Source organism: Aliiroseovarius sp. CAU 1755, assembly GCF_054482655.1.
In genome coordinates, this window is the sequence record NZ_JBTLRH010000001.1 from 1022816 (window position 1) to 1445428 (window position 422613).

Here is a 422613-nt window from a genome sequence, read left to right on the forward strand (position 1 = left end):
CCTCATTGGCCCGAACTGCCCCGGTGTCATCACGCCCGACACTTGTAAAATCGGCATCATGCCCGGCCATATCCACAAGCGTGGCTCGGTCGGTGTTGTGTCGCGCTCCGGCACTTTGACCTATGAGGCTGTGAAGCAGACCTCGGATATCGGTCTGGGCCAGTCGACCGCTGTCGGCATCGGGGGCGACCCCATCAAAGGCACCGAGCATATCGACGTTTTGGACATGTTCCTGGACGACGACGAAACGCAGTCGATCATCATGATCGGTGAAATCGGTGGCTCGGCTGAAGAAGAAGCGGCTGAATTCCTGGCCGCACAGAAGAAGAAAGGCCGCTGGAAGCCGGTTGCAGGCTTCATCGCGGGCCGCACGGCGCCTCCGGGTCGTCGGATGGGCCACGCTGGTGCCATCGTTGCTGGTGGTAAAGGCGGTGCCGAAGATAAGATCGAAGCTATGCGTGCCGCTGGTATCGTGGTTGCCGATAGCCCCGCCACACTGGGCGAGGCTGTGCTGGAAGCGATCGGCAAATAAGTAAAGCACTTCGCGCGCCCCATTTCCCGGGGCGCGCGTTTACCAATTTTCAGGTGACCCCATGACGGATCAGAGCCCGAACGACCTTTTCCACGCCTCAAGCTTCATGCAAGGCCACAATGCTGAGTATCTAGAACAGCTTTACGCCCAATATGCGCGCGACCCCAATGCGGTCGATGCTGCGTGGCAAGCGTTTTTTACCGAGCTTGGCGATGACGGCGGTGATGTAACCGCCGAAGCGGCTGGGCCGTCATGGTCGCGTAGTGACTGGCCGCCGATGCCGACCGGCGATCGGGTGCACGGGTTGGATGGCCAGTGGCCCGAAGAACCGGTGGCCGAAGCCAAATCTGCGGGCAAAAAGATCGAAGCGAAGGCGGCCGAGAAGGGTGTTCAGCTGTCGGACGATCAGATCAAACGCGCTGTGCTGGACAGCATTCGCGCCCTGATGATCATCCGGGCTTACCGGATCCGGGGCCATCTGGCCGCCAATCTTGACCCGCTGGGCATGCGTGAAGACAGCGATCACCCCGAGCTTGATCCAGCCTCCTACGGGTTCACAGAAGCTGATATGGATCGCCCGATCTTCATCGACAATGTGCTGGGGCTTGAAGTCGCCTCGATGCGGCACATCTTGGCGATTGTGAAAAGCACATATTGCGGCACGTTTGCACTGCAATACATGCATATCTCGGACCCCGTTCAGTCGGCATGGCTGAAAGAGCGGATCGAAGGGTTTGACCGCGAGATCAAGTTCACTCGCGAGGGCCGCAAAGCGATCCTGAACAAGCTGGTCGAGGCCGAAGGGTTCGAGAAATTCCTGCATGTCAAATACATGGGCACTAAGCGGTTTGGTCTGGACGGTGGCGAGGCGCTGATCCCCGCAATGGAACAGATCATCAAGCGCGGCGGGCAGCTTGGCCTGAAAGACATCGTGATGGGCATGCCCCACCGCGGGCGTCTGTCTGTGCTGGCCAATGTGCTGCAAAAGCCTTATCGCGCCATCTTCAACGAATTTCAGGGTGGCAGCTTCAAACCGGAAGAGGTCGACGGCTCGGGCGATGTGAAATACCACCTTGGCGCCAGTTCGGACCGCGAGTTTGACGGCAATATCGTGCACCTGAGCTTGACCGCCAACCCATCCCACCTTGAGGCCGTGAACCCCGTTGTTCTGGGGAAAGTGCGCGCCAAGCAAGAGCAGATGAATGACAAGGACCGCGATCAGGTTCTGCCGATCCTGCTTCACGGTGATGCGGCGTTTGCCGGTCAGGGTGTCGTAGCCGAAGGCTTTGGCCTTTCCGGTCTGGTCGGGCACAAAACCGGCGGCACCATGCATATCGTGGTCAACAACCAGATCGGCTTTACCACCGCGCCGCATTTCTCGCGTTCGTCGCCTTACCCGACGGATATCGCATTGATGGTGGAAGCGCCGATCTTCCATGTGAACGGCGATGATCCCGAAGCTGTGGTGCACGCCGCGCGTGTCGCGACCGAGTTCCGTCAGAAATTCCACAAGGACGTGGTTCTGGACATCTTCTGCTATCGCCGGTTTGGTCACAACGAAGGCGACGAGCCGATGTTCACCAACCCGCTGATGTATAAGCGGATCAAAAAGCACCCGACGACGCTTCAGATCTATACGGATCGTCTGGTGAAGGACGGATTGATTCCGGCGGGCGAGATCGAAGATATGAAAGCCGCTTTTCAGGCCAAGATGAACGAAGAGTTCGAGGCTGGGAAAGACTACAAACCCAACAAGGCCGATTGGTTGGACGGGCGCTGGTCGCATCTGGACAAGGAAAGCGACGAATATCAGCGAGGCAAGACCGAGATTTCGTCAGAAACTCTGGCTGAGGTCGGGAAAGCCCTGACCACGGCGCCCGAGGGTTTCCCACTGCACAAAACCGTGGGTCGCCTTCTGGACGCCAAGAAAGAGATGTTCGAAACCGGGTCCGGGTTCGACTGGGCAACCGGCGAGGCCATCGCGTTCGGCTCGCTTGTGACCGAAGGGTTCCCGGTGCGCCTGTCAGGGCAGGACGCCACACGCGGCACGTTCAGCCAGCGTCACTCCGGCCTGATCAACCAGGACACGGAAGAGCGTTACTATCCGCTCAACAACATCCGCGAAGGCCAGGCACGTTACGAAGTCATCGACTCGATGCTGTCGGAATACGCGGTGCTGGGGTTCGAATATGGCTATTCGCTGGCCGAACCCAACGCGCTGGTAATGTGGGAGGCGCAGTTTGGCGATTTTGCCAACGGCGCGCAGATCATGTTCGACCAGTTCATCAGCTCGGGCGAAAGCAAATGGCTGCGCATGTCCGGTCTGACCGTCCTTCTGCCACATGGCTTCGAAGGGCAGGGGCCGGAACACAGCTCGGCCCGTCTGGAACGTTTCCTGCAAATGTGCGGGGGCGATAACTGGATCGTGGCCAACTGCACCACGCCCGCCAACTATTTCCACATCCTGCGTCGCCAGCTTCATCGCGGCTATCGCAAACCGCTGATCCTGATGACGCCGAAATCGCTTTTGCGTCACAAGCTGGCGGTGTCGGACGCGAAAGACTTCACCGAAGGCTCCAGCTTCCACCGCGTGCTGTGGGACGATGGCGACCGCGACAACGGCACGGGCCGGTCCGAGGCCAAGCTGGTCACGGACAAGAAGATCAAGCGCGTCGTGATGTGTTCGGGCAAGGTCTATTACGACCTGCTGGAAGAACGCGACCGCCGCGGGATCACAGACGTCTATCTGCTGCGGCTTGAGCAGTTCTATCCCTTCCCCGCCATGTCGCTGGTGAAGGAACTGGAACGCTTCAAAGGGGCCGAAATCGTCTGGTGTCAGGAAGAGCCCAAGAACCAGGGCGCCTGGACCTTCGTTGAACCGAATATCGAATGGGTGCTGACCCGGATCGGGGCCAAGCATACGCGCCCCGACTATGTGGGGCGCCCTGCTGCGGCGTCGCCCGCAACCGGTCTGGCCTCAACGCACAAAGCACAACAAGAGGCGCTCGTGGACGCGGCGCTGAACATGGAAGGGAAATAAGCCATGAGCATTGAAGTAAGGGTCCCCACACTGGGTGAAAGCGTCACCGAAGCCACCGTCGCCACTTGGTTCAAGAAGCCGGGCGATGCGGTTGCGGTCGATGAAATGCTCTGCGAGCTTGAAACCGATAAAGTGACCGTCGAAGTGCCATCGCCTGCCGCTGGCACGATGGGCGAAATTGTCGCTGCCGAAGGGGAAACCGTAGGCGTTGACGCGCTTCTGGCAACCATCGGTGAAGGCGAAGGGGCCGCCCCCGCGCCGGCTGCGAAGCCCAAGGCCGATGCGGCCCCCGCTGCATCAGGTGGCGAAGGTCAGGCCGTGGACGTGATGGTCCCCAGCCTTGGCGAAAGCGTGACCGAGGCCACTGTGTCCAGCTGGTTCAAGCAAGTCGGCGACACCGTCGCGCAAGATGAAATGCTGTGCGAACTTGAAACCGACAAGGTCTCGGTCGAAGTGCCAGCGCCCGCCGCTGGTGTGCTGACAGAGATCCTCGCCGCCGAAGGGACCACGGTTGATGCCTCGGCCAAGCTAGCCGTTCTGTCGTCGGGCGCTGGTGCCGCCGCCGCACCCGCCGCCAGCGCACCCGCTGCCGCGTCTTCGGCTGCGACCGCTGGCAAGGATGTCGAAGACGCGCCCTCGGCCAAGAAAGCCATGGCAGAAGCCGGTTTGAAGCCGGGCGACGTGCAAGGCACGGGCCGCGATGGTCGCGTGATGAAGCATGACGTTGCTGCCGCCGTGGCCGCACCGAAAGCTGCCCCTGCGCCCGCTGCCGCGCCCGCCGCACCGCGCGCTGCTGGGGACCCGGCCCGCGAAGAACGTGTGAAGATGACGCGCCTGCGCCAAACCATCGCGCGCCGTCTGAAAGACAGCCAGAACACCGCCGCCATGCTGACCACCTATAACGAGGTCGACATGACGGAGGTGATGGCGCTGCGCAACGAATACAAAGCCGAGTTTGAAAAGAAACACGGCGTGCGTCTGGGCTTCATGTCGTTCTTCACCAAAGCTTGCTGTCACGCGCTGAAAGAAGTGCCGGAAGTGAACGCCGAGATTGACGGCACCGACATCGTTTACAAGAACTATGTGAACATGGGTGTCGCCGCTGGCACCCCGACGGGTCTTGTGGTGCCGGTGATCAACGATGCGGACGCAATGTCTTTCGCCACCATCGAAAAAGCGATTGCTGAAAAGGGTCGTCGCGCCCGTGACGGCAAGCTGTCGATGGACGAAATGCAGGGCGGCACCTTCACCATCTCGAACGGTGGTGTCTATGGCTCGCTCATGTCCTCGCCGATCCTGAACCCGCCGCAATCGGGTATCCTTGGCATGCACAAAATCCAGGACCGCCCGATGGCGATCAACGGCGAGGTCGTGATCCGCCCGATGATGTATCTGGCGCTGTCCTATGACCACCGGATCGTGGACGGCAAAGGCGCCGTGACCTTCCTTGTGCGCGTGAAAGAAGCGCTTGAGGATCCGCGCCGGTTGTTGATGGATTTGTAAGTAAGGAGCCGACAAGGTGCTGAACATCCCCGGCTCTGTCCCTAGAACAGCGATCCTGATGGGCTTCGGAAGTGGCCCATTGGGCATGCTGGTCTACGTGGACGAAGACGGCGGAACGGGCGTTTCGAGCAGCTATACGACTCTTTTGTCCGACGCCCCCATAAGTGGGTTTTATTACTTTGCGTTCAGCCTTGTAATCGCTGTTTTTATTGGGGAATGCTTAGTTCAGTTCGGGCGGTGGTCTTTCTGGAAAATGCTGCGCAAATCGCAGAACGACATTCGCGAGTCGGTGAACAGATTGGTGTTCAGCGACAACAAAGAGCAGGCTGGAAGGCTGCTCTCGCTGGATTTGCGACTTGATATCACCTGCGGCATTCTTGGATCTGCAATCGTAATGCAAACAGCATTCTTGATTTGGGGGATCTTTAACCCGGTCGAAGCCGTCAACGGCGTCTTTACGATAATTCTGGTGTTCTTGATCGCTGCACTTGCGTTCTTGGTCGGACGCACTGTGCTGTCCGATATTACTCAGTCGCTTAGCGACGAAGCAGAATCCGTATCATGACCCCCGAACTCACCATCCTCGCACTCGCGGTCCTGTTGCAAGTGGTCCAGTTCTGCATCTATTCCGTGCTGGGGCAGATGCAGGTGGGGTCGAAATACGCGGCCTCGCCCCGCGACAAGCCGCGTGAGTTGACGGGCAAGGCGGGTCGGGCGCAGCGGGCGTTGAACAACCATTTCGAAGGGTTGATCCTGTTCACCGCCGCCGTGGTCGTGGTCTCGCTATCGGGTCAGTCCACCGCAACGACCGCGACATGCGCCTATGTCTATCTGGCCGCGCGGCTTTTGTATCTTCCCGCATACCTGTTTGGCTGGTCGCCTTGGCGTTCGCTGATCTGGTTCGTGGGTTTCATCGCGACGACCGTGATGTTGATCTCGGCGCTCATATGAATATCACTAGGCAAGAATGCTCCGGGGTGAGCGGGACGATGGCGGACATGCGCCGCGCCCAGACCCTAAATGAAAGGAACGAGACACATGGCAGACTATGACGTAATCATCATCGGCGGTGGCCCGGGCGGCTATGTCTGCGCGATCCGGTGCGCTCAGCTTGGCCTGAAAACCGCCTGCGTCGAAGGGCGCGAGACGCTGGGCGGCACCTGTCTGAACGTCGGCTGCATCCCGTCCAAGGCGCTGCTTCACGCCTCCCACAGCCTGCACGAGGCCGAGCACAACTTCGCCAAGATGGGCCTGAAGGGGAAGTCCCCCTCGGTCGATTGGAAGCAGATGCTGGCCTATAAGGATGACGTCATCGGTCAGAACACCAAGGGCATCGAGTTCCTGTTCAAGAAAAACAAGGTCGACTGGATCAAGGGCTGGGCGTCGATCCCCGCCGCCGGTCAGGTCAAGGTGGGTGACGACGTCCACAACGCGAAGAACATCGTGATTGCCTCCGGGTCCGAGCCGTCGACCCTGCCGGGCGTCGAGGTGGACGAGAAGGTCGTCGTGACCTCCACTGGGGCGCTTGAGTTGCCGAAGGTTCCAAAGAAAATGGTTGTGATCGGCGCAGGTGTGATCGGGCTGGAAATGGGGTCGGTCTATGCACGTCTGGGCGCCGAGGTGACGGTCGTTGAATTCCTTGACGCGATCACGCCGGGGATGGACAGCGACCTTGCCAAGACCTTCCAGCGCGCGCTGAAAAAGCAGGGGCTGAGCTTTATCATGGGTGCGGCTGTTCAGAATGTGGATGCCAAGAAAACCAAGGCGACCGTGAACTACAAGCTGCGCAAGGATGACAGCGAACACGCGATTGACGCGGATGTGGTGCTGGTTGCCACCGGACGCCGTCCGTATGTCGAAGGTTTGGGATTGGACGCGCTGGGCGTGAAAATGACCGAACGGGGTCAGATCGCGACCGACCATTGGAAAACCTCGGTACCGGGCGTCTGGGCCATTGGCGACGTCATCGAAGGCCCGATGCTGGCCCACAAGGCCGAAGATGAAGGCATGGCCGCCGCAGAAGCCATCGCAGGTCAGGCCGGTCACGTGAATTACGATGTTATTCCGGGGGTGGTCTATACCGCGCCGGAAGTTGCCTCTGTCGGCAAGACCGAAGAAGAGCTGAAGAAAGAAGGCCGCGCCTATAAGGTCGGCAAGTTCAGCTTCATGGGCAATGGTCGTGCGAAAGCCGTGTTCCAAGGCGAGGGTTTCGTGAAAATCTTGGCCGATAAAGACACCGACCGCGTTCTGGGTGTCCACATCATGGGCCCCGCAGCGGGCGAATTGATCCACGAGGCTTGCGTGCTGATGGAATTCGGCGGCTCGGCCGAGGATCTGGCCCGCACCTGCCACGCCCACCCGACCTTCTCGGAAGCAGTGCGCGAGGCGGCGCTGGCTTGCGGCGATGGCGCGATCCACGCCTAAGGCGATACGGACGGTGGACTTTAAGGCACGCTTTCGGGCGTGCCTTTTCATTGGCGCGTTGCACGTGATGAAACCGAAAGGCGACTGGTATGACCATTTCACTAAGGCCGATCGAACAGGCCCAACGTCCGGCGTTTGAGCGACTGTTCCAGCTTTACCTGCATGATATGTCCCAATTCATGCGCTGGCCGGTGGGTGCGGATGGGATGTTTGCCTATCCGCAGGATTTGCTGACACCGTATTGGGCGCGAGATGACCACTGGCCCTATTTCATCTATGCCGACGACCAAATTGCGGGGTTTTCGCTGGCGCGGGTGGCAACGGATGACGACGCGATCTTCGATATGGGTCAGTTTTTCACCCTGCGCGCCTTTCGCGGTAAGGCGGTCGGCATCGAGGCGTTTCACCAGACTGTCAGGTGCCATCCAGGACAATGGCAGGTGCGGGTGTTGGTTGAAAACACCCCTGCATTGGGGTTCTGGACCAAGGCGACGGCGGCTGTGGCCCATAGCGGTGTGACAGTCGCTCGCCGGGACTATCAGCAACACCTGATGGACTATTATAGCTTCTCAGCCGGTTGAAGCATGCGAAAGCGCGCGGTCTTCAAAAGAAAGAGCCACCGGCGGGGCCGGAGGCTCTGGTTTTTCTAGCAGATTGAACGATCAGGAGGTGATCATTCGAATTTCCGAATTTCACCCGATTTGAGGCGTGACAGATAGCTGTCGAGTTCGCCTTTCACGATCGGCATCAGGAAATAAAGCGCCACGATGTTCACGACCGCCATGGCAAAGATTGCCGCGTCCGAGAAGTCGATCACCGGGCCAAGATTGGCCGAAGCACCGATCACCACGAAGATGCAGAAAATCACCTTGAACACGATCTCTTTCGTGTGGCCTTCGCCGAACAGGAAGGTCCACGCCTTAAGGCCATAGTAGGACCAGCTGATCATGGTCGAGAATGCGAACAGGATCACCGCGATGGCAAGGACGTATTTGAACCAACCAAAGGATGACGAGAACGCCGCCGAGGTCAGGGCCACACCTTTGTTGCCATCAATGGTCTGGATGGTCGCGCCGCCTTCGTCCAGCAGATACAGGCCCGTTGCAGGGTCGCTGACCAACTGGCCCGTGATGATGATCACAAGCGCGGTCATGGTGCAGATCACGACGGTGTCGATGAATGGCTCAAGCAAGGACACAAAACCCTCGGTGATTGGTTCCTTGGTTCGCACCGCCGAGTGGGCAATCGCAGCCGACCCAACACCCGCCTCGTTCGAAAACGCGGCCCGTTTGAAACCCTGGATCAGAGCGCCAACCATACCGCCAGCAACGCCAAGTCCGGTGAAGGCACCCGCGAAGATCTGACCGAACGCCCAGCCGATCATGTTGGCGTTCATCAAAAGGATGACCAACGCGGTCAACACATAAAGAACTCCCATGAAGGGCACGACCTTCTCGGTCACGCTGGCGATGGATTTCAGACCGCCAATGATGACCGCGAAAACGATCGCGGCAAAGACGATGCCGGTGATCCAGCCTGGGAAGTCTCCGACCACGTTGGTGATCTGCGCATGTGCCTGATTGGCTTGGAACATGTTTCCACCGCCCAGCGCACCAAGAATACAGAAGATCGAGAACAACACCGCCATGAACTTGCCCGCAGGCAGGCCACGTTCGGTGAAACCCTTGGTCATGTAATACATCGGGCCGCCGGACACGGTGCCGTCTTCGTATTCGTTGCGATATTTCACACCAAGCGTACATTCGGTGAACTTGGAGGCCATGCCCATCAGACCCGCAAGGATCATCCAGAACGTGGCACCCGGCCCGCCGATGCCGACGGCCACGGCGACACCTGCGATGTTGCCCAGCCCGACCGTGCCCGACAAGGCGGTTGCGAGTGCCTGAAAGTGGCTCACCTCGCCTGCGTCATCTGGGTCGGAGTAGTCGCCCTTGACCAGCGAGATTGAATGCGGAAACGCACGGAACTGGATAAACCCGAAGTAAAGCGTAAAGATGGTGGCTGCGATCACCAGCCAAGCGACGATCCACGGGAAGGATGTTCCGGGAAACGGGCTGAAGATCAGGTTCACAAACCATCCGGTCGAGTTCGCGAAGATTTCGTTGACCTTTTGGTCGATGGATTGGGCCAGTGCAGGCGCTGTCGCTGCCAGAACGGCCGGTGCGGCGATCGCCGCTGCCTTTAGTGTTCTATTCATAACTATCCCTGTTCGCTTTTTTTATGGAACAATTGTCACTGGCACAGGCGAGATCTGAGCCAAACTGCCCGCAACCGACCCGAAGATTCGAGACGACAAGCCAGAGTTGCCCGTCCGTCCGACGACCACTTGCGAAGCGCCTTCTGCCTTGACGATGTCACACAAGGTGTCGGCAATGCCGCCGTAGCGCAGCGCTTTGGTCACCGGGACGCCGCTGTTTTCCAGCTTTTTCATGACCGGTCCCAAAATGGCTTTTTCAGCGCGATCAAGCTCTTCACCACGTCTTTTGTGGCGTTCTTCCAGCTCGTTTGGTGTCAGGAATGAATAGGGCGACCATTCCAGCACATGGGCGACAACGATACTGGCACCTTGTGCTTTTGCCAGTCCGACCGCGAAATCTAGCGTCGCATGCGCGCTTTCGCTGCCATCGTACCCGACGACGATTTTGTTGGACATTTTCTTCCTCCCTTGGGTGAATTTGTCACGTGTTAAGTAACTTTAGCGTATCAGCACGGGACTTGAAAAGGTTCCCTTATTTCTTGCGGATTGGGATAAATTGCGCAAAAACTACGATCAGGCCAAAAAAATTAGGAAAAATTACGATGGATAAGCTGGACACACGTATTCTTTCCGTCTTGCAGAAAGACGGGGCGATTTCGATGGCCAAACTGTCTGATCAGGTCGGATTGTCCATTTCAGCCTGTCACCGAAGGGTCAAATTGCTGGAAGCGGACGGGATGATCACTAACTATGCAGCGCGCCTGAATCGCAAAGCCATCGGGTTGGAAATACAGGTGTTTATCGAAGCCAAACTGGTCAGTCAGCGGCGCGAGGACATTCAGGCGTTTGAGGCCGCGATCAAGCAGATGCCAGAGGTGCTGGAATGCCATTTGATCTCGGGAGAGTTCGACTATCTGCTCAGGGTCGCGGCCAAAAACACTGAAGATTACGAAAAGCTCTACCGTGAACGTTTGTCCTCGATCCCGTCATTCGCGCAGATGAAAACGCTGCTCAGCCTGTCAACCGTGAAGGAATTTCGGGGTTTCCATCTGGACGTTTAGTCAGCGACGACCTGCGCTAGCTGACCAGCATTTTCAACCCTTGGGTCACGTCCGTTCGGACCGCCAAGCGCAAAGCTGGTTCATCCCCGGCGGCCAATGCGGCCAGGATCATCCTGTGGTGCGTCTGCAAATCTGTGCGTTGCCGGGTGGCATAAAGCACCCGCATTGTCGGCCCCAACTGCAGCCAAACCGTTTCGGCCATGGCCAGAATCGCGGGCGCCTGCGCCCTCAGATACAGCGTGCGGTGAAATTCCAGATTGGTGCGCAGATAGCCAACCGAATCCTGTTTGGCGACGCTTTCCGACACCCGCGCATTGATCGCGCGCAGCCGGTCGATAAGTGCCATGTGGGCGCGAGGCAGGGCGCGCGAGGCCAACTCGGGTTCCAGCAAGGCGCGCAAGGCCGCAAGTTCCTCGATCCGCTCAGAGGTCAGATCAGGCGCCGACACCCGACCTGAGCTGGACAGCGTCAACGCGCCTTCAGCGGCCAGCCGGCGCACCGCTTCGCGGGCCGGTGTCATCGAGACATCATAGGCCTTGCCGATGCCCCGAATGGTCAGGCTTTGACCCGGATCCAGCTCGCCGTGCATGATGCGTGATCGCAGGCTGCGATACACCCGTTCATGGGCGCTGGTGGTATCCGACTGTTGCCGAGGGTGTGCCTGCATGGCGCGATTGTGATCACAAATCCATTCAAGGTCAATATGTGTCGAAGTTCAGCTTCGAAACCGATAGCGGTGCAACTCTGTGCCGTTGGCCCGCAGCCACGCGCGCGGCACCCGGTAGTCCGGGCAGATCGCTTCAACCTGTGCCCAGAACCGGGGTGAATGGTCCATGTGCACCAGATGCGCCACTTCGTGCGCGGCCACATAGTCCAGCACCGTGGCGGGCGCCATCACCAGCCGCCATGAATACATCAGATTGCCCTGAGAGCTGCATGACCCCCAGCGCGAGCGTGTGTCGCGCAACGATATCCGCCCGAAGCTGCGCCCGACGCGCTCGGCGTAGTGATCACTGGCTGCGGCCAGCCTGTCGCGGGCCTCTCGCTTCAGCAAGGCCTCAAGCCGCACGCCGATCTGGTTTGGGTCGCCATGGGGCAACAGAATGCGCCCGTCCACGATGCGCGCCGCCCGTCGGTCATCGCCCACTAAAGGATGAAGCTTGCCTTGAAACGGAATGCTATCGCCGAGGGTCGGGCGCAGTTCGGGCAAGGTGTTCAGCAAGTGTTCGCGGATCCATGCGGCACGGTCGCGCGCAAAGGTCTCCGCCTCGCGCCGGGATGCCCCATGCGGCACCGTCAAGGTTACCCGCCCGTCCAGTTTCGAGACACGCAAAGACAAACGGCGCGCACGCGAAGACGGCCGCAACAACACGCTGACCGATGGCTGCCCCTCCAGGGTCAGGTGTTCGCTTTGGACAAGCTTATCTGTCTTTTTCGACCAGAACATGCTGCTCCTTTTCCGTTACAGGTGCGGCCCGAACATCCCATGAATGGAAAAGCCTTTGACACCCTTGCGCACATGTGGCAGTTGGCGGCAAATCTCTCATGACTCAGACTGAACGGAAAGGGTTTAACATGCCCAAGGAAGAATGGGGCGTCAAACGCGTCTGCCCGACGACCGGTAAGCGGTTCTACGACCTGAACGCCGATCCGGTGGTCAGCCCGTATACGGGCGAGGTTGTGAACCTTGAAACCGGAAAGGTGTCGCGCACGATGGTTGCCGACAAGGAAGACAAAGCCACGATGAAGGACGATCTGGTCGAAGACGCAGATGCCGTTCTGGAAACAGATGACGAAGAGGCCGATGTCGATCTGGGCGATGATGTTCTGGACGATGACGACGACGACGAAGTGTCGTTGGATGACATCGCGGATGTCGCAGCCGACGACGAAGACTAAAAACAGCGAAGGCGCGTTTTTTGGGTTGAACCCATACGCGCCTTTGCATAAATACCGCGCATCGACGGCGGCAACGCCAGCGTGATGGGGCCTTAGCTCAGTTGGTAGAGCGCTTGCATGGCATGCAAGAGGTCAGCGGTTCGACCCCGCTAGGCTCCACCAATTCTTCCGTTCTCGAACTTTGTCCGGTGTGCTTTGAGGTCAGATCTTTGATCGCCCGCAACAGTGGTGTCCGTCCTTAAAACTGGCTAGAAAGCCATCATGACCCTACCTGATGCAATCATCTTTGATCTTGATGGCACGCTTGTACATTCGGCCCCGGATTTGCAAGCCGCAGCCAATGTGATGCTGAACGACTTGGGGCGCGCGCCGCTTGATCTGGACACCATCATCACGTTTATCGGCAATGGGGTCGAAAAGCTGGTTGAGCGAAGCCTTGAGGCGACCGGCGGGTATGATGATGATCTACGCCGTCACGCGCTGGCTGTTTTTCTGGACACCTACGAGACGAATATGACGACCTTGACCAAGCCCTATCCGGGCGTCGTCAATTGCCTGGAGCAACTTTGTGCCGCAGGGGTGCCGCTGGGCATCTGCACCAACAAGCCAGATGGTCCGGCCAAGGCCATATGCGCAGCGCTTGGCCTGTCGCAGTTTTTTACCGCGATCGACGGCGCCCGGCCTGACCAGCCGCGAAAGCCTGACCCAGCGCCGCTTTTGGCCTGTATCGCCAAGCTGAATACGGCGCCGCAGAACGCGCTTTATGTTGGCGACAGTGGTGTGGATTTCCTTACGGCTCACAACGCACGTGTCCCATTTCGCCTGTTCTCGCAAGGCTACCTGCACGCTCCGATCCCAGAGCTTCACGCGCGCGACCAATTCAGTGACTGGACGCTATCCAACCTGCTTGGCAGGTAAGGCGGCGCATATTATTCTCTTGATTGCACGTATCTTTCCGCTCTAGCCTCGTCGCTTAGGGAGGATATTTCATGAAAGTTATGACGACACTTTTGTCCGGGGCGGCGCTGGTCTTCAGCCTGTCGCTTGCCGGGCCTGCTGCTGCTCAGGATTGCCCGCGCGGCGATCTGGACGACCGCTTTTGCGATGTCGATGGAGATCTGATCGCCGACACGCCCACCGATCCGGCCCAGTTGCTGGACCCCGACACGTTGATTTTTGCCTACACGCCCGTTGAGGATCCGGCCGTCTACAAGGAAGCCTGGTCCGATTTCCTGACCCATCTGGAGGCCGAGACAGGTAAGCCTGTCGTCTTCTTCCCGGTGCAAAGCAACGCCGCCCAGATCGAGGCGATGCGGTCTGGCCGCCTGCACATTGCAGGCTTCAACACCGGGTCTAATCCGCTGGCGGTGAACTGTGCGGGCTTCAGTCCGTTCACGATCATGGCCTCGAAAGACGGCAATTTCGGGTATGAGATGGAGATCATCACCTATCCCGGCTCTGGCGTCGAAAAGGTCGAGGACATCAAAGGCAAGCAACTCGCCTTCACCTCGCCCACGTCGAATTCAGGCTTCAAAGCGCCCTCGGCTATCCTGAAAAGCGATTTCGACCTGCTGCCCGAACGCGATTTCGAACCTGTTTACTCGGGCAAGCATGACAACTCGATCCTGGGGGTCGCCAACAAAGACTATGTTGCGGCATCCATCGCCAATTCGGTCAAGTCGCGCATGATACAGCGCGATGTGATCAAGGAAGACGATGTGAAGGTGATCTATAAGTCGCAAACCTTCCCGACCACGGGCTTCGGCACGGTTTATAACCTGACGCCCGAGTTGAAGGAAAAGATCCGAAACGCCTTCTTCAGTTTCGAATGGGAAGGCACGTCGCTGCAGGCCGAGTTTGAAAAGTCGAACGAAGGCCAGTTCCTTGAAATGACTTATAAGGAATTTTGGGACGTAATCCGCAAGATCGACGCCGCCAATGGTGTCAGCTACGCTTGCGAATAAACGCTGTCGGGGCGGGCTTTCGGGTCCGCCCCTTCCAATTAGAACATCTGGGGCAGGGAGGCTTTCATGCTGCGGCTTGAGAAGCTCGTAAAGACATACAAGACCGGGGATCAGGCGCTAAAAGCCGTTGATCTTGAGATCCCCGAGGGCCAGGTGCTGGCCCTGATTGGCCCGTCGGGTGCCGGGAAATCCACACTGATCAGATGTATCAACAGGCTGGTCGAGCCGACCTCGGGCAAGGTGTATCTTGCCGGGACCGAACTGACTGGTCTGTCTGCCGGTGCGCTGCGCAAAGAACGCCGCCGCATGGGCATGATCTTTCAGGAATACGCACTTGTTGAACGCCTGACGGTGATGGAAAACGTGCTGTCGGGCCGCTTGGGCTATGTCGGGTTTTGGCGCAGCTTCCTGCGCAAATTCCCACAATCGGATGTGGACGAGGCCTTTCGCCTGCTGGACCGTGTGGGTCTGGCCCATATGGCGGATAAGCGCGCCGACGAGTTGTCGGGTGGTCAGCGTCAGCGGGTTGGTATCTGCCGCGCCTTGATCCAGAACCCGGCCCTTTTGCTGGTGGATGAACCCACTGCATCGCTTGATCCCAAGACATCCCGCCAAATCATGCGTCTGATCTGTGAGCTCTGCAAAGAGCGCGGATTGGCGGCCATTATCAACATCCACGACGTGGCATTGGCGCAGATGTTCGTGCAGCGTGTTATTGGGTTGCGGTTCGGTGCGGTCGAATTTGACGGCCCCCCCGATGGGTTGACCCCGGACGTTTTGACGACGATCTACGGCGAAGAGGATTGGGAGGCGACCATCGAGAAAGTCGATGACGAAGAGATCGACGACACCATCGAGGCCGCACAATGAGCACGGAACTCGAAGCGATTCTGGGCAAGCCCTGGAAGAAACAACCGTTCATCCAGCGCCGTTGGCTGCGCTGGGTGTTGGTCGCGGGTTTCGTCGCCTATCTGATCGCAGCCTTCATGACCATCGAGATCAACTGGTCACGCGTCTACGAGGGGCTTGAGCGCGGAAAGCAGTTCGTGCTGGCGTTCACCAGCCCTGATTTCTCATCGCGATCGGGCGATATCTGGGACGGTATGATAGAGAGCATCATCATGACCGTCGCGTCTTCGGTGGTCGGGATCGCGATTTCCATACCCATCGCTTTGGGGGCGGCGCGAAATGTTGCGCCCTTGCCGATCTATATGATCTGCCGTGGGATCATCGCTGTGTCGCGCGCGCTTCAGGAAATCATCGTGGCAATCTTGCTGGTGGCGATCTTCGGCTTCGGGCCGCTCGCAGGCTTTCTGACGCTTAGCTTCGCCACCATTGGCTTTCTGTCCAAACTGCTGGCCGAAGATATCGAAAGCATGGACCGTGTGCAGGCTGAGGCGATCAAGGCTTCGGGCGCGAAATGGATGCAGTGGATCAACTATGGCGTCCAGCCGCAGGTCATGCCGCGCCTGATCGGGCTGTCGATGTATCGTCTGGATATCAATTTCCGCGAAAGCGCCATTCTTGGGCTTGTCGGGGCCGGTGGCATCGGGGCGACGCTGAACACTGCCTTTGATCGCTACGAATATGATACCGCCGCCGCGATCCTTCTGATCATCATTATCATTGTCATGGCGCTTGAATACTTATCGGGCCTCATCCGGGCGAGGGTGCAGTAATGCCTGTGCAGGACTACAACGACCAGAAACTCTGGCAACGTCGCACCGGGCGCGAAAGCTTGTTTCACTGGGTTCTTTGGCTGACCGGCGTGGCGATCTTCGCCTATTGCTGGCAACAGATCTCGGACGCGACCACGTGGTTTTTCGTTTGGGACGCACCACGCATTGCAAACGACATCTGGACGCGCGCTACGCCGCCGAAATGGGTATATTTCACGCAGCTGGGCAAACCGATATGGGATACGTTGAACATTGCCACGCTGGGCACCATCATTGCGCTGGTGTTGGCGGTTCCCGTGGCTTTCGCGGCCGCACGAAACACCACGCCGTCCAGATTTCTGGTGCGCCCGATCGCGTTGTTGATCATCGTGGCCACCCGCTCGATCAACTCGCTGATCTGGGCGCTATTGCTGATCGCAATCATTGGGCCGGGGGTCTTTGCAGGCGTGGTTGCCATCGCCATCCGGTCGATCGGGTTTTGCGCCAAGTTGCTCTACGAAGCCATCGAAGAGATTGACGAAACGCAGGTCGAGGCCATCACCGCAACCGGCGCAAGTCGCTGGCAGATCATGGCCTATGGCATCGTGCCGCAAATCCTTCCCGCCTTTGCCGGCATCGCCGTCTTCCGGTGGGACATCAACATCCGCGAAAGCACGGTTCTGGGGCTTGTTGGTGCCGGGGGCATCGGGCTGCAATTGTCGTCGTCGCTGAACGTGTTGGCGTGGCCGCAAGTGTCGCTGATCCTGCTTGTGATCTTGCTGGCGGTTGTCATTTCGGAATGGGTGTCGGCGAAAGTTCGGGGCGCCATCATTTGAGGATGCCCGAAGCCTTCGCCGCTTACGAGGCGGTGCGGCACAGGTTGCCCGCTCCCAACCGGGCAGCGCCTTGTCGCGCGCTGCCAAACCTTGAGGCGTTGGCCCAAGATTTTGACACGTTCCTTCTGGATGCCTTTGGGGTTCTGAACATCGGCGAAACCGCAATCGACGGCGTGCCGGGGCGCGTGGCCGATCTGCAGCGGGCCGGTAAGCGGGTGATGGTGGTGTCAAACGCAGCGGGCTATCCGCATTCCACCTTGATGGCGAAATACAAACGCCTTGGTTATGACTTTGCGCCCGAGGATGTGATCACCAGCCGCAAGGCCGTGCTGCATGCCATTGGCGCGATGCCAGACCGGCATTGGGGGTTGGTCGCGCAGGAAAGCTTCGGCCGCGAAGGAACCGATCATCTGACCGTGACCTATCTTGGGGCAGGGCCGTCAGCCTATAACGCGGTTGACGGGTTCTTGATGCTTGGCAGTTCCAGTTGGACGGACGACGCGCAACACCTGCTCGAGGCCGCGTTGACCCGCCGCCCGCGCCCTGTGTTGGTGGGCAATCCCGATATCGTCGCCCCGCGCGAGCACGGGTTTTCGATCGAGCCGGGGCATTATGCACATCGGCTTGCAGACCGAACCGGTGTCACGCCGCAGTTTTTCGGCAAACCGTTCCAGAACATCTATGATCTCGCGTTTGCCCAACTGGGCGATGTTGATCGCAGCCGCACGGTGATGGTGGGCGACAGCTTGCACACCGACATTCTGGGCGCGCAGGTTGCTGGTGTCGCCTCGGCGTTGATTGCCGGGTATGGGTTTTTCAGTGGGCAGGAGGTGCAGGGGCCGATCGCAGCATCGGGCATTCAGCCGGACTATATTCTGGACCGCCCCTGACCAATTGGACCTATCAAACGGGTCCTGATCTAGCGTTTGATCCGTTCCGCGACACATGCGACCCGTTCGGCATTATCACGCGCGATGCGGCCATCGGGGTGGGTGCGTGCGTTTTCGAACCCGACACGGCATTTGCCGCCGAGCTTTGCGGCCCGCACAAGGGCTGCGGTTTCGTTCTGCCCAAAGGCACAGACCGCCCAGTCAGGCGTCAATGCCGCCTCGGTCATCCAGTTCAGAAAGGGATCCAGATCGCCCGGGTCCGAGTTCTGGTCGGCCGCGTATCGGCCCAGCACGAACAGCAATTGCAAATCGGGCGCGGCCAGCAGATCAGCCGGCAAGACGCGTGCCAGAAGGGCTGCATCGTCGGTGTCATAAAGGATGTGCTGGATCGCGATCCCCTGCGCGGCGCAATCTTCATAAAAGGCGCGCGTGACATCCAGCGGATCACGGCACAATTCGCGCACAGAGGCTGAGACCAGCGTCGCACCAGAGGTCAGCGCGATCTTTCGCTGGTGCGGTGGGTCATAGATCCCAACCGCCTCGGTGGTGATCTGCACGGCCATATCGGGCACGCGGGCGGACAGCGCGGCCACGGCGTCGCGATAGGCGCTTGCGTCCAGCAGGTGCCCACCGCCTGCATCGCGCAAGTGCAGGTGAAGCCCATCCGCACCCGCCGCCTGACAGGCCGCAGCGCAGTCCACGATCTCGGTCAGGGTCATGGGCAGGGCCGGGTGGTCGGCCTTGGTCAATCTGGCCCCGTTCGGGGCGACCATGAGCGACGGAAGCGGGGTCATAGCACCTCGGCGAAGGATTTGGACAGTTTGTCGACCAGTTCTCCGATCTGGTCCTCGGTGATGATGAAGGGTGGCGCCAGCAACACGTGGTCGCCGCGCTGTCCGTCAATTGTGCCCGCCATCGGATAGCAGATCAGCCCGTTCGCCATCGCTGCGGCTTTGACCTTGGCGGCAATGCGCTTGTCGGGGTCAAAGGGGGTCTTGGTCTCTCGATCCTGCACGATCTCCAGCCCGCGAAACATGCCGCGCCCACGGATGTCGCCGATATGGGGATGCTGACCAAAGGCGTCGGTCAGGGCGGTCATCAAGGTCTCGCCCATCTGGGCGGATCGCACGACCAGACCGCCTTCGGTTAGCTTTTTCACCACCGCGTCACCTGCCGCACAGGCAACGGGGTGACCGACATAGGTATGGCCGTGCTGGAAGAAGCCGCTGCCGTGTTCGATCGCCTCATAGATCTGCGCCGAACATAGCATCGCGCCGATGGGTTGATACCCAGCCCCCAACCCCTTCGCGATTGTGATCAGGTCGGGCCTGACGCCATCCTGTTCGCAGGCAAACAACGTGCCGGTGCGCCCCATGCCGCACATGACCTCGTCCAAAATCAGCAAAATGCCGTATTGGTCACAGATCTCGCGGATGCGTTTGAAATAGCCCGGCACCGCCGGCACCGCGCCCGTCGTCGCGCCCACAACCGGTTCCGCAATAAAGGCGATGACGGTTTCGGGACCCTGACGCAGCAATTCAGCCTCAAGCTCGTTTGCGGCGCGCAGGCCATAGTCCTCTTGTGTTTCACCGTCCTTGCGCAGGCGGTATTCATAACAGGGCGAGATGTGAGAGGCCGACACCATCACTGGCGAAAATGGTTCGCGCCGCCATTCATTACCGCCCGTGCCAAGCGCGCCCAGCGTGTTGCCGTGATAGCTTTGCTTGCGCGAAATGAACTTGGTGCGCTTGGGCTGGCCTGTTTCGATCATGTATTGCCGGGACAGCTTCAGCGCGCTTTCAACCGCCTCGGATCCGCCCGAAACGAAATAGACCCGGTCGATTCCGTCTGGTGCATGGGCAATCAGGCGATCGGCAAGCCGCTCTGCGGGCGCCGAGGACAGAAATCCCGTATGCGCGAATGCCAGCTTATCGACCTGCGTCTTGACCGCTTGGATCACGTCAGGGTCAGAGTGACCCAGGCACGAAACGGCCGCGCCGCCGGATCCATCAAGGTATTTTTTGCCTTCTGTATCAATAAGGTATATGCCATCCCCATGGTCTGCAATCGGTGGCATGACTTTGCTGTGTCTGGGAAAAACGTGCGACATGGAATCCTCCCGCAATTCAATGGTATTGAAACAAACCAGACAGCAATTGACAATCCATGAAACAAAGAGAACACTGAAATTGTCCAACCAGGGGGACTTCGTGAAGAAGAGCTTCGAAAAGAGGCTGGCGTTGGCCTATGCAGATTTGAGCGGTGCCCTGAAAGGGGCTGCCGATTTTCTGGTTGCCAACCCATTGGATGTCGTCACCCGCCCGCTGCGCACGGTATCACGCAACAGTGGCGTTTCGCCCGCTGCGTTTTCGCGTTTGGCTAAAGCGTTGGGTTATGAAGATTTCGAAGCCTTGCGGGAAGAGATGCGCGACAAGATCGACCGCCGGGTCAACAACTTTGCCACGCGCGCCGAGCAGCTTCAAAAACAGCACGAATACGGCGCGGACCGGTTTGTGGATCTTCACCTGGACGCCTGCCAAAGCAACCTCAGGCAGACTGTTGCCGCCTTGGACCATGCCGAACTTGAGCGGACCGTCGAAGAACTGGCCGGCGCGCGCAAGGTGCTTTTGCTCGGCGCACTTGGATCGACCGGGGTGATCGAATATCTGTCTTATATGGCGAACTTTTGTGCTGACAATTGGGTGCTTGCCAACCGGATGGGGGCGTCTTTGGGGGGCGCGTTGACCGGGCTGGACCAGCGTGACGTGCTTTTGATCGTAACCAAACCGCCCTTCGCATCGAATGTAATCAAGGCCGCCAAGCTGGCACAGCAGCTCGATGTTTTTGTGGTGGTGATCACAGATTCGCACATGTGTCCGGCGCTTGAATTTGCATCGGCGGCGTTTGTCGTGCCGACCGAGAGCCCCCAATTTTTCTCATCCTATGTGGCAACGCTTTTCTTGATCGAAACGATCATTGGAATGGTTGTCGGGCGGTCCGGCGCTTTGGCGCAGGAACGTATCGCAGAAGTCGAGCTGCGCAATCGGCAGATGGCCGAAGTGTGGTCCGAATAGAAAAAGAACATCAACACAAGGGAGTATTATGATGTTGAACAAGTTTAAACTAACCCTAGCAGGGATTGCCGCCACCGCGGTGCTCGCCCCAGCCGCAATGGCCGAGGAGTTCATCACCATCGGCACCGGTGGGGTGACGGGGGTCTATTACCCGACCGGCGGCGCGATTTGCCGTCTGGTAAACAAGGGCCGCAAGGATCACGGTGTGCGCTGCTCGGTCGAGTCGACTGGCGGTTCGGTCTACAACATCAACACCATTCGCGAAGGCGAGCTGGAGTTTGGTGTGGCCCAGTCCGACTGGCAGTATCACGCCTATAACGGCACCTCGAAGTTCGAAGATGCAGGGCCCTTCGAAGGTCTGCGCGCCGTCTTTTCGGTGCACCCTGAGCCGTTCACCGTCGTGGCCCGCGCAGATAGCGGCATCAAGACATTCGAGGACCTGAAGGGCAAGCGCGTCAACATCGGCAACCCCGGATCGGGTCAGCGCGGCACGATGGAAGTGCTGCTGGCCGCCCTTGGCTGGACCTCGGGCGATTTCGCCCTTGCGACCGAGCTGAAAGCGTCCGAACAGTCGGCTGCTTTGTGTGACAACCAGATCGATGCGATGGTTTACACCGTCGGTCACCCCTCGGGGTCGATTCAGGAAGCCACCACCGCGTGCGATTCCGTTCTGGTCGAAGTGTCGGGCGACGTGGTGAACAAGCTGGTCGAAGAAAACTCGTTCTACCGGACTGCCACCATCCCCGGCGGCATGTATCGCGGCAATGACGCGGACACGATGACCTTCGGTGTGGGCGCTACGTTTGTCAGCTCGGACCAAGTGTCGGAAGATGCCGTTTATGCCGTCGTTTCCTCGGTCTTTGAAAACTTCGAGGACTTCAAGGGATTGCACCCTGCGTTCGCCAATCTTGACCCGAAGGAAATGGCCTCGGCTGGTCTGTCCGCTCCGCTGCACCCTGGTGCTGCGAAGTATTACAAAGAAAAAGGCCTGATCGAGTAAGCGCCTTCAGGCACATCTTTGCTCGGGGGCGGTGCGCCGCCCCTGAGTGTTCGACCCGGCGCAAAGACCGGGCGTGTTAACAACCAACGAACCAATGCGGGCTGCCGCTTCACAGCCAAGGGAGAGACAGATGTCAACGACGCAAGAAAGAGCGCTTAGCGAAGCGGAGCTTCAGGAGCTTGTCGCCGCCAGTGATACAGGTGCCCGAAACCCCCATGGTCCCGTTGGGCTGATGATTGCAGCCATCGCGCTGCTTTGGTCGGTTTTTCAGGTGCTTTTGGCCTCTCCGGTTGCGCCCTATGTTCTGCCGGGTGATCTGATCAATAACTCGCGCCAGATCCATCTGGCGTTTGCGATCTTCCTGGCCGCGATGGCCTACCCGTTGTTCAAGTCCAGCCCACGCAATTACATCCCTTGGTATGACTGGATCTTCGGTGTCGGGGGAGCGATCCTCGCCATGTATGGCTATTTCTTTTACGAAAAGATCGTCGCCAATGGCGGTCTTGCGGACGACACCGATGCGATGATCTCGCTGGTCGCGCTGGGCTTTCTGTTCCTTGCCGCTTACCGCACGCTGGGCCCCGTCATGGTTGCCCTTGCCGTGGTCTTTCTTTTCTACGTTTTCTTTGGGTCATCCGAAGTTGTGCCCGACCAGATCCGCTGGGCAGGGGCAAGCTTGCGCAAAGCGATGAGCCATATGTGGATCACCTCTGAAGGTGTCTTTGGCATCGCGCTGGGCGTGTCCACCAAATTCGTCTTCCTGTTCGTGTTGTTTGGCGCGCTGCTCGACCGGGCAGGCGCAGGCAACTATTTCATCAAGATGGCGTTTGGCGCGCTGGGTCACCTGCGTGGTGGTCCCGCGAAAGCCGCCGTTGTCGGTTCGGCCGCCACTGGCCTGATTTCAGGTTCGTCGATTGCCAACGTCGTCACCACCGGCACGTTCACCATTCCGCTGATGAAGCGCGTTGGCTTCTCGGCTGAAAAGGCTGGCGCGGTCGAGGTTGCCTCGTCCGTCAATGGTCAGATCATGCCACCCGTTATGGGGGCCGCGGCCTTCCTGATGGTGGAATATGTGGGCATTTCCTATGTCGAGGTGATCACCCACGCCTTCCTGCCCGCGATCATTTCCTACATCGCGCTGGTCTACATCGTGCACCTCGAGGCGGTGAAAACTCGCATGCCGACCATCGGCAACAAGGTGGTGTCGATGGGCCGGACAATCGGCGGCATGTTCGCCTTCTTCGCAGGCTTCGCCCTTTTGTGCTATGCCACACAATATCCCGTCGGCTGGATCACGTCGCTGTTCCCGTCCGGGTCGGGATGGGTGCTTTCGCTCCTGCTTTTTGCAATCTATGTCGCCCTGATCTATCTGGCCGCACAAGTGCCCGATCTGGAAGCTGATGACGCCAATGCGGATGTGGTCGAGCTGCCCGACGTGGCCAAGATCTATAAGTCGGGGCTTTACTACATGCTGCCGATTATCGTTTTGGTCTACTTCCTGATGATCGAACGCAAATCACCCGGCCTGTCTGCCTTCTGGGCGACGTTCCTGCTGTTTGGCATCTTGCTGACGCAGAAGTCTCTGAAAGCGGTTTTCCGTGGCGAAACCAACGCGATTGCGAAATTGCACGAGGGCGTGAAAGACCTGATCGACGGAATGATCGACGGCGCGCGCAACATGATCGGCATTGGTCTGGCGACAGCCACCGCCGGGATCATCGTGGGCACGGTTTCGCTGACCGGGATCGGGCAGGTCATGGCCGATTTCGTCGAGTTTCTGTCGGGCGGCAATTTGATCCTGATGCTGGTCTTCGTGGCGATCCTGTCGCTGATCCTAGGGATGGGCCTGCCAACGACGGCGAACTATATCGTGGTATCCTCGCTGATGGTGTCGGTTGTGGTCGAACTGGGCGCGCAGTCCGGGCTGGTCGTGCCGCTGATCGCGGTGCACCTCTTTGTGTTCTACTTCGGGATCATGGCGGATGTGACGCCCCCTGTGGGGCTGGCCAGTTTCGCGGCTGCCGCTGTGTCGGGTGGTGACGCGATCCGCACCGGGTTCACGGCGTTCTTCTATAGCCTCAGAACCGTGGCGCTGCCGTTTGTGTTCATCTTCAACACCGACCTTTTGCTGATCGACGTGACGGTGACGCAAGGCATTATCGTCTTCATTGTCTCGACCATCGGCATCCTTGTCTTTACGGCTGGCACGATGGGGTGGTTCCTGACCAAATCCCGCATCTGGGAAACGGTTGCACTGTTGGTGATTGCCTTCGCGCTGTTCCGTCCGGGCTTCTTCATGAACCAGATCCAGCCGCCATTTGCGGAAATCCCGCCCGCCCAGTTTGCCACCGCGCTTGAGGAAGCATCACCGGGTGATCAACTTCGCGCCGTCATCCGCGGCCCAGACTTTGATACGCTGGAAAGCAAGGACCTGACGGTTGTGTTCGACGTGCCAGAAGGTGCCGATGTTCAGGCCCGCTTGGACAGCCTTGGCGTCATGCTCGTGCCTGAAGGGGAAACCATCAAACTGGACGAGCCGATGTTCGGCACCTTCCTGTCTGACAAGCTGTCGACCTTTGATTTCTATGGTGACGAACCCGTGCAGATCGCGACGGTGCAGGCCCCGTCCAATCAACTGCCGAAAGAGCTTATCTTTATTCCAGCGCTGTTGCTGCTGGCCTTTGTGGCCTTCTTGCAATCGCGCCGCGCAGAAGATGAAACACCGCAAGGAGAACTGGCATGACAAAGACAATCCTTTGTGCCGTCGACATCAACCGTCCTGACGAAGAAAAACAGGTGCTGACCACTGCGGCCAAACTGGCCAAGGTGGATGACGCCCAGCTTGACGTGATCACTGTCGTGCCGGATTTTGGGATGACCGTCGTGGGGGCCTATTTCCAAGACCACCACGTGGATAGCGCCAAGAACCACGCGGGCGATCTTCTGAAGGAGATGACGAAAAAGACTTTGGGGGCGGAACAGGATGCAAAAGTGCGTCACATCGTGGCGATGGGCAGCGTCTACGAAGAAGTGCTGCGCGCCGCCAAGCTGGGCAAATCTGACCTGATCGTCATCGGCGCGCATCGCCCGGATCTGAAGGACTATCTGCTTGGTCCGAACGCCGCCCGCGTCGTCCGCCATTCGCATTGTTCTGTCTACGTCGTGCGTCCTTAGCGCCATTCGACGCCCGATCCGGTGACGCTGTCGCCTTGCCGGATCGGTGATGCGTTCAAGGGCCAAGACCAATTGCGCTTGATTGGCGTCACCGTGCTGCAATCGGGTTTGGCGCGGGCTTTCAATGCGCGAAACAGTCAAGTCCAACCCGGCGATGGCGAGCAGAAATGGGGCTGGGATGTTGAAATATTGATCTCGCCCAGCAGGGCGAGGGCTCAAACAGAACCTGCTCATTCGCGTCGGCGGCCGTCCTGTGATTGCCTGATGACGCAAGCGGGCGAACACATCATCGCTGAACACCGCATCTATAATGCCGCGCCTGAAGGCAGCGATGCGATGTTTTTCGTCACCACCAGCGAACAGTGCCTGCGTTGACCTGTAAGGACGCAAAAGCCTGTTGGGCTGGCGCCATCCGTCGTTATAGTGCGAGCTGAACAGACGGTAAGGAACGGTCGTGACCGCAGACCATTTTCGACGCAACAGCGAAAGCAAGGTTACCGTGCCGGGGGCTGACAAGTCTGCGAAAGGCGCAGCGGCGGCGCTGGGCATGGCTGCGCTGCGCAACGCTCTGGCCGACGGGGCTAGCTTGCGGGTCACGCCGTCGGGTGGTTTTGCCACTGCACCTGAACTGTCAACCGGCCAAGGCCAGTGGCTTTTGGTGCAAAGCGCCGGATCGACGGGCGCGGCGAAGACCATTCGCCGCCATCCGGCCTCGTGGATCGCGAGCTTCGATGTGACGATTGATCAGTTCGCGGTCGGTGCCGCGACACCTTATGCGGTGCTGGGAGCCCTGGGGCATTCGCTGACGCTCTATGCAGTGCTCGAAGCTTTGCATCTAGGCGCTGACCTGACGGTGCTGACGGGGCTGACGCCGCGCGCGCAAGCTCGTCAGATCGGAGAAAACCGGGTTCAGGTTCTGTATGCCACGCCCACCCAGCTGCGGTTGCTTTGCGATGCTGCAGATCGACCGCTGACGACGTTGCGCTGGCTGTTTTGTGGCGGTGGCAAGCTGGATTCCCCCACTCGCGCGCGCCTCGATGACCTTTTTCCGAATGCTGAGCTGCGAGAGTTCTTTGGCGCCTCGGAAACCAGCTTTATCACCCTCAGTCACCCTGACACGCCGGAAGGGTCAGTCGGTCGCGCCTATCCTGGGGTTACACTGGCAGTGCGTGATGGCAGCGGGCAGGAAACATGCGGGCCCGGCGAAATCTGGGTCAATAGCCCGTATCTGTTTGACAGCTATGCAGAGGGCGGATGCGCCGATACCTTGTGGCAAGACGGCTATTTGTCGATTGGCGAAATGGGGCTGTTGGACGATCGCGGCAATCTGACCGTCTTGGGGCGCAAGAACCGCATGATCACGGTGTCTGACCAAAATGTCTTTCCCGAGGCGGTCGAGGCCTTGATCATGGCGACGGGAGATGTTGGAAAATTCGCAGCAATACCCGTCAAAGACCCCAGACGAGGGCATTCTATTGTCGGAATAGTGGAAGGCCCAACAAACCTGACCCTGGCCCAATCGCTGCTAAAATCCTGTCGCGATGGCTTGGGGCCACACGCCACGCCGCGCCGCATTGTATTCGTCGATGACATGCCGCTTCTTGCGGCCGGAAAGCCGGACTTGCTGGCACTTCAGCGTATGCTGGAGACCGCGATATGAGCGATGCGCATATCATCGCCGCCCGTCGTTCAGCCGTGATGCCACATGACGGGGCCTTCGCGACGCTCGATATCCATGACCTTGCGGCCCCCGTGATCAGCGCGTTGCTTGAGGATGCAGGCCTTGCACCTGATGAGGTGGGCGAGCTGATCCTATCCAACGCATTGGGCGCCGGGGGGAACCCTGCTCGCATCGCGAGTCTGGCTGCAGGGTTGCCGATGCGTGTCGCCGGGCTGTCGATTGATCGGCAGTGCTGTGGCGGCCTTGATGCGCTGATGCTGGCCCGCGCGATGGTGTCTTCCGGCCTTCATGATGTCGTAGTGGCGGGCGGGGCGGAAAGCTATTCGCGTCGTCCCGTGCGGGCGCACCGTCGCGCAGGCGACACGCCACCCCAACCCTATGAGCAGGCGCGGTTCACGCCGTGGCCCGACCGCGACCCGGACATGGCCGAGGCAGCAGACCAACTGGCCCGTGCGCTGGGATATTCCCGCCAGATGCAGGATGACTGGGCGGTGGAAAGCCACGCCAAGGCCCGCGCCGCGCAGCGCTTGGACCAAGGTAAGGAAATCGTCACGATTGCTGGCCATTCACGTGACGGTTTTACACGTCGCCTGACACCTGCGTTATGTGCACGTGCGCCGTCCGTGACCGGCGACATAACGGCGGCAAACATGGCAGTCGCGGCGGATGGGGCTGCGTTCTGTCTGGTGGTGTCTGACAAAGTTGCGCAACGCCATGCTCGATCGGTGGTGCGCATCCTGTCCGGCGCGACATTGGGCGGTGATCCCTGCTTGCCGGGTTTGGCGCCGGTCGCGGCAATCGATGCGGCCTTGGCAAAAGCAGGCCAAAGCCCGTCAACATTGTCGACAGCTGAGATCATGGAAGCCTTCGCCGTTCAGGCCGTGGCGTGCCAACAAGGTGCAGGGATTGCGCGGGGCATTGTGAACCCTGCGGGAGGGGCGTTGGCGCGCGGCCACCCCATTGGCGCTTCGGGTGCCGTTCTTGCAGTGCGCTTGTTTCACGAGTTGCGCGACAAAGGTGGCACCGGCGTCGCGGCGATCGCGGCTGCGGGCGGGCTTGGCACGGCTTTGGTGATGCGCGCGGATGACTGATCGGTCGGTCAGTCGAAGCCGTGAAAGCTGGTAAATGTCTCCAGATCGGCACGCGCGGTTCTGAATTGGTTTTCCGGAGCAGCTTGGTCTGCCACCCCAACTGCGATACCGCAAACGACCATTTCGTCGTCCGGCAGGCCCAGGTGTTGGTGAACCTCTGGGCCGTAATTTGCCAGTGCCCCGATCCCCGTCGCCCCATAGCCTTGGTCCTCGGCGGAGAGCAGGAAAGACATCAGCGACATTCCAAGATCCATAAAGCAGCCCTTGCCCATGTCCCGTTGGATGGTCACGACCACCCCGACGGGCGCGTCGAAAAACGCATAGTTGCGGGCAAACTGGGCGCGCCGCCCAGCCACGTCGCGCCGCCCGATGCCCAATGCCTGATAGAGCGCATAGCCTGCCGCCCGCTGCCGGGCCTTCAACTCCGTCGGCATGGGGGTCGGGAAATAGGAATACTCTGCCCGGTGCGGCGTGCCCTGTTCCTGTGCCTCGTGCAGGGCTGCGACCAAGCTGCCAAGCGCTGGACCCGTCAGGACATGAAACTGCCCCGGTTGCAAATTCGCACCGCTTGGCGCGCGCCGGGCTGCCTGGCACATATGTTCCAATGCCGCGCGCGGCACGGGAGCTGCGGTGAAGGCGCGGGTTGAGCGGCGCGATTGAAGCAGAGTGTCAATTGATCCGGGCATGGTGCACCTGTGGTTTGGCCTTCGGCTTTGGTAGTTGATCCCCGGACGATGGTCCATGACCGCCGCTGAACGCAAGGGAAACGGCAGTGGCAAGACGCTGGTGGGGCGGGTGTGCCGCGCTCTCGCAATGGTGGAATTGACCTTTGGGAAGGTCGTGGCAAATGCAAAGATTCTCTGCTGAGCGCGGGAAACAGCGGTGTGTCATGCCCGTCGCGGGCGGTCGCGAAAGAATGTTAGCGAAAAACCTGTAAAAGCTTTACAAATGATATGCGCGACACTTCACAGGCAAATACAAGCATTTCTATAGAAAAAAGCCCTAAACAGTAAAAAATTTACAAAACCCTGTGCTGCGAGTTAAATAAATTAACAGAAAAACTGTTGTTTCTCGGCTGTTTATCCCACTATTTTCAGCCACGGTGGGGATCGGGTTGTCAAACGTCCTTTCCATCACCTGTCGCGCCATGCGCGATCCGGAGGATTTATTTGGAGGACCTTGCATGTCGTTGGAAAACACGGCCGATAAAACTTACGCCCCATCTGCGGAGTTTGTCGCGAACGCTCATATTGATGCTGCGAAATACAAAGAGATGTATGCCGCTTCGGTGAATGACCCAGAAGCGTTCTGGTCCGATCAGATGACGCGCCTGACGTGGTCAAAGACGCCCACCAAGATCAAGAACACGACGTTCAAACACCCGGACGTGTCGATCAAGTGGTTCGAAGATGGCGAACTGAACGTCTCGGAAAACTGTATCGACCGCCACCTTGAGACTCGTGGCGATCAGGTCGCGATCATCTGGGAATCCGATGATCCCAACCTCGACAAGAAAATCACCTATCGCGAGCTGCACGAAAACGTGTCGAAGCTGGCCAACGTAATGAAGGGCATGGGCGTCAAGAAAGGCGATCGTGTTATTCTTTATCTTCCGATGATCCCAGAGGCCGCGTATTCGATGCTGGCCTGTGCGCGTATCGGCGCGATCCACTCGATCGTCTTTGCCGGGTTCTCGCCCGAAGCTTTGGCGGCACGCGTTGCGGGTTGCGAGGCTTCTCTGGTCATCACAGCGGACGAAGCGCCGCGAGGCGGGCGTAACACGCCCCTGAAAACCAATGTGGATGCGGCGCTGGATCATGGTGATCTTGGCAAGACGCCAGTTCTGGTGGTCGAGCGCACGGGTGGCGATGTGCCCATGGTGGCTGGTCGCGATCACTCCTACACCGCGGCGATGGCAGGTGCGTCTGCTGATTGCCCCGCCGAGCAGATGAATTCGGAAGACCCGCTGTTCATCCTGTATACGTCGGGCTCGACGGGCCAGCCGAAGGGTGTTGAGCACTGTTCAGGCGGCTATCTGCTGTATGCGGCGATGACCCATGAGTATGTGTTCGATTATCACGAAGGCGATGTCTATTGGTGCACGGCTGACGTGGGCTGGGTCACAGGCCACAGCTATATCGTCTATGGCCCCTTGGCCAACGGTGCGACCACGGTAATGTTCGAAGGTGTGCCGACCTATCCGGATGCGGGCCGGTTCTGGGCCGTGTGCGAAAAACACAAGGTCAACCAGTTCTACACCGCGCCCACCGCGATCCGTGCCCTGATGGCCCGCGGCGAGGAGTTCGTCACCAAGTATGATCTGAGCGACCTGAAAGTGCTGGGCACCGTGGGCGAGCCGATCAACCCGGAAGCGTGGAATTGGTATAACGACGTTGTCGGCAAGGGAAAATGCCCGATCGTCGACACGTGGTGGCAGACGGAAACTGGTGGTCACCTGCTGACCCCGCTGCCCGGCGCGACCGCAACCAAACCCGGTTCGGCCACCACGCCGTTCTTTGGTGTGCAGCCCGTCATTCTTGAACCCACCACGGGCGAAGAAATTCACGAGACCGAAGCCGAAGGCGTTCTGTGCATGAAAGACAGCTGGCCCGGCCAGATGCGCACGATTTTCGGTGATCACGACCGCTTCGTGGCCACCTATTTTTCGGACTACAAAGGCTATTACTTCACCGGTGACGGCTGTCGCCGTGACGCGGATGGCTATTACTGGATCACTGGTCGTGTGGACGACGTGATCAACGTATCGGGTCACCGCATGGGCACTGCCGAGGTTGAAAGCGCACTTGTCGCCCACGCCAAAGTGTCCGAGGCCGCCGTGGTTGGCTTCCCCCATGACATCAAAGGGCAGGGCATCTATTGCTACGTCACTCTGATGGACGGCGAGGAATATACCGACGAGTTGAAGACCGAGCTTCGCAACTGGGTCCGTCAGGAAATTGGCCCGATTGCCAGCCCTGATCACATCCAGTGGGCGCCGGGCTTGCCGAAAACCCGTTCGGGCAAGATCATGCGCCGCATCCTACGTAAGATCGCCGAAGATGACTTTGGCGCGCTGGGCGATACCTCGACTTTGGCCGACCCGTCAGTGGTGGACGATCTGATCGACAACCGTTTGAAAAAGGGTGACGCATGATGGACGGCGCAACGAAAACCGCCGCGCCCGTCCTGATCCTGCTTGGTCCTCCGGGGGCTGGAAAAGGCACCCAGGCACGGATGCTGGAAGACAAGTTTGGCCTTGTTCAACTGTCCACCGGCGACCTTTTGCGGGCTGCGGTTGCGGCTGGCACCGACGCTGGCAAGGCTGCGAAAGCAGTGATGGAGGCGGGCGGTCTGGTCTCTGACGACATCGTCATCGCGATCCTGCGCGACCGGCTTGCGGACGCTGACTGCGCCAAGGGCGTGATCCTTGACGGGTTCCCGCGCACCACCGGTCAGGCCAAGGCGCTGGATGCGCTGCTGGAAGAAAGCGGACAGCGGATCAACGCCGCGATCAGCCTTGATGTGGATGACGCCGCGATGGTAGCCCGCATTTCGGGCCGCTACACCTGTGGTGGTTGCGGTGAAGGCTATCACGACCAGTTCAAGCAGCCCGCCAAGGATGGCGTCTGCGACAAATGCGGCGGCACGGACATGAAGCGCCGCGCCGACGACAACGCCGAAACCGTGGGCAGCCGGCTAGAGGCTTACCACGCACAAACGGCACCGCTCATTGCCTACTACGAGGGCAAGGGCAACCTGCAAAACGTCGATGCCATGAAAGACATCGGCGCGATTGCAGGTGCACTGGATGCAATTGTTAAAGACGCGATTGCATAAGACACGGAAAGGCAGGGTCGCACGAGCGGCCTTGTTGGAGGAACGTCAGAGGGAGGAGGCTTCATGGCCGACAACTCATCCAAAAGCGCGTATTGGTCAGCCAACGTGCGCATCATTTTGATCAGCCTGGTTATCTGGGCGATCGTTTCATTCGGGTTCGGCATTCTGCTGCGCCCTATGCTGTCGGGCATCGCCGTAGGCGGTTCCGATCTGGGCTTCTGGTTTGCCCAGCAGGGTTCAATCATCGTCTTCCTGGCGCTGATTTTCAACTACGCCTGGCGCATGAACAAGCTCGACCGCGAACACGGCGTCGACGAAGAGTAAGGATTAGGGACAGATGGATCAGTTTACGATCAACCTGCTGTTTGTTGGCGCGAGCTTCGCGCTTTACATCGGCATCGCAATCTGGGCCCGTGCGGGCTCGACTTCGGAATTCTACGCCGCTGGGCGTGGCGTTCACCCCGTCACCAACGGGATGGCAACGGCCGCTGACTGGATGTCGGCAGCCTCGTTCATCTCGATGGCGGGTCTTATCGCCTTTACCGGCTATGACAACAGCACATTCCTGATGGGCTGGACTGGCGGCTATGTGCTGCTGGCCTTGTTGCTCGCGCCCTATCTGCGCAAGTTCGGTAAATACACCGTGTCGGAATTTATCGGTGACCGCTTCTACAGCCCCACGGCACGTATTGTGGCCGTAATCTGCCTGATCGTGGCCTCGACCACATACGTGATTGGTCAGATGACGGGTGTTGGTGTTGCGTTCGGCCGCTTCCTTGAAGTGTCCAACACAACGGGTTTGCTAATCGGCGCCTGTGTGGTGTTCGCCTACGCTGTGTTCGGCGGCATGAAAGGTGTGACCTATACGCAAGTGGCACAATATGTCGTGCTGATCATGGCCTACACCATTCCGGCCATCTTCATCTCGTTGCAGCTGACCGGCAACCCGATCCCGGCCCTTGGCCTGTTCGGTGACCATGCTGCATCCGGCGAGCCGCTTTTGGCGAAACTGGACGCGATTGTCCGTGAACTTGGCTTTGCTGAATACACGGCCCACCATGCGGACACGTTCAACATGGTGCTGTTCACCTTGTCGCTGATGATCGGTACGGCTGGTTTGCCGCACGTGATCATGCGCTTCTTCACCGTGCCTAAAGTGTCGGACGCTCGTTGGTCGGCTGGTTGGGCTCTGGTGTTCATCGCGCTGCTGTATCTGACAGCCCCTGCTGTTGGTGCCATGGCACGTCTGAACATCTCGGAAATGATGTGGCCGAATGGTGGCATCGAAGGTGGCGCTGTGACGGTCGAGCAGATCGAAAACGACGAGCGTTACGACTGGATGGCCACGTGGCAGAAAACCGGCCTTCTGGGCTGGGAAGACAAAAACGGCGACGGTGCGATCCAGTACTATAACGACAAGAACGAAGACCTTCAGGCCATCGCTGCTGAAAAGGGTTGGACCGGAAACGAGCTGACCAACTTCAACCGCGACATCCTGGTTCTTGCCAACCCCGAGATCGCCAACCTTCCCGGTTGGGTGATTGGCCTGGTTGCCGCAGGTGGTCTTGCCGCCGCGCTGTCAACGGCCGCTGGTCTGCTTCTGGCCATCTCGTCCGCTGTGTCGCACGATCTGATCAAAGGTTCGTTTAATCCGGGCATCTCGGAAAAAGGCGAACTTCTGTCAGCGCGTATTGCCATGGCGGTTGCGATTGTTGTTGCAACCTATCTGGGTCTGAACCCTCCGGGCTTCGCAGCGCAAACCGTGGCACTTGCCTTCGGTCTGGCAGCCGCGTCGATCTTCCCGGCGCTGATGATGGGCATCTTCTCGACCAAGATCAACAACACCGGCGCCGTCGCTGGCATGTTGGCAGGTCTGATCGTGACGCTGGTCTACATCTTCCTGCACAAGGGCTGGTTCTTCATCCCTGACACGAACAGCTTCACGGATGCCAACCCGCTTCTGGGAACGGTCAAGTCGACGTCGTTCGGTGCAATCGGTGCCGCGATCAACTTCGCAGTGGCCTATGTTGTGTCGGGCATGACCAAACCGACACCCGAGCACATCCGCGAACTGGTGGAAAGCGTGCGCGTTCCGCGTGGCGCCGGTGCGGCTCAGAACAAGTAAAAGGATTGGGCGGGTGGTCCTTGCGACGCCCCGCCCCCTTTCATTCCTGTCCCGTCCGGTGCAAACCGGGCGGGACTTTTACTTGCATATAAAGGCGCACCAATATGCCGCTTACCCAAGACCAGATCCTTCGCTTTCTGTCTTCCGTTCACCCCTATGATGCATTGCCGCAAGATGCGCGTCAGGCACTTGTCCCGGAAATCCAAGGCCGTGCTGTCAGTGCTGGCGAACAAATCTATGGTCTGGGCGAAACACTTGCCGGGATATTCATCATCTACGAAGGCGCGGTCGAAGTCACCGACGAGCACGGCGAGGTCGTCAGCCAATTGGGGCTGCGCAACAGCTTCGGTGAACGCGGGCTGCTGCGCAACGGCGTGGCGATCACCTCGGCACGTGCCGAAACGGATGCAAAGCTTCTGATCCTGCCCGCCAAGTCGTTCCATGCGTTGATGAAGGCGCATGACCCCGTGCGCCTGTTTTTTGACCGGACCCGCGGTGGCAAGCCATCAAAGCAGAACCGTCAGGAGCTTGCCACGACGCAGGTCGACACATTCATGGCGTCAAATCCTGTGACCTGCGCCCCCGACGCAACGGTTCAGGCCGCAGCGATTCTGATGCGCGACAACCGCGTGTCATCGCTTTGCGTCACCGAGGGCGGCACACTGACCGGCATCCTGACCACCCGCGACATGTCCGGCAAAGTGCTGGCCGAAGCGCTTCCGATTGATGCGCCCGTCTCGCGGATCATGACGCAAAACCCAATTACCCTGGCCCCAAGCGCCATCGGCTCTGATGTGTTGCACGTGATGATGGAACGACGCATCGGTCACGTCCCGATCGTCGAAGGGGGCAAGCTGGTGGGCATCGTCAGCCAGACCGATCTGACGCGCTTTCAGGCCGTCAGCTCGGCCGAATTGGTGCGTGAGATCGCGCAAGCGAACTCGGCTGAGGATATGCGCAAAGTCACGGCCCGCATTCCGCAACTTTTGGTGCAGCTTGTGGCCGGAGGCAGCCCGCATCAGGTGGTCACGCGTCTGATCACCGACATAGCAGACACCGCCACACGTCGCCTTGTCGCGCTGGCCGAGGCCAAGCTTGGTCCGGCGCCTGCCCCCTACCTTTGGTTGGCTTGTGGCAGTCAGGGACGTCAGGAACAAACTGGCGTGTCCGATCAGGACAACTGCATGATCCTGTCCGATGACGTGACCGATGCTGACCGCGAAGGCTATTTTGCGGCGCTGGCCAAGTTTGTTTGCGATGGGCTTGATGTTTGTGGGTATATCTATTGCCCCGGCGACATGATGGCGACGAACCCGCGTTGGTGTCAGCCGGTGTCCAAATGGCGCAGCTATTTCGCGGGCTGGATTGCCAAGCCCGTCCCCGAGGCGCAGATGCTGGCGTCTGTCATGTTCGACCTGCGCCCGATCGCAGGCGACGCGTCGCTGTTTGCCGACCTTCAGTCCGAAACCCTGACACTGGCTGCGCGCAACTCGATCTTCGTGGCGCATATGGTGTCCAACAGCCTGAAGCACACACCGCCGCTGGGGCTGTTGCGCGGCTTTGCGACGATCCGGTCTGGCGAACACAAAAACCAGTTGGACCTAAAACATAACGGTGTTGTTCCGGTGGTCGATCTTGGGCGCGTCTATGCCTTGCAGGGCGAACTGACCGAAGTGAACACCCGCGCCCGACTGGTGGCCGCTATGCAGGCCGGGGCGCTTAGCCAATCAGGTGGACAGGACTTGTTGGATGCCTATGACCTGATCGCGGAAACCCGTCTGGAACATCAGGCCGCGCGCGTGAAAGCCGGGCAGGCACCCAACAATTTCCTGCCCCCGTCTGGGTTGTCGGAATTTGAACGCAGCCACCTGCGCGATGCGTTTGTCGTGGTGAAATCCATGCAAAGCGCCATCGGGCATGGACGCGGTATGCTGGGCTGAACACCGCGAAACACGCGGTAAAAATGGGAAGGAGAACCAATGTTTTTCGAAATGGTTGCGACACTGGTTGCCGGGGTTGCAGGTGCCGGCGTTGCGTTGATCCTGAACAAACTGACGGCGGGGCGCCTGCCAAAATGGGTCACGCCGCTCGGCGCAGCTTTCGCGATGATCGCGACGACAGTGGCCAATGAATATGCCTGGTTTGGGCGCACCGCCGACAATCTGCCCGAAGGACTCGTGGTGGTGATCGAGATTGAGAACCAGTCGCTCTATCGGCCCTGGACCTATGTGGTCCCGTTTGTCGAACGCTTCGTTGCGGTCGACCAGCCATCGCTGCGGACGCATGCCCAAAAGCCTGCCCTCAGAATGATCGACACAATCTTCATGGGGCGTTGGTCCGCGCCGGAAAAGATGGTCGTTCTGGCAGATTGTGCGGCGGGGCGGCGCGCGCCGCTGATTGACGCGGTCGCGTTCGATGCCTCGGGCGAGGTATCCGGCGTTGACTGGGTTAAGGTCGGCGACGATGATCCCTTACTGACTGCCATCTGCAATGTGGAGGCCCCCTCATGAAAGCCCTGACAACCCTTCCCCTTCGTTTGCGCATTTTCCTGTTCTTTGCCTTTCTTGCGGTGACCGGCGTTGCCTTGGTCGTCGGGGCCTTGGTTCTTGGCCATCAGAAATCTGTAACCACCGATCTATCCTCGGGGTTCGTGTTGGCCGGTGTTTTGGCAGGCTTTGGCCTGTTGGCTTTGACCGCGGGTGTCTGGTTCTTGTTCGATGAAAACGTGGCCCGCCCGATTGACCGGCTTGCTTCGGGGTTGCGGTCGCGGGCGCATGCAGGGGCTGGCGGTGTTGACCAGCATGCGGCGCGTTATCTGGGCGACCTTGCACCTGCAGCCGAAGCCGTATCGGAGCAGTTGATGCAATCGACCATGGATCAGGCCAGCATCGTCGCTGCTGAAACCTCGCGGTTGTCGGCGGACAAAGCTCGGCTGACGGCACTTTTGTCAGAAATTCCCGTGGCCATGGTGCTGGTCAACCCCTCCCACCAGATCGTGCTGTATGACACCCAAGCCGCAGGCGTCCTGTCGCAAGTGTGTCCCGCGCGCCTGAATGCCTCGATCTTTGATTATTTCCAGAAAGAGGCGTTTATCGCGGCCCACAAGAAGATGATTTCGACAGGATTGGAGCATCGGTTTACGGACTTGCCCGCCACCAATGGGCTTGAGTTTGACGGCCGCCTCAAACCTCTGGCCCCCGGCGAAGGCTACCTTCTGATGATCGACGAGGCGCATGCGAATTTCGCGCCAGACGAAAGCCGCCCTGTGGTGTTCGACTTCGATTTGATGGAGGGGCAGGCCACAGACAACCTGATGGACATGCAGCTGAACGACCTGACCTATGTGGTTTTTGACACCGAAACCACCGGCCTGTTGCCACATAAGGACGAGATTGTGCAGATCGGTGCGGTGCGCGTTGTGAAGGGCAAGATTGTGCCCGGCGAAGCCATCAACCAACTTGTCGATCCCGAAATGCCGATCCCGGCGGCATCGACAAAGGTGCATGGGGTCAGTGATGCGATGGTGGCTGGCAAGCCGACGATCGTTCAAGCGGGGCGGCACCTCAATGATTTCGCCCGCGGCGCGGTGCTTGTCGCCCATAACGCCCCGTTCGACATGGCCTTTCTGCGCCGCCATGCAGAGGCTTGCGGCGTCACTTGGACCCATCCGATCCTTGACACGGTCTTGTTATCGGCCGTGCTTTTTGGCACGACCGAGGTGCACACGCTGGATGCGCTGTGTGAGCGCCTTGGCGTGGTGATCCCGGCCGAATTGCGGCACACCGCGATGGGCGACGCACACGCAACCGCGGAAGTGCTGTGCAAGATGCTGGCCATGCTGCACAGCAAGGGCATCGCGACCCTTGCCGAAGCGATAGCCGAGGCGAAAAAGCATCGCCGCCTGCTGGAAGACCTGAACTGATCAGAATGGATTTCCATTGATCCGGGCGCGCCAGCGTTCTAGCCCTGTGTCTGCAGAGGACGACAGGAGTGCTGCTTATGAAACGGTCTTGGATCAACGCGATCATGGGTGACGCGCGGGAACTGATCGCCCGGCATGGCTTCGTTCTGCCACCCTTTGCCAACTGGACTCCTGAAGACTTCACCACCCGCAAAGATGCCGCCCGGCATGTGATCGACGCGCGCTGTGGTTGGGATATTACCGACTATGGCGCGGGTGACTTCGACCGGATGGGACTGTTCCTGTTCACCTTGCGCAATGGTCGGTTGACTGACCTGAAGACTGGTCGGGGCATGTGCTATGCGGAAAAACTGCTGATCTCGCGGCAGGACCAGCTGTCGCCCATGCACACCCATCTGCTGAAGGCCGAGGATATCATCAACCGGGGCGGTGCCACGTTGGTGGTCGAGCTCTTCGGCTCGGATGATCAGGGCGGGTTTGCTGAGGATCAAGGCGGAACGGTCATGTGCGACGGTGTGCACCGGGCGTTCGCCCCCGGCGAAAAGCTGCGCCTACAACCCGGTGAAAGCGTCACCCTGATGCCCGGCGACTGGCATGCGTTTTGGGGCGAAGGCGGCGATGTTCTGATCGGCGAGGTTTCGACCGTTAACGACGATGAAACAGACAATATATTCCGCGACCCCATCGGGCGGTTCGCGCAGGTAGATGAAGACGTGCCACCGACGCATCTACTGGTCAGTGACTACGCAACCAACCTGCAATAGTGCCGCGCCCACCGTCTGGCAGGCTGTCTAGCGGCTTTCATTCGCGCCCATCTTGCGCTCCAACCAGCGCACGCCCGCCGAGATGATCAGGACCAGCACCAGATATTCGAGGATCAGCAGCGTATAGATCTCCAGCGGGCGGTATTCGGTGACGACAAGCTCGTTGGCGCGGCGGGTCAATTCTTCCATCCCGATGACGGACGCAAAGGCGGACATCTTCACGATATAGATGAACTGGTTGGCCAATGGCGGCAGGATGCGCCGCACCGCTTGCGGCAGAATGACATAGCGCATCGCCTGCGCACGGCTTAACCCGATGGTCTGCGCGGCCTCGGCCTGTCCCCGCGGGACGGCTTGAATGCCAGACCGGAAAATCTCGGCCGTGAACGCGCTATCGGACAGGGCCAGCGTGATGACAGCTCCCCAAAACGGGTCGATGTTCAGGCTGATGCCCATAGAGCGCAACACGACCGGCAGTCCGTAAAACACCCAAAACAGCATTGGTAAAAGCGGGATCGCGCGGATGAACTCGACATAAATCCGGTTGGGCAGGCGCAGCCAGCGGCTTTGTGCAAAGGCGGGCAGGGCGACCAACAATCCAATGATGATGGACGCGACTGCCGCCAGAACCGAAATCTGGATGGTCGAGCTAAACCCCCTGAGCAGGAATTTCACATTGGTCCAGCCCGACGGATTGCTCGGATCGACAACATACCACCCCCACGTGCCCGGCGGGGCTGAACAGGCCGCCAATGCGCTCAGGGATACGATAGCGAGGATCAGGCGGGGACGGATGATCATTGCACGCCTCAATGCTTCAGGATCTTGTCAAGAAACTGCGCAAAGCGGGCAGATTTCGGCGCGGTAAAGGCGATCTCGGGGGGCTCAATCTCGACGATCTCGCCGTTGTCCATGAAGGCGACACGATCGGCCACGCGACGCGCGAACCCCATTTCATGGGTGACGCAGATCATTGTCATGCCATCGCGAGCCAGATCCTCCATCACCTCTAACACTTCGGCAATCATCTCCGGGTCCAGCGCGGATGTGGGTTCGTCAAACAACATGAGTTTTGGCTCCATGCACAGGGACCGGGCGATGGCGACGCGCTGTTGTTGCCCGCCGGACAATTGACCGGGGCGTTTGTCGGCCTGTTCGGGGATGCGCACGCGCTCTAGGTAAGCCATGGCGCGGTCGCGGGCTTCCGGTTTTGGCATCCCCAGTGCGCGCATCGGACCCAGCGTCAGATTGTCCAGAACGCTTAGGTGTGGAAAAAGGTTAAACTGCTGAAAAACCATGCCAATATCGCCGCGACCTTGGGCATCAACCGGTTGGTCATATACCCGGATCGTGCCTTTCTGGTGTGTCTCAAGCCCCGCCAGAAGGCGGACAATTGTGGACTTTCCCGACCCGGACGGACCGCAGATCACCAGCTTTTCGCCGTGATCCACGGTCAGCGAAATATCCCGTAGCACTTGGAAATCGTCATACCATTTGCTGACCGCATCCATCGTGATCGCGTGCTTGCTGTGCTCGGTGTTCGTCACTTGTTCTATCGCCTGCGATCCGTTCAACTGATTGTGAGCGGCAAGGCCAAGTGCCGCTTTGATCCGTATGGTATATGAACTTGCTAAGAAATTTATAACCACCAAAAGGACACCGCGCGATGAACTTTCTGCGAACTCTGGGGGCCGGGTTGCTGGCAATGACGATGCTGGCTGGCGGGGCACAGGCCCAATCCGCTCTGAACGATATTCTTTCGGGCGGCGTCCTGAAGGTGGGCACGACGGGCGATTGGAACCCGATGACGATGAAAGACCCAGCGACCGACAGCTATCGTGGGTATGACATCGACGTCATGACCGAGCTGGCCAAAGACCTTGAGGTCGAGCTGGAATTCGTCCCCACCGATTGGAAAACGCTGGTGAACGGGATCGTGGCGGGGAAATATCACATGACCGGTTCTGCCTCGATCTCGCCGTCGCGGATGAAAGTTGCGGGGTATTCCGAGCCTTACATTTCAGTGCAAATCCTGCCCTTCACCACTGAAGACAAGGTTGCGAGGTTTGATGGCTGGGAGACGGTCAACAAACCTGATGTGAAGGTTGCGACCACGCTTGGCACCTCGTTTGAAAAGATGGTGCGCGACTGGTTCCCGGAAGCAGATATCAAAGTGGTCGAAGCGCCCGCGCGCGGCTATCAGGAGGTTCTGGCCGGACGCGCCGATGTGTTCATCACGTCGAACATCGAAGGTGCCACACTGACCGAGAAATTTCCCCAAGTGACTGCTGTGCCGGTCGAAGCCCCGCGTGAACCGACCCCGATTGCGATGATCCTACCGCAGAGCGATCAGGTGTGGATCAACTATGTAAACAGCTGGGTAAAAGTGAAGAAAGAACAAGGGTTCTTCGCAGAAACTGCCGCGAAATGGGGTCTGTGACACAAGTCGCATGAGAGACGAAAGGCCGGGCGTTCTGTCCGGCCTTTTCGATTGCCATCACGGCAGCTTGGCCGTTTGATACAGTTTCACTTTGGTGCCGCCGTGATCGACCGGCGGGCCGGGGGGCAGGAAGGGCAGACCGGTCGCCTTGGCTAACCCACCGTCGCTTGTGATGATCCCAACCCGCCAGCCCGAAAACCTTTCCAGCAGGGCCTTTCCCAGCGATCCGTAAAGCGCAAACAGCAGTTTTTTGTTGCCGATCCGCCCACCATAAGGCGGGTTCACGATAACAAGGCCGGGGGATGTATCCGGCCGTTGCAGATCGCTGATCGACCCTTCGGTGAATTGGGTTAAGGCGACAATCCCAGCGGCTTCGGCGTTCTGCCGACTGTTGGCAATCGCGCCTGCATTTCGGTCTGACCCGAAGAAGCGGGGTGTGTCGGCCTTAACCTCAACTTGCGCTGCTGCTTTCATCTTGGCGAAAGCGTCGGCATCAAAACTCGCCAAATTCTCAAACGCAAACGAACGCGCGCGGCCGGGCAACAGGCCCACGGACGTTTCGGCTGCTTCGATCAAGAACGTGCCCGATCCGCACATCGGGTCCAGCACGGGGTCTTGTCCGTCATAGCCTGCGGCCTTCAGGAACAGGGCCGCAAGGGTTTCACGCATCGGCGCTTTGCCGGTCGCGGTCTTATAGCCGCGCTTGTGCAGGCTTTCGCCCGAGCTATCCAGACTGATCGTCACCAGATTGTCGTCAATCCGCACCTTCAAAACCAGCGCGGCCTCTTTCGAGATTGTCGCGCCCAATTCCTCGGAAATAGCCTTTTCGACCCGCTGGGCGGCCGCCTTGTGGTGATAGATTTTCGACCGCTTGCACACGGCTTCGACCCGCACTGGCATGTCCGCCCGCAGAAAATCCCCCCACGGAAACTTGCGCGCCCGTTTATCAAGTTGCGCCAGATGAAACGCCCGAAAGCTGCCCAGTCGAACCAACACACGGGTTGCGCCGCGCAGGGTCAGGTTGGCGCGCCAGACCTCGTCCCAGCCGCCTTGCGTGGTGACGCCGCCGGGGCTGGCCGTTGGGGTTGCAAAACCTGCGGCGCGGGCTTCCTCGGCCAACACGGGTTCCAGACCCGGTGGGGCGACAAGGAAGATTTCAAATGTGTCTGTGGTGCTCATGCCTGCTCTCTAGCCCATCGGCGTCAGCGGGGCGAGGCGAATTCTTCTTGTGCCGGGGCATCGTGGCAAGGACAGTGGTGGGGCTGAACATCCGCGAGGGGCCAAGAAAATGCGCAGTTCCAAGACCATTCACGTGATTTCCTGCCATGCAGAAGGCGAGGTGGGCGATGTGATCGTCGGTGGTGTCGCGCCGCCGCCCGACGATACGATTTGGGACCAAAGCCGTTTTATCGCAAAGGATCAGACCCTGCGCAATTTCGTCCTGAACGAACCGCGCGGCGGCGTCTTTCGCCATGTGAACCTGCTGGTGCCCCCAAAACACTCCGCCGCCGATGCGGCGTTCATCATCATGGAGCCTGAGGACACGCCCCCCATGTCCGGGTCCAACTCGATCTGCGTGGCAACGGTGCTTCTGGACAGCGGCATCATCCCGATGACCGAGCCGGTGACGGAACTGGTGCTTGAAGCGCCGGGTGGGCTGGTGCGCGTTCGCGCAGACTGTAAAGACGGCAAGGCACACCGCATCACTGTCGAGAATGTTGCAAGCTTCGCAGACCGTCTGTCCGTGCCGCTTGAGGTCGAGGGCGTGGGCAGTCTAACCGTCGACACGGCATATGGCGGCGACAGTTTTGTCATTGTCGACGCGGCTGCTTTGGGCTTTGGCATTTGCGAGGATGAAGCCGCCGACATTGCGCGGCTGGGCGTGCGGATCACCAATGCGGCAAATGAACAGCTTGGCTTTACGCATCCGGAAAACCCGGATTGGGACCATATCTCGTTTTGCTTGTTTGCCGGGGCGCTCAGCCGTGAAAAGGATCACCTTACAGCCCGCGCCGCCGTTGCCATTCAGCCGGGAAAAGTAGACCGATCACCGACTGGCACCGCCCTGTCTGCGCGCATGGCGGTGTTGGCCGCGCAGGGCGAAATGGGCGTTGGAGACAAGCTTGTCGCGACCTCGATCATCGGGTCCACCTTCACCGGACAGATTGTGCGGGACGCCAAAGTTGGGGGCCGCGCCGCAATCGTGCCGTCCATTTCGGGTCGTGGCTGGATCACCGGCGTTCACCAGCACATGCTGGACCCGTCCGACCCCTGGCCCGAAGGCTATCGCCTGAAAGACACATGGGGGGCGTCTTGATGCCTGTCAGACGTCCAGATCAACGGAGGGGATGATCGGGAAGAACGTGCCGCCCGACCACAGCCCGAACCAACTTTCGCCGTCCTGATCTTCATGCGCGCCAAGGTCGATCAGTCGGTAAAAGCTCTTGCGATCAATCAGCGCCTCAAGGTTCGTGCGCACCAGCACATAAGGCGAAGGCTCGCCAGTGTCCGGGTCACGCACAACGCGAATAGGGGCGTCCGGGCCCGCGCTGGTTTCGTCGCCCACATTGGTCGTGAAGGTCAGCACCTGATCGCGGCCCGTGCCAGATGGCTCAAAGTCGATGGCGACGAAGGGCGCGTCATCGACGGTGATGCCGACTTTCTCGACCGGGGTCACAAGGAAATAGTCGTCGCCGTCCTTGCGAATGATGGATGAAAACAGCTTCACAAGCTCATGCCGCCCAATAGGCGTGCCAAGGTAAAACCACGTCCCGTCCCGCGCGATCCGCATGTCCAGGTCACCGCAAAAATCAGGGTTCCAAAGATGGACCGGCGGCGGGCCTTTCTTGCCCGCTTTACGCGCGGCTGCGGCCAGCGTTTCGGTCATGTTTCCGCCGACGGCAGCTTTTTCCGGCGATTTCCCGTCACTTGGCGCTTTTGTCATTTGTTCCCCCGACGCGTTTGGCCTTTAATGAAATGTAATAGCGGAGCGGAGGAATATCCATGACCAACGAAGCCCTTTTGGACGAGATCGAAGCCCTCGGCGGCACGCTTGCCCGCGCGAAAGAGATGATTGCCCGCCGGATCATCGGGCAAGATCAGGTGGTTGATCTGACCCTGTCCGCTTTGCTGGCCGGCGGTCACGCGCTGCTGATTGGCCTGCCGGGCTTGGGCAAAACGCGGCTGGTGGAAACCTTGTCCACCGTGATGGGGCTGCGTGAGGGGCGCATCCAGTTTACACCTGACTTGATGCCATCAGACATTCTTGGGGCGGAAGTGCTGGAAGAAAGCGCAGATGGCGCGCGGTCGTTCCGGTTCCTCAAAGGCCCGATCTTCTGCCAGCTTCTTTTGGCGGACGAGATCAACCGCGCAAGCCCCCGCACCCAGTCCGCGCTGTTGCAAGCGATGCAGGAACATCAGGTTTCAGTCGCCGGGCAGACCCATGAACTGGGCACGCCGTTCCATGTGCTGGCCACGCAAAACCCGCTGGAGCAGGAAGGCACCTATCCGCTGCCAGAGGCGCAGTTGGACCGCTTCTTGTTGCAGGTCGATGTGGAATACCCCGACCGGGATGCAGAACGTGATATCCTGCTGGCTACGACCGGCACCGATGAGGCGCAGGCGGAACCGGTATTCACCGGCGCTGAATTGCTTGCAGCGCAATCGTTGCTGCGTCGGATGCCAGTGGGCGAAAGCGTGGTTGAAGCAATCCTTGACCTCGTGCGCGCCTGTCGTCCTGACGATGACACCGCCCCCCAGATCGTGCGCGACGCGGTCAGCTGGGGGCCGGGACCGCGGGCAGCACAGGCGCTGATGCTTTTGGCGCGGGCACGTGCGCTGATCGACGGGCGGCTTGCGCCGGGCATCGACGATGTGCGCGCCTTGGCCCGCCCCGTTCTGAGCCACCGCATGGCGCTGAGTTACCGGGCGCGCGCGGCCGGCCATACCCTGACCGAAGTAATTGACGCCGTGGTGGAACAGGCCACTAAATCCGTGGCGGCGGCGTGACCGCGCAGCCCATATTACGTAGCCGCGCCGAGGCGCTGGCAGAACGCTTGCCGCCCCTTTTGGCGCAGGCGCGTCATTTGGCGGCAAGCGTCGAACTGGGAGAACATGGTCGCCGCAGGCCAGGTCAGGGGGATGCGTTCTGGCAGTTTCGCCCGGCCCAGCCCGGTGATCCTGCGCACCGTATCGACTGGCGTCGGTCGGCCCGGTCGGATCATCATTATGTGCAGGAGAAAGAATGGCAGGCGGCGCAAAGCGTGCTGTTTTGGGTGGACGCGTCGCCTTCGATGGCGTTTGCATCCTCACCGGATGTGCCCGAAAAAGGCGCGCTGGCGCGTCTGATCGCGATGGCCTTGGCGACCCTTCTGGTGCGCGGCGGCGAACGTGTGGGGTTGGCCACCAACGCGGCCCCGGCCGGGCGCGGAGAGCTCGCCCTGTCGCGCATGGCATCTGCGCTAATCGCGCCTGCGCAGACGACCGGTTTTGCAGACCCGCCGGCCCGGTCGCGTGCGGTGTTTCTGTCGGATTTCCTGGGTGACCTCGATCCTGTGACGAAAGCTGTTGCCAAGTCGGCCGACCGGGGTGTCACCGGCGTTCTGTTCCAGATCCTTGACCCGGTCGAAGAAGCATTTCCCTTCCGTGGCCGTATGGTGTTCGAGGATATGGGTGGCCGGTTGGAACACGACACGCGCGAAGCACGCGACTTGCGCAGCCGGTATCTGGACCGTCTGGCGGCACGCAAGGCGGACCTTGCAGATCTTGCGCGTCGCACGGGTTGGCAATTCCACACCCACCACAGCGGTGATGCGGACAGCGCGGCCCTTTTGTGGCTTTACCACGCGATCGAGGGGCACCGATGATCCTGGGCCTTCCCATCGCATTTGCGACCCCTTGGCTGTTGGCCGCGCTGGTGGCGTTGCCCGTCTTGTGGTGGCTCTTGCGTGCGGTGCCACCTGCGCCGATCCGTCAGATCTTTCCTGCCGTGACGCTGTTGTTGGGGTTAGAGGATCGAGACGCAGAAAGTGAACGCACCCCGTGGTGGCTGCTTTTGTTGCGCATGTTGGCGGTTGCGGCGTTGATCCTTGGGTTTGCCGGGCCGGTCCTGAACCCGGAAGTCCGCCAGGCCCGGTCCGGCCCGCTGTTGATTTTCGTCGATGCGAATTGGGCGTCTGCCGCGGACTGGCCGCAACGGATATCTGCCATCGAAGATCAGTTGGACCAGGCAGGTCAGGCGGGCCGCCCTGTAGCGATCGCCTTGTCACACGCCGTGGCCACAGCCGACGCTGCACCGCCGCAGTGGCAAAGCGCGGGCGATTGGCGGGCGCGACTGCCCGGTTTGTTGCCCGTCGCTTGGAATGCAGACTACGGGTCTGCTCCGGATTGGGTGGCCGGGATCGGGCAAGTCGACACGATTTGGCTGTCCGATGGGCTGGCGCGCGATGGCCGCACCGCGCTTTTGACCGCCTTTGAAGCCGCAGGGCGTGTCGATGTGCTGGAGCCCACCGCGCCGCGCTTGGGTCTGTTGCCCGTGAAGGTCGAAGACGGCGCATTGGTGCTGACCGCACTGCGCAGCCCGGCGATCACGGAACAAAGCATTCAGCTGCAAGGGGTCGGGCCGGACCCGTCGGGGGTTGAGCGCGTCTTGGCCTCGACCATGGTGACCTTCGGGGCAGGGGCAGTGCGTGAAGAGGCGCGCCTTGATCTGCCGTCCGAACTTCGCAACCGGATCACCCGGTTTCAGGTGGAGGATCAACGTGCCTCGGGCGCGATCACCTTGGCCGATGACAGCCTGCGCCGCCGTCGGGTCGCGCTTCTGACCGGTGTTCAGTCGCGCGAAGGGTTGGAGCTGCTGTCGCCGCTGCACTATCTGCGCGAGGCGCTTGTGCCCTCGGCCGAGGTGGTCGAAGCCGATGTGATCAAGACCCTGATCGAAGCCGGCCCGGAAGTGGTGATCCTTCCAGACATTCCCAACTTGGCAGAGCCTGATCAGAAGGCCTTGGCGTCGTGGGTGGCGCAGGGTGGCTTGTTGCTGCGGTTCGCCGGGCCGCGTCTGGCGGCTGCCGACACGGGGCGCGGGGTTGAAGACATCTTGCTACCCGTGCGTTTGCGGTCGGGTGGGCGTGTGGTGGGTGGCGCGATGAGCTGGGGTGCCCCGCGCGCGCTTGCCCCATTCCCTGAAACTTCGCCGTTCTATGGGCTTCGTGTGCCACCTGATGTGACCGTGCGCGCCCAGATTTTGGCCGAACCCAGCCCCGACCTTGCAGACAAGACCCTCGCAACGCTTGCCGATGGCACACCGCTTGTCACACGCAAGGCCTTGGGCAGCGGGCAGGTTGTGTTGTTTCACGTTTCGGCCAATGCGGAATGGTCGTCCTTGGCACTGTCCGGGTTGTTCGTTCAGATGCTTGAACGGCTGGCTGTCTCGACGCCGCCGGGACAGCTTCAGCCCGAGGCGCTGGAGGGTACGCAATGGGTGGCCGCGCGCCTGCTTGATCCGTTTGGCCAGCTGGGGCCGGCGGGCGCGCAAGCAGGTATTCCGGGCCCCGATCTCTTGGCGGGGGCCAGGCGCGAGGTGCCGCCGGGTCTGTATGCCGAAGGGGACCGCCTGTTCGCGGTCAACACTCTGACTGACAACGCCAACCTGTCTGCTGCCGCGTGGCCCGACCGCATTTTGCCCCGATGGCAGGAGGCGCGCGCGTCCCGCGATCTTGCGCCGCTTTTGCTGGCGGCCGCTTTGGGGCTGGGGGTGCTGGATGTGCTGGCCAGCCTGTGGTTGACGGGGCGACTGACAGGTCGGCTCAGGGCGCGACCCGGTGGGCAGGCAGCGGCGGTTCTGGTCGCGCTGTGTCTTGCCACGCCGTCCGAGGGTGTCGCGCAGAGCGATGACGCGGATGCGCTTGCGGGCGCGGTCGAAGCCGCAGCCGTTGTCACGCTGGCCCATGTGCTGACCGGTGACCGCGCCACTGATGACGTTGCGAAGGCAGGCCTGATGGGGCTGTCGGACGAGCTGTTTTCACGCACATCCGTCGAACCAGCGCCGCCCATTGGGGTGGATATCGAAACCGACGCGCTTGCGGTCTTTCCCTTTCTTTACTGGCCGATCACTGACACAACCGCGCTTCCCGGCCCAGAGGCCTATGGTCGCCTGAAACAATATCTGGCGGCGGGAGGCTTTATCCTGTTTGACACGCGCGACGCGGGCTTTGGGGGCGAAAGTCCCGCCGCGCGCCGATTGCGCGCCATTGCGCTTCCGCTTGGGTTGCCACCGCTTGAACCGGTGCCCAGCGACCACGTCCTGACCCGCGCCTTCTATTTGCTCGAGGACTTTCCCGGGCGCGCGCGCGGGCCCGCCTGGGTCGAGGCGGCGCCCCCGAACGCCGAACGCGCAGAAGGGATGCCGTTTCGCAACCTGAACGATGGCGTCAGCCCGGTGGTCATCGGCGGCAACGACTGGGCGGGCGCGTGGGCCATCCGGCCCGACGGGGCGCCAATGTTTCCGGTTGGGCGCGGGCAAGCGGGTGAACGGCAACGCGAGATGGCGATGCGGTTTGGGATCAATCTTGTCATGCATGTTCTGACGGGCAACTACAAATCCGACCAAGTGCATGTGCCGGCGCTGCTGGAAAGGTTGGGCGAATGAATGCTTCAGAGCTGATCTTCTCGCCGGGGCTGCCATGGCCGGCTATCGCGGCACTGGCGGGGCTTGTGGCCTTTGCGCTTGCCTTGGCGATCTGGCGGGGGCTGTCAGGCTGGGCGCTGCGTGCCGCCGCCGCGCTTGCGGTTTTGGTCGCCCTGTCCGGCCCGTCCTTGCAACAAGAAGATCGCGACCCGTTGTCCGATATCCTTCTGGTCGTTGTTGATGACAGCGCCTCGCAGACCTTGTCAGACCGAGAAGCGCAGTCATCTGCGGCGCTTGAGGCGTTGCCGACGCAAGTCGCCGCGCGTGACGGATTGGAACTTTCACTGCGGCGCTTGTCGGAATTTGCAGACATTTCCGCCCCTGACGGCACGCACCTGATGGCGGCTGTGACGGCTGCCCTTGCAGACTTGCCACGCGACCGGGTTGCGGGTGTGGTGGCATTGACCGATGGGGTGATCCATGATCCCGCAAGCGCGCCCAGCCTGCCTGCGCCGTTTCACGCGATGCTGACCGGGCGCGCTCAGGATTGGGACTGGCGCTTATCAGTCATCAAAGCGCCCGCCTTTGCCATCCTTGGCGAAGAAACCGAAATTCACTTAAGGGTCGATGCGTTGGGCGCAGATCCCACCGCGAGCGCGGTCGCTGGCAACGCTTTGGTCGAACTGATGGTGTCGCATGACGGGGGGCCGGCGGAGCCTCTGTTGGCGCGGGTCGGGGAAGACATCGTTTTGCCGCTGACGCTGACCCATGCGGGGCGCAACCTGATCCACGTAACCTTGCCCGCAGCAGACGGAGAGCTGACCGTCCGCAACAATGCCGCCGTGATCGAGGTCAACGGCGTGCGCGACCGACTGCGCGTGCTCTTGGTGTCCGGCACGCCGCATCCCGGCACCCGGACCTGGCGCAACCTTCTGAAATCCGACAGCGCGGTGGACCTCGTGCATTTCACCATCCTGCGCCCGCCGGAAAAACAGGACGGCGTGCCCGTCTATGAACTGAGCCTGATTGCCTTTCCAACTCAGGAACTGTTCGTCGACAAGATCGACGAATTTGACCTGATCATTTTCGACCGATACCGATTACGTGGAATTTTGCCGGGCGGATATCTGGACAGTGTGCGGTCTTACGTTGAACGCGGCGGTGCGGTGCTGGTTTCGGCGGGGCCGGCACTGGCCAGCGCGGACAGCATCGCGCGCTCCAGCCTGTCTGACATCCTGCCGGCCCTGCCAACCGGGCGCCTTGTCGAAGCGCCTTTCCGTCCCAAGGTGACCGATGCAGGACAACGCCACCCCGTCACCCGCGATTTGCAGGACGACGTACCCGAAGGCGGCTGGGGTCCATGGTTGCGCTGGGTTGAGCTTGACCCCAAGTCGGGGCACGCGATCCTGTCTGGCCCCGACGACGGCGCGCTGTTGACCGTCGACCGCGTGGCCGAGGGCCGGGTGGCGCTTCTGGCCTCTGACCACGCGTGGCTGTGGGCGCGCGGCTTTGAAGGCGGCGGCCCCCAGCTTGAACTGTTGCGCCGGTTGGCCCACTGGTTGATGCGCGAACCCGAACTAGAGGAAGAGGCGCTTTTGGCCGAAGCGACCGAGGCGGGGCTGCTGATCACCCGGCGCACGATGATGGACACGCTGCCCGAGGCCACCGTGACATCACCTGACGGCACGACAGCGGCGTTGCGGCTTGATGAAACTGGCCCGGGCAGGTTCTCTGCCGATCTTGGGACGTCCGAGAATGGCCTGTTTCGTGTGACGCAGGGCGATCTGGCCACTGTGGTGGTGCGCGGCGTGGCTGCGGCGCGCGAATTTGCCCAGCCGATTGCCGATCCGGCAGGCGTCGCGCCCCTGACAAATGCCACTGGCGGCACCGTCGCCCGGATCGAAGACGGATTGCCCGCTCTGCGCCCGGTGCGGGTTGGACAGGTCGCGCATGGGCGTGGCTGGATCGGCTACACGCCGCGCGATGCCTATGTGACGCAGGCGATCCGCGTCATACCGCTGGCCCCACCTTGGCTGATGCTGGCGCTTGCGGCCCTGACCCTGATCGGTGCATGGCTTGTTGAGGGGCGCGGCGGCGTGCGTCAGCCTGCGAAACGCCAGACCTAAGAACTACGCCTCATCCGGCTGCATCAAAACAGCGCGGGAATGGGACGCAAATTCGCGTCGCCACAAAACAATGACGGTCAGCAACGTCGCCGCGATCAGGGGGACGGGCCCAAGCAACCACGCCAGTGACCCCATCGCAAAATAGACCGAGCGCAAGCCGCGATTGAAACTGCGCGCGGCCGAGATGTTGATGTCGCCTGCCTTGCGGGCGCGGGGCAGGGCGGTCGGGTCGCTTGGATCAACGGACACCGAGGCCATAACCACGGCGCAATAGCCAAACAGGCGATGCGACCAGACGAAACTCAGAAACGCATTGGCCAGAAACAGAACGACCAGCAGGATCTTGACCTCCCACACCAGCTCTGGCGCGCTGGCAAGGGTCAGGTCGTGTGCGACCCCGCGCAACCGATCTGTATTGCCCAACAACGCCATACCGCCGCCAATAGCGATCATTGATGCCGAGGCGAAGAAGCTGGCACCCTGACGCAGCGTGGACAGGATTGCGCTGTCAAAGATGCGTGGATCGCGGTCGACAAATTGCACCATCCAATCGCGCCGATATTGCGCCATAAGCCGCGAGACCGAGGGGCGATTGGGCGAGGCATGCTCAATCCGCCAGCCGATCAAGCTCCAGGCCAGGATGATCAGGCAGACAGCGGTGCCGTCCATCAACGAAAACAGTGAAAGGCGTTCGGTCAAAGACATGAGCGCACGCTATGCGCATTCCTTTCGGTTGCCAAATCGGAAAATTGGTAATATCTTTTTACCAATTGTCGAAAGTGGAGGGATTCCGATGCAGATGCCGACCCCAAACGCCGCGATCCTTGACCGCAAGGACCAGATTGTGAAGCGTCTGCAATTGGTGCTGTCAGACGGGGCGGTCGTGCATGACCCAATCCAGACCCGTGCTTACGAATGCGACGCACTGACAGCGTATAAATGCCCGCCGCTTTGCGCGGTGTTGCCTGCAACCACGGCGGAAGTCTCGGCCGTCATGCGCGTCTGCCACGAAGAAGGCGTGCCAGTTGTGCCGCGCGGGGCAGGCACATCGCTGGCCGGTGGCGCATTGCCCACAGCAGACAGCGTGATCCTTGGGGTCGCGCGGCTGAACGATGTGCTGGAAACCGACTATGCCAACCGGATCATCCGGGTGCAGTCAGGGCGCACCAACCTGTCCGTCACAGGTGCGGTTGAGGAAGAAGGGTTCTTTTATGCCCCCGATCCGTCCTCGCAACTGGCTTGCGCGATTGCGGGCAACATCGCAATGAACTCGGGCGGCGCGCATTGCCTGAAATACGGCGTGACAACCAACAACCTGATGGGCGTGACGATGGTCATGGCCGATGGCGAGGTCGTGGAAATCGGCGGCGCGCATCTGGATGCGGGCGGGTTGGACCTGTTGGGACTGATCTGTGGGTCCGAGGGCCAATTGGGCATCGTGACCGAGGCGACCCTGCGCATCCTTGCCAAGCCTGAAGGCGCACGTCCGGTCTTGGTTGGCTTTGACAGCAACGAAGTCGCGGGCGCCTGTGTCTCTGACATCATCAAATCCGGCATCCTGCCCGTCGCAATCGAATTCATGGACCGCCCCTGCATCCGCGCCACCGAGGCATTTGCAGGCGCAGGATATCCCGACTGTGAAGCGCTTTTGATCATCGAGGTCGAAGGCTCGGACGCTGAAATTGATGACCAATTGGCGCGCATCGTGAAGATCGCGCGAACGCACAACCCGGTGGAACTGCGTGAAAGCACCTCGGCTGAGGAAAGCGCGAAAATCTGGCTGGGGCGCAAGTCCGCGTTCGGCGCCATGGGGCAGATCAACGACTATATGTGTCTGGACGGCACAATTCCGGTGTCGGAACTGCCTTTGGTGCTGCGCCGCATCGGCGAGATGTCAAAGGACTACGGGCTGGACGTTGGCAACGTGTTTCACGCGGGCGACGGCAACATGCACCCACTGATCCTGTTTGATGCCAACAAACCCGGCGATCTTGAGAAATGCGAGGCGTTCGGGGCCGATATTCTGAAGCTCTGTGTCGAGGTCGGCGGATGCCTTACAGGCGAGCATGGGGTCGGAGTTGAAAAAAGGGACTTGATGGTTTCGCAATACAACCAAACGGATCTTGAGATCCAATTGGCCGTCAAGGATGTGTTCGATCCCGCATGGCTTTTGAACCCCGCCAAGGTGTTTCCCTTGGCCAGCACGGAAACAAGGCGCGCATCATGACCCTGACCACTGAAGCAGACCTGGCCGAGGCGATTGTCGCGGCCAATGGCCCCTTGCGCGTCCAAGGCGGTGGCACCCGCGATATCGGCGCGCCGGTTGATGGGGCAGAGCTTTCGACACGCGGCCTGACCGGCGTCACCCTTTACGAACCCGGCGCGCTGACGTTGGTGGCGCGCGCCGGAACGCCGCTGTCTGAAATTGAAACGCTGCTCGCCGCCGAAGGCCAGCGGCTTGCCTTTGAACCGGGCGACATGCGCGCTTTGCTGGGCACCAAGGGCGCGTCCACCATCGGCGGTGTGATCGCCACGAATGCCTCTGGCCCGCGGCGTATTCAGGTCGGGGCGGCCCGTGATTTCTGCCTTGGTGTGCGATTTGTCGACGGGCAGGGGCAGGTTTTGAAAAACGGTGGGCGCGTGATGAAGAACGTGACCGGCTATGACCTCGTGAAGCTGATGACCGGAAGCTGGGGCACGTTGGGCGTGTTGACCGAGGTCAGCCTGAAAGTGCTCGCCATTCCTGAAACCGAGGCAACGCTGGTCTGCGAGGGTCAATCGGCTGAAACTGCCGTGACCTCGATGGCGGCAGCCCTAGGGTCGCCGTTCGACGTGACCGGTGCTGCGCAGATGAACGGGCAGACGATGATCCGGCTTGAGGGCTTGGAACAATCGGTTGCCTATCGCGCCAAAGCCCTGCAAGACGGCGTGCTGAATGGCTTCGATGTGGTCGAGGGCGCGGCGTCCGCGGCCCTTTGGTCCGACCTGCGCGACGTCACACCCTTCGCTGGCAAAGACGGCGCGGTCTGGCGCATTTCGGTCAAACCCTCCGATGGCCCAGCGCTTGTCCGTGAACTGGGTGCGTTGTCGCCCGATGCGATCTTTGACTGGGGCGGCGGGCTGGTCTGGCTGCGCGTCGCGGACGAAGGCGATGCGGGGGCCAAGATGATCCGCGACGATCTGAGCCATATCGGCGGTCATGCGACGCTGATCCGCGCCAGTGCCGCAACGCGCGCATCGGTGCCTGTGTTCCACCCGGAACACGCACCAATCGCGGCGCTCACCCAAGGCCTGCGTGCGAAGTTTGACCCGCGCGGCATTCTAAACCCCGGCCTGATGGGAGCCTGACATGCAAACGCATTTCACTGACGAACAGCTCAAGGACCCCGCGATCAAGCGCGCCAACGAAATCCTGCGCTCTTGTGTGCATTGCGGGTTCTGCACCGCGACCTGCCCCAGCTATCAGGTGCTGGGCGACGAGCTCGACAGCCCGCGCGGCCGCATCTACCTGATCAAGGATATGCTGGAGGCCGGACGCCCCGCCGACAAGAAAACGGTCGAGCATGTGGACAAGTGCTTGTCCTGTCTTGCCTGCATGTCGACCTGTCCGTCTGGTGTGCATTACATGCATCTGATCGACCACGCCCGCGCGCATATCGAAAAGACCTATAAACGTCCGCTGTTTGACCGGATGCTGCGCTGGACGCTGGCACAGATCATCCCCTATCCGGGCCGGTTCCGATTGGCGATGCAGGCTGCGCGCCTTGGTCGCCCGCTGCGAAAATTCATGCCCGACCCGCGTCTGGAAGCGATGCTGGAAATGGCACCGCCCAAGCTGCCCAAACCCAGCCCGAATGACAAACCGCAAACCTTTCCGGCCAAAGGCGAGCGCAAGAAGCGCGTGGCGCTGCTGACCGGTTGCGCACAGAAGGCGCTGGACACCGACATCAACGACGCGACCATCCGGCTGCTGACCCGGTTGGGGTGCGAGGTTGTTGTGGCCAAGGGCATGGGCTGCTGCGGCGCGCTGACCCATCACATGGGCAAGGAGCATGAAAGCCACGCCCAAGCCGGTGCCAATATCAACGCTTGGATGCACGAAAAGAACGACGCGGGGCTGGACGCGATCGTGATCAACACCTCGGGCTGTGGCACGACGGTGAAGGATTACGGGCACATGTTCCGCAATGATGCGCTGGCGGAACATGCCGCGACGGTGTCGGCGATGGCGATGGATGTCAGCGAGCTTCTGATGACGCTGGACCTGCCCGAGACACAAATGAACAAGCGTGTGGCCTATCATTCGGCCTGCAGCCTTCAACACGGCCAACAGGTCAAGACACACCCCAAAACCCTGCTGAAACGGGCGGGGTTCGAGGTGGTGGAACCGGTCGATGCTCACCTGTGTTGTGGCTCTGCCGGGACCTACAACCTGATGCAGCCCGCAATCTCGCAAGAACTGAAACGCCGCAAGGTCACCAATCTGGAGGCTAAAACACCCGAGATCATCGCGGCCGGCAATATCGGCTGCATGATGCAGATCGGGTCGGGCACAGGTATTCCCGTCGTCCACACCGTCGAGTTGCTCGATTGGGCAACCGGAGGGCCACAGCCGCGTAAATTGGCCTGACGGTTGCCATTTTTTCTTTCTCATGCCCATATTTTCGCCCTAAACATATGGTGAGAGGGTGGAGTAACCGCCCCGTCAGAGGCAGAGAAATGAGAAAAATAATCGCATTGATGGCGGTGGGTCTTTGGCTTGCCAGCCCGTTGGTCGCATCAGACCCGTCGCCGCTACGGTCGTTGATGACGGGCGATGACAGTCGTGGCTGGGAAGGTGTCGGCCGTTTGAATATCGGAGGCGCCCTGTGCACAGGCGCGATGATCGCGGACAATCTTGTCCTGACCGCCGCGCATTGCATGTTCGACAGGGACACTGGTCAACGCTATGGCCCTGAAGATGTCGAGTTTCTGGCTGGATGGCGCAACGGGCGGGCATCGGCCTATCGCGGCGCGCGGCGCGTGATCGTCCATCCCGATTTTACCTTCACTGCAGACGACAAGGCGGCGCGGGTGGTCAACGATCTGGCGTTGCTCGAACTGGATCAACCGATCCGGAAAAGCTCGGTCAAGCCGTTTGCCACCTTTACCCGCCCGCGCAAAGGCGCCGAGGTGGGCGTCGTTTCATATGCGCATGACCGCTCGGAAAGCCCGGCACTACAGGAAATGTGCAAAGTGCTGGCACGCCAAAGCGGCGCGTTGGTTCTAAGCTGCTCGGTCGATTTCGGGTCCTCTGGGGCGCCGGTGTTCGTTGTGCAGGACGGGCGCCCGCATATCGTGTCGGTCATTTCGGCCAAGGCGATGGTGCGTGACATTCCGGTGTCGCTGGGAACAAATCTTGAACGCCCACTGGCCGAGATGATGGAAATGCTGGCGGCAGGTGATGGCGTGTTTAGCCGCGTCCTGCCGGTGGCGCGCCCGTCGGTAAAAAGTCCGGGCATCGGTGCGGCCGGACCGGGTGGGGCAAAATTCCTGCGTCCATGACCCCTTGAAGGGGCAAAAATCCTCCATAAATTAGTGATGCGGGTGCCGCATGGGCGGGCCCGTTTCCCTGCCTGTCCCAATGGGAAGGCGTAACTCATGTCGCTTCTAGGAGGACACCATGCGTAACTTTGACCTTTCGCCCCTATACCGTGCCACTGTCGGGTTTGACCAGATCGCCGACTTGATGGATCGGGTGCTGACAAATGACGTGAGCCGCGAAAGCTATCCCCCTTACAACATTGAAAAAACCGATGAAGATGGCTGGCGCATCTCGATCGCTGTTGCAGGCTTTTCCGACGAAGACCTGACGGTCGAAGTCCGCGAAAACGCCCTGATTGTCGCTGCGAAAAAGGCGAACGAGGAAGAGCGGACCTATCTGCATCGCGGGATCGCAACGCGCGCGTTCGAACGCCGCTTCCATCTTGCCGATCATGTGCGTGTAACCAATGCAAGCCATGAACACGGAATGCTGCATATCGACCTTGTGCGCGAAGTGCCCGAAGCGCTAAAACCGCGCCGGATCGAGATTGCCTCATCCAAGGATCTGGACGGCAAAATGATCGAGGCGTAACCCAACCGCCTTCGACACCACGACGGGCGCAGCAATCTGCGCCCGTTTTTTCACCTGCCCCGGATCAGATATTCAAGTTCGGCAACACCCGTCGCAAGATACCCTTGGCGATGCGCTGTGCAGTCCATTTCTGCGGCGCTTGACCGTCATCGGTCGGCAGGGCTGCGGCCCAGGTTGCGCTTTGCATCATCGCTTGGATGTAGCGTTCAGGAATATCTATCGCGCCCGAGGCCGGTGCGTTCGCGATGTCAGCCTTCCAATCAGGTGCGGCGTGGGTATAGCCACGATCCGCGGCGAATTCAGCGCTTTCGGCCATAAACGTATTCACGATCTTTTGCCGGGCGTCAGGCGTCAGCAGGATGTCATGCTGGTCAGTCGGCGTGACCATTCCAGAGAAGGCCTGAAGTGTCGCTTGCCGCGTCGCCAGATTTGGCTGCAGCAGCGTGACAAGGCGGGCGATCTCGACTTGGGCGTTGCAGGGCGACGGATAACGCCCATGGTCGTGCTGAACCAGCGACGCGGCCAAGCCAGCGTCGCATCCACACAGGGCCAAAACCTGTTCAACCAGCGGTTTTTGGGTCAATTCGTCGAAATTTCCCAACCGCACCTTGTGTCCGGTCCGTGCCTCGAAACCGCCAAACAGATGAGGCAGCGACAAAATGCGTTCGTTGTTCAGCGCAAATTCGTCGATGGATTGATAAGAAGCCATCGCGCCATTGCCGGCGATCTCGCGGAAATACCGGTCGATCCAGATATCCGGCCTGCGGACCATCGCGAACACATGCGCGTTGCCGGGCGATAGCTTGATCATCGCAAGCAGTCGGTCGAATGTCGCGGTCCGATGGTCCTCATCGCTCAGCGGTGCGCTCAGGTTTTCGGCCGAGATTAATACCTTTTTGCAGCCTGACGCCCTGATCTCGGCACGCAGACGGTCAAACATCTCCGGGTCGTTATTGACCGCCCATAGCAAGGCCTGATGCCCCGGCAGCCCACCCGGGCGCACCGGATAGACCCCATCGGGAAAACCCAACCCGGTCGTCGGGAAAAGAAGTCCGTTCTTGGCGAGCTGTTCACGGTTATCGCGCAGCATGTTTTGGATAAAGGTGCTGCCGGTCTTGTGCAGACCAACGTGAAAATGGAACTCAACCCCTTCCATATAAGGGTCGGTGCGGCCCGTCTCGATTGCCGGTGCAGGTGGCTTGGCGGGGAGATTGTTGAACGCATCATAGATGCGCCGCAAGGTCACGTTGTCGCCTTTGATCGCGCTTTCGATCGACAACAGGAAATCCGCCGTGGACATCCGGTTTGGGCCCGTGCGTCGGGCATGCCGGATATCTGCTTTAAGGCAGTCACCAAGCTCTTCCTTTGTGAAGTCATATTTGCTCAGAATGCGCAGCAATGCGTCATGCACCTTTGCATCGGGACCAGCGATATCGCCGAACGCATGTTCGAACGGGCTGGAGGTCGATTGCGTCAGGGTATGCAACCATATCCGCACGAATTCGCGCACGCCGAAGCCTCGCAAGCCTTCAACGGAAAGCCAATGGTCGATACATTTTTCAAAGGCTTTCAGCTTCAGCAATGAATCCGCCACGCTGTTGGGCGACGTGGTGATCGAGCTTTCGCGCCTGCGCCATACACGCACCGGTTTTGCCATTTTGACCAAGGATTGCGCGTGACTGATGGCATTCACAACGAAAAGGCGATCTTCGAATATTCGCTGCTCGACGTCAAAACGCAGGTCGGCACGGGTCAGAAACTCGCGTTTGTAAAGCGATGACCAGCTTGAAAAGATGCCAAAACCTGCCTCTGGCACCTGACGGCCGACGGCAAAAACAGCCGTAGCATTGTTCTGTGCGTCCGCGACGCAGACCTGTGCCTGGGCCGCGTTGGAGCCATTGCGCACCGCCAGACCATGGATCATGTCTGCGTTTGTTTTTTCGGCAGTATCGAACTGCGCTTTCAAGCCAAGCGGAAGATAGTAATCGTCGCTGTCCAGAAACCCGACCCACTTGCCCTCAGCATGTTTGATCCCGGTGTTTCGCGCTTGGGACAGGCCTGCATTTGCTGCGTGGTGCACCACTTTCACCTGCGTGGGAAAGTTCTGCTTTTCAAAGAATGTCTGGTCAAATTGTTCCGGGTTGTCATTGACGATGATGACCTCAAGATCGTCGATGCGCTGGCTCAACACCGACGCCACGCCAAGGTCAAGAAACGCGACTTCGTTATAGAACGGCATGACGATGGTCAGGGATGGCTTGGTCATGTTCTGCCTTCTTTCGCACAATCATCAATGGCGAGCTTCCCCCGCTCATACTGAGTGGCGCTTTCCAAGGTCAACCCGTTTTCTGGCAGCGCCTGCGCCCGAAGGCGCAGGACCAGACTACACCACCACCGTGGTTCGACGCTCCTGTTCCAGAAGGTAAAAGCTGGCGGCCAGAATGATCGCCGTGCCCAACCACATGGATCCGGTCGGTAGGAAGCCGAACACTACAAAGCCAAGCAACACGTTGAACACCAGTTTCAGGTGGTCGAACGGTTGCAGGAAGGCCGCGTCGGCCAGCGAATAGGCGCGCACCAACACATGTTGCGCCAAGGCAGTCAGCAGTCCCGCGCCGACCACCAACCAGATCGCGCCAGTCGGCAGGGTGAAACCTGTGCCAAGGGCCAAAGCAGCGTTGATCGGGCTGAGCAGCACCAGCAGATAGATGGTCACGGTTTCCGGCCCATCGGCGCGGGTCAGAAACTTCGTGACGACCGAGCTTGCGGCCCACAAAGCCGCCGCGCCAACCGGCAGAAGGGCGACAAGCTCGAACCTGTCGGACCAGGGTTCAAGGATCACGGCACCACCGATGATACCCAGAACGACCGCGCCCCAGCGATGGACCGACACGGTTTCGCGCAGGACCAGCCCCGCGCCAAGGGTCACGAAAAACGGTGACAGCAGGATCAGCGCGATGGCCTGCCAGATTGGCACATGCGCCAGCCCCAGCGTCCAAAGCTGCACGCCCCCGGCGGCCAGTGCCACGCGCAGGATATGCAGCCAGACCTGCCCGGTTTTCATCGCCGCCGCGCGGTGACGAAACACCCACGGCAGGTAGAAACCCAATGCGATCAGATATTGCCAGAAGGTGACCGAGGGCGCGGACGCCCCCACCTTCATCGTAGCCCCTTGCAGGGCCGTGTTCACGACGGCGAAACTCGCGCCTGCCAGAACCATAAGACCCGCCGCCTTGACGGGCGTGGTCAGTGTCAGTTGATGAGCCATTGCGCAGTGTCCTTTCTTCCTTACGCGTTGACCCAAGGCAGAAGGACAAGGCGCGCGTTATCCGCGCACCTCAGACCATCCTCTTCCATCCGGACTTTAACCGTCGGCCCCGGAATTTCACCGGATCTGCTGACCCAAGCGTTTCGTTAGAAACGCAAGGCGCTCGTGGGCTTTGACCACCGGTGGGGAGTTTCACCCCGCCCTGAGAATGTCGCCACCCCGGCAGGGGCAGCGACACGGAAGATAGGAGCGGGATGGTGTGCGGTCAAGCGCAGTTACTTCGACAAACTTTCCGCCAGACGCATCAGCGTGACCGCCTCGGCGCGGTAGCCGTATGGGTCGTCGCCCTTGGCCCCATTGGCCAACGCGATGGCGTCACCATAGCTCCAGTCGCCAAGATATTTGTCCTCGCGCAGCAACTGGCCGAAGCCTGCGATGGCGGCGGCGAAGTGCTGTTCGGTGCCCGCATCGCCTGCGTCGGACATGATCGGCGTCTCGATCAACGTGCTGATATCCTCGCCGGGGCGTTTGTAGCGCAGTTTGAGGAAGCCAAGCTCGTCCGACCCATCCGCGTCAGGGCTTGGGGCATAGCGCAGCGCGTCGGTCAAAACGGCGTCCGAGCCCACCGGCGTCACCTCATAGATCGCTGTGACCTGATGACCCGCGCCAATCTCGCCCGCGTCCACCTTGTCGTTGTTGAAATCCTCGCGCGCCAAGGCGCGGGTTTCATAGCCGATCAGACGGTATTCCGCGACCTGGGTGGGGTTGAACTCTACTTGTATTTTTACGTCATCGGCAAGGGGGTAGAGCGCGCCGGACAGCTGGTCGACCAGCACTTTTCGCGCTTCTCCCAGCGTGTCAATGTATGCGGCCTGCCCATTTCCGTTCTGCGCAAGTGCCTGCATCGTCACGTCATCCAGATTGCCGCGCCCGAAGCCGAGAATGGACAGATAAGTGCCGGTGTCGCGTTTCTTGGCGATGAAATCTTTCAAAGTGTCAGGGTCATGAATGCCCACGTTGAAATCACCGTCCGTGGCCAGCAGCACCCGGCCAATTTCGCCGTCAGCGGCCATGCGGTCCGCAACCTGATAGGCCAGTTCGATTCCTTGCGCACCTGCCGTCGATCCACCGGCGTCCAGCCGGTCCAACGCGCCCAGAATGGTGGCGCGATCCGCGGCTTTGGTGGGTTCCAGAACTTCGCCCGCGCTGCCTGCATAGGCGACGATGGCGACCTCATCTTCGGGTCGCAGCTCGGACAGCATCAGCCGCAGGCTTTGCTTCAGAAGCGGCAGCTTGTCGGGGTCCGACATCGACCCGGACGTGTCAATGAGGAACACAAGGTTCAGCGGCGGGCGGTCGGTGATCATCTCGCCCTGAATACCGATTTGCACTAGCTGAGTGCCCGCGTTCCAAGGCGTTTGCATCGTCGTAACGGTCGGGGCGAACGGATGCGGCCCTTCGGGCGCGGGGTATGCGTAGGGGAAATAGTTCACCATCTCCTCAATCCGCACCGCGTCCGGGTTGGGCAGATAGCCGGATTTCAGGTCACGCCGCACCACCGCATAGCTTGCCGTGTCCACGTCGATCGAGAAGGTCGAAACCGGGTCCTCGGTCGTGATTTTCAGGGGCGAGGGGGCCTCGTTCGCGTATTCTTCACCGCCTGCTTCCCGTGGCATGGGTAGGATGCCCGGCATTTCGTCATAGGTGATGTAACCGTCGCTGTCTGCAAAGGACGATCCGTCGGCTTCCATCAACGGTTCGGCAACAACGGAAGGGGCGGCTTGCCCGGTCTGCGCGCGCAATTCAGCCGTGGTGTCAGACCGAGACCGCGCGGGTTGCTGTGCGACTTTTCCCAACGGCTTGGGGGCGGGCGGCGCGTTTACCTTTTCGCGTTCAGCCAGCACCTCTTCGACTGTGGGTGTCGGGGTCATTGTCACCCTCGGCAGTTCCACCTGATCCACATTCGGCATCACCACCAGCACGGCAAAGCCCACCGCCACCAGCGCGGTTGTCGCAGCCAACCCGCCGCGTGTGTTCAAAGCATTCAGCATTTTCGATACTCCTTTTCCAAGCGCCCCGAATTTCGGAGCGTCAGAAGTAGGACGCGCGCCGTCACGCGATCCTTGGAGGTCATCGAAATTTTTCATCGCAAGCGCCAGATCGGCCTCTTTCTTCGAGGCGTCCGGGGCAGGTGGGGCCGCGTGCAGGGCGGCCTTCAGATCGTCAAGATCGTCGGTCATATCGCGTCCTCCTCAGCCCGCATGGCACGCAGGCGTTTCTTTACTTCGGACATACGCCAGGCGACTGTGCCTTCGGACAGGCCCAGAATGTCGCCGGCTTGTGCCTGTGTCAGTTCCTCGCCCAGCACCAGCGCCACGGTGTCGCGCAATTCGTCGGGCAGGGCGGTCATGGCCTGGGTCAGCCAATCTTGCGCCTCGGCCTCTTCACGGATCGCCTCGCGCCGGTTCACTTCCCAATCGCCCCAGCCATCCGCAGCCTTTGCGTGGGTTGCGGCACGGCGTCGGCGGTCATGGGCGGCGTTAACGGCGACGCGGTAGAGCCATGTTGTAAACCGCGCCTCCGCCCGGAAACCTTGCAGCTTGGCAGGCAGGGCGGCGCAGATATCTTGCGTCAGATCCTCGGCCTCCGCCCGGTTTCCCGTCATCCGAAACGTAAACGCGAACAGCCGGTCATAATGGCGTGACAGCAAGGCCGCGAAGGCGGCCCTGTCCCCTGTCGCCGCCGCCGCGGCCAGTTCCTCGTCCTGATCGGTCATCATCTTCACATAGAGTAAGACGCGGGTGAAACGTCAATCCTTGGCGTGAAAATGAAAAAAGGCGGTAGGTTGCCCCACCGCCTTCAATTCATTTGATTTTCACGCGTTTACACCGACATGCAGATGTATTTCATCTCAAGGAAATCCTCGATCCCGTGGCGTGATCCTTCACGGCCAAGGCCCGATTGCTTCACCCCGCCAAACGGTGCGGTCTCGGTCGAGATGATGCCGGTGTTCACGCCGACGATGCCGTATTCCAGCGCCTCGGCCACTTTGTAAACGCGGCTCAGGTTGTTGGCATAGAAATACGACGCCAGCCCGAAGATCGTGTCATTGGCTTGCGCGATCACGTCATCTTCATCCTTGAACTTGAACAAGGGTGCCATCGGGCCGAAGGTCTCGTCCGTGGCGACCTCCATCTCACGCGTGGCGTGTTTGATGATGGTCGGTTCGAAGAACAGCCCACCTTTCTCGTGCTCCTTGCCGCCCAAAATGATCTCGCCGCCTTTCGAGGTCGCGTCGGCCACATGCTCGCGCACCTTGTCCACCGCGTCTTGCGAGATCAACGGGCCAAGAGCGATGCCTTCATTCAGACCGTCGCCCACGGGCAGGGCGGACACGGCCTTGGCGAAGCGTTTGGCAAAATCGTCGTAAACGCCTTCCTGCACATAAATCCGGTTGGCGCAGACGCAGGTCTGGCCGTTGTTGCGGAATTTGCAGGCGATGGCGCCCTCAACAGCGGCGTCCAGATCGGCGTCGTCAAACACAATGAAGGGTGCGTTGCCGCCCAACTCCATCGAGCATTTCAGCACCTGATCGGCAGCCTGACGCAGCAGGATACGACCGACATTGGTTGAACCTGTGAAGGTCAGCTTGCGCACCAAGGGGTTTTCGCAGAACTCTTTGCCGATATCCGAACTGCGCGAGCTTGGCACGATGTTGAAGACACCCGCCGGGATGCCCGCTCGGTCGGCCAGAACCGCCAGCGCGGTGGCGGACAGCGGGGTTTCAGCGGCCGGACGCCCGACGAAACCACAGCCAGCGGCCACAGCCGGGCCGCATTTGCGGGTGATCATCGCGTTGGGGAAGTTCCATGGCGTGATCGAGGCGACAACGCCGATCGGCTGACGGATCACCATCAGACGTTTGTCAGGTTGGTGGCCGGGGATGGTTTCGCCATAGATGCGCTTGGCCTCTTCGCCAAACCATTCGATGAAGCTGGCACCATAGGCGATTTCACCCGTGGCTTCGGCCAGCGGTTTGCCCATCTCGGCGGTCAGGATGGTAGCAAGGTCGCCTTGGTTTTCCATCATCAGGTTGAACCATTTGCGCATGATGTTGGCGCGGTCCTTCGCGGTGCGCTTGGCCCATTCGCGGCCTGCCTTGTCGGCGCAGTCGATCGCGCGCGCGACTTCTGCGCGGGACAGATCGGCCACTTTGGCAATCACATCGCCGCGTGCGGGGTTCTTCACGTCGAAGGTCGCGCCGTCATCCGCGTCGATCCATTCGCCGTTCACATAGGCGCGGGTTTCGACCAGTGACGGGTCCTTCAGAAGCTTTTTAAGCTCGGTTGCGTTGGCGGCCATTTTACTCTCCCATAGCTCATGTGTCTTTCGGGGCTGACCCGAAGCAATCACAGGACATCTGTCATGAATTTCGACATAGCCTATGCGAACGCGGATTTCATCCCGAATGGGAAGGATTTTCCGACCAAATGGCAGAAAATGGCGGCTGACTTTCGGCGCACGCACAAGAATCTTCGGCTGGACGTGGCATATGGCGAAGAAGATGCGAAACGGTTCGATCTGGTTTTGCCGGAGACACCGCCCAAGGGGCTCGTTGTATTCGTTCACGGCGGCTATTGGATGGCGTTCGGTCGCCGCGACTGGACACATTTGGCTGCGGGTGCGGTGGCGCGGGGGTATGCGGTGGCGCTTCCGTCTTATCCGCTGGCCCCTGAGGCGCGGATTGGCGAGATCACAAAGGCCGTCGCGTCGGCCATCGATGCCGCTGCTTCAGTGGTTGCAGGCCCAATCTATCTGTTAGGCCATTCCGCGGGCGGGCACCTAGTGGCGCGGATGAATTGCCTTGATGTGGACTTGGCGTGTCGCGACCGGATCGCGCGGATCATGCCGATCTCTCCGCTGAGTGATCTTCACCCGCTGATGCAGACCATGATGAACGAAACGCTTCACATTGACGAGGCGGAAGCGCAGGCGGAAAGCCCGGCCCTGAACGACGGTCGCGCCCGCATCCCGACCACGGTCTGGGTGGGGGCAGACGAACGCCCCGCCTTTCTGGATCAGGCCCGCGATTTGGCGTTGGCGTGGCCCGAGGCCGATCTGGTCATTGCCCCCGACCGGCACCATTTCGACGTGATCGAACCGCTCAGCGACCCGGACAGCGACATGAACGCCGCGCTTTTGTGTTAAGCTCTAGCGGCCGAAATCTTCCAGCGCGCGGTGGTCGATGGTTTCAAGCACGGGGATCATCACGTCGGTGTCTGTGCCCTCGGCCTGGATCAGAATGCGCCCGTCGACGATGCCCGACAGCTCTCCGTCTTGGTTGAGGTATTTCATCCGCCCAACCCGTTCGAGCTTCACGCCCATCAGCCCGGCATTCGCCAGCATCCCTGACAGCGCGGTCACCATCGGGTTGTTTGCCATAATGGTGATCGAGAACTCCTCGGACCCATCCGAATAGGTCGCCTCGGCCCCGGCGCCACCGCCCAGCATGGCAAGGCCCGCGTTCATCTCGGTCGACACCTCGCGGGTCCAGCCGTCGGGTGCCTCGGGCAGGAACTTGGCAAGGTCTGCGGTTTTCATCGCCTGAAGCAATTGCTTTGCGTATTCAAGTTCTTCCAGCGTGTAGGTGATGTCGCCTTCTTCATAGGCTTTCAGGGCGCTTTGCAGCGTGTCGGTCACCTCGTCGGCAAGGGCGAGATTTGGGGCCAGCAATGTGGCCAGAGCAACGGCTTTGAACAAACGTTTCATAAGGTCCTCCTCAAGAAAATTTCTCGGTCCATGTGGGCAATGTGTCGTGTTTGGCGGGTGTTGCCGCGTAAACACCGCGGGCGATGGCACGGGCCAGACATGTGGCGGCGGCATGGCCCAGGCGCAGCGCATCAAAGCCTGCGTCGGGCAGGGCGCGTGCACCGGTGGCAGCGGCAAAGATCAGGTCTCCGTCAAAGGGCGTGTGGCTGGGATGGATCGCGCGCGCCATTCCGTCATGGGCGGCTGTGGCCAGCCGGGTGGCCTGCGCTTGAGTCAGGTCCGCATCGGTTGCGATGATTGCGATGGTGGTGTTTTCGCCCATGCGCGCCTCGGGGTGAGGTTCAATGGTTGGGTCATGCGTGCCCATACCGCGTGCGCCGAATTCACCGTTCATCTCCCAGAGGGCCGCCCAGAAGGCAGGGCCGTCGCCCATTGTCACCGCGCCCAAAGCATTCGCGGCCACCAAAGCGCCCACGGTGATACCGCAGTCCAAGACCAGTGAGGCCGAGCCAAGCCCACCTTTTAGCCCGTCAACCGTCGCCCCGGTGCCCGCGCCGGTCGTGCCAAGCGCGAAGTTTGTGCTGGCAGCGTCTAGTGCTGCGCGCCCCAAAGCCTTGTAGGGGTTCTCTGCCCAGCCCTTATCGCCGCCGTTCAGAAGATCAAACAGGATTGCGCCCGGCACGATTGGCACCCGCTGGTCGCCCACCTGAAACCCGCGCCCCTGCGCGCGCAGCCCGTCCGCCACACCTGACGCTGCGTCAAGCCCGAAGGCCGAACCGCCTGACAGAACCAACGCATCGACCTGTTGCACCAGCTTGTCGGGCGCCAGCAGGGCGGTTTCCCGCGTGCCCGGCGCACCGCCCATGATATGAACGCCTGCCGTAAAGGGCGCATCGCCCACCAGCACGGTCGCGCCGGTTTTGATCACCTCGTCCTCGGCATTGCCGACCAGCAGGCCAGCGACATCAGTGATCAGGTTTCGGGGGCCGGGTTTCATCAGATGCACCGCCCGCCATCGACTTCCATCGCCACACCCGTGACCATCGACGCCTCATTCGAGCATAGGAAGCACGCCGCGTTGCCCATGTCCTCGGGGGTCGAGAACCGGCCCAGCGGGATCGTTGACAGGAATTTCGCGCGCATCTCGGGCGTGTCCTCGCCCATGAAGCTGGACAAAAGAGGTGTTTCGCCCGCCACCGGACAGATCGCGTTGACGCGGATGCCATGCGGGGCCAGTTCGACCGCCATCGCCTTGGTCGCGGTGATCATCCAGCCTTTCGAGGCGTTATACCAATTCAGGTTCGGGCGCGGGCTGAGGCCAGCGGTCGAGGCGACATTCAAGATCGCGCCGGTGCCCGCCGCCTTCATCGACGGCACGAAATAACGGGCCATCAGGTAAACCGATTTGGCGTTGACGGCGAAGACGCGGTCGAACTCACCCTCGTCAACCTCCTCCATCGGTTTGGGCAAATGGGTGATGCCCGCATTGTTCACGATAATGTCCACACGACCCCAAAGCTCATGCGCCGCGCGGGCCATTTGGGCCACGCTGTCACCGCTGGAGACATCGACGTGATGGGCGACACCTTCCACCTCGGCAGCCACCGTGCGGGCCAGATCGTCGTTCAGGTCGGCGACCATCACGCGCGCACCCTCGGCTGCGAATTTGCCAACAATACCAGCGCCGAAGCCCGACGCCCCGCCGGTCACAATGGCCGTTTTTCCCTGAAGTCGCATCCGATCCCCCTTGGTTGATGGGTCAAGCTTGCGCCGATTTGGACGGCGGTGCAAGTCAACCGCGCGGGGTTAGCCAATCCACCTGATCCAGCCCGGCGAACCGCGCGAACCGCATCAGTTCTGCATCCAGTTTGCTGTGCCGGGCGAGCGTCCAGCGCACGCCCGCTTCCGGCCAAAAACCGACGACCGTCAAATGCCCGGTCTTGCGGTCTGCTTTCAGCTCGATCCGCCCGACGAAGCGGTCGCCTTCCAGCAGAGGATAGACGTAATACCCCCAGCGCCGCTTGGGCTTGGGGACGAACATTTCGTTGCGGTAATCGAAGCCGAACAGACGCTCCAACCGGGCGCGGTCGCGGATGGCCGGGTCAAACGGGTTCAGGATGCGCAGCCGCGTGGTGGGCGCGGGCAGGGTGGCGAGCCGCGTTTCGATGTCAGGATGGGCAAGTGCAGTGACGTTGCCGCGATCAGCGGTTTCAATTTCGACCGGCACCAGTTCGGCGGCGTCACACCAGCTTTTCGCCTCACGTGCGCTCATCGCGTCCCAGAACCGACCCACCTCGCCGCTCGTGCCGAAGCTCAGCCGGTCCATCGCGGCAGAGCATAGCCAGTCGACGGCGTGAGCATCCTCGGCGGGCTCATGCGTGGGGAAAACCCGCGTGCCCAGATCATAGAACTTCACGAAATTCTTGCGGTGGCAGGTGGCAAGCTCTCCCGAATACCACATCTGATCCAGTGCTTTCTTGTGCGGCGGGCGCGCCCACATCTCTCGCTTTTCGACCTTGGTGTCGAAGGCGTGGGTGGACAATGCGCCCTCGGCTTCTATACGCTTGCGTATGTCGGCAATCTGCGCCTTGGCCAGCCCTGACTGATACCATTCATACCGCCCGACCTGCGCGCCCAGCCTGTCAAACTGCCGCCGCCAATAGGGCAGCACACGCCTGTCGATCAGGCTGGCGTCATGGGTGAAATGCTCGAAAACGTCGCGCTTGGCCAGCCGGTCCCAGATCATTCCTTCGCGGACGTTTTGATTGCGGCTCCACAGGATATGGTTGTGCGCGCGGGTCACGTTGCGGATCGTGTCGATCTGCACGAACCCCAAACGCCAAATGATCGCGTCAAGATCCAGCGCCCCGGTCGGCGTGTCGGACAGCGCGTTGGTCCACAGCCACAGGTGCCGCGCCTGCTTGTTCGAGAGTTTCAGCCGCGCGCCCATGTGTCACCCGTGCTTCGCGGCGATGGTTTTGAGTTGCGAGAAGCCGTAAAGCGCCTCGAACCCTTTTTCGCGCCCGTGCCCGGATTTTCCGACCCCGCCGAAGGGCAGTTCGACGCCACCGCCCGCGCCGTAATTGTTGATAAAAACCTGCCCCGCGCGCAGTCGTTTCGCCAGCCGCATCTGGCGCGCACCGTCAGCGGTCCAGATGCTGGCCACCAGCCCATAATCGGTGGAGTTCGCGATCTGCACGGCTTCTTCTTCGGTGTCGAACGGGATGATGACCTGCACCGGGCCGAACACCTCGTCGCGCGCCAGCGGGTGGTCTGGCGGCACATCGGCAAAAAGGGTTGGGGCCACGTAATGCCCACCTTCCGGCGCGTCTGTGATTTGCCCGCGTCCGGCCACGCGCAGGTCGCGGCCCTTCGCAAGAAACCCCTCGACGATTTCTTTCTGACGTGCCGAGATCAAGGGGCCAACATTCAGGTCGGAAGTCGCAGGCCCCACTTGCAAGGCGTCATAGGCCGCACCCATCCGCGCCACCACGTCATCATAGGCGGCGCGCTGCACCAGCACCCGTGAACTGGCCGAGCAGGTCTGCCCCGCGTTCTGGATGCACGCGCCTACAAGAAACGGCAGGGCGGCATCAAGGTCGGCATCGTCGAACACGAGTTGAGGCGACTTGCCCCCAAGCTCCAACGTCACCGGCACCACGTTTTGCGCGGCGGCGGCTTGCACCAACCCACCCACCGGCACAGATCCGGTGAAGCTGATATGCTGAACACCGGGATGGGCGGACAGGGCCGCACCCGCTTCCTCGCCCAGCCCTGTGACGACGTTCAGCGCACCCTTGGGCAACCCTGCCTGTTCGGCCAGTCGCGCGAAGGCGAGCGCGGTCAGGCAGGCTTCCTCGGCGGGTTTCAACACACAGGCATTGCCCATCGCAAGCGCCGCCCCGACGGACCGGCCGATGATCTGCATCGGGTAGTTCCACGGCACGATATGGCCTGTGACGCCATGTGGTTCGCGCAGGGTATAGACGGTGTAGCCGTCCAGATAGGGGATGGTGTCGCCCATCACCTTGTCGGCGGCACCCCCATAGAATTCCATGTATCGCGCCAGAGCCACGGCGTCGTTCTTCGCTTGGGTCAGGGGCTTGCCCACATCGCGCGCCTCAAGCGCGGTCAACTCCTCCACGCGCGTTTCCACGAGCCGCCCGATCCGGGTCAGGATGCGCCCGCGTTCGGTTGCCGTCGTCCGGCCCCAATCGCCTTCCAACGCGGATTGCGCGGCGGTCACGGCGGCGTCGATTTCATTGGCAGCGCCGCGCCCGATTTGCGTGAAAACCTCGCCGGTCGAGGGGTCTTCGACGGGCAGGGTACGCTTGGTCTTGCGCCACGAACCGCCGATCAGGATCTCGGTCGGATCGAACCAAAGTTCTTTCATCTTAAGCCTCCTTCCACGCGGGCGGGATGACCGGCGCGGCGTTGACCAGGGTTTGCGTATAGGTGTGTTTGGGCGCGGCAAAGACGGCCTCGGTCGCGCCGTCCTCGACGATCTTGCCTGCCTTCATCACCAGCACCCGATCCGTGATCGAGCGCACGACGCCAAGGTCATGGCTGATGAACAGATAGCCCATCCCGTGACGCGCCTGAAGGTCTGCCAGCAGGTCGAGGATACCGGCGCGGATGGAGACATCGAGCGCCGACACAGCTTCGTCGAGGATGATTAGCTCGGGTCGCAAGATCAGGGCGCGGGCAATAGCGATGCGCTGACGCTGCCCACCGGAAAACTCGTGCGGATAGCGGGTCATGGTGTCAGCGTCCAAGCCGACCTCGGCCAGCGCATCGCGCACGCGGTCCCGCCAGTCTCCGGGGCGGCTTCCCAGCAGGTGAAAGGGCTCGGCGACCAGCCGTTCGACGGTCCAGCGGGGGTTGAAGCTGCCGTAAGGGTCTTGAAACACCACTTGCAGCCCGGCGCGGCGGGCGTGTGGCATGTCGGGCGCGATGGGCGTGCCATTCAGAAGGATCTCTCCGCCTTGCAGCGGTTCCAGACCCAGAATGGCGCGGCTGAGTGTCGATTTCCCGCAGCCACTTTCGCCGACTAGCCCAAGGCTTTCGCCTTTGTTCAACGTAAAACCGACCCCATCCACCGCGCGAAACTGCGGGGTAGGACCAAACAGGTGCGTGCGGGGCAAGGGGTAATCACGCACCGCGCTACGCACCTCAAGCAGCGGGGTGTCTTGCGGGATGGCCTGACCGTCGGGCACATGACCGGAGGCATCCAGCAGTTGCCGGGTATATGGGTGCGACATGGTGCGAAACAGGGTTTCGGTTTCGCCCTGCTCGACGATTTCACCTTTGCGCATGACGGCGACGTGGTCGGCCATGCCGGCCACCACGGCTAGGTCGTGGGTGATCAGCAAAAGCCCCATGCCATCTTCGGCGACGAGTTCCTTCAGCAGATCAAGAATCTGCGCTTGTGTGGTCACGTCCAGCGCGGTGGTGGGTTCATCCGCGATCAGCAGATCGGGATGCAGCGCGATGGCCATGGCGATGCAAACCCGCTGCCGCTGCCCGCCCGACAGCTCGTGCGGATAGCGATCCAGTGGAAAACGGTCTTGCGGCAGGCCCACGCGGGCGAGTTTTTCGGCAGCGATGCGGTTGGCGTCGCTCCTGTTGGCGCGGCCATGGATCAACAGCGTCTCGGCCACCTGATCGCCGATGGTCTTGACCGGGTTCAGCGCCGTCATCGGTTCTTGAAAGATCATCGAGATGCGGCGCCCGCGAATGTCGCACATCGCGTCTTCGTCCAGCGTCGTAAGGTCCGTGTCGTCCAGCCATATCTGGCCGGATGTGGTCATGCCGCGCGGCAACAGCCCCATCAGGGCCAGTGCCGTCATCGACTTGCCCGACCCGCTTTCGCCCACCAGCCCGACCACCTGACCGGGCGCAATCGTCAGGTCCACATCGCGCAGGATCGGAACGCCGTGGATGGACAGGGCAAGGTCTTCGATGCGGATCATGCGCGCGCCCTTCTGATCCGGGGATCAAGCAGGTCACGCAGACCGTCGCCCATAAGGTTCAGGCCCAGCACCATCGCAACGATGGCCAGCCCCGGCGCCATGGCGAGGCGCGGGGTGGCATAGATCATCGTCTGTGCATCTGCCAGCATTCGCCCCCAACTGGGGGTCGGCGGCTGGGCGCCAAGGCCAACATAGCTCAGCCCCGCCTCGGCCAGAATGCCCAATGAAAACTGGATGGTGCCCTGCACGATCAGAAGGTTCGCGATGTTAGGTAGCACGTGTTCAAGGCTGATCCGCGCCCTGCTCTTGCCTGCGACACGCGCGGCCATGATGAAGTCTTGTGTCCAGATCGTCAGCGCACCACCGCGTGCGACACGTGCAAACACGGGGATGTTGAAAATGCCGATGGCGATGATCGCGTTGGTCGCCGACGGGCCGAAGGTCGCGGTGATCAGGATGGCGATGACCAGCGAGGGGAAGGCAAAGACCAAATCGTTGCCGCGCATGATCACCTCATCCAGCAACCCGCCCCGATGGGCGGCGGCCGTCAGACCCAAAGGCACGCCAAGCCCCATGCCGATGCCAACGGCCAGAACGGCGACGGCGATCGAGATGCGCCCGCCCTCCATCAGCATCGACACAAGGTCACGCCCGAAATGATCGGTGCCCAATAGATGCGTGGTCGACGGCGGTCTAAGCTTGGCGGCAATGTCCAAATTGGTGACGTCGTATGGGGTCCAGAGAAAGGACAACAGCGCAGCACCCAGAAAGACCGTGCTAAGGCACGCACCGATGATCAGTTGTGCGGGCAACCGGGTCATTAAGGACGCCTCCTGAGCCGCGGATCCACCAGCGCATAGGTGACATCGACCAGGAAGGTCACAAGGATCACCGCAAAGACCAACAGCATCACCACGCTTTCCACCACCACGAGGTCGCGCTGGGTGATGGCCTGAAAAATCAGTCGCCCAAGTCCGGGCAGGAAAAAGACGTTCTCGATAATGATCGCGCCGGCCAGAAGGAAACTGAATTGCAGCCCGATGATGGTCAGAACCGGGATCAGCGCGTTGCGTAGGGCGTGGCGGCGCGTGGCCTGTGCGACAGACAGCCCCTTGGCACGCGCGGTGCGGATATAGTCCTGATGCAACACGTCCAACAAGGACGACCGCATCACACGCGCCAGAATAGAGGCCTGCGGCAGCGCCAACGCAATGGCGGGCAGCGTCAGCGCCTTTAGGCCCGGGGCGACTCCATCGTCCCATCCCACAAAGCCACCCGCTGAAAACCAGCGCAGTTGAATGGCGAAGACCACGACCAGCAGCATCGCAAACCAGAAGTTGGGGATCGCGATGCCAAGCTGAGTGACCCCCATGATCGCGAAATCGGATGGTCGCCCGCGTCGCGCAGCGGCGATCATACCAACCGGGATCGCAATAACCGTCGACAGGATCAGCGCATAAAGCGCCAGCGGAAGCGAAACCTGTAACCGTTCCAGAACCAGATCGGTGACCGGCACGCGATAGGTGTAGGAGGTGCCAAAGTCCCCCGTCACCATGCCCCCGACCCACGCCAGATACCGCACAGGCAACGATCCGTTCAGCCCCAGATCCTCGCGCAGGGCAGCCACCGTTTCAGGCTGAGCGTTCAGGCCCAGCATGAACGAGGCCGGGTCGCCGGGGATCACCTCGATCATGGCGAAAATCACCAGCGAGGCGACCATAAGGCTAAGGCCAAGCGACAAAGCGCGGGTCAGGACATAACGCAACATGGTCGCGAGCGTAGACGGGGGGTGGCGCGTCGGAAAGAGGTAATCGGTCCTGCGACGCTGTTAGATTTTCACCTCGACGCCGGGCAGGTTCAACGCCTTCATGAGCTCGCGCAACTCTTGGCGCGCCGCCACGTTCGAGATGTTCATCTGTCCCAGCACACCGATATCACGCAGATCTAACAGGGTCAGGCCACGCGGAAACAGTTCGCGGAAAATGACACGCTCGTTGAAGCCGGGGGCCACGCGAAATCCGATGCGTTTGGACAGGTCTTCGACCGCATCCCCCATTTTCTTTTTGTTGTGCATCATTTGCGCACCCAGACGGTTGCGCACGACGATCCAGTCGATGGGTTTCAGCCCCGCTTTTGCGCGCAGCTGGCGCGCGTTCCACACCATCTCGGAATAGACCGAGGGGCCCCGGACCTTGTTGGTGTCCGGGTCGATATGGGCCAAAAGATCGAAATCGACGAAGCTGTCATTGAGCGGCGTGATCAGCGTGTCGGCCAGTGAATGGGCCACTTGGCTCAGGCGCGTGTGCGAACCTGGGCAGTCGATCAAGATGAAATCGCAATCGGATTCAAGCGCCGCGACGGCCATCGAAAGACGCCGGTCATAGGGGTTTTCGCCCGGCTTCAGGCCAGATGGGTCCACCTCGGGCAGGTCGTGATATTCGGGCGTTGGCAGGGTGGTGCCTTCACGCTCCATCGTGATCGTGCGGTTTTGGATGAACCGCCCGAACGTCTTTTGACGCAGGTCCAGGTCCAGCACCCCAACCTTATGCCCCAAGCGCGACAAGGCTGTCGCGACATGCATGGACACGGTGGATTTGCCGGCCCCACCCTTTTCGTTTCCAACCACGATAATATGCGCCACGCCTGTATCCCCGACTGTTTGAGCAGCTTGTTATGGCGGGGACTATATGACCGATGCCGCGCGGTGGGAAGATGTTCTGCGCATTGAAATCAGGGTTGAGTCTTCAGTGCCATAGCGTTGTTTCGTGCCGTTTGCATGCTGGCGGGGTCATTTGGATGCCGGAACCCACGCGAACGCCCGGTCAAGGACGTCTGGCGCATTTTGCGTAACGGGCATTCCATGAGCCATCACAAGGGCGCGCGGCCGCCAAGATTTTATCTTGCGCACCGACTGGCGAAGTGCGGCTTTGTCACGAAATGCCATACGAAACTTTCGTGGAACCGCAGGCTCGCGCCCTGTCATCAGATCAAGGCGGGCAACAATTGCGCGCCAACCTGAATACCAGTCCTTTGGCAACTGTTGAAGAAGGTCGGTAAACAGCACGGTGCCGCTTGGGCGATGGAAAAAGACGACCTCGGTCGTGATCGCATTTCCGGTTATCACGACCTGATCCATGTGGTGCGCCCAAGCGGGGTCCGGTGTGTCTGTCAACTCGCCCGCGAACGCAATATCGGCTCGTTTCGCGGCTAGCCCGGGCGCCGCAAATGCTGTTGTTTCCGGAAAGGACGCGATCCAGTCCTGCAAATACATATGATGCAACGTGTTCGGTGCAACAAGATATCTGACAGTCCCAAGTGCGCTGAGGTCACGACGTAAGCCATCTGTCAGCGCGATCGGCGACCAAACGAACAGATCGCTTTCGTTCAACCTGATCAAGACCATCCGCGTTGGGTAATGAAACCCGGCGGCCGCGGTGATGGAAGGGCCGTCTACGAGCCAAATCTCTGGTCCAAACGTTGAGATCATCTGCGCCCTATCTTCGTCCTGTTGCCCGCAAGGCTAGGGGCGCAGATGTGGTCCTGCAACGAAAAACGCCGCCCCAGCGGAACGGCGTTTTCCTGTTTCGAAAGAGGCGTGGCTTAGAAGCCGAAGCCTTCGTATTTCGATTTGAACTTCGACACGCGGCCGCCGGTATCCAGAAGGCGCGAGCTGCCGCCGTTCCATGCCGGGTGGGCCGAAGGGTCGATATCCAGCGACATGGTGTCGCCTTCCTTGCCCCAGGTCGATTTCATTTGCACGATCGTGCCGTCGGTCATTTTGACGTCGATCATGTGGTATTCGGGATGAAGATCCTTTTTCATGGTGACGCTCCTCAGGCTTTCTTGGGCTTGTATGTGCTGTCTTCGGCGATACGGGCCGATTTACCGCGACGCGAACGCAGGTAATACAGTTTGGCACGACGCACGCGGCCACGGCGGACCACGGTGATGTTGTCGATGTTGGTCGAGTGCAGGGGGAATACGCGTTCCACGCCCTCACCGAAAGAAATCTTGCGAACGGTAAACGATCCGGCAATGCCTTCGCCGTTCTTGCGGCTGATGCAAACGCCTTCGTAGTTCTGCACACGGGTGCGCGAACCCTCGGTTACCTTGAAGCCGACACGGATGGTGTCACCGGCTTTGAAGTCGGGGATTTCATTCCCCAGGGCGGCAACTTGTTCCGCCTCGATCTGTGCGATCAGGTCCATCTGATCTTCTCCTATCATTGCTTGCGGTTGGTCCGCAAAGTTTGCTGCCGTCCAAGAGCTCCGTGTCTTCACCGGGTCCGCATATCGCGCCCGCAGGAGGTCGTCCGTCGTTTCTTCTTCAGCTTTTCGAAGGGCCTGTTGATGCAGAAGAAAGCACCCGCCCAAAAGAAAAACGCCCGCGCGACTCGGAAGAGTGGCAGACGGGCGGTGTATAGGGGGTTTGAAGAAGGCAATCAAGGGTGCAAAGCACCGGGTGCAGCAACTTCGGTCGGGTTGCGATCACAGCGCCCAACGCGCCGTCGTGATGGTCAGTCAAGGGCGGCGCGACGCCAATGCTTGAAGGGTTTGATCCATTTCAAAGACTGTTTGCACCATTTGTGATGGACTTGAAAAGCACAAACGCACGTGCCGGGCAGTTATGTCCGCGCACAGCGCGTCACCCACGCGGAGTTGACCCATGGTAGACGCACACCCAGAAACCGCGGTCCCGATCGTTCCCGGTTACGCAATTTGGCCCTTCCTGTTGATTGCGTTTGGACTGGCTTGGGGGTTGGTCGCTGCCCTGATCTTGTTCACCGACACCATCACCCAACTGTTTGGCGAGGTCAGCGCAACGCATCCGCTGTTCATTCTTGCTGTCTATTCCCCGGCCATAGCGGCCTTCGCAATCGTCAGTTGGTATGGCGGATGGAGGGGGCTCAAACGCTTCTTGTCGCGCCTTCTGCTGTGGCGAGTTTCGTTGGGATGGTATGCGGTTGTCATCCTCGTAATCCCGTTGATTTTCATGGCGGGATCGCTGCTCAAGGGTAACCTGTTCACCGCGCCGTTGCCATTCACCTCGTTCAGCGCGGCGCTAAGCGCGATGGCCTTCATGTTGATCCTTGGCCCGATCGAGGAGTTTGGTTGGCGTGGCTTGGCCTTGCCGTTGCTGCAGCGCCGCTTGGCGCCGATATGGGCTGGGCTTGTTTTGGGGGCGATCTGGGCGGTGTGGCATGTGCCGGCGTTCTTTCTGGGCGGCACACCACAGAGCGCCTGGGGCATCATGCCATTCCTGATCGGATCGGTGGCGGTCAGCCTGATCCTGACGGCTTTGTTCAATGCGTCACGGGGCAGTATCTTGTTGGCGGCGCTGTTCCATTTCCAACTCAACAACCCGCTTTGGCCCGATGCGCAGCCCTATGACACGGTCTTTTTCGTCTTCGCGGCCGCAATTGTCGTCTGGGTGCAGCGCGACACGATGTTTGCCCGTGACCAGGCTATCACCCGGGTGATCCCTGCGCCCTGAGGGCGCCGAGACCGGGTTAGCGCTGCGGGGATGGAAACCGGATTTGCGTGACGTCCACAACGAAGAACGGAAAATAGTCATCGGTGCCGAAATGGTTGCCCGCTTCGACATGGGTTGGCAGGCGAAACCCCGCAACGTCTTTAAACGACGAAAGGTATCCGCCGAAGGGCTGCAGGCGAAAGACCTTGTCGGGATTTGCGTTGCTCCATCGTGCAAAGCTGACATGCAGGGGTTGGCCATCATCGGCCACCACAATTTCCACTGTCTGCGCCAAGCTGCCATGGCGCAAGGTGGCGCGGGCCGTGTCTTTGCTGACCGCTTCCCACGTGACACCGGGACCGGGCAAGAAGGTTGCGGGTGACCAGAAAAGCGCTTCGGCGGCATAGCGCCCAAACGCGGATCGCTTGTGGTCCGCATCGCCGCCCAGCCGCGCCACGGGGACCACGCCACCAACCCAGAAACGGGTCCATTTGGCGCTATCTGACCCAGACACGCGCATCACAGCGGACTTGGCTGACATCGACCAGACAAATCCCTCGGGGGCGGCCAACACCTGCTGGGCCGTCATCGCCATGTAATTGGGGGCCTCTTTTGTGCCGAGGCTGAATTTCCCCGCCATCTCAAGCTCGACCACGCGATTAAGGGGGGTTCCGTCGGCGATCGAAAACAGGAAGAACCGGCGCGCGGGGTCGGGCAGGTCTGCGACCATGTCAGAGGAAAACCGGGGTGGCGCGCTGGGTTGGAAGGCGCGCAGGCGCGCTTGCTCGGCTCGATCCGCAATCCGGTCAAGCTGGCGCCATCCAATCATCGTCGCAAGCGCCAATCCAATGGCGACAGAAACCCAGAAGAACGTCATCTGCATGCGAACCTCGATATCTTGCAGCGCAGTTTTGCGTTTTTCACTCTACGGGGTTTGATAGCTTCTGCATCCGTCCTGATGAATGACATGGCTCAAGTGGGCAGCCGGGGGTTTTCTGTTCACGCCATTGCGCGGCCCCGGAACGCAAAGAAGCTGCGCCATGACGATGACGCAGCTTCCCATGCTTTGATGTCCGTGAGTGGTGTTTGGTCAGGTCAGGACGTAAGGCGCCCCAAAATCAAAGCGAGCGGATCGGAAGGTCGGCAGGTGACGTTTCAAGCCAACCTCAGGGCGCGGGGTGCACATCGCGCGTTTCTTTTGCTCCAATATGGTCAGAGCCTTGATGCGGTTCTGTTTCGCCAGAGTCTGCAGGTTCATGTCGTCCACCTTTCTTGCCGTGTTCCGGTCAGTGAAGAGATCAAGTCTTGTAAATCAGTGTGTCGCGAAAAGAGACTAATGAACGGCGGGTCGTGTTTGGCGGGGTCTTTCTGGTTGGTAACGCCGTCGGATAAGTGAGATCAAATGTCGATAACTCACCGTTGCACGCCTAAAAAAAGACACAAATTCACCTTTCTCGGTTCCCCAGAAATGGCGAGTGAAACCTAGACTTAAGTGTTGTTTTTCAGAGGTTTGGGAAACAGTAGGGCGGAAAAGCGCAGACAGTTACACTTTTCGAAACAAAGCCCGCTGCGAAGCCGCCCGCCCGACGCCATCAGCCCTTAGACGAGTCATCCGATTTGAATGCGTTTTGCAGTGCTTTCCAAAGGTCCGGGCGCCGATCTTTGGTGATCTTTTCGCTCATCTCGCGCCGCCATTTGGCAATCTTGCCGTGATGGCCCGAGGTCAGAACCTCGGGAATTTCACGCCCACGCCAGCTGGCAGGGCGGGTGTATTGCGGGTGCTCCAGCAATCCGGCTGAAAAGCTTTCCTCCTCGGTTGAGGTCTCGTTGCCAAGAACGCCGGGCAGCAGGCGCACGGTGGCGTCCAGCATAGCTTGGGCGGCAATTTCGCCGCCGGTCAGAACAAAATCGCCAAGGCTGACTTCTTCGATCTGGTATTCTTCCAACACCCGTTCATCCACGCCTTCAAAGCGACCGCACAGAATGGTCATGCCTGCACCAGCGGCAAATCGATGTGCCATGGCCTGTGTCAGCGGTTTGCCACGTGGCGACATATAAATGATCGGCCATTTCGTGCGATCTTGCGGCACACCAGCTTGCGCCATGTCGATCGCTCGCGCCAACACGTCGGCGCGCAACACCATGCCCGCGCCGCCCCCTGCGGGGGTGTCATCCACGTTGCGATGCCGGCCTTCCCCAAACGGGCGCAGGTCGATGGGGTCCAACCCCCAAAGCCCGTCTTTCAACGCCCGCCCGGTCAGGCTTTCGCCCAGAACACCGGGGAAGGCTGCGGGGAAAAGCGTGATGACTTTCGCCGTCCAAACCCCGGCAAAACGCGGCCTGTCCGTTATCAACTCGCGTGGCTTCAAAGAGGCAGAGACGCTTAGCCGGCCATGAGATTTTGGTGTATCAGACATCAGCGGTCTTTCCTTGCAAGCATCTCGTTTTTCATGTGGCGCAACGTATGCTTGGATTTGCCAGAGCGGTTCAATTCAAGAAATGCGGCCTCCAGTTCGGGGGGCTGGCCTTCGTTGGCGCGCGCCGCCCGCGGCAGTGTGGCGCAGGTCGCAGCATCCACACCGGCAAGTTCAAGAATTGCCGCCGCTGGCCCGTTGTGGTGAGTGCCATAGCTCTCCATCGCGCGGATATGCGTGGTGCAGCCGTCAAGCGCCGAGGCAATGCGCTTGGCCTCCTCCTCCAGATCAATCAGGTTTGGAAATCCCGCTCGAAACTCTTCGAATTCTACGCGCAGGTGGATCGAGCGCAGAAGATGTCCATAAACGCTGCGGATCCATGCCTCGCGTTCGCGGGTGGTGAACAGAAACTCGATCCTGACGTCAGGGCCAAAGCGTTCGCGCAGCAACTGTATCACTGTGCGGCACAGCGGTATGCCGGCGGTCTTGAAATCCTTGATGGTGCGCCTGCGCCACGTCCGGTGGCCGGGCATCACACCGCAAAAGGTTTCGCGCGACAATACGATCGTGTCGGCGTCGGGGATGTCGTCCAGAAAGGCGTGAAACGCCGCGCGAAATTTCGCCATGCGCCATGGAAACGGGCGTTGGGCAAAAACCCGCGCCCGCGCGCCTGCGCTTTTGAAATCATTCTGTCCGTAATAGGCGAAGAACGGAGCAAAGCGCGCGCGATTTTGGGCCAGATAGGATTGCAAACTGGTGGTGCCCGTCTTGTGAAACCCAGCATGCACGATCACGCGCGTCATTCGGGAAACACGCCTTCGGGCGGATCCGCGATGATCCGACCCGCTGCCAGATCGACGGTCGGCACGGCCTCTAGCGTGAAGGGCAGCAGTGCGCCGGTTTTCAGGCCGGGGCCTTGCACTTCCAGCACGTCACTTGCGCCATGGTTGTGAACGGCCGAAACCCGGCCAAGCGCGCGCCCGCCGGTGTCCAGAACGGTCAGGCCGATCAGGTCCGCATGATAGTATTCGTCATCCGGCAGCGTGGGCAGTGCGTCGCGGTCGGCAAAAAGTCTGACACCTTTCAGGGCGTCGGCATCCTCTTTCGTGCGCACGCCGTCGATCCGGGCGGCAAAGCCGTTTTTTATCGGGCGGTCGAGCACGAGGACGAATTGGCGCGCGCCGTTTTCTGACCAAAGAGGGCCATAATCTCCGATGGCTTCAGGGTCGGCACAGAAGCTTTTGACACGCACCTCGCCTTTGACACCAAAAGCGCCTGCAATCGCGCCCACGCAAATTCGGTCGTCGCTCATTTCCCACCTATGCAAATGCCCCGATCCACAGCGCCGCCACGATCAAGGCAGCGATCCGTCATCGAGTTTCGTTCAAACAGCAACCCGGCCAGAAAGCCGGCGCCAACAATCAAGATCAACCGAAAGGGGCGAAAAAGCAAACCCATGGCACAGCTCCCTCGCGGACCCTAGCGTGTTTCAACGGGAAGCGCGCCGCGCCGCGTTTCCCAGCCTGAAAGCTCAAGCTCCGGGCGGTCGTCAACACTGTCCGGCCAGCCCAGACAAAAATAGCCAATCAACTGCCAGCCCTTGGGCACGTCAAGGTCGCGGCAAAGCCGGTCAGGGTCAAGGATCGACACCCAGCCCAGCCCAAGGCCACGCGCGCGAACGGCAAGCCAGAACAGCATGATGGCAGACACCACCGAATAGCGCCGCATCTCGGGCATGGTGCCCGCGCCCAAGCCTGCGCCCTTGTCGGTCGCCTCGTCGCAGAACACCGCCAATTGGACGGGGGCATCCTGCATTCCTGACAGCTTCAACCCGGCATAGAGCTTGGCCTTGTTGCCGGAATAACCCCGCAAAGCGTCGTCGTTGGCGGCCGAGAAGTTGTCCAGCGCCGCGGCGCGGGCCGCATCGCTTTCGACGCGGATCACCCGCCATGGTTCCGACAGCCCCACGGACGGGGCCAGCAAAAACGCGTCGAGGCACTCTTGCAAGAGCGCCTCGTCCACAGGATCTGGGCGAAAGCGGCGCACATCGCGCCGCCAACGCATCAGATCTTTAAGATCCGACTGAAACGCCTTGGAAAAGGTGTGCATGTCAGATCAGCCCTGACCCGGATTTATTCTTCCGCAGTCGCTTCTTCGGCAGGTGCTTCCGCAGGGGCTTCGGCAGGGGCAGCAGCGGCTTCAGCAGCGGCAGCGGCCTTGTCAGCTTTTTCCTGCACGCGGTCTTTGGCTTTCTGACCCGGCTCACCTTTTTTCAGGTTTGCACGGTCTTTCTTGGCCAGCACACCAGCAGCTTCCAGGAAGCGCGACACACGGTCAGTCGGCTGCGCGCCTTGGTCCAACCAATACTGAATGCGTTCCATGTCCAGCTTCACACGCTCTTCCGAATCTTTCGGCAGCAGCGGGTTATAGGTGCCCAGCTTTTCGATGAAGCGGCCATCGCGCGGCATGCGCGAGTCGGTTGCAACAACGCGGTAGAAGGGACGTTTTTTCGAGCCACCACGGGCAAGACGAATTTTCATAGCCATGAGAGTTTTCCTTTTTTCTAGCTATTTGAGCGGGGCAGGGCCCCAATCATTCTTGGTGTTTCTTGTGATGCCTGATGACCTCGTCGATGACGAAGTTCAGGAATTTCTTGGCGAATTCGGGGTCCAGATTGGCGCGGCGCGCCAGGTCTTCCAGACGTTCGATCTGTTGGGCTTCGCGGGTCGGGTCCGACGGGGGCAGGTCGTGTTCGGCTTTAAGTTTGCCCACCGCTTGCGTGTGTTTGAACCGCTCGCCCAGCGTGTAGACAAGGATCGCGTCCAGCCGGTCGATCGACTGACGATGGTCATTCAAAAGCTCTGCGGCGCGGGTTGCTGCGTCGGTCATGCGTAAGCCTCCGGTGTGCCGTCTGCGTCGGGCGCGGGGTGGCGCCAAACGTCATAGCTGTCGTCTTCGTCCTCAAATCGCGGAGCGTTTGCGTCGATCACGCAGCCCAAACGCTTGGCCAGCGCGGCAGAGCGGGCATTTTCGTGATCCACGTAACTGACGAAGCTTTGGATGTCGGTATGGCTGTAAGCCCAGTTGATGGCAGCCACGGCGGCCTCGTGGGCATACCCCTTACCCTCATGCGAATCCGACCAAAGCGACCATGCGATCTCGGGCTCGGGCCAGCCTTCGGGGCACCACGGGCCAACCCAACCGATGGGGGTTCCGTCTGCTTTGTCAGTCGCGATGAAAGGGCCATAGTCTCTTATCACCCAATGACCAATGGAGTGACCAAAGGCGCGCCAGATTGTGCGTCGCGTGTTGTCGCTCTTGGGTCCGCCGCCTACAAATTCCGCACGCGGGTTTTCCATCAGGAAATTGCGAAACGCGTCCCAATCGCCAGCTTCTGGCGGGCGCAGCACAAGGCGCGGTGTGGTGATATGATCGAAGGGCAGTTTCACGACCGGCTTACTTCTTCTTCCCAAAGCCGGACAGGCCGGGGGGCAATCCGCCACCGCCCAGACCGGGCAGACCACCCTTGGCGCCCAGTTGCTTGGCCGCTGCTTCCAGCGCTTTGGGGTCCATCGACGACGGGTCCATTCCGCCCATGTCCGGCATCCCGCCGCCCTTGCCGAACATGCCGGACATGGCTTGTTTCAGCATCTTGCCTTTGCCCATCTTGCCCATCTTCTTCATCATGTCGCCCATCTGGCGCTGCATTTTCAGAAGCTTGTTCAGCTCGGACACTTCCATGCCCGCCCCTTTGGCGATGCGCTTCTTGCGGCTGGCTTGCAGAATCTGAGGGTTGGCGCGTTCGCGTTTGGTCATCGACTGGATCAGCGCGATCTGCTGTTTCAGAACCTTGTCGTCCATGCCGGCGTCTTCGGCTTGTTTGGCCATCTTTTTCATGCCCGGCATCATTCCCATGATCCCTTGCATGCCGCCCATCTTGATCATCTGCTCCAACTGCATTTTCAGGTCGTTCATGTTGAACTGACCCTTCTGGAAGCGTTTCATCATACGCTCGGCCTGTTCGGCCTCGATGGTTTCTTGGGCTTTTTCGACCAGCGAAACAATGTCGCCCATGCCAAGGATGCGACCGGCGATCCGCTCAGGCTCGAACGTTTCAAGCGCGTCCATTTTTTCGCCAAGGCCGACGTATTTGATCGGCTTGCCGGTAACGGCGCGCATCGATAGGGCAGCGCCGCCGCGTCCGTCGCCATCCATCCGGGTCAGAACGACGCCAGAAATGCCGACCTTGTCGTCGAATTCCTGCGCAACTTCGACGGCGACCTGACCGGTCAGGCCATCGACCACCAGAAGCGTTTCGCGCGGGGTGACGACCTTCGAGACCTGCTCGACCTCGTCCATCAGGACTTCGTCGATATGCAAACGACCGGCGGTGTCGAGCATATAGACGTCATAGCCGCCCATCGTCGCCTGCTGCTTGGCGCGTTTGGCGATGTCGACGGGTTTCTGGCCGGGCACGATCGGCAATGTGTCGACACCAACCTGCGTGCCGAGAATGGCCAATTGGTCCATAGCGGCGGGTCGATACACGTCAAGCGACGCCATCAGCACGCGCTTGCCGTCTTTTTCTTTCAAACGCTTGGCCAGCTTGGCGGTCGTCGTCGTTTTACCACCACCTTGCAGACCGACCATCAGGATCGGGGCAGGGGGGCTGTCGATTTTCAAAGCGCCCGGTTCACCTTCGCCGGTCAGAACCTCGACCAGCGCATCGTGCACGATTTTCACGACCTGCTGGCCGGGGGTCACGGACTTGGTGACGGCTTGGCCGGTGGCCTGTTCTTGCACTTTCTTGACGAAGTCGCGCGCGACGGGCAGCGAAACGTCGGCCTCAAGCAAGGCCACACGGACCTCACGAAGCGCAGTTTTCACGTCATCCTCGGACAGCGCACCCTGTTTCGTCAGGCGGTCAAAGACACCGGATAGGCGGTCTGACAGGCTCTCGAACATATCTCGGCTCCTTTGCCGTTTCATTTGCCCCTTAGATAAGGGGCGGGCTGCGCAAATCCAAATCTCAAACCAGTGACGCCCCTGTGGGCGCAACGCGCTGACAGGGGGCGATCCCGGCATAAGCCATGGGACCGGAAGCATAACGACTCCCGGAGTTGGGGCGGAAATAGACCGCTTGGCCCAAGCTGTCAAGGAAAGCAGCGCAACTGGCGGCGGCCCGGCGCCAATTGACCTGTATCATGGTTGGGCGCGGCGGTGTGCCGTATCCAGAAAGGGAATGAACAACTCAAACACAGGAGCACCGAGATGTATAAGAATGTCCTCGTGCCGATCGCTCTGGATCATGAGCGCGATACCAAAGAAGCTCTCAGCATTGCGAAAGCCATCGCCGAAAAAGGTGCCAAGATCACGGCCCTTCATGTGATGGAAGAAGTACCCGCCTATGTCGCTCAATACCTGCCCGAAGGTCAGTTGGAAGATAACGTGCAGGAACTGGCAGCACGTATGAAGGAAGAACTGGCGGGAGAGCACGATATCGACATCAAGGTGGTGTCCGGTCATGCCGGCCACGCGATTGTCGATTATGCCAAACATAACGGGGTCGATTGCATTGTCGTGGCCTCGCACCGGCCGGGTCTGACGGATTTCTTCCTTGGGTCGACCGCCGCCCGCGTTGTGCGCCACGCACCGTGCGCCGTGCATGTGTCGCGGTAATTCGCCGATAACAAAAACGTTGCCAAAGCGGGTCCTTGTGGCCCGCTTTTTCGTCCCTACATCCTTGGCAGGAAACACGGAGGAACCAGCACATGAAATGCCCGATTGACGGAACTGAACTGAAGATGTCCGAGCGTCAGGGGGTCGAGATCGACTATTGCCCTGAATGCCGGGGTGTTTGGTTGGATCGTGGCGAGCTGGATAAGATCATCGAAAAAGCGACCCCGGCGGTCGTGCTGCCTGACCCTGATCCGGTGGCCCCACCCCCGCCGCCCATGCCCGACCCGGTTGTGGCCCGCGAGCCGCGCCCGAAGCGCTATGACAAACGCGCGGATGAGGGCTATCGCAAGCGATCAGACCGCGACCGATATCGCGACGATTATGACGATGACGATGACGATGACGACGATTATCGACATGGGCGGCGCTATGAGAAGCGCAAGCGCAAGTCGATCCTGTCCGAGATTTTTGACTTCGATTGAGACCGGGTGGGGGTGAGCCATTTCCGCCCACCCCCAAATCTCGTATTCATCTGTCGCGCGAAAGGCATTAGGCTTTCCTTACCAACAGGAGGAAGCCATGCCCAAGATCAGCAAAGCCCCCGATTATCAAACCGTTATCACCACGTTCGAGATGACGCCCGGCACCTGCCAGGATCTTCTGGACGCGCTGACGGATGCCTATCATCAATTCATATCCAAGCAGCCGGGTTTTGTGGCGGCTGGGTTGCACGTCAATGACGCCCAAACACGGATCGCCAATTATTCCCAGTGGAAACGGCGAGAAGATTTTCAGGCCATGCTGCGCACGGACGAGATGCGCGAACGCAACCGCGTCATCGCAACCCTGTGCAAAAGCTTCGAACCGGTCATGTATGACGTGTTCGAAACCTTCGACTGACCTGCGTGGAAAGGGACCCCAAATGAAAAGATCTATTGCCATTTTGGTCGCCACCCTGCTGGCGACCCCTGTGTTGGCGGAGGGTGTGAACATCCGCCCCGACATCGCGTCGGTCACCGTCGATACTGCCGCCGGTCCGGTCGAAATTACCCGCAACCCCGATCAGGACAACCAAGTCACGGGGGAATGGGCGCGGACCTCGCGGCCGTGTCCGAATTTTTGCGTGCAACCGATGGTGCCCGCCCCCGGCGTGACGCCAATCGGCGAACTTGAAATGCTTGAGATGCTGCAGAACCCCGACGTGATGGTGATCGACAGCCGGGTGCCGCAAGATCACGCGGGCGGCACGATCCCCGGCGCGATCTCGATCCCGTATAATGAAGCCGCCGACCGGCTGGACGAAATGGGCTGCGAGGTTGACTTCGACGGGTTCGATTGCGAAGGCGCCAAGCCCGTCGCTCTGTTTTGCAACGGCAATTGGTGCGGTCAGTCCCCGACCGCAGCCCGGCGCATGATCGAAGCCGGCTTTCCCGCCGACAAGATCCACTATTATCGCGGCGGTATGCAGGCATGGCGGATGCTGGGCTTGACGGTGTCGGACCCGCAATAGGACAGCCCCTTGGTGCGGCAATCGACCTGTCGCACCAAGGTCGCACTGCTTGTCGCAATGCCGTGTGATCATTGACCTGCGCCCTTTCCGACCCCAGATAGGGTCAGAGCAAAGGAGAGAGCACATGTCCCACGAGACAGTATTCCGCCGTTTTACACGGATGGCCGCTGCCACGACAATGGCCGCTGCGATTGCCGTCACTTTGCCCGTTGCCGCCCATGCGCAAGAGCTGATCGGCTCATACGTGGCGTATATCGGCAAACCAGACCTTCATAACTCCAAAGGCGCGCGACTGACCCAACCGTGGCAGATTCTGCGTCAGGACCGGGCGAATTTCCACCGCTTCGGCATCAGCCAACCCGGCGATGAATGGGATCCGTTCTTCGGGTCGATCAAAAACCGCGAGACCATGGAACGTATGGTCCAGAACGGCTCGATTGATGCGAAAGCCGCCCGCAACCTGATCGATGGTGGCGCGGTCGTGTTCGTGCGGATTTATGGGCAGGGCAATACCGGAACGTCAGTCACGGTGACCGTCTCGAAATAGTGCGGCCCATGCGGCGGGTGGCGTATAAGGCCAGTGCCGCGCCTTCTCGCAGATAGACGCGCAACCGTTTGCGCCACGACAATTGCCCGAGCGCGGGACTTTTCACTTGCACCGACACCCCCATCTCGCGCGCGATCAGTCCGGCGCGTGGGGCGTGGTGGCGATCTGTCACCAACGTGATCTGCGCGCCCGGTGGCAATAGGGGCAGAGAAAAGCGTATGTTTTCCAATGTGTTGGATGATTGGCTTTCGCAAGAAATTGCTGATGCGGGCACGCCGGCCTGCACGCAGATCTCGTAGATCAGCTCCGCTTCGCTGACCCCGGCTTTTGGCACCCCGCCCGAGGCGACAATCTGATCAACGACCCCGCTCAGATACAGCTGCGCGGCTGTGTCGGCCCGGCGCTGTAACGCAGGCGAAGGCCCCCCGTCCGGGCGCACGGCAGCCCCCAGAACAATCGCGACACGTGTCATTCGCGATAGCTGCGGCGGCAGGCTTCGGTCGTCGCCACCGCTTTCGGTTTGAGCTTGGCGAGTTTCGCTTTCATCTGCGCCAGCTTTGCCCGCTCTTGCCCCAAATCGACGTTGACCGGGGTTTCCAGTGGGTGAAACCGGGTGCGGTTGCACGGAAAAGGCCGGCGCTTTTTGTCGTAACAGACGCGGGTTTGCGTATAGGGAATCGACTGCCGGTGCAGCGCATAGCCGCGCTCTATTGTCGCTTCGGTTGTCTTGATCTGCGCTTCAAGCGCGCGGGTGTCGGCGGTGGCTTGCGCGATGCAGCGCTGCTGCGGCGTTGCGCAGGCGGCAAGCAAAAACAGCGTCGAAGCGCCTGACAGCGCACAAAAACGGGCAATGTTCAGCATTTACATGGCTCCTTTCGGTGGGCCGGTCTTGGGTCAGAAGTCTAACTTGCAACGAACGGCAGCGAAAGCACCCATGACGTGCCTGCCTGACCAAGGCGTGCGACCGGCACGCGCTTTCAAGCAGGGCGGAGGCGCAGATCGGCTTGTGCGCGGGCGCCTGCGCGGCTATCTCTGCCCGAAAGGAGCAGTGAACATGGCAAGACAAGCAGGGGCGTCCAGCGTCGAAATGGACGAACGCGAGAAATCCAAACGTATTGGCGCGCTGGCGGGTCTATGGCCGTTCATGAGCCCGTATCGCTTGTGGATATTGGCGGCGTTCTGCGCGCTTGTGTTTACCGCCGGCATTTCGCTGATCCTGCCGATTGCCGTGCGCCGGGTCGTGGACGGGTTTGGCGAGGCGACCAACCAGTTGCTCGACAAGTATTTCCTGGCCGCCCTCGTGGTCGCCAGTTTGCTCGCCGTGGGCACGGGTCTGCGCTATTATCTGGTGACCCGTCTGGGTGAACGGATCGTGGCGGACATCCGCAAGGCCGTCTTCGCCCGTGTCGTCGGCCTGAGCCCGGCGTTCTACGAGAAGATCATGACCGGCGAGGTGCTCAGCCGGATCACAACAGATACAACGCTGATCCTGTCGGTGATTGGGTCGTCTGTGTCCGTCGCCCTGCGCAACGTGTTTATCTTCTTTGGCGGGATGATCCTGATGCTGCTGACATCGGCCAAGCTGACGGGGCTGGTGCTGCTGATCGTGCCGATCGTGATTGTGCCGATCATCCTGTTGGGCCGCCGTCTGCGTATACTTGGCCGCGAAAACCAGGAATGGATCGCCAAAAGCTCGGGCAATGCGTCCGAGGCGCTGTCATCGGTGCAAACCGTGCAAGCCTTCACCCACGAGGATCTTAGCCGCGGCGAATTCGCCGGACTGACCGAGGAAAGCTTTATCTCTGCCAAGCATCGCATCGCGACGCGCGCGATCATGACGGTGATTGTCATCTCACTGATCTTTTCGGGCGTTGTGGGCGTGTTGTGGATCGGTATGCGCGACGTGACGGGGGGCAACATCTCGATCGGGGCGCTGGTCCAGTTCGTAATCTATTCCGTGATGGTCGCGGGTGCCGTTGGCGCCCTGTCCGAAATCTGGAGCGAACTGCAGCGCGCCGCAGGTGCCACGGAACGTCTGGTCGAGCTTCTGAACGCAGAGGATGCGGTCAAGGATCCGGAAAACCCGGTGACGATCACCACCCGCCCCGAAGGCGAGATTTCGTTCGAGGATGTCACTTTCCACTACCCCGCGCGACCCAATCAGGCAGCGCTTGAGGGGATATCGCTGAAGGTCGCCCCCGGCGAAACCGTGGCATTGGTTGGCCCGTCAGGGGCTGGCAAATCGACGATCATCCAGCTTATTCAGCGCTTTTATGACCCAGAAGAGGGCGCGGTGAAGTTGGACGGCATTGATCTTCGCGATATGCGCCGCGACGATTTCCGCAAATATGTAGCTTTGGTGCCGCAAGATGCGGTCATCTTCGCCGCCTCGGCACGTGAAAACATCCGCTTTGGGCGCCCCGACGCCTCTGATGCTGAGGTTGAAGCCGCCGCCCGCGCTGCTGCCGCTCACGAGTTTCTTGAAAAGCTGCCCGAAGGGTTCAACACCTATGTGGGCGAACGCGGTGTGATGCTGTCGGGCGGTCAAAAGCAACGCATCGCCATCGCCCGCGCGATCCTGCGCGACGCGCCGATCCTTCTGTTGGACGAAGCGACATCGGCGCTGGATGCCGAAAGCGAACGCCTTGTTCAACACGCGGTGGATGAACTTGCACAAGGCCGCACCACGTTGATCGTGGCGCACCGTCTGGCCACAGTGAAGAAGGCCGACCGGATCGTTGTCTTTGACGAAGGTCGCATCGTGGCCCAGGGAACACACGACGAACTCGTGGCCGAGGACGGCCTGTATGCCCGCCTCGCGCGCCTGCAATTCACCGAAGGTATGGCCTGAAATTTTCCCACAGGTGAACGTCTGCGCGCAGACCCTTGCTTGGGTAGGCTGCGGTAAGGGCGTTGTGCCATTGCCCATGCGTCACCTCGTTTTCCACGTCACGTCACTCTTGCGGGGCAGGGCATTTGCGACCATGCTGAGGGCAAATGGCCGCCCGAACACGCGGGCGCAGGGGAGGACACCATATGTATGATTTTGGCTCGATGAAGGACCGCAACGCGGTCGAGGCCGAAATGAGCTGGGACGCACGCGACAAGCCTGTCACGCTCTATCAAATGCTGGAACGCACAGCGAAGAAGTTTCCAGATCGACCGTCGGCATCGTATCAACTGACCTCAGGTCCGACTGACGCCAAGGAAACCGTGACGTGGCGGGAAATGCTGGAACGCACCTGTCAGGCGGCAAACCTGTTTCGCTCGCTTGGCATCGGCGAAAAGGATGTGGTCGCCTTCCTGCTGCCCAATTGCAACGAGACGATCTATACCTTGATGGGCGGCGCAATCGCCGGCGTCGTCAATCCGATCAACCCGCTTCTGGACGCCGAGCAAGTGTCGGGCATCCTGCGCGAAACCGGGGCCAAGGTTCTGGTCACGCTGAAGTCTTTCCCGAAAGCTGACGTGGCCCAATTGGCGGCGAAGTCCGTCGCGATGGCCCCCGATGTGCATACAGTGCTCGAGATTGACCTGAACCGTTACCTCAGCCCGCCCAAAAGCTGGCTGGTGCCGCTTCTGCGCCCGAAAAACCCGGTGACGCACAAAGCGAAGGTTCTGGATTTCGTCGCAGAGATGTCGCGCCAGAACACCACACTCGATTTTGAAGACACGCCCGAAGATCGCATTGCCGCCTATTTCCACACCGGTGGCACGACTGGCACGCCCAAAGTGGCGCAGCACAAATATTCCGGCATGGTCTATAACGGCTGGCTTGGGTCGAGCTTGCTGTTTGACGAAAACGACGTGATCATCTGCCCGCTGCCTCTGTTCCACGTCTTTGCCGTGCACGTGATCTGGATGTCGGTTCTGATGGCGGGCAGCCATTTCGTTCACCCGACACCTGCGGGCTATCGCGGGGAAGGGGTGTTCGACAATTTCTGGAAACTTGTCGAGCGCTACAAGGTCAGTTTCATGATCACCGTCCCAACAGCCATTTCTGCGTTGATGCAGCGGCCTGTGGATGCGGATGTGTCGTCGCTCAAGACAGCCTTTTCGGGGTCGGCCCCGCTGCCGATCGAGCTTTACAACCGCTTTGTTGCCGCAACCGGCGTGACGATCGTCGAAGGCTATGGGCTGACCGAGGCCACCTGCCTCGTGTCCTGCAACCCACCAACGGGCGACAAGAAGGTCGGGTCGGTGGGCGTGCCGTTCCCTTATACGGATGTGAAAATCCTGACCTGCGATGATACGGGGACCGTCTTGAAAGAGCATGACGTGGATGAGGTGGGCGAGATCTGCCTGTCCAACCCCGGTGTGTTCGCGGGCAACACCTATACAGAAGAGGCCAAGAACAATGGTCTGTTCGCCTATGACACTTACCTGCGGACCGGTGATCTGGGTCGCCTTGATGAAGATGGCTATCTGTGGATCACGGGCCGCGCCAAGGACCTGATCATCCGCGGTGGACACAATATCGACCCTGCCGAAATCGAAGAGGTTCTGGCCGGGCACGACGCGGTCGCCTTCGTCGGGGCCATCGGCCAGCCGGACAGCTATTCAGGCGAACTGCCCTGCGCCTATGTTGAACTGGTTGGCGGTGCGTCGGTCACAACCGACGAACTTATGGCCTATGCCAAGAAGCACATCCACGAGAAAGCCGCCCTGCCCAAACATATCGAGATCTTGGACGAGCTGCCCAAGACAGCGGTCGGCAAAGTGTTCAAGCCCGACCTGCGCAAATCAGCGATCACCCGGGTCTATGACAAGGCGCTGGCTGATGCGGGGCACGCGGCGCATGTGGTTGAAGTGATCGACGACAAGAAGCGCGGACTGGTGGCGCGGTTGCGCGCTACAGGCGACGTGGACCACGATGCGGTCTCGCATTGTCTGGGTGAATTTACCCGTCCGTTTGAATGGATGGACTAGGCACCGTCCTGACTTGCTTGGCCCAAATCGCCAGAGCCCGAAACTGAAAAGGCGCGCCAGAACGGCGCGCCTTTTCCATTCGTCCAGAACGCTTGGCCGGTTTAGAACCGGTAGGTTGCGCGCAGCTGAATGGTGGTAGCGTCCACATCAATGCCGCTTCCGTTGAAGTCGCTGAAGTCGTGATACAAGACTTCTGCGCCAATATTGAAGGCGCTCGTCAGGCGATGTTCGTAGCCAGCGCCGATGAAATAGCCATCGCTATCGCCCAAAGTATCGGTCGAGGCATTGGCATAGCCGCCGGTTGCATAAAGCAGCCCGTTACCCATTTTGTAACCGCCCCGTGCTTTCACACGCAGGACGTTTTCCAATTGGGCAGCCCCGGCGATATCAACGTCAGCCCAGTCATAGTCGATCCCAACGCCGACAACCCAGTTGCCCATGTCAAAATCGTAACCCGCGACGATACCGCCAATGACGCCGTCGCCTTCAAGCCCGGCCACGGACGTGCCTACATCAGCATAGCCGATCTGTGCACCGAAATAGCCGCCGGTCCAATCAGGGGTGGCGGCTGGCGCCGCCGCATAGGCCACGGTCGGTTCTTCAGCGGGGAGCTGCATGCTGCCCGCGAAGGCGGCTGTCCCTGCCAGCAAGCTGGCGACTGTGGTGATAGAGAGTTTTTTTAACATAGGTCCGATCCTTTCTCTTTGAGATGAGCCGAATACGAGACATGTCAGCCTCTGGTTCACCATATAGGGACGACGCCCCTGTTTTTTAAGGTCGTGCGCGGATGTGCGCCTAGTGCGAAATTGATACCTCACCACCAGCGTATCAGTTCATCAAACAGGGCAACCAATCACGACACTGCGAGCCGCGCTGACAAGCAAAAGAGCGCCGATTGACGCTCTTTCACCTTGGTGTTTTGGCCTAATGCAGCGCGCATTCGCACGCTGGTCGAGCGGCTAGTGAAGCTTGCCGCTCAGGTCGATGGACACGACCTGATTGTCGATCCCGTCGATTTCCATCACGCGACCGGCAGCAGCCGCGTCCAGCCCGCAGCGTTTTGCCCAACGCGGCCAGCTGGCCGGGATCAGACCCAACACGCGTGTCGCGCCAAGATCACGGGCGGATTTGGTCATCTCGGCGATCAGATAGCCATGCACCAGCCGGCGCACCCGCTGGGGTGTGTCATGGGCGACAAACACACGGCTGCTTTCCCAGATGTTTTCGGCCACCGGCGCCTCTTCATACAGAAGGTCGGATGGGATCGAGTCCAAAAGCCCCAACTGCGCGTCGCGGATCATGTAGGTGTAGATCCCACAGCGCGCTGTCGTTGGTGTCAGCCGGATACCGGCCAATATGTGACCGAATTCGTGCACCGCGACCCAGCGGCTGGCGGGCGTGTCGTATTGGTCGAACTCCATGCCCAGCGCTTCGGGCAAATCCCAGCGGTTCTGAACTATGAAACTTTGCCGTCTAGCGCGAAGTAGATTAGCAAATAACTCGCCATGGTTGTGTAGATTGGCGAAAGAAAGTGTGGTCGTCTGCATGACATCCTCCAGTTTGGTTGAAAAAAAGGGATGTTCGCTCAGGCGACAGCCGGTGCTATATCAGGCGATAGTCTTTGGCGCGTTGAATGGCCTCGGCCGAGGTGCGGGCGAACAACTTCTTTCGGGCCGAAGACAGCCGCGCCTTCAACGCGCTTTCCGAAATCCCGAGCACAGCCGCCCCGTTCGCGTAGCGTTCGCCCGAAGCCAGCACTTGCAGCGCTTCGATCTCGGCGTTCGTCAACGTATCGGGTGGCTGAGAGACATGATGCAGGCGAAGCACGATGCCGCTGATTGCGGCGATCTCTTCGTCCGTAAATTCGCGGTCCGACCGGGCGATCCCGGCCACGGTGCGCGACGAGATTTCACCACACGAGATACAGACCCCGAAGTTCAATCCGTGTCGGCCGGCCTCTGCCATAATGTGGAAGGGGTCAGGTAGGTCGATGGCGCTCCAGCGTGTGGCGCCGGTGCGTGAAATTCCCCAGGCGATCATTGGGTCACGCAGCGCATAGGCGTTGCGCGTATAATAGTCGGTCCAGCTTGCAGGATAGGTCTGGAAGGTCAGAAGCGGCGCGGCAAAACGGATGTGCAGCCCGACGAAGTATCCCGCCGGGGCCAACGTGTCCAAGTCTTCAAGCAGCGCGTCGATCGCGTGATTCCGGCTCATGGCTGAATTTTGATGACCCTAATGGTAAACTCAACCCTAAATTGCGCGAAAAAGGTTTGGGTGCAACCTTATGTCGCTTAACCTTGGGGAAATTTCCGCGCGAAAAGTCGCGATGCGACGAAAATCAGCGTTCCTGACGTCCACATGACGGATAACCCGTGGTGCCGGAAAGTCAAAACCGGAACTGGCGTCGATCCAGAAGATTGGGCGAAAAACGTGCGGGGAAACTGAAATACTGGTGCTGCTGGGGAGGATTGAACTCCCGACCTCACCCTTACCAAGGGTGCGCTCTACCACTGAGCTACAGCAGCGACCTGTTGTGGGCGGCTGAGTAGCCCTAATCCGCTTTGGACGCAAGCGCATTCTGGACCCTTTTTTTAACCTGCGTTACAGAGGGTGTCATGGAGCGTAAAAAGTCACCCCAGAAACCCTCGAATAAAGGGACCGGTCGAGATGAGCGGTTGAAGGCGGCGCTGAAGGCCAATATGGCCAGACGTAAGTCTCAGGCGCGCGCACGCGCTAATGGTGGGGCGCCTCGGGCGCGCGATAGTCAGGAAGAATAGGTGAGCAGATGGATTCGATAGTTGTGACCGGCGGTGGTGAGCTGCATGGGGAAATACCGATCGCCGGGGCGAAGAACGCGTGTCTGACGCTGATGCCCGCGACGATCTTGTCCGAAGAGCCGCTGACGCTGACCAATGCGCCGCGCCTGTCGGATATCAAGACGATGACAGAGCTGCTAAGCTCGTTGGGCGCGGAAGCGACATCAATGCAGGACGGTCAGGTCTTGGCGATGTCTTCGCACGACATCAACAACCACGTCGCGGATTACGAGATCGTGCGCAAGATGCGCGCGTCGAACTTGGTGCTTGGCCCGATGTTGGCGCGCCTTGGGCACGCGGTCGTGTCGTTGCCCGGTGGCTGTGCCATCGGCGCCCGCCCGATGGATTTGCACATCCACGGGCTGGAAAAGCTGGGCGCCCAGATCGAGCTGAAAGACGGCTACCTGCACGCCAAGGCCCCGCGTGGGCTGAAAGGGGCCGAGATTGAGCTGGCCTTTGCCTCCGTTGGCGCGACCGAAAACATCCTCATGGCGTCGACCCTCGCGAAGGGAACAACCGTCATCCGCAACGCCGCGCGCGAACCCGAGATCGTCGATCTGGCCGATTGTCTGCGCAAGATGGGGGCCCAGATCGAAGGCGATGGCACCTCTGAGATCGTCATTCAGGGTGTCGATCGTTTGCATGGGGCGACCCACCCGGTGGTCACCGACCGGATCGAACTTGGCACCTATATGCTGGCCCCGGCAATTGCAGGCGGCGAGGTGGAATGCCTTGGCGGCCGGCTTGAACTGGTCCAAGCCTTTGCCGAAAAGCTGGATGCTTGTGGCATTCAGGTGGAAGAAACCGATCGTGGCCTGAAAGTGTCGCGCAAGAACGGTCGCGTGCGCGCCGTTGATGTGACGACGGAACCGTTTCCCGGCTTCCCGACCGACTTGCAGGCCCAGATGATGGCGATGCTCTGCACGGCAGACGGCACCAGCGTGCTGGAAGAGAAGATTTTTGAAAACCGCTATATGCACGCGCCGGAACTGATCCGGATGGGCGCAGATATCGAGGTTCACGGTGGCACGGCCACAGTGCATGGCGTGAATCGGCTGAAAGGGGCGCCAGTGATGGCCACCGATCTGCGCGCGTCGGTCTCGTTGATCCTTGCGGGCATGGCTGCCGAAGGTGAAACCGTGGTCAGCCGCGTCTATCACCTTGATCGTGGCTACGAAAAAGTTGTGCGCAAGCTGTCCTCGATCGGCGCCAAGATCGAACGGATCAAGGCATGAACACCTCTTCGGACGATGCCAAGTTTGAAGATGCAGGCGAAGCCGCCCTTCGGCTAAAGGCGCTGGACGTGGACGATCTGACAGTGATGAGCGCCTTGGTGCAGGATGCGGTGTTTCCAGCGTCCGAAATCACTTGGGATGCTTCGCGCCGGCGTTTTGCGGCTTTGCTGAATCGGTTCCGATGGGAAGACAAGGACAACGCGATATTGCGTGGTCGGCCCGTCGAACGCGTGCAATCGGTGCTGTCCGTCTCGGATGTTCTAAAAGTGCAAAGCCAAGGTGTCCCGAAGGGGGACAGCGATACGATATTGTCGCTTTTGTCCTTGTCCTTCATCCCCGGAGAAGACGGCATGGGGCGCCTTGAGCTTGTATTGGCCGGTGATGGCGCGATCGCGCTTGAGGTCGAGACGCTCGATGTCACGCTTCAGGATGTGACCCGCCCCTATATCGCCCCATCACATAAATCACCCTCGCATCCGGAATAGCTCATGCCTCAGTTTCTGAACTCGTCTGATGCCGATTTCGAGGCGCGCTTCACCGCGCTTCTGTCCATGAAACGTGAAGACAGCCCCGAGGTGGATGACATCGTTGCCGGCATCATCGCAGACGTGCGCGCACGTGGTGATGCGGCGGTGATCGAGCTGACGTCGAAATTCGATCGGCTGGAGCTGACGCCTGAAACTTTGCGGTATTCACCCGAAGAAATCGAAGCCGAATGCGCCAAAGTGTCGGACGCCGACCGTGCGGCGCTGGAGCTGGCCGCAGATCGCATCCGCGCCTACCACGCCCGCCAAATGCCGCAAGATCAACGCTGGACGGATGATGCGGGGGCCGAGCTTGGCTGGCGCTGGTCGCCAGTGTCAGCGGCAGGGCTATATGTGCCCGGTGGGCTGGCCAGCTATCCCTCCTCGGTCCTGATGAACGCCATCCCGGCCAAGGTGGCGGGAGTCGAACGCCTTGCGATCACTGTGCCGACGCCTGATGGGGTTGCCAACCCACTGGTGCTTCTGGCCGCGCGGATTGCTGGTGTGGATGAGGTTTATCGCATTGGTGGCGCGCAGGCTATCGCCGCGCTGGCTTATGGCACCGACACCATCGCGCCGGTCGACAAGATCACCGGGCCGGGCAACGCCTTTGTCGCTGCCGCCAAGCGCCGGGTGTTCGGTAAAGTGGGCATCGACATGATCGCGGGCCCGTCGGAAATTCTGGTGATTGCCGACAGTGACAACGACCCCGATTGGCTGGCGCTGGACCTGATGAGCCAGGCCGAACATGACGAAAGCGCGCAGTCTTTGCTGATCACCACAGACGAAGCCTTCGGGCGCAGGGTGGCCGCCGCAGTGGACGCACGGCTTGAAACGCTGGAACGGCGCGAGATCGCGGGTGCTAGTTGGCGCGATTTTGGGGCCGTGATCACGGTTGCCGATCTGGACGAGGCCGCCGCCCTGTCCAACCGCATTGCGCCGGAGCATCTTGAGCTTTGTGTGGCCGACGCTGATGCGCTGTCTGACAAATGTGTCCATGCAGGCGCAATTTTTCTTGGCCAATGGACACCCGAAGCCATTGGCGATTATGTCGGCGGCCCCAACCACGTCTTACCCACCGCACGGTCTGCGCGATTCAGCTCTGGCCTGTCGGTGATGGATTTCCTGAAACGCACCACGCTGTCCCGGATGACCCCTGCCGCCCTGTCCACCATCGGCGCCGCTGCCGAAACGCTTGCTATTTCCGAAAGTCTTGAAGCCCACGGCCTGTCCGTTCGTGTGCGGCTTGACGCCTTGAACGATTGACCCGCAGAGTGCCCCAATGACCACAAACCGCATTACCGACATCCAGATCGACGACACCGGTCTTGCCGCGCCGACCCCCGCGATCGAGCAAGAGCGCAAGGTTGCCATTTTCGACCTGCTGGAAGACAACAGCTTTCAACTGGCGCCCCGCGATGGTCTGACCCCGCCCGATGGGCCGTATCATCTGGCGCTTGCGATCCGCGAAAAGCGGCTTGTCGTGGATGCCAAGACGGAAACGGGCGACCCAGCGGCGGAATTCCACCTGTCGCTTGGACCCTTCCGTCAGGTCGTGAAGGACTATTTTGCGATCTGCGAAAGCTATTTCGAAGCGGTCAAAAAACTGCCGCCCAGCCAGATCGAAGCCATCGATATGGGGCGGCGCGGTATCCACAATGAAGGCGCGCGAATATTGCAGGAACGGCTTGAGGGCAAAGCCAATATCGACATCGACACGGCGCGTCGCCTGTTCACCCTGATCTGTGTCCTTCACTGGGGGTAAGATGGGTTCGGATCTTCCCCAATCTGTGCTGTTTTGCTGCGACCACAACGCCGTGCGTTCGCCAATGGCCGAGGGGATGATGAAAGCCTTTTACGGGCACGAGATCTATGTCCAGTCCGCTGGCGTCCACAGCGAGCTTGAGATCGACGGTTTTTCCATCACGGTCTGCGCCGAAATGGGTGTGCAATTGTCCGCCCACAGGGTGCGAAGCTTCGACCAGATGGAACAATGGGGCGATGATCTGTCCAGTTTCGATCTTGTGATCGCCCTGTCTCCGGCCAGTCAACGCCGCGCCTTGGAGTTGACGCGGGTCTTCCATCTGGAGGTCGAATACTGGCCGATCCTCGACCCCACGGGCCTTGGCACTCGCCGCGAAGAAAAGCTTGCCGCTTATCGTCAGACGCGCGACCAGATCCGCGACCAGATCCTTGCCCGTTTTGGCCCACCGCGCATTGAACGCGGTGAAACCGACAGCTAATGCAGACCCGGGCCGGATTTCCCTTGAAAAACTGAAAGTTTGGCCCCATTTAGGGGGCGCTCACGGTTGGTGAGTGAAAACACAGGAGTGAACATGGCCAAGGAAGAACTGCTCGAATTCCCCGGTGTCGTGAAGGAACTCCTGCCGAATGCGACATTCCTGGTCGAGCTGGAAAACGGCCATACGATCATCGCGCATACGGCAGGCAAGATGCGAAAGAACCGCATCCGTGTTCTGGCTGGCGACAAGGTTCAGGTCGAAATGACCCCCTATGATCTGACCAAGGGTCGGATCAACTACCGCTTCAAATAAGCGGGCACGCGCATGACGCGCCCCAAGCTGATTCTGGGTTCAGGCAGCCCAAGACGGGCCGAGTTGCTGGCGCAGCTCGGCCTTGTTGCAGACGGCGTGCGGCTACCGGATGTGGACGAAACACCGCTGAAGGGTGAGTTGCCGTTGGCCTACTGCCGCCGGATCGCCGCTGCGAAGGCGGCCGCTATGGATGTGGCGGCGGACGAGGTTGTGTTGTGCGCCGACACAACGGTCGCGCTGGGCCGTCGGATCATGGGCAAGCCCGAAGACGCAGGGCAGGCGGCAGAGTTTCTGCTGGCGCTGTCAGGTCGTCGCCATCGCGTGATCACCTCGGTCGTGGTGCGCACTGCGCAACAGACATGGGCGCGCGATGTTGTGACCACCGTCAAATTCAAGCGCCTGTCTGATACAGAACTGAACGCCTATCTCGCCTCGAACGACTGGCGCGGCAAGGCTGGTGGCTATGCCATACAGGGACCAGCCGGTGCGTTCGTCACCTGGCTGCAGGGCAGCTATACGGCCGTTGTCGGGCTGCCAGTTGCCGAAACAGCCTCACTTTTGATGGCCGCCGGATACCCGCTATATGGAGACAGATCATGAAGGGCAGCGTGATTGCGCTTGACCATTACAAGGGGCGCATGGCGGCCGCGCTTGTCGTCGATGGCCAACTGGAGGATCTTCTGATCGAACCGCCTGCAGGGTTGGTGCTTCCGGGGGCCACCTATCGCGCCATCTGCGATCGCCCGCTGAAAGGGCAGGGCGGCATGATGTTGCGCTTGCCAGACGGCGAAACAGGGTTTTTGCGGCAAGGCAAGGGGCTGAAGCCGGGTCAACCTATTCTGGTGCAGGTGACGGGGTTTGCCGAAGACGGGAAAGCCGTTCCTGTGACCCAGAAACTGTTGTTCAAAAGCCGGTTTGCAATTGTGACGCCTGACGCGCCCGGCCTCAATGTCAGCCGCTCAATCCGGGATGATGACGAACGCGTGCGCCTGCTGGAAATCGCACATGAGGTGATGGAGGGCGCGGATGAAGGCTTGATCTTGCGGTCCGTCGCGACGACCGGCACAGACGACGAGATTGCAGATGACATCGCGCAGATGCTCGACTTGGCGCGTGTCGTGCGTGGCGATGGCGACGGTCAGAACCCGGAACTATTGCTCGACGGTGCGGATGCACATCTTCACGCCTGGCGGGAATGGCCGAAACCAGACCAGTTGGACAGTGCTGAGGGCTCGTTTGACCGCCACGGCATCGTCGACATGATCCAAGAGGCCCGTCGCGCGCGTGTCGCGCTGTCTGGTGGCGCCAGTGCCTTTGTCGAGCCGACCCGCGCTTTGGTTGCCGTCGATGTGAACACCGGCGGCGATACAAGCCCGGCCGCAGGGCTCAAGGCCAACATCGCCGCGGCCCGCGCGCTGCCGCGTGCCCTCAGGTGCCGCGGGTTGGGTGGCCAGATTGTCGTTGATTTTGCCCCAAGCCCGAAAAAGGATCGCCGCCAAATCGAGCAGGTTCTGCGCACCGCGTTCCGGGCCGATGGGATCGAAACGTCACTTGTCGGGTGGACGACGCTTGGGCATTTCGAGTTGCAGCGCAAACGCGAACGTATGAGCCTGCGCGCCTGTCTGGAGGGTCTTGAATGAGCTGCCCGATTTGTAAGAAACCGACCGTCGCAACCTACCGACCCTTCTGTTCCCGGCGCTGTGCGGATGTGGATCTTGGGCGTTGGTTCAATGGCTCTTATGCAGTTCCGTCCGAAGCACCCGAGGACCTCGAGGACGCTGCAGACGCGCTTGCCAAAGAGCCGCGCGAAGAAACTGATCGCTCGCACTGAGAAACCTGCATTTTACCTCTGGACACCATCTACCCCCCCGTCTACAAACCCGCCACCCGAACGAAGAAACGTTCACCCGTGCCCGGGTAGCTCAGGGGTAGAGCAGTGGATTGAAAATCCTCGTGTCGGTGGTTCGATTCCGCCCCCGGGCACCACTACGTCTTCCAGGTTGAATGATATCAACGGCTTAGATTGGATTTTTGTCCCACCGCCATGTGCGGGTGGAAAAAGTGGGACAATTTTGTTCCTGCTTCGATCCAAATTGCGTCCTTGGCGTTCCCTGGACGAGCCGGGAAGATAACCGCCGATCTGCGGCTTGCAGGTAAAGATTGGCGAATGAAGACAAATCATCTATCTCTGAAGATCGTTTAGAAACAAGGCGGTTTGGGCACAGTGGGTATGGAAATGGAGACAAAAAAGTCACGAGTTTTCGTCTTTGGTGGCGTGCGAGGAATCGGCAATTGGTTCGCAAGAAAGGTCCTTTCGAAGCACTTAGATCGATACGAAGTTCATATCTGTGACGTTGCTCCGCCGAAGACAATGGAACCGAGGAGCGACTTTTATTGGCGGACGATAGAATACAAGGATGGTTTCATTGACGATTTCCCAGAGGACATCTCTGATGACGACGTCGTTATCCTCTCCGTGCCGGTGTCTAAACTCGATGGATTGTTGAGTTGCCTGCGTCGGCACATCCGAGGGCGAGCGCAGATCGTAAACTTTTGTTCCGTTCAAAACGAAACAAATAGCCTAATAAAACGGGAACTGCCTGAGGATTGCGTGATCTATGGATTGCATCTGCTTTTTGGGCCAGGTGTATCTCACCCAGCAGGAAACAACGCGGTGGTCACGGACCTCCCGTCACACCTACGAAACGAGCATGTCTCTGAGTTCCTGGAGTATGCATCTTCCAGCGGTTTGAACCTCGAATACTCATCTTCGGAAAAGCATGACGAGATGATGCAGGTTCTTCAGGTAGGAGTGCATTTTACGTTTTTTGGGTTCGCGAAGTACCTCGCGGATCAAGAAATCGATTTTTCAGACCTACTTAAGTATCGAACGCTCCCTGCTGGCTTCTTCTTATCCTTCATGGCACGTGCCTTGTCTCAACCGAAACTGACCTATGCGAATATTCAACTCCAAGAGGGTGCCGAAGAATCCCGAAATCAAATTGTAGCCGGGTTAACTTCGCTCAACGCGGATATAAAATCCGAGGCGACGCCTGCTAGCTTAGAGAGTGCATTGCGTAGTATTTCAGAGGTCTTTAAGCAAGAGGACCTACAGGAGGGGGTTGCGGCGACACACGCCGCTGTTCAAGCTTACGAATGGGCATCCCGCCAAATCCATGATGCCGTTGACAAAAGTCGTTTGATTGGGATTACCCTACCAGTCAAGGACAGAGATGAGGTCGAAGTCCGCATTGGTTTTATTCAGTCAGAAGAGCGTGGAACTATAGTTTTCGACGACAGGCTTCGTCGTGTCGATGATTCAGTTGAGGGCTATAGCTATGCTTTGCTTCGCAACGATGCGAGCATAGCCTTCTTCAAAAAGCATCACGGCCTCGCGTTTTCCAAAAAAACCTACCCACTATCAAAGAAGCGTTTTCGCTTCCTTGCAGAAAATTACCTAACCCAGTGGATTCACGACAATGTAGTACGCGCGAGGATGTCGTTTCCGGTGCAGTTTGTTAGATTTGACGCAGAACTTGTGGAGCGGGTTGAGCAACTCATTCCGCTCTCGGTACCCTACGTTGAGTCGTTAAAATTCGACAACCTTTTCATAAAGCCGAACCGTGAAGTCACCGCCGTATGTTTCGTCACTTTCGAAGCCTCAGTTTCCACAGAACAGGCCAAGGAAGACATAATGAAGCGCATCGATGGGCTGGTGAGGATAACATAGGCCCTTCATCTTTATTCGCTCCGGGACAGATGTTTCATTCCCGATCCGGCCAACACTTTCTGGCGCGCTGCCTTCGTGTAGCGTGAAGCCTCTTTCATCGTGGACCAGCCGAAAATCGCCATGAGCTGGCGTTCGGTGGCGCCGTTCTCAGCAGCAAGCGCTGCACCGGCCTTGCGAAGGCCATGGGCCGAGCAGTTCGGCAGGCCTGCCTCATCGCAGCGCTTTCGGAACCAGTTGCCGAAGCCGTTTGACGTAAATGGCTTGCCAAAAGCGGTCGTCAGGAAAGCAAGATTCCCGGTCGAAGTCTGATCAATGATAGATTGCAGCTCGGGCAGAACAGGGATCGAAAGCGTAACAGGCTTGCGCGCACGGTTCTTGGCTTGCGTGAAACTCAGCCAGCCATCTTTAACATGCTGCGGGCCAAGCCGAACGATGTCCGAACGGCGCTGCCCTGTATAAAGAAGCAGCGCAAGCGCTAGCCGCGCCTTGCTACCGACAGGATGCTGGTCTTCGAATTTGGTAAGCTCATCCATGCTCCAGCTGTGAAAGCCTTCTGAGTGAGATTTCAGATACGGCACATCCTTGGCTGGATTGCGTGTGACGAGATCATACTCGATGGCGAAGTTGAAGAGTTGCCGCAGCGCCTTCACCATCGCATTCGCCGCTTCAGGACGATCCGCATTCTGATCCCGGCGCGCCCGTACATGGCGCGGCTCCATCATCGCATAGGGCTTTTCTCCATCCTTTTCGCAAATGCGATCCAGCAGGCTCTTTCGCACATAGCGCGTGCGCTCACCGAGCTCTCGATAAGGCGCGGAGCCGAAATATTGCACGCAGAGCCAGCGCAGCGATCCGTTCTCCATCGCATCTCGACCCGCCGCCTTGGGAGGCGTAGTGCTCTGCTTGTTGTTGATGGCGGCATAATACTCATCAAGAAAGGCCGGAGTACCGGGTGTTTCTTTGAGCCGGATTTTTTTGTGACCGAGCCTGCGCACATAAATGCGGACATTGCCGTGCCTGTCCGTATCCTCGCTCAAGTACTTGAGCCGTACTTCGCCGAGTCCGTCACGCAACCTGATTTTGGCCATAACTATTCCCCTTCATCCCAGGGGTTCGCAGTTTGGGATTCCATATCAGGCAACGCATCGAAGGCTTCGTCAAGAGTCATGCGGTCCCAGAGCACGCGGCTATTAATGCGTTTGGGCGCGGGCATGCGCCCATCTTTGACCAAAATATCAAAGAAAGACGGAGACACGCCGACATAGTACGCCGCCTCGCGGCGGCTTAAGCCGCGCGGCATGAAAGGGAGCGTATGATGCTTTGCAGGCTGCATGACGAAGAAATGTTATGAGACCCACCTTCATTGAAGCTCACGAGCTGGTCACGGACAGAAAATGGCAGGCAGAAAAAACCCCATGACCAATTGATGATCATGGGGCAGCGGTTAGAGGCGCGGACCCGCGCTCATTTTGCGCGCAATCTCGCGGCTGATCGTATCAAGGCTGGTAAGAGCCTGTCTCCGTTCAACGGAACCGGCATCGGTGCGCACGAGATCGTGCTGGACGCTCGCAAACAGTGCGCGAAGTTCGCTGATGCTGCGACGCTGCAAGGCGGCCTGTGTGAAGACATGTTTCATGATCCTCTCCTTTGTTCTGGAGGCCGTGCCCATCACGGCCTTTCTTGCCCGCCCCACACATCATCAGCAGGGAAAGGACCGCTGATGGGCGGCAGACCGAACAGGACAAAAAGGGGAGAAGACAGGAACAAAAAGAACGCAGGCCATATGTATGCGGTGCAGTTGAGAATAAGGGCTGATTTGCTTGCGGTTTAGTACACCTAAATCGCCGAAAACCCGCTTCCAGTAACGGATGTAGAGAATTGCAGAATTTGACGAGCGCAACCGAGAATTGATAAAATGAAATTATAGGGTGCTGTTATGTACAGCACATTTGTTAACCAAATTGAAAGACCGCTATGGGTACCCGCAACGGCTCATTCGAGCCGACAGGGCTGACTGTGACCTACAACAAACTCGGTAGCATTACCGTTGACGAGTTAAAGCACGCACTCATCGAAGACCTCAATATCCTCAAAGACCTCTACAATATTCAGTATGTCAGACCGGCACGGTTAAAAATCTATCCGGTGGATGAATATGGCCGCGAAGTGAAGCTGCGAAGGCCGGGCGGAGGGCGCATTCATCTTATGGATACGTATCATCTGCGCCCGATCTGCAAGGACTACGATCTGTAGAGCCAGAGCAAAGCGGATCATAGCGGACCGGAAAGGAGTGACCCGGTCATGACCATACCAACTTACATTGGGCTCAATCAGGCGCGCCAAGTGCTCGCTGAGATGGGTGTTGACTTAAATGATCGCCAGATCAAACGCGCTGCCGAGAAGGATGCAAGCGGAAAGCGCAAGCTGCCGTTCTTCATCGATCCCATCGAGGGCAAGCTGAAGATCGAAAAGGGCTCTCTTGTGCGTATCTACCGCCAAGCGCAGATAGATGCTGAAAACAGCTGCAAGTTCTGATAGCTTGTCAGATCGCATTGAAATTGATGGAGAAACTATATTTTAGAGAGTGATTGAGCAGTGTCAGATATAAGAAAAAGAATAGGTGCAAAAGGCATCACATACCAGGTCCGTTACCCGAGCAGCGCGACCAAAGCAGGCTATGCCTACAAGACCTTCAGCAGCTTGAAAGAAGCGCGCGCGTTTCTTGAAAGCGGGCGAACGAGTGAGCCCAATGCCCTGTCTCGGCATAGCGAAGTCCGAACCGTGCCCCAGGCAATCGAAATGTGGCTTGATATATGCGAGAAGGAGGGGCGCGACGAACGAGACCCCGTCTCACCTTCGACGCTGGAGAACTATCGGTGGCGCGCGCGAACCATGAAATCCTTTGGGTGGGGCTGTGCTCTGCATGAGCTCAAGGAGCCTGACATCATCGCCTTTCGGTCATGGCTCAAGCGCACTTGCAGCACGGATCAGGGCCAGAAAGTTCTTTCATCGTTTCACTCTGTGCTGATCGAGATGCGCAGGCGGGGCATAATACATGATGACCCTGGCCAGCATGTGACTATCCGAAAAAACTCCCGGCACAAGGAACCAGTAAGAATTCCTTCAATCAACGAGATGCAGGAAATCCTGCGAGCGGCTGACCGGTTGGCTAACTCAAAAAACAACGAAGTTGCCGCCGCTTGGGAACGATACCGGCCAATGATCTATCTTGCCGCCGATAGCGGAATGCGGCCCCAAGAGTATCTTGTGCTGCCAGTCTCTGCGATAGATGAGCGTGGGGTTCACATTGTTCAGGCGCTAGACCGCAGCAATTGTATTGGTCCGCCGAAAACAAGAGCAGGACGGCGCTATATACCGGTCAGCGACACGTCACTCGATATGGTCCGTCATCATATCTCAAGGCATGGAAATGACTCGGAATTTGTGTTCCCAACGCGCCGCGATTGCGGTTTTCAACGCTACAATGTGTATGTACGGCGCGGATTCCATAGGTTGATGGATGAGGCTGGCATGGCGCTGGAAGAGAAAACGGGGAATTCGACGAAGATTGCTCGTCGTTATACGCCTTATTCATTGCGGCACTTTTTTGCGTCCATGCTCATCGAACAAAATAAGAGCTTGAAATACATTCAAACTGTAATGGGGCATGAAACCATTAAAATGACATTTGATGTGTACGGACACATCATCAGACGAAAAGAAACTGATGAGTTAGAAGGGGATGGTGGTATACTCGGTTACTTGGATGATGGGCGTTGTGACAAGTCTGTGGCAAAAGAACTCTAAGACCCTCAGAAATCTGCGACTTTTATTGCTTTGGGAGCAGAGGGCCGGGGGTTCGAATCCCTCCACTCCGACCACTTTATTTTCAATGGCTTAGGCGATAGTTACGACAAGAAACGGCCCTTCGGGGTCGTTATTGCCACAAATACCCAGCCCGCTGTAATCCGCAGAAATCCGCCATTCTCTGAATCGCTCTGAATTTCCTTGTGGCGAGTTTGTGGCAAATCCACTTCCGCAGCCACAATCCATTGTGTGCCAATCGACTAAACCCACTACACAAGCGTGTATCCATTGGCTACACTTTGCGCATGAAGGACGCAGGTCTGCGCATAAGAATCGACCGGGAGCTACGCGAGCAGTTTCTCAACGCCTGCCGGGAGGATGACAAGCCCGCAGCGCAGGTTCTCCGCGAGTTCATGCGAAGCTATGTGGCGGCACGGGCGGAGACCAGCTCTGATCAGAATGCGCCCGCAGCCAAACAACAAGAGGCAGGCCCCAAGTGAACGCTGTTGAGATTGAAGAAGCCATTTCCGCGCTTGCTGAGCAGCCGTTCGACATGGATGAGTTTCCGTATGCTTTCTTAGAGGCTTTTGGCCGCAAAGCCACCGAGATCAAGCGCTTGCGCAGTGGCCAAACGAACAAGTCTGATGTTGGAGGCCTGCTTCAGCGCAACCACCTGCACATCAAGGTCTGTCCCGAGGGCGAGGTCAAAGCCACACTTGATGCTTTGCGTGAGAGCCCCGCAACGACCAAGTTCAAAGCAAAGTTCATTCTGGCAACCGATGGTCAGATGCTGGAAGCGGAAGATCTGTCTACCGACGTGCCCCCAATCGCCTGTGAGTATGGCGAATTTCCCGATCATTTCGGCTTCTTTTTGCCGCTCGCGGGTATCAGCACCGTCAAGCAAATCCGTGAGAGCTCATTCGACATCAAGGCGACAGGTCGCCTGAATCGCCTCTACGTCGAGCTTCTGAAGGACAACCCCGAATGGGGCACGGCCGAACGCCGCCACGACATGAACCACTTCATGGCGCGCCTGATCTTCTGCTTCTTCGCCGAAGACACCGACATATTCGCGAGCGGAGATCAGTTCACCAATACAATCGATCAGATGAGCGAGCGGGACTCATCGAACTCCCACGAGGTAATTAGCGAACTGTTCCGCGCCATGAACACCAAGACAGAGGATCGCGCTAGTGCTGGAATTGCCCGTTGGGCGAACATCTTTCCCTATGTGAACGGCGGGCTCTTCTCGGGTACTACAGACGTGCCTCGCTTCAGCAAGATCGCACGGTCTTACCTGATCCACATCGGCAGCCTCGACTGGACGAAGATCAACCCTGACATCTTTGGCTCGATGATCCAGGCCGTGGCGGATGATGAGGAACGCGGCGCGCTTGGCATGCATTACACATCCGTGCCGAACATCCTGAAGGTGCTCAATCCGCTTTTTCTCGATGATCTGCATGAAAAACTGGACGAAGCTGGCGAAAATCACCGCAAACTTCTGAACCTGCGCAACCGCATCGCCAAGATCAGGGTCTTCGATCCAGCCTGTGGATCGGGCAATTTCCTTGTTATCGCTTACAAGGAATTGCGGGCAATTGAGGCTGAGATCAACGAAAGGCGAGATGAGGCTGACCGGCGAACGGAAATCCCGATTACCAACTTCCGAGGGATCGAGTTGCGGGACTTCCCTGCGGAGATCGCACGACTGGCGCTGATCATTGCCGAATACCAGTGCGATGTGACCTATCGTGGGCAGAAGGAAGCGCTTGCTGAGTTTCTGCCGCTTGATGCCCAGAACTGGATTACCTGCGGCAACGCCCTGCGGCTCGATTGGCTAAGCATCTGTCCCCCCACGGGCACGGGTGTGAAGCACCATGCCGACGACCTTTTCCACTCGCCGCTCGACCAAGCACAGATCGACTTCGAGAATGAAGGTGGTGAGACTTATATTTGCGGGAACCCGCCTTACAAAGGTGGAACGGAGCAAGACAAGCCCCAGAAATCCGACATGGAAGCCATTTTTGGCGAAGGGTTTCCAACTTGGAAATCGTTTGATTACATTCTGGGATTCTTCCAGAAGGCACGGGTTTTTCTGGATAGTTGTGATGCATCGGCGGCGTTTGTTACAACAAACTCGATATGCCAAGGGGAGCAGGTTTTCCGATTTTGGCCGCAGTGCATATCTGATGGAGTGAAGATATTCTTCGCAGTTACGTCGTTCAGGTGGGCCAACTTAGCCAGCAAAAACGCCGGTGTTTCCGTTTGTATCGTGGGAATAGCACGTAACCCGTCCTCTGCGCGTCTGTTTGATGGCGAAGATGGAATTGTCCGCGAAGTTGATAATATCAACGCCTACTTGGTCCCCTATAAAGATGTTTACGTGAAGAACGAGATGAAACCTCAAAATGGTATGGCTCCCGTTGTGAACGGTAGCAAACCAGTTGATGGCGGAGGTCTGGTATTTGACGTTGACGTCGCGACTGAAATGAAGAGAGCCGCCCCAGAGCATTCTGGCTTCATTCGGCACTATTTTGGCGCGCATGATGCAACGCACGGGCTTGGCCGTTACTGTATTTGGGCTACTGCGCGAGACTATGAGACTCTGAAACTAATTCCAGAGTATGCGAGACAGTTTAAGATTGTATCCGAAATGAGGGGCAAGAGCACGAAAGCCCTAACAAAGAAGGGCCAAGCCACTCCATACGAATTTCAACAGGTACGCCAAACTGGCTTAGAGCAAGTCTTTCAGGTTCCGATGCACTCTTCGGCTACGAGAGAGTTCTACCCGGTGGCTGTATTGCCCGTGGGAGCGATTGTAAGCAACGGGGCTTTTTCCTTCTACGATCCTCCCCTTTGGAATATTTCAGTTTTCATCTCTCGACTTTCAGTGATCTGGATCGGCACCATTTGCGGGAAGATCAAGACGGATTTCCGTTTTTCAAATACCCTCGGTTGGAACACGTTCCCCGTCCCCAAGCTGACCGAGAAGAACAAGGCCGACCTGACCCGCTGCGCCGAAGACATCCTTCTGGCACGCGAGGCGCATTTTCCTGCGACCATCGCCGATCTGTACGATCCCGAAAAGATGCCTGCCGATCTGCGTGCTGCGCACGCCCGCAACGACGAAGTTCTGGAGCGCATATATATCGGTCGCCGTTTCCGCAATGACACCGAACGGCTGGAGAAGCTGTTCGAGATGTATGTCAAGATGACCACCAAGGATTTGAAGAAGACCAATTCGAGAATGAAAGCATAGCCCGATGACCCGTATTAAAACCGTTCCCTCCGTCTCCGTGACCTACGCTCAGAATGGCGGCTCGACGAAATCCAACGAGCTCGGCATGCGAGCGATGCAGGAGCGCGCCTATGAGAAACGGGGCGAGCAGTACCTTCTGATCAAGTCGCCGCCCGCCTCGGGTAAAAGCCGCGCGCTGATGTTCATCGCTCTCGACAAACTGGCCAATCAGGGACTCAAGCAGGCGATTGTGGTTGTGCCGGAAAAGTCGATTGGTTCGAGTTTCGCTGATGAGCCGCTGAGCAAGTTCGGTTTCTGGGCGGATTGGACGGTTCAACCAAAATGGAACCTATGTAACTCACCGGGCACGGACGGCGGCAAGGTGAAGTCGGTCGGGGCGTTTCTTGAAAGCGATGATCAAATTCTTGTTTGTACCCATGCCACTTTCCGCTTTGCCGTCGAGAAACTCGGTGTTGACGCATTCGATGATCGGCTGATTGCGGTGGACGAATTCCACCACGTTTCTGCAAGCGAGGACAGCATCCTCGGAACGCAGCTCAATGAATTCATCGCCCGCGACCGCGTTCATGTCGTCGCCATGACCGGAAGCTATTTTCGCGGTGATGCGGTGCCGATCTTGTTGCCCGAGAACGAAGCCAAGTTTGATACGATCACCTACACCTACTATGAGCAGCTCAATGGCTACAAATATCTGAAATCACTGGATATCGGATATTTCTTCTACTCCGGCTCCTATGCCGATGACATCCTGGAAGTGCTTGATCCGACAGAGAAGACAATCGTGCACATCCCGAACGTCAACTCGCGCGAAAGCACGAAGGACAAGCACCGCGAAGTTGAGCACATCATTGATGCCCTGGGAGACTGGCAGGGCACCGATCCTAAAACCGGCTTTCAGCTAGTGATGACGCCAGAAGGACAGGTTTTGAAGATTGCCGATCTGGTCGATGATGAAGCAGCAAAACGTGACAAGGTCTCTGCGGCCCTGAAGGACCCGGCCCACAAGAACGACCGCGACCATGTGGACATCATCATTGCCCTAGGTATGGCCAAGGAAGGCTTTGACTGGATTTGGTGCGAGCATGCGCTCACAGTCGGCTACCGCGCCAGCCTGACCGAAATTGTGCAAATCATCGGGCGCGCCACTCGCGATGCCGAGGGTAAGAGCCGTGCGCGTTTCACTAACTTGATCGCCGAACCGGACGCATCCGAAGAAGCGGTCACTGAAGCCGTGAATGATACGCTCAAGGCCATCGCGGCCAGCCTTCTCATGGAGCAAGTTCTCGCACCCCGCTTTAACTTCACGCCAAAGACACAGCAAAGCGGCCCGGTTGAGGGCTTTGATTATGGTGAAGGCGGGTATGATCCCAATCAGTGCAATGTGGGGTTCAGCGAAGAAAGCGGCCAGTTCCAGATTGAGATCAAAGGCCTTGCCGAACCAAAGAGCAAGGAGGCTGAACGCATCTGTCAGGAAGACCTGAACGAGGTGATCACTGCCTTCGTCCAGGATAAGCAAACGCTCGAACGTGGTCTTTTTGATGGAGAACATGCGGGCGGCGAAACGCTTCCAGAAGAACTGACCCAAGTGCGCATGGGCAAGATCATTCAGGCCAAGTTCCCCGAACTCGATAATGAAGACCATGAGGCCGTGCGCCAACATGCCATCGCCGCATTGAACCTCACCCAGAAGGCAAAAGAAGTTGCCCTTGGCAATGACAGCGATGAGACCGTTTCGGGAAACACGGCCCTGATTGACGGGGTGCGCAAGTTCGCAATGGATGTGCGCGAACTCGATATCGACCTGATCGACCGGATCAATCCATTCAGTGAAGCCTATGCAATTCTCGCCAAGACGATGAGCGAAGAAAGCCTCAAACAAGTCGCCGCCGTCATCTCCGCCAAGAAGGTTCAGCTTTCACCGGAAGACGCCCGTGACCTTGCCAAGCGGGCGCTCAAGTTCAAGCAAGAGCGCGGGCGGCTGCCAGATATCACCTCGCCTGATGCCTGGGAAAAGCGCATGGCGGAAGGCGTAGCCTATCTTGCCCGCATGAAAGCCGAGGCTGCCAATGGCTAAGAAGTTCACAGAAGAAGATGACGAACTCCTTGCCGAGCTCGGTGTTGAAGTCGAAGCCAAGAAGGTTGCGGCACGCACGCCGCGCGAAGAGCGCATCATTGCCGGTTTTGAAGAAATCCAGCGCTTCGCAGAAGAGCATGGCCGTGCGCCGCAGCATGGTGAAGATCGCGATATCTTCGAGCGGCTCTATGCCGTTCGGCTGGACCGGATGGGTGAGCTGGCCGAATGCCGGTCGTTGGCGGAGCCACTTGATCATCAAGGATTGCTAGCAGGCGGCGGGGCTGAAAACGGCCCTGCTATCTCCGATGACATGGATGATGATGCACTTCTTGCTGAACTGGGCGTGGAAGCCGAAGCCCCGGATATCACCGAACTCCGGCACGTCCGTCCGAGTGCAGAAAAGCGCGCCGCCGAGGAAATCGCCAATCGCCAGCGCTGTGAAGATTTTGATCGCTTCAAGCCGCTCTTCGAAACTGTGCAGAATGAGATCGAGGCGGGCGAACGCGAAACCCGTACGTTCGAGCTCAAGGCAGAAATAAAACCCGGCGCATGGTTTATTGTCGGCGGGCAGAAGGCTTACGTCGCCGAAATGGACGAAATATTCACAAACGATCAGGGCCGCACCGATGCGCGTTTACGCGTGATCTTTGATAATGGCACTGAAAGCAACATGCTGATGCGTTCGCTGCAACGCTCCTTGAATAAGGATGATGCTGGCAGGCGGATCACTGATCCCGTTGCCGGGCCGTTGTTTTCAGGGGAGCGCGGCGAGGAAGACCAAGCCACCGGAACCATCTATGTCCTGCGCAGCAAGTCAGAGCTGCCGCTGGTTGCCGAAAACCGCAATCTTGTTCACAAGATTGGCGTCACAAATGCGAAGGTGGAGCAACGCATAGCTGGCGCACACCTTCAGCCAACTTTTTTAATGGCAAATGTCGAAGTCGTGGCAACCTACGAGCTTTTCAACATCAATCGTTCCAAACTGGAAAACCTTATCCACCGCATCTTTAATCCGGCGCGGCTCGATATCGAGATCAAAGATCGTTTCGGCAATCCCGTCGTGCCGCGCGAGTGGTTTCTTGTACCGCTATCCGCAATTAATGAAGCCGTCGAAAAAATTAAGGATGGTACGATCACTGAATACATCTATGACCCGCAACAGGCGCGTCTCAAGCTACGGAAATCGACATGAGTGACTATCCCATTGGTGATGCCTTGTTTAACGATGTGGACTGGCACAGTGTTCAGCAGAACCAAAAGGACCGTATGAACGGGGAAATTGCCGGAATGGACGGTAATCGCCTTTTGAATACTGCGGTCGGTGACTTGGCAGACTATTTTACCGAGAAGTATCGTGTTGATCCGCCCATCCTTGATGAAGAGGGGATTCACGTCGATCAACGCGAGGTGCAGATGGATGTAAGTAGGGATCAAAACAGATTCATTTCTGATCGCTCACGGCCTTTCACAGTTGCCGCCACGGCAGTTGATGTGACGATACCCTTCTCTGGTGATGCGGAATTGTTCAAGGTTCAGCCGACAACCTACACCTCAATGCCACCACGGGGTCGTGTGAACAGAGACCATCTTCTGATCAGCTTTCACGGAACTAACTTAGAACCAGAACGCTTGCGCCAATCAATCGACCGACAAATTCAATCGATCAGCTCTTATCTTGAAACACTTCGTGGCAATGCCGAGGGACTCAATAACGAATTGCCTCGTCTTGCTAACGAGCAGATCGAATATCGCCGCAAAAAGTTGTTAGGAGATCAGAGCTTAGTCGCCTCTCTTGGTTTCCCAATGAAGACGCGCGCGGACGCATCCAGAACCTATTCTGCACCTGAAGTCCGGCGAAGTATTCAGCCCAAGATGCCTGCTGCGAGTACAGTTCCCTATAAGCCCGAACCCGTCCTGACTGGTGAGGATTACGAGCACATACTCTCTGTCATAAACAACATGGTGCAGGTCATGGAACGGAGCCCATCGGCCTTCTTGTCCATAGACGAAGAAGCCCTTCGATCACATTTTCTCGTTCAATTGAACGGCCACTATGAGGGTCAGGCTACTGGCGAAACCTTCAACTATGAAGGCAAAACGGACATTTTAATCCGGGCAGATGGACGCAACATTTTTATCGCCGAATGCAAGTATTGGGGCGGTCCTAAAGTCTTGACTGAGACGATTGATCAGATTCTCGGGTATGCCACCTGGCGAGACACCAAACTTGCGATCATCATATTCAATCGCAACAAAAACCTCACTGGTGTCTTGGAGGCGATCCCCGAAACGGTCGCCGCACACGCATCTTTCAAACGCGATATGGGCCAAACTTCAGAAACCGCATTCCGCTATGTCATTGGCCATCGCGATGATCCTAATCGAGAGATGATCTTGTCTGTGCTGGTATTCGATGTGCCGACTTAGCTGTTCGGTCTGATTTGTGCTCCTTATCGCTTTCGTCCTTGAGGTTTGACGCTTTGTCTGGCCGGTTGCGCCGACCGGTCAACGGGCTGCCCGCTCCGTTCATTTCATTCCCGTGTTGCCCGTGCTCCGCCTTTTGGCGGTGACCGTCCGGCTGGTGCCACCGGCCTTCTTCTTTTGCGTCCTCAAGGACTTACAGCGAAAGGAGAACATCATGACTACGACCAAAACACCACGGCAGGATATCTACAGCCGCATCACCGATCAGATCATCGGTGCCCTGGAATCTGGCGTGAAACCCTGGACACAGCCCTGGAACGCCGCTCATGCCGCAGGACCGGTCTCGCGCCCGTTGCGCTTCAACGGCGAAGGCTATTCCGGGATCAACGTCCTGACGCTCTGGGCATCTGTGATGGAACGCAGATTTGCCGCCCCGATCTGGATGACTTTCAAACAGGCCCGCGAACTTGGCGGTCATGTCCGTAAAGGTGAAAAGGGCTCGCCTGTCGTCTATGCCAACACCATCGTCAAGACAGAGACCGATGAGGTTTCCGGCGATGATGTGGATCGCACCATCCCCTTCATGAAAGGCTACACCGTCTTCAATGTCGATCAGATCGAAGGACTGCCTGCGCACTACTACGCTATCGCCTCGGGCTCTGAGAATCCCGACGAGCGGGATGAACGTGCCGAAGCATTCTTTGCTGCAACCGGTGCCCGTGTCGAGACCGGTGGCAATTCTGCCTATTACCGGATCGATACGGATCATATCCAGATGCCTGCCTTTGAGGGTTTCACCGATGCGCAGCGCTACTATGCAACGCTGGCGCATGAAAGCATCCATTGGACGCGGCATGAAGACCGGCTTGATCGGTCATTCGGTCGGAAAACCTTCGGTGATGATGGCTATGCCCGTGAAGAGCTCGTGGCCGAGCTGGGTGCAGCGTTCCTTTGTGCCGATCTCGGGCTGACGCTCGAAGATCGCGATGATCATGCCGCCTATATCAGTTCCTGGCTCAAGGTCTTGAAAGGCGACAAACGCGCGATCTTTAGCGCAGCTGCGCATGCGCAGCGGGCTGCCGATTATCTGCATAGCCTGCAGGATCGTGACCTGAAAGCTGCGTGATTGGCAGCATTCTGCGCCGCCCTGCGGGCGGCGCAGCGATACACAGAAAGATCATAAATTCCCAAAAATTGCGAACTATCAGTCTCCTGGTATACTGGCTTGATAATATACTGTGATAGTGAAAATTCGCAATAATTGCGAATTAGTGATATCATGATGTAGTATGAACGATTCGAGAACATCACTGGCTCGCGGGCGCGCCCGCCTCACTGCAGTCATTCAGGCTTCAGGGGATGTCGTGCGCATTGAAGATGCTGTGCAGGCTCTTGATATTGACCGCAAGCAGGCTGCCAAATTGTTGTCCCGGTGGACCTCCCAAGGCTGGTTGCGGCGGGTTGGGAGCGGGGCATATGTGCCCGTCCAGCTTGATCTTCTGGATGCGCAGCAGGTCTTGCAGGACCCTTGGGTTCTCGTACCAACGCTATTTGAGCCTTGTTACATCGGGGGCCGGACCGCTGCCGAGCATTGGGACCTTACCGAGCAGATATTTCGTGATGTTCTTGTGTTCACGGCGCGCTCAGTTGCCAGCCGGACAGTCGAGCGGCAGGGTGCTGTCTTCACGCTCAAACATATCAAGGATGAGCTTATCTTCGGGACAAAAACGGTCTGGCGCGGCCAGACCCGCATTGCCGTGTCTGATGTTCACCGCACAATCATCGATATGCTCGATGATCCCTCAGTTGGCGGGGGCATTCAGCACGTCTCTGAGTGCTTTGATCGTTACCTGCAGCGGCCTGATTGCAGCCTCCATCTTTTGATCGACTATGCGCTGCGCCATGGCAATGGCGCGATTTTCAAGCGACTTGGATTTTTGGCTGAGCGTCATGCGAAGGGCGGCCAGATTGCGCGCGAAGCCCGCAAGCATCTCACCAAAGGTCATGCCAAGCTAGACACGTCATTAGATTGCCCGCGTCTTATCACGCGCTGGCGCTTGCGCGTGCCCGATAGCTGGGTAAAGGACGGGCGGCATGATTGATAAGCGCGAAATCCTCAGCCTTGCCAGTACACAAGGCCTCACCCCGCATGTGGTGGAAAAAGACTATGCCCTTGGTTGGGCGCTTGCCGGAATCTACGCGCACCCAGAGCTATCTGAATCCTGGGTATTCAAAGGCGGGACCTGCCTCAAGAAATGCTTCTTTGAAACCTACCGGTTTTCAGAAGATTTGGATTTTACGCTGCGGGATGAATCCCATCTCGATGAGGCGTTCTTGCAGCGCGTCTTTGGGGAAATCTCCGAGTGGATTTACGAGCAGAGCGGTCTGGAGTTTCCGGCGGATTCACAAAAGTTCGACATGCTCACCAATCCGCGCGGCAATCCAAGCTGCCAGGGCAAGCTGAGCTATCGCGGCCCGGTCTCGCCGCGCTCACCGCCGCGTATCAAGCTCGATTTGACCGCCGATGAGCGCCTTGTGCTCGCGCCGGTCGAAGTGCCGATTTTTCACCCCTATAGCGATGCGCCCGCAGGCGGCATCATGGTGCGCTCTTACGCCTACGAAGAAGCCTTCGGCGAAAAAGTCAGGGCGCTTGCCGAACGTACCAGACCGCGTGATCTCTATGATGTCATCAATTTGTTCCGCAACACCGAGGCGCGGCCCGCAGCCTCAGTGTTGCTCGATGTCCTGCGGCAGAAATGCGAATTCAAGGGCATTGCAGTACCGAAGCTAACCGATCTCGATCCGCATCGCGGCGATGTTGAAGGGGCGTGGGGGCACATGCTGGATCACCAGCTACCGTCCTTGCCCCCCGTCGAAACCTTCTGGGAAGCGCTTCCCGCATTCTTCGACTGGCTTCTTGGCGGCACGATTGCACCGGCCCCTGCTGCTTACCGGCTCGCGAGCGGCGACACCGTTATTCGCGAGCGCACTTTGCGGATTCCGGTTGGTAGCTCTGCCCAGACCTATCTTGAAATCATTCGTTTTGCCGCTGCCAACCGGCTCTGCGTTGCTCTTGATTATGTGAAGGAGAGCGGCCAGCGCAGTTCGCCCGTGATCGAGCCATATTCGCTGCGGCGTACCAGCAATGATGATATCATCCTGCATGCCTGGGATGTGAAGAAGAACGGTCATCGCAGCTACCGGGTTGATCGCATCCGGGGAGCGCAGGCCACAAGCCAAACCTTCGTTCCACGCTATGAAGTCGAACTGACACCAAGCGGGCCGGTCAGTATTCCGCCAACCGAGCGGCGCTCGGATAGTGTCAGATCAGCAAGCGGCGCTTCGCTTTTCGGTGCCCGAACCGCGCGCATACCGCGTACCAGGAGCAGGGCTCAGAGCAGCTTTGGCACCGGACCGACTTACACATATCAGTGCGGCATGTGCGGCAAAAAGTTCAAACGCAAGACCATGAATGGCCGACTGAACAAGCATAAAGCACCCGGCGGACTTCCGTGCGGCGGGCGCACCGGATTCCTTGTCGATACAAAATATTAGGGCTGTTACCGACGGCTTTTCACAAAGCGACGGAGCGGACCTTCTTTGCCAACGATGCGCATCATGTCAAAATCGCCGTTGCCCATGACCTTATAGTCCATAATCAAATCGCGCTCGTGCAGGTATGTGGCAACAGGGTTCAGCCGGCGTGCGTCCCAGCCATAGTGCTCTGCTATTTCGCCGCAATCCGATGGAAAATCTTCATCATTCATGATGTCTGCAGCGAGCCGCAGGGCATCATCTTTCGTGTCCCAGTCCATCCAGTAGCGATCAAATTCTGCATACAGCGTGCCCTTTACGAGCACGTGGATCGATGTGTCTTTAAAGAAAGGCGAGAGCTCAAACAGCGCGTCTTGCGTGTCCTCAGGGCCTAGGCCTGTTTGCTCCGCTATGTCCTCGGCGCTGATCTGCGGGTCTGCAAATTTGCCATGTTTGGATTGTTGCACGAATAGCTTTGCAACGGCGTTGGCAGCTGGTGAGTAGCCGGTCTGCGTCTCATCTATTGCTGCGAACGATTCCGGCTTGGGTCCGATTGGCGGTTTGCGGGTAACACCGTGAATATCTGCAACCAGCTGGGAAATATCACCGTCATCGCCAATCTCGGGTGCATGCATGCCGGACAGTAAAGGCGGCAGCTCTGATGCTGGAAGCTGATAGCGTATCGGCAGAAACCGGCATTTGCTATTGAGCCTGCGCACCAATCCGGCGTCCATTTCCTGATTGACCCAGGGCTTTTTGATGGATTCAGGCGTTAGCAAGACCAGAAAATGAGTGCACTCACCAAGACCCTCGTCGATCTTTTGACGCAGGCTATCGCCAGCGTTGATGCACCACTGGTCCCACCAGGTATCTATGCCGTTTGATTGCAGGGTCTGCGCAACATTGCGGGCAAGTTCCATGTTCTCATGGGTGTAGGACAGGAAAACACTCGGTATGGTCGTATCTCCAGCATCAATTTGCTCTTGCAGCATCTCATTATCTTCCATTCGGGATCGCACGGCCTCAATAAGGGCCGGTGAGCCTTCAACATGCATGGAAAGATCATCCAGGGAGTCTCCGCGCATGACGATTGTCGGAAATTCTCCGGTCTGCGGATCACGGATCGAGCCGATCTTTTCCCTTATCTGCCCTGCAATGGCTTCGAGCATTGCCGCTTCCAGCGCATCAGCAATATTCTCAGGTTTGACGCGGCGACCGCCGATCTCGAAACTAATCATTACTCTGCCAGGCCTCTCTTTATTCTTGTTGAAAACATACAGAAGCCTTGGCTATTTGCCGAAAATCCAGACAACCGTATTAGCTTGAATTTTATCACTTAATCTTCCGGTTGAACAAGAGATGTCCTTGTGTTTTGGCGCGTCCGGCCTTGCCGGACCGGGCTCTCGTGTACCGAGCCCGCGCTCAATCTTGCGCGGTCTTGGCCTTCCGGCGTCGATCCCTCGCGCTTTGGTCCGAGACGGCTCAGGGAAGTCTTCCTGTTCGTTTTCGAAAGTTCTGGACGCGTATCGGCGGGGGCGGCGACCGGTCAATGCCGCTGCCCGCACCAACCCCGCTTTTGCTTCGCTGCAGCGAGGCCGTGTTGGGCATGACCGGCCCGCCTGATGCCCCCGCCGAGTGTCTCCCGCGTCCTTTCGAAAACAACAAACAGGAGACAACCATGAAACTCTTCACCAAATCCATCCACGAGCAGCTCTTGCGCAATGGCCAGCTTCGACTTGAACGGCAGGAGCAGGGGCTTGATGAGCCGGACCTGTTGCCGGTCGTGAAGCTCTTCACCCCGGATGCTGCCTGTACCTGGCTGCTCTCTGAGCTTGATCCCGATTGTCCCGATATCGCCTTTGGTCTCTGTGATCTCGGCATGGGCTGTCCTGAGCTCGGCAGTGTCAGCGTCAGCGAACTGGAAGCTGTCCGTGGCCGTTTCGGCTTGCCGGTCGAGCGTGATCTTCACTTCACCGCAGACAAAACCCTGTGTGCCTATGCCGATGAGGCGCGGGCTGCCGGTCACATCAAAGCATAGGAGGGCATCATGCATCATTACGAATGTCACACGCTGGACTGGCGTGGCATGCTGATCGAGGTCAGGTACTGCCGCAGCTGGACCAAGCTTCATAGCGGTCAGCCCGATGAATTTCACATGGCGCATATCGAGATCGAATCCATCGAACCGGCGCGTGCCATGCTGCCTATCACCGAAACGGGCTATCGCTCGCATTTCGTGCCGGAGCAGGAGGTCATCGAAGGCGGCGGGGCACTTGCCTATGTCGAGCAGGCGCTTGACGAGGCTGCATCCTCCATATCTTGGCAAATCCGTGAGCAAGAAGCACGGCAGTACAGCCTGTTCTGATGCACCAGACAGGAAAGCGCGCGTAGCGGCGCTATGCCGTCAGTTTTCATTTGTGGCGGTGAGGATTCATCATTTGGTCTAGGCCGTTGATCACCTCTCGAAAGCGCACCACTTCGGCCTTGAAGCTCCCGAGAAATCCGATGAAGTAACTGGCGGCGAAGGCAAGCTGGACAGACTCCTCTTGATCGCGGACTAGCTTGACGTGCTCGGCCTCGGTTGCCTCTGCGAAATACGCGTCGAGTACGGCCTTGGTTTTTCGCTCGCGTTTATCAGACTCCAACGAATGAGCGAGTTCGTTTCTAAGGCTGTTTAATCGAAGCGCGATTTCCCACATTCCGTTGCTATGCTCATCCAGAGACATTGATCGGGCGATGTGCAGCTTCTGCGAAAAGCTTAGACGCGCGCCGTCGAGGTAGTCAGGATGAAAGACGAATGTTCTGATGATCTCGTCGAGCATTTCCTCGATCAGCAAATGGCCCTTCAGCACGATCAGCACTGACTCATCGAGAGCGCCAAAGACGGCCTGAACGCGCTCTCTCATTTCTTCAAATTCACTGGGCATCAAATCTCCTTAATACGAATGGCCTCAACGGCATGACAATAGCATGGATTCAGCCGTGTTTTGAATGGCCTGCGCGGCTCTAAGAGGCGGGCAAAGGGGGCATAACACTGTCTTTGCCAGAGGCTATGCACTTCGTGCCGCTATGTGCTTTGCGGGCTTGCTGTTGGTTCGTGCGCGCGGTCTCATCCGTTCTTCCCAAGGTTTCGTTTCAACGACCAATGACGCTTACGCAGGGCGCGGCGGCATGCAACCGGCTGCCCGCTCCATTCGCTGCGCTCCCGTGTTGCCGGTTCCCCGCTATCGCGGTGCATGCCGCCTCTGCCGCCCTGACGTTCGGTGCAGGTCATCTTGAAACGAAGAAACCTTGAAAAGGAGAAGACCTATGAAACGCACAAACCAAAAACAAAAAGCCCAGGAAGCAAAAGCACCGGCCCTGATCGCCTATCATGTTCCTGACCGCGAGAACGCTCCCTGGACCCGCATCGGGGCCGCTTGGGACCACAAAGACGAGCGCGGCTTTACGCTCCAGCTCGATCTGGTTCCCGTCGCAGCAGGCCGTGTCGTTCTGCGGGAATTTGATCCCAAGATGATCGAAGAAGAAGAGAGCGCCGCTTAGGCGCTCTCCCATCCCTTCCTTCGTGATGACGGCTTCCTTCAAAAGGGGAAGCCGTCATCCATGTCACTACCGCGCGGACTGATCTCGTCCTCATGGCGAACACCGCCACCCGGATCGAGATAGAGCTCTTCGCTGATGCGCTCGAAGAGATCATCATCGCCGAGCTCCGTCTCGTTTTCGATCCAGCAGCGCGGGCCGCCATAGTTAAAGCGGCAATGCTCTTCCGCCAGAAATTGCGAGAACAGCTCATCCAGATAGTCTTCGGCATCGTGGTAGCCTTCCAGCGCGGCCATATCGCGCAGGAACGTAAGCTCATCAGCGCTCAGATCAATCGATACTCTTGGCATGATCGCCTCCCTCTTTGTTGTCCTTCGATGGAAACCAAGATGGCGATGACCGGCCCGCAGCGCGTGAGCACGGACTGGTCATAGTGAACCGCGCTCAGCGCCAGCCATGCGCGGTGCAGATGATCTCATGGGCGCGGTTCACGACTTTCGCATCTTCCGCATCGCCGCTCTGATCAGGATGCACGCGGCGCATCATCTTTCGGTACGCGGCCTTGAGCGCGGCGCGATCAAAGGTGCCGGGTTCCAGCTCAAGGATGATGCAAGATACTTCATAGCGCGTGAGGCCGCGCCACAAGTGTTCAGGTTCTGGCTCCGGTTCTTGCCATTGCCTCAGCCGCCACGAGCGGAACGGCGCGCTGATCAGATGCCACAGGATTCTTCCGCTGCCACTGACCAGTTGGAGCAGGACCGTCCCGCCAGTGCGGGCAATGCTTGTTGTCGCGGTCATCAGAACGAGCGCGACAAACCAAAGCAGCATCGCCAGTACTTCAAGGAGCGGCTGAAAAATGCTCTCAAAGAAAAGCATGAATAGCACCCAAGTTACGAAGATGATGAAGAGGGCATCCATTACGATGCCCCCACTCCGAAGAGTTTCATCAGCCACAGAACGATGGGCGCAGCCATGATGCAGGCAGCCAGCGGATGCGGTGCCATCCACCAAACCAGCATGTAATAAATGCTGCCCCAGTTTGCGGCCCATTCATCCAAGCTGCCTGGTTCGCGCGTTGGGCCTTCACGGTACGGGTTCGGATGAAACCGCCCGCGCAGGCTGGGCTGCTTCCAGTACGGCGTCTTCTTGAGCTCCATCGGCCACAACCTGCCCAGCAGCACAATCTGATAACGCCCGCTGGTGCGCATCAGTTCTTCTGCCATCAACAGCGGGCGTGCCGTTTGCGAGACGGTGCGTTCCCCGCGCGCATTGGTGGACGCGGTTGCGACCGTACATTGACCCATCAGTGCCTGCGTATATTGCGCGGTTTGCAGATCGCCGACGCCGAGGATTTGCATTAACCCGCAATTGCTAACGAGCGTCTGCCAGTTCGCGCCGTAAAGGTCCGCGACCTGCCCAATGTTCTGCCAGATCGTCCAGATACCAACATTGTATTTGCGCAGCGTCGCAAGCCAGTTCGGCAGGCGAATGATCTTGCCGAGCGCTGCCGCCTCATCAATCAGGAACGTGACGCGAGACTTGGCGTAGGGCATGCGTTGCAGTTCCAGGATCGCACAGGCCATCGCAAGCCGCGTGATCGCCGCGTGGCTCTCGATATATTCGAGCGGCATGACGACACTGATGGCACCGCCTTTCTTATTTTTGCGGCCCTTGAGCAGGTCAAAAGACACATCACTGCGGCTCAGCGTGTCGCGCACCAATTCGTCTGCGAGGAAGGCAAGGTCCTGCTGAATCGTGGACATGACCGCAGAGAACTCTTCCTGGGCCTGCGCCTCGATCCGTTCCAGTTTGTTGGCTTCGCGTGCCGCAAGCTGTCCGCAGGCAGGGTTCGCTTTCATCGCTGCAAGCAATGCTTCCCAGCCATCCGTATCCGCATAGGCATATTCATAGAGCGTGCCGATATTCTGGCGCGCTTCCGGTTCCGCCGTTTTGATATGGACAATCATCGCGCGCTTCGCGCTGGTCGCGGCATCCTTGAAGTAGCTCGTGTTGCCGTCTTCCTTGCCAGCACGCGGGGTGAGCATCTCAGCAAAGAGCTGCGCGTCGGCTGCAAAAGCTGGGCTTGCCGGATCAAGCAGATCAAGTGGATTGAACCCGTCAGTCGGCAGGTTCCACGGCTTGCCGGTGAACATCGCAAACGGGTTGATGCAGCGCATCTCCATACCCGCCTTGCGCCAAGCCTTGGAAGCAATCGCCGTGTTTTCCCCGCCCGGATCGACGACAAATAGAAAGCGCTTATGCAGCAGGTTCGGCAGGATCGCACTCGTGCCTTTGCCCGATCCGGTCACGCCAAAGGTGATTGCGTGCGCGCCTTTGTAATAGACGCCGAGCCTGCCGATCCAATCCCCGACATAAAGCCCGCCGCGCCGGAAAAGGCGTGAGCGAAACACATCCCAAACCCGGCACCACATTGCAGAGCCGTATGTCGTCTTTTGCTCTTCCTCAAAACGCCAGGCGAGCAACATCAGCACCACGAAAATCGCGATGCCGACACCAGTCCAAACTTCCCATGACCAGTCCATTTTGTCTCTCCATCCTTGGCGCGCAGAACGGCGCGCTTGTGTGGAAGACAGTTCGGAATTGTGGGGGCGTAGCTGAAGTTCACGGATTGGTCATGGCGGGGTTTTCCGTTGGTCTTGTTCTGGTCACGGGCGCGTCCACGCCTTGACCAAGCTGGTCACTGCCCCGAGATTTGCCTTACATGATTTTGAAAACAGGGAGGGAACAGTCATGGCTGAAAGTGACAGCCCCAGACATTTTGATGAAGATGCGCGCGCCAGCGTTCGCGCCGTACTCAAGGCATATAAGAAAGCCCATAAGATCGGTGCACCGACGCTTCGCGTGCGCATCAAAGAGAGCGATCCGCAGAAGCGGGAACTGCCGATCTCCAACTTGCAGCGATTTTTGCGCGGCTCGCATCGCACCACCGACATGTATGTCGGCATGTTCGCGGATTTTCTGAAGCGCGAAGAATTTGAGTTGCCCGAAGACGAGCCCGGGCCGCTCGGTGTATTTGGAGGTGCGCTTGCCGTGTTCCACGAAGTTGCGCAATCAGACGGTCTGACCGAAGAGCGCGCGGCATCTCTTGCCGGGGAATATAATAAGGTGGCCTCGCAAACGGAGCCGGTCTATCCGATCCTCCAGCTTTCAATAGAGCAAGAAGACGACCGGCCCTATATGCCCGTCAAGGAAACGCATACGCTCCTAGCAGGCGAAGCAGAGCTGCGTTTCGAAGGGGCTCTCGTTTGCGTCGGCGGGATGAACTACGTCGCTATGCGCGATGTTCTGACCCAAAGGCCAAGAAACTATTGGCTGGAGCGCATCAAGACGGCAGATGGCTTTTCCGACAAATATCTCAGCGGCGATGCGACCGAGATGCTGTTTCGGGAAGAGCCAGGCGATAGCACGATGCGCCACGAAAAACTCACCTTGCAAGCAAAGGGGTAAGACGAATGTTTTCCGGACAACTTGATGACCAAGGGCGCACCATCCCCGCAGATCGCCCGCGCTATGATCAGAACGATTTTCTCGCGATGGCGTATCGCGGACAGACAGATGATGTCCTGGCCGCGCTGCGCGGCGGTGCGGACATCGCAATGACTGATGAGGGCACAGGACTGAATGCCCTGCACCTCGCGGTGGGGACGAATAACCTCAGGCTGACCAAGGCGCTGGTCGAAGATCACGATCCGGTCTTTGCAGCCGATAAGTTCGGGCGCTGGCCGAGCCTGATCGCAATCGAATGCGAGGTCAGCGATGAACTTTCCGACTACATCGTGGAAGCGGAAGCCAAGTTTTTAGGCCTGAGCGATCAGGCTTGATCATCGAGCAGCGCCTTGAGGCGATCACCGACTTTTTCTTCCAAGAGAGCGACCAGCACAGGATCATCACGCTCATATTCATCGGGAATATGCAGCGTGATGATGCGCGCATCGGCAGGGCGCTGCTTGAATTTCTTGCGCACCCGTTCGCGGTGATGCGTTTCCATAGCAAAGATCACATCAGCGGATGCGACAAGCTCCTTGCTCAAGGGCAATGGCGCATCGGGTGACGTGCCCGCAGAGACCGCTTCCACACCGTCCCAGGCGCTGAACACAGTTTCAGCGGTCGGGCTGCGGAGCTTGTTGGCGGTACAGACAAACAGGACTTTCATAGTTCTGATCCTATCCAAACAGAGCGCTGACTGGAAGGCAGCACAATAGAAGTTCCCTGCATTCGATGCCCCGAATGAAGGGTGCAGATGCGGTAGAGCATCTGCGAATCCGCGTGACCAATATTTGACCAACTATCTGAAATCATGCAATGTATCCTGCAGTGGAAGCTCGTCTGGCGGTAGTGGTTAACGCTTCCTTAATATCCGTAATGAGATAATGGGATGAGAGGTCGTTAAGGCCGAATACAAGATGTGCGCGGTAAGACCGCGCCATCTTGGCAAGGGGGTGTTAGGCACCCCCCGTTGCATCCCCCAGCTGATCGGCAAGTCCGGGTATTGAACCCGTCCATGCCGATGGCAGCGCGCATTACGTCGATCAACCAAGCGGTCTGTGACCAGCTTGTGATCTTCCGAAATAGCGCGCTGCACCCGACCTTCTCCGTAGAACTGCGAAGCCCGCCAGGGGGAGATGTCTCTCTCCCACCTGGACCCCCATAGATCAGGGCTTTCGCGCCCTGAAACCACGACCAAATGGAGACTTCGCTCTCCCTTTGGAAACCCATCGCCCAAAGAGCCTTCGCGCCCTTTGGAAACCTGATGAGGGGACGCTGTCCCCTTCAAACCCGCAGCCACCGCATCGCCGGTGGAAGACGACCAAGGCAGCGACCTTGGATGCGCCAACTGAGAGAAAGGTCATGGCGAACAGCGGCAGCGAAACCAGGAAACGGCGCAAAACGCTGAGCGCGCGTTTCAACGACGCGGAGGCAGCTCTTGTAAAAGAGCAAGCCTGCCGCGCTGGTCTCCCTGTATCTGCTCTCATCCGTCATGCCGTCCTCAATCAACCGCCGCCCCGCAAATCCCGCACCCCGCCGCTTGATCGCAAGACTGCTGCGCAGCTGCTCGGCCAGATCGGTGAGCTTGCGACTGCGCTGCGGGATGCGTCTCAGGTTTCCGATGGCGCGTGCAATGCCGCCGTGATCGAAGCGGCGCACCGTGACCTTGCCGACATGCGAACCGCGCTCTTTGAAGCGCTTGGCCGCGAGCCGTGAGGGGGTGCCATGATCCTCAAAGCCAGCCAGCGTGCAAATGGCGGTGATCTTGCCATCCATCTGATGAACAGCTTCGATAACGATCAGGTCGATATCGCCGATCTTCGCGGCGCTGTGGCGGACGATCTCTACGGCGCGTTCGCCGAATTCGAAGCCGTTGCCGCCGGAACCCGGGCCGAGAAATATCTCTACAGCTTGTCCATCAATCCGCCCGAGCCGCTCACGCGCGACCAGTATTTGGAATCCATTGCCACCATCGAAAACCGGCTCGGTCTTTCAGGTCAACCGCGCGCCATTGTTTTTCACGCTAAGCCTGATGAGACCGGCATTGCCCGCGAGCATTGCCATGTCGTCTGGTCGCGCATCGATATCGAGAAGATGAAAGCGATCCATCTCAGCCATGATAAGAGCAAGCTCATGGACTGTGCGGTGGAGCTCTCCCATCGTTTTGGCTTCGATCTGCCGCCTGGCCTCAAGGCCTGGGAAGAAAAACACGGCTTCAAGAAGGACAAACTGGAACCGACCCTTGCCGAAAAAACGCAGCAGGATGAGACCGGCCTCACCCCTGAAGAGCGCCGGGCAGAAATCACGCAGGCTTATGAACAGGCGGATAGCGCGGAGTCGTTTCGGGCAGCACTCGATGCCAAGGGCTATGTTCTGGCCAAGGGCGACCGGCGCGGTTTTGTTATCGTTGATCGGCAATGCAACGTGCATAGCCTCATGCGCTACATCAAAGGCCACAAGGCGCGAGATATCAAAGCCAAACTCGCCGGTCTTGATCCTGATGATCTGCCATTGGTCGATCAGGCCAAAGAGCTCATCAAGGATCGTGCTGCGCGCCAGAAACAAGGCGAGGGTAAGTCACAAGGCGAAAGTACCGGTGAGGGGGAGAGCACCGGTGCTGATCTTGTCGCCATGCGAAAATCCTTGGAGCGCAAGTTTGCACGCAATCTCTCACATCGTACCGCGCGCCTGAATAGTCGTGAGCAGGAACTGCTGACTCGCCAGCAGAGCGAGCGTCTCGCTCTACATCGCGCGCAGCATCGCGAAAGCAAACGGCTGCTCTTTCGCGCGCGGCGCGCTGTCACCGATCTGATCGGCAAAACGCCGGGGCTGCGCTCGGTGCTGGGGCCGATCCAGAAGCTCACTCATCTTGATCCAGTGGAGCGCCACCGCAAAGAAAATGATGCACTCAAACGCCGTCATGCGCGCGAGAAACTGGAAATCGAGCGCTATCGGCGCATGGCGGCGCGGCTGGAAACGCGCGAGCGGAAGGCCTTGGGCAAGCGTTTGAAACGCGCTCAGATGAAGGCGCAGACCATCGAGCAATCGTTGCGGCAGGAATTTTTTGAGGCGGCACGCGATCACCGCGTCCGGCAAGATACAGATTTGCCGAAGGGCAAGTTGCCTGAGCAGTTCAATGATGCCGGTGAGTTTGCGGAAGGGCGCGAAGAGGCTTTGGCCGCGCAGGCTGAAGACGAACGCGACGATCAGAATCTTGCGAAGACCAGGACTTGGAAGCAGCGCGCGGAAGAGCTCGAAGGAGAAAACGAGCGTCTCGGGCGCAAGCGTGGCCGCAACGGGCGCGGCAAAGGCAATAGAGGCAACGGCTTTAAGCGCGAGGATGACTAGAACAAGACTAGGACTGGGCATGGCCGCGCCTGCTAGAGATGGGTGGACCTTTTTTTATGGAGACCGTGATGGATGTTTTTCTTGATGACCGGCGACAAACGCCATTCGGCTGGACCCGCGTTTATTGGCCGGACCAGGCTATTGCCTTGCTTGAAAGTGGCAAGGTCGAGCTCATCAGTCTGGATCACGATCTCGGCGATGATAAGCGCGGGACCGGCATGGATGTGCTGCTCTGGATCGAGCGGGCAGTGGCAGAAGATGGATTTAGGCTGCCTGACATCCGCATTCACACAGCTGACCCGTTAGCGCGGAAGAAGATGCAGGCGCTGCTTGATGAGATCATCGCTGCTTCTGCAAGGGGTGCGCGCTTAGCGTGACCAGTCTGTGCGCAAGACAATAAGGGCCGCAATCGCCATTCTCTTGAAAAGTAGGAACCAAGACTAAGGATCACTCCCATGAAACTCACAATCGCTGAAGCCGAGCTGCTCCGAGGAAAGGAGCAGCGTACCGCCGCTGCCTTGGATGCTATCGCCCGTGACATGGCGAATGCCAACGTCGCGAATGCGCAACCGGCACCAACTTATACCGCGCAGGCTCCCAATCTTGTTTGGTATTCGGCTTTCGATGAATATGGGCGTATCCGGAGCTGCTTTGTCACCGATCCAAAAGAGGTGCAGCGCCGCACAAAGCTACACGACCAGATGGTTCTTCCTGAGCCCTCCGATCAAAGGGGCTATGTCTTTACGTTGCTTGATGCTTTTGGGCGTCCGGAAAAACGTCGCCTAGTGAGCGTAAGAACCTATCTCTGCCGCTACTATCTCTGGCAGCACAAAGCGCGAGTCATCCCATGGAACGATGTCCTAAAGCGTGACCGCGAGATGATCCGCCGTATCACTGGTAAGAGCCGTCTGCGCGGCGCATGGCGCTGCTTCTTCTTCGGAGCTGGGAAAGAAATCGTCCATGCCTTTGATTTTTCCGATTAGGTGATAGGGCCAGATGGCAAGCGCGTGCGTCGCCCGGTGGATGACGATTGACGAACAGGGAGCCCGGACGGGAAGTCAGGAGCGATGATGACATGGAGAAGAGCATAACGGATAGGTGCTCCGATCTTCCAGCGAAGCAGCCCACTGTAGCTTCTGGTCATCATCATCACCCCTCTGTCAGTGAGGGCGATGATGGCTCCGGCGAAGCAGAAACTGTGCTGCTAGCGGAGGGATAGTGATCTGGATTTGCCCAATAAACAGTGGGACGGGTTGGTTGTCCCACTGCACTGCTCCCCAACCTTAGACCGCCGAAAGTTGGAGCTTTTTGGCTCTTGCGGTGCTCACAAGGCGATGGTGAAAACGTTGTGCACAAAAGCAGTCACTTCAAGAGTGAGCGGCCTTCATTTCCTCTAAGCTCATTCTTCAGTTCCCATGCAGCAGCGTCGCATTGCAGCATCGTGCTCATTACATCCGAAACCTTGTCGGTAAGACCGTTAACGCCGCTTCAAGTGCGAGCTCATAATGATGCTCGGTGACGCCATAGCCAACATGACGATCGCCGAGCTCTCTCAGAACCGACTTAGACTCTATCGAAGGCTCGGATGACAACACGAACGATAGCGCGCGCGAGAAATGAACAATTTGATCAGACATGTCGCTCGGGAGAAACTCTCGAAGATTTGGTTCTCTTCGAAAGATTTCGCCCTAGATCGCCTCAACGAGGGATTGCACGTCACAATTTGCGTCTTCATTGCTGCCTCTAACGGTTTCAAACGACTTGCTCAGCAAAAATCCACTGAACGTCGCAACAACGAACATCAAATATCAAATAGACACAAAGTTGCGTGCTAGCGCGCTCAGTGGCTCATTAGGCCAATACCGCGCTAGCATTACGAAATGCTCAAAAGCTACCACTTCATCATATGGTCAGACAGTATCTGATTGTTCGCAATCATGTTTGCATCGTGGGCTTCGACCGCAGCGCGGAGGGCTTCAACTTTACTCTGTGCCTCGGCAAACTCAGCTTTCAACTCAGAACGACGCGCAAGAGCGGCTCGCATCTCTTCAGTCATTTGTTCGGACATTGTTTTCTCCTCATTGGCAGGCACCTTTAGCTTGCCAGATGCGGAGGGTCGAAGCAAGCTGAAGTAGTGGCGATACGGAGCCAGTTGCAAATGATAGAGTCTGTTTGGGCATTGCCTTACGACATGCGGTGCGAAGCGCTTAGTCTGTATGCGAGTGCCTTGGCCAAACAGTTTCACGCCCGTTACAGGTTCAACCTCCCGATGCGGTCTGGACCGGTGCTTGCTCACCAAAGGAACCGAGCAATCGCCGAGGAGTACGCCAGTTTGACCCAACGAAAGGTAGTGACGACTAGTCAGCCGCTTATCTCTGCGGTACGCGATCTGAAACCAGCTGTCGTAATAGAAGCCTACGAAGACCTCGACACAGACCTAATCACGGTCATCACTGGACAATACGACGCCGACTTCGCTTCAGGTCTTGTCTTGGCACCAAGAGCTTTTTTGCGTCGACGAGCGTTGGTGTGCTCGATAGCACGGCACACGCCGCCTGGCGCATGTCCCACGATAGCCGAAATATCTCTTACCGGTGAGGTGAGTAGAGAAACGCGGGCACCAACGCGTGATCTTGATAGTTCGGCACGAAAGGCTCGATTAACTTCGGTTCAGATGGGCGCGGATTTGCTCTCTCTAACCGGCCACTCAGATGGCTTCGATGCTGACCTGGGTCACGGCCTGATCCTGTGTGGTGTGAATCCCAAGGCACAGAAATGTAGCGTCGAACGAGCGCCCCGCTGTGTCCACACGGGACAATGTCACCGACATCAGATTGTACATGGTGTACCTGGCGAACCCTGGAGCATTGATCGCGCGGCTGCATCTGAAATGCTCGTTCCGGCAAGACTGCTCGTGGCAAAGTTGTTTACGTTCTACTCTTGCTGGGGAATCCTCCCAAACGCTCACTATTGCGACCCCAAGTGGGGCTTGTTGTCAGAAATACTCTCTGGTTGTAGCGTCGGTACCGTGATCACAACTTGGAAGCAGGAGTTCATCGACGTAGAAGCGGCAAATGAGGCAAATCAGGCGCTCCAAGAAGGGCGATCGGTCGGGCAGGCCGCAGCGATATACAACCGTCATTTGGGCGCCACAGCGAAAGGTAGTAGAGTTGTAGTGCTCGGTGATCCGGAAGCCCAAATCGCGCAATATCCATCAAATTCTTCGTCACATGTTCGACAATCAAATTCGAATAGCGAAATAGCAATTGAATCTCCATCCAGTATAAACAGCTATTCTGAGTTTTGGAAAATCTACAGACAAGTGACCGACCACAAAGTTCAGCCCTTCGGGCAGATGGTTCAACGCATTGACAGCGGAAACCAGACCAATGAGACCGATTCAATAGCCAATTTGCTACTGAAGACAGGCACGCTTTTCTGTGAGAACTGGATCAAGTTCTGCGATGAACGATCCCTTCGGTCTTCATCCAGCCGTTGCGAGAACTGCGGTAGTGTTGCGACGAAGACGAGCGCTAGTTTTGGTCCCTCAAACCAAATCTCAAGGGTGCTATTGAACTGTCCCCGTTGCTCGATCGTCCAAGATTGCACGCCCGACCTAGCAAACCACTGCCTTTCGTTTGACTGTGGTGAGTTGACGTTCTCTGGCGGCACCGATGTCAATCACCTTGCAGCTTACATTTTTCTTGATCCCGTGCTGCCGCGAGAGCGTCTGGCCTTCGCCCTGTCATCTGTGGATATCAATCAATCGATAAAAGCCGTATCAAAGAGCCTCGAACGACTTCAAGGCCTCGTTTATACATCCCTACTTCTACTAGAAGGAAATAGACCTTCTTTATTTGGTCTAATGCTGAAGGGGGGCGAATGAGCGATGAATAGTTCTGTTCAAGAGATGTTCCATTTTTCGAACATTGAAGGAGAACAAGCCGGTCGGCCACTCATACTTATCCACGGCCTCGGCGGCTCAACGGCGTGCTTCAACGAAGCGTTAAATTTCGGTTGGCGCGATCAGCCACTCCTCATTAGGGTCGATTTGCTTAGGACCAAGTTCATGGAAAAGTGTAAAGATGACCATCTAACCTTTCCTCAGCAAGCAGACTGGCTTTGCAATCAAATTGAAGAACTAGGTCTAAATAGTTTCGATCTTCTTGGGCACTCCTACGGCGCAACATTGGGAACCTTAATCGCCGCAAGTTCACCCACATGTAATTCCTTTATAAACGTTGAGGGTCACGTAACCGATTCAATGTTCGACTTCTTAAGGATTGTAGAAAGCCGCTCCTTCCTTCCAAATTTTGAAAGATGGTTCGTCGAGGACTTGATCAGGGGGGCTGGAGCGCTGGCGGCTGACAAGAATATCGGAGCAGAACGATACGTTGAATCGCTTATGCGTTGGCAACCGGAAATCTTTGCCTACTGTGCAAGAAGCTTGTTGGACTTCTGTGATCCAAGGCGCGATGGCGTCAATACAGTGCTCGAAGCGTTATGCGCCCTCCAAGTTCCTAAATTATACATAAACGGAAGTGAGAGCGTCAAAAATGAAGAGCTTGCAATGCTGCTTAAGCGCGGCGTACCGATTTCCGCTGTCGCCGGATCGTACCATTGGCCGATGATTGAGGCCCCCGAAACCTTCTATAGAATTGTTTCATGCTTTGTACGAGAGCAGAGCATTCTGATTTGAGGATTGAACCAATGAAAGAAACAGCAATCATATCGAACGACCCTAAACCGCACATTTTACCCCAAGTGGGTGGGGCCGTGCGAGAGATGTCCGCTTGCCAAGCGATACTGGATGCGCTGGATAATAAGCCAAGTGTAATGAAGGTATACTCTAATGGCCAACTGATGGAAAAATCGAATTCGTTTCTGCCTCTTCCCCATGAGGATGACGTAGCATACCAGCACCGGCTTCGATCTATCTACGAGTGTAGGACATTTTTGATCTATATTTCGGGTATTGACGATCGCTTTGCCCCTGAGCAGTTTGACTGGCTGCGTGGCTGCGCAAGCAGGTTCCGGCCCAAATGTAAGCATTATGATCTCGAGTTATTTTTTGGGTGGTATCAAGCCACACCGGGTGGGGTGCACTCGGAAGCGTGCTTTAATGCTCATCAAGTCATACTTGGCGCAAAAGCGATGCTCCTGTGGCGACCAGATTCACTTATTCCCAGCTCTGACGAAATCATGAGGATAGACGAAGAGATCTACATTAAGTCTCAAGTGATCACACCACCTGATTGGCGTTTGCATGCATCCAGAGGGGACACTTTCATTTGGCCAGAGAGATACTGGCACGTTGGGGAATCCCCGGCCATGAGCGCTGCAATTAATCTGGCGGTCTATCCGTAGACGGCTCAGACGTTTCCTATGCCAAAGTTGACAAGGATCGCAAATTCTGACGTTAGACAAAAAGACTGAGAACCAATGGCTATCCTTAGGTATCGCGATTTTCGGGCGAACTAGCGTAACGCAGGAGCTTAACTTGCCACTTTTGAGTTTAATAAATCTGCAAAAAACCCTCCTAGCAACTGCATATTGGGGTGAGGCAGTATGAGGGCATTACAAGAATTTATTGAAATGGAAGTCCTTCATGAAGAGGGAACTCCGGAGCGGATGCTATCTCCTGAAGATGTCCAAAGGATCGTCACGCTAAACGGCCGTTTGCCGCTTGATGAGCGTATGGACGCTTTTACATTTGAAACAAGCGAATACTTGCGGCGTGTACTCGACCCATCGAGGCTGAATGGAGATATACAATCAAATCTCAAGAATCAACGAAGATTCGCATTATACCTGAACTCCCTTGGGTATTTGCAGGTAAAAGCTGCAGGAGATTCAAATCCAAGTTATCCATTCAACATAGTAACATGGCATCTTGGTGATTTTACACTTCCTGAAGCGCTTGCTTCTAATGCGCGAGCGTCAATACTTAAACTGAACTATGATGAGAAGGCGGCCCAAAGCCTTTATCTAGCCGAATTAAAACGTGCGTACGACGCTGGTGTTCTCCGTCACATCGTCGAAGGTTTGATTGATGCACTGGAGCATGTTGAGTCCGTGGTCTTCTATGTTGCAGATCGCGTCTTTGCTTGTGCCGAGAGAATGAATAACTTGGTGGGGAGCAAACGCGGCATTGGTGAGTTGGACGAACTCAGCAATAAACCTTTATCGCTCTGGGGTTCTCATCACGTTCTGATCGTTGCAACGCTACACTCGCTATTTATTGCGGGAAAATCAATAAAATTCGAGGAATTCAATGGATGTAACCTCTATGCGTCAACGGTGTACAGGCGTCTTGCAACATTACGATCTAGCTATGAAGCAGCGCTCGGCTTCGCACCTCAGAGTATATTGGCTTACTCTGACAGTCCCTTTTCTCTGGCGCGTTCGGTAGCGCGCCTATCTGACCAACTTATTGGGCGACGGTGGCTTCGGTATCGCAAAGTAAGCGGCTTAACACTCCGAAAAACGGAGAGTCTCATAAGGACGAGCGAAAGAACGCTAGGTCCCGTATTTCGCAACGAGATAGATCGAGTGTCGTCCGATTGGTCGGTTGTTATTTCGAAAGATCAATCCGAGACGGAACAATTCACAACGTTGGTAGAGCATGCAATTGGTGATCGTGTTTCAAGTGAGAACGGTGGCAAGCTTTCTTCATTGATCCAAGTTGTACTCAAGTCTGCGATTTTTTGTACTAATTCTGACTACTCGATGAGTAGTTCCTTAAGGGCGCCAGGCCTCCTGTGCCGCGACAGCACTTCAGAGATTCAACAGAGTCTACATGCGCTTACGCCAAAACACTTTTTTTGCGAGATCGCCTCATCATCTCATCTCGCAAACCAGAAGGCTGACCATTTAACTCAAGATATATTCTCGCCGGTACAGAGGCGGATGGAGTTCAATAGATGGCACTTCGTCGTCGGAAATTTGCCGAGATCAGTGATCCATCGAAGCAGACATTATTTCTTTCCGCCGGTGCTACCTGATATTTCGAACTATTCGAGCATGTCTCATGCGGCGCACAATAAAGCTGACGTGAGGTTTGCAATTCGCAGTCCTGGTCCTGATGTTTCTGAAGAACCTCTTCTGCTGTTTGGCTTGCCTTACTGGGGTTTCTATGACTGTCGTGTTGTCCGTGTATCTGGTGAGCCTTTTACCGAAGGCGAGTTAATTACTGTACGTGCGCATTCCCAAATGATTGGCGTCATTTGGCGACTAGTTTGCTCGCACCTGTCAAAAAGTGTAGAGCTCAGAACAATTGACGTATTTACTGAGGCGCAGCCGGGCAAAGGTATAGTTCACATATTGGATGAATAGTTTTTGAGTATACGTCTTATTGCAAGCGAGGCGTTGTGTCTCGTTGACCATTTCATGCCCCATCTCGGACTGACGTAGGTTCGCGACACTTCAACGATGTGCTTAGTCGACCAAGAAGTCACCCCCTTGTGTCCAAGCAGTGTATTGTTTCGCAGATGCTCAGAGTGATGTGTCCGCATCAATTCATGGATATAGTTCTGTACTGAATTGTCGGCTAAGGCAGTAAGTTCGGGTCTGACGTTGGGATTACGCTGCGAGTGAATTAATCTGCGGCAGTCATTCTCTCTGCAACGACACAGGAAACTCCAAGGAGGCTCGTGGGGAAAAGTCGCGTAGTCAATTGTAAGCTCTTCACCGGTCGCAACTTTGCGAACTGTCATCCCAAAGTTTTGACCGACTTGCAGTACATTGGGCGTGCAGGAATGGTTGAAGAATGCGGCTCCGCGGCATGGCAGAAGGTCGCAGCCATTGCTAAGTGTGAGGCCGAATTCTTTCAGTGCATTTATGTCTGACCCGTTTAGCCGGGAGACTGAATACTTCGGCACCGTTAAACATGACTCGCACGGATACCAAACAATTTCTAACGCGGGAATTTCTTGCCGTGCAAAAACTCCCCTACCGGAAATACAACTTCGCGAGACGGTCAGCGTCGATCGAAGCACGGGCTACATTCCAACAAGTGAAAACAATTCGGTCTCTACACTTGAGATTTCATCGAGACTTGAGCCAACGATCAGATACCGAAGGTGTCCGTCGAATTTAATAGTATCGCTAACGAGTAAAATACCAGAATTAGAGCTGCGAGAAAACTCGAATCCGTTTCGGCGAATAAGACTAGCGGCTGTCAAGAAGTCCATTGGTGTGATGAGTTGCTGTGCATCGGCCAACCAGCACAAGCCTGGTGCGAGGTTCGAACCACACAAACGCGCTAACAATTCATGAAGGTAGGTTCCTCCAGTCCTACGGAAATTGGTTTCTGTAGCATAATAGTGATAGTTTTCAGTAAGAAGAAAGTCTACGTCACAAATACCACGGTAACCATGTGAGTGTACAAAACGTCCGAAGCTTAGGGTGTGCTGTTCCATTTCATGGGTCACCGCTTTTGGAACTTGCGGTGGTGGAGCGACCATTCCCCGCCAAGAATTGTTTATGCACCTTTGGTCACAATTGTATAGTAATTCAGGACCATCGTGAGAAACAACGATTTCAATACTTGGAGCGCCGATGATGTCAAAACAAGTCTCGACAACATATCTTTCAAATTGTTCCGGCCAAACGAGCGACCTTTTTAAAAGTGCTTCCGCGGTACTCAAGGGGTACCAGGTCGACCGGTCAAACAATGTGTTCCCGTACCCGTTGGAACTCCTATCGAATTTGATCATGGCGCGTTTGGCAAAGGCCGGGTCGTTATCAATTATGTTAACGAGGGCCTCATCGCCGTTGCACAACACTCCATAGGGAACAGGAATATTTAAAAGTTCAGCTACTTCTCGAAATCCAGATTTCGAATTGAGGCGATAAATCAGTTTTAGGAGCTGATTATTCGGGAGACTACTATAACCAGAATGTTTGAGGTCGTGCCTTTGGAGGTAGTTTATGGTACAATTATCTTGCGCAAAGGTAGATACTTCGCAGTCTGGAAACTTCTCACGGATTTCTAAGAGTTTGTTCTCTTCTTCCGTCCCTTTAATCCTATTAGAAAGCAGTTCAGTTTCCGAGCCCGGGGGGCAAATAAATTCAACATCATTTTGATCCAGTTCAAGAATCGCATTAGCATATTCTCGAAAATGGCTAGGAATGGGTTTGGGACTGATCAGAGCATCACCGGCATGGCAAAGCCAATATTTTCTATGGGCAACTGAGGCCAGTGCGCGCGAGTGAGACAAGCTTGGGGCCGAAGTCATTAGCTGATTGACTGTGTTGGCCCAATGTATCTGGCAGTATCGTTCTGTATGCAAGTTCATAGATTGTGCATAAGTCTATGCTGTGTTTCTTGCTAGGATCGTTCCGTGACCTGCATAAAACACTAATAGCTCCGGTTTTATGAAGCCAGCAGCTTTCAGCCATTCAATGTGTTGACTTAGCTTTGCTGGTTTATCAATTGGATCAGGATTCGGATCGCTGTAGTGGTTCCAATCTAGCTCTTGAAAAGCGACGAAGGCGCGGTCATCGCCAAAGGTAACTTGTGATGCTTCGCGCACGGCACGGTTCCACTGTTCTGCAAAAATGATCCGATTGTCTGTTTGTTCAGGCTCAAATAGATCAGACAGTATGAATGAACCACTTCGCCGAATCTTCTTTCCGAGGAACATGAAAAGTTCTTGTTTTCTCTCGTCGCTTAGGTGGTGAACTGCGAGTGATGAAAGAACAATATGGGGAGCTGGGAACTCATCGAGAGACTCAAATTTCTGTAAATCAAATCCTTCAACGCGCGCTCGATTGGAAAATTCCCTTAGTGCAGCCGTTGTCTCAATTAGCATTCGCTCAGAATTGTCTAGGGCAATTAGGGACGCACTGTCATTTGATGCAAGAATGGCTTTGGAGATTTCGCCTCCGCCACAACAAATGTCATAGACCAATGGAGCGTCGTATTTTTTGCAAGCGTCAACAATTGCACAAATATGTTCTTCTCTCTTTGGTACAAAGCACGCACCATACCTTATGAAGACTTCAGAGTCTTCGTCGTACCAGTTCTCGCCGTCATGGTTCATTTTCTAAATCCCCCGGTCTTTCCGCTATTGGTAATAGGTAACTAAGTATCAGTATATGAATGTGAGTGACCTCTTGGGTCTTTGATTTGATACTGTGAGCCGGACTTCGTCTCTATGTAGCTCGATGAAATTGGGACTTTGCCGTGGCCGCCTGGAAGATCAAGCACATATTGCGGTAAAGTGAGTCCTGAATTTTTTTGACGAAGTTCAGCGAATATACGCTGCCCTTCTTGAATAGATACTCGGAAATGTTGTGTTCCGATTGCAAGATCAGGGTGATGCAAGTAGTATGGCTTCACTCGCGCTTTTACTAATTCTTTAAATAGTAGCCCCAGAGTTTCTGCAGAGTTGTTTATTGTACGAAGAAGCACGGTTTGACCCAGTACCGGAACACCATTTTCGGTCAACATGGCTATAGCGTCTTTGACTCGTGCTGTGAGCTCATCTGGATGGTTTATGTGCATCACGATATAGGTTGTTGGGCCCGAGTGAAGGGCGGAAATTAAATCATCAGTTATTCTTTCAGGCGTTACGGCGGGTACTCTCGTGTGAAAACGCGCGACTGCGATGTGATCAATTTTTCCAAGCTCGCCAAGTACAGAGGATAGTCGTCGGTTTGACAAAGTAAGTGGGTCTCCGCCACTTAATATGACCTCCCAGATTTGGCTATTCTGGCGAATGTATCTAAGCGCCGCTTCTATTTGTGCGCTGTCAAGGCCTCGTGTGCCAGGCCCAACGGTCTCGCGTCTGAAGCAAAATCGACAATAGACTGCACAGGTCTTGATTAAATTCAAAAGTACTCGATCTTGGTAACGATGAACGATCCCGGGAATTGGAGAATGTGCAAGGTCGCCAATTGGATCTTCAAGCTCTCCCTCGGTAACATTTAGTTCTTCGTGCGTCGGTAGGTACTGTCTTGCAATTGCAGAGTTTGGGCCATGCGCTCGGATTGTTTCAATGATATGTGGCGTGAGGGCGATCGCGTATTTGTCTGCTACGGCCTGAAGTTCAGGAGTAATATCGCTGTCAATTAATCCCAACTCTTGAAGGTCTCTAAGGGACTGTGCTGCCCGCGGCTTTCTTTGAGCTAGGTCTTCGGACATAGCTATCCCCTATCTATCTTTCAGTACTGAAGCCTCGATGTGTACACGGATCGTAACTGCTGTCTCGTGTTTGGCAATCCTATATCTTTGTCCATCGACTTGGGCTGCTTGTGCACAACTTCACGTGTGTGCACCGGAGGTTTGTGCGCAATCGTGCGGTTTGGGGATTTAGGCTTGCCCCTGCGCTTGATTGCTTGATGCAGCAGATTCGGTCTGACTGGACGACTTGATTGGTGTCTAGCGATTCCGTCCTCATTTTCTAGATGGTTATAGTAGACGACGCTCACGAGGCTGCGAGTGGGTTTTGATGCCGGGCGGTTGGTTTGATGCACCTTAAATCGGCTGTCAGATGGGCGCACCGAAGCCCAGCTGGCTCGGTTGCTTCCATGTTCTGGCGAGTTGCTGATCTGCGGCAAGAATGAGGTGTTCGTGGTGACCGTCCCGTGAAGGTGCTCTGGCGTGACGTTATCGGTCCCGGTTAGTGGGCACTAGATTGCTCGACCTCCTGACTCACACATCGGGTCCCAAAGCCTCAAGGTCGGGTTCACCGGACGCTCACGATGGGTGCATCTTTCTGACGATTGGGACCATCCCTTGAAACGCGTTTCGGGGCTTCAGCGAGTGGGACAGTGAGTTGGAATTTCCTAGAAAACTATGGAACATCGTGAGTGTCCCACCATGGCTTAAGGTACTGATATTCAAATTTAGTGTGATGTCGCCCCCGGGCACCATTTTTCTGAATAGAAATCCGGATGGCTGGTTTTTCGCGCTTGGGCGTCTGGCCAAGCGCTTGTGACGTTCGCGATGCGTTGGTTGCGTCAGGCGCTGATTTCTGCAGCCAAGGCGTTTCGGGCGACGGCGCGGGCGTTTGGAAGGTCGTTTTCTTCGGCGCGGGTCAGGGCTTGATCGGCGGGCAAGCCATGTGCAAGCCAGTGTTCGACCAGGCAGATTTGCAAAGCTGCCTCGTCCACGTCAAGGCGCAACGCCAGATCCCAGTGCGCGCGAAGGTCACGCTTAACCAGGCTATTGCTGGGCAGGTGAAACCCCTCCATCGGAACGACCTGTGTCGCGCAACCCACTCGACCTTTTCGCAGTTCTTTCCCGATACGAAAGCCGGGCTTTCGGTTCAAGAACACCTCTGTTTGCAGTTGACAGGTGGGTTGAATATTAATTAACATGTGAAGTAATAATATGTATATGGACTTCCGGACCTCTGATGAGGATCGGCAATGGAAGGCGGTCTGCGTGAGTGAACTGAAGGCAAATATCGACAAACTGGCCGGTTATCTTGATCGGTTTCGCGACAGCGGCATCCCGAACCGGATCGGTGGTGTTGATTGCGCAGGGGCTGGCGGAACCTTCGCGACACACTCGCCCGTCGACAAAAGCTGGATATGTGACGTGGCACATGGCACCGAAGCCGACATTGACGCCGCCGCACAGGCCGCGCACGCAGCCTTTGCCAATTGGCGCGATATGCCAGCGGTTGAGCGGCGCAAGATCCTTTTGAATGTCGCAGACGGGATCGAAGCGCGCGCCGAGGAAATCGCCCTGTGCGAATGCTGGGACACCGGGCAAACCCTGCGTTTCATGTCCAAAGCTGCACTGCGCGGGGCCGAGAACTTTCGCTATTTTGCCGATCAGGTGGTGCAATCGCGTGACGGCCAGCATCTGAAGTCTCCGACCCTGATGAACGTGACGACGCGCGTGCCCATTGGCCCTGTCGGCGTTATCACCCCGTGGAACACGCCCTTCATGCTGTCGACGTGGAAGATCGCGCCTGCTCTGGCGGCAGGCTGCACCGTCGTTCACAAACCGGCCGAAGCGTCCCCGCTGTCCGCCCGCCTGCTGGTCGAGATTGCCGAAGACGCTGGCCTGCCCCCTGGTGTGCTGAACACGGTGAACGGGTTTGGCGAGGGTGCGGGCAAAGCCCTGTGCGAACACCCGCTGATCCGTGCGATTGCGTTCGTGGGCGAAAGCCGCACGGGGTCGCTGATCACAAAACAGGGGGCGGATACGCTGAAGCGTAACCATCTGGAATTGGGCGGTAAAAACCCTGTGGTCGTCTTTGACGACGCCGATCTGGATCGAGCGCTGGATGCGGTGATCTTCATGATCTATTCGATCAACGGCGAACGCTGCACGTCGTCCTCTCGCCTGTTCGTTCAGGACACCATTCGCGAGGCATTCGAGGCGAAGTTGGTGGAGCGGGTGAACAACATCAAGGTCGGCCACCCTCTGGACCCGGCCACAGAAATCGGGCCGCTCGTCACAGAAGAGCATTTCAACAAGGTTACGTCCTATTTCGACATCGCGCGCGAAGATGGCGCGACCGTGGCGGCAGGGGGGAAGACAGTCGGTGATCAGGGCTATTTCGTGCGCCCCACGCTGTTCACCAATGCCACCAATGACATGCGCATCGCGCGCGAGGAAATCTTCGGCCCCGTCCTGACCTCGATCCCGTTTTCGACCGAGGACGAGGCGCTCGCGATGGCCAATGACACCCAATACGGGCTGACCGGCTATCTGTGGACCAACGACCTGACCCGCGCACTGCGCTTCACGGACAAGTTGGAAGCGGGTATGATCTGGGTGAACTCGGAAAACGTGCGCCACCTGCCGACGCCGTTTGGCGGGGTGAAAGCCTCGGGCATCGGGCGCGATGGTGGCGATTGGTCTTTCGAGTTCTATATGGAACAAAAGCACATCGGTTTCGCCACCGGGGATCACAAGATCATGCGACTGGGTGCCTGACACGGCCCCGACAGAAGGAAACGACCCAATGGGACAGATTGTCCAAGCTGCCAAAATCACCCACGTGCCCAGCATCTGGATGTCGCACACGATGGAGCAATACAAAGGCATTCGCCAGCCCGCCATAGATGGCTATGCCAAGCTGCGCCAAGACGCGATTGATCGCGGGGTCGAGACGTTCATCATCTTCGACACCCACTGGATCACCAATCAGGGCTTTCACCTGAACGCCAAGCCGCATCACAAGGGGCGCTTCATCAGCCACGAACTGCCACATATGCTGGCGGATATGGAGTTCGACTATCAGGGCGATAGCGAATTGGCGGCGTCGATCCTGTCGGTGCTGGAGGAACGGGGCGAACGGGCCATGGGCCATGCGCAGCCCGATCTGGGTATGGAATACGGCACGCTTCTGCCGATGCATTTCATCAACGAGGGCGTGAATGCCCGCGTGCTGCCGGTGGCAGTGAACCAGTTTTCGTCCATCGAGGAAAACCGCCGTTGGGGCGCTGCGATTGCCGAAGGTATCCGCCGGTCGGATCGGAAGGTCTCGGTGCTTGCGTCTGGCTCGCTGAGCCACGATTTCACGCCGAATGAACGCTCGGTTGACGGGCTGAACTCCGTGAATGGCGAGTTCAATCGCCAGATGGATTTGCGCGTGCTGGAGCTTTGGGAGAACGGTAAGTGGGCAGAGTTCCTCGACCTGCTGCCGGACTATGCGGTCAAATGCACCGGCGAGTGTGCGATGAACGACACGGCGCTGTTGTTCGGCGCGCTGGGCTGGAAGGATTACGAGGGCGAGATCGACATCTACACCCCGTATTTTGGCAGTTCCGGCACCGGTCAGGCCAATATCAGCTTCTCGGTTCAATAGGATTTCACCATGAAATTTGCGACCTTTACCGCCGAAGGCGAAAGCTTCTACGGCGCGGTCATGGATGCAGGCGCGGTGGCGTTGTCGCCCGACTTTCCGCACTGGCCCACGCTTTACGACGCGATTGCAGCGGGCGGGTTGGATGATCTGGCACAGGCCGCGCAGGGCCGCGCGGTGACGCATAAAGACTTCGCCTATGACATGGTGATGCCCAACGCGCCCCGCATCCTGTGCGTCGGCGTGAACTTCCCCGACCGCAATGCAGAATACAAAGACGGCAGCGCGCAGCCGAAATACATGTCGCTGTTTCCCCGCTTTGCCAGCGGCTTCACCGGCCACAACCAACCACTCATCCGCCCGCCGGAAAACCATACGTTGGATTATGAAGGCGAGGTGGCGATTGTCATTGGCAAGGCAGGCAGGCGCATTCCGGCGGTGGATGCCTACGACCATATCGCGGCGCTGACACTCTGCAACGAAGGCACCATCCGCGATTGGGTGCGGCACGCGAAATTCAATGTGACGCAAGGCAAGAACTGGGACCGGTCTGGTGCCATCGGGCCGTGGCTGGTTCCGTTCACCGACGCCGACCAATTGGACAAAGCGCGCATTCAGACGCATGTGAACGGAGAGCTTCGCCAAGACGACACGCTTGACCGCATGATGTTCCCGATCCGCGAGGAAATCGCCTATATCTCGACCTTCATGACCCTTCAACCCGGCGATATCATCGTGACCGGCACGCCCACCGGGGCAGGGGCGCGGTTCGATCCGCCGCGCTATCTTGCGCCCGGTGATGTGGTCAAGGTCTCGGTGGAAGGTATCGGCACCCTGCGCAATACAGTTGAGGACGAAGCGGTATGACGCCGGACGACCACGCCACCGCAGCTGCCGATTTGCTGAACGCCGAACGGACGGGCCGACAGATTGGCCTGCTGACCCTGCGCCACCCGGATATGGGCATGGACGACGCCTATGCGGTGCAAAACGCGATCTATCGCCAGAAACTGGCCGAGGGGCGGCGCGTGATCGGGTGGAAGATCGGCCTGACCTCGAAAGCCATGCAATACGCCTTGAACATCGACATCCCGGACAGTGGGATATTGTTCGATGACATGCTGTTTGACCATGGCGGGTCCATTCCCAAAGGCCGTTTCATCCAGCCACGTATTGAAGCCGAGATTGCCTTTGTGATGAAAGCCCCGCTAAGCGGTGCGAAGGTGACGCGTGATGACGTGATTGCGGCCACGGACTATGTCGCCCCGTCGCTCGAAATCCTCGACACGCGGATCAGGCGGGTGGACCCGGACACAGGCAAGGCCCGGACCGTCTTCGACACGATCAGTGACAATGCAGCCAATGCGGGCGTCGTGTTGGGGGCGGACCGTCACCCGGTTGATGCCTTTGATCTGCGCTGGGTCGGCGCGCTGACCTTCCGCAATGGCGAGATTGAAGAGACTGGACTGGGTGCAGGCGTGCTGAACGATCCGGTCGAAAGCGTTGTCTGGTTGGCCCGCCGCATGGCACAATACGGCCAAAGCATCGAGCCGGGGCAGGTGATCTTGTCGGGCAGCTTCATCCGCCCTGTCGAATGCCCACCCGGCACCGATATTCACGCCGATTTCGGGTCGTTCGGGTCGGTTGATATCCGCTTCGACGGTTAGACGCCGCATTTGCACGCGCGGTTGGCGCTTCTGGTTGCGCGGCGCTGTCCGTGGCAGGATAGTTCAGGTCCAACGCCACCGGAGAGACACTCGTGAAGCTGCGCTTTGATCATGGGCCGGACGATACGCCCTGTCAGTTCGACACGCCCCAGCGGCTGATCGTGGCGCAGGACGCCTGCGACGTTGCCCGCGCGTTGGATGATCTGGACGCGGCGCGTGCGCAAGGGGCGTGGGTGGCAGGGTTTGCGAGCTATGAGCTTGGCTATGCTCTGGAACCACGGCTTGCCCCTTTGATGCCCAAGACCCGACGCCTGCCGCTTCTGCAGTTTGGCGTCTATGACGACCCGTGCCTGCCCGTGGCTGTCGCGCCCGGCCCTGCGCAACTGTTGGATTTGCGGCCCGACTGGTCAGACGCGCGCTATGCGACCGCGTTCCAGCGCGTGCATGACTATATCTGTGCGGGCGATACCTATCAGGTGAACCTGACCTTTCCGATACACGGCACAGCGTCAGGCCGGCCGCAAGCGATCTATGCGGCACTGGCGGGTCTGCAACCCGTGCGCCACGGCGTGTTGGTCGAGGCCGAGGGTCTGCCCACGATCCTGTCGCGCTCGCCCGAACTGTTTTTCCGCACAAACGCGATTGGCCAGATCGAGACGCGCCCGATGAAAGGCACCCAGCCGCGCAGCGCCGACCCGATCGAGGATGCGCGCCGGGTGCAATTCCTGCGCAGTGACGAAAAAAACCAGGCCGAAAACCTGATGATCGTGGACCTTCTGCGCAACGACATCTCGCGGATTTGCGAGGCCGGAAGCGTTTGCGTGCCGGAGCTTTTCACGGTGGAAAGCTATGAAACCGTGCATCAAATGACCTCGCTTGTGCGTGGACAGATGCAGCCGGGTAGGGGACTGAGCGATATCTTCCGGGCGCTGTTTCCCTGTGGGTCGATCACCGGCGCACCCAAACTGCGGGCGATGGAGATCATTGCGGAACTGGAAGACACGCCGCGCGACATCTACTGCGGCACCATCGGCTGGGCCGCGCCGGATGGGCGGTCTGACTTCAACGTGGCGATCCGCACGTTGATGGTGGAAAATGGCGACGTGACGCTGAATGTGGGCGGTGGCGTGGTCTATGACAGCACAGCCGCATCCGAATACGAGGAAGCTTTGTGGAAAGCGCGCTTTGCGATGCAATTGATGACGACACCACGCTGAACAGGCGTTTCTGTTGCACCGGATAAGGCTGTTCATCGGTGCGCAGGGCACTGATCAAACCTGCCGCGGTATTCATTGGAAAAAGTGGTGGGGGGAAGTGGTGGGCGACCTTGGAATCGAACCAAGCGTGCGTCTCCGCGAGGGAGTTACAGTCCCCTGCCACACCTTGCGGCCTGTCGCCCACTAAGCCCCGCGCATTGCGCCGAACGTGGGGCTGATTATCCCGCCCGCGCGAAAGGGTCAACATGAAAATTCGCCCAAATGCCGCCCATCTGCCCTTGTCTCGCCGCGACAATCGCCGCATTGTCCGGGCCTTGCGAAAAGAAGGGCTGACGGCATGACGAAAAAGCCGAAATGGGTGGTTCAAAAGGAAAAGGCGCGCCGCGATGCTGCGTCGGAAACGGTGTGGCTTTTCGGGCTGCATGCGGTGCGCGATGCATTGATGAACCCGAACCGCGAGCGCCTTCGCCTTGTCGTCACCAAAAATGCCGCCGACAAGCTGGCCGAGGCCATCACTGCTTCTGGCATGGAACCCGAAATGGCGGATGCGCGGAAGTTTCCGGCACCGCTCGATCCCAACTCGGTGCATCAGGGGGCAGCGCTTGAGGTCAAACCACTGGCATGGGGCAATTTCGCCGAACGCGTCATGGGCGGCGCGGGTGGGCTTCCCATAGTTGTGTTGTTGGACCGGGTGACAGACCCACACAATGTCGGTGCGATCTTGCGATCCGCCGAGGTGTTCGGCGCAAGTGCCGTGATCGGCACCGCCCGCGGATCAGCGCCGGAAACGGGCGCGCTGGCCAAAACCGCGTCGGGCGCGTTGGAGCGCCAACCCTATCTGCGCATCCGCAATCTGGCCGACACGATGGTCGAGTTGCGCGAAATGGGTTTCGTCATCCTGGGCCTGGATGGGGAGGCCGAGGAGAGCCTGGACGCAGCACTTGATGCCCAGCCCGACCGCCCCGTCGCGCTGGTTCTGGGGGCTGAAGGTCCGGGGCTGCGGGACAAGACGAAAGCCACCTGCGACCAACTGGTCAAGGTCCCTTTCGCGCGCGATTTCGGGTCACTCAATGTGTCGAACGCAGCAGCGGTGGCGTTGTTTGCCACGCGAAAAACGCGTTAGCGGTCAGTGGTGCAACACAAACAAACTTGCCGCGGTCGGTCACACGCGTGACCTGACCAGTGTTGCACCTTTGTTCACAGTTTGTTGAGCGGCCCTTTTCAAACCCGCCCCCCACCATATTTGTTAACCGAGACCGGGCTGTGGAACGCCCGCAATCTCATTTCACTGTCCCTCGTTCCACCAACTTGCGCCCGGCTCTTTTTAGACCGGGCGCATTTTTGTGCTCTGCTGTTGGAATGTCGCCAATGCGAGGTTATTTGTTAGCCATGACACAGACTGACACAGACGCCCGCCTGAAGCACATCCTGACCACAACCCGCGTGATCGGGCTGGTTGGGCTTTCCAACAATCCAGCCCGCGCCAGCCACGGGGTCGCAAGGTTTCTGGCGGACAAGGGATACCGCGTCATTGGCGTCAATCCGGGGTTGGCTGGCAAAGTGATGTTCGGTGAAACGGTTGTGGCCACTGTGGCTGACTTGCCTGCTGATACGGACATGGTCGACCTTTTTCGCCGCTCAGACGCGGTCGAACCGATTGTGGATGCGGCGCTTGCGGCGCTTCCGGCCTTGAAAACGGTTTGGATGCAGTTGGGTGTTGAGAATGCTCAAGCCCGCCGAAAGGCCGAAGCGAAGGGAATAACTGTGGTGGAAGACCGCTGTCCGAAAATAGATTATCCACGCCTGTTCGGGGATGCGCCGCTCGCGGCTCTGATCGCCTGAGGTTGGCCTCGGCGCAACCTAGCGTTAGCGGGCCGCTTTTTCTGCGATGCCCGAGGTGCCCTCGCGCCGCTCAAGTTCGGCCAGCACGTCAGCCAACGCAACATCGCGCGCGGCCAACATGACCAGCAGGTGATACAGAACGTCCGCGGCCTCGGCGGTCAGGTTATCGCGGTCACCTTTGACGGCGGCAATGATGGCCTCAACCGCTTCTTCGCCGAACTTCTCGGCGCATTTTTCAGGGCCTTTGGCCAGCAGTCTTGCGGTCCACGAGCTGTCAGGGTCCGCGCCTTTGCGCACTTCGATGGTGGCGGCGAGTGTGTCGAGTATGCTCATGTCAACCTCATTGGGATGCCTGCGGCGGCCATGTGTTCCTTGGCCTCGCGGATTGTGTAGTCCCCGAAGTGGAAGATTGACGCCGCCAGCACGGCGGAAGCGCCACCTTCGGTCACACCTTCCACAAGGTGATCCAGATTGCCCACGCCGCCGGACGCGATCACTGGCACGTGCACAGCGTCCGAAATGGCGCGGGTCAGGGGCAGGTTGAAACCTGCGCGAGTGCCGTCGCGGTCCATCGAGGTCAGCAGGATCTCGCCCGCGCCTTTGGCTTCCATCAGCTTGGCGAATTCGACTGCATCAATTGGGTCGCCGTTTGCGTCCAGCGCGGGTTTGCGGCCCCCATGGGTGAAGATGCCCCATTTTCCGGGGGCAATCGTCTTGGCGTCGATGGCCACCACGATGCACTGGCTGCCGAACCGGTCAGCCGAGCGGGCGATCACGTTCGGGTCGGCCACCGCGGCCGAGTTGAAGCTGACCTTGTCGGCGCCTGCCAAAAGCAGATCGCGCACGTCGTCCGGGCTGCGCACGCCGCCACCGATGGTCAGCGGCATGAAGCATTGTTCCGCCGTGCGGGTGGCCAGATCATACATCGTCCCGCGATTTTCATGCGTGGCTTTGATGTCGAGGAAGCAAAGCTCGTCCGCCCCGGCGGCATCATAGGCGCGTGCCTGTTCCACAGGGTCGCCCGCGTCGATCAGATCGACGAAGTTGACGCCTTTCACCGTGCGGCCCTCGGCCACGTCTAGGCAAGGTATGATGCGGGTCTTCAGCATTTTCTGCGCGGTCCTTGGCTGATCACGGTTTGTTTTATTTGTTCAAGCCCCAACTGGCCAGAGCATTGTCGCGTTCGAACCTGATTTAAAGGAATTGCCCCATGATGAAACTCACCCTTGCAACACTTGTGTCGATGGTCGCGCTGCCGGCGATGGCAGAGATTGTGAAAGTGCCCGCATCCGGCACCGTTCCTGACACGATGGATGCTTTGGAAGCCGCCGTCGGAACCGCGGGCGCAACCGTGTTCGCGCGTGTCGATCATGCTGGCGGGGCTGCGTCGGTGGATATGGAGCTTGGGGCTTCGCAGCTTCTGGTGTTCGGAAACCCCAAACTGGGCACGCCTGCGATGCAGGATGACCCGCTGGCCGGGTTGATGCTGCCGCTGCGGGTGCTGGTGTATGAGGACAGCGACGGCGCGGTCTGGCTTGCCTACGAAGCCCCCGCCGACATGCTGGGGGAATTCGGCATCGCAGGTGACGCACCCTATGTCGGCATGATGGAGGGTGCGCTGGACAAGCTGACCGCGGCTGCTGCGGGCGGTTAGAGTGCGGCCAGGGCTTCCTTCAAATCAATCGCGCCGTCGTAAAGCGCCCGGCCCGAGATCGCGCCGTTCAGGGATGCACCGCAATCGCGCAACGCAATGAGGTCAGCCAGAGAGCTGACGCCACCGCTTGCGATCACCGGGATTGAAACCGCGCGGGCGAGGGCGGCGGTGGCGTCCACGTTCGGGCCTTGCATCGCGCCGTCTCGGTTGATGTCGGTATAAATGATGGCTGCGACGCCTGCATCTTCAAAGGATTTGGCAAGGTCGGTGACCATCACGTCGGTTTCTTCGGCCCAGCCCTTGGTGGCAACGCGACCGTTGCGCGCGTCGATCCCTACGGCAACCTTGCCGGGGAAGGCGCGGGCCGCTTCGCGCACGAGCTCCGGTTTTTCGACAGCGACTGTGCCAAGGATCACGCGGGCAAGGCCCTTTTCGATCCAGCCTTCGATGGTGGCCATGTCGCGGATGCCGCCACCCAGCTGAGCGGGGACGTCGATGGCGGCAAGGATCGCTTCGACCGCCGCGCCGTTCACCGGTTCACCTGCGAAAGCTCCGTTCAGGTCGACAAGGTGAATCCACTCGCAGCCCGCATCCTGAAATGCCCGCGCCTGAGCCGCCGGGTTGTCGTTGAAGACGGTGGCCGCCTCCATCTCTCCGCGCAGAAGGCGCACGCATTGGCCGTCTTTCAGGTCGATGGCGGGATAGAGGATCATGGCAGGCTCCGATGTTTGGTGCTTTTGGTGCTTTTTGCACGGAAGTCGCGGCTTGCCAAGCCGCCCCTCCCGTCACGTCACACTTGCCATAAACCGTTTCTCGGGGTCAGGATAATTGCAAATTCAGGGAGGATTGAATGAAACGTATGGTTATGGCGCTTGCGCTGAGTGTTGGAATGGCGGCGCCTGCTTTGGCGGATGCTGTTGAAGGGGTCTGGAAAACGCAGGTGGATGACGGGGCATATGCCCACGTGACGATCTCGCAATGCGGGGCGGCGCTGTGTGGTGTGATCTCGCGCACCTTCAATGCCAGCGGCGAATACAAGTCCGAGAATATCGGCAAGAAGCTGGTCTGGGATATGCAACCCAACGGCGGCGGCAAGTATTCCGGTGGCAAGATTTGGCAGCCTTCAACGGGCAAGGTCTATAAGTCGAAGATGCAGATGTCAGGCGAGTCGCTGAAAGTGTCGGGCTGTGTGGGACCGATCTGCAAAAAGCAGAGCTGGACGCGTGTGAAGTAAGCTGGTTGGACCGGCACGGAAAGGGGCGCCCGTTGCGGCGCCCTTTCTTATGGGGTCCAGCTGAGGAAGTTTGCAATCATCCGAAGCCCGGCGGCCTGGCTTTTTTCCGGGTGGAACTGCATACCGATCAGGTTGTCGCGGCCCACAATGGCCGTGATGTCGCCTGCGTAGTCGCAATGCGCCAAACGATGCGCGATATCATCCACCACGAAATGATAGGAGTGCACGAAATATGCGTGGTCGCCCGTTTTGACACCGTCCAGCACCGGATGTTCGTGGTCGACCACCAGATCATTCCAGCCCATATGGGGCACTTTCAGCTTTGGGTCTGACGGGGTGATCTTGCGCACATGGCCCTTGATCCAGTCAAACCCATCCGTGTCCTGATATTCGTGGCTGACCGTGGCCAACATCTGCATGCCGACGCAAATCCCCATGAAGGGACGAGCTTGCTGGATCACGGCCTCTTCCAGCGCCTCATAGATGCCGCGATGGTCAGACAACTGCTGACGGCACGCTGGGAACGCGCCGTCGCCGGGCAGCACGATCCGGTCGGCGCGCGCTACGTCCTCGGGCTTCGTGGTGACGATCACCTCACCTGCATTCGTTTCCGCCGCCATGCGTTGAAACGCTTTTTCGGCCGAGTGCAGGTTGCCGCTGTCATAGTCGATGATCACGGTCAGCATGTCTGTCTCCGGGTGGGGTGGGCGCTACAGCGCGCCTTTGGTCGAGGGGATGGCGTCCGCTTTGCGCGGATCGGTTTCAACGGCCAAACGCAACGCGCGGGCGACGGCCTTGAAGCCGGCCTCGGCCACGTGGTGGGCGTTGAAGCCGTGCAACTGGTCCACATGCAGCGTGATGCCGCCATGGGTCGCCAGCGCCTGAAAGAACTCGCGCACCAGCTCGGTGTCGAACGTGCCGATCTTTGGGGCGGCGAACGCCATGTTCCACACCAGATAGGGGCGGCCGGACAGATCAAGCGCGGCCCGCACCTGCGCGTCATCCATCGGCAGGTGACATTCGCCGTAGCGACGGATGCCCTTCTTGTCGCCAAGGGCTTCGGTCAGGGCTTGCCCCAGCGCGATGCCGGTGTCTTCGACCGTATGGTGGTCGTCGATGTGCAAATCGCCTGTGGCGCGCACCGTCATGTCGATCAGTGAGTGGCGCGACAACTGGTCCAGCATGTGATCGAAGAATCCCACGCCGGTCTGGTTGTCATAGCTGCCGGTTCCGTCGAGATTGATCTCGACCGAAATCTCGGTTTCCGCAGTCTTGCGGGTGATCTTTGCGCGCCGCATGAAGATGTCCTTTTTCTGCCTTGGCCTTCTTATAGGCGCGGGCGGCGCAGCAGGAAAGGCGTCAAATCGAACGGTGCGTCTGCTGTGGCTTTCACGCTTGGGCATCCCTTTCCCAGCCATGCTTAGGTCGCATTGCGGGAATGCGGAATTGTCGTTTGAAGTCAGGGGTGAAGATACGATCTAGTTCATGTCAGCGCTTCGAACGGCATCAAGCAAACGAACTTGGTGCAAATCGTTCAATGCGCGCCGATTGGGCTTTGAGTGAAAAAGCTGATCGATTGATAGAATTTGGAGACGATGACGATGACTAGTTTTGACGCCACGAAAAAAACCTCGATCTTTGGACGCCTTGTTGCCTGGGTCAAAAAGGCAAACGACTTCACAAAGCGCGAGCAAACGAGCCTTGTCGCACACCGTGACATGTGGCTGGGCAAACGCAGCCCCAAGCTTGAAAAAGTTGTTTCTCACTACAGCTATTGATCAGCACAAACGCAGCGTGCGCCGCATCAGGCGCGCGCTTTGCGTGCTAGGCTGAAGCCCGAAGGCATAGGCGGTGTTCAATCGCCTGCCGCTGCGGGTGGCGAGACGTTCATTTCCAACTCGGTCGGCATGGATTGCCGGATGTCATCAGCCAAACCGTCGATCTGAATGTCGTTAGTGCGATCGACCAAGGCAACCAGCGCGAATTCCCCATCTGCGAAACGACTGGCCATGGTCAGGCGTTGATAACTGATCGGGGTCAGAACCTTGTCAGCGCCCTGTTCGATCTGCGTATGGATGTGATCCAGCCGGATACCCCGCGTGGTTGCGATGTCTTCGAATGGTTTTGCCATCAGACTGTTGAATCTTACGCCCCCCAGAAGGGTTTCCGCCGCTTTTCCGACCGTCGAGCGATAGATCTGCCAGCCGAACCACGTCGCATAGGATGATTTTTCGCCGACCTCGGTGCAAATCCATTCGCCCGTCGCGCCATTTCGCCGGAAGACCATCAGATACGGGCGAAGCGGGCCAAACGCCGGGCTTTCCAGATCACCTTCGCTGTCCGCCCACGCGTGAAAGCCGAATTTCATCAACGCCGATCCCTTGTCCCAGATTGCCGTCAACGGGTGCTGTTGCAGGTGATAGGGGACGGGGCCGGCCTGAAAGTCCAGAAACAGCAGTTCGTCAACATGCCTGCTTTCGTCGCGCAGCCATGCATTGCTGCGAGCAATCAGCTCTTCTGCTTCGCGCAAGGCCTCTTTGCCGGTTTTGGTCAGCACATACTGGCGGTTCTCAAAGGCGAACAGCGGACCGTTCTTGTGCTTTTCAAGCGTTGCGATGTGCCGGCGCACGGTTTGCCGGGTGCTTCCCAGGTCTTTTACAGTGTGCGACAAGTTCAGGCTGCGGGCGAGTGACACGAAAGACCTCAGCATCTCGAACAATAGGGGCGGTGTCTCTCGATTGTTCATTCGTGTTCCCGCTAAATTGTGATCAAACTGTTTCTCGCGGCAGGCTTTGGGCGTCCGCCATCAGAAGGTTGTTCAAAAAAGCCTTTCTTTTCAAGCGCTATTCAGGATTGGGTGCAAAGATCATCCATTTAATGTGTATTCTTGCACCACAACAGTTCATCCCTAACCAGTTGGGTCGAAAGTGCTTTCCTGACACTCTCTTTTAACGTGAAACAATTTATTGGTGAAGTAATGGTCCATCCTGTTGATGTCCATGTTGGTAAAAAAATTCGAGAAGTGCGTTTGTTGCGCGGGCTGACGCAGGTGAACGTCGCCGAGCAATTAGGCCTGTCCTTTCAGCAATTGCAGAAATACGAAACCGGTTATAACCGCGTTTCAGCCAGCAAGATGTTTGAAATCGCACAGCTTTTGAGGGTCGAGCCCGGGTATTTCTTTGAAGGGCTGCCCAGTGCGGATGATGTTGAACGCGAGGCGATGGATGAACGCACCGCGAAGGCTGCGCAGGCCCTGTCTTCCATTTCGGATGAAAAAGTGCGCAACCAAATTCAGTCTATGATCCACGAACTGGCCAATCGCGACACTCTGAAAAGCGCCTGAACGGGCGGATCTCGAAGCCAGACATAGATCTTTGGAAGAGGGCGCCTTCAAGCGCCCTTTTTTGCATGCGCAAAGGCTGGGCGATATGGCGCGGATGGCCCGTGTCGTGTGATGATCTGAAAATCTGTCCCATTGGAGCGGGCGAGGCGATTCGAACGCCCGACCCTAACCTTGGCAAGGTTATGCTCTACCCCTGAGCTACGCCCGCATCCTGATGGGTGTGTTCAGCCATTTGGCCGAACCGGGTGACCGATTGGAGCGGGCGAGGCGATTCGAACGCCCGACCCTAACCTTGGCAAGGTTATGCTCTACCCCTGAGCTACGCCCGCATCCTTCGGTGAGCCGTGAGATATGAAATACGACGCGAGGCTGCAAGGGGAAAATCGCGAAAACCGTGGTTTTTTGCAGAATGGCGGCGGCCGGTGGCGGATTTAACATGCAAAGGCGATGGGGGCTCTGTCCCAGTGGGCGCCGGGGCGGGCGAAGGAAACCGACGGCCGGGCGCGCCGGCCGCCGGGTTGGGGCTGCATGTGCGATCTTTTTACTCCAGCTCGACCATCAGGTCCTTCGCGTCGATCTGGCCACCAACCTGCACATGCACGGCCTTGACCTCTGCATCACGCTCGGCATGAATGCCGGTTTCCATTTTCATCGCCTCGATGGTCAGCAGAAGATCGCCCGCCTGCACCTTTTGTCCGGCACTCACGGCAACCGATGCGACGACGCCCGGCATCGGCGCACCGATGTGGTCCTGATTGCCGTCTTCTGCCTTCGGGCGACGCACCGTCGAGGCCTTTATCAGGCGGTTGGGCACACGGATGACGCGCGGCTGACCGTTGAGTTCGAAGAACACCTTCACCTCGCCGTCCTCGTTGGTCTCGCCGACCGTTTGCAACCGGATTTCAAGCGTCTTGCCGGGATCAATTTCGGCGGTGATCTCTTCCCCCGGCTCCATGCCGTAAAAGAAGGTCTTGGTGGGCAGGGTGCGCACCGGGCCGTATTGGCGGTGGCGGCCCATATAGTCCAGAAACACCTTGGGATACATGAGGTATCCGTTCAGGTCCTCGTCATCGACGGTGAAGCCGTCCAGTTCTTGCGACAGGGCCGACCGGGTGGCCTCTAGGTCCACAGGGTCCAGATGCTTGCCGGGCCGTTCAAGGTTCGGCTTTTCGTCTTTCAGGACCCGCTTGATGATCTTTTCGGGGAATCCGCCGGGGGGTTGCCCCAAATTGCCCCGCATCATGTCGACGACACTGTCGGGAAAAGCGACGTCGGTGGTTGGGTCTTCAACATCGGCACGTGTCAAACCCTGACTGACCATCATCAACGCCATATCGCCCACGACTTTCGAGGACGGAGTGACCTTTACGATGTCGCCGAACATCTGGTTCACATCGGCATAGGTCTGCGCAACCTCGTGCCAGCGTTCCTCAAGCCCCAGCGACCGGGCCTGCGCTTTCAGATTGGTGAATTGCCCGCCGGGCATCTCGTGCAGATAGACCTCGGATGCGGGCGCCTCGAGCCCACTTTCAAACGCCGCATATTGCGCGCGCACACCTTCCCAATAGGCGGAAATCTCGCGGATGGCGCCCGCGTCCAACCCGGTGTCGCGATCCGTGTTGCGTAAGGCTTCGACCACCGAACCCAGACAGGCTTGCGAGGTGCCGCCTGAAAACGCGTCAATGGCAGCATCGACGGCGTCCACGCCGGCGTCGGAGGCTGCAAGAATGGTTGCGCCGGCGATCCCCGACGTGTCGTGGGTGTGAAAATGGATCGGCAGACCGACCTCGTCCTTGAGCGCGCCAATCAAGGCCCGCGCCGCGGCGGGTTTCAAAAGCCCCGCCATGTCTTTCAGACCCAAAACATGCGCCCCGGCGGCTTCCAGATCTTTCGCCATGCCGACGTAGTATTTCAGATCATATTTGGCCCGGTTCGGGTCCTGTATGTCGCCAGTGTAGCAGATCGAGCCTTCACAGACCTTGTCCGACTCGATCACCGCATCCATCGCGACGCGCATGTTTTCCACCCAGTTGAGGCTGTCGAACACGCGAAACACATCCACGCCCGTCAGCGCGGCTTGCCGCACGAACGCCTGAACCACGTTGTCGGGATAGTTCGTGTAGCCCACCCCGTTCGAGGCCCTGAGCAGCATCTGCGTCATCACATTGGGCATCGCCTGCCTGAGATCGCGCAGCCGCTGCCAGGGACATTCCTGCAAGAAACGATACGCCACATCGAACGTGGCCCCGCCCCAGCATTCAACCGAAAAGAGGCCCGGCAGGTTCGCCGCATAGGCCGGCGCAGCCTTGATCATGTCGATCGAGCGCATGCGTGTCGCCAGCAGCGACTGGTGCCCGTCTCGCATTGCGGTGTCGGTGATCAAAAGCCTCTTTTGCTCTTTCATCCAGTCCGCCACCGCTTTCGGCCCCTTGCTTTCCAAGAGGTTCCGGGTGCCGGGCGCTGGTTCGCCATGAGGCTTCGGGGGCTTGGGAATCTTCAGCCCTGCCGCAGGCTTGGCCCGGCCTTGTGTCTCGGGGTGGCCATTAACTGTGATGTCAGCGATATAAATCAGCACCTTGGTGCCGCGATCACGGCGCTTCTTGAAATCGAACAACGCAGGCGTTTCGTCGATGAACCGGGTTGAATACTGGTTCGACAGAAAGGTCGGGTGCTTCAGCAGGTTCTCGACAAAGGCGATGTTCGTCGCGACCCCCCGGATCCGGAATTCACGCAGCGCGCGATCCATGCGCGCGATCGCCTTTTCCGGTGTCGGGGCCCACGCGGTAACTTTGGTCAGAAGGCTGTCGTAATACCGCGTGATCACCCCGCCGGAATAGGCGGTGCCACCGTCCAGCCGAATACCCATGCCCGTGGCGGACCGATACGCGGTGATGCGGCCATAGTCGGGGATAAAGTTGTTCAGCGGGTCCTCGGTTGTGATCCGGGTTTGCAGGGCGTGCCCGTTCAGGCGGATGTCGGATTGGCTGTCCTTGCCGGTTGCCTCGGCAATTGACTTGCCTTCGGCAATCAGGATCTGCGCCTGCACGATGTCGATACCTGTCACTTCTTCCGTGACGGTGTGTTCGACTTGCACACGAGGATTGACCTCGATGAAATAGAATTTGTCGGTGTCCATATCCATCAGGAACTCGACGGTGCCGGCGCATTCGTATTTCACATGCGCGCAAATTTTGCGGCCAAGGTCGCACAATTCTTCGCGCTGGGCGTCGGTCAGATAGGGGGCGGGCGCACGTTCGACGACTTTTTGATTGCGGCGCTGGACCGAGCAATCGCGTTCGTAAAGGTGATAGATGTCGCCGTGACTGTCGCCAAGGATTTGCACTTCGACATGGCGGGCGCGGGTGATCATCTTTTCCAGATAGCCTTCGCCATTGCCGAATGCGGCTTCGGCCTCGCGGCGACCTTCCAGAACCTTGTCTTCGACCTCGTCTTCGGAATGGATGGGGCGCATTCCGCGACCACCGCCACCCCAACTGGCCTTGAGCATCAGGGGATAGCCGATCTTGGCGGCTTGCGCGCGCACCTTGTCCATGTCGTCGCCAAGAACCTCGGTGGCGGGGATCACCGGCACGCCGGCTTCGATCGCGACCTTCCGAGCAGAGGCCTTGTCCCCCAGCGCACGCATTGTGGTGGCCTTGGGGCCAATGAATGTGATGCCATTCGCCGCGCACGCGTCGACGAAATCGGGATTTTCAGACAGGAGGCCATAGCCGGGATGGATCGCATCCGCACCGCAAGCCTTGGCGACGCGAATGATTTCGTCGATCGACAGGTAGGCCGCGACGGGTCCCAGCCCCTCGCCAATGCGGTAAGCCTCGTCAGCTTTGAAGCGGTGGAGGCCCAGCTTGTCCTCCTCGGCATAGATGGCAACGGTGCGTTTGCCCATTTCGTTTGCCGCACGCAGAATGCGGATTGCGATTTCACCGCGATTGGCGACCAAAATTTTCTGAAAATCCTGCATCTTGCGTTCCTCCCGTCGGGCCTAAGAGTTCGATTTTTTACCGAATTGGTAGGCTGTGCCGCGTTGCAGCGCAATAGGGCTGGTAAGGATTTAGCAAGGTTTTTGTGCAAATTGGTAAAATAAACTTACCAATAGGGCGGGGGTTCTTCCGTTGCGCTCAGGTCGACTTTGACAAAAGCCCGCCGGGTTGACGTATGATTCGCCCCTCAAGCTCAAGTGACACGATCTCGGGCAGGATATCGGCTGAGACCGCGCCGGATTGGGTTCCCATGTCCCGGATCAGTTGATCCTCGGCCAGCGGACTCGGACCAAGGCGGTCAAGGATCTGGCGGTGGAGGGCGGCTGTTTGGGCAAGGCTGCGCGCCGCACGCGGGGCTGGTGGAGGAATGTCCACACCTGCGACGGGCGATGATGCCGCAGCGCGATCCTGCCGGGAAGGTGCGTCAGTTGGCGCCCGCGCCGCAGGGCCGATCGCCTCGATCACGTCCGCGGCACCGCGCACCAGCGCCGCACCATCGCGGATCAGGAAATTGCACCCCGAGGCGCGCGCATCAAATGGGTGACCAGGCACGGCCAGCACATCGCGCCCCTGATCCAACGCATTCCGCGCGGTCAAAAGCGATCCGGACTTGGCTGCAGCTTCGACAACCACAACGGCACGGGCAAGGCCGGAAATCAAACGGTTGCGTCGTGGAAAGTGTCGGGCCTGAGGGGACAGACCCAAGGGCTGTTCGGACAGGCGCACACCTTTGCGTGCGATCTCTTCGCCCAAAACGGTATTGTCCTTGGGATAGATCACGTCGACGCCCCCGGCCAGAACAGCAACCGTCTTGCCTTTCTCCAGCGCGACTTCGTGGGCCACGGTGTCGATGCCCCGCGCCAGTCCGGAGACCACGGTAAACCCGGCCTCGCTGAGGTCGGCGGCCAGCCGTCGCGCCATGCGCGTGCCAACCGAGGACGCGTTACGTGCACCGATCAGGGCGATCATCGGACTGTGCAGCAGCGCCACATCGCCAATGGCCCAGAAGAAGGGGGGCGGGTCTGGAATTTCGGACAAAAGTTCGGGGTAGTCGGGGGTCCCCCAAGTCACCATGCGGGCGCCGGCAAAGCGGGCGCGCCGATGTTCATCTTCGGCAACTTCAAACGGGCAGGCGGCATAGCCCTTGACGCCCGCTTGCCGTGCCACGTCGGGCAAGGCGTCCAGTGCTGCCTTGGCGGACCCGTGTTCGTCCAGCAGCCGAAAGAACGTTGCGACACCCACGCGGCGGGATCGCAAAAGTCGGATCCAGTCCAGTTCATCTTCCTCTGACTGGGGTGAGGGGGTGGGGTTTAAGGAAGGGAGTATGTCCGCTGTCATGGCTGATTCCGTCTTTTGCGAATTAACCATGCGGCGCGATTGGTTAACGGGAGGTGAATACGCGCCAGACGGACCAAAAATAAACGAGCGCACCGACAATCATGGCCATACCCGCAACATCTTCGGTTGGGACATGCCAACCGTTTGTCCATAATAGCCAATAGGTTAAGCCTGCCGCCGTTGGTGCCAGCAATGCAACCGAATAGGTCGACAAAGGCAAAGGGCCATAGGGAAGGCGCCAGCCCACTGTGCTTTGGGCCTCTGATTTTCGGATCAGCACCCACAGGGTTGCGCCTGCGATCAGCAAAATTCCGGCTGAGAAAGGCAATCCCGGCACCGCCATCAACAACGCGAGGGCGACGGTGCCGACGCCGATACCCCATTTCTCTGCCCGCAGAACCGACCACGGGCCGCCACGATCCAACAAGATCATGCCAGCAAGCCAGATGGCGCCACTGATGGAGGTGAAAAACACGAACTCAAAGGGAGTAAGCCTGTGCAGTTCGGGGTCGCCCCACGTCCATGTCGCCCACAGCCCCCACCCCACGCCCATGGCCGAGAACAGCACTGCCGAGGCCGCGCCGCCGCGCCGTCGCATGGCGATCCGCACGACAAACAACCCCAGCAAGACATCGATCAACGCGTGCCAGCTGACCGAGGGCCAGACCCACGAAACGGGCGGCGCTTCATGCACGATCGCGATAACCGTGCCCTCTGTCACCCAGCCAAAAAGGCACCCTGCCAGAACGATCCCAGCCAGCCCTAAACGCTCGGCATACGGGATGATCAGCAACAGCCCCCACGCAAAGAACGCGTAGTAAGCGGCCAGTTCCAGCAGCTCTACCGCTGCGATGCCGGGGTGGTTCACAAGGGCGGTGACGGTCTTCGTTGGACCTTCGTTCAGAAAGAAAAGTTCAGAGTAGAACAACAAAATCAGAGCTGCGCCCGCAATCGAAAGGAACCGGGCGCACAGGCCCGTCACGCCGCTGACCCACCTACCGTCAGCCCGCCAATCAGCAACGACGGCTGCCCCACACCCACCGGAACAGATTGCCCCGCTTTGCCACAGGTGCCGATGCCGGGGTCCATCGCCATGTCGTTGCCGATGGCGCGGATCTGCTTCATTGCTTCTGGACCGTCGCCGATCAGGGTGGCCCCTTTTACGGGCGCGCCGACCTTGCCGCCTTCGACCCGGTAAGCTTCCGTGCAGGAAAACACGAACTTGCCGTTGGTGATGTCCACTTGACCGCCCCCAAAGCCGACCGCATAGATGCCGTCTTTCAGCTCGCCCAACACCTCTTGTGGGGTGGCGGAGCCGCTTTCCATGATGGTGTTGGTCATCCGCGGCATCGGCGCGTGGGCATAGCTTTGCCGCCGACCATTGCCTGTGGGCGCGACGCCCATCAGGCGCGCGTTCTGGCGGTCCTGCATATAGCCGACCAGCACGCCATCCTCGATCAGCACCGTGCGGCCCGTGGGCGTGCCTTCGTCATCGACTGACAGCGATCCGCGCCGGTCTGGCAGGGTGCCATCATCGACGACCGTGACCCCTTTTGCGGCGACCTGCGTGCCGATCAATCCTGCAAAGGCCGAGGTGCCCTTGCGGTTGAAGTCCCCTTCCAACCCGTGCCCAACCGCTTCGTGCAGCAAGATGCCGGGCCAGCCGTTGCCAAGCACGACATCCATGACGCCAGCCGGCGCGGGAACGGCCTCTAGATTGACCAACGCGATGCGCAATGCTTCACGCGCAGCTGATTGCCAAGCAGCAGGCGCCATCAAGCCGTCAAGACCAGTGCGACCACCCCCCCCGGCTGATCCGCTTTCGCGCCGCCCGTCCTTTTCGGCAATGACCGACACATTCAGCCGCGTCATCGGGCGCGTGTCCGACACAAGGCTGCCATCGGGGCGCAGGATATGCACCTCTTGCAAGCTTGCAGCGATGGTGGCGGAAACTTGCACAACGCGAGGGTCCAGATCACGCGTAAAGGCATCAATTTCGCGCAAGACTTCGACTTTCAAGCCAAACTCTGCGTCGGCCAGCGGGTCGGCGTCGGTATAGAGCTTCTGGTTGGTGCGAGCGGGCGCCTCGGCCCAGGTGCCACCGCCGTCACCGACGGCAAGGCGGGCGGTTGCTGAGGCGCGCTGAAGGGCGGCGTCGCTGATTTCGGTGGAATGCGCATAGCCAGCCGTCTCACCGCGCACAGCGCGAAGTCCAAAGCCCTCGGAGGCGTCATAACTGGCTGTTTTCAAGCGGCCATCGTCGAAAACCAATGCTTCGGATCGCATTCGTTCCAGAAACAGCTCGCCGTCATCGGCCCCTTTGGTGACGTCGGCAAGCGTCGCTTGCGCACGCTCTGCGTCCAGATGGGTTTCAAAGGGACGAAACGAAGACGTATCGGTCATTGGGGCCTCGATTTGGCAAAAAACACGGCAATTGTTGCTTAACCTGAGAAGGTTTTTCCTTGTCCACAGACTCCTAATATGGTTTCACATCAAGAAGACACAAGGGATTCCCGCGCCAGCGCACGGGAAAGGTAAGAGCAAGCGCCCACATCGCCGCCGAAAGGCATGGCATCGAGGCGGCGCTGCACAGGGAAGAGAAAGACGAATATGAAGCGTTTCAGCAGCCTTTTCGCCACTGCAACAGCGATTTTGACCGCTGGTCAGGTCATGGCCCAGGAAAACTTGGAAATCATCGGCAAACCGGTCGATGGCGCCACAGGATTTCAGCCGTCGGTGACCAGTGTTGCACAGGCCGCGCACGGGCTTGACGCGATGATCAACTATATCATCATCGCGATCACGCTTTTCGTGACGGCGCTGCTGGTGATCGTGATTGTGCGGTTCAACCGCCGCGCGAACCCTGAGCCCGCGAAATTCACCCACAACACCCCGATCGAGATCATCTGGACACTGGTTCCCGTGGTTATTCTGGTCTTCATCGGTGCGTTCTCGTTGCCGGTTCTGTTCCAGCAGCAGGTCATCCCCAAAGGGGACGTAGTCATCAAGGCAACTGGCTATCAGTGGTATTGGGGCTACGAATACCCCGAGCATGAGTTTGGCTTCGACAGCTTCCTTCTGGCGCGTGAAGAGCTTGAAGACCACGGCTACAGCCAAAGCGAATACCTGCTGGCCACCGACACTGCCGTCGTTGTGCCGACCGGCAAAAAGGTCGTTGTTCAGGTCACCGGCGCCGACGTGATCCATTCGTGGACCATTCCTGCCTTCGGTGTGAAACAAGACGCGGTGCCCGGTCGTTTGGCCGAACTATGGTTCGAAGTCGACGAGGGCAAGGAAGGCATCTATTTCGGTCAGTGTTCCGAGCTGTGCGGCAAGGATCACGCCTATATGCCGATCACCGTGAAGGCCGTGACCCAAGCCGAATATGAAAAGTGGCTGAAGGGCGCGATCGACGAATTCGCCGACAATGCCCAGCCGACTCCGTCGGTTCAGGTCGCATCGGCTGAATGAACAGACCGGCGGGGCGGGCTTTCCGCCCTCCGCCTGCGCCGCCCCATACCGGGGCGGTCTGCACAGACCAAACACTTTAGCCAGATCGTAGTGACACTATGACCGACGCCAGTATCCAAACCACCACCGACACCCGCGAAGCGGGGTTTGGGGACTATTTCGCGCTGCTCAAGCCGCGCGTCATGTCCCTTGTGGTATTTACGGCTTTGGTTGGTCTGCTGGTTGCACCGGTCGGGGTTCACCCGATTGTCGGGCTCGCCTCAATCCTGTTCATTGCCGTGGGTGGCGGTGCCTCGGGCGCCCTGAACATGTGGTGGGACGCCGATATCGACCGCAAGATGCGCCGCACGCAGTCGCGCCCGATCCCGTCCGGCAAAGTGACCGAGGGCGAGGCGTTTGCAATCGGTATAGCCTTGTCTGCTATGGCCGTGGTCATGCTGGGCCTTGCTGCGAACCTGATGGCGGCGGCCCTTCTGGCTTTCACCATTTTCTTCTATGTCGTGATCTACACCATGTGGCTGAAACGCTGGACGCCGCAGAACATCGTTATTGGTGGCGCGGCCGGGGCGTTCCCGCCGATGATCGGCTGGGCCGTGGCCACGGGCGGTATCAGCATCGAAAGCGTGTTGATGTTCGCCCTGACCTTCGCCTGGACGCCGCCGCATTTCTGGGCGCTGGCGCTGTTCACCAAGGGTGACTATGCCAATGCAGGTGTGCCGATGCTGACCGTGACCCACGGACGCCCTGCGACCCGCGCGCACATTCTGGGCTATTCGCTTGTGCTGGCTGTGGTAGCGATTGCGCTGGGCCTGACCTCGATCGGTGGGCCGGTCTATATGGCCGTGGCTGTGGTTCTGAACGCGATGTTCATCAAAGGCGCGTGGGACGTGTTCCGCCGCGATGACGCGCAGTCCGATGCCGACAAGCACAAGGCTGAACGCGGCTTGTTCAAGCTGTCGCTGGCCTATCTGTTCCTGCACTACGGCGCCCTTCTGATCGAAGCGTCACTGAAACCGTTTGGTTTGGGGGGCTGGGGCTGATGGCGATCAAGGTTGATCACGAACTGCATAAACGCCGCCTGAGCCGAAATATCGGTGTTGGCGTTGCGCTGATCCTTTTCGTCGGGCTGGTCTATGGGCTGACCGTGGCCAAGGTCAGCGACATCTACAAACCCGAACCGACCCCCGCCGAGGTCAGCCAATGACCCTGTCGCGCCCTCAAAAAACAGCCGCCAAAATGGTTGGCGTGGTGATCTTGATGGGATCGCTGTCATGGGCAGCGGTGCCGTTTTATGACTGGTTCTGCCGCGTGACCGGCTTTGGCGGTGTCACTTCGGTGGCAGCGCGCGGATCAGATGTGGTGCTGGACCAAAAGGTGCTGGTGCGGTTCGACGCCTCGAAAGAGCGCGGCATGCCGTGGGAGTTCAAACCCATGCAGCATGAAATGGAGATCCGGCTGGGCGAAACCGGGTTGGCCTTTTACGAGGCCTACAACCCGACCGACCGCCCCGTCGCCGGCACAGCCAGCTATAATGTCGCGCCGTTTTCGGCTGGCGGCTATTTCACCAAGATCGACTGCTTCTGCTTTGAACAGCAGGTGCTGCAACCGGGTGAACGCGTGACCATGCCGGTCACCTTCTATGTTGACCCCGAGATCCTTGATGATCGCGAAGCACAATACGTGAAGGCAATCACCTTGTCCTACACGTTCCACGAAACAGATCTGCCGGAAGAGGTCGCACAGCTTGCGCGCCCGATCGTGGCAGGGCAAAACTGACGACCAGAAGAACAGGGACGAAACGCTCATGGCACATGCAAAAAACCACGATTATCACATTCTGCCCCCGTCGGTTAATCCGTTCCTTGGGGCAGTGTTTGGCTTCATCATGCTGTTCGGCGCGGTGCAGTGGATGGCAAATGATATGCCTTGGATATTTGTCATCGGCCTGGTCGGTGTGCTGTATGTCATGTACGCTTGGTGGGCGGACGTGGTCCATGAAGGCCAGACCGGCGACCACACCGCTGTGGTGAAAATCGGTCTGCGCTATGGCGTCATCCTGTTCATCATGTCCGAAGTCATGTTCTTCGTGGCATGGTTTTGGAGCTTCTTCAAACACGCGCTCTACCCGATGACCGAAGGGTCGCCTGCGATTGATGGCGTCTGGCCCCCTGCTGGCATCGAAACCTTTGATCCTTGGCACTTGCCGCTGATCAACACGCTGATCTTGCTTTTGTCCGGTGCGGCCGTGACATGGGCGCACCACGCGATTGCGCATGAAAACAACCGCAAGGATCTGGTGACAGGGCTGGCGCTGGCGGTGCTGCTTGGTGCGATCTTCACCGTCTTCCAAGCCTACGAATACAGTCACGCCGCCTTTGATTTCGCAGGCAACATCTATGGCGTGAATTTCTTCATGGCGACGGGCTTTCACGGCTTCCACGTGATCGTCGGCACGATCTTCCTGTTTGTCTGCCTGATGCGCGCGATGCAGGGCCACTTTACACCCGAAAGCCATGTCGGCTTTGAAGCCGCCGCTTGGTATTGGCACTTTGTGGACGTTGTGTGGCTGTTCCTGTTCGCCGCCGTCTACATCTGGGGCGGTTGAACCTGACCGGCAAAACACCCTATTCAGGGGCGCGGGGGGGAACTCTCGCGCCCCTTTCGCGTTCTTGACCTGCGAGATCTGATCCATGCGCATTCGACTGATAGTGACGGCAGTGCTCAGTATCCTTGTCCTGGCAGTGTTTGTCGGGCTGGGGAATTGGCAACTTGACCGGCTGGCCTGGAAAGAGGCCGTCCTGGCGCAGATCGAAGCGCAGATCAGCGCCCCGCCCGTGCCATTACCGGAAGATCCGGACCCCATCCGGGACAAATACCTGCCCGTCATCGTCAGGGGCAATGTGAACCCTGAAGAGCTGCATGTCCTTGTCAGTTCACGCGACTACGGTGCCGGGTTCCGCATCATCCAGCCCTTTACCCTTGCGAATACCGGCCAGCGGATCATGATCGACCGGGGCTTCGTGCCAGTAGGCGACAAGCTCAAACTGCGCTCGGGTGGCGACATGACCGTGACCGGCAATCTGCACTGGCCTGACGAACGCGATGATTACACGCCTGCGAATGATGCGGCCAAGAACTATTGGTATGCGCGCGAGGTCGAGGTGTTGGCCGAGGCGTTGGACACCGACCCGATATTGGTTGTTGCAGCATCGTCAACCGATCCCGACATCCTGCCCATGCGTGTGACCACCGAAGGCATTCCCAACGACCATTTGGAATACGCGATGACGTGGTTTTTGATGGCCGCGACATGGGTGATGATGACAGGCTTTGCGCTTTGGCGTATGAAGCGGCGAACACGTGACACTCGCACCCCAAGGAACAACTGAAATGCGCTATATCTCTACCCGTGGTGACGCCCCGGACCTCGGCTTTGAAGATGCCATGCTGACGGGTCTTGCCCGCGACGGCGGCCTTTACGTGCCCGAGACCGTGCCAACCATGAGCGCAGGCGACATCGCCGCCCTGGCCGGCTTGCCGTATGAAGAGGTCGCGTTTCGCGTGATGCGCCCCTTTGTGGGCGACACGTTCACGGACGCGGAATTCACCGACATCATCGCCAAGGCCTATGCTGGCTTCAATCACGATGCGCGCGCGCCATTGGTGCAATTGGGGCCGAACCACTTCTTGCTGGAACTGTTCCACGGCCCCACGCTGGCGTTCAAAGACTTCGCGATGCAGCTGATTGGCCAGCTGTTCCAAGTGGCGCTGAGCCGCCGGGGCGAGAAGGTTACCATCGTCGGTGCGACCTCGGGCGATACCGGGTCGGCGGCCATTGAGGCGTTCAAGGGGCTGGATGCGGTCGATGTGTTCATCCTGTTCCCACATGGCCGCGTCTCGGACGTGCAGCGCCGTCAGATGACCACGCCGACCGAGGCCAACGTCCACGCGCTGGCCATGGATGGTGATTTCGACGATTGCCAAGCCCGCCTGAAAGACATGTTCAACGATTTCGAGTTTCGCGATGCGGTGAAACTGGCCGGCGTGAACTCGATCAACTGGGCGCGGGTGCTGGCGCAGGTTGTGTATTACTTCACCTCGGCCGTTGCCTTGGGTGCGCCGCACCGCAAGGTCAGCTTTACGGTCCCCACGGGCAACTTCGGCGACATTTTTGCAGGCTACATCGCAAAGCAAATGGGTCTGCCGATTGACCAACTGGTGATCGCTACCAACCAAAACGATATCCTGCACCGCACGATGGAAACGGGCGCCTATACCAAGGCGGGGGTCACGCCCTCTATCAGCCCGTCGATGGACATTCAGGTGTCGTCGAATTTTGAGCGCGTGCTGTTTGACGCCTATGGGCGCGACGGCAAGGTGGTCGCGGACCAGATAGCAGACCTGTCAAACGGCGGTTTCAAAATCAGCCAAGGCGCGATGGAGTTTCTGCGCGAAACGTTCGACAGCGGTCGTGCGTCCGAGGACGAAACTATGGCGCAGATCAAAGCATCGTTCGCGCGCACGGGCGAAGTTCTGTGCCCGCATTCCGCCGTTGGCGTCAAGGTGGCCGAGGCGCATTTGGCCGATTGCCCAATGATCACGCTGGCCACCGCGCATCCGGCGAAATTCCCCGCGGCGGTCAAAGATGCCTGCGGTCAGGACGCGCCGCTGCCCCCCCGCATGTCCGGTCTGTTTGACCGCGATGAACGGGTGACACGCGTCGCCAACGATTTGGGTGCGCTGGAAGCTTTGATCCGTGAACGGACGGGACGGTAACGCCACATGACTGTGAAACTGGACAGATTGCCCAATGGCGTGCGCGTGGTGACCGAAGCGATGCCGGGGCTGGAAAGCGCCTCGATCGGGGTGTGGGTGACGGCAGGGGGGCGCCACGAGACGCCCGCCCAGAACGGCATCGCACATTTCCTTGAACACATGGCCTTCAAAGGCACCCAAAAACGCTCAGCCCTTGAGATTGCCGAGGCGATCGAGGATGTCGGCGGCTATATCAACGCCTATACCTCGCGCGAGGTGACGGCCTATTACGTGCGCGTCCTTAAGAACGACGTGGCGCTGGCGCTGGACGTGATATCGGACATCGTCTTGAACCCGGTGTTCGATGAAAACGAGATCGAGATCGAACGCGGTGTAATCTTGCAGGAAATCGGCCAAGCGCTGGATACGCCCGACGATGTGGTGTTTGACTGGCTGCAAGAGGTCGCGTTTCCCGATCAACCCATGGGGCGGACCATTCTTGGCCCGGCGGAACGGGTGCAATCGTTCGCCCGCGGTGATCTGTCCTCTTTTGTGGATCAGCATTATGGCCCGGATCAGTTGATCCTGTCGGCTGCTGGGGCGGTCGATCACGACCAAATCCTGCGTTTGGCCGAAGCCGCGTTTGGGCATCTGCGCCCAAGCAAGTCGCGCGCGATAGATGGTGCGCGTTGGTCCAGCGGCGAACGGATCGAATTGCGCAATGGGCTGGAGCAGGTCCATTTCACCTTGGGCCTGCAAGCCCCCAGCTATCGCGACGATGCGTTTTATGCGGCGCAGCTTTACAGCTCCGCCTTGGGCGGCGGCATGTCCTCGCGTCTGTTTCAGGAGGTGCGTGAAAAGCGCGGGCTGTGTTATTCGATCTTTTCGCAGCTTGGCGCCTATGACGACACCGGGATGATGACGATTTATGCGGGCACCTCTGCCGACGACATTGCCGACCTGTCCTGCCTGTGCATCGACGAGATGAAACGCGCGGCCACCGATATCACCAACCGTGAATTGGAACGCGCGCGCATCCAGATGAAAGCGGGGTTGCTGATGGGGTTGGAAAGCCCCTCGGCGCGAGCTGAACGGATGGCGCGGTTGGTTGCCATCTGGGACCGCGTGCCGTCAGTCAACGAAACCGTGGCAAAGATTGATGCGGTGACGCTTGCCGATCTGCATGGGTTCGGGGCCAGCCTGATGGAAGGCGATATGGCCATGGCCGTCTATGGCCCGGCCGAACAAGCGTTGCGCCTAGAGGCGTTGCAAGACAGGCGTGCGGCGTAATGCTGGGCCGTCCGAAGAAGGTTCGGATCGAAACCGACCGGCTGACGCTGCGCCCCCCGGTCCATAGCGACTATCGCGCCTGGGCTGCATTGCGCACCGCCAGCCGCGCGTTTCTGACCCCGTGGGAGCCTACATGGGCCACCGACCACCTGAGCCGCAAAAGCTTCACCAACCGGGTTTACTGGGCCAACAGATCCGTCGTCGGCGGAACGGCGTTGCCCTTGTTCATGATCCGACGGGCCGACAAAGCCTTGGTCGGGGCAATCACCTTGGACCATATTCGCCGCGGACCGGCCCAAGCGGGTACAACCGGGTATTGGGTGGGGGAACGCTTTGCGCGTCAGGGCTACATGCGAGAAGGGCTCGAGGCGATGGTGCACTACGCCTTCACCGAGCTTGACCTGTCACGGCTCGAAGCAGGGTGCCTGCCGGAAAATGCCGCCTCGCGCGGGGTGCTTGAAAAGGTCGGTTACAAATACGAAGGCGTGGCGCAAAGCTATCTGCAAATCAACGGACGCTGGCGCAACCACGTGCTTTATGCCAACCTCCGGTCGGACCGGCGCGGCCGCACCCAAGCGGGTTAACGCCAGCAGTGGGGCTTTGATGGGTGAACTGAACTCTGTCGATGATGCGTTCGAAGCACGGCTGCGGGCCGCGTTGCCCGACGATGTGATTCGACCACTGACCCCAGCCTATCTTGAAGAACCGCGCGGGCTGTTTCACGGGCGCGGTGGTCTTTTGGTGGCGCCGTCCACGACCGAAGAAGTCGCGACCACGATCCGGGCCTGCGCCACAGCGCGTGTGCCAGTCGTCCCCTATGGCGGCGGCACCGGTCTGGTCGGCGGGCAGGTCATGCCCGTTGCGCGCGCCGTAATCCTGAGCCTTGAGCGTCTGACCCGCATTCGGGCCGTCCACCCCAGCGAAAACGTGTTGGTTGCCGAAGCGGGTGTCGTGCTGGCCGATGTGCAAGCTGCCGCCGCAACAGCTGACAGGCTGTTTCCACTGTCACTGGCGTCCGAAGGGTCGTGCCGGATCGGAGGCTGCTTGTCGACAAATGCAGGTGGCGTCAATGTCTTGCGCTATGGCACCGCACGCGACCTGTGCCTTGGGGTCGAGGCCGTGTTGCCCGACGGATCGGTGCATCACGGACTGAAACGCTTGCGCAAAGACAACACGGGGTTCGATTTGCGCGGCCTTCTATGCGGGGCAGAAGGCACGTTGGGGGTGATCACCGCCGCCAGCCTGCGGATGTATCCCCGCCCCGCACAAACTGGCACTGCGATGGTGTCCGTGCGTGACCCTCAAGCCGCGCTGGATCTGCTTGCCATGGCGCAGGCACAACTGGGGCAGGGGATCAGCGCGTTCGAACTGATCAAGGGCACCGGGTTGAAATTTCTGAGCGCGACGGGGTTTGGGCACAACCTGCCGTTTCAGGCGATCCCGAATTGGTCCGTTCTGATCGAGCTTGGCCTTGGTCCGTCGCAGGATCCAGAAGCCGAACTTGCCGCGCTTTTCGACACGGCGCATTCAGCGGGGGTGGCGCAGGATGGCATCATTGCCCAAAGCATCCGGCAGCGAGACGCCCTTTGGAAGCTGCGCGAGGATATCCCATGGGCCAACAAGGCCATCGGGTCAATCAGCTCGCACGATATCTCGTTGCCTTTGTCCGCGATCCCGACGTTCTTGCAGGATGCTGACAAGGCGCTGGCAGCACTTGGACCGGTCCGCGTGAATGCTTTTGGCCACTTGGGCGACGGCAATTTGCATTACAACGTCTTCCCACCCGAAGGACAGACGGCAGATGATTTTGCGCCGCTGCGCCAGCGCGTGCGAGATATCGTTTATGGGTTGGTTCATCAGGCCGATGGCTCGTTCAGTGCAGAGCACGGCGTCGGGCGACTGAAGGCACATGAGCTGCGCCGCTACGGTGACCCGGCCCGCCTGTCGGCCATGCGCCGCATCAAGGATGCGTTGGACCCGCAGGGGATCATGAACCCGGGTGTCATATTCGAATAGCTCACCATTTGGTTGCTAAAAGCAATCAATAAGTTGCAATTGAAAACGCCCCGCCGGGGTGAGGCGGGGCGTTGCACGATTGGTCATGCTAGCAAGCAGCGCCTGAACTCCGGTCAGGCAGGAACAGGATTAGCGAGTCGAAGTTAACGAGAGGTTCACAGCCCGTCGAATTCGCACAGAACATGGACATCCATGCCCATATCCTCGATCAGCTTGCGCCCACCCAATTCGGGCAGGTCGACGATAAAAGCGCAACCGACGATCTCGCCGCCCAACCGCTCGATCAGTTTGATACCAGCCTCGGCGGTACCGCCCGTCGCAAGCAGGTCATCGACCAACAGGATCTTCTCGCCGGGTTGGATCGCGTCGTCATGAATTTCCACCACCGCCTCGCCATATTCCAGCGTATAGGATTGTGACAGCGTGGCACCGGGCAGCTTGCCCTTCTTGCGGATCGGCACGAAGCCAAGGGTCAGTTGGTGCGCAATCGCGCCACCTAGAATGAAACCGCGCGCCTCGAGCCCGATCACCTTGTCGATCTGCATACCCGCATAGGGATGCAGCATCTGATCGACCGCCATACGAAACCCGCGCGGGTCGGCAAAAAGCGTCGTCACATCGCGAAACAGGATGCCCTCATGCGGGAAGTCGACGATGGTGCGGATATAGTCCTTGACGGTCTTGCCCTTGTTCATGGAAACGCCTTTCGCAGAAATGGTCGGATACGGTTTGGCGCAAACCAATCAGTGACGCAAGGGGCGCATCGTCACAACACCCGCCCCGCAACCGCGTCCAGCTTGGCCAAAAGCGCTGGGTCGCGTTTGTCCGGGGCCGTCATGATCGCCATGTCCAGAGCGCGGTCACACCCATGCGGGCAGGGTGCGCGGTCGGCCCCCAGAAGTCCCGGCAGACCGGCCACCATCCGGCGCGCTTTGCCCCCGTTGCCGGTCAAGGTTGCGATGACTTGCGCCACGTCAACTTCGTCATGATCGGGATGCCAGCAATCGTAGTCTGTGACCATGGCGACCGAGGCGTAGCAAAGCTCGGCTTCTCGGGCGAGCTTCGCTTCGGGCATATTCGTCATGCCGATCACATGTGCACCCCACTGGTCACGATACATCCGGCTTTCGGCCAGCGTCGAAAACTGCGGGCCTTCCATCGCCAGATAAGTGCCACCCTCGTGAACCGTGACACCCGCATTGCGGGCCGTCGTCGCACAGGCCGCCGACAGGCGCGGGCAGGTGGGATGGGCAAACCCGACATGGGCCACACAGCCCGTCCCGAAAAAGCTTTTCGGCCGCGCGAATGTGCGGTCAATGAATTGATCTACAATGACAAAATCGCCCGGCGCCATGTCTTCGCGGAACGACCCACAGGCCGAAACGCTGATCACATCCGTCACGCCCAAACGCTTGAGCGCGTCGATATTGGCACGATAGGGCACATCGGACGGGGCGTGCACATGACCCCGGCCGTGACGCGGCAGAAAAGCCATCTTCACACCGTCCAGCGTGCCTGTCAGAACCTGATCAGACGGGATGCCCCAAGGGCTGTCAACGCTCTGCCAGCGCGCGTCTTCCAGCCCGTCAATCTCGTAAACGCCGGATCCGCCGATGATCCCGATATGCGTGTCCATGCCAGCCTCCGTTTTGCCAAGTGGCGTCACCCTAGCGCGCGGTCGGTCCTGTTGCCATGCGGCAATTGCAGGTCGGTATCCTGTTTGGGGCATTGTTTACGCTACCGAATGCCTGTAGTCAGCGCACATCGCGAACAGATTTCCCCAAACGAGGTGCCCCCATGCCCCGAGCCCTTTTGGCACGTTATGCCGCCCGTATTGAACGCCCCGATCTGCGCCTGTCGCAGTCCGAAGAGCTGACGCCCAACCGCATCAAGATCGAGATCCTATCGGGCCTGACCGTCGCCTTGGCGTTGGTGCCGGAAGCGGTAGCTTTTGCCTTCGTGGCCGGGGTGCACCCGCTGGTAGGGCTTTACGCGGCGTTCATGGTCGGGCTGATCACCGCGGTGATCGGCGGACGGCCGGGTATGATCTCGGGGGCGACCGGGGCGCTTGCCGTCGTGATGGTCGCGCTGGTGGCCGAGCACGGCGTCGAATATCTGTTCGCAACGGTTATTTTGATGGGGCTGCTGCAGGTTTTCGCGGGGATCATGCATTGGGGCAAGTTCATCCGCCTGGTGCCCCATCCCGTCATGCTGGGCTTTGTGAACGGGTTGGCGATCGTGATTTTCCTGGCGCAGTTGACCCAGTTCAAGAACCCGGACAACACCGAACAGTGGCTGACCGGGCTACCCCTTATCAGCATGTTGGGTCTTGTGGGGCTGACCATGGTTGTCATTTGGGGGATGCCGAAACTGACCAAGGCGATCCCTGCGCCACTGGCCGGAATTGGGCTGGTCGCCGGGATCGTTATTGCCTTTGGGATCGACGTGCCGACGGTGGGCGATTTGGCCTCGATCAAAGGGGGACTTCCCAGCTTCCACCTTCCGTTTGGGCAGGGCGAGGGGATCTATCCCCCGGCGCTGCTTGCACCGTTCAACCTTGATACGCTTTGGATCATCCTGCCCTATGCGGTCATTCTGGCCGCAATCGGTCTGATCGAAAGCCTGCTGACTCTCAACCTTGTGGGTGAAATGACAGGCCATCGTGGTGGCGCGTCACAGGAATGTATCGCGCAAGGCACCGCCAATGTCGTTACGGGTTTCTTCGGCGGCATGGGGGGCTGTGCGATGATCGGCCAGTCGATGATCAACGTGAAGTCCGGCGGGCGCACGCGGATCGCTGGTATCGCAGCGGCGGTGTTCTTGTTGCTGTTCATTGTGGCGGCGTCATCGTGGATCGAGATGATCCCGTTGGCGGCCTTGGTGGGCGTGATGTTCATGGTGGTGATCGGCACATTTGCGTGGAACTCGCTGACCATCTTGCGCCGGGTGCCCAAGACTGACGCGTTCGTCATCCTGCTGGTGACGGCGGTCACGGTCTATGAAGACCTTGCAGTGGCTGTTGTCGTGGGGGTGATCGTATCTGCGCTGGCCTATGCGTGGAACGCGGCGGCGCGTATCCACGCGGTGACGCGCGACGAAGATGGCGCCAAGGTCTATGACGTGGAAGGCCCGCTTTTCTTCGGTTCGGCCGATGGATTTGTAGAGCTTTTCGACGTTAAAAGTGACCCCGATCTGGTGGTCATCGAATTCGCCCGCTCGCGTGTGGTCGACCAGTCGGCCCTGCAAGCGATCGAGGCGGTCGCATTGAAATACGAGGCGGCCGGCAAGAAGATCCAGTTGCGCCACCTGAGCCGGGATTGCCACAAATTGCTGAAAAAAGCAGGTCACCTGATGGTCGACAGCGACGACGACCCCGATTACGAGGTTGCCGCCGACTATTCGGTTCAGACCGGTATTCTGGGCAGCCACTAAGCGCTGTCACCGACCGGGTGGGGCCAACACCTCTAAGACATCCAGATCGCCCGCTTCCAGAGCAATCCGCGCGCGGGCGATCTGATCCGTGGGCCAGTCCCACCACGCAAGTCGGTTCATCCGGTCGATGTCAGGGGTGGGCAGGCGCATTTTGACGATCCGGGCTGGATTGCCCGCTACGATGGCATAGTCCGGAACGTCTGTGCGCACGACAGATCCGGCCCCGATGATCGCGCCGTTTCCTATGCTCACCGCGGGGCAAACCAATGCGCCATAGCCCAGCCAGACATCGTGGCCGATGCGCATGTCCCGGCTGTCTGGTTGCGCCATCTCCTCCTGATCCAGCGCGAAAATGCCAAAGGGGAAACTTGTCAGCCCCGCATAGGCATGGTTCGCCGAAGCTGTGATGAAGCGCACCCCGTGGGCGATCTGGCAGAACTTGCCGATGATCAAGCGCCCTTCGGACATCGGGAATTGATAGGGAGCCAACCGCGCCGCCCAGCCTTCGGGCGGGGGTGGGTCGAAATCCGAGGCATAGGTGAAGTCGCCAACCTCGATATTTGGCTGGTCGATAACGTTGGCTAGAAAGACAGTGCCGTGATGGACTGATCCATCGGGCAAGGTAACGGGGTGGACGCGCGCGGCGTCTGGCATGACAAACGGCATGGGATCTCCTTCGGGGATGCATAAGGTGGAAATCAGGCCGTTTTGTTCATGTCACCCTCCATTGTGCGCCTTCAGTTTAACAAGCGCACGCGACACCGTCTATTCGTCCGGACGTTTCAATGAAAACTTGTCTGTCACGACGGTGTAGTCACGATATCCAAGCCGCGCCAAGGGACGTGCGCGGGTGACGTCGAAGATCCCCCCGACCAGACAATCGTCGCGCAGATGAATGCCTGTTACCTCGCCAAAGCAGACCAGATTTTCAGCGCCGCGCAATCGGGTGATCTGGGTCAGTTTGCATTCCAATGCCGCGGGAGCTGCCGGCAGGCGCGAGGCTGCAATGGTCGTGCAGTCGACCCGCTCTAGCTTTGCCAGGGCAATTTCGTCCGAATCGCGTGGATAGCTGCCGGATGAGATGTTCATCGCATCGGCCAGGTCTTCCCCGACCATATGCACGCAGAAGACACCTGTCGCCTGAATGTTGTCGATCGTGTCCTTCCCCAACGCGCGATCGGATTTGCGCGAAGTGGTGGCGAACATGACCTGTGGCGGGTCATATGCCACCCCGTTGAAGAACGAATAAGGCGCAAGGTTTTCTGACCCATCCGCATCGCGGGTTGTGATCCAAGCGATCGGGCGCGGGACGATCAAGGCATTGAACGGGTTATGAGGCAATCCATGACCGTTTTTCGGCTCATAAAACACGTGCTTCTCCCTTCCTTTTTTACGCCCTGCCGTGATAGCAGCAAAGGAAGGCAGAAGACGAGGGGCAGCAGGTGTATCACCTGACAGAAGAAACCGACGACGACTGGTGGGAAGTCGAAGCGTTGTATGATCTATGCTTTGCGCCCGGACGCGAGGCGCTGTCATCTTATCGGTTGCGCGATGAAGTCGCTCCGGTCGCGTCTTTGTCGCTTGTCGCGCGTGACGCAGACGGGATTTTGGCGGGCGCCATCCGGTATTGGCCGATCCGCATCGTCGAAGAAGGTCAGGATCATGCGGCCCTTCTGTTGGGTCCGGTCGCGGTCCACCCCACCCGGCAGGGCGAAGGATTGGGTGGACTGCTGATCCGAGAAAGCCTGGCCCGCGCCCAAGCGCTTGGCCTCACCCGTGTGATGCTTGTCGGAGACGCGCCATATTACGCGCGATTTGGGTTCACACGTCTGGACGGGATCAAGATGCCACCTCCAACCAACCCCGAACGTGTGCTTGGGTATGACGTGGCGCGTGGTGCATGGCACGGCGTCAAAGGTGTCGTGACGCGCGTTACCACGCCCATTACGGCTGGCGCCTGACCGACGAGAACACGCAGACATTCACGGGCGGCGTGGTTTGGCGCGCCATTCGTTCAAGACGGTTCTGCCAGCCAATGCCTTGGCTTTGCTGCGGCCATACCAAGGCGTGCCAATGGCGCGAGCTTGGTTGATCTTGGTTTGGCGTCTGTGCGGCCACAGGTCGTTTAGGGGCCGCATAGGTCAACAAACCGAACCCTAACAGAGTCATCACACCAAAAATGGCATAGGCTAAAATTGCCAGCACCATTCCGTTTTCCTGTGTGAAAGCAAAGGCGGCGGCAAGTGACCCGGTGAAAATTCCGGTAAACAGGATGCGGAACGGCATAAGGTATCTCCTTTTTCTCCGTTCCACCTTTGTTCAAAAAACTGAAAAAACTCCTAAGATGCGCAAAATTTTACACAGCTTTTTGCGTTTTCTTGGCGATTTTAGGTTCGCCGCCGCGTCAGCCATTCCAGGACAGCCGGCCGAACCGACTGCGCACCAGACAAGCGGGCTTCGTCGATGACCTCTTTCAGGTCTCCGATATTCGTGCGTCTTATCAGGTGTTTGACTGGTCCGATCGAGGCCGGTCTCATCGAAAGTTGACGTAATCCCAAGGCGGCAAAACAGACGGCTTCGATCGGTCGCCCTGCGTCTTCGCCACAAAAGCTTAGGGGCGTGCGCGCGACCTCGCACCGGGTGATGATTTCTTCAATCAGGTTCAAAAACGATACATTCAGCGTGTCATACCGACGCCGCACCCGTTCGTTTTCACGATCCGCGGCATAGAAAAACTGCTTCAGATCATTGCCGCCGATCGAAATGAAGTCCGCCATCTCAAAGAACTGTTGCGGCGCAAAAACCATCGACGGTGTTTCCAACATGGCGCCGATTTCGACAGTTTTGGGCAGGATGTGACCCAAGTTGCGTTCGCGTTCGATCTCGGTCAACAGCATCTCGCGGGCGTCACGAAATTCGTCAAGCTGTGCGATGAACGGGAACATCACCGAAAGCTCGCGCCCCGCAGCCGCGCGGATCAGTGCTTGCAGCTGCATCCGCATGACACCGGGTTTGTCCAACCCGACGCGGATCGCGCGCCAACCCAAGGCGGGGTTCGGTTCGTCCAGCGGGTTCATGTAAGGCAAGACCTTATCAGACCCGATGTCGAGCGTGCGGAACGTCACGCGCTTGCCCTTGGCGGCATCCAGAACGCGGGCATAAGTCGCGGCCAGATCGCCGCGCCGGGGGATTTTGCTGACCGTCAGGAATTGCAGTTCGGTCCGAAACAGCCCGACACCCGCCGCGCCAGAGTTTTCAAGCGACGGCAGATCGGCCATCAGACCGGCATTCATATGCAGCTTGATTTCAGTGCCACACAGGCCCATCGCCGGTTTGTCGCGCAGGCTGCGGTATCGTTCCTGTTGGGCGGCCTCCATCGCCATCTTGTCGCGAAAGGCGGTCACGATCGTTTCTTCAGGACGCAGGTGCACCACCCCGGTTTCGCCGTCGACAAGAATGTGGTCGCCGTTCAACGCCTCGGTCGAGATGCGACCGGCCTGAACGATCAACGGGATCGCCAAGGCCCGCGCCACAATCGCGGCGTGACTGGCAACCGAACCTTCCTCCAGCACGATTCCGCGCAGGCCACGGCCGTATTCCAGAAGCTCTCCGGGTCCGATATTGGACGCGATCAGGATCGGGTTCTCAGGCATTTCAGCGCCGGTTTCCTTCCCCTGACCGGTCAGGATACGGAGCAGGCGATTGGAGAGATCGTCCAGATCATGAAGCCTTTCGCGCAGGTAAGCATCAGGCACCTGACCCATGCGGGTGCGCGCGGCAGACTGTTCTTTTTCGACCGCCGCTTCCGCGGACAACCCGCGTGAGATATCTTCTTGCATGCGCCGCATCCAGCCCTTGGAGTTGGCAAACATGCGATAGGCCTCAAGGACCTGCATCTGTTCCTTGTCTTTGGTCAAAGTGTTCGCCAGAAGCTCGTCGACGGACACGCGCAGGATTTCAACCGCCTCTGTCAGGCGCACCAGTTCAGCGTCGGGATCGTCGGCCACCGGATTGGTGACGACCACACGGGGTTCGTGCAGCCAGACATGCCCTTCGGCAGCCCCTTCCTGACCGATGCCACCCCGGAAGGTGGCGGGCCGCTGGTGCAGGGCCCCCATCGCTTCGCCTTCGCCCACGAAGGCGCCCAGTTCGGTCATTTCAGCCAGCACCATGGCCACGACCTCGATGCCATAAAGCTCGTCCGCTGAGAACTCGCGCGCATCTTTTGATTGGATGACCAAAACGCCCAGCGTTTCGCCAAGGCGCTGCACAGGCACGCCAAGAAAGCTGGAATAAATCTCTTCGCCTGTTTCCGGCATGTAGCGAAAGCCGCGTTCAGATGGCGCATCTTTGGTGTTGATCGGGCGCCCGCGACGGGCGACGCGACCAACTAGCCCTTCCCCGATGCGCAGTCGGGTTTGGTGAACCGCTTCTGCATTCAGACCTTCTGTGGCGCAGAGCTCGAGCGTTTCACTGTCGCGAAACAGATAGATCGAGCAGACCTCGACCCCAAGACTTTTGGCGATCAACGATGTGATCCTGTCCAGACGCTCTTGCCCCTTGGACGCCGCTGCGAGCGTTTCGCGCAGGCTGACAAGCAATTTGCGACTGTCGCTTAGCTGGCTTTCTGCCATTCTTACCGTTCCCTGTTTTCCGCGGACGGAGTCACACCACCCCGATTTGGGCGGCGCGTCCAGTCCCTTGGACGATCCCTATCGTAGTGCGAAGGCGCGGCCTTTGCCAGAAGCTCCTTGCCCCTGATTGGCGAAAAACGGGTACAGCACGGCAACTTGTCGCGCAGGTGCCAAGTGTTTGGGCAACATGCCTGTTGTGGCGTCAAAGCATAAGCCTGAGCTGAGGCGGATTTTATACTCTGCCAATGGGTAAAGCCAAACATGCCTAGGGTTGGAGCTGCCACGATTTAGGTGCCGCACCCAGATCTAACTTGTCCGAGCCTTTCCCCTTCTGAGGCGCGATAGAGCCAGTCAGATATTCATGCTAAAGTGGTGATTGTGTCGTCCATGAGGGGAATATCGCCATGCATAGGTTTACGAGCACCTTATTTTCACTTTTGCTCTGGGTTTTTCCGGGCCAGGTCCACGCGCAGGATTTTTCTTCTGATGCGTTCGACGCCAAGGCCTATGTATCTGATCTGAACGTTGTTGCGGAAATCTGGAAGCAAGACGAGCTATCCAATGCCGATGTCTCTGTCATTGCGTCTGTCGGCTGTGGTCTTGTTCGCAAAGTCGCAGCCGACGAACTTTTGCTAAACACGGCCAATTGGTTCGAAACGGTGGAATATCCCGAACCCAACGTGATTCAAGAAACGGGGATCGAAGAATTCGTCGCTTTCGAGGTTGCGGAGTTTAGGAAAGCTGGCGCGACGGACGCTGCAATCGCTTTGGTGGAGCAAGCCTTGTTTGATCGCGTTTCGATGCCACTTGAAGCTCCATTCATTGACAAGGACCTTTTGATAGAAAGTGACGTTGAGACAAGCTTTTGTAACGCACGCTTTCTTGGAGGTGTGGATCCAAACGCCCCAGCAGGCGAAGCCGAAGTGTTTCTCGCGGCAGCGGCCACCGATGTGATAGTAGGCACCACTACGATTGCGATTGACGTGCTGATAAGCATGGGGTCAGGCGGTATGGCTGCGGGCATTATGACGATCCTGTCCGGGGGCGTCGGATATGATTTGATTAAGAAGGGCTTGGGTGGTTAATGCACGGCGATCTCGAAGCTTGGTTTGAACAAGGTTACAAGCGAGACCAGTGCGATAAGACCATACTGATTTGGTTCCGTCACAGAAGGTGAATTTGCGTCTGAACCGCCCAAAAAAAAACGGCCCCGCCCTTCGGCGAGACCGCTCTCAATACACATTAAAGCCAGTTCGGCTTAGGCTTTCTCCAACTCGAACGCGTCGTGCAGCGCCTGCACGGCCAGTTCCATATATTTGCGGTCGATCAGCACCGAGATCTTGATTTCGGAGGTGGTGATGACCTTGATGTTGATGCCCTCGTTTGACAGCACCTGGAACATCTTGGCGGCAATGCCCGTGTGGCTGCGCATCCCGATGCCAACGACCGAGATTTTAGCCACGTCCTTGTCGGCCACGATGTCGTGGAAATTGATGTCACCGCGCGCTTTCGCGTCGGCCATTGCCTTTTCCGCACGTGCCACCTGATCAACGGGGCACGAGAAGGTCATGTCCGTGCGACCCTCTTCCGAGATGTTCTGAACGATCATGTCCACGTTCACGCCGGCCTCAGCCAGCGGGGTGAAGATGGCGGACGCGATGCCGGGGCGGTCGGCCACCGAAATCAGGGTCATCTTGGCCTCGTCGCGCTGATAGGCGACACCGGCAACAACTTTACTTTCCATGATATCCTCCTCGTCGCAGACCAACGTGCCTGCTTCCGGGTCATATTCTTCGAAGCTCGACAAGACGCGCAGCTTCACCTTATAGCGCATCGCCAACTCGACCGAGCGGGTTTGCAGAACCTTTGCGCCCAGCGAGGCAAGCTCCAACATCTCTTCGAAGGCGATGCGGTCCAGCTTGCGGGCCTTGTCCGAGATGCGCGGGTCTGTCGTGTAAACGCCGTCCACATCGGTATAGATATCGCAGCGCTCCGCGCCAAAGGCCGCCGCAAAGGCCACGGCTGTGGTGTCTGACCCACCGCGTCCTAGCGTGGTGATGCGCCCCTCTGGGCTGATCCCCTGAAAGCCTGCGATCACAGCCACTTTCATGCCTTCGCTGAACTTGGCTTTGATGTTTGCCGGCGGAATGTCTTCGATGCGCGCTGTTGAATGGGCGCTGGTGGTTTGCACCGGCACTTGCCAGCCCTGCCAGCTGCGTGCGGGCACGTCCATTTCCTGCAGGCGCAGCGCCATCAGGCCAGCGGTCACATTCTCGCCCGAGCTCACCACCGCGTCATATTCGCGGGCGTCAAACAGCGGCGAGGTTTCTTCGACCCAGCCCACCAGCTCGTTGGTGCGCCCCGACATGGCCGACACGATGACGATCACGTCATAGCCGTTCGCCACCTCACGTGCGACCCGTTTCGAGGCCCGGTGGATCCGGTCCAGCGTGGCGACCGAGGTGCCGCCGAATTTCATCACCAGAATAGGCATCTTAGCCCTGAACCCCGTCTGTGTTTTTGCGTCCGGGCGTGTTTAGGGCGTGAGGGGCAAAAGAGCAAGGCTGCAAAGGGTGCGACACTGTCGTCGGCGTGCATGCAGGTCGGGTGCGTGGCGCCGTTGCTTAGTTGACTTTGCGGCTGGGCGTGAAGGGCAGGGGCATCACGGGAACACCATCCTCGATCAGCTCCTTGGCGTCGGCCAGCTTTGCCTCGCCATAGATCGAGCGTTCGGGCACGTCGCCCAAATGCATCGCGCGCGCCTCTTGCGCGAAAGACCCGCCGACATATTCGCTTTCGGCTTCGACCTTGGCGCGCAGTTTGGCAATCTCTGCTGTGATCTCTGGATTGGGGGCCGCCATCGGCGCGGCGGGTTTTTGTTGGGCGGGTACCGGCTGCGTTTGTGCCGCGCGTGCTGGACGTACCTTGGGGGCCATCAGGCTTTTTTCCACATTCGCCGATCCGCATTCAGGGCAGTTGATATGTCCTGCCGCGCGAAGCCCGTCAAAGGCTTCGGCGTTCTGGAACCAGCTTTCAAAGCCATGGTTCTGATCACATTTCAACGCATAGCGGATCATTTCGCGCCCCGTAAAACTCTTCGTCTTTCAAATATGGCTATCCTGACCAGCCCATGCAAGGCGCACGACGCCAATTCGCCTGCAGTCGTGGCTAGGTCTGGGTCTTTGGATCGAAGTCTTTGATCATCCGCCGCAGCTCTGGTTCGGATACCATCTGGGCCGCCTTTTTCGCACTGACCCATCTGCGCCGCCGCTCGGCTTTTTCGGGATAGGATTTGTGTATCTTCTTCACCTTCAGCGGAAACACGGCCACCACACAGGGCAACCGTTCGCCCGCATGACCTTTGTCATAGGCAAAAAAACCAAGGACATTGTGGCTCAGCTTGCCTTCGACGCCAGCCTCTTCAAAGGCTTCGGTCGCGGCCGCCCCTGCGGGGGTTTCGCCATCCATCGGCCAGCCCTTCGGAATAATCCAACGCCCGGTTCCTCGGGTTGTGATCAGCAAAACCTCGACCCGTCCTTCGTGCAACCGATAAGGCAGCGCGCCAAATTGCGTGCGCACAGACCGCTTGTCGCTGAGCGAAAGCCGAATAGGCCGTTGCTTTCCCTTTGCGATGGTCACTTTCTTGCCGCCCTTGCTACCCATGTGTCCGGCCAAAATATCCGGTTATTGTTGTCTTTCCCTGAAGATAATCCGTTTTAGCCGAAAGGAAAGGGAAAAGGCAGATGTGGTGTGAAAACGCCACCCACCCGCCATATAAAGTGTGTTGCAGAGCCGATCAGTCGCGCGTGCCGGCAAACCGTTCCTGCCAGCTTTCCCGATCCTCGTCCGAGATTTTGGAAAACACATTGTCGGGCACCGTGAAAGAGTGACCCGGTTTCAGCGCGCCAAGGGTGGCGGGCACATCGTCGGGCCAGCCGTGGTTGTCTGCGCCCATCGCCGCCATCATCGTGTTCGCCGCATCGGGAATAAAGGGCGCCGACAACACGGCATAAAACGGGATCAGGTTTAGCGCCAAACGGATCTGCGCCGCCGCCTGTTCCGGGTCGGTCTTGAAGGTCGTCCAAGGGGCTGCCGTTTGCAGGTATTCGTTGCCCGCGACCCAGATACCGCGAAGTTCTTGCGCGGCTTTGCGCACGTCCATCGCTTCCATATGGCCTTCATAGGCGCGGGTTTTGGCGGTCAGGTCCGCGATCAGCGCATGTTCCAGATCGCCATAGGTGCCACCATCCGGCACGGCTTCCGAGAACTTCGAGCGGCAGAACTTGGTGACGCGGCTGACGAAGTTGCCCAGCACGTCCGACAGGTCTTTGTTCACGCTGACCTGAAAGTTTTCCCACGTAAACTCACTGTCCGAGTTTTCGGGTGCGTGGGACAAGAGCCACCAGCGCCAGTAATCCGCAGGCAGGATCGACAGGGCCTGATCCATGAACACGCCGCGTCCCTTGGAGGTCGAGAATTGCCCGCCGTCATAGTTCAAGTAGTTGAACGACTTGATGTAATCGACCAGCTTCCACGGCTCGCCCGATCCCATGATGGTCGCGGGGAAGCTGAGCGTGTGGAAGGGCACGTTGTCCTTGCCCATGAATTGCACATACCGCACGTCATCCGCGCCCTTGTCAGTGCGCCACCAACGGTGCCAGAACGCGTCAGGCTCGCCCAGCTTGTCGGCAAGCTCGGCGGTGGCGGCGATATATTCGATGGGCGCGTCGAACCAGACATAGAAGACCTTGCCTTCCATGCCCGGCCAATCAACGTCGCCTTTCTTGACCGGCACGCCCCAGTCCAGATCGCGTGTGATGCCCCGGTCTTGCAGCCCGTCCCCGTCGTGCAGCCATTTCTTGGCAATGGACGTGGTCAGAACCGGCCAATCCGTTTTGGTGTCGATCCACGCGTCCAGCTTGTCCTTCAGCTTGGACTGGCGCAGATACAGGTGCTTGGTTTCGCGCACCTCAAGGTCGGTCGACCCGGAAATGGCTGAACGGGGGTCGATCAGGTCGGTCGGGTCCAACTGCTTGGTGCAGTTTTCACACTGGTCGCCGCGCGCGCCGTCATAGCCGCAATTGGGGCAGGTGCCCTCGATATAACGATCCGGCAGGAAGCGGCCATCGGCGTGCGAATAGACCTGCTTTTCCGACACTTCTTCGATCAGACCATTCTCGGCCAGCTTGCCCGCGAAATGCTGGGTCAGCTTGTGGTTTCTGTCCGATGACGAGCGCCCGAAATTGTCGAACGACAGGCGGAAACCATCGGCTATCTCGGACTGAACCGCGTGCATTTCGGCGCAGAACTCGGCCACCGGTTTGCCAGCCTTGGCGGCGGCCAACTCGGCGGGCGTGCCGTGTTCGTCGGTGGCGCAGATGAACATGACCTCGCGACCCCGGCCACGGTTATAGCGCGCATAAAGGTCAGCAGGCAGTTGCGAGCCGACCAGATTGCCGAGGTGCTTGATCCCGTTGATGTAAGGGATCGCCGAGGTGATAAGGACGCGGTTCATGTGTGCTCCGGTTCTGCGGGGTGTTTTTCGGTTTTGGGCCGTATACGCGATGCCCATCTGCAATGCCAGAGTTTCGGATCACATGCAGGTCGCAGCACTGTCGCCTAGTCGCGATCGCGCAGCTTGCCAAACAATCGACCCATCGAAAACGACGTGCGCGGCGTATAGGTATAGGGCGTGCGGATGGTGCGCGTCGGGCGTTGCCGGCTTCGCGCCAGACCGAACACGATCAAGCCCAGATGCCCGACCGCGATGAAGGCGAACAGGGCGGAGGGGCCGAAATGTTCGATCAGACCCGAGGCCACCAAGGGCGACGCGATGGCCCCGACGGCGTAAAAGAACATCAGCGCGGCCGACAGTTCGACCCGTTCTTCGCTGGTGGCAAAGTCGTTGGCGTGGGCGGCGGAGACCGAAAAGATCGGAAAGGTGGTGAAGCCGAAAAACCCTGCGGTAATGAAGGCCACGCTTTGGCCCATGCTGGATGCCATAACGGTGACGCTGCAGCTTAGGATCGCTGCAATCGACAGACCGATCAGCACCGCGCGACGGTCATATCGGTCGGCCAGCCAGCCCACCGGAAGCTGGGCGAGCGCGCCGCCCAGAACGAAGCTGGCCAGAAACCAAGCGAGTTGTCCCGTGGCAAGGCCGACCTCTTGGCCATAGATCGGGCCGACCATCCGAAATGCGGCCGATGTGATGCCTGCGACGATGACGCCCGCGACGGCCAGGGGCGAGCGCACCCAAGCAAGCGCGGGGCGCAGGCGCGGGGTGCTGGGGGTCACGGGTTGCGGCGTGCGGGTCAGGGCAAGGGGCAGAATGGCCGCGCAGCAGGTCAGGGCCAGCACGTTGTAAGACACGTAATGCGCAGGATCCAAAACGCCGATCAGAAGTTGTGCGGCAAGCGACCCGCCAAGATCGACCGCCCGGTAGCCGCCCATCGCGCGGCCTCGGGTCTCGTTCGTGATACTTGCGTTCATCCACGCCTCGATCACTGTATAGGCGCCAGCAACGCTTAGCCCGGTCGCGATGCGCATGACGGCCCACGGCACAGGATCAACCCACAGCATATGCGCCAGCAGCCCAATGGCCCCCATCGCGGTAAACCCGGCAAAGGCGCGGGCGTGACCAACTGTGCCCATCAAGCGCGGCGCCCACCAGCAGCCGACAAAGAAGCCGACGAAATGCGCCGACCCCAGCATTCCGATCTCGGCTTTGGTGAAGCCAAGCTTCAGCCCCGACAACGCGTCCAGCGGACCAACCCCGCCCGAGCTAAGCTGCAGCAGGACGACGGATAATAGAAGCGGTGCAAATGTAATAAGAAAGCGCATGCAAACCCTCGGACGATATGGACAGCATCGCTGTTTCGCGCCGCGATGCTAGGCCGAAAGCGACAAGGGCGACGGGTGCCGCGTCGTGTTGGCGGCGGATCGGGTGAGGGGCTTGCGGGACAAAAGGGGGGCTGATATGCCCCATAAAAGCCTGATGGAATTCATCGGGTATCCACCCGCGCCTGCGGACTAAGCTAAGGATCAGCCCGCGAACATGGACGGCACCAGCATCAACGAAGCCCGGCTTGAAATCCGCGACCTCGTGCGAGAGTTCGGCGGGCGACCAGTGGTCAGTGGCGTGTCGCTATCGTTGCAGGCAGGGCAGGTCACCGGGCTGCTTGGCCCGTCGGGCTGCGGCAAATCCACGACACTGCGCATCATTGCGGGTGTGGACCGCCAGACCTCGGGCGAGGTGTGGATCGACGGACAGCAAGTGGCCGGTCCGGGCGTGTTCGTCCCCCCGGAAAAGCGTCACATCGGGTTGATGTTTCAGGATTTCGCGCTGTTCCCGCACTTGTCGGTCGCCGACAACGTGGCGTTCGGGCTAAAGGGCTCGCGCACCGAAAAAAGGTTGCGGGTTCGGACGTTGCTCGACAAGGTCGGGCTGGCGCGCTTCATCGACAGCTTTCCGCACGAGCTGTCCGGCGGCGAGCAACAGCGCGTGGCGCTGGCCCGCGCGCTGGCCCCGCGCCCGTCGATCATGCTGATGGACGAGCCGTTTTCCGGCCTTGATAACCGACTGCGCGACGGTATTCGGGATGAAACATTGGGCATTCTGAAAGACGAGGGCGCGGCGGTGCTTCTGGTCACCCATGAACCCGAAGAAGCGATGCGCATGGCCGACGAAATCGCGCTGATGCGCGACGGGCAAGTTGTGCAACGCGGCGCGCCCTACAACATTTACAACGCGCCAGTAGACCTGAAGGCAGCAGCGTTCTTTTCCGACGTGAACGTCATCACCGGAGAGGTGCGCGGCGCGCTGACGGATACCGCGTTCGGGCAATTTCTGGCCCCTGGCATGCCGGACGGAACGCGGGTCGATATCGTCATTCGCCCACAACACTTGAAGATCGACTTTGACAGAGGCGGCAAAGGTCCAAGCCCGACCCCCGATCACGGGGTCTGGGCGCGTGCGTTGGTGGACCGTGCGCGGTTCATCGGCAAAGAAAGCCTTGTTGATTTCCGAATGGAGGATGGTGGGACCATTCTGACCGCTTCGGTGCCGTCGGTTTTCCTGCCGCAACAAGGCACGCCGCTGTGGATCGCCATCCGACGCGATCGCTGTTTCGTCTTTCCGCACCGGTTGGAGCCGGGGCCAGAGGCGCCGCAAGGCTGATCTGCCTCGCCCCGACCCGACCCGTTCGCCCCGCGCCTGAAAATCGTGCCTGATTAGGGCTGAGAATCGCTTGTCCAGCGGACGCGACGTGGCGCCACCTTGCCACGCGAGCCACCGATTTCTATCATGACACAGACGCGATCAAGGCCCCTGCGCGCATTTCTCTCATGTTTTTCGGTGCAGTTTTTCGCTTTGGGGCTTTGAACTTGCCGCGCGAAGCAATAAATGTTTCGGGCGTTATACAAGAGGACGGGCCACGCGCCCCTCCTATGAGGGAGAATAACATGCTCAACAATATCGGCCTTCCGGGCCTTCTGCTGATCGCTGTCGTCGTGCTGGTTCTGTTCGGCCGCGGCAAGATCTCGTCGCTGATGGGCGAAGTGGGCAAAGGCATCACAGCCTTCAAAAAAGGCGTCGACGACGGCAAGAAGGAAATCGAAGAGCAAGCCTCTGAGGTTGCCAAAGACGTGACCCCCGAGACTGACAACGAAAAGGCGTAAGCCGCGACCGTTAGGGGGCGCTGCCCATGTTCGATATCGGCTTTTCCGAGCTTCTGGTCATCGGGGTGGTTGCCCTGATCGTGGTTGGTCCCAAAGACTTGCCCGGCATGTTCCGCACGCTTGGCCGCTTTACGGCGCGCGCGCGCCAGATGGGGCGCGAGTTCAGCCAGGCGATGAACGAAGCGGCGGACGAATCCGGTGCCAAGGACATTGCAGATACGTTCAAATCCGCCACCTCGTCCAAGGCGATGGGGTTGGATGCTCTGAACAAGGCTGCAGACGGCTTTGAAAAATGGGATCCGGCGAAATCGTTGCGCGACCAGAAAGCAGCGGATGAGCCGACCAAATCAGGTGCCAAGGATCAGGACGATCCGCAAAAGCCTGCGCTGGATGACGCCCGTGCTGATGCGGCCCGCAAGATCCACGAGGCGACCGCGAAAGCCGCCACTGAACGCCAGACCAAAGAAGCCGCCGATGCTGCCAGAAAAGCCGAGATGCTGAAGGTGAAGCGTCAGCCTTCGAAGCGGCCGGTCGAAAAGACCGTTGGCAAACCCGAAGAAAAAACGGCTCCGGCCAAACGGGCCGCAGCCAAGGCGCCTGCGGCGAAGAAGCCCGCGGCCAAGAAGCCGACTGCCAAGAAGCCTGCCGCAAAAGCAACCGCCGCCACGTCGAAGGCCAAACCCAAGACCAAGGCGACCGCCAAACCTAAAGCCAAACGCGACGCCAAGCCTGCCGCCAAACCCACGGACAAATCTGACGCATGAGCGACCCTGACCAGATCGAAGACAGCTCGGCCCCGTTGATCGAGCATCTGACCGAATTGCGCACGCGCCTGATCCATTCTGCGCTGGCATTTGTTGTCGGTATGATAATCTGTTTCACGGTTTGGAACCCGATTTTCAACTTTCTGACCGAACCGCTATGCACAACGATGGCCGAACGTGGCCAGGACCAGTGCGGGCTCATACTGATCAAACTGCAAGAAGGCTTCTTTGTCGCCATCTCGATCTCTCTATTTGGCGGGCTGGTGCTGTCGTTCCCCTATATCAGCTATCAGCTGTGGCGGTTCGTGGCACCAGGGCTTTACAAGTCTGAGAAGAACGCGTTCCTGCCCTTTATGATCGCGTCGCCAGTGATGTTTTTCATCGGCGCGTCCTTTGCCTTCTATGTGGTCATGCCGCTGGCCTTCGACTTCTTTCTGGGCTTCCAGCAAGCGGGCAATGTGGGCGAGACGGACGTTGCCGCCTCTATCGACTTTCAGGGGTCGGTGCAGGAGTATCTGCGCCTGACCATCAAGTTCATCGTGGCCTTCGGTCTGTGTTTCCAGCTGCCCGTGCTGCTGACCCTGATGGGCAAGGCCGGGCTGGTCAGCTCGCAAGGTCTGGCGGATATGCGCAAATATGCTGTGGTCGGCATTTTGGTGTTGGCCGCGCTTGTCACGCCGCCGGATGTCATCACGCAGGTGATCTTGTTCGTGGTGGTTTACGGGCTCTATGAAATCTCGATCCAGCTTGTGAAGCGCGTTGAGACGAAGCGCGAAGCCGATCTGCGCGAGCAGGGGTTGTGGTTCGAAGACGACGAAGACGAAGCCGACGAAGACGAGCTGATGGCAGAATTCGACGCGGACGCCGACGACGACGATGGTGATGATGACGATCCGGGTCAGGTGGAGAAGGGCGCGTGAGCGATTTCGATCTGATGACACGTATCGCCGAGGCGTTGGAGCGCATGTCGCCCGCCCCGCTATCGGCCCCCGACTTTTCGACCGCTGACGCTTTTGTCTGGCACACTGCGCCGGACCGGTTGGTGGCTGTGCCCAATGTGAACCGCGTGGCCATCGAGCTTTTGATCGGAGTCAATCGCTCACGTGACACCTTGTTGGAAAACACGTTGCAATTTGCCCGTGGCCTGCCCGCCAACAACGCCCTTTTGTGGGGTGCACGGGGTATGGGAAAATCCAGCCTTGTCAAAGCGGTCCACGCCGAAGTTCTGAAACAGGGCGAAGCGTTGAAAATTGTGGAATTGCAGCGCGAGGACTTGCCTTCGGTTGGCCGGCTTTTGGCGCTTCTGCGCGATGCCCCGCACCGGTTCTTGCTGTTTTGCGATGACCTGAGCTTCAGCCATGACGACCAGCATTACAAAAGCCTGAAGGCGGTGTTGGATGGCGGGATCGAAGGGCGACCCGAGAATGTGGTGTTCTATGCCACGTCGAACCGTCGCCACCTGATGCCGCGCGACATGATCGAAAACGAGCGCTCGTCCGCGATCAACCCGTCCGAGGCGGTCGAGGAAAAGGTGTCTCTGTCCGACCGTTTCGGGTTGTGGCTTGGTTTCCACCCCTGCGATCAGGATGAATACCTTGCGATGATCCGCGGCTATTGCGATGCCTATGGCGTGGTGATTGACGACGACACGATGCGCGCCGAAGCAATTGAATGGCAAGCGACGCGCGGGGCACGGTCCGGCCGCGTGGCGTGGCAGTATTTTACCGACCTTGCGGGCCGTCAAGGCACCCAAATCGACTGATGCGGGCGCGGGGACCTTTGCAGGTCCATCGCCCCAAAGGGTATCTGATACCCCCTAAACCACCGGAGTGCAGATGAAACGCATCGCAATCTTCTGTGACGGAACCTGGAACCGGTCAGATGCCCGGACCCCCACCCACGTGGTGCGATTGGCGCAAGCTGTGCGCCCAACGGCGCGCGATGGGACCACGCAGGTTGTGCATTACCTGCCCGGTGTGGGCATTGGCCAGGGCGTGACGCGGTTGTCGCGGTGGCTGGACAGGTTCATGGGGGGCGCTTTGGGCTGGGGGTTGGACGATCGGATCCTAGATGCCTATCGCAACCTCATTTTCACCTATGAACCGGGCGATCAGATCTACATTTTTGGCTTTTCGCGCGGCGCTTATACGGCGCGGTCGTTGGCCGGATTGATCCGCACCGCCGGGATCCCGCCCAGCAATTGCACAGACCGCATTCCCGAGGCGATGGCGATGTATCGCGCCCGCGAAGGCCGGACGTCGCGGCCCGATAGCGAACAATCTCTGCGCAAGCGGGCGGCGCTGTCACCCGACACCGCGACCAGCGACGCGGATCTTGACTGGCGCCGGGCGCGTGGGTTGGACAGCACGCTGTTGCAGATCACCTATCTAGGGGTCTGGGACACAGTGGGCGCGCTTGGCTTGCCCAGCTTTCTTGGCCTGGTCGCGCGGGTGTTCAACGCACATTACGCGTTTCACGATGCCGATCTGTCCCGATCTGTGGGGGCCGCGCGCCACGCGGTGGCCATTGATGAACGACGCCGGCATTTTCCGCCGGCGCTTTGGGCCAATCTTGATGCCCTGAACGAAGAGGTCACCGGACCCACGTCGCTGTATCAACAGCTTTGGTTTGCGGGCAATCACGGCATTGTCGGGGGCAGCGGTCGAGTGCCCGCTTTGTCGGCCTTTCCGACCGCTTGGATCGTCGCAGGCGCACAGGAGCGCGACCTGGATTTCGACGCCCGTCGGCTGTCACCTCTGCTGATGCTGGCGGATATTGGCGCGGACGACAAAGGGGCCGCGCGCCATCCCTCGTGGCGCAACCTGTGGGGGCGCTTGCTGCGCGACAGACCATTACAGACCCACCCCGACACCGGCGAGGTCTTTCTGTCTCAGGTCAGTGGCGCGGCTCAGGACCGGGTGCGCAAAACGGATTACCGCCCGCGCACCCTTGATCCACTTCTGGACGAGATCATCGACTAGGCCAGCGTGCCGTCTGCGCCGATATGCGTCGCACCACCCAGATAGGGGCGCAGCACGTCGGGAAGCGTGACGGACCCATCGGCTTCTTGCCCGTTTTCCAGAACGGCGATCAGGGCGCGTCCGACGGCCAGACCTGACCCGTTCAGCGTGTGCACAAACTCAGGTTTGCCGCCACTGTCGCGTTTGAACCGTCCGTTCATGCGGCGCGCCTGAAAGTCTCCGCATGTCGAAACCGAGCTTATTTCACGATAGGTGTTCTGGCCGGGCAACCAGACCTCGATGTCATGGGTGCGGATCGCACCGAAGCCGATATCGCCCGTGCAAAGCACCACGGTGCGATAGGGCAGGCCCAGCCGTTCCAGAATACCTTCGGCGCAGTTGGTCATACGCTGATGTTCGTCGTCACTGTCTTCGGGGCGGGTCACCGACACCATTTCGACCTTCTCGAACTGGTGCTGACGCAGCATCCCGGCCGTATCACGCCCCGCGCTGCCCGCTTCCGAACGGAAGCATTGAGTATGCGCCACATAGCGACGTGGCAGATAGCTTTCGTCGATCGTCAGCCCGTTCACGATATTGGTCAGCGGCACTTCGGCGGTGGGCACCAGCCACCACCCGTTGGTGGTCTGATAGCTGTCCTCGCCGAACTTGGGCAGTTGGCCGGTGCCATACATCATGTCTTCCTTGACCAGCACCGGGGTCCACGTCTCGGTCAGGCCGTTTTCGGTCACATGCACATCCAGCATGAATTGCGCTAAGGCCCGATGCAGCCGCGCGATGGCGCCCGACAGCACGACAAAGCGCGACCCCGACAGCTTGGCCGCCGTCTCGAAGTCCAGACCGTCTTGGGCGGCGGGCAGGTCGTAATGCTCCTTGGGGGCAAAATCGAACACGCGCGGGGTGCCCCAACGCTTGATTTCGACGTTGTCGTCTTCGTCCACGCCGTCCGGCACATCCTGCGCGACGATGTTGGGCAGTTCCATCAACAACGCATTCAGCTGTGCATCTTTTTCCTTTGCCGCGTCGTTCAGCTGCGCGATCTCGGATTTCTTTTCGGCCACCAGCGCGCGCAAGCGTTCAAACTCCGCATCGTCCCCAGAGGCCTTTGCCGCGCCCACAGCTTTTGCTGCCTTGTTGGCATCTGCCTGTGCAGTCTCGGCCGCCAGGATTGAGGCGCGTCGCGCTTCGTCCAATGCAAGGATCTTGCCCGACACGGGCGACAGACCCCGACGGGCCATGGCGGCGTCGAAGGCTTCAGGGGTGTCGCGGATCTGACGAATATCATGCATGGGGTGCTTCCTCGTTTCTGATGCCCGGCATATGCCAGAAGCTTGCGCAGGGGGGAAGCCCCTTGCCTATAGGCGGATCACGTAATCTTTCACCGTGGTTTCCAAAACCTCCCATGTGCCACTGAAGCCGGGACGCAGGATCATACGGTCACCGGACTTCAGATGCGTTTCGACACCGCCTGAATCCGTTAGGATGGAATGCCCTTCGAGAATCGAGAAATATTCCCATTCGTCATACTGCACATGCCACTTGCCCGGCGTTGATTGCCAGATGCCAGCAAATAGCCCGTCCCGCTCCTCGATGTTCCAGGTGGTGAACACCGGGTCGCCGGAAACGAGCTTCTCTGCCGCGGGGTGGTCGATTTCGGCCGGACCGGTTTTGTCCACATTAACTGCTAAAACGCTCATCTAACTGCCCTTTGTTGTCGCGACCAGGTTTTGCCGCCGTCCATTTCGCCGCGATCGTTGCACAGAGCGGCGCAGTCCTCCAGAGGTCGCTCGGAAAATCGACAAAGACAATGGATTTGCGCCCCTTTCGGTTGCTGGACAACCCCAAGGCCCGCATATAGTGTGCGCGCGAGTTTGGGCTTTGAGCCCTTGGAAAAAGGATATCCCTATGTTTGCCACACCTGCTTTTGCACAGGCCGCAGGCGCCCCCGCCGGGGGCCTTCTGAATTCGATGCTGGTGCCAATGTTGCTCGTCTTTGCGATCATGTATTTCTTCATGATCCGCCCGCAGCAAAAGAAGATGAAAGAACATCAGGCGATGTTGGCGGCGCTGCGCAAAGGCGACCAAGTGGTCACCCAGGGCGGATTGATCGGCAAAGTCGTGAAGGTCAAAGACGACACCGAGGTCGAAGTTGAAATCGCGACGGGCGTAAAGGTGCGCGCCGTGCGGTCGACGATCGTCAAAGTCATGGGCAAGACCGAGCCCGTCGAAAGCTGACGTATCGGCGGTTGAACCCGCCAAACCATCACGACATCAAAGACTTATAGGGCAGGGGCTCATGCTGCAAATCGCAACTTGGAAACGTCTTGTGATCTGGGGGCTGACGGTCCTTGGCCTCTATTTTGCGGCACCGAACGGGTTCTATGACCGGGTCGAAGTGCACAATGATGCGGTCAAGGCCATCGAAGCCACCGGGACCACACCCGAGCTTGAGGCCGATCGCAGTGCATGGCCCGACTGGGCGCCAAACAGTCTTGTGAACCTTGGGCTCGACCTGCGCGGGGGCGCGCATCTGCTGGCCGAGGTTCAGGTCGAAGATGTCTATGGCGCGCGGATGGATGCGCTTTGGCCCGAGGTGCGCGACGTGTTGCGCGAAGAACGCGCTACGGTCGGCACCATTCGCCGGCAAGACAGCGCCCCACAAGAATTGCGCGTCAAGGTTTCTCAGCCTGATGGGCTGCCCCGTGCCATCGAACTGGTGCAAACGCTGGCCCAGCCGGTTGTCAGCCTGTCCGGCGTCGGATCGACGGATATCGAGGTGGCAGCAGGTCGCGAGGGCGAGCTTGTCGTGACTCTGTCCGAGGCGGAACGCGTTGCAACCGATGACCGCACCATTCTGCAATCGCTTGAAATCATTCGCCGCCGCGTGGACGAGGTCGGCACCCGCGAACCGACCATCCAGCGGCAGGGCGACACCCGCATCCTGATCCAAGTGCCGGGCATCGGCAGTGCGTCAGAGCTGAAAGAGATCATTGGCAAGACCGCCAAGCTGACATTTCACCCCGTGGTCGGCCGTACCACGGACGCGGGCGCGACACCGGGGCCGCGCAATGTGATCTACCCCTCGCTTGACGAAAGCGGCGTGTTCTATGAGCTGGAAAAAACCCCCGTCGTTACCGGGGAAGAACTGAACGACGCGCAACCGGCCTTTGACCAGAACGGCCAACCGGCCGTGAATTTCCGGTTCAACGTGTCCGGCGCGCGCAAATTCTGCGACTATACCGGCGCCAATGTCGGCGCCCCCTTCGCGATCGTTCTGGACGCCGAGGTCATCTCTGCCCCACGCATCAACGAACAGATTTGTGGCGGGTCGGGGATCATCACCGGGAATTTCTCGATTGATGAATCGACGAACCTCGCGGTTCTTCTGCGCGCAGGCGCCCTGCCGGCGGAATTGACCTATGTCGAAGAACGCACCATCGGGCCAGAGCTTGGGCAAGACAGCATTGATGCTGGCAAGGTCGCCTCGCTCGTCGCGTTTCTTGGCGTGCTGGTCTTTATGGGGCTGGCCTATGGCTGGTTTGGCGTGATTGCCAATGTGGCGCTGATCCTCAACGTGGGAATGATTTTCGGCCTGTTGTCGATGATCGGGGCCACGCTGACCCTGCCGGGGATCGCCGGGATCGTGTTGACCATCGGGATGGCTGTGGACGCCAACGTGCTGGTGTTTGAACGTATCCGAGAAGAGCTGAAATCCGGGCGAGGTCCCGCGCGCGCCATCGAACTTGGTTATGAAAAGGCACTGTCCGCCATTCTGGACGCCAATATCACTACCTTCATCACAGCCGTGATCCTGTTTATCATGGGGTCCGGCCCGGTGCGCGGTTTCTCGATCACGCTGGGGCTGGGGATTTTGACCTCGGTATTCACAGCGATTTTCCTGACCCGGCTGATGCTTTTGATGTGGTTTGAACGCAAGCGCCCGCGCGAGCTTGAAATCAAGGGCATACGCTTGGCGCCGCAAAACCGGGTGTTCGATTTTTTCCGCACTTCCGTCACAACGCTCGGGGCTTCGGGTTTGGCGATGGTGGCCTCTGTTTTGCTGTTCCTGATTGTCGGTCTGAACTTCGGGATCGACTTCCGCGGCGGCACGACCATCCGAACCGAAAGCACACAGGCTGTGGATGTCGGGGTGTATCGCGACGCATTGGCGCCGCTGGGGTTGGGCGATATCTCGATCGCGCAAGTTTTCGACGTGAACTTTGCCGACGACCAACACGTGGCCCAGATCCGCATCGAGGCGCAAGAAGGGCAAGAAGCCATCACGCCCGAGACCATCGAGGTCATCGAGCAGGCATTGATAGCGGTCGATCCTGCGATCACCTTCCCCAGCGTGGAAAGCGTTGGTCCGAAGGTGTCGGGCGAGCTGGTGACCACGGCTATTCTGTCCGTGATTTCAGCCCTCGCTGCGGTGCTGGTGTATATCTGGCTCAGGTTCGAATGGCAGTTCAGTCTGGGCGCGGTAATCTCGCTTGTGCATGACGTCGTGCTGACTATTGGTGTTTTCAGCCTTCTGGGAATCAAGTTCGACCTTGCAATCATTGCGGCGCTTCTGACCATCGTCGGTTATTCGCTGAACGACACTGTGGTTGTCTTTGACCGTGTGCGCGAGAACCTGCGCCGCTACAAAAAGATGGACCTGAAAGAGGTTCTGAACCTGTCGATCAACGAAACACTGTCGCGCACGATGATGACCTCTGTCACGACGTTGTTGGCATTGATCGCGCTCTATGTTCTGGGCGGAGACGTGATCCGAGGCTTCGTTTTTGCGATGATCTGGGGTGTGATCGTGGGGACCTATTCGTCGATCTTCATTGCATCGGCAATTCTGTTGAAGCTGGGCGTGAAGCGCGACTGGTCCAAGCCTGATGCGAACGCAGGCAACCAGTTCTCAGACGTAGATGCCTGACTTACTGGCGCAAGCCCTGGCGCTGCCGGGGCTTGGCTGGCTTGTCATCATAGCATTTGTCGCCGGGCTGGTGCGTGGGTTTGTCGGGTTCGGCACGGCCTTGATCTTTCTGCCGGTGGCGGCCCAGATCATAGATCCCGTTTGGGCGGTCACGGTGCTGATTGTGATGGATCTGGCTGGACCTGCTCCCGCGATCCCGCGCGCCCTGAAAGACGGACACCCCAAAGATTTACTGAGACTGGTATTGGCCACCGCGCTGGCCCTGCCTTTGGGGCTATTGGCGCTGTTCGCCGTCGATCCCCAGTGGTTCAAGCTGGCGGTGTCCGTGATCAGCCTGATCATGCTCGCAGCCCTGATGACGGGAAAGCGATATGGCGGAGAAGTCACGCCGCCCGTCGTCTGGTCCACCGGTGGCATTGCAGGGTTGCTCGGCGGGGCCGCGGGTATTCCCGGCCCGCCTGTCATCCTGCTCTACATGGCGTCTTCCCATCCGGCGCGGGTGATCCGTGCGAACACGACAGCCTATCTCTTTTTCTTCGACCTGATGATGCTGGCGGGGGTCTTCATTGCCGGACGGTTGGCGGGTCTGCCGTTGATTCTTGGGCTGATTGCCATGCTGCCCAACCTATTGGGCAATCTTGTCGGCGGCGCGGCCTTTCGCCCCGGATACGAATCCCTCTATCGTAACGTGGCTTATCTGATCATTGCGGCGTCCAGCCTGTCCGGGCTTTACGCTGCCCTGTTCTGACCCAACCCGCCCAATCACAAGGACCCGACATGCAATTTCATGAAGTCAAGTATGACAGCGCCCAACCGGTTGACGGCTATGGTCCCGGCTTTTTCCGTGTCGCGGGAGACGTGATACAAGGCGGCATTCTTTTGACCGAGGATACAGTGAAAAGCTGGAGCGGCCCCGACGACCTTGCGCCATTGCTGGCGATGGCGGGCCGGATCGACGTGTTGTTTTTTGGAACCGGTGCAGACCCGGCCCACCCGCCCGCAGCTTTTCGAGAAGCCTTGGAAGAAGTCGGGATCGGGGTCGAGGCCATGGCCTCTGCGCCGGCCTGCCGCACCTATAATGTGCTGGTCGCCGAGGGGCGGCGCATTGCGCTGGCCGCCCTTCCGGTCTAAGGCTTCTTTCATGAAGATGAAGGTCGAAAACCTGTCTGTTGCGCGCGGAGGCGTGCCGGTTCTTGAAGGGCTGAATTTCACCCTCGCGCCCGGTCAGGTGTTGATCCTGCGCGGGCCAAACGGGTCCGGTAAAACCACGCTTTTACGCACCCTTGCCGGACTGCAGCCGCCGATTGCAGGTGCCATTTCCGCCGACCCTGAAAACATCACCTACGGTGCCCACGCCGACGGGTTGAAAGCCACGCTGACGGTCGAGGAAAACCTGACATTCTGGGCGTCTGTCCATGGCATCGACACGATCGCGCCTGCGGTCGAAGGTTTTAACCTGAGCGGCCTGACACACCGCCCTTCGGCCAACCTGTCGGCCGGTCAGAAACGGCGCCTTGGGTTGGCGCGCCTCTTGGTCACCGGGCGCCCGATATGGCTTTTGGACGAACCGACGGTATCGCTTGATGTGGCTTCAGTTGGCTTGTTTGCCGACGCAGTGCGCGCCCATGTCGCCGGAGGCGGGGCGGCTCTGATCGCCACCCACATTGATCTGGGGATCGATGCCGACACCTTGGATATCGGTCCATTTCGCGCCGATCCCAAACGCGGGCGGGACGTTCAGCATCGCGATGGCTATGCCGATTTCGACGAGGCCTTCTTATGATCGCGCTGTTGATCCGGGATATGCGACTTGCGATGCGCGCAGGCGGGGGCTTTGGGCTGGGCTTGGCGTTCTTCCTGATCGTGTCCACCCTCGTGCCATTTGGCGTTGGGCCCGAAGCGGCAATCCTGTCGCGGATCGCACCCGGCATCCTGTGGGTGGGCGCGCTGTTGGCCTGCCTGCTGTCGCTCGACCGCATCTTTCAGTTGGATTTTGAAGACGGGTCGCTGGACCTTCTGGCGACCGCTCCGATCCCGATGGAGGGCACGGTTGCAATTAAGGCGCTGGCGCATTGGCTTGTCACCGGTCTGCCACTTACCCTTGCTGCACCCGCCTTTGGGGCCTTGATGAACCTGCAATCGCCAGGGCATTTTTGGATCTTCGTCACGCTATTGATCGGCACGCCCGCGCTGTCGATGATCGGTGCATTCGGCGCGGCCCTGACCGTTGGGTTGAAACGCGGTGGGCTGTTGCTGTCGCTTCTGGTGCTGCCGCTTTATATCCCGACCCTGATTTTCGGCGCCGAGGCCGCGACGCGCGGCACAGCAGGTCTGTCGGCCCTGACGCCGCTTTTGATGATGGCCGGGATCACCGCCGGGTCCATCGCCCTTTTACCGTTTGCCGCAGCTGCGGCACTTCGCATCAACCTTCGATAATGTGAACGCGCCTTGCTTGCAGCAATCACCGCCACCGAATAAAGGAAGCATATGTCACTTTGGGAATTCGCAAATCCGGTTAAGTTCATGGCGCTCAGCGGCAAGGTTTTGCCGTGGGTGATTGCATTGGCCGTGTTGACTTTGGTGCCGGGCATGGTCTGGGGCTTCTTTTTCACCCCCGAAGCCGTCAATTTCGGAAACTCGGTCAAGATCATCTATATCCATGTGCCGTCTGCAATGATGGCAATTAATATTTGGGCGATGATGCTGGTCACCTCACTGATCTGGATCGTCCGTCGCCACCATGTCTCGGTTCGGGCGGCCAAGGCCGCCGCGCTGATCGGTGTCACCATGACGGTCATCGCGCTGATCACCGGCGCGATCTGGGGCGAGCCGATGTGGGGCACCTACTGGGCATGGGATCCGCGGCTGACCAGCTTTTTGATCCTGTTTTTGTTCTACCTTGGCTACATGGCGCTGTGGGCTGCGATCGAAGACCCGGATACGGCGGCGGACCTGACCTCGGTCCTGTGTATGGTCGGATCGGTCTTTGCGTTGCTCAGCCGCTATGCGGTGAATTTCTGGAACCAAGGCTTGCACCAAGGCGCCTCGCTGTCGGTGGACAAAGAAGAGCACGTGGCCGATGTCTACTACCTGCCGCTGCTTTTGTGCATCGCTGGCTTTGTCTTGCTGTTTGTCGCCCTTGTGTTGATCCGTACCCGCACCGAGCTGCGCTTGGTGCGCCTGCACCGCCTGGAGATCCGTGAAAGGATGAAAGATGCTTGAGCTTGGCAAATACGAAGGCGCGATCCTGTCGTCGTGGGGCGTGACCATCGCCCTGCTTGCAGCATTGGTTTTTGTGACGTGGCGGCGATCGGTTGCCGTGAAACGAGCGCTGGAAACAGCGGAAAAAAGGGCATCTGACAATGGCTGAAGAAAAGAAAAAAGGCATTTCGTGGTTTATGCTGCTGCCCCCGGTGCTGTTCCTCGGGTTGGCGGTCATGTTCATGTGGGGCATGAAGCAAGAGGACAGAAATACGCTGCCCTCGACCCGTGAAGGCGGCATGGTGCCTGCGTTGCAACTGACCGCGTTCGAAGGGGCCGAGGGGTTCACTCAGGATGACCTGACCAATGGTGGTGTGAAGCTGGTGAATTTCTGGGCCAGCTGGTGCGCACCTTGCCGGGCTGAGCACCCGCAGTTGGAGACGCTGGCCGAAGAGGGCGTGGTGATCAACGGGATCAACTACAAGGACGATCCGGCCAACGCGCGTCGTTTTCTTGAGCAACTGGGCGACCCGTTTGCCAAGCTGATGGCTGATGCAGACGGGCGCACGGGTCTGGACTGGGGCCTATACGGTGTGCCGGAAACGTTCATTATTGCCGCCGACGGCACCGTGGTGAAACGCTTTGCCGGGCCGATCACCGAAAGCATTCTTGAAAGCGTCATCCGTCCGGCAATTGCCGAGGCCGCTGCGCGCTGACCCGTCAGCCGACCGTTACCAACAACACGACGAACGCCAAGAACGCCGCCGCTTCGACCAGAGGCGGCGTCGGTCGTTTGCGCCGGTGTGCACCGGCGACAAAACTGCCCATGTCAGTTTCCGTCAGACGGGCAGGCAAGGGCGAAGGCGGGGTAGGGGTCGATTTCTGGGTCATCTGCTCATCAAACCTGATAGCAATTAACATCGCGTTTCTTTGGTCTGTTCCGTGTGGAAACACTATGTATCCGACTTTGCACCAGCCCCCGACACAGAGTGACACAAAAAAGGACGACCCGAAGGCCGCCCCATTCTATTGTGTTCAATCGCGCTTACGACTTAGCGAGGTTACGCAGAACGTAGTGCAAGACACCGCCGTTCTCGACGTATTCAATCTCGACTTCCGTGTCGATCCGGCACTTCAGCTCGATCTCTTGCACCGAACCATCGGCAAATGTGATCTCGCAAGGGACGTTCGACAAGGGTTTCAGATCGCCAGCCAACCCTTTGATCGAAACGGTTTCTTCGCCGGTCAGACCCAAGGATTTGCGGGTGTCGCCGCCGGTAAATTCGAACGGGATCACACCCATGCCAACCAGGTTAGAGCGGTGGATACGTTCGAAGCTTTCGGCGATCACGGCCTTGACGCCCAGAAGGCTTGTGCCTTTGGCCGCCCAGTCACGCGATGAGCCTGCACCATATTGTTCGCCACCAAAGACGACCAGCGGAGTGCCAGCGTCTTGATAAGCCATCGAGGCGTCATAGATTGACGTCTGCTGACCGTCAGGGCCTTTGGTATAGCCGCCTTCGACGCCGTCCAGCATCTCGTTCTTGATGCGGATGTTGGCAAACGTGCCGCGCATCATGATCTCGTGGTTGCCGCGACGCGACCCGTAGGAGTTAAACTCGCGCGGGGCGACCTGCCGTTCGGTCAGATACTGACCTGCGGGCGACGAGACAGGGAAAGACCCGGCCGGCGAAATGTGGTCGGTGGTGATCATGTCACCCAGAACGGCCAGCACTTTCGCGCCTTCAATGTCCGAGATCACGCCAGCATCCTTCGACATTCCTTGGAAATAGGGCGGGTTCTGGATGTAGGTCGAGGACGCCGGCCAGTCATAGGTTTCGTCGCCCGTGGTCTCAACCGATTGCCACTTCTCATCGCCTTTGAAGACGTCAGCGTATTTCGACTGGAACGCTTCGCGGGTGACGGTTTGTTCGACCAGTTCGGCCACTTCTTGTGTCGAGGGCCAGATGTCTTTCAGATAGACATCATTGCCATCCTTGTCCTGACCAATAGCGTCGGTGGTCAGATCAATATCCATGGTGCCAGCCAAGGCATAGGCTACGACCAGCGGTGGCGAGGCCAGATAGTTGGCGCGCACGTCAGGCGAGATACGACCTTCGAAGTTGCGGTTGCCAGACAAGACCGATGTTGCGACCAGATCGCCTTCGGCAATCGCTTCGGACAGCTCTGCCTGGATCGGACCGGAGTTACCGATACAGGTGGTGCAACCATAGCCCACAAGGTTGAAGCCGATCTTGTCCAGATCTTCTTGCAGGTTTGCGGCCTCAAGATACGCCGACACAACCTGGCTTCCCGGTGCCAGCGAGGTTTTAACCCACGGTTTGCGATCCATGCCAAGTGCTGCGGCTTTGCGGGCCACAAGGCCAGCGCCGATCATCACGTAGGGGTTCGAGGTGTTTGTGCACGAGGTGATCGACGCGATCACGACCTTGCCCGATTCCATAGTGTAGTCTTCGCCTTTGACAGCGACTTCCTTGCCCATGGGACGCTTGAAGGTTTCTTCCATTTCCTTGCGGAAAGCGTGCTTGGCGTTGGTCAGCGGCACATAGTCCTGCGGTCGTTTCGGGCCCGAGATGGCAGGAACGATGGTGCCCATGTCCAGCGACAGTGTGTCGGTATAGATGGGCGCGTAATCTGCATCACGCCAGAACCCGTTTTCCTTGGCATAGGCTTCGACCAGCGCGATGCGGTCTTCGTCGCGACCCGTGGTGCGCAGGTAACGCAGGGTCTCACCGTCAATCGGGAAGAAGCCACAGGTCGCGCCATATTCCGGCGCCATGTTGGCGATGGTTGCCCGGTCGGCCAGCGGCAGTTTGTCCAGACCTTCGCCATAGAATTCGACGAACTTGCCGACAACACCCATGGTGCGCAGCATTTCGACGACTTTCAGAACAAGGTCGGTGCCGGTGGTGCCTTCCATCATCTCGCCGGTCAGCTCGAAGCCGACGACTTCGGGGATCAGCATTGAAATCGGTTGGCCCAGCATCGCGGCTTCGGCCTCGATACCGCCAACACCCCAGCCCAGAACGGCCAGACCGTTCACCATGGTGGTGTGGCTGTCGGTGCCGACCAATGTGTCGGGATAAGCGACTTGATCACCGTTCTGATCTTCGTCTGTCCAGACGGTCTGTGACAGATACTCAAGGTTCACCTGGTGACAGATGCCGGTGCCGGGAGGCACAACGCGGAAGTTGTTAAATGCCGACTGACCCCATTTCAGGAAGGTGTAACGCTCAAGGTTGCGTTCGTATTCGCGGTCGACGTTCATCTGGAACGCGCGCGGGTTGCCGAATTCGTCGATCATGACCGAGTGGTCGATAACCAGATCAACCGGGTTCAGCGGGTTGATCATCTGGGCGTCGCCACCCAGCGCCTTGATGCCATCACGCATCGCAGCAAGGTCAACAACAGCAGGCACGCCAGTGAAGTCCTGCATCAGAACGCGGGCGGGGCGGTATGCGATCTCGCGCGGGTTCTTCCCACCTTTTTCGGCCCATTCGCTGAACGCCTTGATATCGTCCACGCTGACGGTGCGGCCACCGTCTTCAAAGCGCAGCATGTTTTCCAGAACGACTTTCAGCGCGGCAGGAAGGCGCGAGAAGTTGCCAAGGCCTGCAGCCTCGGCGGCGGGGATTGAATAATAAGCGACAGATGAACCACCGGCCTTGAGCGTCTTGCGCGTCTTGGCGGTGTCAGAACCTACGATAATGGTCATTGGAATGGCTCCCTTTTGGTCAGGATACAGGGTTGGGCTGGCTTGCATTTGCCCCAAAAAACGGGTGCGACGCAAGGAGATTCCGGCTTTTTGTATACTATTGCACACCAATAATCGACCCCAATCGCGACTTATCGGCGAAAACTGTAACAAACCCCTCGCAAAACCTTGATTGGCGGGTGGGCAGTTGGCGCGCTATCTAAGAACTGTTCAACGCAGAAAGAGACCCGATGAGAGCAACACTCGCCGTTTTGACGATATGCGCAGCGATCAGTTTTGGAACATTCGCCATGGCGCAGGACCGACCGGTCGTGATCGTCGAGTTGTTTACCTCGCAAGGGTGTTCGTCCTGCCCCCCCGCCGATGCCTTTCTGGGCGAATTGGCGGAACATGACGGCGTCCTGCCGCTGGCCATGCACGTGGATTATTGGGACTATATCGGTTGGAAAGATACATTCGCACGCCCCGAACACACTCTGCGGCAAAAGGCTTACGCCTATGGGTTCGGCACCCGTTCAATCTATACGCCGCAAATGGTGGTCGGAGGTGCTGATCAGGTCGTGGGGAGCCATGTGATGCAGATCATGGAGATATTGCATCGCCATCAGGACGGGGCGCAAAATGTCGCGATGAAGGTCATCAAGGGCGACAATGGTGCGCGTCTATTGCGGGTCGAACGCCAGACCCACCGCAACCTGCCAACAGCGCTCTTCATCCAACTGGTGCGGTTCATTCCGAAAGCCACTGTGGATATCAAACGAGGTGAAAACGCAGGCCGCACCATAACCTCGACCAATGTGGTGACCGACATAAGTTCGTTCGGAAGCTGGGATGGAAAATCGGCGGTCGAATTTGAACTGCCCACGCCAGTTGCCCCCGACGGGCAAGATGCGGCGGTGGTGCTACAGTCGGAGACCAAAGGCGGCTATCCGGGGCCGATCCTTGCCGCGATCCGGTTGGATTGAGCGCTCAGGCTTTCGTGTCTTCGGGCAGTTGCCACCGGTTGTGAATCCAAAGCCACTGGTCCATGTGTTCGCGAACACGCGCCTCGAACCGATCGTTGAAGTCTTGCATCATGGTTTCGGCGTCGCTGTGTTCAATCGGGTTGTCGACCAGGATCTGAAAGTCCACGCCGTTGGGGTCGCGAACCGCAAAGACCGGGACAAACAGCGTGTCATATTTCAACGCCATCTCAGCGACAGCCAGGGTCGTCATTGCGGGGCGGCCAAAAAAGCTGAGGCGTGCGCCCTGGTCTTCACGTTGGTCAAGCAAAATGGCCAGAAGTCCGCCCTGACGCAGATGTTTAACCATCGAAGCCATGCCGCGGCGCGATTGCTCAAACGCCTTGCCTTCAAACCCCTCCATACGCGCCTTGTAGCTTTCGTTGAAATAGGCGTTGGACATCGGGCGATATAAGGCGCCGGTATTGTAACCTGCCTGAATCAGAACTGCGCGCGCGGCGTCGTAATTGCCGAAATGGCCTGAAATCGCGATGATCGGGCGACCGGCGTCTTTTGCGGCTTGCAGGGCAGCAACACCCGGACCAGACATCTTGGTGCCCTCCAGATGTTTGTAGAAGGCGTTGCCAGACCACATTTCAGCCAGAAACCGGCCCGTGTTTGTTAAAACGTCACGCACCAACTTGGTCACGTCCTGTTCAGGCAGATCAGGGCAGGCAAGTGCCAAGTTGCGGCGAATGCGTTTGTCATAGCCAGCTATGGGGCCAACGACACGTGACGCAAACCACCCCACCACCGGCAACCGCCAGCGATAAGGTAACAGCCGTGGCAGGTTCAGGACGCCGGCCAGCGCCACATGTGTCAGATAGGGGACGACGCCCCTTTTTTCTTGCACCATCCTGACGGCCTTTCAAAGTGCGATGCCGGGTGATCACCGCACATGGTAATCTAGGCGCCCAGACATAGCGCCACGGGGCCTGACCCGCAAGCATTTGGCGCGACGGTAAATGCGTATGGCTCAGTCTTCATCTTCGGCGATCAACAGCACTTCGCCCGCAGCCTCAAGTTCGCGGATCTGAGCGACAATCGCAGCCATCGCGGCCTCACCCTCGGCGGCTTTGACCGTGCCGAGATTGTCCATTTCTTCACGGATCTGTTCCGACATGCGTTTGGACATCGAACCAAGGATAAAGTCTGCAACGCTTTCAAGCTTGCCGGTGGCCGCAGCAAGAGCGGTGATCAAAACCGATTGATCAATATCCTTGGTGATTTTAGGCACATCGCGCGGGTCAATGCGGGCCGGGATGTTGGCAAATGTGAAGATCGCTTTGCGCACGGCTGTGGCAAAGGTGCTGTCGTCGGCATCAAGGCCGTCAAGCACCTCGTCACGCGTTGCCGCGGGCGAGAAGTTGAGGATCGCGCCAACCCGTTCGACCGGTCCCGCTTCGAAGGCTTTGGCGGGTTGGGCGTCAAGCTGTTCGGCAAGCGCGCGACCAATTTTTTCCACCACTTCAGGATCAATAGCGCCGGTCAACGATACCGCATATGCGACCTTGCGCGCGCGTGGTCCGGGCAGTTTGCCCAGCAACTCTGCCGCGACGGACACTTTCAGCTTGGACAAAAGCACCGCTGCGATTTCGGTGCTTTCTTGTTCAAGGACGCCCAACAGAAGGTCAGGATCCAACCCAGCAATCGTTGCCCATGGATCGCTTGTCAGTCTGACGCCCGCCATTTTGCGCATGCGCGCGGCGGTGGCGGGGCTGATTGCACCATCAAGAATAGACAACGCGCCTTCAATCCCGCCGGGAAAGGCCAGACCGATGTTTTCAATCTCCACCACGAATTCGTCGATAACGGATTTCAGCGTTGCGCGATCAATATACCGCATGCTCGACATTTGTCGGATCAGTTCGGTTTGCAGCGCATCTGGTAAATCTTGCAGCGACAGTGCCGCGCCTTCCGCCAACAGCAAGCGCACGATGATCGCGGCCTTCTGTTTTCTGGACAGGACGGGAGGCACAGCAGACAATTGACCAGCGGCGCCATGATACCCGTCTGAACTGTCAAACGAACTGGGCGACATTCCCATGTCTGTCGACATGATGTCGGTATTTGCGATATCCAGTGCGGTCAACGCGTGGCCTCTTTGATCTGGTTTTGGCCAGATTGGCACGGTTGAGTTAAGGCGGGCTTACCGCCATCGCTATTTTAGCTTGAAACGGCGTCAACGCAGGCTTGCGTGGCGTCATCCCAAGTCTGACCTGCGTCACAGCTTGCGGCTGTGTGTTCGCCACGTTCGCAGCCCATTGCAACGGAGAGCGTTGGCAAAATGGTCAGCACGAGTGCGCAGATAAGGGTCTTGAAACGCATTGGGGCCTCCTTTCGGAAGCCCCATGATAGCATGAATGTCGCGCGCGTCCAAATGGAGCGCCGCACGTGTTCCGATCAGTCCTCGCCGAACACGCGTTTGAAAATCGTGTCGACGTGTTTGGTGTGATAGCCAAGATCGAATTTTTCTTCGATTCCATCGACACCCAGCGCCTTGACGACGTCTTCATCCGCCAATAGTTCGCCCTTGAAATCGCACCCGGTTTCCCAGACTTTCAATGCGTTACGCTGCACCATGCGGTAAGCGTCTTCGCGGTTCACGCCAGCTTGGGTCAGGGCCAAAAGCACGCGCTGCGACATGACCAGACCAGGGAACTTGTTCATGTTGGCGATCATGTTTTCGGGATAGACCAACAGCTTGTCGATCACCGACGTCAGCCGCGCCAAGGCGAAATCCAGCGTGATCGTGGCATCAGGCCCGATATTGCGTTCGACCGAGCTGTGCGAGATGTCGCGCTCGTGCCAAAGCGTCACGTTTTCCATCGCAGGCACCACGGTCATACGGACCAAACGAGCAAGACCGGTCAGGTTCTCGGTCAGAACCGGGTTTTTCTTGTGTGGCATCGCGGACGAGCCCTTCTGGCCCATCGAGAAGAACTCGGCCGCTTCCAGCACCTCTGTGCGCTGCATGTGGCGGATCTCGGTGGCGACGTTTTCAATTGACGACGCCACGACACCAAGGGCTGCGAAGAACGCCGCGTGGCGGTCGCGCGGGATGACCTGGGTCGAGATCGGCTCGGGCTCCAGCCCCAGTTTTTCGCAGACATGTTCTTCCACGGCGGGGTCGATATTGGCGAATGTGCCGACAGCGCCGGAAATCGCGCCCGTTGCGACCTCCATCCGGGCTTTCTTCAGGCGGTTCAGGTTGCGGTCCATTTCCGCATAGAAGCGCGCGAAGGTCAGGCCCATGGTGGTGGGTTCTGCGTGGATGCCGTGGCTGCGCCCGATGCGGATCGTGTCCTTGTGTTCAAGCGCGCGGCGTTTCAGAGCGGCCAGCAAGGCTTTGGTATCTTCGATCAGGATGTCCGCTGCGCGCACCAGTTGCACGTTGAAGCAGGTGTCCAGAACGTCCGACGAGGTCATGCCCTGATGCACAAAACGCGCCTCTTCGCTGCCCACATGTTCTGCAAGGTGGGTCAGAAAGGCGATGACGTCGTGCTTGGTTTCGGCCTCGATCTCGTCGATGCGCGCCACGTCGAATGTCACGTCCTTGGCTTTCCATACGGCGTCGGCATTTTCGCGTGGGATCACGCCCAGATCGGCCATGGCGTCGCAGGCATGTGCCTCGATCTCGTACCAGATCTTGAACTTGGTTTCGGGCGACCAGATGGCGACCATATCGGGGCGGGAATAACGAGGGATCATGCGGGCAGACCTTTTCGGTTGGTGAGCAGTCGCGCAGGTCATAAACCGCTGCGGCACGGCAAACAAGAGAAGGGGCGGGGGCCGATGCGGATTCGGGTGATGTTAGCGGCGAGACCGGTCGCAACCGCCCATCAAAATCCGCTGTCTGACCCTTGCTGCCATTTCTGCACAAGATTTCCGAAGCGGGTGAACTGCGCTTCGAACGACAGATCGACAGTGCCGATGGGGCCATGACGCTGCTTGCCGATGATGACTTCGGCCTTGCCGTGCAGGTTCGACATTTCGTCTTGCCATGCGGCCATGCGGTCCAATTCATGATCGCCGGGCTTTTCACGTTCCTTATAATATTCTTCGCGGAACACGAACATGACCACGTCTGCGTCCTGCTCGATCGAGCCGGATTCGCGCAGGTCTGACAGTTGCGGCCGCTTGTCATCGCGGCTTTCGACCTGACGGCTAAGCTGCGACAAGGCGATGACCGGGATGTTCAGCTCCTTGGCGATGGCTTTCATGCCCATCGAGATTTCAGCGATCTCGTTCACCCGGTTCTCGGCGGTGCCACGGCACAGCTGCAAATAGTCGATGATCAGAAGGTCCAGACCATGTGTCCGCTTCAGGCGGCGGGCACGGGCGGCCAACTGGCTGATCGGCAGCGCGGGCGTGTCATCAATGAACAGCGGGCAGCTTTCCAAATCCTTTGCCGCATCGACAAACCGGCGAAACTCGCCTTCGTCCATGTCACCCTGACGGATCTTGTGGGACGAGATTTCGGACGCCTCGGCCAGAATACGGCCTGCCAATTGTTCGGCCGACATCTCAAGCGAGAAAAAGCCGACAACGCCGCCATCAATCGCACCGTCACTGCCGTCAGGCCGCGTGCCTTTCTTGTAGGCCTTCGCCACGTTGAACGCGATGTTGGTTGCAAGCGAGGTTTTCCCCATAGACGGACGACCCGCAAGGATCAGAAGGTCCGACGGGTGCAACCCGCCCAGTTTGGTGTCCAGATCGGACAATCCGGTTGAAATGCCTGCCAGACCACCTTCGCGCTGATAGGCGGCATTGGCGACCTGAACCGCGTCGGTCACGGCTTTCAGAAAGCTTTGAAATCCGCTGTCGGTTTGACCCGCTTCGCCCAGCTTATAAAGCGCCTGTTCGGCTTCAACGATCTGTTCTTTCGGCTCGGACGATATGTCGACTTTCTGCGCCTTGGACGAAATATCCTGACCCAGCTGGATCAACTCGCGACGGATCGCAAGGTCATAGATCATCTGCGCATAGTCGCGGGCCGCGAAGCTGGAAATCGCAGCACCGGCCAGACGCGCCAGATAGGCGGGACCGCCGAGTTCCTTCAGGCCCTCGTCATCTTCCATGAACGCCTTCAGCGTCACCGGGCTGGCAAGTGCGTTTTTCGAAATCCGGCTGGCGGCGATTTCCCAGATGCGGGCATGCACGGGTTCATAGAAATGACCCGCATTGATGATCGAGGCGACACGGTCATAGACGTCGTTGTTCGTCAGGATCGCGCCCAGAAGCTGTTGTTCGGCTTCGATGTGATGGGGCAGGGCATCTTGCACGCCATCGGACTCCGCGGGCTTGCCCGACGCGTCACCCTGTTGAAAGCCACTGATCTCGTTCATCTGCTCACTGCCCCTTTTGTTGGGGATGTTTTACGCGCCCTGATGCGACCACGCAAAATGTATGTTCCTGTGGGAATCCTGTGGATAACGCGACCCTACCATATATGGCGGGGTCATGCAGGAGAATTTCCAGATGTTGCGTTTCGTCAGCCCTGCATCCGCGCTTTTTGCCAGGCGCGGGGGTCTTTCAGGAAGCGTTCCACCTCGTCCAGAGTCTCGGTCGAAAAGGTGCCTTGGGCCTTGGCCTCAGTCAGAACGTCCCACCATGTGCACAGGTGGATCAGTTGAACGCCATGATCGCCAAGGGTTTTTTCCGTCTCGGGGAAAATGTCGTAATAGAAGATCACGGCAGTGGCCGCGCAGGTGGCCCCCGTGTCGCGAATCGCATCGACGAAGCTGAGCTTCGATCCGCCATCCGTGGTCAGGTCTTCGACCAAGAGCACGCGCTGCCCTTCGCTCATCGCGCCTTCGATGCGGGCGTTCTTGCCATAACCCTTCGGCTTCTTGCGCACATAGGTCATGGGCAGGGCCAAGCGTTCGGCGACCATGGCCGCGAAGGGGATGCCCGCGGTTTCGCCACCGGCGATGTTGTCAAACGCCTCGAACCCCGCTTCGCGCATAATCTCGACCGCCATGAAATCCATCAGGGTCGAGCGGATGCGCGGGAAGCTGATCAGCTTACGACAGTCGATATAGGACGGGCTGGGCAGGCCAGAGGCGAGCGTATAGGGCTCGTCGGTGTTGAAGTTCACGGCCCCAATTTCCAACAGCATCCGCGCGGTCAGGCGGGCGATTTCATCCTTGGTGGGGAAGGTCGAAGGGATCATGGGCAGCGGTCCTTGTTCAGTGGTTCAGGCCTCGACCCGCCAGTGCAGCGGAAAACCGGGGTCGAAGGTGGTGACGGTGTGTTCGCCTGCCTGCAACGTGGCAGGATAGGTGATCGGGTCGCCCTTGCGGAGCGTGATCATGTCCTCGTTCACGGGAAGGCCATAGAAGGCCGGGCCGTGGATCGACGTGAAGCCTTCGAGCTTGTCCAGCGCGCCCGCGCCCTCGAAGGTTTCGGCCAGGATCGACATGGCGTTTGGCGCGGTGAAACACCCGGCCGAGCAGCATTCGCTTTCCTTGGCGTGGGTGGGGTGTGGCGCACTGTCGGTGCCGAGAAAGAAGCGAGGGTCGCCCGATATGGCCGCGACCAACAGGGCCTCGCGGTGTTCGCGGCGCTTCAGGATCGGCAGGCAGTAATAGTGTGGACGCATGCCACCGACCAGCATGTCGTTGCGGTCCAGGATCAGGTGCTGCACCGTGATGGTGGCGCCGATATTGGTGTCATTCGCCTTGACGTAATCGGCGCCGTCTTTGGTGGTGATATGCTCCATCACCACTTTCAGGTCGGGGGTGGCGCGGCGGATCGGATCCAGCACGCGGTCGATGAAAACAGCCTCGCGGTCGAAAATGTCGATCTCGCTATCGGTCACTTCGCCGTGGACGCAGAGCGGCAGGCCGATCTCGGCCATCTTCTCAAGCACCGGGCGCACCTTGTCAAAATCCTGCACGCCGGACGCCGAGTTAGTTGTGGCGCCCGCCGGGTAAAGCTTCACCGCTTTCACCAAGCCGCTGGCGGCCGCGGCGGCAACATCTGCCGGGTCTGTCTCCTCGGTCAGATAAAGCGTCATCAAGGGTTCAAAGCGCATGTCGGCGGGCAGCGCGGCCATGATGCGGTCGCGATAGGCCTTGGCGTCCGCGTTTGTGACCACCGGGGGCACAAGGTTGGGCATGATGATCGCACGCGCAAAATGACGTGCAGTTTCAGGCAGGACGGCGTGCAGCATCGCGCCATCGCGCAAGTGCAGGTGCCAGTCATCGGGGCGGTGGAGTGTCAGTGTCTGGGTCATCGCTACAGGGCATAGCGCAGGCCCAGACATCGTGCCAGATGATTCGCACCAACCAACCCGGTCAGTGGGCCATCCTTGGCGGGCACCGTCGGCTTAAGCGTTGATTGGTTCGATCAGATCGAAGTCAGAAAGCTCTGCTTCTGCATCGGGAGGCAATCCGGGCAACAGTGGCTGAAGCGCGACAGGGGTCAGGTGGGTGGTCACATGGGTGTGTGTTTCGTCCCGATAAAATCTGGGATTGGCCAAGATGGCTTGCGGCAGCAAAGACCGATCGAAAACCCGCTTGCGATGTGGTGTGACCGTTACCGTATGTGCAGATCCGGTCAGCGCCCCTGCGTCTTGTCTGTTTGGGTTGGCGGCAGCTGCAAGGCTGGTGAAATGACGCCGCAGCTTATCTTCACGGGCGTGCAGCCAGCGCAGGGCAGCGCGGACTTGCGCCAGTTCGTCGGCAGGGTGAAGGGGCCCCGGAGCGCGCGGGTCTTGCGTCAGGGGCATGGGCAACGGTGTGCCGGTCAGGGGGGTGCGAATCTGTTTCATACCCCAAGCTTCGCGCAGGGAAGGTTAAGACCACCTTAACCAAGCGCGACGGTGTGGATCAGGGCGTTTGAAGGGCCTCCAGCGCTTGTTCGGCCTTGGCCAGTGACCGCTTGAACCGGCGAATGCGTCTGCGCGACAGAACGTTTTTGGACAGCATCTGCACCAGCCTCATGCGCTCGGTGTTTTCCACGCGGGCCAGCAAACGGCGCAGATAGGTGATGTGATCGCGCCGCGCCCGAAGGGCGGTGTAGCAGGCGGTTTCGGTCAGCGCTCCGTCGGCTGCCAGCTCGACCAATTCACGCGTGACGCCCATTTCCCAAAGGGCGCGCGCCATATCGCTCCCAAGCCAGCGGCTGCGAATGTGATGCACATTGTCGCCGTTGAACAACGCCGCATGCATCGCGTCTTCTGTGATTTCGGGATCATATAGCACAAATACGCTATCCGCCACTTCCACCATATCCGGGGCAAACCCATAGCGATCTGAAAACCGGGTCCGCCGCATTTTGGGAAAGCGGCGGTCCCATTCGGTGCGCGTAGGGTCAAGCGTCGCTTGCGGTTGGACGGCGATCACAGTCACGTCCGGGGCGACGACCGAAAAGGCCGCCGCCGCGTAGCCGCACATCCCAGCGCCATAAAAAACAACGCGTTCGAATTCCTCGAAGAAACCATCTTCGACTAGGCGGTCAAAATAGCCAAACACCGTGCGGTCGCGAAACCAGCTGTCTTCATGCGCCAGCAGACACAAATTAGACCACCCGTTTTCGCGCACCAGTTCCCACCCCATGGGCATTTGATCGGGCAGCGTGGCGCGTATGTCGTCAATGGTTTCGAAGGTCACGACAAGCGTCGTGCCTTCGTCTGTCAGGATCGCGGAATGGCGCCCCCCAAGGGGTTCGAAATAGCCGCGCTCTTCGCCCATCGCTTCAATTTCAGCCAACCATTCGGACGGGTCGCTGTCGGACAAATCTATCGCTATCTGCTCGGATCGCAGGTCGTCTTGCATCGCCAGCCCCTTCTTTATTTTGCGTCGCCTGATAGGGATCTCAGCTAGGGAATAAAGCGGGCGGGAATGCGAGGGCAATAGGGCAAAAGAAGGGAGGTCCGAGTTTTTTGACTCGACTGTTTCCACGCGAGCCTCAATCTTTTTTGGCGGCAGCGATTTGTGCAAATTCATATATGTTTTGCGCCAGCGCAGGCGGGACAGGTCGCGCCGGAGGCGTCATGATCAGTCGCCCCATCAGCGCCCGGTTCGCTTCTTCGCGCATCAGCGTTTCGTATCGCTTTCGTCGCCAAACCACAGCGCTGTCGTGCAGCGCGCGAAGCTCGGCATCTGTGTGAAACCGCTCTAGATGGGGGTCGCGCAACGGAACACTCGCGCGGATCGAGAGGTCCTCGACCTCGTTCCAATTGCGTTCGACCCAGTAATCCATCCCCATCGGGCCATCAGCGCGATTAACGCGGCCCCGATCGCATTTCACCACATAGCTTTCCATCGCCCCAAGCGGATAATGGTTAAGCTGCACCAAGCCATAATTCGGACGCGCAAACGGGGAGAAAAGCTGCTTTGTGCGAAAGCTGTCAGGCAGGGCACGCCCTTCGCCGTCGAACCAGTTGACCCGTTCGACCCGCCCTTCGACCGGGGCGCGGGGCCGGTGAACGCCCAGCTTGCGGTAAGCACCCGTGTTGCGAAACAGCGTTTTGAACATGAAGGCACGCCATGGCCAGGCCATCACCTCGGGGGCCGCGCGGGTGAACTGTTCGGTGACGGGCTTGTCTTGATACGAGACACAACCCGCATTGCCAAAAAGCCGCCAGGTCAGCGTGATCGCATCCGCGTCAGGAAGGGCTGCCATCAATGCGGCCAGCGTGTGATCGCCGGCGTGGACGTTCACAAATTCATCGACATCCAGCGTCATCAACCAGTCCGCGTCGCGCACCAGCGGATGCTGGTCCGCCTGCTTGAACCCGGTCCATTGTATGCCACCCTGACCGTAAGGGCCGTCGTTACGAAGATGGGTCAGTTCGCCCATTGCCTGTAACCGGTCAAGCATGGCATCGGTGCCATCATCGCAATCATTTGAAAGCACAAGAAAATCGGTGAACCCAATACCCTTGTGATGGGCCAGCCATTCAAGCAGAAAGGCGGCTTCGTTCTTGACACAGGTCACAGCGGTGATGCGCATGGTCACCGACGTCCCGGGCGACATTGAATCGCTGTCATCATCCACCTGCCTCCTGACCCAAGATCCGACCGGCGCTATGCATTGTGGTCTTGGGGTTCGGTATAAGTGTCAGACCCGCGCATATGCGTCAACATTTGCCCCACCGTCACCTGTGTCGCGGCCAGATTTCCGCTTGCCCTGTCACGTGCGGGTGTCAAGAGTTGGGGCGCAACAGAACTGAGCGTGACATGACCAACCCTTTTACACCCAACACCCCACCTGAAACCGCGCTTGCGTGGCATCGCGCTGGGCGTGGGGTCGCCTTGGTGACGGTGATCGAAACCTGGGGCAGCGCGCCGTGCCCGGTGGGAAGCCAGCTTGTGGTGTCGCAGGACGGCGCGTTCGAGGGGTCGGTGTCGGGCGGATGCGTTGAAGGCGCTGTGGTGCTGGAGGCGCAAGAAGCGCTGGCAGATGCCCTCCCGCGCTTGTTGACCTACGGTGTCTCGAACGGTGATGCCTTTGCCGCCGGGCTTGCCTGTGGCGGCACGATCCGCCTGATGGTCGAACCGATCAGTGACGATCTGGGGCAAGGCTTGCCGGTCGCGCTTCTGGCAGAGCTTGTTGCCCATCGTGCCAGCCGGACACCTGCTGTCTATCAGGTCAATCTTGCGACCTGGGCGCGCGAAGTGATCGACGCGCCATCACAACCCGCGCCCGTCTTGGCGGCCAAGACAGGCGTGGTGGGTGAGCTCTTTTCTGCGGCCCATTTGCCGCCGCTACGTCTGTTTCTTGTCGGCGCGGTGCATATCGCCCAAATCCTGGCCCCGATGGCAGCGGCTGTCGGCATTACGCCCACTGTCATTGACCCGCGCGGCCAGTTTTTGACGGCCGAGCGATTTCCGGGGGTCGCCATCGTCAACGAAGACCCGGAAGACATTCTTCCAAACCTTGGATTGGATGCGCACAGCGCCGTGGTCACCTTGGCCCATGACACCAAGATAGATGATCCAGCACTTGTTCAGGCCATTGCGGGCGGGCCGTTCTATATCGGCTGTCTGGGATCGCGGCGCACCCATTCGGCGCGTCTGGCGCGGTTGCGGAACATGGGGGTCACCGACGACCAGCTTGCGAGGCTTCATGGGCCGGTTGGGCTGGATATCGGTGCCATGGGGCCAGCCGAGATTGCAGTCTCAATTCTTGCCGAGCTGATTGCAACGCACCGGGGTAAACGCCTGCAAGGCCCCGCCGGCCCTGCGTCGCTGCGCGCCTAGTGACCGGCAGCCTTCGGTTTGCGGCGTAGGACAAGCACACGGGCCACAAGAATGACCGAAAAGCTGACAGCAGCGGCCAATGTGTCGTCTGTATAGGCCAACAACAGAAGATAGACGGCCCCTCCGACCAGTGACAGCGTGGCGTAAAGGTCTTCTTTCAACAGACTGGGGGTCATATTGCACAGAAGGTCGCGGATCATCCCGCCTGCTGTGCCGGTGACGCAGCCAATCACGATCGCCAACAAGGGCGATATGCCCGCATCCAGCGCCACCTGAACACCTGTCAGCGTGAACAAAGCCAAGCCAATGGCATCCAGATGCATCAAAACGGACAGCCGCCGCCCGCTTCCGGTCGTCATCCTGCTGGCAAAGGCAAAGCTGATCAGCGCGATGGGGACGGCAACTGCCAGATAGCGGCTGTCGGTGATCCAGAACACCGGGGTCAGCCCCAAAAACAAATCGCGCAAAGTGCCGCCGCCCATGCCGGTCGCAATCGCCAGCACGGTGGCGCCGAACGGGTCCATCTGGACGCGATGCGCCTGAAAGGCAGCCGAGGCCGCCATGACAGCCGTTGCCAGTAGCGACAGCGGGACAAACAAGAACGACAGCGTTTCCATGGCGACACCCTATAGCCCGCGAGGGGCGCCTTGGAAAGCGGCTGCGTTGGCGGCAGTTGCTTAGGCCGAAGGGGGCGGCAATCGGTCTCGTCATTTGTGATGTTCCCTGCCGGTGCACGGGGATATAGCTTGTGCACAAAGGAGAGCCCGATGAACCAATCCGCGAAGTTCTGGGACAAGATTGCAGAGCGCTATGCGCAATCACCGGTTCGATTCGCAGAAAGCTACCAGCAAACGATGGCGCGCACCCGGTCCTATCTGACGGCAACTGACCGCGTGCTGGAGATCGGAGCCGGAACGGGCTCCACCGCGCTGGAGCTTGCGCCATTGGTGGCGCATCTCACCGCCACCGACTTTGCACCCCAGATGGTCAAAATCGGCGCTGAGAAAGCGCGCACGCAGGGCGTTACCAATATCGACTTCGTGGTCGCCGACGCGCTGGTTCCTGATTTGACCGGCCCTTTTGATGTCGTGCTGGCTCATAACGTGCTGCATCTGGTGGATGATCTGCCCGCCTTGCTGGCGCGGTTGCACGACCTTCTGACGCCCGGCGGCTTGCTGATTTCGAAAACGCTGTGCACACCACAGAGGCGCGGGCCGCTGATCTATTACGCGCTGCGGCTGTTGCTGCCGATCGCGCAAGCGCTGGGCAAGGCGCCTGCCCTGAATTTCATGAGCGTCAAACAGCTGGAAACGGCTCTCACCGATCAAGGGTTCGAGATCATCGAAAGCACCACCACACCGGCCAAGGAACTGCGGCGCTATATCGTGGCGCGTCGCTAAGGTCGGACGACGCGGGGGCGTTGGCCCTGAGTAAAGCCATGGCACAAACGAAAAACGCCCCGCAACCGCGAGGCGTTTTGTGCGTTGTTTCAAAACCGCTTACTTGGGCATCGGGCCGATCATCATGACCATCTGGCGGCCTTCCATCTTCGGCATGTTTTCGACCTTGCCGATTTCCTTGACGTCCTCGGACACGCGGATCAGCAGGTCACGCCCCAGATTCTGGTGCGCCATCTCGCGGCCACGGAACCGAAGGGTCACTTTGACTTTGTCGCCGTTCTCAAGGAACTTCACGACATTGCGCATCTTGACGTCATAGTCATGCGTGTCTGTATTGGGACGGAACTTGACCTCTTTGACCTCGATGGTCTTTTGCTTCTTGCGCGCTTCGCTTTCGCGCTTCTGCTGTTCATATTTGAACTTGCCGAAATCCATGATCTTGCACACGGGCGGGGTCGCGTTGGGCGAAATCTCGACCAAATCCAGGCCGGCTTCTGCCGCCATTACCATGGCTTGGGCGGGCGTAACCACGCCAGCGTTTTCGCCATCCGCGCCAATCAGGCGAATTTCGGTGGCCTTGATGCGTTCATTTACGCGGGGGCCGGTGTCGCGCTGCGGGGGCGCGTTATGAGGTCTGCGGGCTATGGTGTCATTCCTTCTGACGTTTCTGTAATCTCTGGAAGCGGAAGGTAAAGCGACCATCCGCGCCTTTCAAGCCGATAGTTGGCGTTTTGACGCTCATCTTCGCGAAGGCCCCTTGTGCATGCCGTGTGGAAGCTGCACATGCCTAGGCATGACAGCGCACGGGGGGACGCCCGGCGCACCAATGAAAAAGCTGAGGATATTGAGATGAACAAGTCAATCATTGCCCTGCTGGTCGTGATCGCCGCCCTTTTCGGTGGCTATAAATGGTACGAAGGCAACCAAGCCAAAATCAACGCCGAACAAGCCGCTGCAGAAGCCAAAGCTGTGGAAGACGCCGCCGCCGAAGCCGCTGCAAAAGCCGAAGCGGAAGCCGCTGCTGCCGCTGCTGCTGCCACCGAGGCCGCTGAACAGGCTGCTGCCGAAGCGGCTGCTGCGGCTGAACAAGCTGCCACTGAAGCGGCCGAAGCCGCCGAGTCTGCGACTGACGCGGCCACGGACGCCGTCGAAGGCGCCACAGATGCTGTTGAAGGCGCTATGGAAGCTGTCAGCGACGCCGTGGAAGGCGTGGTTGGTGACAGTGCAACCGACGCTGATGCGGCAGGCGGCGCTGCAACTGACGCGTTGACCAAACAGGGCTTCGACGCCACCAAAGTGAACGAGATGATCGACAGCTCGTCGCTGGGCGACGCTGAGAAAGCGGGCCTGAAAGCCGCAGTCGAAGCCGCAGCAAGCAACCCGGCGCTGCTGGACGCTGCGATCAATCAGGTGAAAGCCGCGCTGGGCATGTAAGCCCCCGGTACTGCAACACAAGAAACGCCGCGCGGGAAACTGCGCGGCGTTTTTTGTGGCCATCAGGGTCGTTGTGAACTGTGGATAGTGCTGTCAGCCACCAATGGAAACATTGACTATTTCAGACCTTGGCATACCAAGGCTCGACAATGAAAAGCGATTTCGCTAGCTCATACAAATGCCGCGAATTCTTCCGACAATCTGTCTCGTATCTGTTACTGTGACGCTGACAATACTAACCATTGTTGCAATCGACATTATTGTGCCGCCAGCCGGCACCATTGGATACCAATATGATTTCATTAAGTCTTGGAAAGCGATTCTAACTGCTTATGTTCTCTTTTTTGTGCCTGGTGTATTTCTGGCTGTCTTGTCTCCGATCTATCTGTTTCGATTTCGCCGCGAACGGGAGTTGTCCACAGGCTTTCTGATTTTCAGCGTCGTTGCTGCTTTGCTAACGTTTTTTGGCTATAGCTGCCTGCATGGTCTGTAGTTGGGTTTGCTTGCAGGAAACGAAAAAGGGCGGACCGATGGTCCACCCTGTTGTACTATTGGCGGTTCTCGACATTTGGCTGTGCCAAACGTCTGTCACCTGATTGGCGAAAGCCGTGCTCGCACCTTACTCCAAGAACGCCTTTTCAACCACGTACTGCGCTGGTTTCGAGTTCGCGCCTTCTTCCAGACCCGCCTCTTCCAGCAGCTCTTTTAGCTCAAGGTTGAAGGGCAGGTTGCCGCAGATCATCGCGCGGTCGTTCTCCGGGCAGAGCGGGTCAATGCTCAGATCCTCGAACACCTCGCCCGAGCGGATCAGGTCGGTGATCCGGCCCATCTTCGGGCTCTCTTCGCGGGTGGTGGTCGGGTAGTATTTGATCTTCTTCCAGAAGCCTTCGCCGATCACCTCGTTCAGAAGTTCATCTTCCTTCAGCGCCTCGATCAGGTTGCGGCCATAGGTCAGTTCGCCCACTTCGCGGCAGGTGTGGGTGATGATCACCTCGTCATAATCCTCATAGGTCTGCGGCTCGCGCAGCAGCGACGCGAAGGGCGCAAAGCCAGTGCCGGTGGCGAAGAACCAGATGCGTTTGCCGGGGATCAGCGCGTCATGCACCAAGGTGCCGACAGGCTTGGGGCGCAGGATGATCTGGTCGCCTTCCTTGATGTGCTGCAGTTTCGAGGTCAGCGGGCCGTCTGGCACCTTGATCGAGTAGAACTCCAACTCTTCATCCCATGACGGGCTGGCAATGGAATAGGCCCGCAAAAGCGGTTTTTGCTTGCCGGTCTTGGGGTCCGGGTCGCCCATCAGGCCGATCATCACGAATTCGCCTGACCGGAAGCGCAGGGTTTGCGGCCGGGTGCAGCGGAACCGGAACAGGCGGTCGGTGTAATGCTCCACCTCGGTCACGGTTTGCGCGTCGGGCAGGGTGGGCACGGGTTTCACTTTGGCTTCAGCATCCATCACGGGCGTCACTTTGTTCATATGCATCAGCGGGGCACAACGCCCCGCCCTTTTCTGTTGGTGTGTATAAGAGGGATCGGCGGAAGGGTCTAGCCGGTCAACCGCGACCGATAGTCATAGGCCTGCCAGTCCGCACGTGACAGCCAATCGGCTTCGGGCTGGCGCAAGGACAGGTCTTCGCTGATCTGGACCTCGTCGAACCCGGACCGCCGCGCCATGGCGTATTGGTCCGAGATCACGTGCCCATGCGCACGCAGGCGACCCATGTATCCCAACAGGCGCAACTGGCGACCCAGCGTGAAGCCACGCCCATCCGCGAAAGACGGAAAGTCGATGCGGATCATGTCAACGCCAGCCATCAACTGCGCCAGCGTCGCGGGGTCGGTGTCAGACGCCAGATGCAGCCCGCGTGTGTCGTTGGCGGCGCGCTCGTCGGGCGTGGCAAAGCCGTGATCCCAATCATCATGGCTAAAGCCTTGGTCTGTTACGATCACAGTCATGCGCTTGCTCCTATCCGCTGCATCTTGCCATCCACGAAATGAATGCCGCATTCGGTCTTTTCCGCCCCGCGCCAGCGCCCGGCGCGCGGGTCTTCGCCCGGTTTCACCGGCGACGTGCAAGGCGCGCAACCGATTGAAGGGAAGCCGCGCCCCACCAGCGGGTGACGGGGTAGGCGGTTGTTGATCATATAGTCGCGCACGTCCTCGGACGCCCAATGCGCCAGCGGGTTGACCTTCAGGCGGTTGTCTTCGGCCTCGAAGAACTGAAGATCGACGCGTTTGCCGCCCTGAAATCGCTTGCGCCCGGTAATCCAGCCGTCAAAGCCCTGAAGGGCGTTTTCCAGTGGCTCGACCTTGCGCAGGTCACAGCAGGCATCAGTGTCGGCCAGATGCAGGATGTTGTCCGGGTCGCGTTTGAACAGCTCGTTTGCGTCCGGGTGGATGACCCGCACATCGGTCAGGCCCAGCTTTTCCGAGACCTCGACCTGATACTCCAGCGTTTCCTGAAACAGCATCTGCGTGTCCAGAAAGATAACAGGAACTGTCCGATCAATGCGCGACACCATGTGCAACAGCACGACGCTTTCCGCGCCGAAGCTCGACACCATCGCCAGCGCGCCGATGGTGCTGTCGGTCAGGGCGCGTTCAATCACCGAGGTGGCCGAATGGTGCTTGTAGCGCGCATTCAGCGTCTCGACCCGTTCGGCGGGGGCGGGAAGGGGGGCTTCAAGCGGCATTGGTCTTCGCCTCCTCTGGATAAAGCGCTGCTTTGAACGGCGCTTCGCCCAGACGGCGGTAGGCGTCGATGAAGGTCTCGCTGTCGTCGTCGCGCAGGTCCAGATAGGCCAGCACAAGGCGTTCGATGGCTGGCACGATCTGGTCATAGGCGAAGCCGGGGCCTGCCCGTTTGCCGATCAGGGTGTCGGGCCCGGCGTCACCGCCAAGAGTGATCTGGTAGTTCTCGACGCCCGCGCGATCCAGCCCAAGAATGCCGATATGGCCCAGATGGTGGTGCCCGCAGGCGTTGATGCAGCCGGAGATCTTGATTTGCAGGTGGCCAATATCGTGTTCGATCTTCAGCGCGTCGAAACGTTCAGCGATTTCTTGTGCGACAGGGATCGAGCGGGCCGTGGCCAACGCGCAATAATCCATCCCAGGGCAGGCGATGATGTCCGAGATCAAACCGGCATTCGCCGTCGCCATGTCGTGGTCGCGCAGCGCGGCAAAGATCGCAGGCAGGTCGGCGCGGTGCACATGCGGCAGGATCACGTTCTGTTCGTGGCTGATGCGAATGTCGCCATGTCCGTATTGCTCGGCCAGATCGGCAATCACCCGCATTTGGTCGGCAGAGGCATCGCCCGGCGTTGCCCCATGTGCTTTCATCGAGATCGTAACGATCCCATAGCCATCGGCGCGGTGGTCGTCGACATTGGTGTCGACCCACGAACGGAAGATCGGGTCGACATCGCGGGCGGCGTGATAGGCATCCAGCGGCACGGTCTTGAACGCGGGCGCTCTGAAATTCGCGGCGATATCGTCGAAATGCGCCTGATCAATGCCCGAGAATAGCGGGCGCAACTGGGCGAAGCGTGCCTCGACCAGATCGTGGATCTTGTCGATCCCGTTTTCCATCGTGGTGATCTTGATGCGGGCTTTGTACTTGTTGTCGCGGCGACCCAGCGTGTTGTAGACGCTGACGACGGCCTCGACATAGGGCAGCAGGTCGGCGCGGGGCAGGAAGTCTTTCAGCACCTGACCAACGACCGGTGTGCGGCCAAGACCACCCCCGACGATAATCTGATAGCCAACCTCACCCGCGTCGTTCTTCACGATGCGGATGCCGATATCATGCGCCTTGGTCACGGCGCGGTCGGCTTTTGATCCGGTCACGGCCAGCTTGAACTTGCGCGGCAGGAACTGGAATTCCGGATGGTCCGTGGACCACTGGCGCAAAAGCTCGGCGGTGGGGCGGGGATCTTCAACCTCATCGGCCGCAGCGCCTGCGAAATGGTCAGCGGTCACGTTGCGGATCGTGTTGCCCGAGGTCTGGATGGCGTGCATCCCCACATCGGCCAGCGCGTCCAGCATATCGGGAATATCCGCCAGACGCGGCCAGTTGTATTGGATATTCTGGCGTGTGGTCCAATGGCCGTAACCCTTGTCCCAACGCTCGGAAATCATCGCGAGCTGACGCATCTGATTGGGGTTGAGCGAACCGTAAGGGATCGCGACCCGCAGCATATAAGCGTGCAGTTGTAGATAGACGCCGTTCATCAGGCGCAGCGGTTTGAATTCATCCTCGGTCAGCGCGCCCGAGACGCGGCGCGCGACCTGCGCACGGAACTGGCTGACGCGGTTGCGCACGAAGCCTTCGTCGAAATTGTTGTAATCATACATGGGCGGCGACCCCCTGATAGGCTTGCGCACGGAAGGGCGCGGAGGCTTGTTTTCCATGGGCGCGGTTTGACGGCCCTTTGGCGCGGAAAACTTCGCGGAAATGGGTGGGAACGGTGCCATTGGGGCCAGCCTTGGCGTCGGCCAGATAGGCGCCAACAGCGATCTCGGGCTGGAGTTCGGCCAGCGCAAGCTGGGTGGCGGCCTCGGTCTCATCCTCGATCAACCAAGCCATACACATGTCACGCACCCAGGCACCATTCCGGGCCAGATAGATCACATCACCTTCGACAAGGTCGTTTGCGGTTACCACTTTGGGTGTGAAGGGGCGGGGCATGGCCGGTCCTTTCTTATTGCGTTCCCGCTCTATATAGGACATTTTCCCACCAAACGGCGATACGCCGCGCTAGATAAGGAATATTATTTCGGTTTTCGCCCTGCGCGGAACGCCTGGACCAAAAGAAGGAAAAAAACGAAATGTCTGTTCGGCTGGACGAGATTGACCGGAAAATCCTGCGCGAGCTTCAGCGCGATGCGGGGCAATCGCTGGACGTGATTGCCAAGAAAGTCGGGTCATCCAAGACCCCGGTCTGGAACCGGATTCGCAAGATGCGCGAAGGTGGGGTGATTGGCAAAAACACCATGGTGATGGATGCTGAAAGCCTTGGGTTCGAGGCGTGTTTCTTTGTTCTGATCCGCACCTCGGAACACGATGCCGATTGGCAAAAGGATTTCCTGAAGGCACTGATGGCGCGCCCCGAAGTGATGGAAGCGCACCGGTTGGCGGGCGAGATTGACTATATCCTGAAAGTCCGCGTCGAGAACGCCCGCGCCTATGACGAGTTCTATCAGGCGCTGATTTCCGAGGTGAAGATCTTCAACGTCACCGCGCTATTGTCGATGGAAGAGATCAAGTTTTCGACCGAGCTGCCGATCTGATCACGCCCTGACCATCAGCTTTTCCAGCCCGTGGAAGTGGTAGACATTGCCGAATTGCGGCGGGGCTGTCAGGTGCAGGTTCGGGCAGCGGTCAAACAGGATCGGCAGGGCGCGGGCCAGTTCCAGACGCGCCAGCGGCGCACCGATGCAGAAATGCGCACCCGCCCCGAAGGACGTGTTGGGTTTGACCGGGCGCGTTGGGTCGAAGATGTTCGGATCGTCCCAGATATCCGGGTCGCGATTGGCCCCGCCCAGAAGCAGACCGATCTTGTCGCCGCGCTTGAAGTTTTCGCCGTAAAGCACTGTATCTTCGTAAACATATCGCGTGAACATGTGCAGGGGTGGGTCGAAACGCAGCGTTTCCTCGATGGTAGCATCGCGAGCCTGCGGGGCAAGGGCTGATGCGGGTGTTTGCTGCCCCAGAAGGGTTTTCACTGCAATCGCCATCGCGTGCACCGTCGCCTCGTGTCCCGCGTTCAGCAGAAGGATACAGGTCGAGATCAACTCGTCGCTGGATAGTTTCTCGCCTTCCGCTTCTGCGGCGATCAATTCAGTGATCAGGTCGTCGCGCGGGTCATTGCGGCGCTGGTCCACATAGTGGCGCATGAAGGCGACGAAGGCTTCGGTTGCAGCGATTGCCTCGTCCTCGACCGCGCGTGTGCGGCGCGCCTGATACATCGAGACCATGGCGTTCGACCATTTCAGCAAGTCGCTCTCCATGTCTTCGGGGACACCCAGCAAGCGGCAGATTACGACTATGGGTATGCGCGTGGCAAAAGCGGGCAACAGGTCAAATTCGCCCGATGGAAAGGCGTCGATCAGCTGATGCGCCAGTGCGTCAATCTCAGGCCCCAGACCGGCAATCCGGCGGCTGGTGAAGGCACGCAGCACCAGTTTGCGCAGGCGCGTGTGGCGCGGGGCTTCCAGTTCCAACATGGAATGCGCCTCGACCGCATAGAAGGGTGCGAGGTGGTCAGGAAACTCAAGCGGTTCAACGGGTTCGCGCCCAAACCGACGATCCCGCAACAGCGCATTCACGGCCCGGAAGCTGACCGCCATCGGCAGGTCATAATCCTCCCACCAGAAGATATCGCCAGCAGCGCGGGCACGGTCATAGAACGCATAGGGGTTCTGGATGAAGTCGGGGTCGGTCGGGGACTGGGTCAGGCGCAACATCCGCGCATGGTCGTCAAAGCCGCTGGTCTTTGCAAGCGCGGCTTTCTATTCTTTCCCTCATGTTTCGATACCTGCGCACAAAATGGGTTTTTCCCTTTCTGCTCGGCACCCTTGCGATCAGCGCGGGCGTCTGGGCGGTGGCGTGGCGCGCGGCGCTGTCGCCCCTGTCCGAACAAGCGGCGTCCGAGCTTGCGCTGGCGTCTGACCAGCTGACGCGCCACCTGTTTCGCTATCGGGAACTGGCGGTGGTGCTGGCCGAACACCCCGTGCTGCGTGACCGCCTTGGCGGCGAAGCGGACAGCGAAGGCGAGGCGGACAGGCTGCTGCAAGCCATGGCCGATATGACCGGCGCACATCACCTGTCGCTGGTCGGTCCGGATGGAATGGTCTTGGCCGCGTCGGGAGAAGGCGAGGCGCAGGTTGACCCGCGCGCGCCGTTGATCCACCGCGCGCTGACTGGCGCTTTGGGGGTCGAGGCGCGATTTCAGCCAGTGCCAGACCGCCCCACGCAGCGCATTTTTTCCTTTGCAGCACCGATGCACGGGCAACGGGACCAAGCGCTGGGCACGGTGGTCGCGCGCACGGATTTGCTGGATTTCGAAGAAAACTGGCCATCGACCGCTGCCGCCCTCTTCTTTACCCTGAACGGCAAGCGGGTGTTTGCGGCCAACCGGTCCGAGCTTGTGAACGCAGAACGCCCCCGCGAAGGGTTCTTGAAAAACTCGGCCAGTCGCTGGACCGGGCACGAGGTCTGGACGCTGGACGCTGGACCCTATCTGCCAGACCGGGCGATCCATCTGACGCGCGACTTGCCAGTGATCGGACTGACCGGAGAGATCTTGCTGGACACCGCACCAGCCGAACGCAGCGCCGCCCTGTTGGCCGCCATCGCCGCCGCCATCTGCCTTGGCATTGGCGCATTGTTGCTTGCCGTTGGCGAACGCCGCCGCGCCTTGAACAAGCGCCTGCGGATGGAGGCCGCGGTGAACGCCCGCCTTGAAGCCCGCGTCGCGGAACGCACCACGGCGCTGTCCACGGCCAACGCCGACCTCGTGCGCGAAAACCGCGAACGGCGCGAGGCGGAGGCCGCGTTGAAAAAAGCGCAGGCCGATCTGGTGCAGGCCGGCAAACTGTCGGCCTTGGGTGAAATGTCCGCAGGGATCAGTCACGAATTGAACCAGCCGCTGATGGCGATCCGATCCTTTGCCGACAATGGCGCCGTGTTTCTTGAGCGGGGCCAGGCCGATATGGCGGGCCAGAATCTTGGCCGGATCTCGGAACAGGCGGGTCGAATGGACCGGATCATCAAGAACCTGCGTGCCTTCGCGCGGCAGGAAAGCGAACCGATTTCGGATGTGGATTTGGCGCAGGTCGTGGATCAGGCGCTTGAGATGTTGGCTCCTCGGATCAAGGCTGAGCGTGTGAATGTGGAGTGGCGGCGACCGGACGGCGCGCCGAAGGTGCGCGGTGGTGAGGTGCGGCTTCAACAGGTGGTGATGAACCTGATGTCCAACGCAATGGATGCAATGGCGGATCGGGTTCACAGAAAGATCGAGATCACGCTGGCGCCGTCAACCGACCGCGTGACCCTGTCGGTGCGCGACACCGGGCCGGGGATTGACCAGCCCGACCGGATTTTCGACCCGTTCTACACAACGAAAGAGGTCAGCCCGACCGAAGGGATGGGGCTTGGGCTGTCCATCTCTTACGGTCTTGTGCAAAGCTTCGGCGGGGCGATCCGGGGACGCAACCACCCTGACGGGGGCGCGATCTTCACCGTCGAACTTGACCGCGCCGGCGCGCAGGAGGCCGCATGACCAACACCGTCCTTCTGGTTGATGACGACGCCATGGTGCGCGAGGCGCTGGGCCAGACGCTTGAACTGGACGGCCTGACGACGATCCTTGCAGGCAGCTATATCGAGGCCAAGGATCACATCGTGCCGGGCTTTGATGGGGTGATCCTGTCCGACATCCGGATGCCGGGCAAAGACGGGTTCGCACTGCTTGCACAGGCCCAAGCGGTCGACCCGGAATTGCCGGTGATCTTGTTGACAGGCGAAGGGGACATCCCGACCGCTGTGCGCGGGATCAACGAAGGCGCGTTTGATTTTTTGGGAAAGCCCTGCGAGCCTGCCGCGCTGTTGGCGGTGGTCGGGCGCGCCTTGCGCACCCGTGCGTTGGTGCTTGAAAACCGCGCCCTGAAGGCGCGCACCGAGACGGGTGATGCAGCCGCGCGCCTGTTGATCGGGGACAGCGCCTTGGCCGAGGATCTGCGCAACCGGGTGCGGGCCGCCGCGCGCGCAAAGGCGGAGGTTTTGATCTGTGGCGAGCCGGGAACGGGCACCTCGAAGGTTGCGGAAGTGGTGCATCTTTTGTCGGGCGACGCGACGCGCCCGTTTATCAAGCTGCCTGCCTCTGGTCTGGCTTCCGTCACGCTTGAGGCCGCCTTTGAAAGGGTCGAAGGAGGCACGCTGTTTCTTGACGAGGTGGCCGCGCTTGAGGGATCGACGCAATATCAACTGCTGGACCTTCTGGATCGAGCAGGCGAGGCGCGGGTGGTCGCCGGCACCTATCGTGATCTGGAGGCCGAAGTCGCGGCGGGTCGGTTCAACCCCGATCTGTTTTACAAACTGGACGTGCTGCGCATCCGCATCCCGGCGCTGCGCGAGCGGAAGGATGATATTCCGGTGCTGTTTCGCCATTATGTCTCGATCGCCAGCGAACAGGCAGCCCTGACCCCGCCCGAGATCGAACATGATGTGATCGCCCGGTTGATGTCGCAGGACTGGCCCGGCAATGCGCGCGCGCTGATGAACGCCGCCATGCGCTTTGCGATGGGGCTGGGATTGGGGGACGCGGAAGGCACGGTGATTGACGGTCGTCCCGGCCTGACCGAGCAGTTGGCGCAGGTCGAACGCTCACTGTTGATCGAAGCGCTCAGGCGTCACGGGGGTGGCGCCTCGGCGGCGGCGAGAGAGCTGCAACTGCCGCGCAAAACCTTCTACGACAAGCTGGCCCGACACGGGATTCGGCCTGAAACCTATCGCAACTAACCAGGCGTGACCTGTGTGGATTTCCGCACAACTTCGGCAGATGGCTGTGCGAAAATCCGCCCAGACCGGTCTTGCTGCACTGATTGGGTGCCTAAATAACGCGCCGTAAAATTATGAAACTGATATGAAAAATGAAAAATCACGCCCGCGTGATCGTTTTTCTTGGTGCCGTTAGGGAACCGTGGCCCAATAGAACCGAGGCGCCCAACCGGGTTGCCCAAGGATAACTGTCTGGGAGGACACCATATGAAATTCCTGACCATGGCCGTATCAGCGATCGCGCTGTCGGCATCTGTAACCGCTGCATCTGCTGCATGTGATGAGGGCGAGATCGTCATCAAGTTCAGCCACGTGACCAACGCGGACAAGCACCCGAAGGGCATTGCGGCCTCTCTGCTGTCCGAGCGTGTGAACGAAGAGATGAACGGAACCGCCTGCATGGAGGTTTATCCGAACTCGACGCTCTATAACGACGATCAGGTTCTGGAAGCGATGTTGCAGGGTGACGTGCAATTGGCCGCGCCTTCGCTGTCGAAATTCGAAGCCTTTACCAAGCAATTCCGCATCTTCGATCTGCCCTTCATGTTCAAAGACATCAAAGCTGTGGACGAATTCCAAACGTCAGAAGCCGGTGTGGCGATGAAGGCCTCGATGGCCCGTCGCGGCCTGATGGGTCTGGAGTTCTGGCACAATGGCATGAAACAGTTTTCAGCCAACAAACCGCTGATTCTGCCGACCGACGCTGCCGGTCTGAAATTCCGCGTGCAGCCGTCTGACGTGCTCGTCGCGCAGATGCAGGCGCTGGGCGCAAGCCCACAGCCGATGGCTTTCTCGGAAGTCTATGGCGCGCTGCAAACCGGCGTTGTCGATGGACAGGAAAACACCTGGTCCAACATCTATGGCAAGAAGTTCTTCGAAGTGCAGGATGGAACAACGGAAACCAACCACGGTGTTCTGGACTATATGGTCGTGACCAATGTGGATTGGTGGGAAGGTCTGGACGCGGGCGTTCGCGACCAACTTGCCACGATCTTGCGTGAAGTGACCGAGACCCGCAACGCCGCGGTTGGCGAAGTTGACGCAGAAGCGCGCCAAGCCGTGCTGGACGCTGGCGGAGTAATCCGCGAGTTGACAGACGAACAGCGGCAGGCGTGGCTTGAGGCGATGAAACCGGTCTGGTCGCAGTTTGAAGCAGACGTCGGTGCCGATAACATCGCTGCCGCACAAGAAATCAACGCAATGTTCTAACAGAACGCACCGGGGCCCGACCACAATTCGGGCCCCGGTTTTATCCCACTGATACGACCTGACCTGCGCCAAAGGTCACCGTCGTGCCCAGCTTCATGGGGAGGGGACAGCCATGAGCACACATACTCACAACACCAAAGGCTTCGAAGAAACGGCGATCGCGCTTATTCTTGGCCTGATGACGATGATCACCTTCGTGAACGTGGTCATGCGATATGTATTCAATACCTCGCTGATCTGGGGGCTAGAGGTCACGCTGATCCTGTTTGCCTGGCTGGTGCTGCTTGGCGTCAGCTACGGCGTGAAGGTGACGGCCCATTTGGGTGTCGATGCGCTGACCAACCTGCTTTCAGACGGACCGCGCCGGTTTCTGGCGCTTCTCGCGGCGGCGATCTGCATCATCTATGCGTTTCTTTTGCTAAAGGGCGCGTGGGACTATTGGGCGCCCTATGCCTCGCTTGATCGCACGTCAGGCCGCTGGTTTCCGACCGGGTTTGAAAATACCCGGTCACAGGCGTGGTACATCACCGATCAGGTGCCGATGCTTGATTCCCTGCGCTTTTTGGAAGGCTGGATCAACGAGGGCGAAGCCTATGACAAATTTCCCCGCGTGATCCCTTATGCCATCCTGCCTGTCGGCACGGCGCTGCTGTTGTTTCGGTTCATCCAGGCGACGATCCGCATCTGGCGTGGCCAGCAAGACAGCCTGATCGTCAGCCACGAGGTGGAAGACGAGATCGAGCAACTTCAAGACACGCAGTCGGAGGCTTAACCCATGGACGTCATCTTCCTATTTGCCATGGTCATCGGGTTTCTGATGATCGGCGTGCCGATTGCGGTCGCCCTTGGCATGAGCTCTATCATTTTCCTTCTGCTCTTTTCCGACACCTCGCTCGCGTCGGTCGCGCAGAGCTTTTATCAGGCCGAGGCCGGACACTATACGCTTCTGGCGATCCCGTTTTTCATTCTTGCCTCAAGCTTCATGTCCACGGGTGGTGTGGCGCAGCGGATCATCCGCTTTTCGATCGCCTGTGTGGGCCACTTTCGCGGTGGTCTGGCGATTGCGGGCGTCTTTGCCTGCATGCTGTTTGCCGCCCTGTCCGGGTCAAGCCCTGCGACCGTGGTCGCCATTGGGACAATCGTCATCGCGGCGATGCGTCAGGTGGGCTACACCAAGGACTTTGCCGCCGGTGTCATCTGTAACGCTGGCACGTTGGGCATTCTGATCCCGCCCTCGATCGTGATGGTGGTCTATGCCTCTGCCGTCGAAGTGTCGGTTGGCCGCATGTTCCTGGCCGGCGTCATTCCCGGCATCATGGCCGGTGTCATGCTGATGATCGCGATCTATGTGATCGCCACGATCAAAGACATGCCAAAGGGTGATTTCGCAGGCTGGAAAGAGATCATCGCCAGCTTCTCGGATGCGCTTTGGGGTCTTTTGTTGATCGTGATCATCATGGTTGGCATCTACGGCATCCCCGGTGTCACCGGCGCGCTGTTCACCCCGACCGAGGCTGCCGCTGTTGCCTCCGTCTATGCCTTCGTGGTTGCCACATTCATCTATCGCGACATGGGGCCATTGGCGGACAAGGGCGACGGTAAGAAGTCGCTGTTGCAACGGCCGCAGGCGCTGTTGACCGCGTTCTTCCACCCCGACACGCGTCAAACACTGTTCGAGGCCGGGCGCCTGACCATCACGCTGATGTTCATCATCGCCAACGCGTTGATCCTGAAACACGTTCTGACGGACGAGCAGATCCCGCAGCAGATCGCCGGTGCGATGCTGTCGGCGGGCTTTGGCAAGATCATGTTCCTGATCATCGTGAACATTATCCTGCTGATTGGCGGACAGTTCATGGAGCCATCTGGTCTGATCGTGATTGTCGCCCCGCTGGTGTTCCCGATTGCCATCGAGCTGGGTGTCGACCCCATCCACCTAGGCATCATCATGGTGGTGAACATGGAGATCGGGATGATCACGCCACCGGTCGGGTTGAACCTGTTCGTCACATCCGGGGTTGCCGGGATGCCGATGATGAAGGTGGTGAAGGCTGCATTGCCCTTCCTGGCCGTGCTGTTCGTGTTCCTGATTATGGTCACCTACATCCCGTTCCTGTCGACATGGCTGCCGACGACGCTGATGGGGCCAGAGATCATCACGAAATAAGAAAGGGCGGGCTGCAAACGCGGCCCACCCTTTACAACACAACGCCGGGCGTGATGCGCCCGGCGTTTACCGTTTCACTCGCTACGCCTTTGGGTCTAGCAGCCAAAGGTTGCGAAACGCTGAACTCAGTTTTTCAGCTTGCAGGTGTTGATCCCCAGCAGCGTGTAAAGGCCACAAAATCCCAAGGCACCCGTTGCCAACGGTACGATACCGATCAGCGCCCAGATCGGGCCGCCTGCAAAGAAATACCAACCCAGCAGGGCAAGGCCGATTACAACGCGCACGATGCGGTCAATGTTACCAGTGTTTGTCTTGAACATGGTTTAGCTCCTTTTCCAGTTGCCTCACCTTACATATGGGGTGTCGCAAAGGCATGTGACGTGGTCACACAGAAAAAGGGTCAAAATGCCGCGCCTCGCACGACCTCGTTCAACGCTTTGCGGTTAAGGATCGTGACCGCGCCACGCTCGTGGCTCAGGCAGCCGGTCTGCGCCAGTTTTTCCAGCCGCCGCGATACGACTTCGCGCGCGGTGCCGATGGCGGTCGCCATTTCGGCTTGGGTCATGTGCAAACATCCGTCCGGGCCGGAACGGTCAAGGATCAGCGCGGCCAGACGTGCCTCGACAGACATGAAGGACACGTTCTCGATCAATTGCATCATCGACTGCATCCGGTCTGCAAACGCACCAAAGACCAGCCGCCGAAAACCGGGCGAGCTGTCAAGCAGGGCAAAGAAAACGTCGCGCGGGATCAGGACAAGGCGGGCCGGGGTTTCTGCCGTTGCCTCGGCCGTATAGGCGTCGCCACCCAGAAGACCCAAGGTGGACTGAATGCAGCTTTGGCCCGGTGCCACGCGATAAAGCAGGATGTCGCGCCCATTGGGGCCGATCAGGTTTACATCCACCTGACCGGACAGCATCACAACGTAGCCTTTGACCGCTTCGCCCGGACAGAACAGCACAGCACCGCTTGGCACCTCGACAGGGGCAAGCGTGTCCAGAAGTGCGCGCGCGGGCGCTTCCAGACCAGCAATTTCGTCAGTGTCTTGTGTCCAGCTCATAGCGCTAGACTAGGCGGATTGAACCTTAGCTGCGACCGCGTTTTTCAAACCGCGGCAACATGGCGGAAAAGTCCATGCCCTTGCCGTCTTCGTCTTCGACGAATTGGGTGTAAAGCGCGGTTGCGGCTTGGCCCAGCGGAGTGTCGGCGTCGGCCGCTTCTGCTGCTTGCTGGCTCAGGCGCAGGTCTTTCAGCATCAATTCGGCTGCGAAACCGGGTTTGTAGTCGTTATCGGCGGGGGATTGCGGACCAACACCGGGGGCCGGGCAGTAGGCGTTCATCGACCAGCTATAGCCCGACGAGGTGGACACGACATCGAACATCTTCTGGCGGTCCAGTCCCAGCTTGTCGGCCAGCGCAAAGGCTTCGCAAGTGCCAATCATGGTGATGCCGAGGATCATGTTGTTGCAGATCTTTGCCGCCTGACCCGCGCCGCTGTCACCGCAATGCACGGCCTTTTGGCCCATGATGTCGAACAGCGGGTCGGCTTTGGCAAAAGCTTCCGCCGAGCCGCCCGCCATGAAGGTCAGCGTGCCGCCGGAGGCACCACCGACGCCGCCGGACACCGGCGCGTCGACAGGCAGTAGCCCGGCGTTGGTTGCTTGTTCGGCCACGACGCGCGCGCTTTCCACGTCGACGGTCGAGCAATCGACGAAAGCGGTGCCCTTGTCCATCGCGGGGATGATCTCGTTCGCCACGGCGCGCAGGATCTGTCCGTTGGGCAGCATGGTGATGACCACGTCCTTACCCTTGGCCGCCTCGGCCCCAGATGCGGCCATGGTGACGCCTTCGATATCGACCGGCGCCATGTCAAAGCCCGTGACCTCGTGGCCAGCCTTGGCAAGGTTCGCGGCCATTGGGCCACCCATGTTACCCAGTCCGATAAATCCGATTTTCATGGCAGGTCTCCTTAAAATGTCAGTTCGTTGTCGCCCAGCGGGGCCAACATGGCCGCGACAGCAGATGCGGGCAGGGTGTTCAGATCGTGTTTCCAATTGGGCGTGCGGTCTTTGTCGATCACGGCGGCGCGGATGCCCTCCATCAGGTCAGACTGCTCCAGCGCGCGATAGACAAAACGGTATTCAAGCTGCAACGAAGGGCGCACGTCATATGTGGTCGACAGGCGATGCGTGATTTCGACCGTGCAGGCCATCGACAGGGGCGAGTTGCGGCCCAGAAGCTCCAGCGTGTTGGTAGCAAAGACGCTGTCCTCTGCCTTCAGCGAGGCGACAATTTCGCCCAGACTGCCGCCTCCGAAATGCGCGTCGATCATTGGCTGCATCGCCGACAGGTTGCCGGGGATCGCCGGGATCGCAGCCTCATCAATGTGGCTTGGGTCGCCGGTGCGGATCAGCTCCGCCTTTAGCGCGGGCCATTCGGCTTGCCGGATCACATAATCCGCAAACCCCGCATGGATCGCATCGCCCGGTGCCATGCGCGCACCGGTCATGCCGATATATTCGCCCAATCGCCCCGGCGCGTGTGCCAAGATCAGCGAGCCACCCACATCCGGCACAAGCCCGATACCACATTCCGGCATCGCCATGCGCGACGACCGCGCCATGATCCGGTGCGAGGCGTGGCACCCAAGGCCCACGCCACCGCCCATGGTGAAGCCTTGCATGAAGCTGACAACCGGTTTGGGAAACTCGAACAGCCGCGCATTCATCCGGTATTCGTCGCGCCAGAAATTCTGCGCGCGGGTGGGATCGCCGGACTGGCCGATCTCGTAAATCTCGCGGATGTCGCCACCCGCACAGAAGGCCCTGTCGCCCTCGGCGTCGATCACGATCAGCGCGACCTCGTCGTCGTCGATCCAGTCGATCAGGGCCGCATCAATCGCCAGACACATATCATAGGACAGCGCGTTCAGGGCCTCGGGGCGGGTCAGGGTGATCCGCCCGGCTTTGCCTTCTTTCCGGATCGAGATGTCAGACATCAGCCGCGGTCGCGTTCGGCCAGCAGTTGACGGGCGACGATCAGGCGCATGATCTCGTTGGTGCCTTCCAGAATCTGGTGCACGCGCAGATCGCGCACGATCTTCTCGATCCCGTAATCGGACAGGTAACCATAGCCGCCATGCAATTGCAGACACCCATTGGCCACATCAAACGCCGCGTCCGTCACCATCAGCTTGGCCATGGCGCAGAATTTCGAGGCATCCGGTGCTTTGTTGTCCAGCTTCCACGCCGCCTGACGCAGGAATGTGCGCGACGCCTGCAGGCGGGTTTCGTATTCCGCCAGCTTGAATTGCAGCGCTTGAAACTGGTCGATGGTTTTGCCAAACGCCTTGCGCTCGCCCATATATTGCAGGGTCAGGTCCAGCGCCTTTTGCGCGCCGCCAAGCGCACCTGCCGAGATGTTGAGCCGCCCACCATCAAGCCCGGCCATGGCATAGACAAAGCCTTTGCCTTCTTCGCCCAGCAGGTTTTCGTGCGGCACGGCGCAATCGTCGAACTGCACCTGGCTGGTCGGCTGCGCCTTCCAGCCCATCTTGCGCTCATTCGCGCCAAAGCTCAGGCCGGGGGTGCCGTCTTCGACAATCACGGTCGAAATGCCCTTGGGACCATCTTCGCCTGTGCGGCACATGGTGACGTATACGTCAGAGTAGTTGCCCCCCGAAATGAACGCTTTGTTGCCGGTCAGCACATAGCTGTCATTGGTCTTCTGGGCGCGGGTTTTCAGCGCCGCCGCATCCGAGCCGGAACCGGGTTCGGTCAGGCAGTAAGAGAACACTTTTTCCATCGAACAGAGCGCAGGCAACCATTTCTGCTTGTCTTCTTCCTTGCCGAACTTGTCGATCATGCCGCCGCACATGTTGTGGATCGACAGGAACGACCCGATCGCGGGGTCGGCCATGGCAAGCGCTTCAAAGACCAAGGTCGCGTCCAGTCGCGTCAAGCCCGAGCCACCATATTCTTCGCTGACGTAGATGCCGCCAAAGCCCAGCTCGGCCAGTTGCGGCCACAACTCTTTCGGGATGCTTTCCTCGGCCTCCCATTTCTCGGAATAGGGGGCGATGTGTTCTTCGCCAAATCCCTTGGCCATATCGAAGATGAGGGTCTGTTCCTCGGAAAGTGCGAAATCCATTTATCTCTCCCGTCCACGTGTATGTGGGTCACGTTATGGCGCAATTCTTACAGGAGTTTTTCAAGCGGTGGCAGAGTTCCGTCGCGTCGCAAATTGCCGTTACGGCACCCTGTGCGCGTGGTCTACAGATCAGCGTGGAATTCTTCGATCAGGTGGCGCACCACATCGCGCATGGACTCGTCGCTTGGTTTTTCGGCCTGAATGCTGTCTTGATACACGGCGCGTTGGCGGTCAGCCGAGATGCCAGACGCCAAGAACGACCGCGCGGCTTCGACTTCGGTTGTGCACCCAAGCGCCTCGGCGTCTTGCGCGACAAGGCTGATCATTTCTTCCAGCAGGGTGTCAAAGCTGACAATCTCACCGACACCGAAATCGATCAGGCCGCCGCCGATGCCATACCGCTGGGCGCGCCACCGGTTTTCGCCGATCAGGAAGTTGTCATAGACCCGCCAGCGCTGGTTTTTGGCCTTCAGCCGCCAAAGCATGCGCGTCAGGCATTGGGTCAGCGCGGCAAGGCTTAGCGTGTGCTCCAGCCGGGGCTGCACATCGCAAATGCGCGATTCAATGGTTGGAAACCGCGACGAGGGCCGCAGATCCCACCATATTTTGGAGCTGTCTTCGATCACGCCGATATCCACGAGCGCCTGTACCGACCGGTCATATTCCGACCATCCGGACAAATGTGGCGGCAGGCCCGTGCGCGGCAGATTGTCGAATACTGTCAGGCGATAAGAGGCCAGCCCGGTGTCCTCGCCCTGCCAAAACGGCGAGCTGGCAGACATGGCCAGCAGGTGAGGCAGGAAATAGCTTAACTGACTGACAAGGTCGATGCGGGTGTCAGGGTCGGGAATGCCGACATGAACATGCATGCCGCAGATCAGCATACGTCGCACGACGCCCGCCAAATCACGCTTCAGGTCGTTATATCGATCCTTGTTGACGTGATGTTGTTCCTTCCAGTCACCAAAGGGGTGGCACGAGGCAGCGATGGGGGCCAGATCATATTTCGCAGCATGCTTGGCGACAGAGCTTCGCAACCGTTTCAGGTCGTCGCGGGCCTCGGAAATATTGGCGCAAACACGGGTGCCGATCTCGATCTGGCACTGAAGAAACTCGGGGCTGACCTGACCTTCCAGCTCGGCGCGGCAATCCTCCATCAACTGGTCGGGCGCCTGGGCCAAAGCGAGACTGTCCTGATGTACCAGCAGGTATTCTTCTTCGATGCCGATGGAAAACGGGGGTTCGTTCTTTGCCATTTCCACGCCTTTCTGTCCGGAATTTGCCGTTTAGCTTTGCACTAATTCGACAAACCGACAAGGCGACCGGCAAAGGTGGGGGGTGTTGTTGGCCATGGGGCAAGCAATTTGCAGGGCGCGGACAGAATGCCACTGGGGCGATGGCTTGCCACCGACAGCGGCGGCGGCTAAAAAGCTTACCTAGGGTAAGGTGATGCGGCTGGGGTCCTGAGCCGCGCAAATTCGATCGGAATGCAGATGTCTCAATCGGTCACCTATTATGCAGCGGCAAAGCTTGTCTACCTCAACTATGGCGGGCACATAAACTTCACAAACCTTGCGATCAAAGTGGCCGACTGGAAGCAAAAGCTGAGTTTGTCCAAGGGCTATGACGTGCTTGTTGATCTTCGCTCACTTTTGTCAGTGGATCGCCCCGCTGACGGCGCGGACGAGTTTGTGAAGCTGCAAGAAAAGCTGCACCACCAACATGAACCGGCGCGCCGGATGGCCATTTTGGCACTGTCACCCGAGGCGTTCGTGTTTGCGCGCATTTATGAGCAGATGTCGCAGGGCCATACCCCCACCGAGATCGAAATCTTTCGCACCGACCCTGACGCGCTGGCCTTTCTTGACGTCGCGGCGGCGGGCGTCGACGCATATCTTGCGTCCCTGGGTGCCGGGCTCACGCTGCGCTGATCCGACGGCACAGATCGTCTGTCAAAAAAATGCCCCGGTGCGGAACCGGGGCATTTGATTGTGTTGACGTGCAGGTTTGCCGCGGATCAGTCCATGGCCTTGAAGTTGAACTCTCCGCCCTGGCGGATGCCCGAGGGCCAACGCGCCGTCACGGTTTTTGTGCGGGTGTAGAACTTGAAGGCGTCCGGGCCGTGCTGGTTCAAATCGCCAAAGCCGGACTTCTTCCAACCGCCAAAGGTGTGATAGGCCAGCGGAACCGGGATCGGAACGTTGATGCCAACCATGCCGATGTTGATCCGGTTGGCAAAATCACGCGCGGTGTCGCCGTCACGGGTGAAGATCGCGGTGCCGTTGCCATATTCATGGTCCATGGCGTGGCCGATGGCCTCTTCATAGGTCTGCGCACGCACCATGGACAGGACGGGGCCGAAGATTTCGGTCTTGTAGATGTCCATGTCGGTGGTCACGCGGTCAAACAGATGCGGGCCAACGAAGAAACCGTCCTCATAGCCTTGCAGTTTGAAATCGCGGCTATCGACCACCAAATCGGCACCTTGTTCGACACCGGTGTTGATCAGACGCAGGATGTTTTCTTTGGCGGCAGCTGTCACAACCGGGCCGTAGTCCACATCGTCGCCAGCGGTATAAGGCGCGACCTTCAGCTTCTCGATGCGCGGCACAAGGGCGTCACGCAGGCGGTCGGCGGTTTCTTCACCCACCGGAACAGCAACCGAGATTGCCATGCAGCGTTCGCCAGCGGCCCCGAAACCGGCCCCGATCAGCGCGTCAGCGGCTTGTTCGATATCCGCATCGGGCATAACGATCATGTGGTTCTTCGCGCCGCCGAAACACTGCGCGCGCTTGCCGTTCGCGGTCGCACGGGAATAGATGTAATGCGCGATCGGGGTCGAGCCGACAAAGGCCACGCCCTGAATGGTCTCGTTGTCCAAAATCGCGTCCACGGCGTCCTTGTCGCCATTCACGACCTGCAACACGCCGTCGGGCAGACCAGCTTCTTTGCAAAGCTCGGCCAGCATCAAAGGGACCGAGGGGTCACGCTCGGACGGTTTCAGGATCATCGCGTTGCCCGCGGCCAGCGCAGGCCCCATGCCCCAGAGCGGGATCATGGCGGGGAAGTTGAACGGGGTGATCGAGGCAACGACGCCTAGCGGTTGGCGCATGGAATACATGTCGATGCCGGGGCCAGCGCTGTCAGTGAATTCACCCTTCATCATCTGGGCGGCACCGATGCAGTATTCGATCACCTCAAGCCCACGCTGAACGTCGCCCTTGGCGTCTGGGATGGTTTTGCCGTGTTCACGCGACAGTGCTTCAGCCAGTTTGTCCATGTCGCGGTTCAGCAGGTGAACCAACGCCATCATCACCCGGCCACGTTTCTGCGGGTTGGTTGCGCCCCAAGCTTTCTGTGCTTCGGCGGCCTTTGCGACGGCGTCGTCCATCTCGGCCTGTGAGGCCAGTGCAACTTTTGCCTGCACTTCGCCGGTTGCGGGGTTGAAAACGTCTGCCGTGCGGCCCGATGTGCCGTCGACCATCTGGCCGTTGATCCAATGTCCAAGTGTCTTCATGGTGCTTCTCCCATTCATGTTGCGGCGAAGATAGCCTTGCATTAATGCCGGGGAAAGGGGCAGTTTGCCAAAAAGGTTTTGCAAAAATGCAAAACGAAAGGAGGGGTCATGGATCTGGATTGGGACGATCTGCGAATCTTTCTGGCCGTCGCGCGGGCGGAAAGCCTGTCGCGGGCGGGAAAGCTTTTGAAAAAAGACGCAGCCACTGTTGGCCGTCGGATCTCCAGACTCGAGGCAAGTCTTGAGGCCCCCTTATTCACCAAATCTCCGCAAGGCTATGCGCTCAGCGAAGCAGGGTCACGCCTGTTGGCCCATGCGACGCGGGCCGAACAGGCGGTTATGTCTGGGGCGGATGAACTGGCAGGCCAATCCGGGCAGCTTTCCGGACAGGTCAGGATCGGCGCGACCGATGGCTGCGCCAGCTACATCCTGCCACAGGTCTGCGCGGCCATACAGAAGCACCATCCAGAACTGGAGTTGCAGATTGTCGCGCTGCCGCGGGTCATCAACCTGTCCAAGCGCGAGGCAGATATGGCGATCACGGTGTCACCGCCACAGACAGGCCGGATCACAGTTCAGAAAGTGACCGATTATCACCTGCATCTTGCGGCGGCCGAAGCCTATCTTGCCGAAGCGCCACCTTTGACCACGCTGGACGATCTGCGAGCGCATCCGTTGGTGGGCTATATCCAGGACATGATCTTTTATCCGGAACTGGATTTCCTGACCGAAATGGGGATCGAAAAGGTTGATCTTGCCTCGAACCTGGTGGCCGTGCAGTTGGGCATGGTGCGCGAAGGTGGCGGGGTGGGGATCACCCATGACTTCATCCTGCCCTTCGCGCCGAACCTAAAACGTGTTCTGACTGACGAGCTGTCAATCACCCGGTCCTTTTATCTGATCCGCCACGAAGGTGATGCGCGCGTGGAACGGTTTGCCCGCGTCGCAGAAGAGCTGGCGCGTGGTATCCGGGACGAGGTCGCCCGACTTGAGGCATTGATCTGAGCCGAAAATTCCGTTGCTGCGAATGCAAACAGTCCTTGACATATTGTTGCGCTTGAGGTGACGCTGGAGACAGAAAAATACAAGCATTTCATCAGACAGGAGGGCGGCATGCTCATTCACCAGATACTTAAAAACAAATCGCTGGCGGGTGTTGCGACGGTCAAGCCGGGCAGCAAAGTCTCGGATGCCGTCAAGCTTTTGTCGGAAAAGAAGATCGGTGCGGTGGTCGTGTCAAACGATGGCGTGCGCCCGGCCGGAATTCTGTCTGAACGCGATATCGTGGCCGCGCTGGGCGATGTCGGCACAAGCTGTCTGGATCAGACGGTGGATGACCTGATGACAGCGAAGCTTGTGACCTGTGCGCCCGGCGATCGGGCCATTCAGGTGCTGCAAACCATGACAGAGCGCCGGTTTCGCCACATGCCGGTGATGGATGGCGACGACATGGTCGGTCTGGTGTCGATTGGTGATGTGGTCAAGGCCCGACTGGATGAACTGTCGCAGCAGGCCGATGCGCTGAAAAACATGATCATGGGCTATTGAACCAAAGCCAATAGGGCTCACTGGCAAGATGTTACGCCGCGCTGCGGAAAAAACTTGCAATCGCGCACGCAGTATTGTTGCGTGCCCGCATCGCTAGGAGACAAGATCATGCGCGTCGGACTTTACCCCGGAACCTTCGATCCCATCACGCTTGGGCATACCGATATCATTCGTCGCGGCTGCGCGCTGGTGGATCGTTTGGTTATTGGGATCGCGATCAACACGGGGAAAGGGCCGATGTTTTCGCTGGAAGAGCGGGTTGCAATGGTTGAAGCGGAATGTGCCCAGCTGTCGCGCGAAACGGGGACCGAGATTGTCGCACACCCGTTCGAGAACCTGCTGATAGACTGTGCCCACGACGTGGGCGCGCAGATCATCATCCGCGGCCTGCGCGCGGTGACCGATTTCGAATATGAATACCAGATGGTTGGCATGAACCGCGCGATGGATGACAGCGTGGAAACGGTCTTCTTGATGGCGGAAGCCAAATATCAGGCGATCGCCTCGAAGCTGGTCAAAGAGATCGCGAAGCTTGGGGGCGATGTCACGAAATTCGTGCCGCCAAGCGTGAAAGAACAACTGTTGGAGAAGATCGGCTAGACTTGGGCTTTGCGCGGTTGCCTCTGTAAATCAGGCATCTGAAGCTCGTCGATGAATGTCGGCTTGGAGCCCATACTACCGAATGCTGCGCAGCGCTCGAATGTCTGCTTCTGACGCAAGCGATGCAAGTTGCGAACGGTGGTCTTATCCTTTCTTTACAAATTGTAAGTAGAACCTGTCTCGCACGTACTCGGAGGTTCCATGCAACACGGTTTCAGCGATTTTCTCCGGCATGGCGGTGACAGCCAGTACAGAATAGAGCGGCGACATGGTCGTCTGGTTGGCTACGCGTGGGATTGTCGCTCAAATCCACTTTCCCAAACTATTCCGCTTTACGAGCCGATTTCAGCGAACGCCTCGACAAGGTGACTTCCGAAAACACTTGGATGCTCCTGAACGCGCTGACACCGCCTGACACAGTGCCAACTGTTTCGGTATCCGATTTGCGAGATGTTTCAGACGCCAAAGAGGAAGCCCTCAATGCTAGGGATGCGCGACTTAAGAGCATATTCAGCCAGTATCAAAACCACCCGCAACGGCTTCGACCGCTTCGAACGGCCATGGAAGAACGCCTTTTGCGGGCCTTCGCCGGGCTGATCAACCAGCTTCGGCAGGACGACCTCGGGATTAAGCAGTATATCTGGCGCTCGTAAGATGATGCCAAGGTACGTGATGGCCACGCTGCATATGATGACCGCGTTTTCCGATGGGATAATCCCCCAGAAGGCGGGCATCCCGGCACTGCTCACAATTGCCGATGCTATGCCGAACCTGTTTTGCCGGGAGTTCAGAGCAATGTGGTGCTCGCCGATTTTGCACCCACGGCAAATGGTGCCCCTGCTCTCGACCCAACTGACGTGATACGTGGCATGCGCGCTCTGACTGGTGTTGGCGCGGCGCTCCTTGCATCTAATGCGTTACTGGATTGGACGGAGGCCATGCGTGATCGGCGTGTGGATGATGCAGGCGCACGACTAGGGGTCGATCTGACAGCTGTCGAAGGCCGTCTGGCCGCGACCGCGTATGCCCTCGTGCAGGAAGGGATCAGTAGCGGCGGGTATCCAGTCTTGCCCAAGAATCCCGAATTTGCGCGCATCGGAGCTGAGGCAGCAGCGCTTTACGAGTTGATGAACCCTGGCACCATTCTCGAAACGGGCGTGGGCGGCGATCCCGCAAAGCAGCGCGCTTTACAGGAATTCATCGAGGCTGCTGGAGCAGCGTTCGCGCGCGGGGATTTACGGTTTCAGGAGGGTGAACTGGCGCAAGGCTGGGTCGAGATCTTCCCCGAATTGACGGAGGATGAGCGCCGTTTGGGAGAGCTCCGAGGTTTCACCCCGGAAAGGATCGAACAATGGTTAGAAAGCTATCCCATTGAAGAGCTGGGCCCGCCGAACAATACCGGCACACCAATTCCCGGTGATCCGACCGACAACGTCATTTCAACCCCGATACCTGACGAAACTGGGCCAAATATCGTTGCAATGGAAAACCCGCATTCGATTGAAAGCATATCCATTCCGGAGGATCGCGCACGGCATATTCTGGACGGAGAGGGTCGCAGTGGTGGCCACAGGTTTGGGACCGGAACACCCGGTAAAACTGAATTTCCCGAAAGCTGGTCAGATGATGACATTCTGGACGCAATCAGGGAAGTTGCGGGGAATGGCACGGTGGACCGTCCTGCACATCGTCCAGGTGATCTCGTTATCGTTGGCGAGGTAGACGGAGTGACAATCAAAGTCATCGTCCGACCGAACGGTGAAGTGCGAACAGGATATCCTGTTTCCGGTGACGGCGTTTTAGACAACCTGAGGTGATTCATGAATGACAAAGAAGCAATTGACCTATTAGAAAAGCAACTCGATGCGCTTGAGAAGGCAGAGAAAATCATACCTGGAGATAGAGAATTCTTTGATGTCGGGGAATATGATCTTGCATTGGAAGGTGTGTATGTCGCTCACAAACGACATCCCGGCGTCCTCGATGATGCGGAAGTTCGGGCGCTTGTCGATGATTTCGGAATGGATACGGCCGAGTTTGACCGATAAACATGAACGCGCGATTTGAAAAGCTCATAGAGCAGGCTCAGACGGGCGCTGGCACAGAGTGGCTTTCCGAGGCTGAACTTCTGGAATTCAACGAATATCTTGCTGCGCGCGGTTTTGGCGTTTCGCGCATGGAAGTTGCGCGGGCCAAAGGCGGAACCAAGCCGCCAAATTTCGGCTACGGTGTGACCCCACAACCTTTTCCCGGCGATGATGAACACTGGATGCACCACTTAGACCCCGCTCGCTCTGCCATTTATGTCCGCGAGCAAGTTCAATACGCTAAGGCCGATGGCGCATTGTTCGACTACAAGGTCTGGGCGGAGCAACCTTAGAAACAACGGAGAGCTTGGTCAAAACCACATGGGTTTCTGTCCGACCGACCGAAATCAGCCATTGGTGCAGCCGCAGCGAAAGCTCACTTCGTCCCGCAAACCGGACCCACCTGCATCTACCTGATTGCGTTAATGCGCGGCAGGCCTTGGCTGAAAAGCACCTCAACCTGCCGTAACGACGTGACCATCTCTTCAAGCTTGTGTCGGTTGGTTGCCATTTCTAGCCCCTCCGTTTCCGAACCAAAAGGGCGGACCGGATTAGTGGGCAGGGTCAGGTGTCACAGCCATTGCTGGTGGACCAATCTAAGATGCGTGAGGCAAAAGGGTGCATTTCTGCCGCATTAGCGATCAAGGAGCGGAAGCAGCGTTTCGTGGATCGCCTCGGCAACCACCTTATTGCCACGTGCGTTCAGGTGACCGTCATAACGATGGTATAGATCTTCTTTGCTCGATGTATAGACCTGAACCAGCGTATCCAAAACGCTGACCCACTGAATGTCCCAGCCCTCCGCCAGAGGGGCGAGAACATCATCGGGTATGCTTGCATCCAAGTCCCCCGGCCCGTCATTTGACGCCTCATACAGGACCTGGAAAAGCTGCGGCACTGAGATGACCACGAGGTCGGTGTCATTTTCAGAGCAGAATTTGCCCATGCGTTCCAATATCGACTTTGTCGCGTTGAGCTTGCTCAGAAAAAGCTCCGATGGGGGCGTTTGGAAAAACTCGCGTCGCGGAGTCAGGGCGTAGAGCGACGTATACAACCCATCATTCCGCATCATCATCCGCTTCAAAAAAGCAACCGAATGTAAAGATGACCGCTTGCCTGCGCCGGCTCTGACGACAGCGCGGGCATCCGTCACGGCCACATCGATGCCGTCGACGGTTTGAATAGGTTCATTCGCGAACAGATCATTTGGCAAGAACATCGTAAGAACGATGTCAGGCTGGTATTTAGAATAGAGTTCCTCGAGATACAGCGCCTGCTGCGCGGTATTGTAGCCCTCCACACCTGCATTGATGATGTTTACCGGGCGGCCGTCTTCCTTGAACTTTTGCGACAGGAACGTCGGCCAGATGTCATCGACGCTGTTTGCGGCGCCGAAGGTGAAGGAATCCCCAAGAAGAAGGATCGTCACGGCGTCCGAATTGAGGTCCATGGGGTCCGCATCCCGCATTCCCCTGAAGCCATTCGAGTCGACAAAGTATTCGACATCATACTCGGGTGCTTTGACGCGGGCGACGGTGTCCGGCCGGTTCCTGTGCCCCAGAACGGGGTCTTCCAGACCAAGTGGCCCGCCGACCAGGTAGTTTGTCGATATCGTTGACGGCGCCAAAAAGCGGACACCCAGCTCGATCACAAAGAACGCCACCGCAGTGTTGAGCAAGATCAACGCTACAGTGCGAATTAAATTCCGCATAAACCAATCCCCTCCTCCACGCCTCGGCACGCGCTCCACAGCAACGCCAAGGTCGGAATTGATACGCTTGACGTTCGGCCAACGTCAATAGTGTTTTAGGTGCGTTGCCTCCACCCAACTTCCGCTTTGCCGGACCTTGCGCGGTATGTTCAGCCGGATAGGCACCCCAACCTGCTTGTCCCGCTTCTGTGCGGTCGGGTTGAGTTCTGGGGCGGTGCAACGCCGCGCGACCTCTCCGACGATCATGGATTTCGCGCGGTGGGTTGTGCGCGCGGGGCCACGCTTCAGTGAAAATCACGACTTGGAAACAAACGCTTAGCCTGTTCGCGGGGGTGCATCGCACGCGCGGGGTGGCGGGCAGGGCGCGGGGCGTCATCGGCTTGGGGCTGGGTGATGCCTATGGCCTCTTCCATCGGGTGGCCCAGATCGGAGAGGCGATGGGACGCATCCTCGATGGTTTGGGCAATCAGGTGGACGACGATGCCTTCACGTTGCAGATACCCCGTGACCCGCAACAGCCGCCCCCCCATCACGCTGCGGCGGAAACGTTCGTAGATCTTTGGCCAGACGACGACATTGCTGATGCCGGTTTCATCCTCAAGCGTCAAAAACACCACCCCCGAGGCCGTGCCGGGCCGTTGGCGGGTAATGACCAGACCGCAGACGGAAATCTGCCCCACAGGCACATCGGGCAGTTGGTCATGGCAGGTCAGTCCGGGCATGTCGGGGCGCAACAGCTCCATCGGGTGGGCCCGCAGGGACAGGCGCATGGACACGTAGTCCTCGACCAGTTCTTCGCCCAGATGCATGGCGGGAAGGTCAATCTGCGGCTCGGTGATGCCTTCGCCATCCAGCGGGTCGTTGAACAGGGGCAGGGGGGCCTGCCCCCGGATCGCGCGCACCTGCCAAAGCGCATCGCGGCGGGCAAGCCCCATTCCGGTGAACGCATCCGCTTCGGCCAGCCGTTCCAGCACTGTCGGGGCCACGCCGGCGCGCAGCCAGATGCTTTCGGGATCGTGATAGCCATTGCCGCGGGCCGCAACGATCCAATCTGCATCCGCTTGCCGGAACCCCTTGATCTGGCGGAACCCCAGCCGCAAGGCCAAGGCCCCATCCGCGCGGCGTTCCAGCAGGTTGTCCCATGCACTGTGATTGACACAGATCGGGCGGACTTCGACCCCATGTTCGCGCACATCGCGCACGATTTGAGCGGGGGCATAGAACCCCATGGGCTGGCTGTTGAGCAAGGCGCAGGCGAAGATCGCCGGGTGGTGGCATTTGAGCCATGCCGAAACATAGGTCAACATCGCAAAGGCCGCCGCGTGGCTTTCGGGGAACCCGTAATCGGCAAAGCCTTCGATCTGAGAGAAACACCGCGCCGCATCCTCGGCGCAATAGCCGTTCTTCAGCATTCCGGTGACGAACTTGTCGCGAAATGTCCCGATGGTTCCCATCCGCCGGAAACTGGCAAGCGAGCGGCGCAGGTGGTCGGCTTCTTCCGGGGTGAAGCCCGCACCGACCACGGCGATCTGCATGGCTTGTTCCTGAAACAGCGGCACCCCCAACGTGCGTGCGGTCACTTCCTCAAGTGCGCGCCCGAAGGGTTTGGGGGTCTCAAGCCCTTGACGGCGCTTGATATAGGGCTGGACCATGCCGCCCTGAATGGGGCCGGGGCGCACGATGGCCACCTCGATCACCAGATCATAGAACGTGCGTGGTTTCATGCGCGGCAGGAAATTCATCTGCGCACGGCTTTCCACCTGAAAGACCCCAATCGCATCGGCCACGCAAAGCATATCATAGCTCGCCTTGTCTTCCTGCGGCACGCTGTCCAGCGTCAGGATCCGCGCTTCGTGATCGCGCAGCAGATCAAAAGATTTGCGAATGCAGGTCAGCATTCCAAGGCTGAGGATGTCGACCTTGAGGATCCCCAGCGTGTCGATATCATCCTTGTCCCATTCGATGATCGTGCGATCCTCCATTGCGGCGTTTTCGATCGGGCAAAGTTCGTCCAGCCGCCCCTTGGTGATGACAAAGCCCCCCACATGTTGCGAAAGGTGCCGGGGAAAGCCGATGACCTCGCCGATCAGGCGGATGGTCTGGGCAAGGCGCCGGTCGGTCGGGTCCAACCCGAGCTCGCGAATGCGGTCGGGGTCCGCGCCGCCATTGGACAGCCCCCATATCTGCCCCGACAGGCTGGCGGTGATGTCTTGGGAAAGGCCCATGACCTTGCCGACCTCGCGGATCGCGGCGCGTGACCGGAAATGGATCACCGTAGCGCACAGCCCGGCCCGGTGGCGGCCATATTTTTCATAGATGTGCTGGATTACCTCTTCGCGACGCTCGTGTTCGAAATCCACATCGATATCGGGCGGCTCGCCCCGATAGCGGGATATGAACCGCTCAAAGACCATGGCGATCATGTCCGGACGGACATCGGTGATGCCAAGCGCCCAGCACAGTATCGAATTGGCCGCCGACCCACGCCCCTGACACAGGATGCCAATGCCACGGGCATATGCCACGATGTCATGAACCGTCAGGAAATAGGCGGCAAAGCCCAGTTCGCCCACCAAGGCAAGTTCCTTGTCAGCCAGTGCCTGAAAGCGATCGGGGATACCATCGGGGCAGCGACGCGCAAGCCCCTCGGCGGTCAGGCGTGCCAACCGGGTCTGGGGCGGCTCCTGCCCGGAAATCTCGTCGGGGTATTCATATGAAAGCTCGGACAGGCAAAAGCTGCATCTGGCGGCGATCTCCAATGTGCGGTGCAGTGCGGCCGGGTGGTTGCGGAAAAGCCGCGCCATATCGGGGCCGCCCTTCAGGCGCCGTTCGGCATTGGGAAGGGCCCGCCTGCCGATCTGGTCAATCACGCAGCCTTCGCGCATGCAGGTCAGCACATCCGCCAACTGCCGCCGCGACCCGTGATGCATCAGCACGTCACCCACGGCAACCATGGGGGCGGAGGTCCGTCGGGCCAACCGGGCGCAATCGGCCAAATAGGTTTGATCCGACCCGTCATACCGCGGGGCCGCGCCTAGAAAAACAAAGCTGGGGAACTGCTTGCGCATGCTGGCGATGGCGCGCGCGCAGGCTTCGTGCGGGTCTTGGGGCAATGCGATCAGGATCATGCCCACGCAGGCGCTCATGTCCTTTTCCCATAGCAGACAATCCCCCTTTTCCGCGCGCCGCTTGCCAAGGGTCAATAACCGGCAGAGCCGTTGATAGGCCGCGCGATCGGTGGGCAGGGCAAGCCAGTCGACGGGGCTGTCTTGCAGCACAAGACGGCAGCCGACGATCAGTTTCGGCAGCGCCCCGTCGGGGCGGCCCAAGGTTTTAACCTGCCCCATTGGCTGGCGGCTGCTGGCATCGATGCGCTGGCTGGATCTGATGGCGACGGCATCTTTGGCCTCTCGTTTCAACTCCTTGAGCGCGGAATACGCGCGCACCACCCCGGCCAGTGAATTGCGATCGGTGATGGCAATCGCGGACAGGCCCAGCTCGGCGGCGCGCAGCACCAGTTCCTCGGGGTGAGAGGCCCCGGTCAGAAAGGTGAAGTTTGTGGTCACACACAGCTCTGCATAAGCAGGGTCTGGGGTTTGCCTTTGCTGCGGCTTTCGCTGGGCGGCGGAGGGGGCAGGGGCCGGGGGCAGGGCGCGGTTGGTGGATGTCATGCAAACTCCCCCTGGACGAACCAACCGGGGTCCTGTGGCGTGTGAAATATCCACAGCCGCCGCCCCTGACGGGTCTCGATGCGCCAGTAATCGCGCAGGCCCGACCGCCAGTTTGGATCGTCGAACCACCATTCCGGTGTGATCCGTTCCGGACCCGAGGCCTGACCGGTCGTCAATGCCATGCGTCGCCAGCGGAACCGCTCTGGCGGGCGCGGGCCATAGGCCGAGATCGGTTCGGGGGAAAACAGGCGAAGCGGGCGCGGACGTGGCGGCACCCAGACACCTTGGGCCGTGCTATAGGCAGCCGGGGCAATCAGGAAACTGCGTTCGGGGATATGGCTGTCGGCGGGCAGAAGCCGTTGGATGCGCTCAAGCCCGACCCGCGAGCCGATCCGGGTGATCAGATCATCCAACCCGTTCTGGCTGTGCCCCCCCACATGGGTGATCTGTTCAGAGGGAAGCGGTTCGACCTGCACGGCTTCAAGGCGTATCTGGTCGATACCATAGCCTGCGTCGACCTCTTTTATCCCGCGTTCAAACAGGGGCAGGATGCGCCCCGCATCCCGCAAGGGGCGCGCCAGACGCAGCTCGACATCCTGCGCCTCTTGGTCGACACGGCGCAAGGTCAGGCGCAGCACGCGTGTTCCGGCCGCATGCGCTTTGAGTTGCGCGCACAGCCGATCCAAAAGCCGCCCGATGGCCGCCATGACATCTGCCGTCAGCCCAATGGGGTCAGGCAAGGTCATGCGCACCCCATAATGGGGTGGGTCGGCCAAAGGAGAGATGTTTTCCGGCTGCGTCCCAAGCAGTTGATCAAGACGGATCATCAGTTCTTGCCCGAACCTGCGGGCCAACGGCGCACGCGGATGGTCCATGATGTCCCCGATGCGGCGCAACCCGGCGCGCTGCAACGCCACACAGTTTGGGTCCGCCAAGCGCAGCGCCGCCACCGGCAACGTGCGCAAGTGGGCGTGGTCCCCCGGCGCGGCAATCCCGCCGCCATGATGGGCCAGCGCCCAAGCCGCCCCGCGCGTGTCCGCCAGACCAAGCTGCACGCAAAGCCCCGCGCGGGTCAGACGCGCCCGGATATCGGCCAGCATGGCCTGCTCTCCACCCGCCAGATGCGATGATCCGGTCACATCAAGCACCAAGCCGTTTTCCTCCAGCCCCACCCACGGGCAATAGCGCGTGGCCCAACGGCGCAGTGTATACAAAAAGCGTTTGTCATCCTCTGGGGTGGCCGGTCGGCTGGACAGATCGGGGCAGAAGGCCCGCGCGTCGGAAAAGGTCATGCCTTGGCTAAGCCCCATATCGGTCGCGACTTTGTTCAGGCAGTAGATCCGGTCGGTGTTGTTTTGTTTGTGGACCAGCGCAAACGGCCCCTCGATCGCGCGTGCGCGCAACACCCGGTCGCTTGCCAGCCGGGGAAACCAAATGCACATGACACGCCGATCTTGCCCAGCGGACATTCTGGACCTCCAATGTTCCTGATTTGTTCTTATTAATTTCTCATCAGGACCGAGTCGAGTCCGAAGCGGCGAAAACAGATGTGAAACGTGATCAGGCAGGCCGCGTGGACGGCTTACAGCTTTGCATGCGAGGGTGAAAATCCGGCAGCGAAATCAAAAGGCCGACACAGAAAAAGAGGCCTTTGGCCAGCCCCTTAGACCTGAAACGTCATGTCAAATTGGCGGTCCCGACCGCGATCCAGAACGCCGATCAAACGCGCGCGCAAACCCTATCCGTCGTCAAGCGCATAGGCGCGCAGCATCTCAATGTCATTGATCAGAGCGCTGTTCTTATTGATCTCCACACCATAAGTGCCAAGACGGGAAAAGGCGCGCGACAGGCTTTCGGGCTTCATACCCAAACGCCCGGCGATCAACACCTTGTCATAGGGCAAGCTGATTGTGCATTCCCCATCAGTCCGGTTGCACAGATTGACCAGAAACTCGGCCACGCGCTGCGGCGCAGTTTTGGCCTTCAGTTGCTCCAATTGTGTCACCAGCCCATGCAAGTGCGTGAAGGTCGACGACAAGATCGACAGCGCCACCTCGGGGTCGCGTTTGACCAGCTGCACCAACACATTGGTGGGAATGTGCATCACCTCGCAATTGGTCGCAGCCTCACCGGAAACAGGATAGGGCAGCTTGCGCAGGGCGACGGCTTCGCCGAAGCTTTCGCCGCGCGCAAAGACACTCACCACAGCTTCGGTGCCGCCGACGGTCATGCGGTAAAGCTTGACCCACCCCTCCAGCACGATGTGGATGGCATTGGCGGGATCATCCTGCATGAACAGGGTTTCCCCCCGCTCATAATGGTGCCAGGTCGCTTGCGACATGATCGCATCGACATGGGTGTCGGGCAGTGCACGCATCAACAGCGACGAACGCGCAACTGTCTTGTGGATTTCCTGTGGCAAATCCCTTCCCCTGTAATTCGTTCACGCACGACCGCGCGATTTTTTGTCCCAACCGAAAGTCTAACGCCGCAATCTGGCCGCGTCCACCAGTGCTATCGGGTGTCGTGGCGCAAAACTCAAGCGGGTTTGCCATCAGGACCACCCACGGGTTGAACAAGCCCCGACCGCAACTCGCCCGATTTCGGTATGCGGCGAACCGATCAAGGGGCAAGAAACCAACACGCCAAACTATTGCCGCCCCAAGCCGCGTGGAATGGCTATTTTTTGCATTTCTCCCTTGCCCCGCCTTTTTGAGATGTCTAAACGGGTCGGCGGAGACGTGGCCGAGTGGTCGAAGGCGCTCCCCTGCTAAGGGAGTAGGCGGGAAACCGTCTCGAGGGTTCGAATCCCTTCGTCTCCGCCACCCACCGTTTTCATTCAATTCTGTTCGGTACTGTTCAGCCCCTTATGGGGCTGTTTTTGTTGATTTATCTTCATTCGTTGTTGCTTTTGATTTCTCTTCGATTAGTCTCGTTCCTATTCATTGCGTGGTAGAAATCGTGGTATTTTAATGGCTGCACTTAGCGGAAAGCTGACGAAGAATTTGGTCCGGACCCTCGGTCCCGGTCGACATGGCGATGGGAGCGGCTTGTACCTTGTAGTTGATCCATCCGGCGCAAGACGCTGGATTGTGCGCGTGACAGTAAAGGGCCAACGCAACCGCGAGGGCAAACCTCTGCGCACTGATTTTGGGCTCGGTGGCGCTGACGTCGTTACCTTGAACGAAGCGCGTGATCGTTCTTTGGAGTATCGACGGCTGGCGAAGCGAGGGATCAATCCGCGATACAATGGGCGGCAAGAGATCCCATGCTTTGAAGAGATCGCACGGCAGGTTCACATCGAGCGCCTGCCAACGTGGAAGAACCCAAAGCACGGGCAGCAGTGGATCAATACCCTGGCTGAATATGCCTTCCCAAAGATTGGGCGCTTACCAGTGTCAGAGGTCGGCCAGCCCGAAGTGCTGCAAGTGCTTCTACCGATTTGGACGGAGAAGCATGAGACAGCGAAACGGTTGGCGCAGAGGATGAAAGCCGTGCTGGATGTAGCGAAGTCGAAAGGCTTTCGCGATGGTGAAAACCCGGTGACAACCATCCGCGATGCTCGGGTGCTGCCGACCGTAAAACAGAAGGTGCAGCACCATAAGGCGATGCGCTGGCAAGATGTGCCTGCCTTCTATGCCGAACTAGCCACCAAGGATGCGATGGCCGCGAAAGCGCTCATGTTCACCTGCCTGACCGCCAGCCGTACCAGCGAGGTCTTGCAGGCGAGGTGGGAGGAATTTGACTTTGACGAGTTACTCTGGACGGTTCCCGCCGAACGCATGAAGGCAGATAAAGCGCATCGCGTTCCACTGACGCAGCAGATGGTAGCGATCATTGGACCACTTAAGGAGTTGCGCTCTGAAGTCGTGTTTGAGGGGCAGAAGCGGCACAAACCTATGAGCAACATGGCCATGCTGATGTTGCTGCGGCGGATGAAAGTCGAAGGAATCACGGTGCATGGCTTCCGGTCGGCGTTCAGGGATTGGGCATCAGAACAGCCAAACGTGCCGCGTGAGATTGCAGAGTTGAGCCTAGCGCACACGGTTGGAAGCGAAGTTGAGCGGGCGTATGCAAGATCTGACCTCTTGGAAAAGCGACGAAACCTGATGGCCGATTGGGCTTCGTTCATCGTGACAGCCATTGATCGTAGCGCTTATCCTTCATCGACCGCCGAATAAGGGACTTCTTCTCGAAGGTATTTGTCACCTGTAACAATCCGGATCGTGTCGAAAATGTCGCCTCTACTAACTTCAGTGCCAAGAGGGTGACTGCGAACATACTCCATAGCAATGCGCTGCATTTCGTTCATTTCCATTGAGGGCTCACTGAATCTTTCTGAAAGGTGTTCAATCACTTCAGCGGCCAGTTTGGCAGTTTTTGTTCTAATTTGAAGGTTGTCGGAGTGTGCTGTGCCAGTGAAAAGCCGGTGCAGGTCAAACTGATACGTTGCGGCCAATCTGGCCAACACACCGCTCGGAATTTGCTTCTGACCGCTCTCGTAGAACTGATACGACCTCCGCGTAACTCCGGCGGACCTCGCCAAAACCTCCTGCGAGACGCCGAGTTCCTTCCGAAGGTTTTGTAGTCCCTCATGCGGGCGGAAGGTGTCAAGCCTAGCGGCCAGCTTAGCCTTCTGGATGGCCTGATGTTCCATTTCAAGCTGCCTTTCGGAAGCTTCATCCGCCGTGTCCAGCATCGCTGGCGTCTGTTTGGTAAGTTTATAGCCCGACATCTCAATCTCCGAAATTATGCGTAATATAATACGCATTTGCAAAATAACCTTCACATCCGATTGGAGACAAGCAAAATCGAAAACAATCGAGAAACAGGTAAGATTTAAGCCACGAAAGGAAGTGAAGATGACCACCGATATCTTTGATGCCGAGCGCGTTTATGACGACAGCGATAAGGAGCTTGATATCATCGGAAGCAAAGATAAGCGGGCGCAATGGCGTCATCGCCGCACTGGGCCGTGCTACGTAAAATTCGGGCGGCGTGTGAAATACATTGGTGCTGATCTTAACAAGTGGGCAGAGGTCAGTCGCGTTCAGACAAATATGCCTACATCATAAAACAACAAAACCCCACTTTCGCGGGGCTTCGTTAAGTAGTCTGAACACCTACACGTTAGCGAAATCCTCCCCGCAAAACAACAACAAATGATCGTGCTGGATCCGCTGACGCGCTTCCCGCCGATTGAGAGAGTTTGCTCATGAGGAATTATTTCTGCTCTGATCGAAGCCGCAATACCAAAGGCGTGACATTGGCTTCCCAGTATCGCTCGAATTTTGAAAGGCGGGGTGGCTGCTATGATTGACTCCCCCCATCACTCTCACTGGGCGACACACCTTCTCGCTGCACGGCTTGGGCATTGGCCGCGTCTTGTCGGCACAACCCTCGCACTTAGGTTTCGCAACAAGGAGACAGGCTTGATGTGCCCGTCCGTTCCAACTCTCGCAAAAACAGCGGGCTGCTCGATATCGACAGTCAAGAGGGCTGTGATTGCGCTGGAAGCCGCTGGATGGCTTGAGCGAACCGACGGGCGTGGAACTGGAAAATTCACGGAATACCGCTTGCGTTGGCCTGACAACGTTGCAGTCCTTGATGCCCAGAAGAAAAAAAGACACACCGCCACCAAAAAGGTCTCGGACGAACCTTTGACTGCCACTCCGAGGGCTGGGAAGAGGTCAGTGGTGAGCCATCAAGAGGTCAACCGTGGGCCTTTCTATAAGAACCAGAAAATTAACCAGAAAGCGGACGCGAAAGGCTCTGGCGAGCAACACAGCTATCCATGCCCGGTGACATCGCTCACAGTGATTGCACATGAAGACGTAGACCAAATTGAGAAGTGGGACCGGCTGCTAGCGCAGTGGGACCTTCCTCCCATCCGCATCTTGGCACAGCGGGGCAGTGAGAAAGGTCGAGTCGGTTGGTATTGGCCCTATCGATTTGCAACAACTGACCCCGAACGATTGGCGCTGGTCAAAAGGTATGCCCATTGGCTGCACGAAATGCAGTCAGGACAACCTCACCAAGATCGAAGGCGACGTCATGAAAAGTGAGCAGAGAGCAAGGTTACGCTTGTGCCCACAGGACACCGCAACTTGCGAGGGAATGGCAAGCCCTTCCCCTCGACCCCAACCCAAGCAAACACGCCCGCATTCGGAGAAAATTTGAGAGGACAAAATGGGTATGCGTTCACCTGATCACAAACTTGATGACGTGCTGCGCGTACGGTGTAACGGGTCTGATATGATCCGTTGGTCGCACTTGGCCGAGGCCTATGACGAGACCTTGTCCGCGATGGTTCGGAGGCTGCTTGATCAGGTGCCTCACCGACCGCGCAGGCCACTTTCGTCCGTCAATCCAATGTTGTTGCGACAGGTGGCCTGCGCTGGCAATAATCTCAATCAGATCGCGCGTGGTGTGAATGCCGCCAATCTGACCGGAGCGCGAATCCATGTGGGCGACCTCTTGGCCGAACTCGCAATCATTGAACGTCAGCTGCGTCACCTATTACACGAAACGGCTCAGCGATGATGATCCGTTTCTTCAAGCATGGCGATGGGAGCGGGCGTTCGGCTATCGACTATTTGGTGGCCAATGAAGTGCCTGCATACGACGACAATCGGAACCGCATCCCAGATCAGGTCGAGGTCCGCACACCCCTGCCTGAAGTTCTGCGCGGCGATGCTGGGCAGACTGTTGACCTGATCGACAGCAACTATCGCAAATGGCGATATACGTCCGGTGTCATCGCGTTTGCCGCAGAGGATGAACCGACACCAGCGGACATCGAGGCTGTCATGCACGGGTTCGAGCAAGCCGCATTCGCTGGCTTGGAGAGCGACCAGTACGACTGTCTCTGGGTGCGTCACAGTCACAAAGGTAACACTGAATTGCATTTCATCGTGCCGCGCGTCGAGCTTTACGACGGCGAAGCCTTCAATATCGCGCCGCCCCGCAGTGAGTATTATTTCAACGCATTTCGGGATTATTGGAATTGCCTGAAGGGTTGGGCCTGCCCAGACGATCCAGACCGGCGGCGGATGCTAAAACCCGTTTTCGAGCGTAAGGACCGTTCGGAAATCCGCGACGCCATTCGCGAACACATCGTCACCAAGATCGAATCTGGCCAAGTCCGAAACCATCAAGACGTTCTCGCCGCCCTTTCTGATCTCCAAGAAGCTGGCCTTGAGATCAAGCCGCCCCGCCCATCAAAGAAGGCCCAGACGAAACCAGCAACCAAGATTGTTGTCAGGCGCATCGGGTCCGTCGGAACACAAGAAACCTACCGCCTTGAAGACAGAATTTTCCATGAGGATTGGACCGCAGATGAATACTTTGCTTCAGAACATCAAAGAGAGAACCGAGCGCGAAATCGCAGCCTCCGAAAACCAGATCGCCGAGGAGCTGAAGAGCTTCGAAGAAAACTTGAGGTGGCAATTGGTCGGCGTGCAAACATTAACCGCAAACGATATGAAAAGTGCCGCCGATCGCACGCGTTACTTATTGGACACGATGGAAACGGACATCGTCAAACGAGCGAAAAACATGGAACGGACAATCGAAGAGATGTTGAAGCAGCACCAGCTTTGGCGTCGGGAGAAGCAGTGGCGGTTCATTCTGACACCGCTTGGGATCGGCGCGGCGGCAGTGATGATCGGGGCAATCGCGGCATTCACAATAGCACCCCGGCAGATCGAGACGAGGGTCGAAATACAACCGCCAAAGAATGGGTTGGAGCAGTCAGTGAGGGTGATGGCCCTTGGGGGCGCAGGGACGGTGCTGGTGCTGCCGGAGGGGGTGGAGGAGCGACCCTGCCCATTGATGACCCCAGCGGATCGCCTTTGCGTCAGAACTCCAAGAGTGGGGAACTGAACCATGGACCTGACCCCTATGGAGCGCGAATTGCTGAAATCCGTCAATCGGTTGGCCGAGCAATCGAACGAATCCGCGATGTCGATCAGGCACTCAGCCGACAGGATCGCGATGGCGACGCGGCGCGATATGGAAGATTTGGTCGATTGCGTGAAGTTATTGGCCGAGTGTCAGCTGCGATTGGTCGATTGGTGCAGGGCATCAGCAGCGGAGGCAGCGGTCGATGGTTCCGCAACGAGGGCTTTGGCGGAGGTGCAGCAGAACCTGCAAAGCAGGCTGAAAGGCCTCGGGTGACCTTCAAATCCGAGAGCGTACCTACTGGACCCTGATTGGTGCGGAACTTCGCGTAACTATAATACAATGCGGCAGAACCACCCTTTATTTTAGAGACCGAGGGGTTCGCAGTATCAGCGGTTTAATAGGTATTGAAATAGGATAGCTTCGTGTACACGTCGCTATTTCGAAAGTTCATTCAAACTTTCCCACAGCTGCCCTGTCGCGATAAATCCTTGCTTAAAAAGGTAAATTGCTGCCAAGAATGCAATGATTGCCACGATAAATGCTAGCCATGAGGACAACCAGTCAACGTCCCATCTTTTTGTATTTTTCGTAACCGACGAACCGGACGCCACTATGGAGATCGCGCACACGATGATCAAAGCAAACGTTCCAAAGAGGATGAGGCTAATCTTTGTGGAATTGACGAGAACTTTAATGACACCGTCATTAAGATTTTCCGACGTAAGAGCGTTAATTAAGAGAGCTGCCATGGCCCCAAATGAAAGGGCCCCCGCCCAAGCAAACCTAGAAATACTAAGCAACGCAGGCAAGAATTGCGCATTGCTTTCACGGACTTCCTTCTGCTTTTGAACCTCAAAAGCTTGTTCAGAATTGGTCTGATTTCCATCGCGGGTTTCATCGGGCATTGATTGTGTCATCGCACGCAGGTCGCTCATTCCAGTTCATCACCTATGCTCCTATCCAAAGTCCCCGAAAAGGGTAAGGATACTCGCTGTGAATCAATGTGGCCTTGGATGGGTCGTGACATATGAGCAACGCCCCGCGGATCGCACATGGTAATCCCGCCCCCATTTTTAATGGGGGTTTAGTCGTAGAATTCACGCAGCTGTTTTCTATACGAACATACGATTTCTCCAGGCTGGATCAATGTTGAGACGTAAGAGTCAAATTTATCTGACGTTGTACAATGGACCTAAGAAATGTTCGCTTCGACTTCTCGCATAAGGTCAGTGGCCGACAATTCTAATTCGTTGGCCAGAGCCGCTATGACCGTCAAAGTCGGTTGGCGGTTTTTCGTCTCAAGCAAAGAAATATAGCTCATCGAAAGGTCTGTGCGGAACGCGAGTTCTTCTTGCGACAGGCCGAGTTTTTTCCGCCGCGCCTGAAGCGTCTTGGCAAATGCCGCGATAAGTTTTTCATTTTTCCGCTCCATCCGAAGGGTATCGGGGAGCTTTCGCTAGCAATCTAATGACTATAGTCATATTTTAACTATAGTAGTTGAAGTGGTGCCTCTGGTGCCGTGCTTGCGGAGGTTATTCATGCACCTAATTACCTATTTTGCCCCCAAAGGTGGATCGGGACGGACAACCGCGATGATGACGACGGCCAGCGGCCTTGTTGCTGCGGGCCACTCCGTCGCAGTGCTCGATCTGACCGAGCAGGCGCGACCCGGCTGGGCCTCCGGAGTTTCCTTCATCAGCCAGTGGGAGGATCGCATGGTCGAGACGGGTGCCAAAGCAGACCAACTGGTTACGGCACCGGCATGGGATCACGAGACAGCCGCCAAAGCGCTAGACCGCTTCTTCCGTGAAAAGTTCGAATATGTTCTTGTGGATACGGCGAAACGGCCAGATCCGATAAGCACATGGATCATGAACCAAAGTGACCTCGTGATTGTTCCGATGCGCGGCTCGCATGAAGCTACATGGTCCAGCAACTGGCTTGCGGCAAACCGCTATCCGAAACACCGCACCTATGGGCTTGTGACAGGCGCAAGCGACCAGAATGATGAGCGTTGGACGCGCATGACATTCACTGCTGGGCCGATGTTGCATTCAAGTCTGAAATGGCTGGCGACGATTGGTTCACAGTTCGAAACTGGTTTGCTTCATGTGCAGCGTCGTTTCGATGAAGGTGTTTCTGAACTTGAGCCAAACCAGAGCTTAAGGTCGAGGTTGGACTGGGTTGCCGCATATCATGCCGCGAATGCGTTATGCTGCGAAATCAAGCACCTTTTGGAGTGCCAAACCTATCCCGCCTATGTGGTTAACGCGCCCCTTGCGACAGGCAGCACATTTGCGCATCTGCACGCGCTTCTCGAACAGCCAAGCTACACATGATCCCGGCCATACCAAACGCTGAGGCGCGGCATGATTTCCAGATCACGGTAGGCACGGTTAAAGCGACCGATACCCGCGCCACTGGTGGCACAATTGAACGCGGGGCGACTCATGCCAACATTCATGTGACCCCCGTGGTCTGGCTTGAGGATGAGGCCGGTGTTGAACATACGTTCGAAGGCGCGTCCTTTGGTGATATCCGCGTTGGCCATAAACTGGTGGTGGTCCACAAACGATCCAGTGGCAAAATCATAAGGGTGTATAATCAGGCTACACGCACGACCACCGACAGCAACGACTTGATCCCGATGAAGTCGGGCCCGAACAATTTGATTTTTGGCGCGCTGATGCTGACCATCATCGGAATGCTGCCTGCCATTATTGCCTATACGGCAGTCGTTTCGTTCTTGCGCGAGAACGTCCTCGGCCGCGATCCTCGCAGCTTTGATTTGTGGTCCCACTTCCCCTACGCGGCAATCCTTCTGGTGGCGTTCTGTATCTGGCTGATGATCAGGCTAATCGCCGACAGCCACGCGAAGGCAAAGGCGCTGTCCGATCTAGTCGACGAAGCCGTGAGGAGGGAAGAACTGTCAGTTCAGGGGATGCCCGCAAGCCACGATTGAGGTGTATCATATATTGACACATGTATCTTGGCATGATACACATCCCACATGATCCAAAGCACCAAGGGCAAACGTGCTGCCAGTGCCGTGAAAGGCACATATGGCAAAGGCTTCCCCAGTGATCTGGTGAAGCGGACGAGGGCGATGCTTACGGCGCTGGACGCGGCTGCTCAAGTGGAAGATTTGCGCTTTCCGCCGGGCAATAATCTGGAAGAACTGAAAGGAGATCGGGCAGGACAGCATTCGGTGCGGATCAACGGGCAATGGCGGATTTGTTTTGTCTGGACCCCGAACGGCCCCGCCGATGTCGAGATTGTCGATTACCATTAAAAGGAACACACCATGAGCCTGCTTGAAGAGCCGATGCACCCCGGCGAAGTTTTGAAAGAACTCTACCTCGACCCCTTGGATATGGGCGCGATTGCGTTTGCGCGGCGTCTCGATGTTCCACGCACGCGGATCGAGCGACTGATCAAAGGCATCACCAGCATGACACCCGACACGGCCTTGCGCCTTGCCCGTGCGTTCAACACGACGCCCTCTTACTGGATGAACATGCAAACCAACTATGACATGGCGACAGTGGCGAAAGAGATCGACGTGTCAGGCATCGAGCCGCTGGTGGCATAGGGTGCTGCCAAAGAGACAGCGTTGCTGACACTTGCCAAGAAAGACCATTATGCCCCAGTTTATTGCCCTGATCCAGAAACGTGCAGACGGCACCTACAGCATCAAATTTCCTGACCTGCCAGACTGCGTTGTTGCGGCAAACGTCGAAGCGAATATCCTCGACAGCGCCACAGCGGCGCTGACGCTCTATTTCGCTACGCACGAACTGCGCCCGTTTGACCCTGCTGCTGATATGACAGACCTCGCACTGCGGTTTGCGGCAGATATCAAAGCCGGAGCCTACCTTCAGGTCATCCCGTTTGATGCTGGCCCGGACCTGCAACGCATCGTCTACGGTGTTCCGGTTCGCGAACTGGTCGTCGCAGTCGGCAAGTCAATTCCCTACGTCACCGTCTCGGATATGCGGCCTGAAACGGCAAAGCGCTTCCTCAAGGACATCGCTCCCTGTGCCTGCCCAACTATTCCGGGCGAAGAAGCCTTTTACGCGCATGATTGGGAGCGATGGGCGAGGGTAAACCTCAAGCTAGCTGACCGACACGGATCATAGCCATGATCAACCAACGTCCAGCTTATTCGACTAACGGCTTTGCATGCATTGAAACAAGTTATTTTATGGAAATAACTCGGTTCTAGCGGCAATCATTCGTTTTCATTCAATTCTGTTCAGGATACGTCTTAGATCACTCTAATTGTGAAATTTTAATTGAAAGCGAGCAAAGATAATTGTCAGTACTTGAGGACATTCGACCCGGAGGCCGCTTCAGCGGAATTGCACCTGGGGCATCTGTCGAAATTGTGTCCGTTGAGTGGATCGGCGAGCAGGCAGTGAATCTTGTCTACCGGAGCGCATCTGGTTCTATAGCCGAGACGACACTTTATCGCGATGACGAACACCGACTTGAGCTTGAGAGTGCTGGCAGAAAATGGTCGTTTGACGCGGATGGTGCGATGCTTCGACTAGTAACTGAGGCCAATCGGATCAAGCTCGCGCACTTTTTTGATCCGTATCTCGCAATTCATACCAGCCTTGTTGATCCTCTTCCTCACCAGATTTCGGCGGTTTACGGTGAGATGATCCCTCGCCAGCCTTTGCGGTTTCTGCTGGCCGACGATCCGGGCGCCGGTAAAACGATCATGGCTGGTCTTCTGATCAAGGAGCTGATCGCGCGCAGTGATCTGGAACGCTGTCTGATCGTGGCCCCCGGCAGCTTGGTTGAACAGTGGCAGGACGAGCTTGGCGAAAAGTTTGGTCTTGAGTTTGATATCCTGAGCCGAGACATGATCGAAGGTTCCCGGTCTGGCAATCCTTTTAACGACAACAACAGGTTGATCGCTCGGTTGGATGTCTTGGCGCGAAATGATGACCTGCTTGAGAAGCTGACCTCATCTTCCGAGTGGGATATGATAATTGTGGACGAAGCCCACAGGATGTCAGCGACCTTCTTTGGAAACGAAGTCAAATACACGAAGCGATACCAACTAGGACAACAGCTGGGCAAAGTTTGCCGCCATTTCCTCTTGATGACTGCCACACCGCACAACGGCAAAGAGAAGGATTTCCAGCTTTTCATGGCTTTGTTGGATGGAGATCGCTTCGAGGGCCGGTTTCGGGACGGCGTCCATATGGCGGATGTCGAAGACATGATGCGGCGGCTCACGAAGGAAGAGCTTCTGCGGTTTGACGGCAGGCCACTTTTCCCTGAACGCAAAGCCTATACTGCTAAGTATGAACTTTCAGCAGACGAGGCCCAGCTTTATACGGCTGTGACTGAGTATGTCCGCAACGAAATGAACCGCGTGCAGCGATTTGCTGAAGAAGACGGCAGGAAGCGCAATAACGTGGGGTTTGCTCTTCAAATTCTTCAGCGCCGTCTGGCTTCGAGTCCTGCCGCAATTTACCAATCACTGAAACGTAGACGGGAGCGTCTTGAGGCTGAACTGGCTGAGGCCCGTTTGGCAAAGAGTGGCGCAAGGTCATCGTTTTCCGCTTCACCACTTTACGAGGAAATGATCGGTAACTTAGACGAATTTGGCCAAGATGAGATTGATGATCTCGAAGATCTTGTCGCAACAGGCGCAACGACTGCTGAAACTGTTGAGCAGCTCGAAATAGAGGTTGAAACGCTCAATGGGCTGGAAGCTATGTCGCTCCAAGTCCTTCGGTCTGGAAAAGACGCTAAGTGGCAGCAACTTGATCGAATTCTTGACGACGATTTGATGCGAGACCCAGACGGCAACAGGCGTAAACTCATCATCTTCACCGAGCCAAAAGACACGCTGGAGTATTTGCGTGAAAAAGTTGTTGCGCGGTTGGGACGTCCTGACGTCGTAGATGTCATTCACGGTGGTGTGGCGCGGGAAGAACGTCGCAAAATCGTTGAACGGTTCATGCAAGACCGCGATTTGCAAGTTTTGATCGCGAACGATGCGGCAGGCGAAGGCGTTAACCTTCAGCGCGGACACTTGATGGTGAACTACGATCTACCGTGGAACCCGAACAAAATTGAACAGCGGTTCGGTCGCATTCACCGAATTGGTCAAACCGAGGTCTGCCATCTTTGGAATCTTGTCGCGAAGGACACCAGAGAGGGCGAAGTCTATGCGCGGTTACTGGAGAAGCTTGAAGCCGCTCGTGAGGCACTTGGTGGTCGCGTTTATGACGTCCTTGGCGAGCTTTTTGAAGAACGCGCACTGAAAGACCTGCTTTTTGAGGCAATCCAATATGGAGAGCAGGACGAGGTTAAAGCGCGCTTGTTTCAAACCGTGGATGGTGCTGTAGACCAATCCCACCTTCTGGAGCTTCTGAAAAAGCGGCAATTGACCAGCGACACTATGCCCGAAGCCCGGGTTCAGGAACTTCGTCTCGATATGGAACGTGCCGATGCACAGCGTCTGCAACCGCACCACGTCCAGAGCTTTTTCGTAGAGGCTTTTCAAAGGCTCGGCGGCAAGATCAAAGCCAGAGAAGATGGCAGATGGGAAATCACCCATGTTCCGTTGATCGTTCGGGAGCGGGATCGTCAGATCGGATCAAGCGCACCTCTTCAAAAAAAGTATGAACGTATTTGCTTCGAAAAATCTAAAATCAACCAACAACCTGTTGCCGCATTCGTCTATCCGGGGCACCCATTGCTTGATGCGGTCATCAGCATCGTTCGCGAACAGAACGACCACTTGATGAAGCAGGGTGCTGTTCTGGTCGATGACACCGACGACGGCACGGACATTGGCGCACTTTTCTTGCTTGAGCATTCGGTTCAGGATGGTCGGCCAGCACGGGCAGGAGACCCCACTGTCATTTCTCAAAAGCTTCAGTTCGCATCTGTGGACAAGGCTGGGAACGTGTCTAACGCAGGTATCGCACCGCACCTGAATTTGAGACCTGCATCTGCTGAGGAAATCACATCGGTTCGCAATGCGCTGGCCGAAGACTGGCTACGAACTGATCTTGAAAAACGTGTCGTGCAATTTGCTACGGTCGAACTCGCTCAGGCTCACGTCGCCGAAGTCCGAACGCGCCGCCTCCCCGAAATCGACAAGGTGGCCCATGAAGTTCAGGCGCGGCTCAAGAAAGAGATCAACTACTGGGACTCGCGTGCAGCGGAGCTTAGGGAACAAGAGCGAGCTGGGAAGAAGACCCGGTTGAACTGGCAAAACGCGGATCGTCGGGCTGAAGACCTTGCGGAGCGGTTGAAGAGCCGGATGCAAGTTATTGAACAGGAGCGTTTTATCTCGTCTCAACCTCCCCGTGTTCGTGGTGGTATGGTTGTCGTTCCGCGTGGTCTTTTGCTGCAAAATTCACCTGACCAACTGGTTTCCGGTTTCTCCGAAGACCCGGAGGCGCGTCGCAAGATCGAACTAAAGGCAATGGGCGCTGTTATGGATACGGAGCGTGCGTTGGGCAATCAACCCGAAGACGTCTCTGCCCAGAAGGTCGGCTATGACATCGCGTCCTATGATCCTGATACGGATCACATGCGCTTTATCGAGGTGAAGGGACGCATCGACACGGCAGATACGGTCATCATCACGCGGCAAGAGCTGATCACCTCGCTGAATAAGTCGGACCAATTCATTCTTGCCATCGTGCAGGTCAACAGCGGCTTCGTGCATCCGCCGCGTTACGTCTATGGGGCGCTCGACACCCGCGAACCGCCATTCGACCAGAACGCGATACAATTTCACATCAAACGGCTCCTTGAACGCGCCGAGACACCGGCTTGAAGGAGCAATCAATGCAGATCAACATGGCATCCACCGAAGCCCTCGACATCATTGCGCGCGACTACAGCGGGCAAAGCAAACCGATGTCGATTAATGCGCGGCCGACTGATGCGCAGTCGATTGCATGGTGGGGGTCGAGTAGTAAGACCGAAACAGTCGATGGTGAGCGCAAACGCGCGGCCCTACACCTTTATCTGACAATCGCGTCGCGGGCTGTGGCGGACTTGCCGCCAAACACCTTTCCTGCGGCGTTCCAGTTCAACGACCGTGCGAAATACCGTCCTGACAAAGGGCTGATCAAAGCGTTGCTACAAGCTGGAGCGGTGGAAAGCTGCGACGTTTCGGGCGAGTTGTGCTTTACGCTGACTGGAAGTGGCCAACGTATCATAGGGGCGCAATCATGACCCAACCTTACAAGAAAAAACTGATCGAGGTCGCCATTCCTTTGGAGGCCATTAACGCCGCCTCTGCGCGGGAGAAGTCGATCAGGCATGGGCATCCCTCTACTTTGCATCTTTGGTGGGCGCGGAGGCCTTTGGCTGCGTGTCGGGCGGTGCTGTTTGCGCAGTTGGTCGATGATCCGTCCAGTCACCCTGACAAGTTCCCGACCGAAGAAGCGGTCGAGACAGAGCGCAAGCGGCTGTTTGAGATCATCGAAGATCTGGTGAAGTGGGAGAACTCCAACAACGAAGATGTGCTGACCCGCGCGCGCAACGAGATCATGCGCTCTTGCGATGGCAAGCTGCCGCCGGTCTACGATCCGTTCTCGGGCGGCGGGTCGATCCCGCTGGAGGCGCAGCGTCTGGGCCTGCCTGCCTATGGGTCTGACCTGAACCCGGTAGCTGTGATGATCGGCAAGGCGATGATTGAGATACCGCCGAAGTTCAAAGATATGCCGCCGATACATCCGGGAGTAAAAGAACGCGGATTCGGTGCCTACAAGAATGCTGAAGGTTTGGCCGAGGATATAAAACATTATGGGGAGTGGGTCAGCAAGAAAGCGTTTGAACGTATCGGGCATTTATATCCTAAGGTGAAATTGCCGAACGACTACGGTGGTGTGGACGCTACTGTTATTGCCACGATTTGGGCTAGAACGGTACCGAGTCCAGATCCCGCATATTCAGATAGCCATGTCCCAATTGCTTCTAGCTTTTTATTGAGCTCAAAGAAGGGAAAAGAAGTTTGGCTGCAGCCAATAGTCGATAAGATCGCCAGATCAATCTCATACGAAATCCGACATGGAGGCACAAAAGAGGAAATATCTAAAGCAAGAGAAGGTTCTAAGGCTGGACGCGGTGCCAACTTCAGATGCTTGTTTTCTGATGCTGCAATTACATCAGAACATATCAGAACTGCGGCAAATACTGGAAAGCTATCGCAGGGGCTCATGGCGGTTGTCGCAGAGGGAAAACGAAGTAGAATTTTTCTTGCGCCGACAAGAGAACAAGAGGAAGTCGCCTTCGCAGAAATACCCGAAGAAAGGCACACGATAAAGTTCGAACCGAAAGCTCTGGGGTTTAGGATCGGCAACTATGGAATGACTACTTTTGGTGATCTTTTTACAGATCGTCAGACTATAGCGTTGAACGCCTTCAGCGAGATCATTCGCGATGCCCACGAAGAGATAGAAAAAAAAGCTCTTTCGAGTGGCCTAAACGCTGAAGGAACTACGCTGGATGAAGGCGGACTCGGAGCTCGTGCATATGCTGACGCGATAAGCGTTTACTTGGCGTTTGCAGTGGGGCGTTCGGCGAATACATTGTGCACGCTAGCTCGATGGACACCAGATAGGCAACAAACTGTTACCGTCTTCTCCCGGCAAGCGCTGCCAATGACTTGGGACTATCCTGACGTTAATCCTTTCAGCGGTGCAGCTGGAGACTACATTACGTCAATTTCAGGGGTTACGAAGGCTTTGTTCGGGTTGGGTGCAGGAGCCGTGGGTTCCGTTCGCCAAGTAGACGCTCAATCAGTTCAATACCCTGACAATGTAGTTATTTCGACCGATCCACCGTACTACGACAACATTGGATACGCGGACCTTTCAGATTTTTTCTTTCACTGGATGCGAAGGGGCTTAGGCAAAAGGTTTCCTGAATTATTTGGCCTGCTTGCAGTACCTAAGAGTGAAGAACTAGTAGCCACACCGGTTAGGCATGGTGGTACAGAAGCTGCGCACGATTTTTTCCTCAACGGAATGAAAAAGGTCGTGAAGAATATGGCAGGGCAATCAACTAACGATTTCCCAGCAACAATTTTTTATGCCTTCAAGCAAAGTGAAATTGAGCAAGAAGGCATTAGTTCGACTGGTTGGGCCACGTTTCTCGATGCCATCATAAACGCAGGTTATTTGGTTGTTGGCACATGGCCGATGCGAACTGAATTAGCTAACCGAATGCGGGGAATCGGCGCGAATGCACTCGCAAGCTCTGTCGTGCTTGTTTGCCGGAAAAAGGAGCCTTCTGCCGAAACCACTACCCGTGCGGAATTTTTGCGCGCACTTAAACGCGAACTGCCCCCAGCCATTGCAGAGCTACAAGCCGCCAACGTCTCTCCTGCCGACATGCCGCAATCGGCCATTGGCCCCGGCATGGGCGTTTTCTCCCGCTATGCCGCCGTACTGGAGGCTGATGACACTCCAATGAGCGTCAAGACCGCGTTGCAACTGATCAACGCACAGCTTGATGAGTTTCTCAATGATCTGCACGGCGATCTGGACCCCGACACGCGCTTTGCCGCGACATGGTTTGAACAGCACGGGTTGGGCAAAGGCGAATATGGTGCCGCTGACAACCTCGCGCGTGCGCGTGGTATCTCGGTCGAGAGCGTGAAACACGCTGGCATCATCGAAAGCAGTGCAGGTAAGGTCCGTATTCTGAAACGGGACGAGTTGGACCCGGATTGGGACCCCGAAACCGACGATCACCTGACCGTCTGGGAAGCCTGCCAGTATCTGATCCGTGCGTTGGAAAACGAAGGCGAGTACGCCGCCGCTGAACTGCTCAAAAAGCTTGGAGGCGATAAGGCCGAGATGGTCAAAGACCTCGCCTACTACCTCTACGATGTCTGCGCGAACAAACGACAGGATGCCAAAGAGGCGACGGCCTACAACGGACTTATCGCCGTCTGGCCAGAACTGACCCGCCAAGCCGCGACAATCACCCTCACCGACAAGAACCGCCAAGCGCGGATGGATCTCTGACAATGGCAAAAAGCACCCGACAGTACATCAACGACGCGATGGAATACATGCAGCCTGCGCTGCAACCCTTTGTGCTGCGCAATTTACAAGCCGCATTGGGCGATGAAGCGCCAAAGCGGCTGATGGAGGCGTTCCCACATCTGAAAATTCAGGGCGGAGACAAGACCACGCTGGATACCATGAAGCTGTTGCAGATCATGGACCGCTTCTGGAATGATGCGTTCCGCGCGACGTTGGACCGGACCCATCGCGCTTTGGTTAACGAGGTGTTGGAAGTGCGCCACAAGTGGGCGCATGATGGCAAGTTCACTTATGACGATGCAGAGCGGGCATTGGATTCAATGCGGCGGCTGTTGGAAGCTGTCAGCGCCGGTGATGCAGCCGAGAAGGTCGGAACGGCCCGCGATGCAATCCTGCGCGTGAAATTTGAAGAGTTGCGGAGGAACGAAGAGCGCCGTCAAACCAAAGCCAATGATATTTCGGTCGAAACCTTTGCCGGGTTGTTGCCGTGGCGGGAAGTGGTCGAGCCGCATCAGGACGTGGCGACGGGAGAATTCCAACAGGCCGAGTTTGCCGCCGATTTGGCGAAGGTTCACAACGGCAGTGCGCCGTCAGAGTACAAAGATCCATCCGAGTTTTTCGCGCGGACCTATCTGACAGATGGCCTGAGTACGTTGCTTCTGGGCGCTGCAAAGCGGCTATGCGGCAAAGGTGGCGACCCGGTGGTCGAGCTGCAAACTAACTTCGGTGGCGGCAAGACCCACTCGATGTTGGCGCTCTACCATATGGTCGGTGGCACAAATGCTCAGGATTTGCCGGGACTAGATCAGTTGTTGAGCGGCGCAGGACTAGTTGTGCCAGACAAGGTGAACCGTGCTGTGCTGGTCGGCACATCATACGGCCCTGCGAACGTCGACAAGAGAACTCGGGATTATGGGCGGCCGATCCGCACGACGTGGGGCGAGATGGCTTTCCAGTTGGGCGGTGAAAAAGGTTATGCGCTTGTTGCGGACGATGATGAACGCGGGACTGCACCAGGTTCAAACCTGTTGGAAGAGCTATTCCGATTAACAGGACCAAACTTGATCCTAATCGACGAATGGGTCGCTTACCTGCGCCAAATCTACCGCGTGGATGACCTACCATCGGGTTCCTTCGATGCGAACCTGACGTTTGTTCAAGCTTTGACGGAGGCCGTGAAGGCGTCGCCGATGACATTGCTGGTCGCTTCGCTTCCAGCTTCTCAGATCGAAGTTGGGGGCGAAGGTGGGCATCAGGCATTAGCCCGTTTGAAGCAGACGTTCAGCCGCGTAGAAAGCTCGTGGCGGCCAGCATCGCAAGAGGAGAGCTACGAGATCGTCCGGCGTCGGCTCTTCAAGGAAATCCCAAGCGACAAATACATGCACCGGGACAACACCCTGAAGCAGTTTGCAAAGCTGTATCGAGAGAATCCAAATGACTTCCCGCAAGGATGTGCAGACGAAGACTACCGGCGCAAGCTCGCTAAGGCTTATCCAATCCACCCGGATTTGTTCGACCATCTTTTCACTGCTTGGGGCTCGCTTGAGAGGTTCCAGCGAACTCGCGGTGTTCTGCGTCTGATGGCGCAAGTCATCCATGAACTTTGGATGTCCAATGACCCCTCAGTGATGATTATGCCCGGCAGTGTTGCAATCAGTTCTGCGCGGGTTGAACCGGAGCTGCTGCACTACCTCGACGTGTCATGGCAGTCGATTATTGCTGGGGACATCGACGGTGTGAACTCGACGCCTTACAAAATTGACCAATCAGCCCCGAACCTTAACCGTTATTCTGCGACCCGACGTGTTGCTCGGACGGTATTCATGGGGACTGCACCGATGGAAGGGCAAGAAAACAAAGGTTTGGACGACAAACAGATCAACCTTGGTGTTGTGCAACCCGGTGAAAAAGTTGCGATATTTGGCGATGCTCTTCGCCGCATGACAAACCAAGCAAAATTCATGCATGGTGACCTTGGACGATATTGGTATTCAACTTCGCCCAGCTTGAACCGGATGGCCGCTGATCGGGCTGGCCAGCTCGAAGAAGCTCTCGTACTTGTTGAAATTGATAAAGCCCTTGGAAAATATATCAATTCGATAGGGGATCGTGGGCACTTTGAGACAGTCCAAGTTGCGCCGGATAGTTCTGGCGAAGTGCCGGATGACCCCGGAGGCGTTAGAGCTGTAGTGCTGGGGGTAGATCATCCCCACAACGGCCGTGACGGTTCAGACGCAATGGCAGAGTGTAAGGATATTCTTCTTCAGCGGGGAAACACGCCTCGCGTCTACAGAAACACTTTGGTCTTTATCGCAGCGGACAACCGTCAGCTCGAAAGTCTCAAAGATGCGATGCGCGCAGCTCTGGCTTGGACTGGTATCATGAGAGATACCGACAACGGGCGGCTTGACCTCAAGAGCAGCGATATTGCTCTTTCCAAAGACAAAGCAAAAGAGGCGTTGGACACTGTTAGTACAAGGTTGAAGGAAACATGGGCGTATCTAATATACCCCTATCAAGATACGGCTCAGACTGATGTGGCGTTCACGACGACCCGGATATCTGCACAGGATGGTGTTTTGGGCAGGGCAAGCAAAAAGCTCGTGAGTGACGAAGCACTTTTGCCAGAGATCGGGCCAGAACGTCTGAACCGAGAACTGGAAAAATACATTTGGAATGGCAAGCCTCATCTTAGCCTTGGTCAGGTTTGGGAATATTTGAACAGATACACTTACCTCCCAAGGCTCAAAGGGCGAGACACCCTGATTAGGGGAGTTCAGGCTTCTGTAGGCGGTATGATTCCGGGGCCTTTTGCCTACGCCGAACGATGGGATGAAACGTCTGATGAATACGTTGGGATTGCGATAGAAAAAAGTTCGATGGCGCTGGTCGCTATCGACAATGAAGCTGTCATCATCAAGAAAGAGATCGCTGAAGCCAATCGGCCAAAGCCATCTGTTCCCGCAGAAAATGATAGTCAGGCAACTGCGGGGGGCCAAGCGGCACCGGCTTCCTATCCCAATAGCAACGACCCGACCGCAACTGGACCGGCAACGACAACAACGGAGAAGGACCCAACACGGTTCGTAGGGACTGTTATGCTGTCCTCGGATCGGCCTGCAAGGGATATGGCGCAGATCATCGAAGCCATTGTTGAGCAACTTACCACGATCCCGAATGCCGAGGTGACGTTGAAGCTCGAAATCGACGCCGAAGTACCGTCCGGGCTGGATCGTTCAAAAACGCGAACCTTGATCGAAAACGCCAATACACTTGGATTTATCGACAAGCAGATCAAGTGATGGGAATGAAGCTGCGCGAACTCAACTTCGCCTCCCCAACGGAGCTGTTCCAGCGACGCGTTACGTTGAGCATGAAAACAGCGCGGCTTGTTGGCGGGCTGCCGAGGCTGGGGTTTGATTGATGCTATTGCAAGGCAGCCCTCGCACACAAACGTCTGTCGGCTTCGTGAAGTGGTTTGGGGGTATCAACAAAAAGACTGGCAAAGAGAACGAGTACGGCTTCATCGAGGGTATCGACGGGGATGATCTTTTCGTCCACGCCAGCCAGCTTTGCGGCGTGGTGCCAGAGGAAGGCGATTTTGCAGTCTTCACGGTTGATGAAAAGGATACCGACAAAAAAAGAGCCGTTGACGTAGGTATTTGCAGCGACACGGAGACCTTTAACACCGAGCCACTGATAGAATATCTATACGACATCGGGGGGTTCCAGAAGTTTCTGGCCACCACCAAATACCGTGATGTGCTTCGGTCTCTTGTCAATCGCAAAGACAATGAATGGGCTACAGATTTCTTGGAAGAGGTGCTACCCAGATCGAAGGCTGCGCTTTACGTCGTGGGTGAACTGTTAGCCGACAGTGCAACCCAAACACGTTTGCTGAAACCTTTGAGTTTTGACGAACTCGAAGGCATCGACCACACCTTTAAGTACGTCCCAAAATGCCATTTTGATAATGAACATGCCCGATCTTTTCAGTGGCTCAGAGGTAAGTCGTCAGCAGAACGGGATTCATTTTTCCAACATAAAATCAATGACCTGTCCATTAGCTTTGTCTTGGCATGTGTGTTTGAGGGCTTGATCAATGATCCCAATATGCTTGATCGCCATACTGACGACATCAAGCTGTTCGCCGAGCAGGCACTTCAGAAAAGATTCACAAGTTCGCAGGAAGTGACTAACCGTATAGTTTTACTGGACTACGTGCGCGAAACCTTTCACCGGAGCTTCAGAGGATTTGGCGAACTTTCATCATGTCCTGCGTTGGTTCCGTTTTTTGAACTTCCCCTAATCAAACAGAAAGTATTCTCTAAGGATCGAAGCTTTGTCGACGACGTTGAGCGCTCTGGCCGCATGTCTCGCGATCCCGAAACTTTTGTCTTAAGCAGATTATTCCCGCTAATCTGGGACGGAAATGATGATCTGACGGTTGAAGCCGCATTTTTTCATGAGTTATGGGGAGCTCTATTGAGCGGCCAGTTAGACATCGATCACCCCGGCTTCCTAAAGTTGTTTCCAAGCTGTCGAACGCTTGGACCCCATTTGTCTTGTGAAGCGACGTTTTGGCAAAAAGAAGAGCTATTTCTATGCAGAGGGCGCAGGTGTGATGATCCTCAAGTCATGCCTGACCTCAGCAAACATTTTCTGGATTTCAATATCTACGACTGGCTAAGCTACTTCGGTAGGTCATACGAAAAAGCGGATCAGCCATCACGTAGGGATTTTCCAATCAAGCTTGCAGGCTATTTCAACCGATTGAAGGACCTTCGTGCGGTGTTGGATTGCCGTTGCTGTGGAGATTTAATGAAGCCCGATTTCAAATATTCTAGAGTTGAGGTCAGAGTTTTCGATCCTGTTACGCAATCAATTGTTACCGAGCAGCTCACAGCGGCCTATAGAGCTACCGTTTTTTATTGTGACAGTCCAAAATGTGCTGATCGGGAGGCGAAGCACTACCTGAATCACTGCCTCGGTCAAAAATGCAATAAAATCATAGACAGCCGCGATCTCGGCAAGTGTGAAAATGGGTTCTACAGATGTAGCTGCGGGAGTTGCTGTCGTGAGCATCAGATTATGGGTGAACAAAAAAAGAAAGAAATGGAGCAGCGATTCCAAGGCCACTCATCGAGGCGATGGCGGCGTTGAGACTTGCGCCAACGCACGCATTTCGGCCGATCTTTCGGCCTTAAGTGCAGCCAACCTCGAAGGCTTGCTTTGACTAAGATGAGGTATTTTTCGTGGTATACATGGATATGAGTGTATTATAATATATAATTAACAGATACTTACTGGATAAGTATGTAAGACTTCGTCTCCGCCACCCACACTTTTAGTCCTTGTTTTTCAGAGATATACTGCAAAACAATGCTCTTGGCAGCTTGCGCAGCTAAAATCGAGGGCTTGAGACCGTGAGTATCATTCCCAAAAACTTCCAGCGCGGCTGATCACTGGTATGTGTGTGGAAGGTCCAGAACCTATGCGAGCGATGTGAAGCCGCATGGGATGCCGGGTTTCATAAAAAAGGCATTGCGCGGATCAAAGGCATGACAACGCAGGACAGCGACCGCACAGAAGACGCAGCGCGACGTTGCCGCGGTATTTCGTCGGTCGTGTGATGTCTGAACCCAGCGCCTGAAACTTGGCAGTCTTGGCGCTTGTGGCGGATCAGTCTGACGGGGCGGAAGTTCATGCCCACAGCCGAAAATTTTTCTTGGACTATTGTGAATCCGATGAAGCAATGTTCAAGTCGTGCAACTGATTGCTACTGGAGTTCCCGTGTCCCTCTTCTTTATCGTCGCTCTTCCGTTCTTCGGAGCCCTTCTTCCCGGTCTGATGAACGCCGCAGGCCGGTCCGCCTGTTCGGGCGTTACGTTTACGGTCTCGCTTGCCGCATTCGTGGGCTTGTTGACCAACTTGCCAACGGTTCTTGCAGGCGAAGTGGTGATGGCACGGGTCGACTGGATGCCGTCGCTGGGGCTGAACTTCACGCTGATGCTGGATGGGTTGGGCTTTTTCTTTGCCTTGCTGATCCTGGGCATTGGCCTTTTGATCATCGCCTATGCGCGCCATTACCTGAGCCGCGACGACAATATGGGCGAGTTTTTCACCTATTTGCTGCTGTTTCAGGGCGCGATGGTGGGTATTGTCCTAAGCGATAACATCCTGCTTTTATTGGTGTTTTGGGAGCTGACGTCGCTATCGTCCTTCCTGCTGATCGGCTATTGGAAGCATTTGCCAGAAGGGCGACAGGGCGCGCGCATGGCCTTGGTGGTCACCGGCACGGGCGGCTTGTCGATGATCGGTGGGATGCTGATATTGGGCCAGATCGTGGGCAGCTATGACCTGAGTGTGATCTTGCAAAGTCGCGACCTTATTCAGGCCGACCCGCTCTATGTGCCCGCGCTGATCCTGATTCTGCTGGGCTGTTTCACGAAATCGGCGCAATTCCCGTTCCATTTCTGGCTGCCCCACGCGATGGCCGCACCGACGCCGGTGTCGGCCTATCTGCACTCGGCAACCATGGTGAAGGCGGGTATTTTCCTGATGGCCCGGATGTGGCCGGTTCTGTCTGGCACGCCAGAATGGTTCATGATTGTCACCTCCGCCGGGTTGGTGACGATGGTGCTGGGCGCGGTGATCGCGCTGTTCAAACACGACCTGAAGGCGCTTTTGGCGTTTTCAACGGTCAGCCATCTGGGTCTGATCACCATGCTTCTGGGCACAGGCACGGCCTTTGGCGCAATGGCGGCGGTGTTTCACATCCTGAACCACGCGACATTCAAGGCGGCGCTGTTTATGTCCGCCGGGATTATCGACCACGAAGCACATACCCGCGATATTCGGCGTCTGGGCGGATTGCGCAGCCTGATGCCCGTGACCTTTGTCATTGTGACGCTGGCGGCGCTGTCCATGGCGGGGATACCGTTACTGAACGGGTTCTTGTCGAAGGAAATGATGCTGGAAGAAGCGGCCCATACCACGCTGTTCGGCGCGCCTTGGCTGGTGCCTGCACTGGCGGTTCTCGGGTCTCTGTTTTCAGCGGCGTATTGCTTCCGGCTAATCGGTCATGTGTTCCTTGGCCCCGTGCGCGACGACTATCCCGCCAAACCGCATGACCCCAATGCGGGGATGTGGTTGCCGCCTGCGCTGCTTGTCGTGCTGGTGGTGGTGATCGGTGTCGCCCCCTTCCTTGCAGAGCCGTTTGTGAAGCTGGTCACGGCCTCGGTGCTGGGCGATGCGGCAGTGCTGCCAAAGGCGCATTTCAAGATCTGGCACGGATTGGTGCCCGCGCTGTTCATGTCGATCATCGCCGTTGTGGGTGGTCTGCTGATGATCGCCGTCTTCAAACCGGCGCTGCGCCTGTGGGATGCAACACCGCGCCCCGAGGCCAAGGATATCTTCGATGCCTTGGTCGAGGCCGTGGCGCGGCTGGCCCGCGCGCTGATCTTACCGCTGCACAATGGCGCGTTCACGCGCTATGCGGCCATTGGAACCGTCGCGATTGTCGTGGCCGGTTTCCATGCGTGGAACACGGGAACGGTGGGCGCACCCACCCGCGCGGTGCAGCCCATGACCCCTGTGGCCATTGCGGGTTGGGCGATGCTGGTGGCGGCGACTGTCGGGATGGTTCTGATGCACCGCAACCGGTTCTTGTCGCTGATGCTGATTGGCATTGTCGGCCTCATGGTCTCGATCGGCTTTGTGTTCTTCAGCGCGCCGGACCTGGCCATGACGCAATTCACCGTCGAGGTGGTGACGATCATCCTGCTTCTTCTGGCACTTAACTTTCTGCCGAACCAGACGCCGGTGGAAAGCACTGTGTTGCGCCGGGTGCGCGATGTTGGCGTGGCCATAGGCGGCGGGCTGGCGAGCTTTGGGCTGGCCTATTACTACCTTCTGCGCGACGCGGTTGACACGCCGATATCAGAGTTCCATCTGGCGAATGCCTATAAGGGCGGCGGCGGCACCAATGTGGTCAACGTGATCCTTGTCGACTTCCGGGGCTTTGACACGTACGGCGAGATTATCGTGCTGGGCATCGCGGCGCTGCTGATTTACGCACTGACCGAGACCTTGCTGGGCGGCCCGGTGCGCGCCCGGCTTTTGAACCGCAAGCCCGACCAGCCACGGGCAGGCGTCGTGCACCCGATGATGATGGTCGTGCTGACACGGGTCATCATGCCGGTGATCTTGCTGGTCGGGTTTTACATCTTCCTGCGCGGCCATAACGAACCGGGAGGGGGCTTCATTGCAGGCCTCATCGTCTCAATCGGCGTGGTGATGCAGTATATGGCCAGCGGCTTTGCCTGGACGTCGGCGCGGCTGCGATACCCTTATCACGGTGTGATCGGGGCGGGGGTTCTGATCGCCGGGCTTACGGGGATCGGGTCTTGGTTCGCGGGCAAACCCTTCCTGACTTCGGCCTTCACCTATGTGCGCATCCCCCCATTCGACAAGTTCGAGTTGGCCACGGCGGCGCTTTTCGATCTGGGCGTGTTCCTTGCCGTTGTCGGCGCGGTGATGCTGTCGCTCGAAAGCTTCTCGCGGCTTGCACGGCGCGCGCATGTTCCCGACAGCGATTATCCGATGGATATTGATCCGTCACGGGATGACCCGCCGACCGATGGGACTAAATTTGTAACGGAAGGGGGCTGATATGGAATTGCTCGTCGCCTCTGCCATCGGCATTCTGACCGCTGGTGGGCTTTATCTAATGCTGCGCTTGCGCACGTTCCCGGTGATCATGGGAATGTCGCTGCTGACCTATGCGGTCAATGTGTTTCTTTTCGCCTCAGGCCGTCTGACGGTGGGGGCACCACCGATCCTGCGTGACGATGTGAGCGTCTATACCGATCCCTTGCCGCAGGCGTTGGTGCTGACCGCCATCGTGATCTCGTTCGGGATGACCGCGGTCGTGGTGATGATTGGTCTTGGGGCCTATCTGGGGTCCGATGACGACCATGTGGATGACCAGCCCGAGACCTTGGACGACACGGCGGACATTACTGCGGAAGGCGGATCATGACCCACTGGATTATCGCCCCTATCGTTCTGCCAGCGCTGCTGGCGCCGTTCATCGTGTTGGCGGCGCGCTATCACATTGGCATACAGCGCGCCTTTTCCGTCGCCGGAGTGATAGCGCTGATCGCCATTGCATCGGGGCTGGCCTGGCAAACGTCTGACGGGTCAATCGTGCTTTATCAGCTCAGCGACTGGGCCGCGCCTTTCGGCATCGTTCTGGTGGGCGACAGGTTGTCCACGATGATGGTCCTGTTGACGGCGGTGCTTGCGCTGTTTGTGCTTCTTTACGCAATAGGCTCCGGCTGGGACGCCCGTGGGTGGCACTTCCACGCGCTTTTCCAGTTCCAACTGATGGGGATCATGGGCGCTTTTCTGACTGGCGACCTGTTCAACCTGTTCGTGTTCTTCGAGGTGCTTTTGATCGCCTCATACGGTCTGATGATCCATGCAGGTGGCAATGCGCGCCTGCGGGCGGGCGTGCAATATGTGCTGTTCAACCTGATCGGCTCGACCCTGTTTCTGTTCGCACTTGGGTCGATCTACGCCGAAACCGGCACATTGAATATGGCGGATCTAGCCAATCGCGTTGCCATGATTGGCCCTGAAGACACGGTGGGTATCCGCGTGGCGGCTGTGCTTTTGCTATTGGTCTTTGCGATCAAGGCGGCGCTGGTGCCGTTGCACTTCTGGCTTCCTTCAAGCTATGCCGAGGCGCCTGCACCCGTTGCGGCCTTGTTTGCGATCATGACGAAGGTCGGGGCTTACGCGATCATCCGGGTTTACACGATGATCTTCCCGCCAGAGCTGGAGGTGACCGCCGGCCTTCACGAATATTGGTTACTGCCAGCAGCAATGCTGTCGCTGGCCATTGGGATGGTCGGCGTGCTTGCCGCAAAACGTCTTGATCGGCTGGTTGCGTTTTCCATCATCGGGTCGATGGGCATGGTCATGGTTTCGATCGCGCTGTTCACGCCGGTCGGCATCGCGGCAGCGCTGTATTACATCATCCATTCGACCCTTGCAGGCGCGGCGCTGTTCCTGATCGCTGATCTGGTGCGGACGGGCCGTGCCGATATGGAACTGACTGCGCAGCCGCCTGTTGCTGGCAGCGCCCTGACGGCGGGTCTGTTTTTTGTCGGCGCGATCGCCATGGCAGGCTTGCCACCCCTGTCGGGCTTTTTGGGTAAGCTGCTTGTTCTGGATGCGGCCTATGACACCGATCTTGTGGTCTGGATCTGGGCGATCGTGCTTGGATCGAGCTTGATCGGCATCATCGGTTTTGCCCGCGCAGGCAGCGTCCTGTTTTGGAAAGCACACAGCATAGAGGTGCCCGACGACGCCACGCCAATGCCGCGACCGGCGGCTTTGTCTTATGTCGCCGTGGGTGGGCTGATCGCGCTTCTGGTCGGTCACACGGTCTTTGCAGGGCAGGTGCATGGCTATGCGACAACCATCGCCGGTCAGCTTTTCGCGCCAGCGCCCTACATCTCGACCGTGGTAGATACACCCGGTAAGCTCAGCAAGCCGAAGGAGGATCATTGACATGGCACGTGCATTTTTCTGGCTGCTGCCACACCCGTTCCTGACGCTTCTGCTAACGATTGTCTGGACACTTTTGCAAAATGAGGTCTCTGCCGGAATGGTGGTCTTTGGGCTTATCCTTGGCATCATCATTCCATGGGGCACGTCGGTTTGGTGGCCGGACACGCCGAAAGGGTTCCGTCTGTTCAAAATGACGACCTATAGCATCATCGTGCTTTGGGATATTCTGGTCGCCAATGTGCAGGTTGCGTGGATTGTCCTGACCGTGCCGAACGCAAAGCTGAAACCGGCTTGGATTGCGGTTCCGCTGGAATTGCGCCAGCCCGAAGCGATCACCTTGCTTGCGGGAACGATCACACTGACACCGGGCACTGTGTCCGCCGATCTGTCGGACGAAGGTCACAGCCTGCTTGTGCATGTGCTTCACACCGACGACCCTGACGGGGTGCGCGACGATATCAAGACCCGCTACGAGCGCCGCTTGCAGGAGATTTTCTCATGACGACAGCAACAGCCTTTCTGGACATCGCCGTCATCATCGCCTTCGTGACCCTTGCGCTTGGACAAATCCTGTCCATGGTGCGGCTGGTGCTTGGGCCCACACCCGGCGACCGTATCCTTGCGCTGGACACGATGGTCATCAACGCCTTGGGCTTGGTAGTCTTGCTGGGTATCTATCTGGGAACGCAGATCTTCTTTGAGATATCGCTGCTGATTGCCATGCTGGGCTTCGTGTCCACCGTCGCGTTGGCACGGTTCCTGCTGCGGGGGGACATTATCGAATGACCGCACAGATTATCGGAATATATGTCGTCGCGCTAAGCCTGCTGGTCGGATCCGCTTTTGTTCTGGTGGGAATGATCGGATTGCTTAAATTCAATGACCCCATGACACGCCTGCACGCCCCGACCAAAGTTGGGACAATGGGGATCGGAATGCTGCTTTTGGCCTCGATGATTCATACGTTCGTCCTGGGGGAGACATCGATGCACGAAGTCCTGATCATGGCCTTCCTGTTTGTCACCGCGCCCATTTCTGCGAATTTCATCGCCAAGGTCAGCATTCACCGCCGGTCTTGTGAAACGCCACCTCCGCCGCTGCGCGATGACACGTGGTCTACGCTTAGCTCGCCCGACACAGGGTCGAAGGTCGAAGCCTTGGTGAAGGACTAGGACGGTTTCGGCTGGTCAGGATCGCGCGGCCCCGCAAGGGCGGTTTAAGCCGGGCGATGCAAGCGCCTCTGAGCAGACGCACATCACACGTGTCCCTGATGGTATTTTGCGTCAGACCTGTTTCCACGATTGACCGGTTCAGATAGTCACGTTTTATGGACATCGTTCTGATCACCGCTGTTATCTCGTCGCTTTTCCTTGTGATCGGCGCGGCAGAGCCGTTGGCGGCGCGTTTGCGGCTTCCCTATACCGTGATCCTTGCCATTCTTGGCATTCTCATCGGGTCGGGCGCGATCTTCTTTCTGCGCACAGATTTGACCGATGCGCTTAACCCGGTGGCCGGAGCGATCCTTAACCTCCCGATCCGGTCGAATGTCTTCCTCTATGTTTTTCTGCCGACATTGCTGTTTCAGGCGACGCTGGGCATGAACCTGCGACGGATGCTGGACGACTGGGTGCCAATCCTCGTATTGGCGGTCGTCGCGGTGGTCGTGGCGACACTCAGCGTCGGCTATGCGCTGTCATGGGCCAGCGCACTGCCGCTTGCGGCCTGCCTGCTGATCGGCGCAATTGTATCGACAACTGACCCGTCTGCCGTGGTTTCGATTTTCCGCTCGATTTCGGCACCACGCCGGCTTTCACGGATCATCGAAGGCGAAAGCCTGTTGAATGACGCCGCCGCCATCGCCCTGTTCGGACTGTTCATCGGGTTTGTGACGCTGGGGGGGCAAGATCCTCTACTAAGCGACGCGCTGGCTCGTTTTCCGGTTCTGATCGCGGGTGGTGCGCTGACGGGTTGGCTGATAACGCGCATCGCGATTTGGGTAATGGCGATGTTTGGTCGTCATGAAATGGCGCAGATATCGGTGTCGGTCGCGTTGCCTTATCTTGCTTATATCGGCGCGGAACAAAGCATCGGTGCTTCGGGGGTGATCGCCGTTGTCGCGGCGGGACTGACGTTGAACCTTACCGGGCCGGGTCGCCTGCCACCGCAAGCATGGGCCAACCTGCGCGAGGTTTGGGACCTGCTGGCCCATTGGGCAGGCGCGCTGATCTTTATCTTGGCCGCATTGCTCATCCCGCGACTGCTTGAAGAGGTCAGGATAGGCGATTTCGCCCTGATCGGAGTGGTGATCCTTGCGGCGATTGCGGCGCGTGCTGTGATCTTGTTCGGGCTGTTGCCTTTGCTGACCTTCTTGCGCGCCTCGCCGCCTGTCGATCACCCTTACCGGGTTGCAATCCTATGGGGCGGGCTGCGGGGTGCGGTCACGCTGGCACTGGCACTTGCGGTGACCGAAAGTTTCCGTGTTCCGGTCGAGGTCAAGCGCCTCGTTGGTATTCTTGCAACGGGGTTTACACTGTTCACGCTGGTCGTGCAGGGGACAACGCTTCGGTCTGTCATCGGCTGGCTTGGGCTGGACCGGCTTTCACCCCTCGACGAAGCCCTGTCTCGACAGGTCGTTGCCGTCGCGCTTCAAACTGTGCGCGAAGATGTGGCGCGAACCACCGAGGACTACAAGCTCACACGCGATATCGTGCGGTCCGAAGCAAAGGCGTTCGGCGAACGCCTGGAGGAGGCCGTCAGGGTCGCCGAAGATCGTGTGGATATCCTTGACCGCGACAGGATCACATTGGGATTGATCGCGCTGGCGGGGCACGAACGCGACATGATCCTGGCCCGTGTGCGGGAAAGAACGATCTCGGCACGGATGGCAGAAAAAACGCTGTCCGACGCCGACCGGCTGATCGAAGCCACACGAACAGGCGGGCGCAGTGGCTATCAGCGCGCAACTCGCCGTTCTGTTGCCTATGGGCGTGCATTTCGGGCAGCGCTGGCACTGCACAGCAGATTAGGCGTGTCGGCGCCCTTGATCCGCATGACGGCAGATCGCTTTGAACTTCTGTTGTCGCAAGGGCTGATCCTGCGCGACCTTGATGCCTTCATCGAAGGGCGTATTCGTCGCATCCACGGGCGACGGGTTGCGGAGTTGCTTCAAGGGTTGCTTACGCGGCGGATCGAGACGGTAGAAACCGCGATGGAAGGGCTTCGCCTTCAATATCCCGGCTATGCAGAAGAACTGGAACGCCGTTTCATCAGGCGCACCGCCCTGCGACTGGAGGAACGCGAATATGTCGCCATGCGCGAAGACGGGCTCATCGGCGCCGAGGTCTTTACCGTGCTGATGCAAGACCTTGGTGACCGCCGCAACGCGGCAGAAGCACGCCCGCGGCTTGATATCGCGCTACAACGCATGGAGCTTGTCCGGCAGTTCCCGCTGTTTGCGGATCTTGACGACCCCGTGCTCAGGCGGTTGGGGCGCGCGTTGCGGCCCCGCTACGTCAATGAAGGAAAGACCATTGTTCACAAGGATGGCACGGTCAGAAATGTCTACTTCATCGCGTCAGGCGCGGTGGAACTGGAAAGCGGGGGGCAGACATGGCGCCTTGGACGGGGCGAGATGTTTGGGCAGGTCGCAATCCTGATGAAGAATGCCGCCCGCGCCGAAGTGCGTGCCATCGCGCCATCGACGCTGCTTGTGTTGGATGTGGCGCGGTTTCGTTCGCTGCTGTCCAGAAGCAAGGCGCTGCGAAAGGCCGTCAGGGCGAGCGCAGAACTGCGCGGGATTGATCCTGACGTGGTGTTGAAGGAACCCTCAAAAGAAACCTGAACGCCACGACGGCCGCCTGAGGCGCAGCGGGGTATCCATCCCTGAGCTTACGCGCACCATCAGCAGGCACTTATTCGGAGACAGCAGTTTGCGACAGGGCTTCGATGATTTTCTGGGCCCCGATGCGAGCGCCTTCTTCGCTAAGATGCGAATCCGGGGCGTAAAGCGCGCGCGGGACATCGCTGCCATAGATCGTTGGTGTCAGGTCAATGAACTGCACGCCAGCCGTTTTGGATGCGGTCTCAACGCGCTGTCGCAAGTCCTCGTATGCCGCGGAACTTGGCAGAAGGCCGACGAAACGGTCGACCTGCGGGACATAGACAAGGCTCAGCGACCCACCCCAACCTTCGGTCACGGTTTTGGCAGTTTTCAGTATTTCAAGATACTCTGGCCGGTCGGTCGTGGCGCGCGGGTAATGAAGCCCCAGCACCAATGCGGTTTGCTGAAGGGCAAAGAAGTTCCGCATCCACGCCCGACGCCCCAAAAAACCGCTGAGCGTCTGGGCGTCTTCCTCCCACCAGTCTGACACGACGCCACGCGCCTGCTTGACCAATGCCGGGTCCGGCATCGTCGGACCGGTAGGGGTAGACAGATCAAATACACCTTGCAGCGAGGGTTTTTTCAATTCGCTGTTCAGGTTCTGCCAGTCATTGCCTTCGAAAAACAGCATGACGACATTCTTTGGCCGAAACGCGGGACCCCAGCGCCGCAACACAGCCAGTTCAAACACTGGGCCAGCACCGCGCGTGCCGGTATTCACCGTGGCGGGATAAGCGGCCCGGATCTGGCTGGCGATGTCTGAACCATCTGGCAGGCAAATACCTTCGGTAAAGGAATCGCCCAGCAACAAAAGCTCGATGTCCTGACCATAGACCGCGTCAGGATTTCTGAAGCCGAACCGGTCAGAAACATACGACACGGGTTCATTGTCGCGGGTGCACAGCAGCACTTCTTCGTTTGGGATGCCCGACAATAGGGCGCCAGACAGCTCTGGCACAGCCAGTTTTCGGTTCAGGGCCTGTATGGTGTAGGAGGGCGGTATCGCGTTTCTGAACCGTTCGTAGTCGTTGGATGCGCCTTTGATATAACCGGCCAACCCCACAGAGCCGCGAACGGATTTCACCGTCAGAACGGCTTCGAACAGGAACAACGCGAACAGGACAGACGCGGCATAAATCCCAGCCAACAGCCGCTTCTCGGGTCGCAGGAAAAGGCCCGCAAGCAGCATGCCGACCCCGATCAGTCCGGGGCCAACGACGTATCTCAGTTGCCGTGGCAAATCCGTCGCATAGTTATGAGCGTTCACCAGCGCATAGGCGACTGCAAACAGGAAATAAGCAGCGACCAATACGCACAGAATGAAGCCAATACGATCGGTTTTGCTTTTCGCCATTTTCTTCGGCCCTCAGGTTCAGATGTGTGCCCTGTGTTCGTTTGCCGGCGTCGTCAGTCGAGTTCGTATTTCGTCGTATAGTCTTCCTGCAACGCAGGGTCCTGCTCGGGTTTGCGCAAGATTAGGTTTCCGATTGAAAGCACGTCAAGCTCTGTGCCCATGAAGCACCTGAAGGCGTCTTCGGGCGTGCAGACGATCGGCTCCCCACGAACATTGAACGACGTGTTGACCACGATGGGGCAGCCCGTCAGCTCTTTGAAACGCGATATCAAGCGGTGATACAGCGGGTTGGTGTCTTCATGCACGGTCTGGACGCGAGCCGAATAATCGACATGGGTCACCGCCGGAATGTCCGAACGAGGCACATTCAGCTTCTCGATTCCGAACAAGGCTTGCTCGGCTTCGGTCATGTCTTTTCTTTTGCTTTCAACGACATCCGCGACGATCAGCATGTAGGGGCTGTCGTCGGACAGGTCGAACCAATCTGAGACATCCTCGCGCAGGATCGACGGTGCGAAGGGGCGGAAGCTTTCGCGATACTTGACCTTTAGGTTCAGCGTTTTCTGCATGCTTTCCGAGCGGGGATCACCAAGGATCGACCGGCCACCCAAAGCACGCGGACCGAATTCCATCCGCCCTTGGAACCATCCGATGGCTTTGCCGTTGGCGATGGCTTGCGCAGTCTGTTCGATCATTTCGTCTTGTGTCAGGATCTCATATTTCGCGCCCAGTCGGTCAAGATCGGCCTGGATCGATGTGGTGTCGTGGACCGGGCCCAGATAGGAGCCCTGCATCTGATCTGTCGTGCGCGATGGGCGCGGTTGTTCCAGTTCCTGATGCCACGCGGCATAAGCCGCGCCAACGGCACCACCGGCATCGCCTGCTGCCGGTTGCACCCACAGGTTTTCAAATGCGCCATCACGCAAAATTTTCCCGTTGGCCACGCAATTCAGCGCGACACCACCGGCCATGCAAAGGTTGGGAATACCGTATTCCTTGGCTGCGGCGCGGGTCATCCGCAAGACAATTTCCTCGGTCACTGCCTGAACCGAAGCCGCTACATCCATGTGAAACTGGGTCAGCTGATCTTTGTCAGCCTCGCGATGGGGTTCGCCAAACAGGTCGGCAAAGGCCTGGTTGGTCATTGTCAGGCCAGCGGCATAATTGAAGTAGGTTTGGTCCAATCGAAAAGAGCCGTCCTCTTTCAGGTCAACCAATTTGTCGAGGATCAGATCTTTGAACTTCGGCTCTCCGTAGGGGGCCAGACCCATGACCTTGTATTCGCCAGAATTTACCTTGAACCCTGTGTAGTGCGTGAACGCAGAATACAGCAGTCCCAGCGAGTGGGGGAAATGAATTTCCTTCACGATTTCAAGGGAGTTGCCGCGCCCGATGCCCAATGTTGTCGTGGCCCATTCGCCCACCCCGTCAACGGTCAGAACGATCGCTTCGTCATAGGGTGACGGGTAAAAAGCGCTTGCGGCGTGGCTGATGTGGTGTTCTGCGAACAACAGCCGATCAAGATCGAAGTCAGGGTCCAGCTTCTTCAGCTCGTCCAACAGCAACCGCTTGAGGAAAAGTTTTTCCTTCAGCCAGATCGGCATAGCCACCCGGAACGACGAAAACCCGCGCGGAACGGTCGCCAGATACGTTTCCAAGAGCCGTTCGAATTTCAGGAAAGGTTTGTCGTAAAACGCCACATGGTCCACATCGGCCAAGGTGATGCCGGCGGCGTCCAGAACATACTTCACAGCATGTTCTGGGTATGACGCGTCATGCTTGTTTCGCGTGAACCGTTCTTCCTGAGCGGCGGCAACAAGGTTGCCATCGTGCAAAAGTGCCGCAGCGCTATCGTGGTAAAGGGCTGAAATGCCTAGAATATAAGTCATTGATCAGAACAACGGATACAGGAAGGGGGCAATGGCTGAACCTTGCGAAAGGACCACCAAGCCACCGAAGATCAGCAGAATAATGAAAACCGGAACCAGCCAGAATTTCCGCCGTTCGCGCATGAACGCCCATAGTTCCTTAAGAAATGACATCGTATATTTTCCTTATTCGCGATCAGTTCAAAACTGTCGTTTCATGCTTTCCGGCGCCGAGGCGCGAGGCGTCCAATAGCTTTCCGCTTCGGGTTCAAAAGTCCTGTGCAGCGGATCTTTTCCCGTCAGACGAAACACCAGACCGATTGGCACGAACGCCACCAGATACACCATAAACATGATAATTGGTGAAAAGATGGCATGCAGCATCAGCCCAAATTTGAACCACAAACGGTTTGGAGTGCGCAACAGCGATGGCATGATCAGGGCTGCCCCAAGGCAGACGCCCGATATGATCAGTGCAGGAACCCAAAACGACCCGCCGCGCCAAAGAGAGAAAAGTGCCAAAAGGCCGAAAACGCCACCGAAAACGAAGCCGAAGTTGCGCTCGGACCCCATCTTGATCTCGGTCTTGGATATAAGTTCGGACACCTCAAAGTCTCCTCAATAAGTTTTGCCAATTCGCACAGAAATAACCTTGGCAAAGATTAACCGGGTGAGGGGCGCAGAGTCGAGCAATTTTCGACCCGCCTCACTGAATATCTTCAAAGACTTAGGCAGGTCTTTGCGATTATTATCCGCACTGGGGTGCGGGATGTTCGCTTGCGCGGCGCGGCCCCGGTATTTGGCGAAAAAGGGCCGTCGTTTCTTGTCCTTGGATGGCCGCGATGACTTCGCTATGGTCGCCTCATAGACTTTACGTTTTCCAACCTCCGGGGCTGGGGTGAATTTTCCAAAGCGCGTTCTGCGCATCTTTTCAGGAGACCGCCATGGCGCGCGCAACTTGCACAATTCTAATTTGTTCTGCGGGCCGACGCGTGGGTTTGCTGCAAGCTTTCCGACAAGCCTCTGAGCGACTGTCGCTGGACCTGCGCATTGTTGCCTGTGATCTAGACCCTGACAACAGCGCTGCATGTGCGCTTGCCGATGTGGCATTGAAGGTGCCGCGCTGCGACGACCCGGGCTATGTGGACGCAGTGCTTGCAGCGGCGCGCCGGTTCGAGGTGTCACTTGTCGTGCCAACCATCGACCCGGAATTGCTGCCGTTGGCGCATGCCTCGGCTGAGTTTGAAAAGATCGGCGCGCGGGTTCATATCTCGGACATTTCGGTGATCGAAACGGCACGTGACAAGGCGCGGACGTCTCAGGTGCTTGCGGCAGCGGGCGTGCCTGTGCCGCGCACCTTCGGGCAGGATCAGATCGCTGCCGATCCGACCCTTCTGGATTGGCCCGTCTTTGCCAAGCCCAGCGGTGGTAGCGCCAGTCGCGGGCTAGAGGTTTTCAACCGCCCCGAAGATGTGCCCGCGCAGTTCGATGAACCGATGATCTTTCAGGATTGCCTGAACGGGCCGGAATACACGATCAATATGTTCGTGGACAAGGCAGGTGTCCTGCGGTGTGTTGTGCCTCACCTGAGAATGCGCATTCGTGCGGGCGAGGTTGAAAAGGGTCGCACAGTGCGCCGCGATGATCTGCGCGGCATCGCAGAAGGGATCGCAAAAGCCTTGCCGGGCTTGCGGGGTGTCGCGTGTTTTCAGGTGATTGATGACCCTGATCGCGGACCGAAAGTCATCGAGATCAACGCGCGCTTCGGCGGCGGCTATCCGTTGGCAGATCACGCTGGTGCGCCGTTCGCGCAATGGCTGCTGGAAGAGGTGAACGACTTGCCACAAAGCGCCAATGATGACTGGCGCGACGACGTTTTGATGCTACGTTATGACAGCGCGGTCTATCAAGGTTAGTGTCTGATGCTGGTATTCGACTTGGACGATACCCTTTATTTGGAACGGGATTTCGCGTTCAGCGGATATGATCATCTGGAAGGATGGATGCGTTCGCGGGTGGGCCGAAACGGGTTTGGCAGAACCTGCGAACATTTGTTCAAATCGGGTGAGCGCCGCCGCATATTCAACCGCGCCTGTGCGCATCTTGGTATTGAAGACACGGTCGAGCTTATTGCCGAGCTCGTTGATGAATACCGAAATCACCCGCCAAGGATAGAACTTTGCCCTGATGCGCAGCGTTTTTTGCAGACCCATCAAGGGCCGTTTGGCCTGATCACGGATGGGCCAGAGCCGATGCAACGCGCCAAGATCGCCGCGTTGGGGGTGGACCGCCTGATCGAACACCTTTGCCCGACCGGCGCCTGGCCAGAGGGCTATGGCAAACCTCACCCTCGCGCTTATGAACTGATGGAACGTCTGGCGGCGGACCACCAACAGATGGTCTATGTGGCCGATAACCCCGCCAAGGATTTCGTGACCCCCAAGGCGCGCGACTGGTTGACGGTGCAGATCGAACGCCCCGGCGGTGTCCACGCCCCCAACGCGCCTGATGAGGAACACGCAGCCGCCGTCAGGATCACCAGTCTTGATAAGCTGGACGCGCTGATTTCAAGCATCTAGCAACTGGGTTTCTTCTTTCATGGCGCTCCCAATCACCTGATCCCACGTGCCCAGAACCTGATCGGGGGCCAATGCCGCGTGCGTCGGTCCACTGGCTTTCGCCATCTGCGCGCGCAACGCTGGATCTCCAATCAAGCGCAGAATGCTGCGTGACAGGGCAGGAATGTCGTTCGGCTCCACCAACAGCCCGTTTTTCCCGTCTGTGATGATCTCGCGTGGTCCATAGTCGCAATCGAATGCGATGACGGGCAGGCCTGATACGGCAGCCTCGGCGATAACGTTGGGGAACCCCTCGAACCGGGACGGGACAACAAGTATATCTGCCGTTTGCAACCATGCGCCGGGGGCGGGGCTTGCACCGGGCAGTGACACGATTTCAGCCAGCCCGAGCTTGTCTCGCAATGCCTCGAGGCGCGGACGTTCTGGCCCTTCACCCTGGATCGTCAACCGGACTTTGGGATAGGTGTCGCGCACCGCTGGCATTGCTTTCAGCAAAAGATCAAAGCCTTTTTGCTGGTCCAGCCTTCCGACAGCTGCAAGCCGAAGCCCGTTGGCGTCAGGTGCCACGGTCAGGTTGGTGTAGGGCGCGCAGGGGTTGGGGATCACCGTCGCCCGATTGGCGATCGCGCGCGGTAGGTCGCACCTCGCCCGTTCGGTTTGCATCACCACGGCCGCAGCGCGTCGGGCCAGAACATTCTGCGCATGTCGCCAGACAGGGTTCGCTTTCTGCGCCCGCGGGTTGTTGCGTTCCGAGATGACAACCGGTGGTCCCCCCCGCATGGCGGCCAACAAGGACAGCACATTGATCTTGGTCAGAAACGACAGCACAAGATCCGGTTTCGACTGCCTGATGGCGTGTTGAATGCTTTGCAGTTTGGACAGCGGCGCCAGACCTGAACCCTGTTTCGCAACGATCAGTTTCGCCGTCTCGGGGTAAGGAAAATAAGAGCCGCCATCGGGCATATCGAACCCGAGCACAGAAACCTCGTCGCCCATCTCCAAACGGTGCGTCGCAATCATGCTAACGATCTTTTCAGCGCCTCCGGCCCCGAACCCTCCATGTATCAACAGCAAGCGCATCGTCTACACCTCCACCGCGTCGTTGATCACTGCATCCCAGGATTTCAGTATGCGATCAGGGTCAAGGTATTCGACATTCAGATATGACGCGGCCGACATGCGGGCGCGCAACTGCGTATCGTTGATCAAGCGCGACAGGTTGTCGGCCATGCCGTCGATATCACCAGTCTGAACCAACAGGCCATTGACCTCGTGGCGGATCATTTCGCGCGGCCCAAACTCGCAATCGAAAGATATGATCGGGACGCCGGACAGGGTGGCCTCGGCGACGACATTGCAAAACCCTTCGTAGCGTGAGGTGACGACGAGGATGTCTGCTTCGCTGACCCAGGCGCCGTGGCGTTGGGTGGTGCCGGGCATCGCAACAGTGGCTTCCAGACCCAGATCTGCCCGCAAGCCTTCCAACGCCTTGCGTTCAGGCCCTTCACCGAAAATTGTCAGGGACAGGGTCGGGTGACTGTCGCGCAACCGGGCGACGGCATGCAGCAATAGATCAAAGCCCTTCTGCCAATCCAGCCGCCCCACCGCGACCAGCTGCGATGCTGCGCCGTTGATTTGCGCGCGCGCGCCTTCGATGGGTACGCAAGGGTTGGGTATGACCCGTGTTCGGTGGCGGACTTTCGCAGGCAATTGGTCGCGGCCCCGTTCCGTCAGTGTGACAACAGACGTCGCCCGGCGACTGAGCGTCATCGACGCGGTGTGCCACAATGGGTGGTTATTTTGCGCACGCGGATTGTTACGTTCAGAGATGACAATCGGAATACCGGTTCCCAGCCCGGCCGTAAGTGTCAGCACATTGATCTTCGTCAGAAATGACACGACCACATCCGGCTTTCTGTCCCGGATCAACTTCCGCAGCATTTTCAGCCGCTTTATCTGGCTGACCGGTTCGCTGGCCGGCACGTTCGGTTCCAGCACATGAAGCGTCACGTCTGGCGAATAGCGATAATACGAGCCGTCTCGCGGTGCACGCATCCCGGCGACCTCGACCTGGTCACCATGCGCGGCCCGGTGATTGGCGATCATGGCGACGATTTTTTCGGCCCCACCCGTCCCGAAACCACCCTGAATGAACAATACGCGCAATGTGTTACTCCGCTGCGTGACCGGCGTCTTTTTGCGCCGTCAGCTCCGCATTAGGCGCAGGCACATCGACCTCGCGTGTCAGGGGTTTGGTCGTATCCTCGCGGGGTTCAGGTTGGTTTAGCTCGGCTTCGATCAGGGGGCGGTGCAGATCTTTTGATTGAATGAATATTCGCCCGACATATTCACCCATGATGCCCAGAAACATCGCGTTCAGGGTCATCGACAGCAGGAGCAATACAGTGGTCGTGGCGAAACCGGCTGGCCAGTCCTGACCAAAGACGACGCGCGCAATGACATAGGCGATCATCAAAAGGAAGGTCAGAAGCCCGACCGTCAAGCTGATCAACGAGGCCAGCCGCAAAGGCACCAGAGAATGGTTGATCAACCCATCGACTGCCAATGCCAACATCGCGCGAAACGGAAACTTCGAGGTCCCTTCAAGCCGCGCTTCGCGGTCGTATTCAAATCCGATCTGGTTGAACCCCATCCCGCTGATCAACCCGCGCACATAAGGTGAGCGGTCATCGACCCTGCGCAGTTCGTCCAGAATACGTCGGTCGGTCAGACGAAATTCGCCTGCATTGCGCGGCAGATCGTCGGTGCTGATCCAGTCGATCAGTGTGTAAAACGCCCGTCGCGCAGCCGCGACCAATGGCCCATCCGGCAGGCTGCGCCGGATGCCATATACCACGTGATAGCCTTGACGCCATTTGTCCAACATCTCGGGGATCAGCTCTGGCGGGTCTTGCAGATCACAGTCGATCTGGATCGAACATGCCCCCTGCGCCGAGCGATAGGCGGTCAAGACCGACGCCTGATACCCGACATTGCGGGAAAAGCGAATGACCCGCACCCGGTCATCGGCTTGCGCGATTTCGGACAGGATATCGAATGTTTTGTCGTCGGAATGATTGTCGGTGAAGATGATCTCTGGCGTGTAGTCCGGCAGCGCATCAAACACGGCAACGACGCGATCATAGGCACGCCGCACGTTCATCTCTTCGTTCAGAGCGGGGATGAGGATGGATACAAGCGTGGTCATGCTGACCTCCTGTTCGTGCCGTTTGGTCGTGTGGCGCGGGCGTCGTCAACGGTCATGGCCACGCCTTCTTCAAGATCAATGCGCGGCGACCACTGTAACTGCTGTCGCTGGCGCGTGGGGTCGATGCGCAATTCCACCACATCATCTTCTTCCTGGTCGCCGAACCGTATCACATCAGGTGACGCGCCAGTGGCGTTGATTACAAGCTTGGCCAAGGCACGCATCGTTGGTGCGCGACCGGTGCCGATATTCACAAGGCCGGGCGCCGCATGCTCCAGATCAGCCAGTCGTAAGAGCGCGCTGACGACGTCAGACACGTGGATCAGGTCGCGCCGGTCTTCAGGGCGCGCCACGATGAAAAGCTCATTATTCAAACATGTATGGATCAGCGACGGCAACAGAAAGTCGCGCGATTGCCCCGGCCCATAGGTCAGGGCAAGCCGTGCTGTCGACGTCGCGAAGGGGAGTCGCGGCCGCAAAGCCTCCAGAAACTGGGTGCCTGCCAAAAGCGACGCACCATAGGCACTGTTGGGCGCTTCGCGCATGTCCTCGCGATAGGGTGGCGCGACTGAACCGTATTCCGCAATGGTGCCTGCGCGGACGAACGCACTTGGGGGGGCTGGCAACGTCGCTGCCGCCGAAACGATGCCAAGCAGCGTCTTCAGGTTGTCGTCAATGCTGGTTGCGAAATCCGAAAGGTCCTGAGACTTGGTAAACCGGGTGCGCGCACCAAGATGAAAAATCACCTCGGGTTGCGCATCCTTCATACAGGCGTGCATCGCAGGTTGATCGGTCAGAAGAACCCGGTGGATTTGCAATTGCGCGCTAAGGTCAGACACCCGCGCCAGATCCGAGCTTGGCCGGACCACAAGCGTAACGTCATCGCCCCGCACCACGCACGCCCGCGCGAGGTGAGAGCCAATGAAACCCGTTGCACCAGTTATCAGGACACGCGCCATGTGATCTCCTATGGCACGATGCGTGGCATCGGCAACGGCACGATGAACTTGCCGCCGCGGGCTTCGAAATCGGACATCTGTTCGCGGATTTCGTCAAAGAAGTTCCACGCAAGGACCAGCAGATAATCGGGCGCGCGTTCGGCCACCGCCTCGGGTGACAGGATCGGCAATCGCGTTCCCGGCGTGAACAGACCCTGCTTCAGCGGGTTCTTGTCGACGACAAAGTCCAGCGTTTCGGCCCCGATGCCGAAATAGTTCAGAAGCGTGTTGCCCTTGGCAGGGGCGCCATAGCCGGCAACGGTTTTGCCGTCTGCCTTGATCTCGGCCAGCATGGTTTTCAGCTTGGCCCCCAATTCGTCCACGCGACGCGCGAATTCTTCGTAGGTCGCGCGTTCGGTCAGACCGGCTGCGCGCTCTTCCTCCAACATCTCAGCGACGATGGGCGCAGGCGTTTTGCCAAGCGAGGCACGTTGCATGAACACCCGCATCGACCCGCCATGCACCGGCAGTTTGGTCACATCCACAACATCCATGCCCCGTGACTGCCCCAACCGCACGATGGACAGAAGGCTCAGCTCGGACATGTGCTCGTGATAGACATTGTCGAACTGGTTGGTTTCGACGATTTTCTTGCCCCATGGCACTTCGATCACGAAGGTGCCATCGTCGTCCAGAAGGATCAGAACCGCATCAAGAAACCCGTGCAGGTCGTCGATATGGTTGAAGGTGTTGGTCGTGGTGATGACCTGTGCGGGTCCCTTCTCGTCACGCACGGTTTGCGCCGTTTCGGGGTTGAAATACCCGGTCAACACTTCGACCCCGCGTTCGCGCGCAAGGGGGGCGATGTTTGCGGCGGGGTCGATCCCCAACACGCGCGCCCCGGCCTTGACCGCATGGCCCAGCATCAAGCCGTCATTGCATCCGACATCCACGATCAGCCCGCCACCTGCTTTTTCACACGCGACGGCGGCGAGCCCGGCAAAGTGTTCGTGCATCGTTGCCGCACCAGATGGGACATAGAGGTAGTCCTCAAAAAAGGCGTCCGGAACCTGATCGGCGACCTGGATCAAGCCACACTCAAGACAGGCCTGCGTGTTCAGATCAAAAGCGGGTTGTTTCTGCGCGGGATCTGCCGTTTTGGCAAACATGTTGGCAGGCGGATGAGCCCCCATCGGAAGGAACAAAAACAGGTTCTCGGACCCGCAGGTCCGGCATTTCGACAGGGTCGAGGATGGCTTGGAATGCACTGTCATGGGCGGGTTTCCTTTTGAATGAACTTGGGTCGCTTAGCCCAGCTTTTGGCCAGATTTTGCGGGAACTTTTCAAAGATAACGAACGAGAATTGCGCAAGGGCAACCGAGGCCAGCGCCGTCACGGTTCCAAAGATTGCGACGCTGAGGACGACATTGTCGCCAAACAGGTCAAACCGCTGAAACAGCACGCGCATAGGCATGTAGACGTAGGGATGCACAAGATAGAGGCTATAGCTGATGGTGCCCAGATACTGTGCCCAACGGGCAGATAGGGCGCGGGCGGTCAGGCTATCGGGTTCAACCGCGAGCAAGAAATAGATACCTGTCAAAGTAAGGCAGGTCAGGGTGATAGGCTGGCTCAGCTCTCCGGGGTGGAAGTCGAAATGCGACTGAGATGCCGCGACCGCAAGGCCAATAGCCGCCGCCAGCTCAGCCAACGGGCGCAGCGGTATTTTGCGCGTCATCCCTTCGCTGTTCATCGCAAAAACCATAATTCCGACAGTGAAATAGATCGCCTTGGGATAGAGCGCAACGAAGGCAGCAGATGCCACCGCAACGACCAGACCCAGACCGAACCGCCGTTGCAGCACCGCATAAGCGCCGGCCGCCGCCAGCGCGTAGAACATCATCTCGTAGGACAGGCTCCACGCATTTGGCGTCAGTTGCTTTGCGCCGACAAGCAGGTTTGTGAACGTCAAGGCATGGAAAATGGCCGTTGGATTGTTGACCTCGGGTTCGAGGTTCCAGATGAGGTTTCCGACAATAAACACGAGGCTGCAGGCCAGAAACAGCGGATAGATGCGGACCATACGGCGAAAGGCGAAATCGCCGGGGCTATAGCGGAACGCGCTGGGCAAGATCACGTAGCCGCTTATCGCGAAAAACAGGTAGACGAAAAACGTGCCGAAATTCCAAAGCGGTTCAGCCACTGCCAGATAGCCCGGGCTGGCGGAATACACATGTTCGGCCGTCCCGCCGATGATGTGCGCGAACAGCACCATGGCGGCAGCCACGCCCCTTAGCCCATGAATACCCGCATTGTGACCACCGCCTTGCGGTAGCCACGCGGGCGTTATGGGGGACAGGGGCGCGTGCACGCTCATTCGGCAGCTTTGCGTTTGGTCTTGGCAAAACCTGCGAAGGTTTCGTGCATGTAAGTCATGTGATCATCCGTCAATCCATGATGCAGCGCCAAAAGCACACCGCCGCGCATGACGGCATCCGACTGCGCATAGCCGGCGGGATCTGTCTTGCTTGTGACGTTCTTCATTGCGGGCTGGCGCAGAATATTGCCGGTAAATACCGGGCGGGTCTGGATGCCGGCGGTTTCCAGGTGGATCTGCATGTCGCGCCGCGTGAAGGGTGCACCTTCGCGCAGGGTCAGCGGATAGGCCAACCACCCCGTGCGCCCGCCTTCAAGCTGGTTGGGCAGGATGAACCAATCTGCGTAATCCTTGAAGAACGCGTTGTGGGCTGCGAAATTCTTTTCGCGTTCGCGGATATTGTGCTCCAGCTTGTCCAGTTGCACCAAACCAAACGCCGCGCTGATTTCCGAAGGTTCAAGGTTATAGCCCAGATCCTCGAACAGGAACTTGGCGTCATAGTCGATGCCATCGACCTTCACGCCGAACCGGTTTTCGATGCTTTCGCTTTCGACAAACAGCGAAGAACTGCGCCCCCAGGACCGCAGCAACAGCGCCTTGCGGCCAAGTTCTTCGTCATTGACGCAAAGCATGCCGCCATTGCCGGCCCCGTTGATCACGTGCGAGCCATAAAAGCTGGTGGTCGAGACATCGGAATAAAGCCCCGTGCTTTTGCCTTCGATTGTCGCGCCAAGTGTATCTGCGCTGTCTTCGATGACCTTCAGCCCATGGGCGTCGGCGATCTCGCGAATGCGCCGCCAATCCGGCAGGTTGCCGATCAGGGATGGGATCATGACCGCGCTGGTGTTGGGCGTGATCATCCGTTCGATCGCGTCCACGTCGATGTTGTAAGTGCCCTCGGCCACGTCAACGAAAGCCGGGATCAGCCCCTGACGAACCAAAGGTGCCACGGTTGTGGCAAAGGTCAGGGCCGGGGTGATCACTTCGCTGCCTTTGGGTAGGTCAAGGATCTCGACCGCCAGATAGTTGGCAGATGACCCGGAGTTCACCATCACCCCGTGTTGCTTGGCAAACAGCGCAGCCACGCGTTCTTGCATCTTGCGCACGCGCGGGCCCATCTGCGTCGAGGTCTTCAGAACTTCGACCACGGCATCGATTTCTTCTTGCCCGTGAACGGTTTGGCCGTAATTCACTCTCATATCTGTCTCCTTTGGAACGTCCGCGCTATTGCGCTGCGACGTCCGACCCTTGTGTTTTCGCGCCTGACATCAGGTCGCTATAGTGATTGATCTGTGCTTTGGTAAGCGCGGTCATGTCCTGACCGTCCAAGTGAGATTTGTACCATTTCGATGTTAAATCAACGGCTTGTGGTAAGCTAAGCTGTGGGCGCCAGCCAAGGCCAGTTTGAGCTTTGGTGCTGTCAAGGCGCAGGATGCCAGCCTCGTGCAGACCGCCTTTTGCGGATTGCACATCTGCAAACTGAAACTGCGGCCCCCCCAGCCCCCATGCCGTCTGCACCAAACCGGCAAGGTCGCGCACTGTGACTGTTCCAGACACGTCCGGCCCGAAATTCCACGGCCCCGCAAAAGGTGCGCCCTCCGTTAGAAGCTTTGCCGCCAGCGCCAGATAGCCCGACAAAGGCTCCAGCACGTGTTGCCACGGACGGATGCTGTCGGGACTGCGGATGTCGACGATGGTGCCAGCCTGCACAGCGCGCACCATGTCCGGGATCAGCCGATCCTCGCCCCAGTCGCCGCCGCCAAAAACGTTGCCCGCGCGCACCGAAGCCAGTTGTGGCCCTTTCGGGTCCGCAAAGAACGATCGTTGATAGGCCTGCGTCACCAGTTCTGTGCACCCTTTCGAGGCGCTGTAGGGGTCTGATCCCCCCATCGGATCGTTTTCACGATATCCCCAGGTCCATTCGTTGTTTTCATAGCATTTGTCGCTGGTCACCACGATGACACCGCGCAGCGATGTCATCGACCGCGCCAGGTCCAGCACATGCGCCGTGCCCGACACGTTCGTGGCGAAAGTTTCCGCGGGGTCGCGATAGGATCGGCGCACAAAGGGCTGTGCGGCCATGTGAATGACCAGATCCGCGTCAATATCGGCGGCCTCGGATGCAAGGCGCTGGGCATCGCGAATGTCGATCATTCGGCTGTCCATACCCTGTGTCAGCGCCGTGACCTCGCAAAACGAGGGACCGGGCTCGGGCGGGAGGGCGATACCGACGACCTCGGCCCCGAGCTGGCGCAACCACGTCGTCAGCCAGCCGCCCTTGAAACCGGTATGCCCGGTGACAAGGACGCGGCAACCGGCAAAGGCGCCGCCAAAGTTCGAAGCAACTGTTCCAGCCATGGTCTGCCTCAGATCGCCAGTGCCGTTACATCGTTCGGCAGGTCTTCGTTGAAACGCATCCAAGGGGGTGTTTCGTCTTCGCACAACGCGTCCAGCGTGTTGCGGTCGCGCACTGTATCCATCGGATGCCAGAACCCTTCGTGGCGATAGGCCATCAGTTCGCAATCCTGCGCCATCTGCGTCAGGGGCGACTGTTCCAGCGGCTCCATGTCATCGACGAAATAGTCCATGACTTCGGGTTCAAAGACGAAATAGCCACCGTTGATCCAGGTGTCGCGCCGGCGCACCTTTTCGGTGAATGCCTCGACCCGGTCGCCGTTCAGTTCGATGTTGCCAAAGCGCGCAGGCGGCTGCACCGCAGTGACTGTCGCCAGCTTGCCGTGCGATTTGTGAAAGTCGAGCAGCGCGTTGATGTCGATATTTCCCAGACCATCGGAATAGGTCACCATGAACGGTTCATTGGGGTTCAGCCATTCCTTCAGGCGCCGAATGCGACCGCTGGTCATCGTGTGCGGCCCGGTGTCCACCACCGAGACATTCCACCCCCCCGGTGCTGACGGCACCAGTTCCATCTTGCCAGTATCAAGCGACACCGTGATGTTGTTGGCAATCAGGTGGTAGTTGGCAAAGAACTGTTTCAAAATAACCGCTTTGTAACCCGCAGCCACAATGAAATCCTTGTGTCCAAAATGGCTGTAGATATCCATCACGCGGGTGATGATCGGGCGGCCGCCGACTTCGACCATCGGTTTGGGAATTGTGACAGTTTCCTCGGCAAGCCGTGAACCAAGTCCACCCGCCAACAGCAATGTCTGCATAGTTACTCCCCTTTCTGAGAATGATTTGGGCAATTGCGGCGCAAGTTGGCAAGGCGTCTTGGCCCAACCACGCAGGTCCGAAATTGCAGTTCAAATTTCGTCAAAAGGGCGTTTGTCATTTCTCTTGCCCTCCGATGTTAAAATACACTTCGCCCTGCCCGTATCGGTTGTCCAGATGCGGGACTGACACCTTACGATAGCCGTGTGTCAGCGCGTAGTCACGCAAAGGTGCTTCCAGCGCCGGTTCATAGCCGATCAGGATCGCTTGCGGTGGGTCGCGATCGAAAAGGGCACCGATGTCATCGGGACCGGCCATCACGTAAAAACGGGCAAGGTCCGGGTCGGTATAGGGTGCTATGCGATAGGCAAACTGGCCGGTCGCGAACTCGGGATAGACGGACAGACCGGCTTCCAGCGGATAGATCGGCAGGAAGGTGGCGACCTTCGATCCGGCCGGGTGAAGTTGCGCGATACTGTCTTGCAGGGCTGCGGCGCCCCGTTCGATTTTCGCAGGCGTCGTCATGCCAGGGCGCAGGGTCTTGCGCATGTCCGGGGCCAGCCATGGCACGGCAATCAGCACCAACATGGCCGTCGCCGCCGACAAAAGCGGCCAGCTTTGCGCGCGTTTCGCAGGTGGCAAGGCGTCATAGATCAACGCGGCCAGCAGGGGCAGGCACACCAAGGGTGCGATGTAGTATTGCGAAAAGCCGGGGGTCGGGGTCAGGCTCATCCCCGCAGTGGTCACCAAGGTGGCAAGAACAACGAGGATCAAGCCAAGGGCTGACCGATCCGACCATCTGCCCTTTGTCCGGGCCACTGCCGCAGTGCGCCCCATCCATGCCAATGCCAAGATGACCAGAGCGACAATCAACGCAGCCCCTTGCAGCCAGACGCCATAGGCGAGTTGAAGCTTCTGGCCCAATCCCATCGCAAGGTCGGGCTCTGACAGCTTGTTTGCCTCCCAATATGTGACGTGAGGCCCGACGTGGAACTTCATGATATGGGCCAAAAACAAGTCGGGGTCAGACAGCAGAAGCCAGAAAAGCGGCAATGCCCCGATCAACCCACCGGTCAGCACGGGCAAGACAACACGGGTCAGGCGTGCCGAAAAGGGCAGGGCTGCGGGCAGCAAGAAAGCGGCAATGGCAATGGGCGGGATGAAAGCGACAGAGCTGACCTTCATACCTGTCGCGACCGACAGCATAACACCGGACAACACAAGTGCTGCGGGTCTCAGTGTGGCGCCTTTGACCTCGACAAGGAACAGCCCCATGCCAAAAAGCGCGAAAGGAAGTTGCAGCAGGTTGTTGGTTGCCGCCATGCCGGGCCCGTCCATCAAGGCGTGGCTGGTCAAAACAGAGATGACACCAAACGCTGCCATGCGGATAGACCCCGACAGCCGCAACATGGTCCAGCCCATAGCCCCAGCCAGCCCGACCCAAGCAAAGAAGATGCCCAGTCGGGTGGAAAACAGCAAGCCGCCACTGCCGAAAATCAAGGCCATGGCTTTGAAATACCAGGCTGAATACGGCACGTGGTTGTAGAAATAGTCGCCATAAAGCTGAAGGTCTGGCAGCAAGACGGCCGGTGGCACGAACAGCATTTCGTCACGGCGCAGGCCATAGCCCATCAGGCGCCCATAGATGGCGGCGAACAAAAGCGCGAAGCCAAGTGCTGCAAGCCACTTTGTGACGCGCGAGGTGGCGGGGCGGCTGGCGTTGGCGGGCGGTTTGGCCTTGGCCTCGTTGATGGCGTGAACTTCCAGAAGGCTCATACCGTGCCGCCTTTCGCGCGCAGGGGCACGTTCAGGGCCAGCGACACAAGCAAGTAAGACAGGACGACCGTCGGAGCAAGCGCAAGCCCCTGCGCCAGATACGGCCCGATCCCGGTGCCGATCAGCAGATAGAGCAGCGCTGCGTTGAACAGATACACCGCCACATAAGCCGCGACATAGTGGGGAAACCGCCCGTAACCCTTGGTTCCGAAGACGAAACGACCGTGCAGGGTGTGGTTCCAGACGACGCCAATGGCAAATTGCAGCGCCAGCGCGACCTGTGGGTGCAAGCCGATCACCACCAACAAGGCATAAAGGGCATACCCAAACGCGGTGTTCGCCACACCCGCCAACAGGAAGCGCAGGATGCGTCCCGAATGCTTTGACCCGGCCGGCGCAGTCGCTGGGCCGGGGCGCGCAGTGTCCGGTGAAAGCGGGGCATCGGTCATCACAAAGCGACCTCAGCTGTGGCAGGCGGGGTTTCGGTGTCCGCGTTTTGGTGCTCCACGCCCATATGCTGCATCAGGATCGAGTTTACCCGGTGCACGTCATAGGTGCTGCAGGCCAGCTTCCGCGCGGCTTGTCCCATGGTGTCAGCCAGTGACGGATCGTCAATGAACTGTGCCATCGTCTGCGCAAGGGCTTTCGCGTCACCTTGTGGCACAACCATCCCGGTCACGCCGTTCTGGATGGCCTCGCCGCAGCCGGGGGCGTCTGTCGTGATGACAGCGCGCCCACTGGCCATGGCTTCAAGGATCGAACGCGGAATGCCCTCGCGCAGCTGTGTCGGCAAGACAAAGACGCTGCACCGCTGCAGGAAAGGACGCACATCGCGCGTCTCTCCCAGCCAGGTGACCAGACCACGCGCTTGCCAGTCGTCAAGCGTTGCGGTGTCGATCGCGTCGGGGTTGCTGTCTGCCGGTCCCAAAATTTCAATGTCACAGTCGCGACCTTGCGCGCGCAACAGCGCCGCGGCATCGCCGAGTGTTTGAAGCCCCTTGCTGCGCAACAGTCGGCCCACAAAGAGGAACCTGATCTTGCCCTTGGGCACAGGGGTCGCCGCAAAGCGCGTCGTGTCCACGCCAGATCCGGGCACGTCATGCAGGGGCACGCTGTCGGGGATCAGGCGAAAACGCCGGATGTCGCCACGGTCTGCCGCATTGTAACAGAACGCGCCGTGCAGCCGGCGCAGCGCCACGCGGTGCAACAGAATTGACAGATCGCGCACCTTCTTGCGACGCCCGGTCGGGGCGGCCTCCATAAACGCATAGCCAAGCCCGGTGAACAGAGCAAAGCGCGCCGGAACGCGCGCCAATTGGGCCGCAAGGCTGCCATAGACATTCGGCTTCATCGTATACGAGATGACGAGGTCCGGTTTTTCGCGTCGCAGAAGCGCTGTTAACGCCCACAACGTTTGCAGGTCGCGCAGCGGATTGGTGCCGGTGCGATCCATCGGCACGGTGCGGTGGCGAATGCCGTGACTGTCAAGCTGGGCGGCTGTGTCCTCGTCGATATCAGCGGCAACAGCCAACACCTCAAAGCCGTTGGCTTGCAGGCGGCGCATCAGGTCCAGACGGAAATTCACCAAGGACCAGCCAAGGCTGCCAATCAGCACAGCGCGCTTGGTCGACCCTTTGACATTGCCGTTTGTCACGTCCAGTTGCGAGGCTATTGGCGTGGCCGTCTGCCTTATTCCCCGGCCCATAGTCTCTGCTCCGTCGTGGCTTGCGCATCCGGTTGGCGCATTGGGCCAGCGATTGGGGCGCGGCGGACTGGTTTCTGCGTCGGCAAACGCTGCGTGTCAGATGTGACGTCGCGCAGGGTCGCGCGCCCATAGCCGGGCACAAGGTCCTGAAGCTGACGCCGCACGGCGCCCTCATCTCCAGCGCGCGCGGCCAGCTCCAACTGCACGATTGCGCCGCGCAAATGGGCCATGGGAATGCCGTCGGGCAGGGCGGATTGGACACCCTCGATCCCGCTTTCATGGCGCTGTTCGGCCTTGTCGAACAGTTCTTCGAACAGCTTTTCACCCGGCCGGATGCCAACGAAGTCGATGTCGATATCCCGGTAAGGCTCAAGACCGGCCAAACGGATCATACGCTCGGCCAGATCGACGATCTTCACCGGTTCGCCCATGTCCAGCACGAAAATCTCGCCCAGACCAGTGTTTTGGGCAAGCCCCTTGGCGGCGGCGATCGTGGTCAGCTGAACCGCTTCGCGGATCGTCATGAAGAACCGCTCCATGCGCGCATCAGTAACGGTAAGCGGACCACCTTCGCTAATCTGGCGCTGGAACAGTGGGATCAGCGAACCCGACGATCCCAACACATTGCCAAACCGGACCGAGAAGAAACGCGTGCCCTCTTGGGTCTGATTGGTAATCCGATCCTGCGCCTGAACATAGAATTCCGCCACGCGTTTGGTAGCCCCCATGACGTTGGTGGTATTGACCGCTTTGTCAGTCGACACCTGCACCATCGCGATCGCGCCCACTGAACGGGCCGCATCGGCGATGTTGCGGGTGCCGATCACATTGGTCAGCACGCCTTCACAGGGGTTCAGTTCGACCATCGGCACATGCTTCAGCGCGGCGGCGTTGAACACAAGCTCGGGCTGAAAGCGCTTGAAGATCGACTTCACACGCGTTGCGTCACGGATCGACGCGATCAGAACCTGTCTGTTCACATCCGGATAGTGGCGCGCCAGATCCATATCGATCGAATAGGCATTGAATTCGCAGTTATCGACCAAGATCAGCATCGACGGATCGAAGGATGCGATTTGGCGCGAAAGCTCGCTTCCGATCGAGCCACCGGCTCCGGTGATCAATACGCGACGGCCTTGGAACAGCTCGCGCAACAGCGAGTTTTCGACAGCCATTTGCGGCCGGTTCAGGATCTCTTCGGGATCGACTGTGCGCAGGGTCGGTCCTGTTTTCGCCTCGTCTTCGACCTCGGGATCACCCAGACCGGGAAGGCGTGATACCTTGATCCCATTGGTTGACGCCCAGGACAGCAGCTCAAACATGCCCTTGCTCTCGAAATGCGAGACAGGCTCTGTCAGTAGAAGCTGGGCGGGTTTTTCGCCGGCGGCCTGCAGGGCCGCAACGGCGGCCTTGGGGTCACGCACCGATCCGAGGATCTTTACATAGTGAAAATACAGCCCCGTCGTATCACGCACATCATCGATGATGCCAATGGGCACATATTTCGTTTGGGTATTGCGCAGCGAGCGTAGGAAAAGGTCGCAATTGGTGCCCGTTCCGACCAGCAATACAGGCGTTTGCTCTTCGGCCATTTTCTGTTCACGTTTGTCCCTGCGGATCAACTCGCGGCTACGTGCCACGATGCGCAACGACCCCAAAAACGGGACCGTCGCAAGGAACTGGATCAAGAACACGGACAAGGGAACGGCTTGGGTCAAAGGCAAAACAGACGCGATCAGGCCTTGCGCCGTGATCGCCACCGCTGCACCACGCGAAATGATCGTGATGTCGCGAACCGAGGTGGAACGTGAGTGGCGCCTGTAGAAATCAAGCAGCGTGAAGGCAACAAATCCCGTAAGGCTAGCCAACGCCATCAACGGCAGCATCGCAACCCACATCGCATTCGGGACCGCGCCGCCATAGGCCAAAGCCATCGCAACAAAGACCGAAAACGCCGAAGCAAGCGCGTCACCGAACACAAGACGTCGGTTGGCACGCAGCTCAGCGCTTTTCTGGATCGCCCAGAGTTTCAATTTTTCCCTTAGCTGCTGGCGGGCTTGCGCACCTGCAGCTGTCAAGGCTTGGAATCCAATTCCATCAAGCATGATATAAGAACCTTCCCCGGTTCCGTTTCTAATTCAATTGCGCGATACTTGTCGGCGCCAAGGGTCGACGTGCCTCGGATTAAAAATATGTGGAACAGCTTGTTGCCAGCTTTGCCCACAGTCCAGCGCGTCAAATAACGCTCCTTGTGCTTCAATATTTACAAAGGCTCAAAATAGCCCGAACAAACGGCGTTAAAACTACGCCAAGTATCACAATGGTGGGGGTGACGAGTTACACCACATGGTCAAACCACCGAACTGACTAACAATCGGAGTCGGATCCACCCCTGGATTTCTCGAACGTTTCACCGTTCGAGCGCTCACCGAACCAAGTCACAGTTAGAATGTATCTCATATTCGGCAAGTTTTCTAATGAAATGTCTCAACACTTTGTTTCCAAGGTGTCGCACCCAGTGCAATCCAGCAGGTATACCTTTGCATATAAAGGTAATGGTCAAGAAAATCAGGACATATCCTTGATTTCGGCATATTCACGCCGTTCATAGCGTTTCAAGCTATGCGGGGGCCTGCTTTCGGGAGCTCAATCTATGGTGGTGTTAACCTTTAGAATCGCTTCCAAATTGCTGGTCCCAGCGGGCGACGACATCCGGTGCAACCGCGCGCAATTTGTCGACATCGTCGCGGAAATAGTCCGTCATTTTGCGTTCAAGGTCGGGTGTCAATGCGGGATAGCTGACGGGCCGCGCCACGGCGTTTCGCAGGGCTTTCATCGGTGTTGATTCCCGGATCGGGTCAAGGATCGGGCGCAGCGGGGCCAGAACCTTTCGCAAGCCGCGCGGCACGACCGGGGCCTCTTTGTCTTTCACCTTTTCGCGCAAGGGAGCGCTGAGCACACCGCCATAGCCGATATGGTCGGCAACCAGTGCCAATTGACGCGTCGGGTCGGTCGCCACGTTCTCGAACGCCAACAACAGGATCTGATCTGCCGGAAACAAGGCATAGAACCGGTCCAGATGGTGGGCATAGCGTCCATCATGCAAGAACCGCTCCTGCCCGGCGCGATCAGGGTTTAGATGACGGTCGATGTCACCTGACACCTCACCACGTCGAAACAGCATGCAATAGTCGGAATAGGCGCGCTGCACAGGGTTGCGCATTTGCACGATCAACCGGGCATCGGGGTAGGCATCCTTGATCCGTTGCGCCGCAGCGGGTTCGGTCAGATAGGAGTTCGACTTTTCGCCAATAAGATCAGTTGATGCGGCGGAGGCAAACTGGTCGCGATACCAATCGAACCCGCGATCATAAACACGCGAGAAGAAATGCAGCTCGGGCGCGGGCATAAAGATTCCGGGACTTGCCGACAGTGATTGCTGCTCCCAGGTTGTTGCACATTTGGCTGCGCCGATGATTAGAAAGTCGATGGGTCTGCCGGACGGCTTGGTCATGGGATCAGTCCTTGTTCGGGCAAAGGTCGTCGTAAACCGCACAGACTTGGGTGACGTGACGCCCCAGCCCGTATTCGGATCGGGCTTCGTCCTGAGCGGTGCGCGTGATGGCGTTCAGCAGGGCCGGATCGTCGGCCAGTTGTCTGATGGGGCGCGCGAAGGCGGCAGGGTTCCAGGGGTCGACCAGAAAGCCTGTCGTGCCATCCGTGATTGCTTCGGGGTTGCCGCCGTGATGCGTTGCGATGACCGGGGTGCCCAGATGCATCGCTTCGATCAGGGTGCGCCCAAACGGTTCATCAAGCGCGGTGATCAGCAAGGCATCAACGCCCGCCATTGCCGGGGCAGGCGGGTCGCGAAACCCCATCAGGTGCAGCCTGTCCTGGATGCCCAGAGCCTTGGCGCGCGCCACGCAGGCCGCGTCCAGATCCGAGCCTTCGGTTTCGACCTTGCCGAAGATCAATCCATGCACGGGACGGTCTGTGACCGCATCGGCCACCGCCGCGACAGCTTCGGTAAAATGCACAGGTCGCTTGCGTTCGTTCAGCACACCGAAATAGGCCAGCAACAGGGTGTCGTCAGGCACACGCAATTCGTCGCACAAAGCCTTGTGGCTGGCCGCGCGATCAGGTGTCGGGGTGGACAAATCGAAAGGGCTGCGCACGACTGAGAAGCTTCGATCCACGGACCGTATCGGGCGAACGGGTCGTGAAAACTCGGACACTGAAAGGATGCGATCCGCCAGAAGCGGCGCGATCTTGTTCACGCCCAAGGCATCGGGGGCCTGCCGGTGATGCCAGACAAACTTGCACCCCGCCAGTTTGGCGGGCAGCCCCCACGACCCATGCATGCGCCCGTCATTGGTGTGCACGATGTCGATCTTCCACTGCCTCAGCAACTTGACCATCCGCGGCACCGACCCAAGCAGAAACCCCGGAACCGAGGCATCCGAGGGGCTGCGGCTGTGGCGTGGAGCGATGATCGGCGGTGTGGTCACAACCGTATAGTCCAGCCCCATGTCGGCGATAAAATCGCCCAAAGCGCCAGCTTCACGGTGCAGCACGATCACTGGGTCATATCGCGTCAGGTCAAGGGCGCAGATCAGCTTCAGCGCCGAGACATGGCTGCCACCAATCGTTGCTCCCCCGACGAAGGGATAGAGGATGCGTGTCTTACCCATGTCGGGATCCAGTATATCAGTTGGCGTCAGGCATGGCTTGGTCGACGCGGTCGATCTCTATCGTATCGCCGGGGCGCATCGGATCGGTGGCACGAATGTCTGACGTGGTTGCCACACCGTCCACGACCCGGGTCACACGATAACGCGTCGCCATTTCTCCTACCGTATCTGGCACTGCCATCCCTGCCGATACGGCCTGTGCGCGCAATGCACGCGCCGTGGCCAGCCTGATCTGCAGGCCCGAGATGTCGCGTTCAACCGCATTCAGGCGCGCCAGCGTTTCTGCGCGCGCGTCATCCACAAGAGCCAGCTCGTCGCGCTGGGCGCGGTTGAGCTGCTGCTGCGCGGTCAGGCGCGCGATTTCAAGCTGAAGGCGTTTCGCCTCCAACTCATTCAGTGCCGAAGTCAACGCATTCACCCGCGTGTTCACTGTCAGTCCACGCTCTTTTAGCGAACTTACATCTTTCAGCTCGGCTTCGGTCGTTACAATCTGATCGGCGCGCAACGCGATCTGGGCGGTCAGCCGGTCGATCTGTTCGCGCAACACCGCCTGCAAGTCGCGGATCCGCTCGCCTTGGGCGGCGCGCGCGTTTTGCTTGGCGGCCAGAATGTCGGCCTCAAGGCCCTGCGGAAGTTCGGTCATGCCGTCATCCCCAGATGCCTCTTGTGCGTTCAGGGCCTCAAGGTCGGCCAGCAACTGCTGCTGCTCGGCGGTGTGCGCCTCGATCTGGTTTTCCAACATGCGGACCTCGCCGCCAAGGCGCATCGTGTCAAACGTAAAGCCGTTCTGGTCCCCCGGATTGGTGCGCAGCAGCCCCCCTGAAAGCGCCATGGCTTGCTGAGCGGTCAAGCCCGGACGATAGGGGTAGGCCCCCGGCGAACTGACCGCACCCAGAACATAGACGGGCAGGTGACTGATAACCTGGACCCCAATGCGTGGCGGAGGAGACAAGCCAAGCTTGCGTTCTATCGCGATCGCGAGTTGGCGCGAAAGCGTTGTCACGGTTTCGCCCTTCGCAGCCAAGGATCCGATTAACGGCAGCGAAAGCGTGCCGTTGGACCCGATGGTGTATTCACCGGATACCCCATCCAGAACAGCATAGGCATCCTGTTCCGAATCCCAACGCAAAACACGCACCAGCAATTCATCTTGTTCGTTTAGAACATAATCCTCGCCCAAGGCAGGCAAGGTGGCTGCCAGAAGGGTGGCCAGGACCGTCAGGATGATCTTGCGCAAAGGGCTCATGAGCGGGCTCTCCTTTTCAGGGTTGGGGATGGGTGTGGCAGTATTGGCTGGTCTTTGTGGCGCAAGGGCGTCAGCAGCGATGCTGTCAGGGATAGCAGCAAGATCCACGGCACGTTCCAGAAACGGGCATAGAAGGTGGGGAACATGTTGAAGGCGACCGCGTAGATCAACAGCACAACCAAGGTCATTGCCCAGACCTGTCGATTGACCCGCGAAACGATTGCCGCCCACACCAGTGTCAGGGCTGACAGGAAGAACCCGATCAAACCCAGAAGCGAGATCAGACCGCCTTCGACAAAGGCCGCGAGATAATTGTTGTGTACAGCCGCGTTGTGGGCGCTGTATTCGCGGAACTGTTCCACGCCCAAGCCAAGAAACACCGTATCCTTCATGATGGCCATGGCCTCTTGAATCAGTAACGCCCGATCCGAGAACGTTCCAGCACCCACCAGGCCACGGTTCAGCAGCGGGTCCAGCACCCGGTTGCGGAAGATTTCGGGCAGGAAGATATCACCGAACGCCAGCAGGATGACGACGACAACTGCCACGATCGCAGCCGAGATCGGGATGTGCCGAATGGGCCCGACGATCAAGACCAGCAGCGTGACACCAAGGAACGTGGCCAACAGCCCCGACACCGATCCGGTCAGCATGATGCCATAGATCAGCGGGGGAATGCAGAGCAGAACCGAACGTGCCCGCATCGCGCCCAGCTTATAAAGCCCAAGCACCAGAACAATCGCGATCGCGCCATGCACCGCCGTTTCGTTTTCGCGCTGGATCAGCGACCGCATCCGCCCGTTGCCCGACACCAACATCCGGTTGGGATTGTCCACGAAATGGACGACATAAGCGCCAAATAACATGACGAACACATAGGCCGCGATCAGCAGCTTGATCAGCGCCAAGGTCTGCGCATAGGAACGACCGCCAAGGATCATTGGCAGCACGAGCAAGGAATAGCTGTATTGCGCAAGCGTGTTGGGCAAAGCAGCCGGGTCACCGTTTATGACCGAGCTCATGGTCATACCGCCCGCAAAGGCAATGAAGGACAGACCCCAGAATGCCGTTGCCGGGCCGAAAAAGCGGATCGGCACGCTTCCTTTTGCCAACATCAGAATAAAAGCGGCGAGCGCCACGATGTCGGACGCGGTGATGTAAACCCCGCTGAGACGTATGTGGTTCATTGGCGCCAGAACGACCGCTGCGGCGACCAACAGCCCCTCGGGTGTTAGCAATCCTGCGGCCGCCAATCCAAAGGGATCAAACCGTGCCGACCTGTGGCGCAGGTCCGGCGTGCGATGGTGGTGGTGATGGTGATGGTGGTGGCGATGTGGGTTCTGTTTCATACAGGCTCCTCCTGCTCGGAGGCGTTGGCGGCGGGCCGCGTGGCTTTCGCGCGCAAGGCACGGTGGGTCAACCATATACAGGCGATCAGCCACAGGCTATTGCAAATAAGGTGCGTCAACGCCGCACCGGTCACGCCAAACATGGACACCAACGGATAAAGCAGCACGAAAAATAGCGCCGCTGTGACCACCCCCGTCCACATAAGCCCGCGGTCTGCGTCAAGGCTCAATAGCACCGGCCCAAGAATGACGCCGGCCAAAAACAGTGCAACTGCAATGGCTTGGACTGACACGACCGTTGTTGCGGCCGCGAAATCGGGTCCGAAAATGCTGGTGACGAGGGGCTCGATGAACCACAGGGTCGGCAGCAATCCGGCCACCAAAACCGCGGTGAACCCAAGGCTGATCGACGTCGCTGTCTTGCTGATTTTCTGGTATTCGCCGCGCGCCGCAAAACGTGCGAATTCGGGAAACACCACTTGCTTGATCGGGCGCCCCAGCCGGATCGCGGCTTCACCGCACCGGCGCGCAATGTGGTAGTGACCGACATAAACAGGGGCCACCAACGTCGCCAGGATCACGACATCCAGCCGTTGTGTGGTCTGGCGCAGGATCACCGCCAGATTGGAGTTCCACATGAGGCGCAGAAACCCCGGATTGGCGGTCAGCATAGCTTGCATGCCAGACAGGGTCATCGTCTGGCCATGACGTTTCATCTCGCGGCGACCAAAGAGATAGGCGGCCAGCCCTTCAACGAGGCTGAAGGCGATGAAAATGGCGACGAAATGCAAAAGATCGCCCCCCAACAGGTAGGCGATGACTGACAAGATCGCACGGAATGCCGCGGTGGCCGTGTCGATCTTGGCCAGCACGTCAAACCGATCATACAGGCGCAACAGCGCGATGCCGGTCGCGCGCAAGGAAACAAGCACAGCCAAAGCGCCCAGCGTCAGATAGGTGGCGGGCTGCCCCTCCAACCCCATAACGGGGGCAAGCATGGGCGCAAGCGCCAACACGACGACCGCCGCCAAAACACCGCCAGCGATGTCCAGCAGGACCGACAAGCCGATCAGTCGCGCAAAACGACCCTGATCCTTGTTTTCAAGCGCGGCGCTGCCATGATGGATGACCGCTTGCCACGGTTCCAGATGGACAAGACGCGCGATGATGCGGGCGAAGGCCTCGATCAAGGCAAGCGCGCCAAGCCCGGCAGCCCCCAAAGCACGCGCCGCAACGGCAAGCGATACCATGCCCAGAATAGCCATTGCGACCTGTGACGAGACGATCCACTTCAAATTGCGCAAAAGGCGCGCGGCGACCTGATCGCCCTTCAACTTCGCAAGCTTCGTCCGGATCATGTGCCGTCCCCTGCAAGCTGCGCCAACCAAAGCTCCAGATTGCTGGTGCCACCGCTGTGGGCGGGCTGCCATGGATCATCTGGCTCTGCGGGGTCAAGGCCGGGGGTCTGGGCTTCCCAGTCATCCGGGAACCCGTCGCCGTCACTATCGGTTATGGCGGGCGCTGTTCCGAGGTCCGGCCAGCCCCCAACCTGATCGACCCGGTCGATAACGGCGCCAGTGCAGTGGCGCACGTCGTCCAGAACGCGCGCATCAAGGGCGTCGGGCTGACGGTTTGGCAGGATCTGATCACCTGCGCGGGCCAGCACTGTTTCAAGCACCTGATCCGAGGGTAGGGCAGGGGTGGTCAATGTGATGTCCGTGTCCGGGATCTGGCTGCGTTTGGCTTCCCGGTCCAACACGCGGGTATTGCGTTTTCGACACCCGTTGGCGGTGCTGGCGATATTGTCGCGCACCATCAAAGCCACATCGGTCGCATCGTTCCAGTTGAACACCTGAACGGCTTCAGGCGTGCGCCAGATGGTGCTTGGCCCGGTCAAGGCAACGTTGCCGACATAGGCGATGCGGGTCTCTCCCAACAGATCATAAAACTCGCCGAACTGGCTGATCGGGTTGTAGAAAACGTTGTTGATGACCTCGACCGGGCCGATTGAAGTGGCTTTGATGTCGGGGTTGCGATCGCGGTGGTGGGCGAACAGGTTTCGCAAAAGCGTGATCCGGCCACAGGCATTGTCCGACCCCTCGTCAGAACAGATCAGCGCCCCTTTCGAATGCTTGCCCTTGGGATGAGTGCTGCGATCTAGGCTAAGGGCAAGAAGGCTGTCGGCCAGCGTGATGTCGGCTGCTGTCGCGTTCGAGACATGGATGTTGAACGTCTCGTCCGTGGCAAATCCCATGGACAGGTTGCCAAGGTAGATGCGGCGCGCATTCTCGACCGTGACGGCATCTACGGTGGGGGATGGTGTCTTGCTGGGGCCGGGACGAATCTTTAGAAAGCGCACCACGACGTCTGTCACATTTTTTAGGATAAGCGGCGTATGCGTCGACGCTGCGTTTCTGATCTGCACCCCGTCGCCCGGTGCCGTTTGGCCAGCCACATAAAGGTTGGCGCCCAGATAGATGGGTGTCGCCAACGAGATGGTGCCGCTGACCGTGAAGATGCAAACCCGCGCCTCTCCCCGGTTCTCAGCACATGCGCGCAGCGATCCGGGTCCGCGATCATCTAGCGTGGTCACGGCCACAACATCGCCGCCACGCCACCCAATGGCACCCGCGCCGAAGCCTTGCGCACCGGGAAACGCCAGCTGGCTCGAAAATGCCGAACCGTCTGCCAGTGCGCCGGACAATCCTGCAAACATGGCAACAACAGACGCGGCCATCCTCACGCAGAACCAACGCGCCTGTATCGGGCGACTATTTGTAATAGCCTTCGCCATAATTGTAATACTGGGCATATCCACCGTATCCCAGTCTCCGATGACGGCGTGTGTCCACGTCGTTGATGATGGTTGCCGAAATGGGCAAACCGTCGCGTTTCAGACGCTCGACCGTGTCACGCAGGACGGTTTCAGATGTCCGCCCCCAGCGCACAACCTGCCAGATTTCGTCGGCCAGAATGCCGATGCGCAGCGTGTCATCGACCACCAGAACGGGCGGCGTGTCGATCACGATCAGGTCGTATTCCTGGTGCAGCTTTTCCTTGAGCGTGGACAGCAGCTTGCGTTGATCCTTGAGGTTCGCTGAGCTGCGCGCGTCAAGCGAGATCAAGTCCAACCCTTCAATGCGTTCGCCTTTGATGACGACCGGACTGGGGCGCACGGCCCCCGACACTGCATCAGCCAGTTTGCTTGGCGGCTCTGACGATTCCAGCAGGCGGGCGGCGTCTTCTCGGTGGCTGTCCATGTCGATAACAAGCACCTTCAACCCGTCCACAGCAGCGGCAAGGCCAAGTGCGACGGTCACGGTGGACTTGCCTTCATGGGGCAAGCCCGAAGTGATCATAACCACCCATCCGTCGCTTTCGTCGTCAAACCAAAGGCCAGTGGCACTGCGCACGGCTTGGGCAAACATGGATCGGGGGTTGGACAGCAGGTAATGTGCCACAGAGTCCTGTGGACGGAACGCGATCGAGCGGTTGAAGCGCGGCAAAAAGCCAGCATTCGGCATGCCTGAGACGCGGATTGTTTGTTCTTCGTTCCAAAGACGACGGTTCATCAGGTCCAGCACCAAAGCCACCACAAACGCCAGCACCAGCCCACCAATCGCGCTGATGATCAGGGCTGCGGTCTTGTTGGGCCAAGACGCCGAGGCCGGTGCGCGGGCGACCGACACCTGACGTGCGCCCTGTCCGACAAGCTGGATTTGGGTTTCCAGCTCATTCAGCTTTTCGATTGCGGTTTGATATCGTGACCGCTGAAGTTCCAGCAGTCGTTCCTTGCGCATCTGTGTCAGCTCTGCGCGCGTGCGGTCTTGCAGGGCGGCTTCGACACTGGCGAGCTCTTTTGTCAGGCGTTCCGTGTTGGCCGCGTCTTGCCCCTCTTGTCCGCCAGCCCGCAGGATGGTCGTCAGGTATTGGACTTGTGACCTTAACCGTTCAGGCAATTGATCATCGTCCAACTTGTTTTCCCGGATGAAGTCCGCCAGGTCCAGTTCGGTCAGGGTCAGTTCTTCACCCAAAGTGGCAACGCGCGTGCGCAAGAAGTCGATCGACTTGCTGACGTTGGCCTTCTGTTCGGAAACGCCGCTCTGGATATAGACATCAGCAATGCCATTGGCGATTTTCGCAGCAAGCTTGGCATTGTCCGCGGTTGCGATGATGTCGATGGCCAGACTTTCGCCGGACCGAAACACTTTGTAAGCCGACTGCAACTTGTCCAGCACACGTTCTTGGTGCAACGCTACGTTGTCAGCCGAAGGGTTTGCCCCGATTTTAACGAAGGTGGGGTCGTCAAACAGCGCCAGCGAGTCGGCGACTTGGGCGGCGAAGGCGCGCGAGCGCAAGACATCCATTTCGGTTTCGATCACCGCGCGCGACAGCTCGAAGCTTTCAAGCTGCGTATCGGTGCGGCTGACACGCGTGTCCAGCCCCGTCAGGACCAATGTCGATCGTGCGGTGAAGCGTTCCTCCAGACGTGTCAGGACCAGTGCCGTAACGCCGATCACGCCGATTACGATCAACATCATCATGCGCAAATGGCGCCGAAGGATGATCCAAAAGCCGTCCAGACCAATGCGGTCAAAATCGCTGGGTGTGGTGTCGTGTCTGTGTTGTGTGTCTGCCGTCATGTGGCGTGCTCCTCCGTGAGCCGACAGATTGAAAAAAACTAATAACTCCCGATGCTGTCACACCGGTCAAAGCATTAATAGCGGCGATCCCCACGATTTGGGGAAACTTTTTGCGTGGATGGCGAATGTGCCAATTTATCTTGCGAGGCTTGTCCGAATTGGGTTTCGTCTGCGCCTTTCCCGGTCGCCCGGTTCAGCGCGCGGGCATAGGCTGCATCGTGGCGGTCGACATAGCGTGGGGCCGAAAAATGTTCCGAGACGCGGGCGCGGGCGCGTTGTCCCAGTTCATTGCGCGCCGCTTGCCCCGCATCTATCAGGGACGCGACGGCTTTCGCCTGCTCTTGCGGTGCGGCAGGGGCGACAACCCGACCCGTGTCGCCAACCAACAGCGCACAATCCCCGACATCCGTGACCACACACGGCACACCCGCGGCCATGGCTTCGGCAACTGCAAGTGGAAATGCCTCGCCCCAGGCCGAGGAGAGTAGGAAGATGTCAAAGCCCGGCACGATCGAATGCACGTCGGATCGGGTCTCAAGTGCGGTGACGCGGTCGCGGATGCCAAGCTCGCTTGCGGTTTGGACGGCGGGGCTGTCGCTTAGGCCTTCGCCGACCAAAACGGCCTGCACGTCGTGCCCCATCTCGATCAGCATGGCTGTGGCCCGCACCATGGAAACGTGGTCTTTCATCGGGTGGCCACGTGCCACATTACCGACAATCAGCCGCCCGTCCGGGATTTTGCAGATCGCGCCAAGGCGGGCACGGGCGTCGGGGTCGGGTTTGAAGACTTCGGTGTCGACCGCATTGGGGATCAGGTCGACATTGTCTTTACAAAAGCCGATCGCCTCGTGCTGGTCTTGCGACACACCCGAGCAGTAAGTGATCAGATCGACCCGCTTCGACATCGCCGCCATCAGCCGCACCACCCATCGGGTCGAACGTTTCTCGTTGGCAATGTCCTGAAGCGAGTGGTGCACACCCCAGACCAGCGCCGGACCATCCTTTCGGCGGTTGCCGATCAGACCTGCCCACGCTGCGAGGCATCCGTGATACATCCATCCATGCACGATGTCGGGCTTTGCATCGCGCAACAGGCGACGCAAACGCCAAAGCGCCGCCGGAGTGACCCGACCGGGGCTGAGCCCGAGATCTGCAACCTGAACACCAAGCGCCTCAATGTCTGGCGCGATAGGGCCCGAGGGGACCAGCGAAATCACCGAATGCGAAGCCGCATTTTCACCAAGTGCCGATAAATAGCGTTGCAACATAATCTGGGCGCCACCCACATTTGTAGTGGTGACGACGTGAATAACCTTCATGCCGGGAAGGTTGCATGGATTGGGAATGTCTGGCAAGGTCGAAACTTGATGTATGTGCATGTAGGGGCGTGGTTTTCTGGTGTATTGGCCCGCTATTTCGCGGCTCGGTTTCGAAGTTCTAAACAATGCATTCTTGGTTGGGTTATTGTCGCGAAAAAGTGGAGTATCGCTATTCCACACGCGCCTTCACTGTTTGATGGGTTTTCATGGACAGAAGATTGGAATTGTTGATTTGCCTGGTCGCGCTTGTCGTGGCTGTGCCTCTGTTTTTACTGACTTATCTGGTGGTGTTTGTGGCGCTTGGGCGACCTGTGATGTTCCACCAGGAACGCTCGGGTCGGAACGGCGTGCCATTTCAGGTGGTGAAATTTCGGACATTGACCGACGCCCGTGATGCCGATGGTGTCTGGTTGCCGGATGCCGAGCGGCTGACACCTCTGACCAAGCTGTTGCGGCGCACGCGGTTTGACGAATTGCCGCAGTTGTTCATCATCTTGCGTGGGCGGATGGCGCTGGTCGGACCGCGCCCCTTGTTGCCCCGCACAATCGAAGACTTTGGTCCGGCTGGCAAACTGCGCGGATCGGTGCGCCCCGGTCTGACCGGCTGGTCGCAGGTCAGCGGCAACACCGCCCTAAGCGACAACGAGAAGCTGCAACTGGACTTGTGGTATGTGGCGCACCGCTCGACCCGGCTTGACCTGAATATCCTCGCTGAAACCGTCGGTGTCGCCGTGTTCGGAGAACGCCGGCGCATGGACCGGCTGGAACGCGCCGCCGCGTGGCTGGCGACCCAACCGACGCAGAACAAGACCGAGGCACAGTCATGAACACCGTTTTTGTCGGAGCCGTCGAAGGATCATTGGCCGCGCTGTCAGCCATCTGTGAGGCAGGGCATCTGCCCAAGCTGGTGGTAACTTTGCCGCCTGAATTGGCGCATCGCCATTCGGATTTCGCTGATCTCGCTCCGGTTGCGGAGCGGTATGACATCCCGGTGCACTACACGCGCAAAAGCGATGCGCCAGAGACCATCGCAGCGATTGCCGCCACAGATCCTGATCTGGTGCTGGTGATCGGATGGTCGCAACTTTGCGGGGCAACCTTCCGCGCGGTGCCAAAGCTGGGATGCGTCGGGTTTCACCCTTCGGATTTGCCCAAGCTGCGTGGGCGCGCTGTCGTGCCGTGGACGATCTTGCTGGGCGAACGCGATGTGGGGGCGTCGCTGTTCTGGTTGGGCGAAGGCGCTGACACCGGTCCCATCGCGGCCAAGGCACAGTTTACCATCGACCCGGACACGATCACTGTGCGCGAGCTTTACGACCGACACCTTGAGGCGCTGGTCGACATGCTGCCCAAGCTTCTCACCCGCATTGCGACGGGCGACGTGCCGCGCGTGCCGCAGGACGAAACAGGCGCCACGACCTGCGCCTTGCGCCGGCCAGAGGATGGGCGGATCGACTGGTCGGCCCCGGCGCGTGACATTCACCGGCTGATCCGCGCCGTCGGGCCGCCCTATCCAGGCGCGTTCACTACGACGACAGATGGAACCAAGCTGGTGTTGACCGGTGTTCGCTATACGCCGCGTGAGGGCTACTTTATCGGCATGCCGGGGCAGGTTCAGGCGATTGAGGGGCGGCAGTTTACGGTCGCTTGCGGTGATGGCGTCTGCATTGATATTCTGGATTGGAGCGGCGCCGAGGCCCCGCCCAAACTGCATACTTGTCTGGGAAGGGTAACGACATGACCAAGGTTTCTTCGTTCGGGGGCGACCCGACCGCCCCGGTGCTGATTGTCGCGCCACACCCCGATGACGAGGTTCTGGGCGTAGGCGGCACCATTGCCCGGCTGGCGCATGAAGGGCGCGAGGTGCATGTGGCCATCGTGACCCGTGGGCAACCGCCCCGCTTTGACGCGGCCCAGATCGCGACGGTTCAGGCCGAGGCAGAAGCCGCCCATGGCCATTTGGGGATCACCCAGACGCACTGGCTTGATTTTCCGGCCGCTGAACTGGCCGAACACCCCCACGGAGCATTGAATGCCGGTCTGGGCAAGCTTGTGGCCGATCTGGCGCCCAGCCTGATCTTTGCCCCGCATCCGGGTGACATTCATTTGGACCATCAGCTTAGCTTTTTGTCCACGTTGGTCGCCAGTCGTCCGCATCAGCATGACTATCCCGCCACGATCATGGCGTATGAAACCGTTTCGGAAACAAACTGGAACGCACCTTACCTGACGCCCCCTTTCGTGCCGAATGTCTTTGTCGACATTACCGACCATCTTGAAACCAAGCTTGCGGCTTTCTGTTTGTTCAAAAGTCAGGTCAAGGGTCCGCCGCATGAACGGTCTGTCGAAACCCTTCGTGCGCTTGCAACCTTGCGCGGGGCAACGGTGCACCGGGCTGCCGCCGAGGGTTTCGTCCTTGTGCGCAACGTCATCTAAGCTGGGAAAGGAACGCGATCATGGCCAGCTGGCCCGTTTTTGACGACGAACAGATTGCCGCGGTGACCGAGGTGCTGCGCTCGGGCAAGGTCAATGCCTGGACCGGCCCGGATGTGCATGCCTTTGAAGACGAGTTTCGCGCCTATACCGGTGCGGCCCATGCCATCGCGATGGCGAACGGGACGGTGACGCTGGATGCGGCGTTGCGCGTGCTTGGGCTTGAACCGGGGGACGAAGTAATCGTGACGCCGCGCAGCTTTATCGCCTCGGCCAGTTCGGTCATGTTGCTGGGCGGGGTGCCGGTTTTTGCCGATGTTGACCGCGACAGCCAGAACATAACTGCGGACACCATTGCCCCCTTGATCACCGACCGGACCAAGGGGATCATCCCGGTCCATCTTGGCGGTTGGCCGTGCGACATGAGCGCGATCATGTCCTTGGCAGAGGCCCACGACCTGTGGGTCATCGAAGATTGCGCACAGGCGCATGGGGCGATGATTGGCGACCGGAAGGTCGGCACGATGGGCACCTTTGGGTCGTTTTCTTTCTGTCAGGACAAGATCATGAGCACCGGCGGTGAAGGCGGGATGTTGATCACGGATGAGGACGCGTTATGGGCCAAGGCCTGGAGCTTCAAAGACCATGGCAAGGACTATGATACGGTGTTCAATACCGACCACCCTCCGGGTTTTCGTTGGCTGCATTCGGCCGGGCCGGGCACCAACCTTCGGATGACGGGACCCTCTGCCGCGATCGGGCGGGTGCAACTTCGCAAGCTGGACGCATGGCGCGCCCATCGGGCCGCCAATGCCGCCATTCTTGAGGCGTCACTGGCGTCGCTTGACGCCATTCGCGCGCCACGGCCGCCGCAGGGCATGACACACGCCTATTATCGTTACTATGCGTTTGTCCGGCCCGAGGTCTTGGCCCCCGACTGGGACCGCGACCGTATCATTGCTGAAATCAACGCGGCTGGCTTTCCGGCGTTTTCGGGCAGTTGCAGCGAGATGTATCGCGAAGGGACGTTTGCGCGATACGGCCTGGGCCCCGCAGCCGCGCTTCCGGTCGCCCGCGAGCTGGGCGACACCAGCCTTTGCTTCCTCGTCGATCCGACCTGGACCGCCGCGCGAACAGAAGACCTTGCAGCCTGCGCGCGCGACGTGATTGCGCGGGCCAGCCGGTGATAAGACCATGAGCCTTTTGAAGCGACTGACACAGCGCTGGGCCAAGGAAGAGCCACCCCAGTTCGATGCAGAGCTGCAGCCGGACCGACCGTTCTTCGTGGTTGGCGATCTTCATGGACAGGCTGCCTTGCTTAAGGATGTCTTGCAGTGGGTCGATGGCCGCGCCCATGACGCCCGAACCCCGATCGTCTTCGTCGGGGACTATGTGGATCGTGGCCCGGACAGTGCGGGCGTGCTCAAACAGTTGCGTGCTTATCAGGAACAATCCTTTCGTGATGTGATTTGCCTGTGTGGCAATCACGAGGACATGATGCTGAGCTTTCTGGATGATCCGCTCACCTTTGGGCGGGTCTGGTTTGGCAACGGGGGTGTTGAAACGCTGAAGAGCTTTGGCGTCGACACCGCGCGCGGCAATCTGGTTGGCGCGCAAGTGACCCAAACGCGCGACCTGTTGCTGAAGGCGATGGGCGATGATCTGGTGGACTGGATACGCGCGCTGCCGGTTCAATGGTACAGCGGAAACGTCAGCGTGGTGCACGCAGGTGCAGACCCGTCACGGCGCATGGATGCACAGGACCGCAACACATTGGTCTGGGGACATGCGGATTTTCTGTCCAGCGTCCGGCGCGATGGGCGTTGGGTGGTTCACGGCCATACCATCGTGCCGGAAGTCACGGTCAACGACGGACGGATCGCTGTTGACACGGGCGCCTACAAGACGGGCAATCTGGCTGTTGTGCGCATTGATCACGACGAAGCCGCGGTTTTCGCCTGATCCAACAGCGATAGCTGCGCCTCGTCGTTTGCCATCATGCGACCTTTTTTCCAGCCCATCGGGCCTGTTGGGGGTTGAACATCAGGTCTGATAGGATGACATCTGAACAGAAGACGTCGCGGTGCACAATGCGCCGCGGGTCAGCGGAGCGCCAAGCCATGAAGAGCGCCGAGAAAACCACCGATGCTGCGGCTCCGATCTATCGGATGGAGGCATTGACCAAGACCTACCAGACCGAGGCGGTCAAGGTGCATGCCTTGCGTGGCGTGACCGCTGAAATTCCGGCGGGCGAGTTCACCGTGCTTTTGGGCGCTTCGGGGTCCGGGAAATCCACATTGCTCAACATCCTTGGTGGGCTTGATACGGCGACATCAGGTCGCGCGTGGTTCAAGGGGCAGGAGCTTACGTCGATGTCGGACCGCGACCTGACGCGTTATCGCCGCGATCACGTCGGCTTCGTCTTCCAGTTCTATAACCTCGTTCCATCGCTGACAGCGCGCGAAAACGTTGCCTTGGTGACCGAAGTCGCCGCGCACCCGATGACCCCTGAAGAAGCATTGGAACGTGTTGGTCTGGCACATCGGATGGACCATTTTCCGGCCGAAATGTCGGGCGGCGAACAGCAACGTGTCGCCATTGCACGCGCCATCGCCAAACGACCCGAGGTGTTGCTGTGCGACGAACCGACCGGTGCTTTGGATAGCAAAACCGGGGTTCAGGTCCTTGAAGCGCTGGAAAAGATCAATATCGATCTTGGCACCTCGACGATGGTGATCACCCACAACGCCGGCATTCAGGCGATGGCGCATCGGGTGGTGTTCTTTGCCGATGGCGATATCTCTGAAATACGGGTGAACGATCATCGAATAGATCCGTCGCAGATCGAGTGGTAGCGATGCGGGTTCTGGACAAAAAACTTCTCCGCGACATTCGGCGGCTCTGGGCGCAAAGCCTTGCCATTGCTGCGGTTTTGTCTGTTGGCGTGATGATCATGGTCATGTCAAACGGGGTCGAACGCAGCCTGCGCGAAACCCGTGACACTTATTACGAACGCAATCGGTTTGGTGATCTTTTCGCCAGCGCCTCGCGCGCGCCGGACGCGCTTGCTGAAGATATTGCGGCCATTCCCGGCGTGGCGCGGGTGCAAACGCGAATTTCGAACTTCGCGATCCTTGATGTTGAAGGCATGACAGAACCCGCGGTGGGGCAGGTTTTGTCCCTCCCCGACAGTGGTCGACCCGGTATGAATATTCCCTCGGTCACCAAGGGGCGCATGCCCGAGCCGGGCGCGCGCGGAGAGGTTCTGGTGAACCAAAACTTTGCGCAAGCGCACGGGTTCGAACCGGGTGACCAGTTTCAGGTGACGTTAAACGGTCAAAAGCGCAGTTTGTCGATCACTGGCACCGCACTCAGTCCTGAATTCATCTACACGATCGGTCCGAATTCGATCATGCCCGATGACCGGCGCTTCGGCATTTTGTGGATGGCCGAGGATGTTCTGGGCGCGGCGTTCAACCTGACGGGCGCCTTCAATTCCGTGTCGGTCGGGTTTTCGCGCGGGGCGGATCCGGACACGGTGACAGACGCATTGGACGCTGTATTGAAACCCTATGGCGGCACCGGTGCCTACCTGCGCAAAGATCAGACCTCCAACGCGTTTCTGGACGGAGAGCTCAAGCAGCTCAGCATGATGGCCGAAGTTATTCCGCCGATCTTTCTCGTGATTTCAGCGTTCCTTGTGAACATGGTGCTGAGCCGCCTGATTACGCTGGAGCGCGAACAGATCGGGCTGTTGAAGGCGCTTGGCTACCAAAAAGCCGAAATCAGTTGGCATTACATCAAGCTGGCGCTGCTGATCGGGTTTGTCGGCGTGGTGATCGGATGGGGGTTTGGGCTTTGGGCCGGTCGGGGCATGGCGGTGCTCTATGCGACTTTCTTTGACTTTCCCTATCTGGTCTTCGTCCAATACCCCTCGGTCTACGCGATATCCGCAGTGGCGGGGTTCGCGGCGGCGGGGCTTGGGGCGCTCGGTGCCGTGCGCCGCGTGGTCGGGCTCAGCCCCGCGGTGGCGATGGCGCCGCCTGCACCGACGCGGTTTCGGCGCGGTGTGTTTGACCGCCTGATTTCCTGGCTGGAGCCACGTCAGACCACGATGATGATCCTGCGCGCCATTGGCCGCTGGCCGGTGCGTGCGGCGCTGACGACGCTGGGCATCGCGACCTCGGCTTCGGTCATGATTGCAGCGCTGTTCATGTTCGATGCAATGGATGAATTGCTTGATGTCAGCTTTGTGCAGATCAACCGGCAAGATGCGATCCTGCAATTCGCGCTGACACGGCCTGAAACGGTTCTACAGGATGTTGGAAACCTACCGGGCGTTCTTGCCGCAGAGGGGGTCTGGACCATGCCCGCCCGCCTGACCAATGGCCATCTGACCCGACGCATCGCCGTCGAAGGCCGCCGCCCGGACCACACGCTTTCGCGGGTGCTTGACCTTGAAACCGGAGCGGTCGTGCGCCCCGCTCATGGGATCGTGCTGGCGCGCCGGTTGGCCGACCATCTGGAGGTTGGCATCGGTGACCGGTTGGAGGTCGAGTTCCTGTCACTGCCTGACAGCCGACACGACCTTGTCGTGACGGGCTTTGCGGGCCAGTATTTCGGGCTTGGCGCCTATATGAACGTGGAGACAATGGCCCGATTGATCGATCGACCGGTCCAGGTGACACATGCCAACCTGCTGGTGGATGCCGCACAAGAAGAGGCGTTGTTTGCCGCCATCAAGGGCGCCCCCGCCATTGCCGGGCTGACCCTGCTGGAGCAGGTGCGTAAGTCATTTGTAGATACGATTGCACAGAACGCGGGCATGTCCACGACCATCAACTCGTTTCTGGCGGCATTGATTGCCATTGGGGTGGTGTATAACTCTGCGCGCATCCAATTGTCAGAACGCGCTCGCGAACTGGCAAGCCTGCGCATTCTGGGCTTTACGCGGGGCGAAGTCAGCTATGTTCTTCTCGGCGAGCTTTTCTTGCTGACCGCTGCGGCCATTCCTCTTGGGCTGGTCATCGGGCGGCTGCTTGCGGGCGCGATGGTGGCCAGCTTCGACAGCGACCTTTATGCGATCCCGTTGGTGGTATCGCGCGGGACATATCTTTGGGCGGCTGGCGTTGTTGCCGGGGCCTCTGTAGTTTCGGCGCTGATTGTGCGTCGGCGGATCGACCGGATGAACCTGGTCGCCGTAATGAAGACAAGGGAGTAACCCGATGAGCTGGAACACGCGCAAAACGATGCTGGCCGGTGCTGCTGTGGTGGTGCTTGCGGGGTTTGCCTATCTGGCGGCCAAGCCCGAACCCGTGCCGGTTGATATCCACACCATTACCGCCGGCCCGATCGAGGTCACGGTCAACGCTGAAGGCCAGACCCGCGTGCGCGATGTCTACGAGATGTCCGCACCGGTTTCTGGGCAGCTGGCACGCAGTCCGGTGACCATTGGGGACACAGTGATCGCTGGCGAAACCATCGTGGCGCGCATCGCCCCCGGTGATCCGGCATTTCTTGACGACCGCACGCGCGCGCAAGCCGAAGCGGCTGTGGCACAGGCCAAGGCGGCGGTGGCTGTCGCGCAGGCGCAGATCGCCATCTCGGAGGCGGATCTGGCCCATGCACAAACCATCCTGAACCGGCTACATGACCTGCATGCGCGTGGCACGATCCCAAAGGCACAACTTGACGACGCGGAACTGGGTGTCGATGTGGCGGTGGCGCAACTGGACAGCGCCCATGCGGCGCTGGAAATGCGGCTGGCAGAGCTTGCAGCGCAGCAGGCGACATTGATTGAACCCAGCGCACGGGCTGACGCAGCCGCCGCCAGCGAGGCGTGTTGCGTCGAACTGGCGGCCCCCGTGTCCGGCACGGTTCTAAGTGTAGCAAGCACCAGCGCGCGGCCCGTGCTTCCCGGGGCGCCGATCCTGTCCATTGGGGAAACCGATGATTTGGAGATCGTGGCTGAAATCCTGTCGACCGACGCGGTTCGGCTTGTCCCCGGTGCCGCTGCCTATGTGGAACGGTGGGGCGGGGCGGGTGATCTAAAGGCCCAGGTGCGCGTCATTGAACCCGCTGGGTTCACCAAGCTGTCGGCTCTGGGCATTGAAGAACAACGCGTGCGTGTCATCCTTGATCTGGTGTCCGATCAGGCCGCGCGCCCATCGCTGGGACATGGGTTTCGCACCTTCCTTCGCATCGTTGAGTGGCAAGGCGAGGGGGTTCGTGTGCCGCTGTCTGCGCTGTTTCGGGATGGCGAAAGCTGGGCGGTTTTCGTGATTGAGGACGACCACGCCGTCTTGCGCAATGTCGAGATTGGTCACCGCAACAGCGATGTCGCCGAAGTGGCGTCCGGGCTGTCAGAAGGTGAGCAGGTCGTCACCCACCCCGGTGATCGGGTCGGCGACGGTGTGCTGGTGGTCGACCGCACACAGCTTTGACCAGCCGGGCAGAGCCTGTTGATGGCCTGATCACGAGACTATTGACAGAACAGCTCTGATCAGAAATGTTTTCGTCCATCCGCAGCGATGGCGTCGCTGCCATTGCGTGGGGCATGTGCCCGCGCAAGGTCCGGAGATCAACCACCCTGCACGCCGGGGAGTTTGGTTGGCCGGACGCATGTTTTCCGGCCTCGGAAAGTGGAGACACGAAACATGTCACGCCCTCAATTCTTTGTCTGTGAAAACGGCGAGAAAGCCCCGCTGCCATTTTCGAACGCGGAATACGAACGCCGCTTGGCGACCCTGCGCAAAATCATGGCCGATCGGGGAGTCGAAGCGGTCCTGTTCACGTCGATGCACAATATCGCTTACTACTCTGGCTTCCTCTATTGTTCGTTTGGCCGGACGTATGGCTGCGTTGTCACGGCGGATCGCTGCACCACGGTGTCGGCCAACATCGACGCAGGTCAGCCCTGGCGCCGCAGCTTCGGCGACAACGTCATCTACACCGATTGGGAGCGCAATAACTACTGGCGCGCCGTGAAAGAACTGGTGGGCAACGCCCGTTCAATCGGCATCGAAGGTGATCACCTCACCTTGGCACAGCGCGCGCTGGCCGAAGATTTCCTGTCCAATGCCACGTTTGCAGACATTGCCCCTGACACGATGCAGGCACGCATGGTGAAGTCCGCAGAAGAAATCGCCCTGATCCGCGAAGGTGCACGGATCGCGGACCATGGCGGGGCCGCAATCCGTGATGCGATCCGCGTCGGTGCGCGCGAGATTGATATCGCCATGGCCGGTCGCGACGCGATGGAAGAAGAAATCGCGCGTGCCCATCCAAACAGCGAAATTCGTGACAGCTGGGTGTGGTTCCAGTCGGGCATCAACACCGACGGCGCACACAACCCGGTGACGACCCGCAAGCTGGAGAACGGTGACATCCTGTCGCTGAACACCTTCCCGATGATCTCGGGCTACTACACCGCGTTGGAGCGCACGCTGTTCATTGGCGAGCCAGACAAGGAAAGCCTGCGCATCTGGGAAGCGAATGTCGCCGCACATGAGCTGGGGATTTCACTGATTAAACCCGGTGCGACCTGCTCGGGCATCACCGCCGAGATCAACAGGTTTTTCGAATCCGAGAACTTGCTGCAATATCGGTCTTTCGGCTACGGCCATTCTTTCGGTGTGCTGTCGCACTACTATGGCCGCGAAGCCGGTTTGGAACTGCGTGAAGATATCGACACTGTGCTAGAGCCGGGAATGGTCGTGTCGATGGAGCCGATGCTGTTCCTGCCCGAAGGCACCCCCGGTGCGGGTGGCTATCGAGAGCACGACATTCTTGTTATTGGCGAAACGGGTGCCGAAAATATTACTGGCTTCCCCTACGGGCCCCAGCACAATATCGTGAAAGCATGACGCAAAAATATGCCGATAAGTCGCATACTTGCAAAATTCTTGTAGGATTGTTGTGAAGACTGAGGGCGCTGCGAGGTAAACTTTCGCGGCGCTCTAAATATTCCCTGTTGAAATCCTTTCGGGGTTCGTGTTGGCTAGGCGTCGACAAAAAACAAAAAAACATAGACCAGGGGGGTCACTTGGCTGATACAGCTTCCAACGACGGCTTCGTCGTTTTTGATCGTGTCCAGAAAAGCTATGATGGGGAAACACTGGTCGTTAAAGACCTGAACCTCTCAGTAGCCAAGGGCGAATTCCTCACAATGCTTGGGCCGTCAGGGTCTGGTAAGACAACGTGTTTGATGATGCTAGCTGGTTTTGAAACCGCGACGCATGGCGATATCCGCCTTGGCGGACAGCCCATCAACAACATCCCACCCCACAAGCGCGGAATCGGGATGGTTTTTCAAAACTACGCGCTTTTCCCTCACATGACGGTTGCTGAAAACCTGTCCTTCCCGCTGGAAGTGCGCAAGATCGGAAAATCCGAACGCGAGGCCAAGGTCAAACGCGCGCTCGACATGGTCCAGATGGGCGATTTCGGCGGTCGCCGTCCGGCACAATTGTCTGGCGGTCAGCAGCAGCGGATCGCACTGTCACGCGCGCTGGTGTTTGAACCCGAGCTTGTCTTGATGGACGAACCACTGGGCGCGCTGGACAAGCAGCTGCGCGAGCAAATGCAGTTCGAAATCACCCACTTGGCGCATGAGCTGGGGATCACCACCGTTTATGTGACCCATGACCAGACCGAAGCGCTGACAATGTCCGACAATGTCGCCGTGTTCGACGATGGGCGTATCCAGCAGCTTGCGCCACCGGATCAACTTTATGAGCGGCCGGAAAACAGCTTTGTTGCGCAGTTTATCGGTGAAAACAACACGCTCGAGGGTGTTGTGACCGAGATCAAAGGTGAAACCTGCATCGTGCAACTTGACGACGGAGAGATTTTGGACGCGACGCCGATCAACGTCAGCAAAGTCGGAGAGCGCACGCAAGTCTCGATCCGGCCAGAGCGCGTTGAATACAACAAAGAGCGCTTGCAGAAGGGTGTTCACACCCTGAAAGCCGAAGTGCTTGAGTTCATTTACATGGGCGACATCTTCCGCACGCGCCTGCGTGTGGCGGGAAATGAAGATTTCATCATCAAGACCCGTAATGCGCCGGACCAGGACCGCTTGCAACCTGGTCAACAGATCGAGATCGGCTGGCTGCCGACCGACTGTCGCGCGCTTGACGCCTGATACTGAATGCGCCGGGGTTCAAAAGACCCCGGACATGACAGCCAGAGGTTCGCTTTGTGCCCGTTCATGCGAACCCAATCAACCAAACGGGACAACTAGGGAGAATAACGTATGAAACTTGTAAAAATCCTTTTGGCCAGTTCGGCCCTGACCGCGACCGCTGGTGCGGTGTCGGCAGAGGATATGGCCAACGAGATGACCCTCGTTTCCTGGGGTGGGGCCTACCAAGCCAGCCAGCTGAAGGCCTATGTCGAACCCTATCTGGAAATGCACCCCGAGGTCAGCGTGACGTGGGATGAAAGCTCGGCAGAAGCCGTGGCCAAACTGCGCGCGATGAACGAAGCCGGGAACGTAACCTGGGATCTGGTCGACGCCACCATTTCGGACACCATGCGTCTGTGCGACGAGGGTCTTGTCGAAGAAATCGATCACGACGCCGACTTGGCTGACGCGCCCGATGGCACCAAGGCTTCGGAAGATTTCGGTGACCTTCTTGTATCGGATTGCTTTATCCCACAGATCGTTTACTCGACCACGTTCGGATATCGCACCGATATGGTGGGTGACACTCCGCCGACCTCGGTTTGCGACATCTTTGATCTGGAAAAATACCCGGGCAAACGCGCGTTGCAGAAACGTCCGATCGACAACGTGGAATGGGCGCTGCACTGTGATGGCGTTGCCAAAGACGCGATCTATGACGTTCTGGGCACCGACGAGGGCGTGAACCAAGCCCTTGCCAAACTGGACACGATCAAAGATCAGGTTGTCTGGTGGACCGCTGGTGCTGAAACGCCTCAGCTGCTGGCAGATGGCGAAGTTGTCTTCGGCTCGACCTTCAACGGTCGTCTGTTCTCGGCCATTGCCGAGCAAAACCAGCCGATCGGAATGCTGTGGGATATGCAATCGTTCGACCTTGACGGTTGGGTTGTGCCCGCGGGCCTGCCCGCTGACCGCAAGGCGCGTGTGATGGACTTCCTGAAGTTCGCAACCGACACGCAGCGTCTGGCTGATCAGGCGAAATACATCTCGTATGGTCCGGCCCGTATGTCGTCCGCACCTTTGGTCGGAAAACACGCCGAACTGGGGATCGATATGGCGCCGCACATGCCGACCGACCCTGCAAACTCAGGCAACGTTCATGTCTATGACTATGAATGGTGGGCTGATAACCGCGACGATCTGAACGCTAAGTTCGAAGCTTGGCTGGCCAAATAAGGCTGACTTTCGGGAGGGGCCGTCTGGCCCCTCCTATCCCACGACCACTTGAAGATATTACGCTATTTGTTTGTCAATTTGACCGCTTCGAAACCAAAAACAAGCTTATGCTGACAGGGATGATATGAGCGATATGACCGAAATGAGCGGCCCCGTTCTGGCCGCAGATGGAACGCCGCTAAAGCGCAGTCTGAACAAAGCGCTGAGACGCCAGAAAATGCGCGCGCTGCTGCTCATCTCGCCGTTGTTGTTGTTTATCATGGTCAGCTTTATCCTGCCGATTGCGGACATGCTTTACCGCTCGGTCGAAAACAAGATCGTCATCGAGACATTGCCGCGCTCTGTGAAGGCTCTGGCAGATTGGGATTCTGCATCCGGTGAGTTGCCGCAAGAGGCGGTTTATGCCGCGATGGCAGCCGATCTGAAAGACGCAGCCGAAGCCAAAACACACACCAAAGTCGGCACGCGTCTGAACTATGAGAACCCCGGCATGTCCTCGGTTTTCCGCAAGACGGGACGCAAGGCAAAGAAATTTGATCTGGAAACCGGCGGCCCTTGGAAAGAGGCGCTGATCGAGATCAATGAAGATTGGGCCGACCCAGATGTTTGGCGCACCATTCAAACCTATTCGCCACCCGTGACCGCAGGCTATTTCCTGAATGCCGTCGATATGCGAGTTGGGTCAGACGGGGCAGAGATGCGTCCCGAAAGCGAACAGATCTACATGAACCTGCTCAAGCGGACGTTGTGGATGTCATTGTTGATTACCTTCTCGTGCATCGTGTTGGCGTATCCGGTGGCGTGGCTGCTGGCAAATCTTCCGACACGCCAGGCAAACCTTTTGATGATCTTGGTGTTGTTGCCGTTCTGGACATCGCTTCTAGTGCGGACGTCGGCATGGAAAATCCTTCTGCAACAACAGGGGGTAATCAACGATATTCTCGTTTGGATCGGGCTGGTGTCGGATGACGCGCGGCTGGTGATCATCAACAACCAGTTCGGCACGATTGTGGCAATGACCCACATCCTGCTGCCGTTCATGATCTTGCCGATGTATTCGGTCATGCAGACCATCCCGCCGACCTATCTGCGCGCCGCCAAAAGCCTTGGCGCAACGGATTGGACGGCCTTCTGGCGGGTCTATTTCCCGCAGACCATTCCGGGCATTGGCGCGGGGTCGATCCTCGTGTTCATTCTGGCCATCGGCTACTACATCACGCCTGCGTTGGTGGGCGGCACGAAGGGAACGTTCATTTCGAACCAGATTGCGTTTCACATTTCGACATCCCTCAACTGGGGTCTTGCCTCGGCGCTGGGGGCCATCCTTCTGGCGGTCGTTTTGGTGCTCTATTGGGCCTATGACAAGATCGTCGGCATTGACAACGTGAAGCTGGGATAACGGACATGAGCAAACTTCCTCCATATGCAACGACCGGCCAGCGGATTTGGCACTACACCTTTCTGGTGATCTGTGGGGTGATCTTCTTCTTCCTGATTGCGCCGATTGCCGTGGTGATCCCGCTCAGCTTCAATGCTGAGAACTTCTTCACCTTCACGCCGGAAATGCTTCGGTTTGACCCTGAGGGGTATTCGCTGAAGCACTATCGCGACTTTTTCTCGAACCCGGATTGGCAGAGCGCCATGTGGAATTCGATCAAGATCGCGCCGGTGGCCACCGTCATCTCGGTGTCGCTTGGCACCTTGGCCGCCATCGGGCTTAGCCAGCCACACGTGCCCGCGCGCCGTGCGATCATGGCGATTTTGATCTCTCCGATGATCGTGCCGCTGATCATTTCGGCGGCTGGGATGTATTTCTTCTATTCCAAGATCAACCTGGCGGGCACCTATTGGGGCGTTGTTCTGGCGCACGCGGCGCTGGGCATTCCCTTTGTAATCATCACCGTGACAGCCACGCTGGTCGGTTTTGACCGGTCGCTGACGCGGGCGGCTGCCAATATGGGGGCTGATCCGGTCACAACCTTTTTCCGCGTGCAGATGCCGCTGATCCTGCCCGGCGTGATTTCCGGTGCATTGTTCGCCTTTATCACGTCGTTTGACGAGGTTGTGGTGGTGATTTTCGTCGGCTCGGCCAAGCAGCAAACCTTGCCGTGGCAGATGTTCACTGGGCTGCGCGAACAGATCAGCCCGACGATTCTGGCGGTGGCGACCATTTTGGTCGGCGTGTCGATCCTGTTGCTGACCACGCTGGAGATCCTTCGGCGTCGTTCAGAGCGCCTGCGCGGGATGAGCCCGGGCTAGGTGGTCAACACATCGTATGAGACATGGCGGTGCCCTGAGGGGCGCCGCCTTTTTTTCTCAGCAACCGCGCCTTGACGTGCAGTTTTTGTTAACCATTTTGAGGCATGCCTGAAGCGAATGTGAACCGACCCGAGGTGAAGGGGGCCAGCCCCCCTTGCAGCCCCTTCGACCCGGCACTAACATCTGCCGAAGGGGCCGGCAGCGGCTCTGGCGTGAATATGAAAGCAGGCTGAAATGCACGACCCACTTGATACCTATATGAATACCCTTGTCCCTATGGTGGTCGAACAGACCTCGCGCGGGGAACGGGCCTATGACATCTTCTCGCGACTTTTGAAGGAACGGATCATTTTCCTGTCCGGTCCGGTGCATGACGGCATGTCCAGCTTGATCGTGGCACAGCTTCTGCACCTTGAAGCCGAAAACCCGAAAAAAGAAATCTCGATGTATATCAATTCGCCGGGGGGCGTGGTGACGTCTGGCCTGTCGATTTATGACACGATGCAATACATCAAGCCGAAGGTTTCGACCCTTGTGATCGGGCAAGCCGCATCAATGGGGTCGCTTTTGCTGGCGGCAGGCGAAACTGGCATGCGTTATTCGCTGCCCAACAGCCGCATCATGGTGCACCAGCCCTCGGGCGGGTATCAGGGGCAAGCCACTGATATCATGATCCATGCGCAAGAAACTCAGAAGCTAAAAGACCGGCTGAACAACATCTACGTGAAGCATACCGGGCAGAAGCTGAAGGCGGTGGTCGAAGCGTTGGAACGTGACAACTTCATGGATCCAACAGACGCGAAGGATTGGGGCCTGATCGACGAGATCGTGGAAAACCGCGCCAAAGGTGACGACGAATAACGACACGGCCGGGCGATGCCCCGGCGATGTCACACCGGGCGGGCAAGCGGGAAAAACCGGATTGTGCCTGTCCGGTCACTGCCCTAAGCTTGGCGCGACGGATAAAGAACGCGGCCGATTTGGTCGCAAACCGGATCCCTTCGGGACCCAATAGGACAAGATGATGGCGAACAACTCCTCTGGCGACAGCAAGAACACCCTATATTGCTCGTTCTGCGGCAAGAGCCAGCACGAGGTGCGGAAACTAATTGCAGGTCCGACAGTGTTCATCTGTGATGAATGTGTTGAACTGTGCATGGATATCATCCGTGAGGAAACGAAGTCATCTGGCCTGAAGGCCGCTGATGGTGTGCCGACACCGATGGAGATTTGTGAAGTGCTCGATGACTATGTCATCGGACAAAGCCACGCAAAGCGGGTTTTGTCAGTCGCGGTCCACAACCACTACAAACGTTTGAACCATGCGGCTTCCGCTGGGGATGAGATTGAACTGGCCAAATCCAACATCATGCTGATCGGTCCGACGGGCTGCGGCAAGACGCTTCTGGCGCAAACTCTGGCCCGCATTCTGGATGTGCCTTTCACCATGGCCGATGCCACCACGCTGACGGAAGCGGGGTATGTGGGCGAGGACGTGGAAAACATCATCCTGAAACTGCTTCAGGCCTCGGAATACAATGTTGAACGCGCCCAACGCGGCATCGTTTATATCGACGAGGTCGACAAGATCACCCGCAAGTCCGACAACCCCTCGATCACCCGCGACGTGTCAGGCGAGGGCGTGCAACAGGCGCTGTTGAAGATCATGGAGGGCACGGTCGCTTCGGTTCCGCCGCAAGGCGGGCGCAAGCACCCGCAACAGGAATTCCTGCAAGTGGACACGACCAACATCCTGTTCATCTGTGGCGGTGCCTTTGCAGGGCTCGACAAGATCATCGAACAGCGTGGCAAGGGCTCGGCGATGGGTTTCGGCGCGGATGTGCGTGTCAGTGATGAACGTGGCGTTGGCGAAGTGTTCAAGGAACTGGAGCCAGAAGACCTGTTGAAATTCGGTTTGATCCCGGAATTCGTTGGACGTTTGCCGGTCATCGCGACGCTGGAAGATCTGGATTCAGACGCGCTTGTCACCATCCTGACGCAACCCAAGAACGCGCTGGTGAAGCAATACCAGCGACTGTTTGATCTGGAAAATACGCAACTGACCTTCACCGATGATGCCTTGATGGCCATCTCGAAGCGCGCCATCGAACGCAAGACGGGTGCGCGCGGACTGCGGTCGATCATGGAAGATATCCTTTTGGATACGATGTTTGACCTTCCGGGGCTTGAAAATGTCGACGAGGTTGTGGTGAACGAAGAGGCTGTGACCTCGGACGCCAAACCGCTGATCATTTATGCCGAAGGGCCAAAGGAAGAAGTCAGCGCAAGCTGACACGCCTGGCTCTGAAACACGGCATCGCCTGACAAAAAGAAGCCATCGCAGCCGCGATGGCTTTTTTGCAGGCTGGGTGTCCGGTCCCAAAAGCAGCCGCAAATCGCGCAAAGGCGGCGCATTGCGTCGCAAAGCACTGGACCTTCGCGGCTGGTTGGGCCATATCAAGACAAAGCTAAACCGGAGACTGACATGCGTTTCATCTTGTCCCTGCTGACTTGGTATCACCGCGAAACCATCGGCACCCGTCTGTTCACCTGGCGCAAAGGTGTGAAGGTGGGTGAAGATGAGCAAGGCAATGTCTTCTATCGCGATCGGGACGACAAACGACGCTGGGTGATTTTCAACGGCGAGCCTGAGGCAAGCCGCGTCAGCCCGGCCTGGCATGGCTGGCTGCACCACACGTTTGACAACAGCCCGGCAGACGCGCCGCTGACCCATAAAGCGTGGGAAAAGCCGCATCAGGTCAACAAGACAGGTTCTGCACTGGCCTATGTCCCCCCAGGGTCGTTGCATCAGGTCGAACCTACCAAACGTCGTGACTATGAGGCATGGCAGCCGGAATAATCTGGCACGGCCCAAGTCTATCTTTCCGGACCAAGAGAGGCTGGCATGAGCGATAGCCATACAACTGAAGTGATCACAGGCAGTGCCGTTCTGGCCGCAGCTGTCGGGTTTTTCCTATATGCAGGCCAAATTGTGGGTTTGTCCGGGGCAGGCAGCAGTCACGCTTACAGCGCGTCTTTCCGGACGGCCGACGGGATCTCGGTCGGGACTGATGTGCGCCTTGGTGGGGTCAAGGTAGGGGCGGTGACGAACATCGCGCTGAACCCTGAAACCTACCGCGCGATCACGGGCTTCACGGTGCAATCCGACGTTGCCCTGCCGGAAGACACAGCTGCAATCATCTCGTCCGAGGGGTTATTGGGCGGGTCCTATGTGGAACTTCTGCCCGGTGGGTCGCCCTTCAACCTTGAGCCCGGGGCCGAGATTGAAGACACGCAGGGGTCCGTAAGCCTCGTGCAGCTGTTGATGAAGTTTGTCGCTGGCAGCGAGGACAGCAATTGATCTTGCGCGCTGCGTTTTTGACAGTTTGCCTCATCGGGGCCGGCGCGGCGGCCGTGGCCCAAACCGGCAAGGCGACCGGGGCTATGTTGCGTGGTCTGGACAAGGTTTCAGGCGAACCGACCGATTTCACAATGAATGTGGGCGATACGGTCGAAATTGGTAATTTGCGCGTGACGCTTGGCGAATGCCGTTATCCGACCGACAACCCGTCAGGCGACGCCTATGCGTGGCTTGTCATCCGCGATGGCACGGCAGATGACGTTACCTTCGAAGGCTGGATGATCGCCTCGTCGCCTGCATTGAATGCCCTGGATCATCAGCGCTACGATGTCTGGGTGCTTCGCTGCGTTACCGAGTAAGCGTCGGGAAGAGGGCAGGCCAGAATGTCTGCGCGCCCCTCTGACAAGGCCGTCTCCAACAGGTCGTGATACGCCGCGCGGGTGATCTCCTCTGCGCCGAGACTTGCCAGATGCGGCGTTAGGAACTGCGTATCAAACAGCGTAAAACCCGTGTTGCGCAGATGGGCGACCAGATAGGCCAACGCGATTTTCGAGGCGTCACGACGGCGCGAGAACATGCTTTCGCCAAAGAACGCCCGACCCAAGGTCACGCCGTAGACGCCGCCGACCAAGTCGGACCCGTCCCACAATTCAAGCGAATGCGCGTGGCCCATGGCGTGCAAGTCTTTGTATAGCCCAAAGATTGTGGCGTTGATCCAGCTTTCTTCGCGGTCTGCGCAGGCTGTGACGGTGCCTTCGAAATCGCGGTTCAGCGTCACCTGATATGGCGTGCGCCGGATCGTGCGTGCCAAGCTGTGCGAGATGTGAAACCGGTCCAGCGGTATGATCCCGCGCGCCTCGGGGTCCACCCAAAAAACACGCGGGTCATCACGGCTATCTGCCATTGGGAAAACGCCCATGGCATAGGCGCGCAGCAACAGATCGGCATCAAGGGTCGGCAGATCCTTGCGCGAGGTCAAACGCCCTAGCCCAGATTTTCGGCAAGCCAGCGTTCCAGCCAGTGGATGTTGTAGTTGCCAGAGTGGATATCTTCCTCTGCCAGCAACTGATGGAACAGCGGCACGGTCGTCTCGATCCCGTCCACGATAAGTTCGCTTAGGGCGCGGTTCAGGCGCGCCAGCGCTTCTGCCCGGTCGCGTCCGTGAACGATCAGCTTGCCAATCAAACTGTCGTAATACGGCGGGATCGAATAGCCATCGTAAAGCGCGCTGTCCATCCGCACCCCCAAGCCGCCCGGTGCATGATACTGGGTGATCTTGCCGGGGCAGGGGGCAAAGTTGGGAAGTCGTTCGGCGTTGATCCTGATCTCGATCGCGTGACCGTTCAGCAAAAGATCGTCTTGTCCAAAAGACAGTGGCAACCCTTCGGCGACGCGAATTTGTTCGCGCACCAGATCGACACCGAAAATCGCTTCGGTGACAGGGTGTTCCACCTGCAGGCGCGTATTCATTTCGATGAAATAGAACTCGCCGTCTTCATACAGGAACTCGATTGTGCCAGCGCCGCGATAGCCCATTTGAGCGATCGCGTCGGCACAAATCCCACCAATGCGCGCGCGCTCTTCAGGCGAGATGCTGGGGCCGGGCGCCTCTTCAAAAACCTTCTGGTGACGGCGCTGAAGCGAGCAGTCACGCTCGGCTAAATGCACCCCGCCACCTTGGCCGTCGCCAAAGACCTGCACTTCGATGTGACGCGGCTTTTGAAGGTATTTCTCCATATAGACTTCGTCATTGCCGAAGGCAGCTTTTGACTCGGATCTTGCGGTTGAAAACGCGGTGTCGATATCGGCTTCGGTCGCGGCAACCTTCATCCCACGCCCACCACCGCCGGCGGTCGCTTTGATGATCACCGGATAGCCCATTTCAGCGGCAACCTTGCGCGCCGTCTTGAGGTCAGGCACACCACCTGCCGATCCCGGCACAACGGGAATGCCCAAGTTGATCGCGGTTTCCTTGGCGGTGATCTTATCCCCCATCATGCGGATATGTTCTGCCGATGGACCGATGAACGTTATTTCGTGATCTTCCAGAACCTGAACGAATTGTTCGTTCTCGGACAGAAAACCATAGCCGGGATGTACGGCTTGTGCGCCGGTAATCTCGCAGGCAGCGATGATCGCGGGGATGGAAAGATAGCTGTCGGTGCTGGAGGGGGGGCCGATGCAGACGCTTTCATCGGCCATGCGCACATGCATGGCGTCCACGTCGGCCGTCGAATGAACGGCTACGGTCTTGATCCCCATCTCGCGGGCCGCGCGGATGACACGCAGGGCGATTTCTCCTCGGTTGGCGATCAGGATTTTATCGAAATGGGCCATGCTCTGTCCCTTATTCGATGATCATCAGAGGTGCGCCAAATTCGACCGGGGCACCATCTTCGACCAGAATGCGTTTGACCGTGCCCGCGCGTGGGGCGGGGATCTGGTTCATGGTCTTCATGGCTTCCACGATCAGAACGGTCTGACCTTCGGCAACCTTGTCGCCCACGTTCACAAAAGCGGGCGTGCCGGGTTCGGCCTGCAAATACACGGTGCCGACCATTGGCGAAGGCACCACACCGGGGTGGTTTGCCGGGTCCGAAGCTGCCGGAGCTGGAGCTGTAGGCGCGTCAGAGGCCACAGGGGCAACCGCCGCTGGAGCCGCAGGTGCGGCAGCCATCGGCGCAGCCATTTGGGTGACGATTTCTTTTGCGCGGCTGACCCGCACGCTCAGGCTGTCATTTTCGCCATAGTCGCGCATGACTTCCAATTCGGTCAGGTCGTTTTCCTGCAAGACTTTTGCCAGTGACTCGATGAAGGCAACGTCATTTTCATGATGTTTTTTGGTCATGGGTCCTCGCCCTTTTTTTCTCTGCCCATTGTTCGCGCGGGCAATGTTTGATTGCAAGGCTTATAGGACGCTACGTAAGGGGAGAAAAGCGGGAAGGTTGGCGAAATTGGAAATTCGACAACTGTCGCGCGCATGCTGGCGCATGAAAACACGCCGACAGACCCTGATGTGCTAGGCGTCGGACGCGCCTAAGTCGTTGGTGCTTGTGTCGGTCGTTTCAACTGGACGGGACGTGGCGAAGTTTTGCGGTGCGTCTTGCGCCCGAACAGCTTCGAGCCGTGCGAGTTTTTGCTGAAGTCGGTGCTCCATCTCCAACACATTCACCTGAAAGCTTGGTGGTGGCCCCACGGGTTGGTTGGTGTCGATGTCCAACCGGTCTGACAGTCCCGTCCTTGGCTCTATCTTTTGCGGAGTCTGCCCATGATCTTTCGAATTGTGCATGTCGGCGCGCGCTTTGCCTGCGTCTGGCGCCGTTTCCACTTTTGAAATGTCTGGCGGTTTGCGCACAGGTGTTTGGGCCAACAGGTTGGCATGTGCCCCAAGCGGTGCAGGTATCGTGAATTCCATGTCCCAGGCTCCGGTTTCTATCGAAGCCCCCACCAAGGATCACGCTAGACGCCAAGCGTTACCGGTTCGTTAAAGCCGGTGGGTATAATCAGCATTTGGTTAACACCTAGAGCGGCATGCCCGAGAACTTGGCAACAAGTTCGGGCAGCTTGCGCGCACCAAATTTCTGCAACAAACGGGCGCGGTGCGCTTCGACGGTTCGATAACTCAGCCCAAGCGACAGCCCGATTTCCTTCGAGGTCTTGCCTTGGCAAGTCAGGATCGCCACCTCGCGTTCTCGCGGTGTCAGCGCGACGACCGGGCGTTCGGCAGACAGGTCTGCAAAGCTCCAGACGCCTTGTTTGAAGGGGTCGCCCGGCGTCAGGCTGGTGCCACGCACGCGACACCAGAACAGCTCTCCGCCAAGGCGCCGCATGACACGTTCGTCTTCATAGCGCCCGGTTTCACGCAGAATATCCCCGCCCACGCGTTCCACCTTTTCATAGTCATGCAGGGACGGATACAGCCGCTCCAATGGCATGTCTGCAAATGAGGCGACCTCGGCCCCGAAAACCTCGGCAAAGCGCAGGTTGCATTGACGCACGATGCGGTTTTCCGTCAGCGCCAGGCCGGTGGGGGCGTGCATGAAAGCGATGTCCATCAGGGTCATACGGGTATCCTGCCAAGAAATGCGGGCCATTTCAAACGGGTGGTATTTTTACAGGGCTTGCGTGGCGGGTGTGCCGCGTCAGATAGTTGTCATGAACGCTTGGTTTTCTTTTGGGGGAAATGCAATGGGCAACGCAACACTTGGCACGTCTACTGGCTGGTCGCTTGCTTATGGAGTGCACAAATGAACCTCGCTTTGTGGTTGGAGCGCACGGCGAAGGTGCATGGTGATCGTCCAGCTTTGTTCCTTGGCGCGACGCAAGTCTATAACTACGCGCAATTTTTACGCGCAGCCCAAGGGCTGTCGGCAGCGCTTGGCGCCCGAGACATCGGCCCAGGTGATCGTGTGGCGATGTTCATGAAGAACTGCCCGGAATACCTTGTGGGGTTTTTCGGCATTTGGGCGCGTGGTGCCGCCGTGGTGCCCATCAATGCCAAGCTTCACGCGAACGAGGCGGCGTTCATCCTTGAAAATGCCGGGGCAAAGCTGTGCCTTGTCACGCCGGAACTGGGTGCTGAGCTCGCTCTGGCGACGACTGTGCCTCTGGTTGATGTGAAAAGCGAAGCCTTCGGCGAGATGTGTGCGCATGCGCCGGTCCCTCTGGTCGCGCGTGAAGACAGTGATCTGGCATGGTTGTTTTACACCTCAGGCACGACCGGCAAGCCCAAGGGTGTCTTTATCAGCCATGGAATGCTGCGATCGACCTCGCTCAGCTTTGTATTGGATTGCGACGAGGTGTCATCGCAGGACGCGGCCTTTTATATCGCACCGATGAGCCATGGCGCCGGGATCTATGCACCCATCCATGTGGCCAAGGGCGCACGTCACATCACACCGGTCTCGGGTGGGTTTGACGAGGTCGAGTTGCTCGACATGGCCCGTGATCATGGTCCGTTGTCAATGTTCATGGCCCCAACAATGGTGCGGCGCGTGACCGATGTCGCCAAGGCCAAAGGCTTGCGGGGCGAAGGGATCAAGACGGTCATTTATGGTGGTGGCCCGATGTATCTGGCCGATATCGTCGACGCGGTGGACTGGTTCGGATCGCGTTTCGTGCAAATCTATGGTCAGGGCGAATGCCCGATGGCAATCACGGCTTTGTCGCGCGATGATGTTGCAGATCGTGATCACCCGCGCTGGCGTGAACGGTTGGGGTCGGTTGGTCGGGCACAAAGCGTGGTCGAAGTGCAGATCGGAGGCACAGACGGCACCCCCTTACCCAATGGCAAAGTGGGCGAGATCATGGTGCGCGGCACCCCGGTCATGCCCGGATATTGGCAAAACCCTGATGCGACTGCGAAAACCTTGGTGAACGGTTGGTTGAAAACCGGGGACATGGGGTTTCTGGACGAAGAGGGCTATCTGACCCTGCGCGACCGGTCGAAGGACGTCATCATTTCGGGCGGCACGAATATTTACCCCCGCGAGGTGGAAGAGGCGCTGCTGTCCCATCCCGAGGTGCATGAGGTCAGTGTGGTGGGCCGCCCCAACGCCGAATGGGGCGAAGAGGTCGTGGCATTCGTGGTCATGACGCCCGGAACTGCGTTCGATCAGGCGGTTCTGGATGCCCACTGCCTTACACAAATCGCACGTTTCAAACGCCCGAAATCCTATATTCAGCTGCAAGAATTGCCCAAAAACAACTATGGCAAGGTTTTGAAGACGGAACTCAGACGCCGTATGGAGGACGCCACATGAAGGATTTGAACGGCAAGACCGCATTGGTCACGGGATCGGTTCAAGGGATCGGACTGGCTGTCGCAAAAAGCCTGGCACAGGCGGGCGCACGGGTGGGCGTGCATGGGTTGGCGACACCGGATGAGGCGGCGCAGGTTTGTGACGAACTTGTCGCTCTGGGTGCCAGTGCGGCGCGGTTCTTTCCCGGCGATCTGCGGGATCTGTCCGCGATCGATGCCATGATGGCCGACGTAGCGGCATGGGGGGATGTGGATATACTGGTCAACAACGCAGGCATTCAGCACACCGCGCCTTTGGCCGACATGCCGCGCGACACATGGTCCGCGATCCTGGATGTAAACCTGTCGGCTGCATTTCACACCATGCAAGCCCTGATGCCCGCCATGGCGGCGCGCGGCTATGGCCGGGTGATCAACATCGCATCGGTTCACGGGCTGGTGGCATCGAAGGACAAGGCGCCGTATGTGGCTGCGAAATTCGGGTTGGTTGGTCTGAGCCGGGTTGCGGCGCTGGAATATGCCAACAAAGGCGACCGCATCAAAGGTGGGGTAACGGTGAACTGCATTGCGCCGGGATGGACAGAAACAGCCATCATCGAGCCACAGATACAGGCGCGCGCCGCATTGCACGGTGGGGATCGCGATGCGGGGATTGCCGATCTTCTTTCAGAAAAACAACCCAGCCAACGGACGTCAGACCCGTCCGAAATCGGCGCGTTGGCTGCGTTTCTGTGTCAGAGGGTGGCCCACAACATTACCGGAACGACCATTCCGATAGATGGGGGGTGGACCGCGCAGTAAGCCCGCGCGGTCCGAGATCTCGTCTATCAGACCGGGCAGGGCCGGGTGCGATAGGTGCCGTCGCCGTTCGAATAGGCGCATTGGTTGGTATAGCTGTTGCGGGCAACCATGATCCCGGCGGCAGCACCTGCCAAGGTTGTCAGCACAGTCCAGTTCTTGTTTGCCCCGATGGCATTGGCCGTGATCAGACCTGCCGCGATACCGGCAACGCCCCCGGCGACTGTTTTTTCCTGATCCGTCAAAGGACGACTCATACAGGCCGAAAGAGCAAGCGACGCGACACAAGCGAGTGTCAGAACGGTTTTCTTCATGATTACCTCCTAGAAGAAATTCTTATTGCACACATAGTTGCGCGTTCGGCTGGCTAAGTGAATGGGGGACTTACGCTTTTCTTTGGGACAAGCGGGAACCTGCCACCAGGGGCAGAAAAGAAAAGAGCCGATGCGTTCGCACCAGCTCTTTTTAAGGATCCTGCAGCCAGCATGCGGGTTTCAAGCAATTAGGCTTGGCGTGGCGGATCAGCAGGCTCAGATCGCGAGGTATTCCATCCGCAAGGCTTCGTTATCCAGCACTTCCTGGGCCGTGCCATCAAACACCACGCTGCCGGTGTCCAAGATAACCGCACGGTCTGCCAGTTCCAGCGCACGCACCGCGTTCTGTTCGACGATCACCGTTGTGATGCCCTGCTCTTTGATGATGTTGAGCGTCTTTTCGATCTCGTCCACGATCACCGGGGCCAGCCCCTCATAGGGTTCATCCAGCAGCAGCACCTTGATGTCACGCGCCAGCGCGCGGGCGATGGCCAGCATTTGCTGTTCGCCACCCGACAAGGTCGTGCCTTCCTGTTTGCGGCGCTCTTTAAGGCGCGGAAACAGATCATAGATCCGGTCTAATGACCAACCCACCGGTTCGATGATCTGGGCCAGTTGCAAGTTTTCTTCAACCGTCAGGCCTTGGATGATCCGCCGGTCTTCTGGCACCAGCGCCATTCCAAGCTGCGCCGCCTCATAGCTTTTGCGGTCGTGCAAATGCTGGTGATCCAGCCAGATTTCACCGTGCGTGAGCATCGGATCGTCCAGCCGGGCAATCGCGCGCAAGGTCGAGGTCTTACCCGCCCCGTTGCGCCCCAGCAGGGCAAGAATTTCACCTTCATGGACGGTGAAACTGACCCCTTGCACGATGTAGCTTTCGCCATAATAGGCATGCAAATCCCAGACCGAGAAATAGGCCGGCGCGGTGGCCGCCTTGTTCTGGAACTTTGAGAAATCGCGTTTCTCACGCTCTGGACGCGCGGCGTCATCAAGCAGTTTGTCTTCAGCCATGTCTGTGGCCTCCCTTAATGCGCTTCGCCAAGATAGGCTTCCCGAACCTTCGGGTGGCCCTTGATGTTTTCAGGCGTGTCTTCAACCAACGGCGTGCCTTGCGCCAGAACAGTGATCCGTTCGGCAAGGCTGAACACAACGTGCATGTCGTGTTCGATGATCGCCATGGTGATATCGCGCTTTTCCTTGATCTCTTTCAGCAAGTCGATCGTGTTGTTGGTGTCAGCGCGCGCCATGCCTGCGGTGGGTTCGTCCAGCAGCAGAAGCTTGGGTTCTTGCACAAGGCACATCGCCATCTCCAGCCGCCGTTTGTCACCGCGCGACATCGAGGCCGCATGCATGAACCGCTTGTCGATCATGTTCACGTCGATCAACATCTGCTCTGCCTTTTCGACCAGCTCCTTTTCGTTCTCGACGCCTTCAAAGGCATGCAAGCGGAAGGCGCCGTCGCGTTTGGCGAAGCAGGGGATCATCATGTTCTCCATGACGTTCAGATCGCTGAAGATCTCTGGCGTCTGGAACACGCGGCTGATGCCCATCTGGTTGATTTCGTGCGGGCTGCGCCCCAGCACCGACTGGCCGTCGAACATGACGCTGCCGGTATCCGGGATCAGCTTGCCGACGAAGCAATTCAGCAGCGTCGATTTGCCAGCCCCGTTTGGACCGATGATCGCGTGGACGGTGTTTTGTTGCACGCTCAGGTTTACATCCCCGAGCGCCTGCAGACCACCGAAGCGTTTGCCCACGCCTTTGACTTCAAGAATTCCCATCTTTCCGTCTCCTTCTTATTCGGCCACGTGAGGGGCTTGTTTCGGTTGGTGTTTGGGATCGTCATCGTCATCACCGCGTTTTTTGGCGAACATCGCTCTGATCCGTTGGCCACCTTCGACAAGGCCACCTGGCAGGAAGATCACGACGATCATGAACAAAAGACCAGATGTCAGGTGCCAGCTTTTGCCGACGAAGAAGTGGCTGATACCGATCACAAAATCCTCAAGCCCGTCAGGCATCCAGCCGAACCAGCCATGCAGAACCTGATCGTTGATCTTGGAAAAGATGTTTTCCATGTATTTGATTACACCCGCGCCAAGGACGGGACCCATCATGGTGCCCACGCCGCCAAGGATGGTCATCAGAACGACCTCGCCCGACGCCGTCCACTGCATCCGCTCTGCGCCAGCCAACGGGTCCATCGAGGCCATAAGACCGCCCGCAAGACCGGCATACATGCCCGAAATCACGAACGCCGCCAAAGTATAGGGCCGTGCGTTCAAGCCGGTATAGTTCAACCGTTGCTGGTTTGACTTGATTGCGCGCAGCATCAGACCAAAGGGTGACCGAAAGATGCGCAGGCTTAAATAGAAGGCCAGGATCGCGATCACGGCACAGAAGTAATAGCCGTTGTTGAACGTGAACACCCAGTCACCCACATTCACCTTCGACGAATTGTTCATCACAATGCCGAAGAAATGGGGGCTGCGTGGCTCGGTTGCGCCCAAAAGCACCTGCGGGTCGTTGGTATAGACCTGAAGACCGGTTTCCCCATTGGTGATCGGGGTCAGCACCGAATAGGCGAGGTTAAAGCTCATCTGTGCGAAGGCGAGCGTCAGGATCGAGAAGTAGATGCCCGACCTTCGCAGGCTGATATAGCCAATCAGCAGGGCGAAGATCCCCGACATCACAATGGCCAGCGGCAAGCCGTAGATCACGTTGTAATCCAAGAGCTTATACATCCAGACGACCGAATATGACCCGATGCCCAGAAAGGCCGCGTGGCCGAAGGACAGGTAGCCGGTAAGCCCAAACAGGATGTTGAAGCCGATTGCGAAAATCCCGAATATGGCAAACCGTTGCATCAAATCCGGGTAGCCCGCATTGAACTGCGCCAGCCCCGATCCTTCGGGGAAGGGCTGAAGCAGGATCGGTGTTGCCATGGTCAGAGCGACGACAATTAGCAAGAAACGGGTGTCTTTTTTGTTGAGTCCTAGCATTGTCTTACTCCTCCATCACGCCTTTGCGGCCCATCAAGCCCCGTGGGCGGGTCAGCAGAATGATAATGGCCACAAGGTAGATGATGATTTGGTCGATCCCCGGGACCATCGACTTGATCCAGTTCATCGAGGCAAAGCTTTCCAGAATGCCGAGCATGAAGCCCGCCAATACCGCGCCGGGCAAACTGCCCATGCCGCCGACAACAACCACAACGAAGCTAAGCACCAGAAAATCCATACCCATGTGGTAATTCGGCGAGTTGATGGGGGCATACATGACACCGGCAAGCCCCGCCACCGCGGCCGCGATGCCGAACATGATGGTGAAACGACGGTCGATATTGATGCCCAGAAGGCCTACGGTTTCGCGGTCTTGCATCCCGGCCCGCACAACCATCCCGAAGGTGGTGAACTGCAGGAAGGCGAAGACGGCACCGATGACGATGGCGGCGAAGAAGAAATAGACCATCCGCCAGTAGGGATAGATGATCACATTGGGATCGAAGCCCATAAGGACGCCGAAATCGAACGAGCCCTTGAACACCTCGGGCGCCCCGGTAGGGATCGGGTTGGCGCCAAAGAAGTGCTTCACAAGCTCCTGCAAGACGATGGCCAGGCCGAAGGTCACGAGGATCTGATCGGCGTGGGGGCGCTTGTAGAAGTGTTTGATCAGCCCGCGTTCCATCACGTAGCCCACGATCAGCATGATCGGGATCGAGAACAGGATCGCCAGGGGCACTGACCAATCTATGATCGCAGCACCTGTTTCGGGTCCGAACCAGCTTTCAAGGTAGGGTGTTTTGACCTTCAACGGGTTGCCCAGAAAATCTTTCTGGTTTGGGTCGACGGTCTCGAAGGACATGCCGAAAATGCGTTGCATGGTGACGGCACAGAAGGCGCCGATCATAAACAACGCCCCGTGGGCGAAGTTCACAACCCCGAGTGTGCCGAAGATGAGTGTCAGGCCCAATGCGATCATCGCATAGGCAGAGCCCTTATCGAGCCCGTTCAGAATCTGAAGAAGAATGGCGTCCATTGTCCCCACCGAAAGATGTGAGTGTCTTGCCCAGAGCCCGATCGGCACTGGCCAGAGTGGGCTGCGCACGTGGTGTGCACAGCCCGTTTTGCATGTTGTGAGCGGTTCGCCTTAGCCGGCGTTACACTGACCCAGATTGCCACCGGCAAACATCGGGTGTTCCGGGTCATAGGTCACCTGATCGACGGGTGTCACTTCGACCACTTCAAGAAGGTCAAACTCCGACGTCGGGTTGTCTTTCCCCTTCACGACCAGCACGTCTTTGAAGCACTGGTGGTCTTCAGCACGGTATGTGGTCTTGCCGTTGCCGAGGCCGTCGAACTCGAACCCTTCCAGGGCTTCGACGACACCGCAGGGGTTGAAGGTGCCCGCGCGCTGACAGGCATCTGCGTAAAGCAGGGTCTGACAGTAAACGGTGTGTGCAGCCTGCGACGGCGGGAAGCCGTATTTGGTGCCGAACGATTTGACAAACGCCTGCGAGCCTTCGTCGGTCAGCGACCAGTGCCAGTTGGTCGACCCAAGGATGCCCTTGATGTTTTCACCAGCACCACGCGCCATCAGACGCGAGAACAGCGGCACGACGATCTCGAAGTTGCGACCGTTGACCTGCTTTTCACGCAGACCGAACTGAACCGCGTTGGTCAGCGAGTTCACCATGTTGCCGCCGTAGTGGTTCAGCACCAGAACGTCTGCGTCAGTCTGCAGAACCGGCGTGATGTAGGACGAGAAGTCGGTGGCCGCCAGCGGTGTTTTCACAGCGTTCACGGTTTCCCAGCCCAAAGCCTCGGTCGCGGCTTTGATCGATTCTTCTTGCGTCCAACCCCACGTGTAGTCGGCGGTCAGGTGATAGGCCTTACGGTCCGTGCCGTAACGCGCGGCCAGCACCGGTGCCAGTGCGGCACCCGACATGTAGGCGTTGAAGAAGTGGCGGAAGCCATTGGCTTTCTTGTCTTTCCCCGTCGTGTCGTTCGAGTGGGTCAGACCCGCCATGAAGATGACGCCTGCTTCTTGGCACAAGCCTTGCACAGCAATTGCGACGCCCGAGGACGAGCCGCCGGTGATCATCACCGCGCCGTCTTTTTCGATCATCGACTTGGCCGAAGCACGCGCAGCGTCCGACTTGGTTTGCGTGTCGCCGGTGACGAATTCGACTTTCTTGCCAAGGATGCCTTCACCGGTCAGTTCTTTCGAGCTGAAGGTGTTCAGCATACCGCCGTCGCCTTCGCCGTTCAGGTGTTCAACCGCCAGCTGGTAGGCGCGCAGTTCGTCTGCACCTTCGTCAGCGTAAGGACCGGTTTGGGGCACGTTGAACCCCAGGGTGACCGAACCGCCTGTGGGTTCGTTCATGTAAGCAGCAGCCGACGAGGCGGTGAAGATCGTCGGAAGCGCAAAGCCAGCACTGGCAATGGCACCGGTCTTCAAGACACCGCGACGCGTCAGGTTCGAATTGGACATAGTGTTCCTCCCGTTTGGATAGTCTGGGCTGTGCCTCCTCTGCACGCGCCCGCCCCATTTTTGCTGGGGGGCCTTTACAAGCCTGGCCTATCTTAGGTGTCGGAAAGAAAATTTCGCAACAAATGCTTTTGATGAAACGATTTTTTTGTAAACAAATGAACACACGCGTGTTAATTAGTGTAAAGTAATTTTCGCGCAGGTGCAGAAAGTGCCCGATAATAATAGGAAAACCCAATGCCCCAGTCCCGCTTGACCGGAAGCCGCATCCGCGAGCGCCGCCTCTTTCTTGGGCAAAAGCAGTCTGGACTCGCGAAAGCTGTGGGAATTTCAGCGGCCTACCTCAACTTAATCGAGCATAACCGCCGCAGAATCGGCGGAAAGTTGCTGCAAGATATCGCGCGCGAACTGGGCACCGATGCGCTGGCCCTGACCGAAGGGGCCGAGGCGGCATTGCTGGGTGCGCTCAGGGACGCCGGGCAGCGCGTCCCCGAGGTCGAGCCGGAATTGCATCGCGCCGAAGACCTTGCCGGGCGGTTCCCCGGCTGGGCAGGTCTTGTGGCGGCTCAACACCAACGCATCCGCGATCTGGAGCAGTTGGTCGAGGCCTTGTCCGACAGGTTGACCCATGATCCTGAACTGGCGGCATCGCTGCACGAGGTTATCTCGGCGGTGACCGCGATCCGGTCAACGGTGGCAATCTTGTCAGGCGGGGGTGATATCGACCCGGACTGGCAGTCCCGCTTTCTTCGCAACATGCGCGAAGAAGGTCGCCGCCTGTCGGGGGCCGCGCAAGGTTTGGTGGAATATCTGGATGCAGGCGCCGATCAGGACATGGCCCCGGTGGTGCCGGGCGAGGAGCTTGCCGCGTTTCTTGACCAGCGCGACCATCATTTGCCTGAGCTGGAGGCTCTGTCGGACGCGCAAGGCGACACGCGCGAGGCTGCGATTGAGGCGTTGGTTGAAAAGGTCGGTGTGCTGGAAACCGCAGAAGCCAAGGATGTGGCGCGGCGGCATTTCCAGCAATACGCGGCCGATGCTGCCGCCATCCCTTTGGACAGGTTGCAGGCTGCCCGTGTGACCGCTCAAGACGACGTCTCTGCACTGGCCGAGCAGTTCGGCCAACCACTTCCCGTGGTCATGCGTCGGCTGGCATTTGTGCCGCCGCCTGATGGCGACGCAATGGTTGGGTTGGTGTCCTGCGATGGGTCCGGATCTTTGTATTTACGCAAGCCATTGCCGGGGTTTGCCTTGCCCCGCTTTGGGGCGGCGTGCCCTTATTGGCCGCTGTATCAGGCGCTAAGCCGCCCCGGCCAGCCCCAGCGCGCGCTGGTCGAACAGCCCGGCCCAACGCCTCGGCGGTTTTTGTGCCAAGCCATCTGTCTTGCGCGCGACACGCTGGTTTTTGACCGACCGCCCGTTCTGGAAGCTGTCATGCTGATCCAGCCGGCCGATGACGCACAGGCGGCCGGGGCCAAGGCGCTTCCCGTTGGATCATCTTGCCGCGTTTGCCCGCGCACAGACTGCGCGGCCCGGCGCGAGGCATCCATTCTGTCGCCCGATCGCTGAGTAGGGCGCGACGCAGGCGCACGTATACGTTGTATTTGGTGCCGGATTTCCCGCCCAATCCCCTGTTTTCTTTGACATGTGAACCCGCTTTGTTGATATTCAGCCGAGCAGCATCGGCGTAGCCCGGTGCTTAGGGGAGGAACGAATGACAAAACAGGTGCTCGTCATCGAGGATGAACCCAATATCGTTGAGGCGATCAGTTTCATCCTCAGCCGCGACGGCTGGAAGGTTTCGACACATGCCAACGGGGAAACAGCAGTGCAGGCCGTGTATGATGCCTCCCCGGATGTCCTGATCCTTGACGTGATGCTGCCCGGACGGTCGGGCTATGACATCCTGAAGGATTTGCGGGCAAATGACGCCACGCGCAAGCTTCCTGTGCTGATGCTGACGGCGCGCGGTCAACGCACGGACCGCGAACTGGCGCAACGTCTTGGTGTCAGCAAATTTATGACCAAACCGTTTTCCAACGCCGAAGTGTTGGAGACCCTGAACGACCTCGTTTCCGGGTGATCCGGCCATGACGGATCGCCGCAGAACGAGGTCCAAACACCCGATCCGCCGTGTAACCGGTCCGCGTCAGTGGCCACTAGGGGCGCGGTTTTGATGCGAACCCCGCGTGAACCGCTGTTTCTGGCCAGGCAAAGCTATCGTCGGCGCAGGTTGGAAGATGCGGCGCGGTTGTTGCCGCTGTTGGGCAGTTTTCTATTCCTGTTACCGCTTCTGGCAAGCGACATTTCGGGGGCCGCGCTGGGAGCCTATGTCTTTGCGGCTTGGTTTTGCCTGATCCTTGCCACGGCACTGATATCGCGTGGCCTTGGGCGCTGGCCGGATGCGACAGGTGGGGATCAATCCGGGTCTGACGCAGACCTGACCCCCGATGGGGCAGACCCACAGTCCGACACTGACCGACCGCCGCACGCGACATCTTCCTTCGAAGGGCGCGACTGATGCTTAGCTTCAACACGCTTGTCGCGGTGTGCCTTGTCTATGTGATGTTGCTGTTTCTGGTTGCCTTTGGGGCAGACAGAAGTGCAGCGCGCAACAAGAACCGGTTTCTTAACTCACCCTTGATCTACACGCTGTCGCTGTCCGTCTATTGCACGGCGTGGACCTTTTACGGTGCGGTGGGCTATGCCGCGCGGTCCGGGCTGGAGTTCGTGACGATCTATCTTGGCCCGACCTTGGTGATGATCGGCTGGTGGTGGTTCTTGCGCAAACTGGTGCGCGTTGGGCGGACGCAGCGTGTGACCTCGATCGCGGACCTACTGTCATCGCGCTATGGCAAGTCAAACCTTCTGGGCGTGATCGTCACGTTGATCGCCGTCGTCGGCACAACGCCCTATATCGCGCTTCAGCTTCAATCGGTAACACTCTCATTCTCGGTCTTTGCACGGGACCGTTCAGCCGGTTGGGTGTTGCCTGATCTGGATGCGACGGCCCTTTGGGTGGCGGGTGGGCTTGCCTTGTTTACCATCTTGTTCGGCACCCGCAATCTGGATGTGAACGAGCGCCACCACGGCGTCGTGACCGCCATCGCGGTCGAGGCCGTGGTCAAGCTGGTCGCGCTTTTGGCGGTCGGCGCTTTCGTGGTCTGGGGCGTTGGCGGTGGGCCATCGGGGATCGCAACGGCGGTCGACGAAGCAATGCGCGCGGCGCCGGGAGAAGCGTGGGCCATCAAGGGCGGGCGCTGGGTTGGGCTGACGTTTCTGTCAGCAGCGGCCTTCTTGACCCTGCCGCGCATGTTTCAGGTGTTGGTGGTCGAAAACCTGGACGAGCGGCAACTGTCCATGGCGTCATGGGCCTTCCCGACCTACCTGTTCCTGATGAGCCTTTTCGTCCTGCCAATCGCCGTTGTCGGGTTGGCGACCCTGCCGGTGGGCGAAAACCCTGATCTGTTCGTTCTGACCATCCCGCTGCACTATGACCGCGACGGTCTGGCGATGCTGTCGTTTCTGGGGGGCTTTAGCTCGGCCACCTCGATGGTGATCGTAGCCTCGATCGCGCTGTCGACAATGGTATCAAACCACATCGTCATGCCGATCTGGCTGTCAACCCGGCCCGGCGGGGCGTCGGTGTCTGGCGACGTGCGTCAGATCCTTTTGACGGCGCGCCGCCTGTCGATCATCGCCGTGCTGGCGCTTGGCTATCTTTATTTCAGAATATCGGGCGGCGGGGCTGCGCTTGCCGCGATCGGGTTGATCTCATTTACCGGTGTGGCGCAGGTGCTGCCAGCCCTTGCGGGCGGGTTGTTCTGGCGGGGGGCGTCGCGCAATGGGGCGGCTGCCGGGTTGCTCACCGGATTTGCGATCTGGGCCTATACCTTGTTCCTGCCCAGCTTCGGCGAGGCCGGGGTGATGAGCGCATCGCTTTTGGCCGATGGACCTCTGGGGATTGGGTGGCTAAAGCCTCAGGCGTTGTTCGGGGTGGCGGGGCTGGACCCGGTCGTGCACGCGATCCTGTGGTCCATGATCCTGAATACGGCGACTTTTGTGACCGTGTCGTTGCTGTCCTTTCCCAGCCCGCTGGAGCGGCTTCAGGGCGCCCAGTTTGTCAACGTTCTGGACCAGTCCGGCCCGGCAAAAGGGTGGACCATGCCGATGGCGACGGCTGAAGATCTGTTGATCATGGCGCAACGGATCATGGGGGCGGACGAAGCTCAGGCATTGTTTCAGGCGCAAGCAGCCTCGCAGGGGAAGGGGGGGTATCTGCCCGACACCACCCCTGATTTCATCGCCCGCCTCGAACGTGAGTTGGCGGGGTCGGTCGGCGCGGCCACCGCACATGCAATGATTGCCCAGATCATGGGTGGGGCGACCGTGTCTGTGGATGATCTGATGGCCGTTGCCGACGAAACGCAACAGATGCTGGAATATTCCCAACGCCTTGAAGCCAAGCAATCCGAACTGACCACGACCGCACGTCAATTGTCTGCCGCCAACGAAAAACTGACCCAACTGTCGATCCAGAAAGATGCGTTTCTGAGCCAGATCAGCCATGAACTGCGCACGCCGATGACCTCGATCCGGGCGTTTTCCGAGATCTTGCGCGACGGCGGCACGGCGCACCCGGATGCTGCTGGCCGCCATGCCTCGATCATCCATGACGAAGCGGTGCGGCTGACCCGTCTGCTGGATGACCTTCTGGACCTCAGCGTTCTTGAAAACGGGCAGGTTGAACTGAACCCGCAACGTGATGTGCTGTCCAACCTGTTGGACCGGTCTGTTTCGGCGACCAGCTCGGTGATCGACGCCGAAGGGCTGCGCGTGCGGCGCTATCCGATGCATGAGCAGGTCGAACTTGTCACCGATACGGACCGCCTGGTTCAGGTGTTCATCAACCTGATTGCGAATGCGGCCAAGTATTGTGACGCGTCTGACAAACAGCTGCGCATCAAAGTCGGGCGTCGCGACGGGGAATTGCGGGTCGATTTCGTGGATAACGGGTCGGGAATCCCTCCCGAAAGTGAAGCGCTGATCTTCGAGAAATTCTCGCGCCTGACAGATCAGGCCGCAGCCGGCGGGGCAGGGCTGGGTTTGGCCATCTGTCAAGAGATCATGGGAAAGCTTGGGGGCACCATCGCCTATCTGCCGGGGCAAAGCGGCGGGGCCTTTCGCGTGACGCTTCCGCTTGAAAAGCCGGCCTGACAGACCGGAAATCAATCATTTGTAAACCTTGTGTTGGCAGACCTAGGGGGACGCTATCAAAACGGACCCTCAATGGCTGACCACGACCAGACCAGTGCGATCCGCCGCAAAGCCGGCGCTGGGCGACCCCCGCCTGAAATCGCGCCTGCCTCGACAACGGGTGCGTTGCGGGTGGCGTTGGTGCGGGCTGCCGAAGACGTGGCCGCACTTGAAATCACGCCGACCCAAATCTTCGAAGACCGGGTGATCCTGTCTTCGGTTGCAGATGATTTGCCCGACCACGCGCTGTTCGCTCTTGTTGAAGGACCAGAAAGCCAGTTCGGGCTGTTCGTCGTCGATCCGGGCTTGTTGGCGGCGCTTATCGAAATGCTGACCACAGGCCGCGTGGTGCCATCGCCCGCAATTCCGCGCGAACCAACGCGCACAGATGCCATCATGTGTGCCGATTTCCTGGACGGGGTGCTTGAGCGGTTTGAAACCGAGATCGCACAAGCCCAGCTGCCAATCGCAACAGCGGCGACGGGGTTTCGGTTCGCGCTGCAACTTGTCGACTATCGCGCCGTCCAATTGGCGTTGGAGGATATCCCCTATCGGCGGTTCTCTGCGTCGCTTGATTTGGGGCGCGGGGCAAAGTCTGGCGCGCTTTCGCTTTTGTTGCCCTATGACCCACCGCGACCCAAGCCAACACTGCCTTCGGACCAAGAAGGGCAGGCGGCCGAGAATGTGGCCGAAGCGATCCTGCAGACCAAGGCAGACCTGAAAGCCGTGTTGCACCGGGTGCACATGACGCTTGACGATGTGTCCGGGCTTGAGCCTGGGATGATGCTGACCCTGCCGCGCGAAAACCTTGGTGCTGTGGCACTTGAAGATCTGGATGGGGCTTGCGTGGTGCTCTGCAGGCTTGGTCAGGCGCAAGGGCAACGCGCCTTGCGGATCGGGCAATCAGACCCGAAGGATCGCGTGGCAGGAGCGGGGCCAAGGGCATTGGACAATAGGGCTGCTCCGCGCACCGAAGCCGACCCGGCGCCGCTGCCAAGACCGGACAAAAGTTCGGATTTACCGCCCAACGTCGACATGACTGAGCCTTCTGAAATGACAGGCCTTTCTGACATGGCGCAGCTGTCAGATCTGTCCGAGCTTGGCGACCTGCCGGACCTTCCAGATTTGCCGGATTTACCCACCGCAGACTTGAACCCCGTGCATTGATCCCCCGGTTGGAATCCGCTTGATATGCATCAAAGCGCGTGCCCCCCGCGAGGCGCAATATCGGTCTGCAAAGGAGGTGCGCCATGGTTGATGTGTCTAAATATCGCGACATGCTGAATGCACGTTTGAAAGAATTGAATGTGCGGCTGCGCGAGATCGAAGAAGAACTCGACAGCCACCAGTCCAAGGACTGGGAAGAGCTTGCCGTCGAACGCGAAGAGGACGAAGTCCTTGAAGGTTTGGGCACATCGGGTCAAGATGAGATCATCAAGATCAATGCCGCGTTGGCGCGCATAGAAGAAGGCGAGTTCGGGTTTTGTGCGACTTGTGGCACCGAGATTTCGTCAGAACGACTTGACGTGCTGCCCCACACCCCTTTCTGCCGCGACTGCGCAGCAAAGCACGCTTGATCTTATCGTGAGTGCGCTTGTTTAGCGCCGTGAAAACGCCACGTCTGGCACCATTTTGGGAGGATGAAATGGCATTTGAAGAGCTTAAGGCCTCGATCAGCTTGATCCTGGATGAAATTGCAAAACGCCCTGAAGATCGGCATGTTTTGCAAGAACAACTTCGAGAGAAGATCTCGGAGCTGGAGAAGATGGGCCAGCCTGTGCCCGAAGATTTCCGCAAGTTCGAGAACGAGCTTGAAGATGATGATGCGGACGATCTGTTCGACAATATGCCCGTGTAGAACGGGCGGATCGAACCGGGTGTCGCGCCGTGGCGGGCATGCAGTATAGCCGACCAAACGGTTGGGAATATTGTGCGGACACGTCGTAGGCATTGACAAACGACCCTTGGATCAGCCCTTTGAGTGTTAGGTTTGACCGGAGGGAATATGGCAGATCAGGTTCAGATGAAAATCGAAGACGGTGTCGCCATCGTCTCGATCAACAACCCACCGGTGAATGCACTGGGGCATGCGGTTCGTCAGGGTCTATTTGAGGCATTTGAAGCTGTCTGCAAAGATGATCTGGTGCGCGCGGTGGTGTTGCGCGCCGAAAACGGCACCTTTCCTGCAGGCGCGGATGTCCGTGAATTCGGTCGCCCGCGCGCCGCGCCCATCTTGTCAGATGTCTGCAACCTGATCGAAACATGCCCAAAGCCGGTGATCGCCGCAGTGCAAGGCAATGCGCTTGGCGGAGGCTTCGAACTTGCTTTGGCTTGCCACTATCGACTTGCCGCACAAGGCAGCAAACTGGGCCTGCCCGAGGTCAATCTGGGTGTGTTGCCCGGCGGTGGCGGCACGCAGCGGGTGCCCCGCATGATCGGGGCGGATGCGGCCTTGAATTTGATGGTAACAGGAAAGGCGGTCTTGGCAGACAAGGCCGCGGCGATGGGTTTGGTGGACAAGGTCATCGAACGCAACCTTGATCAGGCTGCCGTCGGATCGGCGCGCAACATGATTAAGCATGGCACCAAGCCGCGCCCAACCCGCGATCGGCACGCAGGACTTGATGATCCGATGGCTTACATGAAAGCGATCAAGGCGTGGCGCGCGCGAGTATCAGGCAATCCGGTCCCGTCCGTTTCTTTGATCGTGGATTGCGTCGAAGCGGCCCTGTTGTTGCCGTTTGAAAACGGCGTCGCCTTTGAACGCCGATGTTTTGACGATTGCGAACCAGGCCCCGAGGCCACAGCCCTGCGCCATGCCTTCTTTGCAGAACGGCGCGCCGCCAAAGTGCCAGAGTTGGAGGGCGCTCAGCTTCGCAAGGTGGACACGATCGGCGTGGTTGGCGCCGGCACAATGGGAACCGGGATTGCCATCTCGTGCCTTGACGCAGGGTTCCCCGTAACATTGGTCGAACGTGATGACGAAGGCTTGATACGCGGCACGGATCGGATCGTGGCCAACTATGAGAAATCTGTGGCCAAAGGGCGGATCACCTCAGCGATCAGCGAAGACCGACTGGCTCGGCTGCGCGGCACAACCGATATGTCCGAACTCGGTCAGGTGGATCTGGTGATTGAGGCCGTGTTCGAGGACGAAGATGTGAAGCGCGAGGTTTTTGCCCAGCTCGACGCTGTCATGAAGCCCGGCGCAATTCTTGCAACCAATACCTCATATCTGGACATTGATGCGCTTGCCGCCACGATAACGCGGCCCCAGGACGTGGTGGGGTATCACTTCTTTTCACCCGCCCACATCATGCGACTGCTCGAAGTTGTTGTCGGTGCGAAAACCGACAGCGATGTCGTTGCGACTGGCTTTGCGCTTGCCAAGAAACTGCACAAGGTGCCGGTGCGGGCAGGGGTGGCTGATGGGTTCATCGGAAACCGCATCCTCGCAGCCTATCGGCTGGCTGCGGATTTCATGCTCGAGGACGGGGCCAGACCCGCACAGATTGACGCCGCAATGCGGGCCTATGGCTTCCCGATCGGTCCCTATCAGGTGCTCGATATGGCGGGGCTCGACATTTCATGGGCGCGCCGCAAACGATTGGCCGCCACCCGTGATCCGCAGGACCGATATGTGGCGATCGGCGACCGCATGTGCGAGCAGGGATGGTTTGGCCAGAAAGCCGGGCGCGGCTATTACATCCATGATCAGGACGGCGGTCCGATTGAAAACCCCGGCGCACTTGCGATCATCGATGCAGAGCGGCGCGCCAAGGGCATCACGCCGCGCGATTTTGGCACGGAAGAGATCCAGCAGCGTTGCCTGAATGCGATGGCGAACGAGGGCGCGCGTTTGCTGGAAGAGGGGATCGCCCTGCGCCCCTCGGATATCGATGTGGTTTTGCTGTTCGGGTATGGCTTCCCGCGTCACCGCGGCGGCCCGATGATGTCAGCCGATCAGCGTGGCCTTCTGGTGGTTCAAAACGCGTTGAAAGCCTGCCAGTCGGAAGAGCCAAAATTCTGGGCGCCCTCTGCGCTTTTTGACAGATTGATCAAAAACGGGCGTCATTTCAGCGATATGAACTGACATGTCGCGGAACAGGTCAGGACAGCGATACACCCAAGATCACGCACATCAAGCCGATCACGGACAGTCCCAAAGCACCCATGTTCAAAGCCATGGCCTTTTGAACGCGCGCGCGCAGTTCGGCATCTTCCAGCCCGGCGCGTTTGGCCTTCATGACCTTGACGGCGCTGGCGATTAGTCCAGCAAGCCCGACAAGCGACAAGACTGCGCCTAAGATGATCAGCCACTCCATGTGTGCCTCCGGTGTTGCGTGTGTTCGCCTAGCGCGTGCGCGTCAGTGGTGCAACCCCCTCAACATCTGCCAGCCCTCGTTTTCGGTGCGTCTGCACCCTTGAAGCGGACAAAGGGACGGGCTAGTCAGGGGCAACCCGAGCAAGAGGATCCCATGGACGAAAATCAAGCCGACAACAGCTATCGTGTCACCGCCAACGAGTTGCGCCAGTTCGTCGAACGAATTGAACGGCTCGATATGGAAAAGAAAGACATTGCCGAGCAACAAAAAGAGGTTATGGCCGAAGCGAAATCGCGTGGCTATGACACCAAGGTGATGCGCAAGGTGATCGCCCTTCGCAAGCGCGACAAGGACGACATTGCAGAAGAAGAAGCCGTGCTGGAAATGTATAAAGAAGCGCTCGGCATGTAGCGCGGCCAACCGGCGAGCCGCACGGAAAGCCCGCTTTTGGCGGGCTTTTTTTGTATCATGCGGTCAACAGCGTGACGCCCGGAATATGCGATATCCTGTCCATATCCTGATCATAGGTCGCCGTCAGATCATCAACCAACTGGTCAGACCAACCGGGCAGATCTATCTCCATCTCCAACTCGGAATCGATGGCATATTTATCAAGGAATGCCGTCAGGATGCGCCGGCGCTGCCCCTCGTTCTGGATGGGGTTGGCTTGCAGGTAGTCCGTAAGCCGCTTCATGCCGTCGGGGTGAGTGATCTTTTCCAGAATATCCAGACTGCCCTCTAGGGGTGTTTCGGGGGCTATGCCCGAAACCGCGTGCATGACGTCGGACCAGATCAAGGGCGTGTCTTCATCGCACCAGACGGTGATCTGGGTTTCGGGGTTTGACTCGCGAATGGCCAGAAGGATGTCGGACCAGAACAAGGCACGCGGGTCAAGCTGTGCCATGATCGCATTGCGTTGGGCATCGCTTAGGGCGCTCAGCACCGAAGGCACAAAGGTGGCCGGGTTGCGCATGCCGATGAAAAACGAAACCGTATGATCGCAAAACAGGTATCGCAACCGCTGGGTGTTGCGTTTTGCCAAGTGATAGAACTGTCCATGTTCCAAGGCCCGGTGCGGCGCGCCAAGGAAGTTTTTGTGCCCCAGTACCAGCCGTTTTGCGTCTTCGTTGTCAACAAATGCCTCGAACAGCATTTCCTGTGTTTCCGCATCCGCGCGTGCGCCATCCAGCTTCACCAGAACATCGGCCATCAATCCGCGATAGCGCCCGGGACCGGGCAGCGCGATCCCTTCTTGTGTCATCGCCCCGCCATTTTTCAGAAGAGATCTGATCAGTTGATCTTCATCTGTGTAGTGAGCGCCGAGATGAAACGAGATATGCATGTTTTGCGCGGTCCTTTTCGCTCGAATGACGCAAACATATGTTGGTTTTCTGGACAGTTAAACCTGTTTCGGGCTAAAGAGCCAGGATATGACCGACCAAAAGACTCAGAATGTAGCACCCAGAAGTGCCCTATGGCTGCCGAACCTTTGGTCGTTGGGTGCTTTGCTGATTGCTCTTCTCGTCTTGCTGCCCATCCTGTCGATCGTCTGGTTGGCGCTTACACCCGCCGAGAATGCGTGGCCGCACCTGATGAACACCACCTTGCCGCGCTATGTCTCCAATACGCTGATCCTGTGCCTGACCGTTGGGGGGATGTCTGCGGCGGTGGGCACCGGGTCGGCTTGGCTGATCACCATGTATCGCTTCAGGGGCGCGCGCTGGCTGGAATGGCTGCTGCTGACGCCACTTGCGATCCCTGCTTATGTCGGGGCCTATGCGCTGGTTGATTTTCTTGAATATGCGGGGCCGGTCCAGACCGGCTTGCGTGCGCTTTTTGGCTGGCAAAGCGCGCAGGATTACTGGTTCCCCGAGATCCGGTCGCGCTGGGCGGCAGTGGTCGTGCTGGCGGCGGCGCTGAACCCCTATGTGTTTTTGCTGGCCCGCGCGGCGTTTCGCGAACAGTCCGGTGATGCCTACGAGGTGGCGCGCGCGCTGGGCGCTGGTCCCTTCGCGCGGTTCTGGCGGGTTGGCCTGCCATTGGCGCGCCCCGCCATCGCAGCCGGTGTTGCGATCGTGATGATGGAGACCGTGTCGGATTTCGGCGTGGTCGACTATTTCGCGGTCCAAACCCTGACCACGGGCATCTTCACGGTTTGGCTCGAAAGCCACAACGCAGGTGGCGCGGCGCAGATCGCAATGGTCATATTGGTGTTTGTCTTCCTTTTGGCTGCGCTGGAAAAGATCAGCCGGTCGCGCAGCCGGTTCTATCGGATGTCGCGCCAAAGCCGCCCCGTCGAACCCCGCCCGCTGTCGGGTTGGGCCGGGCTCTGTGCAACCATCGCTTGCGCGATCCCCTTCGTGGTTGGGTTTGTCTTGCCCGTTGGAGTCCTGATCGGTCATGCCATCGCAAAACCGGAATACTGGTTTTCAAACGGGTTGGGGTCGGCGCTGTTGCACACTTTGACAGTTGGAGGCATCGCCGCTGTCGTCACGGTGCTGGGCGCGTTGTTTCTTGTCTATGGAGTGCGCCTTTCCGGGCACGCATTGCCGCGCAAGCTCATGCCGCTGACGACGATCGGATATGCCGCTCCCGGAGCGGTTTTGGGGATCGGAATTCTGATCCCCATGGCAGCAGCCGACAATGGCTTGGCAGACGGCGTTCTGGCGCTGACCGGGTGGGATCCTGGCTTGTTGATGACGGGCACAGCCTTTGCGGTCATCTACGCCTATTGCGTTCGGTTCTTCGCCATCGCCCAAGGCGCAACCGATGCCGCGATCGAGCGTGTTTCCCCTAACCTTCCGATGGCAGCCCGGTCACTTGGGCGCTCAGCCCGCGGCACGTTGAGTGAGGTCTATGTGCCTCTGATCCGAAACTCGGTCGGCACTGCACTGCTTTTGGTCTTCGTGGACAGCGTCAAAGAGCTTCCGGCAACGCTTCTTCTGCGCCCGTTCAACTATGGCACACTGGCCACGCGCGTCTATGAACAGGCGTCGCTTGAACAGCTGGGACAGGCTGCACCACCCGCCCTGATGGTGATCGCAGTTGGCCTTTGCGCGGTGGCCTTGATGGCGCGCGCAAGTCGCTGATGAAAGCTTTCACTTGATCCCCGCGCCAGAACATCTTAAATGCGCCCTGTGCCCCTATAGCTCAGCTGGTAGAGCAACTGATTTGTAATCAGTAGGTCCGCGGTTCGAGTCCGTGTGGGGGCACCATTTACACCGCAATATCAACATCTTGCGCGATTCTGCGCTGCGGCGAAATTCGGCTCAAAAAATCCGGAAGCATATCGGAAGCAGGTATTGGGCTGTTGCAGGCGCGATACGGTCAAGCGATAGATTCGTTCGAGCAGCGCTACTATTCGCACCGGCAATCGAGACCCAGATCGTAATAATTTTCCTCCACGCACAATAACTCCTGACGGGGAAAACCGAGTCGCTCACCATCGAGATCAACGATGAAACCACCATTCGCCCAGCACCAACCACCGCCACCTAAAACTTCAGAATAGGCGTCACAACTACGGCCAAGATAGATCACTTCGGTTCGGCGTAGAACTTGCGTGTTTGCACCTTGTCCGATGAAACGAGAGACAGGCGCTTTCGACCGCAATATATAGCCGTTTGAGTTGCAAGACAGCTCGTAGTCGTGTCCCGACGCTGATGTGCGGACGGGTTCTCCGTTGCTCGCTGATGTTGAAGCACAAAGTGCAATCGCAATTGCTAATGACAAACGCATAGTTGATCCTTTTTCGGAGCAGTTCTGGAATATGGCCGATTTACATTTCATCTAATAGTTGAGTGCAAGACTTGTTGCATGACTTCAGCCCATTTTTTCAGAACGTGCATAACAAAACCTTCTTTCAGAGGTTGTGATTGGTTTGTGTCCTTCAAAGTGGCAAATTCAGATTGCACCTTTCACCCTTGGCGGGCATCGTCGGCAAAAGCGGTTTGACGTGGTGCCTATGCAGACGATTTCAGAATTTATTGAGCGGTGGAAACAGTCGGGTGGATCGGAACGCGCCAATTATGGTCTGTTCCTTAATGACCTGACAGAAGCCCTTGGGCTGGAAAAGCCACTGCCTGTCACCGACACCGACGCAAATGACCACTACCGGCTGGAACGGCCTGTGGCGTCTGCGATCATCGGCGAAAGCTCAAAGAAATACATCGACCTTTACCGGCGCGGATCATTCATCCTTGAAACCAAGCAAGGCACGCATGGCAAGTCGGCGGACCCCGACCAACTGACGCTGCCCAATGTCTCGAATGTGAAACGTGTGGGACATGGGGTGCGCGGCACACGGGCTTGGGACAAGATGATGGTCAAGGCGCGGGGGCAGGCCGACAATTATGCCCGTGGCATCGCGCGCGAGGATGGCTGGCCACCTTTCCTGATCGTCTGCGACGTGGGGTATGTGTTCGAACTTTATGCCGACTTCTCGGGCCAAGGCCACGGATACACCCAATTTCCTGACGGCAATTCCTTTCGCATCTTTCTGGACGATCTGGAAAAGCCTGAAATCCAAGACCTGTTTCGCGCGATCTGGAATGACCCGCTGTCGCTGGACCCATCCAAAACCGCCGCCAATGTCACGCGCGAGATTGCGGACCAACTGGCGCTTCTGGGCCGGTCGTTCGAGAAACAGGGGCATGAACCCGACAAGGTTGCCGCCTTCCTGATGCGCTGCCTGTTTTCGATGTTTGCCGAGGATGTGGACCTGATCCCGCATGACAGCTTCACCGACCTGTTGAAAGACATGGCGAACGACCCTGACAACGCGGCCCCCGCGCTGGAAAACCTTTGGCAGACCATGAACACGGGCGGGTTTTCCGCGATCCTTAAAACCAAGGTGCTGAAATTCAATGGCGGGCTGTTTGCGGATGCGGATGCGCTGCCCTTGGACAGTCAGCAAATCGCGCTGCTGATCGGGGCGGCCAGCAAGGATTGGAAAACCGTCGAACCCGCGATTTTCGGCACCCTGCTGGAACGCGCGCTGGACAAACGCCAACGGCACAAGCTGGGCGCGCATTACACCCCGCGCGCCTATGTGGAACGGCTGGTCATGCCGACGGTGATTGAACCGCTGCGGCGCGATTGGGATGATGTGCAGACCTCGGCCTATGCGTTGGCGGAACAGGGTAAAATGGACAAGGCGCGCGAGACTGTGCACGCCTTCCACCGCAAGCTGGCAGACACCCGCGTATTGGACCCGGCCTGCGGGTCGGGCAACTTTCTGTATGTCGCGCTGGAATTGATGAAACGGCTGGAAGGCGAGGTCACCGCCCTGCTGGAAGAACTGGGTGAGGAACAGACCGCCCTGTCGCTGGCATCCTTTACCGTGGACCCGCATAACTTCTTGGGGATCGAACTGAACCCGTGGGCCGCGCGGGTGGCGGAACTGGTCTTGTGGATCGGATACCTGCAATGGCATTTCCGAACCTATGGCAAGGCCGCGCCCGCCGAACCCGTGCTGCGCGACTTCCATAATATTGAAAACCGCGACGCCGTGCTGGACCACGGCGACACCACCCCACGCATGGTGGATGGCGTCAAAGTCACCCGCTGGGACGGGATCACCACCAAACCCCACCCCGTGACGGGCGAGGAAGTGCCGGACGAGACCGCGCGGGTCGATGTGCTGGACTATGCCAGCCCGAAACCCGCCACATGGCCCGAGGCCGATTTCATCGTCGGCAACCCGCCGTTTATCGGTGCCAGCCGGATGCGTGACGCGCTGGGCGATGGCTATGCCGAGGCGCTGTGGTCCGCTTACCCCAAAATGCCGAAATCAGCGGATTTTGTGATGTTCTGGTGGGAAAAAGCGGCGGCGAAAGCGCGGGCGTTTAATGCGAAAACCGGAAAGGGTGCGCGCCGGTTTGGGTTCATCACCACCAATTCCCTGCGTCAGACCTTTAACCGCAAAGTGTTGGAACCGCATCTGGGCGATCCCAAGAAACCCCTGTCACTGATCTATGCTATTCCCGACCACCCTTGGGTGGATGCGTCGATGGGCGCGGCGGTGCGGATCGCGATGACCGTGGGTCGCGCCGGACGGCATGACGGGCGGTTGTTGACCATTGCCGAGGAACATAAAGGCCAGACCGAGGATGAAGGCCGCGTGGTCCGCTTTGACGAGGAACGGGGCAAGATTTTTGGGAACCTGCGGACTGGCGCGGATGTGGCCGGGGCGAAGGCGTTGAAGGCGAATGAAGGGTTGGCGATCAAAGGTATGCAACTCAATGGGCAGGGCTTTATACTTGATGATGCCGCCGCGCTGCCGTTCATCAAAAGAAACCCAGAAATCTCAACTTACTTGCGTCCGTACATTAACGGCGCTGACCTTAAGGATGGGCGAGTCTACCGAAAAGCATTTGATTTCTATCCATTGCAAAAGACTGAAATTTCCAATCGGTTTCCTGATGCCTATCAGCACCTTCTCGACAACGTCAAACCAGAACGCGACGAAAACGCAGACCCATGGCGTAAAGAAAACTGGCAATGGTTTGGTCGTACACATGAGACATTCCGCAAGGCAACTTCCGGACTGTCTCGCTATATTGGAACAACGCGCACGGCGAAGTTCCGACTATTTTCGTTTGTCGAACCGAATGTGATTAGTGAAAGTAAAGTTGTTGTCATTGCATCGGAGGATGCTTTTGATTTGGCGGTAATTTCTTCCCAAGTACATGAAAAATGGTCGCTTTCAGCAGGCGGATGGCTTGGTGTGGGGAATGATCCCACCTATAATCACAGTGCTTGCTTTAACCCCTTCCCCTTCCCAACCCCCACCGACGCGCAGAAGGCCACGCTGCGCGCGTTGGGCGAGGAACTCGACGCGCATCGCAAGGACAGGCAGGCCGCGCATCCCAAGCTGACGCTGACGCAGATGTATAACGTGCTGGAAAAGGTTCGGGCCGAAGAGCCTTTGACCGACAAGAACAAAGAGGTTTACGACCAGGGCTTGATCGGGTTGCTAAAAGACATTCACGACCGGATCGACGCCGCCGTCGCCGATGCCTATGGCTGGCCGCATGACCTGAGTGACGACGACATCCTGCACCGACTGGTCGACCTGAACGCCGAACGCGCACGGGAAGAGGCCGCAGGCAAAGTCCGCTGGCTGCGCCCGGACTACCAAAACCCGTCAGGGGCCGAGGCACGGGCGAAATCTGGCAAGCTCGACCTTGGCGATGCGCCGGTCGATGCCAAGGACAAACCCGCATGGCCCAAATCCATGCCCGATCAGGTCGCCGCCGTGCGCGATGCGCTGTCGGACTTGAAGGAAGCCACGCCCGAACAAATTGCACGATCCTTCAAACGCGGCCGCGCGGCCTCGGTCATTCCGCTTCTGGACAGCATGACCGCGCTGGGTCTGGCCGAACGGGTGGATACCGGCACCTACCGCGCCACGCGCTGACCGCTACATAAGATAAGCGCCCTATGTAACATTACATAAGGCGCTTTTCGTGGTCTGACCGTTCCTATGTAAGGTAACATTACGTAGGCGCTTGGGTGGCTGGTCCCTACCTATACGTTACGTAGGCGGCGCGTCGGGTTGGCGGATGAACACATACCGGTCCTTGGCGTCCTGCAACTGCTTGGCGGACCGTTCGGGGTTGTCATTCGCCGCTGCGGTCATTCGCTCGGCAAACCCGCTGAACGCCACCGGCAGTTCCTCATGTTCCCAGCCTTCCAGCGCCGCGATGGTGATGCAGGTTCCCGTCACCTGTTTCAGCAGGCTGGCGATATGTTCCACGCGGTGCACTTCCTTCATCGGGTTGGGGTCCGCCCCGCTGCGCATTTCGATCAGGTCGTCATTCATCTCAGCACAGACCACATCCCAAAGCGGATGGTTGGGCCAGCGGGACCGGTTCGTGTCGTTGGGGTCCGGCTCGGTGTATCGGACAAGCTCGCCCGATGACCGGCACAGATCGCCGTAGCGGTCAAAGAACTGTTCCCATGTGCGAATGCCCCAACGGTCTTTCAAAAGGTCTTTGCCCGCGCGAAACTCGACACGCCAGACTTGGTTATGTTTGGCCTTGTCCGCATCTGGGGACAGGGGGCCGGGGACTGTTCCCTTATGTAACGTAAGGGGCGCGTTGATGTTGCCCAGACCGTTACGCAACGTATGGTTCCAGATGTCCCACCAGTGGCTTTTGCTGCGGGCGATAACTTCTGATCGCTTGTTATAAATTTGGACTTGCCGGTTGGCGATGCTGCCCGATGTGACAGATGACACCCACCCGGATTTGCCATGCACGGCAATATCATCCTGTGCGACATGATCGCGCCGCCCGGTCGCGCTGTGCATCACCATCTGATCCGGTTCGAGCGTCAGCCCGTTCGCCAGCACATCCACACAAAAGTCGGCTCGCGATATGCTCACATCATCAGAGCCGAAGCGGACGCCCAGACGGTCCAGAACACGGTCACAATGCGCCTTGGCCGCGCCAAGACCATAGGTTGCCAGAAAGAATGATCCGAACGACAGGCGAATGCCCCATTTGTCCCGCGCGTTGGGTTTCTTGATCGCCCAGCTTGCGCCATCGCGCCCTCCGTCCAGCAGGAACCGATAGCCTTTCCCGCCATAGGGTTTGAGCAGGAATTGCAGACCTTCGTAAGTGATCAGGATTTCGCGCTGTTCCTCCTCGGCAATCGCTTTCTGCGCGTCCAGATATTCAAACAGCTTGGGGCCGATATTCGCCTGAATAGACAGCGCCAGAGTGTCAAAGCCCCGATGTAACACGGTGTAATCTTCTGGTGGTTCTGTATTTCCAGAGGGGGGTGCTACTATCACCCCCCTCTTGGGCTGCGCCCCATTCGACCGGCGGGATTTGCCGCGCGGGTGGGAGCCTCCGGCGGGGTAGCTTTTGTTTTGGGGCCGTGAGGTGTGTTCGGTGTTCAGGTTCGGTTTAGTCATTGGTCTGTCTCGCAATCCAGTTCTCGGCGCGTTCCGCGCATTTGGCGATGTTCAGAAGATCGGGATGGGCATAGCTTTGCGTGCTGTGCCAATCGCCCTGGCCGTCCTTGTAGGAGCGGGTGAAATCGACGGAATAGAAGCTGTCATTTTTCCAGATGGTGGCGGTGATCAGGCCAAGCCTGAACTTGAAGGCGGGTTGGTTGGACATGGTGTCCCTTTCTTTGGTTTGCGTTTTTGGCAGACATGGAAAGGGCGCAGGGTGGCGACACCCCGCGCCCCGTTTGAAAGCCTCTCGGCCCCAAAATCCCCGCAACCGCTACCAACTGTTGCGGGGCAAAACTGAATGTCAGATGGTTTGCGAGGTGTTGGACACCGTGCGATCCGCGATCCACTTTTCCAGATCGGCGCGACGATACCGGATCGACCGGGCGGACACTTTCACAAAGTCAGGTCCGCCGCCGCGATGCCGCCAGTTCTGCAAAGCGCGGACGGAATAGCAAAGGATCGACGCGGCTTCGCGTTCGTCGATAAGTTGGTTTGGTTGATAAGCGCGTGTCATGTTCACCTCGTTGTCGCTCGTTGCGTTGAGGTGACAATGAAGCGTTTTGGAATGGTCCAGTAACACCACATAGGGATTTTTTCAGACCCTATGTGGTGTGGAACAAATCAGCCCTCTTGGAGAACTTGATTAATGCGTCTTCCAAGAGCAATCGGCGTGCCGAAACTACCCGGCACGAATTCGTCAAGTAATGCCTTCGCCAAAAGAAAGAATCTTCCGTTGAATTCGTCTTTAGCAGTTTCATCGCGATAGCAATGAGAACGTGCCGAATGCCCTGTTTCCGTTTCATACAATGCTGCTAAGTCAACGAGCATTTGATCTAGTGAAGGGTTCAAACTGCCCTTTCTTGCACCTTTGGTCGTGTCTAGACGATCTAATTCTCCTCGGCATACTTCGAGAATTCTCTCGCATGCGACCCTTGCTTGCTTCAAGGTCTCATCGCCAGAGGGCAAATCCTGATCCTTGTTCAAGAAGTCGAAACCTTCCCATCTTTCATCATGTGTAAGGTGATCCAACTGGGTATCGAAATCGCGTATGACTTCATCGTGCAGTTCAGCCAGCGCACTCAAAAATCCCGAAGTTTTGTCGCGAAGTCGAGAAACTTGCGTACGACGCTCCTTGCGCGTGACTTGCGGGGTATTCGCCAAGTAACGCTCGTATCGCGTCAAGAAATGCACTAACCTATCTTTGAACAAGTGAATTTCACGTTGTCCTTCAATGAGTTGGTGGAGCCTGTCGACAATCTCATCCGAAACCCGTTCGGCAATTTTTTCTCGTGAGCTCATTCCAAGCTGACATCTTTCAATTGGCTGAATATTTCTTGCCTACATTCTAGATGGGTTACGCCACACTTCCCAACGCACTTGCAAGTCGATTGGCAATCTGTCCCGCTGCTTTCTGCACGGCATCGTCTGACAGGTGTGCATAACGCAAAGTTGTGGACAAGTTCTTGTGACCAAGAATTTCCTTCAATGTGAACGGATCAATCCCGTTCATTACTGCGACCGATGCATATGTGTGTCGCAGGTCATGCACGCGCACATCACTTAATCCGGCCCGTTCGCGAATTTTGCGCCAAGGCTTTTGCAGGTCGTTGTAGTAGCCTTCTGAGTGCGACCCCAAGATCACATAGGGGTTGCCCTCGCGGCGTTCCAATGTGTCCAGAAGCGCGCGGGCTTCGCGGGGCAGGGGGATGCGCCGCCGCCCTGTCTTACTGTCGGGCAATTCCAGATGGGTGCGGGTGACGTAATCCCATTTCAGCTTTTGAATTTCACCCAGACGACAACCCGTCAACAATAGCAGATAGAACGCCGCAAAGACGTATCGGGTGATTTCTTCGTTTTGCAGCATGTTCGCCAGAACCGTGCCAAGACGCTCCTGTTCGGTTTCGTCCAGATAGCGTTTCTTTTCTTCTTCTGGATAGCGTTTGATGCGGCGCGTTGGGTTGGTGTTCATCGGACGCAGTCCCCAATCCTCGGCAAGGTTCAGCATCTTGGATAGAACCATGACCCCGCGATTGGCCTGATACGGGGTTTCGCGCCGCTTGAGGTGAAACGCTTGGATATCGGTGAAGGTAATCTCCGACACTTTGAGGCTACCGAGAACAGGGTTCACGACACCGCGCAGCATGTTGCGATAGTCGTATAGGGTCGTTGGTTTGCAATGCAGCGCCACGTGGTCTGTCAGGAACCGTTCGCCAAGCTCTTTGATCGTGGGGCTGCGTAGGCGTGCCTTGCGCTCGGCTGAGGGGTCAGACCCACGCGCGACGTCGGCTTGCACCAGCTTGGCGTCTTTACGGGCTTCCTCGGCGGTTAGAATGCCGTGCTGTCCAAGGTTCTTTCGACGCGTTCGACCATGTAACCGATATTGCACCACATAGACCCGCCGCCCTGTCGGATAGATCCTGACCCCAAAGCCCGCCAATTCATCATCCCAGAGGATGCGTTCTTTGGGTTCTGGTGATAGGCTTTCAACAAGTCGCTTGGTCAGTTTTGGCATCGTCACTCCTACTGTTGAACACGAAATCCGGAAGCATATCGGAAGCACTGTGCAGCGTTTCGTGGCGTTCATGATGTAGGGTTGGCGTGCAAAGCGTCAATAAAAACTGTTTTAATTCATGCATTTATGGCGGTTTGGCGCGGTGCAGCGAAAACCGGCGAAAACCCATTTTGGCCGTTTGTAATCAGTAGGTCCGCGGTTCGAGTCCGCGTGGGGGCACCATTCCAGATCTGGCAAGCTATTGAAAAGCAAAGGCGATGTCGCTTGGGCTTCTGCTAGCTGCGACCGTATTCCCGTCGATTCGGCTGGGCGCTGTCCACGATTGGACCGGCCCTGGATATTGATGCGACACGGCATCACTGAGGCAGGGCGGTGATGTCGATCGGGCCAAGGCGGTTGAGCAAAGCGTGCACGTCTTCTCGCAGTGTTGCCTCGGGCCAGAACGCCTTTAGGGGCAAGTCAGGCAGACGAAGTGCGATGCGCCGCCAGTTGTGTAACACCAAGACCCGTAAAGCAGCCTTCGCGAGCGGCGGCAGCGCGTGCGCGGTAAGATTGCGCGCACGGTTTGCGGCGTCGCTCAGGTTACGGGCATCGTGTCGGACCGAAGTTGGCACCAACAGGGGCAGGATCTGGTCTGGGAAGGTCGGCGTCCTGTCTGAGAACACCAGCAGACCCGCGCTTCGTTCTGGAGGCGCAGTTCCCAAAAACACGCCGGGGGAAAGTTCGGCGAAGCCCTGGCCTGTCAAGGCGTCTTCACAGCCAAGCCTGTCAGTGGCCAGAAGGCTCACGGCAAGATGCCAGGTTTCTGGCGCGGGCTGTGGGGCGCCATAAATGCGGTCCATCACGGAGAGAGTCTCGGCCAACCCGTGATCGGTCAGCGCATAAAATGACCCGCGCCCGGCGCGTTGGCTGTCGATCCAGCCGTCCTTGCGCAGACGAAAAAGCGCGACACGTGTGGCTTCGGGGCGGATGCCAAGGGCGCCCATCAGGGCAGTCAGCGTGGTCCCGGCTATTTGATCGCTCTGTCCGCGCACCATGTCGCCCATGATGGTGACGATCACCGACCAGACCCGCAGATCGCTTGAGCCGCGCATACGGGTTAGAACGTCCTGCACATCGTCAGCGATCACCCCGGCGCACATGTCAGTAGGCGTTCATGGTCAGAAGCTCGTATTCCGCCACCAGATCGTCATCCTGATTGGTCAGGGTTACATGCCAACGCACTTCGCCATACTCATCTGTGCGACGGGTTTTGGCCTTAACGGTCAGGCGGACGGCGATGCTGTCGCCAGCTTCAACGGGCTTCATGAAGCGCAAGTTATCAAGGCCGGTGTTTGCCAGCACCGGGCCTTCGTCGGGTTCCACGAACAGCCCTGCCGCAAAGCTCAGTAGCAGATAGCCATGCGCCACGCGGCCGGGGAAGAACGGGTTTCGCTTCGCGGCCTCATCGTTCATGTGGGCATAGAACGTGTCGCCGGTGAAATGCGCGAATTTCTCGATGTCATCCAACGTGACCTCGCGCAAGGCTGTGTGCAGCGTTTCACCAATCGACAGATCGCCGAATTTGCGGGTGAAGGGGTGGGCAGGGCCTTTGATCTCGGTCGCGCCGGGCACCCATTTGCCGCCAATAGCGGTCAGGATGTCAGGGCTGCCCTGAATGGCGGTGCGTTGCATGTAATGCAGAACGCCGCGCACGCCGCCCATTTCCTCGCCGCCGCCCGCGCGACCGGGGCCGCCATGCACCATGTGGGGCAGGGGACTGCCGTGGCCGGTGCTTTCCTTCATTGAGGTTGCGTTGTTGAAATAGAGCCGCCCGTGGAACGCGCCTGCGCCCATCGCGACCTCGCGCGCCACCTCGCCGGAGGCTGTGATGACAGAGGCCACCAGCGATCCTTCGCCCTTGTTGGCAAGGTCGATGGCGTGCGCAATGTCACGATAGCCCATGATGGTTGAGACGGGCCCGAAAGCTTCGGTCTCGTGCACCACCGTGGCGGTGTCGGGGTCTTCGCAGTGAAAGAGCATTGGTTTCACGAACGCACCCGCATCCACCCCACCCGCGAAGTCGTTGTCGTCCGGGTCGCCATAGACCAGTTTGCTTTCCGATCCGATGGCCGCGGCTTTTTCCAGCACGTCGATCTTCTGGCCCGCAGATACCAAAGCACCCATGCGGGTCGCTTCATCGCGCGGGTCACCGATGACGGTTTTTGCCAGTCGCGCGGACAGTGCTTCGATCACGTTTTGAACCTGTGCGTCGGGTGCGATGATGCGGCGGATGGCGGTGCATTTCTGCCCCGCTTTCGTGGTCATCTCGCGGTGCACCTCTTTGATGAAAAGGTCAAATTCCGGGGTGTCCGGCGTGACATCTGGACCTAGGATCGACGCATTCAGGCTGTCCTGTTCCGCCACAAACCGCACAGAGTTCTTCAGGATATTCGGGTTTGACCGCAGCATACTGGCGGTTTTCGCAGATCCCGTGAAGCTGACGATATCCTGCGGGCCAAGCCGGTCCAGCAGATCGCCCGTGCCACCGGATATCAACTGCAACGCGCCCTCAGGAAGAATGCCGCTGTCCAGCATGATGCGCACGGCGACTTCGGTCACATAGCACGTCGAGGTCGCTGGCTTTACGATGGCAGGCACGCCCGCCAGCAGGGTCGGGGCGAGTTTTTCCAACATCCCCCAGACCGGGAAGTTGAAGGCGTTGATGTGCACGGCCACGCCTTTCAGCGGCGTTGCAATGTGCATGCCAAGGAAGGTGCCATTGCGGCTCAGCTGTTCGATCTCGCCGTCCAGATAGATTTGGCCGTCCGGCATTTCGCGCCGACCCTTAGAGGCGAACACAAACATGGTGCCGACGCCGCCATCAATGTCGATCATGTGATCGGATTGCGTGGCGCCGGTGTCGAAGCTCAGGTCATAAAGCGCCTGCTTGTGCCCACCCAGATGGGCGGCCAGTGCTTTCAGCATTTTGGCGCGGTCGTGAAACCCCATGGCGCGCAGGGCAGGGCCGCCCACATTGCGCCCATAATCCAGCATCGCCTGCTTGTTGATATCTGCCCCACCGGCTTCGGCGATCTTCGCGCCGGTAATGGCCGAGGCGATCGGGCGCGCATTGGCGCCGGGGGCAATCCATTTGCCAGCCGCGAAGCTGGAGACTTTCATCAGGGTCATGCTCTGTCCTTCGTCGGAAATGTCAGGGGGCGGGCGGCTTAGGGCGCGCTTAGGCCAAGTTTTGAAAGCTCGGTCGCGGCTGCCGCTTCCCATTCTTCGCGCAGTTCGGCATTGGTTGAGTTGCGCAAGCCGAAGGCCTGCAATTGCGCCGCGCGGGTCGAAATATCTTTGCCGAAGCTTGCCGCCACACGGGGCCACCAGTAATCGACGCTGGTTTGCAGTGTTGCGATGTCGGAACCAGTCTCAATCAGTCGGGCAATCCCTTCGGCGGCGAGTTCGGCGTGGCGCGCCTCAACCGGCGCAATGGCGCGGAAAGCTTCGGCCAGCGGAGCATAGGACACGCGCTTGAATTCACCCATCTGCACACCAACGGCAAGGCCCATCAGAAGGTTCATCACCACCGCGTCCGACCAGCCTTCCAGCGGGTAGTTGAAGACGGCCAGCCGCATGTCCGTATCCGTGCGCGAGGTGCCAATATCGGCGTCGCGCGCCAAGCGGTCGGTCCACGGATGGTGGTTGGCATAGCGGGCCGTGTCGGCGCCAAATTCGCCCATGATCTTCAACACCTTGTCGGCGTTGTCCGTCTTTTCCAGCACGATTTTTGAGGCCGCGATGCGTTCCTTGATGCCCGGCCCTTGGTTGACGATATCGGCAAAACCAGCCGCCCCCGCCAGCGCGCTGTCCACGAAGGTGGCCATCAGGCGCAAAAGTTCGGCCCGATAGCGTGCGGGCACGTTGCCCGGTGCGGTCAATACGCCCCCTTGGGCCAGATAGTCGGTGATGCTCATCTCAGACATAGCGGTCTCCGTTCCATTGGGGGTTACTGGTCGTAGTCGATGACGACGCGCGCCGATTTGGCGTAGGATTGGCAGGACAGGACATAGCCCTTCTCGACCTCGTAATCTTCGAGCGCGTGGTTGGTCAGCATTTCGACCTCGCCTTCGATGACCTTGCAGCGACAGGTCGAACAGACCCCGGCCTTGCAAGCATAAGGCGCGTCGATGTCGTTGGCCAAGGCCGCGTCAAGGATCGAAGTCTCGGCGTCCATCGTGAAGGACCGGCTGGCCCCATCCAGCGCGACGACAGCATCGATCGCGTCGCCTTTCACTGCCGCTTTGCTGGCGGCTTTCTTGGCGGCGCGACCGGGTTGGCCCGAGGCGAACAGTTCGAATTTGATCTGCGCGTCATCCAGCCCGTGATCACGCAGCGCGCGGGCGATGCCCAGCATCATCGGCTCGGGGCCGCAAATGAAGGCCGTGTCGACGGCTTTGATGTCGATCCAGCTTTTGAACAGTTGCGCGCATTTCGCTTCGTCCACCAGCCCGGTGAACAGGTCGATATCCTGCGCGTCGCTTTCAAGGATGTGAATCACGTTGAAGCGCCCCATATAGCGGTTCTTGAGGTCTTCCAGCTCTTCGCGGAACATGATCGTGGTGATGGCCTTGTTGGCATAGACCAGCGTGAACTGCGCATTCGATTCGCGTGCCAGTGTCGTCTTGATGATCGACAGAACCGGTGTGATGCCAGACCCCCCCGCAAAGCCCAGATAGTGGCGGTCCAGATCCGGCGCCAAGGGCACGAAGAAGTTGCCCATGGGAGACATGGCCTCAACCGTGTCGCCCTGCTTTAAGTCCTCGTTCGCCCAAGTCGAGAACGCGCCGCCATCGACCCGTTTGATGCCAACTTGCAGCTTGCCATCGTCCAGCCCCGAACAGATCGAATAGGAGCGGCGCAATTCCTGCCCGTCGAAGTCGCGGCGGAAGGTCAGATATTGGCCTTGGGTATAGTTGAAGGCCTCAGGATCGTCCGGAGTCAGCGTCACCACCACCGCGTCGCGGATGGTTTTCTGGATGTCGGTCACGGTAAGGCTGTGGAAGCGCGCCATGTTGGGTCTCCTCAATGCAGTCAGATGCACTTGAAATAGTCAAAAGGTTCAAGACAGTCGCGGCAACGCCACAGTGCCTTGCAGGGGGTCGAGCCGAACTGGCTGGTGCGTTCCAGATCGTGACCACCGCAATTGGGGCAGCGTTCCGGTTCGCCCTTGGCCGATGGGGGGGCGATGCCGAATTTCTCCAACGCCGCCTTGCCCTTATCGGTCAGCCAGTCGGTGGTCCAGGCCGGGGAAAGCTGTCGGTGCAGCGTCAGCTTTTCGATCCCGTGCTCGCGCAGCGCGGTCTGAATATCAAGGTTGATGATCGTGGTCGCGGGGCAGCCCGAATAGGTGGGCGTCACGGTGACATTCAACATGTCACCTTCCCACTGCACGTCCCGGATGATGCCAAGATCGACCAGCGAGATCACTGGGATCTCGGGGTCGGGCACTTGGTCGAGCCAGTCCCAGATCGTATCAACCGAGGGCTGGCCCATTACCAGGTCGCACCGGGATAAGCGCGTTGCAGCCACTGCATGCTGGTCAGAAGGTGGCCCAGATGTTCGGTGTGCATATAACCCGTGCGCCCGCCTTTGTGGTGGAACACGTCTGTCGGCACTTTCAGGGTGGCCTCAGACAGCACCTTGTTCACCAGCGCGTCGTATTCTTCGCGCAAGGACGCGGGATCGGGGGCAATGCCGGCGGCGACCATGGCCGCATCAACCTCGTCGCCGTCAAACATCTCGCCCACATAAGGCCAGAGGTAGTCGATCGCGGCTTGCATCCTTGCGTGGCTTTCCTCGGACCCGTCACCAAGACCAACCACGGTGTCAGCCGACCGCTCGACGTGATAGGCGACTTCCTTTGAGGCCTTCTCGGCGATATCAGCGATGCGTTTATCACCGCTCTTGATCAGGCGACCGACCATGACCTGCGACCATGCGTCGTAAAGAAACTGGCGCATCATGGTCTGGCCGAAATCGCCGTTGGGCAGTTCGACCATTAGCACGTTGCGGAAATCCCATGCGTCGCGCAGGAAGGCCAGATCATCAGCCGTGCGACCCTTGCCTTCAACCTCGCCCGCCAGACCCAGCCAGAATTGCGTCTGACCGATCAGGTCCAGCGCGGTGTTGGCCAGTGCGATGTCTTCTTCCAACACAGGCGACAAGCCGCACCATTCGCTGACCCGGTGGCCAAGGATCAGACTGTTGTCGCCCATCCGAAGCAGGAATTGAAACAAGGCGTCGTCGTTCGTTTTTCCAGCCATCACATATGCCCCACGTCGTCAGGGATGTCGAAGAAGGTCGGGTGACGATAGACTTTCGAGTTCGACGGCTCATAAAGCGGGCCTTTTTCTTCGGGGCTTGAGGCCGCGATGTGGCGCGCTTCGACCACCCAGATCGACACGCCTTCGTTGCGGCGCGTATAGACGTCGCGGGCGTTCTTGATCGCCATTTCTTCGTCCGGGGCGTGGAGGCTGCCCACGTGACGGTGGCTCAGCCCGTGCTGACCGCGGATGAAAACTTCCCAGAGGGGCCATTCTTTGGACATGTGATCTTTCCTTATTCAGCGGCTGTTCGGGCAGCGGTTTTCTTGCGGGCGTGGGCCATAAGCCCGTCGCGCACCCATGCACCGTCTTCCCAAGCTTTGACGCGGGCTTCCATCCGTTCGACGTTGCAGGGGCCTTTACCCTTGATGACGTTGAAGAACTCGGTCCAGTCGGGTTCCGAGAAGTCGTGCGCACCGCGGTCCTCGTTCCATTTCAGGTGCTCATCCGGGATCGTCAGGCCAAGGTATTTCGCCTGCGGCACGGTCTGATCAACAAAGCGCTGGCGCAGCTCGTCATTGGTGTCGATCTTGATCTTCCACGCAAGCGATTGGGCCGAATGAACGCTGTCCTTGTCGGACGGGCCGAACATCATCAGCGACGGATACCAGAACCGGTTCAGCGCATCCTGCGCCATGCGGCGCTGGGCGTCGTTGCCTGCGGCCATCTTCATCATGATGTCGTAGCCCTGGCGCTGGTGGAAGCTTTCTTCCTTGCAAATGCGGATCATCGCGCGGGAATAGGGGCCATAGGATGTCCGCTGCAACGGCACCTGGTTCATGATCGCCGCCCCATCCACCAGCCAGCCAACCGCGCCAATATCGGCCCAGTTCAGCGTGGGATAGTTGAAGATAGAGGAATACTTCATCCGGCCCGACAGCAATTCTTCGGTCAGCTCATCACGGGTAACGCCGAGCGTCTCAGCCGCACCGTAGAGATACAGGCCATGACCGGCCTCGTCCTGCACCTTCGCCAACAGGATCGCCTTGCGCTCCAACGTGGGTGCGCGGGTGATCCAGTTGCCTTCTGGCAATTGGCCGACGATCTCGGAATGGGCGTGCTGGCCGATCTGGCGGATCAACGTCGCGCGGTAGTCGTCCGGCATCCAATCCTTCGGTTCGATCTTCTCATCCCGATCCACGCGATCTTGAAAATTCCGTTCTTCATCAGACATTTCCTCGCGGGTCTTAACGCCAGTGCCTGCGGTTTTCACCAATTGAGCATACATCGTCAGATCCTTTCCAGAATGAGGGCCGCACCTTGGCCCACGCCCACGCACATCGTGCACAGCGCATAGCGCCCGCCTGTGCGTTTCAGTTGATAAGCCGCCGTCAAAACAAGGCGCGCGCCCGACATGCCAAGCGGGTGGCCAAGCGCGATTGCGCCGCCATTTGGGTTTACCCGCGGGTCATCATCCGCGACGCCCAATTCGCGCAAGGTGGCAAGACCTTGTGCGGCAAAGGCTTCGTTCAATTCTATCACATCCATCTGGTCGATGGTGAGACCTGCTTTTGCCAACACCTTGCGGCTTGCTGGCACAGGGCCGATGCCCATGATGCGCGGGGCCACGCCAGCGGCTTGCATGCCGATAACGCGCGCCATTGGGGTCAGGTTGTTCTTTGCAGCGGCGGAATCGGACGCGATCAACATCGCCGCCGCCCCATCATTTACGCCCGACGCATTCCCCGCCGTGACCGTCAGGTCCGGGCCGTTCACGCCGCGCAGGCCACCCAGCTTCTCGGCCGAGGTGCCGGGACGCGGGTGTTCGTCCGTATCGACCACAATCGGGTCACCTTTGCGCTGCGGGATCGTCACGGGAATGATCTCGTCCGCAAAACTCCCAGCCTCGTGTGCGGCCGCCCAGCGGGCTTGGCTGCGTGCGGCAAAAAGGTCCTGATCTTCGCGACTTACGGCGTAGTCTTCAGCCACATTGTCAGCGGTTTGCGGCATCGAGTGGGTGCCGTGCATCTTGTCCATCTTCGGGTTCACAAAGCGCCAGCCGATGGTGGTGTCATAGACCGCATTGGCGCGGGTGAAGGCGGAGGTCGCTTTGGGCATCACGAAAGGCGCGCGGCTCATGCTTTCAACGCCGCCAGCGATGCACAGATCATAGTCGCCCGCTTTTATCCCGCGCGCGGCCATGCCCACCGCGTCCATGCCGGAGGCACACAGGCGGTTGATCGTGGTGCCGGGCACGTCCACCGGCAGGCCCGCCAGCAGTGCTGCCATGCGGGCCACGTTGCGGTTGTCTTCACCCGCCTGATTGGCTGATCCATAGATCACATCATCAACCGAGGCCCAGTCAACATCCGGGTTTCGTGCGATCAGGGCGGCAATGGGTAGGGCCGCCAGATCATCGGCGCGCACGAGCGACAGGGCACCACCGTATCGTCCGATGGGGGTGCGAACTGCGTCGCAGATCAATGCGTCCATGTGGTCCTCCCAAACCCAAAAAGCGGCGCCAACTAAAGCTGACCGTTTGGTCGACAATACTCGGCGTGGCGATTCGCGACAAGCCATATGTTACGGGTTTTCAGGCTCTCGCCTGATCGCGTAACGCCACAGCGCAAAACACGACGCAGATGACCCAAAATACCACCTTGAGGTTGGTGGGCATACTTCTATACGCTCAAAGGAAGAAAAGCCGACTCGTCCTGCTTGGCACTGTGTGGTGCCGGGGGTGGCTAACTGCAGGTTGTATTTGGTGCAAAAGCGGCGGGACAGTCGCGTTGTCCAGGACGATTACAAAGGGTGTTTGACGCGAAACCAAAAATGGCGCGCCAGGGGAAGATGCATGCCAAGCGCTAGTGAAATTCATGCGACCTTCTCGCGGAACCTAAGGCAATTGGTTGCTGAACGCGGTGTTCGGGTGGCGAGTTTGTGCCGCGCCATCGGAGTGAACCGAACGCAATTCAATCGCTACCTCAGCGGGCAGACCAACCCACGCCCCGAAGTGCTGCACCGCATTTGCAGCTATTTCGGTGTCGACGGGCGCATCATACTAGAGCCGCTGGACCAGATCCGCGAGGCCGATGCCGTGGCTGAGAAAAGCTCGATGCAGCAGCTCAACCAGTTTTTGGTGAATGACCCGACCTTTTTGGTGCGCCGCAATCCACCGCCCTCTGGCATTCACACCTACTGGCAGACCTCGTCGAGCCGGTCGGGATGGGCCAACAGCTACACGGTGCGCATCTTCGAGATGTCAGGGGCTACGGTGTTGCGTGGGTTTAGCGACAAAGGGCTGGATGGCACTGAAACCGGAACGACAAAGCGGGTTGATCGGCACGAAATTCGGTCTTTGATGGTCGAACTGGCTGATGGTTTGATCGCCTATACCTTCTTGGCGAATGGAGATCGTGCCTCTTTCAGCTTCTTCAACCATCCGCTTTTGGCGACGCGTCCGGTTTATCCGGGCGTCACAATGTTTGGCCGTCCTGTTTCCCCTCAGGTCGGGCGCATCCAGCGGTGCGCGCTGGAAATCCTGCCGCAAGACCGTCGATTGCTGGAATGCTTGCGTCAGCGCGGCGGAAAGCCCGTCGCCGATCTGGCGCCGCACTTGCAAGACCTGTTGATCAGCGAGGTCTGCTAGGTGCGGGCTTAGTATCCCGTGGCCCCCAAGGCGGCGAGCCACCCCCAGACCGTCAGGATCGACAGAGCTGTTGCCACCAGAACAGTTGTGGCCGCAACCCGCTTGCCCACGCCATAGAGATTGGCAAAGATATATGCGTTGATGCCCGGCGCACTTGCAGCCGTCAGAACAGCCGAGCGGAACTGGTCCTCGTCAAGGCCAAGGCTGCGCCCCAGCCCCCAGGTGATGACAGGGTGCAGACCCAGCGATACCACGCACAAGAAGGCAACGATGCGAAGATCGCCTTCGGGGCGATAGCGATAGAGCACACCGCCCAGGGCGAAAAGGGCGGTGGGAAGGGCGGCGCGCGCCAGAAGGCTTAGCGCCTCTTCGATCACGCCGGGCAGGGCAAGCTGCGCCAGATTGACCACGAAACCTGCCGCAATGGCCATCACCAGCATGTTGCGCACCATCGTGCGGGCAATTTGCCTTAACGTGTCAAAGGCGCTGGAGCCCTGCGCACGCGCGATCTCCATCGCCGTGATTCCGATGGCATAGCAAACCGGCGCGTGGATCGAGATGATGGCATAGTTCCCTGCCAAAGCGTCTGGCCCGAAGGCGCGTTCGGTGATTGGAAGGCCCAGCAGCAGCGAGTTGGAGAAGAGCGACACGAAGCCAAACGCCACAGCGTCTGGCCAGGGGCGTGCGAACAGAAACCGTGCGCCCAGCAAACCGGCCAGAAAGCCTGCAATCGCACCCGTGTAAAAGCTCGACAGCAGTGACAGATCGAATTCGGCGCTCAGGTCAAGACGGGCGATGGCCAGGAACAACAGGCAGGGGATCGCAACCGATTGGGCAAACGTCATCAGCCCATTTATGGCGTCGTCACGCAGGATCTGGCGCCAGCGCACCAGATACCCGAACCCGATCACCACGAAAACCGGAAGGACGATTTCGACAAGTGCGCTCATTCACGCGTCGATGCGAATGGTCATGCCGTCATAGGCCGGGGTGATGTGTGCCGGGGTCTCAGCATCAACCGTCGCATAGTCCAGATCGAAATGCATATTGGTCAACACGCCGCGTTTGGCCTTGACCCGGTCAATCCATTCCAGTGCCTGATCCAGATTGAAATGGGTCGGGTGCGGCGCGCGGCGCAGGGCGTCCAGAACGAAAACGTCAAGCTGTTCAAGCGCGGGCAAAGCCTGTTCGGGGATGTCGCTGACATCCGGCAGATAGGCCAGCTTTCCAATGCGGAAACCAAGCGAGTCCATGCGACCGTGGCGAACCTCGAACGGGGTCAGGCGGATATCGCCGCCCGCACCTTTGATGACCACGTCGCCGGTGATGGTGTGCAGGGTCAGGATAGGCGGATAGCTCGATCCCTCGGGTTGCATGAACGCATAGCTGAAGCGCGACATCAGCGCCTCTTCTGTGGGGGCGTCGGCCCAGACGGGCAGGCGGTCTTTCATGTTGAAAACGATCATGCGCAGGTCGTCGATCCCGTGCATGTGGTCGGCATGGCTGTGGGTGAAGACGACCGCATCAAGCTTGCCCACACCCGCATCCAGCAATTGGGCGCGCATGTCCGGCGAGGTGTCGATCAGCACCCGCGTCACACCGCCATCGTCACCGGTGCGCGTCACCAGAGCCGAGCAGCGGCGGCGGCGGTTCTTGGGGTTTGTCGGGTCGCAGTCGCCCCAGTTTCCGCCAACCTGATCGCCAAGTCGCGGCACACCGCCAGACGATCCTGTGCCCAGCAAGGTGAAGTCGATCTGCGCCATCAGGACACCGCCCCATAGGCCGCGGCTTTACAGAAAAGCCGGTCGAAATTTGCCTGTGTCTGTGCCGCGAACGCTTGGTAGCTCAAACCGAACAGATCTGCCCCAACCTTGGCAGTGTGGGCGGTGAAGGAGGGTTCATTGCGTTTGCCGCGATGCGGCGGCGGGGCCAGATAGGGCGCGTCGGTTTCAACCAGGATCCGGTCGACGGGGGCGGCGGCAAAGATATCGCGCACCTCTTGGCTGCGGGGGAAGGCCGCGATCCCGGACATCGACAGGTAGAACCCAAGCTCAAGCGCGACCCGCGCAAGGTCAGGGCCAGAGCTGTAGCAATGCATCACACAAGAAAAGGCACCCTTGGCGTGTTCTTGGGCCAGAATGCGCGCCATATCGTCATCTGCGTCACGCGAATGGATGATCAAGGGAAGGTTGGTCTGTCGCGCCGCCTCGATGTGGATGAGCAGGCTTTCGATTTGCACCGCGCGGCTGTCGGCGGTGTAATGGTAGTCCAGCCCGCTTTCGCCGATGCCGACGAATTTGGGGTGCTGTGCCAAGGCAACCAGATCCTCCACCGTGACCATCGGCTCTGCGGCGACGCTCATAGGGTGGGTGGCTGCGGCGAAGAACACCGGGTCATGGGCTTCAGCAATCGCGCGCACCTGACCCAAATTCGCCATCTTGGTGCAGATCGTCACCATACGCGTGACCCCGGCTTGCGCCGCGCGGGCAATGACCTGATCAAGTTCACCTTCGAAATCAGGGAAATCGAGGTGGCAATGGCTGTCTGTGATCTGTGGCGTCGTGTGCGTGCTCATCGGGCGTCCTTGCCTCAAGCGGCTCGGCGTGCCGCCATATCATTGATCCTGAAAACCATATCAAGGATGAGCGCCTCAGGGTCAAGGTGCACCGCCCGGCCATGATTGGCGCGGGCTGAAAGTTGTTGCTGCAAATCAGCCCAGGCGCGGGCGGCGTCGGGGGTGGGGGCCAGGCGTCCAAGGCAGGCGAATTCACCAGGGGCGGCTTCGGCGGCCAGCGCCACCCCTGCGCCATGTCGGGCGAGACGGGCCAGAAACGTGTCGATCAGCCGCAAGATCAGCTCGAACCGGTCCGCATTGGCTTTGCCGACCGCACTGGCGGCCAGCTTCAGGGCGCGGGGCCGGTCAATTTCGCGTCCTTGCGAGAAAATGTCGATCAACGCCTGATAGGTGGCCAGCCCGTCCAGATGGATCAGGCGCAGCGCCTCTCCGGCGGATCCGGCTGCCAGTTCGTTCAATTTGATCGTGTCTGCGGCTGACGGCTGTTCGTCAAGCGTTCCCAGAACCTGTGCCAAAGCGTCTGGGGACAACCTGCCAAGGCGCAACTCGCGACACCGCGATCGGATGGTGGGCAGCAGTCGGGTGGGTTGGTGGCTGACCAGCAAAAGCACTGCCCCTTCGGGCGGCTCTTCCAACAGCTTCAACAGCGCGTTGGCCGCTGAATTGTTCATCTCGTCGGCCACATCCACGATCACCACCCGGCGCCCTCCGTCCACCGAAGAAAGCGCAAAGAACGATTTGAGCTTGCGCACCTCATCGACGGTAATTTCACCGCGCAGGCGTTTGTCTTTTGCGACCCAAGGTCTGCGCAACAAAAACAGTCCGGGGTCAGACAGAACCCGAAGGCGACGCGCTACGGGATGATCGGGCGCAATATCAAGGGTTGTTGGGGCGGGGGCTGCGAACATCCCGCCGTCATCTGGCGGCGTGGCCAGCAAGAACCGCGCGATGCGCCATGCCAAGGTCGCCTTTCCGACCCCACGAGGGCCAGTGATCAACCACCCGTGGTGCAGCCGATCCGAATTGAACGTCTCAAGAAAAGCGGCTTCGGCCGCGTCTTGTCCAACCAATGCACCTGCTTCGCGCGGATGGGGCGCCCCTTCGATACGATCGGGTTCGGGAATGTCCTCATGCGCGGTGCTCATGGGTCCGAGGCCTCAGAGGCAAGAGCCGCCAGCGCTATTTCCGAGACGTCGCGCGCGACACTGTCGATCGAACGGGTGCCGTCAATCACCCGAAACCGCTTTGGATCAGTGGCTGCCAGATCCAGAAAGCCTTTGCGTAATGAGCGTTGCAGATCGGCGCCGAAATCTTCGAACCGTTCTTCCGTGCCGCCGCGCCCTTTTGCACGGGAAAGACCTGTGTCGGGGTCCATGTCTATCAGGAAGGTCAGGTCAGGTTCCTGTCCGATCATCAGGTTGTGGAGCTGATCCACCATTCCGCGCAGATCACCCGATCGCGTACCCTGATACACCCGCGTGCTGTCTGCAAACCGGTCCGTGATCACGATTTTTCCGGCAGCAAGGGCGGGGTTGATCAAGCGCTCCAGGTGGTCGCGCCGCGCCGCGGTGAACAGCAAAAGCTCGGTCTGGGCGGACCAGCGATCCGGGTCGCCCTCCAGCACCAGCGCACGGATTTCTTCGGCACCGGGGCTGCCGCCGGGTTCGCGAGTCAGGACAACATCGTGGCCATGATCACGCAGGGTCTTGGCCAGAACCTGCGCTTGGGTTGATTTGCCCGAGCCGTCGATCCCTTCGAAGCTGATGAATAGTCCGCGCATCCTTCGGGGGTCAGTTCGTGACGGGGTCAGGCTGGATCGCGGCAGGCGGGGCGTCGTTGCCCAAAGCCAACGCCAAAACACGTTCGGCCGCAACGGTCAGGCGCTTGGCGAAACCAGCATTTCCTACACCTTGTTCTGCAAAGAGCGGAATGACCGTGTCGCTAAGCCCTTCGCGGCTGATGACCATTTCGGCCAATTCCTGCCCCTGCGCAATCGGCGCGGCAATCGGGCCGTTCCAGTTGATCGTCGCGCTGATCCCTTCGCGATCTGCGGCCGGGATCAACAGCGCAACATCCTGCGCCGGGACCAATCCCACCGTGTCCACAGACCCAAGCCAAACCGGCGCTTCGGCGACGCGCTCGCCGGCCTTCAGCGTGGTTTTCATGGTGAATTGGCGGAACGCCCAGTTGACGATGGCCTCGGCTTCGTCAGCGCGCTCTTTCTCCGATGTCATGCCCGAAATCACGAACACGATCCGGCGGTCACCCTGTTTGGCTGACCCGACAAGGCCATAGCCTGCTTCTTGGGTATGCCCGGTCTTCAAGCCATCCGCGCCGATCCCAAGGTCCAGCAGTGGATTGCGGTTGAACCGGTTGTCCGGCGCGCGGCCATCGTAATGGTATTCGGTCTGGCTGAAATAGTGATAATAGTCGGGGAACTCGACGATGATATGACGGGCAAGTATCGCCAGATCCTTCATCGACATACGTTGCATCGGATGGGGCCAGCCCGACGAGTTTCCGAAGCTGGAGTTGTTCATCCCCAGATCGCGGGCGCGATCGGACATCATGCGCGCAAAGGAATCTTCGGTGCCGGCAAGGCCTTCGGCCACTGCCACGCAGGCGTCATTGCCGGATTGCACGACAATGCCCTGGATCAGGTCCTCGACCGTCGGACGGTCGCCACGATTCAGGAACATCGTCGAGCCCCCCATCGCAGCCGCCCGTTCCGAGACGCCGAAAGGCGTGCTCATGGTGACGCGCCCGTCTGCCAGCGCCTCATACAGCAGGGTCACCGTCATCAGTTTCGACATCGACGCCGGGGGCAGGGGCACCTCGGCGTTTTTTTCCATCAGAACTGTGCCGGTGGTGACATCAAGCACATAGGCCGAGCTGGCGCGCGTATCGAATGCGCGTGCAGGCAGGCTTGCCAACAGCAGCGCAGTGAAAAGGGAAGGGATCAGAAGCAACAGTCGCATGCGCATAGCGGTTCGGGGACCTTTTTATCTCTGTAGTGTCTGTTTGGCCCAAACGGGCATCAGTTCGTGACGAAATAGGCGTCAGCAAAGCCGAGCCCCTTGATTTTTTTCAACAGCGCCGCGCGTTCCGTGCTGGTGGTGGCGGGACCAACGATAACACGCCAAAAGGCTTTGCCATTCGTATTGCCCGGTTTGACGGTCGGCACCATGCCGGCTTGCCGCAAAGATTCAGCCGTGTTCTTGGCATTCTTTTCGACCGAGAAGATGCCAATTTGAATGAACGGCTTGGTCAGATTTCCGGCTGGTAGCGAGCGGGCGGGCTTGGCCGCTGCCGCCGGTTTGGCCGCAGCCGCGCTGGCGGCGGGTTTCGCTGCTGCCCTTGGGGCGGGTTTTGCTCCGGCCTTGGCTGCGGTCTCGGCTTTGTCCAATGCCGCGGCAGCCGCTTCGATAGGATCATCAAGTGTGCCTTGCTGGATCTCTTCGGGGGCTGCCAAATCTTCGGTCGGTGTGTCCGGCTCTTGCGGAATATCTTCCTTGCGCAGTGCCGTCACGCTAAGTTCAGCGGGCGCACCGGCAAGCATGCCCAGCGTTTCGGCCGCGTCAGAGGACACCTGAAAGCGCGGTCCGGGCATGTCTCGTTCGCGCCGAAACAGTGCGCCGATGACGGATTTCCCATTGGATTGGTTGCGCACGATCACCCGCTCCGGGTCGGTGGCATCTGGATGCGCGACCCAAACACCACCCAGGCTTGGACGGCCGTCCCAAAGCCCTTTCTCGGCGATCTGGAACACTTCAGGCGCTTCCACGTCGCGTTCGCCGACGCTCGCTGCTTTTCGTTGCCCGGTTGCCCTCTCGGCGCTTGCGTCTTTTGAATTTTTCATGAATGCCGGGAGGTTCGTGTCGTCACACCCCACAAGTAAAAAAGCGCCGCTAAGCGCCATGGCCACTTTCAGAGTGGTCTTGCTTGCCATGTCTCGCCCCTAATTCCATTGTGGGCCAGATGGCCCAGACTGCTCTGCCGATGGGCCTTTGGCCCGTGTTTGAAAGGCAGTCTAACGACATGAGCGGCGCGTGAAAAGGCTCTCGCGTTCAGCGTTCTTTTGATGGGCGGGAACCGGCCCGAAATTTCGGCACTTTCAGAATCGGATCAGGCCCGTTATCTCTGCGCCGGTCGGAGGAGTGGCAGAGTGGTTGAATGCACCGGTCTTGAAAACCGACGTAGGTGAAAGTCTACCGTGGGTTCGAATCCCACCTCCTCCGCCATATAGATATTGTATCTTTGTCTGCATTGCATTGTGGGCGAGCTTCCGAGCAATTCTACGCTGTCGTAAAAATCGGCCCATAGCGGAGCTTGGTGTCTGATTTTGGCGGAGGCCAAATGGAGATGGAAAAACGGCGCCCAATTGGACGCCGCATTCTGTCTTTTGTGTCACAGAGACTTAGAAAACCATCTGCAAGCCAGCGCTCAAACCGTGGCTTTCATAAGTGTCGCTGAACGAGCCTGAGTAACCGCCGTGAAGAACGGTCTGTGACCCGTTTGAACGCGACAGCTCGGTTGAAATGCCAACGCTCACGTCCACCCAGCCTTCATCAAAGCCATCAACCGGGATAGGGTTGCCATTCAGGCCGACGAACCCGTTCTCAACAACATAGTCCCTGCCCGAGCTTTTTGTGAATGCGATGCTACCCGTCAGCTTCGTGTTGCCGCGATTGCTAGGCAAGTCATAGGCGCCGCGCACCCCGACCGACGCTAGGAACACGTCACTGGACTGATCGCCAACTGTCAGATTCCAAGGCCCAGCCCCGGTTTCATCGTAGGCATCGACATTTAGTCCATAGTATTCAAGCGCCATGGTCGGACCGAAGGAAAGCGCACCTTTTTGGACCATGTAATCACCGCGCACTGCCGCGAAGATTTGCGATCCATCCGTGCTTCCGGTTGCCGTTTGCCCCATCACATTGCGTGTCGAGTCATAGGACAAGCCTTGGTAGCCGATGATGCCCTGCAAGTTGCCGGACTTGCCAAAAGTCGTGCGTCCGAACGCAGCGAGCGACACGCCCGTTGCCTCAACCGAACCGCGATCAAAGAAAGCGTCGGCAGTCCCTTTGGACCACCCCAGCATGAGGCCAACTGAGCTATCGTTGTTCACAGTCTTTTCTACGCCGACGCTGACATTGGCAAAGTCGAGGTCGTAGCCAACGCTATTCAATGAATTGTCGTATTGCGTGCGCGTGCCCGAGATCGACATGATGGCGTTCAGATCACTTCCCATTTGCCATTTGCTTGCATCGCCGCGCGTTGACACAGATTCGTCTGCACCAGACGCAGGGCCGGATGCGTTGTTGAAAGCACCTACTTGACTGCGCGAGAATTCGAACCCAAGGCTAGAGAATGCAGGCATGAAGCTGAAGCCGATACGCTCCAACTGATCAGCGCGCTGGACTGCGTCCATTGCTAGCAGGCTATCGATCGCTGCGCTGTATATCGCAGCATTGCCAAGGTCAAGGTAAGGCACGTTCGCAGCACCATCCAGATGACCGGCGACTGAGAATTGATAGGGTGTCTGTGCCTGTTGAACGATCGGTTCAAACGTTGGCACCAAGCGCAATGTAACCTGATTTCCATCGACATCACCAAGATCAATGATGAAGTTGAGGTTCAGGTTGCGAAGATCCTCGATCACGTCGACCGAGAAAATGCTGTCGGCTTCCATTTTTGCCAAGATGTCGGCGGGGATTTCCCCTCCGCTGGTGTAACCCAATTGTGCGACGGTTACGCCAAGACTCTTAGCAAGCTCGGCCACACGCTCGTCTTGTGACAAGACACCGGGATCAGGTGTATCGGTGCCGAGAGTGCCATAAAGCCACTTGCCTTCCCCGGTGTTGTACCACGCAATCAACACACCTTCGTCTGATTCAAGCGGCGTGCCGGTTGCATCCCAGAAATACCCATCGGGCACCATGCTGTTGTCCAGAAGCGCATCGCCAAAATACATGCTGTGGGCCGCATTGGTCAGATCGGTCAAGGCAAGCGTTGGGTTTGTCAGCGTGCTGGTCATCGTCGCTTTGGTGTCGTCGAAGAAGCCAGTACCTGCACCTTCGTTACCACCGTTTCCGAACAAGCCGTCCGGTAGGTTGAATTTACTAATATAGTCCGTGTCGAATAGGGCCGCGACTGCCGGATCGCTCGGATCCATCAGAACGAAATCTTCGCCGCTCCCAGTGCCCAATTGAATATCCATCCCGGTTATGCGGGCACCACTAAGGTTCGAGGTTTTACCGTATAGGAAATACTCAGTGATCCCGCTGCTGGCACGGGTGCTGAACAGCATGTCCATGCCACCTTGACCGGTCAGTCTGGTTTTGATGCGCTTGCCTGATCCACGTTCAGAGGTGCAAGTCACGTCTGGGTTGCTTGCCATCAGGCAGTTTTCAATGCCGCTTGGGCTGCTGGTGTTCGGGTAGTCCGCGTTCACGTCGCCTGTTACGGCCTGAACACCCGGTTCGACCACGCCCTCTTCGGTGTCAACGTAAACGTATCCGTCACCGAAGACCTCTTGCAGAGCAATGTCTTCGAACGTACCCGCGTTCAACGGCCCGTTCAGCACGACCATTAGAGCTGCCGGTGCTACGGTCGCATATCTTGCAAATCTGTTGCGCATTTCGTTCCCCTTCAGATGTCTTTCCCTCACACCCTGTAAAACTGAGCAAAAAACTAACCCATACATCAGAGTGATAATGGTGTTCTAATCACATTCGAATATCTTAATTTGACTTCGATCAAGTGGAGTAGACGGCAGGATTGACCGGCGTTCAATTGTGTTAACTTGTTGCCAATTTAACACAATCTGAGCGTGTTTTGTTGGGGGAGTCAAAGCAGCCGGGCCCGCCAAAGTGGGAGCCAATGCGCAGGTTGCCTAGCCCGCATTTGTCTGAGGGCCAGGCAGTTGTTACTGAAAGTCAGGTTTTGCCGACAAGGCTCAGTGAACCCACGGCAGACTACCTGCGGCCTTTTCCATTGCCGTTACCTTTGCCTTTGCCTTTGCGCTGCCCTTTTCTGTCGCCCCTCTGAGCGCCCGCGCCTTTGCTTGCGGCTGACCCATCTCCTTGGCGTTGCGAGAATTTGCGTGCGCCTTGGCCACCGGTTGCCGCGGATACTTGGCAGCCGCCGTTGTCACATCTTTCGAAGGCAGGCAGGTGATTGCTTTCAGATGCTCTTTTGAGCGACGTGAAAACACGCGTCACATCTTTGTAGCCCGCAACCGCTGGCAGAAGTTTCTGCTCATAAAGCGCGATGTTTGCGATCTCGGCGGAAATGCCTCCCTCGTACGCCTCTTCCAAAGAAGACGGCAGCGACGCCATCGGAAGACTACCATCGAGATAACCGTTTTCGGGAACTTCAACACCGTATTTTGTCAAAAGGCGGATCAACCGATCCGCGTGCTTTTCTTCAGCCGCCATGATTTTGGTAAAGGGCGTGTTCGCCCCGTATTCATCGATCAAAGCACTATAGAACGCTTGCGCGTGATATTCGTCGTTCAAGGCCTCAAGAAGCGCGGCTTCTGCTTCTGCGGTCAAAGTGCTGATGCCCGCCTCAAGTGGGGCCGCCAGACATGCAGTGAAAATAGCTGCACTCAATACACCTGCTTTAAACATTTCGTTTCTTCTCCTTGGGTTGCGCGCGTCACTCATGCAAACATCATAAGAATCGAATGTGTGCATATTGTGGACGCGAACTGCGACATGCAGACGCAGCGATTGTACGATCTAGGACAGCCACGCTCGCCTACCACTGTGCATCGTTGAAATTCTTGGACCGGAGTTCCCACCTACTGGCGAAATGTTTGGTCCCAGAGTTACCGTTCAACACTCAGTCAACAGTCTGGTCGAAATCCCTGATCAAGAAGCAAACAAAGCGATCATTCGGTGGTGAATTTGCCGATGCTTAAAGATTGGGAAAGCTATCTAGGCCACGCACTTTCAAACAGCTTGAAAATGATCCAGGATGACACTTTCAATCATCCAACAATGAAGCAGATCCAAGAGACATTCGCCGACGGTCCACCAATCAACGCAGCATATCTCCGAGCCGTGATGGTTGAAGTCCTAAGGGGGGATCAGGAATAGATTATTTGAGGAGGTATTCCTGCGTGGAATAGCTATTGGAATACCGAAAATATGGGAAGGTTGTAGACCCAAAGATCGAAAACCCTTGCAGAGACCAGGTCTTGACCGTCATCCGGCCAAAGTTTGAAGGTTTTGCAGTTGGTTTGGCATTGTCAGAAGCGCAGCACGCTGGTGGTCGAAGGGTAGGCCGTGATAAGTCAAATTTCCTTGAAACCCAGTGTTCGGATTCTTTGATATGGTATTGAATGTGGTGCTCTGTTGATTCTGAATCTGTAAAGCTAATTTAAAACAATGCTTTGACTTCAAGGATGCGGCGGACGCCTCCTCCGCCAGCGCGCCGCTGGTTGCTTTTACTCAAGCATAGGGCGTCAAGTGCGATTGGCGTTACGTCTGAAAACCGGCTCACTATTCTACAAATCAATCAGGCAGCGGGGCCAAGGGCCCTGGCCTGTTCTCTAATCGTCCACCCAGTTGGCAGACGGGCAGCTTAGTCTTGCCGGAATGGCTCAAGGCTTTTGGTGAACAGCTCGATAAATTCCAGGGTGATCATGGAAGGCTGTTTCAGGATTGGGCGCACAAGTGAAAGCCGATGTGGCACACGGGGTGAAAAGGGTCGAAACTCAAGCCCCTTGCCCAGATATTTTGCAGCGTCAACTTCGCTGACGACGGATACGCCAACCCCGGCACAGACCAATTCACAGGCGGCGGTGAACTGGCGCGATTCCACGATCGAGTTGATCTGTGTATTGGCTTTCAGGAAGGCTTCGTTGAGGTTGCGGAAAAACTGGCTGTCGCGGCGCGTGTGAATAAGGCTTTCTTCTGCCAGATCAATAGGCTCGACAACCTTCTTGGCAGCAAGGGGGTGACCCGTGGGGAAGATGCAAACGGTTCTGATGTCGATCTGTTCGCTTTCAACCGCCGGGTGGCCTTCGAACCCATCGGTTATGCCGAAATCATATTGCTCCCCAACCATCCATTCCAGAATGCGTTCGGGCCGGTCGGGTTCGATGGTAACGCTGACGCCGGGACGATCGCGCAACAAGGCCGCCACCACAGCGGGAAGATGGCTGGTCGCAAAGCCCGGCAAACAGGCAATGCTGATATGCCCCGCCTTCTTTTCGGTGATGTTGTGGCTTGCTTCTGAGATCTGGACCATCATGTCCAAGACCCGGCGAATGTCGGGCAAAAGCAGGCGCACCTCTTGGGTTGGTACCAATCGCCCACCGCGTCGGTCAAACAGCGAAAAGCCAAGGACGTCACCCAGATCGGACAAAAGGCGGCTGACTGCGGGCTGGCTGATCCCCAGTTCTTGTGCGCCACGCGTCATCGAACCGTGACGGGTGACAGCGATCAGGGCTTCAAGCTGCCGCAGTCGTAACGGCTGTTTCATCCGGCGCTCCTTTTGCTCACCGCGTCAGTTTATACTATAATGCAGTGTTATGAAACTGCTGCAGTAAATGCTCTTGCATTATGCTGACCGGGATGCAACGCTTCAAAAAGACACGGTTCAGGGTGACTTGCCCTGCGTGCGCAGACTGACAACTGCACCGCTGCTGGTGCAAGGGAGGATGAAGTGAAGAAATTCGTGATCGGCGCAATTGCCGCTGCAACCACTGCGATGTCCCCGATCGGGGCCATGGCGCAAACTGAAATCCAATTCTGGCACGCCTTTACAGGTCGTCTGGGAGAGCTTGTGGCCGCACAGGTTGACCAGTTCAACGGCAGCCAAAGCGACTATACGGTCGTTGCCAGCCACAAAGGCAACTATTCGGAAACCCTGAACGCCGGGATCGCGGCGTTTCGTGCGGGCGAACAGCCCCATGTTCTGATGGTGTTCGAAGTTGGCACCGCCACGATGATGGCGGCTGGCGGTGCGATCAAGCCCGTCTATGAGGTGATGGCCGAAAGCGGTGCCGCGTTCGATTCCGACGCCTATATCGGCGCTGTCAAAGGCTATTACACCACCACAGACGGCCAGATGCTGTCCTTGCCCTTCAACTCGTCCACGCCCGTTCTGTGGGTGAACCGTGACGCGATGGAGGCCGCCGGGGTGGACCCGGACACTGACCTGTCCACGTGGCAAAACGTCGATGCGGTGCTTGAGCAGTTGAAGGCTGGCGGCGAGGACTGCCCGCTGGTCACGGCTTGGCAAAGCTGGATCCATCTAGAGAACTTCTCGGCCTATCACGACGTGCCGTTTGCCACGAAAGACAACGGCTTTGCCGGTCTGGACACCGAACTTGCGCTGAACGGCGAAGCGCAGGTGGCGCATCTGACGAAGATGGGCGAATGGGCCAAGGATGGCGAATTCATCTATACAGGTCGTCGTAATGAAGGCGGCGCAAACTTCCGTGCCGGCGAATGCGCGTTGTTCACTGAAAGCTCAGCAGGCTACGCGGGCATTAAGGACGAGGCACAGTTTGCCTTCGACGTGCGCCCGCTGCCTTATTGGGAAGGTGTGGGCAACGCGCCGCAAAACACCATCATCGGGGGCGCGTCCCTGTGGGTAATGCAGGGCCACGAGGCCGAGGAATACAAGGGCGTGGGTGAATTCCTGTCCTTCCTGTCCTCGACCCCGGTTCAGGCGCAATGGCATCAGGACACCGGCTATTTGCCGATCACGGTCGCCGCGGGTGACGCCACCAAGGAAGCTGGGTTCTACGACGAAAACCCAGGCACTGATGTGGCTGTGATCCAGATGACCGCCAAAGAGCCGACCGCCAATTCCAAGGGCCTTCGTCTGGGATCGTTCGACCAGATCCGCGGTATCATCGATGAAGAGCTGGAAGGCATCTGGGCGGGTGACAAGACCGCGCAAGAGGCCATGGACAGCGCCAAGGAACGCGGCGATGCGCTTCTGCGCCGGTTCGAGCAAGCCAACAAGTAAGTCACGCATCAAGAAGGCGGGCCCCACCGGCCCGTCTTACCTATTTCGAGGGCTCACATGGAAAAACGTGTCACCTTCCGGGGCTGGCTATTGCCGCTGTGCCTGATTGCGCCACAGGTCATAATCTCGGCGGTGTTTTTCTTTTATCCGGCGGGGCAGGCGATCTGGCAGTCGCTGTTCATTCCCGACCCGTTCGGGCTGTCGATGCAATATGTGGGCTTGGGCAATTTCGAATATCTGCTGTCGGACAAGTTCTATCGCGCGTCCTTCGTGACGACGGGAGTATTCTCGATCCTCGTCACGCTTGTCTCGATGATCCCGGCGCTGTTTCTGGCGGTGATGGCGGATCGTCTGATCAAGGGGGCGGGGGTCTATCGCACGCTTTTGATCTGGCCGTATGCGGTCGCGCCTGCTGTGGCCGGTGTGCTGTGGCTGTTCATGTTCAACACCCGCGTGGGCGTGGTGTCATGGTATCTGGGGCAGTTGGGATATGACTGGAACCATGTGCTGAATGGCAACGAGGCGATGGGGCTGGTCGTTGTCGCCTCGGCCTGGGGGCGGATCAGCTATAACTTCCTATTTTTCTTTGCCGCCCTGCAAGCGGTGCCCCGGTCGGTGATCGAGGCTGCCGCGATCGACGGCGCGCGCTTCTGGCGGCGCTTCTTCACCATCGTCTTGCCACTTCTGTCGCCCACCACGTTTTTTCTGCTGGTGGTCAACGTGGTCTATTCGTTCTTTGAAACCTTCGGTGTGATCCACACCATCACCTCGGGCGGGCCGCAGCAATCGACGACCATCCTAGTTTACAAAGTGTTCTCTGACGGGTTTGTGGGACAGGATCTGGGCGCGTCCTCGGCGCAATCGGTGATCTTGTTGATCGTGGTCGGGTTGCTGACCGTGCTTCAGTTTAAATTCGTTGAGAAAAGGGTGCATTACTGATGGCCCGCGAAATACATGGCATGGTGGAAAAACGCGGGGCAGGTCTGTGGCTGACCCATGTTTTGATGATCCTTGGCGTGTTGGTGATCTTCTTCCCGATCTGGCTCGCTTTTGTCGCGTCCACTGTCACCCAACCCGAAATTGTACGCCCGCCAATGCCGCTTTGGCCCGGCGATCAGTTCTTTGAAAATTACAAGGCTGCGCTGTTTTCGGGCGTCAATGTCCCTGTGGCGACAATGCTGTTCAATTCGCTGGTGATGGCCATCGGGATTGCAGTGGGCAAGATCGTCATCTCGCTTCTGTCCGCTTTCGCGATCGTCTATTTCCGATTTCCGGGCCGCAACATGTTCTTCTGGCTGATCTTCCTGACGTTGATGCTGCCAGTCGAGGTGCGGATCGTGCCGACCTATGAGGTTGTGGCAGGGTTCGGGATGCTGAACAGCTATTCCGGCCTGATTTTCCCGTTGATTGCATCGGCCACCGCAACTTTCCTGTTTCGCCAGTTTTTCCTGACCATCCCCGATGAACTGGCCGAGGCCGCGCGCGTCGATGGCGCCCGCCCGATGCGGTTTTTCTGGGACATCGTGGTCCCGATGAGCCGCACGAATGTCGCCGCCCTGTTCGTGATCCTGTTCATTTATGGCTGGAACCAATACCTCTGGCCGCTGCTGATCACCACGGACCCTGAAATGAATACCATCGTCATGGGCATCAAGCAGATGTTCCCGTCGGGCGACGATGTGGCGGATTGGCCGGTGATCATGGCGACCTCGATCCTTGCGATGATCCCGCCTGTGATCGTGGTGGTGTCGATGCAGAAACTGTTCATCCGTGGTCTAGTAGATAGCGAGAAATAATTCATGGCGACTGTCACGCTGAAAGATATCAAGAAAAGCTTTGGCCCCGTGGACGTGATCCACGGCATCAGCGCGGAAATAGAAGATGGCGAGTTCATCGTGATCGTCGGCCCATCAGGCTGTGGCAAGTCCACACTGTTGCGTATGGTGGCAGGGCTGGAAACCGTGACCTCGGGCGAGGTGCTGATCGGCGGTGAACGTGCCAACGAGAAAGAGCCGATGGACCGCGACATCGCCATGGTGTTCCAGAACTACGCGCTTTATCCGCATATGTCGGTGGCGCAGAATATGGGCTACGGGCTGAAGATCGCAGGGCTACCCAAGGATGAGATTGCCCGCAAGGTGCGCGAGGCGGCAGAATTGTTGCAGCTTGAGGCGTTGCTGGACCGCCGCCCCAAACAACTGTCCGGCGGTCAACGCCAGCGCGTCGCCATGGGCCGCGCCATTGTGCGCGAACCGGCGGTGTTCCTGTTTGACGAACCGCTGTCGAACCTCGACGCCAAGCTGCGCGTCCAGATGCGTTTGGAGATCAAAGAGTTGCAATCCAAGCTGGGCATCACCGCGCTATACGTGACCCATGATCAGGTCGAAGCGATGACGATGGCCGACCGCATGATCGTCATGAATGCTGGTGTGGCAGAACAGATCGGCACGCCCCTTGAGGTCTATGAAACGCCCCGAACACTCTTTGCTGCGCAGTTCATCGGCAGCCCTGCGATGAACATTTTGGATGCCAAGGTGCAAGGCGGAAAAGTGCGATTGGGGCAAGCCCTCGTCAGCAACACGTCCGCGCCCGATGGCCCGGTCAAGCTGGGCATTCGACCCGAACATGTCGTGCCAGATGAGAACGGGCCGCTTTCTCTGACAGTGCATCTGGCAGAGCCCCTGGGCGCCAATACGCTGCTGCATGGTCGCTTGGATGGCGACGGGATCTTGTTCACGGCAAGCCTGCCGGGCGTTCATCATGCGCGTGACGCCGGACATGTTCTTAAACTGTCGGTCGACCCCGAGCATGCCCACCTGTTCGACCCCGCGACACATTTGAGGTTGATCCCGTAGGCGCGGCGAGGGGGCTTACATCTCGGCCAAAGTGAGGTCGCGCAGGTTGACTGTGCCGATCAAGTGGCCCTCTTCGATCACCAGGGCAAATTCCAGACCAAGGCGCGTCAGAAGGCGGATCGCATAGCGCGCCTGCATGTCGCAGGAAATATGCACCGCTGGCTTTTCCATAACCTCATAGACGCTGACACGCGACGGGTTTCTGTTTGATGCAGTGACCTGACGGGCAATCATGTTGGTGGTGATCAAGCCATATTCGTCGTCAACCGAGCGCTTTTCGATGACCAAGGCGTCATGCGAGGTGTCGCGCATGATCTCCAAAGCATCCGCGACCGTCGCCAGACCATTGATGACGTGCGGCTTTTGGCTGATGGCATCTTTGACCCGTGTCTCTTCCGGCGTGCTCATAGTTCATCCTTCTCCAACGAGGTCTTCAGGGCCTGGACTTGCGTTTCAAGGCCGATGGCGTCTTCGATATCCAGTTGAAACACGACGCCGCGCCCGGGCTCATCCAGAAAACGACCCGCATCGCTGATGGTTTCCAGAATGGTGGTCGCGCGGTGCTCTTCCACCAAAAACAGCGCCATGTCGCGCTGGCCTGCGACGGTCAGGCCAAGGAACGTCTTTTTCTGTTCAAGCCCTTCCCCCCTGACATTGGTGATGACGGTGGACCCGGTTGCCCCGGCCGCACGTGCGGCATCCAGCACTGCATCGGTCAATGCATCCTGCACAAGCGCAATTATCAATTTGAACTTCATTCCGTGTTCTCCGTTTCGTGACGCGGCAGATCAGCACCGCCCCGGCGTCGTTCATTCCATTGCACGATCTGTGCATAGCCCATGACCGTGATCATCGGAAACAGGCTGGCAAGTGCGATCAACCCAAACCCGTCAAGGGCAGCGCTGCGTCCCGGCACGGTCGAAGCAAGCCCAAGCCCAAGGGCGGCGACCAAAGGCACGGTGACGGTGGATGTTGTCACCCCGCCACTGTCATAGGCGAGCGGCACGATGATTTTCGGCGCATAGATGGTTTGCACGATGACAATCGCATACCCGACCATCATGTAAAGATAGAGCGGTGTGCCCGTGACGATCCTGTAGGTGCCGAACACAAGGCTCAGGGCCACGCCCAGAGCCACGGCAAGACGCAGGCCCCATTCCTTGACGGTGCCCCCCGAAACCTCGCGGGCCTTCATCGCGACGGCAATCAAAGAAGGCTCGGCGATGGTGGTCGAGAACCCGATTGCGAAGGCAAAGAGATAAGTCCAGCCATGTGCCGTCCAGTCCGTCGGGTCGCCCAGAAACGCCGGGTCGGTCAATTGGCGTGCCATCGCCTCGCCCAGCGGAAACAGCGCGCGTTCCAGCCCGAACAAAAACAAGCCAAGTCCCAGCACGACATAGACGCCGCCGATCAACACGCTTTTCAGGTGGGGGATCGGTTTGCGCAGCACGCCGGCCTGAAAGATGACCAGCACCAGCGCAATTGGCAGCACATCCTTGATGGTGACGACAATCGTTCCCAAGAGGTCCGCGATCATTTCATGCCCCCCACGATCCCGAACCCCAGAACGAAGACGATGGGCAAGAGGCTGGCAAAAGCGACAAGCCCGAAGCCGTCAATCATCGGGTTGCGTCCGCGAATGACGCTTGCCAGTCCGACCCCAAGCGCCGTCGTCAGCGGAACGGTTACGGTCGAGGTGGTGACCCCGCCGCTGTCATAGGCGATGCCGATGATCTCGGCGGGCGCGAAGGCGGTCAGCACGACCACCAGCAGATAGCCACCGATGATCAGGAAATGGATCGGCCAGCCCAGCAGGATACGAATGACGCCAATGACGAGCGACGACCCAACGGCGGCGGCAACGGTATAGCGCAGCGCGTTGGCATAGCTGGCTTGCGCTGCTGCATCTGCATCAACCGCCCCAATGTCCGCCATCACCCGCGCGGCTTCGCGGCTAACGGCAATCAGGGCGGGTTCGGCGACTGTGGTGCCGAACCCCAGGGCGAAAGCGAACAGCAACAGCCAAACAAGGCTGCCCTTGTTGGCAAAGGAATCTGCCAGTGTTTCGCCCAACGGAAACAAGGCCAGTTCCAACCCGCGCACGAAGATTGCCAGACCGGCCATGACGAACAACAGCCCGACAAGCTTGTCACCCACATCGACCATAGGTTGGCGAAGAACCAGAAACTGGAAGACGGCCACGACACCGACGATAGGGGCCAGATCCCGCGCGGTTCCAAGCGTCAGAATTGCAAGTGATTTGATCTCTTCTAACAATTCGAGCCCGTCGGAAATGCAGGTCGGCCGTCACGAACGTGAACGGCCGGGTGGAAGCTATTGTATCGGTCTGGCCAACTGTAGTGCTTCAATCGCGCGGGCACAATTGCAACATGTCACGGCGCGCCCGAAGGCACGCCGCTTTGTTGGTCACATCAGTTCAATGCAGCATCGGTGATGGCACTGGTCCATGCACCTTCAGGCTCCATCGTGATGACGGGGTCCGACCCGCCAGCCAGAAGCGTCTGAACCGTCCGCTCGTAAGCGGCCGGGTCAAGTGCACCGTTCGAACCCGCCGTCAGCTTGGCGATCTCGCCCATCATGCGCACCTGATGGTTCTCGGTCTGGGCGCCGGTTTCGTCATACTCAAGAACGATCATGGCGGCATCGGTCGGGTTTTCTTCGGCCCATTTCCAACCCTTCATCGAGGCGCGCACGAAGCGTTCCATCTTGTTGGTAAACGCCTCGTCGCTCAGGTTTTCTTCCATCACGTAAAGGCCGTCTTCCAGCGTCGCGACGCCTTGGTCTTCATACTTGAACGTCACCAGTTCTTCCGGTGTGACACCGGCGTCAATGACCTGCCAGTATTCGTTATAGGTCATGGTCGAAATGCAATCGGCCTGACGTTGCACAAGGGGATCGACGTTGAAACCTTGCTTCAACACTTCGACACCGGTTTCGCTGGCGCCATCGGTTGCGATACCCAATTTGGACATCCAGCTCATGAATGGAAACTCGTTGCCGAAGAACCAGACACCAAGGGTGCGGTTGGCCAGATCTTCCGGCGCGCTGATACCGACATCGCCCCAGCAGGTCAGCATCATACCGGACGACGCGAACGGCTGCGCGATGTTGACCAGCGGCAGACCCTTTTCGCGTGCGGCCAGTGCGGCAGGCATCCATTCAACGATCACGTCGGCCCCGCCGCCTGCGATCACCTGAGTGGGCGCAATATCCGGCCCACCGGGCAGAATGGTCACGTCCAGATCCTCTTCGGTATAGAACCCTTGGTCCAGCGCGACGTAATAGCCCGCGAACTGCGACTGGGTGACCCATTTGAGTTGCAATTTCACTTCGTCCGCCGCCACAGCGGTGCCCGAGGTGAGCGCCAGGGCAGCAGCCCCGATCACTGAATTGAATTTCATGTCTCTCTCCTTGTTGAACTTCGTTTGTTATTATTATTGCTCAGCCTCGTTGGGACGGGTGCCAGAATGTCACCTTCTTTTCGATCCACGCCACAACACCATAGAACATCGTGCCTGCCAATGCTGCGACGGCAATTTCCGCCCAGACCAGATCAATGGACAGACTGCCGACACCGGTTGAAATGCGAAAGCCCATGCCGCGGGTGGGTGATCCGAAATACTCGGCCACGATTGCGCCGATCAGGGCCAGCGTGGCCCCCACTTTCAGTCCGTTGAAGATAAACGGCATGGCGGCCGGGATGCGCAGTTTCCACAGGGTTTTGAAATATCCCGCGGCGTAGGTTTTCATCAGATCGCGCAGCATGGCGTCGGTTTCGCGCAGGCCTTGCACCGTGTTCACCAGAACGGGAAAGAACACCATGACGACCACCACAGCCGCTTTTGACTGCCAGTCAAACCCGAACCAACTGACAAGGATCGGGGCGATGCCGACGATGGGCAGGGCGGCCACAAAATTCCCGATGGGCAGAAGCCCGCGCGTCAGGAAGGGGGACCGGTCAATCAAGACCGCCATTACAAAGGCCGCACCCGCACCGATAAAGTAGCCGCTAAGCGCACCTTTCAAAACGGTTTGCTTGAAATCCACCCACAGCAACCCTGTCGAGTTCGCAAACGTGTCCGCGACCGCAGATGGTGCTGGCAGGATTGCGGCTGAGACGTTGAAGCTGTGGACCAAAGCCTCCCACGCGACCAACAGTGTCATGCCGAAGATGATCGGCACAGCGTATCGCACAAGCGCCGTGTCGGACCATTTGGACCGGACCATGGTGACATTTGCAGCCCAAGCCGCCAGCCAGAAGACGAGGGCGAAGATCAACCAGTTCATGAGCGCATCCCCATCCTTCGCAGCAGCACATGCTGCGTTCGGTCAAGCAGGGTGACCAGCACACCGGCTAGAATGGCGGCTGCAAACAGCGCCGCCCAGATCGCCAACGGCGTGCCAAACTGATCGCCGATCAGGATGCGCGCGCCAAGACCGCTGATTGCCCCCGTCGGAAGCTCGCCAATGATGGCACCGACAAGAGCCGCCGCAATGCCGATTTTCAGCGACGTGAAAAGATAGGGCAGCGAAGCTGGCATGCGCAGTTTCAGGAACCGCTGCACGCCGGACGCGCTGTATGTTTTCAACAGGTCCAACTGCTCTGCGGTCGGCGAGCGCAGACCTTTGACCATGCCCACCAGCACCGGGAAGAAGCACAGGTAGGATGAAATCAACGCCTTGGGAAACCCGCGCCCCTCGATCCCGACCTGCGATGACAAGACGATGATCATCGGCGCCAGCGCCACGATGGGGATGGCTTGCGAGATGATGGCCCACGGCATCACCGACATCTCGATCACGCGGGACTGCACGATGGCGATGGCACCAACGATGCCAATTGTGGTGCCCAGAAGGAAGCCCCAGAAGGTGGACTGAAGCGTGATCCATCCGTGATAGATCAGCGACCGTTTCGACCACGTGCGCCCCTTCAGGACCATCGCGCCCGTGGTCTTCCACAGCTCTTCGCCGACTTGCATGGGGGTGGGAAGCCGGGGGCGATCAAGGTCATATCCCGCCGCGATATGGTCGCGGTTGTTCGACATCAGGGTCAAAATCGGCACATTGCGCCGCTCAACCGCTGACGGGGGCTCAATTTCCGCGCCCGCGCGTGCCGCCTGATCAAGAGCCACGCGAATATTCATCGGCGCGACAGCGAGATACCAGATGACGACGATGGCAGCCAAAACGGTCAGAACGGAAAGCGCGGTCTTAGTCATAGGAATGTCCCGCCCGCAGCCCTTCGCGCACCCGATGTGCGACGTCCAGAAACGCCTGCGTGTCCCGAATGTCCAAGGGACGATCCACCGGTAGCGGGTTCTCGATCACGTCGGATATCCGCCCCGGTCGGGGCGACATGACGACGATCTTGGTGGACAGATACACCGCCTCGGGGATCGAGTGGGTGACGAAAGCAATCGTCTTCTGCGTCTTGGCCCACAGCTTCAAAAGCTGCTCGTTCAAGTGGTCGCGCACAATCTCGTCCAGCGCGCCAAAGGGTTCGTCCATCAGCAGAATGTCCGCGTCAAACGCCAGCGCCCGCGCGATCGAGGCGCGTTGTTGCATCCCGCCAGACAGCTGCCACGGGAATTTCTTCTCAAACCCGTCCAGTTCGACCAGTTCGAGAACGCGTTTGATGCGCGCGTCTTGGTCCTCTTTCGTATACCCCATGATTTCAAGCGGCAGGCGAACATTGCGCCCGATGGTGCGCCACGGATACAGCCCTGCGTGCTGAAAGACATAACCATAGGCGCGCGATTTACGCGCCTCGCGTGCCGACACACCATTCACCGTGATCGAGCCACCTGTGGGCTCCTCCAGGTCAGCCATGCAGCGCAGGAACGTTGTCTTGCCACAGCCCGACGGGCCGATGAAGCTGACGAAATCGCCCTTGTTGATATCAAGCGACACGTCCTTGAGCGCATGCACCGGGCCGTCATTGGTTTGGAAGGTCAGCGAGAGGTTCTCGGCCTTTACGATGGTTTCTGTGCTCACCTTAGACACCTGTCGCCGGAATGCCGGTGCGTTTGACCGGCTGTGGCGCGGTCAGTTCTTTCCATTTGCTGAGCGCGGTGTTGACCGTCGCGTTCGGTTCGCGTTCCACAAACTTGCCGTGGCCTTCCTGCGTCTTGATTTCGCCGTCATGCACCGCAACCTGGCCGCGTGTCAGCGTGAAGCGGGGCAGGCCTTTGACCTTGTGGCCTTCAAACACGTTATAATCGATGGCCGATTGTTGGCTGCCTGCCGTGATGGTCTTTTCCTTCTCGGGATCCCACACAACAAGGTCGGCGTCGGCCCCCACCAGAACAGCTCCTTTCTTGGGATAGCAGTTCAGGATTTTGGCGATGTTGGTTGAGGTGACGGCGACAAATTCATTCATCGTCAGGCGCCCCGTGGCCACGCCATTCGTCCAGAGCATCGGCATGCGATCTTCCAGACCGCCGGTGCCGTTCGGGATCTTGGTGAAATCCCCAACGCCATAGCGTTTTTGTTCGGTGGTGAAGGCACAATGGTCGGTCGCGACGACGGACAAGCTGCCCGATTGCAGACCGGCCCACAGGCTGTCTTGGTGCATCTTGTTGCGGAAGGGCGGCGACATCACGCGACGCGCTGCGTGATCCCAATCCTTGTTGAAATACTCGCTTTCATCCAAGGTCAGGTGCTGGATTAGCGGCTCACCCCAAACCCGTTTGCCCTGCATGCGGGCGCGGCGGATCGCCTCGTGGCTTTCCTCGCAGGACACATGCACGACATAGAGCGGTGCACCGGCCATGTCGGCAATCATGATCGCGCGGTTGGTGGCTTCGCCTTCGACCTGAGAGGGCCGCGAATAGGCGTGGGCTTCCGGCCCGGTGTTGCCCTCGGCCAGCAGCTTGGCGGAAAGTTCCGCCACCACGTCGCCGTTTTCGGCATGCACCATCGGGGTCGCGCCCAGCTCGGCCAGACGGTTGAACGAGGCGAAGAGCTCGTCGTCATTCACCATCAGCGCGCCCTTATAGGCAAGGAAGTGCTTGAACGTGTTGATGCCTCGTCCCTGAACGACGGTTTTCATGTCGTCGAACACTTGCTCGCCCCACCACGTGACCGCCATATGGAACGAGTAGTCGCAGTTCGCGCGGGTCGATTTGTTGTCCCAGCGTTTCAATGCGTCCAGCAGGCTTTCCCCTTGGTTCGGTAGCGCGAAATCGACCACCATCGTCGTGCCACCTGCAAGCGCCGCCCGCGTGCCGCTTTCGAAATCATCCGAGGAATAGGTCCCCATGAACGGCATTTCGAGATGCGTGTGCGGGTCGATCCCGCCGGGCATGACATAGCAGCCGGTGGCGTCCAACTCCTTGTCGCCTTTCAGATCCGGGCCAATTTCGATGATCTTGCCGTTGTCGATCAAGACGTCTGCCTTGTAGGTAAGGTCTGCTGTGACGACGGTTCCATTTTTAATGACTGTGGTCATTTCAGTTCTCCCTGTGGATGGCGTCTTTTGATCTCCTCACCCAGTGGGTGGGGCACCTTTGCGCCATAACTAGTTGTTCAGTCGACGATTTCCGCCGTCTCCAAAACCGCATGCATCAGCACGTCCGTGCCTGCCGCCGCCCATTCCTTGGAAATGTCCTCGGCCTCGTTGTGGCTCAGCCCATCCACGCAGGGACACATGATCATCGCCGTCGGATAAATCTCGTTGATCCAGCAGGCGTCGTGGCCCGCGCCGGAGACGATGTCCATGTGGCTATAGCCCAGTTCTTTCGCGGCATTGCGCACGGCTTTCACGCAGCCTTCGTCAAAGGCGGGCGGGTCGAAGGTGCCGACCATCTCCCAGCTCATTTCCACGCCGATATCCGCACAGAGCTTCGGCGCACGTTCGTCAAACTCGGCGATCATCGCGTCGATCACCTCTTGCAGGTGCGAGCGGAAATCGACGGTGCAGACGACCTTGCCGGGGATGATGTTGCGCGAGTTCGGGTAGACGTCGATATGCCCGATGGCGCCAACCGCGTTGGGTTGGTGTTTCATCGCGATCTCATGGACCAGCTCGGTAATCAGAGCCAATCCGCGGCCCGCGTTGATCCGCATGGGCATGGGGGTCGAGCCTGTGTGGCTTTCCTTGCCGATGATGGTCACTTCCAGCCAGTTCAGCCCTTGGCCATGGGTGACGACGCCGATGTCTTTGCCCTCGGCCTCAAGAATGGGGCCTTGTTCAATGTGCAGTTCAAACATCGCGTGCATCTTGCGCGCGCCGACTTCCTCGTCGCCGACCCAGCCGATGCGCTTCAGTTCATCTCCGAATTTCTTACCTTCGGCATCTTCGCGCGCGTAAGCCCAGTCTTGCGTGTGCTTGCCGGCAAACACGCCAGAGGCCAGCATGGCAGGCGCGAAGCGCGTGCCTTCTTCGTTGGTCCAGTTGGTCAGAACAATCGGGTGTTTGGTTTTGACGTTCAGGTCATTCATCGTGCGGATGGCCTCAAGCCCACCCAACACGCCCAACACACCGTCATACTTGCCGCCCGTCGGCTGCGTATCCAGATGCGAGCCCATATAGACAGGCAGGGCGTCGGGGTCTTCACCAGGGCGGGTGGCAAACATGTTGCCCATCGTATCGACGCCCATGGTGCAGCCCGCAGCCTCGCACCAGCTTTGAAACAGAGCGCGGCCTTCGGCGTCTTCGTCGGTCAGGGTCTGGCGATTGTTACCGCCCGCGACGCCCGGCCCGATCTTGGCCATCTCCATAATGCTGTCCCAAAGACGGTCAGGATTGATGCGCAGGTTTTTCCCGTGGCTCATAGTCATCTCCCATTTGGTCGGCCTTGCGGCGTGCGGAAATTAGATTCCGTCGTTACCCACAGGCTGGCGTGTTTCTGCACGATCGGTCAATCTTTTTCTGACCGATCGTGCAGACAACACCTGTTTTTTGCGCAAAACTCGTGCCACAAGATGAAACCCTGTGCGGATTTTGCACAAACAACGAGTGTGATGAGCGACGTGAATAAGACGACAAGAGGCATCCAAAGCCGCAATCGCGAAGAGGTGACAGCCCGCATTCTGGTTGCCGCCGAAAAGGTGTTTGCCGAGTTTGGATATGCCGGAGCCTCGATCAGTCGCATCGCGGCCGTGGCGGGGCTGCCCAAATCAAACGTGGTTTATTATTTCGAGACGAAAGAAGCGCTGTATCGCCGTGTCGTGGGCGAGATCTTCGATATCTGGCGTGCGGCGGCGGACAGTATCAGGGTCGACAACGATCCGATCCAGGCGCTGGGCGACTATATCGACACCAAACTGGATCTTGCGCGCACGCGGCCCTATGGCTCGAAAGTCTGGGCGAACGAGATCATCCAGCGCGCGCCCATCGTGCAGGACTATCTGGAAGACGAGTTGCGTTCTTGGACCGAAAACCGGATTACGGTGATCGAGGCATGGATCGAAAACGGAAAGATCAGGCCGATCAGCGCGCGCCATCTGCTCTATGCAATCTGGGCGACGACGCAGCATTACGCTGACTTTACCCATCAGATCACGACACTGAACAATGGGGTCGAGCTGTCGGATGCGCAGTGGGACGAGACCAAGACAGCCGTCAAAGACTTGCTGCTGTCCGGCGTTCAGCTGCATGGGGACACCTGATGGCGAAAGCAGGTGCAACATCCCGCCCGACACGGATTCAGCGCGAAAAGCGACAGGCGATTTTTGAGGCGGCGTTGGATGTGTTTTCGGAAAAGGGGTTGCGGGGGGCAACGCTTGATCAGATCGCCAAAGCTGCCGGGATATCGAAGCAAAACATTGTCTATTACTTCAACGGCAAAGAAGCGATTTATTCCGAACTGTTGGAAGGTCTTCTTGAACAATGGGTCAGCCCGCTGCGCGACTTGTCCGCGGACGGTGATCCAATGGAAGAAATCCTGACTTATGTCAGCCGCAAGATCGAAATGTCACGCGACATGCCCCGTGAAAGCCGATTGTTTGCGACCGAGGTTTTGCATGGCGCGCCCCGTCTGGGCGATATGCTGAACACCGATCTGAAGACGCTGGTGGATGAAAAAGCTGCGATCATCGCAGGTTGGATGGTCGAGGGGCGACTGGCAACCATCGACCCGCATCACCTGATCTTCTCGATCTGGGCGATGACACAGCATTATGCGGATTTCGACCTTCAGGTGCAGGCGGTCTTGGGGCCGGTGCGCAGTGACACACGGTTCGAAGATGCCGAGGCGTTCATCACCCATATGCTGGTCAGAACGCTTCGCCCCTAAGCAGCATGGCAAGTGCCAGCAGGGTTGCGGCCACACCGGCCATCAGAAGGGCAGGTTGGGTCGCGCCGTAAAACAGGAACTCCCACAGCACCACCCAGCTTGGCACCAAATATGTGTAGGCCATGACCTTGCTGGCGGGCAGGCGCTGGCTGGCATATTGGACCAGAAAGAACGTGCCGGCTGTGGTGACAACCGCAAGATAGGTAATGACCATCCAAACCGCCGGGCGCAGGGCCGCGAAATCCGTGTGGATCACGTCGCGGAACCCATAAATGCCGGTGACGATCAACGCGCCCAGCACAGTCCCGATCGAGGTCTGCAAAGGCTGCACACCCTGCGCCAGCTTGCGCGCCAAAGCGGGCACCAGCGCATGGCACAGCGCGCCGATGGCAAACAGCGCCTCGCCGCGCCCAACCTCAAAACGCAACAGTGCGTTCAGGTCGGCGCGGAAAATGACCCACACAGCCCCCACCGCACCGATGGTCAGCGCAATCAACGTCCACCGCCCCGACCGTTGCCCCGCGATCAGCAATCCGCACCCGGCGGCCATCAGCGGGGTTAGGGTGAAGACGGCAGCGGTCGAGACCGGGGTCGTGATCCTGAGCGCTTCGAACATGGTAATGAAATAGACGGCCATCAGCCCGCCCATCAGGCCAAAGCGCCAAAAACCCGTGAAGACCGGGCGCACCGGTATACGCATGACGCGCGCCAGCCCGAACAGGACCAGCGCGGCCAGCGCAAACCGCACCGTGTTCAGGGCGGTGGGGGTGATCTCTTTTGCGACGATGTGGCCAAAGCTGAAGGACAGCGACACCAGCGCCGAGAAAGACAACATCGCCAGATGGCCCTGCCGGGAGGAGGACAGGGCCATCCCAGCCTTACTCGGCGGCTGTGGCGCTTGGGTTGTTGGGGTGGGTCGTCCAGTTGGCATAGTCTTCCTTCACAACCGTTCCCGTTCGTTCATCCATGGCACCGGGGGCGATGGTCTCCATCGTGATGCAGCCGTCGACCGGGCAGACGTTGACGCACAGATTGCACGCTACGCATTCGTCGTCTTTAACGTCAAAAACGCGGTCGTCCGACATGCTGATCGCCTGATGCGAGGTATCTTCGCAGGCTGCATAACAGCGCCCGCATTTGATGCAAGCGTCCTGATCAATCCGCGCCTTGGTGACGTGGTTGAGGTTCAGATATTGCCAGTCGGTGACGTTGGGCACAGCACGCCCAACAACTTCTTCAATCGAGGTGTAGCCCTTTTCATCCATCCACTGGCTGAGGCCCGAGATCATTTCCTGTACCACTTTGAACCCATAGGTCATGGCCGCTGTGCACACTTGCACGTTGCCCGCGCCAAGCGCCATGAATTCGGCTGCATCGCGCCATGTGGTCACACCGCCAATGCCCGAAATGGGCAAGCCATGCGTGCCGGGGTTGCGGGCAATCTCGGCCACCATGTTCAGGGCGATGGGTTTCACCGCCGGGCCGCAATAGCCGCCATGGGTGCCTTTGCCGTCGATCATCGGCTCTGGCGCCATGGCGTCCAGATTAACGTTGGTGATCGAGTTGATCGTGTTGATCAGGCTGACCGCATCCGCGCCGCCATCTTTTGCCGCCTGCGCGGGCAGAAGGATGTTGGTGATGTTGGGCGTCAGCTTCACGATGACGGGCAGGTCGGTGGCTTCCTTGCACCAGCGCGTGACCATCTCAATATACTCCGGCACCTGGCCGACGGCCGATCCCATGCCGCGTTCGGCCATCCCGTGCGGACAGCCGAAGTTCAGCTCGAACCCGTCGCAGCCGGTTTCGGCGATGCGGGGGATGATGCGTTTCCATTCGTCTTCTTCGCAGGGCACCATCACGGAGGCGATCAGCGCGTGGTCGGGATAGTCCTTCTTCACGCGCGTCATTTCCTCAAGGTTCACCTCAAGCGGTCGGTCGGTGATCAACTCGATGTTGTTCAGACCCAGCAAGCGGCGGTCGGCCCCGTGGATCGCGCCATAGCGCGGGCCGTTCACGTTGACGACGGGTGGCCCTTCGGCTCCAAGCGTCTTCCACACAACACCACCCCAACCGGCTTCGAACGCGCGGCGCACGTTGTATTCCTTGTCGGTGGGCGGGGCCGAGGCCAGCCAGAACGGGTTGGGTGACTTAATTCCAAGAAAGTTTGATGTCAGGTCGGCCATTAGCTTGCTCCTGTCAAAGTGGCGTGGATGTCCATTGCCGCATCGCGACCTTCGGCAACGGCAGTGACGGTCAGATCGTCCCCGCCCGAGGCGCAATCGCCCCCGGCCCAAACATTTGCCAAGTTTGTTTTCTGCGCGTCATTGACGGCGATCTTGCCACCGTCCAGCGTCAACCCGTCCGGCGTATCACCAAGTTTCTGGCCGATGGCTTTGAACAGTTGATCGGCGGGCAGGGTGAAGGTCTCGTCCAACGTCTCCAACTTGCCATCGCGCGTTTCGGTATAGGCGAAGGTCACGGCAGTCAGCGATCCGTTGCCTTCGATCCCCACCGGGGTCGCATTGCAGATCAACGTCACGCCTTTCTGCCGCGCCAAGTCCTGTTCAAACTTTGACGCTGCCATCGCCTCTTGCCCGCGACGGTAAACGATTGTCACGTCCTCGGCGCCCAGCAGTTTCGCCTGAACGCCCGCGTCAATCGCGGTCATGCCGCCGCCGATGACGACGACGCGTCGGCCAACGGGCAGGGCGGTCAGGTCACTTGCCTGCCGCAAATCGGCGATGAAATCGACGGCATCCGTGACGTTGGTTTTGTCTTCACCGTCAAGACGCAATGCGTTGACGGCGGTCAGGCCCATGCCAAGAAACACTGCGTCGAAATCATCTTGCAGCCCGTCCAATGTGATGGACTGACCCAAAGCCTGCTGATAGCGGATTTCGATCCCGCCAATGGCCATGAGCCAATCCAGTTCCTTCTGCGCGAAATCATTGGTGGATTTGTAGGCAGCAATGCCAAATTCATTCAGACCGCCCCCTTTGGACCGCGCCTCGAAGACCACAACGTTGTGGCCCAGCATCGCCAAGCGGTGCGCGCAGGCAAGGCCGGACGGGCCAGCGCCCACGACAGCAATCTGCTTGCCGGTCTCAGCCGCACGCACGAACGGGTGCAAACCTTTCGCCATCAATGTGTCGGTGGCAAAGCGTTGCAGACGACCGATTTCGACGGGCTTGCCCTCGGCAACTTCGCGCACACACACTTCTTCGCAGAGCGTCTCGGTCGGACAGACCCGCGCGCACATGCCGCCCAGGATGTTCTGGTCAAGGATGGTCTTGGCCGCCGCTTCCGCCGTGCCGGTGGCAATCTGGCGGATGAAAAGGGGAATATCGATCGAGGTCGGGCACGCCGTCATGCAGGGCGCGTCGTGGCAAAAATAGCAACGATCCGCGGCCACGAGCGCTTCGTGTTCGTCATAAGCTGGATGGAGGTCGGAGAAGTTGGCTTGCACGTCGGCTGGCGCTATTCGACCCGAAGAAACTCCGTTTTCCCTGTTGGAATGAACCATTTTTTGATTCCTGTTGTTGATTTTGATGACTAATGAAGGCACAGAATCAAAAAATTTACCAGATGGTAAAATATTTTCTTCCCCCGGCAGCACCTCACAACCCAAATGCACAGTGCAGCAGGGCCGCCTGATAAAGGCGATGCAGCGCGCACCTGCGGGAGGCTCAGGCCTTGGCGTATCTGCGACGCGCAAGCGACTTGAAGATCTCTGGAACCAGCAAAATGGGGGCGGTCAGGGCAAGGATCATGACCCAATGGTCGGTCTGCAGCGGTCCTGTGTGCAACAGAGTTTGCAGCGGCGGCCAATAGACGGCTGCGATCTGTGCGCCCAACGTGATCGTCAGTGCACCGATCAAAAGCGGGTTCGACAACCAGCCAATGCGCCAGCACGGGTGATGCAGCGACCGAAACGCGAAGACGCTGAACTTTTCGAAGAAGACCATTGCTGTGAAGGCTGCAGTGCGGGCCTGCGTGACATCAACCGCCAGAAAATGTGTAAAGACAAAGAGGCTCGCCAAGCCGGTATAGAGCCCAAACCCCAAAATGACGGCCACGCCGGTTTTGCCAAGGATCGGTGTGGACTTCTGCCGGGGGCGGTGATCCATCTGGTCGGGCTCGGTCTTTTCCAGTCCAAGCGCCACTGCGGTGACGCCGTCGGTGACAAGGTTCATCCACAGGATTTGCGTGGCAAGAAAGATCAGCGGACCGCCGATCAGGATGTTTACCACCAGTGCCACCACCTCTCCCGCGTTCGAGGCCAGAAGGTAGCGCACGAATTTACGGATGTTCGCAAATTGCCGCCGACCTTCTTCGATGGCGTTTACGATGGTTGCGAAATTGTCGTCCAGCAGCACAAGGTCCGAGGCATCTTTCGCAACTTCCGTGCCGCGAACCCCCATGGCAACGCCAATATCCGCTGTTTTCAGGGCAGGGGCATCATTCACCCCATCGCCAGTCATGGCGACCACTTGGCCCTGCGCCTGTAGCGCCTGCACAATCTTCAGTTTGTGAATGGGTTGGGTGCGCGCAAAAAGAATGTCTGTCGTCAGAGCCCTGGACAACGCCTCTGGGGTCAGCGCATCCAGTTCGTCCCCGGTCATCGTTTGGGCAACGGGCAGGCCGACCGCGCGGGCAATGGCACGGGCCGTGACCGGTCCATCGCCGGTGATCATGATTACCCGAATGCCAGCGGACCGCGTAGAGGCTATCGCTGATTTAACCTCGGCGCGGGGGGGGTCGATCAGGCCGACCAACCCCAAGAAGATCAGCCCGGCTTCCCGGCAGTCCTCGGACGTCGTCGGGCGGGCAGCAACCGCGATCACACGAAGCCCGTCCTCGGCCATCTGGTGATAGCTTTCGCTGATCAGGGCCACGTCGCGGTCGCCTAGCTTGCGGGCGTTCGCCCCCTCCTGCACCTGGTCACACACGTCCAGCACCTGTTCCGGCGCGCCTTTGGTGAAGACCATATGCCCGGCGTCGGTCCTGGCCAGAACGCTCATGCGCTTGCGTTCGCTCGTGAAGGGCAGTTCGTGCAGAACGTCGGTGCTGTCAAGCGCCGTGCACCAGCCCTTGTAAGCCAATGTGACCAAAGCGCCTTCGGTGGGTTCGCCGGTCATCGACCAACTGTCGCCCTGTCGGCTCAGGCGCGCGTGTGAACAGGTCAGGACCGCCGTGAGAAGTCGCGCCAGACCCGGATCGTCCGAGGCGCGCAGACGCTGACCCTGATAGGCGATGTGACCCGTGGGGTCATAGCCGCTTCCGGTGACCTCATAGGAGCGATCCGGGGTCCAGACCCGTGTCGCTGTCATCATGTTTTCTGTCAATGTGCCGGTCTTATCCGTGCAGATCACGGAGGCCGCTCCCAATGTCTCGACCGCTTGCAGGCGGCGGGCAAGGGCATTGCGACGCGCCATCGCGGCCGCGCCAAGGGCCAGTGTAATCGTCACGACGGCTGGCAGGCCTTCGGGCACCATCGCCACGGCAAGCGACAAGGCGGTCATGAAGATTACAACGGGGTCTTGCTGTTGGTAGATCCCCAACGCAAAGACAAAGCCAGCGATCAGGATGGCGGCTATCCCCAACTGACGCGCCAAGCGGTCCAGTTGCGTTTGCAACCCGGTCTTGGCGCGCTGGGCGGTGCTTGTCAGGGTGGCGATCTTGCCAAATTCCGTCGCCGCGCCGATGGCTGTCACGATGGCTTCGGCGCGGCCTGAAACGATCGTGGTGCCGGCGAAAAGGTCGTGGCCTTCAGATGGATCGGTGCTTTTCTCGACCGGCAGGCTTTCCCCGGTCAGCACGCTTTCGTCGCATTTCAGTTGCAAGGCGTGCGTCAGGCGCGCGTCGGCGGGCACGCGGTTACCGGTTGCCAGCAGGATCAGGTCATCGGGCACCAGCTCGCGCGGGTCGATGGTCACTTCCTGCCCGTCACGCACGACGGTTGTGTGGGTGCTCAGCATCTTGCGCAGGGCGATCAATGCCGTTTCGGCGCGCCATTCCTGCACAAAGCCCAGCACGCCGTTCAACATGATGACCAATCCAATCGCCAGCGTGTCGACCGGATCACCGACGAAGAAGGCGATCACCGCGGCAAGGATCAGGATGACCACCAAAAAATTGGTAAACTGACGGATGAACACGGTGATGGGGGGCGTGGTCGGAGGCTGCGGAAGCTCGTTCCAGCCATGCGTCGCACGCCGGGTTTCAACCTCGGCACGCGACAGGCCTGTGGCCGCGGCGCCCTTGGCTGGCAAGGTCTTGGTCTCGCGTTGCGTCATGGCTTAACTTGCGCGGGTTCTTGTGCCGTTTGCGTTGATCCTGATCAACCGTCGCGCGATGGGCGAGGCGTCTGGGCGGGGGACGGTGACCACCTGACATCGGGCACGGATCGCTTGGCCCGGCCTTGACGCGGATCATACCGGCGGGCAGCCAAACCGGCTATCCTTTGGCGAATTCATGACGCAGGGAGGTTGCGATGTCGCTGAAGGATCAAACCGTAGTTTTCTTTGAGGAGTTGAAGCGGGGAGACGTTGACATTGTCGGCGGCAAGAACGCGTCATTGGGCGAAATGGTGCGAGAATTGGGCAAACGTGGTGTGCAGGTGCCGCCGGGCTTTGCCACCACGGCCAACGCATTCCGGTCGTTTCTGGCGGCCAACGATCTGGGCGTGCGGATCACCGATCTGATGGACAGGCTGGGGGCTGGGAAGCTAACCTTGCAGGAGGCCGGGCAAGCAATCCGAAAATCCATTGTTGAGGGCGACTTACCCGACGATCTTGAGGCAGATATCCGCACGGCCTACCGCGATCTGGGTGCGCGCTCTGGTGTCACGGATTTGCCCGTTGCCGTGCGTTCCAGCGCCACTGCCGAGGATTTGCCGGACGCGAGTTTCGCCGGTCAGCAGGAAACGTTCCTGAACGTTCGCGGCGAGGCGGCGTTGCTGCACGCCTGTCGCCGGTGTTTTGCATCACTTTTTACCGATCGTGCGATCACATACCGCCAGCTGAAGGGGTTTGATTACGCCAAGGTGGCGTTGTCGGTCGGGGTCCAGCAGATGGTGCGCTCGGACATTGGAGGGTCTGGGGTCATGTTCTCGATCGATACGGAAACCGGCTTTGATAAGACGGTGATGATCAGCGCGGCTTGGGGGCTTGGCGAAAACGTCGTTCAAGGCGCCGTTAACCCGGACGAATATCAGGCCTTCAAGCCATTTCTGGATGACCCCTCGCTGACCCCGATCCTTGAAAAGCGGCTTGGGGCAAAAGAAAAGAAAATGATCTATGCCGGGGCCAGCGGGGGCGATATCCGCAATGTGCCCACCTCAAAGGCAGAACGCGCGGCTTTTGTGCTGTCAGATGATGAGATCCTTGAACTCGCCCGGCATGCGCGCACGATCGAGGACCATTATGGTCAGCCAATGGATATGGAATGGGCCAAGGATGGAAACAGCGGCGCGTTGTTCATCGTTCAGGCCCGCCCAGAAACCGTGCAGTCGCGGGTCGAAGCGGGGGCATTGAAATCCTACAGCGTGTCTGGCACGGGAGAGGTGCTGTTGACGGGTCTCAGCGTAGGCGAGGCGGCTGTCAACGGTCAGGTCTGCCTGATCGAGACGGCGGCAGATATCGACCGTTTTGTCGACGGCGCGATCCTCGTGACCTCGACCACCGACCCGGATTGGGTGCCGATCATGAAGCGCGCAGCGGCCATCGTGACCGATCATGGGGGCCGGACATCTCATGCGGCTATCGTCAGCCGAGAACTGGGGTTGCCCGCGATTGTCGGTTGTGGCGATGCCACGCATGTGTTGCATGACGAACAGGTAATCACCGTGTCCTGCGCAGAGGGCGAGGATGGGTTCGTCTATGCAGGCCACGCCGAAATAAGCGTGGAAGAGCAACGCCTTGACGCAGTGCCCGACACGACGACGGACGTGATGTTAAACATCGCCAACCCGGCTGCCGCATTCCGGTGGTGGCGCCTGCCTGTCGCGGGTGTTGGCCTTGCGCGGATGGAATTTGTGGTAAACTCGGCCGTGAAGGTGCACCCTATGGCGCTGGTGAAGTTTGACGCGCTGAAGGACACAGCCGCGCGAGAGGCCATCGAAGAGCTGACAAGCGGGTATGACGACAAGCCGCAATATTTCGTTGATCAACTGGCGCGTGGCTTGTCGCGGATCGCGGCTGTGTGCCATCCCAAACCGGTCATCATTCGAATGAGCGATTTCAAGACCAACGAATATGCCGATTTGCTGGGCGGACGCCAGTTCGAGCCGCACGAGGAAAACCCGATGATCGGGTTCCGTGGTGCTTCGCGGTATTACTCGGATGAATACCGCGAGGGGTTTGCCCTTGAATGCCGCGCCATTCGTCGACTGCGCGAAGAAATGGGGTTTGACAATGCCATCGTGATGATCCCGTTCTGCCGCACCCCGGCTGAAGCAGACGATGTGCTGCGGGTCATGGCCGAGAACGGGTTGGAACGCGGGGTGAACGGGCTTCAGGTCTATGTGATGTGCGAGGTGCCATCGAATGTCATTCTGGCGCGAGAATTTGCCAAGCGGTTTGACGGTTTCTCGATCGGATCGAATGATCTGACCCAGTTGACCCTTGGCATTGACCGCGATTCCGAATTGCTGGCTCCTTTGTTTCGCGAAAATGACCCTGCGGTGTTGTGGATGATCGAAACCGTGATCCGCGAGGCGCATGCCGTTGGGTCGAAGGTTGGCTTTTGCGGTCAGGCGCCCAGCAACGACCCCGGCTATGCGCGCACGCTTGTCGGCTTTGGGATCGATTCGATATCTGTCACGCCTGACAGTTTTCTGAACGTGAAGCAGAACGTGGCGGCCGCAGAGCATCGCAAATCAAAGCGCACATAAGAGGGTGCATATGGACATGGAAGCCCGAACCCCGGCGCAGATTGCCGAACGAGTCGCCACAATTGGCCTTGCCAAAAGTCAGAACACCACACGGCAACTTGCCTTACTTGCACTGATGGCAGGGGCTTTCATTGCCTTGGGCGCACTGTTTTACACGCTTGTGATCTCCGACAGCTCCTTTGGCGCTGGGCCGACACGTCTGATCGGGGGACTGGCTTTTTCGGTCGGGCTTGTGCTGGTGTTGGTGGCGGGCGGTGAGCTGTTCACCGGCAATACCTTGATGGTCCTGCCATGGCTCAACCAGGACTTCACGCTTGCGGCGATGATGCGCAACTGGACGATCGTGTATGCGGGCAACCTTGTCGGCGCGTTGATGATCGCCGCTTTTGTCGTGCAGTCAGGGGTCTTGGACAGCGCCAACCTTTCCACGACAGCCGCTGCGATGGCGCAGGCCAAGCTGGACCTGACAGCGACAGAGGCGCTTTTTCGCGGCATATTGTGCAACATGCTGGTCTGTTTGGCGGTATGGATGAGCTATGCGGCGCACACTGTAACGGGCAAGGTTGTGGCGGTCTTGCTGCCCATTGCCGCCTTCGTTGCCGTCGGGTTCGAGCACTCGGTTGCCAATATGTATGTGGTTCCGGTCGCCATGTTTGAAGGTATCGTGGCCTATGATGTGTTGGGCTTTCTACGCAACCTCATCTTTGTGACCCTTGGCAACATCGTTGGCGGCGGTGTCTTGGTGGCAGGTGTTTATTGGGCGGTTTTCCAGAAGTAGCCGACGCCGGCAAGCGTTGCATGGCAAAGCGGTTACGCAAGGCAGCACACTTTCCCCTTTATATAACTGACCAGTCAGTTATTAATGAGAGCATGACAGCATTCAAACCCAAAGAGCCAAAGTTTCGCCGTCGCGCCGAGGCGCGCCCGGATGAGGTTTTGGACGCAGCGCTCGCTCTGTTCACCGAAAAAGGCTTTTCTCAAACCACGGTCGACCAGATCGCGCGTCGGGCCGGGTTTTCAAAGGGCACTGTCTATCTGTATTTCACGTCGAAAGATGCCATTCTGGAAGCACTGGTCGAACGCGCCATCGCCCCGTTGACCGGATCTGTTTTCGACGCGATGCAAGGGTATAAAGGCGACCCACGACCTGTTTTGGCGATGTTTCTGCGACAGGTCGGGCAGGCGCTGAGTGATGACGCCGTGCGGGCCGTGCCGATGATCATCCTGCGCGAAGCCTCGATCGCGCCCCAACTGGCAAGCTTGTTTCGCGACAAGGTGCTGTTTCGTGCGCTGCCCGCCATCGCGGCGCTGTTGGCGCAAGGGGTTCAGGGGGGGCATATCCGACCGATCGACCCCGAACTGACTGCGCGATCTGTGATGGGGCCGATCATCGCCCATATCATCTTGTTCGAAGTCTTCAGCGTTGCCCCTGACGGAGGTTTGCAGCTGGACGAATTGGTTGAAAACCACCTGCAAATTCTGTGTGCGGGATTGGCCCCCCTTGAAGGAGATGCCCAATGAGCTCGCTACCCGACTGGCTGATTGCGTTGATCAGCATCGTTATCCCCGGCTTCGGATCCCCTGATGTCAGCGCCTATAACGGCTATGTGGAGGCGGATTATGTTTACGTCGCGCCCTCGGCAGTGGGGCGGATCGTGCAGATGGGGGTCGACGAAGGTGAAATGGTTGAGGCGGGCGATGTCCTGTTCATGATTGATGCCTCGCACCAAAAGGCGGCTCTGCGCGCCGCTACGGCACAAGTCGCGGTGGCGCAGGCCAACCTCGACAACCTGTCGACAGGCAGCCGGACGGCCGAGATTGATGTGATCCGGGCGACGCTGGATCAGGCCCGGGCTGACCAGCGGTTGGCCCAGTCCACGCTTGATCGGTCCGAGCAATTGCTGGCCAGTGGGTCCGTGTCAAAGGCGCGTGTCGATGCAGACCAAACCATGGTTCTGAGCGCCAATGCGCGTGTGGCCCAGCTTGAGGCGCAGTTGCAGGTTGCAGAATTGCCAGCGCGCGACGCCCAGCGTATCGCCGCCGAAGCATCGCACGAAGCCGCCCTGGCACAGCTGGACGACGCCCGGTCCGCTTTGGCTGATCGCGAGGTGATCGCCCCGGTCGGCGGGTTGATTGACCGCGTTTTCTATGAAGAAGGCGAGGTGGTCGGCGCGGCCGCGCCCGTTATGTCCATCCTGCCGCCGGATGCTCTGAAAGCCTTGTTCTTCGTGCCCGAGGCACATCGCGCCAGCGTTCAACCCGGAGAGGTCTTTGACGTGACCTGCAATGGTTGTCCCGCCAATCTGACGGCGCGGGTGACGCGGCTGGCGACAACGCCGCAATATACACCTCCCATTATCTATAGTCGCGAAGAACGCGCCCGCCTTGTGTTCCGCGCCGAGGCCGTTCTGGAAAATGCCGACGGCGTGTTGCCGGGCCAACCCCTGACACTTAGCCCCCGCCAATGACCCAAGCGCCCGCCATATCTGTGGTCGATCTGACAAAGTCCTTCAGTGGTCGCGTGGTCGTGGATCACTTCGACATGGAAGTGCCGAAAGGTGCGATCTACGGCTTTCTGGGACCGAACGGGTCGGGCAAGACCACAACGATCCGCATGATGTGCGGGCTTTTGACGCCTGATGGGGGGCACGGCACCTGCCTTGGCTATGACATTCTGACCGAACAGGACCAGATCAAGGAAAACGTGGGCTACATGACCCAAAGGTTTTCGCTTTATGAAGACCTGACCATTCGTGAAAATCTCGACTTCATCGCGCGGATGTTTCAGGTGAAGGATCGCCGCGCACGGGTGCAAGCCGCGTTGGAGGATCTGGGTCTTGCCAATCGGGCAGGGCAGTTGGCGGGCACCTTGTCAGGCGGTTGGAAGCAGCGACTGGCGCTGGCGGCTTGCATGATCCACGATCCGGCACTTTTGTTGCTGGACGAACCCACGGCGGGCGTGGACCCCAAGGCGCGACGTGACTTTTGGGATGAAATTCGGCGCTTGTCCGCCAAAGGGGTCACCGTTTTGGTGTCCACCCATTACATGGACGAAGCCATCCAGTGCGACTTTATCGCCTATATCGCGTATGGCAAAAAGCTCATCTCGGGTACCGCGCGCGATATCCCGAAAATGATCGGACTGCACACCTATCGCGTGACCGGCCCGAACCTGACTGCGCTTGAGGCCACATTGCGCGCTGACCCCGGGGTCGGGCAGGTGGCGCGGTTTGGGGCCGTCTTGCATGTGTCGGGCACGGATGAAGCGGCGCTGAAGGCGCTCGCGGCACAAAACCAAGCCAAAGGCACACATAAATGGGTCTTGAAAGAGGCCGAGCTGGAAGAGGCGTTCATTTATCTGATGGCGGGGGCAGCGGACAATTACGACGGAGGTCCGGCATGAGGTGGCGGTTTTCGTGGTCCCGATTTTTGGCCGTTCTGTCCAAGGAATTCGTGCAGATGCGGCGTGACCGAATTACCTTCGTGATGATGATCGGCGTTCCGATCATGCAGCTCCTGATCTTTGGCTATGCGATCAACTCTGACCCGCGTCATTTGCCGACATTGGTCGAAATGGCAGACGAAGGACCCGTCACGCGCGCCATCCTGATGGGCATGCAAAGCTCGACCTATTTCGATTTTGAGGGCGTCGTCACAAGCCCGGCGCAAGGAGAGCGTGCGCTGCGCGACGGCACCGCCAATTTCGTCGTGGTGATCCCGCAGGGATTTGAAACCGATATCGTTCGCGGTCTGTCGCCTGAAATCCTGATTGCGGCTGATGCCTCTGACCCGACGGCCGTTGGGGGGGCCGCAGGCGCGATGTCGGGGATCGTGGACACCGCGATGGCGCAGACCCTGACCGGCGCGCTTGGGTTTACCGCAGCCCGCCCGCCGCCGTTCGGCGTGGTGGTTCACCGTCAATACAACCCGGAAGGCAACTCTTCGATCAACATCGTGCCGGGGTTGCTGGGGGTCATTTTGTCGATGACGATGATCATGATCACGGCGGTCGCGATCGTGCGCGAAAGCGAAAAAGGCACGATGGAGACCTTGATCGCAACACCGGTGCGTCCGATGGAGGTCATGCTGGGTAAAATCGCCCCCTATATCCTTGTGGGTTATGTGCAGACGCTGGTGTTTCTGGTCGCGGCGCGGGTGCTGTTCGGTGTGCCTTTCATCGGATCGCCAGTGGCGTTCTTCGTCGGCTTCAACCTGTTCATCGTCGTGAACCTTGCGCTTGGTTTTCTAATCTCAACGGTGGCGCGCAGTCAGATGCAGGCCATGCAAATCTCGTTCTTCACGTTGCTCCCGACCATTCTGCTTTCGGGTTTCATGTTTCCGTTCGCCGCCATGCCCGGATGGGCGCAGGCAATTGGCAATGCCATTCCTGCGACGCATTTTCTGCGCCTTGTGCGCAAAGTCATGCTGAAAGGTGCTGATCTTAGCGATATCGCGGTTGATTTGCTGGGCATCGCGGTGATCATGCTGGTGATCGTGACCATTGCGCTTAAACGCTATCGCCAGACGCTGGACTAGCGCGCATCACGTCTGCTGGCTGAGCGTGTTGCCGGACCCGCGACCCTTATGCGCTGTGGTTGGCATGTAAGGATGCCAAAGCTACGACGCGCGCTTCGACATCGGCGCGGGGCGGGCAGGATTTGCGGGTGTTTAGGTCCACATGCAGCAGGAATTGATCGCAGGTTGCCAGCAGCCCGCTATCCTTCGTGCGCTTCATCTCGTGCCACAGGCGCAGCTTTTTGCCTTCGCCAAGGGTCACGGTGGTGTCCACGTAGACCGTTTCGCCCGCATGGCATTCGTCGATATACTTGATGTTGGTTTCAGCGGTGAAATAGCTGAGGCCCGACGCGATATAATCCGCATCTGCGCCCACATGCGCCATCACCCGGTCGGCAGCATCCGAGAACACCTGACCATAGCGCCCTTCGTTCATGTGGCCGTTATAGTCCGTCCAGTCCACCGGCACGTCACGGGTGACGGTGCGCAGGGGAACGGTATCGGTCATCGTAGGCCACAGGTCCGCCTCGTGTTCGCGGATCACCCGGCCTGCGCCGGATCCCGGCCCGCGGGCCTTAAGGGCGCGCAGCATCGAGACGAGGTTGTCATCGCGCAGGCGCTCCAACTCGCGGATCGACATATGGCCCGATTGCGCGTCCGACTGGCCTGCGATCAGGTCAACCAGTTCATCGGTGAATTCCGGCACGTCCATCAGCTTGGTCCAGGGCCAGGACAGGCAGGGGCCGAACTGGGCCATGAAATGTTTCATGCCAGCCTCGCCGCCCGCGACGCGGTAGGTTTCAAACAATCCCATCTGCGCCCAGCGAAGGCCGAAGCCCATGCGAATCGCCTCGTCGATTTCCTCGGTCGTTGCGATGCCGTCCTTGACCAGCCAGAGCGCCTCGCGCCAGACCGCCTCAAGGAAGCGGTCGGCAATATGGGCGTCGATTTCCTTGCGCACTTTCAGGGGGAACATGCCGATGGACTGTAGGATGTCGGCGGCACGGGTGCAGGTGCCTTCGTCGCCCACAAGCTCGATCAACGGCAGAAGGTAGACCGGGTTGAACGGATGCGCGACAATCGCACGCGCGCCTTTTTCGTTCAGTTCCGACGGTTTGAAGCCCGATGTTGATGAGCCGATGATCGCCGTTTCCGGCGCGAGACGCATCAGGTCTGCAAAGACTTTGTGCTTTAGGTCCAGCCGCTCCGGCACGCTTTCCTGCACCCAATCGGCACCTGCGACGGCTTGGGCCAGATCGTCGTGATAGGTCAATTTGCCCTCTGCAGGCAGCGCGGTTTCGTAGAGGCCCGGCAGCGCGCGGCGGGCGTTGGTCAGAACCTCGCCGATCTTGCGTTCAGCCTCGGGGTCGGGGTCGAACACGGCGACGTCCCACCCGTTCAGAAGGAACCGCGCGGCCCAGCCGCCGCCGATGACGCCGCCGCCAATGATTGCCGCCTTCATTTCGGGGCTCTTTTCACAAGGCCCAGCTTTTCGCGCACCTCATCCGGTCCGATCACGCGGGCGCCCATGCCTTCGATGATGCCACGCGCGCGGGTCACCAGCTGTTCATTGGTCGCAAGCTCGCCCTTGCCAAGCCACAGGTTATCCTCAAGCCCGACGCGCACGTTGCCGCCCGCCAGCACGGCCGCTGCGACATAGGCCATCTGGTTGCGCCCCAGCCCGAAGGCCGAGAAGGTCCAATCGTCCGGCACATTGTTGACCATCGCCATGAAGGTGTTCAGGTCGTCCGGCGCGCCCCACGGCACACCCATGCAGAGCTGCACAAGGGCGGGGCTATCCAATACGCCTTCCTTCACCAACTCCTTGGCAAACCAGAGATGGCCCGTGTCGAAGGCCTCGATCTCGGGTTTCACACCAAGATCGGTCATCATCTGGCCCATGGCGCGCAACATGCCGGGGGTGTTGGTCATGACATAATCGGCCTCGGCGAAGTTCATGGTGCCGCAATCCAGCGTGCAGATTTCGGGCAGGCACTCGGCCACATGGGCGACCCGTTCGGCGGCGCCGATCATGTCGGTGCCGGCATCGTTCACCGGCATGGGCGCGTCCGTTGGGCCGAACGTGATGTCGCCGCCCATGCCCGCGGTCAGGTTCAGGACCACGTCGACATCGGCGTCGCGAATACGCTCGGTCACTTCGCGGTAGAGTTTCAGGTCGCGCGAGGGCGTGCCAGTTTCGGGGTCGCGCACATGGCAATGCACGATGGCAGCGCCTGCTTTCGCGGCGGCAAGGGCGCTGTCGGCGATCTGCTTGGGGCTGCGCGGCACATGGGGCGATCGGTCCTGCGTGCTGCCTGACCCGGTGACGGCGCAGGTAATGAAAACATCGGTGTTCATGGTCAGGGGCATGGGATCCTCGCAGAATGGTTCGCGTGTCCATTCATGATGTCCGGGATTGACGCGCGTGATGTGCAGATTTAAGCAAAATCATGCAGAAATGGTCAAAAACCGAAAAGCAAACTCAACGCATCAGCTTTTTGCTGTTCGATCAGTTTTCGAACCTTGCGCTGGCCAACCTTCTGGAACCCTTGCGCGCCGCGAATGCGCTGTTGGGGTATGCGGCTTATACTTGGCAGATTTGCACGCCCGGTGACCGCACGGTGCAGTCTTCCAGCGGGTTGCCGGTCATGCCCACGACGCCGCTTGGCGAGATCGGACGCGGTGACATACTGTATGTCGTGGCGGGTTATGATCACCAAACCCATGCCACACCTGCGACCGCCAAGATGTTGCGCGCTCTTGCGGGTCATTTCCAGGTGATGGCTGGAATTGATACCGGTAGCTGGCTTTTGGGAGCGGCCGGGCTTTTGGATGGGCGTCGTGCGACAGTTCATTTCGACCGAACCGAGGCCTTTGCCGAGAGGTTTACCTCCATCAATGTTCAGCGTGCGCGCTGGGTGCGGGATGGTGATCGGATCACCTGCAGCGGTGGTATGGCGGCATTCGATCTAGCATGCGAGCTGATTGGCGAAGATCACGGGACGGCTTTGCTTTTGGAGCTCACGCAGCTTTTCATGTCGGATGGTTCGCACGCGACCCAAGCACCGCCCCAAATACGGTCTGACCGGCGCGTCGATCTGTGCCTGCGTGTGATGGCGGCACAGATCGAAAATCCGCTGACCATCGCGGAACTCGCGCGGAAGGTTGACTGTCGCCAGCGCGATCTGGAGCTTCGTTTCAACAAGCATTTCGGGGCGACCCCGCGTCAGGTCTACAAGCGTTTACGCCTGAATGCTGCCAAACGCATGTTGATCGCGGATGGTCTGTCAATTGCCGAAGTCGGGTTGCGGGTCGGCTATGCAGATGCCAGCGCATTCGCGCGCGCCTTTCGGCAGGAATTTGGCTGCAACCCGCGCGATGTGGCGCGCGGCATAGCGCTTCAGAACAGTGGTGAGACTCCGATGACGGGCCCATGAAGGCCAATCAGTGTCAGATAGACCGCGACCCCAATTCCAAAACGCAGCACGCCGTTGGTGGTGAGGCGTAGTTCTCGGCGTGTTTGGGTCAGGGCGTGCCAGCGTGCCTCGCCCATGATCCGTTTCTGGCGCCGGTTAACGATCTTTGCGCCGAGCAGCGAAAAGCCCGCAAACAGTCCGAACAGAATGAGATGGGCAAGGTTTCCGTTTGGCACCATATGCCCCAGCGCCCACAACAACAGCGCCGCCAGAAGCGGATGGCGCACCCAGCCGACCAGCCCCGGTGCGGACGGCTCAAACCGGTCATTATGCGCTCCGCCAAATGACAGCGGATTGGGCCGCCCGATCGCCATGGCTGCAATCACACAGGCCAGGAACATGCAAGTCAGCGTGACATGGTTTTGCCACAGCGCCCAATCCCAAAGCCCGATAAAGGGCGCGCGGCCTGCAGCCACGATAACCCAGACCAACATTGCGGTAGACAAGGCCGAATAGGCAATCGTGAAACCGCGCTGGCCCAGTCTGGATACCAACCTCGCCTTGACGGCAGGGCGCACCGGGATCGAGTGCGATAAGAAAAACATGAAAAACGCGAAGAAATATCCATACCATCCCGTCATGTTTTGCCGCCTTTCAACTTGATCTTGACGCCCTTCTAGGGGCAGCGCGCCGCGCCGTCCATGGGCGAACTGCCGCAACAGCTGGCCTATGTTGCGCTGCCCGTTGACCCGATAGACAAGACGTTTTTGAGGTTCCGGATTTTTGCGAGCCCGCGACAAGACCGCCGTTAACTGCAGCGAAATACCTTCGCGGTTATGGTGCCTCGGATACGTTGTGGATGTGTCGCAAAAGGATGCCAGTGCATGAAGAAATCGCCGCGTGATATTGCTCGCAAATTGGGTTTGAACACCATTTTCCTCAAGATCTCACTTATTGTGGCGATCAGCAGTGCATTGGTGGGTGTCGCCTTGGCCTATTTGTCCATGGCGACCTCGAACAAGATCATCGACAGCACGGTGGCCTATCAGGCTGCTGACATGACGAAGTTTACTTCGGATGTGCTGGTCGGGTCGTTCCGGGCAAATAGCCGTGTCGGTGTTGAACGGCGGCTAGAAGGCCTTTTGTCAGAAGGTGAGGGAAAACTGCGATATGCAGCCGCTTTTGCAACACCCAGGGACACGTTGTTTGACGGCGGCAGCGATGCGGATGTGTTGCCGGACTTGCAGGCCCTTGCCTTGCGCGCGTTTGAGACTGGCGAAGTTCAGCGGTCGTTGGATGGGACGCTAATCGCCCAGCCCGTGCAAGCTGATGGAAACGACAAGGTGCTTGGTGTGGTTGCGCTTGCATGGTCCGCCCAGCAGCTTCGCGACGTGGCCAGCAAAGATCAGAATTTGGCTTTGGTGGTCGCGGCCGTGATCTTTCTGATTTCTCTGGTCGCGACGACCTACGTCGTGTGGCTGACCGTTGCGCGCCCTTTGTCTGGAATCAAGGACGCGATCGACCGTGTGGCTTTGGAGGACTATGACACCCCCATCCCAAGCATGACCCGAGGCGACGAGTTGGGAGGCATCGCAAAGTCGCTTTGCGCCTTTTCGAACCGGTTGCGCGATGGGGTTGAACAGATGCGCGAGAACCTGTTTCGAGGCACGGCTTTTGATCGGTCGTCCGCCAGTTTGATGCTGACGGATGAAGCTCTGACGATCACATCCTGTAGCCCGGCCCTCTTGGCAGTGCTGCGAACCCATGAAGGGAATTTTGAACAAGTTGCGCGTGGGTTTGACCCCGACAACCTGATCGGAGAGAGCCTGTTGCGTGTCATGCCCGAAACGACACATGACGATGTGAAACGCTTTCTTGAAGGGCGTGGGCGGACCCCTTTCCATGACACAATCGCGGTTGGGGATGCGCGCTTCACGCTCGATATCAACCTGGTTTGCGACCCGGAAGATACCGCAATGGGGTATGTCGTGGAATGGAAAGACGTGACCCAGGAAACCATGAACCTCGCGATCCTAAGCTCGATCGACAGCCATCAGGTCAAAGCGGAATTCAGCCTGTCGGGCCATGTCCTGACGTCAAATGCCCTGCTCAGAGAGCTGCTGGACAAAACCGCCGACGCGTTGACAGCGATGCACGTCAATGACCTGTTCCGGTTTGATCCTGATCTGGCACGCGAACGAGGCCCTGTCTTCGAACGACTGAATGACGGTGAAAGCATTTATGGTCGCTTCGAAATGCAGTGCGACAACGGAACAATCGCATGTGTTGAAGGCAGTTTTGCGCCTGTTCTGGACAGCAAGGGCGTTCTTTTGCGGATTGTGTTTCTTGGCAAGGACGTGACGTCAGCGCAGCGCGCGCTGGCCGAGGCGGAGGCGCGTCGCGCAGCGATGGAAGCCGCGCAGAGCGAGGTCGTTGAGGCCTTGCGCGTGGGGCTTGGGCAGCTTTCGGACGGTGACCTGACGACGCGGATCGACCGTGCGTTTTCGGCCGATTACGACGAATTGCGCGAGGATTTCAATTCG

At 58.7% G+C, this 422613-nt stretch carries 410 protein-coding genes, 9 tRNA genes, 1 pseudogene and 1 riboswitch (1 of these 421 running past the window's edge); of the genes and pseudogenes, 218 read left to right on the plus strand and 202 right to left on the minus strand.

The features are described from left to right. From sucD to ACXYMP_RS05105, 7 genes are all read left to right on the plus strand, one after another. Window positions 1–532: the 3' portion of a succinate--CoA ligase subunit alpha gene (sucD, locus tag ACXYMP_RS05075; protein WP_458904720.1), read on the plus strand. Its footprint begins 353 nt before the window's first position; 532 of the gene's 885 nt are visible here — the last part of the coding sequence; the start codon falls outside the window, past its left edge; its stop codon occupies window positions 530–532. A 61-nt stretch (window positions 533–593) separates the two neighbouring features. Beyond that, window positions 594–3572 (plus strand): 2-oxoglutarate dehydrogenase E1 component, encoded by a 2979-nt coding sequence (locus ACXYMP_RS05080; protein ID WP_298567910.1) that lies wholly within the window; start codon window positions 594–596, stop codon window positions 3570–3572. A 3-nt stretch (window positions 3573–3575) separates the two neighbouring features. Beyond that, window positions 3576–5075 carry a 2-oxoglutarate dehydrogenase complex dihydrolipoyllysine-residue succinyltransferase gene (gene odhB / locus ACXYMP_RS05085; protein WP_458904723.1) on the plus strand — a complete coding sequence of 500 codons (1500 nt, stop codon included), beginning with the start codon at window positions 3576–3578 and terminating at the stop codon, window positions 5073–5075. A gap of 16 nt (window positions 5076–5091) precedes the next feature. Continuing rightward, window positions 5092–5640: a hypothetical protein gene (locus ACXYMP_RS05090; protein WP_458904725.1), complete on the plus strand. Its 549-nt coding sequence runs from the start codon at window positions 5092–5094 to the stop codon at window positions 5638–5640. Beyond that, window positions 5637–6026, plus strand: a complete 390-nt coding sequence (locus tag ACXYMP_RS05095) for an MAPEG family protein (protein WP_458904727.1) — start codon at window positions 5637–5639, stop codon at window positions 6024–6026. The genes ACXYMP_RS05090 and ACXYMP_RS05095 overlap by 4 nt, the downstream gene beginning before the upstream one ends. Window positions 6027–6113: 87 nt before the next feature. Continuing rightward, window positions 6114–7499, plus strand: coding sequence for a dihydrolipoyl dehydrogenase (lpdA, locus tag ACXYMP_RS05100; protein WP_248369632.1), 1386 nt, complete (start codon window positions 6114–6116; stop codon window positions 7497–7499). 89 nt (window positions 7500–7588) lie between these two features. Then, window positions 7589–8080 carry a GNAT family N-acetyltransferase gene (locus ACXYMP_RS05105; RefSeq protein WP_458904730.1) on the plus strand — a complete coding sequence of 164 codons (492 nt, stop codon included), beginning with the start codon at window positions 7589–7591 and terminating at the stop codon, window positions 8078–8080. Between the two features lie 92 nt (window positions 8081–8172). On the opposite strand, the gene ACXYMP_RS05110 is transcribed toward ACXYMP_RS05105, so the two are convergent. Together ACXYMP_RS05110 and ACXYMP_RS05115 are read right to left on the minus strand one after the other, a co-directional pair. Beyond that, complete coding sequence (locus ACXYMP_RS05110) at window positions 8173–9717, minus strand: alanine/glycine:cation symporter family protein (RefSeq protein WP_298567893.1); 1545 nt, start codon at window positions 9715–9717, stop codon at window positions 8173–8175. 21 nt (window positions 9718–9738) lie between these two features. Then, entirely contained in the window at window positions 9739–10173 is a 435-nt protein-coding gene (locus ACXYMP_RS05115; RefSeq protein WP_298567890.1) for a universal stress protein, read from the minus strand. 146 nt (window positions 10174–10319) lie between these two features. Here ACXYMP_RS05115 and ACXYMP_RS05120 point away from each other — a divergent pair, with 146 nt between their 5' ends. Continuing rightward, window positions 10320–10778 (plus strand): Lrp/AsnC family transcriptional regulator, encoded by a 459-nt coding sequence (locus tag ACXYMP_RS05120; protein WP_458904733.1) that lies wholly within the window; start codon window positions 10320–10322, stop codon window positions 10776–10778. Between the two features lie 16 nt (window positions 10779–10794). On the opposite strand, the gene ACXYMP_RS05125 is transcribed toward ACXYMP_RS05120, so the two are convergent. Next, window positions 10795–11445: a GntR family transcriptional regulator gene (locus ACXYMP_RS05125; RefSeq protein WP_298567885.1), complete on the minus strand. Its 651-nt coding sequence runs from the start codon at window positions 11443–11445 to the stop codon at window positions 10795–10797. Between the two features lie 48 nt (window positions 11446–11493). Further along, complete coding sequence (locus ACXYMP_RS05130; RefSeq protein WP_458904735.1) at window positions 11494–12225, minus strand: M48 family metallopeptidase; 732 nt, start codon at window positions 12223–12225, stop codon at window positions 11494–11496. A gap of 128 nt (window positions 12226–12353) precedes the next feature. Here ACXYMP_RS05130 and ACXYMP_RS05135 point away from each other — a divergent pair, with 128 nt between their 5' ends. From ACXYMP_RS05135 to ACXYMP_RS05170, 8 genes are all read left to right on the plus strand, one after another. Further along, entirely contained in the window at window positions 12354–12677 is a 324-nt protein-coding gene (locus ACXYMP_RS05135; RefSeq protein ID WP_298567880.1) for a TIGR02300 family protein, read from the plus strand. A gap of 86 nt (window positions 12678–12763) precedes the next feature. Then, window positions 12764–12839, plus strand: a tRNA-Ala gene (locus tag ACXYMP_RS05140). A gap of 99 nt (window positions 12840–12938) precedes the next feature. Then, window positions 12939–13595, plus strand: coding sequence for a phosphoglycolate phosphatase (gene gph / locus ACXYMP_RS05145; protein ID WP_458904737.1), 657 nt, complete (start codon window positions 12939–12941; stop codon window positions 13593–13595). Window positions 13596–13666: 71 nt separating this feature from the next. Next, window positions 13667–14641 (plus strand): phosphate/phosphite/phosphonate ABC transporter substrate-binding protein, encoded by a 975-nt coding sequence (phnD, locus tag ACXYMP_RS05150; RefSeq protein ID WP_298567873.1) that lies wholly within the window; start codon window positions 13667–13669, stop codon window positions 14639–14641. Window positions 14642–14707: 66 nt separating this feature from the next. Further along, window positions 14708–15511: a phosphonate ABC transporter ATP-binding protein gene (gene phnC / locus ACXYMP_RS05155; RefSeq protein WP_298567871.1), complete on the plus strand. Its 804-nt coding sequence runs from the start codon at window positions 14708–14710 to the stop codon at window positions 15509–15511. Next, complete coding sequence (gene phnE, locus ACXYMP_RS05160) at window positions 15508–16320, plus strand: phosphonate ABC transporter, permease protein PhnE (RefSeq protein WP_298567869.1); 813 nt, start codon at window positions 15508–15510, stop codon at window positions 16318–16320. Before phnC ends, phnE (ACXYMP_RS05160) begins: the two co-directional genes overlap by 4 nt. After that, entirely contained in the window at window positions 16320–17135 is an 816-nt protein-coding gene (gene phnE / locus ACXYMP_RS05165) for a phosphonate ABC transporter, permease protein PhnE (RefSeq protein ID WP_458904741.1), read from the plus strand. Before phnE (ACXYMP_RS05160) ends, phnE (ACXYMP_RS05165) begins: the two co-directional genes overlap by 1 nt. 2 nt (window positions 17136–17137) lie before the next feature. Continuing rightward, window positions 17138–18025: an HAD-IIA family hydrolase gene (locus tag ACXYMP_RS05170; protein ID WP_458904743.1), complete on the plus strand. Its 888-nt coding sequence runs from the start codon at window positions 17138–17140 to the stop codon at window positions 18023–18025. A 29-nt stretch (window positions 18026–18054) separates the two neighbouring features. On the opposite strand, the gene ACXYMP_RS05175 is transcribed toward ACXYMP_RS05170, so the two are convergent. After that, window positions 18055–18819 (minus strand): 3-keto-5-aminohexanoate cleavage protein, encoded by a 765-nt coding sequence (locus ACXYMP_RS05175; protein WP_298567863.1) that lies wholly within the window; start codon window positions 18817–18819, stop codon window positions 18055–18057. Next, on the minus strand, window positions 18816–20135 hold the full coding sequence (locus ACXYMP_RS05180; RefSeq protein ID WP_458904746.1) for an aspartate aminotransferase family protein: 1320 nt from the start codon (window positions 20133–20135) through the stop codon (window positions 18816–18818). Before ACXYMP_RS05180 ends, ACXYMP_RS05175 begins: the two co-directional genes overlap by 4 nt. 100 nt (window positions 20136–20235) lie before the next feature. Between ACXYMP_RS05180 and ACXYMP_RS05185 the strand changes: the two genes are divergently transcribed. The 7 genes from ACXYMP_RS05185 (at window position 20236) to ACXYMP_RS05215 (ending at window position 28045) form a co-directional block, all read left to right on the plus strand. Further along, window positions 20236–21099 carry a MurR/RpiR family transcriptional regulator gene (locus ACXYMP_RS05185; protein ID WP_298567859.1) on the plus strand — a complete coding sequence of 288 codons (864 nt, stop codon included), beginning with the start codon at window positions 20236–20238 and terminating at the stop codon, window positions 21097–21099. 31 nt (window positions 21100–21130) lie between these two features. Then, window positions 21131–22099, plus strand: a complete 969-nt coding sequence (locus tag ACXYMP_RS05190; protein ID WP_298567857.1) for a TAXI family TRAP transporter solute-binding subunit — start codon at window positions 21131–21133, stop codon at window positions 22097–22099. Window positions 22100–22229: 130 nt separating this feature from the next. Continuing rightward, window positions 22230–24842, plus strand: a complete 2613-nt coding sequence (locus ACXYMP_RS05195) for a TRAP transporter permease (RefSeq protein ID WP_458904749.1) — start codon at window positions 22230–22232, stop codon at window positions 24840–24842. Beyond that, on the plus strand, window positions 24839–25273 hold the full coding sequence (locus ACXYMP_RS05200) for a universal stress protein (RefSeq protein ID WP_298567853.1): 435 nt from the start codon (window positions 24839–24841) through the stop codon (window positions 25271–25273). Before ACXYMP_RS05195 ends, ACXYMP_RS05200 begins: the two co-directional genes overlap by 4 nt. Window positions 25274–25294: 21 nt before the next feature. After that, the gene (locus ACXYMP_RS05205; protein WP_458904751.1) at window positions 25295–25648 is read left to right on the plus strand and encodes a hypothetical protein; all 354 of its coding nucleotides are present in this window, start codon (window positions 25295–25297) and stop codon (window positions 25646–25648) included. Window positions 25649–25727: 79 nt separating this feature from the next. Further along, window positions 25728–26933: an AMP-binding protein gene (locus ACXYMP_RS05210; protein ID WP_458904753.1), complete on the plus strand. Its 1206-nt coding sequence runs from the start codon at window positions 25728–25730 to the stop codon at window positions 26931–26933. Further along, a complete protein-coding gene (locus ACXYMP_RS05215; protein ID WP_458904755.1) occupies window positions 26930–28045 on the plus strand; it encodes a thiolase family protein in 1116 nt (371 codons plus the stop codon). Before ACXYMP_RS05210 ends, ACXYMP_RS05215 begins: the two co-directional genes overlap by 4 nt. Before the next feature lie 8 nt (window positions 28046–28053). Here ACXYMP_RS05215 and ACXYMP_RS05220 read toward each other — a convergent pair whose 3' ends face one another. Further along, window positions 28054–28731, minus strand: coding sequence for a nitroreductase (locus ACXYMP_RS05220; RefSeq protein ID WP_458904757.1), 678 nt, complete (start codon window positions 28729–28731; stop codon window positions 28054–28056). A gap of 55 nt (window positions 28732–28786) precedes the next feature. Between ACXYMP_RS05220 and ACXYMP_RS05225 the strand changes: the two genes are divergently transcribed. The 9 genes from ACXYMP_RS05225 (at window position 28787) to ACXYMP_RS05265 (ending at window position 38693) form a co-directional block, all read left to right on the plus strand. Continuing rightward, window positions 28787–28912, plus strand: coding sequence for a hypothetical protein (locus tag ACXYMP_RS05225; RefSeq protein ID WP_298567846.1), 126 nt, complete (start codon window positions 28787–28789; stop codon window positions 28910–28912). A 316-nt stretch (window positions 28913–29228) separates the two neighbouring features. Continuing rightward, on the plus strand, window positions 29229–31199 hold the full coding sequence (gene acs / locus ACXYMP_RS05230; RefSeq protein WP_458904759.1) for an acetate--CoA ligase: 1971 nt from the start codon (window positions 29229–29231) through the stop codon (window positions 31197–31199). Beyond that, on the plus strand, window positions 31199–31882 hold the full coding sequence (locus ACXYMP_RS05235) for an adenylate kinase (protein WP_298568818.1): 684 nt from the start codon (window positions 31199–31201) through the stop codon (window positions 31880–31882). The genes acs and ACXYMP_RS05235 overlap by 1 nt, the downstream gene beginning before the upstream one ends. Window positions 31883–31945: 63 nt before the next feature. Then, window positions 31946–32206 (plus strand): DUF4212 domain-containing protein, encoded by a 261-nt coding sequence (locus ACXYMP_RS05240; RefSeq protein WP_298567842.1) that lies wholly within the window; start codon window positions 31946–31948, stop codon window positions 32204–32206. Between the two features lie 13 nt (window positions 32207–32219). Next, on the plus strand, window positions 32220–34007 hold the full coding sequence (locus ACXYMP_RS05245; RefSeq protein ID WP_298567840.1) for a sodium:solute symporter family protein: 1788 nt from the start codon (window positions 32220–32222) through the stop codon (window positions 34005–34007). A gap of 104 nt (window positions 34008–34111) precedes the next feature. Next, on the plus strand, window positions 34112–35947 hold the full coding sequence (locus tag ACXYMP_RS05250) for a DUF294 nucleotidyltransferase-like domain-containing protein (protein ID WP_458904762.1): 1836 nt from the start codon (window positions 34112–34114) through the stop codon (window positions 35945–35947). Window positions 35948–35986: 39 nt separating this feature from the next. Beyond that, window positions 35987–36517, plus strand: a complete 531-nt coding sequence (locus ACXYMP_RS05255; RefSeq protein ID WP_298567837.1) for a hypothetical protein — start codon at window positions 35987–35989, stop codon at window positions 36515–36517. Next, complete coding sequence (locus tag ACXYMP_RS05260) at window positions 36514–37929, plus strand: 3'-5' exonuclease (protein WP_298567835.1); 1416 nt, start codon at window positions 36514–36516, stop codon at window positions 37927–37929. The genes ACXYMP_RS05255 and ACXYMP_RS05260 overlap by 4 nt, the downstream gene beginning before the upstream one ends. 77 nt (window positions 37930–38006) lie before the next feature. Continuing rightward, a complete protein-coding gene (locus tag ACXYMP_RS05265; RefSeq protein WP_458904764.1) occupies window positions 38007–38693 on the plus strand; it encodes a D-lyxose/D-mannose family sugar isomerase in 687 nt (228 codons plus the stop codon). 27 nt (window positions 38694–38720) lie between these two features. Here ACXYMP_RS05265 and ACXYMP_RS05270 read toward each other — a convergent pair whose 3' ends face one another. After that, entirely contained in the window at window positions 38721–39494 is a 774-nt protein-coding gene (locus tag ACXYMP_RS05270; RefSeq protein ID WP_298567829.1) for an amino acid ABC transporter permease, read from the minus strand. Window positions 39495–39502: 8 nt separating this feature from the next. Continuing rightward, window positions 39503–40204, minus strand: a complete 702-nt coding sequence (locus ACXYMP_RS05275; protein ID WP_298568816.1) for an amino acid ABC transporter ATP-binding protein — start codon at window positions 40202–40204, stop codon at window positions 39503–39505. A 155-nt stretch (window positions 40205–40359) separates the two neighbouring features. Between ACXYMP_RS05275 and ACXYMP_RS05280 the strand changes: the two genes are divergently transcribed. Next, window positions 40360–41133 carry a transporter substrate-binding domain-containing protein gene (locus ACXYMP_RS05280; RefSeq protein WP_458904767.1) on the plus strand — a complete coding sequence of 258 codons (774 nt, stop codon included), beginning with the start codon at window positions 40360–40362 and terminating at the stop codon, window positions 41131–41133. Window positions 41134–41190: 57 nt separating this feature from the next. On the opposite strand, the gene ACXYMP_RS05285 is transcribed toward ACXYMP_RS05280, so the two are convergent. Next, window positions 41191–42312 (minus strand): THUMP domain-containing class I SAM-dependent RNA methyltransferase, encoded by a 1122-nt coding sequence (locus ACXYMP_RS05285; protein WP_458904769.1) that lies wholly within the window; start codon window positions 42310–42312, stop codon window positions 41191–41193. Window positions 42313–42421: 109 nt separating this feature from the next. Between ACXYMP_RS05285 and ACXYMP_RS05290 the strand changes: the two genes are divergently transcribed. Further along, window positions 42422–43450 carry a trans-3-hydroxy-L-proline dehydratase gene (locus ACXYMP_RS05290; protein WP_458904771.1) on the plus strand — a complete coding sequence of 343 codons (1029 nt, stop codon included), beginning with the start codon at window positions 42422–42424 and terminating at the stop codon, window positions 43448–43450. Between the two features lie 6 nt (window positions 43451–43456). Here the strand turns inward: ACXYMP_RS05290 and ACXYMP_RS05295 are convergent, their stop codons facing one another. Then, window positions 43457–44020, minus strand: coding sequence for a DUF1285 domain-containing protein (locus tag ACXYMP_RS05295; protein ID WP_298568814.1), 564 nt, complete (start codon window positions 44018–44020; stop codon window positions 43457–43459). A gap of 116 nt (window positions 44021–44136) precedes the next feature. Here ACXYMP_RS05295 and ACXYMP_RS05300 point away from each other — a divergent pair, with 116 nt between their 5' ends. Genes ACXYMP_RS05300 through ACXYMP_RS05315 form a run of 4 tightly spaced genes read left to right on the plus strand, consistent with a single transcriptional unit; the run spans window position 44137 to window position 50883 of the window. Further along, window positions 44137–45141 carry an AAA family ATPase gene (locus ACXYMP_RS05300; RefSeq protein WP_458904773.1) on the plus strand — a complete coding sequence of 335 codons (1005 nt, stop codon included), beginning with the start codon at window positions 44137–44139 and terminating at the stop codon, window positions 45139–45141. After that, on the plus strand, window positions 45138–45998 hold the full coding sequence (locus tag ACXYMP_RS05305) for a DUF58 domain-containing protein (RefSeq protein ID WP_298567816.1): 861 nt from the start codon (window positions 45138–45140) through the stop codon (window positions 45996–45998). The genes ACXYMP_RS05300 and ACXYMP_RS05305 overlap by 4 nt, the downstream gene beginning before the upstream one ends. Next, complete coding sequence (locus ACXYMP_RS05310; protein ID WP_298567813.1) at window positions 45995–48778, plus strand: DUF4159 domain-containing protein; 2784 nt, start codon at window positions 45995–45997, stop codon at window positions 48776–48778. The genes ACXYMP_RS05305 and ACXYMP_RS05310 overlap by 4 nt, the downstream gene beginning before the upstream one ends. Beyond that, on the plus strand, window positions 48775–50883 hold the full coding sequence (locus tag ACXYMP_RS05315) for a hypothetical protein (protein WP_458904776.1): 2109 nt from the start codon (window positions 48775–48777) through the stop codon (window positions 50881–50883). Before ACXYMP_RS05310 ends, ACXYMP_RS05315 begins: the two co-directional genes overlap by 4 nt. Window positions 50884–50886: 3 nt before the next feature. On the opposite strand, the gene ACXYMP_RS05320 is transcribed toward ACXYMP_RS05315, so the two are convergent. Next, the gene (locus tag ACXYMP_RS05320; RefSeq protein WP_298567808.1) at window positions 50887–51588 is read right to left on the minus strand and encodes a DUF599 domain-containing protein; all 702 of its coding nucleotides are present in this window, start codon (window positions 51586–51588) and stop codon (window positions 50887–50889) included. 88 nt (window positions 51589–51676) lie between these two features. Here ACXYMP_RS05320 and ACXYMP_RS05325 point away from each other — a divergent pair, with 88 nt between their 5' ends. From ACXYMP_RS05325 to ACXYMP_RS05345, 5 genes are all read left to right on the plus strand, one after another. Then, on the plus strand, window positions 51677–53110 hold the full coding sequence (locus tag ACXYMP_RS05325; protein ID WP_458904778.1) for an FAD-linked oxidase C-terminal domain-containing protein: 1434 nt from the start codon (window positions 51677–51679) through the stop codon (window positions 53108–53110). Next, complete coding sequence (gene glcE, locus ACXYMP_RS05330; RefSeq protein WP_458904780.1) at window positions 53107–54231, plus strand: glycolate oxidase subunit GlcE; 1125 nt, start codon at window positions 53107–53109, stop codon at window positions 54229–54231. Before ACXYMP_RS05325 ends, glcE begins: the two co-directional genes overlap by 4 nt. 1 nt (window position 54232) lies before the next feature. After that, the gene (gene glcF, locus ACXYMP_RS05335; RefSeq protein WP_298567800.1) at window positions 54233–55513 is read left to right on the plus strand and encodes a glycolate oxidase subunit GlcF; all 1281 of its coding nucleotides are present in this window, start codon (window positions 54233–54235) and stop codon (window positions 55511–55513) included. 89 nt (window positions 55514–55602) lie between these two features. Next, window positions 55603–56427, plus strand: coding sequence for a trypsin-like serine peptidase (locus ACXYMP_RS05340; RefSeq protein WP_298567797.1), 825 nt, complete (start codon window positions 55603–55605; stop codon window positions 56425–56427). A gap of 118 nt (window positions 56428–56545) precedes the next feature. Continuing rightward, window positions 56546–56998 carry an Hsp20 family protein gene (locus ACXYMP_RS05345; RefSeq protein WP_298567794.1) on the plus strand — a complete coding sequence of 151 codons (453 nt, stop codon included), beginning with the start codon at window positions 56546–56548 and terminating at the stop codon, window positions 56996–56998. Window positions 56999–57062: 64 nt separating this feature from the next. On the opposite strand, the gene ACXYMP_RS05350 is transcribed toward ACXYMP_RS05345, so the two are convergent. The 5 genes from ACXYMP_RS05350 to ACXYMP_RS05370 form a co-directional block, all read right to left on the minus strand. Next, window positions 57063–59264, minus strand: a complete 2202-nt coding sequence (locus ACXYMP_RS05350) for a glycosyltransferase family 2 protein (RefSeq protein WP_458904783.1) — start codon at window positions 59262–59264, stop codon at window positions 57063–57065. Window positions 59265–59381: 117 nt separating this feature from the next. Continuing rightward, entirely contained in the window at window positions 59382–60266 is an 885-nt protein-coding gene (locus ACXYMP_RS05355; RefSeq protein ID WP_458904785.1) for a DMT family transporter, read from the minus strand. Window positions 60267–60339: 73 nt separating this feature from the next. Beyond that, window positions 60340–60480, minus strand: a riboswitch (FMN riboswitch). Window positions 60481–60541: 61 nt separating this feature from the next. Then, window positions 60542–62506, minus strand: coding sequence for a vWA domain-containing protein (locus ACXYMP_RS05360; protein WP_458904787.1), 1965 nt, complete (start codon window positions 62504–62506; stop codon window positions 60542–60544). Beyond that, a complete protein-coding gene (locus ACXYMP_RS05365; protein ID WP_298567782.1) occupies window positions 62503–63042 on the minus strand; it encodes an RNA polymerase sigma factor in 540 nt (179 codons plus the stop codon). The genes ACXYMP_RS05360 and ACXYMP_RS05365 overlap by 4 nt, the downstream gene beginning before the upstream one ends. A 107-nt stretch (window positions 63043–63149) precedes the next feature. Beyond that, entirely contained in the window at window positions 63150–64628 is a 1479-nt protein-coding gene (locus ACXYMP_RS05370; RefSeq protein WP_458904790.1) for an NAD-dependent succinate-semialdehyde dehydrogenase, read from the minus strand. A 63-nt stretch (window positions 64629–64691) separates the two neighbouring features. On the opposite strand from ACXYMP_RS05370, the gene ACXYMP_RS05375 reads away from it, so the two are divergent. Next, complete coding sequence (locus ACXYMP_RS05375) at window positions 64692–65474, plus strand: alpha/beta hydrolase (RefSeq protein ID WP_458904792.1); 783 nt, start codon at window positions 64692–64694, stop codon at window positions 65472–65474. A 3-nt stretch (window positions 65475–65477) separates the two neighbouring features. Here ACXYMP_RS05375 and ACXYMP_RS05380 read toward each other — a convergent pair whose 3' ends face one another. The 12 genes from ACXYMP_RS05380 to rplS form a co-directional block, all read right to left on the minus strand. Further along, window positions 65478–66035, minus strand: a complete 558-nt coding sequence (locus tag ACXYMP_RS05380; RefSeq protein WP_248369752.1) for a hypothetical protein — start codon at window positions 66033–66035, stop codon at window positions 65478–65480. 10 nt (window positions 66036–66045) lie between these two features. Further along, window positions 66046–67032, minus strand: coding sequence for a P1 family peptidase (locus ACXYMP_RS05385; protein ID WP_458904794.1), 987 nt, complete (start codon window positions 67030–67032; stop codon window positions 66046–66048). After that, entirely contained in the window at window positions 67032–67772 is a 741-nt protein-coding gene (locus ACXYMP_RS05390) for an SDR family oxidoreductase (protein ID WP_458904796.1), read from the minus strand. The genes ACXYMP_RS05385 and ACXYMP_RS05390 overlap by 1 nt, the downstream gene beginning before the upstream one ends. A gap of 55 nt (window positions 67773–67827) precedes the next feature. After that, the gene (locus tag ACXYMP_RS05395) at window positions 67828–68985 is read right to left on the minus strand and encodes a winged helix-turn-helix domain-containing protein (protein ID WP_458904798.1); all 1158 of its coding nucleotides are present in this window, start codon (window positions 68983–68985) and stop codon (window positions 67828–67830) included. Between the two features lie 3 nt (window positions 68986–68988). Further along, the gene (locus ACXYMP_RS05400) at window positions 68989–70428 is read right to left on the minus strand and encodes an aldehyde dehydrogenase family protein (RefSeq protein WP_458904800.1); all 1440 of its coding nucleotides are present in this window, start codon (window positions 70426–70428) and stop codon (window positions 68989–68991) included. A gap of 1 nt (window position 70429) precedes the next feature. Next, window positions 70430–72007 (minus strand): ABC transporter ATP-binding protein, encoded by a 1578-nt coding sequence (locus ACXYMP_RS05405; protein ID WP_298567760.1) that lies wholly within the window; start codon window positions 72005–72007, stop codon window positions 70430–70432. Beyond that, window positions 72004–72828, minus strand: coding sequence for an ABC transporter permease (locus ACXYMP_RS05410; protein WP_458904803.1), 825 nt, complete (start codon window positions 72826–72828; stop codon window positions 72004–72006). The genes ACXYMP_RS05405 and ACXYMP_RS05410 overlap by 4 nt, the downstream gene beginning before the upstream one ends. Next, window positions 72828–73775 carry an ABC transporter permease gene (locus ACXYMP_RS05415; RefSeq protein WP_458904805.1) on the minus strand — a complete coding sequence of 316 codons (948 nt, stop codon included), beginning with the start codon at window positions 73773–73775 and terminating at the stop codon, window positions 72828–72830. Before ACXYMP_RS05415 ends, ACXYMP_RS05410 begins: the two co-directional genes overlap by 1 nt. A gap of 60 nt (window positions 73776–73835) precedes the next feature. Beyond that, window positions 73836–74648, minus strand: a complete 813-nt coding sequence (locus tag ACXYMP_RS05420; RefSeq protein ID WP_298567754.1) for a division plane positioning ATPase MipZ — start codon at window positions 74646–74648, stop codon at window positions 73836–73838. A gap of 147 nt (window positions 74649–74795) precedes the next feature. Continuing rightward, complete coding sequence (locus ACXYMP_RS05425; protein WP_458904807.1) at window positions 74796–75494, minus strand: DUF4336 domain-containing protein; 699 nt, start codon at window positions 75492–75494, stop codon at window positions 74796–74798. Window positions 75495–75607: 113 nt separating this feature from the next. Continuing rightward, a complete protein-coding gene (gene rpmE, locus ACXYMP_RS05430; protein WP_298567747.1) occupies window positions 75608–75829 on the minus strand; it encodes a 50S ribosomal protein L31 in 222 nt (73 codons plus the stop codon). Window positions 75830–75840: 11 nt separating this feature from the next. Next, on the minus strand, window positions 75841–76215 hold the full coding sequence (rplS, locus tag ACXYMP_RS05435; RefSeq protein ID WP_298567745.1) for a 50S ribosomal protein L19: 375 nt from the start codon (window positions 76213–76215) through the stop codon (window positions 75841–75843). Between the two features lie 457 nt (window positions 76216–76672). On the opposite strand from rplS, the gene ACXYMP_RS05440 reads away from it, so the two are divergent. Next, on the plus strand, window positions 76673–77500 hold the full coding sequence (locus tag ACXYMP_RS05440; protein ID WP_458904810.1) for a CPBP family intramembrane glutamic endopeptidase: 828 nt from the start codon (window positions 76673–76675) through the stop codon (window positions 77498–77500). A gap of 16 nt (window positions 77501–77516) precedes the next feature. On the opposite strand, the gene ACXYMP_RS05445 is transcribed toward ACXYMP_RS05440, so the two are convergent. The 11 genes from ACXYMP_RS05445 to ffh all read right to left on the minus strand — a co-directional run bounded on the left by ACXYMP_RS05445 (window position 77517) and on the right by ffh (window position 84858). Further along, window positions 77517–78362, minus strand: a complete 846-nt coding sequence (locus ACXYMP_RS05445; protein WP_458904812.1) for a DUF6544 family protein — start codon at window positions 78360–78362, stop codon at window positions 77517–77519. 207 nt (window positions 78363–78569) lie between these two features. After that, window positions 78570–78737 carry a hypothetical protein gene (locus ACXYMP_RS05450; RefSeq protein WP_298567737.1) on the minus strand — a complete coding sequence of 56 codons (168 nt, stop codon included), beginning with the start codon at window positions 78735–78737 and terminating at the stop codon, window positions 78570–78572. Between the two features lie 334 nt (window positions 78738–79071). Then, window positions 79072–79896 (minus strand): tRNA (guanosine(37)-N1)-methyltransferase TrmD, encoded by an 825-nt coding sequence (gene trmD, locus ACXYMP_RS05455; RefSeq protein WP_298567734.1) that lies wholly within the window; start codon window positions 79894–79896, stop codon window positions 79072–79074. Further along, entirely contained in the window at window positions 79896–80696 is an 801-nt protein-coding gene (locus ACXYMP_RS05460; RefSeq protein ID WP_298567732.1) for a hypothetical protein, read from the minus strand. Before ACXYMP_RS05460 ends, trmD begins: the two co-directional genes overlap by 1 nt. Beyond that, window positions 80693–81205, minus strand: coding sequence for a ribosome maturation factor RimM (rimM, locus tag ACXYMP_RS05465; protein ID WP_458904815.1), 513 nt, complete (start codon window positions 81203–81205; stop codon window positions 80693–80695). Before rimM ends, ACXYMP_RS05460 begins: the two co-directional genes overlap by 4 nt. Next, entirely contained in the window at window positions 81202–81351 is a 150-nt protein-coding gene (locus ACXYMP_RS05470; RefSeq protein ID WP_298567727.1) for a hypothetical protein, read from the minus strand. Before ACXYMP_RS05470 ends, rimM begins: the two co-directional genes overlap by 4 nt. Before the next feature lie 21 nt (window positions 81352–81372). Next, on the minus strand, window positions 81373–82002 hold the full coding sequence (gene bluB / locus ACXYMP_RS05475; protein WP_298567724.1) for a 5,6-dimethylbenzimidazole synthase: 630 nt from the start codon (window positions 82000–82002) through the stop codon (window positions 81373–81375). A 23-nt stretch (window positions 82003–82025) separates the two neighbouring features. Continuing rightward, the gene (gene rpsP / locus ACXYMP_RS05480; RefSeq protein WP_298567720.1) at window positions 82026–82439 is read right to left on the minus strand and encodes a 30S ribosomal protein S16; all 414 of its coding nucleotides are present in this window, start codon (window positions 82437–82439) and stop codon (window positions 82026–82028) included. Between the two features lie 46 nt (window positions 82440–82485). Next, window positions 82486–82782: a chorismate mutase gene (locus ACXYMP_RS05485; RefSeq protein ID WP_248369787.1), complete on the minus strand. Its 297-nt coding sequence runs from the start codon at window positions 82780–82782 to the stop codon at window positions 82486–82488. Continuing rightward, window positions 82779–83342, minus strand: a complete 564-nt coding sequence (locus ACXYMP_RS05490) for a GNAT family N-acetyltransferase (RefSeq protein WP_458904818.1) — start codon at window positions 83340–83342, stop codon at window positions 82779–82781. The genes ACXYMP_RS05485 and ACXYMP_RS05490 overlap by 4 nt, the downstream gene beginning before the upstream one ends. Before the next feature lie 7 nt (window positions 83343–83349). Continuing rightward, on the minus strand, window positions 83350–84858 hold the full coding sequence (ffh, locus tag ACXYMP_RS05495; protein WP_248369791.1) for a signal recognition particle protein: 1509 nt from the start codon (window positions 84856–84858) through the stop codon (window positions 83350–83352). 306 nt (window positions 84859–85164) lie between these two features. Here ffh and ACXYMP_RS05500 point away from each other — a divergent pair, with 306 nt between their 5' ends. From ACXYMP_RS05500 to ACXYMP_RS05520, 5 genes are all read left to right on the plus strand, one after another. After that, window positions 85165–85572 carry a universal stress protein gene (locus ACXYMP_RS05500; protein ID WP_298567709.1) on the plus strand — a complete coding sequence of 136 codons (408 nt, stop codon included), beginning with the start codon at window positions 85165–85167 and terminating at the stop codon, window positions 85570–85572. A 92-nt stretch (window positions 85573–85664) separates the two neighbouring features. Continuing rightward, a complete protein-coding gene (locus ACXYMP_RS05505) occupies window positions 85665–86054 on the plus strand; it encodes a TFIIB-type zinc ribbon-containing protein (protein WP_458904820.1) in 390 nt (129 codons plus the stop codon). A gap of 97 nt (window positions 86055–86151) precedes the next feature. Then, on the plus strand, window positions 86152–86472 hold the full coding sequence (locus ACXYMP_RS05510; RefSeq protein ID WP_248369797.1) for an antibiotic biosynthesis monooxygenase family protein: 321 nt from the start codon (window positions 86152–86154) through the stop codon (window positions 86470–86472). Window positions 86473–86494: 22 nt separating this feature from the next. After that, window positions 86495–87082: a rhodanese-like domain-containing protein gene (locus tag ACXYMP_RS05515; RefSeq protein ID WP_458904823.1), complete on the plus strand. Its 588-nt coding sequence runs from the start codon at window positions 86495–86497 to the stop codon at window positions 87080–87082. A 124-nt stretch (window positions 87083–87206) separates the two neighbouring features. Next, window positions 87207–87629 carry a hypothetical protein gene (locus tag ACXYMP_RS05520; protein ID WP_298567698.1) on the plus strand — a complete coding sequence of 141 codons (423 nt, stop codon included), beginning with the start codon at window positions 87207–87209 and terminating at the stop codon, window positions 87627–87629. Here the strand turns inward: ACXYMP_RS05520 and ACXYMP_RS05525 are convergent. Then, window positions 87607–88101: a YdcF family protein gene (locus tag ACXYMP_RS05525; RefSeq protein ID WP_458904825.1), complete on the minus strand. Its 495-nt coding sequence runs from the start codon at window positions 88099–88101 to the stop codon at window positions 87607–87609. The genes ACXYMP_RS05520 and ACXYMP_RS05525 overlap by 23 nt on opposite strands. Then, window positions 88098–88490: a hypothetical protein gene (locus ACXYMP_RS05530; RefSeq protein WP_458904827.1), complete on the minus strand. Its 393-nt coding sequence runs from the start codon at window positions 88488–88490 to the stop codon at window positions 88098–88100. The genes ACXYMP_RS05525 and ACXYMP_RS05530 overlap by 4 nt, the downstream gene beginning before the upstream one ends. Window positions 88491–88683: 193 nt before the next feature. Between ACXYMP_RS05530 and ACXYMP_RS05535 the strand changes: the two genes are divergently transcribed. Continuing rightward, entirely contained in the window at window positions 88684–90480 is a 1797-nt protein-coding gene (locus tag ACXYMP_RS05535) for an ABC transporter transmembrane domain-containing protein (RefSeq protein WP_458904829.1), read from the plus strand. A 185-nt stretch (window positions 90481–90665) separates the two neighbouring features. After that, a complete protein-coding gene (locus ACXYMP_RS05540) occupies window positions 90666–92558 on the plus strand; it encodes an acyl-CoA synthetase (RefSeq protein ID WP_298567690.1) in 1893 nt (630 codons plus the stop codon). Window positions 92559–92659: 101 nt separating this feature from the next. Here the strand turns inward: ACXYMP_RS05540 and ACXYMP_RS05545 are convergent, their stop codons facing one another. From ACXYMP_RS05545 to ACXYMP_RS05560, 4 genes are all read right to left on the minus strand, one after another. Beyond that, window positions 92660–93244, minus strand: coding sequence for an outer membrane protein (locus ACXYMP_RS05545; protein ID WP_298567687.1), 585 nt, complete (start codon window positions 93242–93244; stop codon window positions 92660–92662). Between the two features lie 273 nt (window positions 93245–93517). Further along, the gene (locus ACXYMP_RS05550; protein WP_298567684.1) at window positions 93518–94105 is read right to left on the minus strand and encodes an acyl-homoserine-lactone synthase; all 588 of its coding nucleotides are present in this window, start codon (window positions 94103–94105) and stop codon (window positions 93518–93520) included. Between the two features lie 55 nt (window positions 94106–94160). After that, a complete protein-coding gene (locus tag ACXYMP_RS05555; protein ID WP_298567681.1) occupies window positions 94161–94772 on the minus strand; it encodes an autoinducer binding domain-containing protein in 612 nt (203 codons plus the stop codon). A 236-nt stretch (window positions 94773–95008) separates the two neighbouring features. Further along, window positions 95009–95083: transfer RNA gene (locus ACXYMP_RS05560), tRNA-Thr, on the minus strand. A 260-nt stretch (window positions 95084–95343) separates the two neighbouring features. Here ACXYMP_RS05560 and murA point away from each other — a divergent pair. From murA to ACXYMP_RS05615, 11 genes are all read left to right on the plus strand, one after another. Beyond that, window positions 95344–96609, plus strand: a complete 1266-nt coding sequence (murA, locus tag ACXYMP_RS05565; RefSeq protein WP_298567678.1) for a UDP-N-acetylglucosamine 1-carboxyvinyltransferase — start codon at window positions 95344–95346, stop codon at window positions 96607–96609. Next, window positions 96606–97094 carry a DUF2948 family protein gene (locus ACXYMP_RS05570; RefSeq protein WP_458904833.1) on the plus strand — a complete coding sequence of 163 codons (489 nt, stop codon included), beginning with the start codon at window positions 96606–96608 and terminating at the stop codon, window positions 97092–97094. The genes murA and ACXYMP_RS05570 overlap by 4 nt, the downstream gene beginning before the upstream one ends. Before the next feature lie 3 nt (window positions 97095–97097). Then, a complete protein-coding gene (gene hisD / locus ACXYMP_RS05575) occupies window positions 97098–98399 on the plus strand; it encodes a histidinol dehydrogenase (RefSeq protein WP_458904835.1) in 1302 nt (433 codons plus the stop codon). A 16-nt stretch (window positions 98400–98415) separates the two neighbouring features. Continuing rightward, window positions 98416–98898 (plus strand): UPF0262 family protein, encoded by a 483-nt coding sequence (locus ACXYMP_RS05580; protein ID WP_458904837.1) that lies wholly within the window; start codon window positions 98416–98418, stop codon window positions 98896–98898. 1 nt (window position 98899) lies between these two features. Continuing rightward, window positions 98900–99376, plus strand: a complete 477-nt coding sequence (locus ACXYMP_RS05585) for an arsenate-mycothiol transferase ArsC (RefSeq protein ID WP_298567669.1) — start codon at window positions 98900–98902, stop codon at window positions 99374–99376. 93 nt (window positions 99377–99469) lie between these two features. Next, the gene (gene infA, locus ACXYMP_RS05590) at window positions 99470–99688 is read left to right on the plus strand and encodes a translation initiation factor IF-1 (protein ID WP_008186030.1); all 219 of its coding nucleotides are present in this window, start codon (window positions 99470–99472) and stop codon (window positions 99686–99688) included. Between the two features lie 12 nt (window positions 99689–99700). Beyond that, window positions 99701–100288: a Maf family protein gene (locus ACXYMP_RS05595; RefSeq protein WP_458904841.1), complete on the plus strand. Its 588-nt coding sequence runs from the start codon at window positions 99701–99703 to the stop codon at window positions 100286–100288. After that, complete coding sequence (locus ACXYMP_RS05600) at window positions 100285–101328, plus strand: ribonuclease E/G (RefSeq protein WP_458904843.1); 1044 nt, start codon at window positions 100285–100287, stop codon at window positions 101326–101328. Before ACXYMP_RS05595 ends, ACXYMP_RS05600 begins: the two co-directional genes overlap by 4 nt. Continuing rightward, window positions 101325–101519 (plus strand): DNA gyrase inhibitor YacG, encoded by a 195-nt coding sequence (locus tag ACXYMP_RS05605; RefSeq protein WP_298567660.1) that lies wholly within the window; start codon window positions 101325–101327, stop codon window positions 101517–101519. The genes ACXYMP_RS05600 and ACXYMP_RS05605 overlap by 4 nt, the downstream gene beginning before the upstream one ends. 80 nt (window positions 101520–101599) lie before the next feature. Continuing rightward, a tRNA-Phe gene (locus ACXYMP_RS05610) sits at window positions 101600–101674 on the plus strand. Window positions 101675–101918: 244 nt separating this feature from the next. After that, a complete protein-coding gene (locus ACXYMP_RS05615) occupies window positions 101919–103418 on the plus strand; it encodes a hypothetical protein (protein WP_458904846.1) in 1500 nt (499 codons plus the stop codon). An 11-nt stretch (window positions 103419–103429) separates the two neighbouring features. Here the strand turns inward: ACXYMP_RS05615 and ACXYMP_RS05620 are convergent, their stop codons facing one another. The 3 genes from ACXYMP_RS05620 to ACXYMP_RS05630 form a co-directional block, all read right to left on the minus strand. Further along, entirely contained in the window at window positions 103430–104506 is a 1077-nt protein-coding gene (locus tag ACXYMP_RS05620) for a tyrosine-type recombinase/integrase (protein WP_458904848.1), read from the minus strand. 2 nt (window positions 104507–104508) lie between these two features. Next, complete coding sequence (locus tag ACXYMP_RS05625; protein ID WP_458904850.1) at window positions 104509–104751, minus strand: helix-turn-helix transcriptional regulator; 243 nt, start codon at window positions 104749–104751, stop codon at window positions 104509–104511. 111 nt (window positions 104752–104862) lie between these two features. Further along, window positions 104863–105054, minus strand: a complete 192-nt coding sequence (locus ACXYMP_RS05630) for a hypothetical protein (protein WP_458904852.1) — start codon at window positions 105052–105054, stop codon at window positions 104863–104865. A 338-nt stretch (window positions 105055–105392) separates the two neighbouring features. Between ACXYMP_RS05630 and ACXYMP_RS05635 the strand changes: the two genes are divergently transcribed. From ACXYMP_RS05635 to ACXYMP_RS05685, 11 genes are all read left to right on the plus strand, one after another. Continuing rightward, a complete protein-coding gene (locus ACXYMP_RS05635; protein ID WP_458904854.1) occupies window positions 105393–105671 on the plus strand; it encodes a hypothetical protein in 279 nt (92 codons plus the stop codon). Between the two features lie 48 nt (window positions 105672–105719). Continuing rightward, a complete protein-coding gene (locus ACXYMP_RS05640; protein WP_458904856.1) occupies window positions 105720–105953 on the plus strand; it encodes a hypothetical protein in 234 nt (77 codons plus the stop codon). 60 nt (window positions 105954–106013) lie between these two features. Then, window positions 106014–107225 (plus strand): tyrosine-type recombinase/integrase, encoded by a 1212-nt coding sequence (locus tag ACXYMP_RS05645; protein WP_458904858.1) that lies wholly within the window; start codon window positions 106014–106016, stop codon window positions 107223–107225. A 305-nt stretch (window positions 107226–107530) separates the two neighbouring features. Then, entirely contained in the window at window positions 107531–107725 is a 195-nt protein-coding gene (locus ACXYMP_RS05650) for a hypothetical protein (protein ID WP_458904860.1), read from the plus strand. After that, complete coding sequence (locus ACXYMP_RS05655) at window positions 107722–110487, plus strand: class I SAM-dependent DNA methyltransferase (RefSeq protein WP_458904862.1); 2766 nt, start codon at window positions 107722–107724, stop codon at window positions 110485–110487. Before ACXYMP_RS05650 ends, ACXYMP_RS05655 begins: the two co-directional genes overlap by 4 nt. Window positions 110488–110491: 4 nt before the next feature. Then, on the plus strand, window positions 110492–112561 hold the full coding sequence (locus ACXYMP_RS05660) for a DEAD/DEAH box helicase (protein ID WP_458904864.1): 2070 nt from the start codon (window positions 110492–110494) through the stop codon (window positions 112559–112561). Next, window positions 112554–113753 carry a GIY-YIG nuclease family protein gene (locus tag ACXYMP_RS05665; protein WP_458904866.1) on the plus strand — a complete coding sequence of 400 codons (1200 nt, stop codon included), beginning with the start codon at window positions 112554–112556 and terminating at the stop codon, window positions 113751–113753. The genes ACXYMP_RS05660 and ACXYMP_RS05665 overlap by 8 nt, the downstream gene beginning before the upstream one ends. Next, window positions 113750–114988 (plus strand): hypothetical protein, encoded by a 1239-nt coding sequence (locus tag ACXYMP_RS05670; RefSeq protein ID WP_458904868.1) that lies wholly within the window; start codon window positions 113750–113752, stop codon window positions 114986–114988. The genes ACXYMP_RS05665 and ACXYMP_RS05670 overlap by 4 nt, the downstream gene beginning before the upstream one ends. Window positions 114989–115199: 211 nt before the next feature. Then, the gene (locus ACXYMP_RS05675) at window positions 115200–116111 is read left to right on the plus strand and encodes an ArdC family protein (protein WP_458904870.1); all 912 of its coding nucleotides are present in this window, start codon (window positions 115200–115202) and stop codon (window positions 116109–116111) included. 163 nt (window positions 116112–116274) lie between these two features. Continuing rightward, window positions 116275–117087, plus strand: coding sequence for a type IV toxin-antitoxin system AbiEi family antitoxin domain-containing protein (locus ACXYMP_RS05680; protein WP_458904872.1), 813 nt, complete (start codon window positions 116275–116277; stop codon window positions 117085–117087). After that, entirely contained in the window at window positions 117080–118540 is a 1461-nt protein-coding gene (locus tag ACXYMP_RS05685) for a nucleotidyl transferase AbiEii/AbiGii toxin family protein (RefSeq protein ID WP_458904874.1), read from the plus strand. Before ACXYMP_RS05680 ends, ACXYMP_RS05685 begins: the two co-directional genes overlap by 8 nt. 5 nt (window positions 118541–118545) lie before the next feature. Here ACXYMP_RS05685 and ACXYMP_RS05690 read toward each other — a convergent pair whose 3' ends face one another. Next, complete coding sequence (locus ACXYMP_RS05690; RefSeq protein ID WP_458904876.1) at window positions 118546–119757, minus strand: toll/interleukin-1 receptor domain-containing protein; 1212 nt, start codon at window positions 119755–119757, stop codon at window positions 118546–118548. Between the two features lie 440 nt (window positions 119758–120197). Between ACXYMP_RS05690 and ACXYMP_RS05695 the strand changes: the two genes are divergently transcribed. Then, the gene (locus ACXYMP_RS05695; RefSeq protein ID WP_458904878.1) at window positions 120198–120557 is read left to right on the plus strand and encodes a DUF2958 domain-containing protein; all 360 of its coding nucleotides are present in this window, start codon (window positions 120198–120200) and stop codon (window positions 120555–120557) included. 9 nt (window positions 120558–120566) lie between these two features. Next, window positions 120567–120884 (plus strand): hypothetical protein, encoded by a 318-nt coding sequence (locus tag ACXYMP_RS05700; RefSeq protein ID WP_458904880.1) that lies wholly within the window; start codon window positions 120567–120569, stop codon window positions 120882–120884. A gap of 46 nt (window positions 120885–120930) precedes the next feature. On the opposite strand, the gene ACXYMP_RS05705 is transcribed toward ACXYMP_RS05700, so the two are convergent. Then, window positions 120931–121446, minus strand: a complete 516-nt coding sequence (locus ACXYMP_RS05705; protein WP_458904882.1) for a hypothetical protein — start codon at window positions 121444–121446, stop codon at window positions 120931–120933. Window positions 121447–121828: 382 nt separating this feature from the next. Between ACXYMP_RS05705 and ACXYMP_RS05710 the strand changes: the two genes are divergently transcribed. Beyond that, window positions 121829–122062, plus strand: coding sequence for a hypothetical protein (locus ACXYMP_RS05710; RefSeq protein WP_458904884.1), 234 nt, complete (start codon window positions 121829–121831; stop codon window positions 122060–122062). A gap of 38 nt (window positions 122063–122100) precedes the next feature. On the opposite strand, the gene ACXYMP_RS05715 is transcribed toward ACXYMP_RS05710, so the two are convergent. From ACXYMP_RS05715 to ACXYMP_RS05725, 3 genes are all read right to left on the minus strand, one after another. Then, window positions 122101–122409, minus strand: a complete 309-nt coding sequence (locus ACXYMP_RS05715) for a hypothetical protein (RefSeq protein ID WP_458904886.1) — start codon at window positions 122407–122409, stop codon at window positions 122101–122103. Between the two features lie 94 nt (window positions 122410–122503). Next, complete coding sequence (locus ACXYMP_RS05720; protein ID WP_458904888.1) at window positions 122504–122977, minus strand: J domain-containing protein; 474 nt, start codon at window positions 122975–122977, stop codon at window positions 122504–122506. Then, the gene (locus ACXYMP_RS05725) at window positions 122977–124602 is read right to left on the minus strand and encodes a type IV secretory system conjugative DNA transfer family protein (protein ID WP_458904890.1); all 1626 of its coding nucleotides are present in this window, start codon (window positions 124600–124602) and stop codon (window positions 122977–122979) included. The genes ACXYMP_RS05720 and ACXYMP_RS05725 overlap by 1 nt, the downstream gene beginning before the upstream one ends. Before the next feature lie 208 nt (window positions 124603–124810). Here ACXYMP_RS05725 and ACXYMP_RS05730 point away from each other — a divergent pair, with 208 nt between their 5' ends. Both ACXYMP_RS05730 and ACXYMP_RS05735 read left to right on the plus strand, forming a co-directional pair. Then, window positions 124811–125527 (plus strand): hypothetical protein, encoded by a 717-nt coding sequence (locus tag ACXYMP_RS05730; protein ID WP_458904892.1) that lies wholly within the window; start codon window positions 124811–124813, stop codon window positions 125525–125527. Between the two features lie 5 nt (window positions 125528–125532). Then, window positions 125533–125901 (plus strand): ankyrin repeat domain-containing protein, encoded by a 369-nt coding sequence (locus ACXYMP_RS05735; RefSeq protein ID WP_458904894.1) that lies wholly within the window; start codon window positions 125533–125535, stop codon window positions 125899–125901. Here the strand turns inward: ACXYMP_RS05735 and ACXYMP_RS05740 are convergent. Next, window positions 125892–126233 carry a low molecular weight protein tyrosine phosphatase family protein gene (locus ACXYMP_RS05740; protein WP_458904896.1) on the minus strand — a complete coding sequence of 114 codons (342 nt, stop codon included), beginning with the start codon at window positions 126231–126233 and terminating at the stop codon, window positions 125892–125894. The two genes, ACXYMP_RS05735 and ACXYMP_RS05740, sit on opposite strands and share 10 nt — an antisense overlap. Window positions 126234–126928: 695 nt before the next feature. Between ACXYMP_RS05740 and ACXYMP_RS05745 the strand changes: the two genes are divergently transcribed. The 4 genes from ACXYMP_RS05745 to ACXYMP_RS05760 all read left to right on the plus strand — a co-directional run bounded on the left by ACXYMP_RS05745 (window position 126929) and on the right by ACXYMP_RS05760 (window position 129897). Beyond that, window positions 126929–127282, plus strand: a complete 354-nt coding sequence (locus ACXYMP_RS05745) for a plasmid mobilization protein (RefSeq protein WP_458904898.1) — start codon at window positions 126929–126931, stop codon at window positions 127280–127282. 9 nt (window positions 127283–127291) lie between these two features. Beyond that, window positions 127292–128914, plus strand: coding sequence for a relaxase/mobilization nuclease domain-containing protein (locus tag ACXYMP_RS05750; protein WP_458904900.1), 1623 nt, complete (start codon window positions 127292–127294; stop codon window positions 128912–128914). Window positions 128915–128982: 68 nt separating this feature from the next. Then, on the plus strand, window positions 128983–129291 hold the full coding sequence (locus tag ACXYMP_RS05755; protein WP_458904902.1) for a cyclic-phosphate processing receiver domain-containing protein: 309 nt from the start codon (window positions 128983–128985) through the stop codon (window positions 129289–129291). A gap of 78 nt (window positions 129292–129369) precedes the next feature. Further along, window positions 129370–129897: a hypothetical protein gene (locus ACXYMP_RS05760; protein ID WP_458904904.1), complete on the plus strand. Its 528-nt coding sequence runs from the start codon at window positions 129370–129372 to the stop codon at window positions 129895–129897. Window positions 129898–130805: 908 nt separating this feature from the next. Here ACXYMP_RS05760 and ACXYMP_RS05765 read toward each other — a convergent pair. Then, window positions 130806–130982 carry a hypothetical protein gene (locus tag ACXYMP_RS05765; RefSeq protein ID WP_458904906.1) on the minus strand — a complete coding sequence of 59 codons (177 nt, stop codon included), beginning with the start codon at window positions 130980–130982 and terminating at the stop codon, window positions 130806–130808. Window positions 130983–131621: 639 nt separating this feature from the next. Continuing rightward, on the minus strand, window positions 131622–131744 hold the full coding sequence (locus ACXYMP_RS05770; protein WP_458904908.1) for a hypothetical protein: 123 nt from the start codon (window positions 131742–131744) through the stop codon (window positions 131622–131624). Window positions 131745–131906: 162 nt separating this feature from the next. Between ACXYMP_RS05770 and ACXYMP_RS05775 the strand changes: the two genes are divergently transcribed. From ACXYMP_RS05775 to ACXYMP_RS05790, 4 genes are all read left to right on the plus strand, one after another. Then, window positions 131907–132800: a hypothetical protein gene (locus ACXYMP_RS05775; protein ID WP_458904910.1), complete on the plus strand. Its 894-nt coding sequence runs from the start codon at window positions 131907–131909 to the stop codon at window positions 132798–132800. A 3-nt stretch (window positions 132801–132803) separates the two neighbouring features. Continuing rightward, the gene (locus tag ACXYMP_RS05780) at window positions 132804–133613 is read left to right on the plus strand and encodes an alpha/beta fold hydrolase (protein ID WP_458904912.1); all 810 of its coding nucleotides are present in this window, start codon (window positions 132804–132806) and stop codon (window positions 133611–133613) included. Between the two features lie 11 nt (window positions 133614–133624). Further along, entirely contained in the window at window positions 133625–134281 is a 657-nt protein-coding gene (locus ACXYMP_RS05785; RefSeq protein ID WP_458904914.1) for a hypothetical protein, read from the plus strand. 201 nt (window positions 134282–134482) lie between these two features. Next, on the plus strand, window positions 134483–136249 hold the full coding sequence (locus ACXYMP_RS05790; RefSeq protein ID WP_458904916.1) for a hypothetical protein: 1767 nt from the start codon (window positions 134483–134485) through the stop codon (window positions 136247–136249). Here the strand turns inward: ACXYMP_RS05790 and ACXYMP_RS05795 are convergent. The 5 genes from ACXYMP_RS05795 to ACXYMP_RS05815 form a co-directional block, all read right to left on the minus strand. Continuing rightward, window positions 136231–136911: an SET domain-containing protein gene (locus ACXYMP_RS05795; RefSeq protein ID WP_458904918.1), complete on the minus strand. Its 681-nt coding sequence runs from the start codon at window positions 136909–136911 to the stop codon at window positions 136231–136233. The two genes, ACXYMP_RS05790 and ACXYMP_RS05795, sit on opposite strands and share 19 nt — an antisense overlap. A gap of 3 nt (window positions 136912–136914) precedes the next feature. Continuing rightward, window positions 136915–138213, minus strand: a complete 1299-nt coding sequence (locus ACXYMP_RS05800) for a preATP grasp domain-containing protein (RefSeq protein WP_458904920.1) — start codon at window positions 138211–138213, stop codon at window positions 136915–136917. Window positions 138214–138228: 15 nt separating this feature from the next. Next, a complete protein-coding gene (locus ACXYMP_RS05805; protein ID WP_458904922.1) occupies window positions 138229–138960 on the minus strand; it encodes a class I SAM-dependent methyltransferase in 732 nt (243 codons plus the stop codon). A 41-nt stretch (window positions 138961–139001) separates the two neighbouring features. Continuing rightward, window positions 139002–140063 (minus strand): lysine-2,3-aminomutase-like protein, encoded by a 1062-nt coding sequence (locus ACXYMP_RS05810; protein ID WP_458904924.1) that lies wholly within the window; start codon window positions 140061–140063, stop codon window positions 139002–139004. Between the two features lie 818 nt (window positions 140064–140881). Continuing rightward, complete coding sequence (locus tag ACXYMP_RS05815) at window positions 140882–141241, minus strand: hypothetical protein (RefSeq protein WP_458904926.1); 360 nt, start codon at window positions 141239–141241, stop codon at window positions 140882–140884. A 67-nt stretch (window positions 141242–141308) separates the two neighbouring features. On the opposite strand from ACXYMP_RS05815, the gene hpaE reads away from it, so the two are divergent. From hpaE to ACXYMP_RS05840, 5 genes are all read left to right on the plus strand, one after another. Further along, entirely contained in the window at window positions 141309–142817 is a 1509-nt protein-coding gene (gene hpaE, locus ACXYMP_RS05820) for a 5-carboxymethyl-2-hydroxymuconate semialdehyde dehydrogenase (protein ID WP_298567655.1), read from the plus strand. Window positions 142818–142845: 28 nt separating this feature from the next. After that, entirely contained in the window at window positions 142846–143691 is an 846-nt protein-coding gene (gene hpaD / locus ACXYMP_RS05825; protein WP_458904929.1) for a 3,4-dihydroxyphenylacetate 2,3-dioxygenase, read from the plus strand. A 9-nt stretch (window positions 143692–143700) separates the two neighbouring features. After that, complete coding sequence (locus ACXYMP_RS05830; RefSeq protein ID WP_458904931.1) at window positions 143701–144555, plus strand: fumarylacetoacetate hydrolase family protein; 855 nt, start codon at window positions 143701–143703, stop codon at window positions 144553–144555. Beyond that, complete coding sequence (hpaH, locus tag ACXYMP_RS05835; protein WP_458904933.1) at window positions 144552–145355, plus strand: 2-oxo-hept-4-ene-1,7-dioate hydratase; 804 nt, start codon at window positions 144552–144554, stop codon at window positions 145353–145355. Before ACXYMP_RS05830 ends, hpaH begins: the two co-directional genes overlap by 4 nt. A gap of 92 nt (window positions 145356–145447) precedes the next feature. Next, window positions 145448–146572 carry an aminodeoxychorismate synthase component I gene (locus ACXYMP_RS05840; RefSeq protein ID WP_458904935.1) on the plus strand — a complete coding sequence of 375 codons (1125 nt, stop codon included), beginning with the start codon at window positions 145448–145450 and terminating at the stop codon, window positions 146570–146572. Window positions 146573–146670: 98 nt separating this feature from the next. Here ACXYMP_RS05840 and ACXYMP_RS05845 read toward each other — a convergent pair. Next, a tRNA-Tyr gene (locus ACXYMP_RS05845) sits at window positions 146671–146754 on the minus strand. 155 nt (window positions 146755–146909) lie between these two features. Here ACXYMP_RS05845 and rlmB point away from each other — a divergent pair. Then, window positions 146910–147695, plus strand: a complete 786-nt coding sequence (gene rlmB, locus ACXYMP_RS05850; protein WP_298567640.1) for a 23S rRNA (guanosine(2251)-2'-O)-methyltransferase RlmB — start codon at window positions 146910–146912, stop codon at window positions 147693–147695. A 266-nt stretch (window positions 147696–147961) separates the two neighbouring features. Then, a complete protein-coding gene (locus ACXYMP_RS05855) occupies window positions 147962–148414 on the plus strand; it encodes a CoA-binding protein (protein ID WP_298567637.1) in 453 nt (150 codons plus the stop codon). A 24-nt stretch (window positions 148415–148438) separates the two neighbouring features. Here ACXYMP_RS05855 and ACXYMP_RS05860 read toward each other — a convergent pair whose 3' ends face one another. Then, window positions 148439–148747, minus strand: a complete 309-nt coding sequence (locus ACXYMP_RS05860; protein ID WP_458904938.1) for a phosphoribosyl-ATP diphosphatase — start codon at window positions 148745–148747, stop codon at window positions 148439–148441. Beyond that, entirely contained in the window at window positions 148744–149523 is a 780-nt protein-coding gene (hisF, locus tag ACXYMP_RS05865; protein ID WP_458904940.1) for an imidazole glycerol phosphate synthase subunit HisF, read from the minus strand. Before hisF ends, ACXYMP_RS05860 begins: the two co-directional genes overlap by 4 nt. A gap of 101 nt (window positions 149524–149624) precedes the next feature. On the opposite strand from hisF, the gene ACXYMP_RS05870 reads away from it, so the two are divergent. Beyond that, window positions 149625–150068, plus strand: coding sequence for a DUF302 domain-containing protein (locus tag ACXYMP_RS05870; protein WP_458904942.1), 444 nt, complete (start codon window positions 149625–149627; stop codon window positions 150066–150068). Here ACXYMP_RS05870 and hisA read toward each other — a convergent pair. After that, the gene (gene hisA, locus ACXYMP_RS05875) at window positions 150065–150781 is read right to left on the minus strand and encodes a 1-(5-phosphoribosyl)-5-[(5-phosphoribosylamino)methylideneamino]imidazole-4-carboxamide isomerase (RefSeq protein WP_458904944.1); all 717 of its coding nucleotides are present in this window, start codon (window positions 150779–150781) and stop codon (window positions 150065–150067) included. The two genes, ACXYMP_RS05870 and hisA, sit on opposite strands and share 4 nt — an antisense overlap. A 137-nt stretch (window positions 150782–150918) precedes the next feature. Here hisA and ACXYMP_RS05880 point away from each other — a divergent pair, with 137 nt between their 5' ends. Beyond that, window positions 150919–151302 carry a DUF2147 domain-containing protein gene (locus ACXYMP_RS05880; protein ID WP_458904946.1) on the plus strand — a complete coding sequence of 128 codons (384 nt, stop codon included), beginning with the start codon at window positions 150919–150921 and terminating at the stop codon, window positions 151300–151302. Between the two features lie 47 nt (window positions 151303–151349). Here ACXYMP_RS05880 and hisH read toward each other — a convergent pair whose 3' ends face one another. Then, window positions 151350–151988: an imidazole glycerol phosphate synthase subunit HisH gene (hisH, locus tag ACXYMP_RS05885; protein WP_458904948.1), complete on the minus strand. Its 639-nt coding sequence runs from the start codon at window positions 151986–151988 to the stop codon at window positions 151350–151352. 24 nt (window positions 151989–152012) lie between these two features. Next, window positions 152013–152600, minus strand: coding sequence for an imidazoleglycerol-phosphate dehydratase HisB (gene hisB, locus ACXYMP_RS05890; protein ID WP_298567617.1), 588 nt, complete (start codon window positions 152598–152600; stop codon window positions 152013–152015). Between the two features lie 288 nt (window positions 152601–152888). Here hisB and ACXYMP_RS05895 point away from each other — a divergent pair, with 288 nt between their 5' ends. Further along, window positions 152889–153080: a hypothetical protein gene (locus ACXYMP_RS05895; RefSeq protein WP_458904950.1), complete on the plus strand. Its 192-nt coding sequence runs from the start codon at window positions 152889–152891 to the stop codon at window positions 153078–153080. A 77-nt stretch (window positions 153081–153157) separates the two neighbouring features. Here the strand turns inward: ACXYMP_RS05895 and ACXYMP_RS05900 are convergent, their stop codons facing one another. Continuing rightward, window positions 153158–154048, minus strand: coding sequence for a LysR family transcriptional regulator (locus tag ACXYMP_RS05900; protein WP_298567611.1), 891 nt, complete (start codon window positions 154046–154048; stop codon window positions 153158–153160). Between the two features lie 141 nt (window positions 154049–154189). Between ACXYMP_RS05900 and ACXYMP_RS05905 the strand changes: the two genes are divergently transcribed. Then, window positions 154190–154645 carry a helix-turn-helix domain-containing protein gene (locus ACXYMP_RS05905; protein WP_298567608.1) on the plus strand — a complete coding sequence of 152 codons (456 nt, stop codon included), beginning with the start codon at window positions 154190–154192 and terminating at the stop codon, window positions 154643–154645. Between the two features lie 133 nt (window positions 154646–154778). Here ACXYMP_RS05905 and ACXYMP_RS05910 read toward each other — a convergent pair. From ACXYMP_RS05910 to tldD, 6 genes are all read right to left on the minus strand, one after another. Beyond that, window positions 154779–154853 (minus strand) — tRNA-Gly (locus ACXYMP_RS05910). 46 nt (window positions 154854–154899) lie between these two features. Continuing rightward, window positions 154900–154974: transfer RNA gene (locus ACXYMP_RS05915), tRNA-Gly, on the minus strand. A 212-nt stretch (window positions 154975–155186) separates the two neighbouring features. Further along, window positions 155187–158627: a pyruvate carboxylase gene (locus tag ACXYMP_RS05920; RefSeq protein ID WP_458904953.1), complete on the minus strand. Its 3441-nt coding sequence runs from the start codon at window positions 158625–158627 to the stop codon at window positions 155187–155189. Between the two features lie 157 nt (window positions 158628–158784). Continuing rightward, window positions 158785–159984, minus strand: coding sequence for a DNA-processing protein DprA (gene dprA / locus ACXYMP_RS05925; RefSeq protein WP_458904955.1), 1200 nt, complete (start codon window positions 159982–159984; stop codon window positions 158785–158787). Window positions 159985–160027: 43 nt separating this feature from the next. Next, on the minus strand, window positions 160028–160966 hold the full coding sequence (locus tag ACXYMP_RS05930) for a hypothetical protein (protein WP_458904957.1): 939 nt from the start codon (window positions 160964–160966) through the stop codon (window positions 160028–160030). Next, the gene (gene tldD, locus ACXYMP_RS05935; protein ID WP_458904959.1) at window positions 160963–162387 is read right to left on the minus strand and encodes a metalloprotease TldD; all 1425 of its coding nucleotides are present in this window, start codon (window positions 162385–162387) and stop codon (window positions 160963–160965) included. The genes ACXYMP_RS05930 and tldD overlap by 4 nt, the downstream gene beginning before the upstream one ends. Window positions 162388–162594: 207 nt before the next feature. Between tldD and coxB the strand changes: the two genes are divergently transcribed. From coxB to ACXYMP_RS05985, 10 genes are all read left to right on the plus strand, one after another. Next, window positions 162595–163455: a cytochrome c oxidase subunit II gene (gene coxB / locus ACXYMP_RS05940; protein ID WP_298570464.1), complete on the plus strand. Its 861-nt coding sequence runs from the start codon at window positions 162595–162597 to the stop codon at window positions 163453–163455. A 98-nt stretch (window positions 163456–163553) separates the two neighbouring features. After that, a complete protein-coding gene (gene cyoE, locus ACXYMP_RS05945) occupies window positions 163554–164495 on the plus strand; it encodes a heme o synthase (RefSeq protein ID WP_458904961.1) in 942 nt (313 codons plus the stop codon). Beyond that, a complete protein-coding gene (locus tag ACXYMP_RS05950) occupies window positions 164495–164659 on the plus strand; it encodes a hypothetical protein (RefSeq protein ID WP_458904963.1) in 165 nt (54 codons plus the stop codon). The genes cyoE and ACXYMP_RS05950 overlap by 1 nt, the downstream gene beginning before the upstream one ends. After that, window positions 164656–165231 carry a cytochrome c oxidase assembly protein gene (locus ACXYMP_RS05955; protein ID WP_458904965.1) on the plus strand — a complete coding sequence of 192 codons (576 nt, stop codon included), beginning with the start codon at window positions 164656–164658 and terminating at the stop codon, window positions 165229–165231. Before ACXYMP_RS05950 ends, ACXYMP_RS05955 begins: the two co-directional genes overlap by 4 nt. A gap of 28 nt (window positions 165232–165259) precedes the next feature. After that, window positions 165260–166060: a cytochrome c oxidase subunit 3 gene (locus ACXYMP_RS05960; RefSeq protein WP_298570460.1), complete on the plus strand. Its 801-nt coding sequence runs from the start codon at window positions 165260–165262 to the stop codon at window positions 166058–166060. A gap of 85 nt (window positions 166061–166145) precedes the next feature. Continuing rightward, on the plus strand, window positions 166146–166844 hold the full coding sequence (locus ACXYMP_RS05965) for an SURF1 family protein (protein ID WP_458904968.1): 699 nt from the start codon (window positions 166146–166148) through the stop codon (window positions 166842–166844). 1 nt (window position 166845) lies between these two features. Then, window positions 166846–168231: a threonine synthase gene (gene thrC / locus ACXYMP_RS05970; RefSeq protein ID WP_458904970.1), complete on the plus strand. Its 1386-nt coding sequence runs from the start codon at window positions 166846–166848 to the stop codon at window positions 168229–168231. 6 nt (window positions 168232–168237) lie between these two features. Continuing rightward, complete coding sequence (locus ACXYMP_RS05975) at window positions 168238–169500, plus strand: M16 family metallopeptidase (RefSeq protein ID WP_458904972.1); 1263 nt, start codon at window positions 168238–168240, stop codon at window positions 169498–169500. Then, entirely contained in the window at window positions 169500–170084 is a 585-nt protein-coding gene (locus ACXYMP_RS05980) for a GNAT family N-acetyltransferase (protein ID WP_298570456.1), read from the plus strand. The genes ACXYMP_RS05975 and ACXYMP_RS05980 overlap by 1 nt, the downstream gene beginning before the upstream one ends. A gap of 19 nt (window positions 170085–170103) precedes the next feature. Beyond that, entirely contained in the window at window positions 170104–171516 is a 1413-nt protein-coding gene (locus ACXYMP_RS05985; RefSeq protein ID WP_458904974.1) for an FAD-binding oxidoreductase, read from the plus strand. Window positions 171517–171671: 155 nt separating this feature from the next. Here the strand turns inward: ACXYMP_RS05985 and ACXYMP_RS05990 are convergent, their stop codons facing one another. Then, the gene (locus tag ACXYMP_RS05990; RefSeq protein ID WP_298570454.1) at window positions 171672–172211 is read right to left on the minus strand and encodes an adenine phosphoribosyltransferase; all 540 of its coding nucleotides are present in this window, start codon (window positions 172209–172211) and stop codon (window positions 171672–171674) included. A gap of 71 nt (window positions 172212–172282) precedes the next feature. Further along, a complete protein-coding gene (locus tag ACXYMP_RS05995; protein WP_458904976.1) occupies window positions 172283–173152 on the minus strand; it encodes an S-methyl-5'-thioadenosine phosphorylase in 870 nt (289 codons plus the stop codon). 161 nt (window positions 173153–173313) lie between these two features. Here ACXYMP_RS05995 and ACXYMP_RS06000 point away from each other — a divergent pair, with 161 nt between their 5' ends. After that, complete coding sequence (locus ACXYMP_RS06000; RefSeq protein ID WP_298570452.1) at window positions 173314–174948, plus strand: SulP family inorganic anion transporter; 1635 nt, start codon at window positions 173314–173316, stop codon at window positions 174946–174948. A 6-nt stretch (window positions 174949–174954) separates the two neighbouring features. On the opposite strand, the gene ACXYMP_RS06005 is transcribed toward ACXYMP_RS06000, so the two are convergent. Then, window positions 174955–175614 carry a CatB-related O-acetyltransferase gene (locus tag ACXYMP_RS06005; RefSeq protein ID WP_458904979.1) on the minus strand — a complete coding sequence of 220 codons (660 nt, stop codon included), beginning with the start codon at window positions 175612–175614 and terminating at the stop codon, window positions 174955–174957. A gap of 99 nt (window positions 175615–175713) precedes the next feature. Continuing rightward, entirely contained in the window at window positions 175714–176319 is a 606-nt protein-coding gene (locus ACXYMP_RS06010) for a flavin reductase family protein (protein ID WP_458904981.1), read from the minus strand. A 71-nt stretch (window positions 176320–176390) separates the two neighbouring features. Between ACXYMP_RS06010 and ACXYMP_RS06015 the strand changes: the two genes are divergently transcribed. After that, the gene (locus tag ACXYMP_RS06015) at window positions 176391–176909 is read left to right on the plus strand and encodes a GNAT family N-acetyltransferase (protein ID WP_298570449.1); all 519 of its coding nucleotides are present in this window, start codon (window positions 176391–176393) and stop codon (window positions 176907–176909) included. Here the strand turns inward: ACXYMP_RS06015 and ACXYMP_RS06020 are convergent. Both ACXYMP_RS06020 and ptsP read right to left on the minus strand, forming a co-directional pair. Then, window positions 176893–177234 (minus strand): hypothetical protein, encoded by a 342-nt coding sequence (locus ACXYMP_RS06020; protein WP_298570448.1) that lies wholly within the window; start codon window positions 177232–177234, stop codon window positions 176893–176895. The genes ACXYMP_RS06015 and ACXYMP_RS06020 overlap by 17 nt on opposite strands. Window positions 177235–177335: 101 nt before the next feature. Then, window positions 177336–179582 carry a phosphoenolpyruvate--protein phosphotransferase gene (gene ptsP / locus ACXYMP_RS06025; RefSeq protein WP_298570446.1) on the minus strand — a complete coding sequence of 749 codons (2247 nt, stop codon included), beginning with the start codon at window positions 179580–179582 and terminating at the stop codon, window positions 177336–177338. Window positions 179583–179986: 404 nt separating this feature from the next. On the opposite strand from ptsP, the gene ACXYMP_RS06030 reads away from it, so the two are divergent. Beyond that, on the plus strand, window positions 179987–180667 hold the full coding sequence (locus ACXYMP_RS06030) for a hypothetical protein (protein ID WP_458904984.1): 681 nt from the start codon (window positions 179987–179989) through the stop codon (window positions 180665–180667). Window positions 180668–180840: 173 nt separating this feature from the next. Here the strand turns inward: ACXYMP_RS06030 and ACXYMP_RS06035 are convergent, their stop codons facing one another. The 5 genes from ACXYMP_RS06035 to ACXYMP_RS06055 all read right to left on the minus strand — a co-directional run bounded on the left by ACXYMP_RS06035 (window position 180841) and on the right by ACXYMP_RS06055 (window position 186425). Continuing rightward, the gene (locus ACXYMP_RS06035) at window positions 180841–182076 is read right to left on the minus strand and encodes an aspartate kinase (protein ID WP_298570444.1); all 1236 of its coding nucleotides are present in this window, start codon (window positions 182074–182076) and stop codon (window positions 180841–180843) included. Window positions 182077–182206: 130 nt separating this feature from the next. Further along, a complete protein-coding gene (locus ACXYMP_RS06040; protein ID WP_458904986.1) occupies window positions 182207–182659 on the minus strand; it encodes a DUF1178 family protein in 453 nt (150 codons plus the stop codon). 91 nt (window positions 182660–182750) lie between these two features. Next, entirely contained in the window at window positions 182751–183245 is a 495-nt protein-coding gene (locus tag ACXYMP_RS06045; protein WP_298570442.1) for an NUDIX hydrolase, read from the minus strand. 133 nt (window positions 183246–183378) lie between these two features. Next, window positions 183379–185097, minus strand: a complete 1719-nt coding sequence (metG, locus tag ACXYMP_RS06050) for a methionine--tRNA ligase (RefSeq protein WP_458904988.1) — start codon at window positions 185095–185097, stop codon at window positions 183379–183381. Window positions 185098–185201: 104 nt separating this feature from the next. Beyond that, on the minus strand, window positions 185202–186425 hold the full coding sequence (locus tag ACXYMP_RS06055; RefSeq protein WP_298570440.1) for an MFS transporter: 1224 nt from the start codon (window positions 186423–186425) through the stop codon (window positions 185202–185204). A 214-nt stretch (window positions 186426–186639) separates the two neighbouring features. Here ACXYMP_RS06055 and ACXYMP_RS06060 point away from each other — a divergent pair, with 214 nt between their 5' ends. From ACXYMP_RS06060 to ACXYMP_RS06085, 6 genes are all read left to right on the plus strand, one after another. Beyond that, window positions 186640–187761, plus strand: a complete 1122-nt coding sequence (locus ACXYMP_RS06060; protein ID WP_298570438.1) for an ABC transporter ATP-binding protein — start codon at window positions 186640–186642, stop codon at window positions 187759–187761. A gap of 284 nt (window positions 187762–188045) precedes the next feature. Next, window positions 188046–188261: a twin-arginine translocase TatA/TatE family subunit gene (locus tag ACXYMP_RS06065; protein ID WP_298570437.1), complete on the plus strand. Its 216-nt coding sequence runs from the start codon at window positions 188046–188048 to the stop codon at window positions 188259–188261. Between the two features lie 26 nt (window positions 188262–188287). Further along, window positions 188288–189025: a Sec-independent protein translocase protein TatB gene (gene tatB, locus ACXYMP_RS06070; protein WP_458904991.1), complete on the plus strand. Its 738-nt coding sequence runs from the start codon at window positions 188288–188290 to the stop codon at window positions 189023–189025. Further along, complete coding sequence (tatC, locus tag ACXYMP_RS06075) at window positions 189022–189945, plus strand: twin-arginine translocase subunit TatC (protein WP_298570434.1); 924 nt, start codon at window positions 189022–189024, stop codon at window positions 189943–189945. Before tatB ends, tatC begins: the two co-directional genes overlap by 4 nt. A gap of 14 nt (window positions 189946–189959) precedes the next feature. After that, a complete protein-coding gene (locus tag ACXYMP_RS06080) occupies window positions 189960–190787 on the plus strand; it encodes an ATP-binding protein (RefSeq protein WP_458905332.1) in 828 nt (275 codons plus the stop codon). A 73-nt stretch (window positions 190788–190860) separates the two neighbouring features. Then, complete coding sequence (locus tag ACXYMP_RS06085) at window positions 190861–192006, plus strand: DUF2235 domain-containing protein (protein ID WP_458904994.1); 1146 nt, start codon at window positions 190861–190863, stop codon at window positions 192004–192006. Here the strand turns inward: ACXYMP_RS06085 and serS are convergent. Continuing rightward, window positions 192003–193295, minus strand: coding sequence for a serine--tRNA ligase (serS, locus tag ACXYMP_RS06090; RefSeq protein ID WP_458904996.1), 1293 nt, complete (start codon window positions 193293–193295; stop codon window positions 192003–192005). The genes ACXYMP_RS06085 and serS overlap by 4 nt on opposite strands. Before the next feature lie 66 nt (window positions 193296–193361). Beyond that, on the minus strand, window positions 193362–193703 hold the full coding sequence (locus ACXYMP_RS06095) for a cupin domain-containing protein (RefSeq protein ID WP_458904998.1): 342 nt from the start codon (window positions 193701–193703) through the stop codon (window positions 193362–193364). Between the two features lie 208 nt (window positions 193704–193911). On the opposite strand from ACXYMP_RS06095, the gene yajC reads away from it, so the two are divergent. From yajC to ACXYMP_RS06140, 9 genes are all read left to right on the plus strand, one after another. Next, window positions 193912–194241, plus strand: coding sequence for a preprotein translocase subunit YajC (gene yajC / locus ACXYMP_RS06100; RefSeq protein WP_298570428.1), 330 nt, complete (start codon window positions 193912–193914; stop codon window positions 194239–194241). A 61-nt stretch (window positions 194242–194302) separates the two neighbouring features. Then, window positions 194303–196933, plus strand: coding sequence for a protein translocase subunit SecD (gene secD / locus ACXYMP_RS06105; protein WP_458905000.1), 2631 nt, complete (start codon window positions 194303–194305; stop codon window positions 196931–196933). Then, window positions 196926–197681: a sulfite exporter TauE/SafE family protein gene (locus ACXYMP_RS06110; RefSeq protein WP_458905002.1), complete on the plus strand. Its 756-nt coding sequence runs from the start codon at window positions 196926–196928 to the stop codon at window positions 197679–197681. The genes secD and ACXYMP_RS06110 overlap by 8 nt, the downstream gene beginning before the upstream one ends. Window positions 197682–197710: 29 nt before the next feature. Continuing rightward, the gene (locus ACXYMP_RS06115; protein ID WP_298570393.1) at window positions 197711–198064 is read left to right on the plus strand and encodes an Mth938-like domain-containing protein; all 354 of its coding nucleotides are present in this window, start codon (window positions 197711–197713) and stop codon (window positions 198062–198064) included. A 10-nt stretch (window positions 198065–198074) separates the two neighbouring features. After that, window positions 198075–198716, plus strand: coding sequence for a heme ABC exporter ATP-binding protein CcmA (gene ccmA, locus ACXYMP_RS06120; protein WP_298570382.1), 642 nt, complete (start codon window positions 198075–198077; stop codon window positions 198714–198716). After that, window positions 198713–199369 (plus strand): heme exporter protein CcmB, encoded by a 657-nt coding sequence (gene ccmB, locus ACXYMP_RS06125; protein WP_298570373.1) that lies wholly within the window; start codon window positions 198713–198715, stop codon window positions 199367–199369. Before ccmA ends, ccmB begins: the two co-directional genes overlap by 4 nt. A 51-nt stretch (window positions 199370–199420) precedes the next feature. Then, window positions 199421–200155, plus strand: coding sequence for a heme ABC transporter permease (locus ACXYMP_RS06130; RefSeq protein WP_458905005.1), 735 nt, complete (start codon window positions 199421–199423; stop codon window positions 200153–200155). After that, complete coding sequence (locus tag ACXYMP_RS06135; protein WP_298570354.1) at window positions 200148–200303, plus strand: heme exporter protein CcmD; 156 nt, start codon at window positions 200148–200150, stop codon at window positions 200301–200303. The genes ACXYMP_RS06130 and ACXYMP_RS06135 overlap by 8 nt, the downstream gene beginning before the upstream one ends. Further along, the gene (locus ACXYMP_RS06140; protein ID WP_298570345.1) at window positions 200296–200850 is read left to right on the plus strand and encodes a DsbE family thiol:disulfide interchange protein; all 555 of its coding nucleotides are present in this window, start codon (window positions 200296–200298) and stop codon (window positions 200848–200850) included. The genes ACXYMP_RS06135 and ACXYMP_RS06140 overlap by 8 nt, the downstream gene beginning before the upstream one ends. Window positions 200851–200854: 4 nt before the next feature. On the opposite strand, the gene ACXYMP_RS06145 is transcribed toward ACXYMP_RS06140, so the two are convergent. Both ACXYMP_RS06145 and acnA read right to left on the minus strand, forming a co-directional pair. Next, window positions 200855–201055 (minus strand): hypothetical protein, encoded by a 201-nt coding sequence (locus ACXYMP_RS06145; protein ID WP_298570337.1) that lies wholly within the window; start codon window positions 201053–201055, stop codon window positions 200855–200857. 124 nt (window positions 201056–201179) lie between these two features. After that, entirely contained in the window at window positions 201180–203870 is a 2691-nt protein-coding gene (gene acnA, locus ACXYMP_RS06150; protein WP_458905008.1) for an aconitate hydratase AcnA, read from the minus strand. 230 nt (window positions 203871–204100) lie between these two features. On the opposite strand from acnA, the gene ACXYMP_RS06155 reads away from it, so the two are divergent. Further along, on the plus strand, window positions 204101–204835 hold the full coding sequence (locus ACXYMP_RS06155; RefSeq protein WP_298570319.1) for a DUF1223 domain-containing protein: 735 nt from the start codon (window positions 204101–204103) through the stop codon (window positions 204833–204835). Between the two features lie 4 nt (window positions 204836–204839). Here ACXYMP_RS06155 and ACXYMP_RS06160 read toward each other — a convergent pair whose 3' ends face one another. The 10 genes from ACXYMP_RS06160 to ACXYMP_RS06205 form a co-directional block, all read right to left on the minus strand. Next, a complete protein-coding gene (locus tag ACXYMP_RS06160; protein WP_298570310.1) occupies window positions 204840–205727 on the minus strand; it encodes a lysophospholipid acyltransferase family protein in 888 nt (295 codons plus the stop codon). Window positions 205728–205847: 120 nt separating this feature from the next. Beyond that, complete coding sequence (locus ACXYMP_RS06165; protein WP_458905011.1) at window positions 205848–206963, minus strand: flagellar motor switch protein FliG; 1116 nt, start codon at window positions 206961–206963, stop codon at window positions 205848–205850. A gap of 74 nt (window positions 206964–207037) precedes the next feature. Further along, window positions 207038–207199, minus strand: coding sequence for a hypothetical protein (locus ACXYMP_RS06170; RefSeq protein WP_298570294.1), 162 nt, complete (start codon window positions 207197–207199; stop codon window positions 207038–207040). A 75-nt stretch (window positions 207200–207274) separates the two neighbouring features. After that, window positions 207275–208582 carry an adenylosuccinate lyase gene (purB, locus tag ACXYMP_RS06175; RefSeq protein WP_458905013.1) on the minus strand — a complete coding sequence of 436 codons (1308 nt, stop codon included), beginning with the start codon at window positions 208580–208582 and terminating at the stop codon, window positions 207275–207277. Window positions 208583–208713: 131 nt separating this feature from the next. Beyond that, window positions 208714–210219, minus strand: coding sequence for a replicative DNA helicase (locus tag ACXYMP_RS06180; RefSeq protein ID WP_298570276.1), 1506 nt, complete (start codon window positions 210217–210219; stop codon window positions 208714–208716). Window positions 210220–210365: 146 nt separating this feature from the next. Further along, complete coding sequence (locus tag ACXYMP_RS06185) at window positions 210366–211046, minus strand: orotate phosphoribosyltransferase (protein ID WP_458905016.1); 681 nt, start codon at window positions 211044–211046, stop codon at window positions 210366–210368. Window positions 211047–211070: 24 nt separating this feature from the next. Continuing rightward, entirely contained in the window at window positions 211071–212111 is a 1041-nt protein-coding gene (gene pyrC / locus ACXYMP_RS06190) for a dihydroorotase (RefSeq protein WP_458905018.1), read from the minus strand. A 93-nt stretch (window positions 212112–212204) separates the two neighbouring features. Next, window positions 212205–212648 carry a hypothetical protein gene (locus tag ACXYMP_RS06195; protein ID WP_458905020.1) on the minus strand — a complete coding sequence of 148 codons (444 nt, stop codon included), beginning with the start codon at window positions 212646–212648 and terminating at the stop codon, window positions 212205–212207. Between the two features lie 58 nt (window positions 212649–212706). After that, window positions 212707–213654 (minus strand): phosphoadenosine phosphosulfate reductase, encoded by a 948-nt coding sequence (locus ACXYMP_RS06200; RefSeq protein ID WP_458905022.1) that lies wholly within the window; start codon window positions 213652–213654, stop codon window positions 212707–212709. A 133-nt stretch (window positions 213655–213787) separates the two neighbouring features. Continuing rightward, window positions 213788–214834: a glycosyltransferase family 2 protein gene (locus ACXYMP_RS06205; RefSeq protein WP_298570475.1), complete on the minus strand. Its 1047-nt coding sequence runs from the start codon at window positions 214832–214834 to the stop codon at window positions 213788–213790. Window positions 214835–215061: 227 nt separating this feature from the next. Between ACXYMP_RS06205 and ACXYMP_RS06210 the strand changes: the two genes are divergently transcribed. Then, window positions 215062–216084: an XdhC family protein gene (locus ACXYMP_RS06210; RefSeq protein ID WP_458905024.1), complete on the plus strand. Its 1023-nt coding sequence runs from the start codon at window positions 215062–215064 to the stop codon at window positions 216082–216084. On the opposite strand, the gene ACXYMP_RS06215 is transcribed toward ACXYMP_RS06210, so the two are convergent. Beyond that, window positions 216081–216701, minus strand: coding sequence for a trimeric intracellular cation channel family protein (locus ACXYMP_RS06215; RefSeq protein WP_298570224.1), 621 nt, complete (start codon window positions 216699–216701; stop codon window positions 216081–216083). The two genes, ACXYMP_RS06210 and ACXYMP_RS06215, sit on opposite strands and share 4 nt — an antisense overlap. A 150-nt stretch (window positions 216702–216851) precedes the next feature. On the opposite strand from ACXYMP_RS06215, the gene ACXYMP_RS06220 reads away from it, so the two are divergent. Beyond that, window positions 216852–217484 carry a class I SAM-dependent methyltransferase gene (locus ACXYMP_RS06220; protein ID WP_458905027.1) on the plus strand — a complete coding sequence of 211 codons (633 nt, stop codon included), beginning with the start codon at window positions 216852–216854 and terminating at the stop codon, window positions 217482–217484. 99 nt (window positions 217485–217583) lie between these two features. Here the strand turns inward: ACXYMP_RS06220 and infC are convergent, their stop codons facing one another. Then, entirely contained in the window at window positions 217584–218186 is a 603-nt protein-coding gene (gene infC / locus ACXYMP_RS06225; RefSeq protein WP_458905029.1) for a translation initiation factor IF-3, read from the minus strand. A 147-nt stretch (window positions 218187–218333) separates the two neighbouring features. Here infC and ACXYMP_RS06230 point away from each other — a divergent pair, with 147 nt between their 5' ends. Together ACXYMP_RS06230 and ACXYMP_RS06235 are read left to right on the plus strand one after the other, a co-directional pair. After that, the gene (locus ACXYMP_RS06230) at window positions 218334–218918 is read left to right on the plus strand and encodes a hypothetical protein (protein WP_458905031.1); all 585 of its coding nucleotides are present in this window, start codon (window positions 218334–218336) and stop codon (window positions 218916–218918) included. 178 nt (window positions 218919–219096) lie between these two features. After that, the gene (locus tag ACXYMP_RS06235) at window positions 219097–219411 is read left to right on the plus strand and encodes a hypothetical protein (RefSeq protein WP_458905033.1); all 315 of its coding nucleotides are present in this window, start codon (window positions 219097–219099) and stop codon (window positions 219409–219411) included. 126 nt (window positions 219412–219537) lie between these two features. On the opposite strand, the gene ACXYMP_RS06240 is transcribed toward ACXYMP_RS06235, so the two are convergent. The 5 genes from ACXYMP_RS06240 to ACXYMP_RS06260 all read right to left on the minus strand — a co-directional run bounded on the left by ACXYMP_RS06240 (window position 219538) and on the right by ACXYMP_RS06260 (window position 223602). After that, on the minus strand, window positions 219538–220392 hold the full coding sequence (locus ACXYMP_RS06240; protein WP_298570473.1) for a ferredoxin--NADP reductase: 855 nt from the start codon (window positions 220390–220392) through the stop codon (window positions 219538–219540). Between the two features lie 68 nt (window positions 220393–220460). Beyond that, entirely contained in the window at window positions 220461–220871 is a 411-nt protein-coding gene (locus ACXYMP_RS06245; RefSeq protein ID WP_458905035.1) for a DUF934 domain-containing protein, read from the minus strand. Next, on the minus strand, window positions 220868–221608 hold the full coding sequence (locus ACXYMP_RS06250; protein ID WP_458905037.1) for a phosphoadenylyl-sulfate reductase: 741 nt from the start codon (window positions 221606–221608) through the stop codon (window positions 220868–220870). The genes ACXYMP_RS06245 and ACXYMP_RS06250 overlap by 4 nt, the downstream gene beginning before the upstream one ends. Next, on the minus strand, window positions 221598–223268 hold the full coding sequence (locus ACXYMP_RS06255; protein WP_458905039.1) for a nitrite/sulfite reductase: 1671 nt from the start codon (window positions 223266–223268) through the stop codon (window positions 221598–221600). Before ACXYMP_RS06255 ends, ACXYMP_RS06250 begins: the two co-directional genes overlap by 11 nt. Beyond that, the gene (locus ACXYMP_RS06260) at window positions 223261–223602 is read right to left on the minus strand and encodes a DUF2849 domain-containing protein (protein ID WP_458905041.1); all 342 of its coding nucleotides are present in this window, start codon (window positions 223600–223602) and stop codon (window positions 223261–223263) included. Before ACXYMP_RS06260 ends, ACXYMP_RS06255 begins: the two co-directional genes overlap by 8 nt. A gap of 140 nt (window positions 223603–223742) precedes the next feature. Between ACXYMP_RS06260 and ACXYMP_RS06265 the strand changes: the two genes are divergently transcribed. Next, window positions 223743–224204 carry an Lrp/AsnC family transcriptional regulator gene (locus ACXYMP_RS06265; RefSeq protein WP_298570122.1) on the plus strand — a complete coding sequence of 154 codons (462 nt, stop codon included), beginning with the start codon at window positions 223743–223745 and terminating at the stop codon, window positions 224202–224204. On the opposite strand, the gene ACXYMP_RS06270 is transcribed toward ACXYMP_RS06265, so the two are convergent. Next, window positions 224205–225380: a cytochrome P450 gene (locus ACXYMP_RS06270; RefSeq protein WP_458905043.1), complete on the minus strand. Its 1176-nt coding sequence runs from the start codon at window positions 225378–225380 to the stop codon at window positions 224205–224207. Between the two features lie 59 nt (window positions 225381–225439). Here ACXYMP_RS06270 and ACXYMP_RS06275 point away from each other — a divergent pair, with 59 nt between their 5' ends. From ACXYMP_RS06275 to ACXYMP_RS06295, 5 genes are all read left to right on the plus strand, one after another. Beyond that, the gene (locus ACXYMP_RS06275; RefSeq protein ID WP_458905045.1) at window positions 225440–227197 is read left to right on the plus strand and encodes a sensor histidine kinase; all 1758 of its coding nucleotides are present in this window, start codon (window positions 225440–225442) and stop codon (window positions 227195–227197) included. Continuing rightward, window positions 227194–228435, plus strand: coding sequence for a sigma-54-dependent transcriptional regulator (locus ACXYMP_RS06280; RefSeq protein WP_298570084.1), 1242 nt, complete (start codon window positions 227194–227196; stop codon window positions 228433–228435). The genes ACXYMP_RS06275 and ACXYMP_RS06280 overlap by 4 nt, the downstream gene beginning before the upstream one ends. A gap of 246 nt (window positions 228436–228681) precedes the next feature. Further along, a complete protein-coding gene (locus ACXYMP_RS06285; RefSeq protein WP_248369294.1) occupies window positions 228682–229683 on the plus strand; it encodes a TRAP transporter substrate-binding protein in 1002 nt (333 codons plus the stop codon). Between the two features lie 112 nt (window positions 229684–229795). Continuing rightward, on the plus strand, window positions 229796–230455 hold the full coding sequence (locus ACXYMP_RS06290; protein WP_248369297.1) for a TRAP transporter small permease: 660 nt from the start codon (window positions 229796–229798) through the stop codon (window positions 230453–230455). Window positions 230456–230458: 3 nt separating this feature from the next. Further along, on the plus strand, window positions 230459–231850 hold the full coding sequence (locus ACXYMP_RS06295) for a TRAP transporter large permease (protein ID WP_248369301.1): 1392 nt from the start codon (window positions 230459–230461) through the stop codon (window positions 231848–231850). Window positions 231851–231975: 125 nt separating this feature from the next. On the opposite strand, the gene ACXYMP_RS06300 is transcribed toward ACXYMP_RS06295, so the two are convergent. The 6 genes from ACXYMP_RS06300 to ACXYMP_RS06325 all read right to left on the minus strand — a co-directional run bounded on the left by ACXYMP_RS06300 (window position 231976) and on the right by ACXYMP_RS06325 (window position 237255). Beyond that, a complete protein-coding gene (locus ACXYMP_RS06300) occupies window positions 231976–232170 on the minus strand; it encodes a YgaP family membrane protein (protein WP_298570045.1) in 195 nt (64 codons plus the stop codon). Window positions 232171–232250: 80 nt separating this feature from the next. Then, window positions 232251–232910, minus strand: coding sequence for a Crp/Fnr family transcriptional regulator (locus ACXYMP_RS06305; protein ID WP_248369305.1), 660 nt, complete (start codon window positions 232908–232910; stop codon window positions 232251–232253). A gap of 25 nt (window positions 232911–232935) precedes the next feature. Beyond that, complete coding sequence (gene mmsB / locus ACXYMP_RS06310; protein WP_458905050.1) at window positions 232936–233808, minus strand: 3-hydroxyisobutyrate dehydrogenase; 873 nt, start codon at window positions 233806–233808, stop codon at window positions 232936–232938. Window positions 233809–233819: 11 nt separating this feature from the next. Next, complete coding sequence (locus tag ACXYMP_RS06315) at window positions 233820–234848, minus strand: enoyl-CoA hydratase/isomerase family protein (protein ID WP_458905052.1); 1029 nt, start codon at window positions 234846–234848, stop codon at window positions 233820–233822. Beyond that, complete coding sequence (locus ACXYMP_RS06320) at window positions 234848–235999, minus strand: acyl-CoA dehydrogenase family protein (protein WP_298570020.1); 1152 nt, start codon at window positions 235997–235999, stop codon at window positions 234848–234850. The genes ACXYMP_RS06315 and ACXYMP_RS06320 overlap by 1 nt, the downstream gene beginning before the upstream one ends. Window positions 236000–236121: 122 nt before the next feature. Then, complete coding sequence (locus ACXYMP_RS06325) at window positions 236122–237255, minus strand: carboxylate-amine ligase (RefSeq protein ID WP_298570011.1); 1134 nt, start codon at window positions 237253–237255, stop codon at window positions 236122–236124. Between the two features lie 231 nt (window positions 237256–237486). Between ACXYMP_RS06325 and ACXYMP_RS06330 the strand changes: the two genes are divergently transcribed. Then, window positions 237487–237930: a hypothetical protein gene (locus ACXYMP_RS06330; RefSeq protein WP_458905055.1), complete on the plus strand. Its 444-nt coding sequence runs from the start codon at window positions 237487–237489 to the stop codon at window positions 237928–237930. A gap of 86 nt (window positions 237931–238016) precedes the next feature. Here ACXYMP_RS06330 and ACXYMP_RS06335 read toward each other — a convergent pair whose 3' ends face one another. Beyond that, window positions 238017–239516, minus strand: a complete 1500-nt coding sequence (locus ACXYMP_RS06335; protein WP_298569996.1) for a CoA-acylating methylmalonate-semialdehyde dehydrogenase — start codon at window positions 239514–239516, stop codon at window positions 238017–238019. 108 nt (window positions 239517–239624) lie between these two features. Here ACXYMP_RS06335 and ACXYMP_RS06340 point away from each other — a divergent pair, with 108 nt between their 5' ends. The 7 genes from ACXYMP_RS06340 (at window position 239625) to ACXYMP_RS06370 (ending at window position 244044) form a co-directional block, all read left to right on the plus strand. After that, a complete protein-coding gene (locus ACXYMP_RS06340) occupies window positions 239625–240521 on the plus strand; it encodes a LysR family transcriptional regulator (RefSeq protein WP_458905058.1) in 897 nt (298 codons plus the stop codon). A gap of 108 nt (window positions 240522–240629) precedes the next feature. Beyond that, window positions 240630–241064 carry a CBS domain-containing protein gene (locus ACXYMP_RS06345; protein ID WP_298569980.1) on the plus strand — a complete coding sequence of 145 codons (435 nt, stop codon included), beginning with the start codon at window positions 240630–240632 and terminating at the stop codon, window positions 241062–241064. A gap of 108 nt (window positions 241065–241172) precedes the next feature. After that, window positions 241173–241664 carry a pantetheine-phosphate adenylyltransferase gene (coaD, locus tag ACXYMP_RS06350; protein ID WP_298569972.1) on the plus strand — a complete coding sequence of 164 codons (492 nt, stop codon included), beginning with the start codon at window positions 241173–241175 and terminating at the stop codon, window positions 241662–241664. A gap of 290 nt (window positions 241665–241954) precedes the next feature. Further along, entirely contained in the window at window positions 241955–242317 is a 363-nt protein-coding gene (locus ACXYMP_RS06355; protein WP_458905061.1) for a hypothetical protein, read from the plus strand. 147 nt (window positions 242318–242464) lie between these two features. Beyond that, window positions 242465–243481, plus strand: coding sequence for an EndoU domain-containing protein (locus tag ACXYMP_RS06360; RefSeq protein ID WP_458905063.1), 1017 nt, complete (start codon window positions 242465–242467; stop codon window positions 243479–243481). 3 nt (window positions 243482–243484) lie between these two features. Further along, window positions 243485–243712, plus strand: a complete 228-nt coding sequence (locus tag ACXYMP_RS06365; RefSeq protein ID WP_458905065.1) for a hypothetical protein — start codon at window positions 243485–243487, stop codon at window positions 243710–243712. Window positions 243713–243714: 2 nt separating this feature from the next. Continuing rightward, window positions 243715–244044, plus strand: a complete 330-nt coding sequence (locus ACXYMP_RS06370; protein WP_248410468.1) for a hypothetical protein — start codon at window positions 243715–243717, stop codon at window positions 244042–244044. Window positions 244045–244385: 341 nt separating this feature from the next. Here the strand turns inward: ACXYMP_RS06370 and ACXYMP_RS06375 are convergent, their stop codons facing one another. The 4 genes from ACXYMP_RS06375 to ACXYMP_RS06390 form a co-directional block, all read right to left on the minus strand. Next, complete coding sequence (locus tag ACXYMP_RS06375; RefSeq protein WP_458905067.1) at window positions 244386–245462, minus strand: SGNH/GDSL hydrolase family protein; 1077 nt, start codon at window positions 245460–245462, stop codon at window positions 244386–244388. 284 nt (window positions 245463–245746) lie between these two features. Further along, complete coding sequence (locus tag ACXYMP_RS06380; RefSeq protein ID WP_298569899.1) at window positions 245747–249133, minus strand: error-prone DNA polymerase; 3387 nt, start codon at window positions 249131–249133, stop codon at window positions 245747–245749. Next, window positions 249130–250602: a Y-family DNA polymerase gene (locus ACXYMP_RS06385; RefSeq protein WP_458905070.1), complete on the minus strand. Its 1473-nt coding sequence runs from the start codon at window positions 250600–250602 to the stop codon at window positions 249130–249132. The genes ACXYMP_RS06380 and ACXYMP_RS06385 overlap by 4 nt, the downstream gene beginning before the upstream one ends. A 269-nt stretch (window positions 250603–250871) precedes the next feature. Next, on the minus strand, window positions 250872–251555 hold the full coding sequence (locus ACXYMP_RS06390) for a Crp/Fnr family transcriptional regulator (protein WP_298569876.1): 684 nt from the start codon (window positions 251553–251555) through the stop codon (window positions 250872–250874). Window positions 251556–251868: 313 nt separating this feature from the next. On the opposite strand from ACXYMP_RS06390, the gene ACXYMP_RS06395 reads away from it, so the two are divergent. Together ACXYMP_RS06395 and ACXYMP_RS06400 are read left to right on the plus strand one after the other, a co-directional pair. Then, a tRNA-Ser gene (locus ACXYMP_RS06395) sits at window positions 251869–251958 on the plus strand. A gap of 147 nt (window positions 251959–252105) precedes the next feature. Then, on the plus strand, window positions 252106–253314 hold the full coding sequence (locus ACXYMP_RS06400) for a tyrosine-type recombinase/integrase (protein ID WP_458905072.1): 1209 nt from the start codon (window positions 252106–252108) through the stop codon (window positions 253312–253314). Here the strand turns inward: ACXYMP_RS06400 and ACXYMP_RS06405 are convergent. Continuing rightward, window positions 253290–253868: a helix-turn-helix domain-containing protein gene (locus ACXYMP_RS06405; RefSeq protein ID WP_458905074.1), complete on the minus strand. Its 579-nt coding sequence runs from the start codon at window positions 253866–253868 to the stop codon at window positions 253290–253292. The genes ACXYMP_RS06400 and ACXYMP_RS06405 overlap by 25 nt on opposite strands. A gap of 127 nt (window positions 253869–253995) precedes the next feature. Between ACXYMP_RS06405 and ACXYMP_RS06410 the strand changes: the two genes are divergently transcribed. From ACXYMP_RS06410 to ACXYMP_RS06425, 4 genes are all read left to right on the plus strand, one after another. Then, complete coding sequence (locus tag ACXYMP_RS06410) at window positions 253996–254208, plus strand: MerR family transcriptional regulator (RefSeq protein WP_458905076.1); 213 nt, start codon at window positions 253996–253998, stop codon at window positions 254206–254208. Window positions 254209–254445: 237 nt separating this feature from the next. Then, window positions 254446–255198 (plus strand): helix-turn-helix domain-containing protein, encoded by a 753-nt coding sequence (locus tag ACXYMP_RS06415; protein ID WP_458905078.1) that lies wholly within the window; start codon window positions 254446–254448, stop codon window positions 255196–255198. A 130-nt stretch (window positions 255199–255328) separates the two neighbouring features. After that, window positions 255329–255676, plus strand: coding sequence for a plasmid mobilization relaxosome protein MobC (gene mobC / locus ACXYMP_RS06420; RefSeq protein ID WP_458905080.1), 348 nt, complete (start codon window positions 255329–255331; stop codon window positions 255674–255676). Next, on the plus strand, window positions 255673–257346 hold the full coding sequence (locus tag ACXYMP_RS06425; protein WP_458905082.1) for a relaxase/mobilization nuclease domain-containing protein: 1674 nt from the start codon (window positions 255673–255675) through the stop codon (window positions 257344–257346). Before mobC ends, ACXYMP_RS06425 begins: the two co-directional genes overlap by 4 nt. 126 nt (window positions 257347–257472) lie before the next feature. Here ACXYMP_RS06425 and ACXYMP_RS06430 read toward each other — a convergent pair whose 3' ends face one another. Together ACXYMP_RS06430 and ACXYMP_RS06435 are read right to left on the minus strand one after the other, a co-directional pair. After that, window positions 257473–257973 (minus strand): hypothetical protein, encoded by a 501-nt coding sequence (locus ACXYMP_RS06430; RefSeq protein ID WP_458905084.1) that lies wholly within the window; start codon window positions 257971–257973, stop codon window positions 257473–257475. 257 nt (window positions 257974–258230) lie between these two features. Continuing rightward, the gene (locus tag ACXYMP_RS06435; protein ID WP_458905086.1) at window positions 258231–258470 is read right to left on the minus strand and encodes a helix-turn-helix domain-containing protein; all 240 of its coding nucleotides are present in this window, start codon (window positions 258468–258470) and stop codon (window positions 258231–258233) included. Between the two features lie 106 nt (window positions 258471–258576). Here ACXYMP_RS06435 and ACXYMP_RS06440 point away from each other — a divergent pair, with 106 nt between their 5' ends. The 17 genes from ACXYMP_RS06440 (at window position 258577) to ACXYMP_RS06520 (ending at window position 282502) form a co-directional block, all read left to right on the plus strand. Continuing rightward, entirely contained in the window at window positions 258577–259377 is an 801-nt protein-coding gene (locus ACXYMP_RS06440) for a division plane positioning ATPase MipZ (RefSeq protein ID WP_458905088.1), read from the plus strand. After that, a complete protein-coding gene (locus tag ACXYMP_RS06445) occupies window positions 259374–260000 on the plus strand; it encodes a hypothetical protein (protein ID WP_458905090.1) in 627 nt (208 codons plus the stop codon). Before ACXYMP_RS06440 ends, ACXYMP_RS06445 begins: the two co-directional genes overlap by 4 nt. A 48-nt stretch (window positions 260001–260048) precedes the next feature. After that, complete coding sequence (locus ACXYMP_RS06450) at window positions 260049–260330, plus strand: type II toxin-antitoxin system RelE/ParE family toxin (protein WP_458905092.1); 282 nt, start codon at window positions 260049–260051, stop codon at window positions 260328–260330. Between the two features lie 12 nt (window positions 260331–260342). Then, entirely contained in the window at window positions 260343–260630 is a 288-nt protein-coding gene (locus tag ACXYMP_RS06455) for a HigA family addiction module antitoxin (RefSeq protein ID WP_458905094.1), read from the plus strand. Between the two features lie 49 nt (window positions 260631–260679). Beyond that, window positions 260680–261177 (plus strand): type II toxin-antitoxin system HicB family antitoxin, encoded by a 498-nt coding sequence (locus ACXYMP_RS06460; protein ID WP_458905096.1) that lies wholly within the window; start codon window positions 260680–260682, stop codon window positions 261175–261177. Between the two features lie 176 nt (window positions 261178–261353). Continuing rightward, window positions 261354–264854, plus strand: coding sequence for a helicase-related protein (locus tag ACXYMP_RS06465; protein WP_458905098.1), 3501 nt, complete (start codon window positions 261354–261356; stop codon window positions 264852–264854). 11 nt (window positions 264855–264865) lie between these two features. Further along, entirely contained in the window at window positions 264866–265258 is a 393-nt protein-coding gene (locus tag ACXYMP_RS06470; RefSeq protein WP_458905100.1) for a hypothetical protein, read from the plus strand. Next, the gene (locus ACXYMP_RS06475; RefSeq protein WP_458905102.1) at window positions 265255–268059 is read left to right on the plus strand and encodes a DUF1156 domain-containing protein; all 2805 of its coding nucleotides are present in this window, start codon (window positions 265255–265257) and stop codon (window positions 268057–268059) included. Before ACXYMP_RS06470 ends, ACXYMP_RS06475 begins: the two co-directional genes overlap by 4 nt. Before the next feature lie 2 nt (window positions 268060–268061). After that, window positions 268062–271382: a DUF499 domain-containing protein gene (locus tag ACXYMP_RS06480; RefSeq protein WP_458905104.1), complete on the plus strand. Its 3321-nt coding sequence runs from the start codon at window positions 268062–268064 to the stop codon at window positions 271380–271382. Between the two features lie 121 nt (window positions 271383–271503). Then, a complete protein-coding gene (locus tag ACXYMP_RS06485) occupies window positions 271504–273243 on the plus strand; it encodes a cold-shock protein (protein ID WP_458905106.1) in 1740 nt (579 codons plus the stop codon). A 630-nt stretch (window positions 273244–273873) separates the two neighbouring features. Next, window positions 273874–276753 carry a monovalent cation/H+ antiporter subunit A gene (locus tag ACXYMP_RS06490; protein WP_458905108.1) on the plus strand — a complete coding sequence of 960 codons (2880 nt, stop codon included), beginning with the start codon at window positions 273874–273876 and terminating at the stop codon, window positions 276751–276753. Window position 276754: 1 nt separating this feature from the next. Further along, entirely contained in the window at window positions 276755–277123 is a 369-nt protein-coding gene (locus ACXYMP_RS06495; protein WP_298569871.1) for a Na+/H+ antiporter subunit C, read from the plus strand. Beyond that, window positions 277120–278661, plus strand: a complete 1542-nt coding sequence (locus ACXYMP_RS06500; RefSeq protein WP_298569869.1) for a monovalent cation/H+ antiporter subunit D — start codon at window positions 277120–277122, stop codon at window positions 278659–278661. Before ACXYMP_RS06495 ends, ACXYMP_RS06500 begins: the two co-directional genes overlap by 4 nt. Window position 278662: 1 nt before the next feature. Beyond that, window positions 278663–279163 (plus strand): Na+/H+ antiporter subunit E, encoded by a 501-nt coding sequence (locus ACXYMP_RS06505; RefSeq protein ID WP_298569867.1) that lies wholly within the window; start codon window positions 278663–278665, stop codon window positions 279161–279163. Next, on the plus strand, window positions 279160–279447 hold the full coding sequence (locus tag ACXYMP_RS06510; protein WP_298569865.1) for a K+/H+ antiporter subunit F: 288 nt from the start codon (window positions 279160–279162) through the stop codon (window positions 279445–279447). The genes ACXYMP_RS06505 and ACXYMP_RS06510 overlap by 4 nt, the downstream gene beginning before the upstream one ends. After that, window positions 279444–279833: a monovalent cation/H(+) antiporter subunit G gene (gene mnhG, locus ACXYMP_RS06515; RefSeq protein WP_298569864.1), complete on the plus strand. Its 390-nt coding sequence runs from the start codon at window positions 279444–279446 to the stop codon at window positions 279831–279833. Before ACXYMP_RS06510 ends, mnhG begins: the two co-directional genes overlap by 4 nt. 155 nt (window positions 279834–279988) lie before the next feature. After that, window positions 279989–282502 carry a cation:proton antiporter gene (locus ACXYMP_RS06520; RefSeq protein ID WP_458905112.1) on the plus strand — a complete coding sequence of 838 codons (2514 nt, stop codon included), beginning with the start codon at window positions 279989–279991 and terminating at the stop codon, window positions 282500–282502. Window positions 282503–282572: 70 nt separating this feature from the next. Here ACXYMP_RS06520 and ACXYMP_RS06525 read toward each other — a convergent pair whose 3' ends face one another. From ACXYMP_RS06525 to ACXYMP_RS06540, 4 genes are read right to left on the minus strand one after another with little or no spacing between them, the layout of a single operon-like run. Then, a complete protein-coding gene (locus ACXYMP_RS06525; protein ID WP_458905114.1) occupies window positions 282573–283895 on the minus strand; it encodes a GDSL-type esterase/lipase family protein in 1323 nt (440 codons plus the stop codon). A 53-nt stretch (window positions 283896–283948) separates the two neighbouring features. Continuing rightward, window positions 283949–285784 carry a carbamoyltransferase family protein gene (locus ACXYMP_RS06530; RefSeq protein ID WP_458905116.1) on the minus strand — a complete coding sequence of 612 codons (1836 nt, stop codon included), beginning with the start codon at window positions 285782–285784 and terminating at the stop codon, window positions 283949–283951. 3 nt (window positions 285785–285787) lie between these two features. Next, the gene (locus ACXYMP_RS06535) at window positions 285788–285937 is read right to left on the minus strand and encodes a DUF5989 family protein (protein ID WP_298569855.1); all 150 of its coding nucleotides are present in this window, start codon (window positions 285935–285937) and stop codon (window positions 285788–285790) included. A gap of 27 nt (window positions 285938–285964) precedes the next feature. After that, complete coding sequence (locus ACXYMP_RS06540) at window positions 285965–286369, minus strand: SxtJ family membrane protein (RefSeq protein WP_298569853.1); 405 nt, start codon at window positions 286367–286369, stop codon at window positions 285965–285967. Between the two features lie 338 nt (window positions 286370–286707). Here ACXYMP_RS06540 and ACXYMP_RS06545 point away from each other — a divergent pair, with 338 nt between their 5' ends. Beyond that, window positions 286708–287679 carry an ATP-grasp domain-containing protein gene (locus ACXYMP_RS06545; protein WP_298569851.1) on the plus strand — a complete coding sequence of 324 codons (972 nt, stop codon included), beginning with the start codon at window positions 286708–286710 and terminating at the stop codon, window positions 287677–287679. 6 nt (window positions 287680–287685) lie between these two features. Beyond that, window positions 287686–288342, plus strand: a complete 657-nt coding sequence (locus ACXYMP_RS06550; RefSeq protein ID WP_458905119.1) for an HAD family hydrolase — start codon at window positions 287686–287688, stop codon at window positions 288340–288342. Here ACXYMP_RS06550 and ACXYMP_RS06555 read toward each other — a convergent pair. The 21 genes from ACXYMP_RS06555 to ACXYMP_RS06655 form a co-directional block, all read right to left on the minus strand. Further along, entirely contained in the window at window positions 288331–289422 is a 1092-nt protein-coding gene (locus tag ACXYMP_RS06555; RefSeq protein WP_458905121.1) for a glycosyltransferase family 4 protein, read from the minus strand. The genes ACXYMP_RS06550 and ACXYMP_RS06555 overlap by 12 nt on opposite strands. A gap of 3 nt (window positions 289423–289425) precedes the next feature. Next, on the minus strand, window positions 289426–290508 hold the full coding sequence (locus ACXYMP_RS06560; RefSeq protein WP_298569844.1) for a glycosyltransferase family 4 protein: 1083 nt from the start codon (window positions 290506–290508) through the stop codon (window positions 289426–289428). 4 nt (window positions 290509–290512) lie between these two features. After that, window positions 290513–291550: a glycosyltransferase family 2 protein gene (locus ACXYMP_RS06565; RefSeq protein WP_298569841.1), complete on the minus strand. Its 1038-nt coding sequence runs from the start codon at window positions 291548–291550 to the stop codon at window positions 290513–290515. Further along, the gene (locus ACXYMP_RS06570) at window positions 291547–292509 is read right to left on the minus strand and encodes an NAD-dependent epimerase/dehydratase family protein (protein ID WP_458905124.1); all 963 of its coding nucleotides are present in this window, start codon (window positions 292507–292509) and stop codon (window positions 291547–291549) included. Before ACXYMP_RS06570 ends, ACXYMP_RS06565 begins: the two co-directional genes overlap by 4 nt. A gap of 8 nt (window positions 292510–292517) precedes the next feature. Continuing rightward, complete coding sequence (locus tag ACXYMP_RS06575) at window positions 292518–293762, minus strand: class I SAM-dependent methyltransferase (protein WP_298569836.1); 1245 nt, start codon at window positions 293760–293762, stop codon at window positions 292518–292520. Continuing rightward, window positions 293759–294865, minus strand: a complete 1107-nt coding sequence (locus ACXYMP_RS06580) for an acyltransferase family protein (RefSeq protein WP_458905127.1) — start codon at window positions 294863–294865, stop codon at window positions 293759–293761. Before ACXYMP_RS06580 ends, ACXYMP_RS06575 begins: the two co-directional genes overlap by 4 nt. After that, the gene (locus ACXYMP_RS06585; protein ID WP_298569831.1) at window positions 294862–296064 is read right to left on the minus strand and encodes a DegT/DnrJ/EryC1/StrS family aminotransferase; all 1203 of its coding nucleotides are present in this window, start codon (window positions 296062–296064) and stop codon (window positions 294862–294864) included. Before ACXYMP_RS06585 ends, ACXYMP_RS06580 begins: the two co-directional genes overlap by 4 nt. A gap of 25 nt (window positions 296065–296089) precedes the next feature. Continuing rightward, complete coding sequence (gene rfbG, locus ACXYMP_RS06590) at window positions 296090–297223, minus strand: CDP-glucose 4,6-dehydratase (protein ID WP_458905129.1); 1134 nt, start codon at window positions 297221–297223, stop codon at window positions 296090–296092. A gap of 8 nt (window positions 297224–297231) precedes the next feature. Beyond that, on the minus strand, window positions 297232–298041 hold the full coding sequence (gene rfbF, locus ACXYMP_RS06595; RefSeq protein ID WP_298569826.1) for a glucose-1-phosphate cytidylyltransferase: 810 nt from the start codon (window positions 298039–298041) through the stop codon (window positions 297232–297234). A gap of 115 nt (window positions 298042–298156) precedes the next feature. Beyond that, entirely contained in the window at window positions 298157–299815 is a 1659-nt protein-coding gene (locus ACXYMP_RS06600) for a hypothetical protein (protein ID WP_458905132.1), read from the minus strand. After that, the gene (locus ACXYMP_RS06605) at window positions 299812–300264 is read right to left on the minus strand and encodes a GtrA family protein (protein ID WP_458905134.1); all 453 of its coding nucleotides are present in this window, start codon (window positions 300262–300264) and stop codon (window positions 299812–299814) included. The genes ACXYMP_RS06600 and ACXYMP_RS06605 overlap by 4 nt, the downstream gene beginning before the upstream one ends. Continuing rightward, the gene (locus ACXYMP_RS06610) at window positions 300264–301520 is read right to left on the minus strand and encodes a glycosyltransferase family 4 protein (RefSeq protein WP_458905136.1); all 1257 of its coding nucleotides are present in this window, start codon (window positions 301518–301520) and stop codon (window positions 300264–300266) included. Before ACXYMP_RS06610 ends, ACXYMP_RS06605 begins: the two co-directional genes overlap by 1 nt. Beyond that, complete coding sequence (locus ACXYMP_RS06615; RefSeq protein WP_298569814.1) at window positions 301505–303625, minus strand: polysaccharide biosynthesis protein; 2121 nt, start codon at window positions 303623–303625, stop codon at window positions 301505–301507. Before ACXYMP_RS06615 ends, ACXYMP_RS06610 begins: the two co-directional genes overlap by 16 nt. 557 nt (window positions 303626–304182) lie before the next feature. Continuing rightward, complete coding sequence (locus ACXYMP_RS06620; protein WP_298569811.1) at window positions 304183–305034, minus strand: sulfotransferase family protein; 852 nt, start codon at window positions 305032–305034, stop codon at window positions 304183–304185. 4 nt (window positions 305035–305038) lie between these two features. Next, entirely contained in the window at window positions 305039–306211 is a 1173-nt protein-coding gene (locus ACXYMP_RS06625; protein WP_298569809.1) for a glycosyltransferase family 4 protein, read from the minus strand. 16 nt (window positions 306212–306227) lie between these two features. Then, complete coding sequence (locus ACXYMP_RS06630) at window positions 306228–307457, minus strand: polysaccharide biosynthesis/export family protein (RefSeq protein WP_458905139.1); 1230 nt, start codon at window positions 307455–307457, stop codon at window positions 306228–306230. Next, window positions 307454–308806, minus strand: a complete 1353-nt coding sequence (locus ACXYMP_RS06635; protein WP_458905141.1) for an O-antigen ligase family protein — start codon at window positions 308804–308806, stop codon at window positions 307454–307456. Before ACXYMP_RS06635 ends, ACXYMP_RS06630 begins: the two co-directional genes overlap by 4 nt. Then, window positions 308803–310164: a lipopolysaccharide biosynthesis protein gene (locus ACXYMP_RS06640; RefSeq protein ID WP_298569798.1), complete on the minus strand. Its 1362-nt coding sequence runs from the start codon at window positions 310162–310164 to the stop codon at window positions 308803–308805. The genes ACXYMP_RS06635 and ACXYMP_RS06640 overlap by 4 nt, the downstream gene beginning before the upstream one ends. Then, window positions 310161–311543 carry a hypothetical protein gene (locus ACXYMP_RS06645; RefSeq protein ID WP_458905144.1) on the minus strand — a complete coding sequence of 461 codons (1383 nt, stop codon included), beginning with the start codon at window positions 311541–311543 and terminating at the stop codon, window positions 310161–310163. The genes ACXYMP_RS06640 and ACXYMP_RS06645 overlap by 4 nt, the downstream gene beginning before the upstream one ends. Window positions 311544–311577: 34 nt before the next feature. Next, entirely contained in the window at window positions 311578–313449 is a 1872-nt protein-coding gene (locus ACXYMP_RS06650; RefSeq protein ID WP_458905146.1) for a GumC family protein, read from the minus strand. A gap of 74 nt (window positions 313450–313523) precedes the next feature. Further along, window positions 313524–314768, minus strand: a complete 1245-nt coding sequence (locus ACXYMP_RS06655) for a glycosyltransferase (protein WP_458905148.1) — start codon at window positions 314766–314768, stop codon at window positions 313524–313526. 206 nt (window positions 314769–314974) lie between these two features. Here ACXYMP_RS06655 and ACXYMP_RS06660 point away from each other — a divergent pair, with 206 nt between their 5' ends. The 18 genes and pseudogenes from ACXYMP_RS06660 (at window position 314975) to ACXYMP_RS06745 (ending at window position 333543) form a co-directional block, all read left to right on the plus strand. Continuing rightward, window positions 314975–315595: a sugar transferase gene (locus ACXYMP_RS06660; protein ID WP_298569786.1), complete on the plus strand. Its 621-nt coding sequence runs from the start codon at window positions 314975–314977 to the stop codon at window positions 315593–315595. Beyond that, a complete protein-coding gene (locus ACXYMP_RS06665; protein WP_458905151.1) occupies window positions 315592–316509 on the plus strand; it encodes a methionyl-tRNA formyltransferase in 918 nt (305 codons plus the stop codon). Before ACXYMP_RS06660 ends, ACXYMP_RS06665 begins: the two co-directional genes overlap by 4 nt. Continuing rightward, the gene (locus ACXYMP_RS06670; RefSeq protein ID WP_298569761.1) at window positions 316506–317204 is read left to right on the plus strand and encodes a PIG-L deacetylase family protein; all 699 of its coding nucleotides are present in this window, start codon (window positions 316506–316508) and stop codon (window positions 317202–317204) included. Before ACXYMP_RS06665 ends, ACXYMP_RS06670 begins: the two co-directional genes overlap by 4 nt. 20 nt (window positions 317205–317224) lie before the next feature. Further along, window positions 317225–318388: a DegT/DnrJ/EryC1/StrS family aminotransferase gene (locus tag ACXYMP_RS06675; protein ID WP_458905153.1), complete on the plus strand. Its 1164-nt coding sequence runs from the start codon at window positions 317225–317227 to the stop codon at window positions 318386–318388. Between the two features lie 7 nt (window positions 318389–318395). After that, complete coding sequence (locus ACXYMP_RS06680; protein ID WP_298569756.1) at window positions 318396–319163, plus strand: metallophosphoesterase family protein; 768 nt, start codon at window positions 318396–318398, stop codon at window positions 319161–319163. A gap of 158 nt (window positions 319164–319321) precedes the next feature. Continuing rightward, window positions 319322–320056, plus strand: a complete 735-nt coding sequence (locus tag ACXYMP_RS06685) for an ABC transporter ATP-binding protein (protein ID WP_298569753.1) — start codon at window positions 319322–319324, stop codon at window positions 320054–320056. A gap of 2 nt (window positions 320057–320058) precedes the next feature. Beyond that, window positions 320059–322422 carry an ABC transporter permease gene (locus ACXYMP_RS06690; RefSeq protein WP_458905156.1) on the plus strand — a complete coding sequence of 788 codons (2364 nt, stop codon included), beginning with the start codon at window positions 320059–320061 and terminating at the stop codon, window positions 322420–322422. Window positions 322423–322426: 4 nt separating this feature from the next. Beyond that, window positions 322427–323644, plus strand: coding sequence for an efflux RND transporter periplasmic adaptor subunit (locus ACXYMP_RS06695; protein ID WP_298569747.1), 1218 nt, complete (start codon window positions 322427–322429; stop codon window positions 323642–323644). A 213-nt stretch (window positions 323645–323857) separates the two neighbouring features. After that, the gene (locus ACXYMP_RS06700) at window positions 323858–325066 is read left to right on the plus strand and encodes an aminopeptidase P family protein (RefSeq protein WP_458905158.1); all 1209 of its coding nucleotides are present in this window, start codon (window positions 323858–323860) and stop codon (window positions 325064–325066) included. A 179-nt stretch (window positions 325067–325245) separates the two neighbouring features. After that, on the plus strand, window positions 325246–326346 hold the full coding sequence (locus ACXYMP_RS06705) for an ABC transporter ATP-binding protein (protein WP_298569740.1): 1101 nt from the start codon (window positions 325246–325248) through the stop codon (window positions 326344–326346). A 111-nt stretch (window positions 326347–326457) separates the two neighbouring features. Next, the gene (locus ACXYMP_RS06710; protein ID WP_298569738.1) at window positions 326458–327564 is read left to right on the plus strand and encodes an extracellular solute-binding protein; all 1107 of its coding nucleotides are present in this window, start codon (window positions 326458–326460) and stop codon (window positions 327562–327564) included. Window positions 327565–327688: 124 nt separating this feature from the next. Continuing rightward, window positions 327689–328963 carry an ABC transporter permease gene (locus ACXYMP_RS06715; RefSeq protein WP_298569735.1) on the plus strand — a complete coding sequence of 425 codons (1275 nt, stop codon included), beginning with the start codon at window positions 327689–327691 and terminating at the stop codon, window positions 328961–328963. Between the two features lie 14 nt (window positions 328964–328977). Then, a pseudogene (locus ACXYMP_RS06720) lies at window positions 328978–329823 on the plus strand (ABC transporter permease); the annotation flags it as partial. 234 nt (window positions 329824–330057) lie between these two features. Continuing rightward, the gene (locus tag ACXYMP_RS06725; RefSeq protein ID WP_298569728.1) at window positions 330058–330684 is read left to right on the plus strand and encodes an ATP-dependent Clp protease proteolytic subunit; all 627 of its coding nucleotides are present in this window, start codon (window positions 330058–330060) and stop codon (window positions 330682–330684) included. A 163-nt stretch (window positions 330685–330847) separates the two neighbouring features. Next, window positions 330848–332116 carry an ATP-dependent Clp protease ATP-binding subunit ClpX gene (gene clpX / locus ACXYMP_RS06730; RefSeq protein WP_298569725.1) on the plus strand — a complete coding sequence of 423 codons (1269 nt, stop codon included), beginning with the start codon at window positions 330848–330850 and terminating at the stop codon, window positions 332114–332116. A 192-nt stretch (window positions 332117–332308) separates the two neighbouring features. Next, entirely contained in the window at window positions 332309–332683 is a 375-nt protein-coding gene (locus tag ACXYMP_RS06735; RefSeq protein ID WP_458905162.1) for an NADH:ubiquinone oxidoreductase subunit NDUFA12, read from the plus strand. Window positions 332684–332728: 45 nt separating this feature from the next. After that, on the plus strand, window positions 332729–333184 hold the full coding sequence (gene mlaD, locus ACXYMP_RS06740; protein ID WP_298569719.1) for an outer membrane lipid asymmetry maintenance protein MlaD: 456 nt from the start codon (window positions 332729–332731) through the stop codon (window positions 333182–333184). Further along, window positions 333181–333543, plus strand: a complete 363-nt coding sequence (locus tag ACXYMP_RS06745) for a DUF2155 domain-containing protein (RefSeq protein WP_298569716.1) — start codon at window positions 333181–333183, stop codon at window positions 333541–333543. The genes mlaD and ACXYMP_RS06745 overlap by 4 nt, the downstream gene beginning before the upstream one ends. Here ACXYMP_RS06745 and aat read toward each other — a convergent pair. From aat to ACXYMP_RS06770, 5 genes are all read right to left on the minus strand, one after another. Beyond that, on the minus strand, window positions 333507–334163 hold the full coding sequence (gene aat / locus ACXYMP_RS06750; RefSeq protein ID WP_458905165.1) for a leucyl/phenylalanyl-tRNA--protein transferase: 657 nt from the start codon (window positions 334161–334163) through the stop codon (window positions 333507–333509). The genes ACXYMP_RS06745 and aat overlap by 37 nt on opposite strands. Window positions 334164–334168: 5 nt before the next feature. Further along, complete coding sequence (gene accC, locus ACXYMP_RS06755) at window positions 334169–335521, minus strand: acetyl-CoA carboxylase biotin carboxylase subunit (protein ID WP_458905167.1); 1353 nt, start codon at window positions 335519–335521, stop codon at window positions 334169–334171. A 10-nt stretch (window positions 335522–335531) separates the two neighbouring features. Next, window positions 335532–336032, minus strand: coding sequence for an acetyl-CoA carboxylase biotin carboxyl carrier protein (accB, locus tag ACXYMP_RS06760; RefSeq protein WP_298569709.1), 501 nt, complete (start codon window positions 336030–336032; stop codon window positions 335532–335534). 171 nt (window positions 336033–336203) lie between these two features. Further along, on the minus strand, window positions 336204–336599 hold the full coding sequence (locus ACXYMP_RS06765; protein WP_458905170.1) for a hypothetical protein: 396 nt from the start codon (window positions 336597–336599) through the stop codon (window positions 336204–336206). 106 nt (window positions 336600–336705) lie between these two features. Continuing rightward, window positions 336706–337242, minus strand: a complete 537-nt coding sequence (locus tag ACXYMP_RS06770) for a LuxR C-terminal-related transcriptional regulator (RefSeq protein ID WP_298570471.1) — start codon at window positions 337240–337242, stop codon at window positions 336706–336708. 189 nt (window positions 337243–337431) lie between these two features. Here ACXYMP_RS06770 and ACXYMP_RS06775 point away from each other — a divergent pair, with 189 nt between their 5' ends. Continuing rightward, a complete protein-coding gene (locus ACXYMP_RS06775) occupies window positions 337432–338946 on the plus strand; it encodes a class I adenylate-forming enzyme family protein (protein WP_458905172.1) in 1515 nt (504 codons plus the stop codon). Next, the gene (locus ACXYMP_RS06780) at window positions 338943–339746 is read left to right on the plus strand and encodes a 3-hydroxybutyrate dehydrogenase (protein ID WP_298569699.1); all 804 of its coding nucleotides are present in this window, start codon (window positions 338943–338945) and stop codon (window positions 339744–339746) included. The genes ACXYMP_RS06775 and ACXYMP_RS06780 overlap by 4 nt, the downstream gene beginning before the upstream one ends. Window positions 339747–339772: 26 nt before the next feature. On the opposite strand, the gene ACXYMP_RS06785 is transcribed toward ACXYMP_RS06780, so the two are convergent. From ACXYMP_RS06785 to ACXYMP_RS06810, 6 genes are all read right to left on the minus strand, one after another. After that, window positions 339773–340057 carry a glucose-6-phosphate isomerase gene (locus ACXYMP_RS06785; RefSeq protein ID WP_298569696.1) on the minus strand — a complete coding sequence of 95 codons (285 nt, stop codon included), beginning with the start codon at window positions 340055–340057 and terminating at the stop codon, window positions 339773–339775. Window positions 340058–340273: 216 nt separating this feature from the next. After that, window positions 340274–341068, minus strand: a complete 795-nt coding sequence (locus ACXYMP_RS06790; RefSeq protein ID WP_298569693.1) for an ABC transporter ATP-binding protein — start codon at window positions 341066–341068, stop codon at window positions 340274–340276. A 14-nt stretch (window positions 341069–341082) separates the two neighbouring features. Next, entirely contained in the window at window positions 341083–341838 is a 756-nt protein-coding gene (locus ACXYMP_RS06795) for an ABC transporter ATP-binding protein (protein ID WP_298569690.1), read from the minus strand. A gap of 15 nt (window positions 341839–341853) precedes the next feature. Continuing rightward, complete coding sequence (locus ACXYMP_RS06800) at window positions 341854–343059, minus strand: branched-chain amino acid ABC transporter permease (RefSeq protein WP_298569687.1); 1206 nt, start codon at window positions 343057–343059, stop codon at window positions 341854–341856. A gap of 4 nt (window positions 343060–343063) precedes the next feature. Next, complete coding sequence (locus ACXYMP_RS06805; protein ID WP_298569684.1) at window positions 343064–344095, minus strand: branched-chain amino acid ABC transporter permease; 1032 nt, start codon at window positions 344093–344095, stop codon at window positions 343064–343066. Window positions 344096–344206: 111 nt separating this feature from the next. Continuing rightward, window positions 344207–345550, minus strand: a complete 1344-nt coding sequence (locus ACXYMP_RS06810) for a substrate-binding protein (protein WP_298569682.1) — start codon at window positions 345548–345550, stop codon at window positions 344207–344209. A 234-nt stretch (window positions 345551–345784) separates the two neighbouring features. Here ACXYMP_RS06810 and ACXYMP_RS06815 point away from each other — a divergent pair, with 234 nt between their 5' ends. The 8 genes from ACXYMP_RS06815 (at window position 345785) to ACXYMP_RS06850 (ending at window position 354896) form a co-directional block, all read left to right on the plus strand. Continuing rightward, window positions 345785–347116 carry a helix-turn-helix transcriptional regulator gene (locus ACXYMP_RS06815; protein WP_298569679.1) on the plus strand — a complete coding sequence of 444 codons (1332 nt, stop codon included), beginning with the start codon at window positions 345785–345787 and terminating at the stop codon, window positions 347114–347116. Between the two features lie 145 nt (window positions 347117–347261). Further along, window positions 347262–347630 carry a response regulator transcription factor gene (locus tag ACXYMP_RS06820; RefSeq protein WP_458905177.1) on the plus strand — a complete coding sequence of 123 codons (369 nt, stop codon included), beginning with the start codon at window positions 347262–347264 and terminating at the stop codon, window positions 347628–347630. A 93-nt stretch (window positions 347631–347723) separates the two neighbouring features. Then, the gene (locus ACXYMP_RS06825; RefSeq protein WP_458905179.1) at window positions 347724–348068 is read left to right on the plus strand and encodes a hypothetical protein; all 345 of its coding nucleotides are present in this window, start codon (window positions 347724–347726) and stop codon (window positions 348066–348068) included. Beyond that, complete coding sequence (locus ACXYMP_RS06830; protein ID WP_298569673.1) at window positions 348068–350764, plus strand: ATP-binding protein; 2697 nt, start codon at window positions 348068–348070, stop codon at window positions 350762–350764. The genes ACXYMP_RS06825 and ACXYMP_RS06830 overlap by 1 nt, the downstream gene beginning before the upstream one ends. A gap of 72 nt (window positions 350765–350836) precedes the next feature. Further along, window positions 350837–351970, plus strand: a complete 1134-nt coding sequence (locus ACXYMP_RS06835; protein ID WP_458905182.1) for a FliM/FliN family flagellar motor switch protein — start codon at window positions 350837–350839, stop codon at window positions 351968–351970. A gap of 83 nt (window positions 351971–352053) precedes the next feature. Beyond that, window positions 352054–352380: a TraR/DksA family transcriptional regulator gene (locus ACXYMP_RS06840; protein WP_298569669.1), complete on the plus strand. Its 327-nt coding sequence runs from the start codon at window positions 352054–352056 to the stop codon at window positions 352378–352380. Between the two features lie 29 nt (window positions 352381–352409). After that, a complete protein-coding gene (locus ACXYMP_RS06845) occupies window positions 352410–352661 on the plus strand; it encodes a hypothetical protein (protein ID WP_458905184.1) in 252 nt (83 codons plus the stop codon). Between the two features lie 147 nt (window positions 352662–352808). Then, window positions 352809–354896 (plus strand): 3-hydroxyacyl-CoA dehydrogenase NAD-binding domain-containing protein, encoded by a 2088-nt coding sequence (locus ACXYMP_RS06850; RefSeq protein WP_458905186.1) that lies wholly within the window; start codon window positions 352809–352811, stop codon window positions 354894–354896. A 16-nt stretch (window positions 354897–354912) separates the two neighbouring features. On the opposite strand, the gene ACXYMP_RS06855 is transcribed toward ACXYMP_RS06850, so the two are convergent. Continuing rightward, the gene (locus tag ACXYMP_RS06855) at window positions 354913–355128 is read right to left on the minus strand and encodes a hypothetical protein (RefSeq protein ID WP_458905188.1); all 216 of its coding nucleotides are present in this window, start codon (window positions 355126–355128) and stop codon (window positions 354913–354915) included. A 153-nt stretch (window positions 355129–355281) separates the two neighbouring features. On the opposite strand from ACXYMP_RS06855, the gene ACXYMP_RS06860 reads away from it, so the two are divergent. Continuing rightward, window positions 355282–355539: a DUF2312 domain-containing protein gene (locus tag ACXYMP_RS06860; RefSeq protein ID WP_298569662.1), complete on the plus strand. Its 258-nt coding sequence runs from the start codon at window positions 355282–355284 to the stop codon at window positions 355537–355539. Window positions 355540–355594: 55 nt separating this feature from the next. Here ACXYMP_RS06860 and ACXYMP_RS06865 read toward each other — a convergent pair whose 3' ends face one another. Then, window positions 355595–356470: a hypothetical protein gene (locus ACXYMP_RS06865; protein ID WP_298569659.1), complete on the minus strand. Its 876-nt coding sequence runs from the start codon at window positions 356468–356470 to the stop codon at window positions 355595–355597. Between the two features lie 88 nt (window positions 356471–356558). Between ACXYMP_RS06865 and ACXYMP_RS06870 the strand changes: the two genes are divergently transcribed. Continuing rightward, window positions 356559–358217, plus strand: coding sequence for an ABC transporter permease (locus ACXYMP_RS06870; protein ID WP_298569657.1), 1659 nt, complete (start codon window positions 356559–356561; stop codon window positions 358215–358217). Between the two features lie 50 nt (window positions 358218–358267). Then, window positions 358268–358343: transfer RNA gene (locus ACXYMP_RS06875), tRNA-Thr, on the plus strand. A gap of 142 nt (window positions 358344–358485) precedes the next feature. On the opposite strand, the gene ACXYMP_RS06880 is transcribed toward ACXYMP_RS06875, so the two are convergent. Beyond that, window positions 358486–358866: a hypothetical protein gene (locus tag ACXYMP_RS06880; RefSeq protein ID WP_458905192.1), complete on the minus strand. Its 381-nt coding sequence runs from the start codon at window positions 358864–358866 to the stop codon at window positions 358486–358488. Window positions 358867–359092: 226 nt separating this feature from the next. On the opposite strand from ACXYMP_RS06880, the gene ACXYMP_RS06885 reads away from it, so the two are divergent. After that, window positions 359093–362548: a class I SAM-dependent DNA methyltransferase gene (locus ACXYMP_RS06885; protein WP_458905194.1), complete on the plus strand. Its 3456-nt coding sequence runs from the start codon at window positions 359093–359095 to the stop codon at window positions 362546–362548. A 117-nt stretch (window positions 362549–362665) separates the two neighbouring features. Here the strand turns inward: ACXYMP_RS06885 and ACXYMP_RS06890 are convergent, their stop codons facing one another. From ACXYMP_RS06890 to pcaF, 14 genes are all read right to left on the minus strand, one after another. Beyond that, window positions 362666–363877, minus strand: a complete 1212-nt coding sequence (locus tag ACXYMP_RS06890) for a hypothetical protein (protein ID WP_458905196.1) — start codon at window positions 363875–363877, stop codon at window positions 362666–362668. 166 nt (window positions 363878–364043) lie between these two features. Continuing rightward, complete coding sequence (locus tag ACXYMP_RS06895; RefSeq protein ID WP_458905198.1) at window positions 364044–364259, minus strand: hypothetical protein; 216 nt, start codon at window positions 364257–364259, stop codon at window positions 364044–364046. Between the two features lie 138 nt (window positions 364260–364397). Then, window positions 364398–364610: a helix-turn-helix transcriptional regulator gene (locus ACXYMP_RS06900; protein ID WP_458905200.1), complete on the minus strand. Its 213-nt coding sequence runs from the start codon at window positions 364608–364610 to the stop codon at window positions 364398–364400. Window positions 364611–364717: 107 nt separating this feature from the next. Further along, window positions 364718–365395: a hypothetical protein gene (locus tag ACXYMP_RS06905; protein WP_458905202.1), complete on the minus strand. Its 678-nt coding sequence runs from the start codon at window positions 365393–365395 to the stop codon at window positions 364718–364720. Between the two features lie 55 nt (window positions 365396–365450). Next, window positions 365451–366608 (minus strand): tyrosine-type recombinase/integrase, encoded by a 1158-nt coding sequence (locus tag ACXYMP_RS06910; RefSeq protein WP_458905204.1) that lies wholly within the window; start codon window positions 366606–366608, stop codon window positions 365451–365453. Between the two features lie 356 nt (window positions 366609–366964). Beyond that, on the minus strand, window positions 366965–367738 hold the full coding sequence (locus ACXYMP_RS06915; protein ID WP_298569655.1) for a hypothetical protein: 774 nt from the start codon (window positions 367736–367738) through the stop codon (window positions 366965–366967). 13 nt (window positions 367739–367751) lie between these two features. Next, window positions 367752–369779 carry a phenylacetic acid degradation bifunctional protein PaaZ gene (gene paaZ / locus ACXYMP_RS06920; protein WP_458905207.1) on the minus strand — a complete coding sequence of 676 codons (2028 nt, stop codon included), beginning with the start codon at window positions 369777–369779 and terminating at the stop codon, window positions 367752–367754. Window positions 369780–369817: 38 nt separating this feature from the next. Further along, window positions 369818–370576, minus strand: coding sequence for a Phenylacetic acid catabolic protein (locus ACXYMP_RS06925; RefSeq protein ID WP_458905209.1), 759 nt, complete (start codon window positions 370574–370576; stop codon window positions 369818–369820). A 23-nt stretch (window positions 370577–370599) separates the two neighbouring features. After that, window positions 370600–371664: a 2Fe-2S iron-sulfur cluster-binding protein gene (locus ACXYMP_RS06930; protein WP_458905211.1), complete on the minus strand. Its 1065-nt coding sequence runs from the start codon at window positions 371662–371664 to the stop codon at window positions 370600–370602. A 20-nt stretch (window positions 371665–371684) separates the two neighbouring features. Further along, a complete protein-coding gene (paaD, locus tag ACXYMP_RS06935; protein WP_298569643.1) occupies window positions 371685–372146 on the minus strand; it encodes a 1,2-phenylacetyl-CoA epoxidase subunit PaaD in 462 nt (153 codons plus the stop codon). After that, window positions 372146–372916, minus strand: a complete 771-nt coding sequence (gene paaC / locus ACXYMP_RS06940; protein WP_298569640.1) for a 1,2-phenylacetyl-CoA epoxidase subunit PaaC — start codon at window positions 372914–372916, stop codon at window positions 372146–372148. The genes paaD and paaC overlap by 1 nt, the downstream gene beginning before the upstream one ends. After that, window positions 372916–373200 (minus strand): 1,2-phenylacetyl-CoA epoxidase subunit PaaB, encoded by a 285-nt coding sequence (gene paaB, locus ACXYMP_RS06945; RefSeq protein WP_298569637.1) that lies wholly within the window; start codon window positions 373198–373200, stop codon window positions 372916–372918. Before paaB ends, paaC begins: the two co-directional genes overlap by 1 nt. Before the next feature lie 11 nt (window positions 373201–373211). After that, window positions 373212–374204 carry a 1,2-phenylacetyl-CoA epoxidase subunit PaaA gene (paaA, locus tag ACXYMP_RS06950; RefSeq protein ID WP_298569634.1) on the minus strand — a complete coding sequence of 331 codons (993 nt, stop codon included), beginning with the start codon at window positions 374202–374204 and terminating at the stop codon, window positions 373212–373214. 2 nt (window positions 374205–374206) lie between these two features. Further along, a complete protein-coding gene (gene pcaF / locus ACXYMP_RS06955; protein WP_458905215.1) occupies window positions 374207–375409 on the minus strand; it encodes a 3-oxoadipyl-CoA thiolase in 1203 nt (400 codons plus the stop codon). Between the two features lie 361 nt (window positions 375410–375770). On the opposite strand from pcaF, the gene ACXYMP_RS06960 reads away from it, so the two are divergent. Further along, window positions 375771–376565, plus strand: a complete 795-nt coding sequence (locus ACXYMP_RS06960) for a helix-turn-helix domain-containing protein (protein ID WP_458905217.1) — start codon at window positions 375771–375773, stop codon at window positions 376563–376565. A gap of 8 nt (window positions 376566–376573) precedes the next feature. Here ACXYMP_RS06960 and ACXYMP_RS06965 read toward each other — a convergent pair whose 3' ends face one another. Genes ACXYMP_RS06965 through ACXYMP_RS06995 form a run of 7 tightly spaced genes read right to left on the minus strand, consistent with a single transcriptional unit; the run spans window position 376574 to window position 383089 of the window. Then, on the minus strand, window positions 376574–377515 hold the full coding sequence (locus tag ACXYMP_RS06965; protein ID WP_298569625.1) for an AEC family transporter: 942 nt from the start codon (window positions 377513–377515) through the stop codon (window positions 376574–376576). Continuing rightward, window positions 377516–378328, minus strand: coding sequence for an MBL fold metallo-hydrolase (locus tag ACXYMP_RS06970; protein ID WP_298569623.1), 813 nt, complete (start codon window positions 378326–378328; stop codon window positions 377516–377518). It abuts the gene before it with no gap. Beyond that, the gene (locus ACXYMP_RS06975; protein WP_458905220.1) at window positions 378328–379140 is read right to left on the minus strand and encodes a TatD family hydrolase; all 813 of its coding nucleotides are present in this window, start codon (window positions 379138–379140) and stop codon (window positions 378328–378330) included. Before ACXYMP_RS06975 ends, ACXYMP_RS06970 begins: the two co-directional genes overlap by 1 nt. A gap of 14 nt (window positions 379141–379154) precedes the next feature. Further along, the gene (locus tag ACXYMP_RS06980; protein WP_298569617.1) at window positions 379155–380285 is read right to left on the minus strand and encodes a DNA polymerase III subunit delta'; all 1131 of its coding nucleotides are present in this window, start codon (window positions 380283–380285) and stop codon (window positions 379155–379157) included. Continuing rightward, a complete protein-coding gene (tmk, locus tag ACXYMP_RS06985; protein WP_298569613.1) occupies window positions 380282–380920 on the minus strand; it encodes a dTMP kinase in 639 nt (212 codons plus the stop codon). The genes ACXYMP_RS06980 and tmk overlap by 4 nt, the downstream gene beginning before the upstream one ends. Before the next feature lie 10 nt (window positions 380921–380930). Then, the gene (locus tag ACXYMP_RS06990) at window positions 380931–382118 is read right to left on the minus strand and encodes a D-alanyl-D-alanine carboxypeptidase family protein (protein WP_458905223.1); all 1188 of its coding nucleotides are present in this window, start codon (window positions 382116–382118) and stop codon (window positions 380931–380933) included. Between the two features lie 59 nt (window positions 382119–382177). Continuing rightward, window positions 382178–383089, minus strand: a complete 912-nt coding sequence (locus ACXYMP_RS06995; RefSeq protein ID WP_298569608.1) for an SPOR domain-containing protein — start codon at window positions 383087–383089, stop codon at window positions 382178–382180. A gap of 202 nt (window positions 383090–383291) precedes the next feature. On the opposite strand from ACXYMP_RS06995, the gene ACXYMP_RS07000 reads away from it, so the two are divergent. Further along, window positions 383292–383381 (plus strand) — tRNA-Ser (locus ACXYMP_RS07000). Between the two features lie 176 nt (window positions 383382–383557). Here the strand turns inward: ACXYMP_RS07000 and ACXYMP_RS07005 are convergent. The 3 genes from ACXYMP_RS07005 to ACXYMP_RS07015 all read right to left on the minus strand — a co-directional run bounded on the left by ACXYMP_RS07005 (window position 383558) and on the right by ACXYMP_RS07015 (window position 388635). Beyond that, the gene (locus ACXYMP_RS07005) at window positions 383558–385780 is read right to left on the minus strand and encodes a choice-of-anchor F family protein (protein ID WP_298569605.1); all 2223 of its coding nucleotides are present in this window, start codon (window positions 385778–385780) and stop codon (window positions 383558–383560) included. 337 nt (window positions 385781–386117) lie between these two features. Beyond that, window positions 386118–386810 carry a ferritin-like domain-containing protein gene (locus tag ACXYMP_RS07010; RefSeq protein ID WP_458905226.1) on the minus strand — a complete coding sequence of 231 codons (693 nt, stop codon included), beginning with the start codon at window positions 386808–386810 and terminating at the stop codon, window positions 386118–386120. Window positions 386811–387732: 922 nt separating this feature from the next. Next, the gene (locus ACXYMP_RS07015; RefSeq protein WP_458905228.1) at window positions 387733–388635 is read right to left on the minus strand and encodes a LysR substrate-binding domain-containing protein; all 903 of its coding nucleotides are present in this window, start codon (window positions 388633–388635) and stop codon (window positions 387733–387735) included. Window positions 388636–388863: 228 nt separating this feature from the next. On the opposite strand from ACXYMP_RS07015, the gene ugpB reads away from it, so the two are divergent. Genes ugpB through ugpC form a run of 4 tightly spaced genes read left to right on the plus strand, consistent with a single transcriptional unit; the run spans window position 388864 to window position 392987 of the window. After that, complete coding sequence (gene ugpB / locus ACXYMP_RS07020; RefSeq protein WP_458905336.1) at window positions 388864–390132, plus strand: sn-glycerol-3-phosphate ABC transporter substrate-binding protein UgpB; 1269 nt, start codon at window positions 388864–388866, stop codon at window positions 390130–390132. A gap of 57 nt (window positions 390133–390189) precedes the next feature. Next, window positions 390190–391071, plus strand: a complete 882-nt coding sequence (ugpA, locus tag ACXYMP_RS07025; protein ID WP_458905230.1) for a sn-glycerol-3-phosphate ABC transporter permease UgpA — start codon at window positions 390190–390192, stop codon at window positions 391069–391071. Window positions 391072–391091: 20 nt separating this feature from the next. Next, entirely contained in the window at window positions 391092–391928 is an 837-nt protein-coding gene (gene ugpE / locus ACXYMP_RS07030) for a sn-glycerol-3-phosphate ABC transporter permease UgpE (RefSeq protein WP_260519216.1), read from the plus strand. Window positions 391929–391931: 3 nt separating this feature from the next. Then, on the plus strand, window positions 391932–392987 hold the full coding sequence (gene ugpC / locus ACXYMP_RS07035) for a sn-glycerol-3-phosphate ABC transporter ATP-binding protein UgpC (RefSeq protein ID WP_298569589.1): 1056 nt from the start codon (window positions 391932–391934) through the stop codon (window positions 392985–392987). 15 nt (window positions 392988–393002) lie between these two features. Here the strand turns inward: ugpC and ACXYMP_RS07040 are convergent, their stop codons facing one another. The 10 genes from ACXYMP_RS07040 to ACXYMP_RS07085 all read right to left on the minus strand — a co-directional run bounded on the left by ACXYMP_RS07040 (window position 393003) and on the right by ACXYMP_RS07085 (window position 401783). Then, a complete protein-coding gene (locus tag ACXYMP_RS07040; RefSeq protein WP_298569586.1) occupies window positions 393003–393395 on the minus strand; it encodes a CBS domain-containing protein in 393 nt (130 codons plus the stop codon). Further along, window positions 393392–393745 (minus strand): P-II family nitrogen regulator, encoded by a 354-nt coding sequence (locus tag ACXYMP_RS07045; RefSeq protein WP_298569583.1) that lies wholly within the window; start codon window positions 393743–393745, stop codon window positions 393392–393394. The genes ACXYMP_RS07040 and ACXYMP_RS07045 overlap by 4 nt, the downstream gene beginning before the upstream one ends. After that, window positions 393742–394524, minus strand: coding sequence for a DUF1538 domain-containing protein (locus ACXYMP_RS07050; protein WP_298569581.1), 783 nt, complete (start codon window positions 394522–394524; stop codon window positions 393742–393744). Before ACXYMP_RS07050 ends, ACXYMP_RS07045 begins: the two co-directional genes overlap by 4 nt. Further along, a complete protein-coding gene (locus ACXYMP_RS07055) occupies window positions 394521–395264 on the minus strand; it encodes a DUF1538 domain-containing protein (protein ID WP_298569578.1) in 744 nt (247 codons plus the stop codon). The genes ACXYMP_RS07050 and ACXYMP_RS07055 overlap by 4 nt, the downstream gene beginning before the upstream one ends. Before the next feature lie 155 nt (window positions 395265–395419). Next, window positions 395420–396409: an ABC transporter substrate-binding protein gene (locus ACXYMP_RS07060; protein ID WP_298569573.1), complete on the minus strand. Its 990-nt coding sequence runs from the start codon at window positions 396407–396409 to the stop codon at window positions 395420–395422. A gap of 40 nt (window positions 396410–396449) precedes the next feature. Continuing rightward, entirely contained in the window at window positions 396450–397295 is an 846-nt protein-coding gene (locus tag ACXYMP_RS07065; protein ID WP_298569570.1) for an ABC transporter permease, read from the minus strand. Then, window positions 397292–398227 carry an ABC transporter permease gene (locus ACXYMP_RS07070; RefSeq protein ID WP_298569568.1) on the minus strand — a complete coding sequence of 312 codons (936 nt, stop codon included), beginning with the start codon at window positions 398225–398227 and terminating at the stop codon, window positions 397292–397294. The genes ACXYMP_RS07065 and ACXYMP_RS07070 overlap by 4 nt, the downstream gene beginning before the upstream one ends. Continuing rightward, window positions 398220–399002, minus strand: a complete 783-nt coding sequence (locus ACXYMP_RS07075; RefSeq protein ID WP_248364250.1) for an ABC transporter ATP-binding protein — start codon at window positions 399000–399002, stop codon at window positions 398220–398222. The genes ACXYMP_RS07070 and ACXYMP_RS07075 overlap by 8 nt, the downstream gene beginning before the upstream one ends. A 1-nt stretch (window position 399003) precedes the next feature. Further along, a complete protein-coding gene (gene hydA / locus ACXYMP_RS07080; protein WP_458905236.1) occupies window positions 399004–400458 on the minus strand; it encodes a dihydropyrimidinase in 1455 nt (484 codons plus the stop codon). A 77-nt stretch (window positions 400459–400535) separates the two neighbouring features. Continuing rightward, the gene (locus ACXYMP_RS07085) at window positions 400536–401783 is read right to left on the minus strand and encodes a Zn-dependent hydrolase (RefSeq protein ID WP_458905238.1); all 1248 of its coding nucleotides are present in this window, start codon (window positions 401781–401783) and stop codon (window positions 400536–400538) included. A 189-nt stretch (window positions 401784–401972) separates the two neighbouring features. Here ACXYMP_RS07085 and ACXYMP_RS07090 point away from each other — a divergent pair, with 189 nt between their 5' ends. Both ACXYMP_RS07090 and ACXYMP_RS07095 read left to right on the plus strand, forming a co-directional pair. Continuing rightward, a complete protein-coding gene (locus tag ACXYMP_RS07090; protein ID WP_458905240.1) occupies window positions 401973–402620 on the plus strand; it encodes a TetR family transcriptional regulator C-terminal domain-containing protein in 648 nt (215 codons plus the stop codon). Further along, entirely contained in the window at window positions 402620–403246 is a 627-nt protein-coding gene (locus ACXYMP_RS07095; RefSeq protein WP_298569553.1) for a TetR family transcriptional regulator C-terminal domain-containing protein, read from the plus strand. The genes ACXYMP_RS07090 and ACXYMP_RS07095 overlap by 1 nt, the downstream gene beginning before the upstream one ends. On the opposite strand, the gene ACXYMP_RS07100 is transcribed toward ACXYMP_RS07095, so the two are convergent. The 4 genes from ACXYMP_RS07100 to ACXYMP_RS07115 form a co-directional block, all read right to left on the minus strand. Continuing rightward, on the minus strand, window positions 403227–404117 hold the full coding sequence (locus tag ACXYMP_RS07100) for a DMT family transporter (protein ID WP_248364240.1): 891 nt from the start codon (window positions 404115–404117) through the stop codon (window positions 403227–403229). The genes ACXYMP_RS07095 and ACXYMP_RS07100 overlap by 20 nt on opposite strands. Window positions 404118–404124: 7 nt before the next feature. Further along, on the minus strand, window positions 404125–405429 hold the full coding sequence (gene preA / locus ACXYMP_RS07105; protein WP_458905243.1) for an NAD-dependent dihydropyrimidine dehydrogenase subunit PreA: 1305 nt from the start codon (window positions 405427–405429) through the stop codon (window positions 404125–404127). Further along, window positions 405429–406769, minus strand: a complete 1341-nt coding sequence (locus ACXYMP_RS07110) for an NAD(P)-dependent oxidoreductase (RefSeq protein WP_458905245.1) — start codon at window positions 406767–406769, stop codon at window positions 405429–405431. The genes preA and ACXYMP_RS07110 overlap by 1 nt, the downstream gene beginning before the upstream one ends. 163 nt (window positions 406770–406932) lie before the next feature. After that, window positions 406933–409542: a cation-translocating P-type ATPase gene (locus tag ACXYMP_RS07115; RefSeq protein ID WP_298569540.1), complete on the minus strand. Its 2610-nt coding sequence runs from the start codon at window positions 409540–409542 to the stop codon at window positions 406933–406935. Window positions 409543–409739: 197 nt separating this feature from the next. Here ACXYMP_RS07115 and ppsA point away from each other — a divergent pair, with 197 nt between their 5' ends. The 6 genes from ppsA (at window position 409740) to ACXYMP_RS07145 (ending at window position 416675) form a co-directional block, all read left to right on the plus strand. Continuing rightward, a complete protein-coding gene (gene ppsA, locus ACXYMP_RS07120) occupies window positions 409740–412139 on the plus strand; it encodes a phosphoenolpyruvate synthase (RefSeq protein WP_458905248.1) in 2400 nt (799 codons plus the stop codon). A 16-nt stretch (window positions 412140–412155) separates the two neighbouring features. Next, the gene (locus ACXYMP_RS07125) at window positions 412156–412917 is read left to right on the plus strand and encodes a formate/nitrite transporter family protein (protein WP_298569537.1); all 762 of its coding nucleotides are present in this window, start codon (window positions 412156–412158) and stop codon (window positions 412915–412917) included. Window positions 412918–413009: 92 nt separating this feature from the next. Beyond that, window positions 413010–413660: a TetR/AcrR family transcriptional regulator gene (locus ACXYMP_RS07130; RefSeq protein ID WP_298569535.1), complete on the plus strand. Its 651-nt coding sequence runs from the start codon at window positions 413010–413012 to the stop codon at window positions 413658–413660. After that, a complete protein-coding gene (locus ACXYMP_RS07135; protein ID WP_458905251.1) occupies window positions 413657–414607 on the plus strand; it encodes an HlyD family secretion protein in 951 nt (316 codons plus the stop codon). The genes ACXYMP_RS07130 and ACXYMP_RS07135 overlap by 4 nt, the downstream gene beginning before the upstream one ends. Beyond that, window positions 414604–415542 carry an ABC transporter ATP-binding protein gene (locus tag ACXYMP_RS07140; protein ID WP_298569531.1) on the plus strand — a complete coding sequence of 313 codons (939 nt, stop codon included), beginning with the start codon at window positions 414604–414606 and terminating at the stop codon, window positions 415540–415542. Before ACXYMP_RS07135 ends, ACXYMP_RS07140 begins: the two co-directional genes overlap by 4 nt. Continuing rightward, complete coding sequence (locus ACXYMP_RS07145; protein WP_298569529.1) at window positions 415539–416675, plus strand: ABC transporter permease; 1137 nt, start codon at window positions 415539–415541, stop codon at window positions 416673–416675. The genes ACXYMP_RS07140 and ACXYMP_RS07145 overlap by 4 nt, the downstream gene beginning before the upstream one ends. 46 nt (window positions 416676–416721) lie before the next feature. On the opposite strand, the gene ACXYMP_RS07150 is transcribed toward ACXYMP_RS07145, so the two are convergent. Both ACXYMP_RS07150 and ACXYMP_RS07155 read right to left on the minus strand, forming a co-directional pair. After that, the gene (locus ACXYMP_RS07150; RefSeq protein ID WP_458905254.1) at window positions 416722–418116 is read right to left on the minus strand and encodes a carnitine 3-dehydrogenase; all 1395 of its coding nucleotides are present in this window, start codon (window positions 418114–418116) and stop codon (window positions 416722–416724) included. Then, complete coding sequence (locus ACXYMP_RS07155; RefSeq protein WP_458905256.1) at window positions 418113–419024, minus strand: beta-keto acid cleavage family enzyme; 912 nt, start codon at window positions 419022–419024, stop codon at window positions 418113–418115. Before ACXYMP_RS07155 ends, ACXYMP_RS07150 begins: the two co-directional genes overlap by 4 nt. Window positions 419025–419104: 80 nt before the next feature. Between ACXYMP_RS07155 and ACXYMP_RS07160 the strand changes: the two genes are divergently transcribed. Beyond that, a complete protein-coding gene (locus ACXYMP_RS07160) occupies window positions 419105–420091 on the plus strand; it encodes a GlxA family transcriptional regulator (RefSeq protein ID WP_458905258.1) in 987 nt (328 codons plus the stop codon). On the opposite strand, the gene ACXYMP_RS07165 is transcribed toward ACXYMP_RS07160, so the two are convergent. Next, complete coding sequence (locus tag ACXYMP_RS07165; RefSeq protein WP_298569521.1) at window positions 420055–420711, minus strand: NnrU family protein; 657 nt, start codon at window positions 420709–420711, stop codon at window positions 420055–420057. The genes ACXYMP_RS07160 and ACXYMP_RS07165 overlap by 37 nt on opposite strands. Before the next feature lie 243 nt (window positions 420712–420954). Between ACXYMP_RS07165 and ACXYMP_RS07170 the strand changes: the two genes are divergently transcribed. Continuing rightward, the coding region (locus ACXYMP_RS07170; protein ID WP_458905260.1) for a HAMP domain-containing protein at window positions 420955–422613 on the plus strand (1659 nt) is incomplete at its 3' end.

What these genes read in the sequence shown, in the direction of transcription:
- ACXYMP_RS07110 (WP_458905245.1), bottom strand. Translation starts at nt 406,769, where the DNA reads ATGGTTCATTCCAACAGGGAAAACGGAGTTTCTTCGGGTCGAATAGCG.
- ACXYMP_RS06880 (WP_458905192.1), bottom strand. Translation starts at nt 358,866, where the DNA reads ATGCGTTTGTCATTAGCAATTGCGATTGCACTTTGTGCTTCAACATCA.
- ccmA (WP_298570382.1), top strand. Translation starts at nt 198,075, where the DNA reads ATGAAGATGAAGGTCGAAAACCTGTCTGTTGCGCGCGGAGGCGTGCCG.
- ACXYMP_RS06315 (WP_458905052.1), bottom strand. Translation starts at nt 234,848, where the DNA reads ATGTCTGACATCTCGATCCGGAAAGAAGGCAAAGCCGGGCGGATCACC.
- yajC (WP_298570428.1), top strand. Translation starts at nt 193,912, where the DNA reads ATGTTTGCCACACCTGCTTTTGCACAGGCCGCAGGCGCCCCCGCCGGG.
- ACXYMP_RS06710 (WP_298569738.1), top strand. Translation starts at nt 326,458, where the DNA reads ATGAAACTTGTAAAAATCCTTTTGGCCAGTTCGGCCCTGACCGCGACC.
- ACXYMP_RS05125 (WP_298567885.1), bottom strand. Translation starts at nt 11,445, where the DNA reads ATGCAGGCACACCCTCGGCAACAGTCGGATACCACCAGCGCCCATGAA.
- ugpE (WP_260519216.1), top strand. Translation starts at nt 391,092, where the DNA reads ATGGTGGAAAAACGCGGGGCAGGTCTGTGGCTGACCCATGTTTTGATG.
- ACXYMP_RS06615 (WP_298569814.1), bottom strand. Translation starts at nt 303,625, where the DNA reads ATGCTTGATGGAATTGGATTCCAAGCCTTGACAGCTGCAGGTGCGCAA.
- ACXYMP_RS05470 (WP_298567727.1), bottom strand. Translation starts at nt 81,351, where the DNA reads ATGGGTTTGCTTTTTCGCCCCTTTCGGTTGATCTTGATTGTTGGCGCC.
- ACXYMP_RS06800 (WP_298569687.1), bottom strand. Translation starts at nt 343,059, where the DNA reads ATGCTAGGACTCAACAAAAAAGACACCCGTTTCTTGCTAATTGTCGTC.
- ACXYMP_RS06145 (WP_298570337.1), bottom strand. Translation starts at nt 201,055, where the DNA reads ATGTTAATTGCTATCAGGTTTGATGAGCAGATGACCCAGAAATCGACC.
- preA (WP_458905243.1), bottom strand. Translation starts at nt 405,429, where the DNA reads ATGGCCGACCTGACATCAAACTTTCTTGGAATTAAGTCACCCAACCCG.
- ACXYMP_RS06970 (WP_298569623.1), bottom strand. Translation starts at nt 378,328, where the DNA reads ATGGCGCAGATCGACTTCACCTTGCTGGGCACAGGATCGTCTGGCGGT.
- ACXYMP_RS05410 (WP_458904803.1), bottom strand. Translation starts at nt 72,828, where the DNA reads ATGACCCGGTTGCCCGCACAACTGATCATCGGTGCGTGCCTTAGCACG.
- coaD (WP_298569972.1), top strand. Translation starts at nt 241,173, where the DNA reads ATGCGCGTCGGACTTTACCCCGGAACCTTCGATCCCATCACGCTTGGG.
- ACXYMP_RS06555 (WP_458905121.1), bottom strand. Translation starts at nt 289,422, where the DNA reads ATGCGCTTGCTGTTGATACATGGAGGGTTCGGGGCCGGAGGCGCTGAA.
- ACXYMP_RS06280 (WP_298570084.1), top strand. Translation starts at nt 227,194, where the DNA reads ATGACCAACACCGTCCTTCTGGTTGATGACGACGCCATGGTGCGCGAG.
- ACXYMP_RS05830 (WP_458904931.1), top strand. Translation starts at nt 143,701, where the DNA reads ATGAAATTTGCGACCTTTACCGCCGAAGGCGAAAGCTTCTACGGCGCG.
- ACXYMP_RS05285 (WP_458904769.1), bottom strand. Translation starts at nt 42,312, where the DNA reads ATGAGCACCACAGACACATTTGAAATCTTCCTTGTCGCCCCACCGGGT.
- ACXYMP_RS05980 (WP_298570456.1), top strand. Translation starts at nt 169,500, where the DNA reads ATGCTGGGCCGTCCGAAGAAGGTTCGGATCGAAACCGACCGGCTGACG.
- ACXYMP_RS05135 (WP_298567880.1), top strand. Translation starts at nt 12,354, where the DNA reads ATGCCCAAGGAAGAATGGGGCGTCAAACGCGTCTGCCCGACGACCGGT.
- ACXYMP_RS05095 (WP_458904727.1), top strand. Translation starts at nt 5,637, where the DNA reads ATGACCCCCGAACTCACCATCCTCGCACTCGCGGTCCTGTTGCAAGTG.
- phnE (WP_458904741.1), top strand. Translation starts at nt 16,320, where the DNA reads ATGCCTGTGCAGGACTACAACGACCAGAAACTCTGGCAACGTCGCACC.
- ACXYMP_RS07155 (WP_458905256.1), bottom strand. Translation starts at nt 419,024, where the DNA reads ATGCCCCTGACCATGAACACCGATGTTTTCATTACCTGCGCCGTCACC.
- ACXYMP_RS06765 (WP_458905170.1), bottom strand. Translation starts at nt 336,599, where the DNA reads ATGGAATTCACGATACCTGCACCGCTTGGGGCACATGCCAACCTGTTG.
- ACXYMP_RS07085 (WP_458905238.1), bottom strand. Translation starts at nt 401,783, where the DNA reads ATGAGCCACGGGAAAAACCTGCGCATCAATCCTGACCGTCTTTGGGAC.
- ACXYMP_RS06250 (WP_458905037.1), bottom strand. Translation starts at nt 221,608, where the DNA reads ATGCCGCTTGAAGCCCCCCTTCCCGCCCCCGCCGAACGGGTCGAGACG.
- hydA (WP_458905236.1), bottom strand. Translation starts at nt 400,458, where the DNA reads ATGACCACAGTCATTAAAAATGGAACCGTCGTCACAGCAGACCTTACC.
- ACXYMP_RS06580 (WP_458905127.1), bottom strand. Translation starts at nt 294,865, where the DNA reads ATGAGCGTGCACGCGCCCCTGTCCCCCATAACGCCCGCGTGGCTACCG.
- thrC (WP_458904970.1), top strand. Translation starts at nt 166,846, where the DNA reads ATGCGCTATATCTCTACCCGTGGTGACGCCCCGGACCTCGGCTTTGAA.
- ACXYMP_RS05540 (WP_298567690.1), top strand. Translation starts at nt 90,666, where the DNA reads ATGTATGATTTTGGCTCGATGAAGGACCGCAACGCGGTCGAGGCCGAA.
- ACXYMP_RS05535 (WP_458904829.1), top strand. Translation starts at nt 88,684, where the DNA reads ATGGCAAGACAAGCAGGGGCGTCCAGCGTCGAAATGGACGAACGCGAG.
- ACXYMP_RS05180 (WP_458904746.1), bottom strand. Translation starts at nt 20,135, where the DNA reads ATGTCGCACGTTTTTCCCAGACACAGCAAAGTCATGCCACCGATTGCA.
- ACXYMP_RS05380 (WP_248369752.1), bottom strand. Translation starts at nt 66,035, where the DNA reads ATGAAACGTTTGTTCAAAGCCGTTGCTCTGGCCACATTGCTGGCCCCA.
- ACXYMP_RS05675 (WP_458904870.1), top strand. Translation starts at nt 115,200, where the DNA reads ATGACTACGACCAAAACACCACGGCAGGATATCTACAGCCGCATCACC.
- ACXYMP_RS05770 (WP_458904908.1), bottom strand. Translation starts at nt 131,744, where the DNA reads ATGTCGGTGACATTGTCCCGTGTGGACACAGCGGGGCGCTCGTTCGAC.
- hisH (WP_458904948.1), bottom strand. Translation starts at nt 151,988, where the DNA reads ATGCTGACCGTGATCATCGACTATGACAGCGGCAACCTGCACTCGGCC.
- cyoE (WP_458904961.1), top strand. Translation starts at nt 163,554, where the DNA reads ATGACCGACGCCAGTATCCAAACCACCACCGACACCCGCGAAGCGGGG.
- ptsP (WP_298570446.1), bottom strand. Translation starts at nt 179,582, where the DNA reads ATGGCAGAAAGCCAGCTAAGCGACAGTCGCAAATTGCTTGTCAGCCTG.
- ACXYMP_RS06275 (WP_458905045.1), top strand. Translation starts at nt 225,440, where the DNA reads ATGTTTCGATACCTGCGCACAAAATGGGTTTTTCCCTTTCTGCTCGGC.
- ugpA (WP_458905230.1), top strand. Translation starts at nt 390,190, where the DNA reads ATGGAAAAACGTGTCACCTTCCGGGGCTGGCTATTGCCGCTGTGCCTG.
- ACXYMP_RS06200 (WP_458905022.1), bottom strand. Translation starts at nt 213,654, where the DNA reads ATGCAAGACGACCTGCGATCCGAGCAGATAGCGATAGATTTGTCCGAC.
- ACXYMP_RS06860 (WP_298569662.1), top strand. Translation starts at nt 355,282, where the DNA reads ATGGACGAAAATCAAGCCGACAACAGCTATCGTGTCACCGCCAACGAG.
- ACXYMP_RS07095 (WP_298569553.1), top strand. Translation starts at nt 402,620, where the DNA reads ATGGCGAAAGCAGGTGCAACATCCCGCCCGACACGGATTCAGCGCGAA.
- ACXYMP_RS05800 (WP_458904920.1), bottom strand. Translation starts at nt 138,213, where the DNA reads ATGAACTTGCATACAGAACGATACTGCCAGATACATTGGGCCAACACA.
- ACXYMP_RS05105 (WP_458904730.1), top strand. Translation starts at nt 7,589, where the DNA reads ATGACCATTTCACTAAGGCCGATCGAACAGGCCCAACGTCCGGCGTTT.
- ACXYMP_RS06370 (WP_248410468.1), top strand. Translation starts at nt 243,715, where the DNA reads ATGAACGCGCGATTTGAAAAGCTCATAGAGCAGGCTCAGACGGGCGCT.
- secD (WP_458905000.1), top strand. Translation starts at nt 194,303, where the DNA reads ATGCTGCAAATCGCAACTTGGAAACGTCTTGTGATCTGGGGGCTGACG.
- ACXYMP_RS06065 (WP_298570437.1), top strand. Translation starts at nt 188,046, where the DNA reads ATGCTCAACAATATCGGCCTTCCGGGCCTTCTGCTGATCGCTGTCGTC.
- ACXYMP_RS06485 (WP_458905106.1), top strand. Translation starts at nt 271,504, where the DNA reads ATGCTATTGCAAGGCAGCCCTCGCACACAAACGTCTGTCGGCTTCGTG.
- ACXYMP_RS06305 (WP_248369305.1), bottom strand. Translation starts at nt 232,910, where the DNA reads ATGAGCTGGACACAAGACACTGACGAAATTGCTGGTCTGGAAGCGCCC.
- ACXYMP_RS05280 (WP_458904767.1), top strand. Translation starts at nt 40,360, where the DNA reads ATGAACTTTCTGCGAACTCTGGGGGCCGGGTTGCTGGCAATGACGATG.
- ACXYMP_RS06415 (WP_458905078.1), top strand. Translation starts at nt 254,446, where the DNA reads ATGATTGACTCCCCCCATCACTCTCACTGGGCGACACACCTTCTCGCT.
- ACXYMP_RS06450 (WP_458905092.1), top strand. Translation starts at nt 260,049, where the DNA reads ATGATCCAAAGCACCAAGGGCAAACGTGCTGCCAGTGCCGTGAAAGGC.
- hpaD (WP_458904929.1), top strand. Translation starts at nt 142,846, where the DNA reads ATGGGACAGATTGTCCAAGCTGCCAAAATCACCCACGTGCCCAGCATC.
- ACXYMP_RS05955 (WP_458904965.1), top strand. Translation starts at nt 164,656, where the DNA reads ATGACCCTGTCGCGCCCTCAAAAAACAGCCGCCAAAATGGTTGGCGTG.
- ACXYMP_RS06835 (WP_458905182.1), top strand. Translation starts at nt 350,837, where the DNA reads ATGGCTGACCACGACCAGACCAGTGCGATCCGCCGCAAAGCCGGCGCT.
- ACXYMP_RS05720 (WP_458904888.1), bottom strand. Translation starts at nt 122,977, where the DNA reads ATGGATGCCCTCTTCATCATCTTCGTAACTTGGGTGCTATTCATGCTT.
- ACXYMP_RS06830 (WP_298569673.1), top strand. Translation starts at nt 348,068, where the DNA reads ATGCTTAGCTTCAACACGCTTGTCGCGGTGTGCCTTGTCTATGTGATG.
- ACXYMP_RS06495 (WP_298569871.1), top strand. Translation starts at nt 276,755, where the DNA reads ATGGAATTGCTCGTCGCCTCTGCCATCGGCATTCTGACCGCTGGTGGG.
- ACXYMP_RS05300 (WP_458904773.1), top strand. Translation starts at nt 44,137, where the DNA reads ATGACCAACGAAGCCCTTTTGGACGAGATCGAAGCCCTCGGCGGCACG.
- trmD (WP_298567734.1), bottom strand. Translation starts at nt 79,896, where the DNA reads ATGTCTGATACACCAAAATCTCATGGCCGGCTAAGCGTCTCTGCCTCT.
- ccmB (WP_298570373.1), top strand. Translation starts at nt 198,713, where the DNA reads ATGATCGCGCTGTTGATCCGGGATATGCGACTTGCGATGCGCGCAGGC.
- ACXYMP_RS06565 (WP_298569841.1), bottom strand. Translation starts at nt 291,550, where the DNA reads ATGACCACGCTTGTATCCATCCTCATCCCCGCTCTGAACGAAGAGATG.
- ACXYMP_RS05235 (WP_298568818.1), top strand. Translation starts at nt 31,199, where the DNA reads ATGGACGGCGCAACGAAAACCGCCGCGCCCGTCCTGATCCTGCTTGGT.
- ACXYMP_RS06805 (WP_298569684.1), bottom strand. Translation starts at nt 344,095, where the DNA reads ATGGACGCCATTCTTCTTCAGATTCTGAACGGGCTCGATAAGGGCTCT.
- ACXYMP_RS05585 (WP_298567669.1), top strand. Translation starts at nt 98,900, where the DNA reads ATGGGTTCGGATCTTCCCCAATCTGTGCTGTTTTGCTGCGACCACAAC.
- acnA (WP_458905008.1), bottom strand. Translation starts at nt 203,870, where the DNA reads ATGACCATTATCGTAGGTTCTGACACCGCCAAGACGCGCAAGACGCTC.
- ACXYMP_RS05225 (WP_298567846.1), top strand. Translation starts at nt 28,787, where the DNA reads ATGACCGCCGCTGAACGCAAGGGAAACGGCAGTGGCAAGACGCTGGTG.
- ACXYMP_RS05425 (WP_458904807.1), bottom strand. Translation starts at nt 75,494, where the DNA reads ATGATCTCAACGTTTGGACCAGAGATTTGGCTCGTAGACGGCCCTTCC.
- tatB (WP_458904991.1), top strand. Translation starts at nt 188,288, where the DNA reads ATGTTCGATATCGGCTTTTCCGAGCTTCTGGTCATCGGGGTGGTTGCC.
- ACXYMP_RS06840 (WP_298569669.1), top strand. Translation starts at nt 352,054, where the DNA reads ATGGTTGATGTGTCTAAATATCGCGACATGCTGAATGCACGTTTGAAA.
- ACXYMP_RS06975 (WP_458905220.1), bottom strand. Translation starts at nt 379,140, where the DNA reads ATGAGCACGCACACGACGCCACAGATCACAGACAGCCATTGCCACCTC.
- ACXYMP_RS05750 (WP_458904900.1), top strand. Translation starts at nt 127,292, where the DNA reads ATGATCCTCAAAGCCAGCCAGCGTGCAAATGGCGGTGATCTTGCCATC.
- ACXYMP_RS05665 (WP_458904866.1), top strand. Translation starts at nt 112,554, where the DNA reads ATGGCTAAGAAGTTCACAGAAGAAGATGACGAACTCCTTGCCGAGCTC.
- coxB (WP_298570464.1), top strand. Translation starts at nt 162,595, where the DNA reads ATGAAGCGTTTCAGCAGCCTTTTCGCCACTGCAACAGCGATTTTGACC.
- ACXYMP_RS06695 (WP_298569747.1), top strand. Translation starts at nt 322,427, where the DNA reads ATGAGCTGGAACACGCGCAAAACGATGCTGGCCGGTGCTGCTGTGGTG.
- rlmB (WP_298567640.1), top strand. Translation starts at nt 146,910, where the DNA reads ATGACGAAAAAGCCGAAATGGGTGGTTCAAAAGGAAAAGGCGCGCCGC.
- ACXYMP_RS05290 (WP_458904771.1), top strand. Translation starts at nt 42,422, where the DNA reads ATGCGCAGTTCCAAGACCATTCACGTGATTTCCTGCCATGCAGAAGGC.
- ACXYMP_RS06965 (WP_298569625.1), bottom strand. Translation starts at nt 377,515, where the DNA reads ATGAGCGCACTTGTCGAAATCGTCCTTCCGGTTTTCGTGGTGATCGGG.
- ACXYMP_RS06085 (WP_458904994.1), top strand. Translation starts at nt 190,861, where the DNA reads ATGAAACGCATCGCAATCTTCTGTGACGGAACCTGGAACCGGTCAGAT.
- ACXYMP_RS06650 (WP_458905146.1), bottom strand. Translation starts at nt 313,449, where the DNA reads ATGACGGCAGACACACAACACAGACACGACACCACACCCAGCGATTTT.
- purB (WP_458905013.1), bottom strand. Translation starts at nt 208,582, where the DNA reads ATGATCCCTCGTTATTCCCGCCCCGATATGGTCGCCATCTGGTCGCCC.
- ACXYMP_RS05960 (WP_298570460.1), top strand. Translation starts at nt 165,260, where the DNA reads ATGGCACATGCAAAAAACCACGATTATCACATTCTGCCCCCGTCGGTT.
- ACXYMP_RS06525 (WP_458905114.1), bottom strand. Translation starts at nt 283,895, where the DNA reads ATGGCGAAAAGCAAAACCGATCGTATTGGCTTCATTCTGTGCGTATTG.
- ACXYMP_RS06425 (WP_458905082.1), top strand. Translation starts at nt 255,673, where the DNA reads ATGATGATCCGTTTCTTCAAGCATGGCGATGGGAGCGGGCGTTCGGCT.
- mmsB (WP_458905050.1), bottom strand. Translation starts at nt 233,808, where the DNA reads ATGAAAATCGGATTTATCGGACTGGGTAACATGGGTGGCCCAATGGCC.
- ACXYMP_RS07140 (WP_298569531.1), top strand. Translation starts at nt 414,604, where the DNA reads ATGACCCAAGCGCCCGCCATATCTGTGGTCGATCTGACAAAGTCCTTC.
- rpmE (WP_298567747.1), bottom strand. Translation starts at nt 75,829, where the DNA reads ATGAAAAAGGATCTTCATCCCGAATACCACATGATCGACGTCAAAATG.
- paaZ (WP_458905207.1), bottom strand. Translation starts at nt 369,779, where the DNA reads ATGACCCTGATGAAAGTCTCCAGCTTCGCGGCTGGCAAATGGATTGCC.
- ACXYMP_RS05660 (WP_458904864.1), top strand. Translation starts at nt 110,492, where the DNA reads ATGACCCGTATTAAAACCGTTCCCTCCGTCTCCGTGACCTACGCTCAG.
- ACXYMP_RS06405 (WP_458905074.1), bottom strand. Translation starts at nt 253,868, where the DNA reads ATGTCGGGCTATAAACTTACCAAACAGACGCCAGCGATGCTGGACACG.
- ACXYMP_RS05315 (WP_458904776.1), top strand. Translation starts at nt 48,775, where the DNA reads ATGAATGCTTCAGAGCTGATCTTCTCGCCGGGGCTGCCATGGCCGGCT.
- ACXYMP_RS05245 (WP_298567840.1), top strand. Translation starts at nt 32,220, where the DNA reads ATGGATCAGTTTACGATCAACCTGCTGTTTGTTGGCGCGAGCTTCGCG.
- ACXYMP_RS06340 (WP_458905058.1), top strand. Translation starts at nt 239,625, where the DNA reads ATGGATCTGGATTGGGACGATCTGCGAATCTTTCTGGCCGTCGCGCGG.
- ACXYMP_RS06410 (WP_458905076.1), top strand. Translation starts at nt 253,996, where the DNA reads ATGACCACCGATATCTTTGATGCCGAGCGCGTTTATGACGACAGCGAT.
- ACXYMP_RS07100 (WP_248364240.1), bottom strand. Translation starts at nt 404,117, where the DNA reads ATGGCCCTGTCCTCCTCCCGGCAGGGCCATCTGGCGATGTTGTCTTTC.
- rfbF (WP_298569826.1), bottom strand. Translation starts at nt 298,041, where the DNA reads ATGCAGACATTGCTGTTGGCGGGTGGACTTGGTTCACGGCTTGCCGAG.
- ACXYMP_RS05080 (WP_298567910.1), top strand. Translation starts at nt 594, where the DNA reads ATGACGGATCAGAGCCCGAACGACCTTTTCCACGCCTCAAGCTTCATG.
- ACXYMP_RS05360 (WP_458904787.1), bottom strand. Translation starts at nt 62,506, where the DNA reads ATGACCGACGATCTTGACGATCTGAAGGCCGCCCTGCACGCGGCCCCA.
- ACXYMP_RS05355 (WP_458904785.1), bottom strand. Translation starts at nt 60,266, where the DNA reads ATGGCTCATCAACTGACACTGACCACGCCCGTCAAGGCGGCGGGTCTT.
- ACXYMP_RS05855 (WP_298567637.1), top strand. Translation starts at nt 147,962, where the DNA reads ATGACACAGACTGACACAGACGCCCGCCTGAAGCACATCCTGACCACA.
- ACXYMP_RS07010 (WP_458905226.1), bottom strand. Translation starts at nt 386,810, where the DNA reads ATGAGTGACGCGCGCAACCCAAGGAGAAGAAACGAAATGTTTAAAGCA.
- ACXYMP_RS07045 (WP_298569583.1), bottom strand. Translation starts at nt 393,745, where the DNA reads ATGAAGTTCAAATTGATAATTGCGCTTGTGCAGGATGCATTGACCGAT.
- ACXYMP_RS05415 (WP_458904805.1), bottom strand. Translation starts at nt 73,775, where the DNA reads ATGTTGCGTTATGTCCTGACCCGCGCTTTGTCGCTTGGCCTTAGCCTT.
- ACXYMP_RS06375 (WP_458905067.1), bottom strand. Translation starts at nt 245,462, where the DNA reads ATGCGGAATTTAATTCGCACTGTAGCGTTGATCTTGCTCAACACTGCG.
- ACXYMP_RS06685 (WP_298569753.1), top strand. Translation starts at nt 319,322, where the DNA reads ATGAAGAGCGCCGAGAAAACCACCGATGCTGCGGCTCCGATCTATCGG.
- ACXYMP_RS05265 (WP_458904764.1), top strand. Translation starts at nt 38,007, where the DNA reads ATGAAACGGTCTTGGATCAACGCGATCATGGGTGACGCGCGGGAACTG.
- ACXYMP_RS05635 (WP_458904854.1), top strand. Translation starts at nt 105,393, where the DNA reads ATGGGTACCCGCAACGGCTCATTCGAGCCGACAGGGCTGACTGTGACC.
- ACXYMP_RS05250 (WP_458904762.1), top strand. Translation starts at nt 34,112, where the DNA reads ATGCCGCTTACCCAAGACCAGATCCTTCGCTTTCTGTCTTCCGTTCAC.
- tldD (WP_458904959.1), bottom strand. Translation starts at nt 162,387, where the DNA reads ATGACCGATACGTCTTCGTTTCGTCCCTTTGAAACCCATCTGGACGCA.
- ACXYMP_RS06910 (WP_458905204.1), bottom strand. Translation starts at nt 366,608, where the DNA reads ATGCCAAAACTGACCAAGCGACTTGTTGAAAGCCTATCACCAGAACCC.
- ACXYMP_RS05615 (WP_458904846.1), top strand. Translation starts at nt 101,919, where the DNA reads ATGGAAATGGAGACAAAAAAGTCACGAGTTTTCGTCTTTGGTGGCGTG.
- ACXYMP_RS05995 (WP_458904976.1), bottom strand. Translation starts at nt 173,152, where the DNA reads ATGGACACGCATATCGGGATCATCGGCGGATCCGGCGTTTACGAGATT.
- ACXYMP_RS05920 (WP_458904953.1), bottom strand. Translation starts at nt 158,627, where the DNA reads ATGCAGGATTTTCAGAAAATTTTGGTCGCCAATCGCGGTGAAATCGCA.
- ACXYMP_RS05700 (WP_458904880.1), top strand. Translation starts at nt 120,567, where the DNA reads ATGCATCATTACGAATGTCACACGCTGGACTGGCGTGGCATGCTGATC.
- ACXYMP_RS05880 (WP_458904946.1), top strand. Translation starts at nt 150,919, where the DNA reads ATGAAACGTATGGTTATGGCGCTTGCGCTGAGTGTTGGAATGGCGGCG.
- ACXYMP_RS06675 (WP_458905153.1), top strand. Translation starts at nt 317,225, where the DNA reads ATGGCCAGCTGGCCCGTTTTTGACGACGAACAGATTGCCGCGGTGACC.
- ACXYMP_RS07145 (WP_298569529.1), top strand. Translation starts at nt 415,539, where the DNA reads ATGAGGTGGCGGTTTTCGTGGTCCCGATTTTTGGCCGTTCTGTCCAAG.
- ACXYMP_RS05120 (WP_458904733.1), top strand. Translation starts at nt 10,320, where the DNA reads ATGGATAAGCTGGACACACGTATTCTTTCCGTCTTGCAGAAAGACGGG.
- ACXYMP_RS06205 (WP_298570475.1), bottom strand. Translation starts at nt 214,834, where the DNA reads ATGCGCATCACCGCTGTGACCTGTGTCAAGAACGAAGCCGCCTTTCTG.
- ACXYMP_RS05350 (WP_458904783.1), bottom strand. Translation starts at nt 59,264, where the DNA reads ATGACCAAGCCATCCCTGACCATCGTCATGCCGTTCTATAACGAAGTC.
- ACXYMP_RS06040 (WP_458904986.1), bottom strand. Translation starts at nt 182,659, where the DNA reads ATGATCCGCTATGCGTTGAAATGTGATCAGAACCATGGCTTTGAAAGC.
- ACXYMP_RS06035 (WP_298570444.1), bottom strand. Translation starts at nt 182,076, where the DNA reads ATGCCTATTCTGGTGATGAAATTCGGCGGCACCTCGGTCGCCACGCTG.
- ACXYMP_RS06600 (WP_458905132.1), bottom strand. Translation starts at nt 299,815, where the DNA reads ATGAGCCTTCTGGAAGTTCACGCCATCAACGAGGCCAAGGCCAAACCG.
- ACXYMP_RS06135 (WP_298570354.1), top strand. Translation starts at nt 200,148, where the DNA reads ATGCTTGAGCTTGGCAAATACGAAGGCGCGATCCTGTCGTCGTGGGGC.
- rplS (WP_298567745.1), bottom strand. Translation starts at nt 76,215, where the DNA reads ATGGACCTGATCGCACAGATCGAGGCGGAACAAGTTGCCGCCCTGGGG.
- paaD (WP_298569643.1), bottom strand. Translation starts at nt 372,146, where the DNA reads ATGGGCCAGCCCTCGGTTGATACGATCTGGGACTGGCTCGACCAAGTG.
- ACXYMP_RS05695 (WP_458904878.1), top strand. Translation starts at nt 120,198, where the DNA reads ATGAAACTCTTCACCAAATCCATCCACGAGCAGCTCTTGCGCAATGGC.
- hisD (WP_458904835.1), top strand. Translation starts at nt 97,098, where the DNA reads ATGCCTCAGTTTCTGAACTCGTCTGATGCCGATTTCGAGGCGCGCTTC.
- ACXYMP_RS05860 (WP_458904938.1), bottom strand. Translation starts at nt 148,747, where the DNA reads ATGAGCATACTCGACACACTCGCCGCCACCATCGAAGTGCGCAAAGGC.
- ACXYMP_RS05640 (WP_458904856.1), top strand. Translation starts at nt 105,720, where the DNA reads ATGACCATACCAACTTACATTGGGCTCAATCAGGCGCGCCAAGTGCTC.
- ACXYMP_RS06030 (WP_458904984.1), top strand. Translation starts at nt 179,987, where the DNA reads ATGCATAGGTTTACGAGCACCTTATTTTCACTTTTGCTCTGGGTTTTT.
- ACXYMP_RS06530 (WP_458905116.1), bottom strand. Translation starts at nt 285,784, where the DNA reads ATGACTTATATTCTAGGCATTTCAGCCCTTTACCACGATAGCGCTGCG.
- ACXYMP_RS05710 (WP_458904884.1), top strand. Translation starts at nt 121,829, where the DNA reads ATGAAACGCACAAACCAAAAACAAAAAGCCCAGGAAGCAAAAGCACCG.
- ACXYMP_RS06855 (WP_458905188.1), bottom strand. Translation starts at nt 355,128, where the DNA reads ATGGAGTGGCTGATCATCTTAGGCGCAGTCTTGTCGCTTGTCGGGCTT.
- mlaD (WP_298569719.1), top strand. Translation starts at nt 332,729, where the DNA reads ATGAGCGATAGCCATACAACTGAAGTGATCACAGGCAGTGCCGTTCTG.
- ACXYMP_RS07150 (WP_458905254.1), bottom strand. Translation starts at nt 418,116, where the DNA reads ATGAAGGCGGCAATCATTGGCGGCGGCGTCATCGGCGGCGGCTGGGCC.
- ACXYMP_RS05200 (WP_298567853.1), top strand. Translation starts at nt 24,839, where the DNA reads ATGACAAAGACAATCCTTTGTGCCGTCGACATCAACCGTCCTGACGAA.
- ACXYMP_RS06585 (WP_298569831.1), bottom strand. Translation starts at nt 296,064, where the DNA reads ATGAGAGTGAATTACGGCCAAACCGTTCACGGGCAAGAAGAAATCGAT.
- ACXYMP_RS06320 (WP_298570020.1), bottom strand. Translation starts at nt 235,999, where the DNA reads ATGGATTTCGCACTTTCCGAGGAACAGACCCTCATCTTCGATATGGCC.
- ACXYMP_RS05715 (WP_458904886.1), bottom strand. Translation starts at nt 122,409, where the DNA reads ATGCCAAGAGTATCGATTGATCTGAGCGCTGATGAGCTTACGTTCCTG.
- paaB (WP_298569637.1), bottom strand. Translation starts at nt 373,200, where the DNA reads ATGTCCAAAGAATGGCCCCTCTGGGAAGTTTTCATCCGCGGTCAGCAC.
- ACXYMP_RS05680 (WP_458904872.1), top strand. Translation starts at nt 116,275, where the DNA reads ATGAACGATTCGAGAACATCACTGGCTCGCGGGCGCGCCCGCCTCACT.
- ACXYMP_RS06005 (WP_458904979.1), bottom strand. Translation starts at nt 175,614, where the DNA reads ATGCCGTTTGTCATGCCAGACGCCGCGCGCGTCCACCCCGTTACCTTG.
- ACXYMP_RS06325 (WP_298570011.1), bottom strand. Translation starts at nt 237,255, where the DNA reads ATGGCAAAGAACGAACCCCCGTTTTCCATCGGCATCGAAGAAGAATAC.
- ACXYMP_RS05500 (WP_298567709.1), top strand. Translation starts at nt 85,165, where the DNA reads ATGTATAAGAATGTCCTCGTGCCGATCGCTCTGGATCATGAGCGCGAT.
- ACXYMP_RS06645 (WP_458905144.1), bottom strand. Translation starts at nt 311,543, where the DNA reads ATGGCCGCGTCTGTTGTTGCCATGTTTGCAGGATTGTCCGGCGCACTG.
- hisB (WP_298567617.1), bottom strand. Translation starts at nt 152,600, where the DNA reads ATGCGGCGCGCAAAGATCACCCGCAAGACTGCGGAAACCGAGATTTCG.
- ACXYMP_RS07050 (WP_298569581.1), bottom strand. Translation starts at nt 394,524, where the DNA reads ATGATCGCGGACCTCTTGGGAACGATTGTCGTCACCATCAAGGATGTG.
- ACXYMP_RS05260 (WP_298567835.1), top strand. Translation starts at nt 36,514, where the DNA reads ATGAAAGCCCTGACAACCCTTCCCCTTCGTTTGCGCATTTTCCTGTTC.
- ACXYMP_RS06670 (WP_298569761.1), top strand. Translation starts at nt 316,506, where the DNA reads ATGACCAAGGTTTCTTCGTTCGGGGGCGACCCGACCGCCCCGGTGCTG.
- ACXYMP_RS06255 (WP_458905039.1), bottom strand. Translation starts at nt 223,268, where the DNA reads ATGTATGATTACAACAATTTCGACGAAGGCTTCGTGCGCAACCGCGTC.
- ACXYMP_RS06455 (WP_458905094.1), top strand. Translation starts at nt 260,343, where the DNA reads ATGAGCCTGCTTGAAGAGCCGATGCACCCCGGCGAAGTTTTGAAAGAA.
- ACXYMP_RS06700 (WP_458905158.1), top strand. Translation starts at nt 323,858, where the DNA reads ATGTCACGCCCTCAATTCTTTGTCTGTGAAAACGGCGAGAAAGCCCCG.
- ACXYMP_RS06285 (WP_248369294.1), top strand. Translation starts at nt 228,682, where the DNA reads ATGAAATTCCTGACCATGGCCGTATCAGCGATCGCGCTGTCGGCATCT.
- ACXYMP_RS07005 (WP_298569605.1), bottom strand. Translation starts at nt 385,780, where the DNA reads ATGCGCAACAGATTTGCAAGATATGCGACCGTAGCACCGGCAGCTCTA.
- ACXYMP_RS05780 (WP_458904912.1), top strand. Translation starts at nt 132,804, where the DNA reads ATGAATAGTTCTGTTCAAGAGATGTTCCATTTTTCGAACATTGAAGGA.
- ACXYMP_RS06140 (WP_298570345.1), top strand. Translation starts at nt 200,296, where the DNA reads ATGGCTGAAGAAAAGAAAAAAGGCATTTCGTGGTTTATGCTGCTGCCC.
- ACXYMP_RS06795 (WP_298569690.1), bottom strand. Translation starts at nt 341,838, where the DNA reads ATGGGAATTCTTGAAGTCAAAGGCGTGGGCAAACGCTTCGGTGGTCTG.
- phnC (WP_298567871.1), top strand. Translation starts at nt 14,708, where the DNA reads ATGCTGCGGCTTGAGAAGCTCGTAAAGACATACAAGACCGGGGATCAG.
- ACXYMP_RS06295 (WP_248369301.1), top strand. Translation starts at nt 230,459, where the DNA reads ATGGACGTCATCTTCCTATTTGCCATGGTCATCGGGTTTCTGATGATC.
- ACXYMP_RS06775 (WP_458905172.1), top strand. Translation starts at nt 337,432, where the DNA reads ATGAACCTCGCTTTGTGGTTGGAGCGCACGGCGAAGGTGCATGGTGAT.
- ACXYMP_RS05525 (WP_458904825.1), bottom strand. Translation starts at nt 88,101, where the DNA reads ATGACACGTGTCGCGATTGTTCTGGGGGCTGCCGTGCGCCCGGACGGG.
- ACXYMP_RS05765 (WP_458904906.1), bottom strand. Translation starts at nt 130,982, where the DNA reads ATGTCCGAACAAATGACTGAAGAGATGCGAGCCGCTCTTGCGCGTCGT.
- ACXYMP_RS05810 (WP_458904924.1), bottom strand. Translation starts at nt 140,063, where the DNA reads ATGTCCGAAGACCTAGCTCAAAGAAAGCCGCGGGCAGCACAGTCCCTT.
- ACXYMP_RS06000 (WP_298570452.1), top strand. Translation starts at nt 173,314, where the DNA reads ATGCCCCGAGCCCTTTTGGCACGTTATGCCGCCCGTATTGAACGCCCC.
- ACXYMP_RS05690 (WP_458904876.1), bottom strand. Translation starts at nt 119,757, where the DNA reads ATGATTAGTTTCGAGATCGGCGGTCGCCGCGTCAAACCTGAGAATATT.
- metG (WP_458904988.1), bottom strand. Translation starts at nt 185,097, where the DNA reads ATGAACCGCGTCCTTATCACCTCGGCGATCCCTTACATCAACGGGATC.
- ACXYMP_RS05320 (WP_298567808.1), bottom strand. Translation starts at nt 51,588, where the DNA reads ATGTCTTTGACCGAACGCCTTTCACTGTTTTCGTTGATGGACGGCACC.
- ACXYMP_RS06520 (WP_458905112.1), top strand. Translation starts at nt 279,989, where the DNA reads ATGGACATCGTTCTGATCACCGCTGTTATCTCGTCGCTTTTCCTTGTG.
- ACXYMP_RS06735 (WP_458905162.1), top strand. Translation starts at nt 332,309, where the DNA reads ATGCGTTTCATCTTGTCCCTGCTGACTTGGTATCACCGCGAAACCATC.
- ACXYMP_RS06660 (WP_298569786.1), top strand. Translation starts at nt 314,975, where the DNA reads ATGGACAGAAGATTGGAATTGTTGATTTGCCTGGTCGCGCTTGTCGTG.
- tatC (WP_298570434.1), top strand. Translation starts at nt 189,022, where the DNA reads ATGAGCGACCCTGACCAGATCGAAGACAGCTCGGCCCCGTTGATCGAG.
- ACXYMP_RS06995 (WP_298569608.1), bottom strand. Translation starts at nt 383,089, where the DNA reads ATGGCAAGCAAGACCACTCTGAAAGTGGCCATGGCGCTTAGCGGCGCT.
- ACXYMP_RS05760 (WP_458904904.1), top strand. Translation starts at nt 129,370, where the DNA reads ATGAAACTCACAATCGCTGAAGCCGAGCTGCTCCGAGGAAAGGAGCAG.
- ACXYMP_RS05190 (WP_298567857.1), top strand. Translation starts at nt 21,131, where the DNA reads ATGTTGAACAAGTTTAAACTAACCCTAGCAGGGATTGCCGCCACCGCG.
- ACXYMP_RS07115 (WP_298569540.1), bottom strand. Translation starts at nt 409,542, where the DNA reads ATGACGCAACGCGAGACCAAGACCTTGCCAGCCAAGGGCGCCGCGGCC.
- ACXYMP_RS07040 (WP_298569586.1), bottom strand. Translation starts at nt 393,395, where the DNA reads ATGAGCACGCCGGAAGAGACACGGGTCAAAGATGCCATCAGCCAAAAG.
- ACXYMP_RS05275 (WP_298568816.1), bottom strand. Translation starts at nt 40,204, where the DNA reads ATGGATGCGGTCAGCAAATGGTATGACGATTTCCAAGTGCTACGGGAT.
- ACXYMP_RS06335 (WP_298569996.1), bottom strand. Translation starts at nt 239,516, where the DNA reads ATGAAGACACTTGGACATTGGATCAACGGCCAGATGGTCGACGGCACA.
- ACXYMP_RS05115 (WP_298567890.1), bottom strand. Translation starts at nt 10,173, where the DNA reads ATGTCCAACAAAATCGTCGTCGGGTACGATGGCAGCGAAAGCGCGCAT.
- ACXYMP_RS06905 (WP_458905202.1), bottom strand. Translation starts at nt 365,395, where the DNA reads ATGAGCTCACGAGAAAAAATTGCCGAACGGGTTTCGGATGAGATTGTC.
- ACXYMP_RS05550 (WP_298567684.1), bottom strand. Translation starts at nt 94,105, where the DNA reads ATGCAGACGACCACACTTTCTTTCGCCAATCTACACAACCATGGCGAG.
- ACXYMP_RS07065 (WP_298569570.1), bottom strand. Translation starts at nt 397,295, where the DNA reads ATGAACTGGTTGATCTTCGCCCTCGTCTTCTGGCTGGCGGCTTGGGCT.
- ACXYMP_RS06990 (WP_458905223.1), bottom strand. Translation starts at nt 382,118, where the DNA reads ATGCGACTGTTGCTTCTGATCCCTTCCCTTTTCACTGCGCTGCTGTTG.
- ACXYMP_RS06445 (WP_458905090.1), top strand. Translation starts at nt 259,374, where the DNA reads ATGATCCCGGCCATACCAAACGCTGAGGCGCGGCATGATTTCCAGATC.
- ACXYMP_RS05195 (WP_458904749.1), top strand. Translation starts at nt 22,230, where the DNA reads ATGTCAACGACGCAAGAAAGAGCGCTTAGCGAAGCGGAGCTTCAGGAG.
- ACXYMP_RS06680 (WP_298569756.1), top strand. Translation starts at nt 318,396, where the DNA reads ATGAGCCTTTTGAAGCGACTGACACAGCGCTGGGCCAAGGAAGAGCCA.
- acs (WP_458904759.1), top strand. Translation starts at nt 29,229, where the DNA reads ATGTCGTTGGAAAACACGGCCGATAAAACTTACGCCCCATCTGCGGAG.
- ACXYMP_RS05255 (WP_298567837.1), top strand. Translation starts at nt 35,987, where the DNA reads ATGTTTTTCGAAATGGTTGCGACACTGGTTGCCGGGGTTGCAGGTGCC.
- ACXYMP_RS06430 (WP_458905084.1), bottom strand. Translation starts at nt 257,973, where the DNA reads ATGAGCGACCTGCGTGCGATGACACAATCAATGCCCGATGAAACCCGC.
- ACXYMP_RS06725 (WP_298569728.1), top strand. Translation starts at nt 330,058, where the DNA reads ATGCACGACCCACTTGATACCTATATGAATACCCTTGTCCCTATGGTG.
- phnE (WP_298567869.1), top strand. Translation starts at nt 15,508, where the DNA reads ATGAGCACGGAACTCGAAGCGATTCTGGGCAAGCCCTGGAAGAAACAA.
- ACXYMP_RS06900 (WP_458905200.1), bottom strand. Translation starts at nt 364,610, where the DNA reads ATGACACGCGCTTATCAACCAAACCAACTTATCGACGAACGCGAAGCC.
- ACXYMP_RS05650 (WP_458904860.1), top strand. Translation starts at nt 107,531, where the DNA reads ATGAAGGACGCAGGTCTGCGCATAAGAATCGACCGGGAGCTACGCGAG.
- ACXYMP_RS05985 (WP_458904974.1), top strand. Translation starts at nt 170,104, where the DNA reads ATGGGTGAACTGAACTCTGTCGATGATGCGTTCGAAGCACGGCTGCGG.
- ACXYMP_RS05630 (WP_458904852.1), bottom strand. Translation starts at nt 105,054, where the DNA reads ATGAAACATGTCTTCACACAGGCCGCCTTGCAGCGTCGCAGCATCAGC.
- ACXYMP_RS05990 (WP_298570454.1), bottom strand. Translation starts at nt 172,211, where the DNA reads ATGAACAAGGGCAAGACCGTCAAGGACTATATCCGCACCATCGTCGAC.
- ACXYMP_RS06620 (WP_298569811.1), bottom strand. Translation starts at nt 305,034, where the DNA reads ATGACCAAGCCGTCCGGCAGACCCATCGACTTTCTAATCATCGGCGCA.
- ACXYMP_RS06715 (WP_298569735.1), top strand. Translation starts at nt 327,689, where the DNA reads ATGAGCGATATGACCGAAATGAGCGGCCCCGTTCTGGCCGCAGATGGA.
- pcaF (WP_458905215.1), bottom strand. Translation starts at nt 375,409, where the DNA reads ATGGACGCATTGATCTGCGACGCAGTTCGCACCCCCATCGGACGATAC.
- ACXYMP_RS07165 (WP_298569521.1), bottom strand. Translation starts at nt 420,711, where the DNA reads ATGACGGGATGGTATGGATATTTCTTCGCGTTTTTCATGTTTTTCTTA.
- ACXYMP_RS07160 (WP_458905258.1), top strand. Translation starts at nt 419,105, where the DNA reads ATGCAGAAATGGTCAAAAACCGAAAAGCAAACTCAACGCATCAGCTTT.
- paaC (WP_298569640.1), bottom strand. Translation starts at nt 372,916, where the DNA reads ATGGCTGGAAAAACGAACGACGACGCCTTGTTTCAATTCCTGCTTCGG.
- ACXYMP_RS06380 (WP_298569899.1), bottom strand. Translation starts at nt 249,133, where the DNA reads ATGACATCCACCAACCGCGCCCTGCCCCCGGCCCCTGCCCCCTCCGCC.
- ACXYMP_RS07060 (WP_298569573.1), bottom strand. Translation starts at nt 396,409, where the DNA reads ATGAAATTCAATTCAGTGATCGGGGCTGCTGCCCTGGCGCTCACCTCG.
- ACXYMP_RS06665 (WP_458905151.1), top strand. Translation starts at nt 315,592, where the DNA reads ATGAACACCGTTTTTGTCGGAGCCGTCGAAGGATCATTGGCCGCGCTG.
- accC (WP_458905167.1), bottom strand. Translation starts at nt 335,521, where the DNA reads ATGGCCCATTTCGATAAAATCCTGATCGCCAACCGAGGAGAAATCGCC.
- hpaH (WP_458904933.1), top strand. Translation starts at nt 144,552, where the DNA reads ATGACGCCGGACGACCACGCCACCGCAGCTGCCGATTTGCTGAACGCC.
- tmk (WP_298569613.1), bottom strand. Translation starts at nt 380,920, where the DNA reads ATGCGCGGACTATTCATCAGCTTCGAAGGGATCGACGGCTCGGGCAAA.
- ACXYMP_RS05450 (WP_298567737.1), bottom strand. Translation starts at nt 78,737, where the DNA reads ATGAACCTGCAGACTCTGGCGAAACAGAACCGCATCAAGGCTCTGACC.
- ACXYMP_RS06810 (WP_298569682.1), bottom strand. Translation starts at nt 345,550, where the DNA reads ATGTCCAATTCGAACCTGACGCGTCGCGGTGTCTTGAAGACCGGTGCC.
- ACXYMP_RS05130 (WP_458904735.1), bottom strand. Translation starts at nt 12,225, where the DNA reads ATGTTCTGGTCGAAAAAGACAGATAAGCTTGTCCAAAGCGAACACCTG.
- ACXYMP_RS05240 (WP_298567842.1), top strand. Translation starts at nt 31,946, where the DNA reads ATGGCCGACAACTCATCCAAAAGCGCGTATTGGTCAGCCAACGTGCGC.
- ACXYMP_RS05375 (WP_458904792.1), top strand. Translation starts at nt 64,692, where the DNA reads ATGAATTTCGACATAGCCTATGCGAACGCGGATTTCATCCCGAATGGG.
- ACXYMP_RS07070 (WP_298569568.1), bottom strand. Translation starts at nt 398,227, where the DNA reads ATGACTAAGACCGCGCTTTCCGTTCTGACCGTTTTGGCTGCCATCGTC.
- ACXYMP_RS05405 (WP_298567760.1), bottom strand. Translation starts at nt 72,007, where the DNA reads ATGATCCGCATCGAAGACCTTGCCCTGTCCATCCACGGCGTTCCGATC.
- ACXYMP_RS05870 (WP_458904942.1), top strand. Translation starts at nt 149,625, where the DNA reads ATGATGAAACTCACCCTTGCAACACTTGTGTCGATGGTCGCGCTGCCG.
- ACXYMP_RS06155 (WP_298570319.1), top strand. Translation starts at nt 204,101, where the DNA reads ATGAGAGCAACACTCGCCGTTTTGACGATATGCGCAGCGATCAGTTTT.
- ACXYMP_RS07125 (WP_298569537.1), top strand. Translation starts at nt 412,156, where the DNA reads ATGGAAGCCCGAACCCCGGCGCAGATTGCCGAACGAGTCGCCACAATT.
- ugpC (WP_298569589.1), top strand. Translation starts at nt 391,932, where the DNA reads ATGGCGACTGTCACGCTGAAAGATATCAAGAAAAGCTTTGGCCCCGTG.
- ACXYMP_RS06060 (WP_298570438.1), top strand. Translation starts at nt 186,640, where the DNA reads ATGGACGGCACCAGCATCAACGAAGCCCGGCTTGAAATCCGCGACCTC.
- glcF (WP_298567800.1), top strand. Translation starts at nt 54,233, where the DNA reads ATGCAAACGCATTTCACTGACGAACAGCTCAAGGACCCCGCGATCAAG.
- ACXYMP_RS06575 (WP_298569836.1), bottom strand. Translation starts at nt 293,762, where the DNA reads ATGACAGTGCATTCCAAGCCATCCTCGACCCTGTCGAAATGCCGGACC.
- ACXYMP_RS06470 (WP_458905100.1), top strand. Translation starts at nt 264,866, where the DNA reads ATGCAGATCAACATGGCATCCACCGAAGCCCTCGACATCATTGCGCGC.
- hisF (WP_458904940.1), bottom strand. Translation starts at nt 149,523, where the DNA reads ATGCTGAAGACCCGCATCATACCTTGCCTAGACGTGGCCGAGGGCCGC.
- ACXYMP_RS06110 (WP_458905002.1), top strand. Translation starts at nt 196,926, where the DNA reads ATGCCTGACTTACTGGCGCAAGCCCTGGCGCTGCCGGGGCTTGGCTGG.
- ACXYMP_RS07090 (WP_458905240.1), top strand. Translation starts at nt 401,973, where the DNA reads ATGAGCGACGTGAATAAGACGACAAGAGGCATCCAAAGCCGCAATCGC.
- ACXYMP_RS05520 (WP_298567698.1), top strand. Translation starts at nt 87,207, where the DNA reads ATGTCCCACGAGACAGTATTCCGCCGTTTTACACGGATGGCCGCTGCC.
- ACXYMP_RS05485 (WP_248369787.1), bottom strand. Translation starts at nt 82,782, where the DNA reads ATGACCGACGCAGCAACCCGCGCCGCAGAGCTTTTGAATGACCATCGT.
- rfbG (WP_458905129.1), bottom strand. Translation starts at nt 297,223, where the DNA reads ATGGCTGGAACAGTTGCTTCGAACTTTGGCGGCGCCTTTGCCGGTTGC.
- ACXYMP_RS05755 (WP_458904902.1), top strand. Translation starts at nt 128,983, where the DNA reads ATGGATGTTTTTCTTGATGACCGGCGACAAACGCCATTCGGCTGGACC.
- clpX (WP_298569725.1), top strand. Translation starts at nt 330,848, where the DNA reads ATGGCGAACAACTCCTCTGGCGACAGCAAGAACACCCTATATTGCTCG.
- ACXYMP_RS06500 (WP_298569869.1), top strand. Translation starts at nt 277,120, where the DNA reads ATGACCCACTGGATTATCGCCCCTATCGTTCTGCCAGCGCTGCTGGCG.
- ACXYMP_RS06610 (WP_458905136.1), bottom strand. Translation starts at nt 301,520, where the DNA reads ATGGGCCGGGGAATAAGGCAGACGGCCACGCCAATAGCCTCGCAACTG.
- ACXYMP_RS05440 (WP_458904810.1), top strand. Translation starts at nt 76,673, where the DNA reads ATGGTAGACGCACACCCAGAAACCGCGGTCCCGATCGTTCCCGGTTAC.
- ACXYMP_RS06930 (WP_458905211.1), bottom strand. Translation starts at nt 371,664, where the DNA reads ATGGCGCGCTTCCACAGCCTTACCGTGACCGACATCCAGAAAACCATC.
- ACXYMP_RS06850 (WP_458905186.1), top strand. Translation starts at nt 352,809, where the DNA reads ATGGCAGATCAGGTTCAGATGAAAATCGAAGACGGTGTCGCCATCGTC.
- ACXYMP_RS06160 (WP_298570310.1), bottom strand. Translation starts at nt 205,727, where the DNA reads ATGGTGCAAGAAAAAAGGGGCGTCGTCCCCTATCTGACACATGTGGCG.
- ACXYMP_RS05110 (WP_298567893.1), bottom strand. Translation starts at nt 9,717, where the DNA reads ATGAATAGAACACTAAAGGCAGCGGCGATCGCCGCACCGGCCGTTCTG.
- ACXYMP_RS05390 (WP_458904796.1), bottom strand. Translation starts at nt 67,772, where the DNA reads ATGCGACTTCAGGGAAAAACGGCCATTGTGACCGGCGGGGCGTCGGGC.
- phnD (WP_298567873.1), top strand. Translation starts at nt 13,667, where the DNA reads ATGAAAGTTATGACGACACTTTTGTCCGGGGCGGCGCTGGTCTTCAGC.
- ACXYMP_RS05570 (WP_458904833.1), top strand. Translation starts at nt 96,606, where the DNA reads ATGAACACCTCTTCGGACGATGCCAAGTTTGAAGATGCAGGCGAAGCC.
- ACXYMP_RS06215 (WP_298570224.1), bottom strand. Translation starts at nt 216,701, where the DNA reads ATGGAAACGCTGTCGTTCTTGTTTGTCCCGCTGTCGCTACTGGCAACG.
- infA (WP_008186030.1), top strand. Translation starts at nt 99,470, where the DNA reads ATGGCCAAGGAAGAACTGCTCGAATTCCCCGGTGTCGTGAAGGAACTC.
- ACXYMP_RS05625 (WP_458904850.1), bottom strand. Translation starts at nt 104,751, where the DNA reads ATGCAGCCTGCAAAGCATCATACGCTCCCTTTCATGCCGCGCGGCTTA.
- ACXYMP_RS06020 (WP_298570448.1), bottom strand. Translation starts at nt 177,234, where the DNA reads ATGCCGTTCCGCATCCTGTTTACCGGAATTTTCACCGGGTCACTTGCC.
- rimM (WP_458904815.1), bottom strand. Translation starts at nt 81,205, where the DNA reads ATGAGCGACGACCGAATTTGCGTGGGCGCGATTGCAGGCGCTTTTGGT.
- ACXYMP_RS07130 (WP_298569535.1), top strand. Translation starts at nt 413,010, where the DNA reads ATGACAGCATTCAAACCCAAAGAGCCAAAGTTTCGCCGTCGCGCCGAG.
- ACXYMP_RS05965 (WP_458904968.1), top strand. Translation starts at nt 166,146, where the DNA reads ATGCGCATTCGACTGATAGTGACGGCAGTGCTCAGTATCCTTGTCCTG.
- ACXYMP_RS06230 (WP_458905031.1), top strand. Translation starts at nt 218,334, where the DNA reads ATGAACAAGTCAATCATTGCCCTGCTGGTCGTGATCGCCGCCCTTTTC.
- ACXYMP_RS05295 (WP_298568814.1), bottom strand. Translation starts at nt 44,020, where the DNA reads ATGACCGAAACGCTGGCCGCAGCCGCGCGTAAAGCGGGCAAGAAAGGC.
- ACXYMP_RS06270 (WP_458905043.1), bottom strand. Translation starts at nt 225,380, where the DNA reads ATGTTGCGCCTGACCCAGTCCCCGACCGACCCCGACTTCATCCAGAAC.
- glcE (WP_458904780.1), top strand. Translation starts at nt 53,107, where the DNA reads ATGACCCTGACCACTGAAGCAGACCTGGCCGAGGCGATTGTCGCGGCC.
- ACXYMP_RS06690 (WP_458905156.1), top strand. Translation starts at nt 320,059, where the DNA reads ATGCGGGTTCTGGACAAAAAACTTCTCCGCGACATTCGGCGGCTCTGG.
- lpdA (WP_248369632.1), top strand. Translation starts at nt 6,114, where the DNA reads ATGGCAGACTATGACGTAATCATCATCGGCGGTGGCCCGGGCGGCTAT.
- ACXYMP_RS05745 (WP_458904898.1), top strand. Translation starts at nt 126,929, where the DNA reads ATGGCGAACAGCGGCAGCGAAACCAGGAAACGGCGCAAAACGCTGAGC.
- ACXYMP_RS05805 (WP_458904922.1), bottom strand. Translation starts at nt 138,960, where the DNA reads ATGAACCATGACGGCGAGAACTGGTACGACGAAGACTCTGAAGTCTTC.
- ACXYMP_RS05975 (WP_458904972.1), top strand. Translation starts at nt 168,238, where the DNA reads ATGACTGTGAAACTGGACAGATTGCCCAATGGCGTGCGCGTGGTGACC.
- mobC (WP_458905080.1), top strand. Translation starts at nt 255,329, where the DNA reads ATGCGTTCACCTGATCACAAACTTGATGACGTGCTGCGCGTACGGTGT.
- ACXYMP_RS06460 (WP_458905096.1), top strand. Translation starts at nt 260,680, where the DNA reads ATGCCCCAGTTTATTGCCCTGATCCAGAAACGTGCAGACGGCACCTAC.
- ACXYMP_RS06570 (WP_458905124.1), bottom strand. Translation starts at nt 292,509, where the DNA reads ATGGCGCGTGTCCTGATAACTGGTGCAACGGGTTTCATTGGCTCTCAC.
- mnhG (WP_298569864.1), top strand. Translation starts at nt 279,444, where the DNA reads ATGACCGCACAGATTATCGGAATATATGTCGTCGCGCTAAGCCTGCTG.
- ACXYMP_RS05605 (WP_298567660.1), top strand. Translation starts at nt 101,325, where the DNA reads ATGAGCTGCCCGATTTGTAAGAAACCGACCGTCGCAACCTACCGACCC.
- ACXYMP_RS06825 (WP_458905179.1), top strand. Translation starts at nt 347,724, where the DNA reads ATGCGAACCCCGCGTGAACCGCTGTTTCTGGCCAGGCAAAGCTATCGT.
- ACXYMP_RS05705 (WP_458904882.1), bottom strand. Translation starts at nt 121,446, where the DNA reads ATGCCCAGTGAATTTGAAGAAATGAGAGAGCGCGTTCAGGCCGTCTTT.
- ACXYMP_RS06630 (WP_458905139.1), bottom strand. Translation starts at nt 307,457, where the DNA reads ATGAGCCCTTTGCGCAAGATCATCCTGACGGTCCTGGCCACCCTTCTG.
- ACXYMP_RS05725 (WP_458904890.1), bottom strand. Translation starts at nt 124,602, where the DNA reads ATGGACTGGTCATGGGAAGTTTGGACTGGTGTCGGCATCGCGATTTTC.
- pyrC (WP_458905018.1), bottom strand. Translation starts at nt 212,111, where the DNA reads ATGACCCAGACACTGACACTCCACCGCCCCGATGACTGGCACCTGCAC.
- ACXYMP_RS06980 (WP_298569617.1), bottom strand. Translation starts at nt 380,285, where the DNA reads ATGAGCACCGCGCATGAGGACATTCCCGAACCCGATCGTATCGAAGGG.
- ACXYMP_RS05340 (WP_298567797.1), top strand. Translation starts at nt 55,603, where the DNA reads ATGAGAAAAATAATCGCATTGATGGCGGTGGGTCTTTGGCTTGCCAGC.
- ACXYMP_RS05950 (WP_458904963.1), top strand. Translation starts at nt 164,495, where the DNA reads ATGGCGATCAAGGTTGATCACGAACTGCATAAACGCCGCCTGAGCCGA.
- ACXYMP_RS07015 (WP_458905228.1), bottom strand. Translation starts at nt 388,635, where the DNA reads ATGAAACAGCCGTTACGACTGCGGCAGCTTGAAGCCCTGATCGCTGTC.
- ACXYMP_RS06635 (WP_458905141.1), bottom strand. Translation starts at nt 308,806, where the DNA reads ATGAAACAGAACCCACATCGCCACCACCATCACCATCACCACCACCAT.
- ACXYMP_RS05395 (WP_458904798.1), bottom strand. Translation starts at nt 68,985, where the DNA reads ATGGGCGCGCGGCTGAAACTCTCGAACAAGCAGGCGCGGCACCTGTGG.
- ACXYMP_RS05515 (WP_458904823.1), top strand. Translation starts at nt 86,495, where the DNA reads ATGAAAAGATCTATTGCCATTTTGGTCGCCACCCTGCTGGCGACCCCT.
- murA (WP_298567678.1), top strand. Translation starts at nt 95,344, where the DNA reads ATGGATTCGATAGTTGTGACCGGCGGTGGTGAGCTGCATGGGGAAATA.
- ACXYMP_RS06960 (WP_458905217.1), top strand. Translation starts at nt 375,771, where the DNA reads ATGCCAAGCGCTAGTGAAATTCATGCGACCTTCTCGCGGAACCTAAGG.
- ACXYMP_RS05555 (WP_298567681.1), bottom strand. Translation starts at nt 94,772, where the DNA reads ATGAGCCGGAATCACGCGATCGACGCGCTGCTTGAAGACTTGGACACG.
- ACXYMP_RS06195 (WP_458905020.1), bottom strand. Translation starts at nt 212,648, where the DNA reads ATGAAACAGATTCGCACCCCCCTGACCGGCACACCGTTGCCCATGCCC.
- ACXYMP_RS05685 (WP_458904874.1), top strand. Translation starts at nt 117,080, where the DNA reads ATGATTGATAAGCGCGAAATCCTCAGCCTTGCCAGTACACAAGGCCTC.
- ACXYMP_RS05220 (WP_458904757.1), bottom strand. Translation starts at nt 28,731, where the DNA reads ATGCCCGGATCAATTGACACTCTGCTTCAATCGCGCCGCTCAACCCGC.
- ACXYMP_RS06545 (WP_298569851.1), top strand. Translation starts at nt 286,708, where the DNA reads ATGGCGCGCGCAACTTGCACAATTCTAATTTGTTCTGCGGGCCGACGC.
- ACXYMP_RS05175 (WP_298567863.1), bottom strand. Translation starts at nt 18,819, where the DNA reads ATGACCCCGCTTCCGTCGCTCATGGTCGCCCCGAACGGGGCCAGATTG.
- ACXYMP_RS06365 (WP_458905065.1), top strand. Translation starts at nt 243,485, where the DNA reads ATGAATGACAAAGAAGCAATTGACCTATTAGAAAAGCAACTCGATGCG.
- ACXYMP_RS05785 (WP_458904914.1), top strand. Translation starts at nt 133,625, where the DNA reads ATGAAAGAAACAGCAATCATATCGAACGACCCTAAACCGCACATTTTA.
- odhB (WP_458904723.1), top strand. Translation starts at nt 3,576, where the DNA reads ATGAGCATTGAAGTAAGGGTCCCCACACTGGGTGAAAGCGTCACCGAA.
- ACXYMP_RS05595 (WP_458904841.1), top strand. Translation starts at nt 99,701, where the DNA reads ATGACGCGCCCCAAGCTGATTCTGGGTTCAGGCAGCCCAAGACGGGCC.
- ACXYMP_RS05345 (WP_298567794.1), top strand. Translation starts at nt 56,546, where the DNA reads ATGCGTAACTTTGACCTTTCGCCCCTATACCGTGCCACTGTCGGGTTT.
- ACXYMP_RS06925 (WP_458905209.1), bottom strand. Translation starts at nt 370,576, where the DNA reads ATGTCTGAGATGAGCATCACCGACTATCTGGCCCAAGGGGGCGTATTG.
- ACXYMP_RS05325 (WP_458904778.1), top strand. Translation starts at nt 51,677, where the DNA reads ATGCAGATGCCGACCCCAAACGCCGCGATCCTTGACCGCAAGGACCAG.
- ACXYMP_RS05310 (WP_298567813.1), top strand. Translation starts at nt 45,995, where the DNA reads ATGATCCTGGGCCTTCCCATCGCATTTGCGACCCCTTGGCTGTTGGCC.
- ACXYMP_RS06625 (WP_298569809.1), bottom strand. Translation starts at nt 306,211, where the DNA reads ATGGGTAAGACACGCATCCTCTATCCCTTCGTCGGGGGAGCAACGATT.
- ACXYMP_RS06170 (WP_298570294.1), bottom strand. Translation starts at nt 207,199, where the DNA reads ATGCGTTTCAAGACCCTTATCTGCGCACTCGTGCTGACCATTTTGCCA.
- ACXYMP_RS06865 (WP_298569659.1), bottom strand. Translation starts at nt 356,470, where the DNA reads ATGCATATCTCGTTTCATCTCGGCGCTCACTACACAGATGAAGATCAA.
- ACXYMP_RS05370 (WP_458904790.1), bottom strand. Translation starts at nt 64,628, where the DNA reads ATGGCCGCCAACGCAACCGAGCTTAAAAAGCTTCTGAAGGACCCGTCA.
- ACXYMP_RS06385 (WP_458905070.1), bottom strand. Translation starts at nt 250,602, where the DNA reads ATGTCCGCTGGGCAAGATCGGCGTGTCATGTGCATTTGGTTTCCCCGG.
- bluB (WP_298567724.1), bottom strand. Translation starts at nt 82,002, where the DNA reads ATGCACACCTTTTCCAAGGCGTTTCAGTCGGATCTTAAAGATCTGATG.
- ACXYMP_RS06300 (WP_298570045.1), bottom strand. Translation starts at nt 232,170, where the DNA reads ATGTTCAAGACAAACACTGGTAACATTGACCGCATCGTGCGCGTTGTA.
- ACXYMP_RS06535 (WP_298569855.1), bottom strand. Translation starts at nt 285,937, where the DNA reads ATGTCATTTCTTAAGGAACTATGGGCGTTCATGCGCGAACGGCGGAAA.
- ACXYMP_RS06655 (WP_458905148.1), bottom strand. Translation starts at nt 314,768, where the DNA reads ATGAAGGTTATTCACGTCGTCACCACTACAAATGTGGGTGGCGCCCAG.
- ACXYMP_RS05790 (WP_458904916.1), top strand. Translation starts at nt 134,483, where the DNA reads ATGAGGGCATTACAAGAATTTATTGAAATGGAAGTCCTTCATGAAGAG.
- ugpB (WP_458905336.1), top strand. Translation starts at nt 388,864, where the DNA reads ATGTCCCCGATCGGGGCCATGGCGCAAACTGAAATCCAATTCTGGCAC.
- ACXYMP_RS06785 (WP_298569696.1), bottom strand. Translation starts at nt 340,057, where the DNA reads ATGAAGAAAACCGTTCTGACACTCGCTTGTGTCGCGTCGCTTGCTCTT.
- ACXYMP_RS06220 (WP_458905027.1), top strand. Translation starts at nt 216,852, where the DNA reads ATGAACCAATCCGCGAAGTTCTGGGACAAGATTGCAGAGCGCTATGCG.
- ACXYMP_RS05580 (WP_458904837.1), top strand. Translation starts at nt 98,416, where the DNA reads ATGACCACAAACCGCATTACCGACATCCAGATCGACGACACCGGTCTT.
- ACXYMP_RS06815 (WP_298569679.1), top strand. Translation starts at nt 345,785, where the DNA reads ATGCCCCAGTCCCGCTTGACCGGAAGCCGCATCCGCGAGCGCCGCCTC.
- ACXYMP_RS06245 (WP_458905035.1), bottom strand. Translation starts at nt 220,871, where the DNA reads ATGACTGTGATCGTAACAGACCAAGGCTTTAGCCATGATGATTGGGAT.
- ACXYMP_RS06640 (WP_298569798.1), bottom strand. Translation starts at nt 310,164, where the DNA reads ATGATCCGGACGAAGCTTGCGAAGTTGAAGGGCGATCAGGTCGCCGCG.
- ACXYMP_RS05270 (WP_298567829.1), bottom strand. Translation starts at nt 39,494, where the DNA reads ATGATCATCCGTCCCCGCCTGATCCTCGCTATCGTATCCCTGAGCGCA.
- ACXYMP_RS06885 (WP_458905194.1), top strand. Translation starts at nt 359,093, where the DNA reads ATGCAGACGATTTCAGAATTTATTGAGCGGTGGAAACAGTCGGGTGGA.
- ACXYMP_RS06550 (WP_458905119.1), top strand. Translation starts at nt 287,686, where the DNA reads ATGCTGGTATTCGACTTGGACGATACCCTTTATTTGGAACGGGATTTC.
- ACXYMP_RS06185 (WP_458905016.1), bottom strand. Translation starts at nt 211,046, where the DNA reads ATGATCCCTTCGACCTTCCCCACCAAGGATGAAATCGCCCGCCTGACC.
- ACXYMP_RS06080 (WP_458905332.1), top strand. Translation starts at nt 189,960, where the DNA reads ATGACACGTATCGCCGAGGCGTTGGAGCGCATGTCGCCCGCCCCGCTA.
- ACXYMP_RS05735 (WP_458904894.1), top strand. Translation starts at nt 125,533, where the DNA reads ATGTTTTCCGGACAACTTGATGACCAAGGGCGCACCATCCCCGCAGAT.
- ACXYMP_RS06095 (WP_458904998.1), bottom strand. Translation starts at nt 193,703, where the DNA reads ATGAGCGTTTTAGCAGTTAATGTGGACAAAACCGGTCCGGCCGAAATC.
- ACXYMP_RS06055 (WP_298570440.1), bottom strand. Translation starts at nt 186,425, where the DNA reads ATGCGCTTTCTTATTACATTTGCACCGCTTCTATTATCCGTCGTCCTG.
- ACXYMP_RS06260 (WP_458905041.1), bottom strand. Translation starts at nt 223,602, where the DNA reads ATGCCCCGCCCCTTCACACCCAAAGTGGTAACCGCAAACGACCTTGTC.
- ACXYMP_RS06210 (WP_458905024.1), top strand. Translation starts at nt 215,062, where the DNA reads ATGACCAACCCTTTTACACCCAACACCCCACCTGAAACCGCGCTTGCG.
- ACXYMP_RS06290 (WP_248369297.1), top strand. Translation starts at nt 229,796, where the DNA reads ATGAGCACACATACTCACAACACCAAAGGCTTCGAAGAAACGGCGATC.
- ACXYMP_RS05460 (WP_298567732.1), bottom strand. Translation starts at nt 80,696, where the DNA reads ATGACGCGCGTGATCGTGCATGCTGGGTTTCACAAGACGGGCACCACC.
- ACXYMP_RS06605 (WP_458905134.1), bottom strand. Translation starts at nt 300,264, where the DNA reads ATGACCGATGCCCCGCTTTCACCGGACACTGCGCGCCCCGGCCCAGCG.
- ACXYMP_RS06475 (WP_458905102.1), top strand. Translation starts at nt 265,255, where the DNA reads ATGACCCAACCTTACAAGAAAAAACTGATCGAGGTCGCCATTCCTTTG.
- ACXYMP_RS05730 (WP_458904892.1), top strand. Translation starts at nt 124,811, where the DNA reads ATGGCTGAAAGTGACAGCCCCAGACATTTTGATGAAGATGCGCGCGCC.
- ACXYMP_RS06130 (WP_458905005.1), top strand. Translation starts at nt 199,421, where the DNA reads ATGTCACTTTGGGAATTCGCAAATCCGGTTAAGTTCATGGCGCTCAGC.
- gph (WP_458904737.1), top strand. Translation starts at nt 12,939, where the DNA reads ATGACCCTACCTGATGCAATCATCTTTGATCTTGATGGCACGCTTGTA.
- ACXYMP_RS07135 (WP_458905251.1), top strand. Translation starts at nt 413,657, where the DNA reads ATGAGCTCGCTACCCGACTGGCTGATTGCGTTGATCAGCATCGTTATC.
- ffh (WP_248369791.1), bottom strand. Translation starts at nt 84,858, where the DNA reads ATGTTCGAGAGCCTGTCAGACCGCCTATCCGGTGTCTTTGACCGCCTG.
- accB (WP_298569709.1), bottom strand. Translation starts at nt 336,032, where the DNA reads ATGACCAAAAAACATCATGAAAATGACGTTGCCTTCATCGAGTCACTG.
- ACXYMP_RS05365 (WP_298567782.1), bottom strand. Translation starts at nt 63,042, where the DNA reads ATGACCGATCAGGACGAGGAACTGGCCGCGGCGGCGGCGACAGGGGAC.
- ACXYMP_RS06330 (WP_458905055.1), top strand. Translation starts at nt 237,487, where the DNA reads ATGCAGATGTCTCAATCGGTCACCTATTATGCAGCGGCAAAGCTTGTC.
- ACXYMP_RS06870 (WP_298569657.1), top strand. Translation starts at nt 356,559, where the DNA reads ATGACCGACCAAAAGACTCAGAATGTAGCACCCAGAAGTGCCCTATGG.
- ACXYMP_RS06045 (WP_298570442.1), bottom strand. Translation starts at nt 183,245, where the DNA reads ATGGGTAGCAAGGGCGGCAAGAAAGTGACCATCGCAAAGGGAAAGCAA.
- ACXYMP_RS06510 (WP_298569865.1), top strand. Translation starts at nt 279,160, where the DNA reads ATGACGACAGCAACAGCCTTTCTGGACATCGCCGTCATCATCGCCTTC.
- ACXYMP_RS05385 (WP_458904794.1), bottom strand. Translation starts at nt 67,032, where the DNA reads ATGAAACCCGGCCCCCGAAACCTGATCACTGATGTCGCTGGCCTGCTG.
- ACXYMP_RS05900 (WP_298567611.1), bottom strand. Translation starts at nt 154,048, where the DNA reads ATGAACAATCGAGAGACACCGCCCCTATTGTTCGAGATGCTGAGGTCT.
- ACXYMP_RS06440 (WP_458905088.1), top strand. Translation starts at nt 258,577, where the DNA reads ATGCACCTAATTACCTATTTTGCCCCCAAAGGTGGATCGGGACGGACA.
- ACXYMP_RS06790 (WP_298569693.1), bottom strand. Translation starts at nt 341,068, where the DNA reads ATGGCTGAAGACAAACTGCTTGATGACGCCGCGCGTCCAGAGCGTGAG.
- ACXYMP_RS06240 (WP_298570473.1), bottom strand. Translation starts at nt 220,392, where the DNA reads ATGAACAAAGTGACGCCCGTGATGGATGCTGAAGCCAAAGTGAAACCC.
- ACXYMP_RS05505 (WP_458904820.1), top strand. Translation starts at nt 85,665, where the DNA reads ATGAAATGCCCGATTGACGGAACTGAACTGAAGATGTCCGAGCGTCAG.
- ACXYMP_RS06820 (WP_458905177.1), top strand. Translation starts at nt 347,262, where the DNA reads ATGACAAAACAGGTGCTCGTCATCGAGGATGAACCCAATATCGTTGAG.
- paaA (WP_298569634.1), bottom strand. Translation starts at nt 374,204, where the DNA reads ATGTATGCTCAATTGGTGAAAACCGCAGGCACTGGCGTTAAGACCCGC.
- ACXYMP_RS05545 (WP_298567687.1), bottom strand. Translation starts at nt 93,244, where the DNA reads ATGTTAAAAAAACTCTCTATCACCACAGTCGCCAGCTTGCTGGCAGGG.
- ACXYMP_RS05600 (WP_458904843.1), top strand. Translation starts at nt 100,285, where the DNA reads ATGAAGGGCAGCGTGATTGCGCTTGACCATTACAAGGGGCGCATGGCG.
- ACXYMP_RS06345 (WP_298569980.1), top strand. Translation starts at nt 240,630, where the DNA reads ATGCTCATTCACCAGATACTTAAAAACAAATCGCTGGCGGGTGTTGCG.
- rpsP (WP_298567720.1), bottom strand. Translation starts at nt 82,439, where the DNA reads ATGGCTATGAAAATTCGTCTTGCCCGTGGTGGCTCGAAAAAACGTCCC.
- dprA (WP_458904955.1), bottom strand. Translation starts at nt 159,984, where the DNA reads ATGACAGCGGACATACTCCCTTCCTTAAACCCCACCCCCTCACCCCAG.
- ACXYMP_RS06265 (WP_298570122.1), top strand. Translation starts at nt 223,743, where the DNA reads ATGTCTGTTCGGCTGGACGAGATTGACCGGAAAATCCTGCGCGAGCTT.
- ACXYMP_RS05740 (WP_458904896.1), bottom strand. Translation starts at nt 126,233, where the DNA reads ATGAAAGTCCTGTTTGTCTGTACCGCCAACAAGCTCCGCAGCCCGACC.
- ACXYMP_RS05510 (WP_248369797.1), top strand. Translation starts at nt 86,152, where the DNA reads ATGCCCAAGATCAGCAAAGCCCCCGATTATCAAACCGTTATCACCACG.
- ACXYMP_RS06400 (WP_458905072.1), top strand. Translation starts at nt 252,106, where the DNA reads ATGGCTGCACTTAGCGGAAAGCTGACGAAGAATTTGGTCCGGACCCTC.
- hisA (WP_458904944.1), bottom strand. Translation starts at nt 150,781, where the DNA reads ATGATCCTCTATCCCGCCATCGACCTGAAAGACGGCCAATGCGTGCGC.
- ACXYMP_RS06505 (WP_298569867.1), top strand. Translation starts at nt 278,663, where the DNA reads ATGGCACGTGCATTTTTCTGGCTGCTGCCACACCCGTTCCTGACGCTT.
- ACXYMP_RS05445 (WP_458904812.1), bottom strand. Translation starts at nt 78,362, where the DNA reads ATGCAGATGACGTTCTTCTGGGTTTCTGTCGCCATTGGATTGGCGCTT.
- ACXYMP_RS05670 (WP_458904868.1), top strand. Translation starts at nt 113,750, where the DNA reads ATGAGTGACTATCCCATTGGTGATGCCTTGTTTAACGATGTGGACTGG.
- ACXYMP_RS05620 (WP_458904848.1), bottom strand. Translation starts at nt 104,506, where the DNA reads ATGGCCAAAATCAGGTTGCGTGACGGACTCGGCGAAGTACGGCTCAAG.
- ACXYMP_RS06115 (WP_298570393.1), top strand. Translation starts at nt 197,711, where the DNA reads ATGCAATTTCATGAAGTCAAGTATGACAGCGCCCAACCGGTTGACGGC.
- ACXYMP_RS06235 (WP_458905033.1), top strand. Translation starts at nt 219,097, where the DNA reads ATGCCGCGAATTCTTCCGACAATCTGTCTCGTATCTGTTACTGTGACG.
- ACXYMP_RS06780 (WP_298569699.1), top strand. Translation starts at nt 338,943, where the DNA reads ATGAAGGATTTGAACGGCAAGACCGCATTGGTCACGGGATCGGTTCAA.
- ACXYMP_RS05815 (WP_458904926.1), bottom strand. Translation starts at nt 141,241, where the DNA reads ATGTTAATTAATATTCAACCCACCTGTCAACTGCAAACAGAGGTGTTC.
- ACXYMP_RS06895 (WP_458905198.1), bottom strand. Translation starts at nt 364,259, where the DNA reads ATGTCCAACCAACCCGCCTTCAAGTTCAGGCTTGGCCTGATCACCGCC.
- ACXYMP_RS06480 (WP_458905104.1), top strand. Translation starts at nt 268,062, where the DNA reads ATGGCAAAAAGCACCCGACAGTACATCAACGACGCGATGGAATACATG.
- ACXYMP_RS06180 (WP_298570276.1), bottom strand. Translation starts at nt 210,219, where the DNA reads ATGAACGAGATCAGTGGCTTTCAACAGGGTGACGCGTCGGGCAAGCCC.
- ACXYMP_RS05530 (WP_458904827.1), bottom strand. Translation starts at nt 88,490, where the DNA reads ATGCTGAACATTGCCCGTTTTTGTGCGCTGTCAGGCGCTTCGACGCTG.
- ACXYMP_RS05215 (WP_458904755.1), top strand. Translation starts at nt 26,930, where the DNA reads ATGAGCGATGCGCATATCATCGCCGCCCGTCGTTCAGCCGTGATGCCA.
- ppsA (WP_458905248.1), top strand. Translation starts at nt 409,740, where the DNA reads ATGTCGCTGAAGGATCAAACCGTAGTTTTCTTTGAGGAGTTGAAGCGG.
- ACXYMP_RS06435 (WP_458905086.1), bottom strand. Translation starts at nt 258,470, where the DNA reads ATGGAGCGGAAAAATGAAAAACTTATCGCGGCATTTGCCAAGACGCTT.
- ACXYMP_RS05170 (WP_458904743.1), top strand. Translation starts at nt 17,138, where the DNA reads ATGCCCGAAGCCTTCGCCGCTTACGAGGCGGTGCGGCACAGGTTGCCC.
- ACXYMP_RS05400 (WP_458904800.1), bottom strand. Translation starts at nt 70,428, where the DNA reads ATGAAAGAACTTTGGTTCGATCCGACCGAGATCCTGATCGGCGGTTCG.
- serS (WP_458904996.1), bottom strand. Translation starts at nt 193,295, where the DNA reads ATGCATGATATTCGTCAGATCCGCGACACCCCTGAAGCCTTCGACGCC.
- infC (WP_458905029.1), bottom strand. Translation starts at nt 218,186, where the DNA reads ATGGTCGCTTTACCTTCCGCTTCCAGAGATTACAGAAACGTCAGAAGG.